390 protein-coding genes and 6 pseudogenes (1 of these 396 only partly in view) are annotated in these 452562 nt (G+C 67.9%); 205 read left to right on the plus strand and 191 right to left on the minus strand.

What is annotated here, in order from left to right:
- From acuI to HSX14_RS13745, 3 genes are all read right to left on the minus strand, one after another.
- Nucleotides 1–773: the 5' portion of an acrylyl-CoA reductase (NADPH) gene (acuI, locus tag HSX14_RS13735; protein WP_173174109.1), read on the minus strand. Its footprint begins 211 nt before the window's first position; only the first 773 of its 984 coding nucleotides appear in the window; it begins with the start codon at nucleotides 771–773; its stop codon lies beyond the left edge, outside the window.
- Between the two features lie 39 nt (nucleotides 774–812).
- Nucleotides 813–1445 (minus strand): acrylate utilization transcriptional regulator AcuR, encoded by a 633-nt coding sequence (gene acuR / locus HSX14_RS13740; protein WP_173174107.1) that lies wholly within the window; start codon nucleotides 1443–1445, stop codon nucleotides 813–815.
- 77 nt (nucleotides 1446–1522) lie between these two features.
- Nucleotides 1523–2170: a DsbA family oxidoreductase gene (locus HSX14_RS13745; protein WP_173174105.1), complete on the minus strand. Its 648-nt coding sequence runs from the start codon at nucleotides 2168–2170 to the stop codon at nucleotides 1523–1525.
- Between the two features lie 244 nt (nucleotides 2171–2414).
- Between HSX14_RS13745 and fusA the strand changes: the two genes are divergently transcribed.
- Both fusA and HSX14_RS13755 read left to right on the plus strand, forming a co-directional pair.
- Nucleotides 2415–4517, plus strand: a complete 2103-nt coding sequence (gene fusA, locus HSX14_RS13750; RefSeq protein WP_173174103.1) for an elongation factor G — start codon at nucleotides 2415–2417, stop codon at nucleotides 4515–4517.
- 139 nt (nucleotides 4518–4656) lie between these two features.
- Complete coding sequence (locus tag HSX14_RS13755) at nucleotides 4657–5655, plus strand: GNAT family N-acetyltransferase (RefSeq protein WP_173174101.1); 999 nt, start codon at nucleotides 4657–4659, stop codon at nucleotides 5653–5655.
- 154 nt (nucleotides 5656–5809) lie between these two features.
- Here the strand turns inward: HSX14_RS13755 and HSX14_RS13760 are convergent, their stop codons facing one another.
- The gene (locus HSX14_RS13760; protein WP_111259982.1) at nucleotides 5810–6388 is read right to left on the minus strand and encodes an RNA polymerase factor sigma-70; all 579 of its coding nucleotides are present in this window, start codon (nucleotides 6386–6388) and stop codon (nucleotides 5810–5812) included.
- A 312-nt stretch (nucleotides 6389–6700) separates the two neighbouring features.
- On the opposite strand from HSX14_RS13760, the gene HSX14_RS13765 reads away from it, so the two are divergent.
- The 5 genes and pseudogenes from HSX14_RS13765 (at nucleotide 6701) to HSX14_RS31620 (ending at nucleotide 22920) form a co-directional block, all read left to right on the plus strand.
- The gene (locus tag HSX14_RS13765; protein WP_044404743.1) at nucleotides 6701–6919 is read left to right on the plus strand and encodes an MbtH family protein; all 219 of its coding nucleotides are present in this window, start codon (nucleotides 6701–6703) and stop codon (nucleotides 6917–6919) included.
- Between the two features lies 1 nt (nucleotide 6920).
- Nucleotides 6921–7679, plus strand: a complete 759-nt coding sequence (locus HSX14_RS13770; RefSeq protein WP_173174099.1) for a thioesterase II family protein — start codon at nucleotides 6921–6923, stop codon at nucleotides 7677–7679.
- An 84-nt stretch (nucleotides 7680–7763) separates the two neighbouring features.
- Entirely contained in the window at nucleotides 7764–20786 is a 13023-nt protein-coding gene (locus HSX14_RS13775) for a non-ribosomal peptide synthase/polyketide synthase (RefSeq protein WP_173174097.1), read from the plus strand.
- Between the two features lie 271 nt (nucleotides 20787–21057).
- Nucleotides 21058–22062: pseudogene (locus tag HSX14_RS31615) on the plus strand (HAMP domain-containing protein); the annotation flags it as partial.
- A 93-nt stretch (nucleotides 22063–22155) separates the two neighbouring features.
- Nucleotides 22156–22920 (plus strand): methyl-accepting chemotaxis protein, encoded by a 765-nt coding sequence (locus HSX14_RS31620; RefSeq protein ID WP_371850563.1) that lies wholly within the window; start codon nucleotides 22156–22158, stop codon nucleotides 22918–22920.
- Nucleotides 22921–23170: 250 nt separating this feature from the next.
- Here HSX14_RS31620 and HSX14_RS13785 read toward each other — a convergent pair whose 3' ends face one another.
- Nucleotides 23171–23488: a DUF1484 family protein gene (locus tag HSX14_RS13785; protein ID WP_172433522.1), complete on the minus strand. Its 318-nt coding sequence runs from the start codon at nucleotides 23486–23488 to the stop codon at nucleotides 23171–23173.
- Nucleotides 23489–24240: 752 nt separating this feature from the next.
- Between HSX14_RS13785 and HSX14_RS13790 the strand changes: the two genes are divergently transcribed.
- From HSX14_RS13790 to HSX14_RS13800, 3 genes are all read left to right on the plus strand, one after another.
- On the plus strand, nucleotides 24241–25140 hold the full coding sequence (locus HSX14_RS13790; RefSeq protein WP_173174093.1) for a hypothetical protein: 900 nt from the start codon (nucleotides 24241–24243) through the stop codon (nucleotides 25138–25140).
- Nucleotides 25141–25219: 79 nt separating this feature from the next.
- Entirely contained in the window at nucleotides 25220–25612 is a 393-nt protein-coding gene (locus HSX14_RS13795; protein ID WP_173174091.1) for a lysozyme inhibitor LprI family protein, read from the plus strand.
- A 264-nt stretch (nucleotides 25613–25876) separates the two neighbouring features.
- Nucleotides 25877–28096, plus strand: a complete 2220-nt coding sequence (locus HSX14_RS13800) for an ankyrin repeat domain-containing protein (protein ID WP_173174089.1) — start codon at nucleotides 25877–25879, stop codon at nucleotides 28094–28096.
- A gap of 2 nt (nucleotides 28097–28098) precedes the next feature.
- Here HSX14_RS13800 and HSX14_RS13805 read toward each other — a convergent pair whose 3' ends face one another.
- The 3 genes from HSX14_RS13805 to HSX14_RS13815 all read right to left on the minus strand — a co-directional run bounded on the left by HSX14_RS13805 (nucleotide 28099) and on the right by HSX14_RS13815 (nucleotide 30377).
- Complete coding sequence (locus HSX14_RS13805) at nucleotides 28099–28836, minus strand: substrate-binding periplasmic protein (RefSeq protein WP_173174087.1); 738 nt, start codon at nucleotides 28834–28836, stop codon at nucleotides 28099–28101.
- Nucleotides 28837–28882: 46 nt separating this feature from the next.
- Nucleotides 28883–29452: a DUF4124 domain-containing protein gene (locus HSX14_RS13810; RefSeq protein ID WP_173174085.1), complete on the minus strand. Its 570-nt coding sequence runs from the start codon at nucleotides 29450–29452 to the stop codon at nucleotides 28883–28885.
- A gap of 145 nt (nucleotides 29453–29597) precedes the next feature.
- Nucleotides 29598–30377: an AraC family transcriptional regulator gene (locus tag HSX14_RS13815; protein WP_173174083.1), complete on the minus strand. Its 780-nt coding sequence runs from the start codon at nucleotides 30375–30377 to the stop codon at nucleotides 29598–29600.
- 276 nt (nucleotides 30378–30653) lie between these two features.
- On the opposite strand from HSX14_RS13815, the gene HSX14_RS13820 reads away from it, so the two are divergent.
- From HSX14_RS13820 to HSX14_RS13855, 8 genes and pseudogenes are all read left to right on the plus strand, one after another.
- On the plus strand, nucleotides 30654–32276 hold the full coding sequence (locus HSX14_RS13820; RefSeq protein ID WP_173174081.1) for an APC family permease: 1623 nt from the start codon (nucleotides 30654–30656) through the stop codon (nucleotides 32274–32276).
- Between the two features lie 39 nt (nucleotides 32277–32315).
- Nucleotides 32316–33352, plus strand: a pseudogene (locus tag HSX14_RS13825) (Ldh family oxidoreductase).
- Between the two features lie 12 nt (nucleotides 33353–33364).
- A complete protein-coding gene (locus HSX14_RS13830) occupies nucleotides 33365–34297 on the plus strand; it encodes a 4-hydroxyproline epimerase (RefSeq protein WP_173174079.1) in 933 nt (310 codons plus the stop codon).
- 45 nt (nucleotides 34298–34342) lie between these two features.
- Nucleotides 34343–35290: a dihydrodipicolinate synthase family protein gene (locus HSX14_RS13835; RefSeq protein WP_173174077.1), complete on the plus strand. Its 948-nt coding sequence runs from the start codon at nucleotides 34343–34345 to the stop codon at nucleotides 35288–35290.
- 57 nt (nucleotides 35291–35347) lie between these two features.
- Nucleotides 35348–36925, plus strand: a complete 1578-nt coding sequence (locus tag HSX14_RS13840) for an aldehyde dehydrogenase (NADP(+)) (RefSeq protein ID WP_173174075.1) — start codon at nucleotides 35348–35350, stop codon at nucleotides 36923–36925.
- 2 nt (nucleotides 36926–36927) lie between these two features.
- Entirely contained in the window at nucleotides 36928–38187 is a 1260-nt protein-coding gene (locus HSX14_RS13845) for an NAD(P)/FAD-dependent oxidoreductase (protein ID WP_173174073.1), read from the plus strand.
- Between the two features lie 69 nt (nucleotides 38188–38256).
- Complete coding sequence (locus HSX14_RS13850) at nucleotides 38257–38697, plus strand: hypothetical protein (protein ID WP_173174071.1); 441 nt, start codon at nucleotides 38257–38259, stop codon at nucleotides 38695–38697.
- 250 nt (nucleotides 38698–38947) lie between these two features.
- Nucleotides 38948–40627, plus strand: a complete 1680-nt coding sequence (locus HSX14_RS13855; RefSeq protein ID WP_173174069.1) for a methyl-accepting chemotaxis protein — start codon at nucleotides 38948–38950, stop codon at nucleotides 40625–40627.
- A 95-nt stretch (nucleotides 40628–40722) separates the two neighbouring features.
- Here HSX14_RS13855 and HSX14_RS13860 read toward each other — a convergent pair whose 3' ends face one another.
- The 3 genes from HSX14_RS13860 to HSX14_RS13870 all read right to left on the minus strand — a co-directional run bounded on the left by HSX14_RS13860 (nucleotide 40723) and on the right by HSX14_RS13870 (nucleotide 42457).
- Nucleotides 40723–41358 carry a hypothetical protein gene (locus tag HSX14_RS13860; protein ID WP_173174067.1) on the minus strand — a complete coding sequence of 212 codons (636 nt, stop codon included), beginning with the start codon at nucleotides 41356–41358 and terminating at the stop codon, nucleotides 40723–40725.
- A 279-nt stretch (nucleotides 41359–41637) separates the two neighbouring features.
- Complete coding sequence (locus HSX14_RS13865; RefSeq protein ID WP_173174065.1) at nucleotides 41638–41943, minus strand: cyclic-phosphate processing receiver domain-containing protein; 306 nt, start codon at nucleotides 41941–41943, stop codon at nucleotides 41638–41640.
- Nucleotides 41944–41947: 4 nt separating this feature from the next.
- Nucleotides 41948–42457 (minus strand): hypothetical protein, encoded by a 510-nt coding sequence (locus tag HSX14_RS13870; protein WP_173174063.1) that lies wholly within the window; start codon nucleotides 42455–42457, stop codon nucleotides 41948–41950.
- A gap of 175 nt (nucleotides 42458–42632) precedes the next feature.
- Here HSX14_RS13870 and HSX14_RS13875 point away from each other — a divergent pair, with 175 nt between their 5' ends.
- Together HSX14_RS13875 and HSX14_RS13880 are read left to right on the plus strand one after the other, a co-directional pair.
- The gene (locus tag HSX14_RS13875) at nucleotides 42633–44039 is read left to right on the plus strand and encodes an aspartate aminotransferase family protein (RefSeq protein ID WP_173174061.1); all 1407 of its coding nucleotides are present in this window, start codon (nucleotides 42633–42635) and stop codon (nucleotides 44037–44039) included.
- Between the two features lie 163 nt (nucleotides 44040–44202).
- The gene (locus HSX14_RS13880; protein WP_228723589.1) at nucleotides 44203–44820 is read left to right on the plus strand and encodes a thioesterase II family protein; all 618 of its coding nucleotides are present in this window, start codon (nucleotides 44203–44205) and stop codon (nucleotides 44818–44820) included.
- 9 nt (nucleotides 44821–44829) lie between these two features.
- Here HSX14_RS13880 and HSX14_RS13885 read toward each other — a convergent pair whose 3' ends face one another.
- Entirely contained in the window at nucleotides 44830–46020 is a 1191-nt protein-coding gene (locus HSX14_RS13885) for a PepSY-associated TM helix domain-containing protein (protein WP_173174059.1), read from the minus strand.
- A gap of 261 nt (nucleotides 46021–46281) precedes the next feature.
- Here HSX14_RS13885 and HSX14_RS13890 point away from each other — a divergent pair, with 261 nt between their 5' ends.
- From HSX14_RS13890 to HSX14_RS13905, 4 genes are all read left to right on the plus strand, one after another.
- Entirely contained in the window at nucleotides 46282–52767 is a 6486-nt protein-coding gene (locus tag HSX14_RS13890; protein ID WP_175384254.1) for a non-ribosomal peptide synthetase, read from the plus strand.
- Nucleotides 52760–63058, plus strand: a complete 10299-nt coding sequence (locus HSX14_RS13895) for a non-ribosomal peptide synthetase (protein WP_175384255.1) — start codon at nucleotides 52760–52762, stop codon at nucleotides 63056–63058. The genes HSX14_RS13890 and HSX14_RS13895 overlap by 8 nt, the downstream gene beginning before the upstream one ends.
- The gene (locus tag HSX14_RS13900) at nucleotides 63055–66252 is read left to right on the plus strand and encodes a non-ribosomal peptide synthetase (protein ID WP_173175600.1); all 3198 of its coding nucleotides are present in this window, start codon (nucleotides 63055–63057) and stop codon (nucleotides 66250–66252) included. The genes HSX14_RS13895 and HSX14_RS13900 overlap by 4 nt, the downstream gene beginning before the upstream one ends.
- A 345-nt stretch (nucleotides 66253–66597) precedes the next feature.
- Nucleotides 66598–69123 carry a TonB-dependent siderophore receptor gene (locus HSX14_RS13905; protein WP_228723590.1) on the plus strand — a complete coding sequence of 842 codons (2526 nt, stop codon included), beginning with the start codon at nucleotides 66598–66600 and terminating at the stop codon, nucleotides 69121–69123.
- 280 nt (nucleotides 69124–69403) lie between these two features.
- Here the strand turns inward: HSX14_RS13905 and HSX14_RS13910 are convergent, their stop codons facing one another.
- The 7 genes from HSX14_RS13910 to HSX14_RS31400 all read right to left on the minus strand — a co-directional run bounded on the left by HSX14_RS13910 (nucleotide 69404) and on the right by HSX14_RS31400 (nucleotide 75240).
- On the minus strand, nucleotides 69404–69766 hold the full coding sequence (locus tag HSX14_RS13910) for a DUF5064 family protein (protein WP_173175602.1): 363 nt from the start codon (nucleotides 69764–69766) through the stop codon (nucleotides 69404–69406).
- Between the two features lie 106 nt (nucleotides 69767–69872).
- Nucleotides 69873–70421: a PqiC family protein gene (locus HSX14_RS13915; protein ID WP_173175604.1), complete on the minus strand. Its 549-nt coding sequence runs from the start codon at nucleotides 70419–70421 to the stop codon at nucleotides 69873–69875.
- Between the two features lie 17 nt (nucleotides 70422–70438).
- Nucleotides 70439–72088: a PqiB family protein gene (locus HSX14_RS13920; RefSeq protein WP_173175606.1), complete on the minus strand. Its 1650-nt coding sequence runs from the start codon at nucleotides 72086–72088 to the stop codon at nucleotides 70439–70441.
- Nucleotides 72069–72713, minus strand: a complete 645-nt coding sequence (locus tag HSX14_RS13925; protein WP_173175608.1) for a paraquat-inducible protein A — start codon at nucleotides 72711–72713, stop codon at nucleotides 72069–72071. The genes HSX14_RS13920 and HSX14_RS13925 overlap by 20 nt, the downstream gene beginning before the upstream one ends.
- Nucleotides 72710–73306 carry a paraquat-inducible protein A gene (locus HSX14_RS13930; RefSeq protein WP_173175610.1) on the minus strand — a complete coding sequence of 199 codons (597 nt, stop codon included), beginning with the start codon at nucleotides 73304–73306 and terminating at the stop codon, nucleotides 72710–72712. The genes HSX14_RS13925 and HSX14_RS13930 overlap by 4 nt, the downstream gene beginning before the upstream one ends.
- Before the next feature lie 157 nt (nucleotides 73307–73463).
- Nucleotides 73464–74168, minus strand: coding sequence for an NAD(P)H-dependent oxidoreductase (locus HSX14_RS13935; RefSeq protein WP_173175612.1), 705 nt, complete (start codon nucleotides 74166–74168; stop codon nucleotides 73464–73466).
- 103 nt (nucleotides 74169–74271) lie between these two features.
- Nucleotides 74272–75240 (minus strand): GlxA family transcriptional regulator, encoded by a 969-nt coding sequence (locus tag HSX14_RS31400; RefSeq protein WP_173175615.1) that lies wholly within the window; start codon nucleotides 75238–75240, stop codon nucleotides 74272–74274.
- 415 nt (nucleotides 75241–75655) lie between these two features.
- On the opposite strand from HSX14_RS31400, the gene HSX14_RS13945 reads away from it, so the two are divergent.
- Nucleotides 75656–76081 (plus strand): GNAT family N-acetyltransferase, encoded by a 426-nt coding sequence (locus HSX14_RS13945; RefSeq protein ID WP_173175617.1) that lies wholly within the window; start codon nucleotides 75656–75658, stop codon nucleotides 76079–76081.
- Between the two features lie 176 nt (nucleotides 76082–76257).
- Here the strand turns inward: HSX14_RS13945 and HSX14_RS13950 are convergent, their stop codons facing one another.
- The 3 genes and pseudogenes from HSX14_RS13950 to HSX14_RS13960 all read right to left on the minus strand — a co-directional run bounded on the left by HSX14_RS13950 (nucleotide 76258) and on the right by HSX14_RS13960 (nucleotide 78312).
- Nucleotides 76258–77001, minus strand: coding sequence for a class I SAM-dependent DNA methyltransferase (locus HSX14_RS13950; RefSeq protein ID WP_173175910.1), 744 nt, complete (start codon nucleotides 76999–77001; stop codon nucleotides 76258–76260).
- A 45-nt stretch (nucleotides 77002–77046) separates the two neighbouring features.
- Nucleotides 77047–77525: pseudogene (locus HSX14_RS13955) on the minus strand (hypothetical protein).
- A gap of 97 nt (nucleotides 77526–77622) precedes the next feature.
- The gene (locus HSX14_RS13960) at nucleotides 77623–78312 is read right to left on the minus strand and encodes a GNAT family N-acetyltransferase (protein ID WP_173175619.1); all 690 of its coding nucleotides are present in this window, start codon (nucleotides 78310–78312) and stop codon (nucleotides 77623–77625) included.
- A 317-nt stretch (nucleotides 78313–78629) separates the two neighbouring features.
- Between HSX14_RS13960 and HSX14_RS13965 the strand changes: the two genes are divergently transcribed.
- Entirely contained in the window at nucleotides 78630–79070 is a 441-nt protein-coding gene (locus tag HSX14_RS13965) for an anti-virulence regulator CigR family protein (protein WP_173175621.1), read from the plus strand.
- A gap of 12 nt (nucleotides 79071–79082) precedes the next feature.
- Here the strand turns inward: HSX14_RS13965 and HSX14_RS13970 are convergent, their stop codons facing one another.
- Entirely contained in the window at nucleotides 79083–79829 is a 747-nt protein-coding gene (locus HSX14_RS13970; RefSeq protein WP_173175623.1) for a substrate-binding periplasmic protein, read from the minus strand.
- Between the two features lie 148 nt (nucleotides 79830–79977).
- A complete protein-coding gene (locus tag HSX14_RS13975) occupies nucleotides 79978–80340 on the minus strand; it encodes a DUF5064 family protein (protein WP_173175625.1) in 363 nt (120 codons plus the stop codon).
- 224 nt (nucleotides 80341–80564) lie between these two features.
- On the opposite strand from HSX14_RS13975, the gene arcD reads away from it, so the two are divergent.
- Nucleotides 80565–81992, plus strand: coding sequence for an arginine-ornithine antiporter (gene arcD / locus HSX14_RS13980; RefSeq protein ID WP_173175627.1), 1428 nt, complete (start codon nucleotides 80565–80567; stop codon nucleotides 81990–81992).
- Between the two features lie 156 nt (nucleotides 81993–82148).
- Nucleotides 82149–83480 carry a BRCT domain-containing protein gene (locus HSX14_RS13985; protein ID WP_173175629.1) on the plus strand — a complete coding sequence of 444 codons (1332 nt, stop codon included), beginning with the start codon at nucleotides 82149–82151 and terminating at the stop codon, nucleotides 83478–83480.
- 38 nt (nucleotides 83481–83518) lie between these two features.
- Here the strand turns inward: HSX14_RS13985 and HSX14_RS13990 are convergent, their stop codons facing one another.
- Nucleotides 83519–84283 (minus strand): hypothetical protein, encoded by a 765-nt coding sequence (locus HSX14_RS13990; protein WP_173175631.1) that lies wholly within the window; start codon nucleotides 84281–84283, stop codon nucleotides 83519–83521.
- 197 nt (nucleotides 84284–84480) lie between these two features.
- On the opposite strand from HSX14_RS13990, the gene HSX14_RS13995 reads away from it, so the two are divergent.
- A complete protein-coding gene (locus tag HSX14_RS13995) occupies nucleotides 84481–85020 on the plus strand; it encodes a GNAT family N-acetyltransferase (protein WP_173175633.1) in 540 nt (179 codons plus the stop codon).
- 32 nt (nucleotides 85021–85052) lie between these two features.
- Here the strand turns inward: HSX14_RS13995 and HSX14_RS14000 are convergent, their stop codons facing one another.
- On the minus strand, nucleotides 85053–86231 hold the full coding sequence (locus tag HSX14_RS14000; RefSeq protein ID WP_173175635.1) for an alkane 1-monooxygenase: 1179 nt from the start codon (nucleotides 86229–86231) through the stop codon (nucleotides 85053–85055).
- A gap of 22 nt (nucleotides 86232–86253) precedes the next feature.
- A complete protein-coding gene (locus HSX14_RS14005) occupies nucleotides 86254–87288 on the minus strand; it encodes a 2Fe-2S iron-sulfur cluster-binding protein (RefSeq protein ID WP_173175637.1) in 1035 nt (344 codons plus the stop codon).
- 144 nt (nucleotides 87289–87432) lie between these two features.
- Between HSX14_RS14005 and HSX14_RS14010 the strand changes: the two genes are divergently transcribed.
- Nucleotides 87433–88446, plus strand: a complete 1014-nt coding sequence (locus HSX14_RS14010; RefSeq protein ID WP_173175639.1) for an AraC family transcriptional regulator — start codon at nucleotides 87433–87435, stop codon at nucleotides 88444–88446.
- Nucleotides 88447–88567: 121 nt separating this feature from the next.
- On the opposite strand, the gene HSX14_RS14015 is transcribed toward HSX14_RS14010, so the two are convergent.
- Both HSX14_RS14015 and HSX14_RS14020 read right to left on the minus strand, forming a co-directional pair.
- Nucleotides 88568–89104: a hypothetical protein gene (locus tag HSX14_RS14015; RefSeq protein ID WP_173175641.1), complete on the minus strand. Its 537-nt coding sequence runs from the start codon at nucleotides 89102–89104 to the stop codon at nucleotides 88568–88570.
- A gap of 157 nt (nucleotides 89105–89261) precedes the next feature.
- On the minus strand, nucleotides 89262–89879 hold the full coding sequence (locus HSX14_RS14020) for a TetR/AcrR family transcriptional regulator (protein WP_111260318.1): 618 nt from the start codon (nucleotides 89877–89879) through the stop codon (nucleotides 89262–89264).
- Between the two features lie 121 nt (nucleotides 89880–90000).
- Between HSX14_RS14020 and HSX14_RS14025 the strand changes: the two genes are divergently transcribed.
- From HSX14_RS14025 to HSX14_RS14055, 7 genes are all read left to right on the plus strand, one after another.
- Nucleotides 90001–90837: an enoyl-CoA hydratase-related protein gene (locus HSX14_RS14025; RefSeq protein WP_173175643.1), complete on the plus strand. Its 837-nt coding sequence runs from the start codon at nucleotides 90001–90003 to the stop codon at nucleotides 90835–90837.
- Nucleotides 90838–90885: 48 nt separating this feature from the next.
- Entirely contained in the window at nucleotides 90886–92409 is a 1524-nt protein-coding gene (locus HSX14_RS14030) for a phytoene desaturase family protein (RefSeq protein ID WP_173175645.1), read from the plus strand.
- Complete coding sequence (locus HSX14_RS14035) at nucleotides 92402–93565, plus strand: FAD-binding oxidoreductase (protein WP_173175647.1); 1164 nt, start codon at nucleotides 92402–92404, stop codon at nucleotides 93563–93565. The genes HSX14_RS14030 and HSX14_RS14035 overlap by 8 nt, the downstream gene beginning before the upstream one ends.
- A gap of 77 nt (nucleotides 93566–93642) precedes the next feature.
- Nucleotides 93643–95307 (plus strand): AMP-binding protein, encoded by a 1665-nt coding sequence (locus HSX14_RS14040; RefSeq protein WP_228723591.1) that lies wholly within the window; start codon nucleotides 93643–93645, stop codon nucleotides 95305–95307.
- Nucleotides 95308–95358: 51 nt separating this feature from the next.
- Nucleotides 95359–96465: a YheT family hydrolase gene (locus HSX14_RS14045; RefSeq protein WP_173175651.1), complete on the plus strand. Its 1107-nt coding sequence runs from the start codon at nucleotides 95359–95361 to the stop codon at nucleotides 96463–96465.
- A gap of 143 nt (nucleotides 96466–96608) precedes the next feature.
- Nucleotides 96609–97058 (plus strand): GNAT family N-acetyltransferase, encoded by a 450-nt coding sequence (locus HSX14_RS14050; protein WP_173175653.1) that lies wholly within the window; start codon nucleotides 96609–96611, stop codon nucleotides 97056–97058.
- Between the two features lie 180 nt (nucleotides 97059–97238).
- Nucleotides 97239–97676 (plus strand): EF-hand domain-containing protein, encoded by a 438-nt coding sequence (locus HSX14_RS14055; RefSeq protein ID WP_173175655.1) that lies wholly within the window; start codon nucleotides 97239–97241, stop codon nucleotides 97674–97676.
- Between the two features lie 139 nt (nucleotides 97677–97815).
- On the opposite strand, the gene HSX14_RS14060 is transcribed toward HSX14_RS14055, so the two are convergent.
- Together HSX14_RS14060 and HSX14_RS14065 are read right to left on the minus strand one after the other, a co-directional pair.
- The gene (locus HSX14_RS14060) at nucleotides 97816–100014 is read right to left on the minus strand and encodes an OsmC domain/YcaO domain-containing protein (protein ID WP_173175657.1); all 2199 of its coding nucleotides are present in this window, start codon (nucleotides 100012–100014) and stop codon (nucleotides 97816–97818) included.
- Between the two features lie 154 nt (nucleotides 100015–100168).
- Entirely contained in the window at nucleotides 100169–101131 is a 963-nt protein-coding gene (locus tag HSX14_RS14065; protein WP_173175659.1) for a GlxA family transcriptional regulator, read from the minus strand.
- A gap of 108 nt (nucleotides 101132–101239) precedes the next feature.
- Between HSX14_RS14065 and HSX14_RS14070 the strand changes: the two genes are divergently transcribed.
- A complete protein-coding gene (locus tag HSX14_RS14070) occupies nucleotides 101240–101785 on the plus strand; it encodes a thioesterase family protein (protein ID WP_111263239.1) in 546 nt (181 codons plus the stop codon).
- Nucleotides 101786–101832: 47 nt separating this feature from the next.
- Here the strand turns inward: HSX14_RS14070 and HSX14_RS14075 are convergent, their stop codons facing one another.
- Nucleotides 101833–102384, minus strand: coding sequence for a GNAT family N-acetyltransferase (locus tag HSX14_RS14075; protein WP_173175661.1), 552 nt, complete (start codon nucleotides 102382–102384; stop codon nucleotides 101833–101835).
- A 166-nt stretch (nucleotides 102385–102550) separates the two neighbouring features.
- Between HSX14_RS14075 and HSX14_RS14080 the strand changes: the two genes are divergently transcribed.
- Nucleotides 102551–103072: a hypothetical protein gene (locus tag HSX14_RS14080; RefSeq protein ID WP_173175663.1), complete on the plus strand. Its 522-nt coding sequence runs from the start codon at nucleotides 102551–102553 to the stop codon at nucleotides 103070–103072.
- Between the two features lie 37 nt (nucleotides 103073–103109).
- Nucleotides 103110–103343, plus strand: a complete 234-nt coding sequence (locus tag HSX14_RS14085) for a hypothetical protein (protein WP_173175665.1) — start codon at nucleotides 103110–103112, stop codon at nucleotides 103341–103343.
- A 34-nt stretch (nucleotides 103344–103377) separates the two neighbouring features.
- Here HSX14_RS14085 and phnE read toward each other — a convergent pair whose 3' ends face one another.
- From phnE to HSX14_RS14105, 4 genes are read right to left on the minus strand one after another with little or no spacing between them, the layout of a single operon-like run.
- Nucleotides 103378–104145 carry a phosphonate ABC transporter, permease protein PhnE gene (phnE, locus tag HSX14_RS14090; RefSeq protein WP_173175667.1) on the minus strand — a complete coding sequence of 256 codons (768 nt, stop codon included), beginning with the start codon at nucleotides 104143–104145 and terminating at the stop codon, nucleotides 103378–103380.
- Nucleotides 104142–104969, minus strand: coding sequence for a PhnE/PtxC family ABC transporter permease (locus HSX14_RS14095; protein ID WP_173175669.1), 828 nt, complete (start codon nucleotides 104967–104969; stop codon nucleotides 104142–104144). The genes phnE and HSX14_RS14095 overlap by 4 nt, the downstream gene beginning before the upstream one ends.
- Nucleotides 104963–105760, minus strand: a complete 798-nt coding sequence (locus HSX14_RS14100; RefSeq protein WP_173175678.1) for a phosphonate ABC transporter ATP-binding protein — start codon at nucleotides 105758–105760, stop codon at nucleotides 104963–104965. The genes HSX14_RS14095 and HSX14_RS14100 overlap by 7 nt, the downstream gene beginning before the upstream one ends.
- On the minus strand, nucleotides 105757–106608 hold the full coding sequence (locus HSX14_RS14105) for a putative selenate ABC transporter substrate-binding protein (RefSeq protein ID WP_173175680.1): 852 nt from the start codon (nucleotides 106606–106608) through the stop codon (nucleotides 105757–105759). Before HSX14_RS14105 ends, HSX14_RS14100 begins: the two co-directional genes overlap by 4 nt.
- A 151-nt stretch (nucleotides 106609–106759) precedes the next feature.
- On the opposite strand from HSX14_RS14105, the gene selD reads away from it, so the two are divergent.
- Both selD and mnmH read left to right on the plus strand, forming a co-directional pair.
- Entirely contained in the window at nucleotides 106760–107794 is a 1035-nt protein-coding gene (gene selD, locus HSX14_RS14110) for a selenide, water dikinase SelD (RefSeq protein WP_173175682.1), read from the plus strand.
- Nucleotides 107794–108894: a tRNA 2-selenouridine(34) synthase MnmH gene (gene mnmH / locus HSX14_RS14115; RefSeq protein ID WP_173175684.1), complete on the plus strand. Its 1101-nt coding sequence runs from the start codon at nucleotides 107794–107796 to the stop codon at nucleotides 108892–108894. Before selD ends, mnmH begins: the two co-directional genes overlap by 1 nt.
- 46 nt (nucleotides 108895–108940) lie before the next feature.
- Here mnmH and HSX14_RS14120 read toward each other — a convergent pair whose 3' ends face one another.
- The 7 genes from HSX14_RS14120 to HSX14_RS14150 all read right to left on the minus strand — a co-directional run bounded on the left by HSX14_RS14120 (nucleotide 108941) and on the right by HSX14_RS14150 (nucleotide 116439).
- Nucleotides 108941–109666, minus strand: a complete 726-nt coding sequence (locus HSX14_RS14120; protein ID WP_173175912.1) for a UTRA domain-containing protein — start codon at nucleotides 109664–109666, stop codon at nucleotides 108941–108943.
- Between the two features lie 74 nt (nucleotides 109667–109740).
- Nucleotides 109741–110337 carry a nicotinamide riboside transporter PnuC gene (gene pnuC / locus HSX14_RS14125; protein WP_173175686.1) on the minus strand — a complete coding sequence of 199 codons (597 nt, stop codon included), beginning with the start codon at nucleotides 110335–110337 and terminating at the stop codon, nucleotides 109741–109743.
- An 11-nt stretch (nucleotides 110338–110348) separates the two neighbouring features.
- Entirely contained in the window at nucleotides 110349–111191 is an 843-nt protein-coding gene (locus HSX14_RS14130) for a 5'-nucleotidase, lipoprotein e(P4) family (protein WP_173175688.1), read from the minus strand.
- Nucleotides 111192–111201: 10 nt separating this feature from the next.
- Nucleotides 111202–113370 carry a TonB-dependent siderophore receptor gene (locus HSX14_RS14135; RefSeq protein ID WP_173175690.1) on the minus strand — a complete coding sequence of 723 codons (2169 nt, stop codon included), beginning with the start codon at nucleotides 113368–113370 and terminating at the stop codon, nucleotides 111202–111204.
- Nucleotides 113371–113479: 109 nt separating this feature from the next.
- Nucleotides 113480–114361 carry a sulfurtransferase gene (locus HSX14_RS14140; RefSeq protein ID WP_173175693.1) on the minus strand — a complete coding sequence of 294 codons (882 nt, stop codon included), beginning with the start codon at nucleotides 114359–114361 and terminating at the stop codon, nucleotides 113480–113482.
- A 9-nt stretch (nucleotides 114362–114370) separates the two neighbouring features.
- The gene (locus tag HSX14_RS14145) at nucleotides 114371–115522 is read right to left on the minus strand and encodes a phosphotransferase enzyme family protein (protein WP_173175695.1); all 1152 of its coding nucleotides are present in this window, start codon (nucleotides 115520–115522) and stop codon (nucleotides 114371–114373) included.
- The gene (locus HSX14_RS14150) at nucleotides 115519–116439 is read right to left on the minus strand and encodes an ABC transporter substrate-binding protein (RefSeq protein ID WP_173175697.1); all 921 of its coding nucleotides are present in this window, start codon (nucleotides 116437–116439) and stop codon (nucleotides 115519–115521) included. Before HSX14_RS14150 ends, HSX14_RS14145 begins: the two co-directional genes overlap by 4 nt.
- Nucleotides 116440–116710: 271 nt before the next feature.
- On the opposite strand from HSX14_RS14150, the gene HSX14_RS14155 reads away from it, so the two are divergent.
- Nucleotides 116711–118606, plus strand: coding sequence for a diguanylate cyclase (locus HSX14_RS14155; RefSeq protein WP_228723592.1), 1896 nt, complete (start codon nucleotides 116711–116713; stop codon nucleotides 118604–118606).
- Nucleotides 118607–118630: 24 nt separating this feature from the next.
- Here HSX14_RS14155 and HSX14_RS14160 read toward each other — a convergent pair whose 3' ends face one another.
- Nucleotides 118631–119515 (minus strand): LysR family transcriptional regulator, encoded by an 885-nt coding sequence (locus tag HSX14_RS14160; RefSeq protein WP_173175699.1) that lies wholly within the window; start codon nucleotides 119513–119515, stop codon nucleotides 118631–118633.
- Nucleotides 119516–119617: 102 nt separating this feature from the next.
- Between HSX14_RS14160 and HSX14_RS14165 the strand changes: the two genes are divergently transcribed.
- Entirely contained in the window at nucleotides 119618–120604 is a 987-nt protein-coding gene (locus tag HSX14_RS14165; RefSeq protein ID WP_173175701.1) for a DMT family transporter, read from the plus strand.
- Between the two features lie 12 nt (nucleotides 120605–120616).
- Here HSX14_RS14165 and HSX14_RS14170 read toward each other — a convergent pair whose 3' ends face one another.
- Nucleotides 120617–121009 carry a RidA family protein gene (locus HSX14_RS14170; protein ID WP_173175703.1) on the minus strand — a complete coding sequence of 131 codons (393 nt, stop codon included), beginning with the start codon at nucleotides 121007–121009 and terminating at the stop codon, nucleotides 120617–120619.
- Between the two features lie 143 nt (nucleotides 121010–121152).
- On the opposite strand from HSX14_RS14170, the gene HSX14_RS14175 reads away from it, so the two are divergent.
- On the plus strand, nucleotides 121153–122079 hold the full coding sequence (locus HSX14_RS14175; protein WP_173175705.1) for a LysR family transcriptional regulator: 927 nt from the start codon (nucleotides 121153–121155) through the stop codon (nucleotides 122077–122079).
- 46 nt (nucleotides 122080–122125) lie between these two features.
- Here HSX14_RS14175 and HSX14_RS14180 read toward each other — a convergent pair whose 3' ends face one another.
- On the minus strand, nucleotides 122126–124162 hold the full coding sequence (locus HSX14_RS14180) for a TonB-dependent receptor (RefSeq protein WP_173175707.1): 2037 nt from the start codon (nucleotides 124160–124162) through the stop codon (nucleotides 122126–122128).
- Between the two features lie 395 nt (nucleotides 124163–124557).
- Between HSX14_RS14180 and HSX14_RS14185 the strand changes: the two genes are divergently transcribed.
- The gene (locus tag HSX14_RS14185; RefSeq protein ID WP_173175709.1) at nucleotides 124558–124902 is read left to right on the plus strand and encodes a hypothetical protein; all 345 of its coding nucleotides are present in this window, start codon (nucleotides 124558–124560) and stop codon (nucleotides 124900–124902) included.
- Between the two features lie 10 nt (nucleotides 124903–124912).
- The gene (locus HSX14_RS14190; protein WP_173175711.1) at nucleotides 124913–125137 is read left to right on the plus strand and encodes a hypothetical protein; all 225 of its coding nucleotides are present in this window, start codon (nucleotides 124913–124915) and stop codon (nucleotides 125135–125137) included.
- Between the two features lie 59 nt (nucleotides 125138–125196).
- Here HSX14_RS14190 and HSX14_RS14195 read toward each other — a convergent pair whose 3' ends face one another.
- The 12 genes from HSX14_RS14195 to katB all read right to left on the minus strand — a co-directional run bounded on the left by HSX14_RS14195 (nucleotide 125197) and on the right by katB (nucleotide 141284).
- On the minus strand, nucleotides 125197–126111 hold the full coding sequence (locus HSX14_RS14195; RefSeq protein WP_173175713.1) for an alpha/beta hydrolase: 915 nt from the start codon (nucleotides 126109–126111) through the stop codon (nucleotides 125197–125199).
- 16 nt (nucleotides 126112–126127) lie between these two features.
- Nucleotides 126128–128380, minus strand: coding sequence for a TonB-dependent siderophore receptor (locus HSX14_RS14200; RefSeq protein ID WP_173175715.1), 2253 nt, complete (start codon nucleotides 128378–128380; stop codon nucleotides 126128–126130).
- Nucleotides 128381–128864: 484 nt separating this feature from the next.
- Nucleotides 128865–130202, minus strand: a complete 1338-nt coding sequence (locus HSX14_RS14205; protein ID WP_173175717.1) for a HAMP domain-containing sensor histidine kinase — start codon at nucleotides 130200–130202, stop codon at nucleotides 128865–128867.
- On the minus strand, nucleotides 130202–130924 hold the full coding sequence (locus HSX14_RS14210) for a response regulator transcription factor (RefSeq protein WP_173175719.1): 723 nt from the start codon (nucleotides 130922–130924) through the stop codon (nucleotides 130202–130204). Before HSX14_RS14210 ends, HSX14_RS14205 begins: the two co-directional genes overlap by 1 nt.
- Before the next feature lie 57 nt (nucleotides 130925–130981).
- Complete coding sequence (locus tag HSX14_RS14215; protein ID WP_173175727.1) at nucleotides 130982–132550, minus strand: sensor domain-containing diguanylate cyclase; 1569 nt, start codon at nucleotides 132548–132550, stop codon at nucleotides 130982–130984.
- Between the two features lie 117 nt (nucleotides 132551–132667).
- A complete protein-coding gene (locus HSX14_RS14220; protein WP_173175729.1) occupies nucleotides 132668–133342 on the minus strand; it encodes a nitroreductase in 675 nt (224 codons plus the stop codon).
- A 150-nt stretch (nucleotides 133343–133492) separates the two neighbouring features.
- On the minus strand, nucleotides 133493–134323 hold the full coding sequence (locus HSX14_RS14225; protein WP_173175731.1) for a PA3715 family protein: 831 nt from the start codon (nucleotides 134321–134323) through the stop codon (nucleotides 133493–133495).
- 94 nt (nucleotides 134324–134417) lie between these two features.
- The gene (locus HSX14_RS14230) at nucleotides 134418–135911 is read right to left on the minus strand and encodes a flavin-containing monooxygenase (protein ID WP_173175733.1); all 1494 of its coding nucleotides are present in this window, start codon (nucleotides 135909–135911) and stop codon (nucleotides 134418–134420) included.
- Nucleotides 135912–136118: 207 nt separating this feature from the next.
- Entirely contained in the window at nucleotides 136119–136418 is a 300-nt protein-coding gene (locus HSX14_RS14235; RefSeq protein WP_173175735.1) for a hypothetical protein, read from the minus strand.
- A gap of 67 nt (nucleotides 136419–136485) precedes the next feature.
- Nucleotides 136486–138552 carry a zinc metalloprotease gene (locus HSX14_RS14240; RefSeq protein WP_175384256.1) on the minus strand — a complete coding sequence of 689 codons (2067 nt, stop codon included), beginning with the start codon at nucleotides 138550–138552 and terminating at the stop codon, nucleotides 136486–136488.
- 674 nt (nucleotides 138553–139226) lie between these two features.
- Entirely contained in the window at nucleotides 139227–139757 is a 531-nt protein-coding gene (locus HSX14_RS14245) for an ankyrin repeat domain-containing protein (protein WP_173175737.1), read from the minus strand.
- 48 nt (nucleotides 139758–139805) lie between these two features.
- Complete coding sequence (katB, locus tag HSX14_RS14250) at nucleotides 139806–141284, minus strand: catalase KatB (protein ID WP_373874662.1); 1479 nt, start codon at nucleotides 141282–141284, stop codon at nucleotides 139806–139808.
- Between the two features lie 253 nt (nucleotides 141285–141537).
- Here katB and HSX14_RS14255 point away from each other — a divergent pair, with 253 nt between their 5' ends.
- Entirely contained in the window at nucleotides 141538–142440 is a 903-nt protein-coding gene (locus HSX14_RS14255; protein ID WP_173175741.1) for a hydrogen peroxide-inducible genes activator, read from the plus strand.
- Nucleotides 142441–142446: 6 nt separating this feature from the next.
- Here the strand turns inward: HSX14_RS14255 and HSX14_RS14260 are convergent, their stop codons facing one another.
- From HSX14_RS14260 to HSX14_RS14300, 9 genes are all read right to left on the minus strand, one after another.
- Nucleotides 142447–142911, minus strand: coding sequence for a hypothetical protein (locus HSX14_RS14260; RefSeq protein WP_228723593.1), 465 nt, complete (start codon nucleotides 142909–142911; stop codon nucleotides 142447–142449).
- Complete coding sequence (locus HSX14_RS14265; protein ID WP_173175745.1) at nucleotides 142904–143293, minus strand: GFA family protein; 390 nt, start codon at nucleotides 143291–143293, stop codon at nucleotides 142904–142906. The genes HSX14_RS14260 and HSX14_RS14265 overlap by 8 nt, the downstream gene beginning before the upstream one ends.
- 81 nt (nucleotides 143294–143374) lie before the next feature.
- Nucleotides 143375–143965: a YopT-type cysteine protease domain-containing protein gene (locus tag HSX14_RS14270; RefSeq protein ID WP_173175747.1), complete on the minus strand. Its 591-nt coding sequence runs from the start codon at nucleotides 143963–143965 to the stop codon at nucleotides 143375–143377.
- Between the two features lie 244 nt (nucleotides 143966–144209).
- The gene (locus HSX14_RS14275) at nucleotides 144210–145571 is read right to left on the minus strand and encodes a DUF1329 domain-containing protein (protein WP_173175749.1); all 1362 of its coding nucleotides are present in this window, start codon (nucleotides 145569–145571) and stop codon (nucleotides 144210–144212) included.
- 14 nt (nucleotides 145572–145585) lie between these two features.
- A complete protein-coding gene (locus HSX14_RS14280; RefSeq protein ID WP_173175751.1) occupies nucleotides 145586–147448 on the minus strand; it encodes a DUF1302 domain-containing protein in 1863 nt (620 codons plus the stop codon).
- A 151-nt stretch (nucleotides 147449–147599) separates the two neighbouring features.
- Nucleotides 147600–149501, minus strand: a complete 1902-nt coding sequence (locus HSX14_RS14285) for an acyl-CoA synthetase (protein WP_173175753.1) — start codon at nucleotides 149499–149501, stop codon at nucleotides 147600–147602.
- Nucleotides 149501–150454, minus strand: coding sequence for a fumarylacetoacetate hydrolase family protein (locus HSX14_RS14290; RefSeq protein WP_173175923.1), 954 nt, complete (start codon nucleotides 150452–150454; stop codon nucleotides 149501–149503). Before HSX14_RS14290 ends, HSX14_RS14285 begins: the two co-directional genes overlap by 1 nt.
- A 165-nt stretch (nucleotides 150455–150619) precedes the next feature.
- Nucleotides 150620–151711, minus strand: coding sequence for a VOC family protein (locus tag HSX14_RS14295; RefSeq protein WP_173175755.1), 1092 nt, complete (start codon nucleotides 151709–151711; stop codon nucleotides 150620–150622).
- A gap of 86 nt (nucleotides 151712–151797) precedes the next feature.
- Complete coding sequence (locus HSX14_RS14300; RefSeq protein ID WP_173175757.1) at nucleotides 151798–152412, minus strand: TetR/AcrR family transcriptional regulator; 615 nt, start codon at nucleotides 152410–152412, stop codon at nucleotides 151798–151800.
- 296 nt (nucleotides 152413–152708) lie between these two features.
- Between HSX14_RS14300 and HSX14_RS14305 the strand changes: the two genes are divergently transcribed.
- Genes HSX14_RS14305 through HSX14_RS14330 form a run of 6 tightly spaced genes read left to right on the plus strand, consistent with a single transcriptional unit; the run spans nucleotide 152709 to nucleotide 159891 of the window.
- Nucleotides 152709–154292: a bifunctional 3-(3-hydroxy-phenyl)propionate/3-hydroxycinnamic acid hydroxylase gene (locus HSX14_RS14305; protein ID WP_173175759.1), complete on the plus strand. Its 1584-nt coding sequence runs from the start codon at nucleotides 152709–152711 to the stop codon at nucleotides 154290–154292.
- Nucleotides 154289–155935, plus strand: a complete 1647-nt coding sequence (locus HSX14_RS14310) for an FAD-dependent monooxygenase (RefSeq protein WP_173175761.1) — start codon at nucleotides 154289–154291, stop codon at nucleotides 155933–155935. The genes HSX14_RS14305 and HSX14_RS14310 overlap by 4 nt, the downstream gene beginning before the upstream one ends.
- Before the next feature lies 1 nt (nucleotide 155936).
- Entirely contained in the window at nucleotides 155937–156317 is a 381-nt protein-coding gene (locus tag HSX14_RS14315; protein WP_173175763.1) for a hypothetical protein, read from the plus strand.
- Nucleotides 156318–156343: 26 nt separating this feature from the next.
- Complete coding sequence (locus tag HSX14_RS14320; RefSeq protein ID WP_173175765.1) at nucleotides 156344–157417, plus strand: amidohydrolase family protein; 1074 nt, start codon at nucleotides 156344–156346, stop codon at nucleotides 157415–157417.
- Nucleotides 157418–157449: 32 nt separating this feature from the next.
- On the plus strand, nucleotides 157450–158649 hold the full coding sequence (locus HSX14_RS14325) for an amidohydrolase family protein (RefSeq protein WP_228723595.1): 1200 nt from the start codon (nucleotides 157450–157452) through the stop codon (nucleotides 158647–158649).
- A 6-nt stretch (nucleotides 158650–158655) separates the two neighbouring features.
- Entirely contained in the window at nucleotides 158656–159891 is a 1236-nt protein-coding gene (locus HSX14_RS14330) for an NADH:flavin oxidoreductase/NADH oxidase family protein (protein WP_173175767.1), read from the plus strand.
- A gap of 4 nt (nucleotides 159892–159895) precedes the next feature.
- Here HSX14_RS14330 and HSX14_RS14335 read toward each other — a convergent pair whose 3' ends face one another.
- Nucleotides 159896–160546, minus strand: a complete 651-nt coding sequence (locus HSX14_RS14335; RefSeq protein WP_173175769.1) for a TetR/AcrR family transcriptional regulator — start codon at nucleotides 160544–160546, stop codon at nucleotides 159896–159898.
- A 63-nt stretch (nucleotides 160547–160609) separates the two neighbouring features.
- Nucleotides 160610–162199: a bifunctional 3-(3-hydroxy-phenyl)propionate/3-hydroxycinnamic acid hydroxylase MhpA gene (gene mhpA / locus HSX14_RS14340; protein WP_173175771.1), complete on the minus strand. Its 1590-nt coding sequence runs from the start codon at nucleotides 162197–162199 to the stop codon at nucleotides 160610–160612.
- A 156-nt stretch (nucleotides 162200–162355) separates the two neighbouring features.
- Between mhpA and HSX14_RS14345 the strand changes: the two genes are divergently transcribed.
- The 5 genes from HSX14_RS14345 to HSX14_RS14365 all read left to right on the plus strand — a co-directional run bounded on the left by HSX14_RS14345 (nucleotide 162356) and on the right by HSX14_RS14365 (nucleotide 168135).
- On the plus strand, nucleotides 162356–163321 hold the full coding sequence (locus HSX14_RS14345; RefSeq protein WP_173175773.1) for a phytanoyl-CoA dioxygenase family protein: 966 nt from the start codon (nucleotides 162356–162358) through the stop codon (nucleotides 163319–163321).
- Nucleotides 163322–163571: 250 nt separating this feature from the next.
- Entirely contained in the window at nucleotides 163572–164576 is a 1005-nt protein-coding gene (locus tag HSX14_RS14350) for a TerC family protein (RefSeq protein WP_173175775.1), read from the plus strand.
- A gap of 93 nt (nucleotides 164577–164669) precedes the next feature.
- Nucleotides 164670–165584, plus strand: coding sequence for a hypothetical protein (locus HSX14_RS14355; RefSeq protein WP_173175777.1), 915 nt, complete (start codon nucleotides 164670–164672; stop codon nucleotides 165582–165584).
- Nucleotides 165581–166273: a hypothetical protein gene (locus HSX14_RS14360; protein ID WP_173175779.1), complete on the plus strand. Its 693-nt coding sequence runs from the start codon at nucleotides 165581–165583 to the stop codon at nucleotides 166271–166273. Before HSX14_RS14355 ends, HSX14_RS14360 begins: the two co-directional genes overlap by 4 nt.
- Before the next feature lie 182 nt (nucleotides 166274–166455).
- Nucleotides 166456–168135, plus strand: coding sequence for an SEL1-like repeat protein (locus tag HSX14_RS14365; RefSeq protein ID WP_173175781.1), 1680 nt, complete (start codon nucleotides 166456–166458; stop codon nucleotides 168133–168135).
- Between the two features lie 49 nt (nucleotides 168136–168184).
- Here the strand turns inward: HSX14_RS14365 and HSX14_RS14370 are convergent, their stop codons facing one another.
- Nucleotides 168185–169681, minus strand: coding sequence for an aldehyde dehydrogenase family protein (locus HSX14_RS14370; protein ID WP_197970222.1), 1497 nt, complete (start codon nucleotides 169679–169681; stop codon nucleotides 168185–168187).
- Nucleotides 169682–170285: 604 nt separating this feature from the next.
- On the opposite strand from HSX14_RS14370, the gene HSX14_RS14375 reads away from it, so the two are divergent.
- Both HSX14_RS14375 and HSX14_RS14380 read left to right on the plus strand, forming a co-directional pair.
- Nucleotides 170286–171785, plus strand: a complete 1500-nt coding sequence (locus HSX14_RS14375; RefSeq protein ID WP_173175785.1) for an APC family permease — start codon at nucleotides 170286–170288, stop codon at nucleotides 171783–171785.
- Entirely contained in the window at nucleotides 171766–172347 is a 582-nt protein-coding gene (locus HSX14_RS14380; protein ID WP_173175787.1) for a DUF3156 family protein, read from the plus strand. The genes HSX14_RS14375 and HSX14_RS14380 overlap by 20 nt, the downstream gene beginning before the upstream one ends.
- A 6-nt stretch (nucleotides 172348–172353) precedes the next feature.
- Here HSX14_RS14380 and HSX14_RS14385 read toward each other — a convergent pair whose 3' ends face one another.
- Complete coding sequence (locus HSX14_RS14385; RefSeq protein ID WP_173175789.1) at nucleotides 172354–173319, minus strand: ATPase; 966 nt, start codon at nucleotides 173317–173319, stop codon at nucleotides 172354–172356.
- A gap of 137 nt (nucleotides 173320–173456) precedes the next feature.
- Here HSX14_RS14385 and HSX14_RS14390 point away from each other — a divergent pair, with 137 nt between their 5' ends.
- Nucleotides 173457–173630, plus strand: coding sequence for a hypothetical protein (locus tag HSX14_RS14390; RefSeq protein ID WP_173175791.1), 174 nt, complete (start codon nucleotides 173457–173459; stop codon nucleotides 173628–173630).
- Between the two features lie 51 nt (nucleotides 173631–173681).
- Here the strand turns inward: HSX14_RS14390 and HSX14_RS14395 are convergent, their stop codons facing one another.
- Together HSX14_RS14395 and HSX14_RS14400 are read right to left on the minus strand one after the other, a co-directional pair.
- The gene (locus HSX14_RS14395; protein WP_173175793.1) at nucleotides 173682–174011 is read right to left on the minus strand and encodes a helix-turn-helix domain-containing protein; all 330 of its coding nucleotides are present in this window, start codon (nucleotides 174009–174011) and stop codon (nucleotides 173682–173684) included.
- A complete protein-coding gene (locus HSX14_RS14400) occupies nucleotides 173992–174246 on the minus strand; it encodes a type II toxin-antitoxin system RelE family toxin (protein WP_173175795.1) in 255 nt (84 codons plus the stop codon). The genes HSX14_RS14395 and HSX14_RS14400 overlap by 20 nt, the downstream gene beginning before the upstream one ends.
- A 335-nt stretch (nucleotides 174247–174581) precedes the next feature.
- Here HSX14_RS14400 and feaR point away from each other — a divergent pair, with 335 nt between their 5' ends.
- Nucleotides 174582–175535 (plus strand): transcriptional regulator FeaR, encoded by a 954-nt coding sequence (feaR, locus tag HSX14_RS14405; RefSeq protein ID WP_173175797.1) that lies wholly within the window; start codon nucleotides 174582–174584, stop codon nucleotides 175533–175535.
- A 15-nt stretch (nucleotides 175536–175550) separates the two neighbouring features.
- On the opposite strand, the gene HSX14_RS14410 is transcribed toward feaR, so the two are convergent.
- The 7 genes from HSX14_RS14410 to HSX14_RS14440 all read right to left on the minus strand — a co-directional run bounded on the left by HSX14_RS14410 (nucleotide 175551) and on the right by HSX14_RS14440 (nucleotide 182373).
- Nucleotides 175551–176660, minus strand: coding sequence for a class II histone deacetylase (locus HSX14_RS14410; protein ID WP_173175799.1), 1110 nt, complete (start codon nucleotides 176658–176660; stop codon nucleotides 175551–175553).
- Nucleotides 176657–177856 (minus strand): MFS transporter, encoded by a 1200-nt coding sequence (locus tag HSX14_RS14415; protein WP_373874656.1) that lies wholly within the window; start codon nucleotides 177854–177856, stop codon nucleotides 176657–176659. The genes HSX14_RS14410 and HSX14_RS14415 overlap by 4 nt, the downstream gene beginning before the upstream one ends.
- Nucleotides 177846–178727 carry a transporter gene (locus HSX14_RS14420; protein ID WP_173175803.1) on the minus strand — a complete coding sequence of 294 codons (882 nt, stop codon included), beginning with the start codon at nucleotides 178725–178727 and terminating at the stop codon, nucleotides 177846–177848. The genes HSX14_RS14415 and HSX14_RS14420 overlap by 11 nt, the downstream gene beginning before the upstream one ends.
- 97 nt (nucleotides 178728–178824) lie before the next feature.
- Nucleotides 178825–179808 carry a response regulator transcription factor gene (locus HSX14_RS14425; RefSeq protein WP_173175805.1) on the minus strand — a complete coding sequence of 328 codons (984 nt, stop codon included), beginning with the start codon at nucleotides 179806–179808 and terminating at the stop codon, nucleotides 178825–178827.
- Between the two features lie 186 nt (nucleotides 179809–179994).
- On the minus strand, nucleotides 179995–180768 hold the full coding sequence (locus HSX14_RS14430) for an SDR family oxidoreductase (RefSeq protein WP_173175807.1): 774 nt from the start codon (nucleotides 180766–180768) through the stop codon (nucleotides 179995–179997).
- A complete protein-coding gene (locus HSX14_RS14435; protein ID WP_173175809.1) occupies nucleotides 180765–181559 on the minus strand; it encodes an SDR family NAD(P)-dependent oxidoreductase in 795 nt (264 codons plus the stop codon). Before HSX14_RS14435 ends, HSX14_RS14430 begins: the two co-directional genes overlap by 4 nt.
- Nucleotides 181552–182373: a molybdenum cofactor biosynthesis F family protein gene (locus HSX14_RS14440; RefSeq protein WP_173175811.1), complete on the minus strand. Its 822-nt coding sequence runs from the start codon at nucleotides 182371–182373 to the stop codon at nucleotides 181552–181554. The genes HSX14_RS14435 and HSX14_RS14440 overlap by 8 nt, the downstream gene beginning before the upstream one ends.
- Nucleotides 182374–182646: 273 nt before the next feature.
- On the opposite strand from HSX14_RS14440, the gene HSX14_RS14445 reads away from it, so the two are divergent.
- The 3 genes from HSX14_RS14445 (at nucleotide 182647) to HSX14_RS14455 (ending at nucleotide 186290) form a co-directional block, all read left to right on the plus strand.
- Complete coding sequence (locus HSX14_RS14445) at nucleotides 182647–184164, plus strand: amino acid permease (RefSeq protein ID WP_173175813.1); 1518 nt, start codon at nucleotides 182647–182649, stop codon at nucleotides 184162–184164.
- Nucleotides 184165–184259: 95 nt separating this feature from the next.
- Nucleotides 184260–185036, plus strand: a complete 777-nt coding sequence (locus HSX14_RS14450) for an SDR family NAD(P)-dependent oxidoreductase (protein WP_173175815.1) — start codon at nucleotides 184260–184262, stop codon at nucleotides 185034–185036.
- A gap of 345 nt (nucleotides 185037–185381) precedes the next feature.
- Nucleotides 185382–186290 (plus strand): response regulator transcription factor, encoded by a 909-nt coding sequence (locus tag HSX14_RS14455; protein ID WP_173175817.1) that lies wholly within the window; start codon nucleotides 185382–185384, stop codon nucleotides 186288–186290.
- Nucleotides 186291–186298: 8 nt separating this feature from the next.
- On the opposite strand, the gene HSX14_RS14460 is transcribed toward HSX14_RS14455, so the two are convergent.
- The 4 genes from HSX14_RS14460 to HSX14_RS14475 form a co-directional block, all read right to left on the minus strand.
- Nucleotides 186299–186964 (minus strand): helix-turn-helix transcriptional regulator, encoded by a 666-nt coding sequence (locus HSX14_RS14460; protein ID WP_173175819.1) that lies wholly within the window; start codon nucleotides 186962–186964, stop codon nucleotides 186299–186301.
- 97 nt (nucleotides 186965–187061) lie between these two features.
- Complete coding sequence (locus HSX14_RS14465; RefSeq protein WP_173175821.1) at nucleotides 187062–187427, minus strand: cupin domain-containing protein; 366 nt, start codon at nucleotides 187425–187427, stop codon at nucleotides 187062–187064.
- A gap of 211 nt (nucleotides 187428–187638) precedes the next feature.
- Complete coding sequence (locus HSX14_RS14470) at nucleotides 187639–188937, minus strand: NAD(P)/FAD-dependent oxidoreductase (RefSeq protein WP_173175823.1); 1299 nt, start codon at nucleotides 188935–188937, stop codon at nucleotides 187639–187641.
- A gap of 99 nt (nucleotides 188938–189036) precedes the next feature.
- Nucleotides 189037–189501: a GlcG/HbpS family heme-binding protein gene (locus tag HSX14_RS14475; RefSeq protein ID WP_173175825.1), complete on the minus strand. Its 465-nt coding sequence runs from the start codon at nucleotides 189499–189501 to the stop codon at nucleotides 189037–189039.
- 231 nt (nucleotides 189502–189732) lie between these two features.
- On the opposite strand from HSX14_RS14475, the gene HSX14_RS14480 reads away from it, so the two are divergent.
- Together HSX14_RS14480 and hpaR (HSX14_RS14485) are read left to right on the plus strand one after the other, a co-directional pair.
- The gene (locus tag HSX14_RS14480; protein WP_173175827.1) at nucleotides 189733–190794 is read left to right on the plus strand and encodes an extracellular solute-binding protein; all 1062 of its coding nucleotides are present in this window, start codon (nucleotides 189733–189735) and stop codon (nucleotides 190792–190794) included.
- 55 nt (nucleotides 190795–190849) lie between these two features.
- Nucleotides 190850–191272, plus strand: a complete 423-nt coding sequence (hpaR, locus tag HSX14_RS14485; protein WP_173175829.1) for a homoprotocatechuate degradation operon regulator HpaR — start codon at nucleotides 190850–190852, stop codon at nucleotides 191270–191272.
- A gap of 519 nt (nucleotides 191273–191791) precedes the next feature.
- Here hpaR (HSX14_RS14485) and HSX14_RS14490 read toward each other — a convergent pair.
- The 9 genes from HSX14_RS14490 to HSX14_RS14530 form a co-directional block, all read right to left on the minus strand.
- On the minus strand, nucleotides 191792–193246 hold the full coding sequence (locus HSX14_RS14490) for an NAD-dependent succinate-semialdehyde dehydrogenase (RefSeq protein WP_173175830.1): 1455 nt from the start codon (nucleotides 193244–193246) through the stop codon (nucleotides 191792–191794).
- Nucleotides 193247–193341: 95 nt separating this feature from the next.
- Nucleotides 193342–194142 carry a 4-hydroxy-2-oxoheptanedioate aldolase gene (gene hpaI, locus HSX14_RS14495; RefSeq protein WP_173175832.1) on the minus strand — a complete coding sequence of 267 codons (801 nt, stop codon included), beginning with the start codon at nucleotides 194140–194142 and terminating at the stop codon, nucleotides 193342–193344.
- 114 nt (nucleotides 194143–194256) lie between these two features.
- Nucleotides 194257–195060: a 2-oxo-hept-4-ene-1,7-dioate hydratase gene (gene hpaH / locus HSX14_RS14500; protein WP_107331040.1), complete on the minus strand. Its 804-nt coding sequence runs from the start codon at nucleotides 195058–195060 to the stop codon at nucleotides 194257–194259.
- A gap of 13 nt (nucleotides 195061–195073) precedes the next feature.
- Nucleotides 195074–196384 (minus strand): MFS transporter, encoded by a 1311-nt coding sequence (locus HSX14_RS14505; RefSeq protein WP_044405203.1) that lies wholly within the window; start codon nucleotides 196382–196384, stop codon nucleotides 195074–195076.
- Nucleotides 196385–196465: 81 nt separating this feature from the next.
- The gene (locus HSX14_RS14510) at nucleotides 196466–196858 is read right to left on the minus strand and encodes a 5-carboxymethyl-2-hydroxymuconate Delta-isomerase (protein WP_044405200.1); all 393 of its coding nucleotides are present in this window, start codon (nucleotides 196856–196858) and stop codon (nucleotides 196466–196468) included.
- 97 nt (nucleotides 196859–196955) lie between these two features.
- Entirely contained in the window at nucleotides 196956–197879 is a 924-nt protein-coding gene (gene hpaD / locus HSX14_RS14515) for a 3,4-dihydroxyphenylacetate 2,3-dioxygenase (protein ID WP_173175834.1), read from the minus strand.
- A gap of 121 nt (nucleotides 197880–198000) precedes the next feature.
- Complete coding sequence (gene hpaE / locus HSX14_RS14520) at nucleotides 198001–199461, minus strand: 5-carboxymethyl-2-hydroxymuconate semialdehyde dehydrogenase (RefSeq protein WP_173175927.1); 1461 nt, start codon at nucleotides 199459–199461, stop codon at nucleotides 198001–198003.
- A 5-nt stretch (nucleotides 199462–199466) separates the two neighbouring features.
- Nucleotides 199467–200237: a fumarylacetoacetate hydrolase family protein gene (locus HSX14_RS14525; RefSeq protein WP_173175844.1), complete on the minus strand. Its 771-nt coding sequence runs from the start codon at nucleotides 200235–200237 to the stop codon at nucleotides 199467–199469.
- Between the two features lie 10 nt (nucleotides 200238–200247).
- Complete coding sequence (locus HSX14_RS14530; protein WP_173175852.1) at nucleotides 200248–200904, minus strand: fumarylacetoacetate hydrolase family protein; 657 nt, start codon at nucleotides 200902–200904, stop codon at nucleotides 200248–200250.
- A 309-nt stretch (nucleotides 200905–201213) separates the two neighbouring features.
- Here HSX14_RS14530 and hpaR (HSX14_RS14535) point away from each other — a divergent pair, with 309 nt between their 5' ends.
- Together hpaR (HSX14_RS14535) and hpaA are read left to right on the plus strand one after the other, a co-directional pair.
- Nucleotides 201214–201636 (plus strand): homoprotocatechuate degradation operon regulator HpaR, encoded by a 423-nt coding sequence (hpaR, locus tag HSX14_RS14535; RefSeq protein ID WP_173175854.1) that lies wholly within the window; start codon nucleotides 201214–201216, stop codon nucleotides 201634–201636.
- 25 nt (nucleotides 201637–201661) lie between these two features.
- Nucleotides 201662–202555, plus strand: a complete 894-nt coding sequence (gene hpaA, locus HSX14_RS14540) for a 4-hydroxyphenylacetate catabolism regulatory protein HpaA (protein WP_173175856.1) — start codon at nucleotides 201662–201664, stop codon at nucleotides 202553–202555.
- 347 nt (nucleotides 202556–202902) lie between these two features.
- Here the strand turns inward: hpaA and HSX14_RS14545 are convergent, their stop codons facing one another.
- Nucleotides 202903–204159, minus strand: coding sequence for an OprD family porin (locus tag HSX14_RS14545; protein ID WP_173175858.1), 1257 nt, complete (start codon nucleotides 204157–204159; stop codon nucleotides 202903–202905).
- Nucleotides 204160–204495: 336 nt separating this feature from the next.
- On the opposite strand from HSX14_RS14545, the gene HSX14_RS14550 reads away from it, so the two are divergent.
- The 4 genes from HSX14_RS14550 (at nucleotide 204496) to HSX14_RS14565 (ending at nucleotide 208688) form a co-directional block, all read left to right on the plus strand.
- Nucleotides 204496–205515: a TRAP transporter substrate-binding protein gene (locus HSX14_RS14550; protein ID WP_173175860.1), complete on the plus strand. Its 1020-nt coding sequence runs from the start codon at nucleotides 204496–204498 to the stop codon at nucleotides 205513–205515.
- A gap of 4 nt (nucleotides 205516–205519) precedes the next feature.
- On the plus strand, nucleotides 205520–206053 hold the full coding sequence (locus tag HSX14_RS14555) for a TRAP transporter small permease (protein ID WP_173175862.1): 534 nt from the start codon (nucleotides 205520–205522) through the stop codon (nucleotides 206051–206053).
- Nucleotides 206050–207372: a TRAP transporter large permease gene (locus tag HSX14_RS14560; protein ID WP_173175864.1), complete on the plus strand. Its 1323-nt coding sequence runs from the start codon at nucleotides 206050–206052 to the stop codon at nucleotides 207370–207372. Before HSX14_RS14555 ends, HSX14_RS14560 begins: the two co-directional genes overlap by 4 nt.
- Nucleotides 207373–207518: 146 nt before the next feature.
- Nucleotides 207519–208688, plus strand: coding sequence for a Bcr/CflA family multidrug efflux MFS transporter (locus HSX14_RS14565; protein WP_173175866.1), 1170 nt, complete (start codon nucleotides 207519–207521; stop codon nucleotides 208686–208688).
- A 9-nt stretch (nucleotides 208689–208697) separates the two neighbouring features.
- Here HSX14_RS14565 and HSX14_RS14570 read toward each other — a convergent pair whose 3' ends face one another.
- Nucleotides 208698–209906 (minus strand): MFS transporter, encoded by a 1209-nt coding sequence (locus tag HSX14_RS14570; protein WP_173175868.1) that lies wholly within the window; start codon nucleotides 209904–209906, stop codon nucleotides 208698–208700.
- 278 nt (nucleotides 209907–210184) lie between these two features.
- Here HSX14_RS14570 and HSX14_RS14575 point away from each other — a divergent pair, with 278 nt between their 5' ends.
- Both HSX14_RS14575 and HSX14_RS14580 read left to right on the plus strand, forming a co-directional pair.
- A complete protein-coding gene (locus HSX14_RS14575; protein ID WP_173175870.1) occupies nucleotides 210185–211357 on the plus strand; it encodes a p-hydroxyphenylacetate 3-hydroxylase oxygenase component in 1173 nt (390 codons plus the stop codon).
- A 66-nt stretch (nucleotides 211358–211423) separates the two neighbouring features.
- Nucleotides 211424–212368, plus strand: coding sequence for a p-hydroxyphenylacetate 3-hydroxylase reductase component (locus HSX14_RS14580; protein ID WP_173175872.1), 945 nt, complete (start codon nucleotides 211424–211426; stop codon nucleotides 212366–212368).
- A 24-nt stretch (nucleotides 212369–212392) separates the two neighbouring features.
- Here the strand turns inward: HSX14_RS14580 and HSX14_RS14585 are convergent, their stop codons facing one another.
- Nucleotides 212393–212584 (minus strand): hypothetical protein, encoded by a 192-nt coding sequence (locus HSX14_RS14585; RefSeq protein WP_173175874.1) that lies wholly within the window; start codon nucleotides 212582–212584, stop codon nucleotides 212393–212395.
- Between the two features lie 555 nt (nucleotides 212585–213139).
- Between HSX14_RS14585 and metC the strand changes: the two genes are divergently transcribed.
- From metC to HSX14_RS31630, 3 genes and pseudogenes are all read left to right on the plus strand, one after another.
- Nucleotides 213140–214321, plus strand: a complete 1182-nt coding sequence (metC, locus tag HSX14_RS14590) for a cystathionine beta-lyase (protein WP_173175876.1) — start codon at nucleotides 213140–213142, stop codon at nucleotides 214319–214321.
- A gap of 334 nt (nucleotides 214322–214655) precedes the next feature.
- Nucleotides 214656–215216: pseudogene (locus tag HSX14_RS31625) on the plus strand (CHASE3 domain-containing protein); the annotation flags it as partial.
- Between the two features lie 315 nt (nucleotides 215217–215531).
- A pseudogene (locus HSX14_RS31630) lies at nucleotides 215532–216119 on the plus strand (methyl-accepting chemotaxis protein); the annotation flags it as partial.
- 5 nt (nucleotides 216120–216124) lie between these two features.
- On the opposite strand, the gene HSX14_RS14600 reads toward HSX14_RS31630, so the two are convergent.
- Entirely contained in the window at nucleotides 216125–216397 is a 273-nt protein-coding gene (locus tag HSX14_RS14600) for a hypothetical protein (protein ID WP_173175880.1), read from the minus strand.
- 321 nt (nucleotides 216398–216718) lie between these two features.
- Here HSX14_RS14600 and HSX14_RS14605 point away from each other — a divergent pair, with 321 nt between their 5' ends.
- Nucleotides 216719–217051, plus strand: a complete 333-nt coding sequence (locus HSX14_RS14605; protein ID WP_173175598.1) for a hypothetical protein — start codon at nucleotides 216719–216721, stop codon at nucleotides 217049–217051.
- A gap of 10 nt (nucleotides 217052–217061) precedes the next feature.
- Here HSX14_RS14605 and HSX14_RS14610 read toward each other — a convergent pair whose 3' ends face one another.
- On the minus strand, nucleotides 217062–217292 hold the full coding sequence (locus HSX14_RS14610) for a hypothetical protein (RefSeq protein WP_111262897.1): 231 nt from the start codon (nucleotides 217290–217292) through the stop codon (nucleotides 217062–217064).
- 247 nt (nucleotides 217293–217539) lie between these two features.
- Nucleotides 217540–217806: a hypothetical protein gene (locus tag HSX14_RS14615; protein ID WP_111262898.1), complete on the minus strand. Its 267-nt coding sequence runs from the start codon at nucleotides 217804–217806 to the stop codon at nucleotides 217540–217542.
- 299 nt (nucleotides 217807–218105) lie between these two features.
- Here HSX14_RS14615 and HSX14_RS14620 point away from each other — a divergent pair, with 299 nt between their 5' ends.
- From HSX14_RS14620 to HSX14_RS14635, 4 genes are all read left to right on the plus strand, one after another.
- Complete coding sequence (locus HSX14_RS14620) at nucleotides 218106–219638, plus strand: nucleobase:cation symporter-2 family protein (RefSeq protein WP_173175882.1); 1533 nt, start codon at nucleotides 218106–218108, stop codon at nucleotides 219636–219638.
- A 257-nt stretch (nucleotides 219639–219895) separates the two neighbouring features.
- On the plus strand, nucleotides 219896–221056 hold the full coding sequence (gene mltA / locus HSX14_RS14625; RefSeq protein ID WP_173175884.1) for a murein transglycosylase A: 1161 nt from the start codon (nucleotides 219896–219898) through the stop codon (nucleotides 221054–221056).
- Nucleotides 221057–221140: 84 nt separating this feature from the next.
- Nucleotides 221141–221452, plus strand: a complete 312-nt coding sequence (locus HSX14_RS14630) for a DUF2845 domain-containing protein (RefSeq protein ID WP_173175886.1) — start codon at nucleotides 221141–221143, stop codon at nucleotides 221450–221452.
- 71 nt (nucleotides 221453–221523) lie between these two features.
- Complete coding sequence (locus HSX14_RS14635) at nucleotides 221524–223887, plus strand: DNA polymerase II (protein WP_173175888.1); 2364 nt, start codon at nucleotides 221524–221526, stop codon at nucleotides 223885–223887.
- Nucleotides 223888–223898: 11 nt separating this feature from the next.
- On the opposite strand, the gene HSX14_RS14640 is transcribed toward HSX14_RS14635, so the two are convergent.
- Complete coding sequence (locus HSX14_RS14640; RefSeq protein ID WP_173175890.1) at nucleotides 223899–224447, minus strand: RrF2 family transcriptional regulator; 549 nt, start codon at nucleotides 224445–224447, stop codon at nucleotides 223899–223901.
- Between the two features lie 360 nt (nucleotides 224448–224807).
- On the opposite strand from HSX14_RS14640, the gene HSX14_RS14645 reads away from it, so the two are divergent.
- Nucleotides 224808–226007 (plus strand): NAD(P)/FAD-dependent oxidoreductase, encoded by a 1200-nt coding sequence (locus tag HSX14_RS14645; protein ID WP_173175892.1) that lies wholly within the window; start codon nucleotides 224808–224810, stop codon nucleotides 226005–226007.
- A 210-nt stretch (nucleotides 226008–226217) separates the two neighbouring features.
- On the opposite strand, the gene HSX14_RS14650 is transcribed toward HSX14_RS14645, so the two are convergent.
- Both HSX14_RS14650 and HSX14_RS14655 read right to left on the minus strand, forming a co-directional pair.
- Nucleotides 226218–226844, minus strand: a complete 627-nt coding sequence (locus tag HSX14_RS14650) for a LysE family translocator (protein ID WP_173175894.1) — start codon at nucleotides 226842–226844, stop codon at nucleotides 226218–226220.
- 110 nt (nucleotides 226845–226954) lie between these two features.
- Nucleotides 226955–227425, minus strand: a complete 471-nt coding sequence (locus HSX14_RS14655) for a hypothetical protein (RefSeq protein ID WP_173175896.1) — start codon at nucleotides 227423–227425, stop codon at nucleotides 226955–226957.
- A gap of 235 nt (nucleotides 227426–227660) precedes the next feature.
- On the opposite strand from HSX14_RS14655, the gene HSX14_RS14660 reads away from it, so the two are divergent.
- Complete coding sequence (locus tag HSX14_RS14660) at nucleotides 227661–228344, plus strand: helix-turn-helix transcriptional regulator (RefSeq protein ID WP_173175898.1); 684 nt, start codon at nucleotides 227661–227663, stop codon at nucleotides 228342–228344.
- Here the strand turns inward: HSX14_RS14660 and HSX14_RS14665 are convergent.
- Nucleotides 228329–228694, minus strand: a complete 366-nt coding sequence (locus HSX14_RS14665) for a hypothetical protein (RefSeq protein ID WP_173175900.1) — start codon at nucleotides 228692–228694, stop codon at nucleotides 228329–228331. The genes HSX14_RS14660 and HSX14_RS14665 overlap by 16 nt on opposite strands.
- Nucleotides 228695–228853: 159 nt before the next feature.
- Between HSX14_RS14665 and HSX14_RS14670 the strand changes: the two genes are divergently transcribed.
- From HSX14_RS14670 to HSX14_RS14680, 3 genes are all read left to right on the plus strand, one after another.
- On the plus strand, nucleotides 228854–229747 hold the full coding sequence (locus tag HSX14_RS14670) for a LysR family transcriptional regulator (RefSeq protein WP_173175902.1): 894 nt from the start codon (nucleotides 228854–228856) through the stop codon (nucleotides 229745–229747).
- 114 nt (nucleotides 229748–229861) lie between these two features.
- Nucleotides 229862–231070 carry an MFS transporter gene (locus HSX14_RS14675; protein ID WP_173175904.1) on the plus strand — a complete coding sequence of 403 codons (1209 nt, stop codon included), beginning with the start codon at nucleotides 229862–229864 and terminating at the stop codon, nucleotides 231068–231070.
- An 866-nt stretch (nucleotides 231071–231936) separates the two neighbouring features.
- The gene (locus HSX14_RS14680; protein WP_173178719.1) at nucleotides 231937–232140 is read left to right on the plus strand and encodes a hypothetical protein; all 204 of its coding nucleotides are present in this window, start codon (nucleotides 231937–231939) and stop codon (nucleotides 232138–232140) included.
- 73 nt (nucleotides 232141–232213) lie between these two features.
- Here HSX14_RS14680 and HSX14_RS14685 read toward each other — a convergent pair whose 3' ends face one another.
- Both HSX14_RS14685 and HSX14_RS14690 read right to left on the minus strand, forming a co-directional pair.
- Nucleotides 232214–234400, minus strand: a complete 2187-nt coding sequence (locus tag HSX14_RS14685) for a putative bifunctional diguanylate cyclase/phosphodiesterase (RefSeq protein ID WP_173178718.1) — start codon at nucleotides 234398–234400, stop codon at nucleotides 232214–232216.
- Between the two features lie 107 nt (nucleotides 234401–234507).
- Nucleotides 234508–234825: a hypothetical protein gene (locus tag HSX14_RS14690; RefSeq protein ID WP_173178717.1), complete on the minus strand. Its 318-nt coding sequence runs from the start codon at nucleotides 234823–234825 to the stop codon at nucleotides 234508–234510.
- A gap of 150 nt (nucleotides 234826–234975) precedes the next feature.
- Here HSX14_RS14690 and HSX14_RS14695 point away from each other — a divergent pair, with 150 nt between their 5' ends.
- Nucleotides 234976–235902, plus strand: coding sequence for a pyridoxal-phosphate dependent enzyme (locus HSX14_RS14695; protein WP_173178716.1), 927 nt, complete (start codon nucleotides 234976–234978; stop codon nucleotides 235900–235902).
- Between the two features lie 12 nt (nucleotides 235903–235914).
- Here HSX14_RS14695 and HSX14_RS14700 read toward each other — a convergent pair whose 3' ends face one another.
- Nucleotides 235915–237720: a monovalent cation:proton antiporter-2 (CPA2) family protein gene (locus HSX14_RS14700; protein ID WP_173178715.1), complete on the minus strand. Its 1806-nt coding sequence runs from the start codon at nucleotides 237718–237720 to the stop codon at nucleotides 235915–235917.
- A 194-nt stretch (nucleotides 237721–237914) separates the two neighbouring features.
- Here HSX14_RS14700 and HSX14_RS14705 point away from each other — a divergent pair, with 194 nt between their 5' ends.
- The 6 genes from HSX14_RS14705 to HSX14_RS14730 all read left to right on the plus strand — a co-directional run bounded on the left by HSX14_RS14705 (nucleotide 237915) and on the right by HSX14_RS14730 (nucleotide 244272).
- Complete coding sequence (locus HSX14_RS14705; RefSeq protein ID WP_173178714.1) at nucleotides 237915–238271, plus strand: VOC family protein; 357 nt, start codon at nucleotides 237915–237917, stop codon at nucleotides 238269–238271.
- An 80-nt stretch (nucleotides 238272–238351) separates the two neighbouring features.
- Complete coding sequence (locus tag HSX14_RS14710; RefSeq protein WP_173178713.1) at nucleotides 238352–239386, plus strand: AraC family transcriptional regulator; 1035 nt, start codon at nucleotides 238352–238354, stop codon at nucleotides 239384–239386.
- A gap of 118 nt (nucleotides 239387–239504) precedes the next feature.
- Nucleotides 239505–241145, plus strand: a complete 1641-nt coding sequence (locus HSX14_RS14715) for an AMP-binding protein (protein WP_173178712.1) — start codon at nucleotides 239505–239507, stop codon at nucleotides 241143–241145.
- Nucleotides 241146–241161: 16 nt separating this feature from the next.
- Nucleotides 241162–241929 (plus strand): 3-hydroxyacyl-CoA dehydrogenase, encoded by a 768-nt coding sequence (locus HSX14_RS14720; protein ID WP_173178711.1) that lies wholly within the window; start codon nucleotides 241162–241164, stop codon nucleotides 241927–241929.
- A gap of 10 nt (nucleotides 241930–241939) precedes the next feature.
- The gene (locus HSX14_RS14725; protein ID WP_173178710.1) at nucleotides 241940–243133 is read left to right on the plus strand and encodes an acetyl-CoA C-acyltransferase; all 1194 of its coding nucleotides are present in this window, start codon (nucleotides 241940–241942) and stop codon (nucleotides 243131–243133) included.
- An 11-nt stretch (nucleotides 243134–243144) separates the two neighbouring features.
- On the plus strand, nucleotides 243145–244272 hold the full coding sequence (locus HSX14_RS14730; RefSeq protein WP_173178709.1) for an acyl-CoA dehydrogenase family protein: 1128 nt from the start codon (nucleotides 243145–243147) through the stop codon (nucleotides 244270–244272).
- Between the two features lie 34 nt (nucleotides 244273–244306).
- Here the strand turns inward: HSX14_RS14730 and HSX14_RS14735 are convergent, their stop codons facing one another.
- From HSX14_RS14735 to HSX14_RS14765, 7 genes are all read right to left on the minus strand, one after another.
- Nucleotides 244307–244762, minus strand: coding sequence for a hypothetical protein (locus tag HSX14_RS14735; protein WP_173178708.1), 456 nt, complete (start codon nucleotides 244760–244762; stop codon nucleotides 244307–244309).
- Between the two features lie 155 nt (nucleotides 244763–244917).
- The gene (locus tag HSX14_RS14740; RefSeq protein ID WP_173178707.1) at nucleotides 244918–246033 is read right to left on the minus strand and encodes an ATP-binding response regulator; all 1116 of its coding nucleotides are present in this window, start codon (nucleotides 246031–246033) and stop codon (nucleotides 244918–244920) included.
- Nucleotides 246023–247777, minus strand: coding sequence for an ATP-binding protein (locus HSX14_RS14745; RefSeq protein WP_228723596.1), 1755 nt, complete (start codon nucleotides 247775–247777; stop codon nucleotides 246023–246025). The genes HSX14_RS14740 and HSX14_RS14745 overlap by 11 nt, the downstream gene beginning before the upstream one ends.
- On the minus strand, nucleotides 247767–248750 hold the full coding sequence (locus HSX14_RS14750) for a SpoIIE family protein phosphatase (RefSeq protein ID WP_173178705.1): 984 nt from the start codon (nucleotides 248748–248750) through the stop codon (nucleotides 247767–247769). The genes HSX14_RS14745 and HSX14_RS14750 overlap by 11 nt, the downstream gene beginning before the upstream one ends.
- A complete protein-coding gene (locus HSX14_RS14755; protein WP_111262925.1) occupies nucleotides 248747–249145 on the minus strand; it encodes an anti-sigma regulatory factor in 399 nt (132 codons plus the stop codon). Before HSX14_RS14755 ends, HSX14_RS14750 begins: the two co-directional genes overlap by 4 nt.
- The gene (locus HSX14_RS14760) at nucleotides 249105–249530 is read right to left on the minus strand and encodes an STAS domain-containing protein (RefSeq protein ID WP_111262926.1); all 426 of its coding nucleotides are present in this window, start codon (nucleotides 249528–249530) and stop codon (nucleotides 249105–249107) included. Before HSX14_RS14760 ends, HSX14_RS14755 begins: the two co-directional genes overlap by 41 nt.
- Nucleotides 249531–249543: 13 nt before the next feature.
- The gene (locus HSX14_RS14765) at nucleotides 249544–250380 is read right to left on the minus strand and encodes an STAS domain-containing protein (RefSeq protein WP_173178704.1); all 837 of its coding nucleotides are present in this window, start codon (nucleotides 250378–250380) and stop codon (nucleotides 249544–249546) included.
- A 381-nt stretch (nucleotides 250381–250761) separates the two neighbouring features.
- On the opposite strand from HSX14_RS14765, the gene HSX14_RS14770 reads away from it, so the two are divergent.
- The 3 genes from HSX14_RS14770 to HSX14_RS14780 all read left to right on the plus strand — a co-directional run bounded on the left by HSX14_RS14770 (nucleotide 250762) and on the right by HSX14_RS14780 (nucleotide 252223).
- A complete protein-coding gene (locus HSX14_RS14770; protein WP_173178703.1) occupies nucleotides 250762–251340 on the plus strand; it encodes a cupin domain-containing protein in 579 nt (192 codons plus the stop codon).
- An 83-nt stretch (nucleotides 251341–251423) separates the two neighbouring features.
- Nucleotides 251424–251753 carry a DUF2388 domain-containing protein gene (locus HSX14_RS14775; RefSeq protein WP_173178702.1) on the plus strand — a complete coding sequence of 110 codons (330 nt, stop codon included), beginning with the start codon at nucleotides 251424–251426 and terminating at the stop codon, nucleotides 251751–251753.
- Between the two features lie 113 nt (nucleotides 251754–251866).
- Nucleotides 251867–252223 (plus strand): hypothetical protein, encoded by a 357-nt coding sequence (locus tag HSX14_RS14780; protein WP_111262929.1) that lies wholly within the window; start codon nucleotides 251867–251869, stop codon nucleotides 252221–252223.
- 283 nt (nucleotides 252224–252506) lie between these two features.
- Here HSX14_RS14780 and antC read toward each other — a convergent pair whose 3' ends face one another.
- From antC to antA, 3 genes are read right to left on the minus strand one after another with little or no spacing between them, the layout of a single operon-like run.
- A complete protein-coding gene (gene antC / locus HSX14_RS14785) occupies nucleotides 252507–253526 on the minus strand; it encodes an anthranilate 1,2-dioxygenase electron transfer component AntC (protein ID WP_173178701.1) in 1020 nt (339 codons plus the stop codon).
- A gap of 18 nt (nucleotides 253527–253544) precedes the next feature.
- Nucleotides 253545–254036, minus strand: coding sequence for an anthranilate 1,2-dioxygenase small subunit (gene antB / locus HSX14_RS14790; RefSeq protein WP_173178700.1), 492 nt, complete (start codon nucleotides 254034–254036; stop codon nucleotides 253545–253547).
- The gene (gene antA, locus HSX14_RS14795; protein ID WP_173178699.1) at nucleotides 254033–255424 is read right to left on the minus strand and encodes an anthranilate 1,2-dioxygenase large subunit; all 1392 of its coding nucleotides are present in this window, start codon (nucleotides 255422–255424) and stop codon (nucleotides 254033–254035) included. Before antA ends, antB begins: the two co-directional genes overlap by 4 nt.
- Before the next feature lie 331 nt (nucleotides 255425–255755).
- On the opposite strand from antA, the gene HSX14_RS14800 reads away from it, so the two are divergent.
- The 5 genes from HSX14_RS14800 (at nucleotide 255756) to HSX14_RS14820 (ending at nucleotide 259815) form a co-directional block, all read left to right on the plus strand.
- Nucleotides 255756–256766 carry an AraC family transcriptional regulator gene (locus tag HSX14_RS14800; protein ID WP_173178698.1) on the plus strand — a complete coding sequence of 337 codons (1011 nt, stop codon included), beginning with the start codon at nucleotides 255756–255758 and terminating at the stop codon, nucleotides 256764–256766.
- A gap of 189 nt (nucleotides 256767–256955) precedes the next feature.
- The gene (locus HSX14_RS14805) at nucleotides 256956–257312 is read left to right on the plus strand and encodes a YciI family protein (RefSeq protein ID WP_173178697.1); all 357 of its coding nucleotides are present in this window, start codon (nucleotides 256956–256958) and stop codon (nucleotides 257310–257312) included.
- 16 nt (nucleotides 257313–257328) lie between these two features.
- Nucleotides 257329–258078, plus strand: coding sequence for a DUF899 domain-containing protein (locus HSX14_RS14810; protein ID WP_173178696.1), 750 nt, complete (start codon nucleotides 257329–257331; stop codon nucleotides 258076–258078).
- On the plus strand, nucleotides 258078–259310 hold the full coding sequence (locus tag HSX14_RS14815; RefSeq protein ID WP_173178695.1) for an RNA polymerase sigma factor: 1233 nt from the start codon (nucleotides 258078–258080) through the stop codon (nucleotides 259308–259310). Before HSX14_RS14810 ends, HSX14_RS14815 begins: the two co-directional genes overlap by 1 nt.
- A gap of 67 nt (nucleotides 259311–259377) precedes the next feature.
- Nucleotides 259378–259815 carry a YybH family protein gene (locus HSX14_RS14820; protein ID WP_173178694.1) on the plus strand — a complete coding sequence of 146 codons (438 nt, stop codon included), beginning with the start codon at nucleotides 259378–259380 and terminating at the stop codon, nucleotides 259813–259815.
- Here the strand turns inward: HSX14_RS14820 and HSX14_RS14825 are convergent, their stop codons facing one another.
- The 3 genes from HSX14_RS14825 to soxR all read right to left on the minus strand — a co-directional run bounded on the left by HSX14_RS14825 (nucleotide 259816) and on the right by soxR (nucleotide 261731).
- Nucleotides 259816–260670, minus strand: a complete 855-nt coding sequence (locus tag HSX14_RS14825; protein ID WP_173178693.1) for a shikimate dehydrogenase — start codon at nucleotides 260668–260670, stop codon at nucleotides 259816–259818.
- Nucleotides 260671–260674: 4 nt separating this feature from the next.
- Nucleotides 260675–261115 carry a type II 3-dehydroquinate dehydratase gene (gene aroQ, locus HSX14_RS14830; protein WP_173178692.1) on the minus strand — a complete coding sequence of 147 codons (441 nt, stop codon included), beginning with the start codon at nucleotides 261113–261115 and terminating at the stop codon, nucleotides 260675–260677.
- 142 nt (nucleotides 261116–261257) lie between these two features.
- Nucleotides 261258–261731, minus strand: coding sequence for a redox-sensitive transcriptional activator SoxR (gene soxR / locus HSX14_RS14835; protein ID WP_173178691.1), 474 nt, complete (start codon nucleotides 261729–261731; stop codon nucleotides 261258–261260).
- An 82-nt stretch (nucleotides 261732–261813) separates the two neighbouring features.
- On the opposite strand from soxR, the gene HSX14_RS14840 reads away from it, so the two are divergent.
- Nucleotides 261814–262125 carry a hypothetical protein gene (locus tag HSX14_RS14840; protein ID WP_173178690.1) on the plus strand — a complete coding sequence of 104 codons (312 nt, stop codon included), beginning with the start codon at nucleotides 261814–261816 and terminating at the stop codon, nucleotides 262123–262125.
- A 110-nt stretch (nucleotides 262126–262235) separates the two neighbouring features.
- Here the strand turns inward: HSX14_RS14840 and HSX14_RS14845 are convergent, their stop codons facing one another.
- The 3 genes from HSX14_RS14845 to HSX14_RS14855 form a co-directional block, all read right to left on the minus strand.
- Complete coding sequence (locus HSX14_RS14845) at nucleotides 262236–262763, minus strand: fimbrial protein (protein WP_173178689.1); 528 nt, start codon at nucleotides 262761–262763, stop codon at nucleotides 262236–262238.
- Nucleotides 262764–263137: 374 nt separating this feature from the next.
- The gene (locus HSX14_RS14850) at nucleotides 263138–263665 is read right to left on the minus strand and encodes a fimbrial protein (protein WP_173178688.1); all 528 of its coding nucleotides are present in this window, start codon (nucleotides 263663–263665) and stop codon (nucleotides 263138–263140) included.
- Nucleotides 263666–263982: 317 nt separating this feature from the next.
- Complete coding sequence (locus tag HSX14_RS14855) at nucleotides 263983–264510, minus strand: fimbrial protein (protein ID WP_173178687.1); 528 nt, start codon at nucleotides 264508–264510, stop codon at nucleotides 263983–263985.
- A 312-nt stretch (nucleotides 264511–264822) separates the two neighbouring features.
- Between HSX14_RS14855 and HSX14_RS14860 the strand changes: the two genes are divergently transcribed.
- On the plus strand, nucleotides 264823–265686 hold the full coding sequence (locus HSX14_RS14860) for a LysR family transcriptional regulator (RefSeq protein ID WP_173178686.1): 864 nt from the start codon (nucleotides 264823–264825) through the stop codon (nucleotides 265684–265686).
- 128 nt (nucleotides 265687–265814) lie between these two features.
- Here HSX14_RS14860 and HSX14_RS14865 read toward each other — a convergent pair whose 3' ends face one another.
- Complete coding sequence (locus tag HSX14_RS14865; RefSeq protein ID WP_173178685.1) at nucleotides 265815–266999, minus strand: HPP family protein; 1185 nt, start codon at nucleotides 266997–266999, stop codon at nucleotides 265815–265817.
- 312 nt (nucleotides 267000–267311) lie between these two features.
- Between HSX14_RS14865 and HSX14_RS14870 the strand changes: the two genes are divergently transcribed.
- On the plus strand, nucleotides 267312–268025 hold the full coding sequence (locus HSX14_RS14870; protein WP_173178684.1) for a lipoate--protein ligase family protein: 714 nt from the start codon (nucleotides 267312–267314) through the stop codon (nucleotides 268023–268025).
- Nucleotides 268026–268318: 293 nt separating this feature from the next.
- Here the strand turns inward: HSX14_RS14870 and HSX14_RS14875 are convergent, their stop codons facing one another.
- The 4 genes from HSX14_RS14875 to HSX14_RS14890 form a co-directional block, all read right to left on the minus strand.
- Nucleotides 268319–268552 carry a zinc ribbon domain-containing protein gene (locus tag HSX14_RS14875; RefSeq protein WP_173178683.1) on the minus strand — a complete coding sequence of 78 codons (234 nt, stop codon included), beginning with the start codon at nucleotides 268550–268552 and terminating at the stop codon, nucleotides 268319–268321.
- A gap of 80 nt (nucleotides 268553–268632) precedes the next feature.
- Nucleotides 268633–271098 (minus strand): TonB-dependent receptor, encoded by a 2466-nt coding sequence (locus HSX14_RS14880; protein ID WP_173178682.1) that lies wholly within the window; start codon nucleotides 271096–271098, stop codon nucleotides 268633–268635.
- Between the two features lie 176 nt (nucleotides 271099–271274).
- The gene (locus HSX14_RS14885) at nucleotides 271275–272240 is read right to left on the minus strand and encodes a FecR domain-containing protein (protein ID WP_173178681.1); all 966 of its coding nucleotides are present in this window, start codon (nucleotides 272238–272240) and stop codon (nucleotides 271275–271277) included.
- Nucleotides 272240–272746: a sigma-70 family RNA polymerase sigma factor gene (locus HSX14_RS14890; RefSeq protein WP_173178680.1), complete on the minus strand. Its 507-nt coding sequence runs from the start codon at nucleotides 272744–272746 to the stop codon at nucleotides 272240–272242. Before HSX14_RS14890 ends, HSX14_RS14885 begins: the two co-directional genes overlap by 1 nt.
- A gap of 235 nt (nucleotides 272747–272981) precedes the next feature.
- On the opposite strand from HSX14_RS14890, the gene HSX14_RS14895 reads away from it, so the two are divergent.
- The 25 genes from HSX14_RS14895 (at nucleotide 272982) to pcaC (ending at nucleotide 301321) form a co-directional block, all read left to right on the plus strand.
- Nucleotides 272982–274598, plus strand: a complete 1617-nt coding sequence (locus tag HSX14_RS14895) for a phosphoethanolamine transferase (RefSeq protein ID WP_173178679.1) — start codon at nucleotides 272982–272984, stop codon at nucleotides 274596–274598.
- The gene (locus HSX14_RS14900; RefSeq protein ID WP_173178678.1) at nucleotides 274598–275176 is read left to right on the plus strand and encodes a class I SAM-dependent methyltransferase; all 579 of its coding nucleotides are present in this window, start codon (nucleotides 274598–274600) and stop codon (nucleotides 275174–275176) included. The genes HSX14_RS14895 and HSX14_RS14900 overlap by 1 nt, the downstream gene beginning before the upstream one ends.
- Nucleotides 275177–275306: 130 nt before the next feature.
- Entirely contained in the window at nucleotides 275307–277373 is a 2067-nt protein-coding gene (locus tag HSX14_RS14905) for an LTA synthase family protein (protein ID WP_173178677.1), read from the plus strand.
- Between the two features lie 213 nt (nucleotides 277374–277586).
- The gene (locus tag HSX14_RS14910; RefSeq protein ID WP_173178676.1) at nucleotides 277587–277988 is read left to right on the plus strand and encodes a c-type cytochrome; all 402 of its coding nucleotides are present in this window, start codon (nucleotides 277587–277589) and stop codon (nucleotides 277986–277988) included.
- A 35-nt stretch (nucleotides 277989–278023) separates the two neighbouring features.
- Complete coding sequence (locus HSX14_RS14915) at nucleotides 278024–279514, plus strand: aldehyde dehydrogenase family protein (protein WP_173178675.1); 1491 nt, start codon at nucleotides 278024–278026, stop codon at nucleotides 279512–279514.
- 369 nt (nucleotides 279515–279883) lie between these two features.
- Complete coding sequence (gene pcaQ / locus HSX14_RS14920) at nucleotides 279884–280813, plus strand: pca operon transcription factor PcaQ (protein ID WP_173178674.1); 930 nt, start codon at nucleotides 279884–279886, stop codon at nucleotides 280811–280813.
- Nucleotides 280814–280930: 117 nt separating this feature from the next.
- The gene (pcaH, locus tag HSX14_RS14925) at nucleotides 280931–281650 is read left to right on the plus strand and encodes a protocatechuate 3,4-dioxygenase subunit beta (RefSeq protein ID WP_173178673.1); all 720 of its coding nucleotides are present in this window, start codon (nucleotides 280931–280933) and stop codon (nucleotides 281648–281650) included.
- 12 nt (nucleotides 281651–281662) lie between these two features.
- Nucleotides 281663–282268, plus strand: a complete 606-nt coding sequence (pcaG, locus tag HSX14_RS14930) for a protocatechuate 3,4-dioxygenase subunit alpha (RefSeq protein ID WP_173178672.1) — start codon at nucleotides 281663–281665, stop codon at nucleotides 282266–282268.
- Nucleotides 282258–283349, plus strand: a complete 1092-nt coding sequence (gene zapE / locus HSX14_RS14935; RefSeq protein WP_173178671.1) for a cell division protein ZapE — start codon at nucleotides 282258–282260, stop codon at nucleotides 283347–283349. The genes pcaG and zapE overlap by 11 nt, the downstream gene beginning before the upstream one ends.
- A gap of 127 nt (nucleotides 283350–283476) precedes the next feature.
- Complete coding sequence (locus HSX14_RS14940) at nucleotides 283477–284319, plus strand: IclR family transcriptional regulator domain-containing protein (RefSeq protein ID WP_111263928.1); 843 nt, start codon at nucleotides 283477–283479, stop codon at nucleotides 284317–284319.
- 321 nt (nucleotides 284320–284640) lie between these two features.
- Nucleotides 284641–285990, plus strand: coding sequence for a 4-hydroxybenzoate transporter PcaK (gene pcaK / locus HSX14_RS14945; protein WP_173178670.1), 1350 nt, complete (start codon nucleotides 284641–284643; stop codon nucleotides 285988–285990).
- 205 nt (nucleotides 285991–286195) lie between these two features.
- Nucleotides 286196–287155, plus strand: a complete 960-nt coding sequence (locus tag HSX14_RS14950; RefSeq protein WP_173178669.1) for an AraC family transcriptional regulator — start codon at nucleotides 286196–286198, stop codon at nucleotides 287153–287155.
- Between the two features lie 305 nt (nucleotides 287156–287460).
- Nucleotides 287461–288819: a benzoate 1,2-dioxygenase large subunit gene (benA, locus tag HSX14_RS14955; RefSeq protein WP_173178668.1), complete on the plus strand. Its 1359-nt coding sequence runs from the start codon at nucleotides 287461–287463 to the stop codon at nucleotides 288817–288819.
- Nucleotides 288816–289304, plus strand: coding sequence for a benzoate 1,2-dioxygenase small subunit (gene benB, locus HSX14_RS14960; protein WP_173178667.1), 489 nt, complete (start codon nucleotides 288816–288818; stop codon nucleotides 289302–289304). Before benA ends, benB begins: the two co-directional genes overlap by 4 nt.
- A 67-nt stretch (nucleotides 289305–289371) precedes the next feature.
- Nucleotides 289372–290385 (plus strand): benzoate 1,2-dioxygenase electron transfer component BenC, encoded by a 1014-nt coding sequence (gene benC, locus HSX14_RS14965; RefSeq protein ID WP_173178666.1) that lies wholly within the window; start codon nucleotides 289372–289374, stop codon nucleotides 290383–290385.
- A 118-nt stretch (nucleotides 290386–290503) separates the two neighbouring features.
- Nucleotides 290504–291277: a 1,6-dihydroxycyclohexa-2,4-diene-1-carboxylate dehydrogenase gene (locus HSX14_RS14970; RefSeq protein WP_173178665.1), complete on the plus strand. Its 774-nt coding sequence runs from the start codon at nucleotides 290504–290506 to the stop codon at nucleotides 291275–291277.
- Between the two features lie 106 nt (nucleotides 291278–291383).
- Complete coding sequence (locus tag HSX14_RS14975) at nucleotides 291384–292709, plus strand: MFS transporter (protein WP_173178664.1); 1326 nt, start codon at nucleotides 291384–291386, stop codon at nucleotides 292707–292709.
- Between the two features lie 37 nt (nucleotides 292710–292746).
- Nucleotides 292747–293961, plus strand: coding sequence for a benzoate/H(+) symporter BenE family transporter (locus HSX14_RS14980; protein WP_173178663.1), 1215 nt, complete (start codon nucleotides 292747–292749; stop codon nucleotides 293959–293961).
- A gap of 124 nt (nucleotides 293962–294085) precedes the next feature.
- A complete protein-coding gene (locus HSX14_RS14985; RefSeq protein ID WP_173178662.1) occupies nucleotides 294086–295342 on the plus strand; it encodes an OprD family porin in 1257 nt (418 codons plus the stop codon).
- Between the two features lie 199 nt (nucleotides 295343–295541).
- A complete protein-coding gene (locus HSX14_RS14990) occupies nucleotides 295542–296393 on the plus strand; it encodes a CoA transferase subunit A (RefSeq protein WP_173178661.1) in 852 nt (283 codons plus the stop codon).
- Nucleotides 296390–297187 (plus strand): CoA-transferase subunit beta, encoded by a 798-nt coding sequence (locus HSX14_RS14995; RefSeq protein ID WP_173178660.1) that lies wholly within the window; start codon nucleotides 296390–296392, stop codon nucleotides 297185–297187. Before HSX14_RS14990 ends, HSX14_RS14995 begins: the two co-directional genes overlap by 4 nt.
- Entirely contained in the window at nucleotides 297184–298389 is a 1206-nt protein-coding gene (gene pcaF / locus HSX14_RS15000) for a 3-oxoadipyl-CoA thiolase (protein WP_173178659.1), read from the plus strand. The genes HSX14_RS14995 and pcaF overlap by 4 nt, the downstream gene beginning before the upstream one ends.
- Before the next feature lie 407 nt (nucleotides 298390–298796).
- Entirely contained in the window at nucleotides 298797–300107 is a 1311-nt protein-coding gene (locus tag HSX14_RS15005) for a 3-carboxy-cis,cis-muconate cycloisomerase (protein WP_230428057.1), read from the plus strand.
- Nucleotides 300108–300117: 10 nt separating this feature from the next.
- Nucleotides 300118–300912, plus strand: a complete 795-nt coding sequence (pcaD, locus tag HSX14_RS15010; protein WP_173178657.1) for a 3-oxoadipate enol-lactonase — start codon at nucleotides 300118–300120, stop codon at nucleotides 300910–300912.
- Nucleotides 300913–300925: 13 nt separating this feature from the next.
- Nucleotides 300926–301321 (plus strand): 4-carboxymuconolactone decarboxylase, encoded by a 396-nt coding sequence (pcaC, locus tag HSX14_RS15015; RefSeq protein ID WP_043245095.1) that lies wholly within the window; start codon nucleotides 300926–300928, stop codon nucleotides 301319–301321.
- Nucleotides 301322–301740: 419 nt separating this feature from the next.
- Here the strand turns inward: pcaC and HSX14_RS15020 are convergent, their stop codons facing one another.
- Complete coding sequence (locus tag HSX14_RS15020; protein WP_173178656.1) at nucleotides 301741–303006, minus strand: OprD family porin; 1266 nt, start codon at nucleotides 303004–303006, stop codon at nucleotides 301741–301743.
- 117 nt (nucleotides 303007–303123) lie between these two features.
- Nucleotides 303124–304500 (minus strand): MFS transporter, encoded by a 1377-nt coding sequence (locus HSX14_RS15025; protein ID WP_173178655.1) that lies wholly within the window; start codon nucleotides 304498–304500, stop codon nucleotides 303124–303126.
- 577 nt (nucleotides 304501–305077) lie between these two features.
- Between HSX14_RS15025 and quiC the strand changes: the two genes are divergently transcribed.
- Nucleotides 305078–306988, plus strand: a complete 1911-nt coding sequence (gene quiC, locus HSX14_RS15030; RefSeq protein ID WP_173178654.1) for a 3-dehydroshikimate dehydratase QuiC — start codon at nucleotides 305078–305080, stop codon at nucleotides 306986–306988.
- Between the two features lie 152 nt (nucleotides 306989–307140).
- Complete coding sequence (locus HSX14_RS15035) at nucleotides 307141–307800, plus strand: TetR/AcrR family transcriptional regulator (protein ID WP_173178653.1); 660 nt, start codon at nucleotides 307141–307143, stop codon at nucleotides 307798–307800.
- 12 nt (nucleotides 307801–307812) lie between these two features.
- On the opposite strand, the gene HSX14_RS15040 is transcribed toward HSX14_RS15035, so the two are convergent.
- Genes HSX14_RS15040 through HSX14_RS15070 form a run of 7 tightly spaced genes read right to left on the minus strand, consistent with a single transcriptional unit; the run spans nucleotide 307813 to nucleotide 316015 of the window.
- Nucleotides 307813–309048 (minus strand): TIGR02270 family protein, encoded by a 1236-nt coding sequence (locus HSX14_RS15040; protein WP_173178652.1) that lies wholly within the window; start codon nucleotides 309046–309048, stop codon nucleotides 307813–307815.
- Nucleotides 309048–309947, minus strand: coding sequence for a beta propeller repeat protein (locus HSX14_RS31200; protein WP_173178651.1), 900 nt, complete (start codon nucleotides 309945–309947; stop codon nucleotides 309048–309050). The genes HSX14_RS15040 and HSX14_RS31200 overlap by 1 nt, the downstream gene beginning before the upstream one ends.
- Before the next feature lie 17 nt (nucleotides 309948–309964).
- The gene (locus tag HSX14_RS15050; RefSeq protein ID WP_173178650.1) at nucleotides 309965–311152 is read right to left on the minus strand and encodes a PAAR-like domain-containing protein; all 1188 of its coding nucleotides are present in this window, start codon (nucleotides 311150–311152) and stop codon (nucleotides 309965–309967) included.
- A complete protein-coding gene (locus tag HSX14_RS15055; protein ID WP_173178649.1) occupies nucleotides 311152–312186 on the minus strand; it encodes a beta-ketoacyl synthase N-terminal-like domain-containing protein in 1035 nt (344 codons plus the stop codon). Before HSX14_RS15055 ends, HSX14_RS15050 begins: the two co-directional genes overlap by 1 nt.
- Nucleotides 312183–313301: a DUF2169 family type VI secretion system accessory protein gene (locus HSX14_RS15060; RefSeq protein ID WP_173178648.1), complete on the minus strand. Its 1119-nt coding sequence runs from the start codon at nucleotides 313299–313301 to the stop codon at nucleotides 312183–312185. The genes HSX14_RS15055 and HSX14_RS15060 overlap by 4 nt, the downstream gene beginning before the upstream one ends.
- A 13-nt stretch (nucleotides 313302–313314) precedes the next feature.
- A complete protein-coding gene (locus HSX14_RS15065) occupies nucleotides 313315–313761 on the minus strand; it encodes a DUF6484 domain-containing protein (RefSeq protein ID WP_173178647.1) in 447 nt (148 codons plus the stop codon).
- Between the two features lie 28 nt (nucleotides 313762–313789).
- The gene (locus HSX14_RS15070; protein ID WP_175384257.1) at nucleotides 313790–316015 is read right to left on the minus strand and encodes a type VI secretion system Vgr family protein; all 2226 of its coding nucleotides are present in this window, start codon (nucleotides 316013–316015) and stop codon (nucleotides 313790–313792) included.
- Between the two features lie 370 nt (nucleotides 316016–316385).
- On the opposite strand from HSX14_RS15070, the gene HSX14_RS15075 reads away from it, so the two are divergent.
- The 4 genes from HSX14_RS15075 to HSX14_RS15090 all read left to right on the plus strand — a co-directional run bounded on the left by HSX14_RS15075 (nucleotide 316386) and on the right by HSX14_RS15090 (nucleotide 319701).
- Nucleotides 316386–316814, plus strand: a complete 429-nt coding sequence (locus HSX14_RS15075) for a GTP pyrophosphokinase (RefSeq protein WP_173180415.1) — start codon at nucleotides 316386–316388, stop codon at nucleotides 316812–316814.
- 577 nt (nucleotides 316815–317391) lie between these two features.
- Entirely contained in the window at nucleotides 317392–317826 is a 435-nt protein-coding gene (locus tag HSX14_RS15080; RefSeq protein WP_173180414.1) for a DcrB-related protein, read from the plus strand.
- Nucleotides 317827–317872: 46 nt separating this feature from the next.
- On the plus strand, nucleotides 317873–319171 hold the full coding sequence (locus HSX14_RS15085; RefSeq protein WP_173180413.1) for a PAAR domain-containing protein: 1299 nt from the start codon (nucleotides 317873–317875) through the stop codon (nucleotides 319169–319171).
- On the plus strand, nucleotides 319168–319701 hold the full coding sequence (locus HSX14_RS15090; RefSeq protein WP_173180412.1) for a hypothetical protein: 534 nt from the start codon (nucleotides 319168–319170) through the stop codon (nucleotides 319699–319701). Before HSX14_RS15085 ends, HSX14_RS15090 begins: the two co-directional genes overlap by 4 nt.
- A 428-nt stretch (nucleotides 319702–320129) precedes the next feature.
- On the opposite strand, the gene HSX14_RS15095 is transcribed toward HSX14_RS15090, so the two are convergent.
- From HSX14_RS15095 to tssA, 10 genes are all read right to left on the minus strand, one after another.
- The gene (locus tag HSX14_RS15095) at nucleotides 320130–322043 is read right to left on the minus strand and encodes a type VI secretion system Vgr family protein (protein WP_373874700.1); all 1914 of its coding nucleotides are present in this window, start codon (nucleotides 322041–322043) and stop codon (nucleotides 320130–320132) included.
- A 126-nt stretch (nucleotides 322044–322169) separates the two neighbouring features.
- Nucleotides 322170–324869, minus strand: coding sequence for a type VI secretion system ATPase TssH (gene tssH, locus HSX14_RS15100; protein ID WP_173175590.1), 2700 nt, complete (start codon nucleotides 324867–324869; stop codon nucleotides 322170–322172).
- 166 nt (nucleotides 324870–325035) lie between these two features.
- Nucleotides 325036–326052, minus strand: coding sequence for a type VI secretion system baseplate subunit TssG (tssG, locus tag HSX14_RS15105; protein WP_173175588.1), 1017 nt, complete (start codon nucleotides 326050–326052; stop codon nucleotides 325036–325038).
- Nucleotides 326016–327875, minus strand: coding sequence for a type VI secretion system baseplate subunit TssF (tssF, locus tag HSX14_RS15110; protein WP_173175586.1), 1860 nt, complete (start codon nucleotides 327873–327875; stop codon nucleotides 326016–326018). The genes tssG and tssF overlap by 37 nt, the downstream gene beginning before the upstream one ends.
- Complete coding sequence (tssE, locus tag HSX14_RS15115) at nucleotides 327872–328390, minus strand: type VI secretion system baseplate subunit TssE (protein ID WP_173175577.1); 519 nt, start codon at nucleotides 328388–328390, stop codon at nucleotides 327872–327874. The genes tssF and tssE overlap by 4 nt, the downstream gene beginning before the upstream one ends.
- Before the next feature lie 2 nt (nucleotides 328391–328392).
- Entirely contained in the window at nucleotides 328393–329178 is a 786-nt protein-coding gene (locus tag HSX14_RS15120) for a type VI secretion system accessory protein TagJ (protein WP_173175575.1), read from the minus strand.
- Between the two features lie 222 nt (nucleotides 329179–329400).
- A complete protein-coding gene (locus HSX14_RS15125) occupies nucleotides 329401–329889 on the minus strand; it encodes an Hcp family type VI secretion system effector (RefSeq protein ID WP_111264318.1) in 489 nt (162 codons plus the stop codon).
- Nucleotides 329890–329962: 73 nt separating this feature from the next.
- Nucleotides 329963–331459: a type VI secretion system contractile sheath large subunit gene (gene tssC / locus HSX14_RS15130; RefSeq protein ID WP_111264317.1), complete on the minus strand. Its 1497-nt coding sequence runs from the start codon at nucleotides 331457–331459 to the stop codon at nucleotides 329963–329965.
- Nucleotides 331460–331471: 12 nt separating this feature from the next.
- Nucleotides 331472–331987: a type VI secretion system contractile sheath small subunit gene (gene tssB / locus HSX14_RS15135; RefSeq protein WP_111264316.1), complete on the minus strand. Its 516-nt coding sequence runs from the start codon at nucleotides 331985–331987 to the stop codon at nucleotides 331472–331474.
- A gap of 94 nt (nucleotides 331988–332081) precedes the next feature.
- Nucleotides 332082–333116, minus strand: a complete 1035-nt coding sequence (tssA, locus tag HSX14_RS15140) for a type VI secretion system protein TssA (protein ID WP_173175573.1) — start codon at nucleotides 333114–333116, stop codon at nucleotides 332082–332084.
- 403 nt (nucleotides 333117–333519) lie between these two features.
- Between tssA and tagH the strand changes: the two genes are divergently transcribed.
- The 12 genes from tagH to tagQ all read left to right on the plus strand — a co-directional run bounded on the left by tagH (nucleotide 333520) and on the right by tagQ (nucleotide 351244).
- Complete coding sequence (tagH, locus tag HSX14_RS15145; RefSeq protein ID WP_173175564.1) at nucleotides 333520–335163, plus strand: type VI secretion system-associated FHA domain protein TagH; 1644 nt, start codon at nucleotides 333520–333522, stop codon at nucleotides 335161–335163.
- 69 nt (nucleotides 335164–335232) lie between these two features.
- Nucleotides 335233–335712 (plus strand): type VI secretion system lipoprotein TssJ, encoded by a 480-nt coding sequence (gene tssJ / locus HSX14_RS15150; RefSeq protein WP_173175562.1) that lies wholly within the window; start codon nucleotides 335233–335235, stop codon nucleotides 335710–335712.
- Between the two features lie 18 nt (nucleotides 335713–335730).
- The gene (tssK, locus tag HSX14_RS15155) at nucleotides 335731–337065 is read left to right on the plus strand and encodes a type VI secretion system baseplate subunit TssK (RefSeq protein ID WP_173175560.1); all 1335 of its coding nucleotides are present in this window, start codon (nucleotides 335731–335733) and stop codon (nucleotides 337063–337065) included.
- A 6-nt stretch (nucleotides 337066–337071) separates the two neighbouring features.
- Entirely contained in the window at nucleotides 337072–338430 is a 1359-nt protein-coding gene (locus HSX14_RS15160; protein WP_173175550.1) for a DotU family type VI secretion system protein, read from the plus strand.
- On the plus strand, nucleotides 338427–341942 hold the full coding sequence (gene tssM / locus HSX14_RS15165; RefSeq protein ID WP_173175548.1) for a type VI secretion system membrane subunit TssM: 3516 nt from the start codon (nucleotides 338427–338429) through the stop codon (nucleotides 341940–341942). Before HSX14_RS15160 ends, tssM begins: the two co-directional genes overlap by 4 nt.
- The gene (gene tagF / locus HSX14_RS15170) at nucleotides 341939–342634 is read left to right on the plus strand and encodes a type VI secretion system-associated protein TagF (RefSeq protein ID WP_111264723.1); all 696 of its coding nucleotides are present in this window, start codon (nucleotides 341939–341941) and stop codon (nucleotides 342632–342634) included. Before tssM ends, tagF begins: the two co-directional genes overlap by 4 nt.
- Nucleotides 342634–343362 (plus strand): PP2C family protein-serine/threonine phosphatase, encoded by a 729-nt coding sequence (locus HSX14_RS15175; protein WP_173175546.1) that lies wholly within the window; start codon nucleotides 342634–342636, stop codon nucleotides 343360–343362. The genes tagF and HSX14_RS15175 overlap by 1 nt, the downstream gene beginning before the upstream one ends.
- A gap of 19 nt (nucleotides 343363–343381) precedes the next feature.
- On the plus strand, nucleotides 343382–346525 hold the full coding sequence (locus tag HSX14_RS15180; RefSeq protein ID WP_173175544.1) for a serine/threonine-protein kinase: 3144 nt from the start codon (nucleotides 343382–343384) through the stop codon (nucleotides 346523–346525).
- Nucleotides 346525–347241: an ABC transporter ATP-binding protein gene (locus HSX14_RS15185; protein ID WP_173175542.1), complete on the plus strand. Its 717-nt coding sequence runs from the start codon at nucleotides 346525–346527 to the stop codon at nucleotides 347239–347241. The genes HSX14_RS15180 and HSX14_RS15185 overlap by 1 nt, the downstream gene beginning before the upstream one ends.
- A complete protein-coding gene (locus tag HSX14_RS15190) occupies nucleotides 347241–348446 on the plus strand; it encodes an FtsX-like permease family protein (protein WP_173175540.1) in 1206 nt (401 codons plus the stop codon). The genes HSX14_RS15185 and HSX14_RS15190 overlap by 1 nt, the downstream gene beginning before the upstream one ends.
- On the plus strand, nucleotides 348439–350136 hold the full coding sequence (locus HSX14_RS15195; protein WP_173175538.1) for a formylglycine-generating enzyme family protein: 1698 nt from the start codon (nucleotides 348439–348441) through the stop codon (nucleotides 350134–350136). Before HSX14_RS15190 ends, HSX14_RS15195 begins: the two co-directional genes overlap by 8 nt.
- A 148-nt stretch (nucleotides 350137–350284) precedes the next feature.
- Complete coding sequence (gene tagQ, locus HSX14_RS15200) at nucleotides 350285–351244, plus strand: type VI secretion system-associated lipoprotein TagQ (RefSeq protein WP_173175527.1); 960 nt, start codon at nucleotides 350285–350287, stop codon at nucleotides 351242–351244.
- Between the two features lie 192 nt (nucleotides 351245–351436).
- On the opposite strand, the gene HSX14_RS31635 is transcribed toward tagQ, so the two are convergent.
- From HSX14_RS31635 to HSX14_RS15270, 15 genes and pseudogenes are all read right to left on the minus strand, one after another.
- Entirely contained in the window at nucleotides 351437–351985 is a 549-nt protein-coding gene (locus tag HSX14_RS31635) for a methyl-accepting chemotaxis protein (protein WP_228723623.1), read from the minus strand.
- 45 nt (nucleotides 351986–352030) lie between these two features.
- Nucleotides 352031–352762 (minus strand): annotated as a pseudogene (locus tag HSX14_RS31640) (PAS domain-containing protein); the annotation flags it as partial.
- 120 nt (nucleotides 352763–352882) lie between these two features.
- Nucleotides 352883–353962, minus strand: a complete 1080-nt coding sequence (locus HSX14_RS15210) for a protein-glutamate methylesterase/protein-glutamine glutaminase (protein ID WP_173175523.1) — start codon at nucleotides 353960–353962, stop codon at nucleotides 352883–352885.
- Complete coding sequence (locus HSX14_RS15215) at nucleotides 353959–354468, minus strand: chemotaxis protein CheD (RefSeq protein ID WP_173175522.1); 510 nt, start codon at nucleotides 354466–354468, stop codon at nucleotides 353959–353961. The genes HSX14_RS15210 and HSX14_RS15215 overlap by 4 nt, the downstream gene beginning before the upstream one ends.
- Nucleotides 354461–355270: a CheR family methyltransferase gene (locus tag HSX14_RS15220; RefSeq protein ID WP_173175520.1), complete on the minus strand. Its 810-nt coding sequence runs from the start codon at nucleotides 355268–355270 to the stop codon at nucleotides 354461–354463. The genes HSX14_RS15215 and HSX14_RS15220 overlap by 8 nt, the downstream gene beginning before the upstream one ends.
- Nucleotides 355271–355283: 13 nt before the next feature.
- A complete protein-coding gene (locus tag HSX14_RS15225) occupies nucleotides 355284–355814 on the minus strand; it encodes a chemotaxis protein CheW (RefSeq protein WP_173175518.1) in 531 nt (176 codons plus the stop codon).
- A 54-nt stretch (nucleotides 355815–355868) separates the two neighbouring features.
- Nucleotides 355869–357503, minus strand: a complete 1635-nt coding sequence (locus HSX14_RS15230; RefSeq protein ID WP_173175516.1) for a methyl-accepting chemotaxis protein — start codon at nucleotides 357501–357503, stop codon at nucleotides 355869–355871.
- A 29-nt stretch (nucleotides 357504–357532) separates the two neighbouring features.
- Complete coding sequence (locus HSX14_RS15235; protein ID WP_173175514.1) at nucleotides 357533–358060, minus strand: chemotaxis protein CheW; 528 nt, start codon at nucleotides 358058–358060, stop codon at nucleotides 357533–357535.
- Nucleotides 358057–360219 (minus strand): chemotaxis protein CheA, encoded by a 2163-nt coding sequence (locus HSX14_RS15240; RefSeq protein WP_173175512.1) that lies wholly within the window; start codon nucleotides 360217–360219, stop codon nucleotides 358057–358059. Before HSX14_RS15240 ends, HSX14_RS15235 begins: the two co-directional genes overlap by 4 nt.
- Nucleotides 360219–360524: an STAS domain-containing protein gene (locus HSX14_RS15245; RefSeq protein WP_173175510.1), complete on the minus strand. Its 306-nt coding sequence runs from the start codon at nucleotides 360522–360524 to the stop codon at nucleotides 360219–360221. Before HSX14_RS15245 ends, HSX14_RS15240 begins: the two co-directional genes overlap by 1 nt.
- A gap of 13 nt (nucleotides 360525–360537) precedes the next feature.
- Nucleotides 360538–360906 carry a response regulator gene (locus tag HSX14_RS15250; protein ID WP_021217483.1) on the minus strand — a complete coding sequence of 123 codons (369 nt, stop codon included), beginning with the start codon at nucleotides 360904–360906 and terminating at the stop codon, nucleotides 360538–360540.
- Between the two features lie 9 nt (nucleotides 360907–360915).
- Nucleotides 360916–362151: a methyl-accepting chemotaxis protein gene (locus HSX14_RS15255; protein ID WP_173175508.1), complete on the minus strand. Its 1236-nt coding sequence runs from the start codon at nucleotides 362149–362151 to the stop codon at nucleotides 360916–360918.
- A 135-nt stretch (nucleotides 362152–362286) separates the two neighbouring features.
- Entirely contained in the window at nucleotides 362287–362916 is a 630-nt protein-coding gene (locus HSX14_RS15260) for a response regulator (protein WP_173175506.1), read from the minus strand.
- Nucleotides 362913–364736: a PAS domain-containing sensor histidine kinase gene (locus HSX14_RS15265; protein WP_173175504.1), complete on the minus strand. Its 1824-nt coding sequence runs from the start codon at nucleotides 364734–364736 to the stop codon at nucleotides 362913–362915. The genes HSX14_RS15260 and HSX14_RS15265 overlap by 4 nt, the downstream gene beginning before the upstream one ends.
- Before the next feature lie 122 nt (nucleotides 364737–364858).
- The gene (locus HSX14_RS15270) at nucleotides 364859–365749 is read right to left on the minus strand and encodes a formate/nitrite transporter family protein (protein WP_173175502.1); all 891 of its coding nucleotides are present in this window, start codon (nucleotides 365747–365749) and stop codon (nucleotides 364859–364861) included.
- 229 nt (nucleotides 365750–365978) lie between these two features.
- Here HSX14_RS15270 and HSX14_RS15275 point away from each other — a divergent pair, with 229 nt between their 5' ends.
- On the plus strand, nucleotides 365979–366305 hold the full coding sequence (locus HSX14_RS15275) for a hypothetical protein (protein ID WP_173175500.1): 327 nt from the start codon (nucleotides 365979–365981) through the stop codon (nucleotides 366303–366305).
- Between the two features lie 100 nt (nucleotides 366306–366405).
- Here the strand turns inward: HSX14_RS15275 and HSX14_RS15280 are convergent, their stop codons facing one another.
- Nucleotides 366406–366969, minus strand: coding sequence for a GNAT family N-acetyltransferase (locus HSX14_RS15280; protein WP_173175498.1), 564 nt, complete (start codon nucleotides 366967–366969; stop codon nucleotides 366406–366408).
- Nucleotides 366970–367185: 216 nt separating this feature from the next.
- Here HSX14_RS15280 and HSX14_RS15285 point away from each other — a divergent pair, with 216 nt between their 5' ends.
- Entirely contained in the window at nucleotides 367186–367389 is a 204-nt protein-coding gene (locus tag HSX14_RS15285; protein WP_173175496.1) for a hypothetical protein, read from the plus strand.
- 646 nt (nucleotides 367390–368035) lie between these two features.
- On the opposite strand, the gene trhA is transcribed toward HSX14_RS15285, so the two are convergent.
- The 3 genes from trhA to HSX14_RS15300 all read right to left on the minus strand — a co-directional run bounded on the left by trhA (nucleotide 368036) and on the right by HSX14_RS15300 (nucleotide 370241).
- Nucleotides 368036–368653 (minus strand): PAQR family membrane homeostasis protein TrhA, encoded by a 618-nt coding sequence (gene trhA / locus HSX14_RS15290; protein WP_173175494.1) that lies wholly within the window; start codon nucleotides 368651–368653, stop codon nucleotides 368036–368038.
- Nucleotides 368654–368780: 127 nt separating this feature from the next.
- Complete coding sequence (gene ppk2 / locus HSX14_RS15295; RefSeq protein ID WP_173175492.1) at nucleotides 368781–369698, minus strand: polyphosphate kinase 2; 918 nt, start codon at nucleotides 369696–369698, stop codon at nucleotides 368781–368783.
- A 168-nt stretch (nucleotides 369699–369866) separates the two neighbouring features.
- Nucleotides 369867–370241: a hypothetical protein gene (locus tag HSX14_RS15300; RefSeq protein ID WP_173175490.1), complete on the minus strand. Its 375-nt coding sequence runs from the start codon at nucleotides 370239–370241 to the stop codon at nucleotides 369867–369869.
- Between the two features lie 286 nt (nucleotides 370242–370527).
- Here HSX14_RS15300 and HSX14_RS15305 point away from each other — a divergent pair, with 286 nt between their 5' ends.
- A complete protein-coding gene (locus HSX14_RS15305) occupies nucleotides 370528–371397 on the plus strand; it encodes a LysR family transcriptional regulator (RefSeq protein ID WP_173175488.1) in 870 nt (289 codons plus the stop codon).
- Nucleotides 371398–371443: 46 nt separating this feature from the next.
- On the opposite strand, the gene mep72 (HSX14_RS15310) is transcribed toward HSX14_RS15305, so the two are convergent.
- Nucleotides 371444–373285, minus strand: coding sequence for a biofilm-associated metzincin protease Mep72 (gene mep72 / locus HSX14_RS15310; protein ID WP_173175486.1), 1842 nt, complete (start codon nucleotides 373283–373285; stop codon nucleotides 371444–371446).
- Between the two features lie 20 nt (nucleotides 373286–373305).
- On the minus strand, nucleotides 373306–373977 hold the full coding sequence (gene bamI, locus HSX14_RS15315) for a biofilm-associated metzincin protease inhibitor BamI (RefSeq protein ID WP_173175484.1): 672 nt from the start codon (nucleotides 373975–373977) through the stop codon (nucleotides 373306–373308).
- 807 nt (nucleotides 373978–374784) lie between these two features.
- Here bamI (HSX14_RS15315) and bamI (HSX14_RS15320) point away from each other — a divergent pair.
- Together bamI (HSX14_RS15320) and mep72 (HSX14_RS15325) are read left to right on the plus strand one after the other, a co-directional pair.
- Nucleotides 374785–375477 (plus strand): biofilm-associated metzincin protease inhibitor BamI, encoded by a 693-nt coding sequence (gene bamI / locus HSX14_RS15320; RefSeq protein WP_175384259.1) that lies wholly within the window; start codon nucleotides 374785–374787, stop codon nucleotides 375475–375477.
- Between the two features lie 20 nt (nucleotides 375478–375497).
- Nucleotides 375498–377357 (plus strand): biofilm-associated metzincin protease Mep72, encoded by a 1860-nt coding sequence (gene mep72, locus HSX14_RS15325; protein ID WP_173175482.1) that lies wholly within the window; start codon nucleotides 375498–375500, stop codon nucleotides 377355–377357.
- Between the two features lie 473 nt (nucleotides 377358–377830).
- Here the strand turns inward: mep72 (HSX14_RS15325) and HSX14_RS15330 are convergent, their stop codons facing one another.
- Nucleotides 377831–378301, minus strand: coding sequence for a hypothetical protein (locus HSX14_RS15330; RefSeq protein WP_173175480.1), 471 nt, complete (start codon nucleotides 378299–378301; stop codon nucleotides 377831–377833).
- Between the two features lie 227 nt (nucleotides 378302–378528).
- On the opposite strand from HSX14_RS15330, the gene HSX14_RS15335 reads away from it, so the two are divergent.
- The 7 genes from HSX14_RS15335 (at nucleotide 378529) to HSX14_RS15370 (ending at nucleotide 385550) form a co-directional block, all read left to right on the plus strand.
- Nucleotides 378529–379578 carry a putative 2-aminoethylphosphonate ABC transporter ATP-binding protein gene (locus HSX14_RS15335; RefSeq protein ID WP_173175478.1) on the plus strand — a complete coding sequence of 350 codons (1050 nt, stop codon included), beginning with the start codon at nucleotides 378529–378531 and terminating at the stop codon, nucleotides 379576–379578.
- Nucleotides 379578–381290 carry a putative 2-aminoethylphosphonate ABC transporter permease subunit gene (locus HSX14_RS15340; RefSeq protein ID WP_173175476.1) on the plus strand — a complete coding sequence of 571 codons (1713 nt, stop codon included), beginning with the start codon at nucleotides 379578–379580 and terminating at the stop codon, nucleotides 381288–381290. Before HSX14_RS15335 ends, HSX14_RS15340 begins: the two co-directional genes overlap by 1 nt.
- A 15-nt stretch (nucleotides 381291–381305) precedes the next feature.
- Nucleotides 381306–382133: a phosphonoacetaldehyde hydrolase gene (gene phnX, locus HSX14_RS15345; protein WP_173175474.1), complete on the plus strand. Its 828-nt coding sequence runs from the start codon at nucleotides 381306–381308 to the stop codon at nucleotides 382131–382133.
- A gap of 48 nt (nucleotides 382134–382181) precedes the next feature.
- Nucleotides 382182–383201, plus strand: a complete 1020-nt coding sequence (locus tag HSX14_RS15350; protein ID WP_173175472.1) for a putative 2-aminoethylphosphonate ABC transporter substrate-binding protein — start codon at nucleotides 382182–382184, stop codon at nucleotides 383199–383201.
- A gap of 88 nt (nucleotides 383202–383289) precedes the next feature.
- Nucleotides 383290–384420: a TIGR03364 family FAD-dependent oxidoreductase gene (locus tag HSX14_RS15355; RefSeq protein WP_173175470.1), complete on the plus strand. Its 1131-nt coding sequence runs from the start codon at nucleotides 383290–383292 to the stop codon at nucleotides 384418–384420.
- A 468-nt stretch (nucleotides 384421–384888) separates the two neighbouring features.
- Complete coding sequence (locus HSX14_RS15365) at nucleotides 384889–385140, plus strand: hypothetical protein (RefSeq protein WP_173175468.1); 252 nt, start codon at nucleotides 384889–384891, stop codon at nucleotides 385138–385140.
- A gap of 113 nt (nucleotides 385141–385253) precedes the next feature.
- Entirely contained in the window at nucleotides 385254–385550 is a 297-nt protein-coding gene (locus HSX14_RS15370) for a YgaP family membrane protein (protein WP_173175466.1), read from the plus strand.
- Nucleotides 385551–385836: 286 nt separating this feature from the next.
- Here the strand turns inward: HSX14_RS15370 and HSX14_RS15375 are convergent, their stop codons facing one another.
- From HSX14_RS15375 to HSX14_RS15385, 3 genes are read right to left on the minus strand one after another with little or no spacing between them, the layout of a single operon-like run.
- Nucleotides 385837–388923 (minus strand): efflux RND transporter permease subunit, encoded by a 3087-nt coding sequence (locus HSX14_RS15375; RefSeq protein WP_173175464.1) that lies wholly within the window; start codon nucleotides 388921–388923, stop codon nucleotides 385837–385839.
- Nucleotides 388920–390017 (minus strand): efflux RND transporter periplasmic adaptor subunit, encoded by a 1098-nt coding sequence (locus tag HSX14_RS15380; RefSeq protein WP_173175462.1) that lies wholly within the window; start codon nucleotides 390015–390017, stop codon nucleotides 388920–388922. The genes HSX14_RS15375 and HSX14_RS15380 overlap by 4 nt, the downstream gene beginning before the upstream one ends.
- Nucleotides 390010–391191 (minus strand): efflux RND transporter periplasmic adaptor subunit, encoded by a 1182-nt coding sequence (locus tag HSX14_RS15385; protein WP_173175460.1) that lies wholly within the window; start codon nucleotides 391189–391191, stop codon nucleotides 390010–390012. Before HSX14_RS15385 ends, HSX14_RS15380 begins: the two co-directional genes overlap by 8 nt.
- Before the next feature lie 189 nt (nucleotides 391192–391380).
- Between HSX14_RS15385 and HSX14_RS15390 the strand changes: the two genes are divergently transcribed.
- Entirely contained in the window at nucleotides 391381–391608 is a 228-nt protein-coding gene (locus HSX14_RS15390; RefSeq protein ID WP_173175458.1) for a hypothetical protein, read from the plus strand.
- 143 nt (nucleotides 391609–391751) lie between these two features.
- On the opposite strand, the gene HSX14_RS15395 is transcribed toward HSX14_RS15390, so the two are convergent.
- The 3 genes from HSX14_RS15395 to HSX14_RS15405 form a co-directional block, all read right to left on the minus strand.
- Complete coding sequence (locus tag HSX14_RS15395) at nucleotides 391752–391937, minus strand: DUF2188 domain-containing protein (RefSeq protein WP_230428046.1); 186 nt, start codon at nucleotides 391935–391937, stop codon at nucleotides 391752–391754.
- Between the two features lie 165 nt (nucleotides 391938–392102).
- Nucleotides 392103–392327, minus strand: a complete 225-nt coding sequence (locus HSX14_RS15400) for a hypothetical protein (protein WP_173175456.1) — start codon at nucleotides 392325–392327, stop codon at nucleotides 392103–392105.
- A gap of 2 nt (nucleotides 392328–392329) precedes the next feature.
- Entirely contained in the window at nucleotides 392330–392605 is a 276-nt protein-coding gene (locus HSX14_RS15405) for a hypothetical protein (protein WP_173175454.1), read from the minus strand.
- Nucleotides 392606–393161: 556 nt separating this feature from the next.
- On the opposite strand from HSX14_RS15405, the gene HSX14_RS15410 reads away from it, so the two are divergent.
- The 5 genes from HSX14_RS15410 (at nucleotide 393162) to HSX14_RS15430 (ending at nucleotide 396490) form a co-directional block, all read left to right on the plus strand.
- Nucleotides 393162–393470 carry a hypothetical protein gene (locus HSX14_RS15410; protein WP_173175452.1) on the plus strand — a complete coding sequence of 103 codons (309 nt, stop codon included), beginning with the start codon at nucleotides 393162–393164 and terminating at the stop codon, nucleotides 393468–393470.
- 60 nt (nucleotides 393471–393530) lie between these two features.
- Nucleotides 393531–393833 carry a hypothetical protein gene (locus tag HSX14_RS15415; RefSeq protein ID WP_173175450.1) on the plus strand — a complete coding sequence of 101 codons (303 nt, stop codon included), beginning with the start codon at nucleotides 393531–393533 and terminating at the stop codon, nucleotides 393831–393833.
- A gap of 178 nt (nucleotides 393834–394011) precedes the next feature.
- Complete coding sequence (locus HSX14_RS15420) at nucleotides 394012–394710, plus strand: hypothetical protein (protein WP_173175448.1); 699 nt, start codon at nucleotides 394012–394014, stop codon at nucleotides 394708–394710.
- 259 nt (nucleotides 394711–394969) lie between these two features.
- Nucleotides 394970–395668 (plus strand): hypothetical protein, encoded by a 699-nt coding sequence (locus HSX14_RS15425; RefSeq protein ID WP_173175446.1) that lies wholly within the window; start codon nucleotides 394970–394972, stop codon nucleotides 395666–395668.
- 129 nt (nucleotides 395669–395797) lie between these two features.
- On the plus strand, nucleotides 395798–396490 hold the full coding sequence (locus tag HSX14_RS15430; protein WP_173175444.1) for a hypothetical protein: 693 nt from the start codon (nucleotides 395798–395800) through the stop codon (nucleotides 396488–396490).
- 148 nt (nucleotides 396491–396638) lie between these two features.
- Here the strand turns inward: HSX14_RS15430 and HSX14_RS15435 are convergent, their stop codons facing one another.
- Both HSX14_RS15435 and egtB read right to left on the minus strand, forming a co-directional pair.
- Nucleotides 396639–397958: a hypothetical protein gene (locus HSX14_RS15435; protein ID WP_173175442.1), complete on the minus strand. Its 1320-nt coding sequence runs from the start codon at nucleotides 397956–397958 to the stop codon at nucleotides 396639–396641.
- Between the two features lie 372 nt (nucleotides 397959–398330).
- The gene (gene egtB, locus HSX14_RS15440; protein WP_173175440.1) at nucleotides 398331–400445 is read right to left on the minus strand and encodes an ergothioneine biosynthesis protein EgtB; all 2115 of its coding nucleotides are present in this window, start codon (nucleotides 400443–400445) and stop codon (nucleotides 398331–398333) included.
- Nucleotides 400446–401023: 578 nt separating this feature from the next.
- Here egtB and HSX14_RS15445 point away from each other — a divergent pair.
- Nucleotides 401024–401461 carry a phosphotransferase system, HPr-related protein gene (locus HSX14_RS15445; RefSeq protein ID WP_173175438.1) on the plus strand — a complete coding sequence of 146 codons (438 nt, stop codon included), beginning with the start codon at nucleotides 401024–401026 and terminating at the stop codon, nucleotides 401459–401461.
- A 71-nt stretch (nucleotides 401462–401532) separates the two neighbouring features.
- Here the strand turns inward: HSX14_RS15445 and HSX14_RS15450 are convergent, their stop codons facing one another.
- Nucleotides 401533–402207, minus strand: a complete 675-nt coding sequence (locus HSX14_RS15450) for a TetR/AcrR family transcriptional regulator (RefSeq protein WP_173175436.1) — start codon at nucleotides 402205–402207, stop codon at nucleotides 401533–401535.
- Between the two features lie 153 nt (nucleotides 402208–402360).
- Here HSX14_RS15450 and phlG point away from each other — a divergent pair, with 153 nt between their 5' ends.
- Nucleotides 402361–403245 (plus strand): 2,4-diacetylphloroglucinol hydrolase, encoded by an 885-nt coding sequence (gene phlG, locus HSX14_RS15455; RefSeq protein ID WP_173175434.1) that lies wholly within the window; start codon nucleotides 402361–402363, stop codon nucleotides 403243–403245.
- Between the two features lie 39 nt (nucleotides 403246–403284).
- On the opposite strand, the gene HSX14_RS15460 is transcribed toward phlG, so the two are convergent.
- Nucleotides 403285–403887: a TetR/AcrR family transcriptional regulator gene (locus tag HSX14_RS15460; RefSeq protein ID WP_173175432.1), complete on the minus strand. Its 603-nt coding sequence runs from the start codon at nucleotides 403885–403887 to the stop codon at nucleotides 403285–403287.
- Nucleotides 403888–404413: 526 nt separating this feature from the next.
- Here HSX14_RS15460 and HSX14_RS15465 point away from each other — a divergent pair.
- The 6 genes from HSX14_RS15465 (at nucleotide 404414) to HSX14_RS15490 (ending at nucleotide 410654) form a co-directional block, all read left to right on the plus strand.
- The gene (locus HSX14_RS15465) at nucleotides 404414–405496 is read left to right on the plus strand and encodes a hydroxymethylglutaryl-CoA synthase (protein WP_173175430.1); all 1083 of its coding nucleotides are present in this window, start codon (nucleotides 404414–404416) and stop codon (nucleotides 405494–405496) included.
- A gap of 26 nt (nucleotides 405497–405522) precedes the next feature.
- The gene (locus HSX14_RS15470) at nucleotides 405523–406719 is read left to right on the plus strand and encodes a thiolase family protein (RefSeq protein ID WP_044402899.1); all 1197 of its coding nucleotides are present in this window, start codon (nucleotides 405523–405525) and stop codon (nucleotides 406717–406719) included.
- A 12-nt stretch (nucleotides 406720–406731) separates the two neighbouring features.
- Nucleotides 406732–407172 (plus strand): Zn-ribbon domain-containing OB-fold protein, encoded by a 441-nt coding sequence (locus HSX14_RS15475; RefSeq protein WP_044402896.1) that lies wholly within the window; start codon nucleotides 406732–406734, stop codon nucleotides 407170–407172.
- Nucleotides 407173–407376: 204 nt separating this feature from the next.
- Nucleotides 407377–408426, plus strand: a complete 1050-nt coding sequence (locus tag HSX14_RS15480; protein WP_142009188.1) for a type III polyketide synthase — start codon at nucleotides 407377–407379, stop codon at nucleotides 408424–408426.
- Nucleotides 408427–408498: 72 nt separating this feature from the next.
- Complete coding sequence (locus HSX14_RS15485; protein ID WP_172433660.1) at nucleotides 408499–409761, plus strand: MFS transporter; 1263 nt, start codon at nucleotides 408499–408501, stop codon at nucleotides 409759–409761.
- Between the two features lie 5 nt (nucleotides 409762–409766).
- Entirely contained in the window at nucleotides 409767–410654 is an 888-nt protein-coding gene (locus tag HSX14_RS15490; RefSeq protein ID WP_173175428.1) for a fumarylacetoacetate hydrolase, read from the plus strand.
- Between the two features lie 275 nt (nucleotides 410655–410929).
- On the opposite strand, the gene HSX14_RS15495 is transcribed toward HSX14_RS15490, so the two are convergent.
- From HSX14_RS15495 to HSX14_RS15505, 3 genes are all read right to left on the minus strand, one after another.
- The gene (locus HSX14_RS15495) at nucleotides 410930–411427 is read right to left on the minus strand and encodes a BRO-N domain-containing protein (protein WP_173175426.1); all 498 of its coding nucleotides are present in this window, start codon (nucleotides 411425–411427) and stop codon (nucleotides 410930–410932) included.
- 523 nt (nucleotides 411428–411950) lie between these two features.
- Nucleotides 411951–412976, minus strand: a complete 1026-nt coding sequence (locus HSX14_RS15500) for a toxin-antitoxin system YwqK family antitoxin (RefSeq protein ID WP_173175424.1) — start codon at nucleotides 412974–412976, stop codon at nucleotides 411951–411953.
- Nucleotides 412977–413066: 90 nt separating this feature from the next.
- Nucleotides 413067–413450 (minus strand): hypothetical protein, encoded by a 384-nt coding sequence (locus HSX14_RS15505; RefSeq protein WP_173175422.1) that lies wholly within the window; start codon nucleotides 413448–413450, stop codon nucleotides 413067–413069.
- 251 nt (nucleotides 413451–413701) lie between these two features.
- Between HSX14_RS15505 and HSX14_RS15510 the strand changes: the two genes are divergently transcribed.
- Together HSX14_RS15510 and HSX14_RS31215 are read left to right on the plus strand one after the other, a co-directional pair.
- Nucleotides 413702–414463, plus strand: a complete 762-nt coding sequence (locus tag HSX14_RS15510; protein ID WP_173175421.1) for a hypothetical protein — start codon at nucleotides 413702–413704, stop codon at nucleotides 414461–414463.
- Between the two features lie 56 nt (nucleotides 414464–414519).
- On the plus strand, nucleotides 414520–414987 hold the full coding sequence (locus HSX14_RS31215) for a hypothetical protein (protein WP_228723598.1): 468 nt from the start codon (nucleotides 414520–414522) through the stop codon (nucleotides 414985–414987).
- A gap of 382 nt (nucleotides 414988–415369) precedes the next feature.
- On the opposite strand, the gene HSX14_RS15520 is transcribed toward HSX14_RS31215, so the two are convergent.
- Nucleotides 415370–415804 (minus strand): hypothetical protein, encoded by a 435-nt coding sequence (locus HSX14_RS15520; protein ID WP_173175420.1) that lies wholly within the window; start codon nucleotides 415802–415804, stop codon nucleotides 415370–415372.
- Between the two features lie 362 nt (nucleotides 415805–416166).
- On the opposite strand from HSX14_RS15520, the gene lepB reads away from it, so the two are divergent.
- From lepB to HSX14_RS15535, 3 genes are all read left to right on the plus strand, one after another.
- Nucleotides 416167–416943, plus strand: a complete 777-nt coding sequence (lepB, locus tag HSX14_RS15525; protein ID WP_228723599.1) for a signal peptidase I — start codon at nucleotides 416167–416169, stop codon at nucleotides 416941–416943.
- 89 nt (nucleotides 416944–417032) lie between these two features.
- Nucleotides 417033–417299 (plus strand): hypothetical protein, encoded by a 267-nt coding sequence (locus HSX14_RS15530; RefSeq protein ID WP_173175418.1) that lies wholly within the window; start codon nucleotides 417033–417035, stop codon nucleotides 417297–417299.
- Between the two features lie 107 nt (nucleotides 417300–417406).
- On the plus strand, nucleotides 417407–418666 hold the full coding sequence (locus HSX14_RS15535) for an ankyrin repeat domain-containing protein (RefSeq protein ID WP_173175417.1): 1260 nt from the start codon (nucleotides 417407–417409) through the stop codon (nucleotides 418664–418666).
- A gap of 93 nt (nucleotides 418667–418759) precedes the next feature.
- Here HSX14_RS15535 and HSX14_RS15540 read toward each other — a convergent pair whose 3' ends face one another.
- Both HSX14_RS15540 and HSX14_RS15545 read right to left on the minus strand, forming a co-directional pair.
- The gene (locus HSX14_RS15540; protein WP_173175416.1) at nucleotides 418760–420343 is read right to left on the minus strand and encodes a rhodanese-related sulfurtransferase; all 1584 of its coding nucleotides are present in this window, start codon (nucleotides 420341–420343) and stop codon (nucleotides 418760–418762) included.
- Entirely contained in the window at nucleotides 420340–420948 is a 609-nt protein-coding gene (locus HSX14_RS15545; protein ID WP_173175415.1) for a cysteine dioxygenase family protein, read from the minus strand. Before HSX14_RS15545 ends, HSX14_RS15540 begins: the two co-directional genes overlap by 4 nt.
- 107 nt (nucleotides 420949–421055) lie before the next feature.
- Between HSX14_RS15545 and HSX14_RS15550 the strand changes: the two genes are divergently transcribed.
- The 8 genes from HSX14_RS15550 to HSX14_RS15585 all read left to right on the plus strand — a co-directional run bounded on the left by HSX14_RS15550 (nucleotide 421056) and on the right by HSX14_RS15585 (nucleotide 428978).
- On the plus strand, nucleotides 421056–421976 hold the full coding sequence (locus HSX14_RS15550) for a LysR family transcriptional regulator (RefSeq protein WP_021221877.1): 921 nt from the start codon (nucleotides 421056–421058) through the stop codon (nucleotides 421974–421976).
- A 187-nt stretch (nucleotides 421977–422163) separates the two neighbouring features.
- Complete coding sequence (locus tag HSX14_RS15555) at nucleotides 422164–423000, plus strand: ABC transporter permease (RefSeq protein WP_083422403.1); 837 nt, start codon at nucleotides 422164–422166, stop codon at nucleotides 422998–423000.
- A 2-nt stretch (nucleotides 423001–423002) separates the two neighbouring features.
- Nucleotides 423003–423764, plus strand: a complete 762-nt coding sequence (locus HSX14_RS15560) for an ABC transporter ATP-binding protein (protein ID WP_044402864.1) — start codon at nucleotides 423003–423005, stop codon at nucleotides 423762–423764.
- Entirely contained in the window at nucleotides 423761–424960 is a 1200-nt protein-coding gene (locus tag HSX14_RS15565) for an acyl-CoA dehydrogenase family protein (protein ID WP_044402862.1), read from the plus strand. The genes HSX14_RS15560 and HSX14_RS15565 overlap by 4 nt, the downstream gene beginning before the upstream one ends.
- Nucleotides 424957–425901, plus strand: coding sequence for a D-isomer specific 2-hydroxyacid dehydrogenase family protein (locus HSX14_RS15570; protein WP_173175413.1), 945 nt, complete (start codon nucleotides 424957–424959; stop codon nucleotides 425899–425901). Before HSX14_RS15565 ends, HSX14_RS15570 begins: the two co-directional genes overlap by 4 nt.
- A 28-nt stretch (nucleotides 425902–425929) precedes the next feature.
- Entirely contained in the window at nucleotides 425930–426763 is an 834-nt protein-coding gene (locus HSX14_RS15575; protein WP_074971354.1) for a class II aldolase/adducin family protein, read from the plus strand.
- 15 nt (nucleotides 426764–426778) lie between these two features.
- A complete protein-coding gene (locus HSX14_RS15580; protein WP_044402856.1) occupies nucleotides 426779–427732 on the plus strand; it encodes an ABC transporter substrate-binding protein in 954 nt (317 codons plus the stop codon).
- Between the two features lie 37 nt (nucleotides 427733–427769).
- Nucleotides 427770–428978: a dipeptidase gene (locus tag HSX14_RS15585; protein WP_173175411.1), complete on the plus strand. Its 1209-nt coding sequence runs from the start codon at nucleotides 427770–427772 to the stop codon at nucleotides 428976–428978.
- 464 nt (nucleotides 428979–429442) lie between these two features.
- Here the strand turns inward: HSX14_RS15585 and HSX14_RS15590 are convergent, their stop codons facing one another.
- A complete protein-coding gene (locus HSX14_RS15590; RefSeq protein ID WP_175384260.1) occupies nucleotides 429443–429958 on the minus strand; it encodes a DUF7336 domain-containing protein in 516 nt (171 codons plus the stop codon).
- Nucleotides 429959–430529: 571 nt separating this feature from the next.
- Between HSX14_RS15590 and HSX14_RS15595 the strand changes: the two genes are divergently transcribed.
- From HSX14_RS15595 to HSX14_RS15640, 11 genes are all read left to right on the plus strand, one after another.
- Entirely contained in the window at nucleotides 430530–432116 is a 1587-nt protein-coding gene (locus HSX14_RS15595) for a flavin monoamine oxidase family protein (protein ID WP_173175409.1), read from the plus strand.
- Between the two features lie 89 nt (nucleotides 432117–432205).
- Complete coding sequence (locus HSX14_RS15600; protein WP_044402848.1) at nucleotides 432206–432700, plus strand: RidA family protein; 495 nt, start codon at nucleotides 432206–432208, stop codon at nucleotides 432698–432700.
- A gap of 63 nt (nucleotides 432701–432763) precedes the next feature.
- Nucleotides 432764–435226, plus strand: a complete 2463-nt coding sequence (locus HSX14_RS15605; protein WP_173175407.1) for a TonB-dependent receptor plug domain-containing protein — start codon at nucleotides 432764–432766, stop codon at nucleotides 435224–435226.
- 2 nt (nucleotides 435227–435228) lie between these two features.
- Nucleotides 435229–436173 carry an aliphatic sulfonate ABC transporter substrate-binding protein gene (locus tag HSX14_RS15610; RefSeq protein ID WP_228723600.1) on the plus strand — a complete coding sequence of 315 codons (945 nt, stop codon included), beginning with the start codon at nucleotides 435229–435231 and terminating at the stop codon, nucleotides 436171–436173.
- A 269-nt stretch (nucleotides 436174–436442) separates the two neighbouring features.
- Nucleotides 436443–437219 carry a 2OG-Fe(II) oxygenase gene (locus HSX14_RS15615; RefSeq protein ID WP_173175403.1) on the plus strand — a complete coding sequence of 259 codons (777 nt, stop codon included), beginning with the start codon at nucleotides 436443–436445 and terminating at the stop codon, nucleotides 437217–437219.
- Between the two features lie 4 nt (nucleotides 437220–437223).
- On the plus strand, nucleotides 437224–437973 hold the full coding sequence (locus HSX14_RS15620; protein WP_111261837.1) for a tRNA-dependent cyclodipeptide synthase: 750 nt from the start codon (nucleotides 437224–437226) through the stop codon (nucleotides 437971–437973).
- A 272-nt stretch (nucleotides 437974–438245) separates the two neighbouring features.
- The gene (locus HSX14_RS15625; RefSeq protein ID WP_228723445.1) at nucleotides 438246–439802 is read left to right on the plus strand and encodes a DHA2 family efflux MFS transporter permease subunit; all 1557 of its coding nucleotides are present in this window, start codon (nucleotides 438246–438248) and stop codon (nucleotides 439800–439802) included.
- Nucleotides 439789–441126, plus strand: a complete 1338-nt coding sequence (locus HSX14_RS15630) for an LLM class flavin-dependent oxidoreductase (RefSeq protein WP_173175401.1) — start codon at nucleotides 439789–439791, stop codon at nucleotides 441124–441126. The genes HSX14_RS15625 and HSX14_RS15630 overlap by 14 nt, the downstream gene beginning before the upstream one ends.
- A 111-nt stretch (nucleotides 441127–441237) precedes the next feature.
- Entirely contained in the window at nucleotides 441238–441360 is a 123-nt protein-coding gene (locus HSX14_RS31410) for a hypothetical protein (RefSeq protein WP_274384169.1), read from the plus strand.
- A gap of 6 nt (nucleotides 441361–441366) precedes the next feature.
- Nucleotides 441367–442137, plus strand: a complete 771-nt coding sequence (locus HSX14_RS15635; protein WP_173175399.1) for a hypothetical protein — start codon at nucleotides 441367–441369, stop codon at nucleotides 442135–442137.
- A gap of 98 nt (nucleotides 442138–442235) precedes the next feature.
- Nucleotides 442236–442964 carry a BPL-N domain-containing protein gene (locus HSX14_RS15640; RefSeq protein WP_173175397.1) on the plus strand — a complete coding sequence of 243 codons (729 nt, stop codon included), beginning with the start codon at nucleotides 442236–442238 and terminating at the stop codon, nucleotides 442962–442964.
- A gap of 92 nt (nucleotides 442965–443056) precedes the next feature.
- On the opposite strand, the gene HSX14_RS15645 is transcribed toward HSX14_RS15640, so the two are convergent.
- From HSX14_RS15645 to HSX14_RS15660, 4 genes are all read right to left on the minus strand, one after another.
- Entirely contained in the window at nucleotides 443057–443749 is a 693-nt protein-coding gene (locus tag HSX14_RS15645; RefSeq protein ID WP_173175395.1) for an amino acid ABC transporter permease, read from the minus strand.
- Nucleotide 443750: 1 nt separating this feature from the next.
- Nucleotides 443751–444476 (minus strand): amino acid ABC transporter permease, encoded by a 726-nt coding sequence (locus tag HSX14_RS15650; protein WP_173175393.1) that lies wholly within the window; start codon nucleotides 444474–444476, stop codon nucleotides 443751–443753.
- A gap of 123 nt (nucleotides 444477–444599) precedes the next feature.
- Entirely contained in the window at nucleotides 444600–445412 is an 813-nt protein-coding gene (locus HSX14_RS15655; protein ID WP_173175391.1) for an ABC transporter substrate-binding protein, read from the minus strand.
- A 250-nt stretch (nucleotides 445413–445662) separates the two neighbouring features.
- On the minus strand, nucleotides 445663–445980 hold the full coding sequence (locus HSX14_RS15660) for a hypothetical protein (RefSeq protein WP_173175390.1): 318 nt from the start codon (nucleotides 445978–445980) through the stop codon (nucleotides 445663–445665).
- Between the two features lie 305 nt (nucleotides 445981–446285).
- Between HSX14_RS15660 and HSX14_RS15665 the strand changes: the two genes are divergently transcribed.
- The 3 genes from HSX14_RS15665 to HSX14_RS15675 all read left to right on the plus strand — a co-directional run bounded on the left by HSX14_RS15665 (nucleotide 446286) and on the right by HSX14_RS15675 (nucleotide 448436).
- Nucleotides 446286–446873 carry an STN domain-containing protein gene (locus HSX14_RS15665; protein ID WP_173175388.1) on the plus strand — a complete coding sequence of 196 codons (588 nt, stop codon included), beginning with the start codon at nucleotides 446286–446288 and terminating at the stop codon, nucleotides 446871–446873.
- The gene (locus HSX14_RS15670) at nucleotides 446870–447415 is read left to right on the plus strand and encodes an RNA polymerase sigma factor (RefSeq protein ID WP_173175386.1); all 546 of its coding nucleotides are present in this window, start codon (nucleotides 446870–446872) and stop codon (nucleotides 447413–447415) included. Before HSX14_RS15665 ends, HSX14_RS15670 begins: the two co-directional genes overlap by 4 nt.
- Before the next feature lie 67 nt (nucleotides 447416–447482).
- Nucleotides 447483–448436, plus strand: a complete 954-nt coding sequence (locus tag HSX14_RS15675) for a FecR family protein (protein ID WP_173175384.1) — start codon at nucleotides 447483–447485, stop codon at nucleotides 448434–448436.
- 209 nt (nucleotides 448437–448645) lie between these two features.
- Here HSX14_RS15675 and HSX14_RS31415 read toward each other — a convergent pair whose 3' ends face one another.
- Nucleotides 448646–448771 carry a hypothetical protein gene (locus tag HSX14_RS31415; RefSeq protein ID WP_271106178.1) on the minus strand — a complete coding sequence of 42 codons (126 nt, stop codon included), beginning with the start codon at nucleotides 448769–448771 and terminating at the stop codon, nucleotides 448646–448648.
- A 261-nt stretch (nucleotides 448772–449032) separates the two neighbouring features.
- On the opposite strand from HSX14_RS31415, the gene HSX14_RS15680 reads away from it, so the two are divergent.
- The gene (locus HSX14_RS15680; protein ID WP_173175382.1) at nucleotides 449033–449443 is read left to right on the plus strand and encodes a hypothetical protein; all 411 of its coding nucleotides are present in this window, start codon (nucleotides 449033–449035) and stop codon (nucleotides 449441–449443) included.
- Nucleotides 449444–449618: 175 nt separating this feature from the next.
- Entirely contained in the window at nucleotides 449619–451946 is a 2328-nt protein-coding gene (locus HSX14_RS15685; protein WP_173175380.1) for a M48 family metallopeptidase, read from the plus strand.
- Nucleotides 451947–451995: 49 nt separating this feature from the next.
- Here the strand turns inward: HSX14_RS15685 and HSX14_RS15690 are convergent, their stop codons facing one another.
- Entirely contained in the window at nucleotides 451996–452499 is a 504-nt protein-coding gene (locus HSX14_RS15690) for a hypothetical protein (protein WP_173175370.1), read from the minus strand.
- Nucleotides 452500–452562: the final 63 nt, after the last annotated feature.

Below are 452562 nucleotides of genomic sequence, written 5' to 3' on the forward strand. Positions count from 1 at the left end.
ATGAAGGGCGCGACGCTGGCGGGAAAATCCATGCCCTGGGCCAGGCCGCAGGCCGCGACCGCGCCGCCGTAGCGGATGCCGGCGCAGACGTTGGCCAGGGTGTGGCTGCCGACCGAGTCGATGGCACCGGCCCAGCGCTCCTTGCCCAGCGGGCGGCCGGGTTCGGCGAGGCTGGCGCGGTCGATGATCTCGCTGGCGCCTAGGCGCTTGAGGTAGTCCGCTTCCTGCGGTCGGCCGGTGGAGGCCGCCACCTGGTAGCCGAGGCGGGCGAGCAGGGCGATGGCGAAGCTGCCGACGCCGCCGTTGGCGCCGGTCACCAGCACCTGGCCCTTGTCCGGGGTCACGCCGTTGCGCTCCAGGGCCAGCACCGAGAGCATCGCGGTGTAGCCGGCGGTGCCGATGGCCATCGCCTGGCGCGGGGTGAAGCCGGCCGGCAGCGGGATCAGCCAGTCGGCCTTGAGGCGCGCCTTCTGAGCCAGGCCGCCCCAGTGCGTCTCGCCCACGCCCCAGCCGTTGAGCAGCACCTTGTCACCGGCCTTGAAGGCGGGGCTGTCGCTGGCCTCCACCGTGCCGGCCAGGTCGATGCCGGCGACCATGGGGAAGCTGCGCACCACCGGGCCCTTGCCGGTGATGGCCAGGCCGTCCTTGTAGTTCAGGGTGCTGTAGTCGACCTTCACGGTGACCTCGCCCGCGGGCAGTTGCGCCTCGTCCAGCTCGGCCAGCGTGGCGCGGTAGTCGGTGTCGTCCTTGTCGATCAGGATGCCTTTGAACATCGGGTGTCTCCTCATGCGGAACCTAGGGAAAGGGACGGGCTAGCGCGGCAGCCCGGCGAGAAATCCTTGGATGAAGCAGTCCAGCGGTGCGTTGCCCTGCACCAGCCGGGCGCGCAGCACGGCGCCTTCCCAGCCGATCCAGAAGAACGCGGCCCAGCGCTCGCAATCCGTGTCCGGAGCCAGCTCGCCTTCGGCCTTGGCGGCCTCCAGGCACAGGGCCAGGCGCTGCTGCCAGCTGAGCAGGATGGCCTCCAGGGATTCGCGGAAGGCCTCCGGCAGCTGGGTCACCTCCTGGCCCAGGTTGCCCACCAGGCAGCCCCGGCGGTAATCGAAGCGCTGCATGCCGGCCTTGGCGTCCTCGACGAAGGCGGCGATGCGGGCCAGCGGCGGGCGCGACGCGTCCAGCAGGCAGCGGTCGAGCTTGCGCGCGAAGTAGCCGGCGTAGTTCTCCAGCACCGCGTGGCCGAAGTCTTCCTTGCTCTGGAAGTAGTGGTAGAACGAGCCCTTGGGCACGCCGACGCGGCTCAGCACCGTATCGATGCCGGTGCTGAGGAAACCCTGCTCGGTGAGGATCTCGGTGCCGCAACGCACCAGGGCGTCGCGGGTGTCGGGGTTGTCGCGGTTGACCTTGGGCGGTCGGCCGCGACGGGGCGGGGGTATGGAATCGGTCATGGCGGGGGATATTAGACCGAGTGTCTAGAAAATCAATGGCGGGTGCGCCGCATCGCTCGCACCCGCCTCGCGCGCCCTTATCCGGCAGCGACGAGCTGGCGGATCGCCTGCTCGAAATACTCCGCCGGCTGGCCACCGCTGATCAGGTGGCGGCCATTGAGGATCACCGACGGCACCGAGCGGATGCCGTGGCTCGTGTAGAAGTGTTCCTCCTCGCGCACCTCCTCGGCGAAGCGGCCGGACTCCAGCACCTCACGCGCCGCCTCGGCGTCCAGCCCGGCGGCTGCGGCCACCTCCACCAGCACTGCGCGGTCGCTGGGGTTGCGCCCCTCGCTGAAATAGGCGGCCAGCAGGCCCTGCTTGAGCGCCAGCTGGCGGCCCTCCAGCCTGGCCCAGTGCAGCAGGCGGTGGGCGTCGAAGGTGTTGTAGATGCGCCCGCGCGCCTGCATGTCGAAGCGGAAGCCCACCTCGGCGCCGCGCTGGCGGATGTGCTCGCGGTTGGCCGCCACCTGCTCCGGCGTGCTGCCGTACTTCTGCTGGATGTGCTCGACGATGTCCTGGCCTTCCGGCGGCATGTCCGGGTTCAGCTCGAAGGGCTTGAAGGCGAGCGTGACCTTCACCTCGTCGCCGAGGTTGGCGATGGCTTGCTGCAGCGCGCCCAGCCCGACCGCGCACCAGGGGCAGACCACGTCGGATACGAAGTCGATGCTGATGGCCTTGCTCATGGGAAATGCTCCGTGATGGGGGAAGGCGCCCAGTCTATGCCTCGAAAGCGTGCACCGCGACGTATCGCACGACTGTCATCGGCCGGCGGTAAAAAAACAGCGGCCTGACGACGCTTCCAGGCTTGCGTCGGCGGCATCTTCAACCATGCTTGGTAATCCGCCCCGGCTGCTTCGCCGCTCGCGTCCCCGAGCGGCCGTGCCGTTCCCGTTCCGAACCCATCCCGACCATTACGAGGTGTAGACAATGGCCCGCGCGACCCCCATCAACCGCTACCGCAACATCGGCATCGTGGCCCACGTGGATGCGGGCAAGACCACCACCACCGAGCGGATCCTGTTCTACACCGGGGTCAACCACAAGATGGGCGAAGTGCACGACGGCGCCGCCACCATGGACTGGATGGTGCAGGAGCAGGAGCGCGGCATCACCATCACCTCGGCCGCCACCACCGCCTTCTGGTCCGGTTCGGCCAAGCAGTTCGACAAGTACCGCTTCAACATCATCGACACCCCCGGGCACGTCGACTTCACCATCGAGGTGGAGCGCTCCCTGCGCGTACTCGACGGCGCGGTGGTGGTGTTCAGCGGCGCCGACGGCGTCGAGCCGCAGTCCGAGACCGTGTGGCGCCAGGCCAACAAGTACGGCGTGCCGCGCATCGCCTACGTCAACAAGATGGACCGCGCCGGCGCCAACTTCCTCTGGGTGGTCGGGCAGATCAAGCAGCGCCTCGGCCACACCCCGGTGCCCATCCAGCTGCCCATCGGCGCCGAGGAGAACTTCGAAGGCCAGATCGACCTGCTGAAGATGAAGGCCATCTACTGGAACGATGCCGACCAGGGCACCAGCTTCCGCGAGGAGGAGATCCCCGCCAACCTGCTCGCCGAAGCCCAGGAATGGCGCGAGAAGCTGGTGGAGGCCGCCGCCGAGTCCAGCGAAGAGCTGATGAACAAGTACCTCGAGGGCGAGGAACTCTCCATCGAGGAGATCAAGGCCGGCCTGCGCCAGCGCACCATCGCCTGCGAGATCGTGCCCGCCGTGCTCGGCTCCTCGTTCAAGAATAAGGGCGTGCCCCTGGTGCTCGACGCGGTGATCGAGCTGCTGCCGGCACCCATCGAGATCCCCGCGATCAAGGGCACCCACCCGGACGACGAAAACCGCCACGACGAGCGCCATGCCGACGACGACGAACCCTTCTCGGCGCTGGCCTTCAAGATCGCCACCGACCCCTTCGTCGGCACCCTGACCTTCACCCGCGTGTACTCCGGCGTGCTCAGCTCCGGCGACTCGGTGCTCAACTCGGTCAAGGGCAAGAAGGAGCGCGTCGGCCGCATGGTGCAGATGCACGCCAACACCCGCGAGGAGATCAAGGAAGTGCGCGCCGGCGACATCGCCGCGCTGATCGGCATGAAGGACGTCACCACCGGCGACACCCTGTGCGACCTCGACAAGCCGATCATCCTCGAACGCATGGACTTCCCCGAGCCGGTGATCTCGGTGGCGGTGGAGCCCAAGACCAAGGCCGACCAGGAGAAGATGGGCATCGCCCTCGGCAAGCTGGCCCAGGAAGACCCGTCCTTCCGCGTGCGCTCGGACGAGGAATCCGGCCAGACCATCATCTCCGGCATGGGCGAGCTGCACCTGGACATCCTCATCGACCGCATGAAGCGCGAGTTCAACGTCGAGGCCAACATCGGCAAGCCCCAGGTCGCCTACCGCGAGAAGATCCGCAACCGCTGCGAGATCGAAGGCAAGTTCGTCCGCCAGTCCGGCGGCCGCGGCCAGTTCGGCCACTGCTGGATCCGCTTCGAACCGGGCGAGGAGGGCAAGGACACCCTGGAGTTCGTCAACGAAGTGGTGGGCGGCGTCATCCCGCGCGAATACATCCCGGCGATCCAGAAGGGCATCGAGGAGCAGATGAAGAACGGCGTGCTCGCCGGCTACCCGCTGCTCGGCCTCAAGGCCACGGTGTTCGACGGCTCCTACCACGACGTCGACTCCAACGAGATGGCGTTCAAGATCGCCGCCTCCATGGCCACCAAGCAACTGGCGCAGAAGGGCGGCGCGGTGCTGCTGGAGCCGATCATGAAGGTCGAGGTGGTCACCCCCGAGGACTACATGGGCGACGTCATGGGCGACCTCAATCGCCGGCGCGGCCTGATCCAGGGCATGGACGAAGCGCCGGCCGGGCGCATCATCCGCGCCGAGGTGCCGCTGGGCGAGATGTTCGGCTACGCCACCGACGTGCGCTCCATGTCCCAGGGCCGCGCCAGCTACTCCATGGAGTTCTCCCGCTACGCCGAAGCCCCGGCCAACATCGCCGACGCCATCGTCAAGAAACAGGGCTAGCCCCGCGCAGAGCCCTCTCCCACGGAGAGGGCTCTGCGTAGCCCGGGTTCAGCCCGGGAATTCCCCGCGACAATCCCCTAATTTTCCCTCGCGCCCCGACGTCATCTGTTGCACAGACCTCCCATTTCGCGAGCCTCCCATGCCCCAGCAGACCCCCCTGTCGAACCTCCCGCTGCCCGGTGGGCAGAGCCTCGGCGCCGATGAAACCGACACCCGCCTGCACCTCACCCTCGACGGCCGGGCGCTGGTCGACCTGGTGCTGCAACGCGGTGCGGAGCCGCGCCTGCAGGGGCTCGGCACCCAGCCGGATGTGCACGCCCTGCACGCCGCCTGCTACTGGTTGCTGGCCCGCGACCCGGCCTGCCAGCGCCTGCACTGGCAACTGCCCCAGGTGCCCACCGAGGCCCTGGCCAGCGGCCTGCTGGTGGCCAGCGGGGCAGGGGAGTACCGCTGCGAGCGCGGCCAGTTCTGGCAGCTGCCGGCGCCCTGGATCGCCGCCGCCAGCCCCTACCCGGAGCGCATGGTCATCAGCGACGGCAAGCGCCACCCGCAGCGCCCGCCCAAGCCCAGCGGCGAGCTCTACCGCCGCTTCGATGCGCGCCTGGGCAGCTGGATCTCCCTGCGCGCGCTGGATATCGACAGCGACCTGGAGCGTTTCAACCGCTGGCAGAACTCGCCCCGCGTGCTGGCGTTCTGGCAGGAAGGCGGCAACCTCGACCAGCACCGCGCCTACCTGCAGAAGCTGCACGACGACCCCCACGCGCTGACCCTGATCGGCTGTTTCGACGACCAGCCCTTCGCCTACTTCGAAGCCTACTGGGCCAAGGAAGACCGCATCGCGCCGTTCTACGCGGTGGACGACTACGACCGCGGCATCCACATGCTGGTGGGCGAGGAGAGCCATCGTGGCCCGCACAAGGTGGCCAGCTGGCTGGCGGCGCTGACCCACTTCCTCTTCCTCGACGACCCGCGTACCCGCCGCGTGGTGGCCGAGCCCCGCGCCGACAACGCGCGGATGATCGGCCACATGCAGAACCTGGGTTACTACCGGGAGAAGGAGTTCGACTTCCCGCACAAGCGCGCCGCACTCATGGCCATCGGCCGCGAGCGCTTCTTCGACCATTGCGTGCTGGCCTGAGCAAGCCACGTTCTCGATAGGTAGCCCGGGCTTCAGCCCGGGACCGTGGTCGCAGCAATCCCCGGACTGAAGACCGGGCTACGGGGCTGCGGGGCTGGCCTGAGGCGGGGACTTTCCGGGGCCTTCGCCCCGGGATGACGATCCGGGGGAAGGATCAGGCGGATTTTTCGCGGCGCTCCCCGTCGTTGCCGGCGGCCTTCTCGGCTTCGGCGCGGGTCACCTTGCGGCAATGCACCAGGGCGTCGCGGATCATGAAGTTGACCAGGGTCGGGGAGACGCCCAGCTCCTTGGCGATGTCCTTCTGCGGCACGCCGTGCAGGCGGTACATCTCGAAGGCGTAGCGGGTGCGCGCCGGCAGTTCGGCCAGGGCATCGGCGATGTGTTCGAGGGTCGCGTAGTTGATGTGCGAAGCCTCGGGCGAAGCCCCCAGGGTCACCACCACGTTGAGGCCCTCCTCCTCGGTGCCGGAATATTTCTGCTCCAGGGCCTGCTTGCGGTAGTGGTCGATGGCCAGGTTGCGCACGATCTGGAACAGGTAGCTGAGCTGCGCCTTGAACGACGAGGTGATCTGCGGGGCCGAATGCAGCCTGAAGAACGCATCCTGCACCACATCCTCGGCGCGGGAACGGCATCCGGTGATACGCGCGGCGATCTTCACGAGGATCGAGCGGTTATCGATGAATGCCTGGAGTAAGGGTGAATCGCACCTGCTTGTGGACAGTTGATCCGTCATGGAAATCACCTTGCGCTTGGGGAGGCAGAGGGCGCCGGGAAGGGGGCGGCCTGTTCAGCGGGGTAACAAATTATGTCCAATGATAATCATTGTCAAATGCGATGAATAATTAATATTCGACTTTCTGCAGCAGAGCACGGGCAGGCTTCAGCTCTGTTGCAGCGCCGCTCTGCGTCGGCCCTTCCGATCAACGGCGCAGCGCGGCCTCGGGCGGGGACGATCCGCTAATTATTTTCGAGCTCCATCCGTTCTCCTCTGTGAAAGCGCGGGCAGGTGGCCCCGCTGCATGGGTTTCGCAGACAGGAGAACGACATGGTGTTCGATCGTGATGACGTGGTGTTCCAGGTGGTCATCAACCACGAGGAGCAGTACTCGATCTGGCCGGACTACAAGGCCATTCCCGCCGGCTGGCGCGCCGCCGGCAAGAGCGGGCTGAAGCAGGAGTGCCTGGCGTACATCGAGGAGCACTGGACCGACATGCGCCCCCTGAGCCTGCGCAAGCAGATGGAACAGGCCGAAGGGGTGGCCTGAGGTGAGCGCGCCGATCAGCCTGCGCCTGTTCTGCCTGCCGTATTCCGGCGCCAGCGCCATGGCCTACAACCGCTGGCGGCGCATCCTGCCCGCCTGGCTGGTGGTGCAGCCGCTGGAACTGCCGGGGCGCGGCATGCGCATGGACGAGCCGCTGCACACCCGCCTCGACACGCTGGTGGCGCAGCTCGCCCGCGAGGTCGCGCCCCAGGTGCAGCAGCCCTACGCGCTGTTCGGCCACAGCCTGGGCGGGCTGCTCGCCTTCGAGCTGGCCCACGCCCTGCGCGAGAAGGGGCTGCCCGAGCCCCTGGCGCTGTTCCCCTCGGCCACCGCCGGCCCGGCCCGGCGCAATGTCGATGACTACCGCGACGCCAAGAGCGACGCCGAGCTGATCGCCAGGCTGCGCAGCCTCCAGGGCACCCCCGAGGAGGCGCTGGCCAACGAGGAGCTGCTGCGCCTGACGCTGCCCATCCTGCGCGCCGACTTCCTCGTCGCCGGCAGCTACGCCTACCGCCGGCGCGAGCCGTTGCAGGCGCCCATCCACGTGCTCGGCGGCAAGGCCGACGAGCTGCGCGTGGACCAGCTGCTGGACTGGCAGGACGAGACCGCCACCGGCTTCTCCCTCGACCTGTTCGAGGGGCACCACTTCTTCCTCCAGCAACAGGAGGCCGCCGTGCTGCGCACCCTCAAGCGCTACGCCGAGCAGCACCTGCTGCGCCTGCGCGCCCGCACGTCGCGCCAGGTTCCGCTGGCGGCCGGCTGAGCCGCCCGGCGCGGCCGTCGTGCCGGGCGCGCCCCTTCGCTTCAACGAACCCCGAATTCAAGCCGCATCAGGCAGGACGACAACATGATGGACGCCTTCGAACTCCCCAGCACCCTGGTCCAGGCCCTGCAGCGCCGCGCTGCCGAACAGCCGGAGCGCCTCGCCCTGCGCTTTCTCGAAGGCGAGGGCGACGGCGTGGTCATCAGCTACCGGGAGCTGGACCGGCGCGCCCGGGTGATCGCCGCCGCCCTGCAGGCGGAAGCGGAGTTCGGTGACCGCGCGGTGCTGCTGTTCGACAGCGGCCCCGATTACGTCGCGGCGTTCTTCGGCTGCCTCTACGCCGGCGTCATCGCCGTGCCGGCCTACCCGCCGGAGTCCGCGCGCCGCCATCACCAGCTGCGCCTGCTGTCGATCATCGACGACGCCGAGCCGGCCCTGGTGCTCACCAGCGCCGCCCTGCGCGAACCCCTGCAGCAGCTGAGCACCGACCTGGGCGCCGCCGGCCCGGCGCTGCTCTGCGTCGAGGACCTGCAGGACGAGCTGGCCGACGCCTGGTGCGAGCCGGTGCTGGCCGCCGACGACATCGCCTTCCTGCAATACACCTCCGGCTCCACCTCGCTGCCCAAGGGCGTGCAGGTGAGCCACGGCAACCTGGTGGCCAACGAGCTGCTGATCCGCCGTGGCTTCGGCATCGGCGCGGACGATGTGATCGTCAGCTGGCTGCCGCTCTACCACGACATGGGCCTGATCGGCGGCCTGCTGCAACCCATCTTCAGCGGCGTGCCCTGCGTGCTCATGTCGCCGCGCTACTTCCTCGAACGCCCGGTGCGCTGGCTGGAGGCCATCGCCCAGTACGGCGGCACCGTCAGCGGCGGCCCCGACTTCGCCTACCGCCTGTGCTGCGAGCGGGTCAGCGCCGCGGCCCTGGCGCGCCTGGACCTCAGCGGCTGGCGCGTGGCCTTCTCCGGCTCCGAGCCGATCCGCCAGGACAGCCTCGAACGCTTCGCCGGCCAGTTCGCCGCCTGCGGCTTCGACGCCGCCAGCTTCCTCGCCTGCTACGGCCTGGCCGAGGCGACCCTGTTCGTCACCGGCGGCGTGCGCGGCCAGGGCATTCCCGCCCTCGGTGTGGACGGCGCCGCACTGGCTCGGAACCGTATCGAGCCGGGCGCCGACAGCCTGCTGATGAGCTGCGGCTTCGGCCAGCCGGGGCACGCGGTGATGATCGTCGAGCCGGCCACCGGCGCCGCGCTCGGCGAGAACCAGGTGGGCGAGATCTGGGCCAGCGGCCCGAGCATCGCCCACGGCTACTGGCGCAACCCGGAAGCCACCGCCAAGGCCTTCGTCGACCGTGACGGCGTGAGCTGGCTGCGCACCGGCGACCTGGGCTTTTTGCGCGACGGCGAGCTGTTCGTCAGCGGCCGCCTCAAGGACATGCTCATCGTCCGGGGCCACAACCTCTACCCGCAGGACATCGAGCGCACCGTCGAGACCGAGGTGGCGCAGGTGCGCAAGGGCCGCGTCGCCGCCTTCGCCATGGAGCAGGATGGCGAGGAGGGCATCGGCATCGCCGTGGAGATCGGCCGCAGCGTGCAGAAGGCCCACGCACCGGAAACCCTGATCCGCATGATCCGCCAGGCCGTCGCCGACGCCTGCCAGGAGGCGCCGCGCGTGGTGGTGCTGCTCAATCCCGGCGCGCTGCCCAAGACCTCCAGCGGCAAGCTGCAACGCTCCGCCTGCCGCAGCGGCCTGGAAGACGGCAGCCTCGACGCCTACGCCTGCTTCCCCGATGCCGCCGTCAGCGCCACGCCGGTTGCCAGCAGCGAGGCGGCCGGTGACCTGCAACAGCGCATCGCCGCCCTCTGGGCCGAACAGCTGCAGGTGCCGGCGGTGCACGCCGACGACAGCTTCTTCCTGCTTGGCGGCAACTCCATCGGCGCCGCCCAGGTGATGGCGCGCCTGCGCGACGAACTGGGCCTGGAACTGGAACTGCGCCAACTCTTCGAAGCCCGCTCCCTGGCCGAATTCACCGCTGCGGTCCAGGCCCAGCAGGCCAGCGGTGCGCCGCGCCAGGGCACCATCCCGCGCCTGCCGCGCAACCAGGACCTGCCGCAATCCCCGGCGCAGAACCGCCTCTGGTTCCTCTGGCAGCTGGACCCGCAAAGCGCCGCCTACAACATCCCCGGCGGCCTGCGCCTGCGCGGCGAGCTGGACGAAGGCGCCGTGCTGCGCAGCTTCCAGCAATTGGTGCAGCGCCATGAAGCGCTGCGCACGCGCTTCCTCGAACGGGACGGCGTCGCCCTGCAACGCATCCTGCCGTCCCAGGAACTGAGCCTCTCGCGCCTCGACCTCAGCCACCTCGACGGCGCCGAGCGCGATGCCCGCGCCGCCCAGCTGCGCGAGGAAGAAGCCCAGGCACCCTTCGACCTGGAGCAGGGGCCGCTGCTGCGCCTGACCCTGGTGCGCCTGGACGACGAACAACACCAGCTGTGGCTGACCCTGCACCACATCGTCGCTGACGGCTGGTCGCTGAACCTGCTGCTGGACGAGTTCTCCCGCCTCTACGGCGCCGCCTGCGGTGGCCCCGCAGCGGACCTCGCGCCCTTGCCCCTGGGCTACGCCGACTTCGCCGCCTGGGAGCGCCAATGGCTGGCCGAAGGCGAGGCCGAGCGCCAGCTGGCCTGGTGGCGCGAGCAACTGGGCGACGAGGCCCCGGCCCTGCAACTGCCCACCGACCGCCCGCGCACCGCCCAGCGCAGCCACGCCGCCGCGCGCCACAGCCTGCGCCTGGACGACGAGCTGGCCAAGGCCCTGCGCGCGCTGGCCCAGGCCGAGCATTCGACCCTGTTCATGGTCCTGCTGGCGGCCTTCCAGGGCCTGCTGTTCCGCCTCAGCGGGCAGGCGGACATCCGCGTCGGCGTGCCCGGCGCCAACCGCCAGCGCCTGGAAACCCAGGGCCTGGTCGGCTTCTTCATCAACACCCTGGTGCTGCGTGGCCAACTCGACGGCCGCCGCACCTTCAGCGCATTGCTGGCCCAGGCCCGCAAGGCCACCCTTGGCGCCCAGGCCAACCAGGACCTGCCCTTCGACCGCCTGGTGGACGCCCTAGGCGGCGAGCCGTTCCAGGTCATGTTCAACCACCAGCAGCGCGACCTCTCCGCGCTGCGCCGCCTGCCGGGCCTGCTCGCCGATGAGCTGCCCTGGCACAGCCGCGAGGCCAAGTTCGACCTGCAACTGCACAGCGAGGAAGACGCCCGTGGCCGCCTGACCCTGGCCTTCGACTACGCCACCGAACTGTTCGACGCCGGCAGCGTGCGCCGCCTGGCCGAGCGCTTCGTCAGCCTGCTGCGCCAGGTGGTCGAGCAACCTGAGCGGGCCCTGGGCGATATCCAGTTGCTGGACGAGGCCGAGCGCAGCCAGCTGGCCGGCTGGGCGCGTGCGCCGCAGCCCGCCGCCAGCCGCTGGCTGCCCGAGCTGCTGGAACGGCAGGCCGCCGCCGACCCGCAGCGCGTCGTCCTCAGATGGGCCGAGGGGCAATGGGACAGCGCCACGCTGCACCGCCGCGCCAACCGCCTGGCCCATCGCCTGCAGGCCCTGGGCGTCGGCCCGGACGTGCCGGTGGCCATCGCCGCCGAGCGCTCGCCCGAACTGCTGGTCGGCCTGCTGGCCATCATCAAGGCCGGCGGCGCCTATGTGCCGCTGGACGTGGACTACCCCCGCGAACGCCTCGCCTACATGCTGCAGGACTGCGGCGCGCGCCTGCTGCTGACCCAGTCGCACCAGATCGAGCGCCTGCCGATTCATGAGGGCGTCCGCGTCATCGAGCTGGACCGGGAGGAGGGCGACTGGCCCGACAGCCCGCCGACCGCCGCCGTGCACGGCGACAACCTCGCCTACGTCATCTACACCTCCGGCTCCACCGGCCAGCCCAAGGGCGTCGGCAACACCCACGCCGCCCTGGCCGAACGCCTGGCCTGGATGCAGGCGCAGTACCGACTGGATGCCAGCGACGTGCTGCTGCAAAAGGCACCGGTGAGCTTCGACGTCTCCGTCTGGGAATGCTTCTGGCCGCTGGTCACCGAGGCACGCCTGGTGCTGGCCGCCCCCGGCGAGCACCGCGACCCGCGCCGCCTGGTGCAGCTGGTGCGCGAATACGGCGTGACCACGCTGCACTTCGTGCCGCCGCTGCTGCAGCTGTTCATCGAGGAGGCGGGCGTCAGCGAATGCACCTCCCTGCGCCGCCTGTTCTCCGGCGGCGAGGCGCTGCCCGCCGCCCTGCGCGACCGGGTGTTGGAACGCCTGCCGGCGGTGCGCCTGGACAACCGCTACGGCCCCACCGAAACCGCCATCAACGTCACCCACTGGCAATGCCGTCGCGAGGACGGCGAGCGCTCGCCCATCGGCCAGCCCCTGGGCAACGTGCTCTGCCATGTGCTGGATGCCGAGCTCTCGGCCCTGCCGGTCGGCGTGCCCGGCGAGCTGTGCATCGGCGGCGCGGGCCTCGCCCGGGGCTACCTGGGCCGCGCGGCGCTGACCGCCGAACGCTTCGTGCCCGACCCCTTCGGCGAGCCGGGCGCACGCCTGTACCGCACCGGCGACCGCGCGCGCTGGGGCGCCGACGGTGCGCTGGACTACCTGGGCCGCCTCGACAGCCAGGTCAAGCTGCGCGGCTTCCGCATCGAGCCCGAGGAGATCCGTGCGCGCCTGCTGGCCCAGCCCGGCGTCGGCCAGGCGGTGGTGGTATTGCGCGACGGCCCCGGCGGCCCGCGCCTGGTGGGCTACTACTGCGCCAACGGCGCTGCCGAAGAGGAGGCCCGGCAGACCGAGCGCCTGCTGCAGGCCCTGCGTGACGAGCTGCCGGAGTACATGGTGCCGGCGCAACTGATGCGCCTGGAGGCACTGCCCGTCGGCCCCAGCGGCAAGCTGGACCGCCGCGCGCTGCCCGAACCCGCCTGGCAGCAAGCCGAGCACCGCGAGCCGGCCACTGAGCTGGAGCAACGGGTCGCCGCCATCTGGCGCGAGGTGCTGGGCATCCAGCGCCTGGGCCTGGACGACGACTTCTTCGCCCTGGGCGGCCACTCGCTGCTGGCCACCCAGATCGTCTCCCGCACCCGTCAGGCCTGCGATGTCGAACTGCCGCTGCGCGCGCTGTTCGAGGCCAGCACCCTGGACGGCTTCTGCGCCGAGGTGGCGCGCATCCAGGCCAGCGGCCAGGTGGACAGCCAGGGCGTGATCGCCCGCGTCGACCGCAGCCGCCCGGTGCCGCTGTCCTATTCCCAGCAGCGCATGTGGTTCCTCTGGCAGCTGGAGCCGGACAGCCCCGCCTACAACGTCGGCGGCCTGGCGCGCCTCAGCGGCCCGCTGGACGTGGCCCGCTTCGAGGCCGCCTTGCAGGCCCTGGTGCAGCGCCACGAGACCCTGCGCACCACCTTCCCCAGCGAGAACGGCGTGCCGCGCCAGCAGGTGGCCGAGCAATCGAACCTGGTCATGGGCTGGGAGGATTTCTCCGCCCTCGATGCCGCAACGCGCGAAGCCCGCCTGCAGGCCCTGGCCGATGACGAGGCCCACCGGCCCTTCGACCTGGAGACCGGCCCGCTGCTGCGGGTGGTGATGGTCAAGGGCGGCGAACGCGAGCATTTCCTCGTAGTGACCCTGCACCACATCGTCACCGAAGGCTGGGCGATGGATATCTTCGCCCGCGAGCTGGGCGCGCTCTACGAGGCCTTCCTCGACGACCGCGAATCGCCCCTGGCGCCCTTGCCGGTGCAGTACCTCGACTACAGCGCCTGGCAGCGCCAATGGCTGGAAGGCGGCGAGCGCCAGCGCCAGCTGGACTACTGGACGGCCCAGCTGGGCCACGAGCACCCGCTGCTGGAGCTGCCGACGGACCGCCCACGCCCGCCGGCCCAGAGCCACCGGGGCGAGCTGTACCGCTTCGACCTGCCGGCCGCACTGGCCGAGCGCGTGCGCGCCTTCAACGCGGCCAACGGCCTGACCCTGTTCATGACCATGACCGCCACCCTGGCCGTGCTGCTGCACCGCTACAGCGGCCAGCAGGACCTGCGCATCGGCGCGCCGGTGGCCAACCGCATCCGCCCGGAAAGCGAAGGGCTGATCGGCGCCTTCCTCAACACCCAGGTGCTGCGTTGCCAGCTCGACGGGCAGATGAGCGTCGCCGCGCTGCTGGAGCAGGTGCGCCTCACCGTGATCGAGGGCCAGTCGCACCAGGACCTGCCCTTCGACCAGCTCGTCGAGGCGCTGCAGCCGCCGCGCAGCAGTGCCTACAACCCGCTGTTCCAGGTGATGTGCAACGTGCAGCGCTGGGAGTTCCAGCAGACCCGCGAGCTGGCGGGGATGAAGGTCGAGTACATCGCCAACGACGCCCGCGCCACCAAGTTCGACCTCAACCTGGAGGTCACCGACCTCGACCATCGCCTCGGCTGCTGCTTCACCTACAGCTCCGACCTGTTCGACGAACCGCGCATCGCGCGCATGGCCACCCACCTGTGCAACCTGCTGGAAGCGCTGCTGGGTGACCCCGCGCAGCGCCTGGCCGAGCTGCCGCTGCTGAGTGACGATGAGCGCTTGGCGCAGCTCGCAAGCCTGGGCGAGGAACCCGGCGAGCACCGCCTCGACGGCTGCGTCCATCGGCTGTTCGCCGCGCAGGCCGAGCGCACGCCCACGGCGCCGGCCCTGACCTTCGCCGCGGAAACCCTCGACTACGCCACCCTGGACGCCCGCGCCAACCGCCTGGCCCACCTGCTGCGCGAGCGTGGCGTCGGCCCCGAGGTGCGCGTCGGCCTGGCCCTGGAGCGTTCGGTGGCCATGGTGGTCGGCCTGCTGGCCATCCTCAAGGCCGGCGGCGCCTACGTGCCGCTGGACCCGGAATACCCCACCGAACGCCTGCACTACATGATCGAGGACAGCGGCATCGTCCTGCTGCTGGGCCAGGCCGCGCTGTTCGACACCCTCGGCGAGCTGCCGGCCGGCGTCGGCCGCTGGTGCCTGGAAGAGGACGAGGCCGCGCTGGCCGCTTACCCCGCCAGCGCGCCGGTGGACCTCGCACGGCCGCAGCACCAGGCGTACCTGATCTACACCTCCGGCTCCACCGGCAAGCCCAAGGGCGTGGCGGTCAGCCACGGCGAGATCGCCATGCACTGCCAGGCGGTGATCCGCCGCTTCGGCATGCGCGCCGACGACTGCGAGCTGCACTTCTACTCCATCAACTTCGACGCCGCCAGCGAGCGCCTGCTGACGCCGCTGCTGTGCGGCGCGCGCCTGGTGCTGCGCGCCCAGGGCCAATGGGGCGCCGAGGACATCTGCCAGCTCATCCGCGAGCAGGGCGTCACCATCCTCGGCTTCACCCCCAGCTACGGCAGCCAGCTGGCGCAATGGCTCGGCGCGCGGGGCGAGACCCTGCCGGTGCGCCTGGTGATCACCGGGGGCGAGGCGCTCACCGCCGAGCACTTGCAACGCATCCGCGCGGGCTTCGCGCCCCAGGCCTTCTTCAACGCCTACGGCCCCACCGAAACGGTGGTGATGCCCCTGGCCGCCCTGGCCCCGGCGCAGCTGGAGGAGGGCGCCGCCAGCGTGCCCATAGGCCGCATGGTCGGTGCGCGGGTGGCCTGCATCCTCGACGCCGACCTGGCCCTGGTGCCGCCCGGCGCCATCGGCGAGCTCTATGTCGGCGGCGCCGGCCTCGCCCGTGGCTACCACCAGCGCCCGGGCCTCACCGCTGAGCGCTTCGTGCCCAACCCCTTCGCCACCGACGGCGGGCGCCTGTACCGCACGGGCGATCTGGTGCGCCAGCGTGACGACGGCCAGCTGGAATACCTCGGCCGCATCGACCAGCAGGTGAAGGTGCGCGGCTTCCGCATCGAGCTGGGCGAGATCGAAGCACGCCTGCTGGAACACCCGGCCGTGCGCGAAACCGTGGTCCTGGCCCTGGACAGCCCCAGCGGCAAGCAGCTGGCCGGCTACGTGGCCTGTGCCGCAGCGGAAGAGGGCGCCGATGCGCAACAGGCGCTGCGCGAAACCCTCAAGGCGCACCTGCGTGCCCAGCTGCCGGAACACATGGTGCCGGCGCACCTGGTGCTGCTCGCCAGCCTGCCGCTGACCCCCAACGGCAAGCTCGACCGCCGCGCCTTGCCGGCGCCGGACCCGGAGCACAACCGCCAGCAGTACCTGGCACCGACCAGCGAGCTGGAGCAGAGCCTGGCGGCCATCTGGCGCGAGGTGCTCAACGTCGAGCAGGTCGGGCTCACCGATAACTTCTTCGAGCTGGGCGGCGACTCCATCCTCTCCATCCAGGTGGTCAGCCGTGCTCGCCAGCAGGGCATCCACTTCAGCCCGCGCGACCTGTTCCAGCACCAGACGGTGCAGACCCTGGCCGCCGTCGCCCGCCGCGAGGCGCTGACCCAGGTGGACCAGGGCCCGGTGACCGGCGCTATGCCGCTGACGCCGATCCAGCACTGGTTCTTCCAGCAGGCACCGGAAAACGTCAGCCACTGGAACCAGTCGCTGCTGCTGGAAGCCGGCGAGCGCCTGGACGCCGCCTACCTGGAGCAGGCCCTGCAGAGCCTGGTGCAGCACCACGACGCCCTGCGCCTGTCCTTCACCCGTGACGGCGACACCTGGCACGCCGAGCACCGTGCACCCGCCAGCGAAGGCGATGGCCTGCTGTGGCAAGCGCAGGTGGGCGATTTCGCCGAGGCCGACACCCTGCTGGCCGATGCCCAGCGCAGCCTCGACCTGGCCCATGGCCCGCTGCTGCGCGCCTTGCTGCTGGAAGGCCCGGATGGCCGCCAGAAACTGCTGCTGGCCATTCACCACCTGGTGGTGGACGGCGTCTCCTGGCGCGTGCTGCTGGAAGACCTGCAAACCGCCTATCGCCACCTGCAGGCCGGGCAACCCCTGGCGCTGCCGGCGCGCACCAGTGCCTTCAAGGCCTGGGGCGAACGCCTGGCGGCCTACGCCGGCAGCGAGCCGCTGCGCGAAGAGCTGGGCTGGTGGCAGGCGCAGCTCGGCGGCGACGACGCGCCGCTGCCCTGCGACCGCGATGCCGAGCAGGACCTGGAGCGCGACGCCCAGCGCCTCACCCTGCGCCTGGACGCCGAGCGCACCCGCCAGCTGTTGCAGCAGGCGCCGGCCGCCTACCGCACCCGCGTCGACGACCTGCTGATCACCGCCCTGGCCCGCGTGCTGTGCCGCTGGGCCGCGCGTGACTCGGTACTCGTGCAACTGGAAGGCCACGGCCGCGAGCCGCTGTTCGACGACATCGACCTCAGCCGCACCGTCGGCTGGTTCACCAGCGCCTACGCGCTGCGCCTGGCCCCGGCCCAGGGGCTCGGCGCGGCCATCAAGGCGATCAAGGAACAGCTGCGCCAGGTGCCCCACAGGGGCCTCGGCTTCGGCGTGCTGCGTTACCTGGCCGACCCGGCCACCCGCGCCGCCATGGCGGCGCTGCCGCCGGCGCGCATCACCTTCAACTACCTGGGCCAGTTCGACGGCAGCTTCGCCGAGGGTGCGCTGCTGCGCCCGCTGGAGGAGAGCGCCGGCCCGGCCCACGACGCCGACGCCACGCTGCCCAACTGGCTGAGCGTGGACGGCCAGGTGTTCGGCGGCGAGCTGCTGCTCAACTGGACCTACAGCCAGGCGCGCTACGACCGTGCCACGGTGCAGGGCCTGGGCGAAGCCTTCATCGCCGAGCTGCAGGCGCTCATCGCCCATTGCCTGGAGGAGGGCGCCGGTGGCCCGACGCCGTCGGACTTCCCCCTGGCGCACCTGAGCCAGGAGCAGATCGACCAGCTGCCGGTGCCGGCTGCCATCATCGACGACATCTACCCGCTCACGCCCATGCAGGAAGGCCTGCTGCTGCACACCCTGCTGGAGCCGGGCACCGGCATCTACTACATGCAGGACCGCTACCGCATCAACAGCGCGCTGGACGTGGAGCGCTTCACCCGCGCCTGGCACGCCGTGGTGGCGCGGCACGAGGCGCTGCGCGCCTCCTTCGTGTGGAACGCCGGCGAAACCATGCTGCAGGTGATCCACAAGCCCGGCGCCACCGAGGTGGACGTGCTGGACTGGAGCGACCTGCCCGAGGAGGGCCACGAGGAGCGCCTGCAAGCGCTGCACCGCACCGAGCGCGAGGCCGGCTTCGACCTGCTGCACCAGCCGCCCTTCCACCTGCGCCTGATCCGCCTGGGCGAGGCGCGCTACTGGTTCATGATGAGCAACCACCACATCCTCATCGACGCCTGGTGCCGTGGCCTGCTGATGAGCGACTTCTTCGAGGTCTACGCCGCCCTGGGCGAGGGCCGCGAGCCGCAGCTGCCCCTGGCGCCGCGCTACCGCGACTACATCGGCTGGCTGCAACGCCAGGACCTGGGCCAGGCCCGTACCTGGTGGCAGGGCAACCTGGCGGGCTTCGAGCGCACCACCCACCTGCCCAGCGACCGGCCGATCCTCCGCGAGCACGCCAACGACAGCGGCGGCATGCAGGTGGGCGACCGCATCACCCGCCTGGAAGCCGCCGATGGCGCCCGCCTGCGGGAACTGGCGCAGCGTCACCAGCTCACCGTCAACACCCTGGCCCAGGCGGCCTGGGCCCTGGTGCTGGCGCGCTACAGCGGCGAGCGCGACCTGGTCTTCGGCGTCACCGTGGCCGGGCGCCCGGTGGGCCTGCCGGAGATGCAGCGCACCGTCGGCCTGTTCATCAACAGCATCGCCCTGCGGGTGAAGCTGCCCGCACCGGGCCAGCGCCTGGGCGTGCGTGACTGGTTGCAGGGGCTGCTGGCCAGCAACCTGGAGCTGCGCGAGCACGAGTACCTGCCGCTGGTGGCCATCCAGGAATGCAGCGAGCTGCCCAAGGGCCAGCCGCTGTTCGACAGCCTCTTCGTGTTCGAGAACGCGCCGGTGGAAATCGCGGTGCTGGACCGGGCGCAGAGCCTTTCGGCCAGCTCGGATTCCGGCCGCACCCACACCAACTTCCCGCTCACCGTGGTCTGCTACCCGGGCGACGACCTGGGCCTGCACCTGTCCTACGACCGGCGCTACTTCGAGGAGGCGACCATCGACCGCTTGCTGGGCGAGTTCAAGCGCCTGCTGCTGGCCCTGGGCGAGCACATCGAGGCCGACATGAGCGCGCTGCCGCTGCTGGGGGATGCCGAGCGTGAGCTGCTGCTTCACGGCGTCAACGACAGTGCCCGCGACTACCCGCTGGAGCAGGGCTACGTGCGCCTGTTCGAGGCCCGCGTCGCCGCGCACCCACAGCGCATCGCCGCCCGCTGCCTCGACCGCCAGTGGAGCTACGCCGAGCTGAACCGCCACGCCAACCGCCTGGGCCACGCCCTGGGCACCGCCGGCGTCGGCCTCGACCAGCCGGTGGCGCTGCTGGGCGAACGCGGGCTCGACCTGCTGGGCATGATGGTCGGCACCTTCAAGGCTGGCGCCGGCTACCTGCCGCTGGACCCGGCGCTGCCCACCCCGCGCCTGACGCGCATCCTCGAACTCAGCCGCGCCCCGGCGCTGGTGGCCACCCGTGCCTGCCGCGACCAGGCCATGCTGCTGCTGGAGGAGCTCGGCTGCGGCCAGCGTCCGCGCCTGCTGGTGTGGGAGGACGTGCTGCAAGGCGCCTGGCCGGAGCAGGACCCGGGCATCCACAGCGGCCCGGGCAATCTGGCCTACGTGATCTACACCTCCGGCTCCACCGGCCTGCCCAAGGGCGTGATGGTCGAGCAGGCCGGCATGCTCAACAACCAGCTGAGCAAGGCGCCGTACCTGGCGCTGACCGAGGCGGACGTGATCGCCCAGACGGCCTCGCAGAGCTTCGACATCTCGGTCTGGCAGTTCCTCGCCGCGCCGCTGTTCGGCGCCTGCACCGAGATCGTCCCCAACGCCATCGCCCACGACCCGCAGGCGCTACTGGCCCACGTGCGCGAGCGCGGCATCACCGTGCTGGAGAGCGTGCCGTCGCTGATCCAGGGCATGCTCGCCGAGGCCCTTGCCGTGCTCGGCGCCCTGCGCTGGATGCTGCCCACCGGGGAGGCCATGCCGCCGGAGCTGGCGCGCCAGTGGCTGGAGCGCTACCCGCAGGTGGGGTTGGTCAACGCCTACGGCCCGGCGGAATGCTCGGACGACGTGGCCTTCTTCCGCGTCGACGCCGCCTCCACCGAGGGCACCTACCTGCCCATCGGCAGCCCCACCGACAACAACCGCCTGTACCTGCTGGACGACGCCTTCGAGCTGGCGCCCCTGGGCGCCGTGGGCGAGCTCTGCGTCGCCGGCACCGGCGTCGGCCGTGGCTACGTCGGCGACCCGCTGCGCACCGCCCAGGCCTTCGTGCCCAACCCCTTCGGCGCGCCGGGCGAACGCCTGTACCGCACCGGCGACCTGGCCCGCCGCCGCGCCGACGGCGTGCTGGAGTACGTCAGCCGCGTCGACCACCAGGTGAAGATCCGTGGCTACCGCATCGAGCTGGGCGAGATCGAATCCCGCCTGTTCGAGCGGCAGGACGTGCGCGACGCCGCCGTCAGCGTGCAGGAAGGCCCCACCGGCAAATACCTGGTGGGCTACCTGGTGCCGCGCGAGGCCGAGCGCTTCGCCCGCGCCGCCTCGCCGGCCAGCCGCCTGGCGGAAGAGGGCGCCTGGTTCGAGGCCATCAAGCAGCAACTGCGCGGTGACCTGCCGGACTACATGGTGCCGCTGCACTGGCTGGTGCTCGAGCGCCTGCCGCTGAACGCCAATGGCAAGCTCGACCGCAAGGCCCTGCCGCCCCTGGAATTCGGCCCGCTGCAGGCCCAGGACTACCTGGCCCCGCGCAGCGAACTGGAAGCCACCCTGGCCGGCATCTGGGCCGAGGTGCTCAAGGTCGAACGGGTCGGCGTGCGCGACAACTTCTTCGAACTCGGCGGCCACTCCCTGCTCGCCACCCAGATCGCCTCCCGCGTGCAGAAGACCCTGCAACGCAACGTGCCCCTGCGGGCCATGTTCGAGTGCAGCACGGTGGAGGAGCTGGCGAGCTACATCGAGTCGCTGGAAGGCAGCGTCGTCACCGAGGAGAAGGCCGCACGGCTGGAGGACCTGATGGCCAGGCTGGAGATGCTGTAACGGCAGCAGGGCACGCGGAGCGGGGAGGGCTCCGCGTGCCCCGGCTGCATGGGGTGGCGCAGCGGCATTTCACCCAATCCCTGAACGCACGCACATAAAGGCCTGAAAAACCTACTTAAGTAGAACCCGCCGCCGCCGATACCAGAGGACGGCCCAGCGTTCGTGTCCGGTCCATTGCCGACCGGGCCGACAACGCCTGTGGCCACCTCATGTATCTGCACCTTTTTGAGCGAGTTCCTCCATGCGAACCCTGAAATTCAGCCACAAGATCATGGTGGCAGCCTCCCTGGTGGTGATCGCTGCCTTCGCGTCCTTCGCGCTGTACAACGACTACCTGCAGCGGAACGCCATCCGCCAGAACCTTGCCAACTACCTCAACGATGTGGGCCAGGTCTCCACGGGCAACATCCAGCACTGGCTGGTGGGCCGCATGCAATTGCTGGAGAACCTGGCCGAGTCCATCGAGGACGACGCCAGCGAGGCGGCGTTGGCCAAGAGCCTGCAGCACCGCAGCATCGCCGCCGCCTTCCTCTATGCGTACTACGGCCAGGCGAGCGGCACCTACACCCAGTTCCCGAGCAGCGAACTGCCCGCCGGCTACGACCCGCGCCAGCGGCCCTGGTACAAGCAGGCGGCGCAGACCAGCGGTCCCGGCCTGACCGAGCCCTACCTGGCCGCCGACCCGCGCGACGGCCTGCTGATCACCATCACCCGGCCGGTGAATGCCTCGGGCGCCCTGCAGGGCGTCGTCGGCGGTGACCTCAAGCTGAAGACGGTCGACGAGATCCTCAACTCCTTCGACCTCGGCGGCATGGGCTACGCCTTCCTGGTGGACGACAAGGGCACGGTGCTGGTCCACCCCGACCAGCAGCTGGTCCTGAAGAAGCTGCCGGACCTGTTCGCCGGCACTGCGCCGCGCCTGGAGTCCGCCCTGCAGAGCGTGAGCGACCGCAACGGCGAGGCGCGGATCGTGACCTTCCTGCCGGTGGAAGGGCTGACCGGGGTGCGCTGGTACGTGGGCCTGTCCGTCGACGAATCCAAGGCCTTCGCCGCCCTGCAGGAGTTCCGTGTATCCGCGCTGATGTCCACCATCATCGGCGTGGTCGCCATCCTCCTGCTGCTGGGCGGGCTGATCCGCATCCTGCTGCGCCCGCTGCACGTGATGAGCCACGCCATGAGCGGCATCGCTGAGGGCGAGGGCGACCTGACCCAGCGCCTGTCGATCGACTCCCGTGACGAGTTCGGCGAGCTGGCCGATGCCTTCAACCGCTTCGTCGAGCGCATCCACAAGTCGATCCGCGAAGTCGCCTCCGCCACGCGCGAAGTGCACGAGCGGGTGAGCACCGTGGTGCAGGCGTCGAACGCCTCCATGACCAACTCCAGCGAGCAGGCCGCCCGCACCGACAGCGTGGCCGCCGCCATCAACGAACTGGGCGCTGCTGCCCAGGAGATCGCCCGCAACGCCGCCGACGCCTCGGAGCAGGCCAGCGACGCCCGCCGCGACGCCGAGGAAGGGCAGGGCATGGTCGAGCGCACCCTGGTGGCGATGGGCGAGCTGTCGGAGAAGATCCAGGCGTCCAGCAACCACATCGAAGTGCTCAGCCAGAAGAGCAACGACATCGGCCAGATCCTCGACGTGATCAAGGGCATCTCCGAGCAGACCAACCTGCTGGCGCTCAACGCCGCCATCGAAGCGGCCCGCGCCGGCGAGGCGGGACGCGGCTTCGCCGTGGTGGCCGACGAAGTGCGCAACCTGGCCCAGCGCACCCAGAGCTCGGCGCTGGAGATCCAGCAGATGATCGAGCAGCTGCAGACCGGTGCCCGCGACGCCGTGGCGACCATGGGCGAAAGCCGCCACTTCAGCGACGACAGCGTGCGCATCGGCGGCCAGGCCGGCGAGAACCTGCGCGGCGTCACCCGCCGCATCGGCGAGATCGACGGCATGAACCAGTCCGTGGCCACCGCTACCGAGGAACAGACCTCGGTGATCGAAAGCCTGAACATGGACATCACCGAGATCAACGTCCTCAACCAGGACGGCGTGCACAACCTGCAGGCCAGCCTGAAAGCCTGTACCGAGCTGGACCAGCAGGTCAGCCGGCTGAAGCAGCTGGTGGATACGTTCAGGATTTGATGGAGCGGTACCGTTCTGCCCTGGGCTGAGTGGATGCCGACTCAACGCGGATAGACACCTGCCGCGATATGGCCATGGCCCAGGCCAGAGAACCTTCGCCTGAACCCGTAGGGCGTGACGCGACAGACCGGCTGGGTGCCGGTCTGTCGCTCCGCTGATCAAGACGTAACGCTCGGTGCCGCGCAGGCCCCGCAGCCCTCTGTAGCTACAAGCCCCTGCAACCGAAGAAAAGCCGCGTGCCCTGGCGACCCTAGATGACCTGTTCCAGCGTCTCTTCGGCCTGGGTCAGCCCCCGCGCCAGCAGTGACAGCAGGCAATGCAGGTTCGCGCAGTCCGGTTTGTGGGTATCGGCTACGAGCAGCAACCCCAGCAGCAACTCCAGGGCGCCACTCACCCGAGCCAGTTCGTGGCCGACACCGGGCAGGCGCGCCAGATCCGTGCGGATGGCATCCAGTTCATCGAGCCGTGTATCGAAATCATTGGATCGGAGCAGGGCGCTATCGGCACCGCGCAAGGGTTCGAGGTGGTCTTGCAGATCGTCCAGACGCCTAAGCGTGCAGCTGAGCATGGTGAGACTCCTGTGAAACGGTGCGTTCTCCGCTACCCAAACGCCAATTTGGGTGGGCGAAGCCGTGCGGGTTGGCGTACCGGTACACAGGAAACCGGCGTGCCCGAGGGCACCCACGCACGGCCCGCCCATTGAGAGCCAACCATGCCGGGGACACAAAAAACCGCCGAGTGGCGGTTTGAGTGTCCGCCTGTGTTCCGGGACGCCAATCCCAGGCCGCTGGCTAGCAGCGGCGGGCGAACGATAACGAGGGTGAGAAGAAGGGTCAACTACGCGGGGCCTGGGTGCATCTATTGTTGGCTCACTTGGCATGGTCAAGCGTGAAGCAGGCTTGGAAGGCTCTGGAATGGGGTTTTCAAGTAGAGTTTGTGGAATTTCAGGGTTCCCTGAACGGCTTCACAAAATCTTCACCGGCCCGATTGACGCTGATCTGCCAAAGGCGTTTTCTACGCCATCTCCCCGGAAGCCGACAGGATCGTCGACTATGGCCTCGCTCAAGGATGAACATGCCTATCTTGATGCTGATCGTTTTCACTCAGCGACCTTTTTCGCGTTCTCCAGGCATTCGCCCTGACTCTGGTATTCGACCAAGTACTTGTGTTGATGGCGTTTTTTAAAATTGCGCGACTTGGTGCAACCCGATTGGGTTTGCCGACGCCAGTGTGCCGTTTTGAGACCGAGCACGTAGGAGACGTATGTTTATTGGATTTGGACGATCCAGGCTTACCGCTCCTCCACGGTGCCTTCTTCCTTTGATGGGCCTGGTCTTTTTCTTGCCGTTTTCAGGCGCTCCGCTTGCAGCGGAGGCTGGCCTTGATAAGGCGTTGACCACTGAAGAAGTGCCCCACGGAAATGCCTTCTATTCGGACATCAGGAAAATGGTCCGGGTGAAGAACGGGGCGAAGACCAAGACCCTTTTGTCAACGAAGCGGCCAGCGGGTTTTTATCAACTGGCGGGTGTTCGGGACGAAGCGCTTTGTGCCGAGTTCCTGGAGGACATGAACAAAGAGGGTGGATCGGCGGGCAATCTCGTTGAGTGGCTCTCCAGCTCCAGTCGCAGGCTGGCTTTCCAGCCACTGGAAGAGTCCAGGGCGATGCCTGAATGGACGGGGGTGGAGCGCGCCTTGGAATTCGTGTCGATGGACGTGGATGGCGATGGATCGATTGAGCAGGTCTACAGGAGGACTGGAGTTATCCGGGAGCATGGAACTCAGCAGTTGATGATCACGGATGGGGCTCTTCATGAGAGGCCTGACAAGCTGCTCCCACATGGTCCTGATTGCTTGAAGTGGCAAGGCAAGAGAGGACGATGCGATACCGCAGCTGGGCTTATTCAGCATGTGATGAATCTACCGGCGAACAGCAGGCTGGCGGAGGAATGGGTTTCCACCAGGCAAGAGCCGATTTCACAGGTTACCGGCGATGCGAAGTCCGGGCAGTCGATATATGGGCGGCAGAGGAATCGCCCGGTTAGAAATGTCGGGCTGGGGTCCAGTGCCTATTGGGCGGTGTACCGGCTCCACAAGGGGCCGGTCTTTGTGTCTGTACCGACGCGTACCTTTGCTCCGCCCGAGCTTCTTGTATTTTCAATGCGCCGAAACGGCCCGTCCGAGTTGCAGTGCTTCGTCATGCCAGTTGCCTGGGAGAAGTGAAGTGGCCATGACGACAGCGTCGCGTGCCCGGAATGTCCGAAGTAGGTCCCTGCCTGGTCATGCTTTTTGTTTGCAACACATGGCTTTGCTCACCCTTGCATGGGCCCTTTGTGGAGCGAGTCAGGCCCGGGGCGCTGAAAGTGCTATCGAGGGCTGCTTCAACCTGAGCAATGATCAGGTCGTGGCGTGCATCGAGCCGCTTCATCAACGCTCGGAAGATGAACTCGATGCGACGGTGCAAGGTATTCGCGCGCGTTTGAAGGTGGACCTTCAACTCTTTGATGCGGCCCAACGTGCCTGGCTGGAGTTCCGTAGCCGCGAATGTGCCGTTCAGTCAGTTACGGCACGGGGTTATCGCGACCCGGAGAGGCAGAAGGCACTGTTCCTCGAGGCTTGCCAGGTTGAGTTGAATAATGCGCGTATCCAGGGGCTCGAGCGGCTCCAGTTGTACTGTGATAACTGCCTGCACTAGGTCGAGCCCAGTATTCACGCTCGGTTCTTCAGGAAGTGGAAAGCATGTTCTGCAAGGCCGGCTGTAGCCAGCGCTGTACCTGCAATCAGGATGGAGTGTCGCGGCCTCGAACTGCGGCGAGGTTACTGACCGAGGAGGATGAGACGGGAGTGGGTACGAGCGATGCTCGGCGGTTGTGCTGATTCATTGCCGGCTCGGGGTTGAAAACGCTATACAGCGGCCCTGATTTCCTTCTGCACTCGAACCCTCGAACAAGGATGTTCCATGCGTTTTACGCCGTTGCTTTGCCTTCCCCTGATGCTTTTGCTCGGCGCCGCACAGGCCGCCGAGGAGCCTGCAGGCCCCTCGCCCGTCAGGCCCTGGTTCACCCCGGTACTGGTCGAAGGCAAGGGTGCGCTCTGCGATGAGGCCATCAAGGCCGCCAAGGCTCATTTCCTGTCGCCGAAGCGCTGGGCGTCGTTCGAGCTGCCTGGGGCGGAGCAGGTGCAGCCTTGGGGCGATGATCTTGTCGACGCGAAGGGGCCGATCCACGTCCAGGTGTATACCCATGGCGGTTGTGGCAGTGCATGCGAACGCTATCAGTATGTGGCGAGCCGAGGGCCTGAGCCGAGCCGTGAGCATCTGGAGGTGATGGCGAAGGGCTCACCCGCACCGGCTGCCGACATCGCGCTGTTCAAGGGCGCGGATAAGCGACTCTTCAGCATTGCCAGCGGTATTGATGGAGAGCCCGACACGGTCGAGGTAAACCGGCTCAACGATGACCTGACCTGGACCGCTTGCCGGATCAGCACGGCTCCAGCGGCGGACAGGGTGATTGATATCGCTCCTGCCGAATTGCGTGCATCGGTCCGCGAACTGAGCGCCCGCACATCGAATATGAGGCAAGGGGCGGGAAACTGGTGCGGCAGCCTGCGGACCCACGAGCGCTGGAGCGAGCGTATCGGGGCCAGGCTGCAGGAGGTTTACTACCGGCCCTGGGCGGTGCGGGATGATGCAGGTGACAGTTATGGCTCCTATGAGCAGGACCTGAGCAACCTGCAGATTTGGGCGGCCACGGGTGTTGCCGAGCACAAGGCATACCGGGTCTTTCTACAGCAGATGACCAGCAGTCAGGCGGCGATGGCGGCATTCTACAAGCGGCGCTTCGGCTGGAGCGATGGGCAGGCCCGTACCGTGGCTCGCCAGGCACTGGAGGGAGCGATCAGCAGCGGCATCCGCTTCTACATGTACGAACCCTTTCCCAAGGACGAAACCGCCCTGCGCAACGCCATCCTCGCCCATCGCCCCATGGACGAGATCCGCGCCATCGAAGGCCAGGTCCGTGACCTGTCCATCGCCATCGAATACCCCGAGGCGCTGGCGTACCTGATCGAGAAGGGTGCCGACGTCAACCAGGCCAACGCCTTCGGCAAGACGGCGCTGATGTACGCCGCGCACTACGATCAGCCCGAGTCCGCGCGCATCCTGCTGGCGCGGGGTGCCAACCCCAATTCGGTGACCGTCATCCCCGAGGACGACTGCTACTACAGCATCACCACCCGCAATATGACCGCGCTGCACTACGCGGCGCGCTACGCCTCGCCGGCGCTGGTGCGGTTGCTGGTGGATAACGGGGCCGAGCCCTTCATCCAGGCCCATCGCGAGGGGGAGGAGGGGAGTACGCCGCTGGACTGGCTGCACCAATACACCGCGGCGAATGCCGAGGAGCCGAACCCGAACATCGACCCGGACCAGGTAGCGGAGGTCGAAGCATTGCTGCAGCCGCCTACGGACGAGGCCTTGCAGGCGCGTGCCAAGCGGCTGGTGCTGGAGGGCGAGAAGGCCTATGGCGCAGGCGATCTCAAGCAGGCGCTGCGCACGCTGAACCTGGCGATCAATATCCAGCCGCACAACGAGCGGGCCCTGAGCGACCTCTCCCTGGTGGCGCTGCGCGATGGCGATCTCGGCGTGTCGCTGCAGGCCGGGCAGGCGCTGATCGACAGCAGCCAGGACGCCAGGCTGCTGGCCAATGCCTGGTTCAACCAGGGGCTGGCCTGTGACGCCTCGGACAGTCCATGGCCCTTCTACAACGGCACGCGCTACTGCCGGGCGAGTGCGGTATACGCCTATTACCAGGCGCTGGCAGCCCACCGGACGGAAGCGCGCGCGGCCAAGCTGCTGCAGGTGCTGCAAGCAGTGCCGGACGCCGAGGTGCACAGGTTTCCGTTCGAGGGCAATGAAGTTCGCATGGTGCAGAGGTACGGGCCGGACCATTCGTCCCTTTACCTCTACCTGCTGCATCCCCGCGACCTGGTGATACCCGCCGAACGCATCGGCTGGAGGCTGTCGAGCGAGAGCAAGGGCATACGGGAGATCACGCCCTCGTCAGTGGGGCGCGAAGTACTGGACGATGATTGGGCTATGACCGTGCTGAGGCGCGACGAGCGCGTCGATGTCGGTTCCCTGCACATCCGCCCGACAGCGCCGGGTAATGGGGCCCTGTAACGCTACTTCGGCCCACCCAGCCACTTCCGCTCCAGCGCCACCAGCCGTCCATCCGCGCGCATCTTCTCCAGCGCTTGCTGCCAGCGGGCGACGATGCTTGCGTCGGTCTGCCGGGAGAAGGCGATGTAGTTGCCCTGGTGCATCACCGGCGCGGCGTAGCGCAGTTGCTCGGGGGCGAGGCCTTCCTCGCGGGCCATGGTTTCGACGCTGAGGGTATCGGCGGCCACCAGGTCGGTTCGGCCCAGGCGTAGCAGGCGCATCATCTGTTCGGGGGTGTCGACGCCGTAGAGGTTGGCGAAGCCCATCTCCTGCAGGCGGCGATAGACCAGCCATTTGCGCGGGGCGGCGATGCGCTGCACCTTGCGCGCCTCGTCCAGGCCGGTGATGGCGGGGGTGTGGTCGGCGCGGGCGTAGAGTGCGGTCTCGACCTCCAGCAGCGGGCCGACCAGTTGGTAGTCGGCCTCGCGCTCCGGGGTGCGCAGGATGGTGAAGACGGCCACGTCCGGGCTTTCGCGGGTGATCAGCAGGGCCCGCAGCAGCGGTACTCGCTCCAGCTGGAGCTTGTCGCCGGTCTCCTGGGCGATCTCGTGCAGCAGGTCGACGGCGAAGCCCACCAGCTCGCCATCGCGCTCGAAATGCAGGGGCGGGTGGTCGTCGGTGAGCAGGCGCAGTTCGGCGGCGCCTGCGGCCTGGATGGCGAGCGCGGCACCGAGCAGCAAGCGGGTGAAAAGCCCTTTCATGAGGCGGTCTCGAAAGTTCTCGGATTGAGCGTAGCCGGGCGACGCGTTATCGGACGCGATGGAGCACCAGGCTGCCGAGGTCGATCAGGCGGCCAGGCTCGTAGCGCTCGATCACCAGCTTCTCATCCCAGCGTTTTTTCCTGAACGCATCCGGCTCGTGGGTCACGGTCAGCAGGTTGCCCTTGAGGGTGAAGCGCAGGGTCGCCTGGACGCGGTTGCGCACCTCCATGCCCTTGCGGTCCATGCGCACGGTGCTGGAACCGAATACCCAGTAGCCACGCAGGGGCGAGGCGAAGTCCAGGTCCGACCAGGTGCCTTGCAGGTCGGCCAGGGTCATCAGCGGGGGATTGGCCTGCTCGGCCGCCGCGTAGCTCGCCTCGGTGTCGTCTTGCGGCGCGGCATTCGCGGCGGGGCGCTCGGCGCTGCCGGGAGCCGGTGCCGGGGCGGGGGTCTCGTGGGTGATCTCTTCCTGGTTTCCCGGGGTGCCGCAGGGGTGATCGGAAAACTGGGTGGCGCCGTTGGCGGCCTTGCATTTGAAGATGGCGGCGGATGCAGGTGCGGTGGGTGTGAAGAGCAGGGCGCAGGCGAGCAGGGCGGAAACGAGGGGCGGGCGCATCGAACATCCTTGTGACGGGGCCGGGATGGCGCTGGAGTCTATCCATTGTCCCAGGGCGACGACAGCCTCCTGTCCGCGGGCCGTACCGAGGCCGACCCGTACAGCGGGGGTTGGTTGGGGGCGCTCGTGTTCCCGGTACGCACGCTCATGAGCTTCCGCCCATCGCCTGCCGATACTGCCGCGGCGTGAAGCCGGTGAGCTGCTTGAACTGGCGGCTGAAGGCGCTGTGGTCGGTGTAGCCGCATTGCAGGGCGACGTCGGTGATGGGCAGGCCTGTCTGCAGCAGGCGGTGGGCGTGTTCCAGGCGCGCCTTGCTGATCATCTGCCGGGGCGTGAGGTGGAACACGCGCTTGCAGTGGCGCTCCAGCTGGGCGACGGAGAGGCGGGCGATGCGGGTGAGGGTCTCCAGGGTGATGGGCTCGTGGAAGTGCGTGCGGATGTGCTCGTCCACGGCGGCCAGGCGTTCGTAGGCGGGGTGGCTGGCGCTGGCCGATTGCAGGTCCACCGAGATGCCCACCAGGCCGATCACCTGTCCGGCGCGGTCGTGCAGGGGGCGCTTGTGGGTCAGGCACCAGCCGGGTTCGCGGCTGCCGTAGAGGTGCAGCTCCAGCTGGTCCTCCAGCACCTGGCCCTGTTCCAGCACGCGGCGGTCCTGCTCGGTGTAGCCGGGGCCGAGCTGGGCGGGGAAGACCTCGGCGCTGGTCTTGCCCAGCAGCGGTTGCAAGGCCTTCAGGCCGCAGCGCTGGACCAGGGTGCGGTTGGCCAGCAGGTAGCGCGCCTGGGTGTCCTTGATGAAGATCGCCGCATTGGGGATCGCATCCAGCATCGGCAACAGCAGCCGTGCGCTGGCCAGCAGCGCGTCCATGCTCTCGGGGCGTTCCAGCCCCTCGTCGGCGAACAGTCCTTCCAGCGGGTTCTGCGGCATCGTCCTGCCTCCCAGTGCGCGGCGAGCCGGCAGGTTGCCGCAGGCGGAGGAGGCCTGTCGAGCCTTGCTCGGTCATTCCGCCAACTGTGCCGATTTCGTCATGGGAACCGAGGAAATGCATCAAGCCCGCAGGCGCCCGGGCGGGCCAACCTATGGCCGTTGCAGACCTCGGGGCGCCGTCGCACCGGTTCGCCTCCGTGCCTGATTCGTCGCCAGGCCCCGGTGCTGCACAGGGATCTCTCCAGCCCATCCAATAACGCACAAGAAGGCTACGCCATGTCTGGAAAGTTCAAGAAACAGCTGTCCCTGACGGACCTCACTTTCATCGGCCTCGGGGCCATCTTCGGCTCCGGCTGGCTGTTCGCGGCCAGCCACGTCTCCGCCATCGCAGGCCCGGCGGGCATCTTCTCCTGGCTCCTCGGCGGCTTTGCGGTGCTGCTGCTGGGCATCATCTACTGCGAGCTGGGGGCGGCGCTGCCGCGTGCCGGCGGGGTGGTGCGCTACCCGGTGTTCTCCCACGGCCCGCTCCTGGGCTACCTGATGGGCTTCATCACGCTGATCGCCTTCTCCAGCCTGGTGGCCATCGAGGTGGTCGCCTCCCGGCAGTACGCGGCGGCCTGGTTCCCGGGCCTCACCGAGGCGGGCTCCAGCGACCCGACGCTGATCGGCTGGCTGGTGCAGTTCGGCCTGCTGTGCCTGTTCTTCTGGCTCAACTACCGCAGCGTGAAGACCTTCGCCCGCGCCAACAACCTGGTCAGCGTGTTCAAGTTCATCGTGCCGCTGCTGGTCATCGGCGTGCTCTTCACCTTCTTCAAGCCCGAGAACTTCCAGGTGCAGGGCTTCGCGCCGTTCGGCCTCTCGGGCATCGAGATGGCGGTGTCGGCGGGCGGCATCATCTTCGCGTACCTGGGGCTGACGCCGATCATCTCGGTGGCCAGCGAGGTGAAGAACCCGCAGCGCACCATCCCCATCGCGCTGATCCTCTCGGTGCTGCTCTCCACCGCCATCTACGTGCTGCTGCAGGTGGCCTTCCTCGGCGCGGTGCCGACCGAGCTGCTGGCCAACGGCTGGGCCGGGATGTCCAAGGAGTTCGCCCTGCCGTACCGCGACATCGCCCTGGTGCTCGGCGTGGGCTGGCTGGCCTACCTGGTGGTGGCCGACGCGGTGGTCTCGCCCAGCGGCTGCGGCAACATCTACATGAACGCCACCCCGCGGGTGATCTACGGCTGGGCGCAGACCGGCACCTTCTTCCGCATATTTACCCGCATCGATGAACAGTCCGGCATCCCGCGCCCGGCGCTGTGGCTGACGTTCGCCCTGTCGGTGTTCTGGACCCTGCCGTTCCCCTCCTGGGAGGCGCTGATCAACGTGGTTTCCGCCGCCCTGGTGCTGAGCTACGCAGTGGCGCCGGTGACGGTGGCGGCCCTGCGCCGCAACGCGCCGGACATGCCGCGCCCGTTCCGCGTGCGGGGCCTGGCGGTGATGGGGCCGCTGTCCTTCGTGATCGCCGCGCTGATCGTCTACTGGTCCGGCTGGGGCACCGTGTCCTGGCTGCTGAGCCTGCAGATCCTGATGTTCGTGATCTACCTGCTGTGCCGCCGCTTCGTGCCCACCGAGCACCTGGGCATCGCCCAGCAGGTGCGTTCGTCCGCCTGGCTGATCGGCTTCTACGCCGTGACCCTGCTGCTCTCCTGGCTGGGCAGCTTCGGCGGCCTGGGCGTGCTCGGCCACCCCTACGACACCCTCGCCGTGGCCGCCTGCGCCCTGGGCATCTACCACTGGGGCGCCACCACCGGCGTGCCGGCCGAGCTGATCCGCCTCAGCGGCGAGGACGAAAGCGAGGAGGGCACCGATGCGGATGTCGCGCCTTCCACCACGGCCTTTCCCAGCCGCGCCTAGCCCACTGTCTGCAACCCGATGACCGGAAGGAGTCTGGCCATGAACGACCTCATCAACCTCAGCCTCGACCAGGTACATGCCCTGGCACTGCGTGCGGCGACCGTCAACGGCATGGGCGAGGACCATGCCCGCGCCATCGCCGACACCATCACCCGGGGCCAGCGTGACGAATGCCATTCCCACGGCCTGTACCGGGTGCTGGTGTGCGTGCATTCGCTGCGCAGCGGCAAGGTGGACCCGCAGGCCCAACCAAGGGTGAGCCGCCTGGCGCCAGCCATCGTCCGCGTCGATGCGCAGCGGGGCTACTCGCTGCTGGCGCTGCAGACCGGCCTGCCGCTGCTGGTGGAGCAGGCCCGCGAGCTGGGCGTCGCCGCCCTGGTGATCCGCAACTGTTTCCACTTCTCCGCGCTGTGGCCGGAGGTGGAGGCCATCGCCGCCGAAGGGCTGGTTGGGCTGGCCATGACCCCCAGCCACGCCTGGGTGGCCCCGGAAGGCGGCCGCCAGGGGGTGTTCGGCACCAACCCGCTGGCCTTCGCCTGGCCCCGCGAGGGGCGCGAGCCCTTCGTCTTCGACTTCGCCACCAGCGCCATCGCCCGGGGCGACATCGAGTTGCACGCCCGCCAGGGCAAGCCGATTCCCCTGGGCTGGGGGCTGGATGCCGAAGGGCGGCCCAGCACCGATGCGCGGGCCGTGCTGGAGGGCGCCATGCAGACCTTCGGCGGGCACAAGGGCTCGGCCCTGGCGGCGATGATCGAGCTGATGGCCGGCGCGCTGATCGGCGACCTCACCAGCGCCGAATCCCTGGCCTTCGACGGCGGCGCCGGTGCCACGCCGCTCCGCTCCATGGCGAGCTGCTGCTGGCCTTCGACCCGGCGCGCTTTCTCGGCAGCGAGCTGGCGGCCGGCCGGCAGCGGGCCGAGGCGCTGTTCGCCGCCATCACCGACCAGGGCGCGCGGCTGCCGTCGCAGCGGCGTTTCGCCGCCCGCCAGCGCAGCGAACGCGAAGGCGTCTGGGTCGGCCGGGCGCTACTGGACGACATCCAGCGCCTGATCGACCACCCCCATTCCCCGACCTGACGGAGCCGCCCCATGAAGCGCATCCATGTCATCGATTCCCACACCGGCGGCGAACCCACGCGGCTGGTGATGGACGGCTTTCCCGAACCCGCCGGCCGCACCCTGGCCGAGCAGCGCGACAGCCTGCGCGAGCACCACGACCACTGGCGCCGCGCCTGCCTGCTGGAGCCGCGCGGCAACGACGTGCTGGTGGGCGCGCTTTACCGCCCGCCGGTGACGCCGGGCGCCACCTGCGGGGTGATCTTCTTCAACAACGCCGGCTACCTCGGCATGTGCGGCCACGGCACCCTCGGCCTGGTGGCGTCCCTCCGGCACCTGGGGCTGATGGCCCCCGGCGAGCACCGCATCGACACCCCGGTGGGCACCGTCAGCGCCACCCTCCACGAGGACGGCCGCGTCACCCTCGGCAACGTGCCGGCCTACCGCCATCGCCGGCAGGTGCCGGTGGAGGTGCCCGGCCATGGCGTGGTCCATGGCGACATCGCCTGGGGCGGCAACTGGTTCTACCTGGTCAACGACCACGGCCAGCGCCTGGAGCTGGACAACGTCGAGGCCCTGACCGCCTACACCTGGGCGATGCTGCGGGCCCTGGAGGCCCAGGGCATCCACGGCGAGGGCGGGGCGCTGATCGACCACGTCGAGCTGTTCGCCGCCGACGCCGAGGCCGAGGCCGACAGCCGCAACTTCGTCATGTGCCCCGGCAAGGCCTACGACCGCTCGCCCTGCGGCACCGGTACCAGCGCCAAGCTGGCCTGCCTGGCGGCGGACGGCAAGCTCGCCCCCGGCCAGCGCTGGGTGCAGGCCAGCATCACCGGCAGCCGCTTCGAGGGGCACTACGAGTGGGAGGGCGAGCGCATCCGTCCCTTCATCACCGGGCGTGCCCACCTCACCGCCGACTGCACCCTGCTCATCGACGAGCAGGACCCCTTCGCCTGGGGCATCTGAGCCCCGTTTTCCCGAACCCTGAATCCCTGCTCAAGGAGCGACAGCATGAACATCGACATCTTCCGTGGCTGCATCCCCGCCCTCATGACCCCCTGCACCGACGCGCGCCAGCCGGACTACGACGCCCTGGTGGCCAAGGGCCGCGAACTGGTCCAGGCCGGCATGAGCGGCGTGGTCTACTGCGGCTCCATGGGCGACTGGCCCCTGCTCAGCGAGGCCCAGCGCCAGGAAGGCGTGGCGCGCCTGGTGAAGGCCGGCGTGCCCACCATCGTCGGCACTGGCGCGGTGAGCACCCGCGAGGCAGTGGCCCACGCCGCCCATGCCGCCAGGGTCGGCGCCCAGGGGCTGATGGTGATCCCGCGGCTGCTGTCCCGTGCGGCCTCGCCGGCGGCGCAGAAGGCACATTTCACCGCCGTGCTGCAGGCCGCGCCGGAGCTGCCGTCGGTGATCTACAACAGCCCGCACTACAGCTTCTCCACCCGCGCCGACCTGTTCTTCGAGCTGCGCGGGCAGCACCGCAACCTGATCGGCTTCAAGGAGTTCGGCGGCGCCGACGCCATGCGCTACGCCGCCGAGCACATCACCTCGCGGGATGACGAGGTGATCCTCATGGCCGGCGTCGACACCCAGGTGTTCCACGGTTACGTCAACTGCAACGCCACCGGCACCATCACCGGCATCGGCAACGTGCTGCCCCGCGAGGTGCTGCAACTGGTCTCGCTGAGCCGCCAGGCCGCCCAGGGCGATGCCCGCGCACGCCGCCAGGCCCTGGAGCTGAGCGCCGCCCTGGACGTGCTCTCGTCCTTCGACGAGGGCTGCGACCTGGTGCTGTTCTACAAGTACCTGATGGTGCTCAACGGCGACCGCGAGTACCGCCTGCACTTCAACGAAAGCGACGCCCTCAGCGACTCCCAGCGCCGCTACGCCGAGCAGCAGTACGGCCTGTTCCGCCAGTGGTACGCCAACTGGACCGCCGAGCAGAACCTCGCCTGAACCCGACCGCCCCGCCGCCCATGGGCGGTGGGGCCCACCCGCCATCCAGGATGCCCCATGACCCTCACAGGCAAGATGCTGATCGGCGGCGCAGCGGTGCCCGGCACCCGCGACGCCCTCCACGCCATTGACCCGGCCACCGGCCAACCCCTGCAACCCGCCTACCCGGGCGCCAGCCGCCAGCAGGTGGAACAGGCCTGCGCCCTGGCCTGGGCCGCCTTCGACCCGTACCGGAACACCGCACCGGCCGCCCGTGCGGCCTTCCTCGACGCCATCGCCGATGCCATCGAAGCGCTGGGCGAGGCGCTGATCGAGCGCGCCATGGCCGAGACGGGCCTGCCCCAGGCACGCCTGCAGGGCGAGCGCGGCCGCACCTGCCAGCAACTGCGCACCTTCGCCCGCACCCTGCGCGCAGGTGAGTGGCTGGACGTACGCATCGACCGCGCGCAACCCCAGCGCCAACCCCTGCCCAGGCCCGACCTGCGCCAGCGCCAGGTGCCCCTGGGGCCGGTGGCGGTGTTCGGTGCCAGCAACTTCCCCCTGGCCTTCTCCGTGGCCGGTGGCGACACCGCCTCGGCCCTGGCCGCCGGCTGCCCGGTGGTGGTGAAGGCCCATGGCGCCCACCCCGGTACCAGCGAGCTGGTGGGGCAGGCGGTGGCCCGCGCGGTCGAGCGCTGCGGCATGCCCGAAGGCGTGTTCTCGCTGCTGTTCGGCGCCGGCCGCGAAGTGGGCCTTGGCCTGGTGACGGACCCGCGCATCAAGGCGGTCGGCTTCACCGGCTCGCGCAGCGGTGGCCTTGCCCTGTGCCAGGCGGCCCAGGTGCGGCCGGAGCCGATCCCGGTCTATGCGGAGATGAGTTCGATCAACCCGGTGCTGCTGTTTCCCGCTGCCTTGCAGGCCCGTGGCGCGGCCCTGGCGCAGGGTTTCATCGCCTCGCTGACCCTGGGCGCCGGGCAGTTCTGCACCAACCCGGGCCTGCTCATCGCCCCTCGCGGTGCGGCGCTGGATGCCTTCCTCGCCCACGCCGCCGAGCAGCTGCGCCCGTGCAAGGCCCAGGTGATGCTCACCCCCGGCATCCACCAGGCCTACGCGGCCGGGGTCGCGGCCCTGGCCCGCCACCCGCAGGTGCGCCAGATCGCCAGCGGCGAACCCGGGGAGGGGCCGAACCGCTGCCAGGCGCAGCTGTTCGTCACCGATGCCGAGGCCTTCCTCGCCGACCTGCAGTTGCACGGCGAGGTCTTCGGCGCGGCGGCGCTGGTGGTGCAGTGCGAGGGCGCAGAGCAGGTACCCCGCATCCTCGATGCCCTGGAGGGCCAGCTCACCGCCACCCTGCACCTGGACGACGCCGACCTCGATGCCGCCCACGCGCTGTTGCCGGCCCTGGAACGCAAGGCTGGCCGGGTGCTGGTCAACGGCTGGCCCACCGGGGTTGAGGTGTGCGACGCCATGGTCCACGGCGGGCCGTTCCCGGCCACCTCGGATGCCCGTTCCACCTCGGTGGGCACCGCCGCCATCCAGCGCTTCCTGCGCCCGGTGTGCTACCAGGGCTTCCCCGATGCCTTGCTGCCGGTGGCGCTGCGCGAGGCCAACCCCCTGGGCCTGCGGCGGCTGCTCGATGGCGAGCGGGAGGCCTGAACATGGGCGATCTCCAGCCAGCGGACGTGGATGTCGCGGTGGTCGGTGCCGGCGTCATCGGTGTCGCCTGCGCCTTGCAGCTCGCGCGCCAGGGGCTGCGGGTGCAGGTGTTCGACCCGGACGGCGTGGGGCAGGGCGCCTCCTTCGGCAATGCCGGGCACCTGGCCACCGAGCAGGTGTTCCCGATTGCCGACCTGTCGATCCTCAAGCGCCTGCCGGGCATGCTCCTCGACCCCATGGGCCCGCTGCGCCTGGACTGGACCTACCTGCCACGCGCCACCCCCTGGTTCCTGCGCCTGCTGCTCAACCTGCGGGCGGCGCCCTTCGCCCGCACCGTGGCTGGGCTGCGGGCCCTCAACGAAGCCAGCCTGGGCGCCTGGCGCCGCCTGCTCCAGGCCATCGAGCGGCCCGACCTGCTGCGCGAGGACGGTTCGCTGCTGGTGTACGAGCAGGACGCCTCCCGCGCGGCGCTGCAGGCCCTCCAGGCACGCATGGCCGGGCAGGGCGTGCCGGTGGCGTTCTGGGGGGCGGAGGCCGTTCACGCGGCGGCGCCCCAGCTCAGCGAGGGGATTCGCGGCGGGCTGTTCTTCCCGGCCACCGGGCACTTCATCGACCCGCACCGCGTGGTCGTCGAACTGGCGCGGGCGGCCGAGGCGCTGGGCGTCACCTTCCATCGCCAGCGCGTGCTCGACGGCCAGCGGCTGGCGGGGGGCGTCGCCCTGAGGCTGGACGACGGCAGCCTGCGCGCCCGCCAGGTGCTGCTGGCCTGCGGCGCCCACTCCGCGCCGCTCACCGAAGGTCTCACCGGCACGCGGGTGCCGCTGGACACCGAACGCGGCTACCACCTGATGCTGCCCCGGGAGCAGGGGCGGCTGCCGTTCGCCGTCACCTCCTTCGAGCGGCGCTTCATCATGACGCCCATGGCCGGCGGCCTGCGCCTGGCCGGCACCGTGGAGTTCGCCGGGCTGGAGAAGCCGGCGAACATGCCCCGCGCCTGGCAGCTGCACCGCCTCAGCCAGGGGCTGTTCCGCGACGAGCTGGACACCGAGGGCGCCAGCCCCTGGATGGGTTTCCGCCCCTCGCTGCCGGACTCGCTGCCGATCATCGACCGGGTGGGTGAGGGCCGCGTCCTGCTCGCCTTCGGCCACCAGCACCTCGGGCTGACCCAGGCCGCCGTCACCGCCGAGTACATCGGCCAACTGGCCCAAGGGCAGACCGTGGCGGGGCTGGAGGCGTATCGGCTGGGGCGCTTCGCGAGCTAGTGCACCCGGGTGCTGGCGCAGGCTGCCGAGGGCATCCAGAATGGCGGGCTTCTGCACAGGAGCTTCGCCATGGACGACCTTTTCCCCAACCCCTTCCTGCTGGCCGGTGGCGCCCTGAGCGCCATCGCCGCGCTGCTGCACCTGGGCTGCATCCGCTACGGCGCCCCCTGGTATCGCTTCTTCGGTGCCGGTGAACGCATGGCGCGCCTGGCCGAGGCTGGCAGCCCGGTGGCCACACTGGTCACCCTGGCCATCGCCACGGTGCTGGGGCTCTGGGCGCTCTACGCGCTGCTGGCCGGGCTCGGCCTGCCACTTCCCCTGACACGGCCGGTGCTGTGCCTGGTCACTGCGGTGTACCTGCTGCGGGGGCTGGGCGGGCTGTTGCTGGTCAAGCGCGGCCTGGGCCGCAGCGCCGCCTTCTGGCTGTGGAGCTCGGCCATCTGCCTGACGCTGGGCGGGCTGCACCTGGTGGGGCTGGCGCAGGTGTGGGGCGCGATCCAGGGGACCTGACCCGCGAGCCGGCTGCCCGCCGGTGATTGCGCCGTAGGGGCATGCCGGCGCCGGGGGCAGGACGGGTGCGAACCCGCCGTGCGCCTGTGCCCACGCCCTCCCGCCCGACCCCGCTCAGGCCCTGCGCCTGCTGCCTGCGCAAGCGCCTGCGTCGTTTCTGGGCGACGATGACGGGCTCGGGCAGCGCTCCGTCGTCCAGGCTTTCCCCGTGCTAGAAGGCCCCGTCGAAACTCACAGAGGGAATGACGGGATGAATCGCTTATCCATCAGGCAGAAGATCCTCCTCCTGGCGTTGCTGCCGGTCGTGGCGCTGGCCACGATCAGCGCCTGGCTGTTCGTATCCCAGGCCCGGGAACTGCGCGATCTCAGCCGCGACGACCTGCGCGAGTCGTTGCTGGCGGCCAAGCGCGAGCAATTGGCCAACTACATGGAGCTGGCACTGAGCGCCGTGGCGCCCCTGGCCAACGGCGGCTCGGCAGCGGGCCGCGAGCGCATCAAGGAGGCGCTGCGCAGCCTGCGCTTCGACGGCGGCAGCGGCTACTTCTTCGCCTACGACAGCCAGGGCGTGCAGGTGATGAGTGCCGACAACCCGGCCCGCGAAGGCACGATCTACTGGGACTCCACCAGCCCCGAGGGTCGCCATCTGGTGCGCGAATACGTGGAGGCCGGCGCCGCCGGGGGTGGCTACGTGGAATACGGCTGGGCGCGGCCCGGCGAGGAGGAGCCCTCGCCGAAGCTCGCCTACGTGGTGCCGATGCCCGACAGCGACTGGGTGCTGGGCACCGGCTTCTACATCGACGACCTGGAAACGCAGCTCGCCGGGCTGGAGCGGGAATTCGCCGCTGCCGTGCGCCTGAGCCTGATCCGCAGCGCCGCTTCCGCCGCCGTCCTGCTGGCGCTGATCGCCGCCCTGGCGACTCTGCTGGCGCGCAGCATCCATCAGCCCCTGGACCAGGCGGTGCGGACCATGGAGAACATCGCCCGGGGCGAAGGCGACCTGACCCGCCGCCTGGACCCTTCCGCCGGCCACGAGCTGGGCACCCTGGCGCGGGCCTTCAACCACTTCGCCGAGCAGGTCGGCCAGCTGGTGCGGCAGACGCGCTCGTCCGCCGCCACCCTGGGGGCCGCCAGCGAGGAGCTGGGTGCCTTCATGGAGCAGACCGGCCAGGGCATCGCCAGCCAGCACGTGGAGAGCGACCAGTTGGCCACCGCCATGGAGCAGATGTCGGCGGCGGCCCTGCAGGTCGCCAGCAGTGCGGCCGGCGCGGCGCAGGCGGCCCAGGCCGCCGAGGACCGGGTCCAGGGGGCGCAGGGCCTGGTGCGCAGCGCCGCCGAGGTGATCGACGGGCTGGAGGGGCAGGTGGAAAGCGGGGTCGAGATCATCCGCCGGCTGGGCAGCGAGTCCGAGGGCATCGGCGGCGTGCTGGATGTGATCCACGGCGTCGCCGAGCAGACCAACCTGCTGGCGCTCAACGCCGCCATCGAAGCCGCGCGTGCCGGTGACCAGGGGCGCGGCTTCGCGGTCGTCGCCGATGAGGTGCGCACGCTGGCGGGGCGCACCCAGAGCAGTACGGCGGAAATCCAGGAAATGATCGGCCGCCTGCAGGCCGGCGCTCGCGAGGCCATCGCCGCCATCGGCCAGATCCGCGGCGGCAGCGCCCGCGCCGTGGTGGAGGTGGGCCGGGTCGGCCAGGCCCTGGAGGCGGTCGTCGAGGCGACCACCACCATCAACGGCATGAACGCGCAGATCGCCGCTGCGGCGGAGGAGCAGACCCAGGTCTGCGAATCCATCAACGCCAACGTGCACCAGATCGCCGCCATCGCCGAACAGACCGCCGCCGGCTCGCGCACCGCCAGCGACATCACCCAGCGCCTGGGTGAGATGGCCGGTGGATTGCAGCAGCTGGTGGGGCGCTATCGGGCGGATTGAGGGAAGAGGGCGGGTGCGTTGCCGATCGTCTCGGCGACGCACCGGGTGGCCTGCATGGCGGTGCATGGGCTCCCGGGCTGAAACCCGGGCCAGGCCTAGATATCGGTCAGGGACACCAGCACTTCCAGGCGCGCCGCCGGGGCACTGTGAGCGGCTAGCTGCATCCGATTGAGCCAGTCGAGCGTGGCTTCCGTGCTGTCACGTACGGCCTTGGAAGAGAGGTCGAAGGTCACCGAGTGGCGCAGCGAGTGCAGCAGCTCCCAGAGTTGGCAGGGGGCCTGGCTCTCGTTGATGATCTTGAGTATCTCGCTATTGATCTCGCTGATGCGGCTATGGATCAGGCTGCTGGTATTGCCCGTGGGGAACAGCTCCTTGGCCTTGAGGCGGATGGCACTCATGCGCTTCACATGCAGGCTCGGATCGTCCTTGGTGTCCTCGTAGGTCGAGCTGTCTCGCAGGTAGGTCGCGAACTGGTCGATGCTCTTGCGGACGATCTCGATGGCCTTGTTGATGTCGGCCCTGTCCGGTACCAGGTTGGCCGGCGTGCTGTTCAGGCGTTTGGCAATCATCAGCATCACCCCATCCGGGGTACTGGGGATGCGCTTCCACTTCCTGGATATCAAGGGGGCCGTCAGGTTCCGGTAGAAGTCCTTTGTCGATACGGAGTCGCTCTTCAAGGCGTTGAAGGTGGCTTCGGCCAGCTTGCGGATGACCTGGCTCCAATGGAGCATGTGGCGCCTATCCTCCACATGGCCCTTCTTGGCGTTCTGGTTGACCTTCACCTTGGTCGCCTGGGAGGTCCAGGCTGGCCGGCCCTTGATCCTGATCTTCCGCGTGTTCGGGTCCGATTCGATCCGGAATCGGCTGGTCTTCCTGGGGCCCCGTGGCATTTGGCGTTCCTCCTTGGATTGGCTGCTGCGAAAGACTAGACCAGATCGCCTTCCGTGCACGCGCCTGATCCGGCAGGTGGGGCGTTGCGCTGTGCCCAGGCTCCCGGGCTGAAACCCGGGCTACGGATGGCGGTTGCGCCGGGCCAGGGCCTCGATGGAGAGCACGCCCGCCTGCATCTTCAGCACCGCCGAGGCGTTGGCCGAATGCACGCTGATGCGCGGCGGCACGAAACCGTGCAAGGCCACCGCTTCCTCGATCCACAGGATCACGTCGTAGCCGGTGCCGCGCTCGTCGTCGCCCAGGTCGTGGTCCAGGCTCAGTTCGCTGACCTGGCCCGTCTTCAACAGCTCGATCACCTCGACCGGCCACCAGGCGCGGACCCAGCCGTCGGGCGTGGCGCGTTCGTCGTCCAGATAGACCTTCATGGCTTCAGATTTCCTTAATCCAGCGTTCATCGACACCGCTCAGGGGCGGGGGAAGCTGATTGAGGCACACGGCTTCCTCGTCGCCGCAGTTGAAGAAAACCAGGTAGTCACCCTCTTCCAGGGTGACTCTGAAACCTGCGAGAAAGAGCGCGTCTTGGTTGGAGTAGGTGACCTGTAGCCCTTCGACCTCAACCACCTTCAGTCCGACGAGATGGCCGGCATCCAGGGTGACTAGCAGATCCTCGGCCCTCCAGTCACAACGGTCGTTATCACTGATCTCGAACCCCTCGATGACTTTAAGTGCCCGGGCTGTGGCCAGAACGCTTTCGCCGTCGGAGGCAAGGGAGAAGGTCACCCGAACTCCGTCTTCGCAGGCGAACTCGATCTCGCCAACGGCCTCTGCATTGGGGGTGCCGTTGAACAGGTAGCGGGCGTTGCGAACTCCTGCAAGGCTTCGACCCAGCAGGGCACGCGCCGTCTCGAGGTTGGCACGGGCCTGTTCCGTAGTCTGCATCGAGGCTTTGCTCCCGGGTTTCGAGGCGCGCAGTGTAACGGTTCTCTTCTCTGTGATGCCGCTGCCGGCAGGTGGCTAAATCGCCAACCCGCTCCATCGTCTCCTCTGCACAAGGCCGAGAAGCGCCACAAGCGCACGGCCCGGAGCTTGATGCCACTTTATCGAGGGTCGAAGGATGCAAGCCGCTACCAGCCTCAATGCCAGCCTGCCGCTGGCCGCTGAAGAAGAGACGCTCTACCAGTTCGAGGAGTCGCCGCTGCTGGCCCGCCAGAAGCAGCAGGAATCCAACGCCCGCAGCTACCCCCGGCGCATCCCCCTGGCGCTCAAGCGTGCGCGTGGGCTGTATGTCGAGGACGTCGAGGGCCGCACCTTCATCGATTGCCTCGCCGGTGCCGGCACCCTGGCCCTGGGTCACAACCACCCGGTGGTGATCGATGCGATCCGCCAGGTGCTCGCCGACGAGCTGCCGCTGCACACCCTGGACCTCACCACCCCGGTGAAGGACCAGTTCGTCCAGGACCTCTTCGGCCTGTTGCCCGAGGACCTGGCCCGTGAGGCGAAGATCCAGTTCTGCGGCCCCACCGGCACCGACGCGGTGGAGGCGGCACTCAAGCTGGTGCGCACCGCCACCGGGCGCAGCACCATCCTCTCGTTCCAGGGCGGCTACCACGGCATGAGCCAGGGCGCCCTGGGGCTGATGGGCAACCTGGGGCCGAAGAAGGCCCTGGGCGCGGTGCTCGGCAATGGCGTGCAGTTCGCCCCCTATCCCTACGCCTACCGCTGCCCCTTCGGCCTGGGTGGCGAGGCCGGCGTGCGCGCCAACCTGCATTACCTGGAGAACCTGCTCAGCGACCCCGAGGCCGGCGTGCTGCTGCCGGCGGCGGTGATCGTCGAAGCGGTGCAGGGGGAGGGTGGCGTGGTGCCGGCGGACATCGAGTGGCTGCGCGGCCTGCGCCGCATCACCGAGAAGGCCGGGGTGGCGCTGATCGTCGACGAGATCCAGAGCGGCTTCGGCCGCACCGGCAGGATGTTCGCCTTCGAGCACGCCGGCATCGTGCCCGACGTGGTGGTGCTGTCCAAGGCCATCGGCGGCAGCCTGCCGCTGGCGGTGATGGTCTACCGCGAGTGGCTCGACGTCTGGGCCCCGGGTGCCCACGCCGGCACCTTCCGTGGCAACCAGATGGCCATGGCCGCCGGCTCGGCGGTGCTGCGCTACCTCAAGGACCACGACATCCCCGCCCACGCCGCCGCCATGGGCGAGCGCCTGGCCGGCCACCTGCGCGAACTGCAGCGCGACTACCCGCAGCTGGGCGATATCCGTGGGCGCGGGCTGATGCTCGGCGTCGAGCTGGTTGACCCGTCCGGCCCCCGTGATGCGCTGGGTCACCCCCCGACCTTCAGCGCCCTGGCCTCGCGCCTGCAGGCCCAGTGCCTCAAGCGCGGGCTGATCCTCGAACTGGGCGGCCGCCACGGCAGCGTGGTGCGCTTCCTGCCGCCGCTGATCATCACCGCCGAACAGGTGGACGAAGTCGCCCGCCGCTTCGCCCGTGCCCTGGCCGCTGCCCTCGTCGAACCGGCCTGAGCCCGTTCCCGCCCGCAATGGGCCGCTTACACGCCTCACATGATGGGGGCGTGCGGCGGCCATGCCGTCCATCACGAGCCGAAGCAATGCGCGCCCTGTCCGATCGCCACGAGCTGCCGCCCCTTGCCCCGCGTGGGTGGTCGGCTGCCTGTCGGTGGGCTGAATGACGCCCGCTCTGCAACTGTTCTGCGTTGCCTGCCCCGGGGTCGGCGCGGTGGACTACCCGGCCTGGGGCGCGCTGTTGCCTGCCTGGGTGCAGGTCCGCCCCGTGCCGCTGGTGGAGGTGCCCGGGCTGTCCGCAGCCGTCGCCGGGCAGCTGGCGCGCAGGGTGGAGATGGACGTGCGACGCCTGCCCTATGCGGTCATCGGCCACGGCTTCGGCGCGCTGGCGGCCTGCGAGCTGCTCTATGCCCTGCGCGAGCGGGGCGCGCCAGGCTCGCTGGGCCTGTTCGCCTCGGGCTCGGTCGCGCCGTCACGCTGGGCCGAATACCAGCGCGGCATCGCCAGCTGGCGACCGGCCGCCTGCGTGTCCCAGGCCGCCTATCGGCACCGGCCGCGTACGCCGCTCGCTTGCCCTGTGCACGTCCTGGCCGGCGTCGACGACGGCCCCCGCAAGGCGCAGCTCAAGGCCTGGAGCGAGGAAACCACAGGCCGGCTGCAGCTCAGGCTCTTCGAAGGGGACCATCGCTTCATCCGCGACCGGCAGGCCGACGTGCTCGCCTACCTCGTCCGCCAGCTGGACGGGCTCGCCGGGCGCTGGCCGGGTGCCGAGGCCGTCTGACCCTCCGGCCTATTCCCGGCAGGCCACGGGCGGCTCGCCCAGGGGCCGGATGCCGGCCAGGCGCTGGTTGCGCTTCACCAGCGCCAGGGTCGCCTGGGCGGTGCGCTTGCTCCAGATCAGGAAGCCGCTGAGCACCATCAGGCTCAGCAGCAGGCCGAAGACGAACCAGATCGCCTTGCTCCAGAGGCCGCCGAAGTCGCCCGTGTGCAGCGGGTGCATCGACTCGGTGACGAACTCCAGCGGCGTGCGGTCGCCGAGCCTGCGCACGGCCTCGACATGGCCGTCGAAGGGGTTGAGCGCAACGGACTGGTACATCAGCGGGTAGCGGCTGTTGCCGTAGATGTACAGGGCGCTGTAGGCGTCCTCGGGGAAGTACAGGGCGTTGGCCTCCAGCGTCGGGATGGCCTGGCTGGCGATCTCGATGGCACGGTCCAGGCCGATCCGCTCCACGGGCTTGCCCGGCTGCGCCACGGGCACGGCGTCCCGCGCCAGCACCGGCGGGATGCCCTCGCTGGACAGGGTCACGTGGTTGTCGACGAGGATCGCCTGGACCAGGAACCACAGGCCGGTGATGGAGATGACCGCGATGAACCAGATCGACCAGATGCCCGACAGGCGATGGAAGTCGCCCCAGAAGATGCGGGCGCCCTGGTCGATGCGCAGGCGCGGGGTGAGAAAGCCCTTCCAGAAGCGCTTGTAGACCACCAGGCCGGTGACCAGCGAGGCGAGCATCGGCAGGCCGAGCAGCGACACCAGGTACCAGCCCCAGCTGTAGCCGTTGGTAAAGGGCACCAGCCACCAGCCGTGCAGGGCGCGGGTGAACTGGCGGAAGTCGAAGCTGGAGCTGTGCCCCTGGATCACCCCCGTGTAGGGGTTCACGTAGAGGCTGGCCTCGCGGGTGTCGGGGTAGCTGACGTCGACGACCAGCGCGAAATGGTCCTCGCCCGGCCGGCGGATGGCGCTGATCGAGGCCTCGGGCTGGGCGTCGCGGATGCCCGCGACGATCCGGTCGTAGCCCAGGCGGGGCATGTCGGCCTGGGGCCGGCTCGCGCGGACTTCCGGCTTGGCCAGCCAGACCAGTTCCTGGCTCACCACCGCCAGGGTGCCGGTCACGCAGACGATCAGCATGAAGCACCAGATCGGCAGGGCCAGCCAGCTGTGGACGAGGAACCAGAGGCGGGAGCGGGACTTCTTCGGCATGGGCGGGGCTGTTCCTGGGGAATGACGACGCTGCGCGCTTCGTTGCCCGAAAGCGGCGCTGCCTTATGGACGAACGAGGCCGCGAAAAATTTAGGACGCGCCCGCCGATGGCCCCTTGAGGGCCTTCCTGCCGTGGCACGGGTGCGGTCGTCGTGCTGTGTCCGTGGCATTGCCGCGCAGGTAATTTTCCGCACCTGCCGTCCGTTCTCCTTGAGCAATCGAGCACGCATTGCGTGCTGCCCACGAGTACGGAAACGACAGATGAACGCAGAAGACTCCCTGAAACTCGCCCGCCGCTTTATCGAGCTGCCCCTGGAAAAGCGCCGGATGTTCCTGGAGAGCCTGCGTGGCGAAGGGATCGACTTCTCGGTCTTCCCGATACCCGCCGGCGTCGAGCACGCCGACAGCCGGTGCCCGTCCCATGCGCAGCAGCGCATGTGGTTCCTCTGGCAACTGGACCCGCAGAGCGGTGCCTACAACCTGCCCAGCGCCGTGCGCCTCAGCGGCCCCCTGGACAGGAGCGCCCTGGAACGCGCCTTCGCCGGCCTGGTCGCGCGGCATGCCTCGCTGCGCACGGTGTTCGACGCCTCCGGCGAGCGCCTGCAGCTTTGCCCCTTGCAGCGGCCGCTGGGCGTGGCATTCGAAGACTGCAGCGCGTGGACGGAAGCGGCCCGCGAAGAGCACCTGCGCCAGGAAGCGCTGGCCGAATCGTTGCGCCCGTTCGACCTCGAACAGGGCCCGCTGCTGCGGGTCCGGCTGATCCGGCTGGGCGCGGAGCAGCACGTCCTGCTGCTCACCCTGCACCACATCGTCTCCGACGGCTGGTCGATGAACGTGCTGATCGACGAGCTGGGGCAGCTCTATGCCGCCGCCGTCGAGGGGAGGGCGGCGAACCTGCCGGACTTGCCGGTGCAGTACGCCGACTACGCCCTGTGGCAGCGCAGCTGGCTGGAGGCCGGTGAGCAGGAGCGCCAGCTGGCCTACTGGCGTGCGGCACTGGGCGACCGCCAGCCGGTGCTGGAGCTGCCCGTCGACCATGCCCGTCCGGCCCGGGCCAGCTACCGTGGCGAGCGCCACGAATTCACCCTCCCCATGCCCCTGGCCAGCGCCCTGCGCACGGCGGCACGGGAGCAGGGGCTGACGCTGTTCATGCTGCTGCTGGCGGGGTTCGAGGTGCTGTTGCAGCGCTACAGCGGGCAGGACGACCTGCGGATCGGCGTGCCTGTCGCCAACCGCAACCGCGCCGAGGTGGAAGGGCTGATCGGCCTCTTCGTCAACACCCAGGTGTTGCGCGCACGGTTCCAGCCGGAGCTGCGGATCCGTGCGCTCCTCGAACAGGTCCGCGAATGCGTGCTCGGCGCCCAGGCCCACCAGGACCTGCCCTTCGAGCGCCTGGTGGAAGCGCTGGCCGTGGATCGCACCCTCAGCCATGCGCCGCTGTTCCAGGTGATGTTCAACCACCAGCCGCACGTGGCGGACATCGAAGCGCTCGGCGCGCCGGGCGGGCTGCGCTTCGCACCGCTGGACTGGCGCAGCCGGACCACCCAGTTCGACCTCAGCCTGGATACCTATGAAAAGGGTGGCCAGCTCCATGCCGCCCTGACCTACGCCACCGACCTGTTCGAGGCGGCGACCATCGAGCGCATGGCCGGCCACTGGCTGGGCCTGTTGGAAGCCATCGTCGCTCAACCGGATACGCCCATCGCGGAGCTGCCGCTGCTCTCGCCCAGCGAGCGTGAAACCCAGCTGCACGGCTGGAACGCCACGGCCACCGCGTACCCGCTCGATACCCCGGTGCACCAGCTGATCGAAGCCCAGGTGCAACGCGCTCCCGATGCCCCGGCCCTGGCCTTCGGCACTGAAACGCTCAGCTATGCCGCACTCAACCAGCGCGCCAATCGCCTGGCCCACGCCCTGATCGCCCGTGGCGTCGGGCCGGACAGCCTGGTGGGCATCGCGGTTGAGCGTTCCATCGAAATGGTCGTGGGGCTGCTGGCAATTCTCAAAGCTGGCGGCGCCTATGTGCCGCTGGACCCGGAATACCCCGCCGAACGCCTGGCCTACATGCTCGATGACAGCAGCGTGAACTTGCTGCTGAGCCAGTCGCACCTGGAGCTGCCGCTGGCCGAAGGCGTGCAGCGCATCGATCTGGACGTGGAGTCGCTGGCTGATTTCCCGGAAACCAATCCGGGTGTCGCGCTCGATGCCGAAAACCTCGCCTATGTGATCTACACCTCCGGCTCCACCGGCAAGCCCAAGGGCGCCGGCAACCGCCATCTGGCGCTGACCAACCGCCTGTGCTGGATGCAACAGGCCTATGGCCTGGATGCCAGCGACAGCGTGCTGCAGAAGACCCCATTCAGCTTCGACGTGTCGGTGTGGGAATTCTTCTGGCCGCTGATGACCGGCGCTCGCCTGGTCGTTGCCGCCCCGGGCGATCACCGTGACCCGGCCAGGCTGGTGGCGCTGATCGAGCGCGAGAACATCACCACGCTGCACTTCGTGCCCTCGATGCTCCAGGCCTTCCTGCTGGACCCGCAGGTGGAGCGTTGCACCCGCCTCAAGCGCATCGTCTGCAGCGGTGAAGCACTGCCGGTGGATGCCCAGCAGCAGGTCTTTGCACGCTTGCCGCAAGCCGACCTTTACAACCTCTACGGCCCCACCGAAGCCGCCATCGACGTCACCCACTGGACCTGCGTCGACGAAGGCAAGGACGGCGTGCCCATTGGCCAGCCGATTGCCAACCTGGGCTGCTACATCCTCGATGCCAACCTCGAACCGGTGCCGGTGGGCGTCCTCGGCGAGCTGTATCTGACTGGTGTCGGCCTGGCCCGTGGTTATCACCGTCGCCCGGCGCTGACCGCCGAGCGCTTCGTCGCCAATCCCTTCGTGGCCGGCGAGCGCATGTACCGCACCGGTGACCTGGCGCGCTATCGCCAGGACGGCGTGATCGAATACGCCGGCCGCATCGACCACCAGGTGAAGATCCGTGGCCTGCGCATCGAGCTGGGCGAGATCGAGGCGCGGCTGATGGAACTGGACGAAGTCCGCGAAGCCGTGGTGCTGGCCGTCGACCAGCGACTGGTGGGCTATGTGGTGCCCGCTCAAAGCGATCTGGACACCGAGCAGCTGGCCAGCCAGTTGCGCAATGGGTTGCCGGACTACATGGTCCCGGCCCAATGGGTGCTGCTGGAGGCCATGCCCCTCAGCCCCAACGGCAAGCTGGAGCGCAAGGCGCTGCCGCAGCCGGATGCCGTGCAGTCGCGCAAGGAATACGTGGAGCCGCAAGCCGGCCTGGAACGCCAGCTGGCGGATATCTGGCAGGCCCTGCTCGGGGTCGAGCGGGTTGGCCGCCACGATGGCTTCTTCGAGTTGGGTGGGCACTCGCTGCTGGCCACCCAGGTGGTGTCGCGCGTACGCCAGCAGCTGCAACGGGACGTGTCTTTGCGCACCTTGTTCGAACACCCGCAGCTGAGCGATTTCGCCCGTGCCATCGAGCGACCGCTGGCCCAGGCCGAGCCGCCGCTGCTGCCGGTTTCCCGCGAGCAGCCGCTGCCGCTGTCCTACGCCCAGGAACGGCAGTGGTTCCTCTGGCAACTGGAGCCGGAAAGCGCCGCCTACCACATCCCTTCGGCGCTGCGCCTGAAGGGCGAACTGGATATCACCGCCCTGGAGCAGGCCTTCAGCGACCTGATCGCAAGGCATGAATCGCTGCGCACCCGCTTCATCCAGGACGGGGAGCAGCTCTGGCAGGTGGTGGATGCACCGCAGGCCGCGCGTATCCAGGCCGAGGCGCTGGCGCCGGAGGACCTGGAGAGCGCCATCGCCCAGGAGGCACGACGGACGTTCGACCTGCGCCAGGGGCCGTTGCTGCGGGTGCGCGTGTGGCGCCTGGCGGCGAATGAGCACGTGCTGCTGTTGACCCAGCACCACATCGTTTCCGATGCCTGGTCGATGCGGGTGATGGTGGACGAGCTGCTGGCGCTCTACGCCGCTCACCAGCGCGGCGAGGCCGCGTCACTGCCGGCCTTGCCGATCCAATACGTCGACTACGCGCAGTGGCAGCGCCAGTGGATGGGCTCCGACGCGCGCCGCCGGCAGCTGGACCACTGGGTGACGCAGCTCGGCCAGCCGACGCCGCCGCTGGAGCTGCCCACCGACCATGGGCGGCCCCTCGACCGGACGATGCGAGCGGCGCGTTTCGACCTGGCCGTCGAGGAGGCCCTGGCCGAGCAGGTCCGAGCCTGCGCCCGGGAGCAGGGCGCCACGACATTCATGGTCCTGCTGGCGGCCTTCCAGGTCTTGCTGGCGCGCTACAGCGGCCAGGCGGACATCCGCATCGGCGTGCCCATCGCCAACCGCAACCGCCTGGAAACCGAAGGCCTGGTCGGCTTCTTCGTCAACACCCTGGTGCTCAGGGGCGAGGTGGACGGGCAATCCTCGTTCACCCAGCTTCTGCAGCGCACCCGACAGACGACGCTGGAGGCGCAGGCCAACCAGGACCTGCCGTTCGAGCAACTGGTCGAGGCGCTGCAACCGGAACGCAGCCTGGGCCGCAGCCCACTCTTCGATGTGGCCTTCAACCACCAGCACGATGTCCAAGCGGAGCGTCCCGGGCTGCCGGGGCTGGCCTTCGAGCAGATCGCCGTGCATGGCCGCGATGCCCAGTTCGACCTGACCCTGGATATCGTCGAGGGAAGGGGGCTGCAGGCCATCTTCACCTACGCCAGCGACCTGTTCGAAGCGGCCACCGTTGAGCGCCTGGCCGATCACTGGCGCAACCTGCTCACGGCGATGGTTGCCCATCCCAACCAGCGCCTGGCCGAGCTGCCGATGCTCTCGCCAAGCGAACAGCAGGCCAACCTGCTGGCCTGGAACCCCGCGCCCACGCGCTTCCCGGTGGAGTCCTGCCTGCACTCGCTGTTCGAGCAGCGCGCTGCCGAAGCGCCGGACTCCATCGCCCTCAGCTTCGAAGGCCAGACCCTCGCCTATGGCGAACTCAACCGCCGCGCCAACCGAATAGCCCATCGCCTGATCGCCGAAGGCGTGCGACCGGATACCCTGGTCGGCCTGGCCGCCGGCCGTGGCCTGGAGGTGATCGTCGGCCTGCTGGCGATCCTCAAGGCGGGTGGCGTCTATGTGCCGCTGGACCCGGCCTACCCGGAAGACCGCCTCGCGTACCTGATAGAAGACAGTGGCTTGCAGTTATTGCTGGCTGAAGACAGCGCCCGCGAGCGCCTGGCCATTCCCGCTCAGGTCCGCGTCCTGGCGCTTGAGACCGACGACGGCCACGGCCGCGACGACAACCCCAACGTGGCCCTCAGCCCCGCCAACCTGGCCTATGTGATCTACACCTCCGGCTCCACCGGCCAGCCCAAGGGCGCGCTGCTCAGCCACGCCAACGCCACGCGTCTGTTCACCGCCACCGACGCCTGGTTCGGCTTTGGTCCGCAGGATGTGTGGAGCCTGTTCCACTCCTTCGCCTTCGACTTCTCGGTATGGGAAATCTTCGGTGCGCTGCTCTATGGCGGCCGCCTGGTGATCGTCCCGCAGTGGGTGACCCGCTCGCCCGATGAGTTCCATGCACTGCTCTGCCGCGAAGGCGTCACGGTGCTGAACCAGACACCCTCGGCCTTCAAGGCGCTGATGGGGGTGGCTTGCTCTGCCAGCAGCCAAGCCGACGCACTGCGCTATGTGGTGTTCGGTGGCGAGGCCCTGGAAGTGAAGGGCCTGGCGCCCTGGTTCGAACGCTTCGGCGATACCCAGCCGCGCCTGGTGAACATGTACGGCATCACTGAAACCACGGTGCACGTCACCTGGCGCCCGCTGTCGAAGGCCGATCTGCACCAGGCCGCCAGCAGCCCCATCGGCGAGGCCATCCCCGACCTGACCTGGTACCTGCTCGATGGCGCCCTCAACCCGGTCGCCCAAGGCTGCACCGGCGAGCTGTATGTCGGTGGGCCCGGCCTGGCGCGCGGTTACCTCAAGCGCCCGGCATTGAGCGCCACACGCTTCGTGCCCAACCCCTTCTCCCATGACGGCGAGCGGCTGTACCGCACCGGCGACCTGGCGCGCTACCGCAGTGATGGCGTGATCGAGTACATCGGCCGCCTGGACCAGCAGGTGAAGATCCGTGGCTTCCGCATCGAACTGGGCGAGATCGAAGCGCAGTTGCTGGCGTATCCCGCGATCCGCGAAGCCGCGGTGCTGGCCCAGGGCGGCAACGCTGGCCCGCAACTGGTGGCCTACCTGGTGCCTGGCGGCGACTGCGACGAAGCCAGCCTGCGCGAGGCGCTGAAGGCCCACCTGCGTGAGCACCTGCCGGACTACATGGTCCCGGCGCACCTGCTGTTCCTCGACCACCTGCCGCTGACCACCAACGGCAAGCTCGACCGCAAGGCACTGCCGGCGCTGGATGCCGCGTTGCAACGACGTGCCCATGAGGCGCCGGCCAGCGAGCTGGAAGAGCGCCTGGCCGACATCTGGCAGGGCCTGCTGGGGCTGGAGCGGGTGGGCCGCCACGACAACTTCTTCGAGCTGGGTGGGCACTCCCTGCAGCTGGTCATGCTGTCCTCGCGCCTGCGCGAGGAGCTGGGCATCGAGGTGCCCCTGCGTGATTTCTACCTGGCCCGGACCCTGGCCGAGCTGGCGGCCTACCTGGAGCCCAGGCTGGGCGCGGGCGGGCTGGAGGATGAGTACGACATGATTTTCGACGCGCTGGACGAACTGGAGAAAGATGATGCTTAAGCAAGGCGCCGCACGGGATATCCGCGCCGAGGAACTGGTCGAGCGCCTGCGTGGCCTGGACGCCGGCAAGCGTCGGCAATTCTTCGCCAAGCTCGGGCAGATGGGCATCGACGTGGCGCGCCTGCCCATCGTCCCGGCCTGCGAGCGCGGCCGCCATGCGCTGTCCTACGCGCAGCAGCGGCAATGGTTCCTCTGGAAGCTCGACCCGCACAGCGCCGCCTACCACATCCCCGTGGTGCTCCGGCTCGAGGGGGCGGTGGATGCCGGCGCGCTGGAGCAGGCCTTCCACGCCCTGATCGAGCGCCATGAAAGCCTGCGCACCCGCTTCGTCGAAGCGGACGGCGAGGTCTTCCAGCAGGTCGAGGCGACGCTCGACTTCAGCCTGGAGACGACCCGCCTGCCGGTCGCCGAAGGGAGCGGGGAAGGGCGGCCGGCGCTGCACGACTACCTGGAAGCACGCATCCTGCAACCCTTCGATCTCGAACGGGGCCCGCTGATCCGTGCGGCCTTGGCGCGTACGGGGGAGGCGGAGCAGGTGCTGGTGATCGTGCTCCATCACGGCATCACCGATGGCTGGTCCATGGGCGTGATGGTCGACGACCTGCTGGCGCTCTACAAAGCCGCCGTCGATGGCACCGCGGCGCAGTTGCCACCCTTGCCGATCCAGTTCCGCGACTACGCCGCCTGGCAGCGCCAATGGCTGGAAGCCGGTGAGCGCGAGCGCCAGCTGGACTGGTGGAAGGCGTGCCTGGGTGAAGGCCGGACGCTGCTCGAACTGCCGACCGACCATGCCCGCCCGCCGGTGCAGAGCCACCGTGGCGCCCGCTTCGCCATCCCGGTGGCTCCGCAGCTGGCCCGCGCGCTGAAAGGCCTCGCCCGCCAGCAGGACACCACGCTGTTCTCCCTGCTGCTGGCCTCTTTCCAGGTGCTGCTGCACCGCTACAGCGGCCAGGCCGAGGTGCGCGTCGGCGTGCCCATGGCCAACCGCAACCGCCGCGAGTGCGAGCGGCTGATCGGCCTGTTCATCAACACCCAGGTGTTCCAGGGCGTGATGGATGGCAACACGCGCTTCAGCGAGCTGCTGCAACAGCTGCAACGGATGGGGCTGGAAGCCCAGGCCTACCAGGACCTGCCCTTCGAGCAGCTGGTGGAAGCCCTGCAACCGGAGCGCAGCCTCAGCCACAACCCGCTGTTCCAGGTGATGTACAACCACCAGGCCAAGGCGGCGGGGCTCTCCGGGCTGCCCGGCCTCAAGGTCGAGGGCGTGACCTGGGACAGCGGCACCGCGCAGCTGGACCTGACCCTGGAAACCTGTGATGAGGGCGACGGCCTCGCCGCCGCCCTGGTGTACGCCACCGATCTGTTCGAGGCGGCGACCATCGAGCGCATGGCCGGCCACTGGCTGGGCCTGTTGGAAGCCATCGTCGCTCAACCGGATACGCCCATCGCGGAGCTGCCGCTGCTCTCGCCCAGCGAGCGTGAAACCCAGCTGCACGGCTGGAACGCCACGGCCACCGCGTACCCGCTCGATACCCCGGTGCACCAGCTGATCGAAGCCCAGGTGCAACGCGCTCCCGATGCCCCGGCCCTGGCCTTCGGCACTGAAACGCTCAGCTATGCCGCACTCAACCAGCGCGCCAATCGCCTGGCCCACGCCCTGATCGCCCGTGGCGTCGGGCCGGACAGCCTGGTGGGCATCGCGGTTGAGCGTTCCATCGAAATGGTCGTGGGGCTGCTGGCAATTCTCAAAGCTGGCGGCGCCTATGTGCCGCTGGACCCGGAATACCCCGCCGAACGCCTGGCCTACATGCTCGATGACAGCAGCGTGAACTTGCTGCTGAGCCAGTCGCACCTGGAGCTGCCGCTGGCCGAAGGCGTGCAGCGCATCGATCTGGACGTGGAGTCGCTGGCTGATTTCCCGGAAACCAATCCGGGTGTCGCGCTCGATGCCGAAAACCTCGCCTATGTGATCTACACCTCCGGCTCCACCGGCAAGCCCAAGGGCGCCGGCAACCGCCATCTGGCGCTGACCAACCGCCTGTGCTGGATGCAACAGGCCTATGGCCTGGATGCCAGCGACAGCGTGCTGCAGAAGACCCCATTCAGCTTCGACGTGTCGGTGTGGGAATTCTTCTGGCCGCTGATGACCGGCGCTCGCCTGGTCGTTGCCGCCCCGGGCGATCACCGTGACCCGGCCAGGCTGGTGGCGCTGATCGAGCGCGAGAACATCACCACGCTGCACTTCGTGCCCTCGATGCTCCAGGCCTTCCTGCTGGACCCGCAGGTGGAGCGTTGCACCCGCCTCAAGCGCATCGTCTGCAGCGGTGAAGCACTGCCGGTGGATGCCCAGCAGCAGGTCTTTGCACGCTTGCCGCAAGCCGACCTTTACAACCTCTACGGCCCCACCGAAGCCGCCATCGACGTCACCCACTGGACCTGCGTCGACGAAGGCAAGGACGGCGTGCCCATTGGCCAGCCGATTGCCAACCTGGGCTGCTACATCCTCGATGCCAACCTCGAACCGGTGCCGGTGGGCGTCCTCGGCGAGCTGTATCTGACTGGTGTCGGCCTGGCCCGTGGTTATCACCGTCGCCCGGCGCTGACCGCCGAGCGCTTCGTCGCCAATCCCTTCGTGGCCGGCGAGCGCATGTACCGCACCGGTGACCTGGCGCGCTATCGCCAGGACGGCGTGATCGAATACGCCGGCCGCATCGACCACCAGGTGAAGATCCGTGGCCTGCGCATCGAGCTGGGCGAGATCGAGGCGCGGCTGATGGAACTGGACGAAGTCCGCGAAGCCGTGGTGCTGGCCGTCGACCAGCGCCTGGTGGGCTATGTGGTGCCCGCGACTGCCGAGCTGGATACCGAACAGCTGGCCAGCCAGCTGCGCAATGGACTGCCCGACTACATGGTCCCGGCCCAGTGGGTGCTGCTGGAGGCCATGCCGCTGAGCCCCAACGGCAAGCTGGAGCGCAAGGCGCTGCCGCAGCCCGAGGTGGGGCAGTCGCGCAAGGCCTATGTGGCGCCGGCCACGCTCGTGCAGCAGCAACTGGCTGCGATCTGGCAAGCGGTGCTGGGCATCGAGCAGGTGGGCGCGCAGGACAACTTCTTCGAGCTGGGCGGCGATTCCATCGTCTCCATCCAGGTGGTGAGCCGTGCGCGCCAGCAGGGCCTCCTGATCACCCCCAGGGACCTGTTCCAGCACCAGAGCATCGAGGCCCTGGCCGCCGTCGCCCGCCGTGCCGAGGCGCAGGAACCCGCGGAGCAGGGCCCCCTCAGCGGTGCCACCGCCATGCTGCCGGCGCAGACGATGTTCTTCGCCGCCGATGTCCCCGACGCCCATCACTGGAACCAGTCGGTGCTCCTGCAACCGGCGCAGGCCCTGGATGCCGCTGCCCTGGAGCAGGCCCTGGCCGCCCTCGTGCAGCGCCACGACGCGCTGCGCCTGCGCTTCGCCAGGAGCGCCAATGGCTGGCAGGCCCGGTTCGCCGCGCCATCGAACGCGCCGCTCCTGGCGTACCGCCGCCTGAGCGACCTGGCGCAGCTGCCGGCGCTGTGCGACGAGGTGCAGGGCAGCCTGGACCTGGAACACGGCCCCTTGCTGCGCGTGGTGCTGGTCGACTTGCCCGATGCCAGCCAGCGGTTGCTGGTGGTCATCCACCACCTGGCCGTGGACGGCGTGTCGTGGCGGGTGCTGTTCGACGAGTTGCAGCAGGCCTATGGGCAGGCGGCTACGGGCGCCACCCCTGCCTTCGCGCCGAAGAGCGCGTCGGTCAAGGCCTGGGCCGAGCGGCTGCAGGCCCATGCCAAGCGCGCCGGAGCGGAAGAGGAACTGGGCTTCTGGCAGGCCTACCTGGGCGGCGCCGAAGTCGGCCTGCCGCAACGGCGCGAGGGCCGTGCCACCTACCGCCAGGCGGCGCACGCCAGCACGCGCCTGGACAAGGACCTGACCCGGCGCCTGCTGCAGGACGCGCCCGCGGCCTATCGCACGCGCATCAACGACCTGCTGCTGACCGCGCTGGCGCGGGTGCTGTGCCGCTGGACCGGCCACGCCTCGGCCCTGGTGCAGCTCGAAGGCCACGGGCGGGACGGCCTGCCCGACGGCCCGGACGTCAGCCAGACCCTGGGCTGGTTCACCAGTTTCTTCCCCGTGCACCTGCACCCGCAGGACGACCTGGCCGGGTCGATCAAGCGGATCAAGGAAGACCTGCGCCGCGTGCCGGACAACGGCATCGGCTTCACCGCCCTGCGCTATCTGGGGGACGAAGAGATGCAGGCGCGGATGGCGGCCCTGCCGCAGCCGGGCGTCACCTTCAACTACCTCGGGCAGCTCGATGGCAGCTTCGCCGGCGAGGGCGGCCTGTTCGTTCCGGCGCGGGAGCCGGCCGGGCGGGAGCAGAGCCTGGAGGCGCCGCTGCCCAATTGCCTGGTGCTGAACGGCCAGGTCTACGACGGGCAACTGGCCGTCGACTGGTGCTTCAGCCGCGAGTGCTTCGACGAGGCGACGCTGCAAGGCCTGGCCGATGCCTATGCGCAGGCGCTGCGCGAGCTGGTCGAGCACTGCTGTGCCAGCGACAACCGTGGCGTTACGCCGTCCGACTTCCCGCTGATGCCGCTCACCCAGGAGCAACTGGACGGCCTGCCGCTGGCGCCGGCGCAGCTGCAGGACATCTACCCGCTGTCGCCGATGCAGCAGGGCATGCTGTTCCACAGCCTCTACCAGGGCGCGCGCGCGGAGTACATCAACCAGCTGCGCGTCGATGCCGACGGCCTGCAGCCGCAACGCTTCAGGGCGGCCTGGCAGCAGGCGATGGACCGCCACGACGTGCTGCGCAGCGCCTTCCTCTGGCAGGCCGACATGGAGCGGCCGCTGCAGCTCGTCCAGCGCCAGGTGGAGGTGCCCTTCGAGGTGCTCGACTGGCGCGGGCGCGACGGTCTCGACCAGGCGCTGGACGACCTGGTGGCCGCCGAGCACGCGCGCGGCTTCGACCTGGGCGTCGCGCCGCTGCTGCGCATCAAGCTGGTGCTGCTGGCGGAGGGGCGCTGCCACCTGGTCCTGACCCACCACCACATCCTCGTCGATGGCTGGAGCCTGTCCCTGCTGCTGGGCGAGGTGCTGCAGCAGTACGCCGGGCAGCCGCTGCCCAGCCGTGCGGGGCGCTATGCCGACTACATCGCCTGGTTGCAGCAGCGCGACGCGCAGGCCGGCGAGCGCTTCTGGCGGCCGTTGCTGGCGAGCCTGGAAGAGCCGACCCGCCTGGCCAGGGCCAACCCCATGCCGCTGGCCGGCAGCGGCTTCGGGGACCACCGCGTGCAGTTCGACCGCGCAGCCAGCCAGCGCCTGCAGGACGCGGCCCGGCACGCCAAGGTGACCCTCAACACCCTGGTGCAGGCGGCCTGGCTGCTGCTGTTGCAGCGCTACACCGGGCAGGCGACGGTGGCCTTCGGCGCGACGGTGGCCGGGCGCCCGGCCGAACTGGAGGGCATCGAAGAGCAGGTCGGCCTGTTCATCAACACCCTGCCGGTGATCGCCGCCCCCGCGCCGCAGCAGCGCGTGGCGCAGTGGCTGGAGCAGGTGCAGTCGCTCAACCTGGCGCTGCGCGAACACGAGCACACGCCGCTCTACGACATCCAGCGCTGGGCCGGGCAGGGCGGTGAGAGCCTGTTCGACACCCTGGTGGTGTTCGAGAACTACCCCATGTCCGCCGCGCTGCAGCAGGGCGCCCCCCAGGGGCTGCGCTTCGGCGAGGTGGCCAATCACGAGCGGACCCATTACCCGCTGACCCTGAGCGTGAGCCTGGACGACGGCCTGGTGCTGGAGTTCAGCCATGACCGGGCGCACTTCACCGATGCGGTGGTGCAGCGCCTGGCGGGCCACCTGACCCGCCTGATCGGGCTGATGGCCGCGCAGCCCCACGCCGCCCTGGGCAGCCTGGACTACCTGGCGGCGGACGAGCGGCAGCAACTCGTGGAGGCCTGGAGCCGCGCGACGCTCGACTGCCCGAGCGAACGCTTCGTGCATGAGCTGTTCGCCACCCAGGCGGCCGTCACCCCGGACGCCGCGGCGCTGCTGTTCGAGGACCACGAGCTGTCCTATGCCGAGCTCAACCTGCGTGCCAACCGCCTGGCCCGGCACCTGATGGCGCTGGGCGTCGGGCCGGACGTGCGGGTCGGCCTGGCCGTGGAGCGCGGGCCTGAGCTCGTGATCGGCCTGCTGGCGGTGCTCAAGGCCGGCGGTGCCTATGTGCCGCTGGACCCGGGCTACCCGGCCGACCGCCTGCTGTGCATGATCGAGGACAGCGGCGCGGCACTGGTGCTGACCCAGCAGAGCGTGCTCGACAGCCTGCCGGTCCCCGCCGGCCTGCCACGCCTGTGCCTGGACCAGGGCGATGCCTGGCAAGGCCTCGAAGGCAGCGACCCGCAGGTGCGCCTGCACCCGCACAACCTGGCCTACGTCATGTTCACCTCGGGCTCGACGGGGCGCCCCAAGGGCGTAGGCATCAGCCACCAGGCGCTGGCCCGGCATGCCTGGGTGGCCCTGGACTTCTTCGACCTGCGGGCGCAGGACCGGGTGCTGCAGTTCTCCACCTTCAACTTCGACGGTTTCGTCGAGCAGCTCTACCCGGCACTGATCTGCGGCGCGGCGGTGGTGCTGCGCGGCAACGAGATCTGGGACAGCGAGACCTTCTACCGCGAGCTGATCGCCAAGCGCATCAGCGTCGTCGACCTCACCACCGCCTACTGGAGCATGATCGCCCGCGACTTCGCCGAGGTCGGCCCGCGCCCCTACGGCGCGCTGCGGCAGGTGCACAGCGGCGGCGAGGCGATGCCGCCGGAAGCGCTGTCGGCCTGGCGCCAGGCGGGGCTGGGCGGCATCCGCCTGCTCAACACCTACGGGCCCACCGAGGCCACCGTCACCGCCACCACCCTCGACTGCGCGCCCTATGTGAGCGAGGCGCGGCCCCTGCCGCTGACCCTGCCCATCGGCCGGGTACTGCCGGGGCGCAGCATCTACCTGCTGGACGAAGTGGGCCTGCCCGCGCCGGTGGGCATGATCGGCGAGCTGGTGATCGGCGGCGAGCTGCTGGCACGGGGTTATTTCAACCGCCCGGGCCTGACCGCCGAGCGCTTCATCCCCGACCCGTTCTCCGCCGAACCGGGCGCCCGCCTGTACCGCACCGGCGACCTGGCGCGCTACGGCGCCGAGGGCGAGATCGAGTACGTCGGCCGTGTCGACCACCAGGTGAAGATCCGGGGCTTCCGCATCGAGCTGGGCGAGATCGAGGCGCGCCTGCTGGAGCAGGACAGCGTGCGTGACGCCGTGGTCCTGGCCCTGCCGGGTGCCAGCGGCCTGCAGATCGTCGGCTATGTGGTGCCCCAGGAGCCGGCGCTGCTGGCTGCCGATGCCGAGCAGCAGGCGAGCTGGCGCTCAGCGGTGGGCGAGCGGCTCCAGGCGCAGTTGCCGGACTACATGGTGCCCGCGTGCCTGGTGCTGCTGGAGCGCTTCCCCCTCAGCCCCAACGGCAAGCTGGACCGCAAGGCCCTGCCGGCCCCTGATGCCGCCTCGCAACAGCAGCGCTTCGAGGCGCCGGCCGATGAGCTGGAATGCCGCCTGGCCGAGGTCTGGCAGGGCGTCCTCGGGCTGGAGCGGGTCGGCCGTGGCGACCACTTCTTCGAGCTGGGCGGGCATTCGCTGCTGGCCACCCAGGTGGTGGCGCGACTGCGCCGCTGCATCGAGCAACCGATCAGCCTGCGCGACCTCTTCGAGGCGCCGGTCCTCGGCGCGCTCGCCCAGCGCCTGCGCAGCCGTTCCTTGGCGCCTGTGCAGGTCGCCAGGCCGCCGGTGACACCGCGCCGCGGTGCGCCGACCTTGTCGCTGGCGCAGCGGCGGTTGTGGGTGATCGAGCAGTTCTCCGCCAGTGGCGCCTACGGCATGCCCATGGCCCTGCGCCTGACCGGCGAGTTGCAGGCCCCGTTGCTCGCCCGCGCGCTGAACGCGGTCATCCGCCGCCACGAAGTGCTGCGCACCGCCTATGTGGCCGATGACGAAGGCGACCCGCAGGCCGTCGTCACCGAGGACCTGGAGATCGAACTGCCGCTGCTCGACCTGTCCGCGCTGCCGCCCGATGCGCGCGACGCCTGCGTGGCCGATGCGGTGGAAGACAACGCGCGCAGCCCCATCAGCCTGCTGCAGGCGCCGCTGCTGCGGGCGCGTCTGCTGCGCCTGGGCGCCGAGGAGCATGTGCTGCTGTTCGCCATGCACCACATCGTCTCCGATGGCTGGTCCATGTCGGTCCTGGCCGGCGAGGTGATGGAAATCTACGGCCGCCTGCGCGACGGCGACGCCTCGCCATTGCCGCCACTGCCCCTGCAGTACGCCGACTTCGCCGAGTGGCAGCTGGGCCTGGAACGCACCGGCGTGCTGCAGGCACAGGCCGGGTTCTGGGCCGGGGCGCTGTCCGGCTACTCCGGGTTGCTCGCGCTGCCGACGGACCGCAGCCGCCCGGCCAACCCCACGCTGGCGGGCCGCGAACGCTCGTTCGTGATCGCGCCGGCACTGGGCCGCCGCCTGAACGCGCTGGCCCGCGCCCAGGGCACCACGCTGTACAACGTCCTGCTGGCGGCGTTCCAGCTGATGCTGCACCGCCTCGGCGGCAGTGACGACATCGTCGTCGGCGTGGACGTGGCCGGGCGCGAGCAACTCGAGCTGGAGGCGCTGATCGGCTTCTTCGTCAACGTGCTCCCGGTGCGCTCGCGGTACGAGCCCGGCAAGGCCTTCTCGGCCTTCCTCGACGAGACGCGGCAGGCCGCGCTGGACGCCTTCGAGCACCAGGACCTGCCCTTCGACATGATCGTCGAGGCCGCTGCCGCGCCGCGCCACAAGGGCGCCAACCCGCTGGTGCAGGTGCTCTTCGTGATGAGCAACCTGCCGCTGGCGAGCCGCTCCATCGCCGGGATGCGGATCGAGCCGATCGACTCGGCGACCGCCTATTCCAAGTTCGACATGGCGCTGTTCGTCGAGGCGGACGGCGATGCCCTGCAAGGCACCTGGCAGTTCGCCAGCGACCTGTTCGACGGCGAGCGCATCGGCGCGCTGCTGGAGGGCTGGATCGGAATTCTTGAACAGATCACAGGCGACCCGAATATCAGATCGGAGGATATCGACATGCCGACTCACACAGCGGCCAGCGCCGAGGCGCCGGTCCGCAACAAGGCGGACAAGCTGGGCAAGTTCCTCAAGAAGGCCCAGGGCGGGGCACCCGCGAAAGCCCAGGGACAGATCCGGGAGACCCTCGTGGTGCCCGGGCAGGACTTCCCGCTGATGATGGAGCCCAGCGATCCGGGGATCGACCTGGTGGGCTGGGCCAAGGCCAACCGGCCGCTGCTGGAGGAGAAGCTGGCCCGCCATGCCGCGATCCTCTTCCGTGGCTTCGCCCTGCGTGACATCCACGACTTCGAGGCCTTCGCCGAGGCGGTGCAGCCCGGGCTCTACGGCCAGTACGGCGACCTGCCGAAGAAGGAGGGCGGCAAGAACACCTACCGCTCCACGCCTTACCCCGAGCAGAAGATGATCCTGTTCCACAACGAGGGCTCGCACCAGGACCGCTGGCCGCGCAAGCAGCTGTTCTTCTGCGAGCTGCCATCGCCCATCGGCGGCGCCACGCCCATCGTCGACTGTCGGCAGATGTACCGGCGGATGCCCGAGGCCCTGCGCGACCTGTTCGAGAGCCGTGGGCTGCTCTACGTGCGCACCTTCAGCGGTGACCTGGACGTGCCCTGGCAGCACTTCTTCAAGACCGAGGTACGCGCCGAGGTGGAGGCGCGTTGCCAAGCCGCCGGCATCCAGTGGTCGTGGCTGGAGAACGACGGGCTGCAGATCCGCACGCCGTGCCCGGCGATCATCCGCCACCCGGTGACCTTTGAGAAAAGCTTCTTCAACCAGGTCCAGCTGCACCACATCCACTGCCTGGACGCCGACGTCCGCGACGACCTGCTGGCCCTCTATGGCCTGGAGCGCATGCCGCGGCACGTCTACTTCGGCGACGGCTCGCCGATCAGCGACGCGATCATGCAGCAGGTGGGCGAGCTCTACGAGGCCTGCGCCGTGCGCCCGGGCTGGCAGAAGGGCGATGTGCTGCTGCTCGACAACATGCTCGCGGCCCACGCCCGCGACCCCTTCGAGGGGCCCCGCAAGATCGTCGTCGCCATGAGCGAGATGTTCGATCGCCGCGAACTCGAACGCCCGTCCGCGGCGCAGGTGCAACAGCTGGATAACGAGGTGCAAGCATGAGCATGGACGCAGTGAACAGCGGGTTCCCCTTGCTGCCGGAGCAGCAGCGCCTGCTGGACAAGGCCGGGCCGCAAGGCACCTGGGCCGAGGTGGCGCACCTGGTGCAGGTCGAGATCGCGGGCGAGCTCGACCTGGCCCGCCTGCGGAGCGCGCTGGACGCTTTGGTGCAGCGTTTCCCGGTGCTGGCCACGCGCATCGGCCAGGTGCCGGGCTACAACGGCCTTCGGCAACTGGCGGGCGAGGGCGGCGGCTTTCCCTTGCAGGTGGTGGCCGAGCCCGGCCCGGCGGCATCGGTGGCGGCGCTCTTCGAGGCGTGGGCCGGTGCGCCCCACCCGATCCCCGGCGGGGTCCACCTGGGCGGCCTGCTGCAATGCCTGGAGTCGGGTCGCTGGCGCCTGAGCCTGGGCGTGGCGCGCTTCATCGTCGATGCCCGCAGCATGGGGCTGCTCTGCGAGGCGCTGTTCGATGCCTATGCGGGCCATGGACAGGGCGCAGGCGATGACGACGCGGCGGCCAGCTTCGAGCAGTACCTGGAATGGCACGCGGAGGTGGCGGTGGACGAAGACGCCGCCGAGGGCAAGCGCTACTGGGCGGAGCACCTGGGCGCGGGCGGTGCGTCCCCCGACCTGCCCTACCGCCGCAGCGGGCGCGTCGCGACCGGCCGTGGGGAGGTGCTTGAGCAGCGGCTGGACCCGGCGCTGGTGGCCGGCCTCGAACGTCTGGCGCGGGCCGATGGGCTGCCGCTCGAGCGGGCCCTGCAAGCCGGGTGGTGGGCACTGCTGGCCCGCATCAGTGGCCGCTCGACCCTGCTCGCGGCGTGGCGGCACGATGCCCGCAGCACCTATGAATTCTTCGCCGGGGCACCCGGCGTGCTGGAAAGGACCCTGCCGCTGTGCCAGGCGTTCGAGGGCGATGGGCGCCTGCGTGCGGCCTGCACCGCGCTGGCCTCGCGCCTGGAGCAACACGAAACCTGGCAGGAATACTGGATCGCCGGCAGCGGGCCTGCCGCCCCCACGCTGGCCTGCGGGTTCACCAGCCGACCGGCGCTGCCCGGGCGCGAGATCGCCGGCTGCACCTGGCAGGCGCGGGCGCTGCCCGAACAGGCGGGGGAGTTCGACCTGCTGCTGCAGGTGCTGAGCGAGGAGGGCGTGCCGGCGACGCTGGCGCTGGAGTACCGCGCGGACCTCTACGGCCAGGCCGCCATGCGGGGGTTGCTGGAGCAATACCTGGGCCTGCTGCAGGCGATGCTGGAGGGCGACCCCCAGCTGTGCGAACTGCCGCCGCCGGGTGAGTCGGAGCGCGCACGCCTGCTGGCGCTCAACCCGGCACCCCGCGATCTCGGGCAGGCCGAGGGGCTGCTGCCGCAACGCATCGCCCGCTGGGCCGAGCGGACGCCGGACGGCATCGCCATCGCCTGTGGCGAGGAGGCCCTGACCTGGCGCGAACTGGACGCCCAGGTGCGCCAGCTGAGCGCCAGGCTGCACCGCAGCGGTGTCGGCGCGGGCGATCTCGTCGGCCTGGCGCTGCCACGCTCGATCGCCTGGGTGGTCTCCCTGCTGGCCGCCTGGAGGCTCGGTGCCGCCTATGTGCCGCTGGACCCGCTGTGGCCCCCGGCGCGCCAGGCGCAGGTGCTGGAACAGGCCGGGGCGCGCCGTGTCCTGGTGGCGACCGAGGTGGCCGATGTCGCCGGCGTGAAGGCCTTGCAGGTCCCGGGCGGGCCCGACGAGGCCGCGGGGGATGCGCCCCCGGCGCATGCCACGACGGGGGCGGAGGTGGCCTATGTGCTCTTCACCTCCGGCAGCACCGGCCTGCCCAAGGGCGTGGTGATCGAGCACCGCCACCTCTTCAACTACACCGCCGCCGCCAGCGAGGCACTGGGGCTGGAAGACTGCCGCCAGGTGGCCTTTTCCTCCAGCGTCTCGGCCGACCTGGGCAATACCGCGCTGTTCGGGGCGCTTTACAACGGCGCGACCCTGCATGTGGCGGATGACCCGACCATGCAGAGCCCCGCGGCCTTCGCCCACTACCTGGAGGCGAACCGGATCGACTGCCTGAAGATGGTGCCCTCGCACCTGGCCGCCTTGCTGGAGGCCGAGCGGCCGACTCTCCCCCGCACCCTCGTCCTGGGCGGGGAAGCCTTGCCGCCTGCGCTGGCGGAGCGGGTGCTGCGCATCCGTCCCGACTGCCGGCTGTTCAACCACTACGGGCCGACCGAGACGACGGTGGGGGTGCTGGTCCATCCCGTGGTTGAGGCCGACCTGGGCGAGCTGGGCATCCCGCTGACCCGGGTGCTGGCGAACAACCGCGTGCATGTGCTGGACGAGCAGCGCCGGCCGGTGCCGGTGGGCGTGCTCGGCGAGCTGTACATCGGCGGGCAGCAGGTCAGCCGTGGCTACCTGGCTGCCAGCGCCGAGCAGCGCGAGGCCTTCGTCGCCGATCCCTTCGACCCGGGGCAGGTGCTCTACCGCAGCGGCGACCTGGCGCGCTACCGGCCCGAGGGCGGCATCCAGCTGTACGGGCGCAAGGACCAGCAGGTGAAGATCCGTGGCCATCGGGTGGAGCCGGCCGAGACCGAGCAGGCGTTGTTGCTGCTGCCCGCGGTCACCGAGGCGGCGGTGGTGGTCCGGCACCTGGGCGAGGGGGCTGAACTGGTGGCCTTCGTCGTCGTGCAGGGGACGTTGCCGGAGGACCCGGCCAGCGAGCTGCGTGGCGCCCTGCGCGCCTACCTGCCCGAATCGATGCTGCCGGCACAGGTGCAGGTACTGGCGGACATGCCGCGCCTGGCCAATGGCAAGATCGACCGCCAGGCCCTGCAGGGCCGCGAGCTGCAAGCGGTGCAGCGTGACTTCGTGGCCCCCCGGGACGCCCTGGAAGAACTGCTCTCCACGCGCATGGCGCAACTGCTCGGGCTGGAGCGCCTGAGCATGGACCAGGACTTCTTCGCCGCCGGCGGGCATTCCCTGCTGGTGATCAAGCTGGTGGCCGGCATCCGCAAGCTGCTGCAATGCGAGGCCAACCCGGGCATCGTCTTCGACCACCCGACGCCGGCTGCCCTGGCGCAGGCCCTGCGGGCACTGGAAACGGTGCCGGGGCAACTGCTCAAGCTGGCCCAGGCGCGCCTGCGGCTCGATGCCCTCAGCCCCGAGGAACGGGCGGTGCTGCTGGAAAAGGCGCGTCAGCTGCAAGCCACCTGAAGCGCCCACGACGACGCCCGGCCCCAGGGCCGGGCGTTGTGCATCCAGGCGCTTTCGCAGGATGTCGGGCGGCGTTGCGCGAGCGCAGCGAACCCCATCACGCGGCGCTGAGAGAAGGGCCTGGCCATCCAGGCATGGAACGCACTTCGGGCTGTCGAAAGGCGGCCTTTGACTGATTCGATGTACCCGGGTTCACCGTTCGATTAAATTTTTTTTATCGCTATCCGTCCTGTAAGTGCCCTCATCCATAACCGCATTCCCAAGGGCGCAGTCGGCAGGGCACATCCGAACATCGGCGCTTCACCCGCGAAGTGGCGCCGCACTCTCACGACAGGACGGTAAAGCATGCAGAAGTACGATGTTGAACGGCGTTCATGGAGATTGCCCTATGCCTCGCGGCGGCCATTGAGCGCGCTGTTCTCGGCGATGGTGCTGGGGGCGGTCCTGGGCGGGCCGGTGAGTGCAGCCCCGAAACAGCTGGATATCCCCGCGCAGGCCCTCGACCGGGCGCTGACCGCCCTGAGCGAGCAGACCGGCGTGCAGATCCTCTACAGCGCCGATCTGGTCAGGGGCAAGCTGTCGACCGCCGTGAGCGGCAACATGGAGGTGGAAGCCGCCCTGGAAACCCTGCTCAGGGGCGCCGGCGTCACCTACCGCATCGAGAACAACACGGTCCTCCTCACCGGCGGCGCGACGGAAAGCAGCGTCCTCGACCTGGGCACCACCTTCGTCTCCGGACAGGGCATGGGCGAGGCCACCGAGAATTCCGGCTCCTACACCACGGGGCTGACCAGCGTGGGCTCCAAGACGCCCACCAGCCTCAAGGAAACCCCGCAGTCGGTGTCGGTGATCAGCAGCCAGCTGATCGAGGACCGGCGCATGACCACGCTGTCCGACGCGATGAAGATGACGCCGGGCATCACCGTCAAGAACGGCACCTACCGCCTGCCCAAGCTGGCCTCCCGTGGCTTCGGCATCGACAACGTGCAGATCGATGGCGCGGCGCCGATGGACGTCGGCTCCGGCGTGGGCACCTTCTACGGCAACAAGCTGTACAACCTGGCCGAGTACGACCACATCGAGGTCCTGCGCGGCTCCTCCGGCCTGCTGGGCGGCACCGGTGACCCGGGCGGCATCATCAACCTGGTGCGCAAGCGCCCGCTGGACCAGTACCAGCTGAAGTTCAACGCCTCCGCCGGCAGCTGGGACAACTACCGCACCGAGGCCGACATCACCGGCCCGCTGGGCTTCGACGGCAAGCTGCGCGGCCGCGCCGTGGTGTCCTACGAGGACCGCCAGTACTTCATGGACAACCGCAGCACCGAAGAGCCCTTCTTTTACGGCGTGCTGGAGGCCGATCTCACCCCGGACACCATGGTGACCGTCGGCGCCAGCTACGCCCGCACCCACGAGAACGGCACCGGCGACGGCCTGCCGCGCTACTCCCGTGGCGGCGACCTGCACCTGCCGCGCCACACCTGGTACACCACCGGCCAGGCCTACATGGACGGCCACGACGAGGAAGTCTTCTTCAAGATCGACCACTACCTGTCGGAATTCTGGAAGCTCAACACCAGCTACACCTACACCTACAACAAGTCCGACACCGAAGGCATCATCCCCTACGGCTCGGTGGACGAGACCACCAATATCGGCCCCTACTGGTGGGGCAGCTACGTGTCGTCCTGGAGCAAGCAGTCGGTCTTCGACGTGAACCTCAGCGGCACGTTCGACGCCTTCGGTCGCCAGCACGAACTGCTGGTCGGTGCCGACTACCAGAAGGTCACCAGCCGCTGGCGCGCCGCCGACGGCATGCTCGGCAAGGGGGGCTACATCGACCTGTGGAACCCCGGCGCGTCGCCGCTGCCCACCAACGCCACCGACCACGACTACTGGCGCGACTACAGCCCCAACACCCGCGAGCAGTACGGCGTCTATTCGACCGTGCGCCTGCAGCTGACCGACCCGCTGAAGCTGGTGCTCGGTGCCCGCGCGCAGCGCTACAAGTACGAGCAGGACTACCGGATCAAGAGCGCTGGGGTCTGGGAGTACCAGCCTCCGACCCGCTACCGCGAGCCGACCAAGCTGGTGCCCTTCGGTGGCCTGATCTACGCGCTGGATGACGAGTGGTCCACCTACGTCAGCTATGCCGAGATCTTCAAGCCCCAGGCACAGAAGCGCATAGGACCGGTCGGCAATCCCGACGTCGTGGAGCCCATGACCGGCAAGACCTATGAAATGGGCCTGAAGGGCGAACTCTTCGACGGTCGCCTGAACCTCTCCGGCGCGCTGTTCTACACCAAGCGCCTGAACGAGGCGATGACCGACCCCGCCTATCGTCGTCCGCCGGACAGCTACAGCGGCAGCTGCTGCTTCATCGGCCAGGGCAAGATCATCAGCAAGGGCATCGACCTGGAAGCCGCCGGCGAGATCACCCCCGGCTGGGAAGTGATCGCGGGCTATACCCTCAACCTCACCGACAACCAGACCGAAAAAAGCGACTACACCAGCATCACCCCGCGCCACCTGGCCAAGCTCTGGACCGTCTACACCCTGCCGGGCCAGCTCGAGAAATGGCGCGTGGGCGGCGGCGTGGAAGTGCAGAGCGCCAACTACGTGTCCGGCATGGCCTATGACTTCGACTCCATCGGCAATCCAATCAACGAGACGCCCTACGACTTCACCCAGGGCGGCTACGCCGTGTACGGCGCGATGGTCGAGTACAAGGTGGACGACAACTGGACGGTGGCCGTCAACGGCAACAACCTGTTCGACCGTCGCTACTACGAGACCGTGGGAACCTCCGAATACGGCAACTACTACGGTGCTCCGCGCAACTTCATGCTGACCCTGCGCGGCGAGTTCTTCTGATCCAGGCCCCACAGGGCTACGCGACACCAGGCTCCAGCGATCCCGGACGATCATGAAACCAAGAGGCCCATGCACAAGCATGGGCCTTTTGCATTGCCGCGCCGTTTCAACGACGCGCGTGCTACGGACGTGCTTTCGTAGGATGGCGTAGAGCGAAGCGAAACCCATGCTGTGGACGTTCCAGGCGTCCACTGCCTTGCCTGAAGCACCGAGCGGCGGTGCGTGCGGCACACCCAGCAGGTGCCCAGCCTTCGGCACCGCAGCCCGGGCTACCGACGGGTCATTCCAGATGCTCGGGGTTCACCGGGTCGCCGGATTTCATGTTCAGTTGCGCGCGCACGTCCTCGAACATGGCGTCGTAGTGCTTGTGCATGGAGCCGATGCCGCTCAGGGCCTTGGGAATGCCGTACTTCTCGGCGATCTTGGTCACGTTGCTGGCGAAGTTGTAGGCCAGGTCCTTGGGCAGGAAGAAGGTCTCCTTCAGGTCCTTGCCCATGATGCTGCCGTGCAGGGTGAAGAGCATGCCCTTGCCTTCCTTCGGGTCCTGGGAGACTTCGTAGTCGATGCACAGGTTGTAGCTGACGTCGTGCTCGTTCAGCGCGTGACGCTCGATGTGCAGGTGGCCGGGTTCGAATGTCGCCATGACGTTTCTCCTTCCTCAATCGCATGGAATCGCTGAGCCAGCGCCAAGAATAGAACAGACTCGCCAGGGCCTGGAACCGGCTTCTGCCTGCCCTGGCCAGGGCCTTCTACGGGCACTGCCCCTGGTCGCTGCCGGCCGTCCGGACGATGGCCTCGGCCAGGCGCTCGATGTTCTTCTGGTGGGCCATGACGAGGGCGTCGATGCTGGGGCCGGCGGGTGTCTGCAGGGTGCTGCGGCAGCTCAACAGGGCCTTGTCGCCGGCGTCGGTGGGGCGTAGCCGCCAGCGCACGTCGAGCAGCGCGTAGCGGCCGGGCACGGAGTCGAAGCGCTGCACGTCCAGGCGCACCGAGGCCCGGCGCGGCAGGCTGCTTTTGGCGAGCTGGTTCTCCAGGGCGCTGCTCAGCTCGTCCACCAGGCTCGCCCCCCACCATTCGGTCTCCAGGATCACCAGGCCACTGTCGCCCTGGCGGATGACGATCTGCGGGCGGTCCACCTGCGGTGGCACGCTGATGCCTTCGATCTGGATGTCCGCCCCTGCCGGCCGGCCATCGCCGGCCTGGAGCGGTGTCAGGGTGTGGAAGTTGATCGGGTCGCTGCGGCAGGCGGCGAGCAGCAGCAGGGCGGCGCTGAGCACGAGCTTGATCGGGTCGGTCATGAAGGTCGCTCCTGTGTTCATTGGCCCGGCGGTGCCAACAGGCCACCGGGGGTGGCGTTCTCGGGCCGTCCGCGGATCAGCGATTCCGGGTGCCGTCCCAGGTAGTCGGAGAGTTCGCGCAGCGAGCGCGACATGCGCTCCAGCTCGTCGAGGGTCTGCGTCAGTTGCTCGCGCTGCGGCGAGTCCTCGGCGAGCGTGGAGCTGGCCGACTGCAGCGTCTTGCTGACGTCTTCGAGGGTGGTCTGCACGCCGGGCAGCGTCTTGCCGTTGAACTGCGAGAGCACCTTGCGCAGTTCCACCAGATTGTTGTCGAGGTTGTTGGCGATCCGGTCCACCGGCAGCTTGCTGAGTTTGTCGACCACGGCCTGCAACTGCTCCTGCACCTTCTCGAAGCTGCCGGGGATGGTGGGGATGCTCACGGGGCGGGCGCTGGGGTCGAAGGCCACCTTCGGGGCCTTGGGATAGAAGTCGAGGGAGATGTACAGCTGCCCGGTCAGCAGGTTGCCGGTGCGGGCCTGGGCGCGTAGCCCCTTGTCGATGAAGGTGCCCATGAGGCGGGCGCCGCCGGCCTCGTCGCTGGGGTCGTGCTGCATCGCCTGGAGCAGCTTGATGTGCGCCTGGCCGAGCAACTGCGGGTAGATGACGATGCCGACATCCACCGGGAAGCTGTGCTTCTGCGCGTCGTAGTCCAGGTTGACCGTGACCACCTTGCCGATCTCGACGCCGAGGAATTCCACCGGGGCGCCCACCTTCAGGCCACGCAGGGACTGGTCGAAGCGCAGGCGCAGGTACTGCGCCTTGCCGCTGGGCGGGGCGAGGGCGGTCTGCTGGTCGTCGAACAGTTCGTAGGCCCTGTTCTCGGCAGCGGGCTGGTCGTTGGGGCTGTATTCGGGGGCGCGGAAGGCGATGCCGCCGACCAGCAGCGACGACAGCGATTCGGTCTTCACCGCGACGCCGTTGGCGCCGAGGTTCACGTCGATGCCGCTGGCGTTCCAGAAGCGCGTGTTCTCGGTGACGAACCGGTCGTTGGGCGCATGCACGAACACTTCGATGCTCACTCCCTTGCCGTCTTCGTCGAGGTTGTACGCCACCACCTGGCCGACGGGGATCTTGCGGAAGTACAGGGGCGAGCCGATGTCCAGCGAGCCCAGGTCCGGGGCGTGCAGGGTGAAGCGCCGGCCGGGTTCGCCATAGGTGATCGGCGGCGGGTTCTCCAGGCCGATGAAGGATTTGGCGCGGCGGGTGGCCTGGCCGGTGTCGGCGCCGATGTAGTCGCCGGAGAGCAGGGTGTCGATGCCCGAAACGCCGCCCGCGCCGATGCGTGGCCGCACCACCCAGAACTGCGAGTCCTCGCGGGTGAAGCTTTCCGCTTCCTTGGCCAGTTCGAGGGTGGCGTCGACGCTTTTCTGGTCCTTGCTCAGTGCCACTTCGGAGACGTGGCCGATCACCACGTTGCGGTACTTGACCTCGGTCTTGTTGGCCGTGAGGCCGCTTCCGGTCTTGAAGGTGACGGTGATGGTCGGCCCGCGCTGCATCCAGCTGTGCACCACCAGCGACAGGCCCACCAGCACCGCGACCATGGGCACGATCCAGACCAGTGAAACACTGAAGCGGCGGGTCTTCACCAGGGGCCGGCCGGGGCCTGCATCACGGGTTTCCGCGCTCATCCCTGACCTCCTCGTCATCGGGCGTATCCCAGATCAGCCGGGGGTCGAAGCTCATCGCGGCGAGCATCGTGAACACCACCACCAGGCCGAAGAAAAGAATCCCCGCGCGCGGTTCGATCTCGCCCAGGGACTGGAACTTCACCAGCGCCGCCACCAGGGCGACCACGATCACGTCGAGCATCGACCAGTAGCCGATCAGCTCGACGAAGCGGTACAGGCCGGAGCGCTCGCGGCGCGCCCAGGTGGAGCGGCGCTGGACGGTGACCAGCAGCAGCGTGAGCACCACGAACTTGAGCCCCGGCACCGCGATGCTGGCGATGAAGATGATCAGGGCGATGTCCCAGGCGCCGTGCTGCCAGAACTCCAGCACCCCGCTCATGATGGTGCTGTCGGCGCCGTTGCCGAACAGGCTGGTGTTCATCACCGGCAGCAGGTTGGCGGGGACGTAGAACACCAGCGAGGCGAGCAGGAAGGCCCAGGTGCGGCTCAGGGAATGGGTCTTGCGCGCATGCAGTGGCGCACCGCAGCGCTCGCACCGGTGCGCGTGGTGGCTGATGTCGCAGGCCTTGCCGCAGCTGTGGCAGAGGCACAGGGCGAGCTCGCTGGCCAGCGGCGGCGTGCTCATGGCAGCACCCAGAGTTCGCGCACGTCGCGCCCGGCGATGCGGATCAGCAGCAGGGCGAGCACGGCCAGGGCGAACAGGCCGATGTGGGGGATGACCTCGAGCATGCCGGCCAGCTTGAACACCGCCACCAGCGCGCCCAGCAGGCAGACCTCGAGCATGCTCCAGGGGCGCAGGGACTCCAGCCAGCGCATGCACAGGCAAAAGCCCGGCGCGCGGCGCTGGCGCAGGCCGAAGGCGAGCACCCAGCACAGCAGCAGCAACTGGAAGAGCGGCGCGATGATGATGGAGATGGCCGCCACCAGGGCGATGAAGGTGATGGGCCCCAGGCTCAGTGCCAGCACCGAATCCCACAGCGTGGCGCTGCTCTTGAGGCCCTTCAGGCTGATGCTCATGACCGGGTAGAAGTTGGCGAATACCCAGAGCACCAGGGCGGTGAGGCTCAGCGCCAGGCGCTGCTCGATGCTCAAACCGTTGTAGCGCTGCAGCACGCCGCCGCACCGCGAGCAGTGCGCCGTCTGGTGCCGGGCCAGCGTGAGCTTCTCGAACACGCAGTCGCAGTGCTCGCAGATGACCAACTCGTCGCGATTCGCCATACGCCTCTCTATCGAGTACCGAAGCCTTGCCGCCTGCCTCCCCGGGGCGAAGGCGGGCGGCGTCAAAGCGGAACGACACCGACAGAAGTGTGGATCAAAGAATCCCGATTGCGAGTGCGAAGGTGCAGAAAACGCAGCGGGCCCGCGAGTCGGGGCCTCAGCGGATGCGCGCTTCGAAGTGGGCGTCGTAGTCGCCTGTGACGGGCATCTCCAGCGGCGCCTGCCCGTCGATGCCGGCCAGCCGTTGGCGCCAGTCGCCGAGGATGGCGCCACGCGCCGCATCGTCCAGGTAGGGCACGTGGTAGGCGAAGAAGGGCTCCAGCACATCGAAGCCGGTGTAGCCCAGGGTGCCCTTGAGCAGCGGGCGGAAAAGCTCGCGCAGATCGTCGTGGATGCCTTCGGCGGAGAACATCCGCTCGCGCCCGCCCAGGGTGGCGCAGACCAGCGCACGCTTGCCGCGCATGCCGCCCTGGTCGAAGATCCGCCGCCCGCCGTAGAACAGGCCGGAGACGAACACGCGGTCGATCCAGCCCTTGAGGAGCGCGGGCATGGAATACCAGTAGACCGGGAAGCTGAGGATCAGCAGGTCGCAGCGCCGGACCTTGTCGATCTCCGCCTGGATGTCCGGTTGCAGAAGGCCGTGCTTCACCGCGTTGCGCTGCTCCAGGGCGTAGACCAGGTAGTCGGCATCGGCCCGTTCGGTGAAGTCCCGCTCGCTCGCCACCGGGTCGAAGCCCATGGCGTGGAGGTCGGAGACTTCCACGCTGGCGCCGAGGCCACGGAAGTGCTCGGCCGCCGCCTGGCAGAGCGCCGAGCAGAAGGACGCGGGTTCGGGATGGGCGTGCACGATCAGGACGTTCATATAGGCACCTCGGTTGGACTGGGCGCCAGGGTAGGGGGCCGGGCGCCGCCGTCACAGAGGCAAAAATGACGCTGGATATGCGGATGCCGACAAGGGGTTCCGGTCAGTCGAAACGGAATTTGCGCCGATAGGCCGCCGGCGTCAGGCCGATGCGCTCGCGGAACAGGCGCACGAACGAGCTGCCGTCCTGGTAGCCCACGGCCTGGGCGATGTCCTCCACGCGCTGGTTGCCGGTTTCCAGCAGCGCCCTGGCGGCCTCGATGCGCAGGTTCTGCAGGTAGGCCAGGGGTGTCGTCTCCACGGCCTGCTGGAAGCGCCGAATCAACGTGCGCTCGCTCACCGCCAGGCGCCGCGCCAGGTCCGCCAGGCGGATGGGCTCGGCCAGGTGCCGCTCCAGGTGGTCCTGGGCCTGGCGCACCAGCGCGTCCTCGTGGGAGCGGTGCGCGAGAAGCGGCAGGAAGGGGGTCTGCAGCGTCTGGCTGACATCGATCAGCAGGCTCTTGGCGCAGCGCGCTGCCAGGGCCGCCCCGGAGTGGCGCTCGACGGTCTGGATCGATTGCAGGTGATAGGACGACAGCGCCCCGGCGCAGAACAGCCGGTCGGCCTGGGTGAGGATGGGCGCCATCTGCAGGTCCACCGCCGGGAACCAGGAGCGGAACTGCTCCTCCAGCCACCAGGTGGTGGTCGCGACCCGGCCGTCGAGCAAGCCCGTGTCGGCCAGCAGGAAGGTGCCGGTGCAGGTGGCGATCAGCTCGGCACCCATCTCCCACTGGCGCACCAGCCACTGCGGGCGTTGCCGGTCGAGGAGGGCGCGGAAGCCGTGGTAGCCCGGGTAGTGGCACGCGGGGATGTAGACGATGTCGAAACGCTCGTCCGCCTCGGCCCGGCGGGACTTCAGCGGCAACCCGTTGCTCGCCGTGACCTGCCGCGCAGCGGAGATGAACGACCAGCTGTACTGCTCCGCCGAGCCCTGTGCGGCGAGGTGCGCATTGGCCACCTGCATGACATCGGCGAAACCGCTGACGCTGGAGGCGTAGCACTGGTCGTAGAGGTAGATGGCCGCAACGGGCATGTTGGCGTTATCCGCATGGAAGGAGCGTCTTTTTACACCGATGCGCGTGGGCGTGGCCATGAGTCATCGGCCCTGCCTGTGACGATTTGAATGGAGAGTCCGGCAGGATGAACACCGTGCGCACCTCCGCGCGGTGCTTGCGGCGAATCCGAGGTGCGCGCAGCACACCCTACGTCCGGAGTGAGCGGCGGCTGCATGCTCCGAGGTCTGGTTATGCGCTCTTCCAGGTGGCCAGAAGCAAAGCCACGCCCTGGCTCAGCCTGTCCCACTGAACCCGCATCCGCAGCCGTACCGGGCAGCCAGGTTTCGCCCTCCCTGGAACGGGATATTTACTCGAGCGCCAGGCCCCGACATAGTTCGCCCTCGGTTCGAGGACGAACCGTCCTGCCCCCCCCGACGCCTGAAGGACTCGCGAATGAATACCCGTATCGACGTGACGGCGACCCCGAGCGAGGACGACCGCGCCGCCATCCTCAAGCCCTTGCGGGCGCACAACCGGGCCAAGGCCGGCGACCCGCAGCGCGAAACGCTGGCGCTGCTGGTGCGTGACGAGCGGACCGACGAGGTGATCGGCGGGCTCTACGGGGAAATCTTCTACCGCTGGCTGTACATCGAGCTGCTGGCCATCCCCGAGCAGGCGCGGGGGCAGGGCACGGGGTCGCAATTGATGGAAATGGCCGAACACGCGGCTCGCGAGAAGGGCTGCGTCGGTATCTGGCTGGACACCTTCGACTTCCAGGCGCCGGAGTTCTACAAGCGCCACGGCTATACCGCGTTCGGGCAGGTCGAGGACTTCCCGCCGGGGCACCGGCGTTTCTTTTTCCAGAAACGGCTGGACTGATGGGCAGGCGCCCTCGGTGTGATGACACGCAGCCACGGCGCCGTCCTGGCAGCCGCGAGTTCGTTACGCAGTATCGACAGTCGTGCATGGTGCAATCGCGGTAGCTTGCCGAACTGCCCCTCGCGCGATTTCGTGCTGGGCAACCGGTCGTCCGGCTGCCTGACGCGGCGGGCGGCTCAGCGCTTCACGCAGACGAACAGGGCGTTGCCGGAGGTGCCGTTCCAGGGGGTGATGCGTTCGTAGTCGTGCTCGAAGACGTGCACCTCGAACTGCGGCTGCAACAGCGCCTGCAACTCGGCGAAGGTCAGGGCGACCATGGGGTGTTCGTCCTGCCAGCTCTCGGTGACCCCCGCCGTTGTCTTCTCGATGCCGAGGCGCAGTGCCTGGCGGTCGCCTTCCCCCGGGTAATGCCAGCCGGAACCGAAGGTGAACAGGCTGCCCTCGTGCTCCACGGTGTGGCGCACGAAGGAGCGGTTGTCGATCTGCCCCTTGTCCACCGTGTTGAAGCAGAACACGCCGTCCTCCGCGAGCGCGTCATGGACGCTGGCCAGGCACGCGCGTAGCTGCTGCAGATCCGGGTTGTAGTGGATGGAGTAGAGGAAGCAGGTGATCAGGTCCTGGGGTTCGTCCACCCGGAAGCTGGCCATGTCCTGCCGGCTGAACGCGGCCTCGGGGCAGCGCGCCTGGGCGATATCCAGCATCGGCTGGTTGATGTCCAGGCCGGCGCTGCGGTAGCCGAAGTCGAGGAAGTGGCGCACATGCGGGCCGGTGCCGCAGGCGAGGTCCAGGTGCCTGCGACCCGGGTTGCCGAACAACTGCTGCAGCCGCCGCACGCTGTCGCTCTGTGCGCGGTAGTCGATGTCGGCGCACATCAGGTCGTAGTAGTGGGACAGGTCGGTGTACAGCGCGTTGGAGGACATAGGCGGCCAGAGGGGGTCGATGGAGTGTCGGCGCGGCATGGTACTTCAGCGGCGCGAATTCCTCTCCTGCAGGATGGCCGAGGCCTGGTTATAGGCGGTCTGGAAGGCGTCGCTGTCCATCCATTCCAGGGCCGTATCCGGGTCTTCACCGTGGAAGAGGTCCCGGTAGGTCGTCAGCAGCGCCATGAGGAAATTGATCGCCGAGTCCGGCGCCTGCTCCGCCAGCACCCGTTCCAGCACCGGGTACTGGAGGAATACCACGCACATCGCCAGCAGGCTGATGCGCTCGCCGTACCTCATCATCCGGAACAGGTCGTCGTAGTCCGCCGGGTTGAAACCATTCTCTTCGATGTCCTTGAAATCGAAGGTGTCCAGGTCGATCAGCACCCCGTGAACGGCTCGTTGATCAGCGGGTCGGCCAGCAGAGGATGCAGGGCGGTGGTCCTGGGTTTCCCCGAGCGGTTCTGTTTCGCCTTGGCTTTGGCTCGCTGGACCCGTTTTCACTGTTTGTCGGCGGATGCCATGAGTGGACTCCTCATTGGGTGTGACTGTGTTCGTTTGGCGCAATGCTCATCCGGCCCGGGTCGAGCGCCTGGGCTTCATGCCTGTTGGCTGGGGCCTTCAGTGAATCGTGGGGAAGCGCTCCTTCACCAGCATCTCGGCCTGGTAGGCCATCTGGTCGAGCAGGCGGTCGCGTTTGCTCTCGGCCTCGCTCAGGGCCTTCTTGCCGTGCTGCTGAACCAGGTAGGCGTGGATCTGCCGCACTTCTCTGGACTCGAATATCGGCGCGAGGTTCTGTACCGCCACCATGCCGTTGGAGCGATGGGCGCGTGTGTTCAGCAGGACATGCGGCCCCTGCGCGGCCAGCACGCGCAAGCCCATCGCCTCGAAGACCGGCGCCTTGCCGGCCGTGCAGGCCACCTCGACATGGGGGCGCTGCTCGATCACGCGCTGCAGCATGGCCCGGGCGATGCCGTTCCGACGGTGGCTGGCCTGGACGGCCAGATAGGCCAGCGTGGCGGCCTCGGCATCGTCCTGGCTCGGCAGGTACAAGGCGAAGCCGCGAACCTGGGACGGGTCTTCATCGTCCAGGGCCAGGACCAGGCGTGCGGTGCTGGCCAGGGTGGCGTCCATGGCCTGCAGGTACAGGTGCACCTCGTAGCCGATCACGTACTGGTACAGCTGATAGAGCGGGTTGCTGGGCGTCAGCGACACCGGGCTGATGTCGCTGAAGTAGTCCACCACCATCTGCAGCACCTGGTTCTTCAGGGATTCGGGCGGCGGTGTGTCCAGGTGTACGAGGGTGAACATGGTGAAGCGGGCTCCGGGCGTGCCCGATCCGGGGAATCGGCGCGGGCGACATTGTAGCGCCGGAGCGCGTGTTCGCCGCCCCTGCCCGAGCGTTTTTCAAGCACATGCATTCGAGCCGGGAGGGACGCAAATTGAAACGACGCCTTCTCATGCGTCGTCGAACTCACCCGCATCGGCCGCTACCTGATCTCGACGGACCGCAAGAATGTGGCAGCAGAACTGATAAGCCGACCGCGAACATCACTTCCGGCCGAGCGGAAATTGCAGCGCAACGACTAGACTCAGCACATCGTCATGACCCTACAGGAGGGGTTCGTATGTCCAGGCTCAATACATTGCTGTCGGCGCTTCTCGGAGGGGCCCTGATCATCGCGGCCCCCGCGATGGCCGACCCGGGAAACGGCAAGGGCAACAAGCACGACAAGGGCGGCCAGCATGGCAGCCAGGGGCACCAGGGACAGGGCGGGGGTAATGACTGGCAGGGTGGCCCGAGCGTCGATATCGGTGGCGTGAGGATCATCCTCGATGACAACCGTGGCTACTGGAGCCCCGGCCCCTCGCTGCCGCCGGGCATCCAGAAGAACCTGGCGCGCGGCAAGCCGCTTCCGCCCGGCATTGCCAAGAAGCTCGACAGCCGGCTGCTCGGCAGGCTTCCCCATTACGAGGGCTACGAGTGGCAGCAGGCCGGTACGGATCTGTTGCTGATCGCCATCGCCACGGGCGTGATCCAGGAAGTGCTGCACGGGGTACTGGACTGACCCCGCCCTCGCTCAACGCTCGGCAGGCGATTCGTAGCGGCGCCGGATGCGCCCCAGCTCGCCCGAGCGCCGCAGCTGCTCCAGCACGCGGGCCCAGGCGTCGATCAGCGCGTCGTCGCAATCGCGGCTGAAGGCGATGTACAGGGATGAGCGATAGACCTCGACGGGCACCCGGCGCAGGGTGCCCGGCGCGATGCCCAGCTGGCGGCTGTAGTAGCTAACGCCCGCGTCGGTGTCGCCGATGATCAACTCGGTTCGCCTGGCCAGCAGCATGCGGTAGAGCTGCTGGCTTTCGGCTGCGCTCTTGTCGAGGTTGGTGAAGCCGAGCGACTCCAGCACCCTCGGCACCAGGCCGTCGTGGCGGGTGGTGAGGCGCGGCGCATGCATCAGCTGCTCCAGGGAATTCACCGGGACGGGGGCATCGGCCAACTGGTAGGGATGGATGGACTCTTCGACGATAGGCCCGACCCACTTGTACAACGGCTCCCGGTCCGGCGTGCGGAACATCGAGTACATGATGGTCCCGGGGCGGGTCTGCAGCATGTGGGCGGCGCGCATGCTGGGCGCTACCGCGATCTCGAAGTCGTCCCCGGTGCGCGCCATGATGGCCCGCACGACCTCCGTGGCCATGCCGGTCAACTGGCCGTTTTCCAGGTAGTTGTAGGGCGCCCACTCTTCGGTGACGACCTGGTATCGCTCGGCCCTGGCCGTGGTGCCGAGCACGAGGCAGAGCAGCGCTGCAGTAAAGACCGACTTCACATGTTCTGCCTGGGGACTGGGGCTGTTCGGGGGTGGGAATCGGGGGCGAGCATAGCCGCAGTATCACGCCGGGTGCACCCGAAAAAACCGAACGCTGCACGAGCCGCCGGGGCGATACGGCGTTGCCTGGCTCGCAGCCGGCGGGTGGTTATTCCAGATGCTCCGGCTTCACCGGCTCGCCGTACTGGACGTTCAGTTGCTCCCGCACATCCGCGAACATCGCGTCGTAGTGCTTGTGCATCGAGCCGATGCTGCTCAGGGCCTTGGGAATGCCGTACTTCTCGGCGATCTTGGTCACGTTGCTGGCGAAGTTGTAGGCCAGGTCCTTGGGCAGGAAGAAGGTCTCCTTGAGGTCCTTGCCCATGATGCTGCCGTGCAGGGTGAAGAGCATGCCCTTGCCTTCCTTCGGGTCCTGGGAGACTTGGTATTCGATGCACAGGTCGTAGCTCACATCGTGCTCGTTCAGTGCATGGCGCTCGATGTGCAGGCGACCGGGTTCGAACGTGGCCATGGGGTTCTTCTCCTTAAGAGGCGGGTTGCCGGCTGCGGGCGGGGCGTCGGTCATTGAACGCTAGTTTGTCTTCGGGCTTTGTAAAGCGGGCTTCCCGGCGTGGCGCACGGGTGCGATTGCCGGCCCACTGGCATTCGTCGACAGGCGAAAACGGGCTTTTTGTGCTTGTTTGAATCACTGGGTGGCGGCCTCGTGGTGAGGCCCCTGGCAGGGGAGCCGAGGGAATGTCGCAACCGACGCAGAAGCTTCGCTTGAGTGCACTGATCGCCCTGGTGGTGGGTTCGATGATCGGCGGTGGGATATTTTCATTGCCGCAGAACATGGCCGAGCGGGCCGATGCCGGCGCGATACTGATCGGCTGGTCGATCACCGCGGTCGGCATGCTGATGCTGGCCTTCGTGTTCCAGACCCTGGCCAACCGCAAGCCGGAATTGAACTCCGGCGTCTACGCGTACGCCAAGGCCGGGTTCGGCGACTACATGGGGTTCTCCTCGGCCTGGGGCTACTGGATCAGCGCCTGGCTGGGCAACGTCGGCTACTTCGTCCTGCTGTTCAGCACGCTCGGCTATTTCTTCCCGGTGTTCGGCCAGGGCAACACGCCGATCGCCATCGGCTGCGCCTCGCTGCTGCTGTGGTCCGTGCACTTCCTGGTGATGCGCGGGATCAAGGAAGCGGCGTTCATCAACCAGCTGACCACCGTGGCCAAGGTGGTGCCGCTGGTGATGTTCATCGTCATCGCCGCCGTCGCCTTCAAGGCCGATGTCTTCACCCGCGACATCTGGGGCAGCAGCAACCCGAAGTTCGGCAGCGTGATGGAGCAGGTGCGCAACATGATGCTGGTGACGGTGTTCGTCTTCATCGGCATCGAGGGGGCCAGCGTGTATTCGGCGAGGGCGGAGAAGCGCGCCGACGTGGGGCGCGCCACCGTCATCGGTTTCCTCGGGGTGCTGGCGCTGCTGGTGCTGGTGAACCTGCTGTCGCTCGGCATCATGAGCCAGCCTGAACTCGCGCAGCTGCAGAACCCGTCGCTGGCGGCGGTGCTGGAGCACATAGTCGGCCCCTGGGGCGCGTTGCTGATCAGCGTCGGGCTGGCCATCTCCCTGCTCGGGGCCTTGCTGTCATGGGCGCTGCTCTGCGCGGAAATCCTCTACGCCACGGCCAGGGACCGGACCATGCCGGCATTCCTCAGCCGGGAGAACGCCCAGCACGTGCCGGTCAACGCCCTGTGGCTGACCAATGGGATGATCCAGCTGTTCCTGCTGATCACGCTGTTCTCCGCCGGGACCTACACCAGCCTGATCTACCTCGCGTCATCGATGATCCTGGTGCCGTACCTGTGGTCCGCCGCCTATGCGCTGCTGCTGAGCCAGCGCGGCGAGACCTACGAGGAGGCCGCCGGGGAGCGCACGCGCGACATGTTCGTCAGCGGCATCGCGCTGAGCTACGCGGTGTGGCTGCTGTACGCCGGCGGGGTGAAGTACCTGCTGCTTTCGGCCCTGCTCTACGCGCCCGGGGTGCTGCTGTTCGCCAAGGCCAAGCACGAGCAGGGCGAACCGCTGTTCACGGCGATCGAGAGGGGCATCTTCGCCTGCGTGATCCTGGGCGCCGGGGTGGCGGCCTATGGCCTGTACAGCGGGTTGCTGACGTTGTGAGGCGAGCGAAGAGAGCCGGGACAGGGTGGCGATGAGCGCCAGCCGCGAAAGCACGCGGAGTTCGGTGTGATTTGCGCGGCTGCCTCACGGAATTTTCCCGCGCTTTGCCGCACGCTCGCCGTCCAGCACCAGGCCGACACTTCACGGAAGAACCCCATGTCATCGCTCTCTCTGAACCTGTACATGAAAGCGGACGGCGCCGCCGCGCAGGAAGCCATCCGCACCTTCGTGCGCCACGTGAACGCGCAGGACTACGCGGCGGTGGAGGCGATGGACGTCGAGGAGACGCTCTACGACGTCGACGACATCTTCGCGGCGGCCATCACCCTGCGCGAGAGGGAGGGGCTCTTCCACCTGGAATTCGAGTCGGCCAGCTCCCTGGAGGTCGAGCTGCTGGTGGCGTTCTTCCATTTCCTGGGGGCGACCGAGATCGAGATCAGCGCCTTCGACTCAAGCACCGCGGAAACCTTCTACATGGATGATGCGTGCGAGTACTTCGACGACCATGCCGCGCGGCCCTGGCGCTGGCTGCCTTCGCCGGCCTCCGGCTTCGTCGGCCGGCACGTGGTGGTCACCGGTGCCTTCAGGGACTACACCCGGCCGCAACTGGAGGCGCTGATCGCCCAGAAGGGCGGCATCATCCAGAAGTCCGTCAACGGCAAGACCACGCTGCTGGTGATGGGCAGCAAGCCGGGTGCCGACAAGACCGGCAAGGCCGAAGCCCTTGGCGTCAGGACCATGGACGAGGACGAGCTGCTGGATGTGCTGGCAGGTGGCGAGACGCTTTCGGTCGATCCCGAGGCGCTTTCGCCGGAGCAGCAAGACGGCCCCGTCATCGCCTACCAGTACTGCTTCCCGGACAAGGACGCCCCGGTCGTCTCGCTGCCCGGCGAGGTACTCGAAGACCTGCTCGCCGTGCTGCGTGGGTGCGGCTACCTCAACGAGCACTACTATCAGGCGCAGCTCGAAAGCGCGCGGGAGTGGCACCCGGGTTTGGCTGCGAAGTTCAAGGCGTATCGGCATGCGCGGGACATCCCGGCCGAACTGCGTGGCCCGCTGGACCCGCAGACGGCATGGGACATCTCCCATCTCTTCCGCGAACACAACACCAAGATCACCAGCTACGCGCCCCACATCTACGGCGCCGACGAGAAGGGGGACGGCCATGCGCTGGCGCAGATCGCCGCCTACTCGGGGCTGCCGCTGGAGGACATCCAGTACCAGAGCAAGCCGGGCACCCAGGGCAGCTTCACGCTGAGCTGCCGGTTCGAAGGCAGGCCCTACAGCGTGTCGTTCAAGTTCTCCGAGAACACCTTTCCCAAGCCGTTCCTGCGGCTGCTGCACGACATGGCCTCGGAGAGCGAGGCGTGGGACTTCATCTTCCACACGCGCCCTGGCGAGCCCTCGTACGCGGTGATACCCCGTGCGCTGGCGCAAGGGATGGCGCGGCACGGTTTTCTCAAGCCCCTGCATACGCGGGCTATTTGAGCGCGGGTGGGCGAGTAGCTGGGTGAGGAAGTTGCACCTCACTTTACCTCTGCGGTTGCGGTGCTTGGTGATTGCAATTCGGGTATCAGTTTCTTCTCTGCCACCAGCGCTTTCAGCGTGGCTGTGCCAGTGGCGTTTGGTGGTGGAAAGAACGGCATGATCTTGCCGACGTCAGCGTTGATCATGGTGGCGATGATCACGCCACCGATAAGGCCTCCTGCCGCTCCTGCACCCGCTGCCTGTCCATAACTCACGGAGTTGGAATTAGCGATGCTTCTGCTCACTGAGGCCACAGCCGCACCACTGATAGCACCGCCTACGGCTAGCGCGACGACACTGATCTTCTCGCTATGGGGTTCCCTGATGGCAGCGACTTTAGTGCAGTCGGTATCGAGCCACTCCGGCACGCTTGGCGCATCACTGGTGGAGAAGTAGTAGTAGAGAGTTATCGGGGCCGTAGGGTCGTTGGGCACATAGAAGCCGCCGTCTCTTGTCCGCGGCGCATTGAGCATCGGCCGCCCCTCATCGTCCTGAAGGGAAAGGGCGCCTGGTGGTGCCCGGTAGTAAGTCCCTTTAGCGTCGACCTTCTCCGACCAGTACGGGCCTTTTTCCAGGCGGGTGGTCCAGGGTATGTCGAACATGCCGAGGGTCTCTGTATATGAGAGGGGTTTGTCCAGGTACACACAGGAAATTTGCGTGGGGGCCGCCAGGTCGTCGGGTTTGATAGCCGTGGCGCAGCCCTGCAGAAAAACGGCTACGAGCAGAGTCAGATAGGCAAAGCAGTCAGTCAGATTCTTTTGCATCACCCTTCCTTGTGAGCGGTTGCTTCTCATGTTCCCTCGTTGCGAGAGAGGGGCAAAATTACTAGGCCGATATCGGCTCTGTCTACCTAAGCGATGATCTGTGACTATTCGTGGAATCCCATCAAAAAGGCGCTCTGGCAGGTCGTTAAGATCGGCCACCCGTTGCATCTCCACGCCGCTCCAGCGGACCCTTGCCCATGGCTCGAATACTCTTCAGAACTCCGCGTCTCCACTGCCGTCATTGGCGCATCGAGGACCTCGATGCGCTCCACACCGTCTACTCCGACCCTGAGGCCATGCGTTGGGTCGGCGATGGGCAGCCAATTGATCGAGCCGCGTGCGAGGCGTGGTTCGACATGACCCAGGCGAACTACCGCACCCGGGGTTACGGGATGTTTGCCCTTGAGAGCCTTGACTCAGGGGCGCTCGTCGGCTTCTGTGGCCTGGTCCACCCTGGTGGGCAGGCCGAGCCGGAGGTGAAATACGCCTTCCTGCGTTCGAGCTGGGGGCTAGGCCTGGCGAGTGAAGCGGTCCCGGCGTTGCTGGCCTACGGTCACGAGAAACATGGGCTTGCGAGAATCATCGCCACGGTCGCACCGGAGAACCTGGCCTCCCAGCGTGTCCTCATCAAGGCCGGCATGTGGCTGGTCGGGCAGCGCCAAGGTGAAGACGGCTCGCTGGACACTCTCTACGAGTGGCGTGCGCCGGACAGCGCTTCGCCCCGGCATTACGGCTGAGCGCGTGTGGTCCTGCTCGCGCTCGCACCCACCTATCTCTCGATCGTAGTCGCCATCGCCACCATCGCGGGAATCCTGCTGCGCCGGTTCGCCTCGTTCGCCAGCTGGCGTTCTTCCTCGCTGGCGAAGTCACGGTCCCAGGCCAGCACCTTGGGCGTCATCAGGTGGTGCCACAGCGGCGGGATCATCGCCACCAGGATGGTGGTCAGGTAGCCGCCGATCATCATCGGTGCGTCCGGGAAGGGGCGTAGGTCCTGGTAGGGCACTTCGCCCTGGGCATGGTGATGGGAGTGGCGGGTCAGGTTGAACATGGCCCAGGAGCTGATGCGCCGGTTGGTGTTCCAGGAGTGGCGAGGCTGCACCGGGGTGGCCGGGTTGCGGACCATGCCGTAGTGCTCCATGTAGTTGACGATCTCCAGCAATGCCTTCCCCCACAGCGCGCAGGCCACGAAGAACAGCGCCGCCGGCCAGCCGCCGATGCCGAAGGCGACCGCCACCAGCAGCAGGCTCATGCCATGGCCGCGCAGCACGGCGTTGTGCCAGCCGAACAGGCTCTGCCCCTTGCGGGCGAGCCGGCGCCTTTCGATGCGCCAGGCGCTCAGGTTGCCCTTGAGCGTCGAGGCGAGCACATGGACATAGACGTTGCGCCCACGGGGTGCCGTGGCCGGGTCTTCGGTGGTGGAGACGTAGCGGTGGTGGCCATAGACGTGCTCGATGGAGAACACCGTGTCGAAGCTGAAGGCCAGCAGCCAGCGCCCGATCAGCAGGGAGACCCGGTCCCAGGTGCGATGGGTGAGTTCGTGGGCGGTGATGGTGCCGATCATGCCGATCATCAGCCCGGTGAGCAGCCAGGCGGAGAGGTGGTGGCCGAAGGTGGTGGCGTCGCGGGCGGCGAGCAGGTCATGACCGCTCAGGCGGCCCAGGGCGGCGCCGAAGCCCAGCGGGTCGCCCTCGCTGGCGCTCCAGAGCGCCGTGAAGACGATCAGGCCCAGCAGTGGCAGGGCCAGCCAGAGCTGGGCGGTGAGGATGGCCGGGTACTTGAAGCGTGGGGTGCTGGTGTCGTCCCCCGCGAACGCATCGCCGATCAGGTAGAAGGCCAGGACGGCCAGCAGCCCACCGGTCGTCCAGGGGCCGCCGGCGAGCAGCGACAGCACGGCGAGCAGCCCGACGAAGTGGAACAGGAAGAATTTGAGGTAGTGCAACGGATTCATGGCGGTTTCTCTTGTTGTAGGTTCAGGCGCCAACGGTCGCCGGGTGCGGGGCCGTGGTGAAGCGGTCGGCGTGGAGGGCGCCGGGTGGCAGCCCCAGCTCGCGGAGCAGGGCGGTGGCGCTGTCGATCATCCCGGGCGGGCCGCACAGGTAGGCGTGCGCACCCGTCTCCAGCAGCGCCGGGATGTGCTCGGTGACCAGGCCGCGTGCGCCGCTCCAGCGCGTATCCGGTGTGCTCTCCGACAGCACCGGGACGAAGCGGAAGGGGGCGGGCCACTGCGCGGCGAGGCTGGCGATTTCCTCCAGGGCGTAGAGGTCGTGCTCCTGGCGCGCGCCGAACAGCAGCGTGGCGGGGCGCCCGGGGTTGCCGGCCAGGGCGCCCTGCAGGATCGCCAGCAAGGGGGCGAGGCCGCTGCCACCGCCCACCATCAGCAGCGGTGCTGCCGAAGGACGCAGGTGGAACTCGCCCTGCGGCCCCTCCAGGCTCAGGCCCTGGCCGAGCAGCGAGCGCTCGTCGACCAGGCCGGTGAACGATCCGCCGGGCACCTTGCGGATGAAGAAGGCCACCTGGCCATCCGGGCGCGGGGGCGTGGCGAAGGAGAACAGCCGTGGCTGGCCGGGCAAGGCATCGAGCGTCAGCGCCGCGTACTGGCCCGCCTTGTAGGGCAACGCTTCCTGCAACTGCACGACCAGCCTGGTGATGTCGTGGGTGAGTCTCGCCTGGCCGATGACCTTGCCACGCACCCGGCGCATGGCCGTGTGGCGTGTGAGGTCGACCTCGATGCGCAGGTCCCCCAGCGGCACGCTCTGGCAGGCGAGGATGTAGCCCTGGTCGAGCGCCTCGTCGTCGAGGATGTAGCTGGCCTCGGTCAGCTCGCGCACGCGGCCCGCTACCAGCCGGCACTTGCAGGTGGCGCAACCGCCGACACGGCAGCTGTGGGGGAAGTCGATACCGTGGCGCAATGCGGCGTGCAGCAGGGTCTCCCTGGGGTTCGCCCTGATCTCGACATCGTTGACCCGCACGGTGCTCGGGCGACGCCTGGAAAGGAATGCAAACATGCGTCCTCCTGTTGTGATTGTTAGGTCGGGACGGCTGAATCCTAGGGGCGTTGCGTGCTACCCGGAGAGGGCCTCAATTGACATTGTGGGGGTCATTAATTGACACTTTTTTCCCTGCCCAACCCCCGCGAAATACAGACGCCGATGCCTGACTTCCTGCTCCCCGTGCAGTACCTGCGACAGATCGCCGAGCAACTGCGGGTGATGGGCGTGGCGCCCGCCGAGTGGCTCGGCCATTGCGGCGTTGGGCTCGAACAGCTGGATGACCCGCACTACCAGCCCCGGGTCGAGCTGTTCGGCGAACTCATCCAGCAGGCGTTGCGCTTGAGCGAGCAGCCGGCGCTGGGGCTGCTGATCGGCGAGCGGCTGGGTGTCGGCACCCATGGCGCACTCGGTTTCGCCGCGCTTCAGGGCGGCTCGCTGCGCCAGGTCGTCGAGCTGCTGGAGCGCTACCTCGCCGTGCGCATCACCCTGGTGCGGGTGCAGCTCGAACAGGATGAGGCGACGCAGCAGGAGCACCTGCGCTTCGTGGCCACCCATCCGCTCGGGGCGATCGAGCAGACGGTGATCGAGGCGGTGATGCTGGCGGTGAAGAACATCTTCGACGCCATCACCCCGGGCGGCGGGGCGATCAGTCGGATCAGCCTCCCGTTCCCCGAGCCGGCCTACGCCGAGCTGGCCAGCCAGATGTACGGCTGTACCGTGTGCTACGCGCAACCCCGGGCCGCCTTCACCCTCACCACGGCGCTGCTGGATACGCCGCTGCGCATGGCCGACCCGGCCGCCTTCCGGGAGGCGGAGCTGATCTGCCAGCGCGAGCTGAGGAAACTGGGGGAAACGAGCTCCCTGGGGGCCCGGGTCCGCCGGCTCATCCTGGAGCGGCAGAACGCCTTCCCGAGCCTGGTCGTCACTGCGCGTCTTCTGTGCATGACATCGCGCACGCTGCACCGCCGCCTGCTGGCCGAGGGCACCAGCTTCAAGCAGGTGCTCAAGGAAGTCCGCCATGCGCTCGCCCTGGAGCACATCAGGGCCGGGCGGCTCTCGGTGGAGGAAATCGCCCAGGTGCTCGGCTATAGCGACGTGGCCAACTTCCGGCGGGCGTTCAGGCAATGGGAAGGCGTGGCACCCTCGGAGTACCTGCGGGTGAAGGCGACGTAGCCGCTGCGTAGGGGGCGCTCCGAGAGCGCGAGGATGGCCTCTGTCCAGCGAGGCCGGCGCGCCCGCCCTGTGCAAAGACAGTGGGGCGTGCAGGGGCGGGCGGGGTGTTTTCGGCGGCGGCCTATTTAGTGGTGTGGTCGCGGCCCCACAGGCGCACCGACTTCGGCCCTTCCACCGGGCCCTGGAACAGGAACTTCTGGCGTACGCCGGTCTTCGGCGGCACGGTGACTTCATCGACGTTTTCCATCGGCACCAGGTTGGTGGAGTAGTCGTCCTGGTCAATGGCCAGCAGGGCGCCGTTCTGGGTGAGGTTGATCAGGCGCACCGGCTTGTCGGTGAGGTTCTTGAAGCCGAACAGGACGCTGAGATTGTCGTCGACGGCTTCGACCTTCAGCAGCTTGACCTCGACCTTGCCCTCCAGCTGGTCGAGCTGGGAGATGACGAGGGCGCCGTCCGCGCCCTGGGCGGACTCACGGCCTTCCGTGACGCCTTCCGAAGCGCCGCCCAGCAGGTTCTTGCCGGCGGAGATAGCGGTCGAGACCGCGGCCTTGGCCGACTCCTTGAGGGTGCTGGTGCTCTCTGCCGGCTCTTCGGCGAATGCGGTGCCCGCAGCCAGCAGCAGCGCCAACGCGATTCCGCTCCGTGAGTAGTTGCCCATGCTTGTCGCTCCTTTGTCAGCGTTGATCGGCCAGATGGTCCGGGCGGCTTTTTTAGCACAGGCACGGCCGGAAAACAGCCGAGCGCATCCAACTCGGCGGCTTTGTTTTCGTGCAGTGGTGTTCCGTTCGTTGCGTGCCACTTGACTCCGCAGCGACCTATCCCCCGATCTGGAACAGGTGCTCGAAACCCTTGAGAGTGCTGTCGACGAAGCGGGCGTCGCTGGTGGAGTCGGGCAGTTGCAGCACGCCGTGGATGACCAGCGAGGCCAGGCCGTGGGTATAGGACCAGCCGGCCAGGGCGGCGCGGCGGACTTCGGCGCTGTCGATGGCCTGCCCGAGGATCTCGGCAATGATGCGCTTGAGTTCGCCGAAGGCGTCGTCGCGGGCTTCGCGGTAGTCCACGGACAGGTCGTCACCGCCCAGCTCCGGGCCGAACATCAGCTGGTACAGCGCGGGGTTGGCGCGGGCGAAGCTGAAGTAGGCCAGGCTGGCGTCGCGCAGCTTCTGCAGGCCGGCATTGCCCTTGTCTTCCCGGCGCAGCGCGATGCCCAGCTCGCGAAAGCCCTGGGCGGCCAGCTGGCCCACCAGTTCGGCGCGATTGGCGTAGTGGTGGTAGGCGGCCGTGGAGCTGACGCCGACCCGCTCCGAGACTGCGCGCAGCGACAGCTTGGTCGGCCCCACTTCCTCGAGCATCTCCCGCGCGGCCTGCAGCAGCTGCGGGGCGAGGTTGCCGACGTGGTAGGTGTCGCGGGCGCGCTGGGGTGTCTTGCTCATGCGGGGCGGGGCCTTTGTTCCGGGGGCTTCGGGGCGGGGCGATCTTAGCATCGGGAAATATCTTGACGGTGCTAAGATTTAAATCTTAGCATCGCTAACATTCAGCCCAGAGGTGCAATCCATGGATTCAAGCTACGAGTGTTTCGCGCTCAGCGTCGACAGCGGCGTCGCCCACCTGCAACTCAACCGCCCCGACAAGGCCAACAGCCTGACGCGGGCCTTCTGGAGCGAGCTGCCGGAAGCGGTAGGGCGCCTGAGCCGTTCCGGCCAGGTGCGGGCGCTGGTCATTTCGGCGCAGGGCAAGACGTTCTGCGGCGGCCTGGATATGCAGATGTTTTCCACGGCCAAGGAATTCCATGCCAGCAGCCCGCAGGAGCGGGAGCTGCTGCAGGTCAACCTGGAGCGCATGCAGGGGGCGCTGAATGCCCTGGAGCAGGCGCGCTTCCCGGTGATCGCGGCGGTGCAGGGCGCCTGCATCGGCGGTGGCTTCGACCTGATCGCCGCCTGTGACCTGTGCTTCGCCAGCGAGGCGGCCACCTTCCGCATCGAGGAAACCAACGTCGGCATGATGGCCGACCTGGGCGTGCTGCAGCGCCTGCCACGGCTGATCCCGGCCGGCGTGGCGCGCTACCTGGCGTTGACCGGGGACACCCTGGGCGCCGCCGAAGCCTACCGCCTGGGCCTGCTGGCCAAGCTCTTCGCCACGCCCGAGGCGCTGCTGGAGGGGGCCTTCGCCGCCGCCCGCAGGATCGCCGAGCGCCCGCCGGTGGCGATCAACGGGATCAAGCGCGCGATGCTCTACAGCCGTGACCACGGCGTCTACGAATCCCTGCAGCACACCGTCCTGCTGCAGAGCGCCATCCTCAGCGGGCAGGACATCCTGCGCTCGGTGGGGGCGCGGGCGACGGGTACGCCGGCGCAGTTCCCCGACCTGCTCGAATTGCAGGAAACCTTCTGAGGCCTTTTTTCCAACCCAATCTTATCGTTGATAAGTTCGAGGTGATCGATGACGCATTACGACGCCGTGGTGATCGGCGCCGGCAACGCCGGGCTGACCGCCGCCACTGCGCTGCAGCGGGGCGGCAGCCGCACCCTGCTGGTGGAGCGCCACAACATTCCCGGGGGCTGCGCGACCTCCTTCGTGCGCGGCAACTTCGAGTTCGAGGTGGCGCTGCACCAGCTCAGCGGCCTGGGCACCGAGGACAAGCCGTTCGTGATGCGGAAATTCTTCGACAAGCTCGGGGTGCTGGACAAGGTCGAGTTCATCCAGGAGCACGCGCTGTACCGCCTGGTGGTGCCCGGTGAGCTGGACGTCACCCTGCCGGCCAGCTGGTCGGGCATCCGCCGCCTGCTGCAGGGCATGTACCCCGCCGAAAGCGAGGCCATCGAGCGCTTCATGCTGGTGTGCGAGAAGGTCACCCTGGAAAGCTTCATGACCCTGCCGCAGGCCAGCCGCGGCAACAGCGAGGCGATGCTCAGGTCGCTGTGCCCGTACTACGTGCAGTACGGCTTCCGCCCGGCGCGGGAGGTGCTGGACGAGTTCTTCGCAGACCCCAAGCTGAAGAACATCCTCGCCACCTACTGGCTCTACCTCGGCGTGCCGCCGAGCATGCTGCCCTTCGCCGATCTGGCGACCATGCTCTACGCCTATGCGGTGTTCAAACCCTGGCACATCAAGGGCGGCTCCCAGGCCATGTCCAACGCGCTGGTGGGGTCTTTCCTCGAAGCGGGCGGCGAGGTGCGCTTCAACTGCGCCGTGGAGAAGATCCACACCGAGGACGGGCGCATCTGCGGCGTCACCCTGGAAGGCGGCGAGCGGGTCGGTTGCGACGCGGTGGTGTCCAACGCCAGCCCGCTGATCACCTTCAACGAGCTGCTCGACCTGCCGCAACCGCCGTCGAAGGTCCGGCAGGACTTCAAGTCGCGGCGCATGGGCACCTCGGCCTTCGTGATCTACCTCGGCCTGGACTGCACGCCGCAGGAGCTGGGGGTGACCACCGCCTCCAGCTTCATCTACGAGACCCTCGACGAGGAGCAGATCCACGCGCGCATGGGCAGCCTGGAGCCGCCGCTGGGCGGCATGCTCACCTGCTACAACCTGGAGGACCCGAGCGCCGCCCCCGAGGGCAAGAGCCAGGTGGTGCTGGTCTGCCTGCAATACGGCGATGTGTGGAAGTCGGTGAAGCCGGAAGACTACGCGCAGACCAAGTACGCCTTCGCCGAGAAGCTCATCGCGGTGATCGAGAAGGTCTACCCGAAGGTGCGCCAGTACATCGAAGAGGTCGAAGTGGCCACGCCGCTGACCATGATGCGCTACCTCAACACGCCCGGCGGCGCCATCTATGGCTTCCAGCAGAGCGCGCAGGACTCGGCGCTGCTGCGCGAGCGCCTGGACGCGGTGCCGGGCCTGTACATGGCCGGCGCCTGGACCTCCATGGGCGGTTTCCAGCCCACCTACATGGCCGGCGAATCCACCGCCCGCGCCGTACTCAAGCACCTGAAGGCGAAGAAAGAGGTGGCCCATGCCTGAGCACAACCCGTTGAACGCGATCGCCGGCTACGCCGAGGCCTTCGCCGCCAAGCTGGCGCTGGAGGAGGGTGGCAGCGACTTCCAGGAAGTGCGCGGCGAGGTGGGCAGTACCGTGGTGCAGCTGCACCCCAAGCGCCTGGCGCTGGAGGTGGCCGAGATCATCGACGAGACCCCGAGCACCCGCACCCTGCGCCTGGTGGCGGCCGACGGCCAGCCGCTGCCGCCGTTCCAGGCGGGGCAGTACGTCAACCTGTTCGTCGAGATCGACGGCGTGCACACGGCCCGGCCCTACGCCATGTCCTCCTCGCCGCTGCAGCGCATGCACTACGACCTGACGGTGAAGCGGGCCCAGGGCGGCTTCGTCTCCCACTACCTGCTCGATGGCGTGAGCGTGGGGCAGCGCCTGACCAGCTCCGGGCCGATGGGCACCTTCCACCACAACCCGCTGTTCCATGGCGACGACCTAGTGTTCCTCGCCGGCGGTTCGGGCGCGGCGCCGGCCCGCAGCATCCTGCTGAACATCCTCGACCGCCAGCTGCCGCAGCGCCTGCACATGGTCTACGTGAACAGCCATGTGGACGACGTGATCTTCGCCGAGGAGCTGCGTGAACTGGCCGCGCGCCATGCCAACTTCACCCTCAGCGAAGTCATCTCGCGCCCGCCGGCAGGCTATGCCGGGCACAGCGGCCGCCTGACCCTGGAGACGCTCCGGGCGCTGTTGGGCGAGGTCGGCGAGCGGATGTTCTACATCTGCGGGCCGACGCCGTTCAACGACAGCTGCGTGGCACTGCTCGGCGAGCTGGGCGTGGCCCGGCGGCGCATCCGTGTCGAGGCCAACGGCGCGCCGAAGACGCCCCACGAGCAGGCCGGCTGGCCGGCGGGCGTGGCGCTGGAGGATGAGGTGCAGGTCACCGTGCGCGGCCGTGGCAGCTTCCGCAGCCAGGTCGGCGAGCCCCTGCTCAATGCCCTGGAGCGCAACGGCTACTTCGTGGAGAACGCCTGCCGCTCGGGCGAGTGCAGCCTGTGCCGGGTCAAGCTGGTGGCAGGCAACGTGTTCAACCCGCAGGAGGCGCACCTGCGCCAGTCCGACCGTGACTTCGGCTGGATCTATGCCTGCGTGGCGTTCCCCACCGGGGACATCGAGATCCTGCTGTAACGCGGCGCGGGCGGCTCGTCATCGCGGGCCGCTCGCCGGCAACCCACCCCGACAAGAACAACAAAAGGAGCATGAGGATGACCACCCGCCGTTGGGAAAAACACTATCCACCGCAGCTGCAGGGCTACCGGATCGACGCCGAGTCGCTGGCAGGCAATCTCGCGGATTGCGCCCGTGACGCCGCGCAGCGCTTCGCCGATGCACCGGCATTCACCCAGGTGCTGCCCAACGGGTTGCACGCCGATCTCTCCTTCAGCGAGATCGAGCGGCTGTCCAGCGTCTTCGCTGCCTACCTGGTGCGCGAGCAAGGCCTGCAGGTTGGCGATGTGGTAGCGCTGCAGCTGCCCAACAGCCTGCACTATCCCATCGCGGTGCTGGGCGCCTGGAAGGCCGGGCTGATCGTCACCAACGTCAACCCGCTGTACACCGAGCGCGAGCTGGACGCGCAACTGGCCGACAGCGGCGCCAAGCTGCTGGTGGCCTGCGACCTGTTCGCCCAGCGCGCGCAGCCGGTACTCGAGCAACGCGGCATCGCCCTGGTGCTGACCCGCCTCAGCGACTTCTTCCCCGAGCCCCAGGCCCGGGCCATCCAGCACGCGCTCGAAGCGCAGGCCGGCGGCGACCTGACGCCAAAGGTGGCGTTCCAGTATTTCAGCCAGGCGCTGGAGCTCGGGCAATCCGCGGACGTGGCGCCGCGGCAGCACCCCGTCGCCCTGTACCAGTACACCGGCGGCACCACGGGCAGGAGCAAGGGCGCGGTGCTGACCCACGCCAACCTGCAGGCGGTACTGCGCATGGCCGAGGACTATCTCGCCGGCTTCGGCGCGCGGGTCGAGCCGGGCGAGGCCATCGTCACGCTGCCGCCGCTCTACCACATCTTCGCCTTCAACTTTAATTTCCTGCTGTTCTTCCGCCGTGGCGCGCGCAACCTGCTGGTGCCCAACCCGCGCCCGCTGGCCAATGCGCAGCCGGCCTTCGAACGCTTCCCGGTGCGCTGGATGACCGGGGTGGACACCCTCTACGCCGGGTTGCTGGCCGAGCCCTGGTTCCAGGCCAACCCGCCGGATCTGAAGCTCGCGGTCTCCGGCGGCACCTCGCTGCGCCCGGTCACCGGCGAGCGCTGGCGGGCGACGGTGGGGCAGATCCTCGAAGGCTACGGCCTGACCGAAAGCTGCTGCTTCGTCGCCTTCAACCCGCCGGGGCCCAAGGAGCGCCCGGGCACCGTCGGCCTGCCGCTGCCCGGCTGCGACGTGCGCATCGCCGATGCCGAAGGGGGCGAACTGGCGCCCGGCACGCCCGGCGAGCTGCTGGTGCGCGGCCCGCACATCATCGAACGCTACCTCGACCGCCCGGAGGAAACCCGCGAGGCCTTCGTCGACGGCTGGTTCCGCACCGGCGACATCGCGGTGATGGACGAGGACGGCTACATCCGCATCGTCGACCGCAAGAAGGACATGGTCCTGGTCTCCGGCTTCAACGTGTACCCCAACGAGGTGGAGGCGGTGATCGCCGAGCACCCGGACGTCAGCGAGGTGGCGGTGATCGGCGTGCCGGACGAGGCCACGGGGGAGGCGCTCTGTGCCTTCGTCGCGCTGCACCGGCCGGGGCTGGACGCGGGCGCCGTGATCAGCCATTGCCGCGAGCGGCTGACCGCCTACAAGGTGCCCAAGCGCATCGAGTTCCGCGCGCAATTGCCCAAGTCGCCCATCGGCAAGATACTCCGGGCCCAGCTGCGCGCCTGAGCGGGCATGGGCCCCTGCCGGGGCAGGTTTCTGTCTGATTGAGGAGTTCCGATGTCGATCTGGATCACCGCCTTGCCCGTGCTGGCGGTCGGGCTCGGCGCCCACTACCTGCGCACGGCGGCGCGCAAGCCGGAGCTGGTCTACCAGGCCAACCCGGAGAACCAGGCGCTGATCGCCCAGGTGCCGCGCCTCACCCGGCGCTTCTGGGCGACGCCCTGGCTGTTCAACGGCCACCTGCAACTGCTCGGCCTGGGCCTGAAGAAGGCCTTCGCCCCGCGCCTGGCCTACGACCGGGTCGACACCCTGCGCATGGCCGATGGCGGCACCACGGCGCTGCACTGGCTCGGCGCCGAGCTGCCGGCGGAGGTGCCGACCCTGGTGGTGCTGCACACCATCACCGGCTCGCCCCACAGCATGCGCGGCTTCGTGCGGGACCTGCAGCGGCTCACCGGCTGGCGCGTGGTGTTCTGCGAGCGCCGTGGCCACGGCCGGCTGCCGCTGACCAGCCCGCGCTTCAACACCATGGGTGACACGGCGGACCTGCGCGAGCAGCTGCGCGTGATCGGCGAGCGCTACCCCCGCTCGCCGCTCTACGCCGCGGGCATTTCCGCCGGCACGGGGCTGCTGATCCGCTACCTGGGCGAGGAGGGCGAGGCGACGCCGTTGCGCGGCGCCTTCGCCTACTGCCCGGGCTACGACATCCGCGTGGCCTTCGCCCGTTCGCGCGCGCCCTACACCCGCCTGATGGCGCGCAAGCTGGTGCGCCAGTTCGTCACCCCCAACCGCGAGGCGCTGGCGCACCTGCCCAGCCTGGCCGCCCTCGAAGGCGCGCAGAGCCTGGATGAATTCCACCGCCACCTGTACGAGTGCGCGGGCTACCCCAGCCAGCAGGCCTACCTGGAGAGCTGCAACCCGATCACCGTGATGGAGACGGTGAGCATCCCGCTGCTGGTGCTCAACGCCGAGGATGATCCGGTGTGCGTGGTGGGCAACGTGCGCGACCACCAGCACGCCATGGCACGCATGCCCAGGACCGTGCTGGCGGTCACCCGGCGCGGCAGCCACTGCGCCTACCTCGCCGGGTTCACCGCGCGCTCATGGGCGCATCACCTGGCGGCCGAGTTTCTCCGGGCGGTGGACAGGCAGGCCCGGCGCTAGTCACCGCGCGGACGCCTGAAGGCATGTTCAGACAGCCAGCGGTTACGTAATCTCGGCGTTGGCTCAGGGCGATATCCAAGGACCTGAGCCGCATCTGGCCGGCGCCGGGACCGGCCCTATCAAACTCGAATACGGTGACTCGATTGACTGACTATGCCTGCCTGCTGAAAACCCCATCGGTCCAGGTCTACCAGGCCCTGCGCCTGGGCGCCGGCCTTAGCGGCAAGACCGATGAGGCCGCGGCTCGAGGGCTGCCCAATACGCTCTTCGCCGTCCAGGTCCTGCAGGGGGAACAGCCCGTGGGGATGGGGCGGGTCATCGGTGATGGCGGCTGTTTCTTCCAGGTCGTGGACATCGCCGTCCTCAGGGAGCACCAGGGCAAGGGCCTGGGGAAGCGGATCATGGGCGAGATCCTCAAGTACATCCAAGCCCATGTTCCGGCGAGCGGTTATGTCAGCCTCATTGCAGACGGCCAGGCGCAGGACCTGTATGCGCAGTTCGGGTTCGTCCATACCGCGCCGCGTTCGGTGGGCATGGCGTACAGGCCGTCAGAGGCGATGGGCAAGAGCCGGTTGACCGATAACGGCTCCTGACCCGAACGGCCCCCTTGGAGGTCATGGGGCAGGGCCCTCCACCCGGGGACGGCTCCGCACGGCCCAGGGCTAGTGCGAGTGTGCTAATTGACCCCCGCCCATGGCGCCTCTAGATTCCAGCGCTCACCAGCGGGGTGCCTGTGGCGCCCGGCTGCCACCTCGGCAAAGGATGGGCCCGCCATGCGTTCTTCCCTCGTGCATCCGTTGTTCGCCCTGCTGCTGGTCACCACCCAGGGGATGGCGGCCGACGTCGAGGCGATCTTCCGCTCGCAGGACACCGACGGTGATGGCGCGATCTCCGTGGCGGAGGCGCGGGCCTCGGCGCCAGAGGCCTTCGCGGCCATCGATCGCAACGGCGACGGGGTGGTGGGCGTGGACGAAATCGCCGCGCACATGGTCGCCGAGAGCGGCCCGGACATGGCCTGGCCGGCACCGGTGCTGAATTCGGTGGCGCAGAAGACGCTGGAGTACTGGGATGCCGACCACGACGGCAAGGTGACCGGGCCGGAGTACGAGGACGCCTCGGTTGCCCTGATGCTGCTGGCGGACTCGGACGGTGACCGCAAGGTGACCCGCGAGGAGCTGCGGCGCTTCCGGGGCGAGGCACCCGCGCCCTGAATGAGCGGCGCCGGGATCCGAGGCGACCCGCTTCGAGCGCCTCGGCCATTGCCGGCTCCTGGCGCCTCACCCCCGCGAACGCGGGGGGCCACTGAACCCACCTCTCGCAAGTCGAGGCTCGCGGATGGCGGCCGCCCGGTCAGTTGGCAGCCGCTGCCCTGGCCCGCGCCGCATGCAGCTTCTTGTAGCTGTCGACCAGGCGCTGGTGGCGGTCCAGCCCTTCCAGCTTCAGGCTGGTGGGCGTCAGGCCGTGGAAGCGCACGCTGCCCTCCAGCGAGCCCAGCACCGCGTCCATGCGCTCGTTGCCGAACATGCGGCGGAAGTTGGCCTCGTAGTCGGCCATGTCCAGGTCGCCGTCCAGGGTCACTTCCAGCGCCGCGTTCAGGGCCTGGTAGAAGAGGCCGCGCTCGACGGTGTTGTCGTTGTACTGGAGGAAGGCTTCCACCAGTTCCTTGGCGTCTTCGAATTTCTTCAGCGCCAGGTGGATCAGCAGCTTCAGCTCCAGGATGGTCAGCTGGCCCCAGACGGTGTTGTCGTCGAACTCGATGCCGATCAGCGTGGTGATGTCGGTGTAGTCGTCGACCTCGGTGTTGTTCAGGTTGCGCAGCAGCGATTTCAGCTCGCGGTCGCTCAGGCGGTGCAGGTTGAGGATGTCGGCGCGGAACAGCAGGGCCTTGTTGGTGTTGTCCCAGATCAGGTCCTCCACCGGGTAGATCTCCGAGTAGCCGGGCACGAGGATGCGGCAGGCGTTGGCGCCGAGGTCGTCGTAGACCGCCATGTAGACCTCCTTGCCCATGTCTTCGAGGATGCCGAACAGGGTGGCGGCCTCCTCGGCGTTGCCGTCCTCGCCCTGGCTGGAGAAGTCCCACTCGACGAATTCGAAGTCGGCCCTGGCGCTGAAGAAGCGCCAGGACACCACGCCGCTGGAGTCGATGAAGTGCTCGACGAAGTTGTTCGGCTCGGTCAGCGCGTGGCTTTCGAAGGTCGGCTGCGGCAGGTCGTTGAGGCCCTCGAAGCTGCGCCCCTGGAGCAGCTCGGTGAGGCTGCGCTCCAGCGCCACTTCGAAGCTCGGGTGGGCGCCGAAGGAGGCGAACACGCCGCCGGTGCGCGGGTTCATCAGGGTCACGCACATCACCGGGAATTCACCGCCCAGGGAGGCGTCCTTCACCAGCACGGGGAAGCCCTGCTCCTCCAGGCCCTGGATGCCGGCGAGGATGCCGGGGTACTTGGCCAGCACGGCCTGGGGCACGTCCGGCAGGGCCAGCTCGCCTTCGAGGATCTCGCGCTTGACCGCCCGCTCGAAGATCTCCGACAGGCACTGCACCTGGGCTTCGGCCAGGGTGTTGCCGGCGCTCATGCCGTTGCTGAGGTAGAGGTTCTCGATCAGGTTGGACGGGAAGTACACCGTCTCGCCGTCGGACTGGCGCACGAAGGGCAGGGAGCAGATGCCGCGCGCGGTGTTGCCGGAGTTGGTGTCGTACAGGTGCGAGCCGCGCAGCTCGCCGTCCGGGTTGTAGATCGCCAGGCAGTGCTCGTCGAGGATCTCGGCCGGCAGGGCGTCCTTCGGGCCGGGCTTGAACCAGCGCTCGTTCGGGTAGTGGACGAAGTCGGCGTTGGCGATGTCCTCGCCCCAGAACTGGTCGTTGTAGAAGAAGTTGCAGTTCAGCCGCTCGATGAACTCGCCCAGGGCCGAGGCCAGGGCGCTTTCCTTGGTCGAGCCCTTGCCGTTGGTGAAGCACATCGGCGAGCTGGCGTCGCGTATGTGCAGCGACCAGACGTTGGGCACGATGTTGCGCCAGGAGGCGATCTCGATCTTCATGCCCAGCCCGGCGAGCAGGCCGGAGAGGTTGGCGATGGTCTCTTCCAGCGGCAGGTCCTTGCCGTGGATGCAGGTGCGCTGGCCGCTACTGGTGGGGATCAGCAGCGCCTGGGCGTCGGCGTCGAGGTTCTCCACCTCTTCGATGATGAACTCGGGGCCCTGCTGCACCACCTTCTTCACCGTGCAGCGGTCGATGGAGCGGAGGATGCCCAGGCGGTCCTTCTCGGAAATGTCGGCCGGCAGTTCCACCTGGATCTTGAAGATCTGCGCGTAGCGGTTCTCCGGGTCGACGATGTTGTTCTGCGACAGGCGGATGTTGTCGGTGGGGATGTCGCGGGTCTGGCAGTACAGCTTGACGAAGTACGCCGCGCACAGGGCCGAGGAGGCCAGGAAGTAGTCGAACGGCCCCGGCGCCGAGCCGTCGCCCTTGTAGCGGATCGGCTGGTCGGCGATCACCGTGAAGTCGTCGAACTTGGCTTCGAGGCGGAGGTTGTCGAGAAAATTGACCTTGATTTCCATGCGGGATACCGGCGTAAGGAGTCGAGCGGTGAAGGAGGGCGGTGTGGCCAGGCGGGCAGTTTACGCCGGGCGGCGCGTGATGCCTTCCTTTCAGGGGGACGGCATGGAAGCCGTCCGCCCGACGGAAGTCAACCCCCGGAACGCCGGGGCGCGGTCATGAGGCCCGCGAAAAGCGCTTGCGGAAGGCTGCCGGGGAAATGCCGACACGCTGGCCGAACAGGCGACGGAAGGAGTTGCTGTCCTCGTAGCCCACACGGCTGGTGATCTCGTCGAAGCCCAGGCGCGTGGTCTCCAGCAACTGCTTGGCCTTCTCCAGGCGCAAGGCCTGGAGGTAGGCCAGCGGCGTGGAGCCGGTGGCGTCCTTGAAGCGCCGCTTGAAGTTGCGCACGCCGAAACCGAAGCGCGCGGCGAGTTCGTCGATGCCCAGCGGGGCGGTGAAGTGGGCCTCCATCCAGTCCTGTACGCGCAGCACCGCCTCGTCGCCATGGCCACGCGGCATCGACCAGCTGACATAGACGGATTGCTCGCTGCGCGTGCCGTCGATCAGCAGGTAGCGGCTGCACTGCTGGGCCAGCTCGCGCGAGGCGAAGCGGCGGATCAGGTGCAGCAGCAGGTCCATGGCCGCGCTCGCGCCGGCGCTGCTGATGAGGCGGCCGTCCTCGCAGATGATGCGCCGCTCGTCCAGCCGGACCTCCGGGTAGCGACGGCGCAACAGGCCGGCGAAGGCCCAGTGGGTGGTGGCCTCGATGCCGTCGAGCAGCCCGGTGTCGGCGAGCATGAAGCTTGCCGTGCACATCGATGCGATGACCGCCCCCTGTCCGTGCTGGCGGCGCAGCCAGGCGCGATACCGTTCGAAAGCCGGCAGGGCCTCGCGCAGGCTGAAGAGGAAGCCGGGAATCAGCACCAGGTCGGTTCGCGCCACGTCATCGAGTGCGGCGTCCACCGCCATGGTCCGTCCCGAGGCGTTGGCCACCGGCTGCCCGTCCAGCGAAGCCACGCTCAGGGTGAATGGCGCGGGGGCGGGGGCGGCGAAGCGATTGGCCGCATCCAGTATCTCCAGCGCCAGGGCGGCGCTGGCGTGCGAGCTGTACTGGGCGAGCAGGAGCGTGACGTGCATGGGGATTCTCTTGCGCAAGTCGCATGGTATTAGTCATTTGTGCACCTACCTTATCGCAACCGCGCGCTCTAGAGTGCGGCACTCGTCGTTCAAACAGGTGTTCGCTAGATGAACCTATGGTTTCGCCTTCTGTTGATGCTGCTGCGCCGCCCCTGGCGCAAACCCGTACACGGGCTCGCCACCACCGTGGTGCGGCTGCGCGTATGGCCGCTGGACCTGGACCTCAACCGGCATGTCACCAATGGCCGCTATTTCACCCTGGCCGACATCGGGCGGATGGATTACGTACTGCGCAGCGGCGCCTATCGCGTGGCGTTGCGGCATCGCGCGCTGCCCATCGTGGGGGATGTGTGGGGCAAGTTCCGCCGCGAGCTGAAGCTGTTCGAGCGCTTCGAGGTCCACTCGCGGATGCTGGGCTGGGACGAGAAGTGGAGCTTCATGGAGCACCGCTTCGTCAAGGACCAGCGGGTGATTGCGGTGGTGGTGATGCGGGGGCTGTTCCGCGGCCCCAAGGGCACCGTGGCGCCCGCTGAGTTCGCGCGTGAACTGGGTGTGGACGAATCGCCGGCGTTGCCAGGGTGGCTGCAGGACTGGTCGGCCAGTTGCGACGGCCTGAGCGAGCACCTGCGCGAGGCGGAGGCGCCGCTGCGATAGCGGCGGCATGGGGTCACCGGATTCTGGCCGCAGCCCCCAAGGCTGCGTCAGCGGCCCGTACAGGGCAGGCTCATGGTCACGTAAGAGAAGTCGCGCCCATCGATCCTGAACATGTGCGGGATTTCCCCCACCTGGACGAACCCCGCCCGTCGATACAGGGCGATGGCTGCCTGATTGGTACCGAGCACCTGCAGATCGATCCATTCCAGGAGGTCCGTGCTGGCGGCCCAGTGTCTGGCGTGATGGATCAGCGCCGCCCCCAGCCCTTGTCGCCTCCAGGTTCGATGGACCCCCATGCCCAGCAGGCAGCGGTGTGCCGTATAGCGCTCGCTATGCCCTCGCAGATCGATATGCCCGAGAATCTCGCCGGCGGGGCCGCGCGCGACCCACGCACGGCGCCAGCCTGGCGTACCGACGGGCATCTCCAGGCCGGCGCGGAACGCCTGCTCCCGCTCCTGCGGATAAGACGAATGGCTGCGTGAGAGCGGTTGAAAGTAACCCACCTCTGGCGTTCCGTTCTCTTGCAGATGCTCGTTCAGGTAGTCGATGAATGCCCCGAAGTCCGAGGGGGGAAGGGCTTCTATGGGAGGTGTCTGCATGGCATCCGCTGCTCGTTGTGCTGATCGCCTCAAGATTCACCCAGCCGGCTGTCAGGATCAATGCCTCGGCAGCGCGCGAGGGCGAGCACTGGTCGGCGGTAATTTCCTCGCCGGACGCTAACATCCGCGCCAGAACGCCCCCTCCAGCCATTGCGGACTTCACCTGATGAAATTGCGCCTGCTGCCCCTCAGCCTGCTTCTCGCCTCTTCCCTGACCCTCGCCGCCGACCCGGAACCGGTGCCCAAGGCGCTGGAGGAGCAGGTCGGGCGCCTGGTGGAGCTGCTCAGGGACAGCTACGCCACCGGCTACCCGGAGGCGACCATGACCCAGACCCTGGATACCGGCGAGGAAAGCCAGGTCACCCTGGCGGTGTTCACCGTCGAAGGCTTCGGCATGGGCAACAACTACGCCCAGTTCCTGGCGGCCTTCACCCCGGAGGCGAACGAAGAGGGCGTGCCGCACTACAGCCTGATCGACGTGGTGCGCATCGGTGGCGACAGCTGGCGCTCGATCGAGAAGCTCAACGCCCGGCTGGTCAGTGACCCCGCAGGCGACAAGACCCTGATCGACATCCCGGTGATGGAGAACACCGATGACGATTCGCCGAACTTCCCGACCCGTGCCGGCGTGATCCACCTGTCCCTGGACGACTCCTCCCAGGCCACCCGCCTGCTGGAACTGAAGTGACCCCGGCCGTGTGCATCCCCGGCCGCGGTGGCCGGCCATGAAGGTCTGTGACCACTGCGGGTTCCTCGTCTTCGAGGTGCACCGCCCGTGCGTGCGATGCGCCGAGGACGCGCGGCTGGCGCTGGAGGCCCAGGTGCAGAGGCCCAGGCCGTCCGTGCTGACGAAGGTCCTGAAATGGCTGTTCATCGGCATCGCGGTGCTGGGCCTCGCCGCTGCGGGCGGGATCGCCTGGATCCTGCATTCGCTCGGACCGATGCCCTCGTTCGGTTGATGGCGGCCAGCGGGCACCGCCGACACGGCAGGCGCTAGGCCCGCACCCAGCGCTGGCGGGTCCAGCCACTCAGGGCGTCGACCGCGAGCACCAGCACCAGCATGGCCAGGATCACGGTGCTGGCGCGGGCTTCCTGGAACAGGCTGAGGCTGACATAGAGCATCTGCCCCAGGCCGCCGGCGCCGACGAAGCCAAGCACGCTGGCCATGCGGATGTTGTTTTCCCAGCGGTACAGCGAGTAGGCCAGCAACTGCGGCCACAGATTGGGCAGGGTGCCGTAGCAGAACGCCGCGACCTGGCCGCCGCCTTGCAGGCGAATGGCTTCGGCCGGGGCGCTCGGCGTGTTCTCCAGCGCCTCGGCGAACAGGCGGCCGAGCACGCCCGCCGTGTGCAGGGCCAGGGCCAGAGTGCCGGCGTTGGGCCCGAGGCCGGCGGCGAGCACCATCAGCGCCGCCCATACCAGCTCGGGTATCGCCCTCAGGCCATTGAGCAGCAGGCGGGTCAGGCCCTGCGCCAGCGTGCCGAAGCGCCCGGCGGCGGGCAGCGCCAGCAGCAGGCCCAGCAGTGCGGCGAGCAGCGTGCCCAGGGCCGACATGGCCAGGGTCTCCAGCGCGCCCCGGGCGATGGCCAGCAGGTGGGAGTCGCTGAGGTCGGGCTGCAGGAAGCGCATCACGTACGCCCCCATCTGCTTGAGGTTCCCCGCCTCACCCAGGGCCGGCAGGTCCAGGCCCAGGTAGAGGAAGGAGGCGATGACGGCGGCGAGGATCGCCAGCAGCAGGGTGGTGTCGACCAGGCGCTTCATGCCAGCCTCCCACGCAGCACGCGGCTGAGCAGGTCCGCCAGCAGCACCAGCAGGAGGAAGGTCAGCAGCATGCTCGCCACCTCGCCGCCAGCGAACATGCGCAGCGACAGGTCGATCTGCTGACCCAGCCCGCCCGCGCCGACGAACCCCATCACCACCGAGGCGCGGATGGCGCACTCCCAGCGGTACACGGTGTAGGAGGTCAGCTCGGCAGCGGCGTTCGGCAGCAGCCCGTAGAGGAAGGCGCCCAGGCGCCCGGCGCCGCCCTGCAGCAGGGCGTGCATGGGGCGCTGGTCGACCGATTCGAGGATTTCCGCATAGACCTTGCCGAGCATGCCGGCATAGGTGATGGCGATGGCCAGCACGCCTGCGGTCGGGCCGAGGCCCACGGCCCGCACGAACAGCAGTGCCCAGACGATTTCCGGCACGCTGCGCAGGACGATGAGCAGCCCCCGGACCGGCCAGCGCAACGCCCGGCCGAGCACGCCGGGATGGCCGCCCCGGGAGGCCGCCGACAGCGACAGGGCACGGCTGGCGAGCAGCCCGGCGGGCACCGCGACCAGCAGCGCCAGGACCATGCCGGCGGTGGCGATGGCCAGGGTCTGCAGGGTGGCGTCCAGCAGCAGCTTCAGGAAGGCCGGGTCGTGTGCAGGTGGCCAGAAGCCGGCGAGAAAGCGGCCCATCTCGCTCTGGCTGTCCGCGGCCAGGAGCACGCCGGGGTCCAGTTCGGCCAGGCGGATGCCGGGCCACAGCAGGGCCACCGCCAGCAGCGCCAGCAGCAGGCGGGGCAGGGTGGCGGGGTCGCGGTGATCGGCTCTCAGCATCGGGGAATCTGCAACTGCAGGGTCACGGCCTGGGGCTGCGGAGACTGCAACTGCTCATTGGCGTAGAGGGCGTCGAGCAGCGCCTGGTCGACCTCGCCGGCCGGCCGATCGAAGGCGATGCGCCCCTCGCGCACGCCGACGATGCGCGGGAAGTGCGACAGGGCGAGTTCGACGGCATGCAGGCTGGCCACCAGCGTCATGCCATGGGCCTCGGCGTGCTGGCAGAGCACGCGCATCGTGTGGTCCGCGAGCACCGGGTCCATCGCGGAAACCGGCTCGTCCGCGAGCAGGAGCTCCGGCGCCTGGTACAGCGCCCGGGCGATGCCGACGCGTTGCAGCTGCCCACCCGACAACTGCTGGCACTGGGCGAACAGCTTGTCGGCCAGGTCCAGGCGCGCCAGCGCGGCGCGCGCACCGGGGATGTCCAGCGGATGCAGCAGGTTGAGCAGGCTGCGGCCCAGCCCCCATTGGCCGAGCTTGCCGGCGAGCACGGCGGTGACCACCCGCTGCCGGGGCGGCAGCGGTGGCGACTGGTGGATCAGGGCGATGCGTGAGCGCAGATGCTGCCGGGCACGGGAGGACAGCTGCCAGGGGTTCTGCCCGAGCGCCTCCACCTGGCCCGCGCTCGGCTGCAGGGCGCTGGCGAGCAGGTTCAGCAGGCTGGATTTGCCTGCGCCGGAGGGGCCGATGATGGCGACCCGTTCTCCGCTGGCGATGCGCAGGTCGATGCCGCGCAGGGCGTGGACCCCATTGCCGTGCTGCAGGCAGGCGCCTTCCAGGCGCAGGCTCATTTCAGCAGGTCGGCGGCGCGGGCGGCTTCCTCGATGCCCTTGTAGTTGTCCGGGGTGGTCTCGATGAAGCGGCTGGCGGCCTGCAGGTCGAGGATCGCCTTGTGCTCGGGGTTGGCCGGGTCGAGGGCGAGGAAGGCCTTCCTGATCTTCTCGGCGAGGGCCGGGTCGAGGGTGCCGCGCACGGTCCAGTTGTAGTCGTAGTAGGCCGGTGTGGTGGCGAACACCCTGACCTTGGCGGTGTCGACCTTGCCGGCGGCGACCAGCTTGTCCCACACGCTGGCGTTCAGCACGCCGCCGTCCACCTTGCCGGCCTGGACCCAGGCGGCGGTGGCGTCATGGGCGCCGGAATAGCCGATGCGGCTGAAGTACTGCTCGGGCTTGATGCCGTCCTTGAGCATGAAGTAGCGCGGCATCAGGCTGCCCGAGGTCGAGGAGATGGAGCCGAAGGCGAAGGTCTTGCCCTTGAGGTCGGCCAGCGACTTCACCTCCGGGTTGGCGGTGATGAACTTGCTGGTGAACTGCGCATCCTGCTCGCGCTGCACCAGCGGGATGGCGTTGCCGGTCTTCAGGCGCACCTGGACGAACGTGAAGCCGCCCAGCCAGGCCAGGTCCAGGCGGTCGGTGGCCAGGGCCTCGACCACCGCCGGGTAGTCGGCGACCGGGACGAACTGGACCTTCATGCCCAGCGTCTTCTCCAGGTAGGCGCCCAGCGGCTCGAACTTGCGCAGCAGCTCGGTGGGGGCTTCGTCGGGGATGGCGCTGACGCGCAGCACGTCGGCGGCCTGGGTGGCCAGCGTGGACAGGGACAGGGCGAGGCCGGCAGTGGCGGCCAGGATGCGCTTGAGCATGAAGATTCTCCGGTTCAATGGCGGAAAAGGTTCGCAGTCACGCGCCGTGCGCGCTTGCAGAGGGTAGACGAATCGGCGGCGATTATAGGGATGGAGGTGTGAAAGGCCAGCTTTGCTAAAATCCGCCGCCATCAGAATCAAGAGGTGTGCAATGAGCGAGCCGATCCGTTTGACCCAGTACAGCCATGGCGCCGGTTGCGGCTGCAAGATCTCCCCCAAGGTGCTGGACGTGATCCTGGCCGGCAGCGGCGCACAGAACCTCGACCCGCGCCTGTGGGTCGGCAACGCCTCGCGTGACGACGCCGCGGTGTACGCCCTGGACGAGGAGCGCGGGGTGGTCTCCACCACCGACTTCTTCATGCCCATCGTCGACGACCCCTTCGACTTCGGCCGCATCGCCGCGACCAACGCGATCAGCGACATCTACGCCATGGGCGGCGACCCGCTGATGGCCATCGCCATCCTCGGCTGGCCGGTGAACCTGCTGCCGCCGGAGTTGGCCCGCGAGGTGATCCGGGGAGGCCGCGCGGTGTGCGATGCGGCGGGCATCCCGCTGGCCGGCGGCCACTCGATCGACGCGCCGGAGCCGATCTTCGGCCTGGCCGTGACCGGCGTGGTGAACAAGGCGCACATGAAGCGCAACGACACCGCAACCGTCGGTTGCCGGCTCTACCTGACCAAGCCGCTGGGCATCGGCATCCTCACCACCGCCGAGAAGAAGGCCAGGCTGCGCGAGCAGGACGTCGGCCTGGCGCGGGACTGGATGTGCACCCTGAACACCCCCGGCTCGCGCTTCGGCCGCCTGGCAGGCGTCCGCGCCATGACCGACGTCACCGGCTTCGGCCTGCTCGGCCACCTGGTGGAGATGGCCGACGGCGCCGGGCTCACGGCTCGGCTGGATTACGCCAGCGTGCCGCGCCTGCCGGGCGTCGAGCATTACCTGGCGGAGGGTTGCGTGCCCGGCGGGACGCTGCGCAACTTCGACAGCTATGGCGACCGGATCGCGCCGATCTCCGAGGCGCAGCGGGACCTGCTGTGCGACCCGCAGACCAGCGGTGGCCTGCTGGTGGGGGTGGCGCCCGAAGGCGAGACCGAGTTCCTCGCCGTGGCCGCCGAGCTGCGGCTGGACCTCTCGCCGATCGGCCAGCTGGTCGAGCGACAGAGACACGCGGTCGAGGTGCTCTGATGCGCGACAACACCACCGACTACCGCGAGCTGTTCCTCAACGATGTCCCGATGATGGACATGCGTGCCCCGGTGGAATACTCCAAGGGCGCGTTCCCCGGCACCGTGAGCCTGCCGCTGATGACCGACCTGGAGCGGCAGAAGGTCGGCACCTGCTACAAGCAGAAGGGCCAGCAGGCCGCCATCGAGCTCGGGCACCAGCTGGTGTCCGGCAAGGTCAAGGCGCAACGGGTGGAGGCCTGGGCGGCCTTCGCCAAGGCCCACCCCGAGGGCTACCTGTACTGCTTCCGGGGCGGCTTGCGTTCGCAGATCGTGCAGCAGTGGCTGAAGGAAGCCGGCATCGAGTACCCCCGCGTGATCGGCGGCTACAAGGCGATGCGGACCTTCCTGATCGAAACCCTGGACCGGGCCGTGGCCGAGTGCGAGTTCGTCGTGGTGGGCGGCATGACCGGCACCGGCAAGACCGAGGTGGTCAAGGCCCTGGCCGACAGCGTCGACCTGGAGGGCCACGCCAACCACCGTGGCTCCAGCTTCGGCAAGCGTGCGACCGGGCAACCCTCGCAGATCGACTTCGAGAACCGCCTGGCCATCGACCTGCTCAAGCGCCGGGCCCGTGGCCAGCAGCTGTTCGTGCTGGAGGACGAAAGCCGCATGATCGGCATGTGCTCGCTGCCGCTGTCGTTGCACCAGGGCATGCAGCATTTCCCGCTGGTATGGCTGGAGGACAGCCTCGAAGGGCGCATCGAGCGCATTCTCAAGGACTACGTGATCGACCTGGCCGCCGAGTTCCGCGCCGTGCACGGCGATGAGCCGGGCTTCGAGCGCTTCGCCGAGCGCCTGTTGCAGAGCCTGGACAACATCCAGAAGCGCCTCGGCGGCGAACGTTACCAGCGCCTGCGGCTGATCATGCAGGCGGCCCTGGACGAGCAGCGCCGCAGGGGTGCGGTGGAACTCCACCGTGGCTGGATCGAGGGGCTGCTGCGCGAGTACTACGACCCGATGTACGCCTACCAGCGCGAGAACAAGGGCACGCGCATCGAGTTCGCCGGTGACGCACCGGCCATCCTCGACTACCTGGCGCAGCGCCGGGCGCGGCGCTAGGGGCTGTCGACCAGGGGGCGGGCTCGCGGTCGTACGTCGCGCTGACTCATGGGCGCCGGACCGCTTCCGGGTGCTGGGTGCCGAGGACCACGGCGAGGGAGTCCGGGCGCCAGAACTCCTGGTCGAACTCCACGCTCTGGCCGTGCTCGCCGTAGCTCAGGCGCTCCAGGTAGAAGCTGCCGGACCCCGGCGAGACCTGCAGCAGCTCGGCCTGGACGTCGTTCATCGTTTCCGGATGCATGAGCAGTTCGCTACGTGACTGCACGCGGCCGAAGCGCTCGCGCAGCAGGCGGGTGAGCGAGGTGTTGAGGTCGGTGGTGAGCAGCTCCGGGCACCAGTCCACCAGCAGCACGTTGCATTCCAGCAGCACCGGGCGCTGGTCGACCCAGCGGCGCCGTTGCAGGTAGAACACCGGCTCCTCGGGGTGCTCCAGGCCCATGCGCTTGGCCAGCCAGGCGCCGGCGGGGCGGCGTTCGGCGTGCAGGCATTCGGTGCGCGGCACGCGTCCCTGGGCCGCCACGTATTCCATGAAGCCGATGATGCCGGTGGGGTCGTAGCGGATGCGTGGCGGGCTGACGTACCAGCCCCGGCGGTTCTGGCGGTAGATCAGGCCGTCGGTTTCCAGCAGCTGCAAGGCCTGGCGCAGGGTCACCCGGGTGCAGCCGAAGCGCTCGGCCAGCTCACGCTCCGCCGGCAGCTTGCTGTCACTGGGGAGGACGCCTTCGGCCAGGTCCGTCACCAACTGGTCGCGGATGCGCAGGTAGTGGGGCACGGAGGCTCGCCAACCGCCCTGGGGCAGGGACTCGGCCACGAACGAGGGGCGCGACGGGTTGAGCAGCGCGCCGTTCACGCCGTTGCCTCGGCTGCCGCTGCCAGGGGCCGCTCCTGGTGCCGCAGGTCCTTGCGCCAGGCGTGCAGGCCATAGCCGGCGAGCACCACGAAGCCGGCGTAGAGCGCGGCGGTGAGCTGCAGGTCCTTGTAGAGGAAGAGGCCGACGTAGGCGACGTCGAGGATGATCCACAGCCCCCAACTGGCCAGGTACTTGCGCGCCGCCCAGAAGCTGGCCACCAGGCTGAAGGCGGTGAGCAGGGCGTCGACCCAGGGCACGGCGGCATCGGTGAAAAGGTGCATCAGGCTGCCCAGCAGCACGGCTCCGAGCAGGCCGGCGAGGAGGCTGAGGACGGCTTCGCGCAGGGGCAGGCGCTCGACGCGGACCTTGCCGCCGACGCTCTGGCCGCTGCTCCAGCGCCACCAGCCGTAGCCTTGCAGCACGGCGAAGACCAGTTGCAGGAGCATGTCGGAGTAGAGCTTCACGCCGAAGAAGATCCAGGCGTAGAGCAGCACCGCGACCACGCTGACCGGCCAGCACCAGCGGATGCGCTGGGCGGTGAGCCAGACGCCGAGGATGTTGACGATGACGGCGACGATTTCCAGTGATGACATCGATGAGGCCCTCAGTAGGTGGGGTACTGCGGTTGCAGCGCCCGCTGCTTGAGCGCGCGCTTCTCGCTGGCCGGCAGGTCCTCGCGGCCCTGGTAGGGGGCGCTGTACCAGTGGCCGTAGGTGGGGTTGGGCAACAGGAACAAGCGCTCGCCCAGCCAGCCGAGGTAGGGCGCGGCCACCCGTTGCTGATCGGCCAGGCTGCCCTTGCCGGCGATGAAGTCGCCGAAGCTGTCGCCCACCAGCATCAGCACGCGGGCACGGCTGCCGACCCAGTGGCGTCGGCAGGTCTTGTCCGAGCCCGCGTCCGCACAGCCGCCGATGGCCGTGCCCGCCGTGAGGATCTGCGCGGTGTCGTCGATGGGGAAGCCGGCGCGGCGCAGGTTGACCAGGGTCGCCTGCTCCTGGCCGGGCTCGCGGTTGGTCAGGTAGTAGGGGGTGATGCCGCGCTGCGCCGCCGCCTGCAGGAAGGCCACCGAGCCCGGTAGCGCCCTGGCCTCGGCGCGCTCCACCCATTGGTTCCACTCCTGATAGTCGTAGGGGCGGTCTTCGAGGATGGTGCGGGCGTTCAGCGGCACGTTGTCGAGCAGGGTCTCGTCGATGTCGACGATCACCGCCGGCGGCAGCCCGGCCAGCTCGCGAGGCGCTTCGGCCAGGGCGTCCCAGCCGGGGTCGGCCAGGGCCTTGTCCAGCTGGCGGGTGGCGTTGGCGTAGACCTGGCGGAACAGCAGGTCGTGCTCGATGGAGGTCTGGGTCCAGAGCACCGCGTCCAGCTGGTCGTTGGCGGGTGGGTGCTGCTGGCAGCCGGCCAGGAGTGCGACGAGCAGGGCGGTGGCGAGCGGGGTGGCGATGCGCACGGCAGGTTCCTCAGAAGTTCACGGTGGCGGAGAGGCGCGCGGTACGCGGGGCGCCCTGGAACAGGTAGCCGTCGCCCATGTACTCGCCGGCGTCGCGCCAGTAGCGGGCGTCGAAGAGGTTGTCGACGGTCAGGCGCAGCACCGTCTCGTAGCCGTCGATATCCAGGCTGTAGCGGCCGCCGAGGTCGAATACCGCGTAGTCGTCCACCTTCACGTTGCCGGCCTGGCTGGCGTACTTGCTGCCGCTGTACTGCACGCCGCCGAGCAGGGCCAGGCCCTGGATGCCGGGGATGGCGTAGTCGGCATGCAGGCTGGCGCGCAGCTCGGGCACGTTGATCGCCTGGTGGCCTTCGTAGGCGGCGGTGCCGCTGCCGGTGACCCGCGCGCGGATGGCTGCGGCGCTGGCCGAAACCTGCAGGCGGTCGGTGACCCGGCCGGTGGCGGAAAGCTCCAGGCCGATGTTCTTCTGCTCGCCCTGCTGCACATAGGTGAAGGTGGTGTCGCCGTTGGGCCGCGCGTACTGGTAGGCCTTGGTGATCTGGAACAGCGCGGCGCTCAGGCTCAGGCGCTGCCAGTCACGCTTGATGCCCAGCTCCAGCTGGCGCGAGACCGTCGGCGCCAGGATCTCGTCGGCGTTGGTGGTGAACCAGGCCGCTTCGCCGCCCAGGGACAGGCCCTTGCTGTAGCTGCCATAGAGGGAGATGTCCGCGCGCGGCTTGTAGATCAGCGCGACGCTGGGCAGGAACTCCGAGCGCCGGGTGTGGCGGGTGGTGTTGCCGTCCTTGTCGAAGGCCTCTTCGTCCAGGCGCACCTGGCGCCCGCCGATCACCGCCTGCCAGTGTTCGCCGTAGCTCACGCGGTCGCTGGCGAACAGGCCGTACTGGCGGCTGTCCAGGCGGCGATAGGTGTGGCCGAGGGGCACGTCGGTGGGCGGGAAGTCGGGCGTGGGCTGGTGGATGTTGGCGGTGCCCACCCATTCGTTGGTGGATTTGCGCCGGTCCAGCAGGCGACGGAAGGCGCTGCTGCCGATGGTCAGCTCGTGGCTGAGCGGGCCGCTGTCGAAGCGGCCGGCGAGGGCGGCTTGCAGCTCGTCGTTGCGGCGCGTGTCGCCCGGGTTGCGGAAGTCGTAGATGTCGTAGTCGCCTTCCGGGCTGAAGAAGTTCGGCACGGCGGAGCCGGCGCAGCTGGCCGAGCCGTAGCAGCCCCAGGCGAAGGCGCTGTAGTCGTCGATCACCACGCGGCTGCGGGCGGCGCTGAGGCTGCCGGTCCAGTCGTCGTCGAAGCGGTATTCGAAGCGGCCGTTGAGGTTGAGCGAGTCGATCTTCACGGGCTTGGACCAGCTCTGGTCGCCGAGACGGTCGCTCGGGTCGATGCCGCTGGGCACCACGCTGCCGCCCAGCAGCTGGTAGCCGGGCACCGAGCGCTGCTCGCGGGTCTGGTACTCGGCGTCCAGCTGCAGCAGCGCGGCGTCGCTGATGTTCCAGTCGCTGGCCAGGGAGAGGAAGTCGCGCGTGCCGTCGGAGTTGTCGACGTAGGAGCGGATGTCCTCGTGGGCGACGTTGGCGCGCAGGCCGAAGCGCTGCTCGTCGTCGAGCCAGGCGCCGATGTCGGTGGCAATGTAGCGCTCGCCTTCCTCGTTGGTGGCCAGGGTCACCGAACGCACGGCCTCCGGGCGCTTGGTGACGTAATTGACCAGCCCGCCGGGTTCGGAGACGCCGCTCTGCAGGCCGGAGAGGCCCTTGAGCACTTCGACCCGCTGCTTGTTCTCCAGGGCGACGTTCTGCTCGCCGGTGATGGTGCGGCCGTTGATCTTGTAGCTGCTGGCGGCGTTGAGGGAGAAGCCGCGGATCACGAAGTTCTCGTAGTAGCCGATGGGCGCGTAGCTGTCGCCGACCGAGGCGTCGTTGCGCAGCACCTCGCTGAGCAGCTTGGCCTGGCGATCCTTGATCAGCTCCTCGGTGAACACCGAAACGGAGGCGGGGGTATCCAGCAGCGGGGCCTCGTCGAAGCCGCCCACCGAGGCGCTTCGGGCCTGGTAGCCGTCGTCCTCGTCGCCGTGCACGGTGACGGTGTCCAGGGTGACGGCGCCTTGCGCCCAGGCCAGTGACGGGCTCAGTGACAGGGCCAGGAGCGCCAGCGCGAAACCGTGGCGGTGCTGCAGGAACAGGGATGGGACCATGGACGAACTCCTCGATGGACGCCGGCAGGCAGCGGGGGCGGGCAAGGTGTCGCCCGGCTCGCGGCGCTGGCGTGCCTACTGCTGAAAGACGGAAGAAGGGGTAAGGACCTCAGGCCGGAGCTGCTCCGGTGGACATTGGCAAGGCTGGATCGGCCGCCCATTCCTGCAGCGAGCCGTCGTAGATCGAGACCCGCCGCCGGCCCAGGAGGGTCAGGGCGAGGGCCGTGGCGGCGGCGGATATGCCGCCCCCGCAATAGAGGATCAGGGGCTGCTCACCCTCCAGCAGCGCGCCCAGGGCCCGGGCCAGCTGCGGGGCGGGGAGGTAGCGGCCGCCTTCGTCGAACAGGCCGCGGGCCGGGTGGCTGAGGCTGCCGGGGATATGGCCGCGCCGGGCGTAGCGGGTCACGGCGCTGCCGTCGAAGAGCGCGGCGGACAGCGCGCAGACCAGCGTGCCGGGCGCATTGCCCTCGACCACGGCGAGCACGTCCTGGCGATCGGCCCAGAAACCCGCCTGGGGGGCCAGTTGCGGCAACGGCCCGCCGCCACCGGGCTCCTCGCCCTGTGCCAGGGGCAGGCCGGCCTGGCGCCAGGCCTTGAGGCCGCCATCGAGCACGGCAGCGGCGATGCCGAGGCTGCGCAGCATCCACCACAGGCGCGCGGCCCAGAAACCGTCGTGGCGGTCGTAGATGACGATGCGCCGTGCGCCGCCGACGCCCAGGCGCGCCAGGGGTTGTTGCAGCGCGGCCGGGCTCGGCAGGGCGAAGCTGAAGCCCGCAGCACCATCGGCCAGCGCGTGCAGCAGGTCCGCGTGGCGGGCACCGGGGATGTGCTCCTGGCGCCAGGCCGCCTCGCCGCTGGCCACCCGGTAGTCGCCGTCGAATGCGGCGGCGGCCAGTTCGACGCTGGCATCGAGCAGCAGCAGGCCGGGTTCGGCCAGGGCCTGGTGCAGGGCCTGCGGGGCGATGAGGATGGCGGCGTGGTGCGTGGGCATGGCGGTTTCCTAGTTGCGTGTGCGGGCGAGCCGGTCGAGGTGGGCGAGCAGGCGGGCGCCCTCGTTGTCGCCGAACCAGCGGGCATGGCCGACCAGGAAGGCGTGGTAGGCGATATCCGCGCTGGCCCGGGAGCCGACGATGCCTTCGAAGTAATCCACCTCGGCGAGGGCGAAGTCGGCGTGCACCAGCGGCAGCAGTGCCTTGAGGGTGAACAGGTCGTTGCGGTCGAGCGGCCGCTGGCTCGTATAGCCGGCCAGCAGCGCATCGACGGCGTCGAGGTCGGCCGGGGCGCGGCCGCCATCATCCAGTTCCAGCCAGGGAACGCAATTGCGTTCCAGCGCGGTGGCGAGGTCGAACAGGGCGAAGGTGAGGTCGCTGAGGCCGAAGTCGAGGACGCTCTCGACCTCGGCCGAGCCACCTTCCGCGCGCCACAGCAGGTTGGAGGCATGCCAGTCGTTGTGGGTCCAGAGCGCTGGTTGGCCGGCAAGCAGCGGCAGCAGCTCGCGGTGCCACGGCAGGTGCAGTTCCGCCAGGGTCCGGCGCCAGTCCTGCCCGGCCAGGTAGCGGGCCAGGGCGGGCTGCCGGGGCAGGGCCCGCTCGATGGCCTGCAGCGGGTCGTGCTGTCTGAAGATGCGCAGGTTGGACACCAGCACCGGAGCCTGGCGGGCGCTCGCGGTGAAGCCTTCGGCGGCGCGGTGCAGGCGGGCGAGGGTGGCGCCGGCCGAGTAGGCGTGGTGCAGGTCGAGGAAGGGCGTCCAGGACAGCGCGTCGCGGTAGAGATCGTCCCCGGCGGCGCGGGGCAGTACCTCGTAGGTCCAGTCGCCGAGGGCCAGCGCGCTGTTGCCGTGCGCGTCGGTCAGCGGGTTGACAACCGGGGCGCCCCGGCTCGCCAGGTGGCGGATGAAGCGGTGTTCCTCTTCCAGCCAGGCCGGCTGGCGCACGCTGTGGTGATGACGCTTGACGAACAGCTCGCCCCGCTCCGTCTGCACCTGGGCGGCGGCGGAGAAGGGGCGCGGGCTGTGCCAGCCGAGCTGCACCAAGGCGCCCAGCTGCGGGAAGCGCTGCAGCACCTGCTCGACGTCCCCTTGTCGCAGGGCGGGCCAGTCGGCTTCCACCGGCTGCGAGCCCATGCCGTGGGCGATGCGTGCGGGCTCGCTCATGGCTGCGGCTCCGCCAGGTAGTGGTTGCAGGTGGCGTGGCGCCAGGCGTCCGCGTCGGCGAGCACGCCGTGCGCGTGCAGCCAGTGCGCATAGGGTGCGAGCAGTTCTTCACGCTGCTGGCCCCAGCGCTGCTCGTGCAACCAGGTGGTGGCGATGCGCTGCAGCGACTGGCTGAGCAGCTCGGTGGGGAAGTAGGGGATGGCCGCCTCGTAGGCGGGCAGGGCGCTTTGCGGGTCGGCCGCCACGGCGCGGAAGCCGCGCTCGGTGGCGGCGAGGAAGGCGCGTGCGGCTTCGGCGTGGTTGTCGAGCCAGTCCTCGCGACCGCCCAGCAGGTAGCTGTGGTAGCGCGGCGCGCCGATCTCGTCCACCGGCCAGACCACGCGGCGTTCGGCCGGGATGGGGCTGTCCATCAGCGCTTCCCAGGCCCAGTAGCCACCGAAGCTGGCGTCGGCGACACCGGCGGCCAGTTGTTCCGGGCGCAGCTCGCGCACCTTGCTGTCGACGATGATCACGGCATCCGGATCGCCACCGTCGGCGGCCACCAGGTGGCGCACCATGGCCAGGCCGCGCGGGGTGGGGTTGAGCGCCAGGCGCTTGCCGGCCAGGTCGCGGGGCCGCTGGATGCCGAGGCCGGTCAGGGTCTGGATGGACTCCAGCCCGCAATGGTTGATGGCGGCCACGCCCAACAGGGGCTGGCCGAGGCTGCGCCGGACCAGCAGGCGGTTGCTGGGGAATACGCCAAGGTCGGCCGCACCCTGCAGCACGTGTTCGAGCGTGTCGCCCCGGAAGGGGTCCGGCACCTGCAGCTGCACATCCAGCCCGGCGTCGCGGTACCAGCCGCGTTCCCGCGCCACGTAGAAGCCGGCCGAATTCGGCCAGGGATGAAAATATTCCAGCATTACCCGTACAGCGATCATCCATCTTGCTCCGCATTGCCCAGTGGGCTCATGGGGGCGGATTTAAAGGGAGGGGCTCTGGTATATACCAATATCGTTCAGCGCTATTGATATCCCCTGATGGAATAAATGCCGTTCTGCTAATTCGATTGAGGATTAAGTGGCGCCATGCCGGCGCAACTGCCGATGGTGTGGGCGGCTCAGGCTCCACACCCTTGCGTATCTGTCGGCGCCAGGGGGATGTCTTGTAGACTTCGGCACCGTCAGGGCGCGTCGGTCGGGTTCGATCCGGATGCCTCCCTGGCTCCCCTGGGCCCTGCTGGTACCCCGCCGCATGCACGCCACCCATCGACGTCGACAGCCGTTTTTCGCGCTCCTGCTGGCCCTGCTCCTGTTGTCGTTCCCGGCCGGGGCGGCCGGGCGGGTGGTCGATGCCGCCGCCGTGGACCAGGCGGCCCTGTCGCTGACGCCCTTCGTCTCGCTGCTGGAGGACCCGGACCGTTCCCTGACCCTGGCGGACGTGCAGGCGCCCGAACGGGCGGCGCGCTTCCAGGGCGACCTGCCGCCCGGCAACGCCCTGGCGCTGGGTTTCACCCGCTCCGCCTACTGGCTGCGCCTGGTGTTGCGCAACCCGGGCGACACCCCGCTGCGGCGCATGCTGGTGGTGGAGAACCCGCGCATCTCCCATGTCGAGGCGCATATCCCGGATGCGCAGGGCATCTACCAGGTGACCGCCACCGGCTGCGACGTCGCGCCCTCGAGCAAGGCCTACCCCAACCGCAATTTCGTCTTCCCCCTGCACCTGGGCGCGCATTCGGAGCAGGTGCTGTACCTGCGCGTGGAGTCGAGCGTGGGGCTGCTGGTGCCGCTGCAGCTGTGGCCGGTGGAGGCGTTCCACGCCTACGAGCGCGACGACTATGTGAGCAAGGTCTGGTACTTCGGCATCGCCACCGCGATGGTGCTGTTCAACCTGATGTTGTTCGTCGCCCTGCGTGATCGTGTCTACCTGCTGTACGTGGCCTTCGTGGCCTCCACCGCCTTCACCCTGGCGATCAAGAACGGCCTGGCGCCGGATTGGTCCATCGCCGGCCTGCCGCTGAATTCCAACGTCGCCTATTACTCCGGCGTCTCCCTGGCCCTCGGCGCGATGCTGCTGTTCACCCGGCGCATGCTGCGCACCGACCAGGTGATGCCGAGGGTCGACCGCCTGCTGCTGGCGATGGTTGCCCTGTACCTGGTCACGCCGCTGTTCTATGCCTTCGCGCTGCCGCTGTTCTCGCGCCTGGCGGTCTACTTCAACCTGACCACCGCGGTGGTGGTGCTGGGCGTGGCGCTGGCGGGGGCGGTCAGGCGTCAGCGCAGCGCCTGGTTCTTCCTCGCGGCCTTCGCATTGCTGATGCTCGGTGGCGCCATGACCACGCTGCGCGCCATGGGCGTGGTGCCCACCACGATGTTCACGGTGGATGGCATCCAGCTGGGCTCGGCGATGGAGATGATCGTGCTGGCCTTCGCCCTGGCCGACCGCTTCGCCGTCATGCGTCGCGAGAAGGTGCGGGCGCAGGAAGCGCTGTTGCAGGCCCAGCGCAAGCTGGTGGAGACGCTGCAGGCCTCCGAGCACGAGCTGGAGCTGCGCGTTGCCCAGCGCACCGACGAGTTGCAGGAGCTCAACAGCCGGCTGGAAACCCTGAGCCTGACCGACGCGCTGACCGGCATCGCCAACCGCCGCCACTTCGACGAGGTGCTGCAGCAGGAATGGCAGCGAGCCCGGCGCACGGGCGAGCCGCTGGCGCTGGCGATCCTCGATGTCGACTGGTTCAAGCGCTACAACGACCACTACGGCCACCCGGCCGGTGACGCCTGCCTGCAGCGCATCGCCCAGGTGCTGGCGAGCACCGTCGGCCGCTCCAGCGACCTGGTGGCCCGCTACGGCGGCGAGGAGTTCGTCTTCCTGGTGCCGCTGACCGATGCGAGCGGAGCCCAGGGCATCGCCCAGCGGCTGGTGCAGGCCATCGAGACGCTGGACCTGCCGCACGAGCTCTCGACCTTCGGCCGCGTCACCGTGAGCATCGGCGTCGCCGCCATGACTCCCGGGCAGGACGATGCGCCGGAGACCCTGCTGCAGCGTGCCGACGAGGCGCTGTACGAGGCGAAGAAAGCCGGGCGCAACCGCGTCGGGCGCTTCCTGTAGGTCGCCTGCTGCGCGAGCCCGCTGTCAGGGGGCGGACAGGTGGGTCAGCAACTGCCGCGCATGGGAGGACAGCGCATCCCACCCCTTGATGCACAGCCGCAGTTCCCGCGTCGCCCAGGTGTTCTCCAGGCCGACGATGGCCACCGGCATCTCCTGCGCCAGGCGCGTGGCCGCCGCTTCCGGAAGCATGGCGATGCCGGCGTGCTGGGCCACCAGCTGGGCGATGGCGTCGAAGCTCGGCGCGCGCACCCGTACCTTCAGCGGCAAGGCGTAGTTCACCGCCATCTCCTCGATGAAGCGCTGCATGGCGCGCTCCGGCGGCAGGCAGACGAAGGGAAAGCCCAGTGCCTCGCGCATGTGCGCCTGGCGGCGCTCGGCCAGGGGGTGGTCCCGGGGCACCAGCAGCACCAGCCGGTCATCGCGAAAGGGCATCGAGACCAGCCCGCCGGTGGGCAGGTTGCCGTCGTAGACGCCGAGATCGAACTCGCCCGCCTGCACACCGCGCAGCACGTCGCGGCTGTTCAGCTCGGTGAGCTGCAGGTCCACTTCCGGGTAGTCGGCGAGGAAGGGCCCGAGCGTGGCGGGGAGGAAGGTGCTGTTGGCCACGGTGCTCGCCGCCAGGCGCAGGGTGATGCGGCGCTGCCCGGCCAGCTCCTGCAGGGTGTCCCTGAGTTTCTGCGCCTCGTGCAGCACCCCGTGGCAGGACTCCAGTACCAGGCGTCCCGCCGGTGTCGGCACCATGCCGTCGGCCTTGCGCACGAACAGGGCCAGAGCGCAGCGCTCCTCGAACTGGCGCAGCCGCGTGCTCGCCGCCGAGACCGCGACCGGGAAGGTGGCGGCGGCCTTGCTCAGGCTGCCGGTGGCGGCGATGGCGGTGAGCAGGCGCAGGTCGGTGAGGTCGAAGTGCAAGGGTGTTCTCCTTTGGAGAAGGGTCTGTTCAGGAAAAAGCGATTCTAGCGCTGCTGCCTTCGCTTCAGAATAAGGATCGCCAACCCCTGGACCGGATGCCTGATGAACGCCTTGCTCTCCCTCTACCAACGTGGCGCCCGCAACGGCAGCCTGTTCGCGGTGCTTTCGGCCGCCGGTTTCAGCCTCAAGGCGATCTTCGTCAAGCTCGCCTATGCAGCCGCTCCGGTCGACGCGCTCACCGTCCTGGCGATGCGCATGGGGCTGGCGCTGCCGCTGTTCGCCTGGTTGCTGTGGCTGAGCCGCAGCCCGGGGAGCGTGGCGCTGTCGATGCAGGACTGGGCGCGCGTGGTGCTGCTGGGGATGTTCGGCTACTACCTCTCCAGCCTCTTCGACTTCTATGGGCTGGAGTCCATCAGCGCCGGGCTGGAGCGGCTGATCCTGTTCACCTACCCGACCCTGGTGCTGGTCTTCCAGGCGCTGGCCTTCCGCGAGCGGCCGAGCCGCCGCACCCTGCTGGCCATGGGGCTGTGCTACCTGGGGCTGGGGGTGGCGCTGATGCACGACATCGGCAGCACCGACATGGGCGCGCAGGTGATGGTCGGCGCGGCCTGGGTCTTCGCCAGCGCCGTGACCTACGCGCTCTACTACCTGGGCACCGGGGTGATGGTGAAGCGCCTGGGCTCCATGCGCCTGGCCGGGCTCGCCGGCAGCGCGTCGGCGCTGATGGTGCTGGCGCACTACGGCGCCACGGCCGATATCGGCCAACTGGGCATGCTGCCGGTCGCGGTGTGGGGGTATGCGGCGCTGATGGCGCTGCTCTCCACCGTGCTGCCGGTCTACTGGATGGCGCTGGCGATCCAGCGCATGGGCACGACGAACACCGCAGCCGTCGGCAACCTGGGCCCGGTACTGACCATCCTGGCGTCCTGGGTGCTGCTGGACGAGGCCATCTCGGCCTACCAGCTGGCCGGGCTGGCCCTGGTGCTGTTCGGGGTGTCGCGGCTCAAGCCGGCGGCGCCCAAGGCCGTCGCGACCGAGGACGCGGCGCCGTCGGCCGCCCACAGCCCCAGGGGTTCCGGGCAGGCCTGAGGCCGCTTCCGATCAGCTCGGCAACCGGGCGATCACCTTGATCTCGAAGTCGAAGCCGTAGAGCCAGGTGACGCCGACGGCGGTCAGCGTCGGGTGGGGCGCCGCGCCCCAGAACTCCGGCACCACCTGCCAGATGGCTTCGAATTTCGCCTGCGGGTCGACCATGAACACGGTGACGTCGACCACGTCGTCGAAGCTGCAGCCGGCCTCGCCGAGAATCGCATTGAGGTTGGTGAAGGCCTGGCGCACCTGGGCCTTGAGGTCCGGCTCCGGCGAGCCGTCGGGGTGGCTGCCCACTTGCCCTGAGACGAACAGGAAGCCATTGGAGCGGATCGCCGGCGAGTAGCGGTTGCGCTCGTAGAGCGCCTGGCGGCCGGGCGGGAAAACGACGTCGCGTTGGGTCATGGGGGTACTCCGGTGGTGGGTCGATGCGACCCGGGATCAACGATGGAGGCGACTCTAGGCCCTTGCGCAGGGGCGATAAACGCGCAAGCTTGTCCATCACTGTTTGCAGATCCCAAACAATCCGCCGGAAATCTGGAGCGTCCATGGACCGTTTCGATGCGATGCAGGCCTTCGCCCGGGTGGTGGAGGCGGGCAGCTTCACCCGTGCCGCCGACACCCTGCACATGAGCAAGACCAGCGTCACCCAGCTGGTGCAGCAGCTGGAAGCGCGCCTGCGCGTGAAGCTGCTCAACCGCACCACGCGACGCGTCGCCCTCACCGCCGACGGCGCCGCCTACTACGAGCGGGTGGTGCGCCTGCTGGCCGACCTGGACGACGCCGAGACCAGCCTCTCCAGCGCCTCCGCCTCGCCCCGTGGTCGCCTGCGGGTGGATGTGCCGAGCCCGCTGGCGAGCATGATCCTGGTGCCGGCGCTGCCCGAGTTCCATGCACGCCACCCGGACATCCAGATCGACATGGGCGTCAGCGACCGCATCGTCGATGTGATCGGCGAGAACGTCGATTGTGTGGTGCGCGGCGGCGAGCTGAGCGACCAGTCGCTGGTGGCGCGGCGGGTCGGTGACCTGCGCCTGGGCGTCTACGCGGCGCCGGAGTACCTGCAGCGCCTGGGTACGCCGACCCACCCGCGCGAGCTGGAGGATTCGCCCCACCGCATCGTCGGCTTCCTCTGGGCACGCACAGGCAAGCCGGTGCCCTACGCCATGCGCAAGGGGGACGAGGAGATCCGCGTGAACGGGCGCTACGTGCTGGCGGTGGACGACGGCAATGCCTACCTCGCCGCCGGCCTGGCCGGGCTGGGCGTGCTCTGGCTGCCGGAGTACATGGCCCGGCCCAGTCGGGCGAGTGGTGCGCTGGTGCCGCTGATGGAGGACTGGACGCTGGACCCGATGCCGATCTACCTGGCGTTCCCGCCGAACCGGCACATCAGCGCCAAGCTGCGGGTGTTCATCGACTGGGTCGCCGAGCTGATGGCGCGCCACGCGCCGGTGATGACCCACCCGGGCGCGTGACGCAGTGAAGGGATGACGGAGCCGCAACAGCCCCGTCGCCCTCGGGTCAGAACGCGACCCGGACCCCGGCCTCGACGCTGCGGCCGGCCGCCGGCACCTGGTCCCGCAGGATCGAGCTGGCGTAGCGCACGGTCTGGTCGTTGAGGTTGTCGCCCTTGAGGAACACCAGCCACTCGCTTTGCGCTAGGTCGAAGCGGTAGCCGAGGCTGGCATTGAGGGTGGTGTAGCCGTCGGTGCCGCGCTCCTCGGCGGGGACCCGGCGCTGGGCGCTGGCGTGCTCGACGCCGACGCTGGCCTGCCAGCTCTGGTAGTTCCACAGCAGGGCGCTGTTCAGGCGCAGGGGCGAGATGCGCGGCAGCGGCTCGCCGGTCTCCTTGTTCTTCGCCCGGGTGTAGTCGGCGGAGCTCTGCAGGGCGAAGTCGCCGTAGGCGGTCTGCGCCAGGCGCCAGTGGTCCTGCGCCTCGACGCCCCAGAAGTCGGCCTTCACGCCGCTGTAGAGGTACTCCGGCAGCGCATCGGGATCGCTCGGGGCGACTTCCTGGCCGTCTTCGTCCAGGTAGCGGCCGCTGCCCAGCAGGCCGATGTAGTTGGAGAAGCGGCTGTAGAACACGCCGACGCTGCCCTTGTGGGTGCCGTCGTCGAAGCGCAGGGCCAGGTCGGTGGACCAGGACTTCTCCTTCTCGGCATCCGCGTCACCCACCTCATAGGTGCCGGTGGCGGCGTGGGGGCCGTTGGCGTAGAGCTCGTAGAAGGTCGGCGCGCGCTCGGTGTAGCCCAGGGTGCCGGCCAGGGACCAGATGTCGGTGAGGCGGTAGATGGAGCCGAGCGACAGGCTGCCGGCGGTGAAACTGTGGCTGTCGTCGGCGCCTTCGAAGCGCTCGTTGCCGCCGGCGTCCGGGCGCAGGCGGGTGTGTTCGAGGCGGCCGCCGAGGCTGAGTTCGAGGCGCTCGGTGGCCTGCCAGCTTTCCAGGGCGAAGAGGGCGCCGCTGTCGGTGTCGGTCTGCGGCACGAAGGCTTCCTCGCCCAGGGCCTGGAAGCGGCTCTTGGCCACCTGCACGCCGACCACGCCCTGCAGCGGGCCGATTGGGGCGTGGCGGGCTTCGAGGCGGGCTTCGTAGCCTTCGTTCTTGAAGGTGGTGCCGACCTCGCCGTCCTCGATCTCGCGGTGCTCGTAGGTGGTATGGCCGACGTCCAGCTTCAGCGAGCTGAAGGGGCCTTCCAGGTCGCGGATTTCCGAGGCCAGGGCGGAATGGCGCTGTTCCATGTCGATGCGCACGTCGTCTTCGGCGGGCGAGCCGTAGTTGCTGTCGTACTCGCCGTAGGAGAGGCCGACGTAGCCATGGTCCCAGTGGTAGGCACCCCCCACGGCGCCGCCGTCCTGGCGGCCGTCGCTGTTGTTGACCCGGTGCCTGGCGTCGCCGCCGTCCACGGCGCGCTGGTCGCGGGAGCGGGCATGGCCGGGGATGCGCGTGTCGTTGAACTGCCGCGAGCTGGCGTCCAGGTGCAGGGCGAAGTTGCCGTCGCCGGCCTCCAGCTTGCCGGCGGCGCTGCGAGTGGTGTCGGCGCCGCCGTAGCGCAGCTCGCCACCGCCGTGCAGGCCGTCCACCGGCTCGGTGGGGATGCGGTTGTCGAAGGTGTTGACCACGCCGCCCACCGCGCTGCCGCCATACAGCAGCGCCGCCGGGCCGCGCACCACCTCGATGCGCTCGGCGTTGGCCGCGTCATAGGGCACGGCGTGGTCGTAGGAGAGCGAGGACGCATCCAGCGCGCCGACGCCATTGCGCAGGATGCGGATGCGGTCGCCATCGAAGCCACGGATCACCGGGCGGCTGGCGGCCGGGCCGAAGTAGGTGGAGGAGACGCCGGGCAGGCCGTTGAGGGTTTCCCCCAGCTGCGCCGCGCTGCGCAGGCTCAGCTCGTCGCCTTCCACCACGCTGGTGGGCGAGGCGAGGGTTTCGCTTTTCAGCGGATTGGCGGTGATCACCTGCTGGTCGAGGACGATGGGCTGCGCGGCGAAGGCGTGCTGCGCCATCAGCAATGCGGTGGCGATGGGCGTGTGGAGGCGGAGGAATCGAGCGGACATCGGAGCCTTTCCTGTGGATTGGAATTGCAATGTTACAACATAACAATTTCAGCGCCAGCAGTTTGCGTGCCCGTCGTAGAGCGCTCCCCAGCGGCTGGGGGGGGTAATCAGCCGGTGCGCTTGCGCGTGATGCGCTCTCGCGCAAGCCAGCTGCACGACCTGGTCTCTGCGCCGCCCGGGCTGGATGCCCGCGCTGCGCCGGCGGATCTTCATCGGCGGCTGGCTGGCCAGTGCAAAATGCCGCGTGGCGCGTGGGCGATCTTGCAGTTTGCAATTCGCCCTGCCTCCGCGATGGGGTTCAACCCCTTGTTCTACAAGGACTTATCCGGTTGTGCGGAGCTGGCATGTTGCGTGCTCCTCCCTCCACCACAAGACCTACGAGCAGGAGGATGCCCATGAATGTCTGTGTTAGAGAGATCATCGAAGCCTTTCCCGACCGGGAAGTGACCCTCACCACCCGCCCGGACGGTCGCCTGTCGCTGACCATCGTCGGCGCGGCCCAGCCTGACTTTCACCGGGTCATCGATTGCGATGCCGTGTTGTCGCGGGCCCAGGTCGGCAGCCTGATCGACCAGCTGGTGCAGGACGTGCGTGCCGGTGCCGACAGCCGCCAGCCGGGGCAGGGCGCCCGCTGGTTAGCCCGGGGGCTGCCGACCACCGCTGTCGTTCCTCCCTTCATCGCTGCCCGGGCGTCCAGTGCCCCGGCAGGCGAACCGCGCCTTGGGCGCGCGACCTGCTGAGGGCATCGCCATGGAGCACTTTCTCATCGTCAAGGACCACCAGGAGTGGGCGTGCCGCCGGTTCGGCAGCCTGGAGAACCTGTTCAGCTCGGCCAGCAAGGCGGACGTCATCTGCATGGCCGCCGCCCAGGTCGGGCACCTGCAATCGTCGGTGAAGATCCACGGCGAGGATGGCGCGCTGGAAGAAGAGCGGATCTACCCGCTGCTCAGCGGCGACCCGCTCCGGTATCTCTGAGTCAGCTGGCCGCGAGGCCCACACCGGGCATCGTTGGGCTTCGCAGGCTCAGCGCCAACCTACGGTGCGGTTTGGGTGAGCCGCTCGCGCAGCAGGTAGCGCAGGGATGCGCCCAGCGCCTCGCCGTGGCCCAGGCCTGCGAAGGACTGGAAGCGGGCGTCGAGGCCGGGGACCTGGGCGAGGTCCTCGACCAGCTTCGTGGCGGCACGTTCCGGGTAGGGCTCGGCGGTGCCGCGCGGGTTGGCCGGCTCCTCGCTGCCGCGCATCAGCAGCAGGCGCGTGGGGTGGCCGGCGATGCGCTGCTCCAGCCCCGGGCGTTCGGTGAGGATGACGCCATCGCCCCACCAGAGCGACGGGCTGGCGGCGGCGAACTGGCTGAACTGCTGCGGCCGGGTGAACAGCGCATGGAGCACCAGCAGGCCGCCGTAGGAATGGCCCCACAGCGTCTGCCGGCTGGCGTCGAAGGGCGCTTGCGCCGCCACGGCCGGGCGCATCTTCTGCTGCAGCAGGTCGAGGAAGGCGTCGGCACCGCCGCTGGGCTGGCCGGTGAGCGGGTCGCGCTGGCCGGGCTTGCCGGGCTGTCGGGGCGTGTAGTCCAGGGTGCGGGCGTTGCGCTCGATGCGTTGCGGGGTCTGGTAGCCGATGGCGACCAGTAGCGGTGCGTCGCCCTTGGCGAGGTCGTTCAGCAGGGATTCGTCGAGCACGCCGAGGGCGGCGTTGCCGTCGAGCATCCACACCACCGGGTAGCCGCCGGCCGGGGCCGGGCTCCTGGGCCTGGCGATCCACAGCTGGTAGTGGCGCTGGCCGTCGGCGGAATCGAGCTTCAGGCTGCTGAAGGCGTAGGGCAGGTCCTGGCGCTGCAGCAGGCGCGTGTCCATCAGGGCGTTGGGGTCGGGTCGCGCCTGGGGCGCGACGCCGGGGAGTGCCGCAGCCAGGGCGAGGGCCAGGGCGGCGGTGAAGCGGGGCAGTCTCATCAGGTGGTCTCGACGGTCAGAACGAGGCGGTCATGCTGGTGTAGAGGGTGCGGCCGGGCTCGTTGTAGGTCGCCGCGCCGGCACCATCGATGTTGTTCACGCCCTGGGCGTTGCCCTCGCGGTACAGGCGCTTGTCCAGCAGGTTGTCGACGCCGACGGTGAAGCTGAGGTTTTCGCTCAGGTCATAGGTGCCGCTCAAACCCAGCAACGCGTAGGGCGAGAGCTGGTTGTTGGCGTTGCCGGTGACGCGGTTGCCCTGGTAGCCGTATTTCTTCGGCTTCTGCTTGCCGTACCAGGCGACGCTGGCCTGGAAGGACAGGTCGTCGCGGGCCTGCCAGTCGAGCATGGAGTTGAGGGTGTAGGCCGGGGTCACCGAGAGGACGTCGCCGGTTTCCTTGTTCTTCGATCGCAGCATCCAGGTCAGGTTGTTGGTCCAGGTCAGCTGCTCGGTGAGCGGCAGGGTGAGGTTGCCCTCGAGGCCTTCCACCAGGGCCTTGGGCACGTTCTCCCACTGGAAGATGCGGGCGTTGGCGTAGTTCACGCCGCCGACCACCTGGCCGCCGGTGGCGTTGCCGATGGCGGCCATGCCGGACTCGATCTTGTTCCGGTAGTCGTTGCGGAACCAGGTCAGGCCGGCGACCAGGCCGTCTTTCTTGTACTCGATGCCCAGTTCCTTGTTGACGCTGGTCTCGGCGTCGAGGTTCTCGTTGCCGCGCAGGTAGCAGCTGGTGCTCTGCCCGGAGCAGCCCTGGCCACGGCTGTAGAGCAGGTAGTCGGGGTTGAGCTGGTACAGGTTCGGTGCCTTGTAGGCGCGGGCGATGCCGGCCTTCAGGGTCAGGGTGTCGGTCAGCGCGTGGGACAGGTTGAGCGACGGGCTCCAGTTGTTGCCGACGATGTCGTGGTGGTCGAAGCGCAGGCCCGGGGTGAGCATGGTGCCGGGCGCCAGCTCGATGTTGTCTTCGGCGAACAGCGAGAAGATCCGTGCCTCGGAGGTGGTGTCGCGGCCGCTGCTGGTGAGGCCGCCGATGGCGCCGCCTTCGGTGGTGGTCTGGGTGTTGGAGCTCGGGTCGTCCAGCTGCTGGCGGGTCCATTCGCTGCCCAGGGTGAGGGTTTGCGGCAGGCCGGCATCCAGCGGCAGGTTGAGCTCGCCGTGGGCGGTGAGGTCGCGCAGTACGGCGGTGTAGTAGCCGCTGTTGGCGAAGATGCCTTCGGTGCCGCCGGCCAGGCCTTCGTTGATGCGGTTGTTGCGGGTCTTCTCGTACTGCAGGTAGGCGAGCGAACTGCCGAAGTCCCAGTCGCCACGGTGGGTCAGGGCGTAGGTCTCGCGGAAGGTGCGGTTGGTCTCGTGGCCGAGCATCTTCTTCACGGTGGCGTTGCTGTTGGTGTTCTGGGTGTCGCCGGTGTAGAGGTTGCCCTGGCGGCTGAAGCCGGTTTCCAGTTCCAGGGTCTGCTCCGGGGTGAAGCGCCAGCTGAGCAGGCCGTTGACGTCCTTGTTGCGCACGCCTTCGCGGCCGGCGGGCAGGGTGCCGGCCTGGTTGCCGGTGCGGGTGGATTCGTGGCCGGCGTTGATGTCCCAGTCGTCCGACTCGGTCTTGGCGACGTTGCCGTAGACGCGGTAGCTGAGGCTGTCGGTCAGCGGGCCGTTGAGGCCGAAGCTCAGGCGCTGGCTGGCGCCTTCGTCCTTGTGGGTGGGGAAGGAGGTGTAGACGGTGGCGTTGCCGTGGGTCGTGGCGCCGGCCTGGCGGGTGATGATGTTGACCACGCCACCCGCCGCGCCATTGCCGTAGCGCGCGGCCGCCGGGCCACGGATGACCTCGATGCGCTCGACCTGGTCGGCCGGCACCCAGTTGGTGTCGCCCCGGCTGTCACGCTCGCCGCGCCAGCCGTAGCGCACGGCGTTGCGGCTGCTCACCGGCCGCCCATCCACCAGGATCAGGGTGTTCTCCGGGCCCATGCCGCGGATGTCGATCTGGCGGTTGTTGCCGCGCTGGCCGCTGGTGGAGTTACCGGTGAGGTTCACGCCTGGCATGGTGCGGATGATCTGCGACAGGTCGTTGGCCGGCGGGCGCTTCCTGATGTCCTCGGCGGTGATCACCGACACGCCCGGTGCCTGCTTGGTCTCTTCCTCGGCGGTGGCGATGACGTTCTGGGCGTCCAGCACGAGGCCGGAGCTTCCGGTTTCGGCGCTGGCCGCGTGCACGGCGAACGACAGCAGGCAGCTGGACAACAGCAGGAAGGGGATGGCGGTGGAAGACGGGCGAGGCGACATGGACGATCTCCGGTAATGCCGAGTGAGCGCGAAGATCACGAATGATATTAATTGTTATTTGAGAGTAAAGCGCATTAACTTTCTAAACACTTCGTGATGGCCTTTGCGGGCCCTTTCGCGAGCAGAGCTCGCTCCTACGGTGCGTTGTTGGGCGGAAGAAACTGGCCGGCTGGGAGCTGCTTGTGGGAGCGGTTTCAACCGCGAAACGGCATCGCAAATGAATTCGCTCCCACAGGTGGGGCGCGGTGTGGGGCGCGGGGTTTGTCGGGTTTCACCCGACCTACAGCGGGCTGCATGTGCGGGCTGCGGAAGTAGGGCGGGTGAAACCCGCGAGTGGGGCCGTGCCGGGGTGCCGGATGTGGGAGCGGTTTCAACCGCGAAAGAGAATCGCGAATGAATTCGCTCCCACAAATGGGGCTCGGTGTTGGGTGCGGGGGGGGGTGTCGGGTTTCACCCGACCTACAGTTGGTTGCATGAGGGGACATCAGGCCGCCGGCAGGCGCAGGTGCAGGCACAGGCCCGGGTGGGCGTTGCTGGCCCAGAGCCGGCCGCCTTGCAGTTCGATGGCGCGGCGGGCGATGGCCAGGCCCAGGCCGAAGCCCTCGCCGGTGCCGCCGTCCAGGCGCTGGTAGGGCAGGAAGATGCGTTCCAGGTCCGCCTCGGCGACGCCTGGGCCCTGGTCGCGCAGGCGCAGGTGCCAGGCCTCGCCGTCGCGCTCGCCGTCGAGGCGCACCGTGCCCCCTTCCTGGGAGTGGCGGATGGCGTTGCGCAGGAGGTTTTCCAGGGCCTGGGCCAGGCTGTCGAGGTGGACCTGCACGCGGCAGTCGGCGTCCAGGCTGCAGGGCAGCCGCGCGGCGTCCCAGCCGCTTTCGAAGCAGGCGTCCTCGCGCAGGGCTTCCCATACCGACAGCACCTGCACCGGCTCGGTGGGCAATTGCGGGCGTTCGGTGTCCATCCAGGCGAGGTCGAGGGTGTCTTCCAGCAGGCGCTGCATGTCGGTGATCTCGCGATCCAGCCGCTGGCGCAGTTGCTCCGGCGGCAGCTCGCTGTCGTGGGCGATACGCAGCCGGGCCAGCGGGGTACGCATCTCGTGGGACAGGGTGCGCAGCAGCAGGCGCTGCTGGCCCAGGCTCAGGCGCAGGCGGTCGGCCATGTGCTCCAGGGCTTCGGCCAGCTCGCCCAGTTCGTCGCGGCGGTCGGCCAGCGGCGTGCCCAGGGGCGCGCTGTCGAGTTCGTCGGCGCGCAGGGCATCGGCACGGGCACGCAGGCGGTTCAGCGGCACGACGAGATGGCGGTAGATCAGCAGGCCGAGCAGGGCCGCCAGCAGCGTCGGCACCACGCCGTGGGTGACGAGGTGGGTCCAGGGCGTGAGGCCGCCGGGCAGCAGGCGTTCGGGCAGTTGCAGCACCAGGCGGCCGTTCTCCGGGTGCTTGGGGAACTCGATGCTGACGAAGGGCAGCTCGGCCTGCAGGCGCCGGCTCATGGGCCAGTCGAGCTTGCGCATGAAGGTCAGGTGGGCGGATTCCTCTGCGCTCAGCGGCGTGCCATCGAGGCTTTCCAGGCGCGGGCCGAGCACGGCCACCCAGGTGTCTTCGCGGCGGCTCAGTGCCTGGCGCAAGCGTGCCACGCCCGCGGCGCCTCCGCTCTCCCAGGCCTGTTCGGCCTGTTGCGCGTATTGCGCCAGGTAGTCGCGGTCGGCCGGGGCGAGGAAGTAGGTGCTGCGCTCCACCGACAGGCCCCAGGTGTAGATGAGCCAGGTGAGCAGCAGGCAGAAGCCGACCTGCAGAAGCGCCAGCTTCCACAGCAGGGGATGGCGGCGCATCAGGCGCGTTCCGTTTCGACCAGCAGGTAGCCCTGGCCGCGCACGGCCTGGATCTGCAGATGGTGGATGCCGATGTCGGCCAGTTTGCGGCGCAGGTTGCAGACGTGCACGTCGAGCCCGCGGTCCAGCCGCGTGTAGGCGCGGTGCAGCACGCATCGGTAGAGGAAGGGCTTGCTCAGCGCCTCGCCGGGGTGCGCCTGCAGGGTGGCCAGCAGGCGGTATTCCGACGGCGTGAGCCCGGCCGAGCGGCCTGAGTGGGTCACGTCCTGGGCCTGCTCGTCGAGGTACAGCGATGGACCGGGGTGTTGCGCCGCCTGGCGTCGATCGAGGCGCACGCGGCGCAGCAGGGCATCGGTCCGGGCGTCCAGCTCGGCGAGGCTGAAGGGCTTGGGCAGGTAGTCGTCGGCTCCCCGGGTAAACCCGGTGATGCGGTCCTGCTCGGCCCCCAGCGCGGACATCAGCATCACCGGGGTGTCCTGCCGCTGGCGCAGGGCCTCGAGCAGCTGCAGGCCGTCGAGGCCGGGCAGCATGATGTCCAGCAGCACCAGGTCGAAGGGCGCGCGTTCGGCAGCGGCCAGGCCCAGGGTGCCGGTGGCGCAGGCGGTGACGGCGAAGCCGCGCTGGCGGAAGTGCAGGTCCAGGTCTTCGCGCAGCCGGGGATCGTCTTCGACCAGCAGCAGGCGCGGGGAGGGGGCGGGGTGTTCGATATGAGAATGTTTCACATTTGAAAATATCTCATTGCCAGGGGGTTCCTGGCAATCGCGCGATGGTCGCAGGGGTCAGTGCGTGGCGGGCTCCACCACCACCTGGTTGCGGCCCTGGCGCTTGGCCCGGTACATCATTTCGTCGGCCTGCTTGAAGGTGGCTTCCAGGCTCCGCCCGCCGGGCGTCCACTCGGCTACGCCGAGGGAAATGGTCACCTGGCCGACGCCTTCGGTACGCGCCTCCTCCACCGAGTGGCGCAGGCGTTCGGCGACCTCCGAGGCTTCCGCCAGCGTGGTGCCGGGCAGCAACAGGAGGAACTCCTCGCCGCCCACGCGGCAGGCCAGGTCGCGGTCCCGCGAGCAGGCCTGCATCACCGTGGCGACCACCTTGAGCGTGCGGTCGCCGGCATCGTGGCCGAAGCGGTCGTTGACCTTCTTGAAGTGATCGATGTCCAGCGCCACCACCGCGAGGTCGCGCTCGCCGCCCCGGATGGCCACCAGGGCTTCGTCCATCGCGCGGCGGTTCAAAAGGCCCGTCAGCGGGTCGGTCTGCGCCTCGTGGTTGAGGCGGCCGAGCTTCTCCTGCATCAGGGCGATGCCGGTGATCAGTGCCTGCTTGATGTGCGCGGCCTCGAAGTACCAGGCGCGCACCGTGGCCAGGCGTTCCGAGCTGCCCGGCTCGCCCATCTGACGGGCGCCGGCGGCCAGCTGGCGCAGCGGGTCGGCGATCAGCCGTGTCGTCCACCAGAGCACCGCGAAGCCCAATAGCGCCAGGGGCATTGCGGCGACCAGCACGTGATGCACCAACCCCTCCAGCGCCACCAGGGTGGCCTCGCGCGGCTGCTGCGAAACCACGCCCCAGCCGGTTCCCGGGATGCCGGCATAGCCGGCGAGCATCTCCACGCCCTTGGAATTCACATAGGCCAGGGCGCCGCTGCGCCCGGCCAGCACGGCGTCGTCGACGGCGCTGGCACCGACCTGCTGGCCGATGCGCGCGGGGTCCGGGTGATAGAGCAGCCGGCGGTTGGCGTCGATCAGGTAGACGTAGGCGTCCTGGTGGAAGTGCAGGCCGATCAGGCCGTGCAGCAGGTTGTCCTTGCGCATGTAGATCGAGCCGCCGACCAGGCCCAGGTACTGGCCGTCGGCATCGCGCACCGGCTGCGAGACGAATACCACCAGCCGCCCGCTGGCGGCGTTGAAGGGGGCGCTGATCAGCGCGCGGCGTGCGCTCAGCGCCTCCTCGAGGCCGGGGGAACGGCCGCTTCCATCGGGCTGCGGCGCCTCGGGCACGGCGGCCAGCACGCGGCCATCGGCGGCGACCACGGCGATGGCGTTGAAGCCGGCATCCTGCAGGTCGAGCCGGCGCGCTTCCTCGGCGAGCAGCTGCGGGTCATCGAAGTGCTTGCCCAGCAGTGCCGCGCTGTACGCCAGCTGTTGCTGGGCCGCCTGCAACTGGGCGCCGATGCTGCTGGCCAGCTTCTGGGCGTAGGCGTGGTTGTTCTTCAGCGCGCCGTCCAACAGCGAGGTCTTCTGCACCCGGTAGGCCGCGTACAGGCCGTTGGCCAGCGTGGCGATGCAGGCCAGCAGGACCAGCAGCAGGATCAGGTGGCGGAGCCGCGTCGCGGGGAAGGGGGTGGGGTTCATCGACGACGACTCTCCTGCGACGCTTGGGGGGCCCGGCCGCGCCCAACGGCGGCATGCAGCTGGGGCGGCGTCAGCAGTGTAGCCAAGGCGCGGCGGCTCGCCCCGGGGCGCTGGCCCTCAGTCGAAACCCTTGAACACGGCGAATTCCTCCACCGGGGCGCGTTCGGAGCGCAACTGGTTGATCGGTGCGGTGCGGTCGGCGTGGCCGAGCGCCATGGCGCAGTAGAGCAGCTCGTGCCCGGGCAGCCCGAAGTGGGCGTGCAGGCTCTGGCGCACCATGCCCCAGGCTTCCTGCATGCAGGTGGCCAGGCCGCGCTCCTCGGCCACCAGCGCCAACGACTGCATGAACATGCCCAGGTGCGCCCATTGGCCATGGCCCATGGAACGGTCGATGACGAAGAACAGCCCGACCGGCGCACCGAAGAACTGGAAGTTGCGCGACATGGCGCGCAGGCGGGCGGCCTTGTCCTCACGGGGGATGCCGAGCCTGGCATAGAGCGCTTCGCCGATGGCATGGCGGCGGGTGCGGTAGGGCTCGGCCAGCCCCTCGGGGTAGATGGGATGGTCGCCGGCCTCGCCGGCGGGGTTCTTCATCAGGGTTTCCAGGGCGATGCGCTCGACCTCGGCCTTGGCGGCGCCACTCACGGCGATCACCTTCCAGGGTTGCAGGTTGCCCCCCGAGGGTGACCAGCGCGCGGTGTCGAGCAGTGCGCGCACGGTGGCGGCGTCGACGGGCTCATCGGTGTAGGCGCGGACGGAGATGCGTTGCTGCAGCATTTCGGCTACGGACATGGCGACGTTCCTCGGCAGGTGATGGCGCGGCCTGGGCCGCGCGCGGGCCCGGCCGAACTTAGCGAAAAGCCCGTGCTTGACGCCACAGGCAGAACTGCCAAGAACCATCACCCGCGTGCTCCTCGCCGGTCGCGCGGGCGATGGGCGGGTTCATTGCGCGGGGGTGCCGGGCTGTTCCCAGAAACGCGGGAAGGTTTCGTGCGGGTACTGCTTGCCGTCGTACTTGAGGGTCTTGCGCACGGTGCGCAGGTATTTCTCCCCGGCGGCCGAGTCGCCGGTCACCTTGGCGGCCAGGACCAGGTCGGCGAAGCCGTTGCTGCTCGTCCTGGCGAGGTCGAGGGTGACCTTGGCGCTCTCGGTCATGAAGTCCGGGTCGTTGACGCAGAGGGTGCCCTTGATCGTGGTCCATTCGCTGAGGTAGGCCTTGAGCACCGGCCGCAGGGCCTTGCCATCCGGGGCGAACAGGGTCAGCTCCTCGTCCGAGCCGCCATCCGGGCAACTGGCGCCGCGGGCGGTGCTGTCGAACACCAGGCCGAAGGCGCGCACGCCCGGCGCCAGGTGGTAGCGGGCGGTGTCCAGCCACAGGCTGCCGCCGCTCACTTCGGTGGCCGCGTCCTCGTCCAGGGTCGAGTCGTAGCGCTCCAGCAGCGCGCCGCTCCTGCCGTCCACCTTGGCCACCAGCAGGGCCAGGCTGCGTTCACCCTGGGCGACGCCTTCATCGCCCGGCCGCACATAGGCGAGGGCGACCACCGACTGGGCCTTGTCGTCCGGCCAGGGCTTGCAGGCGGCGGCCACCAGCGGGCCTTCGCCGTCGCTGTCGGGCGTCGTCCAGCCGCTTTGCCCCAGTTGCTTGGCCAGGGCCTTGACCAAGGGGGCGGAGCAGGGTTGCGGGTCACGGGCCTGGGCCGGGTTGGCGAGGCCGGCACAGGCGAGCAGCACGAGGTGGGGTGCGAAGGAGGCGAGGCGGCGGTAACGCTCCATGTCGACGGTTCCTTGAGGGGGAGAGGGCGACATTCTAGCGGCCGCCGCCGGGGTCGGTGCGGCTGACCGGTTCGCATTTCCGCCGATTGGTCGGCTAGCCGGCGCTGGTGGCCAGTGGCGCCCCGACCTGCCCGCGGGCGGGCTCGAACTCCAGCGCAGGGTCGGCGATGGGCTGGCGCAGGAGCATCTCGCGGTCGCGCTCGTAGTGGTTGAGCACGCGCCAGGGCAGGTGGCGGCCCTGGCGCGGCAGCAGGTCGGAACCGCGCTGCACGTAGCCCGACTGCAGGGCGCCCATGACGCTGCCTTCCTCCATCTCGCCCTCCGGTGCGCGCGGCGTGCACACCTCCAGGTCGTGCTTGCGCATGTGGTTGAACAGCCGGCACAGGTAGCTGGAGGCGATATCGGCCTTCAGCGTCCAGGGCGCGTTGGTGTACCCGAACACCGAGCCCATGTTGGGGATGCCCTGGGCCAGCACGCCCTTGTAGGTGAGGCGGTCGGCCAGGCTTCGGCGCTGGCCGTCCACCAGCAGGTCGATGCCGCCGAGCGCGCGCAGCTGCAGGCCGGTGGCGCTGACGATGATGTCCGCCGGCAGCTCGGCGCCGGATTCGAGGGCGATGCCCCGTTCGGTGAAGGTGGCGATGCGGTCGGTGACCACCGAGGCGCGGCCCTCGCGCAGGGCGGCGAACAGATCGCCGTCGGGCACCGCGCAGAGGCGTTCGTCCCAGGGCATGTAGCTGGGCGTGAAGTGGCGCATGTCGACCTTGCCGCCGAGCTGCTTCCTGACGCTGCCCAGCAACCAGGCGCGGACCTTCTCCGGCCAGCGCCGCGCGGCCTTGTAGATGACCCGCTGCAACCAGATGTTGCGCTTGCGGGCCATGGCGTAGACCCAGCGCTCGGGCAGCACGCGGCGCAACGCGGCCGAGACCATGTCCTTGCCGGGCACGCTGATGATGTAGCTGGGCGAGCGCTGCAGCATGGTGACGTGCCCGGCGCGCCCGGCCATGGCCGGCACCAGGGTCACGGCGGTGGCGCCGCTGCCGATGACCACCACGCGCTTGCCGTCGTAGTCGAGGTCTTCGGGCCAGTGCTGCGGGTGGATCAGGCGGCCCTGGAAGCGCTGCATGCCGGGGAAGTCCGGCTGGTAGCCGCGGTCATAGTCGTAGTAGCCGACGCAGGAGACCAGGAAACGACCGGTGAACACCCGCTGCACGCCGCTGGCCTCGTCACGGGCCTTCACGGTCCACACCCTCTCGTGGCTGGACCAGGAGGCCTCGGTGCAGGCCAGGCCGAAACGGATCTTGCGGTCGACGCCATGCTCGCGGGCGGTGTCTTCGATGTACTGGCGGATGGTGTCGCCGTCGGCCAGGGTCTTGAGTCGGTCCCAGGGGCGGAAGGCGAAGCCGAAGCTGAACATGTCGGCATCCGAGCGGATGCCGGGGTAGCGGAACAGGTCCCAGGTACCGCCCACGGCCTGGCGCCGCTCGATGATGGCGAAGTCCATCTGCGGCGCTTCGCGCACCAGGTGGCAGCCCATGCCGATGCCCGAGAGTCCGGCGCCGATGATCAGCACGTCGTGATGGTCGTTCAAGGTCTGCCTTCCTTTTGTTGTTCTTGTGTGGAACCAGTCATAGCAGGCTTTCTCCAGCCTGCCCGCCGGCCCTTTGGCGGGTTTTCCGCGAGCCCGTCCCGGCTCGGCGTGTCGTGGGGAATGTGGGAGCGGTCTCAACCGTGAAGAGCATCGCGAATGAATTCGCTCCCACGGGTTCGTAGCCCGGGGGGCAGGACGCGCACGCGGTCAGTGCTCGCGTCGGTAGCTGAAGCGGCACCCGCTGGGGTCGGTGAAGGTGAGACCGTCGGCGTCCAGGCTGTAGCCATAGCTCACCAGTGCGTCGTTGGCGGTGGAGAGGGTGACGCGGCCCGGCCCTTCGATGTGCCAGGTGCCGCTGTCCCACCAGGTGAAGCCGCCGGGCACCTCGGGGGTGCCGCTGTACAGGCCGTTGGCGTCGAAGCGCAGGCTGCTGGCGTACTTCGCCGCGCAGGCCGGGGACGAGCTCTTGTGCCACTGTCCCAGCAGTTGGTTCGCCAGGTCGGTCATCTCGGGCTCCGGTCATCACCAGCAGCGGGGCGCCGCATGACGGCGCCCCGTGCCAGCCGTTTCCGTCCTACTTGGCACCGGCCGCCAGTCCCGTGGTCCTGGCCCGTGTCTTCGGCGCCTTGCCAAGCTCCTTGAGCACGCCACCGGCATCGCCGAGCAGCGTCGCCAGCTTGCTGCGCTCGGTGTTGCTCATCACCGTATCGTAGTCGAGCAGCGCGCTCGCGCCCTTCGGATCGGCCTTGCGTTTATGGAAGCGCTTGGCCAGCCGCTTGGCTGCGATGGCGGCGAAGTGCGGTTTGAGCACCGCCGAGTCCAACGCCGCCTGGATAGCGTCCAGGCCCTCGGTGAGGTGGTCGCCGCCGATGGCCAGCACCAGGTGCGCGTCGGGGGTGGAGAGCACGCGGTGCGCGGCCTCGGCATGCCGCGCCTCGACCGCTGCGGTGACCATCACCGTGGCACTGCCGGCTGCATGGGCGAGCAGGCCATCGATTTCCCAGTGCACCTCCACCTTCACCTCGTGCACGCCGGGTACGCCGAACAGCGCCCCTTCGGCACCGCGCATCAGGGTCATGGATTCGCTGATCCGCTCGCCCGGTTGCAGCAGCTTGAAGGGCTGGTCCTCGACGCAATGCACCAGGGTGCGGAAGCTGCGCACCGTGCCGGATGGATCACCGACGCTGCCGCTGACGAAGTCGCTCTTCAGGCTGAGGTTGGCCGGCACCTGCACCGGCTGGTCGCCACGGTTGACCAGGGCGATATCGACCCGCACCGGTGCGCCCAGGGGCACCTCGCCGAGCAGCGGGGTGACGTCCACGTCGAGCCCCAGGACTTCGGCCTCCAGGTCCGTCGGGGTGATGTTCGGGGCAGCCGTTGAGGCACCGCCGAATGCCACCGAGCCGGGCCTTACGAAGGGGTCGGGGTAGTGGCGAAGCTGCTTGAGGTTGTCCGGGTGGAAGGACCACTGGATGTTGCTGGGGAAGGGCGTGGCCGGGGTGCCGGCGGCGGCGATCACGTCGCTGGTGCACATGAAGCCGAAGTCCGCCGAGTTGTGATAGAGCCCCATGGCGTGGCCGATCTCGTGCACGGCGGTGCGGAAGTAGGGCGCCGCCGCGGTGCCGAAGCGCTGGCCGCTGACCGTCCCCCAGCCGGCCGCGATGGTCCAGTGCGAGGCGATGCCGATGCCCTCGCGGGGCACGTTGTTGGAGTCGGTACCGCCGTTGTCGTACATGATCCCGCGCGGTGTGGAGTCGATGTTCTTCACCGCCAGCACGTGGTAGCGCCACTCGGTATCCAGGTTGACCACCGCGCGCCGGGCCAGCATCGCCGCGTGCATCTCGGCATCGGACCAGGACGCGCCGCTGGCCTCGGCGACATTGGTGTCGCTGAGGTGCACGGCGACCTGCCAGCCCACCGCATCCATCACCGTCTGCCAGGTATGGCCGAGGCCGCTGTTGGTCGGTTGCTCCGAGCCGGAGACGGTGTCGATCTCCACGGTGCAGCGGCGGTAGTAGCTCGACAGCCAGCCCATGGTCAGGCGCCCGATCACGGCGTTGGCCGCGTTCTTCACATCGCCCTCGGCATAGTCGCCGGAGGAGGGATAGCCCGCCGGCGCGGCCATGCGCACCATCTGGGTGGTGAGGGTGGAGTCCAGCGCCCAGCTGTTGGGCGCGGTGAAGCGCCACAGCTCGAAGCCGAGGTTGAAGCTGTTGCCCAGGTAGAAGTGCTCCGGCAGCGCGGTGACGCGGATGTAGTAGCGATAGCGTGAGCGCGAGAGGATCGGGATGCCCGACGCCGGGTTGGGCCCGGCCAGGAGGATCGGCTTCAGGCTGGTTTCCGGGCGCCCGCCCAGCAGGGGGATCGGCGAGGCGATGGGCAGCGGCAGGAAAATGGTCGGGCGCTGGTAGAGGTCGCCGCTGGCGGTTCGCCCGGCAGCGTGGGATTCCACGCGCAGGGTGCCGTCGTAGGACACCAGCGGCGCCCCGGTGGGCTTGTAGTTGAGCAGCCAGCAACCGGGGCGGATGCTGCGCAGTGGCGGCACGATGATCGGGCCGGGGATGGGCTTGGGCAGTTCGGTTATGGGAAGGGCGGCGGCCGCTTGGGCGTCTTCCTGCTCGGGCGGCAGTACATCGGGCATGGGGGGGATTCTGTCGAGGCTGGACATCGTTGAACACTCCTATTCAACAAGGGGCGCACCCTGCCCGTACTCCCAACCACGCGAGCCATTGCATGACGCCGGTACGACACCCCTGGAAGGTTCCTTTTTTAGGGTCGTGTCATGCGTACCGCGTGCGCATGGCCCAGTGAGTATGCGACTGCCCGGGGCCCTGCATAGCGCCGCCCATCGCCCGCAGGACGGGCGGCGTGACCGATTGTCGGAGCGCCCGCAAGCCCTGTAAGGGCGCCGCTACACAGCCCCGTGCAACCGAACTTTTCGTGCTTGTCGATATGCCGTAAAGGCGTTTGCGTGGGGAGGGGGCGAGGGGGGCGGCCGTGGGAATCGGTGGGCTGAAGCCCACCCTACGCCCACCCAAGCCCACCCGCCCGCGCCGAGCCCACCTTTGCAGGCGAATTCATTGGAGCGTGGTCATGAGTCATCGGCTCTGCCTGTGACGATTTGAATGGAGAGCCCTGCAGGATGAACGCGTGCCGTAGGGTGTGCCGTGCGCACCGCCGCTCGGTGCTGCCGGCGAGCTCCAGGTGCGCGCAGCACACCTACGTCTTGAGTGAGCGGTTGCTGCATGTCTCGAGGTCTGGTTGCACCAGGGCGTGGATGTTTACCCGCTTAACGGCGCGCGCTCCGGACCGCTGTCAACGGGTACGGATCTCCCCCCGCGCCAGGCTTTCGGCATCGTTGCCCAGCGCGTCCTTCAACGCCATGTCGGCGCCTTTTTCGCGCAGCTGGTCCAGCAACCGGGTGCGCTGGAACAGCGCGGCGTACATGGCGGCGGTCTGCCCGGCGGCGTTGCGCTGGTCGGTGGGGCAGGGGGTGTTCATCAGGCGGTGGGCGATGCCCAGCTCCGCCTTGAAGATGGCCCCCATCAGGGCGGTGTTGCCGCGGCCGTCCTGCAGGCAGGGATCGGCGCCGGCGGCGAGCAGTGCGTCGACCGCTTCGGCGTGGCCGTGGTAGGCGGCGAGGATCAGCGCGCTGTAGCCCCTGGCATCCTGGGTGTCGAGGTCGTAGCCGGCCTCGATGAAGGCCTGGAGCACCTCCAGCCGGCCTTCGCGGGCGGCGTCGAGATAGCGCTGGGCCAGCTCGGCCCTGATGGCGGCCGGGTCGGGCGCCGGTTCGGCCTGGGCCAGGCCGGCGCAGAGCAGCAGGGCGAGGAGTGCATGTTTCATCTCGGGCTCCTGGGGCCGGCCCGCGCGTGCGGGCCGGCGCTTGGCGGGTCAGTCGGCGAGCGTGGCGGCCAGGGCCTTCACCCGGGCCAGGTCGCCCCCGGCCATCTTGGCGACGCGGGTGCCGTAGTCGCTGTCGGCCTTGTACAGGTAGGCGAGCATCAGGTGCTTGCTCTCGCTGTCGGTGCCGGCGAGGGATTGGCCGAAGCTGTCGACCAGGTCCTGCTGGTCCTTCTTGCCGTAGGAGCGGTACAGGTCACCGGCCTGCTTGAAGTTCTGCTCGCGCTGGATGCGGCGCTGCTGGGTGGTGCCTTGCAGTGGGGTTTCCACGTAGCGGGCGGCGGTCGTCTCTTCACGCGGCTCCAGGCGGCTCGGCTGGTAGTTCACGCCGCTCAGGCTGTGGCCGGCGTTCATCGCGCCGTCCTGGTTGCCGTTGTTGACCGGGACCTTCGGGCGGTTGACCGGCAGCGACAGGCCGTTGGTGCCGACGCGGTAGAGCTGGGTGTCGGCGTAGGCGAACACGCGGCCCTGCAGCAGGCGGTCTTCGGAGGGCTCGATGCCGGGCACCAGGTTGGACGGCGCCATGGCCACCTGCTCGGTCTCCTGGAAGAAGTTGTCGACGTTACGGTTCAGCACCATCTGGCCGATCTTGCGCTCGGGCACGTCAGGCCAGACCTTGGTGGCGTCCAGCGGGTCGAACTCGAAGCGCGCCAGGTCCTCGGGCTTGAGCACCTGGATGTACAGGTCCCATTTCGGGAAGTCGCCCTTGGCGATGGCGTTCACCAGGTCATGGGTCATGTGGCTGTAGTCCTTGCCCTGGACCGCTTCCACCTGCTTCGGGTCGAGGTTGCGGATGCCCTGCAGGCTCTTCCAGTGGAACTTCACGTAGTGCGTCTCGCCCTTGGCGTTGACCAGCTTGTAGGCGTGCACGCCGTTGCCGTCCATGAAGCGGTAGCCGGCCGGGGTGCCCTCGTTGGAGTAGAGCAGGGTCAGGGTGCGGATGGCCTCGGGGTGGTGGGAGAAGAAGTCGAAGCGGCGCGAGTCATCGTCCAGGTTGGTGCGCGGGTCCGGCTTGAAGGCGTGGACCATGTCCGGGAACTTGATGGCGTCACGGATGAAGAAGGTGGGGAAGTTGTTGCCCACCAGGTCCCAGTTGCCGTCGGCGGTGTAGAACTTGGTGGCGAAGCCGCGCGGGTCACGCAGGGTTTCCGGCGAGTGGTTGCCGTGGACCACCGAGGAGAAGCGCACGAAGACCGGCGTGCGTTCGCCGTTGCGGAACACCTTGGCGATGGTCAGGTCGGCGATGTCCGCCGAGGCGGTGAACTCGCCGTGGGCCCCGGTGCCACGGGCGTGCACCACGCGCTCGGGGATGCGCTCGCGGTCGAAGCGCTGCAGCTTCTGGATCAGTTGCACGTCCTGCAGCAGGACGGAGCCGTTGGGGCCGGCCGTCTGCGAGTTCTGGTTGTCACCCACGGGGGCGCCGTTGTCGCGGGTCAGCGGGGCGGCCATCGCGGTCGAGAGGTTGAGCATGAAGGCCGATGCCAGGCCGAGGGCCAGGCCGTTGCGGCTTTGAATGGACATTTTCGTCTCCTGATGTCTCTGGTTCGGGGTACTGCGGGGCAGACCTTAGGAACATCAGGGCGCTGTTAATAATGAATTTTGGGCAGTCGCCCGATTAAGAAATATGAACGGGGAAGCCCGCGCGCGCTCGCTAGAGTACCCCGGCCTTCACTGACTGGAGCCATACCGCGATGCCCTGGGGCATCGTCGAGCCGGGAAGCCTATGACCTTGACCGAACTGCGTTACGCCGTGGCCTTGGCCGATACGCAACACTTCGGCCGCGCCGCCGAGCGCTGCCACGTCAGCCAGTCCACCCTCTCGGTGGGCATCAAGCGGCTGGAGGACGACCTGGGGGTCGCCCTGTTCGAACGCGCCCGGGGCGCGGTGCAGCTCACCCCCATCGGCCACAGCGTCGTCGAGCGCGCCCAGCGCGTGCTGGTGGAAGCCAACGGAGTGCTGGAACTGGCCCACGTCGGCCGCAACCAGCTGGGTTCGTCGCTGCGCATCGGCGCCATCTACACCATCGGCCCGTACCTGTTCCCGCACCTGATCCCCCAACTGCACACCGTGGCGCCGCAGATGCCGCTGTACATCGAGGAGAACTTCACCCACGTGCTGCGCGAGCGGCTGCGGGAGGGCGAGCTGGACGCCATCATCGTCGCCTTGCCGTTCACCGAGCCCGACGTGCTGACCAAGGTGCTCTATGACGAAGCCCTGTGCGTGCTGTTGCCCGCCGAGCACCCCCTGGCGGCGGAGCAGCGTCTGTCGGCGGATGCGCTGGAGGATGCCGGGCTGCTGATCCTCGGCGAGGGGCACTGCTTCCGCGAGCGCGTGCTGGAGGTGTGCCCGGCCACCCAGCGCGCCAGCGTGGAATCCAGCTCCCTGGAGACCATCCGCCACATGGTCGCCTCCGGCCTCGGCGTCTCCGTGCTGCCGCACTCGGCGGTCTCCGGCCATCACTATTCGCCGGGCAGCGTGGCCATCCGTCATTTCAGCGCGCCAGTGCCGTTCCGCCAGGTGGCCATCGCCTGGCGCGCCAGCTTCCCGCGTCCCCGCGCGATCGACGTGCTGGCCGACTCGGTCAGGCTCTGCTCGGTTTCCCGTGGGCCGAACGTGGAGGTTTGAGAGACGCTAGGGCTGCCACTTCTCCAGGGCCGCCTGGCAATCCTCCACCAGCGCCGGCATGTGCGCCTCGAATTCCTGCCAGAGCAGCAGTGCCAGGGCCTCCTGCGCCGCCGTGCGCAGCGGCGCCCATTGCGGGTGGTCGAAGTTGTTGCCGTCCAGGTCGACGTAGGCGTCCTGGCTCAGGGCCTCGCAGGCGCCCAGGAGCGCCTGCAGGTGCGCATGCACCCGGGGCAGAAGGCGCGGCGGGAAGCCGTGGACGAAGGCGTGGAGGTATCGGAGGTGATCGGACCAGAGGTTGCAGTCGGCGCAGCAGCCGATGTTCGCCCCTTGCCATTCGGCGTCCCGGGCGAGGAACTGCAGCGCCGGGCCCAGTTCGCCCAGCAGGATGAGCCGGCGGTATTGCTCCTCGCCGTACCAGCGCCAGATCAGTAGCGCGAGGCTTTCCGGGGGCGCGTCATGGCTGTCAGTCACGGGCTGCTCCGGCATGCCACCAGGCGGGGCGCCCATCCTCGAAGGCGTCATGGGTCGGCATCAGCGCCGGGGAGTCCTTGTGGTCGAAACAGCCCACCAGCAGGGCGATGGTCGGCGCATCGTCGATGGCGCCGATGGAGCTGCCGCACTGGGGGCAGAAGGCCCGGCTGGAATAGTCGGAGGAGCGGTAGGTCGCCGGTGCGCCGGCGGGGCCGGTCCAGTTCAGGCGTTCGCGCGGGACCTCAACCCAGGCGAGGGTCAGTGCGCCGCTGTGCCGCTGGCAGAGCTCGCACGAGCAGGTGTGGGGGTTCTTCAGTGGGCCCTGCACCTCGAAGCGCACCCCGCCGCACAGGCAACCGCCCTGATGGATATCCGTGGTCATCGCCGCCTCCCTGGGCCTCGCTGGAATGGTCGCGAAATCTAGCACGGGGAGGGCGGCCGGTGGTGCGGCGGCTTCAACGGTTCAAAGCGTCACGACCTTGTACTGCCAGAGCTCGCGGCCGCCCTTGTGGTACTCCTTCTTGTAGCTGACCAGGCCTTTGAATTCGGACGCCTTGCCTGCCCAGAAGTCCTTCCACCAGCTGCGGATCGACGCCTGGTCTTCATTGATGAGTTCCCACTCGCCCAGATTGGGATCGAGGAACAGCACGTGGCCCCTGTCGAGGCTGCTGAATGCCAGGGCATGCCCGCCATCGGAGCCATCCACCACGTAGATGTAGGCGCCCGGGACCGCCAGCACATGGTCGATCACATCCTGGCGCGTGCGCAGCCCGGTGAATTTCTTGAAGGGGCCGCCGCCTTCCCGCCTGGTCACCGTCAGGCCGAACCCCTCCATGCTGTTGTCGCTTTTCTTGTTGCGTTGCCTGTGGCTCTCCAGCAGTTCCTGGATGGTCTCCGGGCCGATGATGTCGTAGATGGTTTCACCGGGCGTCAGATGACCCGCCAGAACGGCCCTGACCCAGCGGCGGCAGGCTTCGAGGCAAACGCCACGGGCATTGTTCCCGGTGCAGGCGAGGGCGCTGGACTGGTTGACCTTGTGGCGTGCGATGCTCATGACACTTCCTTGTTCATGGGGACGTTGACGGCGCTTCATTGCGCCCATGCAGTACGCGACGGGTGCCCCGCTGGCTGAAAGGGGCGATGGCTGAGGGAAATGAGGTTAGCCAGCGTCCGCAGGCTGTCAAACGAGGGGGTGGCGCCTTCCCGGGCTGAAGCCCGGGGTGACCGGTGCATAAAAAAGCCGCCCCTGAGGGCGGCGAGGGTGTCCGGCTCGGGGCCGGAGACGGCACGGCGCGCCTTCAGCGCACGCCGGCGTTGCGCAGGGCCGTCGGGGTGTATTCGGCGGCCAGGGCCTTGAAGCCGATCTCCAGGGCGTCCTTCTCCTGGTTGCGCATGCCCGAGACGATGTAGCGGCCGTTGATCAGGTCGTACAGCGTCTCCACGCCGAGCCAGGGGATGCGCTTGTCGTAGAGCGGGGTCATGAAACCCTCGGCCACGCGCCACAGGGTGTTGCGCGCGTCGAAGTGGTCGGCCAGGACGATCTGCCAGCTGTCCTCGTCCAGGTACATCACGCGCTTGGCGTAGACATGGCGCTCGCCGGGCTTGAGCGTCGCCTCCACCACCCAGACGCGGTGCAGTTCGTAGCGGGTGATGTCGGCGTTGATGTGCCCCGGCTTGACCACATCGGCGTACTGCAGCTGCGGCGATTCCAGGCGGAAGGCGTTGTAGGGGATGTACAGCTCGCGCTTGCCCACCAGCTTCCAGTCGTAGCGGTCCGGCGCGCCGTTGAACATGTCGAGGTTGTCCGCTACGCGCTGGCCTTCGGAGGCCGGGTAGGGGCCGTCGTAGGCGATCTGCGGGGCGCGACGCACGCGACGCTGGCCGGCGTTGTAGATCCATGCCATGCGCGGCTCCTTCACCTGGTCCAGGGTCTCGTGGACCAGCACCACGTCACCGGCCAGGCGCGCGGGGGCGGTCACCAGCTGCTTGTAGTAGAAGAGCACGTTGCCCGGGTCCTGCGGGTCGAAGTCCTTGAGCTGGTCGCGGTAGGTGAACTGCTGCTTGAAGTACACCGGCGAGAAGGTGCCGTTGGCCAGCGGCGTGGCTTGCACGTGGGTGCGTCGGGCGCTGCCGCCGCGGTAGCGGGTGATGTGGTTCCACACCACCTCCAGGCCGTTCTGCGGGATGGGGAAGGGCGTCGCGGTCTCGAAGTCCTGCAGGCCGTTGCCGCCGGCCACCAGCTGCGCCTTCACCGCGTTGCGGGCGATGGCCTGGTACACCGGCTCCGGCAGGCTGGCGCTGCGGTGGCTGGGGTAGACCGGCATGCGATAGCTGGCCGGGTAGCGCTTGAAGAGCGCCTGCTGGCCGGTGCTGAGGCGCTCGCGGTACTGCTCCAGGTTCTGCGCGGTGATGGTGAACAGTGGCTTCTCTGCCGCGAAGGGGTCGCTGAGCGAGCCGCCCGGCTGCGTGGCGCCGGCGTCGGTGGGCAGGCCGCCGTCCCAGGCCGGTATGCTGCCGTCGGCGTTGCCGGCGCGCTCCGCGCCCACCGGGGTCAGGCGCTGGCCGAGTTCCGCGGCCTGCTCGGGGGTGACGGCGGCCTGGGCGGCCTGCAGGGTGATGCACAGGGCGAGGGGTGCGAGCAGCAGTGTTGTCGTTTTCATCGTCTTGCCTCCACTCAGAACGCAACGCCGAAGCTCAGGGCCACGAAGTCGCGGTCGACGTTGACGTTGTAATCGCCGCCGAAATAGTCGGTGTACGCCAGGCTGGCGCTGTAGGTGTTGAGGTAGCTGGCGTCCAGGCCGAGGCTGATGGCCTTCGAGCCCTCGTTGAAGCCGGGCTCCGGGCCGTAGCCGCTGACGTCATGGGACCAGGCCAGGTTGGGCCGCAGCTGCACGCCGGGGATCAGGTCGCTGTATTCCCAGATCGCCCTGACGCGGTAGCCCCAGGAGTCGCTCGTGGCGAAGCCGTCGTCGTTGCAGTTGGACGGGCTCTGCGCGTTGGTGCCGGCCGTGCACAGGCCGTTGTCCGGGTACAGCGCGCCCTGGCCGTAGGCGGTGCTGCGGCCGTAGCGCAGGCCGGCCTTGCCTTCGAGAGCGCCGATATGGGTGAGGCCCACCTCGCCGATCAGGGTCAGGCGCTCGGCGCCCATCACCTGGTCGAAGAAGTGCGTGGCGGTGACCTGCGCCTGGGTCACTTCCTTGCGCCGGTAGCCGCTGACGTCGACGCCGTTGGCCAGCGTCTCGGCGCCGGAGGAGAGCACCGGGGTGAGGGCCGGCACGCCGATGCCGGCGGTGATCAGGTCCACGGGGTTGATCTGCACCGGCAGGTTGGGCCGGTAGCTGATCTCGCCCGCCAGGGTGGTGCCGGTGGGCAGGCTGGTGCTGAAGCTCAGGCCGTAGAGGCGGATGTCTTCCGGGTAGTCGACGTGGTAGCGCGAGGTGCCCAGGCGGTAGCCCTGGACCAGGGTCTGGCCGGTGGCGCTGCCGAGGAAGGCATTGCAGCCGACCAGGGGGATGCCGAGGTTGCCGCACAGCGCCGGGGCGAAGCCGAAGTCGGCGATGTGGGGGCTGGCGGTGGCGGCGATGTAGGGCTGGCGGCTGTGGTAGTTGATGAAGTAGGCGGCGAATTCGCTGTCCAGCTGCGGTGCGAACCAGCGCAGTGCCAGGCCGAACTGGCCGCTGTCCCGGGCATCGCGGTCGCCGGCGCGGGGGATCTCGATGCCTTCGTTGGTGAGGTTGATGCCGAAGGGCGCCAGGGCCGCCTGGGCGGCGGCGTTCTGGTCGAGCACCGGGCCCACCGGCAGGCCGCTGCAGCCGTCGGCGATGACGTCGGTCTGGGAGAAGAAGGTGCCGCAGTTGTCGATGACGGTCTGGTCCCATTCCAGCTGGTAGAAGCCCTCGGCGGAAAGGTTCTCGGTGAGGTTCTGCGACAGGAAGAACATGTTCACCGGGATCAGGCCTTCCTTGATCTCCGAGCCCGGGCGGCGGAAGGCGGCGACGTCCACGGGGTTGATGGCGTTGATGCCGCCGGCGATGAAGGTGCTCTCGCCCCAGCTCACCACCTGCTTGCCGAGGCGCACGGTGCCGGGCAGGTCGCCGATCAGGTAGTTGTGGTAGAGGAAGGCGTCCAGCAGCTCGGCGCCGGAGGATTGCGCGCCCTCCTTGCGGTTGTGGTCGTCGATGGCCTTGAACGGGCGGCCCTCGTCCTTCAGCTCGACGTCGTACCAGTACTTGCCGCGCACGAAGAGGCCGCTGTCGCCGTACTTGAGTTCGAGGTCATGGATGCCTTTGAACACCTTGGAGAAGGTCTTGCCCTTCTCGAAGTTGCGGCGCCCGTCGTCTGCGCTGCGACTGCCGAGCAGCTCGTTGTCGGGGTTGCGCAGCGCCCAGCTGGCACCCACCGAGAGGGAGGAATCGAACTGCCCCTCGATGTCGCCGAGGGCGAAGGTGACGGCCGAGGCCGGTTGGCTGGCGAGGGTGGCGAGACCGACGGCGAGGGCAAGGCGTGCCTGCCGCCAGGGGGGTTGTCTACGGGTCATTGCGTTACTACCTCTTGTTGTTGTGGTGTGGTGCGTTACGCGAATGCGGTTTTCCGGGCGCGACCGGGCCCGTGGCCGGCGCCGGGGCGGCGGCCAGGTGGGACGGGTGGCGCGTGGGTTGGTCCCCTGTCGTTGTTGTGGGGCCTGTGGATCAGTCCAGCCAGTCGACCTGGAAGCTGTAGCGGCCGAGCACCGGGGCCAGGGTTTCACGCTGCAGGCCGGCGGCGATGCGCGCCACCAGCCCACGGCGGGCGTCCTGCACCACCTCGACGGAGAGCTCGGCGAGCCCCAGTCCCTTGGCCTCCTGGCGCACCACGCGGGCGATCTCGCGTTGCTGCAGGGCGGGCTTGAAGATCTTGCCCACGGGCGTCACCGGCAGGGCGTCGAGCACCTCGATGCGCTTGGGCACGGCGGCGCGCTCGGCGATGGCGTCTGCGGCGAAGGCCAGCAGCTGCGCGGCATCGGCCTGGCTGCCGGGCAGCAGCTGCACGTAGGCCACCGGCACCTCGCCGGCATGGGCGTCGGGGCAGCCGACGGCGGCCACCAGGGCCACGGCCGGGTGCGCCTGCAGGGCTTCCTCGATCTGCTTCGGGTCGATGTTGTGGCCGCCCCGGATGATCAGTTCCTTCTTGCGCCCGGTGAGCCAGAAGTAGCCTTCGGCGTCCTGCCGGCCGAGGTCGCCGGTGTTGAGCCAGCGCTGGCCGTCGATGTCGATCCACAGGCCCTTGTCGTGGGCGGCGTCGAGGTAGCCGGCGAAGACGTTGGGGCCTCGGATGGCGATGGCGCCCACCTCGTCCGTGCCGGCGTCGCGCTGGTAGAGGCCGGCCTCGTCGAGGATCACCGCCCGCATGTCCTGGTAGGCCAGGCGCAGGCCGATGGAGCCGACCCGGCGCTCGCCCTCGGGCGGGTTGGAGGAGGACACGCAGGCGCCTTCGGTGAGGCCGTAGCCTTCGAGGATGCGCACGCCGATGCGTTGTTCGAAGTCGCGGAACAGCTCCACCGGCATGGGCGCCGCACCGCACAGGGCGTAGTCGAGGCTGGAGATGTCGCGGCCGTCCACCGGTTGCTGCAGCAGGGCGGAATAGACCGTGGGCACGCCGGAGAAGAAGTTGATGCCGAAGTGCTCGACCATCGCCCAGAAACCGGCGATCACGCCGTTGCCGCGATAGCCCTGGGGCGTGCCGAGGATCACGTGGTCGCCGTGGGTCCAGGGCATCAGCCCGGTCACCAGCTGGCCGTTCACATGGAACAGCGGCAGGCCGCAGAAGATCACCTGGCCGCGCAGGCGGGGCTGCATGTTGCTGGCCATGGCCCAGGCGTTGAACACCTCGGAGCCGTGGGTGCGCGCGGCGATCTTCGGCAGGCCGGTGGTGCCGCCGGTGCAGAAGTAGGAGGAGCGCTGCTCGGCATGGATCTGCCGGCCGCTCTTGAGGTGGGTGTGGGGCTGGCGGCGCATCAGGGCGCGCAGGTCGGCGATGGGCACGCGCCGCTGGGCGGACTTCGCCCGCCGTGCCATCCAGCGCAGGGCCAGGCCCTTCAGGCCGCCGACGTAGGGCGCCATGCTCACCCAGAGCACCTGGCGCACGCCGGGCAGGGCATCCAGCTGGCTGGCCAGCTTGGGCCACAGGTCGGTGCCGGGCGTGGGCGCCAGGGTCACCACCAGGCGGGCGTTGGCCGCCCGCAGCAGCTCGCCCATCTGCGCCGCTTCCAGCAAGGGATTGACGGCCATGACGATGCCCGCCGCCTCGCCACCCCAGATGGTGAAGTGGGTTTCCGGCAGGTTGGGCAGGATGAAGGCGACCACATCGTCCGGGCCGATGCCCAGGTCGTGGAAGACGTTGGCCGCGCGGGTGATGTCGGCGAACAGCTCGGCGTAGTTCCAGTCGTGGGTGCGGCGGAAGTCCGCGGCGTCGAGGAAGAAGCTCAGCGCCGGGTCGTCGGGAAACTCCCGCGAGCAGCGCCCCAGGGCTTCATAGGTGCTGGCGGCCAGCCCCTGCTGGGCCAGCGGCGTGCGTTCGATGGCCTGGATGTCGGCCAGGTTCTTCACGGCCATCAGGCTTGCTCCACCACGAGGTTGCGCTGGGTGCCGAGGTCGATCATGCCGTCGCTGCTGCGGATGCTGGCTTCCACCACGTCACCGGCCTTGAGGTACTGGCTGCGGCCTTCCTGGGCCTTCATGAAGGCCTTCCACTTCAGCGCCTCGGGCAGCAGGGCGCCGATGCGCTGCTTGGCGGGCGAGGGGATGGACAGGGCGCAGCCCGCCGGGGTGCCGGTGGCGATCAGGTCGCCGGCGGCGAAGTCCTGCACGCCGGATAGCTCGCTGAGGGTCTCGGCCGGGCCGTACACCAGGTTGGCGGTGCTGTCGTCCTGGCGCACCTGGCCGTTCACCGTCAGGCGCAGCCTGAGGTCCTTGAGGTACTTCATGTCCGCCGCTTCCAGCAGGCAGAGGTAGGGGCCGACCGGGCCGAAGGTGCGGTAGCTCTTGCCCTTGTAGAACTGCATCTGCGGGATCTGGATGTCCCGCGCCGAGTAGTCGTTGACGATGACCACCCCGGCGACGAACTCGTGCAGGTTGGCGTCGGTGACCTGGGTGCGCGCGCTGATGTCGCGGCGCAGCACCAGGCCCAGCTCGATCTCGTAGTCGAGGAAGCGCACGTTGCGCGGTTTGATCAGCTCGCTGTCGGCGGCGACGATGCAGCTCGTGGCCTTGGTGAAGATCATGTTGTAGTGCTTGGCGTCCGGGTCCATCCCCGACTCGATCATGTGCTGCCGGTAGTTGGCGCCCTGGCAGACGAACTGCTGGTCGCGGGTCACCGGCGAGAGCAGCTTCACCTCGTCGAGGCGCAGCTCGCCGTCCTGCAGGCGGGCGAGCTCGTCGAGGCGGGTTTGGCGGATCAGCTCGCCGGTGCTGGCGTAGTGGCCCGGGATGAGGGAGATGCGGCCCTTGCGGATCACACCCCACTGGATGCTGTTCTGGTGTTCGAAGCGGACTACGTGCACGGCCATGGCAAGGGCTCCTGGGGCGTGGATCGACTGATGCTCGCGGGCATCAGGTGGTTGTTGTCTGGTGGTGGGCGTGGCCTGGGCCTGCAGCCAGGGGCTGCAGAGGGCCAGGCCGCCGGCCTTGATCAGGGTGCGGCGGCTGAGCCGCGCCGGTTGGCGTTCCATGGCTCAGGCGAACAGGCGCGCCAGGGTGATCAGCTTGCGCAAGGTCAGGTCCGGGCTGTGCCTGAGGTTGTGCAGCAGGGCGCGGATGGCGGCCAGGTTCATCTTCGGCTTGGTGAAGCTCCTGGGCATGCGCTGGCCCCATTGCGCCATGGCTTCGGGGCTCACCGCGTGCAGCCCGGTGGGGTGCTCGGCGGTGAACAGGTCGCCGTCGCAGTAGTGCTCGTGCTTGTCGCCCCAGGGGTCCTGCCAGTAATCGAAGATCTGGCTGCCGAGGATGTGCCGGCCGATGCCCCAGGCATGCTTCCAGCCGCGTTCGCGCAGCACCCGCTGGCCCATGCCGACGGCGTCGGCGTCCACCACTTCATAGGCGCTGTGGCTGTAGGCGGGCATGAACCCCTGGGCCAGCGCCAGGGTGTGGTGGTCGGCCGGGGTGTCGCCCAGGTCCAGGCGCATGAAGGCCACGGCGGGCGAGCCGTCGGGGAGCACCTGCACGTCGCTGGGGATCATCCCCAGGTGCTGGGTGTACCAGGCGCAGGTGGCCTGGTAGTCGGCCACCTCCAGCACCACGTGGCCGAGCTTGAGAACCTCCGGCGGCGCGGCCGGCGGGCGCTGGGTGGCGTTGATGCGCAGGCTGTCGTCGGCCAGGTTGAGCGGCAACGGCGCACGGTGCTGCAGGGGTGTGCTCGGGGCCTGGCCGAACACGGCCTCGACGGTGAAGCCGGAGGGGTCGCTCAGGCGCACCCGCTCGCCGCCGCCGGGCATGCCGGTGGGCTCGATGGCGGAGGCACCGGGCAGGCGGGCGAGCTTCTGCAGGTCGGCGCGGGAGGCCAGGGTCAGGCCGAAGCCGACGAAGCGCGCGCGCTCGGCGCGGTGGATGCGGTAGCAGTAGGGCGCCGGGCCGGTGCCGCGCAGGTAGAGGACGTCCTCGCCGCGCTGGCACACCACCAGCCCGAAGTCGGTGAGGAAGCGTTCGGCCTGTTCCAGGTCCGGGCGCTCGAAGATCAGGTGGGCGAGGCTGCGCGCCTTCACCGTCGGCGCCGGATGCCGCGCCGGCTGAGGCGTGGCGAGGAGGGGCAGGGTGGTCGGACGGGTCATCGTGTCGTTCTCCGGGGCTTTCTGCGGGCAAAGCCTGCCCATCGACCCCGGTTCACGGGGTCGTTGCTGTACGGGGTCGCGTTAGGTCAGTCCAGTATCGCCAGGGCGGGTAGCTCGGCGGTGGCCAGGGTGCGGGCCTCCTCCGCGTCTATGCCCAGGGCGCGCAGCACCAGTTCGGCGGTGTCCGAGCCCGCGTCGCGCCAGGTCTTGTGGCCTTCGAGCACCAGGAACATGGAGCCGAGCACGCTGCCGGCGATCATCGAGATCACGGTAGCCAGTTGCTCCTGGCGGAAGCTGTAGCGGCCGACGGACAGGCCGTTCAGCACATCCATGGTCGGCGGGCCGTACCACATCTCGCGCAGCGACGAATTGTTCAGCGCGAAGCGGTTGATGAAGGCGCCCCAGTGCGGCTCCTCGTGGGTGCGGCGGATGAAGAAGCGGATGCCGTGGGCCAGGCGCTGCGCCGGGTCGGTGATGTCGCCGAAGCTGCGGGTCACGCGCTGGTGCATTTCCCCGCTGAGGTGGCTGGAAACCTTCTCGAACAGGCTCTCCACCGACTCCATGTTGTTGTAGATGGTGCCGCGCGCCACGCCGGCCTCCTGGGCCAGGTCGCTGACGTTCACCTGGCTGACGCCCTTCTCGGCGAAGAGGCGCAGGGCCGCCTGGTGGATGCGGCGTTGCACCGGATTGAGAGCTTCCACGAATACCTCCGACAATCGAATCTGGGGCGATTGAACACGTGCGTTCAAATTAAGTCAACAGGGTGCATTCATCTCGTGATCACGCTCCTCCGTGCCGTAGCCCGCGCCATTCGCGGGGTCCGACAGGCGAAGCCGCGCCCGCTGGAAGGCTCTGGCCCGCGCCTTCAGGCTGAATCACGGCGTTCAGGAGAGATATTTTATTGACGCAATTGAACACAAGTGTTCAATATGAATTGTCATTGTCTACTCCTGCGGAGGGAGTGATGGAGCCGTTACCTACAACAAGAAACTGCGATGTGATCATCGTCGGCCTCGGCCCCACCGGGGCCGTTCTCGCCAATCTGCTGGGCCAGCAGGGCTGGTCCGTGGTTGGCGTCGAGCGGGACGAGGACCTGTACTACGCGCCCCGCGCCGTGCACTTCGACGACGAGATCATGCGGGTCTTCCAGTACGCCGGCCTGGCCACCGATATCGGTCGCACCAGCGAGGCCTTCACCGACATGGAGATCCATCTCAAGCCCCGGGGTACGCCGGTGAGCCGCTCGAAGATCGGCTCCCAGGACCGCCGCTACGGCCACCCCGGTGCCTGGTGGTTCCACCAGCCGACCCTGGAGAAGCATTTCCATGACGGCCTCAAGCGCTACGCCAGCGTCACCGCGCTCTACGGCCACAACGTCACCGCCATCAGCCAGGACGCCGACTCGGTGGTGGCGACGACGCAGGGGCGCGATGGGCGCACCGAGCGCATCCGTGGCCGCTACCTGATCGGTTGCGATGGCGGCCGCAGCTTCGTGCGCAAGGAGGCGAAGATCACCCTGGAGTCGGCCGACTTCGACGAGGCCTGGGTGGTGGTGGATACCAAGACCCGCTCCGGGGAGAAGGACGCCAGCCTGCCGGCCAACCATTCGCAGACCTGCAACCCGCGCCAGCCGGTGACCTACGTGCCGATGGCCGGGCCCTACTACGAGTGGCAGTTCATGGTGATGGGCGGGCGCAGCGAGCGCGAAGCCACCGACCCGATGTACGTGCGCCAGCAGCTGCGCGACTTCGTCGACCTCGACCGCATCGAGATCACCCGCATCGCCTACTACAAGTTCCATGGCCTGTGGGCGAAGCAGTGGCGCAACGGGCGGATCATCCTGGCCGGCGACTCCGCCCACCAGATGCCGCCCTTCCTCGGCCAGGGCATGTGCTCCGGCGTGCGCGACGCCCACAGCCTGTGCTGGCGCCTGGACCTGGTGCTGGGCGGCAAGGCCGATGCGCGGCTGTTCGACGACTACGTCAGTGAGCGCAGCGCCCATGTGCAGGAAATCATCAATGGCGCGATGCTCCTGGGCAACGTGATCCAGACCCGCAGCCGCCTGGTGGCCTTCCTGCGCGACAACCTGCTGTTCCGCCTCGCGGGGCGCATCCCGGCGGCCAATCGCGCGCTGAACGAGTTGGCCAACCGCAAGAAACCGCTGGCGGGTGGCTTCATCGGCTGCAACCACCGCCTGGCCGGGCACCTGGCGATCCAGCCACGGATCACGCTCGCCAATGGCCGCGAGGCGCTGCTCGACGACGCCCTCGGCCTGGGCTTCGCGGTGCTCGCCCGGCAGGGCGCGCTGTCGGCCAGCTCCGAGGCCCTGCAGCACCTGGCCGGCCTGGTGCCGCTGCGCGTCCTGGAGTTTTCGGCAGAAGGCGGCGATGGCCTGGGTGACCACACCGGTGCCTTGCAGCGCTGGTTCGACCAGCAGCGCCTGGACTTCGTGCTGATCCGCCCGGACCGCTACGTCTTCGACGGCGGCAGGAGCGGCGACCTGGACCGGGTTGCTCGCCACTTCGGCACCCTGTTCCCCACCGTCAAACCCCAGCAGGCCCGCCTCGGAGTCGCAGCATGATCGACGTACCCGTTCTGATTTCCGGCGGCGGCCCGGTGGGCCTGACCCTGGCCCTCGCCCTCAGCCGCCTGGGCATCCGCTCGCTGCTGATCAACGACCGCCAGGAAACCACCCGCCATCCCAAGCTCGACGTGGTGAACTGCCGCTCGATGGAGATCTTCCGCCAGCTCGGCCTGGCGCAGAAGATCCGCGCGGCCGGCAACCCGACCCACGCCAACCAGTACTCGGCCATGGCGGCCTCGGCCAGCGGGCCCTTCTACACGGTGATGCGCGACCGCCACCTGATCTACCAGCCGGTGGACCGCGCCGAGGCGGTGATCCGCGCGTGCGACGACGGCAGCCTGCCGCTGGAATCGATGCAGCGCATCGCGCAGATGAACCTGGAGCCGGTGCTGCTGGCCGAAGCCCAGGCCGACCCGAACATCGAGGTGCGCTTCGGCTGGCGCCTCTACGGCTTCGAGCAGGGCAGCACCGGCGTCATCGCCATGGCCCAGCAGGTGGACAGCGGCGAGACGCTGCAGGTGTTCGCCCAGTACCTGATCGGTTGCGACGGGCCCAACAGCCGCGTGCGCAACTTCCTCAACATCGACTACGACGGCACGCGCGACCTGGTGGGCGAGCTGTTCATCATCCACCTGCGTTCCGACGAGATCGCCGCGCTCTACCCCGACAACCAGCCTTACTGGCACACCTGGCTGACCCGCCCGGGCTATGGCGGCCTGCTGGTCTCGCCGGATGCGGGGCGCAACGACTACGTGCTGCACCGGCCCTTCGCGCCGAGGCCGGGGGAGACGCTGGAGAGCGTGATCGACGCCGCGCTGGGGCAGAAGCTCAAGTACCAGATCGTCCAGTCCGGCCCCTGGCGCCCGCAGTTTCTGGTGGCCCGTTCCTTCGGCCGGCAGCGGGTGTTCATCGCCGGCGACGCCACCCACCAGTTCATGCCCACCGGCGGCCTGGGCATGAACACCGGGGTGACCGAGGCGCACAACCTGGCCTGGAAGCTCGCCGCCTGCCTGCAGGGTTGGGGCGGCGCCAAGCTGCTGGAGAGCTACGAGGCGGAGCGCCTGCCGGTGGCCCGGCGCAACCGCGACCACGTGAAGAAGTGTGCGGCCGGTGCCTTCGAGGCGCAGTTCGAGGTCAGCGAGGCGCTGCTCGATGAGGGCCCGGCGGGCGAGCAGGCGCGGGCCTCCATCGCCCGGGCCTTCGAAGCCAAGGTGTCGCGCATGTACGAATCCCTCGGCGTGGAGATCGGCTACCGCTACCACGGCTCGCCGGTGATGGCCGTCGATACCGAGGCGGAGCCCGAGTACGACGAGCTGCACTACCGGCCGACCACCTGGACCGGCTCGCGCCTGCCCAGTGCCTTCCGCGCCGACGGCACGGCGGTGTTCGACCAGCTCGGCTACGACCGCTTCACCCTGCTGGCGCTGGGTGCCGATGAGGGCGAGATCGCCGCCCTGTGCGAGGCCGCCGCCGAGTGCCGCGTGCCGCTGGCCGTGCTGAGGCTCGACGAGCCGCACCTGGCCAGGCTCTACCCGCGTCGGCTGCTGCTGGTGCGCCCGGACCAGCATGTGTGCTGGCGCGGCGACAGCCTGCCGGACGATTGCCACCGCCTGTTCAACCTGATCCGTGGAGCGCGCTGAGATGCCGACCTTTATCGACACGCTGAAGCTGCGCCTGCTGCTGGCGGCGTCCATGCCCCTGATGCGCCGTGCCGAGGCGCGCTCGGAACGCTTCAGGGCGATGCTCCACGAGGAGTCCTTCGTGCTGCAGATCCGCACCCGCGACGGTGCCGGTGGCTACTACGAGCTGCGCGACGGCACCCTGCGCCTGCGCGGCGGCATCCACGCGCGCCCCGACCTGACCCAGCACTGGGAGCGCAGCCGCGACGCCGTGAAGGTGATGCTGAGCCGCGACGAGACCGACATGCTGCGCGCCGTCGAGGCGGGGCAGTGCCGCATGCAGGGGCGCTTCGCCGTAGCCCTGTGGTTCAACGAGGCGATGAAGATCGCCCGTCCGCACTGACCGGCCAACCGACAAGGACAATAACGATGAGCATCAAGCAAGGCCGCCTCGACGTGCACCACCACATCATCCCGCCGGCGTTCGTCGAGACCATGCAGCGCAAGGGCCTGGACAAGGTCGCCGGCGCGCCGCTGCCGCACTGGAGCCCGGAGAAGTCCATCGAGGTGATGGACATGAACGGCATCCAGCGGGCGATCACCTCGCTGTCGGCGCCGGGCGTGCACTTCGGCGACGGCGTCGCCCAGGCCAGCGACCTGGCGCGGCGCTGCAACGAGTTCGCCGCGCGCATGCGTGACGACTTCCCCGGGCGCTTCGGCAACTTCGCCGTGCTGCCCACGCCCTTCACCGAGGCCGCGTGTGCCGAGGCGATCCATGCCCTCGATGTACTCGGCGCCGAAGGGATCGTGCTGCTGGGCAGCACCGATGGGGTGTTCCTCGGCGACCCGCGCTTCGACGAGCTGATGGCCGAGCTGGACCGGCGCCAGGCGGTGGTCTTCGTGCACCCGAACATGCACGCCACCAGCGAACAGATCGGCTTTCAGGCGCCGGGGTTCCTCATCGAATTCCTCTGCGACACCACCCGCGCGGCGGTGAACCTGATCCTCACCGGCACCCTGGAGAAGTACCCGCACATCCGCTGGATACTGGCCCACGCCGGCGGCTTCCTGCCCTATGTCGCCTGGCGCGTGTCCCTGGCCAACGCGCTGCCGGAGTACCGCGAGAAGGCGCCGCAGGGCGTGCTCACCTATGTGCGCCGCTTCTACTTCGACACCGCGCTGTCGCCCTCGCGCTTCAGCATGGCGGCGCTGAAGGAGCTGGTGGAGCCCTCGCACATCCTCTTCGGCAGCGATTTCCCCTTCGCCCCGGCGCCGGCCACCGCACTGCAATGCCAGACCCTGGAAGAATCCGCCTTCTGGCCGGACGAGGTGCTCTACGGCATCAACCGGGGCCATGCCCTGAGCCTGTTCCCGCAGTTCCGCCAGGGCGACGAGGCGGTGGTGCCGGCGCCCATCTACGAGGGCGAGTCCTTCTCCAGCCGGATGAAGCGCAGCCTCACCCGGCCGGTGGGGGCGCTCGCCGAACGCATCCGCAACCGCTGAGCCCCGCCCGCCCATCACGACAAGAGACCGCTATGAACCGCCGAACTTTCGTCGCCGGTGCCGGCATGCTGGCCGGCGCCTCGCTGCTCGCAACGGGCGCGCCGCCCCTGTCGCCGCCCGCCCTGGCCGCCGATGCCCGGGTCGATGTCGACTCGCCGCTGCCCGCACGGGCCGCGACCGGGCGCATCGATGTGCACCATCACTTCCTGCCACCGGCTCACGCCGAGGCGTTGCAGCGCCGGGGCCTGGCGCGCTTCGCCGGGCAGGCCATCGCCCCCTGGACGGCCGAGGGCGCCCTGGCGCTGATGGACGCCCAGGGCATTCAGGCGGCGATCCTGTCGCTGAGCGCCCCCGGCGTGCACTTCGGTGATGACACGGCCGCCGCGACCCTGGCGCGCCGCTGCAACGAACAGGCGGCCGAGCTGGCCGTCCGCCATCCCGGGCGTTTCGGCAGCTTCGCCGTGCTGCCATTGCCGGCCACCGAGCTCGCCTGCAAGGAGGCCGTGCATGCCCTGGACACCCTGGCCGCCGATGGCGTGATGCTGCTGGCCAGCGTCGACGGGCAGTTCCTCGGCGACCCGCGCTTCGACGAGCTGATGGCGGAGCTGGACCGGCGCCACGCGCGGGTCTTCGTCCATCCCAACCAGCACATCAGCAGCACCACCCTGGGCCTCGGCACACCCGGCCACCTGCTGGAGTTCGCCTGCGACACCTCGCGGGCGGCGGTGAACCTGATTCTCGGCGGCACCCTGGAGCGCTACCCGCGCATCGACTGGATTCTCGCCAATGGCGGCGGCTTCCTGCCCTATGTCGCCTGGCGCGTGTCCCTGGCCAATGCCCTGCCGGAGTTCGCCGACAGCGCGCCCCAGGGCGTGCTGAGCTACCTGCGGCGCTTCTATTTCGACACCGCGCTGGCGGCCGCGAGCCCGTCCATGGCGGTGCTGCGCGAGCTGGTGGAGCCTACGCACATCCTCTTCGGCAGCGATTACCCGCAGGCGCCGGCCGAGCTGGTGGCCACCCAGGTGCAGCTACTGGCCGGCTCCGGACTCTGGTCCCCCACACTGAAATCCGGTATCGGCCGAGGCCATGCCTTGAGCCTGTTCCCACGCTTCGCGGCAGCCGGCGAGGGCGTGGTCGCGGCGCCGGTCAACCAATCCGAATCCTCCCTGCAGTGGCTGGGGCGGAACCTGAAGAAACCCATCGGCGCCCTGGCGCAGCACCTCAAGGACTGACCGACCATGAGCACTTCGCGACTGTTCCAACCCCTGCGCCTGCCCAACGGCGCGGTGATCCCCAACCGCATCGCCAAGGCGGCGATGGAGGAGAACCTGGCCGATGCCGACCATGCGCCCGGCGAGGCGCTGCTGCGCCTGTACGGCGCCTGGGCCGATGGCGGTGCGGGTCTGATCATCACCGGCAACGTGATGGTCGACCGCCATGCGCTGACCGGCCCCGCCGGGGTGGTGCTGGAGGACGACCGCCACCTGGCGCGCTTCCGTGCCTGGGCCCAGGCCTGCCGGCGCAACGGCGCCCAGGCCTGGATGCAGATCAACCACCCGGGCCGCCAGTTGATGGCCGCCATGGGCCAGCAGGCCCTGGCGCCGTCGGCCATCGCGGTGGACATCCCCGGGCTGGCCAAGGTGTTCGCCCAGCCACGCGCCTTGAGCGAGCCGGAGATCGAAGGCCTGATCGCACGCTACGCGCGCACCGCCGAGCTGGCCGAGCGCGCGGGCTTCACCGGGGTGCAGGTGCATGCCGCCCACGGCTACCTGTTCAGCCAGTTCCTCTCGCCGCTGAGCAACCGGCGCGAGGATGCGTGGGGCGGCAGCCTGGAGAATCGCGCGCGCATCCTGCTGCGCACCGTGGATGCGGTGCGGGCACGGGTAGCCCCCGAGTTCTGCGTGGCGGTGAAGCTGAATTCGGCGGACTTCCAGCGCGGCGGCTTCGAGGCCGAGGACGCCATGCGGGTGGTGGCCATGCTCGGAGGCCGTGGCGTCGACCTGATCGAGCTTTCGGGCGGCAGCTACGAGAGCCCGGCGATGCAGGGGCAGACGCGCGACGGTCGCACCCTGGCGAGGGAGGCCTACTTCCTCGAGTTCGCCGAACGCATCGGCCGGGTCGCGTCGATGCCGGTGATGGTCACCGGTGGCGTGCGTCGCAAGGCCGTGGCGGAGCGGGTGGTGGAGGGGCAGGTGGCGATGGTGGGCATGGCCACGGCGATGGCCATCGACCCGGCGCTGCCCCGGCACTGGCGCGGTGGCGGCGAGCGGGCGGTGGAGCCGATCCAGGTGCCCTGGAAGAACAAGGCCTTCGCCTCGGTGGCGAGCATGTCGGTGGTCAAGCGCCAGTTGCGCCTGCTGAGCCAGGGACGGGCGACCCGGCCTGGCGTGTCGCCGCTGCTGGCACTGATCGCCAACCAGGTGAAGACGCACCTGCAGACGGGGCGCTACCGCAAGTGGGTGGCGCGGGGCTGAGGGTTCAGGCCGGCTCGGGCAGCGGCTTCTGCGCGAGCTTGCGGGCCCGAGCGGGCGTGGCGCCGAGGGCCTTGAGAATCATCTCGGCGACGACCTGGTCCTGGCCGTCGAGGGCGCGACCTTCCACTGCCGCGCGCATGGCGCCCAGGGTGCAGGAGACCACCAGGTCCAGGGCGATGGATTCCTCCGCGTAGGCCAGGGCACCTTCCTCCAGGCCACCGCGCAGGTCGGCGAGCACATAGAGGGCCAGCTTGGAGCGGATGGCCTGGTCGAAATGCACCACGCGGATCACTGCGCTGGCCCATTGCGGCTCCTCGCTGGCGCGCCGGACGAACATGCGCACACCGATGGCCAGGCGCTGGGCGCCGCTGGCGATACCGGCGCTGCGGGCGGAGATGGTCTCGGAGAACTCCGCGGCCAGCTCCATGCCCACCGCTTCGACCACCTCGTCACGCGTGCGGAAGTAGTTGTAGATGGTGCCGCTGGAGACTTCCGCCTCTTCCGCCAGCTCCAGCAGCGCCACCTCGCCGATCTCCTTGCGGGCATAGAGGCGCAGGGCTGCATCGAGCAGGCCCTGGCGGGTGCGTTCGCGTTTCTTGTGGCCGCGGGTCAGGGGGAGGGCGGTGGGGGTCTGCGCTGAATCGGCCTTGCTCATGGGGGACCTCGGGGTGGAGAGGTCCCGATCATAGTTAAAGCCCTCTCAATATTGAAGGTTGGTTCAGTTGCCCAGCAGCGCCAGGCATTCGTTCACCAGCTGTGGCGCGCGCTCCGCAGGGCCCTGGTGCATGAGGATGCGGTCGGGGCGTACAACCGCCACCGAGCGCCGGGGCATGGTCGGCAGGAAGCGGTCGCAGATGTCCTCGGCGAACGGCGTGTCCGGCCCTTGCTGGCCGCGCAGCCCCAGGTGCAGGAAGGTGCCGCCGCTGGCTTCCCAGCGCCGTTGCGCCGCGGCGTCCAGGGTCGAGCGTGGATCGACACCGAGCCCCACCAGGGCAAGGCCGTCCCCCAGCAGGTCGTCGCTGAGGCGGATGCGGTTCTGGGCGTCGCGCACCAGGGCCTGGGGGAACAGCCCGCCGCTGGCGCCGCGACGGATCCGCGGGCGCTTGAACAGGCCGTGTCGGAAGCGGTTCTTCGGCTTGATCTCCAGCTCCTCCAGGTGCCGGCGGGCGGGAGGGATGAAGCGCATCAGGCGCATCGAACCGTGCACCATGAGGGCGAGCAGGGCATTGCTCGGCATCACCAGGCTGCCCATCAGCTTGGCCAGGGCGATCATCTCCCGCGCATGGGGGCGCCGCTCCTGGTCGTAGCTGTCGAGCACCTCGGGCGTGGCGCGGCCCTGCAGCACCCAGGCGAGCTTCCAGGCCAGGTTGGCCGCGTCACGCAGGCCGGCCACCAGGCCCTGGCCGACGAAGGGCGGGGTGATGTGGGCGGCGTCGCCGACGAGGAACACCCGGCCTTCCTGGAAGCGCTGGCAGCAGCGCGCGTGGAAGCGGTACACGGCCTTGCGCTCGATGCTGAGGGACTCCGGGGCGATCCAGGGCGACAGCAGCTGGGCGATGCGCGCGGGGTCTTCCATCTGCGCGCGGGTCTCGCCCTTGCGCATCATGAACTCCCAGCGTTCACGGCCGCCGGGGGCGGGCATGTGGGGAGTGGGGCGGCGGTGGTCGCAGATGAACTCGACATGGTCGATGGCGCTGCGCTGGCGGCCGTTGGCGTCGACGATGAGCCAGTCCTCGGCGTAGCTGCGGCCCTGGAAGTCCTGGCCGATCAGGCTGCGCACCTTCGAGCTGGCGCCGTCCGCGCCCACCAGGTAGCGGGCGCGCAGCGTCAACTCGCGGCCTTCGCCATCGCGCAGGGTCGCCACTACGCCGTCGTCGTCCTGGGCCAGCCCGGTGAGCTCGAGGCCGCTGCGGGTCTCGATGCAGGGGAAGCACCGCGCCTGGGCGCGCATCGCACGCTCCAGGTCCGGCTGGTAGAAGGTCACCAGCTTGGGATGGCCGTCCAGGTTGCCGCTGGTGTTGGCGCGGCCGAACTCGCCCACCAGCGGGCAGTGCATCTTCACCTCGGGGATGACCACCTTGTCGAAGGCGTCCTCGTCCAGCCCGGCCTGCTGGAGGATGCGCAGCGCCTCGTTGTCCAGGGCGATGGCGCGCGGCATCAGCAGGATGTCGCGGCTCTTGTCCACCACCAGGGTGCGCACGCCGCTGCGCCCCAGCAGCGCCGCCATGGTCGCGCCCACGGGGCCGTTGCCCACCACCAGCACATCCACCTGCTCGGGCAGGGATCGGGTTTCGTTCTTGTTGTTCATGTCAGCCCTTCGCGTGATGAGCCACCCCTGTGGCGGGGTGACGGACGCTCAGGCTAATTAAAATTGGCGATATTCTCAATATTGGGATTATGATCATTTTCGGTGACACCCATCCCCTACAACAACAATCCGGGCGCCTGCGCCCAGGGAGCCGAGATGACCTTTGCCGCCTACCCCCGACGTACCCTGACCGACGACGAAATCCGCCGCTATCGCGAAGATGGCGTGGTGATGATCCGCGGTGCCATCGAGCCGAACTGGATGGCCCTGATCGAAAGCGGAATCGAACAGGCGCGCACCAATACCTCGCTGGTGGGGCGTTTCATGTCGCGCAAGGTCGAGGGCTACCAGATGGATATCTTTCTCTGGAAACGCATCGACGCCCTGCGCGACCTGATCTACTACGGCCCCTTCGCCCGCTGGGCGCAGCAGTTGATGCGCTCCAGCGAGGTGCGCTTCTTCTACGACCAGATGTTCATCAAGGAGCCCGGCACCGATGCGCCGACGCCCTGGCACCAGGACCTCAGTTTCTGGCCGATCCGTGGTGAGCAGATCTGCTCTTTCTGGATTCCGTGCGACCCGGTCACCCGCGCCAACAGCGGGTTGCTCTACGTGAAGGGTTCGCACCTGTGGCCGCAGCGCTTCAAGGCCATCTCGCCGGACTATGTGGCGGCGATCATCGATGAGGCGATGGACGACATTCCCGACATCAACGCCGACCCCGGGCGCTACGAGTTGCTGGACTGGGAGATGGAGCCGGGGGACATCCTGATGTTCCACCCGCTGACGCTGCACGGCTCCTACGGCAATGCGTCGCGTACCCAGCGCCGCCGCGCCCTGGCGCTGCGCTGGACCGGTGACGACGTGGTGTACGCGCCATCGGCCAAGCGCATGCCGATTCATTTCGAGCACGATTCGACGGCAGGCGGGCCGCTGCGGGGGGCTGCCTTTCCGCGCATCCTGCCCACCATCGAACCCGCCGAACGTGCTGCCCGCTTGCGGCCCGAACGCCAGGCGCTGCTGCGCCTGCTCGGCTCGTCCGCCTACAACGCCTGGGCCGCGGCACGCCTGGGCCTGAAGCGCGACGCCACGCGCGCGCTGCGGCAGACCTGGAAGCCCTGAGCCGGCCGCTCGGGGAACTCTCCGCTGCCGGGTTGATCACGCCCGGTCGCTGGTCATGGACGAGGAGAGCGGGCTGCAGGGGGGATCGTCGAACTGCGCCCGCCAGGAAACACTTTGCAAAAGCCCGCTCGTTGAGCGCGTCCCCCGGGATTCTGTAATTTAGCCGTCGTGAAGCCGGGCCCCTCTGGCGGTTAATACCGCGATGTCGGAATCACAGTCTGTACAACTTCGACTGCAAGGAGGGGCTCCAATGACCGCCCTAGATACGTTCCTGTTTTCCGACTTCCTCGGCACCGCCACCTGGCTGTGGCTGGTCTTCCTCGCCGTGGTGTTCTCCCTGCTGGCCTTCGACCTGGGCGTGCTGCATCGCGATAACCGCGAGATCGGCGTCAAGGAAAGCCTGCTGCTCTCCGCCGGCTACATCACCGCCGGCCTGCTGTTCGGGCTCTGGGTGTTCTTCCAGAAGGGCGGCGACGCCAGCATGGATTACCTCACGGGCTTCCTCATCGAAAAATCGCTGTCGATGGACAACGTGTTCCTCATGGCGATGATCTTCAGCTTCCTGGCCATCCCGCGCGAGTACCAGCACAAGGTGCTGTTCTGGGGAATCATGGGGGTGATCGTCCTGCGTGCGGTGATGATCGGTCTGGGCGCGGCGCTGATCCACGAGTTCAGCTGGATCCTCTACGTGTTCGGCGTGTTCCTGGCCATCACCGGCGTGAAGATGCTGTTCTCCAGGGTGGATGAGCACCCGGACCTGGAGAACAACGCACTGGTGAAGTTCCTGCGCCGGCACATGCGCGTCACCGACAGCCTGCACGGGCAGCGCTTCTTCGTGCGCCAAGCGGATGCCACCGGCAAGACCGTGCTCTGGGCGACGCCGCTGTTCTTGGCCCTGGTGATGATCGAGTGCGCCGACCTGGTGTTCGCCATCGACAGTGTGCCGGCGATCTTCGCCATCACCCAGGACCCGTTCATCGTCTACACCTCGAACATCTTCGCCATCCTCGGCCTGCGTGCCCTGTACTTCGCCCTGGCGGCGCTGATCCACCGCTTCGCCTACCTGAAGTACGCCCTCGCCCTGGTGCTGGTGTTCATCGGCGCGAAGATCTTCCTGGTCGGCATCATCGGCAAGATCCCGGCGGTGATCTCCCTCAGCGTGACCCTGGGCCTGCTGGTCGGCGGCGTGCTGCTGTCGCTGTACAAGACCCGTGGCCAGGCGGCGCAGCCCATCGAGGAGAACGACGCCCGCTGACGCGCCTGCGGCGTCACCCCGGCCCCCTCGCGCACTGACGTGCCGAGGGGGCTTTTTGTTAGGCTGCGCTCCTTTTTTCGCAAGGAGCACCGCGTGGCCTTCTCAGCATGGAAGCACCTGCCCGCCTGGGCGACCCTGTGCATCGCCGGCACGGCGAGCGCCCACACCCTGCCCAGCACGGTCTACCGGGGCACGGCGGGGGATATGCAGCTGGAAGTCATCCTCCAGTTCGACAGCGCCTGGGATGGCATGGCCGGGTTCGTCGAGACCTCGGCCGCCGCCGATCACCTGACCCTGGAAAAGACCCCCTACGAGGCCGGCGAACCGCTGCTGATCAACCTGCGTGACAACACGCCGATGCCACCGGCGGCGATCGAGTTCCAGAGCTTCGTCATCGACCAGAAGGTGCTGCAGGGGCGCTGGATCGACCTGCGTACCCGTGAGGAGCGCCCTGTGCAGCTGCAACGCGAGCAGGTGTTCAGCGAGGACTCCCGGGTGGCCTACGAGGCCGACCTGCTGCAGAAGGGCACCAGCCAGGGCATGAGTTTCCGTGTGCATGCACGCAAGGCGGCCAACGAAGCGGTGCCGGTCTTCGACCGCATCACCGTCATCGACAAGGCGAGTGGCGCGACGCGGCAGGTGATCGAGGGCCTGGATGCCTACTTCTTCGGCACCGACACCCTGCGGCTGGCCTACCTGGACGATGACGACGTCGTCGACTTCTCCTTCGTGCCCAAGCGCATCCGCGAGAGCGACAAGGCCCTGGCCAGCGGCACGGTGCAGTACTACCTGTACGATCCGGCGTCCGGCCGCTACGCACTGCACGCGGGCCTGACCGAGATGGCCGGCAGCGGTTCGCTGTACTTCGACACCTACCAGCGCGGGCGCTTCGAGTACCGCCTTGAGGGGGGCGATGGCTACCGGCCCGGCGACTTCAAGGGTGGCTTCTACCGCCTGGTCGAAGGGCAGCGCGTGGTGATGCAGCCGGCCGGGGAGGGTGCGCAATGAGTCGCTTCCTTCGCCTTGTCCTGCGCCTGGCCTTGTTCGCGGCCCTCTGCGGCCCGGGCGTGGCCTCCGCCCTGGACATCTACCGGGGCACCCTCGGCAAGCAGTCGATCACCCTGGTGACGGACTACCAGAACCGCATCATCCGTGGCCTGTATTTCTACGACCGCTACCGCACGCCGATCCGCCTGAAACCGGTGTTCAGCAGCAACGAGCCCCATGGCACCGCCATGGACGAACTGGACACCGCTGGCCTGCCGGCGGCACGCATCCGTTTCACCACCTCGGGCTACTTCAAGCAGGACGCCACCCTCAACGGCACCTGGACCGACTACCGCACCGGCAAGAGCCTGCCGATCCAGATGAAGCACGTCGCCCGGTTGAGTTCCGACGAAGCCTGGCCCGGCGCGACCGTGGAGGTGCCGCAGGCGGCGTCCACCGAGCGCTTCTACTTCCAAGTGCCGCTGGCCCGGGACGGTGCGCCGGCCACGGCCATCGAGGTGTACGCGAAGAAGACCGGCAAGCGCGTGCAGAGCCTGAGCCTGCCCGGGTGCCGCAACGAAGGGCTGGAAACCGTGCAGCTGGCACTCGAGCAGGGCATCACCCAGCTGCGGGTGGGCAAGCGCCAGCGCTGCGCGGGCGTGGCCTTCGCCTGGGACGAGCGCACGGGGCAGTTCGAACCCTTGCGCTGAACCGGGCTCGCGCCGGGCTCAGGGGAACCCGGCGCGGATGCGGCCGGTGGCGAACGCGGCGCTGCTTCACAACCTGGGAATCCCCCGTGGCCCGCGGCTGGTGGGCGCCCTCGCTTCACGCCATGATTGGCGCTTTTGCGCGGGCCCTGGATCGGCCGGGCCCGCTGTGCAGGGAAACCGCGATGCCCATGGAATCGGAACTGGCTTCGGCCGCCTGGCTCTACCTCGGTGGCGAGGGGGTCGAACCCTGCTGCCTGGCCTGGGACCAGGATGTGACACCGCTCTGGTGCCTGCTGCTGGCGGGCGCACAGGTGGTGCCGGCGATCACACCGGCGCAGGTGGACGTGCAGACGCCCAGGCAGGGCCTGCGTTTGCCGTTGGCCGAGGCGCAGGATCACTGGGCGCAGTTCGAGGCCTATGTCCGCCGGCACCCCCAGCACCATCGCGTGCCCACCCTCGGGCTGTGCCTGGATGCGGTGGCCGCGTTCCTCGACCGCGCCGCGGCGCGCACCGGGGTGCCGGTCGAGTCGTTGTGGCTGCAGGGCGACCTGGATGCGGTTTCCGGGCCCTTCGATGCCAACACCGATTCGCGTATCGGCTTCTGGAAATGGAATGCGGACACCCGCCTGCAAGCGTTGCAGGACGGCACCGTCGATTTGCACGACGTCACCCTGGTGCTGGATTACGAGGACCTCGACGAGTGGGTGCGGGCGTTCGGCCTGGAGACGCTGGACCACCCCTGGTTCCGGGCCCTGGGCTCTATCGAGGATTTCAGCGGGCTGCGCGTGCCTTTCGATGGGTGGGAGGAGTCGGTCGATGCCAGGCTGCCGGCGGATGAGCCCGATGGCAGCGATATCGAACCCGAGACCGGCGAGGGCCCTGAGCCGGAGCTTGAACCGGAGCTGGAGGCGCCCGTTCTACAGCCCGTTTCCCCTGATGAGTGGGAGCGCCGCCATCGGGCGGGCGACCCGGCTGCGGCGCTGGCCTTGTCCCGTCTTGCCCATGAACCGGCCCAGGCCATGCGCTGGGCGCGACGTGCCTGCGGCCTGGAGGGCGAGGCCGCGCCCACGGCGGCAGCCTGGTTGCGGTTGGCGCAGCTGGCGTTCGAACGCTCTGGCAGCCCGGATGATTTGCAGCAGGCGCGCGGCTGGGTGGAGCGGGCGCGGGCGCTGGATCATGAGCTGGACGAGGTCCATGCGCTGCTGTTGCTGCAGGCGCGCCTCTGGCTGGATGCCGAGGCCGGGCCGGTGGACGGTGCCCGGGCCTTCGCCGCGCTGGAGCGCCTGTTGCTGCTGAGTGTGCGTAACCAGGCCGAGCACACCGAGGGGCTGCACCTGCTTGGCATCTGCCGTCGTGATGGGCTGGGCTGCCCGGCGGACGCCGAGGCGGCGCGGGTGCTGTGGCGCTCGGCGGCGGCCGATGGGCATGGCCCGGCGACCCGGGCGCTGGTGGAGCTGCTGGCGGCCCAGGCCGAAGCCGAGGAAGACGCCGAAGCGGCCGAGCGGCTGTGGCTGGAGGCGCTCAACCACGCCGAGGTCTACCTGGAGTGTTTCGCCGATCGTGGCGATCTCCTGGTGATCGCCTTCATGCACGCCTTCTGCGGTGAGCTGGCGTTGCGCACCGATCCCGTCGACTGGGAGGAGGCCGAGGCGCACCTGCTGCGTGCGGCCGAGGCGGGGCATGCCGAGGCCATGGGCCTGTTGGCGGTGGAGGTTTACCGCAATCGCCACAGCCCGCTGCGCGACCTGCGCCGGGCGTTGCACTGGGCCTGGCGCTATGGCGTGGCGAGCGGCGTGCTGAAGTCGGCCGACGCCGGCTGGCAGCGCTGGGTGTTCGCGCTGTTCTGGCTGCTGCGGGGGTAGGGCAGGCGCATCGCCCGGGCCATGGCGGGTCGGGCGATGGCGCGTTGCATCAGTAGGTGATGCACACCGACTTCACCTCGGTGAAGCCTTCGATGGCGGCCTTGCCGAACTCGCGGCCCATGCCCGACTGCTTGTAGCCGCCGAAGGGCAGGTTGGGGTCCACCGGGACGTGGTTGTTGACCCAGACGGTGCCGGCCTCGATGCGCGGGATGAGGTCCATCACCCGGCCCAGGTCGTTGCTCCAGATGCTCGCGGTCAGCCCGTAGCGGCTGTCGTTGAGCATGTCCACGGCCTGGTCGAGGTCATCGAAGGGCAGCACCGAGAGCACCGGGCCGAAGATTTCCTCGCGCACCGAGGTCATCCCCTGGGTGACCTTGCCCAGCACCGTGGGCTGCACGAAGTAGCCGGGCAGGTCGGGCTGGCCGCCGCCGGTGCAGAATTGCGCGCCTTCCTCGCGGGCGATGGCCAGGTAGCGCAGCACGCTGGCCTGCTGGCGGCGGGAGACCAGGGCGTTGACCTGGGCTTCCGGGTCCATGCCCGCGCCGACCTTCAGTTGCGCCACCTGGGCGCTCAGCGCCTCGACGAAGTCCTGGTAGCGGCTGGCGTGCACGTAGAGGCGCGAGGCAGCGGCGCAGACCTGGCCCTGGTTGAGCAGGCCGCCCCCGATGGCGCCGGCCACGGCCTGCTCGATATCGGCGTCGGCCAGCACCAGCATGGGGTTCTTGCCGCCCAGCTCCAGGGTGAAGCGGGTCATGTTGTCCAGCGCCGCACGGCCGACCTGCTTGCCCACGGCGGTGGAGCCGGTGAAGGACACCTTGTTCACCAGCGGGTGGGCCACCAGCGCCGCACCGGCATCGGCACCGCCCACCAGCACGTTGAAGGCGCCCGCCGGGATGCCGGCCTGGATCGCCAGCTCGGCCAGGCGCAGGGCCGTGAGCGGGGTCTCGTCCGCAGGCTTGATGATGATGGTGCAGCCGCAGGCCAGGGCCGGCATCACCTTCCACAGGGCGATCATCATCGGGAAGTTCCACGGCACGATGCCGGCGACCACGCCGGCCGGCTCGCGGCGGGTGTAGGCGTTGAAGCGCGCCTGGGCCGGCACGGGGATGGACACGTCCAGTGTCTGGCCTTCGATCTTGGTGGCCCAGCCGGCCATGTAGCGTATGTAGTTGACCGAGGCGCCGACCTCCACTGCGCGGGCGAGGTGGATGGACTTGCCCTGGTTGAGGGTTTCCAGTTGCGCCAGCTCCTCGCCATGGGCCTCCACCAGGTCGGCGAAGCGCAGCAGCACCCGCTCGCGCTCGGCGGGGGCCAGTCGGCTCCAGACGCCGGAGCGGAAGGTGCGATGGGCCGAGGCGACCACGGCGTCCACCTGCGGGGCGTCGGCCTGCAGGGTGCGCGAGAGCACCGCGCCGGTGGCGGGGTTGTGCACCTCGCGCGGGGTGCCTTGTGCGCCCTGGTGCTGTTGGCCGTCGATGAACGAGGCGTGGGTTCGGTCGACGAAGGCGTCGACGCTGGGAAGGGTGTTGATCAGGGCATTGGACACGATCGGCTCCTGGTTCGGGCAGCGGGATGGGGCGCCCGCATGGGGCGTGCCCCAGCTTAGGGAGGGAGCCGGTGCCGGGCTTGACTCTGCCTGCCATGCCGACATGACCCAGCGTGCAGCGGGCGCAGCGTGTCAGGCAGGCGCAACGACCTGGCAGCGGTGAGCAAGCGGCGCCGAGGTGCACGTGGGATAGTCGGGGCGTCGTCTGCGAGGGCGACACCATTGTTGCTTGCTCCGTGTCACCATGCTTCGCCGCCGCCCTGGTCATCGGCGGCATTTTTTTTGCCCGCATTTTGGCGGGAAGGCGGACGAGGTCGGAGCACAGGGCGTAGTTCGTCGCACGGGTAGAGGTACGCAACCCATGCTGCCGGAGCGGCCGATGATCACGGTGTGGGGCGGGGCTCGGATCGATGGGTTTCGCTGCGCTCTACGCCACCCTGCGGGGCGTCTGGGCATGTCAGGCTGCTACAAGAGCAGCGGCAGGCAGGGGCAAGACGCCCGGGGAGGGCAGGCGCAGAGTGTTCTGGAACCTGCGGCTTCGACCGCACCGGCCGTGATGGCCGGATAACGATAAACAAGAACAATGCATTCGAGGGCCCTGACGATGTCGATCGACGCCAAGCTCACCGCACATTTGAATCGAGGTACGGTCGGTTTCCCCACCGCGCTGGCCAGCACCATCGGGCTGATCATGGCCAGCCCGGTGATCCTCACCGCCACCATGGGCTTCGGCATTGGCGGCAGCGCCTTCGCCGTTGCCATGCTGATCGCCATGGTGATGATGCTCGCGCAATCGACCACCTTCGCCGAGGCGGCCTCGATCCTCCCGACCACCGGCTCGGTCTACGACTACATCGCCTGCGGCATGGGGCGCTTCTTCGCCATCACCGGGACCATCGCGGCGTACCTGATCGTCCACGTGTTCGCCGGCACGGCGGAAACCATCCTCGCCGGGGTCATGGCGCTGGTGAACTTCGAGCACCTCAACACCCTGGCCGAATCGGCCGGCGGCTCCTGGCTGCTGGGCGTGGGCTTCGTCATCGTCTTCGGTATCCTCAACGGCTTCGGCGTCAGCGTGTTCGGCAAGGCCGAGGTGATCCTCACCTTCGGCATGTGGACGACGCTGATGGTGTTCGGCATCGCCGGCCTGATCGCCGCGCCCGCCGTGCAGCTGGACGGCTGGTTCGGCACCTCGCTGATCGGCACGGACCTGGTGACCATCCTCTCCCTGGTGGGCATGGCGATGTTCATGTTCGTCGGCTGCGAGTTCGTCACCCCGTTGGCGCCGGACCTGCGCAACTCCGCCCGTACCATGCCCCGCGCCATGGCCCTGGGCCTGTTCGGCGTGGCCTCCTGCATGTTCATCTACGGCGCGGCGATGAAGCGCCAGGTGGAGAACGTCGTGCTCGACGAAGCCACCGGCCTGCACCTGCTGGACACGCCCATGGCGATTCCGCAGTTCGCCCAGCAGGTGATGGGCGACATCGGCCCGATCTGGCTGGGTATCGGCTTCCTCTTCGCCGGTGCCGCCACCATCAACACCCTGATGGCCGGCGTGCCGCGCATCATGTACGGCATGGCGGTCGATGGCGCGCTGCCGAAGGTCTTCGCCTACCTGCACCCGCGCTACAAGACGCCGCTGCTGTGCATCGCCGTAGCGGTGCTGATCCCCTGCCTGCATGCTGCCTGGCTGGGCGGCAACACCGACAACATCTTCAACCTGGTGCTGGCAGCCGTCTGCGCCTGGAGCACCGCCTACCTGCTGGTGACGATCTCGGTGGTGATCCTGCGCATCCGTCGCCCGGACCTGCCGCGCGCCTACAAGTCGCCGTTCTTCCCGCTGCCGCAGATCGTCTCCAGCGCCGGCATCCTGCTGGGCATGTGGTTCATCACCCCGCCGGGCATGAACCCCAGGGACATCTACGGCCCCTTCGCCGTGATGCTCGGCCTGACCGCCGCCTACGCGCTGTTCTGGACCGTGGTGGTGCAGAAGGTCAATCCGTTCCGCCCGGTGCCGGTGGAGGAGGTGCTGGAGAAGGAATTCGCCGCCGAGCCGGGCATCCACGCCAGCGAGAGCTACGGCCATGCTTCTCGCGCTGCGTGAGTTCTTCGGCAACGGCCGCGCGCCCTCCGGCTATCGGCCGGGGGCGACCCTGGCCCTGGTACGGCGCAACCTGGGCGGCCTCGCTTTCGAGGCGCTGGAGCCGGGCAGGGGGCGCTTCACCCTGGAGGGCGGGCTGAGCTTCGAGGCCCGCGAGCGCACCCAGTCGGAGCTGCTGATGCACCTGGTGCTCACCGAATTCGAACTGCGGGTGCCGACTCGTTCCGAGGGCGTGGCGGTGATCGACCTGCGTCACACAGGCGCCATCCGCCGCCAGGGGCTGGCCTGCGTCCGCCGCCATGGCAATGCGCCCGGACTGGCGGGGGTGATCGCCGCGCTGGAAGGCGACGAGGCGTTGAGGGCGGCGCTGATGCCGCTGGATTTCAAACGCCTGCGCATCGAGCGCGATGGCGATCACTGGCAGGTACGGCTGGAGCACATGGGCGCCAGCGAGGTGGTCAACCGCATGCCGGCGTTCCGTCGCTACATTCGCCTGGACGACGCGCAGCAGGCCCATCTGCTGAATGCGCTGCCTGCACTGGCCCGGGTGCTGGCAGGATTCTGAGTGGCTTCAGGCCCCCGTCGCGGGGGCCTTCTTCATACCCGGGATCAGCACCAGCTGGCGCAGGTCGCCGACCTTGAGGTCAACGCTCTTGCCGCTGGGGGAGAGCGCCAGTTCGCCGATGGCGTAGACGCGGAAGTAGTCGACTTCCTCTCGCAACAGGCCGTCCAGGTAGCCCCGGAAGCGGTAGGCGTCCATCTGTTCCTTGGCGATGTAGAGAAACACCGGCTTGTTGTCGATGCGGTCGTAGAACTTCAGCTTGAAGCCGCTGCCGTAGCGGTCCACCAGCAGCGCGCCGCCCTGCAGCACCCGGTTGGCACTGCCCAGCCTGGCGTACCTGATCGCCTTGAAGTACGCGCCCAGGGCCATCTCGCCTTCGCCCACCACGCGCAGGCGCATGGCCTTGAACTCCTCGTCGCTAAGCTCCAGCCGTGCCTGCCGGTAGCACTCCACCAGGCGCTCCAGGCTGTTGGTGCGCTGGTTGATCGCCTTCTTCTCGGTGCGCTGGGACGGGGCTTTCTCTGGGGTGCCGGCGGGTTTGCGCGCGGGGGCGGTCGGCGTGTCGGACTTGTCGGTGCTGGGCCTGGCCTGTTCGACCGGGGGCTCGAACACATCGATGTAGTCATGCAGCTTGCGCCGGGCGTGGCGCTGCCGGGCCTCGGCCTCGCTCTCGCCGGGCAGCCTGCCTTCGGCGTCCTCGTCCTCCTCGTCGGCCATCCATTGGCAATCGGGCGCATGGGCCGAGTGCGGGTTCTCACGAAAGTGCGCGGCCTTGTAGGTCTCGTTCGGCTGCTTGTCGTAGTTGGCGGCGGTGACCTTGGTGCCCAGCGCGCGGCAGGCCTCGCTGGAGCACAGGAAGTCGAAGCGGCTGCGCGGCTCGGGCAGGGAGAAGAACGCCCGCCGGGCTTCGGCAATGGACAGCACCTCGTCCAGCTGGACGCAGTAGGCACGGGTGATCGGGGCTTTGGTGGGCATCCGGGAGCGCTTCCCTGGCTGGGGCATGAGGCGGGATTATGCAGGCTGGCGCGATGGCGGCAAACGCTGCGGGGCTGGAGTGGGTGACGGGTGGGTGTTAGGTTCTTGGCGTGTCGTTATTCAACAAGGAGTGATTCATGGCATCGCACAAGATGAAGGGCCCCAGGACCGCCGGCTTCAAGCAGGGCATGGGCACCGCCCACCCGAAGAAGGGCCGGGGCACCCGCAAGGAGCGCTCGGGCACCCAGGCCCTGGTGATCGCCGGCGGCATCGTCCTGCTGGTCATCGTGCTGGCGGTGCTGGCCCGCTGAGGCGCAGCGAGACCATCGAGAAAGCCCCGGCCAGTGCCGGGGCTTTTCGTTTCAGAGGTCAAGCAGCTGCGGGGCGATGCCGAGGGCGCTGGCGATCTTCTCCCGGGTCGCCTTGCGCGGCCTGGCGGCCTGCTCCTGCTGGGCATAGGCCGGCTGGCTGATGCCGATGCGCGCGGCCACCTGCTCCTGGGAGAGTCCCAGGTGTCTGCGCCACGCGGCGATGGCGGTGAGGCCATCCTTGACCATATGGCCGACGACTTCGTTGGGGACCAGACCGTCCTGGCCTTGCGTGGCGATGTAGTCCGCATAGGGGATGACGACGAAGGCGGGGTTGCCGTTCGCGTCATTGATGATCTGCACGTTAGTAGGTGTGCTCGTCACGTTTCTTTACCTCTTCGATACTCACGATCTGGATGGAACCGTCCCAATCGAAAATCACCCGGTACAGGCCGACTCGAAGCCGATAGCCGAATTGGTGGTGGACGAGGGCTTTGACGTTGCGTACATCCGGCATGGCGGCCAGCGCCTGGACGGCGTCGTAGATTCTTTTCTGATCGATGCTGGCGGTTCGTCTGAGCTGCTTGATGGCCTTCCTGGTCCAGCGGATCTCATTCATGCCCGTATCACTCGGCTATAAGTAATATAAGTATTCTAATGAGGTCCGTAAATTGGTGGGCCGAGTTTTGTGTCAGGTGGTTCCGACAGGCAGGATTGCCGTGTTTCCGAGCCGTGCGAAGTCGACGGTAGCGATGTGAAGGCTCTCCGAGCACCGGGGTCCATTGCTTGCCGGGCAGAAGACCGGCCTAGGTTGGCATTTCCGAAGAACGGGTGGCGTCGCGTTCCGCTGGCACCAAATCTGCATTCGCAGAAGCCGTGTGGGTCCTTGTTGCGCTCGCATAGATAACATGTTAACAATCTCGCAACAAAAACAAGACAACTCCGGAGGTTCGTATGCGTGCTCAAGAAGCTCGTGGCGGTCTGGAAGACTGGCAGGCGGCGCTGCAGTCCATCTGCGGCAGGTTCGAGACCCGGCTGGCGACCAGCCGTTCGCTGTTCATCGGCGAGATCTCCTCGCAGTGTCATTCCGGCCTCACCATGGCGCACTTGCGCACCAATGCCGGGCTCATTTCACGCGCTTCCCTCAAGGCCGACCGCGATGACGATCGCCACTGCTTCCTGATCAGCCAGCGCAGCGGTTTCTCCCGCGTGATGCAGGGTGGCGTCAGCATCGACCTGGCGCCTGGCGAACTGCTGCTGATGGATTCGGTGGGCGCCTGCGAGATCACCCCCTTCGGCCTCATCGACCACGCGTCCCTGCACCTGCCCCGGGTAGCGGTGGAGCGGGCGTTCAAGTCCAAGCAGGCCAAGTTCGGCAAGATTTCCTCCAGCCGCGCCAGCGGCAAGATGCTCCACTTGCTGATGGACCAGCTGTGCCGCGAGCAGGCCGCCTCGGATGACGCCGAAAGCGAGGCCCTGGAGAATGCCTTCATCTCCCTGCTGGAGCCGGCGCTGGGCCAGGACCGCGCGCAAGCCGCAGCGAGCGAATCCTTGCAGGGCGCCAACCTGCGCAGCTACGTGCAGAAGATCATCGACGAGTCGCTGTCCCAGCCCAACCTCACGCCCCTGGCCCTGGCCAATCGCCTGGACATCTCGGTGCGCCACCTGTACCGGCTGTTCGAGGAGGAGGGGGACAGCGTCTGCCGCTACATCCAGCGCTCACGCCTGAAACGCAGCGCCGACGACCTGGCCAACCCCATCCTCAAGGGTGAGTCCATCACCTCGATCGCCTACAAGTGGGGCTTCACCGACTCGGCGCACTTCAGCCGCTCGTTCAAGAAGCACTTCGACCGCTCGCCCAAGGATTACCGCGCCGGTGCATTGATGCAGGCGGCCGCCGGGTTCTGACGGCCGCCCCATCGGCTAGCCCAGCCGCGTGGCCAGGTTCTCCACCTGGTCACGCAGGAAGCCGGCGAAGGCCTCGCCCGGTTGCTGCAGCTGGATGAAGGCCAGCATCGGGTCCTCCACCGCAGTGCGCACCCCCGCCAGTTCCTCCATCACCGCCAGGCCACAGAAGGGCACGTAGGCTTCCGCGTAGCCGCCCTCGTGCACCAGCACCAGGCGCCCACCACAGAGCGCATCCGCTGCCTCGTGCAGCAGCGCCGTCATCCCCCGGAACGAGTCGCTGTGCAGCAGCATGCGCGCCAGCGGGTCCACGGCATTGGCGTCGTAGCCGCAGGCGACCACGATCAGCTCCGGGCGGAAGCGCTGCAGCGCCGGCTGCACGATGCGACGCATGGCCTGCAGGTAGGCGTCATGCCCGCTGCCGGCCGGCAGGGGGATGTTGATGTTGCTGCCCAGGCCCTCGCCGCGCCCGCGATCCTCCGCGCCGCTGTAGCCCGGCGGGTAGCAGTTCTCCTGGTGCAGGGAAATGGTCAGCACCTCGCCGTCCTCCTCGTAAATCGATTGGGTGCCGTTGCCGTGGTGCACGTCCCAGTCGATCACCGCGACCCGGCGCAGGCCGTGCTTCACCCGCGCGGCCTCGATGGCGATGGGGATATTGGCGAGGAAACAGAACCCCATGGCCTGGTCGGCGAGGCAGTGGTGGCCCGGCGGGCGCGACAGCGAGTAGGCGTTGTCCGCTTCGCCACGCAGCACGCAGTCGACGGCGGCGATGGCCAGGCCGGCGGAGAGCCTGGCGATCTCGTAGCTGCCCGGGCCGATGGGCGCCTCGCTGCCCAGCTCGCCGCCGCCGGCATCGCTCAGGGCCTTGAAGCGCTCCAGGTAATGCGCCGGGTGGACGCGCAGCAGGTCCTCGTGCGTGGCCGGCTCCGCGCCGCGCTGCAGCAACTGGCGGGAGAGGCCGGAAACATCCAGCAGGCTCTTCAGCCGGCGCTTGGTCTCGGGGGATTCGGCGAAGCCCGTGGCGGCCGGCGGCTGCACCCAACCGCCCACGGGCAGGGTCAGGGCGTGCATGCCGGCGCTGTGCCAGAAGCAGAGTTCATCGGAAAAGAAGGCGGTACGGCGGCTCATGGTTGGACTCCGTTGTCGTCGAGGGAAGGGGTTGGCGCGGTGCCGCGCAGGCGGCTGACGCTGAGGGCGGCGAAGGACAGCAGCAGGCAGGTGGCGCTGAGAAGCAGGACGCCGCGCATGCCGACGCTGCTCTCCAGCAGCGGGCCGGCGATGGCCGGGCCCAGGGCGAGGCCGCCGCCGATCAGCAGGTTGGTGGTGTTCATCAGGCGGCCGTCGCGGTCCAGGTCGGCCAGGCAGGCGAGGATGAAGGGCAGGGCGAAGGTCCAGGTGTACTTGAACACCAGGGCCGCGGTGGCGAAGCGCGCGAGGCCGGGCTCATCGAGCAGGAGCAGCACGGCGCCGGTCATCAGGGCGTAGCCGAGCAGCAGCATCGTCCCGCGCGGCCAGCGCTGGCCGATCAGCGCGGCACAGGCGGAGCCGGCGATGCCCAGCAGGGTGGCGATGGCGAGGATGCGCCCGCTGCTGGCCGGGTCGATGGCCGCGGCGCTGGCGATGCTGCCGATGAAGGTCCATACGCCGCTGAGCCCGACGTAGAACACCAGCACCGCGAACAGCGCCAGCAGCGCGCGCCAGCCCAGGCCGCAGCGCTCCCTCACCTGCGCCCGGGTGCTCGGGGCCATGCCCTGGAAACTGCCGGCTAGCGGCAGGCACAGCAGCATCAGCAGGGCCAGGCCCAGGTACAGCGCCTGCAGGCCGAAACGCGCGAACAGCGGTGGCAGCAGCCACAGGCCGGCGGCGCCGAGCACCAGCTGGCCCATGACCCAGAGGCCATAGACGCGGTCACGGTCCCGGCTCTGCGCGGCACTGGCGATGCACAGCACCATCAGCGTGCCGCCGGCCAGCGCGCTGGCCACGCGCAGCGCCATCAGCGGATGGAAGGCGCTCGCCCAGGCCGAGGCCAGGTTGGCGACGATGAACAGGAGCGCCGCAGCGCGCGCCACCCGTCGCCAGTCCAGGCGTGGCTGCCAGAGGTAGGCGGGCAGGGTGGCCAGGCTCATGGCGGCCAGTTCGGCGGAGAACAGCTGGCCGATCTGCGCCGGGCCGAGGCCGAGCTGGAGGGCGTACTGGGTGGCGATGGCCGGTGCCGCCATCAGCACGCAGGGGACGATGGCGGCGAACAGCACGATGGCCAGGAGGCGGGTGCGGGGCAGCCCCGCTGAAGTGGCGGTGATCATGGCAGGGCCCTCAGAAGACATGGACGAAGCGCAGCAGCAGGTTGTTCTGCTCGAAGGCGTTCTTGGTGGCGACGTTGCGCGTCAGGCCCAGCAGCACCTGGTTGCGCGGGTCCAGCCAGTGGCCCACTTCGAAGCCGAGCTGGGTGTAGCGCTGGTGGGTGTCGTCGAGGGTGCGGCCATTGAACTCCAGCTCGCCGCCGTCGGCGTGGATCAGGCGCAGGGCGCCGTAGGTGCCGGGGGTGAAGTCGTAGGAGGCGAAGGCTTGCAGGCGGTAGAGCGGCTTCTGCTCCAGGTCCTGGCCGAAGTAGTCGTCGTTCTTGCCGTAGAGCTGGGCTTCGAGGTTGGCTTCCAGCATCCACTTCTCGCCCACGCCCTGGGTGTAGTTGTAGTTGAGGTGCAGGGCCCAGCGGTTGGCCCCCGGGGAGGCGTCCGGGTTGCGCCCGTGGTACTCGCCCACCGGCACCGTGAGCATGGTCAGCAGGCCGCTGTAGGTGCGCGATTGCGGGTCGTTGATGAAGAACAGCGTGCCACCCACCTGCGGGTCGCCCAGGCCGCGTTCGCTGCTGCGGCTGGCGGCGCCCGGCGCGCGGATGTCGACGTCCACGTAGGGCACGATGAACTGCGGGGTGCACAGGGTGCCGCAGATGTCGGTGAAGATCAGCTGGCGCCAGGCGAAGGCGTTGACCGCGAGGTCGGCCTTGCCGGTGCTGTCGCCCGCGCCGTGGTAGTCGTTGGCGCGGGTCAGCGGCAGGTAGCCGACGCCGAGCACCGTGCCCACCGGTGCGGAGACGAAGTCGCGGGCGTTGAGGTCGGCGGCCCGGGCACCGGTTGCGGCGAGCGCGACGGCGAGGGCGACGACCTGAGGGAGCAGGGGCGAATGGCGGCTGTGCATGTGCAGGGTTCCTCTGGCGGATGGTAAGTGCAGGCAAAAGGCTCCCCGTCCCGCCTTCTTCAGGGCGGATGGAGGTGGAGCCGGGGAGCGTTCGGGATTAGCCGGGGGTGTGGTGCAGCAGGTGGGCGATGCCCGCCTTGCCGTTGACGCCGAGCTTGTCGTAGATGCTGCGGATGTGATGGCGCACGGTGTTCGGCGCCAGGCCCAGGTCGCGGGCGATCTCCTTGTAGGTGCTGCCGCCGCCGAAGCGCTCGGCGACGTCTGCCTCGCGGGCGCTGAGCTGCGCCAGGGCGGTGCGCGGGCGGGCGCTGAGCAGGAGCAGGTGGCCCACCTCGGTGGCGTCCAGCTGCAGGTGCTGGCCGCGGTAGCCGGCGGCGCCGACCGCCTCGGGCAGGTGCGGGCCGTTCCAGCGCGGCCATTCCAGCAGCAGGCGCTCGACGAAACCGTGCTCGGCATAGTGCAGCGTGCCCTGGCGGTCGCACACCGCGAGCGCCAGGGTGTTCGGCCCGTCGAGGGTCTCGCGCAGGGCCACCAGGGCGCGGATCTGGTTGGCGCCCTCGGCGGCCAGCAGGTGCGGCATCACCTGGTCGAGCAGGAAGCGTTCCTCTTCCCCGAAGCGCGGCGCGTCAGGGCGGCGGTAGAGCGTCAGGTGCACGCTGAGCTGGGTCTGCGGGTCGATGTGGATCACACAGAGGAATTCGCCGAAGCCGTGCTTGCGGCCCAGCCAGCGCAGCCCGGCGGGGGTGTCCGTGGCCTGGCTGTCGACGATCACCGCGCGGCCCGGCCGGGACTGCACCAGGCCGATGGTTATGTCCTGCTCGCGGATCGATTGCCAGTCCTCGACATAGCTCGTGGGCAGGCCGAACACCTGGGAGCTGCGCTCCTCGGGCAGGTCGGCGACCATCGCCGCGTGTCCCCACCAGGCCTTGTCGAAAGCCAGCAACGCCTGCAGGCGCTGCAGGGCATGACGATGGAAGCGGGCGAGAGGCTGTTCCTGGGCCAGGCGTTGCAGGTCCAGCACGCAGCCGTTGAAGGCGGCGAAACGACAGGCGGGGATGAGGTGTTCGTCGATCTGGCTCATGGGGGTACCTCTCTGCGACTTTGTTGTTCTTGTCGGAGCCGGTGAACGGCTCTCAGTCATCAGTGGGTGGCCGGTGTCGGGGTGACGGGGCAGGGCCTGGAGCGAGTATCGCCAAGGCTTGCGGGGGTCACCATCCTACAGATGCAGGATAGGCCGGCGACCCCCGCCGGCCCTGGCCTTGGGCGTTCAGCCGGCGGTGGCCGCGAGGGTTTCCGGGAGCGTCGCGCCGCCGTCCACCACCAGCGTCTGGCCGGTGATGTAGGACGCCTGGTCCGAGGCGAGGAACAGCATGGCGGCGGCGATGTCGCCGGGCTCACCGAGGCGCCCCAGGGGCACGCCCCGGGCGATGGCGGCGGCGTGGCCGGCATCGCCGAGGTTGCCCATGGCCGGGGTGCGGATCATCCCCGGTTCCACGCCGTTGACCCGGACGCCCTCGGGGGCCAGCTCCAGCGCCGCATTGCGGATGAAGCCATTGACCCCGGCCTTGGACGCCGCGTAGTGGGTCAGCCCCGGGTAGGCCACCCGGGGCCCGGTCACCGAGGAGGTGACCAGCACGCAGCCCCCGCCCTGGCGCCGGAACAAGGGCAGGGCGCCCTGGGTGAGCCAGAACAGCGCGCCGAGGTTCACCGCCAGGGTGCGCTCCAGCAATGTCGGGCCGATCTCCAGCAGCGGCGTCAGCGGGAAGTAGCCGGCGTTATGCACCAGCACATCGAGCCGAGGCAGGCCGGCGAGCAACTGCAGGGTGGCGTCGCGGTCGGCGAGGTCGAGGGTGACGGCGCTCACGTCGCAGCCGCCATCGCGCAGCGATCGCGCCAGGGCTTCGGCCGGCACCTGCTGCAGGTCGGCGATCAGCACGTGCGCCCCGCAGGCGGCGAAGCCTTCGACGATGGCGCGGCCGATGCCCTGGGCGCCGCCGGTGACCAGCACGCGGCGCCCGGTGAAATCGAAGGCGTTCTTCATGGCGCGTCCCCCATGCGTTCGTAGGCGAGGGTGGGCAGGTCGACGATGCTGGAACCGCCGTCGGCCACCAGGGTGGCGCCGGTGAGGATGGCGGCCTCGTCGCTGATCAGGAAGCGACACAGCGCGGCGATTTCCTCCGCCTGCGCCGGGCGGCGCAGCGGTACCTCGGCCGTGACCCGTGCATAGGCGGCGTCGAGGCTCTCGCCGTAGTGCCGCATCAGCGGCTGCATCTCCTCGTCGGCCATGGGCGTGCGCACCCAGCCGGGGCACACGCAGTTGACCCGCACGCCTTGCGGCCCGTAGTCCCGCGCGAGCGAACGGGTGAGACCGAGCAGCGCATGCTTGGCGGTGGTGTAGCCGCACACCTGCGGCCCCGCCGCCAGGGAGGCGATGGAGCCGAGCAGGACGATGCTGCCGCGCCGGTCCAGCAGCGACGGCAGGCAGGCGCGGGCGCTGTGGAAAGCGGTGTCGAGATTGCCGCGCATGGCGGCCTGCCAGGCGTCGTCGCTGGTGTCGGTGGCGCTGCCCAGGCCGTGGCCGCCGGCGCAGGCGAGCAGCGCGTCGATGCCGCCGAAGCGCTCGCGGGTGGCGGCGACGAAGCCGGCCCAGTCGGCGCTGCTGGCGGCGTCCCCCACCAGCACCAGGCCGCCCGTCTCGGCGGCTACCCTCTCCAATGGCTCGCGTCGGCGGCCGATCAGCACCAGGTTGGCGCCTTCCGCCCCGAGGCGCCGGGCGCAGGCTTCACCGATGCCGGTGCCGGCGCCGGTGATCACCACCGTGCGCTCACGCATCGCCATGCACCGTGCGGTTGAGCACGTCGCAGTGGGAGGCGACGGGGAAGTTGGAGAGGGCGCCGAACTCGCCATCGGCGTAGCCGAAGATCTTGCCGTCGCTGCGGTGGGCCTGGAGGTCGATCATCACCACGCCCAGGGTGGGCACGATCTTCTCGCGCCAGACGAACAGGTAGAGCTCATCGGCGATCTTGAAGTAGTGGCAGCGGTCGGTGTCGCACAGGCCCTTCTCGACGCCCGCCAGGCACTGCCAGCTGTAGTAGTTCTCGTTGAGGTAGATGTGCTCGTAGACCTCGGTGGGGCTGTAGCGGTAGCGGTTGCGCAGCCCCACCAGCTCGGCGCTCGGCGCGTGGGGGCAGGCGCCCGGCTGGAAGGGGCGGTCGAGGGTGCCGTGGAAGAACTGCACCTCGACGCCGGTCAGGCTCTTGCCGGCCAGCGCCCGGCCATACAGGCCCTCGCGGGTGGCGGCGGCATCGGGCAGGCGGCCGAGCACGGCGGTGAAGGCGGCGGCGCCGGTATCGAGCACCAGGCTCACCGACCACTGCTGGCCGAACTCCTCCTTGATGAAATCCACCAGGTAGATGCCCGGGCGAACCGACGTGGCGCGATAGGGCGAACGACCCCGGGAAGACCCGTCGGCCAGCGCCCAGTCCAGGTGCCCGTCGGCGAACCGGTGCTCGATGCTCCAGCCGTTGTCGAACCGCAGGTCGAAGCGCCTGCCGTCGAGATCGGCCAGGTTGGGCAGGATGAACGCCTCGGGCGCAAAGCCTTCGGCCAGCGCGCCTACGGTGATCCAGTCGGATTGGGTGGTCATGGAACGGTCCTCGTTGTGTTGATGAGGACTCAATGGTCGCCAGTTGGGGCGGGTGGGGGTATCAACCGGAGGGATGAGGCGCAGCGGCAAGCTTCAAGCTGCAAGCCGCAAGAGGCCGGGGCTGGAAGCTTGCGCTCGTCGCTCTTACTTGAAGCTTGCCGCTTGAAGCTTGCCGCTGCTCCCCTATCCCTTTAGGGACATACCCATCCCCGGCATTTGCCCCGACCATCGCCCCATACCCATCACAAGAAACCGAACGAGGGGAGGGGCGCGATGAACGAGAGCACCACACTGGAGCGGTCCGGCGCGGGCAATGGGGGCGTCAGCTACCAGGCCGTGTCCGCCGGCTATTTCGAGCAGCGCACGCTGCAGCGCCATGCGGGGTTCTTCACCCTGCTGGTGCTGGGCGTGGGCGCGGTGATCGCCGGGCAGTACTCGGGCTGGAACCTGGGCCTGGCGCAGGGCTTCGGCAGCATGCTGGCGGCGACCGTGATCATCGCGGTGATGTACCTGCTGCTGTGCTCGTCCATCGGCGAGATGTCCGCCGCGCTGCCGCACACCGGGGGCGCCTATTCCTTCGCCCGCACCACGCTCGGGCCCTGGGGCGGCTTCAGCACCGGCTTGGCGGAGAACATCGAGTTCATCCTGGCGCCGGCCGGCAACATGTTCTTCATGGGCACCTACCTCTCGGCCATCTTCGGCACCGCGCCGGAGTGGCAGCCCCTGTGGTGGCTGGTGGGCTATGCCTGCATGCTGCTGCTCTCGGTGCGCGGGCTGGGCGTGTCGATGCGCGTGGTGGTGCTGATCACCCTCGCGGCCATCGGCGTGCTGGTGTTCTTCTTCGCCACGGCGATTCCCCATGTCGACTTCGCCGCCAAGGCGCTGAACCTCGCAGCGGGTGCGGACGGTACGCCAGTGGAAGTCGCCGGCGGCAACGGACCCTGGCTGCCCTTCGGCCTGACCGGGGTGATGCTGGCGCTGCCCTTCGGCGTGTACATGTTCCTGGCCATCGAGCAGTTGCCGTTGACGGCCGAGGAGTCCCACGACCCCAGTCGCCACGTTCCGCGTGCGCTGGTGTTCGGCATCCTCATCCTCGCGGCGCTGGCCATCGGCGTGCTGTTCTTCAGCGCGTCCATCGGGGGTGGCGCCTTCGCCATGAGCCGTTCGGGCGAGCCGCTGCTGGATGGCTTCCGCGAGATCTTCGGGCACACCGCCAGCAAGGTCCTCTCGGCCGTGGCGGTGCTGGGGCTGGCGGCGTCCTTCCTGGCCGGCAGCTTCGCCGCCGGGCGCAACATCTATTCGCTGTCCCGCGCCGGGTACCTGCCCACCGCGCTGTCGGTCACCCACCCCGTGCACAAGACGCCCAACCTCGCCCTGCTGGCCGGCTCCCTGCTGGCGCTGACGATCCTGCTGGTGTTCTGGTTCGGCTTCGGCCGCGAGAACAACGCGCTGATGGGCGGGATCATGGTCAGCATGATCGTGTTCGCCGGGATGATCTCCTACATCCTGCAGAGCGTCGCCTTCATCCGCCTGCGCCGCCTGCATCCGGACCTGCCGCGCCCCTACCGCAGCCCCTACGGCGTGCTCGGCGCGCTGGTGGTGATCGGGGTTTCCGCGATCACGCTGATCTACCAGTTCCTCGACCCGCTCTACAAATGGGCGGCCCTGGGCGCCGCCGCCTGGTACCTGGTCGGCATGGCCTACTTCGCCTTCTACCGCCGCCATCGCCTGGTGCTGTCGCCGGAGGAGGCCTTCGCCGTCAGCGGCGGGCGCGACGGGCACCCGCGCTGAAGGCCGCCCACGGGTAAACCCCATGCACGTTGCGTGGCGGGGAGCGGTTCGCGCCCTCGTCACGCCCCTACGAAGCCCTTGAAACAGGAGTTGCCATGCTTTCCAACCAACCACGCCTGCACGGCAAGGTCGCGATCATCAGCGGGGGCGCCGGTGGCTGCGGCGAGGCGGCCAGCCGGCTGTTCGCCCGCGAGGGCGCGGCGGTCGCCATCATCGACCGCAACGCCGAGGCGGCACGCGCCCTGGCGGCGCAGATCGAGGCCGAGGGCGGGCGCGCCATCGGCCTGGGCGCCGACGTGTCCCGCGCCGACCAGGTGGCCGCGGCGGTGGCCGCCAGCCTTGCCGCGCTGGGCCCGGCGGACGTGCTGTTCAACCACGCCGGCACGCTGATCGTGAAGCCCTTCCTGGAGGTGCAGGAAGAGGAGTGGGACTGGCTGATGGCGGTCAACGTCAAGAGCATGTTCCTGATGACCCGCGCGGTGCTGCCGCAGATGCTGGCCAGGGGCAAGGGCAGCATCGTCTGCACCTCCTCCATCTCCGCCCAGTACGCGACGCCGGGGGAGGTGGTCTACAACGCCACCAAGGGCGCCTGCCAGATGTTCGCCCGGGCCATAGCCGTGGAGTTCCGCGACCGTGGCATCCGTTGCAACGCCGTGGCGCCGGGCTTCATCCGCACCGCCCACGGCATGCGCGAACTGCATGAGCTGCAGGCCATGGGCGTCAACGCCAGCGAGGCCGACATCGCCGCCCAGCAGGGCCGCCTGTGCGAGCCGGAGGAAGTGGCGCGGGCCGCGCTGTTCCTTGCCTCCGACGAGGCCTCCTTCGTCAGCGGCGCGCACCTGTTCGTCGACAACGGGTTTTCGTCCGTGTAGCAGGGAACGCAGCCGGACGAGCCCGATGCAGGTGACTGTGTCGGGCTTTTTCATGGGTGCATGCAAGCGACGGGTGGTCCCGCTGGGCGTAAGGGTGGAGGTCGCTGTTTACCTCCACCGAGCAGGGCCGCATGGGGCACCGAGTTGGACAGCATTGCGCGCCGCTTGGCGAATGAATTCGCCCCTACAGCCGCCCCGGCCAGGGTTTTGCCGGGGCGCTTAAAAGCGCTGGCGCGATGGGCGTTGTGGCAAGCAAAATGCTTCTTCGAAAACACCCCTGAAACGCAGGCCCCGCAAGCATTCCGTGCACCCGGGCGGGGCGGCCGACGACAAGAAGGTGAAGGCATGGCGCACCCCGCAGGACTTTCCCATTCCCAGGGCTGGCAGGCCCTGGAAACCTGGCACGCGCACATCCCCGCGCTGGTCGCCGACCTCGAGACTGCGGCCTTCCCACCCCGCGTCGATGCGGCGTTGCAGGCCCTGGCACCCTTCGACCAGAGCTGCATCTTCCTCTACCCGGCGGGCGGCAGCCCCGCGCTGCTGCACGACAACCTGCATGGCATCCCCGAGCCTGGCGCGATGCAGCGCTACGTCAACGGCACCTACCTGCTGGACCCGGTCTACACCGCCTGCGCCCATGGCCGGCCCGCCGGGCTCTACCGCATGGGGGAGCTGGCGCCGGACGCCTTCTTCGAAGGGGAATACTTCAACTCGCCGGACGTGCACCCGTGCATCTCGCTGGCCTCGGGCAGCCTGGCCGAGGAGATCGTCTTCCTCTCGCCCCTGCCGGGAGGCACCTATGCCGCCTACTCGCTGATGCGCTGCAACGGCTCGCCGGTGTTCGCGGAGGAGGAGATCGCCGCCCTGCGCCTGTGCCAGCCGGCGCTGGAGGCCTTCCTGCAGCGCCATTACGCCAGGGTGGCGGAGGCATCGATGGGCGCGCGGGCGGCGCGCAGCATCGCCGAGCACCTGGCCGCGGCCTTCTCCGGCTTCGCCACCGACCGTCTCACCGCACGCGAGCAGGCGATAGTCGGGCTGATCCTGCGGGGGCATTCGAGCCTGTCCATCTCGCTGCACCTGGAGATCGCCGAGGGCACGGTGAAGAACCACCGCAAGCACCTCTACAGCAAGCTCGGCATCTCCAGCCAGTCGGAGCTGTTCCACCTCTTCGTCAACCACCTGCTGGGCACCGAGCTGGGTGAGCTGCCGGCGGGCGTCGCGCCCGCTGCGCAGGCACAGCACCCGGCGCGCTGAGTCACGCTTCAGAGGAACAGCATCGCCACCAGTTCGGTGCGGCTGCTGGCGCCGACCTTGCGGAACAGGTTGAGCAGGTGGGTCTTCACCGTCGGCAGGCCGACGCCCAGGTGGCGGGCGAGCTGCTTGTTGCTGATGCCTTCGCGCAGCAGCAGGGCGATCTCCCGTTCGCGCGGGGTCAGGCCGTCCAGGCGCACCGATGCGGCCGGTGCCAGGTGACGGGCACCGGCCTGCATCAGTGCCTGGAGGGCGTCCAGGCTGGCGAGCTCGCCGTCGCTGAACGCCTGCATGCCGCTGCAGCGCAGCAGGGAGAGCCCGGCCACGGGGCGCTCGTCGACCTGGGCGATCACTTCCACCACATCGATGACCTGGTGATCACGCAGGAAGCCCTGGTATTCGCGGTTGCCGGCCTCGTCCTGGCGCGCCTGGCCCGCGCTCAGCGGGATCACCGGCAGGCCGGTGGCCAGGCAGCGTTGCGGTTGCAGCGGATCGACATGGCGGTAGTGGCCGAGGTAGGCATCGTGCATGTGCGGGTGCATGCCCAGCAGCTGGAAATCGCGGGCCTGCAACTGGTCGTCGATCAGGTAGAAGGCGCCGAGGGAGGCGGGCACGAAGTGGGTGAAGGTGTGCAGGCAGTGCCGGGCGAATTCGGCGGGGGCGGATGTGGGCGTCATGGGGATTCCCTCGCATGGGCGGTGAGGGTATTGCAGCCCATCGCCGCCGGGGGTGCCAGTGCCGGATGCCTGCCCCGCAGGGCAGGCGCCTGGAAGGTCAGGCCACGGCGTAGTAGTGCTTGACGAAGCTCTCGCCGGGCACTTCCCAGAGCACCGGGGTGCCCTTGGCGACATACCAGCTGTCACCGGCCTTGAAGCGGGTGGTCTGGCCGGTGGATTCGTCGGTGAGGATCACCTCGCCGCTGAGCACGGTGGCCTGCTCGTTGAAGGGATAGACCATGCGGAACTTGCCGCCGGTGGTGCCGAAGTAGGCGGCGCTGACCGGATCGGTGGGGGCGCCGGCGGTCATCTTGCCGAAGGCCTTGACCTCGCCTTCGAGGATTTCCGAGCCCAGGTCGGCGACGGTGCCCCAGGCATCCAGTTCCGCGAGGGTGATACCGGTCTTGATGGGGGTGAGGGACATGGCAGTTCTCCTGCGAGTGATGGTCGTTCAGTGGGTTCCCGCGTTCGCGGGAATGACGGTATGTGCTTTTCCGCTGCACCGCTTCCGGCGCGAGCGAGTTAGAGCGGTACAAGGCGGGAGCGGCTGCGGAAGCGGAGTTCACATCTGTGAATGAGCATTCCAAGGCCGATCCCAACGCCGTACCGCCGACGCGCAGCCGCGTCGATCACTGTCAGCGGCGGCCGTTCCAGTAGCCGGACACCTGGTGCCAGGTCTTGCCGGCGGTCAGCAGCAGCGGGCGGATATGGTCCTTGCCGACCACCTCGATGCGCCGCACCGAGCTGATCAGGTCGTAGCGCGCCGAGCCTTCGCTCATGCCCTCGGCCAGCACCTTGCAGATGATGTGGCTGGGGGTGACGCCGAAGCCGGAGTAGCCCTGCACGAAGAAGGCGTTGGGGCGGCCGGGCAGGGTGCCGATCTGCGGGAACAGGTTGGCGCTGCAGGCCATGGGGCCGCCCCAGGCGAGGTCGATCTTCACGTCCTTGAGGTAGGGGAAGATCTTCAGCATCAGGTTGCGGTTCCAGGCCTTCAGGTCGCCCGGTATGTGCTCGACGAACGGGGTGGCCGCGCCGAACAGCAGGCGGTTCTCGTTGGTCACGCGGTAGTAGTCGATGACCGGGCGGATGTCGCTGTAGGCCCCGCGGATCGGGCTGATGCGCTGGATCAACTCGTCGGACAGCGGCTCGGTCATCAGCTGGAAGGCGTAGGTGTTGATGGTGGTCTTGTGCAGCTCGGGCTCCAGCTTGTTGAGGAAGCTGTCGCAGGCCCAGAGCAGCTTGCTGGCCTTCACCGAGCCCTTGCCGGTGCGCACGGTGATGCGCTCGCCGTAGCTCACCTCCAGCGCCGGGCTGTATTCGAAGATCTTCACGCCATGGCTGGCCAGGGCCTTGGCCTCGCCCAGCAGCAGGTTGAGCGAGTGCACGTGGCCGCCGCCCATGTGCAGCAGGGCGCTACTGTAGGCGTCGGAGCCGATGATCTGCTTGACCTCGGAGCCGCCGAGGAAGCGGATCTCGTGGGGCGAGCCGAGGGATTTGAATTCCTTCTCCCAGGCACGCAGGGTCTTTTCCTGGCGGGCGTTGAACCCCATGTAGCCGTAGCCGTGGCAGAAGTCGGCGTCGATGCCGTACTTGGCGATGCGGCCCTTGATGATGTCGGCGCCCATGTCGCTGATCTCGAAGATCTGCCGCAGGCCGTCCTCGCCCACGTCGTTGCGGATCTTCTCCAGGTCGTGGCCGATGCCGGCCATGATCTGCCCGCCGTTGCGCCCGGTGCCGCCGAAGCCCAGGTAGCGCGCCTCCAGCACCACGATGTTGGTGATGCCTTTCTCCGCCAGCTCCAGCGCGGTGTTGATCCCGGAGAACCCTCCGCCGATCACGACGACATCCGCTTCCAGGTCCGCTTCCAGGGAGGGGAAGGAGAGGTCGTACTTCTTGGTGGCCGTGTAGTAGGTGGGTGTCTCGATATTGATCATGACTGCAGCCTGAAACGGTGAGTGGAATGCGTTCTGCTGGACGCTATTAGGGGGCGTGAGGTGCCTGTGCGTCTTGTCCCTGACTGCCCGCGACCTTGATCACGGCTGACAGGCGCCGCCGCCATCGGGCTCCAGCAGCTCTGCGACGTGCTCCACGGCGGCACGGGCGCAGAGGCTGTCGAGCTGCTCGGAAGCGCCGGAGATGCCGATGGCGCCGATCACCAGGCCCTGGTGGCGGAAGGGTTCGCCGCCGCCGAACAGGGCCAGCCCCGGTTGCAGCGGCAGGCCCTGGCGTACGGCGGCGGAGCAGTGTTCGAGGCGCTCCTGCCAGGCGCTGGTGGCGATCCCGAAGCCTGCTGCGGTGACGGCCTTGTTCAGGGCGATCGCGCGGCTGGGGCCGGGTGCGCCGTCCATGTGCGCGCTGTGGATCGACAGGCCGGCGGCGTCGACCACCGCGATGCTGACCCGGGCACCGTGGCGCTCGGCCTCGGCCAGGGCGACCGAAAGCGCCTGCATGGCGAGGTGGAGGCCGAGGTGGGGCTGCTGGCGTAGCAGGGCATTCATGGGGGCACCTTGCGGGAGGAATTTCCGCTCGATCATGAACAGGTTAATGAATGCCCGCAATGGCCTGCACGGCGATATTTCCGCCGCCATTGCGTGGCCTCCGTCACGCGCTGGCCAATCCGGCACGGGCAAGCAAGAAGCTGGCAGGCTCGAACATGACGCGGGCTTCTCACCTCGCTCCTAATGGGCGATCCGGCGCTGCCGGCCCCCTTACCTGCAAGGAGTTGCGCGATGAGACTGCTGGCCTGTCTGGTGATGCTGTTGCTGGCCCTGGAAGCCCGGGCCGAGGACGTGTTGCGGGTCCTCAACTGGAAGAACTACATCGAGCCCCAGGTGCTGGCCGACTTCCAGAAGCAGACGGGCATCCGTGTCGAGTACCAGACCATGACCGCGGCCGAGGAACTGGACGCCGCCCTGGGGCGCGGGCAGCCCCTGGATATCGTCGTGCCTTCGCATTTCCAGCTGTCGCGGCTGATCCGCGGAGGCCAGCTGGCAGCGCTGGATACGGGGCGGTTGAGCCACTACCGCAGCGTCGACAGCGGCCTGCTGGCGATGCTTGCCGGCATCGATTCGGCCAACCGCTATGCGGTGCCCTATCTCTGGGGCTCGGTGGGGCTGGTGGTCAACCCGGGCCTCGCCGAGGCCGCCTATGGCGGGCCCTTGCCCAACAGCTGGAGCCTGCTGTTCGACGAGCGCCAGGCCTCGCGCCTGGCCGCTTGCGGCGTGGGCCTGCTGGATGCCCCGGAGGAAACCGCCTCGCTGTGGTTCAACTACCGGGGCCGCAGCCTGTCGCTGTACGGTGCGCGGCAGATCGAGCGCAACCTGCAGCCGCTGCTGGGCATCGCCCGCACCGTGCGCCACCTGGACAACGACGCCTATATCGACGCCCTCGCCGACGGCCGCCTGTGCGTGGCCATGGCCTGGATCGGCCACGCGCTGACCGCCTCCGCGCGCAACCCGGCGCTCAGCTACCGCATTCCCGACGAGGGCGCGATGGTCTTCATCGACAGCCTGGCGATCCCGTCCAACGCCGAGCGGCCGGACCTCGCCTACCGCTTCATCGACTACCTGCTGGAGCCGCGCAACGCCCTGGCCGATGCCCGCGCCAGCCAGTTCTACTCGCCCCTGGCGGCCGACAGCCCGGAGTTGGCGGAACTGGCCAGGGAGCGGCCGATGCAGGTGCTCAAGAGCGACGAGCGCCGGCGCCTCTATGTACTGGAACGGCTGTCCGTGGAGCAGAAGGCGGCGCTGGATGCCTTCTGGGCGAAGGTCAAGGCGAGCCGCGCGCCATGACGCGTAGCGCTCGATTCGTTAAACTGTGAACTAATTTTCAAGCGTTGCCCGACCCATGCCCGATACCCGCGCCTCCCTGACCCTCACCCTGTTGCAGGCCCGCGAAGCGGCCATGCGCTTCTTCCGCCCCCAGCTCAACCGCCACGACCTCACCGAGCAGCAGTGGCGGGTGATCCGCATCCTCCGCCAGCAGGGCGAGATGGAAAGCCACAAGCTGGCGCGCCTAGCCTGCATCCTCAAGCCCAGCATGAGCGGCGTGCTCGCCCGCCTGGAGCGCGACGGCATGGTCCGCCGACGCAAGGTCGCCGAGGACCAGCGCCGCATCCTCCTCGCCCTCACCGAGCAGGGCGAGGCCTGCTTCCAGTCCATGAGCCAGGAGATGGAGCGCGGCTACCAGTCCATCCAGCAGCAGCTGGGTGAAGAGAAGCTGCACGAGCTGCTGGACCTGCTGCAGGAGTTGAAGGGCATCAGGCCCTGAGGCTCCTCGCATCTCTTTCTCCATGGCAGCGTTGCGCACCGCTTGGCGACTGAAGTCGCCCCTACACGACTCGTTGCCCGCTGGGACTGATCTGTGGGAGCGGTTTCAACCGCGAAGAGCATCGCGAATGAATTCGCTCCCACAGGGTGGTGCAGCGTGGCCCGGCCTTGCTCGTTGGGCCTCGCTGCGCGCCGCTGGGCGAATGAATTCGCCCCTACAGCCAGGCCGGAGGGTGAGTGAGGTGTGGGAGCGGTTTCAACCGTGAAGAGCATCGCGAATGAATTCGCTCCCACGGGGTGGTGCAGCGGGGCTTGGCCTTGCATCGTTGGGCCGTGCTGCGCTTGGCGCCGCTGGGCGAATGAATTCGCCCCTACAGCCAGGCCGGAGGGTGGGTGAGGGGTGGGAGCGGTTTCGACCGCGAAAAGCTTCGCGAATGAATTCGCTCCCACGGGGTGGTGCAGCGGGGCTTGGCCTTGCATCGTTGGGCCTCGCTGCGCTTGGCGCCAACCTACGGCGGCATCAGCCGATGCCCAGGCACATGTACTTCTGCTCGATGTAGTCGTCGATGCCGTATTTGGAGCCTTCGCGGCCGAGGCCGGATTGCTTGATGCCGCCGAAGGGGGCGACTTCGGTGGAGATGAGGCCTTCGTTGACGCCGACCATGCCGTATTCCAGGGCTTCGCTGACCCGCCAGGCGCGGCCGAGGTCGCGGGTGTAGAGGTAGGAGGCGAGGCCGAATTCGGTGTCGTTGGCCATGGCGATGGCCTGCTCCTCGGTGTCGAAGCGGAAGATCGGCGCCAGCGGGCCGAAGGTTTCGTCGCGGGCCACCCGCATCTCCGGGGTCACCTCGCCGAGCACGGTGGGCTCGAAGAAGTTGCCGCCCAGGGCATGGGGCTTGCCGCCGGCCAGGACGCGGGCGCCCTTGGCGACGGCGTCGGCGATGTGTTCCTCCACCTTGGCCACGGCCTTGGCGTTGATCAGCGGGCCCTGCTGGGCGCCGTCGTCGTCGGCCGGGGCCACCTTGAGGGCGTTGACCGCCGCCACCAGGCGCCGGGCGAATTCGTCGTAGACGCCGTTCTGCACCAGCAGGCGGTTGGTGCACACGCAGGTCTGCCCGGTGTTGCGGAACTTGGAGCCGAGGGCGCCCTGCACGGCAGCGTCGAGGTCGGCGTCGTCGAAGACGATGAAGGGCGCGTTGCCGCCCAGTTCCAGGCTGACCTTCTTGATGGTCTCGGCGCACTGGGCCATCAGCAGCTTGCCGATGCCGGTGGAACCGGTGAAGGAGAGTTTCTGCACCAGTGGGTTGCCGGTCAGTTCGGCACCGATCTCCCGCGAGCGGGTGCCGGGGACGATGTTCAGCACCCCGGCGGGAATCCCGGCGCGCTCGCCGAGGGCGGCCAGGGCGAGGGCGGACAGCGGCGTCTCCGAGGCGGGCTTGAGCACCACGGTGCAGCCGGCGGCCAGGGCCGGGCCGACCTTGCGGGTGATCATGGCGTTGGGGAAGTTCCACGGGGTGATGGCGGCGACGACGCCGATGGCCTGCTTGATCACCACCAGGCGGCGGCCGGGCTTGTCGTGGGGGATGACGTCGCCGTAGACGCGCTTGGCCTCTTCGGCGAACCACTCGATGAAGCTGGCGCCGTAGGCGATCTCGCCCCGGCTTTCTGCCAGCGGCTTGCCCTGTTCCCAGCTGAGCAGGCGGGCCAGGTCCTCCTGGTTGGCCATGATCAGCTCGTACCAGCGACGCAGGATGGTGCTGCGCTCCTTGGCGGTGCGGGCGCGCCAGGCGGGCAGGGCGGCCTGGGCGGCGTCGATGGCGCGGGCGGTTTCCACCCGGCCGAGGGAGGCGACTTCGGCGATCAGCTCGCCGTTAGCGGGGTTGGTCACGGCGAAGCGCGCATCGTCGTCGGCTTCGATCCACTGGCCGTTCACGTAGGCCTGTTCGCGCAGCAGGTTGAGGTCATCGAGGGTCATCGGTCTGCCTTCTTTCGGACGGTCGTCGCCCGTTCCCGGTGCTGCGTGCAGCACCGGGGCGGACGTTGATGGGGGGAGCGGGTCGGGAGTGCGGGTCAGTAGACGCTGCCGGTGCTGGACGGCGGCGCGGGCGTGCCCTTGAAGCGGCCGGCGAGGCCTTGCAGGGCCTTCATCAGCAGGCTGGTGTCGACGCCGACGGCGACGAAGCTGCAGCCCAGCTCCAGGTAGCGGCGGGCCAGGGCCTCGTCGGCGCTGAGGATGCCGACGGCCTTGCCGGCGCGGCGGATGCGGGCGATGGCGTCTTCGATGGCGGCCTGCACCTCGGGGTGGCCGGGGTTGCCGCGATGGCCCATGGCGGCGGAGAGGTCGGCCGGGCCGATGAACACGCCGTCCACGCCCTCCACGGCGGCGATGGCATCGAGGTTGGCCAGGCCGTCGAGGTTCTCGATCTGCACCAGCAGGCACATCTGTTCGTCGGCCTTGTCCAGGTAGCGGGGGATGCTGTTCCAGCGCGAGGCACGGGCCAGGGCGCTGCCGACGCCCCGGATGCCGAACGGCGGGTAGCGCATGGCACGCACCAGCTCGGCGGCCTGGGCGGCGGAGTCCACCATGGGCACCAGCAGAGTCTGCACGCCGATGTCCAGCAACTGCTTGATCAGCACCGGGTCGCCGATGGGCGGGCGGATGATCGGCTTGGCAGGGTAGGGCGCCACGGCCTGCAACTGGCCGAGCAGGCTGCGCAGGTCGTTGGGGGCGTGCTCGCCGTCGATCAGCAGCCAGTCGAAGCCGGCGTTGGCGGCCAGCTCCGCGCAGTACGGGTCGGCCAGGCCGAGCCACAGGCCGACCTGGGCGTCACCGGACTGGAGGCGGTGTTTGAAGGTGTTGATGAGGGGCATGGGAGGCTCCTTGGGAAGCTGGAAGCTGGAAGCTGGAAGCTGGAAGCTGGAAGCTGGAAGCGCGCACGGACCGCCTTTTCTTCCAGCTTCAAGCTCCAGGCTTCCAGCTCAAGTTCAGACAAACCGACAGGCAATCGAGCCCAGCTGGTCATAGTCGACATGGAAGGTGTCGCCGGGGCGGGCGGCCACCGGGCGGGTGAAGGAGCCGCCGAGGATGATCTGCCCGGCTTCCAGGGTGACGTCGTAGGGCGCTAGCTTGTTGGCCAGCCAGGCCACGCCCTTGGCCGGGTGGTTGAGCACGGCGGCGGAGACGCCGGATTCCTCGATCACGCCGTTGCGGTAGAGCACGGCGGGCACGCGGCGCAGGTCGATCTCGGTGGGGCGCACGGCGCGTCCGCCCATCACCACGCCGGCGTTGGCGGCGTTGTCGGAGATGGTGTCGAAGACCTTGCGGGTGGCCTGGGTCTCCGGGTCCACCTGCTGGATGCGGGCGTCGATGATCTCCAGGGCGGGGATGACCCACTCGGTGGCGTCGAGCACGTCGAACAGGGTGACGTTCGGCCCGCGCAGCGGCTTGCCGAGGACGAAGGCCAGCTCCACTTCCACGCGGGGGACGATGAAGCGCTCGAAGGGGATGTCGGTGCCTTCGTCGAAGAACATGTCATCCAGCAGCGCGCCGTAGTCCGGCTCGGTGATGTTGGAGGACACCTGCATGGCGCGGGAGGTGAGGCCGATCTTGTGGCCCACCAGCTTGCGCCCGTCGCTGATCTTCTGCGCCACCCAGGCGCGCTGGATGGCGTAGGCGTCTTCGATGGTGATGCCGGGGTGGTCCAGGGAGAACTGGCGGATCTGCTGCCGCGAGCGTTCGGCGGCGTCGAGTCGGGCGGCGGCCTGCTGGATCAGGGTGGCGTCGAGCATGGTGGGGTCTCTCTTAGCGTGGGTTGACCAGGGCGGCGGGGGTGCGCAGCACCAGTCCGGCGCCGAGGGCGATGAAGAAGGCCAGGACGAACAGCGCGAGGCTGGCGCTCTGGGTGGTGTCGCGCATCCAGCCGATGAGGTAGGGCGCGAGGAACGAGGCGATGCTGCCGAAGGAGCTGATCAGGCCGATGCCGGCGGCCTGGGCCTTGTCGGAGAGGAAGGCCGGCGGCAGCTGCCAGAACATCGGCAGGGCGGCGCTGGCGCCCATGCCGGCGATGATCAGGCCGGCCAGCACGGGGATCGCACTGGTGGGCGCGAGGCCGCTGCTGGCGATGCCCACGGCGCACATCAGCAGCGGCACGCTGAGGTGCCAGCGGCGTTCGCGGTGGCGGTCCGAGGAGCGGCCGCAGGCGAGCATGAAGAACACCCCGGCGAGGTAGGGCACGGCGCTGAGCAGGCCGACCTGGCTGTCGCGGGCGACGCCGGCGCCGTGGATCAGGGTGGGCATCCAGAAGGCCAGGGTGTTCACCGCGAGCATCACGGCGAAGTAGATGGCCACCAGCAGCCAGACGTGGCGGTCGCGCAGGATGCCGGCGAAGGAGGTGATCGGCTTGCGCTGTTCCTCCTGGGCCATGTCCTCGCGCAGCTGGCGCTTCTGGGCGTCGTCGAGCCAGGCGACGTCATCGAAGCGCTCCGGCAGGCGCGCCCAGACCAGCAGGCCGAGCAGCACCACGGGGGCGCCTTCGAGGAGGAACATCCACTGCCAGCCGCGCAGGCCGAGGGCATCGTGGAAGCCTTCGAGGATGGCGCCGGACAGCGGCCCGCCGATGACCCCGGCCATGGGCACGGCGATGGCGAACAGGGCGGTGATCTGCGCGCGGCGGCGGGCCGGGTACCAGCGGTTGAGGTAGACGAGGATGCCGGGGAAGAAGCCGGCCTCGGCGACCCCCAGCAAAAAGCGCAGGACGTAGAAGCCGGTGGCGCCCTGCACCAGGAACATGCTGGTGGAGAGCACGCCCCAGACCACCATCAGGGTGGCGATCCAGCGGCGCGGGCCGACGCGGTCAAGGGCGAGGTTGCTGGGCACGCCGAACAGGGCGTAGGCGATGAAGAACAGGCCGGCGCCGAAGCCGTAGACGGTGTCGCTGAACTGCAGGTCGGCGCTCATCTGCATCTTGGCGAAGCCGATGTTGATGCGGTCCAGGTGGGCGAACAGGTAGCACACCAGCAGCAGCGGCATGAGCCGCCAGGTGACGGTGCGGTGGGTGGTGTCGCGGGTGGCGTGGTCAGCGCCGGTGGGGCAGGCGGTGTGGGCGGTGCTCATGGTCTTGTACTTCTTGTTGGGAGTCGCGTCGGGGTGCGCGGCGCGGGGCGTTGCCACCCCGCGCCGGCGGTGGGCCGGGGGTCAGCCGGCCTGGCCCTTGAGGAAGGCGTGCACGTTGTTGAGCTTGTAGTTGAGCTCGGCGTCCAGCTCGGTCATCTCGAAGGAGAGGGCCAGCAGGCGCCGGGCCTGGAGCGCGGCGAAGTGGCCGCTGATCACTTCGAACAGCGCATCGGCCACCTGGCGGCGGGTGGCCAGGTCGCGGCCGGCGCCCACCTTCAGGGTCATGTGGACGAAGGCGTAGTCGTGCTGGCCGTCGGCCATGCGCCAGGTGTCCAGGCGCACGGCACGGCTGCGGATGCCGCCGAGGGGGAAGACCCCGGAGGCGCCCAGGCAGGCGTGGACCTTCTCGAACAGGCCGGGCAGGTCGGCCTCGGCTTCGATGTTGTGGGTGTATTCGGCGATGAAGTGCGGCATGCGGACCTCCTCTGGTGCGGATGGCGGCTGCGTATCCGCCACCGGCTGGCGTGGCGTTCAGGTACGTGGCGGCGGGCCGGGGCCGGCCGCCAAAGGGCTACAGGCGGCTGGCGGAGGCGACGCCGGCCGGGTTGGAGGCTTGCGCTGGCGGGATGGTCGAGCCGTCCTGCGGCGTGACCGGGAACACGGCGTTGAGCTGGCCGGTGCCGGAGGCGGCGAAGTAGGGGGTGATGACTTCGGCATGGCCGTCGTACTTCGACCAGCCCAGGGCGCCGAGCAGCATGGCGGTGTCGTGCATGAAGCCTTCGCCGTGGCCCTTGGCCGCGTACTCGGGGAGCATGCCGCAGAACTCCTCCCACTCGCCGGCTTCCCACATCTGGATCACGCGCTGGTCGAGGGTCTCGAGGAAGGGGCTCCAGATTTTCGTGGCGAACTCCGGGGCCTTGCCGTTCTGGGCGAAACGGTGGGAGAGCGAGCCGCTGGCGAGGAAGGCCACGGTGCCGTCGTAGTGCTCTTCCACGGCCTTGCGCATGGCCCAGCCGAGGCGGGCGCTGTCGTTGAGGTAGTGGGAGGTGCACAGGGCGGAGACCGAGATCACCTTGAAGTGCTGGTCGGTGTTCATGTAGCGCATGGGCACCAGGGTGCCGTACTCGGGCGCCAGGGTGGTGGCGTCGTGGGCCATGGTCTCCACGCCGAGGCGGTTGCATTCCGCCGCCAGCAGGTGGCCCAGCTCGGGGTTGCCGGGGAAGGCGTATTCCATGTTGGCGATGAAGTGCGGCAGCTCGTTGCTGGTGTACAGCCCCTGGAACTGCTTGCCGCAGTTGATGTGGTAGTTGGCGTTGACCAGCCAGTGGGTGTCGAACACCACCAGGGTGTCCACGCCCAGCTCGCGGCAGCGCCGGCCGATCTCGATATGGCCGTCGATGGCCGCCTTGCGGAAGCCCTTGCGCGGGCCTTCGAGCTCGCTGATGTACATGGAGGGTACGTGGGTGATCTTGGCAGCCAGAGCGAGTTTGCCCATGGTCGTTACTCCGAGTGGAAGGCCCGCCGCCGGGCCTTCAGGGTTCATTGTGATTGTTGGTGCACGCTCGGTAATCGTTATCCTGCGCCCCTTCCTCGAAGGCGAGAAGGGGCGCGGCGCCTCACAGCCCCCAGCGCGGGATGTGGTGGCTGCCCATGGAAATGCATACGTTCTTGATCTCGGCGAACACTTCGAAGCTGTACTGGCCGCCTTCGCGGCCGGTGCCGGAGCCCTTCACACCGCCGAACGGCTGGCGCAGGTCGCGCACGTTCTGGCTGTTGATGAACACCATGCCGGCCTCGATGCCACGGGCCAGGCGGTGGGCCTTGCCGATGTCCTGGGTCCAGATGTAGGAGGCCAGGCCGTATTCGGTGTCGTTGGCCAGGCGTAGGGCCTCGGCCTCGTCCTTGAATTTCATCAGGCACACCACCGGGCCGAAGATCTCTTCCTGGGCGATGCGCATGCGGTTGTCCACGTCGGCGAAGACGGTGGGCTGGATGAACTGGCCCCTGGACAGGTGCGCGGGCAGGCCCGCCGGGCGCTCCAGGCCGCCGGCCAGCAGGGTGGCGCCTTCCTCGATGCCGATGCGGATGTAGCCGGTGACCTTGTCGTAGTGGGCCTGGGTGATCATCGAGCCGACCTGGGTCTTCGGGTCCTGCGGGTCGCCGACGATCAGGCGCTTGGCGCGGGCAGCGAACTCGGCGACGAAGCGGTCGTAGACGGTTTCCTGGATGAAGATGCGGCTGCCGGCGGTGCAGCGCTCGCCGTTGAGGGAGAAGATGGTGAACAGCGCGGCGTCGAGGGCGCGGTCGAGGTCGGCGTCATCGAAGATCAGCACCGGGGACTTGCCGCCCAGCTCCATGGAGTACTTCTTCAGGCCGGCGGTCTGCATGATCTTGCGGCCGGTGGCGGTGCCGCCGGTGAAGGAGATGGCGCGCACGTCCGGGTGGCGGACCAGGGCGTCGCCGGCGGTGGCGCCGTAACCCTGCACCACGTTGAGCACGCCCTTGGGGATGCCGGCTTCCAGCGCCAGGCGACCCAGTTCGTTGGCGGTCAGCGGCGACAGCTCGCTCATCTTCAGCACGGCGGTGTTGCCCAGGGCCAGGCAGGGTGCGGTCTTCCAGGTGGCGGTCATGAACGGCACGTTCCACGGGGAGACCAGGCCACACACGCCCACCGGCTGGTAGAGGGTGTAGTTGAGCATCTGGTCGTCCACCGGGTAGCTGTGGCCGTCCATGCGGGTGCAGACCTCGGCGAAGAATTCGAAGTTGTGCGAGGCGCGGGGGATCAGCACGTTCTTGGTCTGGTGGATCGGCAGGCCGGTGTCCAGGGTCTCCAGCTCGGCCAGCTTGGGCACGTTCGCGTCGATCAGCTCACCCAGCTTGCGCATCAGCCTGGCGCGCTCCTTGGCTGGGGTGTTGGCCCACTTGGGGAAGGCGTCCTTGGCGGCGGCCACGGCCGCGGCGATCTCCTCGGCGCCGCCACTGGCGACTTCGCCGATGGCGTCCATGGTGGCCGGGTTGTAGTTGACGAAGGTCTCTTTACTTTCGACTTCCTGGCCGTTGATCCAGTGCTTGATCATGCTGCTCATGCCTCTTGTTTGCGGGCGAAGAACTGGGCTTCGCTGACGATTCGGTTGACCAGGCGGCCGACGCCTTCCACTTCCACCACCACTTCATCGCCCGGCACCACGTCGGCCAGGCCCTCCGGCGTGCCGGTGGCGATCATGTCGCCCGGCTGCAGGGTCATGAAGCTGGAGAAGTATTCGATCAGGTAGGGGATGTCGAAAATCATGTCGGCGGTGGTGCCTTCCTGCTTCAGCTCGCCGTTGATCCAGGTGCGCAGCCTGAGCTTCGACGGGTCCGGCACGTCGGCGGCGTCGACGATCCAGGGGCCGACCGGGGTGGTGCAGTCGCGGTTCTTCACCCGCAGGTTGGGGCGGTAGTAGTTCTCTAGGAAGTCGCGGATGGCGTAGTCGTTGCAGACGGTGTAGCCGGCCAGGTACTGCAGGGCGTCCTCGCGCTTGACGTTGCGCGCGGGCTTGCCGATCACCGCCACCAGCTCGCACTCGTAGTGCATGTAGGCGACGTTGTCCGGGCGCCAGGTGACCTGGTTGTGGCCGGTGTAGGTGCCGGGGGACTTGATGAAGGCCAGCGGCTCGGTGGGCGCCTTGAAGGCCAGTTCGGCGGCGTGGTCGGCGTAGTTCAGGCCGAGGGCGAACATGCTGCCGGTGGCCGGGGGCAGCCACTCGACCTGGTCTTCGGCCAGCAGGCGGCCATCGGCGAGGCGGACGGCGTTGCCGTCTTCGACGGTCACGGCGTGGATGTCGCCCTGGTAACGGATACGTGCGTGTTTCATCAGGGACTCCTTATTCCGCAACCACGGTGTTGGCGAGGCGGCCGAGGCCGTCGATCTCCACCACCACCTCGTCGCCGGGCTGTACGTCGACGCGGCCTTCCGGGGTGCCGGTGATCAGCACGTCGCCTTCGTGCAGGGTCATGAACTCGCTGATCTCGGCGATCAGCTGGGGAATGCTGCGCACCAGGTTGGCGGTGCTGTTCTCCTGGCGCAGCTCGCCGTTCACCCGCAGGCGGATGCCCAGGGCGTGCGGGTTGCCGATGCTCTCGGCCGGCACCAGCTCGTCGGAGAGGGCGCAGAAGCCGTCGCGGCACTTGGCTTTCACCGCTGGGCGGTAGTAGCTCGTTTCCGGCAGGCTGAACTCGTTGACGATGACGTAGCCGGCCACGTGGGCCAGGGCGTCCTCGGCGCTGACGCGGCTGGCGTCGCGGCCGATCACCACGCCCAGGGCCGGGCCCGGCTGCAGGCGCTCGCCGGTCGGGAAGGGTACGGCGCCGCCGTCGTGGTTGCGGGTGTTCGGGGTCTTGATGAAGAGCACCGGCTTGACCGGCGGCTTCTGGTAAGGCGGTTGGTCGAACTCGGCCAGGCGGCTTTCGAGCAGGCCCCTGTAGTTCAGCGCGACGCCGAACAGGGTACCGGTAGCGGCTTCGCTGGTTGCGCGACGCATGGGTTCACTCCTGAAGCTACGGGGTCATCCCCGGAAGAAAAGAGGGCGCGCTCATGACGGTGTAGGAGCAGCGCCCGAAGTCATTTCGTTAACATGCTAACTTTATAATTAATATATTAACGATGATCAAGCCCTACCAAAGGACGATGCGATCGACGAGCCCATTAGAAACCCCGCCGCAGCCCGCGGATTGTCCATTCCTGCCAAGGCCTTGACCGGGCGTGACAAGGCGCGCGGGAAGGCGCTCGGGGTTTGCTTCGTGGCGCCGGTTGTTGCTTAAATCCGCCATCGCGTTCATCCGGAGCACACATGGCAACGCCCAGACCTTCCCTGACCCTGACCCTCCTGCAGGCACGCGAGGCGGCGATGGGGTTCTTCCGCCCGCTGCTCAACCAGCACGGGCTGACCGAGCAGCAATGGCGGGTGATCCGCATCCTGCGGCAGAACGGCGAGATGGAGAGCCACCAGCTGGCGCACCAGGCCTGCATCCTCAAGCCGAGCATGACCGGCGTGCTGGTGCGCATGGAGCGCGACGGCATCGTCCGGCGCTGGAAATCCCCCCAGGACCAGCGCCGCGTCTACGTGGGCCTGACCGAGCAGGGGCAGCAGTGCTTCGTGTCCATGAGCGACGGCATGGAGAGCAACTACCAGAAGATCCAGGAGCAGTTCGGCGAAGAGAAGCTGCAGCAACTGCTGGGGCTGCTGAACGAGCTCAAGCAGATAAAACCTTGATGGCGATCGGGTGAGGCTGCGGACCATGGCGTCTTCCCCGATCCCCAACATCGACATCGGCCAGGTCTACGACCAGCGCTACGCCGATGCCGACGTGCACTACGAGCAACTGGGCCGGCTGGCCGACTTCTTCGGCCGCAACATGCCGGTGCACCGTCACGACCGCTTCTTCCAGGTGCACTACGTCAAGAGCGGCTCGGTGCGCGTCTACCTCGACGAGCAGCAGTACCACCGCCAGGGGCCGCTGTTCTTCCTCACCCCGCCGACCATCCCCCATTCCTTCGTTACCGAGGCGGACGCCGACGGCCATGTGCTGACGGTACGCCAGCAACTGGTGTGGCCGCTGCTGGATGCCGGACGCGGGCTGGCCGCCGGGCCGCAGATCGGTGCCGTCTGCGTGGCCTTCGACGAGCTGGACGAGAGCTTTGCCGCCGAAGTGCGGCGCCTCGACCAGCTGTTCGACTACCTTGGCGATGAGTTCCGCAGCCAGCACTCCGGCCGCGCGGAAAGCCTGGAGGCGCTGACGCGGCTGATCTTCATCAGCCTGCTGCGCCTCTCCACCCGTTCGCTCAAGGCTCAGCCGGCACGGCGTGACGACCTGCAGTTCTTCCACCGCTTCAACGCGTTGATCGAGGAGCACTACCCGCAGCATTGGTCGCTGGCCGACTATGCGCGGCAGATCGGCGTCACCGAGGCGCGCCTCAACGACATCTGCCGCCGGGTCGCGGGCCTGCCCTCCAAGCGCCTGGTGCATGAGCGCCTGATGCAGGAGGCGCGCCGTTTGCTGCTGTTCACCGGCGGCTCGGTGAACGAGATCTGCTACCAGCTGGGCTTCAAGGACCCGGCCTACTTCAGCCGCTTCTTCTCCCGCCATGCCGGCATCACGCCCGGCGAGTACCGGGCGCGTAACGGGGGGTAGGGGTTCTCCGTGGGAGCGGCTTCAGCCGCGAAAGAACTGCCGCCGGCACAAGGCTTCGCGCGGCCGGGCATCCCATCGCGAATGAATTCGCTCCCACAAGGGGCGGCGCCGGCGTGGATTCAGTAAAGGCCGTGTAGGGTGGAGGTCGCTTTTTACCTCCACCGGCGGTGTTGCCCCGGGCCGCCATGGTGGAAGGGTGAAGCGTCATCCACCTGCGCACTGCAATGCCCGGCTTCGCTGCGGGCTTTCCTTGTGGGAGCGGCTTCAGCCGCGAAAGACCCGCCGCCAGCACAAGGCTTCGCGCGGCCGGGCATCCCATCGCGGACGAATCCGCTCCCACGGGGCGATCAGAACAGCGGCAGGGTGTAGCCGATGATCAGGCGGTTCTCGTCGACATCGGTGCGCAGGCCATCGCCGGAGCGGAAGGTGGCGTTGCGCAGGCGGATGTTGAGGCCCTTCAGCGATCCGTCCTGGAAGGTGTAGACGAGGTCGGTGTCACGCTCCCATTCGCGGCCGTCCTGCACCGTGGCGGTCTGCACGTTCCTGCCGCTGACGTAGCGGGTCATGAAGCTCAGGCCGGGCACGCCGAGGGCGACGAAGTCGAAGTCGTAGCGCGCCTGCCAGGCATCGGTCTCGGCTTTGGTGAAGACGTTGAAGGTCACCAGGTTCACCGAGTAGGGGTCCAGCCCCGGGTAGGCGAAATCACCGTCGCCGGAGAGGTTCTGGTAGCCGAGGCCGAACTTGTGGGCGCCCATGCCGAGGGTGACCATGCCGTTGAAGAAGCGGTTGTCGATCCGCCCGCCGTCCACCCGCGCGGCGCTGCGATAGCGGTGCTCGCCGTCCTCGCCCGTGTCGAAGTAGCGCAGGTCGGTCTTCAGGGTGATGCCCTCGCCGAGGGTGGCGTTGTGCACCAGGCCGAGGTAGTGCTGGCGATAGATGTCCTGCATCTGTGCGTGGTAGTAGCTCAGCGTCAGTGCCGGGCTGAGCGCGTAGCTGCCGCCGAGCAGGTCCAGGTGCGCACTTTCCACGCCGCCGTAGTTCATCTCGTCGTTGCTCGACGAATCCCGCAGGTTGATCTTCTCCAGCCGCCCCAGGTTGAGCGTCAGGCCGTCGAATTCCTGGGAAGTGAGCAGGCCGCCGGCGTAGGTGGAGGAGAGCAGGCGCACGTCGTTGTAGGCCGCCACCGGCAACTGCGGCTGCAGGGTGCCGATGCGCAGCACGCTCCTGGAGGCGCGCAGCTTGGCGGTCAGGCCCAGCTCGCTGTAGTTGTCCTCGGGCTCCAGGCTCTGGGCGCCGTAGGCCAGCAGGCCGGTGCCGCGACGGTCGCGGCTGGAGTCGAGCTTGATCGCCACCTGGCCGATGGCGTCGAGGCCGACGCCGATGGTGCCTTCGGTGAAGCCGGACTCGAAGCGCGCGGTGAAGCCCTGGGCCCATTCCTCGGCCTTGGCCTGGGGCGCGCCGCCCTGGCGGAAGTCGCGGTTCATGTACATGTTGCGAGCCTCGATGCTGGCCTTGCTGTCCTTGACGAGGTCTGCGTGGGCGCTGCCGGCAAGGGTCGCCAGCAGGCAGGTGAGGGCGTGGGTCGTGCGTATTTTCCTGGTCATTGTTCTTGTCTCTAGGAAAGGTCTGTCGGGGCCGAACGCCTCGCTTTGGCCGTGGCGTCGGCCCGCGCAATCTAGTCATTAATTAAAATATTAACAATATGCCTTGAAAGGGGTTTCGAGAGCGACACTTGATGATCTACATATAAAATATTCGTTAAATAGCTGAAAAATATGAATTAAATATTCCTGATAAATCACGTTAGCCTTTCGTATACCCGCCAGGCTCGCTTCTTTCTGTTGACAGGCAAGTGATAAAAATTAATGTATTAACGGTATTCGCTTCCCAGCCGCCAGCACCGATGTGACTGGCTACAACAACAAGACGGAGCTATCGCCATGAAATCCCTCGCAATTCCCGCGCTGTGCGCGGCGCTGCTCGGCGCCGGTTCGGCCCAGGCCGAGACCATCACCCTCAAGGTCGCCCACTTCCTGCCATCCACCTCCAACGCCCAGCTCAACATCATCGAGCCCTGGTGCGAGCAGCTGCGCCAGGAGTCGGCCGACCGCCTGAAGTGCCAGCTCTACCCCTCGATGCAGCTGGGCGGCACGCCGGCGAAGCTCGCGGACATGGCGCGCAACGGCGTGGCGGACATCGTCTGGACCGCGCCGGCCTATTCGGCCGGCAAGTTCCCCCGGGTCGAGGCGCTGGAGCTGCCCTTCGTCCTGCCCATGGGCGGCAAGGCCGGCAACGCGATCATCTGGGACTTCTACGAGCGCTACGCCCGGGACGACTTCAAGGGCTACAAGGTGCTGGTGGTGCACGGTGACGGCGGCATGAGCCTGCACGCCCGGGGCAAGCCGGTGCGCACCCTGGCCGACCTGGCCGGGCTCAAGCTGCGCGCCTCCAGCCGTACGGCGGCGAAGACCGTGGAAAGCCTGGGCGCGACCCCGGTCAGCATGCCGCCGGCACAGATGACCGAGGCCATCTCCAAGGGCGTGGTGGATGGCGCGCTCGCCGCCTGGGAAGTGGTGCCGGCGACCAAGCTCGACGAGGTGACCCGCTACCACAGCGACGTGCCCGCCGGGCAACCGGCCTTCGGCTACACGGTGCTGACCATGCTGATGAACCAGCGCCGCTTCGACAGCCTGCCGGCGGACCTGCAGGCGATCATCGAGCGCAATAGCGGCAAGGCGCTGTCCGAGCGTTTCGCCACCGCCTGGGATGCGGCCACCGCCAAGGCCCACGACGCGACGCCGGCCGACGGCCTGGTGGTGCTGGACGACGCCGCCTACGGCGAGATGCGCAAGGCATCCGATGGCGCGGTGCAGGGCTGGATCGACGAGGCGGATGCCAAGGGGCTGGACGGCAAGGCGCTGGTGGAGGCCGTGCGCACCCTGGCCGGCTCGGGGCACTGAGGCCATGAAGGAATCGCTGCATTTCGATCTCGACGCGCGCGATCAGGAGGGCCTGGTACGCCGGGTCCTGCTGCGCGTCACCCACGGTTTCGCCCTGGCGGGCGGCGGCATCATCCTGGCCCTGGTCGGCATGTCGGTGGTCTCCATCGTCGGTCGCAAGCTGTTCTCCACGCCCATCCGTGGCGACATGGAACTGGTGGAGGTGGGGGCCGCGGTGGCCATCGCCGCCTTCCTGCCGCTGTGCGAACTGCGCGGCACGCACATCCGCGTGGACGCGCTGACCAACTGGCTGCCCGCCGTAGTACGCCGGGTGCTGGACGCCTTCGCCCACCTGCTGTGCTGTGCAGTGGCCTGGCTGCTGGCCTGGCGCACCAGCCTGCAGATGCTCGACAACCGTGAGTTCGGCGACGTCACCACGCTGCTGTCGATCCCGTTGTGGATTCCGCTGGCGCTGATCGTGCCGAGCCTGGTGCTCCTGGGGCTCTGTGCCCTGGCCCGGGTGGTGCGGGTGCTGGGCGGTGCGGGAGGTGAGGCATGAGCGGCCTGGCGCTGGGGCTGATCGCGCTGGCGATCACCATGACCCTGTTGCTGCTGCGGGTGCACATCGGCCTGACCATGCTGGTCGGCGGCGCGGCGTGCTTCTGGGCGGTCAACGACGGCGACCTGTCGAGCCTGCTGTTCACCCTCAACGACCTGGCCTATTCGCGCCTGTCCAACTACGACCTGGCGGTGATCCCGCTGTTCGTGATGATGGGCCAGTTCGCCACCCACGGCGGCCTGTCGCGCTCGATCTTCCGCTGCGCCTCGGCCTTCATCGGCCACTGGAAGGGCGGCATGGGCATGTCCGCCATCGGCGCCTGTGCGGGCTTCGGCGCCATCTGCGGCTCCTCCCTGGCCACCGCGGCGACCATGAGCCACGTGGCGCTGCCCGAGCTGCGCCGGCACAACTATTCCGGGCGCCTGGCCACCGCGACCGTGGCGGCCGGCGGCACCCTGGGCATCCTCATCCCGCCGTCGGTGCCGCTGATCATCTATGCGGTGCTGACCCAGGAATCCATCGCCAAGCTCTTCGTCGCCGCCGTGGTGCCGGGGGTGATCGCCATCATCGGCTACGTGCTGGTGCTGCGGATCATGGTGGCGCGGGACGAGTCCCAGGCCACCGTCTCGCCCAGGGCGTCGCTGGCCGAGCGCGGCCGCGCGCTGGTCAACGTGCTGCCGGTGATCGGCGTGTTCCTGGTGGTGATCGTCGGCATCTACGGCGGCTGGGCCAACCCCACCGAGGCGGCCTCCATCGGCGCGGCGGCCTGCGGCGTCCTCGCCGTCACCCAGGGCGGCATGCGCTGGAAGGGCATGCGCGCCAGCCTGCTGGGCACGGCGGAAACCTCGGCGATGATCTTCCTCGTGCTGCTGGGCGCAGACCTGCTCAACTCTGGCCTCGCGCTGACCCAGATGCCGGGCGAGCTGGCGGCCTGGGTGATCGGCAGCGGCCTGGCACCGATGCTGGTGCTGGTGATCATCCTCGGCCTGTACCTGGCGCTGGGCTGCGTGATGGATTCGCTGGCGATGATCCTGCTGACCATCCCGATCTTCTACCCGATGATCATGGGCCTGGATTTCTTCGGCCTGAGCGAGTCCGACAAGTCCATCTGGTTCGGCATCCTCGCGCTGATGGTGGTGGAGATCGGCCTGATCCATCCGCCCCTGGGCATGAACCTGTTCATCGTCCAGCGCGCCGCCGGCGACGTGCCCTACGGCGAGACCGCCAGGGGCATCGTGCCGTTCCTCTGCTCGGACCTGGCGCGCATCGTCCTGCTGGTGGCCTTCCCGGGCCTGAGCCTGTGGCTGCTGAGCCTCTGATCGACCTGGCGTCCTGAGTGGGCCCTCGCGTTCGCGAGGGTGACGGTCATGCAAAGCGTCCGTACCCGACCCTGTCATCCCCGCGAACGCGGGGACCCACTGCACAGCCCGGCGCCTCACCCATCCGAACGACACCCAGGAACCCCATGACCGCCAACCCCAAGCGCCTGATCCTGCTGCTCGCCGCCCTGGTGGCCTTCGGGCCGCTGTCCATCGACATGTACCTGCCCAGCCTGCCGCTGATCGCCGATGACCTGGGGGCGCCGGAGGCGCGGGTGCAGTTGACCATCGGCGTGTTCCTCGCCGGGCTGTGCCTCGGGATGCTGGCCTACGGGCCGCTGTCGGACCGCTTCGGCCGGCGGCGCCTGCTGCTGGGCGGCATCGCTCTCTACCTGGCGGCCAGCCTGGGGTGCGCGCTTGCGGGCGAGGTCGAGCACCTGCTGGCCTGGCGCCTGCTGCAGGCCCTGGGCGGTGCGGCGGCATCGGTGCTGACGCGGGCCATCGTGCGTGACCTGTTCCCGCTGGGCGATGCGGCGCGGGTGCTGTCGCTGATGCACCTGGTGACCATGTTCGCCACCCTGGTGGCGCCGCTGCTGGGCGGCTACCTGATGCTGCTCGCCGGCTGGCGCTCGCTGTTCCTGCTGCTGATGGCCTTCGCCGGGCTGTGCCTGGCGGCGGTGGCGCTGAAGATTCCCGAGACCCACCCGCCCCAGGCGCGCAGCCATTCCCTGGCGGCGGCCTTCATCGCCTATGGGCACCTGGCGCTGCGGCCACGGGCGCTGGGCTACATCCTCTGCATGGGGTCGTGCTTCGCCGGGATGTTCGCCTTCATCACGGCCTCGCCCTTCGTCTACATCGGCCACTTCGGCGTCTCGCCCCAGGGGTATGGCTGGCTGTTCGGCCTGAACATCGCCGGCATCATCGTCGCCACCGCCGCCAATGCGCGACTGGTGGGGCGGCTGGGGCCGCGCCGGTTGCTGTTCCTCGGCGCGCTGGTGGCGGCGACGGCGGGGGCCGCGCTGGCACTGCTGGTCACGCTCGGCCTGGGCGGGCTGCCGGCGATCGTCGTTTGCGTGGTGCTCTACGTCAGCGTCACCGGGATGCTCGGCGCCAACTGCCTGGCCTCGCTGCTCGCCGAGTTCCCCCAGCGGGCCGGCGCGGCGGCGGGACTGGCGGTGGCGACCCAGTTCGGCCTGGGCACGGCGGCCAGCGCGCTGGTGGGCAGCTTCTACGACGGTACGCCGCTGCCGATGGCGCTGGTGATGGGCGGCTGCGGAGCCGGTTGCCTGCTGGCGGCGCTGTTCGCCCGGCGCTGAGCGGGACGGTTACGCCGTGTTCCTGCGTTGATAGCGGGCCAGCCACAGGCAGTAGCCGAGCAGCAGCGTGCCCCCCAGGGCCAGTACCGGCGGCGCGCCGAGGTGCGAGGCGAGCAGGCCGGCAGCGAGGCCGCCCAGGGCGTCGAAGCCGAAGCGGGTGGAGGTGTAGAGCGCCACGACACGGCCGCGCAAGGCCTCCGGGGCGCTGCTCTGCAGGATGATGTTGGTGCCGACGTTGCTGCAGGAGATGCCGAAGCCGAGCACCGCCATGGCCGCCAGCGACAGCGGCAGGTGGCTGCTCCAGGCGAAGACCAGCATGGCCAGGCTGCAGGCGGCGGAGGAGAGCAGGATCAGCCGCGACAGGGCGCTGCCGCCGGAGTGACTGGCGAGCACGATGCTCGACAGCAGCGAGCCGGCACCGGCCGCGCCCCAGAGCCAGCCGAGGGTGGTGGCGTCGCCGCCGAAGATGTCCTTGGCGAACACCGGCAGCAGCACCACGTAGCTCGACGCGGTGAGGTTCAGGGCCAATACGCTGAGGATCATCAGGCGGATCTTCGGGTCGCGTCGCGCGTATTCCAGCCCCTCGCCGAAGACGTTGCGGAACGAGCCCGCCGCCCTTGGCGTCGGCGCCATGCGCACCCACAGCAGCCCGGTCATCAACGCCAGGTAAGACACGGCGTTGAGGGCGAAGCACACCGCCTCGCTGACGAAGCCGAGCAGCAGCCCGGCCAGCGGCGGGCCGATGAAGCGCGAGAGGGTGAAGAGCATGGCGTTCAGGGCCAGGGCGTTGGGCAGGTCCGCACGGTCGTCGACGAACTGGCTGAGCAGCGACTGGCGCAGCGGCGTGTCCACCGCGTTGAGCACGCCGAGCAGGGCGGCCATGGCCACCAGCAGGGTCGGGCCGATCATCCCGCTCGCGGTGAGCGCCGCCAGGCTCAGGGCCTGCAGGCCGAGCAGTCCTTCGACGACGATCAGCAGGCGGCGCTTGTCGTGGCGGTCGATCCAGGCACCGGCGAAGGGGCCGACCAGCAACTGCGGCAGCAGGGCGGCGCAGGTGGTGACGCCGAGCAGCGCGGCGGAGCCGGTGAGGCGATAGACCAGCCAGGCCAGCGCCACCTGCTGGATCCAGGTGCCGAGGGTGGAAATGCAATGACCGGTGAAATAGAGGCGGAAGTTGCGATGGCGCAGGGCACGCAGGGCGTTGGGCAGCTGGATCATCGAGGGCGTTCGGGCTGGGCTTGGGGGCTGGGTTCTCGGCGGTGAATGCTAAAGCAAAAGATGGATCGTTAATACATTAATTGTTCGTGGGCGGCGGTGTTGCCGGAAATCGGCGATTCGCCATGGAAAGTGCAATCGAGTATCCGGAACGTGCATTTTTAGCCCGGCACCACCTCTTCATAATGACCCCAGGCCACCGCCATGGGCCCTTTCACCAAAGGGCGCCAGGGCTTCTCCCGAACGGTGGCGACTAACAATAAATAGACTGGGTATCCCGCATGAAAAAGCCAAATCCTCTGCTCGCCGACCTCCGTGCCATCCTGCCCGCCATCGCTGCCAACGCCGCCCGCGCGGAGCAGGAGCGCATGGTGCCGGCCGAGAACATCGCCCTGCTCAAGGGCATCGGCATGCACCGTGCCCTCCAGCCCAAGGCCTATGGCGGCCTGGAGGTCTCCCTGCCGGAATTCGCCGACTGCGTGGTCGCCCTGGCCGGCGCCTGCGGGGGCACTGCCTGGGCCTTCAGCCTGCTGTGCACCCACAGCCACCAGCTGGCGATGTTCTCCAAGCGCCTGCAGGACGAGATCTGGGGCGAGAACCCGGACGCCACCGCGAGCAGCAGCATCGCGCCGTTCGGCAAGGCGCAGAACGTCGAGGGCGGCATCATCCTCAACGGCGAGCTGGGCTGGAGCAGCGGTTGCGACCATGCCGAATGGGCCATCGTCGGCTTCCGCCGCCCGGCGGGCGAGGGCGAGCCGCCGGTCTACTGCTTCGGCGTGGTGCCCCGCGCCGACTACGAGATCCGTGACGACTGGTTCGTCGCCGGCATGCGCAGCAGTGGCACCAAGACCCTGATCCTCAAGGACGTGTTCATCCCCGACCACCGTATCGAGGCGGCCAAGGACATGATGGAAGGCCGCTCCGCCGGCTTCGACCTGTACCCGGACAGCAAGATCTTCTACGCCCCCTATCGCCCGTACTTCGCCAGCGGCTTCGCGGCCATCAGCCTGGGCGTCGCCGAGCGCATGCTGGTGGCGTTCGCCGAGAAGACGAAGAACCGCGTGCGCGCCTACACCGGCGTCAGCGTCGGCACCGCCACCCCGGCGCTGATGCGCCTGGCCGAGTCCACCCACCAGGTCGCCGCTGCCCGTGCCTTCCTGGAGAAGACCTGGCAGGAGCACGCCGAGCACGGTGAGCGCCATCAGTACCCGGATCGCCAGACCCTGGCCTTCTGGCGCACCAACCAGGCCTATGCGGTGAAGATGTGCATCCAGGCGGTGGATCGCCTGTTCGAGGCCGCCGGCGGCACCGCCTGGTTCGAGTCCAACGAGATGCAGCGCCTGTTCCGCGACGCCCACATGACCGGCGCCCACGCCTACACCGACTACGACGTGTGCGCGCAGATCCTCGGTCGCGAACTGATGGGCCTCGAACCCGACCCGAGCATGGTCTGACCGGCTCCGCCTCCACCCCGATCGTCCACCTGCCAGCCGGGCGTTGCCCGGCTGCGAGGATTCGCCATGACCCAACAGAACAATGAAGCGGGCTTCGACCCGCGTGCCTTCCGCCGTGCCCTGGGCAATTTCGCCACCGGAGTGACCGTCATGACCGCCGCCGCCGACGGGCGCCGCGTGGGTATGACCGCCAACAGCTTCAACTCGGTGTCGCTGGACCCGCCGCTGGTGCTCTGGAGCATCGACAAGCGCGCCACCAGCCACGAGGTGTTTTCCCGTGCCGGGCACTTCGCGGTGAACGTGCTGGCCGCCGACCAGATCGACATTTCCAACCAGTTCGCCCGCCCCAGCGAGGACCGTTTCGCCGGGCTGCGCGTGGAGGAGGGCGCCGGTGGTGCGCCGCTGCTGGAGGAGTGTGCCGCGCGCTTCGAGTGCGAGAAGTACCAGGAGCTGGACGGCGGTGATCACTGGATCCTGATCGGCAAGGTCGTCGCCTTCGACGATTTCGGTCGCGCGCCGCTGCTCTATCATCAGGGTGCCTATTCGGCGGTGCTGCCCCATCCGCGGCTGCTGAAGAAGAACGAGGCGGCCACCCGTACCGCCTTCCAGGGGCGCCTCAGCCACAACCTCTACTACCTGATGACCCAGGCGGTGCGCAGCTACCAGGAGGACTACCAGCCGCGGCAGCTCGCCACCGGCCTGCGCACCAGCGAGGCGCGCATGCTGATGGTGCTGGAGAAGGACGCCAGCCTGGACATGGCCGCGCTGCAGCAACTGGTGGCGATGCCGACGCGGGAGATCGAGGCGGCGGTGGATACGCTGACCCGCAAGGGCATGCTCTGCGGCGATGCCAGCGGTTGCAGCCTGACCCCGGTGGGCATGGACCAGGCGGAAACCCTCTGGGAGATCGCCGAGCAGCAGCAGGAACGGGTGTTCTCGCGCTTCAGCGAACAGCAGATCGAGGCGTTCAGGGACGTGCTGCGGGCCATCGCCTGCCTCGGCGAGGCCTGAGCCGTCGGGGCGGCCAGGCGCGCGTCAGACGGCGTCGCGCATGGCGCGCAGGTCCAGGGCGTCCTGGTTCATGCGCTGGATGACGATGAACAGTTGCTGGCGCAGGGACTCGTCGCCGATTCGGTCGGCGGCGCGCATCACGGCGATGGCGGCGTCCTCGTTGTGGATGGCGACTCTTTCCAGGTTCTTGCGCAGATCTCTTGCAACGCGTGTCACGGGTTCGGCCTCGGGGAAAACTGTGCGCAGCCTAGGGGAGGAATGTTGCGCTGTGGTTGCAGCGCTCCTGGCTGGCGGTGAAGGATGTTCCAGGCAAAAAAAAACCGACCTGCAAGAGGTCGGTCCATGCCCAGGCGGGCCTGCCAATCAGAAGCATTCTGCATGCATCCATCTGCCGTTGGATGCAGGGCCATCATCGTGGGGCTGGATGACGGTTTCATGTCGTACCTGTGACGTTTTCGTTGGCTCTGTCTGCGTCAGCTGTCTTGACCTGAGGCGAAGCCTCATGCGCGGTGTTTTCCGGGCATTCATGACGCCCTGTAACGCCCCGCCCCGTGGGTTTCGCTTCGCTCTACGCCACCCTACGGGAGCCGTTGCGCGCCGGGCCTGATGCGCACGGCGATGAAGAGGCAGGCGAGGAGGTTGGAGCAGCGGCCAGACGCCCCTTTCGGGAGGCCGGGCGCTGCCGGGCCGGTCGGTATTGGGGCGCCTTCGTGAACCACGGGCAGGCTTCAGGTAGCATCGGCTGCTTCGACGATCCTGGCCCGCCTCGCAATGAACAAAGACGATATTTCGAAATTCGACATCAGCACCCAGCTGACCATGCTCGGCCGCGACCCGGCGGAGCAGTTCGGCTTCGTCAACGCGCCGCTCTACAAGGGCTCGACCATCATCTACAAGACGCTGGACGACATCGAGGCCCGGCGCAGCCGCTTCTCCTACGGCACGGCGGGGTCGCCGACCATCGCCCACCTGGAGGACGCCTGGACCCAGCTGACCGGCGCCGAGGGCACCGTGCTGTCGTCCTCGGGCCTGGGCGCCGTGGCCCTGGCGCTGTTCAGCACCACCAAGGCGGGCGACCACATCCTGGTGCCCGACAGCGTCTACCGGCCGACGCGCAACTTCTGCAACCAGATGCTGGCCCGCTACGGTGTGACCACCACCTACTACGACCCGATGATCGGCGCCGACATCGAGCGCCTGATCGGGCCGAACACCAGCACCCTGTTCCTCGAGGCGCCGGGCTCCCAGACCTTCGAGGTGCAGGACGTCCCGGCGATGGTCGCGATCGCCCGCCGTCACGGCGTGAAGACCATCCTCGACAACACCTGGGCCACGCCGATCTTCTTCCGTGGCCACGACCACGGCATCGACCTGACCGTGGAGGCCGGCACCAAGTACCTGGGCGGCCACTCCGACATCCTGCTCGGCCTGGTGACGGCCAACCAGGCCTGCTGGCCGGCGTTGCGCGCCACCTACGACGCCATGTCGATGCTGCCCGGTGCGGAGGATTGCATGCAGGCGCTGCGTGGCATGCGCACGCTGTTCCTGCGGCTCAAGGAGGCGGAGCGGCGGGGCCTGGAGCTGGCCCGCTGGCTGAGCGAGCGCCCCGAGGTCTCCCGCGTGCTGCACCCGGCCTTCGAGAGCTGCCCGGGGCACGCCCACTGGAAGCGTGATTTCAAGGGGTCGTCCGGGCTGTTCTCCATCGTGCTGGCCCCCGGCTACAGCCGCGACGGCCTGGCGGCGATGCTCGACAACCTGTCGATCTTCAGCATGGGCTTCTCCTGGGGCGGCTACGAGAGCCTGGTGATCCCCTTCGATTGCCGCACCTACCGCACCGCGACGCACTGGCAGGCGGAAGGTTTCGCCCTGAGGCTGCAGGTCGGCCTGGAGGACATGGACGACCTGAAGAACGACCTGGCGCGCGGCTTCGAGCGCCTCGCCGCCGCCAGCTGATCCGCTTCATCGGGTGGGCGCGGGGGCAGGCTCGTGCGTTGCGCCACCTGCCAGAAGCCATCCGACGCATGGCGGGAAATCAACCCGGCGATGGGCGGTCGGAGCTTTGGAGGGGGCCCGGCGGCCGGGCCCGCAAACCGGGGCGGAGCCCCGCGGAGCGACCACCATGTTTGCCAACCTGACCATTGCCAAGAAGCTCGGCGGCGGTTTCGCCCTCGTGGTGCTGATCATCCTCGTGCTGGTGCTGACCACGCGAAGCAGCTTCGTACGCATGGATGAGTCGGTGCAGTGGAACATCCACACCTACCGCGTCATCGACCGTGCGGGCAGCCTGATGCAGGCGCTGACCGATATCGAGACCGGCATGCGCGGCTTTGCCCTGGCCGGGCAGGACGAGTTCCTCGAACCGCTGAACGCCGGGCGCGCCGCCTTCGACAGGGACCTGGCCGAGCTGCGCCAGCTCACCGCCGATAACCCGGTGCAGCAAAAGCGCCTGGCCGATATCGAAGAGCTACATCGCCAATGGCTGCAGGAAGACGTCGAGGGCATCCTGGCGCTGCGCCGCCAAGTCACCGCCGGCAGCGCGACGCCGGCCGACCTGGAGCGGCGCATCGTCGCCCGCGCCGACAAGGTGCGGATGGATGGCATGCGCAAGCGGGTGGCCGAGTTGCGCAGCGAGGAAGAGCGCCTGCTTGGTCAGCGCAACGAGAACCTGGCCGGCGCCGAACACTTCGCCCTGACCAGCCTGGTACTGGGTGGGCTGATCGCCATCGCCGCCTCGGTGGTCATCGCCTGGACCCTGTCCGCCTCCATCCGCCAGCGCCTGGCCGGGGCGGTGCAGGCGGCCAGGGGTATTGCCGAGGGGCGGCTGAGCTCGCAAATCAACACCAGCGGCGGCGATGAGGTGGGCGAGTTGCTGGGCGCCTTCCGCGACATGCAGGCGCGCCTGCGCGAGATGATCACCGGCATCCGCGAAGGCTCCGAGCGCCTGCTGGTTGCTGCGCGGCATATCTCCAGCACCTCCGGGCAACTGTCCCGCGCGGCGCTGGAGCAGTCGCAGGCCGCCTCCAGCATGGCGGCGACCGTGGAGCAACTGACCGTGAGCATCAGTCACGTGGCCTCCAACGCGTCGGAGGCCCATGGCATCTCCAGTGACTCCGGCAGGCAGTCCCAGGAGGGTGGTGCGGTGATCCAGCAGACGCTCGAGAGCATGGGGTGGATCGCCGAGACGGTGCGCAACTCGGCGCGGCAGATCGACGACCTGGGGGCCAGCGTCGAGCAGATCAGCTCCATCGTGAATGTCATCAGCGCCATCGCCGAGCAGACCAACCTGCTGGCGCTGAACGCAGCCATCGAGGCGGCGCGCGCCGGTGACCAGGGCCGCGGTTTCGCCGTGGTGGCCGACGAGGTACGCCTGCTGGCCCAGCGCACGGGGCAGTCGACCCAGGAGGTCGGCGGCATGATCCAGAAGATCCAGCAAAGCGCGCGGGACGCGGTGGCGAAGATGGAGACCGGGGTGGAGCAGGTGGGTAAGGGGCTGGAACTTGCCGGGGCAGCCAACCAGGCCATCGCCGAGATACGCAGTGGAGCATCGCGCATCGTCTCGGTGGTGGACCAGATCTCCCTGGCCCTGCAGGAACAATCCGCCGCCAGCCAGGATGTGGCCCGCAGCGTCGAGCGCATCGCGCAGATGGCCGAGAGTAGCAACCAGGAGATTTCCGGCGCCTCGCGCGCAGCCGCCAGCATCGAGGAGCTGGCGCTGTCGCTGGAGAGGCAGGTGGCGCGCTTCAGCCTCTGAAGGGCTCAGGTGACGTCGCGCCCCGGCAGCAGCTGGCTGTAGGGCGCTTCCGGGCCGGGGCCTGCGGAGCGGCGTAGCAGGCGCACGTCGGTGACCTCGATGCCGCAGTCGGTCAGCCAGTCCTGGATGGCCTCGCTGGAGCGCGAGGGGCGGGCCTTGCCGGGGAATTCGAGCGTGTAGATGGAAAAGCCGATGGCCTTGATATTGGGTATGTCCCGCGTGTTCATCTTCATGTGGCGGGCTTCACCCTTGAAGCTGTAGCTGATCAACCATTCCATAAGCGCCTGCGGCCCCGCCCCATTCCGTCCTGCACCGGCACGCCGATGACCCCTTGATATCAAGAGCGCAAAACTAGCAGAACCAGCGGGTCAGGCAATGCTAGCCATCTGCTGCAACCCCCGGGCTTGAGCGTTCTCGCAGCACGGCGACGAAGGGTGTGTGGCGGCATGCAGCGGATGGGCCTTTTTCGCGGTCAATCTCCTGTCGGTATCCACCTTCAGGGGGTTGTCATGTGCGGAGGCGTCGAAGTGGCGGGTCGCATCACCGGGAACGGCAGGGCCAGGCGGATTTATTTCCAGAGCCCCAGGGCGGAGCTGCCCGTGGTGCAGCCCGACGGTTCCATCGAATGGATTGCCTGGGGGCGCCGGCCACGGCAGCCCGGAGCCTTGCCCGCCAGCGGCTGGGCGCGGGAGAACTGCATGACGCTGGAGGCCTGGGAGCGCTATCGGCCCCAGGCGGTGAAGATCGCCGTGCAGCGCTACATGGAAAGGGACAGGGCCCAGCAGCCGCACTGGTTCGACCTCGTGGCCAGCCAGTGCCTGCAGGGGGTGTTGCTGGAAGCGGAGCGGGAGCGCCGTGTCTATGTGGTGATCGGGCAGCCGCCGCAGGGCTGCGAGTTCATCCAGGATCGCTGGCCGCTGATCGCGGCCTGAGGGCCTCGGGTCAGTTCTCGACCAGGTGCGTGGTGACCCCTGATACGCCGATTTCCTGGGAGGCGAGCACCTTGTTCTCGAAGGACGAGCCGCCCAGGTTGCGGTCCACCTCGAGCTGCCCGCGGTGCTCGGCGATGATGTGCGCCAGGGCCAGCTCCAGCCCCATTTCCTTCTCGGTATGACGGACGCGCAGACTTCTCGGCACGCCCCTGAGCTTGTACTGGATGTCGAAGTAATGCATTGCAGCCTTCCTTGTTGGCGAACCCGGCTCTCACTCCCGCAGCGATAGTGCCGCGAGAACCGGGGCCTGCGCCAGTCCGAACCGGAATTTTTCGTCGCCTCGGGTCGTGCCCGCACGCGGGTATGCAGGCAGGCTCGCCTGCGACCAAGGGGTTGGAGCGGCGAGGGGCCCTTCAGGTTCCGGCTCCGTGCAATGCGCCACGCATGAGCGCTGCCGAGGGTGGTCGTCGGTCCCGTCCTGCCGCGGTTCAGGCACCGCAGGTGCGGGGGCGGAAGCTGCGCCGGTTGGCGATGGCGATGGCGAACTCCTCGTTGAGCACCTTGCTCAGTTGCCTGATGGCCAGCGGGGAGGAGAGTTCGGCCAGGGTCATGCCGTGGAGGGTGATCACGTCCAGGTCGGCGCGGCCGGTGAACTGCAGGGAGAGGGTGCCGCTGTCGAGGCGGGTCGCCTCGCACATGTAGGCGGGCATGTAGAGGGTGAAGAGCTTGCCGATATCGGCCATACCCAGCGTCATATCCGTTCCTCCTTGAAGTGGATGCAAGCTGACCATCGGGTCACGGCTCAGCGTAGGCCAAATCCCGCAGCTGTAAATGCCGTCAGCGTGAGCCGGGTCACGTCGTTGAAAAGGGTATTCGCCCGTTCGGCCAATTTCCCCGTGCAGGCCGCAGCCCGCGTGGTTACGGGGTTATGACCAATCGGTCAGGAATCGTCTTTTTCATATGCGCATTTTTTGTATACAACGCGCTAGCCATATGGGGACACTTTTGTTTACATTGCGCCCACAACAACGACAAGAAGTGAGTGCACCTCCCCATGAACAAGCTCTCCCAAGCTACGTCCGTCGCACCACGTCCGGAAGACGAGAACCTTGGCATCGGCGCCAACCTCGCTTACGGATTGCAGCACGTTCTCACCATGTACGGCGGTATCGTTGCCGTTCCCCTGATCCTCGGCCAGGCGGCAGGGCTCAGCCCCTCCGAAATCGGCCTGCTGATCGCCGCCTCGTTGTTCGCCGGCGGCCTCGCGACCTTGCTCCAGACCCTCGGCCTGCCGTTCTTCGGCTGCCAGCTGCCCCTCGTCCAGGGCGTTTCCTTCGCCGGCGTCGCCACCATGATCGCCATCCTCGGCAGCAACAACGGCGAGGGCGGCATCCAGTCCGTCCTCGGGGCGGTGATGGCCGCGTCGCTGATCGGCCTGCTGATCACACCCATCTTCTCCCGCGTCACCAAGTTCTTCCCGCCACTGGTCACGGGGGTGGTGATCACCACCATCGGCCTGACGCTGATGCCCGTCGCCGCGCGCTGGGCCATGGGCGGCAACAGCCAGTCGCCCGAGTTCGGCAGCATGACCAACATCGGCCTGGCCGGCATGACCCTGGCGATCGTGCTGCTGCTGAGCAAGATCGGCAGCTCCACCATCTCGCGCCTGTCGATCCTGCTGGCGATGGTGATCGGCACGCTGATCGCCATGGCACTGGGCCTGACCGATTTCTCCAAGGTCGCTGAAGGCCCGATCGTGGCGATGCCCTCGCTGCTGCACTTCGGCATGCCGACCTTCCATTTCGCCGCGATCCTCTCGATGTGCATCGTGATCCTGGTGACCCTGGTGGAAACCTCGGCCGACATCCTCGCCGTCGGCGAGATCATCGGCACCAAGGTGGACTCCAAGCGCCTTGGCAATGGCCTGCGTGCCGACATGCTGTCCAGCGTCCTGGCGCCCCTGTTCGGCTCCTTCACCCAGAGCGCCTTCGCCCAGAACGTCGGCCTGGTCGCCGTCACCGGCGTGAAGAGCCGCTACGTGGTCGCCACCGGCGGCCTGATCCTGGTCACCCTGGGCCTGCTGCCGGTCATGGGGCGGGTGATCGCCGCCGTGCCGACCTCCGTGCTCGGTGGTGCCGGCATCGTGCTCTTCGGCACCGTCGCCGCCAGTGGCATCCGCACCCTGGCCAAGGTCGACTACCGCAACAACATGAACCTGATCATCGTCTCCACCGCTCTCGGCTTCGGCATGATCCCGATCGCTGCGCCGAGCTTCTACGAGCACTTCCCGGCCTGGTTCGAGACCATCTTCCACTCCGGCATCAGCTCGGCGGCGATCATGGCCATCCTGCTGAACCTGGTGTTCAACCAGTTCACCGCCGGCAACCCCGACCAGCCTTCGGTGATCTCCGCCGGCCACGAGCGCAGCCTGCGCTACACCGACGTCGCCGCGCTGAACGACGGTGACTACTTCCAGAACGGCAAGCTGTACGACGCCGCCGGCAACGAGGTCCCGCTGGCCGATGACGACGATCATGGAAGCCACGCGCCCAGACCGACGCGCAGCCAGGCCGACGCGGTGCACTGACGCGCATCCTGGATGAACCGGACCCGGCCCCAGTGGCCGGGTTCTTCGTTTGGGGCATCGCGAGGCTCTTGTTCATGTGGCAGCGCCCCTGCGTCCCGCCTCACAAATCGGCGTCGAAAGGAGGGCGCAGGGAACCCCGGGGCCTTCCTGCAATCTCTGATAACGCTTTGTAACCGCTGCCCGGGCCATTGCGTTTGACCTGGGCTGGCACCTTCACCAAGCTACGCGCTTCGTCCCAACCGCCCAGGATTCCCCGCGTGACCCAAGCTTTGCGCCACTGGCGCCGAACCCTCTGCTGCCTCCTTCCCCTCGCTGCGCTGCTGGCCGGCTGTGACCAGGGCGAACCCGAGAAGCCGACGCCGCCGGCCAAGGCCACCACCTACCTCGCCGTCGACTGGAGCCAGGTGCCCGCCACGGCCGACGAGGAACTGCTCAATGGCTTCGCCGCCTGGCGTTCGGCCTGCACGCGCCTGGCCAAGGACCCGGTCTGGTCCGCCACCTGTGCCGCCGCCGCGCCGGTGCCGATGGAGGCCGGCGCCGTCCGCGCCTTCATCGGTGCCAACCTCCAGCCCTACAGCCTGCGCTCGGCAGGGAAGGGCGAGCACGGCCTGATCACCGGCTACTACGAACCCGTCTACCCCGGCCACCTGCAGCGCACCGAGCAGGGGCAGGTGCCGGTCTACGGCGTGCCGGACGACCTCATCGTCGTCGCCCTGGACGAGATCTACCCCGAACTCAAGGGCAAGCGCCTGCGAGGCCGCCTCGAAGGCCGCGTGCTCAAGCCTTACGACGATGCCGCCACCATCCGTGGCCAGGGCGTGAACGCGCCGGTGCTGGCCTGGCTCAATGACCCGATGGACCTGCAGTTCCTGCAGATCCAGGGTTCCGGGCGCATCCAGCTCGACGACGGCCGCCAGTTGCGCATCGGCTACGCCGACCAGAACGGCTACCCCTATCGCCCCGTCGGCCGCTGGCTGGTGGAGCAGGGGCTGCTGCAGATGGAGGAGGTGAGCATGGGCCGCATCCGCGAATGGGCCGTCGCCAATCCCGGGCGGGTCGACGAGCTGCTGGCCAGCAACCCCAGCTACGTGTTCTTCAGCACCCGCCCGGACAGCAACGAAGGCCCGCGCGGCTCACTCAACGTGCCGCTCACCGCCGGCTACAGCGTGGCCATCGACCGCAAGGTGATCCCGCTGGGCAGCCTGCTCTGGCTTTCCACCACACGCCCCGACGACGGCTCGCCGGTGGTGCGCCCGGTCGCCGCCCAGGACACCGGTGGCGCCATCGTCGGCGAAGTGCGCGCGGACCTGTTCTGGGGCACCGGCCAGGAGGCGGGCGAACTGGCCGGCAACATGAAGCAGGAGGGGCGCATCTGGATGCTCTGGCCCAAGGGCATGCCGCTGCCGGAGACACCCTGAGCCGGTGCGTACGAAGCACCCTGGCGCCTCCCTTTGGTCTATAGGTAGCAGGCGGTCAAGCGCTGACCGCGAAGGAGGAACTCCATGAACCGCATCCTTCCCCATGCGCTGCTGACCCTCGTGCTCGCAGCCGCCTGGGTCGCCCCGGCCCAGGCCCTGACCCTGCGTTGCAGCGGGGGCCTGGTGCAGCAGGACGACAGCCTGGAGGACGTGCTGCGCAAGTGCGGCGAGCCTGACAGCCGCGTGCGCACGCTGCCGGCCCTGCGCAACAACGGGGTGCCCAAGCTCAATGCGGTGACCGTGGACATCTGGACCTACGGCCCGCGCAACGGCATGACCCGCGAGCTGCGCTTCATCGAAGGCAAGCTGAAGGAAGTCAGGAGTTCGCGCGACTAGCCGATGGGGCAGGCGCGAGCCGGCCGGGCCACGTAGAATCGCGCCCCTGAATCTTTCTCCGAGGTCGCAAGGTGGAACTACAGCAGGGCTTCGTCCTGACCCGGCACTGGCGCGATACGCCCGCGGGCACGGAAGTGGCGTTCTGGCTGGCCACCGACGATGGCCCCCGCTACCTGCGCCTGGCGCCGCAGACGTCCGTCGCCTTCATCCCCGCCCAGCAGCGCGAGCGCGCCGAAGCGCTGCTGCGTAACGAGCGCGGCGTCGAGCTGCGGCCGCTGGGGCTCTGCGACTTCCGCCATCGTCCGGTGCTCGGCCTGTACTGCCAGCAACACCGCCAGCTGATCGGCCTGGACAAGGCCCTGCGCCAGGCCGGCGTCGACGTATTCGAAGCCGATATCCGCCCGCCGGAGCGCTACCTGATGGAGCGCTTCATCACCGCGCCGGTGCTGTTCGGCGGCACGCCCGATGCCGAGGGCGCGCTGGTGGACGGGCAGATGAAGCCCGCGCCCGACTACCGCCCGCGCCTGCGCCTGGTGTCCCTGGACATCGAGACCACCCTGCACGGCGAGCTCTATTCCATCGCCCTGGAAGGCTGCGGCCAGCGCCAGGTCTACATGCTCGGCCCGGCCAACGGCGACGCCAGCGAGGTGGATTTCGCCCTGGAGTACTGCGACGACCGCGCGCAACTGCTCGAACGCCTCAACCAGTGGCTGGTCGAGCACGACCCGGACGCGATCATCGGCTGGAACCTGGTGCAGTTCGACCTGCGCGTGCTCAACGAGCACGCCAAGCGCCTCAAGGTGCCGCTGCGCCTGGGCCGTGGCGGCGAGGCCATGGGCTGGCGCGAGCATGGCAGCCGCAACAACCATTACTTCGCCGAGGCGCCGGGCCGGTTGATCATCGATGGCATCGAGGCGCTGCGTTCGGCCACCTGGAGCTTCCCGTCCTTCAGCCTGGAGAACGTCGCCCAGACCCTGCTTGGCGAAGGCAAGGCCATCGACACCCCCTACCAGCGCATGGACGAGATCAACCGCATGTTCGCCGAGGACAAGCCCGCCCTGGCACGCTACAACCTCAAGGACTGCGAGCTGGTGACGCGCATCTTCGCCAAGACCGAGCTGCTCACCTTCCTCCTCGAACGCGCCACGGTCACCGGCCTGCCCGCCGACCGCAGCGGTGGTTCGGTCGCCGCCTTCTGCCACCTGTACATGCCGCTGATGCACCGCCAGGGCTTCGTCGCGCCCAACCAGGGCGAACGCATGCCCGAGGCCAGCCCGGGCGGTTTCGTCATGGATTCGCGTCCCGGGCTGTACGAGTCGGTGCTGGTCCTGGACTACAAGAGCCTGTACCCCTCGATCATCCGCACCTTCCTCATCGATCCGGTGGGGTTGGTGGAGGGCCTGCGCCAGCCTGACGACGAGCACTCGGTGCCGGGGTTCCGCGAAGCACGCTTCTCGCGCACGCGGCATTGCCTGCCGTCGATCGTCGAGCGGGTCTGGCAGGGGCGGGAGACGGCCAAGCGCGAGCGCAACCAGCCGCTGTCGCAGGCCCTGAAGATCATCATGAACGCCTTCTACGGGGTGCTCGGCTCCAGCGGCTGCCGCTTCTTCGATCCGCGCCTGGCCTCGTCCATCACCCTGCGCGGCCACGAGATCATGCGCCGCACCCGTGCGCTGATCGAGGCGCAGGGGCACCAGGTGATCTATGGCGATACCGACTCCACCTTCGTCTGGCTGGGCGCTGCCCATGGCGAAGAGGAGGCCGCGGCCATCGGGCGCGCGCTGGTGCAGCGGGTCAACCTGTGGTGGCGCGAGCACCTCCTGGCCGAGTACGGCCTGGAGAGCGCGCTGGAGCTGCAATACGAGACCCACTACAGGCGATTCTTGATGCCCACGGTGAGGGGCGCGGAGGAGGGCAGCAAGAAGCGCTACGCCGGGTTGGTGGTGCGTGCCGATGGCAGCGAGGAGATGGTCTTCAAGGGCCTGGAGACGGTGCGCACGGACTGGTCGCCCCTGGCCCAGCGTTTCCAGCAGGAGCTGTACCTGCGCATCTTCAACCGCGAGCCCTACCAGGACTACGTGCGCGACTACGTGCGCAGCACCCTGGCCGGCGAGCTGGACGACCTGCTGGTCTACCGCAAGCGCCTGCGCCGTCGCCTGGACGACTACGAGCGCAACGTCCCGCCCCATGTGCGCGCGGCGCGCCTGGCCGATGAGTACAACGACAGCCAGGGTCGACCCCGGCAGTACCAGAACGGTGGCTGGATCAGCTACCTGATCACCGTGGCCGGGCCCGAGCCGCTGGAGAACCGCCGCGCCGCCATCGACTACGACCATTACGTCACGCGCCAGCTGCAGCCGGTGGCGGACGCCATCCTGCCCTTCGTCCAGGGCGATTTCAGCCGCCTGGTCGACGGCCAGCTCGATCTCTTCTGAGCCTCGCCCGGTCAGTCGGGGAGATTGACCAGGGGGATCGAATCACCGCCCGTGCGGTTCTGCTGGCGTTCCTCCATCCACTCGGCAACCTGTGCGCCGAAATCGGCGGGCACCTTGCGGCCGACGCGGCGGGCGATGTCGAGGATGGTCTGCTGTGCCAGCGCTTCTTCCATGCGCTTCTGCGCCGTCAGCATCACCGCGTGGACCGAGCAGGTGCCTTCCAGCGCCCAGTCCGGCGGCGACCCTTCGAACAGCGCGCAACGCCCACGGATGTCGCGGCATTCGAAGATCGACTTGTTGCCATCGATGGCGCGGACGATGTCCAGCACCGTGATCTCGTCCGAAGGACGGGCCAGGCGGAACCCGCCGCGCACGCCTTCGGTGGCCGCCACCAGCCCGGCCTTGGCCAGCTTGGTGAAGACCTTCGCCAGGTACTCCTGGGGCACGCCCTGGAGCTCGGCCATGTCACGCACGCTGGCTTCACGGCTGTCGCCACGCTCGTCCACGAGAAAGAGCAGGCAGTGGATGCCGTACTCGACCCCTGCGCTGTAGAGAGACATTCATAACTCCGACTTATCGGGTCGCATATATAGTGCGAGCTGCATTCATTTGCCTCAAGGGAGGCGCCCTGGTCGGCGATGGATGGGAATGCCGTCCGTCGCCACCGATGCCCGTGGCACAAGGTTGCGAGAGCGTGATCGGGGCGCATCCCTGAGCGGTGCAGACAGCAGCATGGCGAGCGCGGGCGGGTGAGGGCAAAGAAAAAATGCTTGCCGGCATAAACTGCGATCAATATAGTCGTAGATATCGGCGATCGATGTCGCCACGCGGTGCAACTGAACCCGGGCATGCCATTGGCGCCGTCGAGAGCCCGACCCCATTCGAACCGAACACGACTCTTACCCGTTGGAGAAACGAGCATGAAACAGCGCATCCTGATCGTCGGTGCAGGCTTCGGTGGCCTGTGGAGCGCACTCAGCGCCACCCGCTTGCTGGACATCCATAGCCGCACCGATGTCGAGGTCACCGTCCTAGCGCCCCAGGCCGAGCTGCGCGTCCGCCCGCGCTTCTACGAAGCCGGCGTGCACCGCATGAAGGCGCCTTTGGGCGAGCTGTTCGCGGCCGTCGGCGTGCGCTTCGTCAAGGGGCTGGTGGATCGCATTGATGTGCAGGGCCAGCGCGTGGCCTACCGTGACGAGCGGGGCGCGGGCGCCGAACTGGCCTACGACCGCCTGGTCCTGGCCACCGGCAGCAGCGTGGTCCGGCCTAAGATGGCCGGTGTCGAGCATGCCTTCGACGTCGACCAGATCGAAGAAGCCATGCGCCTGGAAGAGCACATCCGCGCGCTCGGCTCGCGTCCGGCCACCCGGGCCCGCAATACGGTAGTGGTCGCCGGTGGCGGCTTCACCGGCATCGAGACCGCCACCGAAATGCCGGCCCGCCTGCGCGAGGCCCTGGGCGCCGACGCCGAGGTGCAGGTCATCGTGGTCGACCGTGGCAGCCGCATCGGCGCTGCCCTGGGCGACGGGCCACGCGCGCAGATCATCGAGGCCTCGCAAGCGCTGGGTATCCAATGGTGCCTGGATGCCAGCGTCGCCTCGGTGGATGCCGGCGGCGTGACCCTCGCCGATGGCCGCCGCATCGACGCCGACACCGTGGTCTGGACCGTGGGCGTGCGCGCCAGCGCGCTGACCGAGCAGATCCCCGCCGAGCGCGATGCGCAGGGGCGCCTGCACGTGGACCGCAGCCTCAAGGTGATCGGCCAGGACGCGGTCTACGCCACGGGCGACGTCGCCTACGCCGCCTGCGACGACCTGGGCCACTTCGCCCTGATGTCCTGCCAGCACGCCATCGCCCTGGGGCGCTCGGCCGGCAACAACGTCGCTGCCGACCTGCTCGGCGTCGAGCCCATCCCCTACAGCCAGCCCAAGTACGTCACCTGCCTGGACCTCGGTGCCTGGGGCGCCGTGTACACCGAAGGCTGGGATCGCCAGGTCAAGCTCGAGCGCGAGGAAGGCAAGCGACTGAAGACCCAGATCAACAGCGTGTGGATCTACCCGCCGGAGGCCAACCGTGCCGAAGCGCTGGCCGCTGCGGATCCGCTGATCCCGGTCGCCTGAGCCACGGCGTTACCAAGCCCCGCCGCTCACCGGGTCGGCGGGGCTTTTTCGTATTGATGGGGTGCGCGAGGCTCACGAAACGCCACCCGAACCACCGTATGCACACCCATGGGGCTACATGCCCGCACCGTGCAAACAGGCGACGATTCGCGGATGAATCCGCTCCCACGGAAGAGCCATCCCCAGGCACTGCTCGCGAAGCGCCCCGCATCAAGCCGGGCGCTGCATCACCACCAGGCGCAGGGCGAGTGCGCCGAACAGGCTGGCCAACCCCCATTTCTGCAGGTTGGCGAAGCGCCCGCGCCCGCCGAGGCGGCGGCTCATGGCGCCGCCGAACAGCCCGAGACCCACGTGGAAGATGAAGGCCAGCAGGGTGAGCAGGGCGCCCAGCAGCAGGAGCTGGGCGCTGATCGCGCCATGCCCCGGCACCACGAACTGCGGCAGGAAGACGATGAAGAACAGCAACGCCTTGGGGTTGAGCAGGCTGTTGAGGGTGGCGCGGACCAGCACCGTCTTCAACGGCACGCACTCCACGCGGGAACCGCCGGCGGCGTCGCTGCGCAGGGTCTTCCAGGCCATCCAGGCGAGGTAGAACGCGCCGGCGAAGCGGATGATGTCGAAGGAGGGCGGCCAGGCCGCCACCAGGCCGGTGATGCCGGCGGCGGTGAGCAGGGTCAGGATCGCGTCCGCCACGCTGATGCCCAGCGCGGCCGCGACACCGCCACGCCAGCCATGTGAAACCCCGTGGCCGATGACGAACGCCATGTTCGGCCCTGGCGAAACCAGCAGCAGCGCGACGGCGCAGGTGAAGATCACGAAGGTGTCGAGGTCGGGCATGACAGCGGTCCAGGGCGATGCCGCAGGGCGCGGCCGGTAGCGGAACACTAACCGGCCGTCGCCCTCGTCACCCGCTACAGCTGCGCTGTTTTTTCGTGGAACACCCGGCCTCAGGGGAGGGTGAGCGCTGGCGAGGTCGTCAGCGTCAGGCTCTGCAGCGTACAGCCGCCCAGGGGCTGGCTGGATGCCGAGAGGCTGTTGCCGGCGTTGCTCCAGCTCGTGGCCAGCACCGTGGCACCGGTGCCGCAGGTGACGGTGCCGATCCTGATGCTCATGCCGGAGAAGTTCACGGCCGTTGCGCTGGTCGGCTGCCAGCCCCAGGGCAGGCCCTGCGCGGCGACGGTCGAGCAGATCGGGTTGGCGCCGCCGATGGTGGCGGCATGCAGTTGCGCCACTCCGCCGTTGGCCAGGCCATGGACCGTGAGGGTGCAGGTCGCGGCGGGCAGCGCCGGGTTGTACTTGACGGTAAGCGGCCCGGTGGCGGTGAAGGGCCCCCAGGGGGTGAAGGCGGAGGAGGCCAGGGACCAGATGCCCAGGCCGAGCAGGGCCAGTATCTTCAGGGCGGTTCCGTAGGGATTCATCGTGTCGTTCCTTGTTTTCGGAGTGCGGTCGCCCGGTGGCTGTCCTTGGCGCGGGGCGGTAGGGGCAGGCTAGACGCCATCGCGCGCCCGCCCCAGCCAGCCAAAGGATGGCGTGGGAAGGGCAGGCGCGGCGCCGTGGGAAGATGCTACCCAGCGCGCGCCCTGCGTGGCCGCTCGACGCGCTCCGGTCACCTCTCTAATATGCAACCATTCGCTTGGATATCCGGACCTCGCCTTGACCCCCGCCCACGACCCTGCCACCGCTTCCACCGCCTCGACGGCCGACCGCATCCTGCTGCTGGTGAAGACCCGTGGCCCGCTGTCCACCGCCACCCTGGCCCAGGTGCTGGAGATGACGCCCGAGGCGGCGCGCCAGCAGGTGCAGAAGCTGGTGGCGGCCGGGCTGCTGGCCGGGCGCCAGGAGCCGGTTTCCGGTGCGGGGCGGCCACGCCAGGCCTGGGTGCTCACCGATGCCGGCTACGCCCGTTTCCCCGATACCCATGCGCAGCTCACGGTGCAGCTGATCGCTTCGGTGCGCCAGCTGTTCGGCGAGGAGGGGCTGGACCGGCTGATCTGCCAGCGCGAGGCCGAGTCGCGTGCGGTCTATCGCCAGGCCTGTGGCGGCCGCGACCTGGCGCAGCGCCTGGAGCGACTGGCCGAGGTGCGCTCGGCCGAGGGCTACATGGCGCGGGTCGAGCGCGATGGCGACGACTGGCTGCTGATCGAGGACCACTGCCCGATCTGCGTGGCGGCGCAGGCCTGCCAGGGCTTCTGCCGCTCCGAGCTGCAGCTGTTCCAGGAAATCATCGGCGACGAGGCCCGGGTGGTCCGCGAACAGCACCTGCTGGCCAATGCCTCCCGCTGCGTGTATCGCGTCAGTCCGCGTCGAGTCGCGGCCAGCGCTCAACTCACCAGGTAGATGTCCTGGGTCGCCAGGGAATTCTCGAAGGCCTGTACCAGGTCAGCGGTGGCGGCCTTGGTGGCGGCCGAGGACAGGTAGGCGATGGCCACCGTCCTGCTGTTGGCCTTCTGCTGGGTCACGGTCTGGATGTCCAGCTTGTAGTCGCCGGCCTTGAAGCCGTTGCCCGCCGCTGCCATGGACTTGGCATCGAGGCGGTAGCCGCTGCCGATGATGATGTTGTTCTTGTTGCGCATCAGGTCGGTGGCGTCGTCGATGTGATCGAGCACATCGCTGCGGACCTTCTTGATGGCTCCCGAGGACAGTTTTTCCAGGTTGGGGTTGGCTTGCTGGATGCGGGCGAGGGCCATGGTTCTCTCCTTGGAATGACAGGGCGGGAGTAGCAGTCTAGAAGCGCAGCGGCGGGGTGCCAGCCGCATGCGACCGGATGCTTCGCGGGCCTGCCCCGCGTATCATCCGCCGATCCCGAGCCCGGCCCCCGCCGGTTCTGCCAATGCCCCGGAGCCCACATGGACAAGCTGCTGGCCCTGAAGATGTTCGTCGCCGCCGTGGACGCCAAGGGCTTCTCGGCGGCCGCGCGGGGCCTCGGGCTGGCCACCTCCTCGGTGACACGCATGGTCGATGCCCTGGAGCAGGAGCTGGGCACGGTGCTGCTGAACCGCTCGACGCGCCAGGTGACGTTCACCGAGGCCGGCGCCGCCTACTACCAGAGCGCGCGCCAGGTGCTGGAATACCTGGCCGAGGCCGACGCCTCGGTGATGGACGGCGGCGACGAGCCCAGCGGGCCGTTGCGGGTCTCGGTGCCCACCGCCTTCGGCCGGCGCATGATCTCGCCGCACATCGGTACGCTCCTGGCGCGTCACCCCCGCCTGGAGCTGGACATCACCCTCACCGACGAAATCGTCGACCTGCTCGGCGAGCGGGTCGACCTGTCGATCCGCCTCGGGGCGGCTGCGCCCATGGACGGCGTGGTGGCCAGGACCCTCGGCGAATTCCGTCGCCATGTAGTGGCAAGCCCGGCCTACCTCGCAGAGCGGGGCACCCCGGCGCAGCCGCTGGAGCTGGCCGAGCACGACTGCCTGCGCTTCAACTATGGCGCCGCGCGCCAGGTCTGGACCTTCCAGGGGCCCGAGGGCGAGGTCCGCGTGCCGGTGCGTGGGCGGATGCGCAGCAACAACATCGAGGTGCTGCGCGAGGTGGCGCTGGCCGGCTCGGCCGTGGCCCTGCTGCCGGACTGGCTGGTGGACGACGACATCGCCGCGGGTCGCCTGCTGTCGCTGTTCCCGGGGCAGCGGATCAACGCGGACGACACCCGCTCGCTCATCACCGCGCTCTACCTGCCGAGCCACCGTGCCTCGCGGCGGGTCGCGGCCTTCATCGCGTTCGTCGGCGGCCTGCTCTGAAGCGCCTGGCATTGCGCAAAAGGCAAAGCCGCTTTGCGCAGCGAGCGGATTCCCCCGGGCGGCGCTCTTGCCCAGGATAGGCGCCACGAACCGTTCCACCCCGAGGACCCTCCGATGACCCCTTCCAGCCATTCCACGCCCCAGGCGATCAGCCGTGGCCTGGTGCTGCTCTTCGCCATCTGCTGCGGCGCCATCGTCGCGAACATCTACTACGCCCAGCCGATCATCGAGCTGATCGCGCCCGACGTCGGCATCTCCACCCACGGCGCCAGCCTGATCGTGTCCCTGACCCAGGTCGGCTACGCCCTCGGCCTGTTCTTCCTGGTGCCCCTGGCGGACCTGCTGGAGAACCGCCGGCTGATGATCGCCACCATCGGCGTCACCTTCGCCAGCCTCGTGGGCATGGCGCTGACCCAGGCACCCGGCCCGCTGCTGCTGGTGTCGGCGCTGATCGGCTTCAGCTCGGTCTCGGTGCAGATGCTCATCCCCCTGGCCGCGCACCTGGCACCGGAGGAGTCGCGGGGCCGGGTGGTGGGCGGGATCATGGGCGGGCTGCTGCTGGGCATCCTCCTGGCGCGGCCGCTGTCGAGCGTCGTGGCCGACCATTTCGGCTGGCGTGCGGTGTTCTTCGGCGCCGCCGGGCTGATGCTGGTGATCGCCGTGGTCGTGGCCGTGGCGCTGCCCAGCCGGCGGCCCGATCACCGCGCCAGCTACGGGCAACTGCTGGCCTCGCTCTGGCACCTGTTCCGTCGCGAGCCGGTGCTGCGCCAGCGTTCGCTGTACCAGGCGCTGATGTTCGGCACCTTCAGCCTGTTCTGGACCGCGGTGCCGCTGGAGCTGGCGCGCAACCACGGCTTGTCCCAGTCGCAGATCGCGCTGTTCGCCCTGGTCGGCGCCATCGGTGCCATCGCCGCGCCCATCGCCGGGCGCCTGGCGGATGCGGGCCATACCCGCAGCATGTCGCGTCTCGCCATGCTGCTGGCCATCCTCAGCTTCCTGCCCGCGCTGTTCGGCCTGCCCTGGGGCGTGGTGGGGCTGGCGCTGACCGGCGTGCTGCTGGATTTCGCGGTGCAGATGAACATGGTCCTCGGCCAGCGCGAGGTCTACGCACTCGATGCCGCCAGCCGTGGCCGCCTGAACGCGCTGTACATGACCAGCATCTTCATCGGCGGCGCCATCGGCTCCTCCATCGCCAGCCTGCTGTTCGAGCAGGGAGGCTGGCAGGCCATCGCCCTGGTCGGCGCCGCGCTGCCCCTGCTGGCACTGGTCGCCTTCGGCCTGCATGCCCGCCAGGGCGCACGGGGCGAAGCCCAGGTGGGGTAACGGGGTGTAGGGGCGAATTCTCTTGGCTCTGTCTGCGTTAGCTGTTGTGGATTCAACGAAAGGCTCAAGAACGGCGCTTTCAGGACGATTCTGGATTCCTGACACGCCCACCGCATGGGTTTCGCTTCGCTCTACACCATCCTACGAAAGCCGCCAGCCACGGCATCCACCCGGTGGTGATGCGCACATCAATGTGTATTGAGCGAAGGCGTTGAAGCAGCGGCCAAACGCCCCTTTCAGGAGGCCGAGCGCAATCGTCGTTTCAGGGGTTGAGCGACATGGATGTCGCGAGAGCCGCGATGGGCCAGGGATGGCCCTTCGCGGCGTGCCCCTGAAACGATGATGGAGCGAGGGAAGTCTGGCTTTAGCCAGACCCGTATGCAGGGGCAAGCCTCTTTGGTTTCTTTCTTGGCGACTGAAGAAAGAAACTCGCTCGGCAAGGCGAAACAGAAGCCATCAGCAAGACTCGGCAATCAACTGGGCTCCAAATCCTCTAGCAACACTTAGCGCCGACAGAGCCAATTCATTCGCCAGGCAGGCCGCAGGGCTGCCATGGCGTGGTGCTGCCCGGTGGCACCGCCTGGTGGATGAAAAGAGCGCCATCCATCCTGCACCCGAGTTGGCCCCATGCTGGTGGGCACGCCTTGTGGGAGCGGCTTCAGCCGCGAAGAGGCCGCAGCCGGCACCTGGTTGCGCATAGCCGGATGCTCCATCGCGAATGAATTCGCTCCCACAGGGGGGCGGTGCTCCGGGGAATCGATTTCGCTGATATCCACTAGTGACCGATTGCGTTTCCCAGGGCGCAGCGGCGACGCGAAACTGGCCCCGTCGAATCACTCACCCCATCCCCTTAAGGAGAACCCATCATGAGCCGCTACTTCACCGCCACCCTGCTTGCCGCCGTCGTTGCCGGCAGCGCTTTCAACGTCAGCGCCGCCGACCATCACGGCTCGATCGAGCGCGCCTTCAAGGATGCCGCGAGCGACCGTGCCTCCGCCGCCGAAACCCAGGTCGACCGTGGCAACAGCAGCGAAGAGCAACGCAAGGGCCTGCCGCGCTGGTGGCATTGATCCCGGCCGGTTCGTACCGATGTGAAAGGGCGCCCTGAGGCGCCCTTTGTCGTTTCTGCGGTTCGCTGCCGGCTCAGCTGGCGGTGCGCACCGCCGGGCGGATGTGGTACGCCTCGGTGAAGGCCTGGGCGGACATCGGGCGGGAGAACAGGTAGCCCTGACCTTCGCCGCAGCGCTCCAGCTTGAGCCGGGCCCGCTGGGCATCGGTTTCGATGCCCTCGGCGATGGTTTCGAGGTCGAAGCTGCGGGCCATGTCGAGGATGGCGCGGACCACCGAGGCGTCGCGGCGGGACTCCAGCATGCCCTGGACGAAGGAGCGATCGATCTTGATCCGGCTCAGCGGGTAGGTCTTGAGCAGGATCAGCGAGGCGTAGCCCGTGCCGAAGTCGTCGAAGGCGATGCCCACGCCATAGGCGCGCAGGCGCTGCAGGGTTTCCAGCACGATGTCGTCGTTGTCCAGCACGATGTTCTCGGTGACTTCCAGTTCCAGCGCCTCGGGCGGCAGGCCGTAGCGGGCCAGGGCCTCCAGCACCTCGGTCACCAGGTCGCCGACGCGGAACTGGGCGCCGAACAGGTTCACGCCCATGCGCATGTCCTCGGCGCCGTTGTTGCGCCAGAAGGCCAGTTGCGCGCAGGCCTCGTCCAGGACCCAGTTGCCGACCCTCGCGGCCAGGGTGCCGCGCTCCAGGGCCGGGAGGAAGTCCTCGGGCGCCAGCAGCCCGCGCTCGGGGTGCTGCCAGCGGATCAGCGCCTCGGCACCCCGCAGGGAGCCATCGCCGAGACGCACCTGGGGCTGGTAGAAGAGCACGAACTCGCCGTTCTCCACCGCCCTGTGCAGCTCCATGGCGTGCAGGTGGCGGCTCACCGCTTCCATGCGCAACTCGGGGGTGAAGGCGGCGACCTGGCTGCGGCCGTTGCCCTTGGCCTTGAACAGCGCGAGGTCGGCGTCGCCCACCAGCTCCAGGGCCTCCAGCGCGTGCAGGGGTGCCAGGGCCACGCCGCAGCTGGCGGCCACCCGCACGTCGTGGCCGTCCACCTGGATCGGGCGGGCGATGCTGCCGATGGCCTCCCGGGCCACTCGCAGCGCCGAGTCGGGCTCGGTGATGCCGGTGAGCAGCAGGGCGAACTCGTCGCCACCGATGCGCGCCACCAGGTCGTCCGGGCCCGCCAGGGCGGCCAGGCGGACCGCGACCTCCCGCAGGATGCCATCGCCGATCAGGTGGCCCAGGGTGTCGTTGACGTCCTTGAAGCCGTCCAGGTCGATCATCAGCACCGTCACCGGCCGGGCCGCCAGCAGGGCCTGTTCCGCGCAGCGGTAGAAGCAGCCGCGATTGGCCAGCCCGGTGAGGGCGTCGAAGGTGGCCAGGCGCCGCAGCTCGGCTTCTTCCTGCAGGCGCCGGCTGTCGTCGGTGAGCACCGCCTCGAAGCGCGGATAGCCTTTCTCGCTCCAGGAGGACAGCGACATGCCCAGGTCGAATTCGCTGCCGTCCTTGTGCAGGCCCTTGAGGGTGGCCGGCGTGGTCGGGTCGGCGAGGTAGCCGGCGGTCACGGCGCGGCGGATCAGCGCCAGGAAGGACGGGCGTTCGGCCACCGCCAGCAGGGCTTCCACCGGCAGCCCGACGCCTTCCTCCGCGGCGTAGCCCAGCAGGCTGGCGGCGGCGGGGTTCCAGGCGAGGATGTGGCCCCGGTGGTCGAACCAGAGCACCGGGGTGTCCGACTGCCCCGCGTAGGTTTCGAAGGTTGGGCGCTTGCGTCCGGCGCTCACCGCGATGCGGTGCAGTTCCAGGCGGTCGGTGGCCATGCGCGCGAGCTCCCGCAGGCGCTCGCGGTCGTCGTCAGAGAAGTCCAGGTGGGGCTGGTCGTCGATGACGCACAGCGCCCCCAGCGGCAGGCCCCCGGCGGAGAGCAGCGGCACCCCGGCGTAGAAGCGCAGGTGGGTGGGGCCCACCACCAGCGGATTGTCATGGAAACGCTCGTCGCGGCTGGCGTCCGGTACCACCATCACCTGGTCCTGGGTGATGGCGTGGGCGCAGAAGGACACGTCGCGGCGCATGTCGACCTTGCCGACACCAGTGCTGGCGGCGAAGAACACATGGTCGCTGCCGATCATGTTCACCGCGGCCAGCGGCATGTCGAACATCCGTGCGGCGATTCGCACCACCGGGTCGAGGCTGGAGACCACGCGTTCGTCGTCGAGGCCGTAGTCGGCGAGGGCACGCAGGCGTTCGGCTTCGTTCGGCAACTGCGAGGGACAGCGCATGGCAACCTCCTGTCGTTGATCGCTCCCTGTAGCAACGCCCTAAGGATAGATGGGCGGTGCGGTGCGCCAGCCCCGGGTGGCCGCGAGCGGACGGACGGCTGCGGTCGTCAGCCGCCGGACGTGGGTTCGCGCAGCTTGGCCAGGCGCCGGTGGATCAGCATCAGTGCGATGGAGGTGCCCTGGCGCAGTGGTGCGTCCAGGCGGCCGGAGAACATCGGCGGCGGGTCGATGGCGCCGCCGGCCTCCAGCTGCCGTGCAATGCGCTCCAGCTCGAAGATGCCATCGCCTTCGCCCGGGCCGGCCTCGCGGGCCCGGGCTATGGCCTCGTCGAGCCGCTGGGCCAGGTCCTCCGGGGCGCTGGTGGCGATCAGGACTCTGGCCATTTCCAGGCCGGCGAGGTGGGTGCGGTCGGGCGTCTTCTGCATGGCGCTTCCTTAAGAGGTCAAGGAGGTAGACCGCCGCACGGGTAGGTTGCTCAAGGAATTTGACGCAACGGCGCGCTGCAAGAACGTACAAGACGCCCCAGCCGCCGGCGGGCGAGACTGTCGCCCCCACACACGCCGCGCGAGCCCCCCATGCCCCTGCATATCCAGACCCCGCTGATCCATTCCCGCCCCCTGAGCCTGGCCGCCGGCACCGAGGTGTGGCTGAAGCTGGAGGCCCTGCAGCCGGCGGGCTCGTTCAAGCTGCGCGGCATCGGCGCCGCCTGCGAGTTCCATGCACGCCGGGGCACGCGGCGCTTCATCTCGTCCTCCGGCGGCAACGCGGGCATCGCCGTGGCCTTCGCCGGCCGCTGCCTGTCGATCCCGGTGACGGTGGTGGTGCCGGAAACCACCACCGAGCGGGCCAGGGCGCTGATCCGCCAGGAAGGCGCCGAGGTGATCGTCCACGGCAAGGCCTGGCACGAGGCCAATGCCCTGGCGCAATCGATGCTGGGCGAGGCGGATGCCTTCATCCACCCCTTCGATGACGCGCTTCTGTGGCAGGGCCACGCGACCCTGGTGGACGAGGTCGCCGCCAGCGGCTGGCGCCCCGACGTCGTGCTGCTCTCGGTGGGTGGCGGCGGGCTGTTCAGCGGCGTGGTGGAAGGCTTGCAGCGCAACGGCTGGGGCGCGGTGCCGGTGATCACTGCCGAAACCGCCGGTGCGGCGTCGTTCGCCGGTTCACTGCAGGCCGGCCGGCGTATCGAGCTGGAGCGCATCGACAGCGTGGCCACCTCCCTGGGGGCGAAGCAGGTGTGCGAGCGGGCCTTCGAACTGGGGCGCAGCCACCCGGTGCGGGCGCGGGTGGTCAGCGACCGCGCGGCGCTGCAGGCCTGCGAGCGCTTCCTCGATGAGCAGCGCCTTCTCGTCGAGCCGGCCTGTGGCGCGGCGCTGGCCCTGGCCTATGCCGGGGACGAGGCGCTGCGGGACTTCGAACGGGTGATGGTGGTGGTGTGCGGCGGGGTGACCGCCAGCCTGGAGCAGATCAGCGCCTGGAAGGCCGCCCAGCCGGAAGACTGAGCGGCCGGGCGGTCACTTGACGCCCTGTTCCTCGATGCGGTCGGTGTCGAACAGGGTCTCCAGTTCGGCGCGCGCCTCGCGGGCGGTCTGCATCATCGCGGCGGCATCGCCATGCACCTTGTGCTGGGCGGCCAGCACCTCCTCGTCGTGGCGCTGGAAGCGGCGGATGCGCGCGTTGGCCTGTTCCTCGTCCAGGCCCATGCCGAGCAGCACCTGGCGGCTCATCTCCAGGCTGGAGTGGAAGGTCTCGCGCACCGGCTGTGCGCCGAGGTCGAGCAACTGGTGCACGTGCTGGCGGTCACGGGCGCGGGAGATGATCTTCAGGTGCGGGTAGAGGCGGCGCACCAGCTCGGTGGTCTTCAGGTTGGTCACCGGGTCGTCGGTGGCGACGATGAAGAACTCGGCCTTGTCGACCTTGGCCGCGCGGAGGATCTCCGGGCGCAGCGGGTCGCCATAGAAGATCGGCATGCGGCCCAGGCTGCGGGACAGCTCGATGGTCTCCACCGAGGTGTCCAGGGCCAGGAACGGCACGCGCTGGGCGCGCAGCACACGGGCGACGATCTGGCCCATGCGGCCGGTGCCGGCGATCACCACCCGGGGCGAGTCGCTGTCGATCTGCTCGTACTCCGGCGGTACGTTCACCGGCGCTGGCCTGGCCTTGACCAAGCGGTTGATGGCCAGGATCAGCAGCGGCGTCAGCGCCATGGACAGGGTGATGGCCAGCACCAGGAAGCCGTGCAGGCGGGCCTCGAACAGGCCCTGGTCGCGGGCCATCTTGAACACCACGAAGGCGAACTCGCCCCCGGCGGCCAGGACCACGCCCAGGCGCAGCGCGCTCTGCCGGGTGAGCCCGCCGGCGCTGCGGCCGAGCAGGTAGAGCACCGGGAACTTGACGGCGATCAGCAGCGCCGTGAGGCCCAGCACCAGCAGCGGCTGGCCCAGCAGCAGGCTGAGGTCGGCACTCATGCCCACGCTGATGAAGAACAGCCCCAGCAGCAGGCCCTTGAACGGTTCGATCTGGGCTTCCAGTTCGTGGCGGTATTCCGAGTCCGCCAGCAGCAGGCCGGCGAGAAAGGCACCGAGGGCCATGGACACGCCGGCCAGCTCCATCAGCCAGGCGGTGCCGATCACCACCAGCAGCGCAGTGGCGGTGGACACCTCCTGCAGGCCGGTGCGAGCCACCACGCGGAACACCGGGCGCAGCAGGTAGCGCCCGCCGATGACCACCAGGCCGATGCTGCCGACCACCTCGGCGAGGTGGGCCAGCTGGCCGCCGTCCTCGCGGGCGGCGGTGGCACCGCTGAGCAGCGGGATCAGGGCGATCAGCGGGATGGCCGCGATGTCCTGGAACAGCAGGATGGCGAAGGCCAGGCGGCCATGGGGGCTGGTCAGCTCCTTGCGCTCGGCGAGGATCTGCAGGCCGAAGGCGGTGGAGGACAGCGCCAGGCCCAGGCCGAGCACCACGGCGCTCTGCCAGGTGCGGGCGAAGGCCAGGTAAGCGATGCCGGCGATCAGCGCGCCGGTGAGCAGCACCTGGGCCAGGCCGACGCCGAACACCGAGCGGCGCATGACCCAGAGGCGACGGGGCGAGAGCTCCAGGCCGATGATGAACAGCAGCAGCACCACGCCCAGTTCGGACAGGTGGCTGACGCTCTGCGGGTCGCTGACCAGGCGCAACACGGAGGGGCCGATCAGCACGCCGGCCAGCAGGTAGCCGAGCACGGCCCCCAGTTGCAGGCGCTTGGCGAGAGGCACGGCAAGGACGGCGGCGAGCAGGAAGACCACGGCGACCTGCAACGAGCTGCCTTCATGGGGCATGGGAGTTTCCTTGGGCTGACTTACGAAAGATCCGACGGAGCGGCAGAGGGCGCAAGGATAGGGGGTGGGGGCCGCCGCTGTCACGGCGCGGCCCTGTGTCCGGTTGGCGCGGTGCCGGCGCGGGGCGCGAAAATCCTGGCTGCCGCGCGACGGGCGGCTATCCTGCTGCGGTCCCGGACAAGGAGCCCACTGCCATGAACGTGCTACGCCTGGTGGCCAACTTCGCCACCCCCGATCCCGCCGCACTGGCGGACTTCTATCGCCGCCTGTTGGGCCTCGACCTGGTGATGGACCATGGCTGGATCCTCACCCTGGCGTCCCCGGAGGCGGTGCGCATGCGCCCGCAATTGAGCCTGGCCAGCGAAGGCGGCTCGGGTACGCCGGTGCCGGACCTGTCCGTCGAGGTGGACGACGTGGGCGAGGCCCACCGGCGCGCCCTGGCGTTGGCGGCGGAGATCGTCCACCCGCTGACCGACGAGCCCTGGGGCGTGCGGCGCTTCTTCGTGCGCGACCCGGCGGGGCGGGTGCTGAATGTGCTGGAGCATCTTTAGCGGGCCCTGTGAAAGGGGCGGTCGTGCCCACTTCGCCATTCCCCTACAATCGGCCTCCCCATCGCACGCACCCGGGAACCATGACAGGCACCGTCGTCGAGAAAGGCACCATTTCCGTCCAGCTGGTCCGCGAGGCCCTGCTGGAGCTGCGTGCCCGCGGGCTCGACCCGGCGCCCTTGCTGGGGCATGCCGGGATCGCCGCCGAGGCGCTGGAGCGACCTTATGGACGGGTCTCCTCGCAGCAGTACGCGCGCCTCTGGCTGCGCCTGGCCGAATGCATGGACGATGAATTCTTCGGCATGAACCCCAGGCGCATGAAGTCCGGCAGCTTCGCCTTCATGGCCCGCGCGGCGTTGAAGGAGCCCAGCCTGGGGGCGGCGCTGGAGGGCGTGCTCGGCTTCCTCGACCTGGTGTTCGACGGCCTCTCGCCGCGCCTGGTGCGCCAGGGCGGGATGGCGGAGATCGTGCTGGAGGAGGAGCCGGGCGAGGCCCAGCGCGCCTTCGCCTACTTCACCCTGTGGATGATCGTCCACGGCCTGGCCTGCTGGCTGGCCGGGCGGCGCATCCCCATCCTCGCCATCGACCTGCGTTGCCCGGCGCCCGAGTACATCGAGGACTACCGGGTGATGTTCAGCGACAACCTGCGCTTCGCCCGGCCGCGCACGCGCCTGCTGTTCAACGCCGATTGCCTGGAGTTGCCGGTGCGCCGCAGCGAGCGCGAGCTCAAGCGCTTCCTCGGTGGCGCACCGGCCAACATCCTGGTGCGCTACCGCGACCCGCAGAGCCTGGCGGCCCGCATCCGCGCCTACCTGCGCAGCCTGCGCCCCGAGCGCTGGCCGGACCTGGAGGCGCTGTCCAGCCACTTCTTCATGGCGCCCTCGACCCTGCGCCGCAAGCTGGCGCTGGAGGACCAGTCCTACCAGGCGCTCAAGGACCAGGTGCGCCGCGACCTGGCCCTCGCCAGGCTGCACAGCGGCGAGGGCAACTTCGCCGAACTGGCCTTCGAGCTGGGCTTCGCCGATGCCAGCGCCTTCTACAAGGCGTTCCGCAAATGGACCGGCACCACGCCGGGGCAATACCGCGAGCTGATGCACCCGGGCCCGCCGCCGACCTGAGCTGGCCAGTGGCCGTTGTCAAAAATGCTCGCCGAGGTTGGCGCCATTCGACATTGCCGGCGAGCCAGGCCGGTCCGAAGATTCCGCCCACTACAAGAACAATGCGGAGTCACCGTCCATGCGCGACTACCACGAGGCTGCACGCCGGTTCGACCTGGCCGAGGCGTTCGCCACCACCCTGGCGGGCACGCCGGAGGCCCTCAACGCCTGTATCGAATGCTGTGACCGCCACGCCGACGCGGAGCGCGTCGCGCTGGTCTGGGAAGGCCGCGACGGCCGCCGCGAGGACTGGACCTTCGCCCGCCTGAAGGAAGCCAGCGCCCGGTTCGCCCACCATCTGCGCGAACTGGGCATCGGCCCGGGGGATTGCGTTTCCGGCCTGCTGCCGCGCACTCCGGAGCTGCTGGTCACCATCCTCGGCACTTGGCGCGCCGGGGCCGTCTACCAGCCGCTGTTCACCGCCTTCGGGCCCAAGGCCATCGAGCACCGCCTGCAGTGCGGCCAGTCGCGCCTGGTGGTGGTGGACACCGCCAACCGCGCCAAGCTGGACGAGGTGGCGCAGGTGCCGGCGATCCTCACCGTCGGTGCCACGGGCGCCGCCGGCTGCGCCTTCTGGAGGGCGCTCGAACGCCAGGACCGTGACTTCGAACCGGTCATGCGGCGTGCCGACGACCCCTTCCTGCTGATGTGCACCTCCGGTACCACCGGGCTGCCCAAGGCCCTGCAGGTGCCGCTGCGGGCCATCCTCGCCTTCGTCGGCTACATGCGCGACGCGGTGGGCCTGCGCGAGGACGACCGCTTCTGGAACCTGGCCGACCCGGGCTGGGCCTATGGCCTCTACTACGCCGTGACCGGGCCGCTGGCCATGGGCCACGCCACCACCTTCTTCGAGGGTGGCTTCAGCGTCGAGAGCACCTGCCGGATCATCCGCGAGCTGGGCATCACCAACCTGGCCGGCTCGCCCACCGCCTTCCGCCTGCTGCTGGCGGCGAAGGAGCAGGTGGAGCCGCAACTCAAGGGCCGGCTGCGCGCGGTGAGCAGTGCCGGCGAGCCGTTGACGCCCGAGGTGATCCGCTGGTTCGCCGACGGCCTGGGCGCCACCATCCACGACCATTACGGCCAGACCGAAATGGGCATGGTGCTGTGCAATCACCACGAGCTGGCGCACCCGGTGCGCATCGGCGCCGCCGGTTTCGCCGTGCCCGGGCATCGCGTGGTGGTGCTCGACGAGGCCCAGCGCGAACTGCCGGCGGGGCAGCCGGGCATCCTCGCCATTGACCGCGCCCGCTCGCCGCTGTTCTGGTTCCCCGGCTACCTGGGCACCGCCACCCGGGCCTTCGTCGGCGACTATTACCTGAGCGGCGACACCGTGGAACTGAATGCCGACGGCAGCATCGCCTTCGTCGGCCGCTCGGATGACGTGATCACCACCTCCGGCTACCGGGTCGGCCCCTTTGACGTGGAAAGCGCGCTGATCGAGCACCCCGCGGTGGTCGAGGCGGCGGTGATCGGCAAGCCGTGCCCGGAGCGCACCGAGCTGGTCAAGGCCTTCGTGGTGCTCAAGCCCGGCCACGCCGGGGACGCCTCCCTGGCCGAGGCGCTGCAACAACACGTGCGCAAGCGGCTGTCCGCCCATGCCTACCCGCGCGAGATCGAGTTCGTCGCGGAACTGCCCAAGACACCCAGCGGCAAGATCCAGCGCTTCCTCCTGCGCAACCAGGAAGTCGCCAGCGCCCAGGCGCGTGCCGCCCACCCATGACCCAGGAGCCACCGACGTGCGTATAGAGAACAAGACCTTCCTGATCACCGGCGGCGGCTCCGGCCTCGGCCTGGCCACCGCCCGCGCTTTGCTGGCACAGGGCGCCCGGGCGCTGCTGGTGGACATCAATGCCGAGGCCGGCGCCGCCCGCGCGGCCGAGCTGGGTGACAACGCCCGCTTCCAGCGTGCCGACATCACGCGCGAAGACGAGGCCCAGGCCGCCGTCGAGGCCGCCGTCGAGGCCTTCGGCGCGGTGCACGGGCTCATCAACTGCGCCGGCATCGCCCCCGCCGAGAAGGTGCTGGGGCGCAAGGGCGTGCACGGCCTGGACAGCTTCCGCCGGGTGGTGGAGGTCAACCTGATCGGCAGCTTCAACATGCTGCGCCTGGTGGCCGAGGCCATGGCCGGCAACGAGCCGGGCGAGGAGGGCGAGCGGGGTGTGCTGATCAACACCGCCTCGGTGGCGGCCTTCGACGGGCAGATGGGCCAGGCCGCCTATTCCGCGTCCAAGGGCGGCGTCGCCGCCATGACCCTGCCGCTGGCGCGGGACCTGGCGCGCTCGGGCATCCGCGTGATGTGCATCGCCCCCGGCATCTTCGAGACGCCGATGATGGCCGGCATGCCCCAGGAGGTGCGCGATTCCCTGGCCGCCGACGTGCCGTTCCCGCCGCGCCTCGGGCGCCCGGACGAATACGCCGCGCTGGTGGCGCACATCATCGGCAACACCATGCTCAACGGCGAGGTCATCCGCCTGGATGGCGCGCTGCGCATGGCCGCGAAATAAGGAGAACCGCATGAACGCGAAGATCGACCCCATCGTCATCGTCGGTGCCGCACGCACGCCCATGGGCGGCTTCCTGGGTGACCTGCGCGAGATGAGCGCCGCCGAGCTGGGCGCCGCTGCCATCGCCGCCACCCTGGCGCGTGCCGGCGTGGCCGCCGACGCGGTGGACGAGGTGCTGATGGGCTGCGTGCTGCAGGCCGGCCAGGGCCAGGCGCCGGCGCGCCAGGCGGCGCTCGGCGCCGGGCTGCCCCAGGGCGTGGTGTGCTCGACGGTGAACAAGATGTGCGGCTCGGGCATGAAGGCGGCGATGCTCGGCCACGACCTGCTGGCCGCCGGCAGTGCCGACGTGGTGGTCGCGGGCGGCATGGAGAGCATGTCCAACGCGCCCTACCTGCTGGAGCGCGCGCGCTCCGGCTACCGCATGGGCCACGGCAAGGTGCTCGACCACATGTTCCTCGACGGCCTGGAGGATGCCTACGACAAAGGCCGCCTGATGGGCACCTTCGCCGAGGACTGCGCCCAGGCCTACGGCTTCACCCGCGAGCAGCAGGACGCCTTCGCCATCGCGTCCCTGACCCGTGCGCAGAAGGCCCTGGCCGAAGGCCGCTTCGCCGCCGAGACGGTGGCGGTGCAGGCCCGGTCGGGCCGCGAGGTGCGCGAGGTCGCGGGCGACGAGCAGCCGCCGAAGGCGCGCCTGGACAAGATCCCCACCCTGAAGCCGGCGTTCCGCGAGGGGGGCAGCGTCACCGCCGCCAATTCCAGCTCCATTTCCGATGGCGCCGCGGCCCTGCTGCTGATGCGCCTGTCCGAGGCCCAGAAGCGCGGTCTCACGCCCCTGGCGCGCATCGTCGGGCACGCGTCCTTCGCCCAGGCCCCCGGGCTGTTCACCACCGCGCCGGTGGGCTCCATCCAGCGCCTCCTGGCACGCACCGGCTGGAGCCTGGAGCAGGTGGACCTGTTCGAGATCAACGAGGCCTTCGCCGTGGTGCCGATGGTGGCCATGCGCGACCTGGGCATCCCCCACGAGCGGCTCAACGTGCACGGCGGCGCCTGCGCCCTCGGCCACCCCATCGGTGCGTCCGGTGCGCGGGTGCTGGTGACCCTGCTCGGCGCCCTCGGCCAGTACGGCTACAAGCGCGGCATCGCGTCGGTGTGCATCGGCGGCGGCGAAGCCACGGCCGTGGCCATCGAGCGCATGGACTGAAGGAGAGAACGATGATCCCGTCCGAACAAGACCTGCAGATACGCGACGTCGCCCGCCAGTTCGCCCAGGAGCGGCTGAAGCCCTTCGCCGCCGACTGGGACCGTGAGCACCGCTTCCCCGTCGAAGCCCTGCGCGAAATGGCCCAGCTGGGCTTCCTCGGCATGCTGGTGCCGGAGGAGTGGGGCGGCGCGGCCACCGGGCACCTGGCCTACGCCATGGCCCTGGAGGAGATCGCCGCCGGCGATGGCGCCTGCTCTACCATCATGAGCGTGCACAACTCGGTGGGCTGCATGCCGATCCTCAAGTTCGGCGACGAGGAGCAGAAGCGCCGCTTCCTGCGCCCGCTGGCGGAAGGCTCGATGATCGGCGCCTTCGCCCTCACCGAGCCCCAGGCCGGCTCGGATGCCAGCGACCTGCGCACCCGCGCGCGCCGCGACGGCGACCACTACGTGCTGGACGGCGCCAAGCAGTTCATCACCTCGGGCAGCCATGCGGGGATGGTGATCGTCTTCGCGGTGACCGACCCGGCCGCCGGCAAGAAGGGCATCAGCGCGTTCATCGTCCCCACCGACACCCCGGGCTACCAGGTGCTGCGGGTGGAGGAGAAGCTCGGCCAGCATGCGTCCGACACCTGCCAGATCCAGCTCGACGGGGTGCGCATCCCCGCCTCGCTGCGCCTGGGCGCGGAGGGCGAGGGCTATCGCATCGCCCTGTCCAACCTGGAGGGCGGGCGCATCGGCATCGCCGCGCAGTCGGTGGGCATGGCCCGCGCGGCCTTCGAGGCGGCGCGGGACTACAGCCATGAGCGCCGCACCTTCGGCAAGCCGATCATCGAGCACCAGGCGGTGGCCTTCCGCCTGGCGGACATGGCGACGCAGACCGCCGTGGCGCGGCAGATGGTGCATCACGCCGCCGCCCTTCGGGAGGCGGGGCTGCCCTGCCTGACCGAGGCCTCCATGGCCAAGCTGTTCGCCTCGGAAATGGCGGAGAAGGTCTGCTCTGCCGCGATCCAGACGCTGGGCGGCTACGGCTACCTGAAGGACTTCCCGGTGGAGCGCATCTACCGCGACGTGCGCGTGTGCCAGATCTACGAAGGCACCAGCGACGTGCAGCGCGTGGTCATCGCGCGGAGCCTGTAGGGGAGGGTGGGAGGCCGTCGCGGCCTCCCGGAGGTCAGCGGTAGGTGGCGCGGGTCTCGGCGCTGCCGAGCGGCGCCTTGCGCGGCGGCTCGTCGCCCTCCCGGGCGCGGCCGAACATCAGGTAGGCATCCAGCAGCAGCGCTTCGAGGCCGGACAGCAGTTGCTCCTGGTACTGCGCGCGTTCGCCGGCGGTGTCGGGGTCATGCTCGTCGAGCGTTTCGCGAATGCGCTGGACCAGGTGGGTGGCCTGCACCAGGCGGTAGTCGCCCAGGGCCTGGCAGGCCTGCGCCGGGGAGTCGGGGCGGATGTCGAGGATCTCCTCGGGAAAATGCTCGAGCGTGGGGAACTTCAACGAATCTTCCATGGGTGGGGTCTCCTGGCTGCGCGCCTGGTCCAGGCGCCGAAGGGGGCTGTCGGGCAGCTCTGGCGCGCGGGAATCGCGCATGAGCACGTCGAAGTGCGGTCGGGGGAAATGGCGGGCATCAGGCATGGCAAGGTCCTCGCGGCGGTTGTGCTGCCCCGGCGGGGCATGCCGTCTGGACTCTAGCGAGCGGTTTTGTAAGGGCTCAAGAATGATGGGAAGTAGGAGCGGTCCCCATCACCTGTGTGAAAGCTGGCAGGCCCGCCTTGCGCGGGCCGTGCCCGTCAGGGCGTGGCCACCAGGGCGGCCGGCAGGCTCAGGTGGACTTCGGCGCGCCCCTCTTGGTTGGCGAACGCCACGCTGCCGCCGTAGCTCTCGCAGAGCGCCTTGACGATGGGCAGGCCCAGGTCCCAGCTCTTGGTGTCGCTCCGGGTGGAGATGAAGTAGGGCGTGGCGAGGTTGGCCAGCACCTCTTCGGGGAAGGCGCCACGGTTGCTGACGCAGAGCAGCACCCTGTCGTTCTCCACGCGCTGCGACACCTCGATGGTGGTGCCCGCCTCGCCGTGCTTGGCGGCATTGAGCACCAGGTTGTCGAAGATGCGCAGGAAGGCCAGCTTGTCCCAGAACACCAGCTGGCCCGCGCCCTCGGCGTCGAGGGTGAGCGGGTTCTCCACCTGCAGGCGCAGGTTGGCCACGGCTTCCTCCAGCAGGGGGGCCAGGGGCATCTGCTCGCCGATCAGGCGAATGCCGCCGCCCATGCTGACGTGGGAGATGTCGAGGATGTTGGCGACCATCTTGTCGATGCGGCGCAGGTTCTCCTCCAGCAGGGTGATCATCTCCTCGGTGCGTCGTGCCGGGTTCTTCTGCATAAGCCCGGCGACCATGACGGCGGCGGCCAGGGGCGAGCGCAGGTCATGGCTGAAGGAGCGCATGAAGCGTTCGAGCATGATCTTCTCGGCGCGCAGGTTCTCACTTTGCGCCTCGGCCACCTCGCGCTGCTTCTCGACGTCTTCGAGCTTGCTGTCCGATCTCATCAGGCTGGAGATGGTCGCCAGCATCTCGTCGGGGTTGATCGGGTGGGTGAGGTAGGCGCGGGCACCGGTGTTCAGCCCCATCGCCTTGTCCTTGCCGCTCATGAAGGTGGCGGAGATGTTGATGATCGCCGGCAGCTTGTCGTGGCCAAGGCGCTGCTCGGCCTTCTGGATCAGTTCGAAGCCGCTCATGTCCGGCAGGTTGATGTCGAGGATCACCAGGTCCACGCCGCTTTCCAGACGCGCCAGGCCGTCGCCGCCATTGGCGGCCTCCAGCACCTCGTAGCCGGGTTCGCTGGCGAGGATCTTGCGCAGGACGTAGCGGTTGGCATCCATGTCGTCGATGATCAGGATCCGTCTATTTCGCATCGTGGTATCTCCCCGCCAGGCGCTGCACCTGGTGCAGCAGGGTTTCGGCATGGTTGGGTTGGGACTTGTCGAGGATCGCCTGGCACCGGCTGCCGAGGCGCGCGCGTTCGCCGTCGTCCATCTGCTTGGCGGTGTTGACCAGCACCCGGGCGTGCATGCTCCAGTCCATGCTTTCCAGCAGGTCCTCGCCGGAGATGTCGGGCAGGTCGAGGTCGAGGATGATGATGTCCGGGCGCACCGCGTGCAGCTTGTCGATGCTGGCGCTGGCGCAGTCCGCCTCGATGATCACCGGCTCGAAGGGTTGCAGCAGGTGGTTGATCAGGTAGCGGTCCGCCGCGCTGTCGTCGATCACCAGGATGGTGGTGCCGGCGAGGCTGACCAGCGCCGGTTGCCGCTGGTTGTACTCGCGCGCCACCTGGACGTGGAAGCGGCTGCCACGCCCGGGTTCGCTGTTGAGGCTGATATCGCCCTTGAGCAGGTTGGCCAGGCGCAAGGCCAGCGGCAGGCCCAGGCCGTTGCCGTGGACCTGCACCCCAGGCGCGCGGATGCGGGCGAACTCCTCGAAGATGCGCGCCTGGTTCTCCACGGAGATGCCGACGCCGGTGTCCTCCACGACGAACTCCAGGTTGTGCTCGTCCGGCTGGAAGCAGCGCACGCTGACGCTGCCTTCGCGGGTGTACTTGAAGGCGTTGGTGATCAGGTTGCGCAGTATCTGGAACAGGCGGTTTCGGTCCGTCTCCAGGGGCAGGTCGAAGGCCGGTTCGTGAATCGTCCAGCCCAGGTGCGGGTAGCGCATGGCCAGGGCCCCGGTGAACTGGCGCAGCTGTTCGAGGAACTCGCTGAGCTCGAAGCGTTCGGGAAGCACTTCCATGCGCCCGGACTCGGCTTCCGCGAGGTCCAGCAGTTCGTTGACCAGCCCGGAGAGATCGGCCGCCGCATCGGCGATGAAGCGCACCTGCTTGTTCTGCTCGGCGTTGAGCACCCCGTCGACACCGCTGAGCAGCAGCTTGGAGATGTTCTCGATGATGTTGATCGGGGTGCGGAACTCGTGGGTCATGTTGGAGAAGAAGCGGCTGCGCGCCTCGCTGGCGTCCTTGAGCTCCGAGGACGCCTTCTCCAGCTCCGAGTAGAGCGCCACCACGCCCTTGTTGGTGTTCTCCAGTTCCTGGTTGGTGGCTTCGAGTTCCTGCTGCTTGCTCTGCAGCTCGGCGCTGGTGAGCAGCAGTTCGGAGCCTCGTACCTGCAGTTCCACGTAAGGGTCGGCGGCCCCTTCGCTCTGCAGCTGGCGGCGGATCTGCTGGATCGACTGCTCGCTGGGCAGCGGGCGCGGCGGATAGACCGCCTTGCAGGCGCTGATGCGGGTGCCCCGGGAGCCGGTGTCGATCTCGAACTCGTCCATCAGCCGCTGTGCGCCACGCAGGCCGACGCCCATGCCGGTGGGCGAGACGTAGCTGCCATCGAGGATCTGCGCGATCTCGGCGATGCCGCTGCCCTGGTCCACGGCATCGAAGCAGATGCCGGTGACCAGGCCGCGTGCGTCGCAGCGCAGGTCGAAGTGGAAGACGCCGCTGCCGGCGTACTGGTAGACGTTGCGGGCGAGCTCCGAGACCGAGGTGGCCAGGCGGATCTGTTCCAGGGGCGAGAGGCCGAGCCAGGCGGCGATCTGCTTGGCGCCCTGGCGGCAGCTGACCACGTCGATTTCCTCGAGGATGCTGATGCTGGTGATGCGGCGCTTAGTGCTCACGCTTGACCACCACCACGGTTGCATCGTCGTTGAGCCGCCGGTGGTCGCGGTGGATGAGCGCGGCGATCACGCCAGGGTGGCGTGCGCGCAGGCCTGGATAGGCGTTGTAGTCGATCTTCGTGCTGATGCCGTCCGAGGCCAGGATCATGATTGAACTGTCGTCCCAGGGATAACTGAATGTATGGATACGACCGATGCGGTATCCGACCGTTCCATTGCTCGACACCATGCTGCGGCCCTTGTCGGTCAGCAGGGTGCCGGCGATGTTGCCGATGCCGCAGAACTGCACCTGGCGCTGCTCCGGCTGCACCTCGGCGATGGCCGCCGCGCCGCCGCGGGTCGACATCAGGGCGCGGTGCAACTGCTCCATCAGCGCCTGCAGGGGCAGTTGCGGGTTGTGTTCGAGGAAGACCTGGCGGGCCTTCTGGCTGGCCACGTTCGCGGCGTGGCCATGGCCGAGGCCGTCGCACACCAGCACGCGGTTGCCGCGGATCGCCCAGGCGTCCCCGCCGATGTGCTCGCCGGGGTAGGGCGTGCACACGGCGCCCGCCACCAGGCCGTTGCCGGGCGGGGGCGGGGCGAGGTGGAAGCGCGCCTGTACCACGCTGCCCATCCCGGGCTGGGAGAACAGGTCGAAGCCGTCGGACATGCGCTGGATGGCGCCGAGCCCGGCGCCCATGGTGCCGGTGGTGGAGTAGTTGTCGCTCAGGCACTGGGCGACGTTGCCCATGCCCGGCCCACGGTCCACCGCGATGACGTCCAGGCGCTGGTCGCCGCAACTGAGCAGCAGCTCGCCGCCCCCGGCATGGATCACCAGGTTGCGGCCCATCTCCTGCACCACCACCGTGAGGCGGCCGAGCAGGTTCTCGTCCGCGCTGCGCTGGCTGGCATGGCGGATGATGCTGCGCCTGGCCGCGTCCACATGGGCCAGGTCGGTGACGGTCAGCACCAGGTGGCAGCGTTCGACGTTCACTTCCACTTCCACAGCTCCACCCGGGTGCCCTGGCCTGGCTGGCTATCGATGGCGAACTGGTCCACCAGGCGGCGTGCGCCGCTGAGGCCCAGCCCGAGGCCGCCGCCCGAGGTGTAGCCGTCCACCATGGCGCGCTCAAGGTCGGCGATGCCGGGCCCCTGGTCGCTGATGCACAGGCGTACCGCCGCGCGGCCGTCGCGCAGGCAGCTCTCGATGACGCATTCACCGCCGCCGCCGTAGATCAGGGCGTTACGGGCGATCTCGCTGGCCGCCGTCACCACCTTGGTCTGCGAGACCAGGCCGAGCCTGGCTTCCTCGGCCGCTTTGCGCACGCGCTGGCGAATGACGACGATGTCAGTCTCCTGCTTCAGCGGAAGCGTCTCTGTCTTCGTCACGCTCGTGCTCCAGGGTCAGGTCATCGTCGGCGACTGTGCTTTCCAGCCAGCGCATGCCTTTCTCGACGTTGAGGGCGGTCGCGATGCCCTCCAGCGAGAGCCCCAGCTCCACCAGGGTAATGGCCACGGCAGGCTGCATGCCGACGACTATGACCTTGGCGTCGAGGATGCGGGAGACGTTGGCGATGTGGGAGAGCATGCGGCCGATGAAGGAGTCGACGATCTCCAGGGAGGAGATGTCGATCAGCACGCCCTTGGCCTTGTGCCGCACGATCTGCTCGGTGAGGTCTTCCTGAAGGTCCAGGGCGAGCTGGTCGTGCATGTCCACCTGGATGGTCAGCAGCAGGTACTTGCCCATCTTCAGGATCGGGATTCTGTCCACCATCTGTGCGATCTCCTCAGCGTGCGCTGCTGACCAGGCGGACGTTCAGTTCCTTGAGCGCGAGCTGGAAGGCGTCGGCCAGGGATGCCTTGGTCAGCACGTCGCCCAGCTCCACGCCCAGGTGGACGATGGTGGCGGCGATCTGCGGGCGGATGCCGCTGATGATGCACTTGGCGCCCATCAGCTTGGCGGCGGTGATGGTCTTGAGCAGGTGCTGGGCGACCATGGTGTCCACGGTCGGGACGCCGGTGATGTCGATGATGGCGATGTCGGATTCGGTCTCGACGATCTTCTGCAGCAGCGCCTCCATCACGATCTGGGTGCGGTTGCTGTCCAGCGAGCCGATCAGCGGAATGGCCAGCACGCCCTTCCACAGTTGCACCACCGGGGTGGACAGTTCCAGCATGCTTTCCTGCTGCTCGCGGATCACCGTCTCGCGGCCGGCCACATAGGCCTGCATGCTGTAGAGGCCGAGCTTGTCGATCAGGCGGCTGGCCGACCAGACCAGCTCGACGACGTTGTCGTTGCCGCCCTGGATCAGCTGGAACAGCGGCTCCTTGAGGGACAGCACGAAGGTGGCCGTCTCGATCGGGGTGAAGCCCTGGCGGCTCTGGGCCACGGACAGGCGTTCGAGCAGGGTGCGGGCGTTCTTCCAGGCCGGCGCGTTGAAGTCCTCGCCACCTTCGGTGATGCCCGCCACCAGGGCGCGGAGCAGCTCGCGGGAGTTCTCCTGCACGGTGCGGTCGTCGATCAGGTCGCTACGGATACCGGCGCCGCGTTGGGCGGCCATCCAGTCTTCGAGGATGGTCTTTTCGTTTTGCTTGAGCAGATCGGCTAGAACGGCGGTGGACATTGTTATCTCCCTGTCGGATGGCTCGTTGAAGAGCGGTTTGGTTTTCGACCACGAAAAAGTGCCCAACACTAGCGAGGCGCACGGGTAAACGGAGCACGAAGCGGCGGAGTCTACTGGCGTTTCGTGCCTCCGTCGCGCACAGCCGCAACGGGCTTCGGCAATAGGAACGCAGCGGCACCATTTGGTGCGACAAGAAGTTGGATGAAGCGTGCTGCAGCCCACGATTCCGGGCGCTTCATCAAGGCGATTCGCAGGGCTGCCCCGCTCGTGCGCGACCGGCGGGACGCCCCGTTGAACGTGACCGCCCGGTCGTTTCGGGGGAACCACCGGCGTCGACGGTGTTTCCAACGTTCGGATAGCACCGAGTCGGAGGACCGAGAGATGCCAGCCAGCCTGACCCGCTTCGCCACCGAGCCTGCACGCCGCGCCTACGTTGCCGCCCGGGTGGGACACGCCGAGCCCGAGCTGCTGTTCTTCGAGGGCGATGGACGCACGCCCAACAGCCGCTTTCCCGTACTGCTCTATCGCGCCGCGCTGCCGGGGCAGGTGGACCGTGCCGAAGCCTTCGAGAAACGCTTCGCCGCCCATCGCTGGGTACCTCTGTGGCGCGACGGGGTGTTCGACTACCACCACTATCACGCCAGTGCCCACGAGGCCCTGGGTGTCGCCGCCGGCAGCGCCCGGCTGATGCTCGGTGGCGAGAACGGACGGGAAATCACCGTGCGCGCCGGGGACGTGCTGGTGTTGCCGGCAGGCACCGGGCACTGCTGCCTGGAGGCCAGCGAGGACTTCCTGGTGGTGGGGGCCTATCCGCGCGGGCAGGAGGCCTATGACATCCAGCGCGCGGGCACCGATCGCTATCTGGCCTCGGTGCGCCGCATCGCCCAGGTGCCGACGCCGGTGGCCGACCCGCTGAGCGGACGCGACGGCGCGCTGTCCCGGGCCTGGCGCGCCGCCTGAGCACGCGCGGGCTCTTTACTCGGCAGGTACCGCCGGTGCAGGCTCGACCATCGCCCCGATGGAGGGGCCGAGGAGGGAAGCCCATGTCGCCCAGGACGCTGCTGCCGGTACTGCTGGTCTCGACCGTCTGCGCGGCCGAGCCGCCGTCCACCGGCAAGGAGCCGCCGAATGCCTTCGAGGCCGCGTTCTCCATGACGATGGTCTCGCCGATGATCAGCGTCATCGCCACCACCGATCTCAGCAGCGACGAGAAGCAGTTGAAGCTGGGGCGTGCCCGCGAGGACGCCCTGGCCTTCGTCGCCTCCGCCGGGGCCATCCGTGGGGCGCACCTGGAGCAGGCGCTCGGGCTGCTGCGCGACGGCTCGGCCACGGGCGACATGGCGTGGGCGCAGGCCCTCGCAGCGGGCCGTTGACCTGCCGTCCGTCGTCCTTACACAACCTTTACCCAACGGCGGTGATCCGTGATTTCGCGCCGTTGTCTGATCTTGCGTCCCGGTCCATTCCCTAGCCGGGCGCAGGAGGAGTCATGTTTCGTCGTTTGCCCCAGGTTGCCCTGCTGCTGGGAGCCGCCGCCCTGGCCGGCCAGGCTTCGGCCCACGGGCATGATGCCGGCCCCGCCGTGATCGGGGCGGTGGTCGGGGCCGTCGTCGGCGGTGCCATCGTCGCGTCCCGCCCGGCCCCGGTGTATGTCCAGCCCGCGCCCGTGTACGTGGCGCCACCACCGGTGGTCTACGCGCCGCCACCTCCGCCGCCGCCGGTGTACTACTACCCGGCGCAGCCCGTGTACTACCCGCCGGTGGTCGCCCAGCCCGTCTACTATGGTCCCGGCCCCTATTACGGCCCGCCGCGCCACTGGCACGGCGGTGGTCCGCGCCGCTGGTAGAGTAGGGATGCCCCGCTGATGCGGGGCTTCTTTTTAGTGGGTCCCCGCGTGCGCGGGGATGACGAGGGGGCGGGGAGGTTTCTGCCAGCACCGTCACCCCCGCGAAAGCGGGGGCCACTCGACGGTGCTGCTGGTGGGTGCGGTGCGGCGCTTGGGGGGATGCTGTTTAGTGGGTCCCTGCGTGCGCGGGGATGACGGGGTTGGGTGGATGTCCGCGTTTGCACCGTCACCCCTACGAAAGCGGGGGGCCACTCGACGGCTCTGCCGCCGATAGGGGGATCAATCAGGTGCCGCTTTCGGTGAATTTCTCCAGGTACAGCGGGTTGCCATCGAGGGCGTTTTCCTGGAGCCAGGTCTTCATCGACTCGATCATGGGCGGCGGGCCGCACAAGTACATGTCGAAGGGGGCTGCGCGCAGCTGTGCAGGGTCCAGGTGCTCGCTGACGTAGCCGCGCCTGCCGTCCCAGCCCGGCGCGGCGTCGCTGACCACCGGGATGAAGGTGAAGCCCGGGATACGTTCGGCGTAGCCCCTGAGGCGTTCCAGTTCGCAGAGGTCGGCCGGCTGGCGCACGCCGTGATAGAGCTGCACCGGCTGGTCGCAGCCGCGTTCGGCGAGTTCGTCGAGCATGCCGAGGAAGGCGGAGAGCCCGGTGCCGCCGGCCACCATCACCAGGGGCCGTTCGACCTGGCGCAGGTAGAAGGCGCCCAGCGGTGCCTCGAGGCGGATTTCATCGCCGGCCTTGCAGCGCTCCCTCAGGTAGTCGCTCATCACCCCGCCGGGCAGCAGGCGGATGAGGAACAGCAGGCGGTTCTGCACATTCGGCCGGTTGGCGAACGAATAGGCGCGATGCGCCTCGGTGCCCGGCACCTGCAGCCGGGCGTACTGGCCGGGAAGGAAATCCAGCGGGCTGTCGCCGCCCGCCTCCAGGTGGAGCAGGGCGGTGCTGGCGGAGAGCAGCTCCACCTCGCTGACCCTGGCCTGTACCGCGCGGGTGCCGCTGGCGCTGCACAGCGTGGAGTCGACATCGAAGTAGAAGGCGGCATCGGAACGCACGCGGGTCTGGCAGGCGAGCACCTTGCGCTGCTGCAGGTCGCTGGGCGAGAGCGCTTCCTCGTCGACGTAGTCGAGGCTGTATTGGCCGGATTCGCAGCGGCCCATGCAGGTGCCGCAAACACCTTCGCGGCAGTCCAGCGGGATGTTGATGCCGTTGCGCAGGGCGGCGTCGAGGAGCAGTTCGCCGGCCTTGATGGGGAAGAAATGGGTTTTGCCGTCGGCGAAGCTGATGGCGACCTTGTGGTTCATGCTGCGGTTTCCGTTGGCTCAGAGGTGATAGAAATCCAGCACCGAGTTGATGGTGTCGTTGAGCAGCACCACGTGCTTGCGGGTGATCTTCCAGCTGTCGCCCTCGGCCCGCAGGTGGTAGGTGGCGTGGCCGAAGAACTGCTCGCTCTGGCCCAGGCGGTGGAACAGCGTGTGCCAGTTGGCCCTGACCTCCAGTTGCCCGTCCGCGCGCTCGGCGATGCGCAGGTTGCCGATGCCGTGCAGGGTGCGAGGCATGGGGATGGTGGAGGCCGCCTTGCCGGTGCGGATGCGGAACACCCGGTCTTCCAGCCCCGCGCGGCTGGCGTAGTAGATCAGCGACATGCCCCGGCGGGGATCGGTGGTGTAGCTGTGCTCGCTGTCCCATTGCGGCAGGTGGAATTCGCTGTCCTCGCTGAACAGGTCGAGGTAGGCGTCCCAGTCCTGGGCGTCGCACAGCTCGCACTTGCGATAGAGGAACTGCTCGATGCGGTACTGCAGCTGCGGGCTCATGCGTGCACCTCCTTGAGTGCCAGGGCCTTGCGTTCCAGCCCCTGGAGCAGGAAGCGCTGCCAGTTGCCGTGCTGGTTGACGTAGAGGCCTTCATGGGTGAATTCGGTGCCGGTGAGCACGGGGGCGATGCCGAGGGTCTCGCTGTGCGGCGTGGCACCGCTGACCCAGCGGTCATGGCCGCGGGAGATGTCGCTCCAGCGTTCCAGGCGAGCCTCGAAGCCGCGCTGGGCCTCGCGGAATTCCACCAGGTCGTCCGGCGTGCCCATGCCCGAGACGTTGAAGAAGTCCTCGAACTGGCGGATGCGGCTTTCGCGGTCGGCGTCGGACTCGCCCTTCACGCCGATGCACTGGCTGATGACCTCGGTGCGGTTCCAGGCCACCGGGCGCACGATGCGCAGCTGAGAGCTGATCTGGTCCATGAAGAACAGGCTGGGGTAGAGGTTGAGGTTGCGCAGGCGGTGCATCATCCACTCCGCGCGGGCCTGGCCGTACTCCGCCACCAGGCGCGGCATCACCGTGGCGTAGCCGGGGCGCACCGTGGGGTTGGGCATGTCGCTGAACAGCACGCTGTGGCCGTTCTCGAAGGAGAACCAGCCGTCGTCGGTGGCGGCGTCGCCCGCGCCCAGCTTGCTGTAGTCGAGGGTGCCGCCCACCTCGCCGCGGCCGGCGTTGACCTGCTGGCGGTGCTGCACCGTGGCCACGTAGTTGTAGTGCACGGTGCTGACGTGATAACCGTCCAGGCCGTTCTCGTTCTGCAGCTTCCAGTTGCCGTCGTAGCTGTAGGTGGAGCGGCCCGGCAGCACCTCCAGCTCCCCGGTGGGGGACTGCGCGACCATCATGTCGAGGAACACCCGGGCGTCGCCGAGGAAGTCCTCCAGCGAATCGCTGGCCCCGACATCCAGGCTGATGAAGACGAAACCCTTGTAGCTGGCGATGCGCGCCTTCTTCAGGCCGCGCGTGGCCTTGTCGAAGCCCTCGGGGTACTCGCCCGGCGCCTTCACCTTCACCAGGCGGCCGTCGTTCTTGTAGCACCAGGCATGGAAGGGGCAGGTGAAGGTGGACTGGTTGCCCCGGCCGACGCGGGTGAGGGTGGCGCCCCGGTGCTGGCAGGCGTTGATCAGCGCATGCAACTGGCCGCTGGCGTCACGGGTGACGATCATCGGCTGGCGGCCGGCGCGCAGGGTGATGAAGTCGTTGGGGTTGGCGATCTCGCTCTCGTGGCAGGCGTAGATCCAGTTCTTCTCGAAGATGAGTTCCATCTCCAGGTCGAACAGCTGCGGCTCGGTGAACATTTCCCGGGCGATGCGGAACACGCCCTCGGCCGGACGGAAGTCCAGGCAGCCGCTGATGAAGTCTTTCCACTGCGTGATGCTCTTGTCGTTGTTCATGCACCTGTACCTGTCACATCGGGCGAATCGGTCGGCACATTTAACGGAGCGCCGCGTCGGCCGGTCTATCCGCTTTGTCGAGGAAGGCGATCCGTTAATTCCGGGTGGCGTAACACCGCTTGGGTAGCTACTACCCAGCGTGAGGCGGCCGCGGGGGCGCATGGGGCGTGGCGGGCAGCCGCGCGTGCCGGTGGTTGTCCGCAAAGTTGGCGAATGCTGTCCGGATAGTGGGCGGGTGGGCTTTGCCGAGCATGCGTGGCATGGTGCTTGCGTCCTCGGACGACGACGCGCCGTCAGAGCGCGCGGAACAACAGCCTTGAGAGTGCCCGTGATGAACCCGCCCGAATCGCATTTCCGTGATATCCGTGCCGATCGTTTCGACCTGGCGGGTGCCCGCTCCTGGATGGCGGGCATCTGCGGACCGCACCAGCTCGATGCCAGCCGCCCCAACCGGATCCGCTTCCACCACAGCGGCAACGTGCTGCGGTCGATGTCCACCACCCTCGGCATCATCGAATACGGCACCGACGTGACGGTGGCCGTGGCCGATATCGAGGGTTTCAACAGCTACAGCCTGAGCCTGCCCCTGTGCGGTGAGCAGGAGTTGCGCTGCGACGGGGCGGCGTTGCGCTCGGACCGCGACCAGGCGGTGATCGTCGCGCCCAACCGCAGCCAGGAGCTGAGCATCACCGGCGACTGCCGCAAGCTGCAGGTGGTGATCACCCGCGCCGCGATGCGCGAGGTGCTGGAGGGCATGTTGCAGCGGCCGGTGGAGGAACCGTTGCGTTTCGAGCCGCTGATGGATGCGGTGGAGGGTGCCGCCGCCTCGTGGTGGCGCATGGCTCGGCACATCCTCGATGAGATGGAGCACGGCGGGCTCTACGGCCAGCCGCTGTTCAGCCGTGACCTGGAGAGCGCGTTGCTCAAGGGGCTGATCCTGGCCCAGCCGAGCAACTACTCCGAGGAGCTGCGCCAGGTGCTGGGGCTCAAGGTGCCGCACTACCTGGTGCGGGCGCGCGACTACATCCACAGCCACGCCCGCGAGGCGCTGCGCCTGGAGGATGTGGAGAGCGCCGCCGGGGTGTCGCGGTTCAAGCTGTTCGAGGCCTTCCGCAAGTACTACGGCGTCTCGCCCATGGCCTACCTGAAGAAGCACCGTCTCGGTGCGGTGCGCCAGGAGATCCTGGAGGACCGCTCCGCCCGCAACATCTCGGTGATCGCCATGGGCTGGGGGTTCGGCCACCTCGGGCGGTTCTCGGTGGAGTACCGCAAGCTCTTCGGTGAGACGCCGAGCGCCACGCTGCAGCGGGCCGAGTCGCGTCGTCGCGAACCCTTCGCATAGCCTGCCCCGGAGGCCCGCGCAGGCGGACGTTATAGGGCGAGCGCGGCTTAGCACCAATCGGTCGAAGGCGCGGGCGAGGGTGGGTGGACTATCCCTGTCTATGCTTGGACGACTTTTTTTCTTCCGGCCTGTCGATCCGGCCGTCCCCCGTTCGACCAGGGATGCAAGCCCATCAACAAGGAGCGAACGATGAAGTACCTGTGCCTGATCTATTTCGACGAGACCGTGCTCGATTCCATGCCCGCCGAGCAGTACGAATCCATCGTCGGCCACTGCATGGACTACGAGCAGCGCCTGCAACGCAGCGGCCAGTACATCGCCGCCGAGGCGCTGCAATCCACCCAGACCGCCACCACGTTGCGCCTGCAGGGCGACAAGCTGTCGATCACCGACGGCCCCTTCGCCGAGACCCGCGAGCAACTGGGCGGCTTCTACCTGATCGATGCCAAGGACCTCAACGAGGCCATCCAGATCGCCGCGAAGATCCCCCCGGCCCGCCTGGGCTGCATCGAGATCCGCCCGATCAAGGAACTGCCCCGGCTCTGAAAACGGAGGAACCCCCATGAAGATCGAATCGCACCCCGTCGTCAGCCATGAACAGTGGCTGGAGGCCCGCAAGCAATTGCTGCGCAAGGAGAAGGCCTTCACCCGCCTGCGTGACGAGCTCAGCGCCGCGCGCCGCGAGCTGCCCTGGGAGCGGGTGAGCGACGCCTACCGCTTCGAAGGCCCCACGGGGACGGAGACGCTCGACCAGTTGTTCGCCGGTCGCAGCACCCTGGTGGTCTATCACTTCATGTTCGGGCCGGGGTGGGAGGAGGGATGCGATGGCTGCTCCTTCCTCGCCGACCATTTCGACGGTGCCAACCTGCACCTGGCCCATCACGACGTCAGCCTGGTGGCGGTCTCGCGCGCGCCCTGGCAGGCGTTCCAGGACTTCAAGCGGCGCATGGGCTGGCAGTTCAAGTGGGTGTCTTCCCACGGCTGCGATTTCAACGCCGACTTCGGCGTCAGCGCCACGCCCGAGGCGATCGCCGCCGGCACCGCCCGCTACAACTACGACACCAGCCGCGACCCGGGGGAGGAGATGCCCGGCCTCAGCGTGTTCTTCCGCCTGCCGTCGGGCGAGGTGTTCCACACCTATTCCACCTACGCGCGCGGGTTGGACATGCTGGTGGGCACCTACAACTTCCTCGACCTGCTGCCCAAGGGCCGTGACGAGGACGAAATCATGGATTGGGTGCGCCACCACGACCGCTACGAAGGTGCGGGGCCGCGCCATGACTGCTGCTCGGCCCGGGCCGGGGGCGACTGATGGCGCTGACGCAGGCCCGCCAGCGGGTGGAGGCGGTCTACCGCGAGGAGTCGCGCCGGGTGCTGGCGACGCTGATCCGCCTGCTGGGTGATTTCGAGCTGGCCGAGGAGGCGTTGCACGACGCCTTCATCGCCGCCGTTGAGCAGTGGCCCGTCGACGGCGTGCCGGCCAACCCGCGCGCCTGGCTGGTGTCGGCGGGGCGTTTCAAGGCCATCGACGCGCTGCGCCGACGTGCCCGTTTCGATGCGCGCCAGGCGCAGTTGATCATCGAACTGGAGCGCGACGAGCCCGAGGAGATCGAGGATGTGGAAGACGACCGCCTGCGCCTGATCTTCACCTGCTGCCACCCGGCGCTGCCGGCGGACGCGCAGGTGCCGCTGACCCTGCGCGAGGTCTGCGACCTGAAGACCGAGGAGATCGCCCGGGCCTTTCTCGCCACGCCCTCGACCATCGCCCAGCGCATCGTCCGCGCCAAGGCGAAGATCCGCGATGCACGCATTCCCTACCAGGTGCCGTCCATGGGCGAGTTGCCGGAGCGGCTGGATAACGTGCTGCGGGTCATCTACCTGGTGTTCAACGAAGGTTATTCGGCCACCTCCGGCGACTCCCTGACCCGCGCCGACCTGTCGGCCGAAGCCATCCGCCTGGGCCGCCTGTTGCTGGAGCTGCTGCCGGATTCAGAAGTCATGGGCCTGCTGGCGCTGATGCTGCTGCACGACTCGCGACGCCAGGCACGCACCGGCGCCGAGGGCGAGCTGGTGCTGCTGGAGGACCAGGACCGTGCGCTGTGGAGTCGCGAGCAGATCCTCGAGGGCTGCGCCCTGGTGGAGCGCGCCCTGGCCTCGCGACGCATCGGCATGTACACGCTGCAGGCGGCCATTTCCGCCGTGCACGCCAGCGCCACCACGGCCGAGGCGACCGACTGGGCGCAGATCGTCGCGCTCTATGGCGTGCTGCAACGGGGGATCGGCTCGCCCGTCATCGAACTCAACCGCGCGGTGGCGGTGGCCATGCTCCAGGGGCCGGAAGCCGGATTGGCGTTGATCGAGGCCATTCTCGAACGCGGCGAGCTGCGTGATTACCAGCTGGCGCACTCGGCCCGCGCCGATCTCTACCGGCGGCTGGGGCGCCGCACCGAGGCACGGGCCGCCTACCAGGTGGCGCTGGGGTTGACCCGCCAGGACACCGAGCGGCGTTTCATCGAACGGCGCCTGGCGGAGTTGGCGTCGTGACGGATTCACCCGTGGCAGGCACGGGAACCGGGGCTGAGGCCCGGGCTACGAACCGAGGAGAAGCACCATGAGCAGCAACGAACAGGCCGTCGAGCAACTGCATGCCCTGCTGGCCGACTGGGCCGAGGCGGTACGCAGCAAGGACGTCGCGCGCATCGTAGGCTTCTACGCCCAGGAGGTGGTGGCCTACGACGCCATCCTGCGGTTGCAGTTCGTCGGCCGTGAGGCCTATGGCGCGCATTGGGCCTACTGCATGGAGGTGTGCCAGGGCTCGTCGATCTTCGACCCGCAGCACGTGACGATCCGCGCCAGCGGTGATGTCGGCTTCGCCCACTTTCTCTGCCTGTGTGGCGGCACCAACGCCGAAGGGGTCGAACAGCGCAGCTGGATGCGCGTCACCTGCGGCTACCAGCGCATCGGCGGGCAGTGGCGCATCGTCCATGACCACTTTTCCGCGCCATTCGACATGGAAAGCGGCCAGGCGCTGTTCGACCTCGAGCCCTGATCAGGCGTCGAGACTGCGGAAGTGCTCGAGCATGCGCTGGGCATCGGCCTTGGCGCCACTGAACAGTTCGAAGGCCTTTACCGCCTGGAACACCGCCATGGTGCCGCCATCCAGCGTGCGGCAGCCGAGGGCGCGGGCGTCCTTGAGCAATTGGGTCTCCAGCGGGAAGTAGACGATTTCGGCGACCCATAGCGCGGGGCGCAGCAGTGCGGCGGGCACCGGCGTGCCGGGCAGCTTGGCCATGCCCATGGGCGTGGTGTTGACCAGGCCGTCGGCATTCGCGAGTGCGTCGGGCAGGTCGTCACCGGCGCGGGCACGGCCGGTGCCGAAGCGTCGCTCCAGGCTGCTCGCCAGGGCGTGGGCGCGCTCGGCGTCGACGTCGAAGACCAGCAGTTGGCCGACGCCCTCGGCGAGCAGGGCATGGGCCACCGCAGCCCCGGCACCCCCGGCACCCATCTGCACCACCCGGCGGCGTTCGACATCGCCCAGCCCACGGCGGAAGCCTTCGGCGAAGCCCAGGCAGTCGGTGTTGTGGCCGACACGACGGCCGTCGCGCAGCACCACGGTGTTCACCGCCCCGATGCCCTCGGCCTCGGGGGACAGTTCGTCGAGCAGCGGGATGACCGCCTGCTTGCAGGGAAAGGTGATGTTGAGCCCGGTGAAGCCGGTGCGCTCGGCGGCTTCCAGCAACTGGGGCAGGGCGCTGACGTCGAGCTGGAGCGGGTCGAGGTCGATCAGCCGGTAGAGGTAGCGCAGGCTCTGGGCGTCACCTTCGCGCTCGTGCAGGGCGGGGGTGCGCGAGGCCTGGATGCCGGAGCCGATCAGGCCGGCGAGTACGCTTGCGTGTGCGGTCATGGCGTCACCCCTTCAACAGCTTGCCGAAATGCTGCACGCCGGCCCGGTAGCCGTCGCTGCCCAGGCCGCAGATCACCCCGACGGCGATGCCGGAGACGAAGGAGTGCTGGCGGAATGCTTCGCGCTTGTGGACGTTGGAGAGGTGCACCTCGATCACCGGCAACTCGCTGGCCACCAGGGCGTCGCGGATGGCCACGGAGGTGTGGGTCCAGGCGCCGGGGTTGATCAGGATGCCGGCGCAACGGCCACGTGCCTGGTGGATCCAGTCGATCAGCTGGCCTTCGTGGTTGGTCTGGCGGCACTCGGCTTCCAGGCCCAGCGCGGCAGCGGTTTCCTGGCACAGCCGATCGATATCGGCGAGGGTTTCGTGGCCATAGGTCGCCGGCTCGCGGGTGCCGAGCAGGTTCAGGTTGGGGCCGTTGAGGACCAGCAGGGTGGGGGACATCAGGGGCATTTCTCCATTGTCATGAGCCCCTGCCGGGAACGCGGGCGGGGCTGGAATGGGAAAATGTACTAACTGGTTACTTTAATCAATCGAAGGCTGTGGGGCGGGCAATCGGGCATCGGTTATTCCGTTCGATAATCGGTCACTCGGATGCGTCATCGGTCTCCAGCAGCAGCGGGCCGCTGCCGAGATCCGAGAGCTCGTCACCCGGGTTGCGCAGGGGGCAGACCTCCATGGTCAGGCAGCCGCAACCGATGCAGCCGTCGAGCTGGTCGCGCAGTTGGGTGAGGCGGCGGATGCGTTCGTCCAGCTCGGCCTGCCAGCGTGCCGAAAGCGCATGCCAGTCGGCGGCGGTGGGCGTGCGGCCTTCCGGCAGCGTCATCAACGCGGCGCGGATGGACGCCAGCGGGATGCCCAGGCGCTGGGCCACCTTGATCACCGCCACCCGGCGCAGCACCTCGCGCGGATAGCGGCGCTGGTTGCCGGCGTTGCGGGTGCTGCTGATCAGCCCCTTGGTTTCGTAGAAGTGCAGGGTGGACACGGCCACCCCGCTGCGCTCGGCCACCTGGCCCACCGTCAGCGCCTTGCCGATGTTGCTCGCCGTCACCTTTGGCATTGCTTGCGTCCTCTTGACCTAAAGTTAAGTTTAGGTTTTACCCTCGCCGCCAGCATTGCACAACGGTAGAAGGAGTCTCGGCATGACCAACGAGCAGTTGCAGGGCGTCGTTTCATCCATTCATTTCTCGGCCGATCCGGCCTGCCTGCCAGCACTGGTGGAGGACCTGGGCGTGCGTTTGGCGGCCTGCCTCAAGTCCCAGGTGGGGCTGCTTTCCACCAGCCTGGAAACCAGCGCCGATGGCCGCTGGTTGATCCAGCGCAGCCGCTGGGTATCAGCCGATGCGGCACAGGCCGCGCTGGAGGGCGACTCCTGCAGCGCGCGTCTGCTGGGCGAGGCGATCTGGCGCTACGGCGCCAAGGCGGTGCGCTTCGACGTGCCCGAGGAGGCATGACGGCTCGTCCGGCAGCTCGATGAAGGTGGGGGAAGTTGGAACGGCGGGGGAGGTTGGGGCGGGGTGTCGCGTGATTGACTCGCCCGGGCGTCCCGGGCGAGTCGGGGGTGTTACTCGTAGCTCATGGTGTAGGTGACGCTGGTGCTGACCTGGCCCGGCTTGACCTGTTCACTGGCCGGAGCCAGGTAGGCCGCGAAGAAGGCCAGGGTGGTATTGCCGCCGCCTGTGACGACCACCTCTTTGCTGTTGTCGTTGTTGCCCAGGTTGATAGGCTGCTGGTCAGCGTTGAACAGCTGGACTGCCACGTTGGAGGCATCCGCACCTGTGAGCTCGTTCTTCAGGGTGCCGTTGGCGGCGTCCACGTTCGGCCCGATCTCGAAGTTGGCCTTGACCTTGGTGCCCACGCTGCAGCCTGAGAGCTCGATCATGAAGGGCTTGAAGCTGGCGTTCTGGCCCGCAGCCAGCGAGCTCTGCGATACCGGTGCCAGTTGCACGCTCTGGTTGAGGGACGGGCTTGCGATGGTGCAGCTCTTGCTGGAGACCTCGCCCTTGATGGTGATGGTGCCGTCGACTGCAAGCGCCAGGCTGCTCAGGCCGAAGCCAATCAGTGCCGTGCTGGCGGTGAGAAACTTCTTCATGTAGCTCTCCTTGATGGCGCCTGGCTCCACGCGCCGGATTAAAGGTTGACCTCAAGAGTCGGAACCAGAGCTGAGTGACGGCGCAGCCTCGAAAATGAGAGCTGGATCGCACTTCAGCGGAGCGAGCGCAATGATAACGAGGGCCATCTAGGCCGAATGGAGTCCCGGAGCTACGAGGGGTGTAGGAAAGGTCGCTCAGGCTGCAAGTTTATTCCGTGGAGCTGATCTGAGCGGCAGGGAAGGCCCAGGGCGAGGGTTGGCCTGACTTAAAGCCCATTGGCAGCTCGGCCGCAAAGGGGGAAGTGGAATAACGCGGAGGCGAGGCGGGGTGTCGCAGGAATGACTCGCCCGGAGTCCCGGGCGAGTCGAAGGCGTTACTCGTAGCTCATGGTGTAGGTGACGCTGGTGCTGACCTGGCCTGGTTTGATTGTTTCACCGGCCGGAGCCAGGTAGGCCGCGAAGAAGCCCATGAAGGTTTTGCCGTTGCTGTCGGCGATCCCTTCCTTGAGGTTGGTATCGCTACCCACGCGGATGGGCTGTTGGTCGCTGTTGAACAACTGGACCACTACGTTGGAGGCATCCGCGCCTGTGAGTTGGTTCTTCAGGGTGCCAGTGGTGGGATCTACGTTGGGCCCGAACTCGAAGTGGGTCTTGATCTTGGTGCCCGCGGCGCAGTTGGTAAGCGCGATCAAAAAGGGCTTGAGGCCAGCGTTCTGGCCCGGAGCGAGGGAGCTCTGGGACACCGGCTCCAGTTGTACGGCCTGGTTTATGAAGTTGCTTTCAATGCCACAGGTGCTGCTGGAGACCTCACCCTTGATGGCGATGGTGCCGTCGACTGCGAGCGCCAGGCTGCTCAGGCCGACGCCGATCAGTACTGCGCTGGCGGTGAGAAATTTCTTCATGTAGCTCTCCTTGTTGGCGCCTGGCTCCACGCGCCTGTTTAAAGGGGGACTCAAAAGTCGGAACCAGAGCTGGGTGACGGTACAGCCTCGAAAACAGCAGGCTTGATCCCAATACAGCGGAGCGAAGGCGATAATAGCGAGGGCTTTTTAGGTCGAATGGAGTCCCGCATCTTCGAGGGGTGTAGGAAAGGTCGTTCAGACCGCGCGATTATTCCGTGGAGCTGGCCCGTTTTGCACGGGGGCCTGGAAGGTGGTCGTGCAACAGCGCCATGGGTTGGGAAAGTGTGCGCCCGGGAGGCCCGGGCGGGTCGACGGCGTTACTCGTAGCTCATGGTGTAGGTGACGCTGGTGCTGACCTGGCCGGGTTTGATTGTTTCACCGGCCGGAGCCAGGTAGGCCGCGAAGAAGCTCATGACGGCTTCGCCGTTGCTATCGGCGGTCCCTTCCTTGAGGTTGGTGTCGTTACCCACGCGGATGGGCTGTTGGTCGCTGTTGAACAACTGGACCACCACGTTGGAGGCATCCGCGCCTGTGAGTTGGTTCTTCAGGGTGCCAGTGGTGGGATCTACGTTGGGCCCGAACTCGAAGTGGGTCTTGACCTTGGTGCCCGCGGCGCAGTTGGCAAGCGCGATCGCGAAGGGCTTGAGGCCGGCGTTCTGGCCCGGAGCGAGGGAGCTCTGGGATACCGGCGCCAGTTGTACGGCCTGGTTGATGAAGTCGCTTTGGATACCGCAGGTGCTGCTGGAGACCTCACCCTTGATGGCGATGGTGCCGTCGACTGCGAATGCCAGGCTGCTCAGGCCGAAGCCGATCAGTGCCGCGCTGGCGGTGAGAAATTTCTTCATGTAGCTCTCCTAGTTGGCGCGGCTCCACGCGCCTGTTTGAAGGTTGACCTCAAAGAGTCGAAGCCAGAGCTGAGTGACGTTTGGCAGCCCGACAATGAAAGCTGCATCCCACCTCAGCGGAGCGGGCGCGATGATAGCGAGGGCGCTCTAAGCGGAATGGGAGCCCGGAATCACGCGAAGCGTAGGGAAAGTCGTTTGGGGGGTAGGTTTGTTCCGAGGAATTTGCTTGCGCTATATCGGGGAATGTTTCCGGTACGCGCATCGATAATGGGCCCTTGTTAACATGCCGGCTTTCTCGAACGAGTCGGCACCGTGGACATCGACCTGGCGCGCACCTTCCTCGAAATCGTCCGCAGCGGCAGCTTCGTCGCCGCTGCCGAGCGCCTGCACGTGACCCAGACGGCGATCACCGCGCGGGTGCAGAACCTGGAGAACCAGCTGGGCTGCAAGCTCTTCGTGCGCAACCGTGCCGGCGCACGGCTGACGGCCGAAGGCGAGGTGTTCATCGGCCATGCCACGCAACTGGTGCAGACCTGGGAGGCCGCAAGGCGCGACCTGCCGCTGCCCAAGGGCTACCGCGACCTGCTCGCCATCGGCGGCGAACAGAGCCTGAGTAACCCGCTGCTGCTGGGCTGGATGAGCCGCTTGCGCGAGCGCATTCCTTCCCACGCGGTACGCGTCGAGGTCGCACCCGGCCAGCAGTTGCAGAAGCAGCTGGAGCTGGGCCTGCTGGATGCGGCGCTGGTCTACCAGCCCGAATACTGGCCGGGCATGCAGGTGGAGCAATTGCTGGAGGAGAAGTTGATCCTGATCCGTTCCACCACCCACCCCGAGCCCTACGTGCAGGTGGACTGGGGCCCGACCTTCCGCCAGCAGCACGACGCCGCGCTGCCGGACAAGGCCCGCGCCGCAGTGACGGTGAACCTGGGGCCGCTGGCGCTGCAGTTCATCCTCCAGCACGGCGGTTCGGGGTATTTCCGTACCCGCGTGGTGCAGAGCTACCTGGACGGCGGCCAGCTCGAACGCGTGGAACGCGCCCCCGAATTCACCTACCCGACCTACCTGGTCTATTCCCGCGACAAGGATTCACCGTTGCTGCAGCAGGCCATCGCCGTGCTGCGCGAGGTGGTGAGCGAGGACATCGACTGGTCGCAGCGCTGGGAAGCGACGCTCTGAGGGCCAGCCTGCGCAGGGCTGGTCCGGTGGATCACCGCGTTCGCGAGGATGACGAGGTGGCGGGGAGCGTCCCTGTTTGCACCGTCACCCCCGCAAGGGGGAGGCGTCCCTACGGGGCCGCGTGAGCCTCAGCTCGCTACCTTCAGCGCGGGTGCCGGAGCCTGGGCGGTGAGGTCCTTGAGCCAATGGCGGTAGAGGCCGCCGATCAGATCGCTCTGAGTCACCAGACCCACCAGCTTCTCGTCGTCACCCAGCACCGGCAGGCAGTGCAGGCCCTGGTCGGAGAGCATCGACACCAGCACGCCGATATCGGTATCGCGCTTCACGCAGCGCACCGAGCGGGTCATGAGTTCACCCAGGCGTGGGGCGGGGCGGTGGCGCAGGCGGCCGAACAGCGAGCCGGGCGTCTCGTCCCGGGCGTGGCGGAACAGGTCGCCGGGGGTGACGATGCCCACCAGCTGCTTCTGCTCGTCGAGCACCGGCAGCGCCTTGATGTGGTGCTTCTCGAACAGTTTCCAGGCCTGCTCGCGGGTGGTTTGCGCGGTGGCGGTGAGCAGGTCGCGGGACATGATCTGCCCGGCCGTGACCTGGCCCACGCTGCGGCGCAGGGCGTTGCGTTCGGTCTGGCGCAGCAGGCGCTCCAGGTCGTCGCGGGTGATGTCGACGAACTCGCCGAACTCCTCGAGCGCCTGGTCCAGGTCTTCATCAGAAAACACGCCACGCTCGCTGGGCAGTGGGTCGGCGGTCAGGTGCTGGCCGACGCGGGCCTGGCTCGTCGCGGTGCTCAGGGCGCTGCGGGTGAGGCGGTTATAGGCCAGGGCGACCGCCACCAGCAGGGCGGAACCGAGCAGCACCGGCCAGGCGACGGCGAAGCCCTGGGCTTCGAACGCGGGGCCGCCCAGGGCCACCGACACGGCCAGCGCCGTACCCGGTGGGTGGAGGCAGCGCAGGCCGTACATGGCCAGCACGGTCACGGCCAGGCCCAGGGTCGCGGCCAGCACGGAGTGGTCGATCCAGAGCCCGGCGGCCGTGCCCACCAGGGCCGCCACCAGGTTGCCCATCACCACCGACCAGGGTTGCGCCAGCGGGCTGGAGGCGACGGCGAACACCAGCAGCGAGCTGGCGCCGAGCGGGCCGGCCAGGCGCAGGGTGATCTCGCTGCCGAACACATGGCTACAGGCGATGCAGCACAGCGCCAGCCCCATACAGGCACCCAATGCGGCACGCAGCCATTCCCCGGGGTGCGCGGTACGTGGGGCGGGGGCCAGGCGCTTGCGCCAGCGCTGCCAGAGGGCGTCCGGGTTCTCGTGCATCGGGGTTCGTTCGCTTTTCAGTCGTTCGGGGCGATAAAAAAAGGCCCATAAAGGGCCCTGCAGGAGTCCCACTGCGTGCGCGGGAGGGGTGCCATCCCTGACATGGAACAGGGCTAAGGGTGGTGCAAGCGTTGCCGCAGCCGGCGTGGCCGGGCGGCGAGATGGTGCGCATGCTACGGGCGGCATCAGCCATGCCGCCAATGAATAATATTGCTCGTTCGGTGCAATTTATTTGAATCAAAGGCGCCTCCCTTCGCCTGGGCAAGGGCCCGGTGCCGGCGTAGCATCGGCTCCCTCCAGGCATTCGAGGCGATGGCGATTATGCAGCGGCATACGGTGGGCGCAGGGCTGGACGCGGAGCGGCAACTGCTGGACAGGATCTACGACGGGCAGCACGACAGCGGCCTGCTGCTGTGGCGACCGCTGCACGCGGCGCTGGTCATGCCCCGGCGCATGAGCCGCCTGCCGGCCTTCGAGGTGGCCCAGCGCGCCTGCCTCGAACAGGGGTGGCCCATCGCCCTGCGTGACACCGGGGGCGAGCCGGTGCCGCAATCATCGGCGGTGCTCAATGTCGCCCTGGCCTATGCGGTGCCGCGTGAGGAGAACGAGCTGACGCGCATCGAGACCGCCTACCTGCGGCTGTGCCAGCCCCTGTGCGACTGGCTGGCCGACCTGGGCCTGGAGCCGGGGCTGGGCGAGGTGGAGGGTGCCTTCTGCGATGGCCGCTTCAACGTCAACCTGGAGGGCCGCAAGCTGGTGGGCACCGCCCAGCGCTGGCGTCGGCGGCAAAGCGATGGTCGCCACGTGGTGCTGGCCCACGGCGCCATCCTCATGGGCAACCAGCGTGAAGCCATGGTGGAGGTGGTCAACACCTTCTATCGCGTGTGCGGCCTGGGCACCCGCTGCCGTGCCGGCAGCCACATCGCCCTGGAGGAGTGCCGCGCGGATGCCTGGGATGCCAGCGGGCAGCTTGCCGGGTATTACCGGCGGATGCTGGGCGCCGCCGGAATCGATACCGACCTGTAGCCCGGGCTTCAGCCTGGAGAAGGACCCCACCTGCATGGTGCGGAAGTCTCGGTTCGTAGGATGGGTAGAGCGAAGCGAAACCCATGCGGCGGAAGGCCACGCGCATCCAGAACCGAGCGAAGAAATGTGGAGCGGCGATCCCAGGCAAGAACGGTGGGCTGAAGCGGAGCGCCGCCCGGCCCACCCTACGGAGCTGGCCTCTGAAGCCGCACAAGTGGCTCAGGTTGGCCGTTGGGTACGCATCACCTTCTCGGTGCGCGCGGCACACCCTGCAAGGTGCCGCCGCTTTCCGGTCAGCGGTAGATGAAGGCGAGGGTGCCGGCGATGACCAGCACCACGGCGACCAGGGTACGGGCCACCCAGGGGGCGGCGAGCCAGACACCCGCCACGCCGGCCACCTGGCCGATGTTCTTCTCCGAGAGCAGGCGCGGGTTGGCGCCGCCCTTGATCGGATAGCCGCATTGCGGGCAGCTCGGGGCCTGGTCGGAGATGGAACGCTTGCATTCGGGGCAGTCGATGAGGGCCACGTCGGGAACTCCTTGTCAGTGATCGTGCAGACCTTCTGACAAGGCGCGGGTGGCCCGGTTCAGCCGCCTGTCGCCTCCACCTAGAAGTCGAGGGTCGCCGAGACCTTGAGGGTGCGCGGTGCGCCCTGGGTCAGGTAGCCGCCGTAGGCGGATTCCCAGTAGTCCTCGTTGGCCAGGTTCTCCAGCCCGGCGCGCAGGGTGATGTCGTGCTCATCCAGCGTGAAGGCGTAGCGCGCGCCCAGGTCGATGCGGGTCCAGGCGGGGATGCTCAGGGTGTTGCCCGAGTCGTAGTACTGGCCGCCGGTGCGTTGCAGCAGGGCATTGACCGCCAGCCCGTCCACCCCGGGCACATCCCAGTCGGCGCTGAGGTTGTACTGGAATTCCGGCACGCCGACGGCGCGGTTGCCGTCGTTGGCGCCGTTGGCCGTCCCCGTGAGCTCGGTGTCCATCAGGGTGCCGCCGGCCAGCAGCCGCAGGCCCTGGGTCGGCTCGCCGAACACGCTGAACTCGATGCCCTTGTTGCGCTGCTCGGCATCCACGCTGTAGACGCCACCACTGGTCATGCCCTGGGGCTGTTCGATGCGGTACACGCCGAGCTGGGCGCCGAAGGTGCCCTGGTCGAACTTGATGCCGGCCTCGATCTGGCGGGTGCGGTAGGGCGCGAACATCTGCCCCGAGTTGCTCGCGGTGCTGGGGGCGATCGGGCCGGGGGCCAGGCCTTCGATGCGGTTGGCATAGAGGGAGATCGAGTCGGTGGCCTTGAGCACCAGGCCGTACACGGGCGTGGTGATCGAGGCGTCGTAGTCGGACGTGCGAACGCCCGCGGTGGACCAGCCATCGGTGGCGATGGACTGGCGGCGAACGCCCAGGGTCAGCAGCGCGCGCTCGTCGAAGAAGCCGAGGGTGTCCGACACCGCCACGCTGCGTGCCTTGCTGGAGCCGGTCTTGCCGGGGTGGTGAAGGTCGCCGTTGCGAGTCGGCGTCGGTTCGGGGCTGGGGAAGGGGTCGTAGAGGTTCCCCGGCAGGCGATTGCCGGCGCTGGTGGACTGGTTGGCGCTGCGGTATTCCCGCCAGTTCCCCGTCAGCCCGGCGTTGAATTGATGTGTCACCGCGCCGGTCTCGAAGTGGCCCCGCAGCCCACTGCTCAGGCTGTCGCTTTCCTCGTCACGCGGGGCATAGAGCCGGCCGACGCGCCCGGTGCCGTCCGCCGCGCTGACATAGAGGGAGGAATACACGCCATTCTCCCGGGTGTACTTGCTGCCGACGGAGAGGTAGCCGCTCCAGCTGTCGTCGAAGTCGTACTCGGCGTTGAGCATGCCGTAGGTGTCTTCCAGCTGCGACCAGGCCCAGGGCTGCGAGTAGCTGTGGTCGGCATCCGGCACCTTGGGCACCTTCGTCAGGGTCGGGGGCGGTGGCGTGACCAGGTAGACGACCGAGCGGCCGTCGTTGATGCGCTGCTTCTGGTAGCCGAAATCGCCGGACAGGCGCAGGCGGTCGCCCCGGTAGTCGAGGCCGACGCTGAACAGGCTGAAGTGCTGGTGCTCGTCGTCCACCGCCGTCTCGCCGTCGCGCTTGGCCATGTTGACCCGCACGCCGAAGCGGTCGTCCTCGCCGAACCGCTGGCCGAGGTCGACGTGGCCGCCGACGCGGTCGTCGCTGGCGTAATCCAGGGTCAGGCTGCGGGTCGGCTCGTCCTCGGCGCGCTTGGGCACGACGTTGATGTTGCCGCCGATGCCGCTGCCGCCGGGCGATACGCCATTGAGGAAGGCGCTGGAGCCCTTGAACACCTCCACGCGCTCCACCGCCTCGGTGGCGATGATCTGCCGGGGCAGTACGCCATAGAGGCCGTTGAAGGCGATGTCGTCGCTGAACAGGGCGAAGCCGCGGATCACGAACACCTGGGAGAAGTTGCCGAAGCCGTAGGACTGGCGCACCGCCGGGTCGCTGCGCAGCACGTCGCCGATGTTCTGCGACTGGCGGTTCTCGATCAGTTCGCGGGTGTAGCTGGAAAAGCTGAAGGGCACGTCCTGCATGTCCTGGTTGCCCAGCATGCCGATGCGCGCGCCGCGTGCCACCTGGCCGCCGGCGTAGCTTTCCGGCAGGCCGTCGCCGCGCAGCGCGCTGTCGCTGATGGTGGTCGCGCCCAGCTCCAGGCTTCCATCATTGGCCACGGGTACCAGGGTGTAACCGCTACCGCTGCTGGCGAGCTGGTAGCCGCTGCCGGCGAGCAGCGCCGCGAAGCCGTCCTGCACGCCGTAGCTGCCCTGCAGGCCGGGGCTTGTCCGGCCATCCAGCAGGCCCTGCTGGAAGGACAGCGGCACGCCGGCCTGGGCGGCGAACTGGGCGAGCACATGGCCCAGCGGCCCGGGGCCGATGGCGTACTGGCGCGTGGCGGCCTGCTGCGCGAGCGCCTCGGCCTGGGCCGGCTGGGCGAACGGTGCGGCGCAAAAAGCGAGGCCCATGGCCAGGCCCAGCGCGTGCAACGGAAGACGGGCCGGAGCCGGTGGGGTGGCGGGGCGACGCTGCTGGGGCGACCACGAAGTCATGCTGCTTTCCTGTCGACGCTTGGATGAAAGGGGTTCATCCAGCACACCGGACGAGATCGAAAAAGGTGTCAGGGGAGCGCGAAAATACGGTCCCGGGGGCGTGCGGCCCTGTTTCCAGGGGGGCGATCCGTGAAGCTGCGGCCCCGCAGCGGGGCACTGCGTGGGGCGCCTTTGGGTCAGGCGCTGGCTGCCGGCTCCAGGGTCACCCAGTAGCGGGTCAGGCGGGTGAGGGTGATGGGCAGGGTGTCCTGCAGCAGGCGCAGGCTGGCGTCGGTGTCGCGCAGCGGGAAGGCGCCGGAGACCCGCAGGTCGGCGATACCCGGGTGGCAGCGCAGCACGCCGGGGCGGTAGCGCCCCAGTTCACCCACCAGCTCGGCCAGGCGCATGTCCTGGGCCAGCAGCATGCCGGTTTCCCAAGCGCTGGCCGCCGGGTCGAGGGGCGCGCTGGGCAGCAGGCGGTCGCGCTCGAAGGCGGATTGCCGGCCGGCCTCGATCACCTGCGAGTCGCCGCGCCCGGCGTTGCTGACCCGCACCGCGCCTTCCATCACCGCCACGCGGCAGCGCGCGCCGTCCAGGCGCAGGGCGAAGCGGGTGCCCAGTGCCTGGGCGACGCCCTGTGGCGTTTCCACCAGGAAGGGGCGGGGGCTGGGCGAGGGGTCCCTGGCGGTGGTGATCAGCACTTCGCCGCTGAACAGGCGCAGGCGGCGGCTGGTCATGTCGAAGGCCACATCGATGGCGCTGGCGGTGTTGAGCAGCAGGCGGCTGCCATCGGGCAGGTGCAGGTCCTTCTGTTCGCCGGTGGCGGTGCGCAGGTCGGCGCTCCAGTCCTGCCAGGGCAGCTGGCGCCAGGCGGTCCAGGCGACGGGGGCGGCGAGCAGCAGCATGCCCAGACGGGCGATGGCCTGGCGGCGGCCGAGCCCCTTGCGCGCGGCGCGGTCCAGGGTCTGCAGCGCCAGGTTGCCGGGCAGGTTGCGGAAGTCGCCGAGGATGCTCTCGGCACGGGCCCAGGCCAGCGCGTGCTGGGGGCTGCGGTTGCGCCATTGCTGGATGGCGCGGTGGTCGTCTTCGGTGGCGCTGCCGGAATGCAGCTGCACCAGCCAGTCGGCGGCCTCGCCGAGGATCTGCGGGTCGATGCGGTTCATCAGGCCACGCTCAGGCAGGCGAGGAAGGCATCGCGCATGTAGCGCTTGACGCTGGCCAGCGACACGCCCAGGCGCGTGGCGATCTCGGCATAGCCCAGGCCTTCGAGCTGTGACAGCAGGAAGGCCTGGCGGGTCTTCGCGGGCATACCGGCCAGCAGCGCCTCGATGCGGCACAGGCTTTCCAGGATCAGCAACCGGGTCTCCGGCGAGGGCACCTCGGGCTCGGGCAGGTGGGCGATGCTTTCCAGGTAGGCCTGCTCGATGTCCTGGCGGCGCCAGCGGTCGATCACCAGGCCCTTGGCGATGTGGGTGAGCAGGGCGCGTGGTTCGCTGCCGAAGTCCCGGCCCGCCTGGCGGCCGAGCAGGCGCAGGAAGGTGTCATGGGCCAGGTCGGCGGCATCCCAGGCGTTGCCCAGGCGCCGGCTGAGCCAGGCGTGGAGCCAGCCGTGATGGTCGCTGTAGAGGGTGTGGATCTGGCGGTGGAGGGTCTGTTCGGCTGCCGGCATGGGCTACTGCGTCCGTCCGGGCGGCCCGCGCCTGGATGTAGATAAGAATTGATCTCATTCTATATTCGCGCCCGGAAAGCTGGCAATCACCGTGGCGGGCCGGCCGTCACCCCTGGGGGAGCGATGCGCCTGGCGTCGACGTTTCCAAGAGGTTTTTTTCACGAATTCTTGACCGACCGCTACCTAGGCTGCGAGCCGTCTCCTGCAACTCCTGCAGGGCCGTCGAGCGTCGTCCATGCTGAAAAACCTCCGGTTGCGTCCCGAAGCCCTGACCCTGCTGGTCAGCGTCGCGCTGCTGCTGTTCTACAACCTGCCGCTGTGGCGGCACGTCGCGGAGATCGTTCCGGACCCCTGGCTGCGCGTGGTCTTCGGCCTGCTGGTGGTGCTGATCTTCAACCTGGTGTTGACGCTGTTCTCCTTCCGCTGGGTGTTCAAGCCATTGCTGACGCTGGTGCTGCTGGGCAGTGCCGGGGTGCTGTATTTCATGACCCAGTACGGCGTGGTGGTGGACATCGAGATGCTGCGCAACGTCGCCGAGACCAACGTCAGCGAGGTGGGCGACCTGCTGACCCCGAGGTTCGCCGGCTTCCTGCTGGCATTCGGCGTGTTGCCGGCCTGGCTGCTGTGGCGCCTGCAGATCGGCCATCGCCCGCTGCTGCGCGAGCTGTTGAGCAAGCTGCTGGTAATGGCGGCGTGCCTGGTCGCGCTCGGCGCGATCGCGCTGAGCAACTACCAGGCCCTGGCGTCGCTGTTTCGCAACCATCACGAGTTGCGCCTGATGGTGGTGCCGAGCAACTACCTGGGTGCCTCGTTCAGCTACCTGCGGGGCCAGTTCGCCCAGCCGGCCGAACCGATCCGCGCCATCGGCACCGACGCCCATCGCGCCGCGGCGTGGCAAGGCCATGCACGCAGGTCGCTGACGGTGCTGGTGGTGGGGGAGAGCGCCCGTGCCGCCAACCTCGGCTTGCTCGGCTACGGCCGCGACACCACCCCGCTGCTGGCCCGGCAGGCGGGCCTGACCGCCTTCACCCAGATGCGCTCCTGCGGCACCGAGACCGCCGTGTCGGTGCCCTGCATGTTCTCCAACCTCACCCGGGGCGGTTACAGCCATGACCGCGCCGCATCCCAGGAAGGCCTGCTGGATGTGCTCAAGCACGCCGGCCTCGCCGTGCGCTGGCGCGACAACCAGTCCGGCTGCAAGGGCACCTGTGACCGCGTGGCCTTCGAAGACGTTGGCAACGCCAGGGACCCGGTCCTCTGCGCCGGCGGCGAATGCCAGGACGCCATCCTCCTGCAGGGCCTGCAGGGCTACATCGACAACCTCAAGGACGACAGCGTGCTGGTGCTGCACCAGATGGGCAGCCATGGCCCGGCCTACTACAAGCGCTACCCCGCGGCCTTCGAGCGCTTCACCCCGGTGTGCCGCAGCGCCACCCTGAGCGATTGCTCGCGGGAGAGCATCGTCAACGCCTACGACAACACCCTGGTCTACACCGACTACGTGCTGTCCAGCCTGATCGACCTGCTGCGCAAGAATCAGGACCGCGTCGACACGGCGATGATCTACCTCTCCGACCACGGCGAATCGCTTGGCGAGTACAACCTCTACCTGCACGGCACGCCCTACGCGATGGCGCCGGACGAGCAGAAGCACGTCGGCCTGCTGACCTGGTTCTCCGAGGGCTACCAGAAGGATTTCGGCCTGGACAACGCCTGCCTCGCGACCCGCCGCGACGAGCCGGTGAGCCAGGACAACCTGTTCCACTCCCTGCTCGGGCTGTTGCAGATCGAGACCGGCGAGTACCAGCGTGACCTGGACCTCTTCGCACCGTGCCGGAGGTCGGCGTCCTGATGCCTCTATCCCCCTGGTTCGGGCGCTGGCGCCAGCGGCAGATTGCCCGACGCGCCCTCAAGGCCGCCGGTGAGCCCAACCTGGTGCTCGACCTGCCGTGCGGCCTGGGGCGGTCCTGGGCGCTGCTGGCCGAGCACCCGAACCGCTTCATCCTGGCGGCCGACCCCTCGCGGGAAGTGCTCGACCGCGCGCTCGCCACCCGCAGCGGTCCGCTGGTGGAGAGGGTGCGTGGCTTCCAGACCTCGGTGCTGGCCATCCAGCTGCCGGAAAACGCGGTGGACAGCATCCTCTGCCTGCAATCGCTGAGTCGCCTGAGCCCCGAGCAGCGGCTGATGGCCCTGCGCGAGCTGCGCCGGGTGACCCGCGACACGCTGATCCTCTCGCTGCCGGTGGACGGCAACCTGGAGGCCTGGCACTGGCGGCGGCATCGGGGGGAGGAAGGCGACGCCGTGCCGCCCCTGCGCCGCGACGTGCTGGAGGACGAATTCCGCCAACTCGGCCTGCAGGTGCTCTCGCATCAGGACTTCCTGCCCGGCTGGGCGATGGTCCGCACCTACGTCCTGCGCAAGGACGGCTGATGGAAAAGCCGGTTACCGCTGAACCTTTCCCATTTGGCTTACCTAAGCACTATCATCGCGGCTCCCCGGCATCCCGCTTCGGACGCCCGGCAGTTCGCATTTCCTCTTCCCATTGGATGGACTCCGAGACATGAGCAGAACCCGCAGCCCGTCAGGTGCCTACCGCCCGACCCTGGGCAGCCACCTGGCCTTCACCCTGTCCTGCGGCCTGGTTTTCCTGGCGATGTACACCCTGTTGCGCGGCGCGCTGCTGGTCTACAACCGTGAACTGATCGGCGCCACGCCCGCCGCCACCTTCGTCGAGGCGTTCTTCAATGGCTTGCGCTTCGACCTGCGCCTGACCATCTACGCGCTGGCGCCGCTGCTGCTGTCGATCCCCTTCGCCACGGCCATGGCCGCGCGGCGCCTGCACCGCGTGTGGCTCACCGGTTTCGCCAGCATCACCCTGTTCTTCGGCCTGCTGGAGCTGGACTTCTACCGCGAGTTCCACCAACGCCTGAACAGCCTGGTGTTCCAGTACATGAGCCAGGACCCGAAGACCGTGCTGAGCATGCTCTGGTACGGCTTCCCGGTGGTGCGCTACCTGCTGGCCTGGGCCGTCGCCACCTGGCTGCTGTTCAAGCTGTTCCAGTGGCTCGACCGGCGCAGCCGCCCTCGCAGCGAGCCCGCTGCGGGCGGAAGCGGCCGCGCGGCCATCGCCCCCTGGTACCTGCGCGCCGGGGTCTTCGCCCTGGTCCTGGTCCTCGCCGTGGTCGCCGCCCGGGGCACCCTGCGCCAGGGGCCGCCGCTGCGCTGGGGGGATGCCAATACCACCGACTCCGCCTTCGCCAACCAACTCGGCCTCAACGGCACGCTGATGTTGATGAACGCCGCCCAGGCGCGCTTCTCCGAGACCCGTGACAACCAGTGGAAGGCCAGCCTGCCCGAAGGCGAGGCCCAGGACGTGGTCCGCCAGATGCTGCTGACCCCGCAGGACCAGCTGGTGGACGAAGGCAGCGCCGCCGTGCGTCGCCTGCTGACCCCCAATGCCGACGGCAGCCTGCCGGTGCGCAATGTGGTGGTGATCCTCATGGAGAGCCTGGCCGGGCACTACGTCGGCGCGCTCGGCGGCAAGGGCGACATCACCCCCAACTTCGATCGGCTGAGCAAGGAGGGGCTGCTGTTCACCCGCTTCTTCTCCAATGGCACCCACACCCACCAGGGCATGTTCGCCACCATGGCGTGCTTCCCCAACCTGCCGGGCTTCGAGTACCTGATGGAGCAGCAGGAGGGCACCCACAAGTTCTCCGGCCTGCCGCAACTGCTCAGCGCCCGCCAGTACGACGACCTGTACGTCTACAACGGCGATTTCGGCTGGGACAACCAGCTGGGCTTCTTCGGCAACCAGGGCATGCGCAACTTCGTGGGGCGCAATGACTTCGTCAACCCGGTGGTCTCCGACCCGACCTGGGGCGTCTCCGACCAGGATATGTTCGACCGCGCCGCCCAGGAGCTGAAGGACAACTACGGCAGCAAGCCTTTCTATGCGCTGCTGCAGACCCTCTCCAACCACACGCCCTACGCCTTGCCGGCGCAGCTGCCGGTGGAACCGGTCACGGGCTTCGGCTCGCTGGACCAGCACCTCACCGCCATGCGCTATTCCGACTGGGCCCTGGGGCAGTTCTTCGAGAAGGCCAAGCAGTCGCCGTACTACAAGGACACGCTGTTCGTGATCGTCGGCGACCACGGTTTCGGCACGCCCGAGCAGCTCACCGATATCGACCTGTACCGCTTCAACGTGCCGTTGCTGCTGATCGCCCCCGGCATTCAGGAGAAGTTCGGTGCGCGCACCGACGTCGTCGGCACCCAGGTCGACGTGGTGCCCACCATCATGGGCCGCCTCGGCGGCGAGACCCGCCACCAGTGCTGGGGCCGCGACCTGCTGAGCCTGGCGCCGGAAGACAAGGGCTTCGGCGTGATCAAGCCCTCCGGCAGCGACCAGACGGTGGCCATGGTGGCCGACGGGCGCATCCTGGTGCAGCCGCGCGGCGCCGATCCGCTGCTCTACGAGTACCGCCTCAACAGCGGCCAGGGCGCGACCCGCGTCGAGGACCCGCAAGCGGTGCAGGCCATGAGCCGTCGCCTCGAAGCCTTCATCCAGGTGGCCACCAAGAGCCTGCTGGGCAACACCACCGGCGTCGTCGACGCCAAGCCCTGACCCCCGCCGCCCCGGAGCCATTCCGGGGCGCGTTCCTTCCTGCCACGGCGTCGCGCTCCCGGGGACGCGGCCCTGGCAGAGTCGCCAACACATCTGGCATGCAGGGAAAAACCTGCGGTGCTCCGAGCGGTAAGAATCGGCTGACCGTCGCCCAGCAGGCTGCGCCCCTCACGGGCGAGCCCCGGGGCGGCATTCGCCATCAAGGTCCGCTGCATGCCGCACAACAACAAGAAACCTTCGTTCCTCGCCGTACTCCCGCTGCTGTTCCTGCTGCCGGTCCTGCCGGCCCGCGCCGATTGCGGCCAGGCCAAGGTGGAGCGGGGCGCCAGTGCCTTCGCCGCCGAGTGCTCGGTGTGCCATGCCGCGCGCCAGGACGCGGCCCCGGGCATGGGCCCGAACCTGGCCGGGGTGATCGGCCGCAACGCCGGCAGCCAGCCCGGCTTCGCCTACTCGCAAGCGATGAAGGCCCGCGCCCGGGCCTGGGAACAGGACGGCCTGCAGGCCTTCATCGCCCAGCCCCAGGCCGAGGTGCCCGGCACCTACATGCCCTACGCGGGCATGGCCGACGCCGACCAGCGGCAGGCCATCGCCTGCTTCCTCGCGCAGCAGCGCTGAGCCGCCCGAACCCTTCCACGAACGAGGACAAGCACATGAACAAGGTCGAAGTACTGCCGCAGGTCGCGGCCTTCCTGAAACGCCGCCACGGCTGCTTCATCGATGGCCGTTGGGTGGTGCCCGAAGGCGCATCCACCCCCGTACTGAACCCGGCCACGGGCGAGGCCATCGCCGAGGTGGCGGAAGCCGATGACGCGCTGCTGGACCGCGCCGTGCAATCGGCCCACCGCGCCTTCAAGGCCGGTGCCTGGTCGGGCCTGCGCCCGGCCGATCGCGAACGCATCCTGCTGCGCTTCACCGCGCTGGTCGAGGAGCACGGCGAGGAGCTGGCGCAGCTGGAGACCCTGAGCCAGGGCAAGTCCATCAACATGGCGCGGATGCTCGACGTCGGCGCCACGGTGGAGTTCATGCGCTACATGGCCGGCTGGGCGACCAAGATCGAGGGCCAGACCCTGGACGTTTCCATCCCGCTGCCCGAAGGCGCGCGCTTCACCGCCTTCGCCCGCCGCGAGCCGGTGGGCGTGGTGGCCGGCATCGTGCCCTGGAACTTCCCGCTGATGATCACCACCTGGAAGCTGATGCCGGCGCTGGCCTGCGGCTGCACGGTGGTGATCAAGCCGGCCACCGAGACGCCGCTGACCGCGCTGCGCCTGGCCGAGCTGGCGCTGGAGGCGGGCATCCCGCCGGGGGTGTTCAACCTGGTCACCGGCGGTGGTGCCACCGTGGGCAACGCCCTGGCCTCGCACCCGCTGATCAACAAGGTGTCCTTCACCGGCTCCACCGCCGTGGGCAAGAGCGTCGGCGCGGTGGCGGTGCGCAACATGACCCGCTTCGCCCTGGAGCTGGGCGGCAAGAACCCGATGATCATCCTCGCCGACGCGGACATCGACAAAGCCATCGGTGGCGCGCTGCTCGGCGGCCTGCTCAACCAGGGCCAGGTCTGCGCCGCGGCCTCGCGCTTCTACGTGCAGCGTTCGCGCTACGACGAGTTCGTCGAGAAGCTGGCCGGCGCCGTTTCCGGCCTGAGCATCGGTGCGGGCATGGACTGCGATGCGGCGATCAACCCGCTGGTCTCGCGCAAGCAGCAGCAGGGCGTGCTGCGCCACATCGAACTGGCCCGCAGCGAGGGCGCCCGCGTCGTCACCGGAGGCACGCCGGTCGAGGGCGAGGGCTTCTACGTGCGCCCCACGGTGCTGGCGGACGTCGAGCACGGCATGACCGTGGCCCGCGAGGAAGTGTTCGGCCCGGTGTTGTCGGTGATCCCCTTCGACGACGAGGACAGCGCCATCGCGATGGCCAACGACAGCGAGTACGGCCTGGCCGCCAGCCTCTGGACCAACGACCTGACCAAGGCGATGAACCTGGTCCCGCGTATCGAAGCCGGCACCGTGTGGGTCAACGCCCATGTGCTGCTGGACCCCAACATGCCGTTCGGCGGCGTCAAGCAATCGGGCATGGGCCGCGAGTTCGGCCGCACCGTCATCGAGGCCTACACCGAGCTGAAATCGGTGTGCATCGCCCACTGAGCAAGTGCGACACCCTCCTAATTCACAGGCCTTCGGGCCTGTTTTTTTATGGGTGTCTTTCAGTGGGCCCCCGTGTGCGCGGGGGTGACGGTGTAGAGGGGTAATTTGTCGCCCCGTCATCCTCGCGAACGCGGGGATCCACTCAACCCAGCGGGCGCGGCGTTGCCTGGGGCTGCGCATCGCGAATGAATTCGCTCCCACGGGGGGACGGGCAGCGCGAACCCTTCAGCCACCTCGTCATCCCCGCGAACGCGGGGATCCACTCGACGGCCATGCGCCGGGCCTCCCATCGCGGGTCATAACCAAACCTGTTGGCCTGAGCGGCATTCGAGGCTAGGCTTCGGCCATTTCCCTCATCGGGCAGCTGCCGTGAATATCGATACCCGCATCAAGTTCCGCCACCTGGTGTGCTTCCTCGAAGTGGCGCGCCAGGGCACCCTGGCGCGGGCGGCGGACAGGCTGGCGGTGAGCCAGCCGGCCATCTCCAAGACCCTCAAGGAGCTGGAGGAGCTGCTCGGCACCAGCCTCTTCGCGCGCAGCAAGAGTGGCGTCACCCTCAGCGAGGCGGGCGTGGCCTTCATGCGCTACGCGGGCCCCTGCGTGCAGGCGCTGCGCGATGGCGTGGACAGCCTGCGCAGCGGCGAGCACGAGTCCGCCAGCCTGCGCCTGGGCGTGCTGTCCACGGTGGAGAGCCTGCTGGTGCCCGAGGTGGTGCGCCGCCTGCACGCGCGCCACCCGACCCTGGTGGCCAGCGTGGTGACCGGCCCCAGCGCCTTCCTGCTGTCGCAACTGCACCTGGGCGAGCTGGACCTGGTGGTGGGGCGCATGACCGACAGCCCGCAGATCCAGGGCCTGCTGTTCGAGCACCTGTACAGCGAGTCGATGACCCTGGTGGTACGCCCCGGCCACCCGCTGCTGGAGGGACCTCTGCAACGCGAGCGGTTGCAGGACCACCCCCTGGTGCTGCCGCTGGCCGGCACCACCATCCGCAAATACGCCGACGCCTTCTTCGTGCAATGCGGCATCAGCCAGCCGCGCCAGCGCCTGGAAACCCTCTCCGTGGCCCTGAGCCGTCGCTACGTGCAGACCAGCGAGGCCATCTGGATCGCGCCCACCGACGCCGTGCGACTGGACCTGCAGCGGGGCGAGCTGGTGGAGCTGCAGCTGGGCATCCGCGAGCCGGGCGGCTCGGTGGGCATCTGCAGCAATGCGGCGCTGCCGCTGCCTTTGGCGGCGCACTGGTGCGTCGAGGTGCTGCGCGAGCTGGGCCAGGCCTATCGGGAAGGGCAGTACCCTTAACCCATTGGTTATGGATGGGGCGCGTTATTTCAGTTTTCCAGGCTCCCGCGAGGCGTGACACTTCGCCACAGCCTGCTGCCCCGCAGCCTCCACAAATCCAATAACGAGGAGATCGACATGCCCGATGCGCAACAGAGCCGCTTCGTCATTCGTGATCGCAACTGGCACCCCAAAGCCCTGACGCCCGACTACAAGACCTCCGTCCCGCGTTCCCCGCGCCAGGCGCTGGTGAGCATCCCGCAATCGGTTTCCGAGACCAGCGGCCCGGACTTCTCGCACCTGAAGCTGGGGCGCTTCGACAACGACCTCCTGCTCAACTTCGACCACGGCGGCCTGCCCATCGGCGAGCGCATCATCGTGGCCGGGCGCGTCTGCGACCAATACGGCAAGCCGATCCCGCACACCCTGGTGGAAATGTGGCAGGCCAACGCCGGCGGCCGCTATCGCCACAAGAACGACCGCTACCTGGCGCCGCTGGACCCGAACTTCGGCGGCGTCGGCCGTGCGCTGACCGACAGCGAGGGCTACTACAGCTTCCGCACCATCAAGCCCGGCCCCTATCCCTGGCGCAACGGCCCCAACGACTGGCGTCCGGCGCACATCCATTTCTCCATCAGCGGGCCGTCGATCGCCACGCGGCTCATCACCCAGCTGTACTTCGAAGGCGATCCGCTGATCCCGATGTGCCCCATCGTCAAATCCATCGCCAACCCCGAGGCGGTGCAGAGCCTGATCGCCAGGCTCGACATGAGCGCGGCCAATCCCATGGATTGCCTGGCCTACCGCTTTGACATCGTCCTGCGCGGCCAGCGCCGCACCCACTTCGAGAACCGCTGAGGAGCTGCGCGCATGCCCATTCAATTGCTGCCGGAAACCCCGTCGCAAACCGCCGGCCCCTATGTGCACATCGGCCTGGCGCTCGCCGCTGCCGGCAACCCGGCCCGCGACCTGGAAATCTGGAACGAGATGGCCAGGCCCGGGGCGCCCGGCGAGCACATCCTGCTCATCGGCCATGTCTACGACGGCAACGGCCACCTGGTGCGCGATTCCTTCCTGGAGTTCTGGCAGGCCGACCACGAGGGGCGCTATGACTGCGCCTTCGACCCGGAGAAGCCGTTCAACGGCTTCGGCCGTACCGCCACCACCTTCGACGCTGGCGAGTGGACGCTGAAGACCATCAAGCCCGGCGTGGTGCACAACGCCGCCGGGGTGCCCATGGCGCCGCACATCAACGTCTCGCTGTTCGCCCGGGGCATCAACATCCACCTGCAGACGCGCCTGTACTTCGACGACGAGGCCGAGGCCAACGCCCGCTGCCCGGTGCTCGCCCTGATCGAGCAGCCGCAGCGCCGGGAAACCCTCGTCGCCCAGCGCTGCGAGGTGGACGGCACGCTCGCTTACCGCTTTGATATCCGCATCCAGGGGGAAGGGGAAACGGTCTTCTTTGACTTCTAGAACGCTGCACTCCGATCAGCCCGCCGAAACGGTCCTCGACCGTATCCGGCGGCACTTCAACGCCGTGCTGGAGGCGCGGGGCTACCGCGCCGACAGCGCACAGCAGGCGGCCATCGAGCACCTCGGCGACTGGCTGGGCAAGCACCTGGCCGCGCGCCGGGGCTGGTTCCGCCGGCCGGTGGCGGGTGTCTACCTGTGGGGCGGCGTCGGCCGGGGCAAGAGCTTCGTGATGGACGCCTTCTTCGCCGCCGCGCCGGTGCAGGCCAAGCGCCGCGTGCACTTCCACGCCTTCCTGCAGGAGTTGCAGGTGCGCATGCTCGCCTTCAGCGGCCAGTCCGATCCCCTGGCCCGTGTCGCCCGGGAGATCGCCCAGCAGACGCGCTTGCTGTGCTTCGACGAATTCCACGTGCACGACATCGGCGACGCCATGCTGCTCGGGCGCCTGCTCAAGGTGCTGGTGGAGGAGGGCGTGGGGCTGGTCTGCACCTCCAACTACAGCCCCGACAGGCTGTGCCCGAACCCGCTGTACCGTGAGCGCTTCCGCCCGGCCATCCAGCTGATCGAGAAGCGCTTCGACGTGTTCTCCCTCGACGCCGGCCAGGACTACCGCCAGCACAGCACCGAGCTGGAGGCCTGGGGCGACTACTGCTGGCCCGAACCGGACGATGGCGGCGCGCTGATCCGCCGCACGCTGGGGCTGGGGGAGGGCGCGGCGCTGCACCAGTTGCTGGAGGTGAACCACCACCCGCTGCGGGTGCATGCACTGGAAGGCGACCGGGCCTGGCTGGACTTCCACGAGCTGTTCGCCACGCCGCGCTCGGCCAGTGACTACCTGTGGCTGATCGAGCACTTCCCGCACATGGCGGTCAGTGGCCTGGACCGCCTGGGCGATCACCCGCAGGACGTCAGCCAGCGCTTCCTGAATTTCATCGACATCGCCTACGACCGGGGGCTACACCTGCGGCTGTTCTCCGCCGTGGCGCTGGAGCAACTGGCCGAGGGCGGCAATGCCGTGGATTTCGCCCGCACCCTGAGCCGCATGAAGCAACTGCGCAGCGTGAAGCTCGATACCGCCCACTAGAGAATCCGCCGGGACCACCGTCATCCCCGCAAATGCGGGGACCCACTGGACGGCCGCCAATTGCGATAACCGCCCACCGCTTCGATAATCGCCCATCAGCCCGGTGCGATAGCCAAGGACAACAACAATGAGCGACGAACAACGAGTCCCCCTGCCGCCCCTGGCGCCGCCCATCATCGCCTCGCCGGCCAAGCGCATCGAAGCCTTCACCGGCGACCCCAACTTCATGACTTCCCTGGCCCGTGGCCTGGCGGTGATCCACGCCTTCCAGGAGCGCAAGCGCCACCTGACCATCGCCCAGATCAGCCACCGCACCGAGATCCCCCGCGCCGCCGTGCGCCGCTGCCTGCACACGCTGATGAGCCTCGGCTACGTGACCACCGACGGGCGCACCTATTCGCTGCTGCCCAAGGTGCTCACCCTCGGCCACGCCTACCTGTCCTCGACGCCACTGGCGGTCACCGCGCAACCGATCCTCGACCGCCTCAGCGAGCAGCTGCACGAGGCCTGTTCCATGGCCACCCTGGAGGGCGACGAGATCCTCTACATCGCGCGCTCGGCCACGCCGCAGCGGCTGATCTCGGTGGACCTCAGCGTCGGCAGCCGGCTGCCGGCCTACTGCACGTCGATGGGGCGCATCCTCCTCGCCGCGCTGGATGACGCGGCGCTGGAGGAGTACATCGAGCACGCCGACCTGCAGATCAAGACCAGCCGCACCGTGCACACGGCGCAAGGGCTGCGCGCGAGCATCGCGCAGATCCGCACCCAGGGCTGGGTGATCATCGATCAGGAGCTGGAGGTCGGCCTGCGTTCGGTGGCGGTGCCGCTGAAGGATTCCGCTGGCCAGGTGCTCGCCGCCCTCAACGTCGGCACCCATGCCGGGCGCGTCACCCGCCAGGAGCTGGAGACGCGCTTCCTGCCGGTGCTGCTGGAAGCGAGCAAGGAGCTCAGCGCACGGCTGTTCCAGTAGGCGCCGGCCCCCCGTGGGGCCGGCATCCGCCTACCGCTTGCAAAGCGTTCGATAAGCGCACGCAGAGTCGATTATCGAATTGAACTGCCCCAGGCCTCTCCGTAGTGTTTGCCGGGCCGCACGAGACGCTGCGGTCCCATAAAAACAATGAGAGTCAGCCATGGCCAGCAGCCACCCGCGGTGCTCCCGCGCGCAGCCGTTGCACGCCGCAGGGTTCCGCTTGCCGGGCACGCTCATTCCTGTCTCATTCGTGCGATACCCCACGGAGGCCGAGATCATCGGCCCGTGCCGCGCGAAGAGGCCTTCACAGGAACTTCCGACATGACCCGCCCTGCATCGCTACCGGTCGCCGGTACCCTCGACGTCCAATCCTTCATCAACGCCCAGCCGCTTTCCCGCTACCAATGGCGGATCGTGCTGCTGTGCTTCCTCATCGTCTTCCTCGACGGCCTCGACACCGCCGCCATGGGCTTCATCGCCCCGGCACTGACCCAGGACTGGGGCATCGACCGCGCCAGCCTCGGCCCGGTGATGAGCGCCGCACTGATCGGCATGGTCTTCGGTGCCCTCGGTTCCGGCCCGCTGGCCGACCGCTTCGGCCGCAAGATCGTGCTGGTGGTGGCGGTGTTCCTCTTCGGCCTGTTCAGCCTTCTGTCGGCCTTCAGCAGCGACATCGACCAGTTGCTGGTGCTGCGCCTGCTCACCGGCCTCGGCCTGGGCGCGGCGATGCCCAACGCCACCACGCTGCTGTCCGAGTACACCCCGGAGCGCCTCAAGTCGCTGCTGGTGACCAGCATGTTCTGCGGCTTCAACCTGGGCATGGCCTCCGGTGGCTTCGTCTCCGCGAAGATGATCCCGGCCTTCGGCTGGCACAGCCTGCTGCTGCTCGGCGGCGTGCTGCCGCTGCTGCTGGCGGTGGTGTTGCTGCTCTGGCTGCCGGAATCCGCCCGCTACCTGGTGGTGCGCAACCGCGGAGCCGACAGGGTGCGCCAGGTGCTGGCGCCCATCGCCCCGGCTGAAGTCGCCGTGGCCACCGACTTCAGCGTGCCGGAGCAGAAGACGGTGCAGAGCCGCAACGTGCTCAAGGTGGTCTTCGCCGGCACCTACAGCGCCGGCACCCTGCTGCTGTGGCTGACCTATTTCATGGGCCTGGTGATCGTCTACCTGCTCACCAGCTGGCTGCCGACCCTGATGCGCGACAGCGGCGCGAGCATGGAGCAGGCCGCCTTCATCGGCGCGCTGTTCCAGTTCGGCGGCGTGCTCAGCGCCGTCGGCGTGGGCTGGGCGATGGACAAGTTCAACCCGCACAAGGTCATTGGCGTCTTCTACCTGCTGGCGGGCGTCTTCGCCTATTTCGTCGGCCAGAGCCTGGGGCAGGTCACCCTGCTGGCGACCCTGGTGCTGCTCGCCGGCATGTGCATCAACGGCGCGCAATCGGCGATGCCGTCCCTGGCCGCACGCTTCTACCCCACCCAGGGCCGCGCCACGGGTGTGTCCTGGATGCTCGGCATCGGCCGCTTCGGCGCCATCCTCGGTGCCTGGATCGGCGCCACGCTGCTGGGCCTGGGCTGGAACTTCGAACAGGTGCTGACCGCGCTCGTGGTCCCCGCCGCCATCGCCACCGCGGCGGTGGTGATCAAGGGGCTGGTGAGCCATGCGGATGCGACCTGAACCTGCGTGACGAGGAGGCGGGTCGTTGCGCTCCGCCTCCGGTTGTCCAGCCGCCCTGGAGCTCTGCAGCCCGGGCACCCCGTGACTCAGCGCGGGTGTCCGATAATCGAACAGATATTCCGCCGACGAATTGCTTGGTTCGCGAGCCCGGGGATACCGTGCCGGTCACTGTGGCTCCGTAAATAACAACAAGAGTGCGTTGGACATGGAAAATTGCCTGCTGAGCGAGCGCAGCATGGTGTTTGAGCGTGCCGACCCTTATGCGGTGTCGGGTTACGTCAACCAGCATGTCGGCTCCCACGATATCCGCCTGCCCACCCTGGGGCGGCCCGAGGCCAGCCTCAATCACCGCAAGTTCGCCAGCCTGGACCTGTGCCGCATCAGCTATGGCGGCAGCGTGCGGGTCACCTCGCCGGCCCTGGAAACCATCTACCACCTGCAGGTGCTGCTGCGCGGCAACTGCCTGTGGCGGGGGCGTCGCCAGGAGCATTATCTCGCGCCGGGCGATCTGCTGCTGATCAACCCGGACGATCCGGTCGATCTGACCTATTCCGACGACTGCGAGAAATTCATCCTCAAGATGCCGGTCGCGCTCATCGACGCCGTATGCGACGAGCAGCGCTGGCTGCATCCTGGCGACGGCGTGCGGTTCCTGCAGAACCGCTACCGGCTGCTGGAGCTGGATGGCTTCATCAACCTGCTGGCCATGGTCTGCCGGGAGGCGGAAAGCAGCGACCCCTTGCAGCGGGTGCAGGAGCACTACACGCAGATAGTCGCCAGCAAGATGCTCACGCTGATGCGCACCAATGTCAGCCGCGAGCAGCTCGGCACCCAGGCCGCGTCCTTCGAACGCATCGCCGAGCACATCGAGCGCAACCTCAAGCAGGACATCTCCAGCGAGGAACTGGCCGCCCAGGCGCAGATGAGCCTGCGTTCGCTCTACGCGCTGTTCGAGCGCCACGCCGGTACCACGCCCAGGAACTACATCCGCCTGAAGAAGCTCGAGCGCATCCATGCCTGCCTCGGCGATCCGGACTGCTGCGTGCGCAGCATCACCGAGCTGGCGCTGGACTATGGCTTCTTGCACCTGGGGCGCTTTTCCGAGAACTACAAGGCGCAGTTCGGCGAATTGCCGTCGGACACCTTGAGGCGGCGCGGCTTGTAGCCCGAGCCCCCGACTCGGGGGCACCCCTCCATCCGCGAGTGTAGGGTGGAGGTCGCTTTTTACCTCCACCCTGACGGTGTCTCATGTGGCTCCGGGGTGGGGCAGTCCTGCCGCTTGCCTGGCGAATGAATCCGCCCCTGCAAGAAGCGCGTCCGTGCCCTGGAGCGGGCGTCGCGCGCGGTATGTGCAACACCCCGTAACCCCTCTGCACAAAACGGATAGCGATCTGCACACAGCGGATATTGCCCTCGCTCCCGCATCCCTAACCTGAGCCTGCCTGAACAATAACAATGGAGGCCCTGGCCATGTCCCTGGGATTCGATTACCTGCACTCGCTGCTCGAGGAAGACAAGGAGAAGGGCATCTACCGCTGCAAGCGCGAGATGTTCACCGACCCCCGCCTGTTCGAACTGGAGATGAAACACATCTTCGAGGGCAACTGGATCTACCTGGCCCATGAGAGCCAGCTCCCCAACGTCCACGACTACCTGACCCTGACCATGGGGCGCCAGCCGGTCTTCATCGCGCGCAACAAGGAGGGTCGGCTCAACGCATTCCTCAACGCCTGCAGCCATCGCGGTGCCCAGCTCTGCCGGCACAAGCGCGGCAACCGTTCCAGCTACACCTGCCCCTTCCACGGCTGGACCTTCAACAACAGCGGCAAGCTGCTCAAGGTCAAGGACCCCGCCGAGGCAGGCTACCCGGCGAGCTTCAACTGCGAAGGCTCCCATGACCTGACCCCTGTCGCCCGCTTCGAGTCCTACCGCGGCTTCCTCTTCGGCAGCCTCAACCCGGATGTGGTGCCGCTGGCCGAGCACCTGGGCGAGTCGGCGAAGATCATCGACATGATCGTCGACCAGTCCCCCGGGGGCCTGGAGGTGCTGCGCGGCTCCAGCAGCTACCTCTACGAAGGCAACTGGAAGCTGACCGCCGAGAACGGTGCCGATGGCTACCACGTGAGCTCCGTGCACTGGAACTACGCCGCCACCCAGAACCAGCGCAAGCAGCGCGAGGCCGGCGAGGAGATCAGGACCATGAGCGCCGGCAGCTGGGCGAAGAACGGCGGCGGCTTCTACTCCTTCGAGAATGGCCACCTGCTGCTCTGGACCCGCTGGGCCAACCCCGAGGACCGCCCGCTCTACGAGCGCCGCGACGAGCTGGCCCGGGACTTCGGCCAGGCCCGCGCCGACTGGATGATCCACAACTCGCGCAACCTCTGCCTGTACCCCAACGTCTACCTGATGGACCAGTTCAGCTCGCAGATCCGCATCGCCCGGCCGATCTCCGTCGACCAGACCGAAATCACCATCTACTGCATCGCCCCCAGGGGGGAGAGCGCCGAGGCCCGCGCCAGGCGCATCCGCCAGTACGAGGACTTCTTCAACGTCAGCGGCATGGCCACGCCCGACGACCTCGAGGAGTTCCGCTCCTGCCAGCTGGGCTACGGCGGCGGCCGTGGCTGGAACGACATGTCCCGGGGCGCCGCCCATTGGGTGGAAGGTGCCGACGAAGCCGCCCGCGAGATCGGCCTGCACCCGCGGCTCTCCGGTGTGCGGACCGAAGACGAAGGCCTGTTCGTCCTGCAGCACCTGTACTGGCAGCAGGCCCTGCGCCAGGCCGTCGAGGCCGAGCAGCGGCTGATCCCCGTGGAGGCCGTGCAATGAACGCTTCCTACGAAACCGTGCGCGACTTCCTCTACCGCGAGGCCCGCTACCTCGACGACAAGGACTGGGACAACTGGCTGGAACTCTATGCCGCCGATGCCAGTTTCTGGATGCCGTCTTGGGACGATGACGACGAGCTGACCACGGACCCGCAAAGCGAGATCTCGCTGATCTGGTATGGCAACCGTGGCGGCCTGGAGGACCGTGTGTTCCGCATCAAGACCGAGCGTTCCAGCGCGACCATGCCGGACACCCGCACCTCCCACAACATCAGCAACGTCGAGATCCTCGAGGTCGCCGATGGCCTCTGCCAGGTGCGCTTCAACTGGCACACCCTGAGCTTCCGCTACAAGACCGTGGACAGCTATTTCGGCACCAGTTTCTACACGTTGGACGTGCGCGCCGAGCAGCCGGTGATCAAGGCGAAGAAAGTCGTTCTGAAGAACGACTACGTCCGCCAGCTCATCGACATCTACCACATTTGATGGCGCGCTCCGGGGTGGTCGTGCCTGTGCCGGACGGCCACCGGAGCCGTGCTTCGCGGAGACAGACATGACTCACCAGATCGCGCTTACCTTCGAAGACGGCGTAACCCGCTTCATCGACGCCAGCCCCGGCGAAACCGTGGCCGATGCGGCCTATCGCCAGGGCATCAACATCCCACTGGACTGCCGTGACGGCGCCTGCGGCACCTGCAAGTGCCTTGCCGAGGCCGGCCGCTACGACCTGGGCCAGGACTACATCGAGGACGCCCTCAGCGAGGAGGAAGCCGCCCAGGGGTACGTGCTCACCTGCCAGATGCGCGCGGCAAGCGATTGCGTCGTGCGGGTGCCGGCGTCCTCCGACCTCTGCAAGACCCAGCAGGCCCGCTTCGAGGCGGCCATCAGCGAGGTGCGCCAGCTCTCCGACAGCACCATCGCCCTGTCCATCAAGGGCGAGTCACTGGCCAGGCTGGCCTTCCTGCCGGGGCAGTACGTCAACCTCAAGGTGCCGGGCAGCGAGCAGTCCCGCGCCTATTCCTTCAGCTCGCTGCAGAAGGGCGGCGAGGTCAGCTTCCTGATCCGCAACGTGCCGGGCGGCCTGATGAGCAGCTTCCTCACGGGCCTGGCCAAGGCCGGCGACCAGCTGACCCTGGCCGGCCCCCTGGGCAGCTTCTACCTGCGCGACATCCGCCGGCCCTTGCTGCTGCTGGCCGGTGGCACCGGGCTCGCCCCCTTCACCGCGATGCTGGAGAAGATCGCCGAGCAGGGCAGCGAGCATCCCCTGCACCTGATCTACGGCGTGACCCACGACTTCGACCTGGTGGAACTGGACAAGCTGGAAGCCTTCGCCGCGCGCATCCCCAACTTCACCTTCAGCGCCTGCGTGGCCAGCCCCGACAGCAGCTACCCGCAGAAGGGCTACGTCACCGAGCACATCGCACCCGGGCACCTCAACGAGGGCGACGTGGACATCTACCTCTGCGGCCCGCCGCCGATGGTGGAGGCGGTGAGCCGGTTCATTCGCGAGCAGGGCGTGCAGCCGGCGAACTTCTACTACGAGAAGTTCGCCGCCAGCGCGGCCTGACGGTACTGCGGACGCAGCTTGGCGCAGAGCGCAGCGAAGCCCGACGCCTGGATCGACGGGCCTCGCGCAGCTCGGCCCAACCTACGAATCGCCATTGCCCACTTTGAGGTGTATTGCCATGAACAAGAGATTCCAGGACAAGGTCGCGCTGGTCACCGGCGCGGCGCAGGGCATCGGCCGCCGCGTCGCCGAGCGCCTGGTTGAGGAGGGCGCGAGCCTGGTGGCGGTGGACCGCTCCGAGCTGGTCCTCGAACTGCGCGAGCAGCTGGGGGAGGGCCGGGTCCTGACGCTGACCGCCGACCTCGAGCGCTACACCGAATGCAGCCGGGTGATGGAGGCGGCGGTGGCACGCTTCGGCCGCCTCGACGTGCTGGTCAACAACGTCGGGGGCACCATCTGGGCCAAGCCCTACGAGCACTACCAGGCGCACGAGATCGAGGCGGAAGTGCGCCGCTCGCTGTTCCCCACCCTGTGGTGCTGCCACGCCGCGCTGCCCTACATGCTGGAGCGGGGCGCGGGGGCCATCGTCAATGTTTCCTCCATCGCCACCCGCAGCCTCAACCGCGTGCCCTACGGCGCGGCGAAGGGCGGCGTCAACGCACTGACCGCCTGCCTCGCGTTCGAGAACGCCGAGCGCGGTATCCGCGTCAACGCCACCGCCCCGGGCGGCACCGAGGCCCCACCCCGGCGCATCCCGCGCAACACGTCGGAGCAGAGCGCCCAGGAGAAGGTCTGGTACCAGCAGATCGTCGACCAGACCCTCGACAGCACCCTGATGAAACGCTACGGGACCCTCGACGAGCAGGTGGGCGCGATCCTCTTCCTGGCCTCCGACGAGGCCTCCTACATCACCGGCGTGACCCTGCCGGTGGGCGGGGGTGACCAGGGCTGAAGGAGAGCGCCCCACATCCCGAAGTTCCAGGGCAATGATGGGCCGGGCACCGCCAGGCGCCCGGCCACGCAGCACCTCAACAACAAAAACAAAAGAGACCCATGCCATGCGAAAAATCGACGTTCACAGCGTTATCGACAACGCGCGCTTCTCCGGCTTTCACTGGATGGTGATGTGCTGGTGCGCGCTCCTGCTCATCTTCGACGGCTACGACCTGTTCATCTACGGCGTCGTCCTGCCCGTGCTCATGAAGGAGTGGGGCCTCACCCCACTGGAAGCCGGCGCCCTGGGCAGCTACGCGCTGTTCGGCATGATGTTCGGCGCCCTGGTCTTCGGTTCCCTGGCCGACAGGATCGGCCGCAAGAAGGGCATCGCCGTCTGCTTCGTGCTCTTCTCCGGCTTCACCGTGCTCAACGGTTTCGCCACCACCCCCACCGAGTTCGGCATCTGTCGCTTCGTCGCCGGCCTCGGCATCGGCGGGCTGATGCCCAACGTCGTCGCGCTGATGAACGAATACGCGCCGAAACGGCTGCGCAGCACCCTGGTCGCCGTGATGTTCAGCGGCTACTCCCTGGGTGGCATGCTCTCGGCCGGTGTCGGCATCTACATGCTGCCGCGCTTCGGCTGGGAGGCGATGTTCTTCGCCGCGCTGCTGCCGCTGTTGCTGCTACCGCTGATCCTCTGGTACTTGCCGGAGTCCGTCGGCTTCCTGCTGCGCCAGGGCCGGGTGGACAAGGCCCGCGCCATTCTCCAGCGCATCGACCCCGAAGCACGCATCGGTGATCAGGACGAGCTGCTGCTCAACGAGGTGAAAGCCCAGGGCACGCCGGTGCTGGAACTGTTCCGTGAGGGCCGTGGCCTGCGCACCCTGATGCTCTGGGTGGCCTTCTTCTGCTGCCTGCTGATGGTCTATGCACTGAGTTCCTGGCTGCCGAAGCTGATGGCCAACGCCGGCTACAGCCTGGGTTCCAGCCTGTCCTTCCTGCTCGCCCTGAACTTCGGCGGCATGTTCGGTGCCATCGCGGGTGGCTGGCTGGGGGATCGCTACAACCTGCCCAAGGTGGTGGTGGCCTTCTTCCTGGTGGCGGCCGTCTCCATCAGCCTGCTCGGCTTCAAGAGCCCGACCCCGGTGCTCTACCTCCTGATCGGCATCGCCGGGGCCACCACCATCGGCACGCAGATCCTGCTCTACGCCACCGCCGCGCAGTTCTACGGCCTGGCCTTCCGCTCCACGGGCCTGGGCTGGGCGTCCGGCATCGGCCGCAACGGCGCCATCGTCGGCCCGCTGCTGGGGGGCGCGCTGCTGGGCATCAACCTGCCGCTGCAACTGAACTTCATGGCCTTCGCCATTCCGGGCGCCATCGCCGCCCTGGCCATGTGCTTCGTGCATCAGCGCGAGCCTGGTGTCGCGCCCCTGGCACCGGCCGCCTGAGCCTGACAGGTCGCCCCGCAACCGGCCCGGAGGATGTATGCCCAGCCTGTTCAAGGATTGTTCGTTGTCCGCCGTGGTGGCGGGCTTCATCGCCACCCTGATTTCCTACGCAGGTCCCCTGGTGATCGTGTTCCAGGCAGCGGAGAGCGCGGCCATGCCGGCCGAGCTGCTGTCCTCCTGGGTCTGGGCGATCTCCATTGGCAGCGGCCTGCTGGGGATCGTCCTCAGCCTGCGCTACAGGGTGCCGGTGATCATCGCCTGGTCGGCACCAGGTTCCGCGCTGCTGGTGTCCATGTTGCCGGGGATCAGCCCCGGGGAGGCGGTGGGGGCCTATGTCATGGCCAACGCCATCATCCTCGCGGTGGGGCTGTCGGGGGCCTTCGACCGCATCGTCGGCAAGCTCCCGGCGGCCATCTCGGCGGCCATGCTGGCGGGCATCCTGTTCAGCTTCGGCACCCGGCTGTTCACCTCCCTCGACGATGAGCCGGCGCTGGTCATGGCCATGTTCATCACCTACCTGCTGGTGCGGCGACTGTCGCCACGCTATGCGGTCATGGCGGTGCTGCTGGTGGGCTGCGCCATCGCCGCCGGCAAGGGCCGGCTCGACACCTCGGCCCTGGTGATCGGCCTCGCCACGCCGGAGTGGGTCACCCCGAGCTTTTCCTGGCACGGCCTGTTCAACATCGCCCTGCCGCTGGTGATGGTGGCCCTGACCGGGCAGTTCGTCCCCGGTGTCGCGGTGCTGCGCAACGCCGGCTACCCGACCCCGGCCAGCCCGATCATCTCCGCCAGTGGCCTGGGCAGCCTGTTGCTGGCGCCCTTCGGTTGCCATGGCCTGACCCTCGCGGCCATCACCGCGGCCATCTGCACCGGCCGCGAGGCCCATGAGGACCCGGCCCGGCGCTACGTCTCCGGCGTGGCGGGCGGGGTGTTCTACCTGCTGCTGGGCCTCTTCGGCGCCACCCTGGTGTCGATCTTCAGCGCCTTGCCCGGGGAGCTGATCGCGGCCTTGGCCGGCCTGGCGCTGTTCGGCGCCATCGCCGGGGCCCTGGCCGGGTCCATGGCGGTGCCGGAGGACCGCGAGGCGGCCCTGATCACCTTCCTGGTCACCGCCTCGGGGATGTCCTTCCTCGGCCTCTCGGCGGCGTTCTGGGGGCTGATCTTCGGCATCGTCGCCCACCTGCTGCTGACGGCGCGCCGCGCGCCCAAGGCGGTGCCGCAAGGGGAGGAGGTTCTCGAACCCCATCCCTGATCCATCCGGCGCCGGAGTTCTCGCGGCAGCTGTCCGCGACCGGCGCACCACCTCCCCACGCCTGTGTGAGGCTCCCTGGCGGGGCCTGGGGGAGTTCCGTCCCAATAAAAACAAGAGTGACGACATGACCAAGCATTCGAGCAAACTGTGCGTTCTGCTGTCCGCCGGTGTCGGCGCGAGCCTGGCCCAGGCCGCCGAGTCGGGTTTCCTCGCGGGCTTCAGCGCGACCCTGCAGGCCCGCAACTACTACTTCAGCCGCGACTTCTCCGATATCCGCGGGCCGGAGCAATCCAGGGCGGAGGAGTGGGCCCAGGGATTCATCCTCAACGTCAGGTCCGGGTATACCGCGGGCCCCGTGGGCTTCGGCCTGGACGCCATCGGCACCCTCGGGATCAAGCTGGACAGCAGCCCGGACCGGGTCAACACCGGCCTGTTGCCGGTGCAGGAAGACGGCCGTGCCGCCGACGACTACAGCCGCCTGGGCGTGGCGGTGAAAATGCGCCTGTCGAAAACCGAGCTGAAGGTGGGCGAGCTGCAGCCCAACCTGCCGGTGCTGGCGTTCAGCGATATCCGCCTGCTGCCGCCGAGCTACCAGGGGGCGAGCATCACCTCCAGCGAAATCGCCGGGCTGACCCTGCAGGGTGGCCATCTCGCCTCCACCAGCCTGCGCAACGAAGCCGGGGACGACAAGCTGCAGGCCATGCTCGGCCACAAGCCCCAGCGCCAGGCCAGCAGCGACGCCTTCAACTACGCCGGGGCGGACTACGCCTTCAACGGCAACCGCACCATCCTGAGCGCCTGGTACGCGCAGCTGGAAGACATCTACGCGCAGCGTTTCCTCGGCCTCAAGCACAGCGAGCCGCTGGGCAACTGGGTGCTGGGAGCCAACATCGGCTATTACGTCTCGGCCGAAGACGGCAAGAAGCTCATCGGCGCCATCGACAACCAGGCCTTCTTCTCCCTGCTTTCGGCCAGGCGCGGCGGCCACACCTTCTACATCGGCTACCAGGCCATGTACGGCGACAGCGCCTTCCCCCGGGTATTCGCCAACGTCACCCCCCTGGGCAACGAGGTGCCCACCTTCGAGTTCGCCTATGCCGACGAGCGCTCGTGGCAGGTGCGCTACGACTACGACTTCGCCGCCCTCGGCGTGCCCGGCCTGGTGGCCAGTGCGCGCTACATCACCGGCGATAACGTCGACACCGGGCTCGGCTACGAAGGCAAGGACCGGGAGCGCGACCTGGACCTCGGCTACGTGATCCAGGGCGGCGCCCTCAAGGGCTTGGGCGTGCGGGTGCGCAACGTCACCGCACGCTCCAACTACCGCACCGACATCGACGAGAACCGCTTGATCCTCAGCTACACCTGGACGCTGTTCTAGATCGCGGCAAGCCCCGTGGCGCCAGGGACGGCGCGGCGGTTCCGACGGCAGGCGGCACTCGGGATAAATGCTTAGCAAGGTACATAGTTGTTCGATTATCGAACGAATAGTCGATTATCGGATTGTTCGCCGGTCGGGCCAGCGGTAGCTTTCCATCACCCGGCGAACCTTCCGCCCTGGATAACAGAACGAGATCGACATGGCTGAAATCATCTCCCTGCGCGAAGCGGTCGAGCGCTTCGTCAACGACGGCGACACCGTCGCCCTCGAAGGCTTCACCCACCTGATTCCCACCGCCGCTTCCCACGAGCTGATCCGCCAGAACAAGCGCGACCTGACCCTGGTGCGCATGACGCCCGACCTGGTCTACGACCTGCTGATCGGCGCCGGCTGCGCGAAGAAGCTGGTGTTCTCCTGGGGCGGCAACCCGGGTGTCGGTTCCCTGCACCGCCTGCGTGACGCGGTGGAGAAGGGCTGGCCCCATGCGCTGGAAATCGAGGAACACAGCCACGCCGACCTGGCCAACTCCTATGTGGCCGGTGCTTCGGGCCTGCCGTTCGCGGTGCTGCGCGCCTATGCCGGCTCCGACCTGCCCAAGGTCAACCCGCTGATCAGGAGCGTGACCTGCCCCTTCACCGGTGAAGTGCTGGCCGCCGTGCCTTCGGTGCGCCCGGACGTGACCGTGATCCACGCACAGAAGGCCGACCGCAAGGGCAACGTGCTGCTCTGGGGCATCCTCGGCGTGCAGAAGGAAGCCGCCCTGGCCGCCAAGCGCTGCATCGTCACGGTGGAAGAGATCGTCGACGACCTGAATGCGCCGATGAACGCCTGCGTGCTGCCCACCTGGGCGCTGACCGCCGTCTGCCACGTGCCCGGCGGCGCGCACCCGTCCTATGCCCACGGCTACTACGAGCGCGACAACCGCTTCTATCAGGCCTGGGACCCGATCGCCCGCGACCGCGAGACCTTCAGCGCCTGGATCGACGACTACATCCGTGGCACCGAGGACTTCGCCCAGTTCCAGCAGAAAATTGCGGAGGCCAAGCAATGAGCGCCCATTCCACCCCCGGCTACAGCACCAATGAAATGATGACCGTCGCCGCCGCCCGCCGCCTGAAGAACGGCGCGGTGTGCTTCGTCGGCATCGGCCTGCCGTCCAAGGCCGCCAACCTGGCGCGCCTGACCTCGTCCCCGGACGTGGTGCTGATCTACGAATCCGGCCCCATCGGTGCCAAGCCCACGGTGCTGCCGCTGTCCATCGGCGACGGCGAGCTGGCCGAGACCGCCGACACCGTGGTGCCCACCGGCGAGATCTTCCGCTACTGGCTGCAGGGCGGGCGCATCGACGTCGGTTTCCTCGGCGCCGCCCAGGTCGACCGCTTCGGCAACATCAACACCACGGTGATCGGTGACTACCACAACCCGAAGGTGCGCCTGCCGGGTGCCGGCGGCGCGCCGGAGATCGCCGGTTCCGCCAAGGAAGTGCTGATCATCCTCAAGCAGTCCCATCGCACCTTCGTCGACAAGCTGGCCTTCGTCACCTCGGTCGGCCATGGCGAAGGCGGCGACTCGCGCCAGCGCCTCGGCCTGCCCGGCAAGGGCCCGGTGGGCATCATCACCGACCTGTGCATCATGGAGCCGGAAGCCGGCACCCACGAATTCATCGTCACCTCGCTGCACCCGGGGGTGACCCGCGAGCAGGTGGTCGAGGCCACCGGCTGGCCGATCCGCTTCGCCGACAGCGTCAGCGAGACCCTCGCCCCGAACGACGAGGAACTGGCCGCGCTGCGCGCCCTGGAAGCCCGCACCGCCGCCGCCCACGGCCAGCAGGGAGGTGAGGAATGAGCCGCGACGTATTCATCTGCGATGCCGTGCGCACGCCCATCGGTCGCTTCGGCGGTGGGCTGGCGCCGGTACGTGCCGACGACCTGGCGGCCATCCCGCTCAAGGCCCTGATCGAGCGCAACCCACAGGTGCGCTGGAGCGAAGTCGACGAAGTGTTCCTCGGCTGCGCCAACCAGGCCGGCGAGGACAACCGCAACGTCGCGCGCATGGCGCTGCTGCTGGCCGGGCTGCCGGAAAGCGTTCCCGGCGTCACCCTCAACCGCCTCTGCGCCTCGGGCATGGATGCGGTGGGCACCGCCTTCCGCGCCATCGCCGCCGGTGAGATGGAGCTGGCCCTGGCCGGCGGCGTCGAGTCCATGTCCCGCGCGCCCTATGTGATGGGCAAGGCCGACAGCGCCTTTGGCCGCACCCAGAAGATCGAGGACACCACCATCGGCTGGCGCTTCATCAACCCCCTGATGAAGGCCCAGTACGGCGTCGATGCCATGCCGCAGACCGCCGACAACGTCGCCGACGACTACCGGGTGAGCCGTGAGGACCAGGACGCCTTCGCCCTGCGCAGCCAGCAGCGTGCCGGTCGTGCCCAGGCCGAGGGCTTCTTCGCCGAGGAGATCGTCCCGGTGGTGATCAAGGGCAAGAAGGGCGACACCGTGGTCGATGCCGACGAGCACCTGCGCCCGGATACCACCCTCGAGGCCCTCGCCAGGCTGAAACCGGTCAACGGTGAAGGCAAGACCGTCACCGCCGGCAATGCCTCGGGCGTCAACGACGGCGCCGTGGCGCTGATCCTCGCCAGCGCCGAGGCTGTGAAGAAACACGGCCTGACCCCGCGCGCGAAAGTGCTGGGCATGGCCAGCGCCGGCGTGGCGCCACGGGTCATGGGCATCGGTCCGGTGCCGGCGGTGCGCAAGCTGCTGGAGCGCCTGAACCTGGGCATCGACCAGTTCGACGTGATCGAACTCAACGAAGCCTTCGCCGCCCAAGGGCTGGCTGTGACCCGTGACCTTGGCCTCGCCGACGATGACGCCCGGGTCAACCCCAACGGCGGCGCCATCGCCCTCGGCCACCCCCTGGGCGCCAGCGGCGCGCGCCTGGTGCAGACCGCGTTGCACCAGCTGGAGAAGTCCGGCGGCAAGCTCGGTCTGGCCACCATGTGCGTGGGGGTGGGGCAAGGGCTCGCCCTGGCCATAGAACGGGTGTGACAGGCTACTGCGCTTGGCATCTCGGGGTTGGGCAGTGCTCGCAATCCTCATGTACAGCCGTACATTCCGGTTGCTGCACGCTGGCCGCCCCCGACCTGCCTGCGCTCGCTACGCCTGCTGTGCGCGGCGCAGCCGTAGGGACGTTCCGTGGTGCTGCGAGGCACGTGATGGGTTTCGCTCCGCTCTACCCATCCTACGGCTGGTTGGGGGATGCAGTCGTAGGGTGGGCTTCAGCCCACCATGACTCATCCGACGAAGCGGTCTGTGCTCGCTATGCCTGTTGAGTGCGCAAAGGCTGGTCGTGACCGGCCGGCTGCTATAAAACGATTCACCTTCCTGATTTCCGGAGCACTGGCTTGAACAGCCCGAGCAACCAACTCTTCGATGCCTACTTCACCGCGCCGGCCATGCGCGCGATCTTCTGCGACCGGGGCCGGGTGCAGGGCATGCTGGATTTCGAGGCCGCCCTGGCCCGCGCCGAGGCCCGTGTCGGGGTGATCCCTGCCGAGACGGTGGCGGTCATCGAGGCGGCCTGCAAGGCCGAGCTCTACGATTTCCCCACCCTGGCCGTGGCCATCGGCAGCGCCGGCAATTCGGCGATCCCGCTGGTCAAGGCGCTGGGCAAGCGCATCGCGGCGAGCAGCCCCGAGGCCGAGCGCCATGTGCACCTGGGCGCCACCAGCCAGGACGTGATGGACAGCGGCCTGGTGCTGCAACTGCGTGCCGCCGTCGGCCTGATCGAGGCGGACCTCAAAGCCCTGGGCGACGCCCTCGCACAGCAGGCCGAACGCCACGCCGACACCCCGCTGGCCGGGCGTACCTGGCTGCAGCAGGCCACCCCGGTGACCCTCGGCATGAAGCTCGCCGGCCTGCTGGGCGCGATCAACCGCCATCGCCAGCGCCTGGCCGAGCTCAAGCCGCGCCTGCTGTGCCTGCAGTTCGGTGGTGCCTCCGGCAGCCTCGCCGCCCTTGGCGAATACGCCTGGCCAGTGGCCGAAGCGCTGGCCGCCGAGCTGTCGCTGAACCTGCCCGACCAGCCCTGGCACACCCAGCGTGACCGCCTGGTGGAGTTCGCCGGGCTGCTGGGGCTGATCGCCGGCAGCCTGGGCAAGCTGGGGCGCGACCTCAGCCTGCTGATGCAGACCGAAGCCGGCGAAGTCTTCGAGCCCGCCGCGCCGGGCAAGGGCGGCTCCTCGACCATGCCGCACAAGCGCAACCCGGTGAGCGCCGCCGTGCTGATCGGCGCCGCCACCCGGGCCCCGGGGCTGGTGGCGACCCTGCTGGCCGCCATGCCCCAGGAGCACGAGCGCAGCCTCGGCCTGTGGCACGCCGAATGGGAAACCCTGCCGGAGCTCTGCTGCCTGGTATCCGGTGCCCTGCGGCAGGCGCTGCTGGTGGTGCCGGGCCTGGAAGTGGATGCCGCGCGCATGCGCCACAACCTCGACCTGACCCATGGGCTGGTGCTGGCCGAAGCGGTGAGCATCGCCCTGGCCCAGCGCATCGGCCGTGACGCCGCCCACCACCGGGTGGAGCAGTGCTGCCGCCAGGCGGTGAAGGAGGGCGCGCACCTGCGGGCCACGCTCGGCGCCGATCCCGAGGTCGCCGCGCACCTTTCCGCCGACGAGCTGGACCGCCTGCTCGACCCGGCCCATTACCTCGGGCAGGCGCGTCGCTGGGTCGATCGCGCCGTGGCCGAGCATCAGAACCTTTTGTGCTAGGAGCCTTTGCATGCCTGCCGTACGACTCGCCGATGGCGACCTGAACTACCTGCTCGAAGGCCCGGCCGACGCGCCGGTGCTGGTCCTCAGCAACTCGCTGGGCACCGACCTGCACATGTGGGACGCACAGGTCCCGGCCTTCAGCCGGCACTTCCGCGTGCTGCGCTACGACACCCGTGGCCATGGCGCGTCCCTGGTCACCGAAGGCCCCTACAGCATCGAGCAGAACGGCCGCGACGTGCTGGCCCTGCTGGATGCGCTGGATATCGCCCAGGCTTCGTTCTGCGGCCTGTCCATGGGCGGGCTGATCGGCCAGTGGCTGGCGATCGAGGCGCCGCAGCGCATCCAGCGCCTGGTGCTGTGCAACACCGCCGCCAAGATCGGCACCCCGGATGTGTGGAACCCGCGTATCGAGACGGTGCTGCGCGACGGCCCGGCGGCCATGGCGGCCCTGCGTGACGCTTCCATCGCCCGCTGGTTCACCGCGGACTTCGCCGAGGCGCAACCGGGCAAGGTCGAGCCCATCGTCGCCATGCTGGCGCAGACCTCGCCCCAGGGTTACGCCGCCAACTGCGCGGCGGTGCGCGACGCCGACTTCCGCGAGCGACTCGGCGCCATCCGCGCGCCGACCCTGATCGTCTGCGGCAGCGGCGATGCGGTGACCACGCCCGAGCATGGCCGATTCCTGCAGGCGCATGTCGCCGGTGCGGAACTGGTCGAGTTCCAGGCTGCGCACCTGTCCAACGTCCAGGCCGGCGAAGCCTTCACCCGCCGGGTGCTGGATTTCCTGAACGCCAAGGGCTAGCGAGGAACCACCGATGGACGAGAAAGAGCGCTACGAAGCCGGCATGCAGGTGCGCCGCGCGGTGCTGGGCGATGCCCATGTCGACCGCAGCCTGCAGAACCTGACGCCCTTCAACGAAGAGTTCCAGGAGATGATCACCCGCCACGCCTGGGGCGATATCTGGACGCGCCCGGGCCTGCCGCGCCACACCCGCAGCCTGGTGACCATCGCCATGCTCATCGGCATGAACCGCGAGGGCGAGCTGCGCCTGCACCTGCGCGCCGCGAAGAACAACGGCGTGACTCGCGACGAGATCAAGGAAGTGATCATGCAGAGCGCCATCTACTGCGGCATCCCCGCCGCCAACGCCACCTTCCACCTGGCCGAATCGGTGTGGGATGAGCTGGGCGTGGAGTCGTTGCAGGACTGACCCGCAAGCCATGCAAACGCCGCCCGGGCCACGCACCCGGGCGGCGTTTTTGTATGTGCGGCCTATCCTGCCCCGTGGCACCTGTAGGGGCGAATTCATTCGCCAGGCAGGCCGCAGGGCTGCCCTCGCACCGAGTTCGCCGGCGGCACCGCCCGGTGGATGAAAAAGCGCCATCCACCCTACGCACCGGTGGTGTTTTTGATCGGGCACGGTGGCGCAGCCCCCTGTGGGAGCGGCTTCAGCCGCGAAAGACCCGCCGCAGGTACCTGGAAGTGGAGGCCTGGCATTCCATCGCGAATGAATTCGCTCCCACGGGGTGGGCGCCCCCTGCGCCGGGTTTCGCGGGTCTATCCACCCCATAAAAAAGCCCGTCACGAGGACGGGCGAGGGACTTGCAGCAACGAGGATGAAGGTGGGCTTCAGAGCAGCGAGAAGGGGTAGCTGACGATCAGCCGGTTCTCGTCGAAGCTGTTGGTGTTGCCCCAGTCGCGGCGCTGGCTGGAGTTGCGCCACTTCACCGCCAGGCTCTTGAAGGTGCCGGACTGCACCACGTAGGCGAGTTCGCTTTCGCGGCCCCATTCCTTGCCGTCGGTGACGCTGCCGGTGTGCACGTTGGAGCCGTGGATGTAGCGGTTCATCAGGGTCAGGCCGGGGATGCCGAGCGCGACGAAGTTGTAGTCGTGGCGCAACTGCCAGGATTTCTCCCTGGCGTTCTCGTAGCTGGAGTTGTAGCTGTCGTTGGCCAGGGTGCCGCCGCTGGTGCCGTTGACGCGCATCCAGGCATCGTCGCCGCTGACCTTCTGCAGGCCCAGGTAGAAGGTGTTGCCGCCGATCTTCGCCGAGAACAGGCCCGACCAGGTGCGGTTGTCCAGGTCGCCGGCCAGGGCGCTGCCGTCTTCCTTGCCGTTGAACCAGCCGATATTGGCGCCCAGGGTCCAGTCGCCGATGGGCTGGCTGTGGGTCAGTTGCAGGTAGTTCTGCCGGTAGATGTCTTCCAGTTGCGCATGCCAGGCGCCGACCAGGGTGCGGCCTTCGTTGAAGGTGTATTCGCCGCCGGCGAAATCGAAGCGGTCCGAGGTGAAGGCCGCGCGACCGTTGAGCGACATGTCTTCCATGCTGGCGTCGTTGCGCGGGCTGTTGCCATGGAAGCGGCCGGCGTAGAGGGTCAGGCCGTCGAGTTCCCTGGAGGTCAGTAGGGCGCCCTCGAAGGTCTGCGGCAGGGAGCGGCCGTCGTCGGAGCGCAGGATCGGCAGCACCGGCATCCATTCGCCGACCTTCAGTTCGGTCTTCGACAGGCGCATCTTGCCGGCCACGCCGAGGCGGCCGAAGTCGTCGGCGGGGCGCCCGTCGTCATGCACCGGCAGCAGCTGGGTGCCACGGGTGCCCTTGCCGCCGTCGAGCTTGAGGGCATACAGGCCGAGTACGTCGACGCCCAGGCCCACCGTGCCCTGGGTGAAGCCGGAGCGGGCGTCGAGGATGAAGCTCTGGGTCCATTCCTCCGCCTGGTCCTGGGTGCTGGAGCCGACGAAGTTGCGATTCATGTAGAAGTTGCGCGCCGTCAGGGTGGCGGTGGTGTCCTCGACCAAGCCGGCTTCGGCGGCGGATACGGCGCCGGCTGCGATCGCCAGGGCGACGGCGAGTGGCAGGCGGGCGCGGGAAAGGCGGTCGGTGTGAAGCTGTTGCATGGCGGGCGTGCCTCTTTGCTTGTTGTTGTCAGGCATGGGGTGCCCGTTCCGCGCCGAGGGGCGCGAAAGGGCGGGTGCGGTCCGGGGGTGGGTGGGGCTCGCGAGAGCCCCGGCGGATCAGTGGCTGGCGACGCGCAGGCTGTCCTGGCGGCTGCTGTCGTACTGGGTCTTGTCCATCGGCTTGGCGTTCGGCTTGCCGAGGTCCTCCATCTGCAGGCGGTAGGTCTCGGGCGCCAGGTAGGCGGCGAGGGCGCAGAGGCAGGTGATGGCGAAGGCGAGGCTGCCGACGATCACCGGCACGTTGTCCGAGCCGGGCGGGGCGACGGCGGCGAACAGCGCCGGCAGCATGGCGGTGAGCATGGTGCCGATGTTCTGCGAGATGGCCATGGCGGACACGCGGTAGCGGGTCTGGAACAGCTCCGGGTAGAAGCTCGGGAACACCGCGTTGTAGCCCTGGTAGACCATGCCCCACATGAGGATCGACATGCCGAAGGCCAGCGGCACGTTCTGGATGCTGATGGCGTAGAGGTAGGCGAAGGCCAGCAGGCCGGAGCCCAGCGCACCGGCGATCATGGTCGGGCGACGGCCGATGCGGTCGGAGAGGTTGCCGACGAAGGGGATGACCAGCACGGCGACGATGTTGCCCACCACCGGTATCCACAGGTAGACGCTCTTGTCGAAGCCGATGCCATAGGCGGGCTGCACCGCGTAGGCCGCGCCGAAGATGGTGGCGACCACCGGGACCACGTTCATCAGCGCCATGAAGGTGACCAGGATCATGTTCTTCCAGCTGTGGCGGAAGGCTTCGGCGACCGGCGACCTGGCGACCTTCTGCTGCGACTCCTCGTTGACGAAGGCGGGGGTCTCGTGGACTTCACGGCGGATGATGTAGCCGGCCACCAGCACCAGGGCGCTGAGCAGGAAGGGAATCCGCCAGCCCCATTCGTTGAAGGCGTCGCTGGGCATGAAGTAGGCCAGCGGCAGGAACACCGCGGCGGCCATGACCTGACCCGCCTGCACGCCCTGCAGGGTGAAGCTGGCGTAGTAGCCGCGCCGGCCGAAGGGGGCGTGTTCCATGATCATCGAGCTGGCCCCGGAGATCTCCCCGGCCACGGCGAAGCCCTGGACCAGGCGCAGGATCACCAGCAGCACCGGCGCGAGAATGCCGATGTCGTGGTAGGTCGGCAGCAGGCCCACGGCCATGGTCGAGATGCCCATGAGGAACATGCACAGCAGCAGCACGTTCTTGCGGCCCCGGGTATCGCCCCAGTGGCCGAGGACGAAGGCGCCGACCGGGCGCGCCAGGTAGCCGACGCCGTAGGTGGCCAGCGAGGCGACGATGGCGATCTTCGGGTCGGTGGAGGGGAAGAAGATCTGCGGGAAGATCAGCGCCGCCGCCTGGGCGTAGATGAAGAAGTCGTAGTACTCGAGGGCGGAGCCTATCCACCCGCTGGCAGTTGCTTTCTTGGCTTGGGAGCTTGAGGGAGTAGCCATCGTTGTCTCCGTTGTTCTTGTCTGTACGTCGGGCAAGCGGGCTCGACCGGTATTGTGCCGGGTCGACTGACGTGCACGCAGGCTTGGCCGGACTGGCGGTGCCCTCGGGGGCACGTGCCGGGTTGACCGGTCTGGTTCGGGGAGTGCTGCCGGGGATGGCTAGGCTGTTCGCGCCCGGGGTTCGAGTCGCGCCGGGGCTGGCGGGGGGAGGAGTGCGGTGAGGCGGCTTGGAGTGAGCATGAGGATTTACCCGATTCTTGAAATTGTTATGTGGTGACGCTGGGTTTCGATTGCGTTTTGCCGTGGTGTTTTCAGCAGGCTGCACCGGCGGCGGGTTGCAATGTGGTGAAGATGGTTGCGCAGCGAGCGAAATACCGTCAATTCGATAACCGGCCTTCTGTTCGGTAATCGAACACAAAACTAACCAGTTCGTACATTTCAATTGCTGGGCGGACTTTAGCTACGAATAATCGATTGCGCTACGGCCTCCACGCAAAATCCCGGCCTCGCATCGGGAGGCGTGTCGGCCATCCATGCCGCCGGTCGCAGAACCGGCGCCCTTGCCAGGAGCTCAAGCATGCAGCGTTCGATTGCCACCGTCTCGTTGAGCGGAACCCTGCCGGAAAAGCTCGAAGCCATCGCCGCCGCCGGTTTCGACGGCGTGGAGATCTTCGAGAACGATCTTCTCTACTACGCCGGCAGCCCCCGTGAGGTGCGCCAGCTGTGCGCCGACCTGGGGCTGGCCATCACCCTGTTCCAGCCGTTCCGCGACTTCGAGGGCTGCCGCCGCGACCGGCTGCAGAGGAACCTCGACCGCGCCCAGCGCAAGTTCGACCTGATGCAGGAACTGGGCACCGACCTGGTGCTGGTGTGCAGCAACGTCGCCGCCGATTCCCTGGGCGATGAGCGCATCCTGGTGGACGACCTGCGCCTGCTCGGCGAGCACGCCGGCGCACGTGGCCTGCGCATCGGCTACGAGGCCCTGGCCTGGGGCCGCCACGTCAACACCTTGCAGCAGGTCTGGAACCTGGTGCGCCAGGCCGACCACCCGGCCGTGGGCGTGATCCTCGACAGCTTCCATACCCTGTCGCTCAAGGGCGATCCCCGCGCCATCGCCGAGATTCCCGGCGAGAAGATCTTCTTCGTGCAGATGGCCGACGCGCCGATCCTGGCCATGGACGTGCTGGAGTGGAGCCGCCACTTCCGCTGCTTCCCGGGGCAGGGCGAGTTCGACCTGCCGGGCTTCCTCGCGCCCATCCTGCGCAGCGGCTATCGCGGTCCGCTGTCCCTGGAGATCTTCAACGACGGCTTCCGCGCCGCGCCGCCCCGGGCCAACGCCGCCGACGGCCTGCGCTCGCTGCTGTACCTGGAGGAGAAGACCCGCGACCTGCTGCGCCAGGACCCGACGCCGCCGGCCGACCTCGACCTGCTGTTCGCCCCGCCGCCGGCCGGCCGCTACGACGGCGTGGAGTTCCTCGAGTTCGCCGTCGACGGCGAGCAGGGCGCGCGGCTGGCCAACTGGCTGGAGCGCCTGGGCTTCGCCCGCGCCGGCCAGCACCGGTCCAAGGACGTCAGCCTGCTGCGCCAGGGCGATATCAACATCGTGCTCAATGCCGAACCCTATTCCTTCGCCCACGGCTTCTTCGAGGCGCACGGCCCGTCGCTCTGCGCCACGGCCCTGCGCGTGGCGGACAGCGCCTCGGCCCTAGAGCGGGCGCGGGCCTACCGTGGCCAGCCCTATCGCGGCCTGGTCGGCCCCAACGAGCGGGAGATCCCCGCCGTGCGCGCCCCCGACGGCAGCCTGATCTACCTGGTGGAGCCCTCCGTCCCGGGCCAGACCATCTACGACAGCGATTTCCGCCTGGACGCCACCGCACGGCCCGGCGGCAGCCTCACCCGCATCGACCACATGGCCATGGCGCTGCCGGCCGACGGGCTCGACAGCTGGGTGCTGTTCTACAAGGGCCTGCTGGATTTCGAGGCCGACGACGAGGTGGTGCTGCCCGACCCCTACGGCCTGGTGAAGAGCCGTGCGCTGCGCAGCCGCTGCGGCACCGTGCGCCTGCCCTTGAACATCTCGGAGAACCGCAACACCGCCATCTCCCACGCGCTATCCAGCTACCGGGGTTCGGGCGTGCACCACATCGCCTTCGCCTGCGACGACCTGTTCGCCGAGATCGCCCGGGCCAAGGACGCCGGCGTGCCGCTGCTGGACATCCCCCTGAACTACTACGACGACCTGGCCGCGCGCTTCGACTTCGACGACGAGTTCCTCAGCGAGCTGGCCTATTACAACGTGCTCTACGACCGCGATGCGCAGGGGGGCGAGCTGTTCCACGTCTACACCGAGCCCTTCGAGGGGCGCTTCTTCTTCGAGTTGCTGCAGCGCAAGGGCGGCTATGTCGGCTACGGTGCGGCCAACGTCGCGGTGCGCCTGGCGGCCATGGCCAAGGCGCGCAGCGGTGCTGTGCGCCAGGCGAAGCTCTGAGCCGGTGATGGGGCGTTGAGATCGGCCTGATAGCCCGGCCATGACGTTCCGGCCAGGGCCCGTAGGCGGCTCCTGCCGATGGGCCGGCCGCGCTTCCTTCGGGAAGGCGACCGGCCCATAATCCGGCCGGTATGCATTGGCCTGAGTCCCGTATGACCATCACCGCTGATCTGCCCGTCGAGACACCCCGCAAGAGCCGCAAGAACAACCCGGAGAAGACCCGCGAGAACATCCTCCAGGCGGCCGTCGTCGAATTCGTCCAGCAGGGCCTCTCCGGTGCCCGCGTCGATGCCATCGCCGAGCGCACCCAGACGTCCAAGCGGATGATCTACTACTACTTCGAGAGCAAGGAGCAGCTCTACCTGCGGGTGCTGGAGAAGCTCTACGGCGACATCCGCCACACCGAGGCGCAGTTGCACCTGGCGGAGCTGGAACCGCGCGAGGCGATCCGCCGCCTGGTCGAGTTCACCTTCGACCACCACGACCGCAACGTCGACTTCGTGCGCATCGTCAGCATCGAGAACATTCAGCACGGGCAGTACATCCGCGAGTCCGATGCCATCGGTTCGCTGAACGTCACCATCCTCACCAGCCTCGACGACATCCTCCGGCGTGGCGTCGAGGCGGGTGCCTTCCGGGCCGGTGTGCAGGCCATGGACGTGCACCTGCTGATGTCGTCGTTCTGCTTCTACCGCGTTTCCAACCGCCACACCCTGGGCGCGATCTTCGCCATCGACCTCAACGAGGCCGATGTGAAGGCGCGTCACAAGGAAATGATCGTCGAATCGATCCTGCGCTTCCTGAAGGCCTGACCCCGTGCCGGGTCAGGCGCCCAGCAGCTGGCGCTGGCGCAAGGCCGGGGCGCTGGTGGGGAACAGCGGTCGGGTCGGGATGTAGCGGGCCAGGGCGCAGGCGGCGGCGATGCGCTGGCGCTGGTAGCCGGTGCGCAGCACCTCGAGGCAGCGTGCTTCGCTCAGGGGCTGGCCCAGCAGGTAGCCGCTGCCCCTGGTGAAGCGCTCCTGGTTGGCTTGCCACCAGCCTTCCACCCGCGCCGGGTCCGGCCAGGCGAGGTCGGTGTCCGGGTCCATCTCCACGTTCGGGTCCTCGGGGTCGTCCGTGGGCCCGGCGTCGTAGTCGGGGTGCACCTTCAGCTCCAGGTCCAGCTCGGCCAGGTCCGCCCCGGTGATCAGGGTGAAGGCTTCGCCGGCCACGCGGGCATAGGGCAGCTCGCGCATCTGCTGGATCAGCCAGGGCACCGTCACCGGGTCGCCGAACAGGCCGGTGGCCTGGATCACCAGGCGCCGGTGCTCGGGGCTCTGCATCAGCCCCCGCAGCCAGGCGATGCTGGCTTCGCGAGGTTGCCAGCAGAGCAGGGTATCGAGTGCCCGCAGGCGGAACACGCCCTGCTGTTCGGCCAGCAGGCGCAACGGGCCCAGGGCCTCTTCGTCACCCATCTGCACCGTCGCCCAGTTGGCCCAGAAGCGCACCGCCTCGTCGGCATGCAGGCGGTGGGCGCGGATGGTCTGCATCAGGTCGCGCCGGCGCAGCTCGCCGGCCGTGCGCGCGGCACGGGCCAGCACGCCCGGGTCGGCATGGGAGAGCCCGGCGATCAGCGCGGGGCCCGGGTCGCGGCGGTGCATGCCGCAGGCGGCCAGGCCCAGGCGGCGGAACAGCGGTTCCTGGGATGAGAGCAGGCGTTCGATCCAGGGCTCGACCTTTTCCCACTCCAGCCAGCCGAGGGCGGCGGTGAAGGCCCGCTCGCCGTCGGGCGCCTTGCGCAGGTGCTCGGCGAGTGTGGACAGCGCCGGGCCGTTGCCGGCCAGGAAGGCCAGCGCGGTGGCGGCGAAGACCTCGCCGGTGGCCAGCGGATGCAGCTCCTTGAGCAACAGGTCCAGGCCCTGGAGCCCGGCGATCAGCAGCCCGTCCAGGTGCGCCTCGATGCGGCCATCCAGGGTCTGCAGGTGCTTGAGGTCGTAGTGCGGTGCGCGCACGGCGTAGTCGCGCAGGCCGGCGAGGAAGCCGGCCTCTTCGGCGTGCTGCTCGAGGACGATGGGGATCATCAGTCGATCCGGGTCCACGTCTGGCCGTCGAAGGCCATTACGTCTTTCTTGCCGAAAGACCAGAGCACGCCATCGGCGGCGCTCAGGTGATAGGTGGTCCAGGCCTTGTCAGCACCGAAGTCGACGGGTACCAGTTTGTCGCCTGCCAGTTTGAACAAGCCTCTGTACGTCGACAGATAAAGGGACTCGCCATACCAGGCGAGGTCCCAGATATCCTCGTCCATGCTTTCGTGCTCGATGCTCTCCCAGCTGTCACCACGGCCGCGGATCAGCAGTCCCTGACGAGCCGCGATGTAGACATTGCCGTCTCCGGCACAGAGGACATTGGTCAGCACGACGTTGGTCGGACTGCTTTTCTGATCCCAATCCTGTCCGTCGAAATGCCAGATCTCGCCATCCCAACCCACCGCGTAGATGTCCGAAGCCGAGAAGCCGTCGATGGACTCGAAGCCCTTGACCTCTCCGATGGCAGGGCGAATGTTCCGGTCGAGGCAACGCCAGTCGTTTTCGTTCTCGCGGCGATATACCTGGCGCCCCATGCCGACGGCGTACGTGCGGTTCTCGATGGTGCGCAGCTTTCTGAGCAGCCCTCGCGTTTCCGGAGAACCATCGGGAGTGGTGATCTGCTCGTCGCTCTGCTTCCCACTGCCGAACAGCTTCACCTCACCGTGGGCCGACATGGCGATCATTTGCTCATGGGGGAATTTGCTCACCGCCATGCTGGCCGTGGCCCAGGTCACTGCACCGATGTAACCAAGCTTGCTGCCATCGATCTCATGGAAGTGACTGTGTTCCACATCCGCCGGTACGGCGTCGTCCTGCGAAGCGGTGTAGGCCAGGTCGTGATAGCGCACGCAGCCGGATACGTAGGTGTGTCTGGTGTTGAGTCCTAGAGTCATCAATTTCTCCCAAGAAATTATCGGCCGCTCGGTGCGGATGCGGATGCGGCAGCGAGGCGGGACGAGCGAGCTACGACGGCGGCATTGGCTGCCTTCTCTGCTTCGTCTCCCTTGTAACCGGTGGCAATGGAGCGACACTGCGTCGAGTCGTCGATGCCCTGTTTGTTGTGGTAAGCGTCCAGCTGCGCCTCAAGGCAGGCGGGATCGCACTTGGACTCCGGGAAGCTCTTGCCTACTGCATCGACACCGAATGTCTTTGCCTGCTTGTAGGTGAGGCTGACGACGGAAGTCTGCTTCCCGCCTTCAAGTGGCAGGGCCTGGGTGGTGGCTCCGCTGTTGAGCGCGGCGGTGCTCTGGTAGGTGTGCATCAGCCCGTGAGTGCCGTGGTACTGGTTGCAGCCTTCCACGCAGATGCAAGGTGCCTTGTCGGCGTTGTAGTTCGCGGTCCCCTCGATAGCCGTCGAGTTCGAGCCGCCTCGCCCCACGTTGTAGAACGAGCCGGCCTCCACCACGTGGTGCCCGGTCTGACCCGGGCAGCAACCGGGCTGTTTCCCAGTAGGTGCATAAGGGCTCAACTGGCAGCGGCGGGCCCGAAGGCACTCCTTGGCGGCAGTCTTGTCCGCATAGGCGTCGGCTTCATCCTTGGTCGAGGGCTTGCCATCGGGAGGGCAGGGGCTCGGCCCGTCCGCCTTGTGCGGGGTGAATTCCTTGCACGCCTCCTTTTCCTTCTTGATGTCGTCCTTGCAGGGGCCTTCTTCCTTGGACACGGCCATCTCGTCGAGGTAGGGCCAGGTCGGTGTGTTGCCGGGCATCGATGCATGGTTGTGTGTCATCAGGTCCATGTGGCGGACTACGTTCTCACCCTCGAACTTCACATCCATCGACCAGGCTGTGTAGTAGACCTTTCCCTTTATCTTGCTGGTGACGACTCCTTTCTTCGGTGCGCAGCCCGCTTCGTCACCGGTACTGGTCTTGAAGTAGCTCTTGTTCTTGAGCATCGCTTCCTTGCCGGTGATCTTGATCGTGCGAGTGCCATTGGTCGTGTCGCTGGCCATCCCGGTGTTGGGGTAGGGGATGGGCACGCCGGTGGGTGTGGGCGGCGCCTGCGGAGGCGTGAAGCAGACGTCGGGGAAGCAGGCGATGGACTTGCCGCTTGCCGACTTGCAGGACACTTCCATGTTGTTGGCGAAAACCTGGTTGGCCATCAGGCAGCCCTCACATGTTGGTAGCTCAAGAGGACGACGGCACGTTGTCCCGCATCGTTGCCCAGGTGGCAGAAGATATTGGGGCCTTCGCCATAGCCTTTGCGCGAGGCGGCCAGTGCAACTGAAAGCATTGCAGGGCCGATGGCCGCGCCGCACTCTCCGATGCAGTCCGCCGGATGCCAGATATCGAAGAACTCCTTGCGCACCCGCAGGTTCCGGCTCATCGCCAGGGACGCTTCCTTGAAGTAGTACTGCTCCCCGGATAGATCCGTCAGCCGGTAGTCCATGCTTTCGAGGCCGCAGCCCGCTTCGGCGAGAGCGGCCCGGATGGCCTGTGTAAGGCCTTCGGCTCGCAACGGCGTGTCTTGCGCTTCGATGTGGGCCTGCTCGATGCCAAAACCCAGGCCGATGCAGGCCAGCTGTGGCTTGTCATCGAGGCGTGGTAGGCCAAGTACGACAGCGGCAGCTCCTTCACCGGGTATGAAACCGTTGGAGTTGCGGCTGGTCAGCAAGCGTTCCCGTTTGTCATAGGACGACAGTGTCGATGCATCGAGAAAGGAGTCGACACCGGCAACCAGTACGTAGCGATGCCCCGTTGCGAGGAGCTTGCGGGCGTTGAGCAGCGCCACGGCGCCGCTGACCCTGCCCCGTGCGATAACACTGGATGCTTCATGAAACTCGATGCCGAGCTCTCGCTGGATGTCTTGCAGCAGACTGATATCGAGGTTCGCCAACCGGCCGGGACGCTCGGCCTCGGCCAGACCCAGCAGCAGCGGCGTTTGCTCGGGTTGGCAGCCTGGCACGCTGCGTACCGCCTCGGCTATCGCCCTGGCGGCCATCTTGACCAGCTTGACCCGGCCTCGCCAGGGCTGTTCCAGAGGGACTGTCGAGCCGATCTGCCATTCGCCCCCGCTGTCCATGAAGCGGGTCTCCTGAAAGTTGTCGATGGCACAGCGAATGGCCGCACAGCTGGAGGGCGAGTCCTGGCCGACAGCCGTCACCATGCCGGAGCCGAGTACGCAGAAGCTGGTCATTGAGATTGCTCCTGCGCATCGAAGTCCCGGGCAGCGGCCAGCGACGCAAGTGACGGGTAGTAGTCCTTGCCAAGGGCCTTGGCGCGCCACCAGGCTCGTGATTTCTCGCCTACCAGCACCTGCGTCATCTCGAACATGTTCCGCCTCAACGCCCGGCTCGCGCGCCAGGTGATCTCGACCTTGCCGGCGTCGGTGTCCACCACCAGCGTGTCGATCACCGCCTGCACCGTCTCGTGGCCACCCTTCTTCAGGAAGAAGGTCACCGGCACCTGCATCCTCGGCACCTTGAAGCCGGCGCGTTCCTGCCGGGTCAGGTTGAGCAGCAGCACGTCCTCGCCGCCCTGCAGGTACTCGGTCTGCTGGTCCGGCGGGGCGGCCTGGTAGTAGCGGGTGTCGAAGTCCGGCGGCAGGAAGGGGAAGTGGTCGGCCAGCCAGGCCTCGTCATAGGTGCCGGCGTAGCCGATGCGCGGTGGCCAGTGGCGGCCGATGGGGCCGAGGGCCATGGGGGTGAAGTCGCCGTGCGGGCTGTCGATGGGCTGGCCCAGGGCTTCGGTGCTGGGCATGGGCATGCCGACGATCCCGGCGGTGCCGGCGCTCCTGGGGTACCAGCCGATGCCGGCCGGGTTGGGCAGGTAGGTCTCGGCGAAGTCCGGGCGGTCGGCCATGGCGTGGCGGCCACCGAAGGCGTGGGCGTAGCCGATGTCCTGCTCGAGGAAGGGCTGCGGGACGCCGGGGCTGGCGCCGAGCATGCCCGGCTGCCACTGGCGCGGGCCGAGCACGCTGAAGGCCTTGCTGACCCGGCCGACGCGGATGCCGGCGGTGATCTGGGTGGCGGGGCGGCCGTTGGGGGCGTGGGCCTTGCCCATCACCAGCACGTCGCAGAAGGGCTTGACCGGGGCGAAGTCCATTTCCTGGCGCGGTGCCGAGAGGCCGGGCTCGCCGACGTATTCGTCGGCCATCAGCAGCGGGCGCTGGACTTCGGCCAGGCGCGCCTCGCTGCCATCGAGCGGCAGGTCGAAGGTGCCCTTGGCGACCACCACCAGGGACTCGCGCCCGTCGGGGGCCAGGCCCTGGGTGTAGGCGGCCGTCAGGCGGGTGGCGTTGAGCAATTCCATGTATGCGGCTCTGTCAGTTGATCTGCACCGAACCGCCCTTGATGCGGTGGACCCCGGAGGAGCGGCTGGACAGGTACGCGCCCTTGATCAGCACCTTGCCTTCGCGGGTCAGGGTGATGCTGGCCTTGCCGCAGCGCAGGACGATCTCGCGCTCGGCCGAGAACTCCAGGCGCTCGCCGTCGATGTGCGCCACCGCCGGCTCCCTGCGGGTCTCCGGCAGGCGCTGGATGCGGCCGATCACCAGGGGCAGGGCGGGGTCGCCGCCGACGAACATCAGCGCCACCTGGGTGCCGATGTCCTCGCGGGCGAGCACCGTGGTGGTGGTCGCGGCGATGCCGGTCTCCGACGGGCAGCCGGGGAAGGCCACCACCGGGCTGGAGGCCTCGGGCACGTCGAGGAGGATGCCGATCACCACGCCATCGAGGCGGGTGGCGGCGGGGGTGTGGATCTGGACTGTCATGCTCTGTACTCCCTGACCGAGCGCGGGCTCAGTTCTGCAGGATCTTCTGACCCTTGACCACGACGTTGCTGCTGGCCTTGATGTTGATCGCGCCGGAGCCGTCGATGGTGATGTTCTTGCCACGGATGACGATGGTGCCGTCCTTCTTCATGGTGATGCTGGCGGAGCCGGTGACCAGGCTGATGGAGTCGCCGGCGTTGAGCGAGAAGCTCTTGCCGATGTCGACGCTGTCGTTCTGGCCGACGTCGGTGCTGCGGTTCTGGCCGATGCTGCGCGACTCGTTCTTGCCGATGCTGGTGGTCTGGTTGCTGCCGATGTCCACCTGCTCGTTGGCCCCCACGCTCTCGGTGCGGTCGGCGCCGATGGTGATGTTCTCGTTGCTGCCCACGCTTTCGGTGCGGTTGCTGCCGATGGTGATGTTCTCGTTGCTGCCCACGCTCTCGGTGCGGTTGCTGCCGATGGTGATGTTCTCGTTGCTGCCGACCTTCTCGGTGCGGTTGGCGCCGATGGTGATGGTCTCGTTGCTGCCGACGTCCTCGGTGCGGTTGACGCCGATGGTGATCTTCTCGTTGTTGCCGACCTTCTCGGTGCGGTCGACGCCGATGGTGATGGTCTCGTTGTTGTCCACGGTCTCGGTGCGGTCGTGCTTCACGTGCACCGTCTCGTCGTGGTCGATGGTCTTGGTGCGGTCGTGGCCGACCCAGTGGGTCTCGTCGTTCTCGACCTCGATGTCCTGGTTCTTCTCCGCGTGGATGAAGAGCTGTTCCTCGCCCTTCTTGTCCTCCATGCGGATCTCGTTGAAGTTCGCCGGCGTGCCGCCCTTGCTGGAGCGGCTCTTGGTGCCGCTCTGGGTGGCGTTGGCGGGCAGTTCGTAGGGCACGGTCTGCTCGGCGTTGTACACGCGGCCGGTGATGATCGGGCGGTCGGGGTCGCCTTCGAGGAAGCTGACGATGACTTCCTGGCCGATGCGCGGGATCTGGATATGGCCCCAGTTCTTGCCGGCCCAGGCCTGGGACACGCGCATCCAGCACGAGCTGTTCTCGTTGGACTGGTCGTGGCGGTCCCAATAGAAGTGCACCTTCACCCGGCCGTACTGGTCGGTCCAGATCTCCTCGCCCTTGGGGCCGACGACCATGGCGGTCTGCGGGCCCTGGACGATGGGCTTGATGGTGGTGGGCATCGGGCGGAAGGCCTGGGAGGCCTCGATGCAGTCCAGGGCGCTTTCGTACTGCAGCACGCCGCCGGTGGCGCCGCTCTCGTAGCTTTCCTGGCTGATGGAATAGCGGGCGCCGACGATCAGGTATTCGCGGTTCTGGTCGTCGCGCGGGTAGCCGGTCATCTTGAACAGGTGCCCCGATCCCAGGCCGCGCGCGTTGGTGCGCAGGTGCACGCGCTCGTACTGGGTCTGGATCGCCTCGATGCGGTTGCGTGCGTACTGCTCGCCGTCCTTGCTCTGCACGTACTCGCCCGGGTAGTCGTACAGCGGGTGCTCGGCGTTGCTGTGGGGGCGGGAGACGGTGGAGCGCACCTCCAGGCGCGCGCTGGGGCGCTGGAAGTCGTAGTCGTTGAGCGCCAGGGAGCCCGGCTGCACCTCGCGGGCCAGGTGCCAGTCATAGATGTGGTCGCGCTCGCGCATCTGGTCTTCGAGCGGGTAGTAGGGCACGGAGGCGTAGTCGGCCACCGACTTGTGCGCGCCATACGCATCGGAGAGCACCAGCACGTGGCGCTCCTTTTCGTGGCGGAAGTAGTAGTAGATGCCTTCCTGTTCCATCAGGCGGCTGACGAACTCGAAGCTCGTCTCGCGGTACTGCACGCAGTACTCCCACTCGCGGTAGGAGCGTGACAGCGAATCCTCGAAGTCGGAGAAGCCGAGGTCGCGGAACACCTGCTTGATGATGTCCGGCACCGTCTTGTTCTGGAAGATGCGGCAGTCGGAGGTGCGTGACAGCAGCCAGAACCAGGGGCGCAGGCTGATCTGGTAGCCGGCGAACTGGCCGGTGCCGGCGGTCTGGCTGCAGCGGCAGGCGATGCCGTGGAAGTAGCGCTGGCTGCCGTCGGGCAGCTCCAGGGACACGCCCATGGGCTTGCCCAGCAGGGCGTCGAGCTTGATGGCGTAGTTTTCCGAAACCAGGCTCAGCTCGTAGTCGAAGAGCCGCCCCAGTTCCTCATGGCCATCGAGCCGGTCAAGGACCAGGACGTTGGGCCCGAGCGGGCTGCTGACCTTGGCCATGCGGGCCTGTTGTGTGATTGCCATGCTGTCCTTGCCTCGTGTACCACTGGGATCGGAGCGAACCGCCAACGAGCCGGCGCCAGGGGATCGACGCGGGGCGGGCAGGCCGGGATTTCCGGGGAAACCTGGGTCGAAGTATTAGCAGACGACGCTCGTCCCGGGCGCTTTTTCCGATATCCGCGAATCCATTCGGGGTGACGGGAAACAACCTTGCCGATCGGGCGGCAGGATTCTCGCCGGCGATTGTTGTAGTGCAGAGCGGCTCCGCTGTCCAGAGAGCGGATGAGCGAGCGCCCGCCGGCGTCCCCACTTCTGGACGGGGTTCACATTCGCAACGGCCGGGTGGATGAGGGCCGGTGCTATGCTCGCCGCCTGCCCGAGCCCTGGAGCCCCCATGAACGACACCCTCGAACGTGCCATCGCGCTGGCCTGCCGTGTGCACGCCGGCCAGCGGGACAAGGCCGGCAAGGCCTATATCCTCCATCCCCTGCGCCTGATGCTGCGCTTCGACGATGCCGAGTCGCAGATGGTCGCGGTGCTCCACGACGTGGTGGAAGACGCAGGCGTAACCCTCGATGACCTGCGCGCCCTCGGCATCCCCGAGCCGGTGCTGGCCGCCATCGACTGCCTGAGCAAGCGCGAGGGCGAAGGCTACGAGGCCTTCATCGAGCGCATCTGCCCCAACCCGCTGGCCCGCCGGGTCAAGCTGGCCGACATCCGCGACAACCTCGACGTCTCGCGCCTGCCGCACCTGGACGACAAGGACCTGGCGCGGGTGGCCAAGTACCACCGGGCGTTGCAGGTGCTGGAAGCCCAGGGCTGACCTCGCGATTCCGGCCGGCCCGTAGGGGCGAATTCATTTGAACTTGGGAAACCACGTCCTTAGGTCGCGGTCATGAGTCATCGGCTCTGCCTGTGACGATGTGAATTGAGAGCCCTGCAGGATGAACGCGTGTCGTAGGGTGTGCCGTGCGCACCTCCGCGCGGTGCTTCCGGCGAGTCCGAGGTGCGCGCAGCACACCCTACGTCCGGAGTAAGCGGCGGCTGCATGTTTCGAGGTCTGATTGCACCCTCTTCATAGGGGACCAAAAGCAAAGCCACGCTCTAAAAACGTGGATTTTTACTCGCGAAAAGACCTCCAGCGCCTATCGCGCCCCATCGCGGATGAATCCGCTCCCACCCGACCTGCTCCCTGGTCGGTCGTGGGAAACCCGACAGGCCGCTTCCCACACAGATAAATCGAGACCTGAGGCATATCCAGCGGCCTTGCTCCTTGATGTTTGTTTCGCGTTCCCCGAAAATTTTTCGCCTCACCAGTTGTCGAACACGCACCCCCGGGTCGCGGCGAGGTATTCGACGACCCGCTAATGCGCGATACAGACTAGGGAAGGCCTTCAGCAGTGACTCTCTACCGACTCCACGAGGCGGATCTGGATATTCCGGACTCCTGGCAGGACCAGAGCATCAACATCTTCAAGCTGCCCGCGACCGGGCCCGCCAAGGAAGCCAGCTTCGTCATCAGCCGCGACCCCAGCAAGGGCGATGCGCCCTTCGCCGACTACATCGCCCAGCAGCTGTCCAACGCCCGCCAGCAGTTGCCGGGCTTCGCCCTGATCAAGCAGTGGGACATCAACATCCAGGGCTCGCCCGCGGTGCTGCTGGACTACACCTGGCAGCGCGAAGGGCGCCAGCTGATGCTGCGCCAGGTGTTCATCGAACACCGTGCCCTGGTGCTGATCGCCACCCTGACCACCACGCCCCAGGACCTGCCGTACCACGAGCCGGCCTGGAAACAGGCGATGCAGACCTTCAAACCGCTGCCCCCGGCAGCCTGATCCGAGCGCCGCGAGGCGCCCCGCAGCAAGGACGTAGACGTACCTCATGGATGCACAGGCAGCGGCACGCCTAGGCGACGAGATAGCCCACGGATTCGGCGTGGCGGCCATGGTGGCCGGCGCGGTGGCGGGGGCGCTGATCGGTGCGGCGGTGATCGCCGCCACGGCGGCCACCGGCGGCGTGGCCCTGGCGGTGATGGCCGGTTCCATCGCCGGCGGCGGCCTCTCGATGTTCCAGATCCTCAAGGGCCTGAACACCATTTTCAACCTGCCGGAGCCGACGACGGGGGCGTTGATACGGGGCAGCCCGAACGTCTTCATCAACCTCCGCGCCTCCATGCGTGCGGGGGAGGATGCCTCGTCCTCCTGCAGCGGGCTGCCGTGCAACCACCCCATCTGGCCGTTCGAGGTGACCATCGCCGAGGGCAGCGCCACCGTCTACATCAACGGCAAGCCGGCGGCGCGCATCACCAGCAAGATGGTCTGTGGCGCGCACATCAAGAGCGGCAGCGAGAACACCTTCATCGGCGGCCCCACCGAGCGGGTCGCCTTCGTGCTGGACATCGAGGGCTGGATGCACACGGGGCTGGAGGCCCTGGGCCTGGCTGCCCTGGGCGTCGGCCTGGTGGTCGCGGCCATGGCCGGCCTGGCCGCGCTGGCCACTACCGTGCTGATCGGTGGTGCCATCTTCGGCGGCATGGAGCTGCTGGGTGACCTGGGCGACCGCCTCGGCCCCGGCTACCGCGACCTGCTGCAGGGCGTGGCCGGCATGGCGATGCTCGGCCTGGGGCCGAAGATGGCGCGCCTGGGCAAGCCGACGCCGGCCACGCGTACGCCTGCCTACAAGGCCGGCGTCACCGAGGCGGACATCATGGGCATCCCCAAGGGATCGCGGCCGCCACCGAGCGACTACCTGGAGCAGCCCTATATCGACAAGCACCTGAAGACCTTCAAGGACGAAGGTGGCGCCTTCCTGTTCACGGCGGACGACATCGCCAACCCGAAATACGCTGCCTTCAACCCGAACAAGTTCGTCATGGCCGACTCCGACCTGTCCTCGGTGGTGGCCCAGTACAAGAAAACCGGCGACGTCTCCGTGCTGGAGTCGGCGCTGGGGTACGATCCCGGCTCCCTGGCGGGCAAGGAGATCTACATGCTCAAGGTGGAAAACCCCAAGGTGCTCATGCCCACCGGCAACGAGGGCGGGGTGAACTCGCTCTGGCGCCCCGGCGGCCTGACCCACCCGGGTGGCATGCGCGAAGCGGTGCTGGATAATGTCGCCATCAACCACGGAAACGACATCAACGTACTGAAGTCGGCCCATGACGTCGTGAGAATCCAATGAATCAGAAACTGGACAACGTCCTGCTCCTCGCCCTGGCCAACGACGAACTGGACCGCTTCCTGGTGGGCGAGCCGTTCTATTTCCTCGAAGCGCGCAGCGACAACGACGAGCCGCAGAACGTGGTCGCCGCCTTCGACCAACTGGTGGTGCCCTATTGGCGCGAGACCCGCGACCCGGCCTTCCCCCAGCGCTTCGTCGCGGCGTTGCTCAAGATCCTCGCCACCTACCCGGACCGCAACCGCGCCATCTACCTGGCCCATGACTGGGTCTGGTACTACCGCTTCTGCCTGGCGAAGAAACGCGCCCAGCCGGAAGGGCCCTATGGCGATCTGTTCGAGGTGGACATGGGCGGGGTGGCGGTCGCCCTGCGACGCCAGCTGGAAGCCAACAAGGCCGCCCTGCAAGCCGATACCCGCTGGGCCGGCGCCGCCTGGAACAGCCCCGACGGCATGTGGACCCCGCTGCTGCGCACCGCCGTCACCGTGCGCGACAAGCTCGGTGGCCCGGACTTCGTGCCGGCCACCGCCTGACGAGCGCCCGCATCGACACGTTCGTGGGGTGCGGGGCGTAGGGTGGATGGCGCTTTTTTCATCCACCAACGGAGTAGCCAGGGGCACCGCATCGCGAATGAATTCGCTCCTACGGATGGTGCGTGCGTTGGATGCGGGGCATAGGGTGGATGGCGCTTTTTTCATCCACCAACGGAGTGGCCAGGGGCACCGCATCGCGAATGAATTCGCTCCCACAAAGGCACACCGTTTTTCCCTTGTGGCCAGGGGCGGGCTGGGCTCCCTCGGGGCAACTCCGTTGCCCTTGGGCGAATGAATTCGCCCCTACGGATGGTGCGTGCGTTGGATGCGGGGCGTAGGGTGGATGGCGCTTTTCCCATCCACCAACGGAGTGGCCAGGGGCATCGCATCGCGAATGAATTCGCTCCCACAAAGGCACACCGTTTTCCTCAGGCCTTGGGCGGCGGGAACAGTGCCTTGACCATGGCGTCGATGGTGCCCTTGATGCCCTTGCCCTTGCTCGGAACCTCGCTGGCGACGCCGGAGTTGAGGTCGAGGCGACCGCCGGTGTCGATGGCGCCGTTGCCGCTGGCGTAGAGGTTGAACGCGGTGCCGGAGATGTTGATCTCGCCGCTGGCGTTGAACTCCAGCACGCTCTTGCCGCACACCAGGCGGATCTGCGCGCCGGCCTCGATCAGGTACTGGGTGCTCACGCTGTCGGCCTTGGCGCCGCCCACCATCAGGGTGTCGTTGCGCTTCACCGCGCGGGTGCGGTCCTGGCCGATGCGTGCCAGTTCGTCGTTGTCCACGCTCTTGGTGCGGTTGTGGCCGACCCAGTGGGATTCGTCGTGCTCGACGGCGATGTCCTGGTTGCGTTCGGCATGGATGTACAGCTGTTCGGCGCCCTTCTTGTCCTCCATGCGGATCTCGTTGAAGTTCGCCGGCGTGCCGCCCTTGCTGGAACGGCTCTTGGTGCCGCTCTGGGTGGCGTTGGCGGGCAGTTCGTAGGGCACGGTCTGCTCGGCGTTGTACACGCGGCCGGTGATGATCGGGCGGTCGGGGTCGCCTTCGAGGAAGCTGACGATGACTTCCTGGCCGATGCGCGGGATCTGCACCGAGCCCCAGTTCTTGCCGGCCCAGGCCTGGGATACGCGGATCCAGCAGGAGCTGTTCTCGTTGGACTGGTCATGCCGGTCCCAATAGAAGTGCACCTTCACCCGGCCGTACTGGTCGGTCCAGATCTCCTCGCCCTTGGGGCCGACGACCATGGCGGTCTGCGGTCCCTGGACGATGGGCTTGATGGTGGTGGGCATCGGGCGGAAGGGCTGGCGCGCCTCGATGCAGTCCAGGGCGCTTTCGAACTGCAGCGGGCCGCCGGCGGAGCCGCTCTCGTAGCTCTCCTGGCTGACCTGGTAGCGGGCGCCGACGATCAGGTACTCGCGGTTCTGGTCGGCGCGCGGGTAGCCGGTCATCTTGAACAGGTGCCCCGAGCCCAGGCCGCGCGCGTTGGTGCGCAGGTGCACGCGCTCGTACTGGGTCTGGATCGCCTCGATGCGGTTGCGCGCGTACTGCTCGCCATCCTGGCTCTGGGTGTATTCGCCGGGGTAGTCGTACAGCGGAAGCTCGGCGTTGCTGTGGGCACGGCTGACGGCGGAGCGCACCTGCAGGTGGGCGCTGGGACGCTGGAAGTCGTAGTCGTTGAGCGACAGCGAGCCCGGCTGCACCTCGCGGGCCAGGTACCAGTCGTAGATGTGGTCACGCTCGCGCATCTGGTCCGAGAGCGGGTAGAAGGGCACCGTGCCATAGCCCGCCACCGGCGCGTGGGCGCCATAGGCATCGGAGAGCACCAGCACGTGGCGCGATTGCTCGTGGCGGAAGTAGTAGTAGATGCCTTCCTGTTCCATCAGGCGGCTGACGAACTCGAAGCTGGTCTCGCGGTACTGGACGCAGTATTCCCACTCGGTGTACGTGCGGGTGAGGGCGTCCTCGAAGTCGGAGAAGCCCAGGTCGCGGAACACCTGCTTGATGATGTCCGGCACCGTCTTGTTCTGGAAGATGCGGCAGTCGGAGGTGCGCGACAGCAACCAGAGCCAGGGCTTGAGGCTCACGTGGTAGCCGGCGAACTGGCCGCTGCCGGCGGTCTGGCTGCAGCGGCTGGCGATGCCATGGAAGTAGCGCTGGCTGCCGTCGGACAGCTCCAGGGAAACGCCCATGGGCTTGCCCAGCAGGGCATCGAGCTGGATCGAGTGATCTTCCGAGATCAGGTTCAGCTCGTAGTCGAAGAGCCGTCCCAGCTCCTCATGGCCATCCAGCCTGTCCAGCAGCAATGCATCGCCGCCCAGCGGGCTGCTGACCTTGGCCATGCGTGCCCGTTGCGAAATCGCCATCCCACACGTCCTTAGCGCTGTACGCGTCACTACCGGGTTCCGACGCGCCGGAACCTTCCACATTCAGGCGGCGCACCCCGTCGTGGGGCGCGCCGCATCGCTTCAATCGAAGCTGTAGGTGAACTCGCCGTTCTCGGCGCCCACCGTCACCTTCTCGACCTTGCGGCCTTCCAGCATGCGGCCGAGGAACTCGCGGGAGAGGTCCGGCAGCATGCTGTTGGTGAGGATGGCGTCGATCTGGCGGCCACCGCTCTCGGTCTCGGTGCAGCGCGAGACCACCAGGTCCACCACCTTGTCGTCGAAGTCGAAGGGCACCTTGTGCGAGCCCTCCACGCGCTTCTTGATACGGCCCAGCTGCAGGCGGGTGATGCTTTTCAGCATCTCGTCGGTCAGCGGGTAGTAGGGGATGGTCACCAGGCGGCCCAGCAGCGCCGGCGGGAAGATCTTCAGCAGCGGCTCGCGCAGCGACTTGGCGATGCCCTCGGGTTCGGGCATCAGCTCGGGGTCGTTGCACAGGCTGGCGATCAGGTCGGTGCCGGCGTTGGTGGTGAGCAGGATCAGGGTGTTCTTGAAGTCGATCACCCGGCCTTCGCCGTCTTCCATCACGCCCTTGTCGAACACCTGGAAGAAGATCTCGTGCACGTCCGGGTGGGCCTTCTCCACCTCGTCCAGCAGCACCACGCTGTAGGGCTTGCGCCGTACCGCCTCGGTCAGCACGCCGCCCTCGCCGTAGCCGATGTAGCCGGGCGGGGCACCCTTGAGGGTGGAGACGGTGTGTGCTTCCTGGAACTCGCTCATGTTGATGGTGATGACGTTCTGCTCACCGCCGTACATGGCTTCGGCCAGGGCCAGCGCGGTCTCGGTCTTGCCGACGCCCGAGGTGCCCGCGAGCATGAACACGCCGATCGGCTTGCTCGGGTTGTCGAGCCCCGCGCGGGAGGTCTGGATGCGCTTGGCGATCATTTCCAGGGCATGGTCCTGGCCGATGATGCGCTTCTTCAGGTGGGTGCCCAGGTTGAGCACGGTCTCGATCTCGTTGCGCGCCATGCGGCCCACGGGGATGCCGGTCCAGTCGGCGACCACAGAGGCCACGGCCTGGTAGTCCACGGTCGGCAGGATCAGCGGCGTCTCGCCCTGCAGCGCGGTGAGGCGCTGCTGCAGGTCGGCCAGCTTGGTGCGCAGGCCGTTCAGTTCGTCCTCGCTCAGGCTCGGGGCGTCGGCGCCGGCCTCGCGGCTGGTGCCGTCCACCGGCTCGGCGGCGGCACGCAGGCTGGCGCGGGTGGCCAGCAGCTCGTCGACCAGGGCCTTCTCTTCGTTCCAGCGCTCTTCCAGTCCGGCCAGGCGGGCGCGTTCCTCGACCAGCGCGTTCTCCACGTCGGTGCGGCGGCTGCCGATGGCGACGCCGATGGCGTGCTCGCGGCCGATGATGGCCAGCTCGGTCTCCAGCGCCTCGATGCGGCGGCGGCTGTCGTCCACCTCGGCCGGCACGGCGTGCAGGCTGATGGCGACGCGGGCGCAGGCGGTGTCCAGCAGGCTCACGGACTTGTCCGGCAGCTGGCGTGCGGGAATGTAGCGATGGGACAGCTTGACCGCCGCCTCCAGCGCCTCGTCGAGGATCTGCACCTGGTGGTGCTTCTCCATGGTCGAGGCGACGCCGCGCATCATCAGGATGGCGCGGTGCTCGGAGGGCTCGTCCACCTGCACCACCTGGAAGCGGCGGGTGAGGGCGGGGTCCTTCTCGATGTGTTTCTTGTACTCGGCCCAGGTGGTGGCCGCGACGGTGCGCAGTGTGCCGCGCGCCAGGGCCGGCTTGAGCAGGTTGGCGGCATCGCCCGTACCGGCGGCGCCACCGGCACCGACCAGGGTGTGGGCTTCGTCGATGAACAGGATGATCGGCTTGGGCGAGCTCTGTACGTCCTCGATCACCTGGCGCAGGCGCTGCTCGAACTCGCCCTTCATGCTGGCGCCGGCCTGCAGCAGGCCCACGTCCAGGGCGCGCAGCTCGACGTCTTTCAGCGAGGGCGGCACGTCGCCGGCGACGATGCGCAGGGCGAAGCCTTCCACCACCGCGGTCTTGCCCACGCCGGCCTCGCCGGTGAGGATCGGGTTGTTCTGGCGGCGACGCATGAGGATGTCCACCAGTTGGCGGATCTCGTCGTCACGGCCGACGATCGGGTCCAGCTTGCCGCTGCGGGCCTGCTCGGTGAGGTCGACGGTGAAGCGCTTGAGGGCTTCCTGCTTGCCCATGGCCGCTGGGGCCATGGCGCCGCTGGCATCGCCCGGGGCGGCACCGGCGTTGAAGCCGTCGGTGGCGGTCAGGGCGTTCTCCGGGGAGTTGCCGACGATCTCGTCGAAGCGCTCGATCAGGGTTTCCACCTTGATCTTGTCGAACTCGCGGGAGATGGCGCTCAGCGCGTGGCGCAGGCTCGGGGTCTTGAGGATGCCGACCACCAGGTAGGCGGTGCGCACCTGGCTTTCGCCGAACATCAGGCTGCCGTAGACCCAGCCGCGCTCCACCGATTCCTCGACATGGGAAGACAGGTCGGTGATCGAGGTCGAGCCACGGGGCAGGCGATCCAGGGCCTCGGTGATGTCCTTGGCCAGGCGAGCCGGCTCGATGTTGAACTGGCGGATGATCTGGTGCAGGTCGGAGTCCTGCAGTTGCAAGATCTGGTGGAACCAGTGCACCAGCTCGACGTAGGGGTTGCCACGCAGCTTGCAGAACACCGTGGCCGCTTCGATCGCCTTGTAGGCGAGGCTGTTCAGCTTCCCGAACAGCTTGGCACGACTGATTTCGCTCATCTTGCTCTCCTTTTCCTGACGGCACGCTTGCAGTGATGGCCGTGTGGTTGGTCCTGTCTGGAGCGCTCCATGCGCTCCGGTTGTTGTCTGTTCAGTGGTTCGCTAGTTCAGTGGGCCCCCGCGCACGCGGGGACCCACTAAAGAGCGAGGCATGGCCTCATCAACATTACTCACCATGGCTCAAATGACTCACCGCCAGCAGCAGGTCGTCGGCGTCCTCGGCGGGCTTGCCCAGCCAGGTGTTGAGGCCCAGGCGGTCGTTGCCGCCCAGGGTCATGGGGGGGACTTCCTCACGCTTGAGCACCAGGTTGCTGTCCCAGTCCAGCTCCTCGCCCAGGTACTCGGCGACCCAGGCGGCCAGTTCGTGGAACAGCTCGCCGCCGGGCAGGAAGCGCTGGTACTGCGACAGGTCCAGCGGGCCGATGCGGATGCGGAACTTGTGCTGGCGATCCCACACGTGGGTGCCCAGGCACAGGTCCGTGCCCAGGGTGCTGGCCTGGGCGCCGAGGCGGCTGAACTCGGGCAGCTCCAGCCATTGGCCGACGTATTCCTCGATGGCCACGGGGACGCCGAAGAACTCCGCGAGGATGCTGCGCAGGCCATCGGGGTAGCGGGTCTGCGCGGCCAGGTGGCCGGTGAAGTAGTAGCGCGCGGCGTCGTCGATCGGCCCCTGGCCCATCAGGCTTTGCATGCCACGGCCGGAGAGGGCGCCCAGGCGCGGCGACCAGTAGTCGTCGGCGGGGCGGTCCTGGCTCACGGTCGGGCGCGCTTCGGCCCAGGCGCGATAGAACAGGGTCAGCAGGCGATGGTTGAAGACGTCGAGGAAGCGCTTGAAGGTGGCGTCGGCGTTGTTGCGCTGGCGCTCGCGGGCGTATTCGGTCAGGTGCAGCGGCAGCGGGCCGTTGGGGCCGGTGAGGCCGAAGAAGTACTGCTCGATGCGCGGCGTGCCGTCGGGGTTGTGCTCGACGCTGGCGAGGGTCGAGGGGGCGAAACCGCAGTCGGGCTTCTGCCCCAGGCGCAGCGGGTCATCGGCCAGGCGCACGGAATGGCCGAGGCGCGGGCGCTCGGGGAATTCGCACTCGATACGGCGCAGCGCCTGGAAGAAGTCGTAGTTCCAGGGCGCGGTCTCCATGGCCGCGAGGGTGTTCACAGATTCGGACGACGTCCGGGCTTCGCCCGCCATCGCATCACCTCGCCCCGTTCAGTGGTCCGCATCACCGTCTCGGTGAAGCTGTTGATCGACACGTAGCGTGTCAGGAAGCGCTCCAGCACCGCGCCCAGGAGGAACACGCCGGTGCCGCGGAAGGCGTTCTCGTCGAACTCCAGGCCGATCTCCAGGCCACGGCCGAAGACGATGGGACCGGGCATCGGCAGGCGCCGCGTGCAGGGCTTGCTGGTGACCTGGCGCAGGCCTTCGATCTGCATCTGCAGCGCCGGGTCGGTGGGGTCGCCGTACAGGCGCAGCAGTTCGCGCAGCGCGGCGGCGCCCTGGCCTTCCTGGCTCAGCGACAGGTAGTTGAGCGACAGCTGGCTGATCAGGCGCCAGGCGCTGGCGTCGTGGGCGCGGCTGGCACGTGGGCGGCTCGGGCCGGCCAGGCAGCGCACGGACAGCACCGGGGCACTGTCTTCGAGCGTGAAGTCGCTGCGGCCGTTGCCCACCGGCATGAACAGCGGCAGGTCGCGGTTGGTGCACAGCGCGCCGATGCCCAGCTGGCGAAGGTCATGGCGGTAGGGCGCCTGGTTGGCGTCCACCAGGGACACGAAGGTCTCGCTGCCGATGTAGGTGGAACGCGGGCCCTTGCGACGCTGCTTGCTGGAGAGCACGCGGGGCTCGCGGCGTACCGTGTACCAGGCCTGCTCGCGGCCGTAGCGCGAGGGGTCGCGCACGGCATAGAAGGGCTGGAACGGCTGCTCGGGGCCGGCGCCGTGGCCGCTGACCTCGGTCAGCGAATGCACCTCGAAGTCCAGCGGGCGGGTGCGGTCGACGATCACCTGGTGCTCGTGCACGCGGTCGCTCAGGTGGATGCGGTCGGCGCGGCGCGGGAAGAGGTTCACCGCCGGGGTGCAGAACAGCTTGAACTGCTCGGTGCCGATGCTGCCCTCCAGGCTCTGGTCGAGGCGGTTGAACAGCACGATGACGTCGAGCTCCTGGCCGGCGCAGCGCTGCACCGGGCGGCGCAGGTTGGCCACGTCGACGAACAGGAAGCGGTTGGGCAGGGCGAAGTATTCCTGCAGCAGGCGGTAGCCCTGGAACGCGCGCGGAACCACCGGCAGCACCGCGTCTTCGTCATCGAAGCCGCGTGGGCGCAGGCTCTCCGGCGGCAGGCGCTCGACCCAGTCGCCGCCAGGGGCCTGGACGAACACGGCGCAGGCGTTGCCCAGCAGTTGCTCGTAGAGGCGGAAGGGCTGCTCGTCGGCGCCGTGCAGGTAGAACGACAGGCTGTCCAGGGGCAGGGCGCTGAAGGGCAGCCCGGCGCCGGTGCGCAGGCGCAGGCGCAGCGCCGCCTTGGCCGTGGGCTCGGAGGCGGCGAGGCGGCCGAGCACCGAGGCGGGGTTGCCGAAGTATTCGACCTTGGTCACTTCCAGCGGCCACAGGGTCACCGGCTGAGAGGTGCGGTACTCGCAGGCGGTCTGCTCGTCGGTGCCCAGCAGGCCGCGCAGCGAGGCGTTGCGCTCCACGGTGAAGCCGCTGGCCAGCGAGCCCTCGTTGGGATCGGACTGCAGCTGCACCACGGTCATCGACGGGGTCGGCGCCAGGTACTGCGGGTAGGCGATCTCCAGCAGGTTGTGGGTGAATGTGGGGTACTCGGCGTCGAGTTTCAGCTGCACCCGCGCGGTGAGGTAGGCGAAACCCTCCAGCAGGCGCTCGACGTAGGGGTCGGCGCAGTCGATGCCGGAAAGCGTCAGGCGGCTGGCGATCTTCGGGTATTCACCGGCGAACTCCGCAGCGCTCTCGCGGATGTGCTGCAGCTCCTGGTTGTAGTACTCGAGCATCCGCGGGTTCATTTGCTGCGCCTCCGCAGGAGGTCGGCGGGGACGATCTGCACGTGTCCGGTTTCCAGGTCCAGGTCGGTGGTGAGCAACATGCGCAGGGGCACGGGTTCGGCCCAGAGGTCGCCTTCGATCTCGAAGGACAGGGCGTTGTGGTTCATCTGGTCGGCTGCCAGCTGGGCGCGGACGCGCAAGGTGGATCGGATGATGCGCGGCTCGTAGTCGGCGATGGTCTCGGTGAGCAGGGCCTCGATGGCCTGCACGTCGACGCTGGAGGCGGTGTGCCCGGCCAGCGGCGGCAGGCCGTAGTTGACCACCGAGTTGCCGGCCTGGATCTCGCCGGAGGTCTCGCTGTCGAGCGGCGCGATGGTGTTGAACAGCCAGGCCAGGTCGCGCAGGACGGACGCCTTGAGCTGGGACAGGGAGAGCACGCGCTTGTCGACGCTCTCCTTGGCGTTGCTCGGGTCCTCGTCGGTCAACCGGTCCAGGAGGGAGGGTTGCAGACGTTCCTGCAGCGTCAGCTCGGCCATGCTCAGGCCTCCGGATGCCCGAAGGCGAGGCTGCGCAGTTCGAACAGCGCGGTGTCGCCCTGGTCGGTGACGAACAGGCGCTGGCCGAGGGGGCGGCCGTCTTCCAGGAAATCGGTCTTGCGGCCCAGGCGGATGGCGCCGTCGGCGTCGTCCTGGCTGCCCGGGTAGCGGCTGGGGATCAGGCCCACGGTGGCGCCGCCGTTGACCAGGGTGACTTCCACCGGCAGCCAGACCAGGTCGCGCAGGTCGGTGGGTGCCTCGGTGACCAGGCTCTGGATGTTGTGCATCGGCAGCCACACGTAGCGGCCGTTGACGATGAGTTCGAGCACCGGGCCCAGGCGCGGGTCGGCGTCGGCGAACCATTCGAAGGGCTGCTCGTTGAGGGTGCCGGCCACGGCGGGTGCGGCTTCGAAGGCAGCGTCGCGCAGGGCCTGGGCGGCTTCGTGCTGGCCGTCGGCGTCATGCTTGAGCGCCTGGATCAGCGGCGCCACCCACTCGGCGGGCTCGCCCAGCACCACGGGGGTCAGGCGGCCGGCGAAGACCTCGGCGCGCAGGGCTTCGCATTCCAGTGCGGTGCGGTAGGTCTGCACCATGGCCAGGGTGCTGGCATCCAGCTCGCCGGCGACCTTCAGCTGGTTCTGCGCGCGGCTCCACTGGCCGAGCACCGCCAGCAGCTGGAACAGGAAGACCCGCAGCTCGGCGTTGGAGGGCTGGGCACGTACCTGGTCCTGCAAGGATTTCAGGGCTTCGTTGGCGCGTCCTGCGCGCAGTAGTTCTTCGGCGGTCATGGTCGTCCTGCCTGCAGCCGGGCTGCGCGAAGGGAGGGGAGGGAGGGGCTCGATGTGGCGCTCTCCGCTGGGGCCCGCTCGGGGCTCCACCGGGCAGCGTCACGGGCATCGACCGACGGGATGAGGGTCGCGGCGTGCGTATCGGGGGTGGCTCTGGCCATGGTCGGTCCGGTGGCGTGGAACGCACCCGGGCCCGCTCGCGCAGGCCCGGATGGGAGAGCATCAGATCTTGACGTTCTCGCGGATGTTCCAGCCGTACTTGACCGGGCCGCCGTCTTTGGCGCCGTCGGCTTTCTGCGGCTGGTAGTCGACCTGTACCTGGGCGAAGTTCAGGCTGACGTTCTCGGTCAGGCGATCTTCGCCACCGCTGCCGCCGGTGCTGACGGAGGAGATCAGCACTTCTTTCATGGTGATGATCAGGTACTCGACCGGCGACTCGCCGCCAGCCTTGCGGATGGTCAGCTTGGCTTCCGGGTAGTGCTTGCCGCTGGAGCAGGCCATCATCAGGTTCGGGGACGACTTGTCGATGTACTTGGTCAGCGACAGGTCCTGCACGCTCACCTTGCCGGCGCCGCCGCCACCGCCCTGGTGCATGTTGCCGGACTGGGACATGCCCCAGCTCCAGGCCAGCACGTCGATTTCCTTGCCGTGGGTCTTGTCGGCGGACTCACCTTCGACGTCGCCGATCTTGATGAACATATCTACAGCCATGTTTCCTCCTTCGTGGCTTTCGCCACCTTGTCAGACGCGCCCGCCACCTGGCAGGCGCTTAAAGTGACGCGCCTCAGGCCCCCTTGGCCGAAGGCAGCTTGGATACCAGGCGCAGCGACACGGTCAGCCCTTCGAGCTGGTAGTGCGGGCGCAGGTAGAACTTCGAGCTGTAATAGCCCGGGTTGCCCTCGATCTCCTCGACCACCACTTCGGCGGCTGCCAGCGGGTGCTGCGCCTTGGTGGTCTCGGTGGAGTGAGCGGGGTCGCCATCGACGTAGTTGAGGATCCAGTCCTGCAACCAGCGCTGCATGTCGTCCTTCTCCTTGAACGAGCCGATCTTGTCGCGAACGATGCACTTGAGGTAATGCGCGAAGCGGCAGGTGGCGAACAGGTACGGCAGGCGCGCGGCCAGGTTGGCGTTGGCAGTGGCGTCCGGGTCGTCGTACTCGGCCGGCTTCTGCAGCGACTGGGCGCCGATGAAGGCTGCCAGGTCGGTGTTCTTCTTGTGCAGCAGCGGCATGAAGCCGTTCTTCGCAAGCTCGGCCTCGCGGCGGTCGGAGATGGCGATCTCGGTCGGGCACTTCATGTCCACGCCACCGTCGTCGGTGGGGAAGGTGTGCGCCGGCAGGTTCGGCACTTCGCCGCCGGACTCCACGCCGCGGATGCGCGAGCACCAGCCGTAGAGCTTGAACGAGCGGTTGATGTTGACCGCCATGGCGTAGGCGGAGTTCGCCCAGGTGTACTTGCTGCTGTCGGCGCCGGCGGTGTCTTCCTCGAAGGCGAACTCTTCCACCGGGTCGGTCTTGGCGCCATAGGGCTGGCGGGCCAGGAAGCGCGGCATGGTCAGGCCGATGTAGCGCGCGTCGTCGGACTCGCGCAGCGAACGCCAGCCGGCGTATTCCGGGGTGGTGAAGATCTTGGTCAGGTCACGCGGGTTGGACAGCTCCTGCCAGGAACCCATGCCCATCACGGTGGGGGAGGCGGCGGAGATGAACGGCGCGTGCATGGCGGCGGAGACCTTGGCGATCTCGCCCAGGAGCTCAACGTCCGGCGGCGACTGGTCGAAGTAGTAGTCGCCCACCAGGCAGCCGTAGGGCTCGCCACCGAACTGGCCGTATTCCTCTTCGTAGAGCTTCTTGAAGATCGGGCTCTGGTCCCAGGCGGTGCCCTTGAACTTCTTCAGGGTCTTGTGCAGCTCGCCCTTGGAGATGTTCAGCACGCGGATCTTCAGCTGCTCGTCGGTCTCGGTGTTGTTGACGAGGTAGTGCAGGCCACGCCAGGCGCTTTCCAGTTGCTGGAAGTCCGGGTGGTGCATGATCAGGTTGACCTGCTCGGTGAGCTTGGCGTCGATCGCAGCGATGATCGATTCGATCGACTTGATCGCATCGTTGGAGATCAGGCTGGTCTGCTGCAGCGCATGCTCGGCGAGGGTGCGCACGGCGGTTTCCACCGCTTCACGGGCGCGATCGGTCTTGGGTTTGAACTCCTGCAGCAGCAGGGAGGCGAACTCGCTGGTCTGCTCGGTCGCTTCGCCGGCCTGGGGCGCGGCGTCGGTCATCAACTCGGCCATCTGGGTTTCCTCTTAAGCTTGCGGCTCGTTGTCTTGCGGCTTCGGCGCGCTGGCCAGCGCCTGCAGCAGGGCCGGGTCCTTGATCGCTTTCATGATCAGCTCTTCGGCGCCGGTCTTGCCGTCCATGTAGGTCAGCAGGTTGGCGAGCTGGGTGCGGGCTTCGAGCAGCTGGTTCAGCGAGTCGACCTTGCGCGCCACGGCGGCGGGGCTGAAGTCGTCCATGCTCTCGAAGGTGATGTCCAGGGACAGGTTGCCGTCGCCGGTCAGGGCGTTGGGCACGTTGAACGCGACGCGCGGCTTCATGGCCTTGAGGCGCGAGTCGAAGTTGTCGACGTCGATCTCCAGGAACTTGCGGTCGGCAACGGCGGCCTGGGGCTCGGCCGGCTTGCCGGCGAGGTCGGCCATCACGCCCATGACGAAGGGCAACTGCACCTTCTTCTCGGCGCCGTAGAGTTCCACGTCGTACTCGATCTGGACGCGGGGCGCGCGGTTGCGTGCGATGAATTTCTGACTGCTGGTGCTACCCATGGTGCTCCTCCTTCGCTGCCTGTGCGGCTGTGTTGGCGTCATCGGCCGCTAGCCGGTAACGGATGCGTGAACCCGCTTCGAATGTGCCGTGCACTTATTCGGACTCGGGGCCCCGCAAATTCTCGAACTGGGACATCCCATCCGGGATCAGGTTGCGCACGATCGCTGCGAAATCCGCCGTCACCAGGGTCTTGGCACGCTTGAGCAGGATCGGCACCGGGCTCGATGGCTCCTGGCGCGCGTAGTACTCGAGGATGCGATCCAGGGTCTTGAGCACGTCGTCGCGGTTGGTCACCTCGCCGGAGATGCGCGGCGTGGCGCGAGCGGCCGGCGCGGAGTCCGGGGCGTCGGCGTCCGTGGCGGTGTCGTCACCTGCCGCGGCCTCGTCGGCGCCGGCGTCGTCACCGGGGGCCTGGTCCTTGTGGATCTGCAGGGCGTGGCGCAGCAACTGCTTGAGGGCTCCGAGGTCGGCGCTCTGGGCCGAGCCCACGCGATCGGAAAGGGTCGACTCGATGGTGGCCAGGGCGGCCTGGGCATCGGTCAGGGCGTTGCGGGTACTTGCGAGGAGCGCATCGTCGCTGTCGCGGAAGGCACCCTGCAGCTGCTCGGCCGTCAGCGTCTCACTGGGGAAGCGCTGCAGGTCGAGGGCGTTGAGGGCGGCACGCACGCTCACCGAGCCGAAGGCCCGCGAGCTGGTCAGGCTGCTTTCGCGCAGCAGTTGTATCACCGGTTCCGCCGCCAGCCCGGTGAGGGCGTTGATGCGGAAGGTGGGGTCGTTGTCATCGTCGGCATCGAGCTGCGGGTAGAGGCCGTCCCAGAACTGGGTCAGCAGCTCGCGCACCAGGATCAGGCCCTGGGCGAGTCCCGGAATCCCTTCGAGAGCCAGGTTGCTCTGCAGGAAGTAGTTGGCGATGCGCAGGTCCTTGCTGCGCTGCAGCAGTTCGCTGGAGAGCTCGCGGACATCGCGCCACACAGGGGGTTCGGCAGGGAGTACGGAGTCGCCCATCTGGCGCTCGGGCTGGCCTTGGGCAATACGTTCCAGTTCGAGATACGCAGCGTCGTATTCGAGGTCATCACCACAGGGCGATTCAGCGGAAACAGGGGATAGCAAACGCGACACATCCACCACGGTGGGTGTTCTCCTTGTCAGGCCTCAGAGGGAGGGCAAGCTGTATTCAGAGTGAACGCACGGCCTGATCACAGTCCTTTGGATCAACGTTCCGATGACGCCAATTTCATGGCTTCACCCGCTGCAACTCTTTTCCATTCTTGGGGTCGTATTTCGCCCTTGTCAAGACAATCCCAGAGCACAAACGACAGATGTGCACCAGTCCACGCTAGCCTCTTTCGGCTGTCATTTTTGTCTTTTTTCGATCTAAGATATTTCGGCTAAAGCCACGCAAATTTTCCGTTCGCCTGTAGGAACATATGTATGGCAAAGGGCCACGTGCAGAACAGGGATCGGATCGAAGTTGCACGGCATCGAAGGGACTCGGTGCTCGCGTCCACAGTGAGAAGTGCAAGGAGTCGCAATGCCACTGCGTTTGACCATCACCAGTTATCACAAGCTGACCCCCGGCCAACGTCCCGAGGTGGAGCTTGATCGTGGTGAGTTGAGGATTGGCCGCAGTGCCGAAAACGATTGGGTCCTTCCCGATCCCGAGCGCCTCGTCTCCAGCCAGCACTGCACCATCCAGTTCCGTGACGGCACCTACTACCTGACCGACACCAGCACCAACGGCGTGATGCTCGCGCAGTCGGGCGTGCGCCTGCGTCGCGGCAACAGCGAACCGTTGATCGATGGCGAGATCCTCAAGCTCGGCGAGTACGAGATCCTCGTCCAGGTGCAGGGCATGAGCATGCAGCCGGTGAGCGCCGCGCCGATCGGCACCGGCGGCGACCCGTTCAGCAGCTTCGACGCGCTGATGAGCCGCCAGTCGGGTGCCGCGTCCATTCCCGAGCCGCTGGCGCCACCGCCGGCCTCCATGGCCCACATCCAGGGCGGCGGCTCGCCGCTGGACACCAAGCCCGACCTGTTCGACTTCCTCAATCCGCCGCCGGCCGCCGCGCCGTCCATCCCGGATCACGTGCCCGCCGAGCGCCATGACTTCCGTCCGCCGACGCCGATCCCCAGCTTCGAGCCGACGCCGCCGCCCGCTGCCATTCCGTCGGTTGCGCCGGCCGCATTCGCCGAACCCGCCGGGGCCGCACCGGCCATTCCCGCCGACTGGGACCCCTTCGCCGACCTCGGCCTGACCAGCCCCGCGCCACAGCATGCGCCGGCCGTTCCTGTGCCGATGCCCACTGCCGCCGCGCCGCTGGAGCCCGCGCCGGTGGCGGTCGAATTGCCGGCGGATTTCTTCAGCAATCCGCCCATCGGCCATGACGCCGCGGCGACCTCCATCCCGGCGCCCGTCGCCAGTCCCCAACCGCTCGCCCAGCCGGCCGTCGCGCCGACCCCGCCCCCTGTGGCCGCGGTCGCGCCGAATCCGATTCCCGCGCCGCCAGCGCTGACGCCCACCGCGCAGGCCACCCATGCCGCCGCGGTCTCGACGCCGGCTGCCGCGCCGGCCCCGGCCGATGAAGACGGTGCGCTGCTCGACGCCTTCCTGCGGGGCGCAGGCCTGAGCCAGCTGCGCATCGACCGTGCCGAGGCGGTGGCGCAGATGGAGTCCATCGGTCGCAGCTACCGCCTGATGGTGGAGGGGCTGGTGGATGTGTTGCGCGCCCGCTCCAGCCTCAAGGGCGAGTTCCGCATGGCGCAGACCATGATCCGCCCGGTGGAGAACAACCCGCTGAAGTTCGCCCCCAACGTCGACGAGGCGCTGCTGCTTCTATTGCGCCATGGCAACGCCGCCTTCATGCCGCCGGACCAGGCCGTGGGCGAAAGCTTCGACGACCTCAAGGCCCACCAGCTGGCGGTGATGGCCGGCGTGCAGGCGGCCATCAAGCACATTCTCAAGCGCTTCGAGCCGTCGGTGCTGGAAGCGCGGCTGAGCAAGCCCTCGGGGCTCTCGGCCTTGCTGCCGGGCTCCCGGCAGTCGCAGTACTGGGAGCTGTTCACCGACCTCTACGCGAGCATCTCGCGGGAGGCCGAAGACGACTTCCAGGATCTTTTCGGGCGCGAGTTCAGCCGCGCCTACGAGGAGCACAGCGCCAGACTTCGCGGGCACTGACCCGGCAACCCACTGGGTGCCCGGCAGCCGGCCCCACGGAACAACAGCAGTCATTGAGGACGAATCGAAATGCCAAGGATTCTACTGGTAGCCGTAGTAGCGCTTCTGGGCGCATGTGCTTCCGAGCCACCGCCGCCACCGCCGCCCACCGTGGTGCAGCTGCACATCGAGGCCTCCAGCGACGTCAACCCGGGCCCGGGCGGGCAGGGTGCGCCGGTGCGCGTGCGGGTCTTCGAGCTCAAGAGCGCCACCGCCTTCAACCGGGCCGACTACTTCTCCCTGGTCGAACAGACCCAGGCCACCCTGTCCACCGACCTGGTGGCCCAGGACGAGCTGCTGGTCAAGCCCGGCGACAAGCAGATGCAGGAGCGCAAGCTCGATGACGCCACCCGCCAGTTCGGCATCGTCGTCGGCTACCGCGAGCTCGACAGCGCGGTCTGGCGGGACGTGATCACCGTGCCCCTGAACCAGACCAGCGCCTACAGCGTGAAATTCGGCGCCCATGCCATCAGCGTCTCGCCGGCTCCCATCGCCGAGCCGGCCAAATAGATAACGGAGAGTTCGTCCATGTCCTGGAACAACCGAGTGGTCTGGTCTGAGGGGATGTTCCTGCGTCCGCAGCACTTCCAGCAGCACGACCGCTACCTGGAGTCCCTGGTGGAAGGCCGCTGCCGCTCGCTGCAGGCCGGCGGCTGGGGTTTCTCCGAGCTGAAGATCGACGAGGCCCTGCTCACCCAGGGCAAGGTGGCCATCGTCTCGGCCCGTGGCGTGCTGCCCGACGGCACCCCGTTCGACATCCCCGGCGACGACGTGGCCCCGGTGCCGCTGGACGTCGAGGACGGCCTGCGCGACGGCATCATCTACCTGGCCCTGCCGCTCAAGCGCGCCGGTGCCCGCGACACGGTGGAGGAGGGCGAGGCCCTCGGCGGCGCGCGCTACCAGAGCAGCGTGCGCGAAGTGCGCGACGACAACGCCCCCTTCGAGAGCCGCGCCCCCGTCTCCATCGGCGGGCGCGCCCTGCGCCTGCTCACCGCCCGTGACGGCCTCGGCGAGTACGCCGCCGTCGGCGTGGTGCGGGTCGTGGAAAAGCGTGCCGACCGCTCCCTGGCCCTGGACGAGAGCTACATCCCGCCACTGCTGGACGTCGCCGCCTCGCAACCCCTGGCGGCCTTCCGCAGCGAGCTGCTGGGCCTGCTCCACCAGCGCGGCGAGGCCCTGGCCGGCCGCGTGGTCGCCTCCGGCGCCGGTGGCGCCTCGGAAATCGCCGACTTCCTCCTGCTGCAACTGGTCAACCGCGCCGAGCCCCTGGTCTCGCACCTGGCCAGCATCACCCCGCTGCACCCGGAATGGTTCTACCGCGAGGCGGTGAGCCTGGCCGGGGAGTTCTCCACCTTCTCCGCCAGTGGCCGTCGCCCGGCACAGTTCCCTGCCTACGAGCACGACGACCTGGCCACCACCTTCGCCCCGGTCATGCTCGCCCTGCGCCAGGCCCTGTCGATGGTCATCGACAGCCGCGCCGTGCCCATCCCCATCGTCGAGAAGGCCTACGGCGTGCACGTAGCGATGCTGGCGGACAAGAGCCTGCTGGACAACTCGGCGTTCATCCTCGTGGTGCGCGCCGACGTGCCCGGCGAAGCCCTGCGCTCGCGCTTCCCGCAGCAGGCCAAGATCGGCTCCGTGGAGCACATCCGCGACCTGGTCAACCTGCAGCTGCCGGGCATCGCGCTGCTGCCGATGCCGGTGGCGCCGCGGCAGATCCCCTACCACGCGGGCAGCACCTACTTCGAACTCGACCGTGGCAGCGACCACTGGAAGCAGCTGGTGCATTCCGGCGGTTTCGCCTTCCACATCGCTGGCCAGTTCCCTGGCCTGAACCTGGCCTTCTGGGCCATCCGGAGTTAATTCGCGATGCATCCAATCGACGATCCCTTCGGCGGCCCGCCCGCCGGTGGTGGCAGCGGCGGCAACGGCAACAACGACCGCACCATGATCATGCCGCGCCCCGGTGGCCGCGCCCCGGACCCGGCCGCGCCGCGCTACGACGCGCCCACGCCGCCGCCCGCCGGCCCCGCGCCCACGGGCCCGATGCTCACCGCGCGCGGCCAGGGCCTCAACCCCCTGGAAGCCGCCGCCGGCCCGATGCTGGCGTTGCTCACCCGCCTGCGCAACACCATCGCCCACCCGATGCCCGCCAGCCTGCGCGCGCAACTGCTGGGCTACCTGCGCCAGTTCGAGGAGAAGGCCCGCGCCGCCGGCATCGCCCAGGACGAGGTGATGCTCAGCCGCTACGTGCTCTGCACCGCGCTGGACGAAGCCGTGCTCAGCACCCCCTGGGGCAGCGGCAGCGACTGGAGCAAGCAGAGCCTGCTGATCACCCTGCACAACGAGGCCTGGGGGGGCGAGAAGGTTTTCCAGCTGCTCGACCACTGCCTGCAGAACCCGCGCCAGCGCCTCAACCTGCTGGAGCTCCTGTACCTGTGCATCAGCCTCGGGTTCGAAGGCCGCTACCGGGTCATGAACGACGGCCGCAGCCAGCTCGAAGCGCTGCGTGAACGCGTCGCCGCGACCATCCGCAGCACCCACGGCGAGATCGAGCGCGAGCTGTCGCCGCACTGGCGCGGCCTGGTGGTGGCGCGTGATCGCCTGCGCCAGTTCCTGCCGCCCTGGGTGGCCGTGGCCATCGGTGCCGCGCTGCTCCTGGCGCTGCTGTTCGGCATGCGCCTGAAGCTGGCCGCCGAGGCCGAGCCGGTGTTCAAGAACCTGCATGCCCTGGGCGACGTCCCGGTGCAGACCATCGACCGTCCGCCGCAGCAGCCGAAGATCGTCGAGCGCCCGCGCCTGGCCGGCTTCCTCGCCGATGAGATCCGCCAGCAGAAGGTGGCGGTGGAAGACGCCGTCGACCGCTCCGTGGTGACCATCCGCGGCGACCAGCTGTTCGCCTCCGGCAGCGCCACCATCGCCGACGATTTCCAGCCGCTGCTGCTGCGCATCGCCGAAGCCATCCGCAAGGTGAAAGGCAATGTGCTGGTCACCGGCCACAGCGACAACCGGCCCATCGCCACGCTGCGCTACCCGTCCAACTGGAAGCTGTCCCAGGACCGCGCCCAGCAGGTGATGGACGTGCTCGCGGCCAAGAGCGGCCAGCCCGAGCGCTTCCGCGCCGAGGGCCGCAGCGACACCGAGCCGGTCGCATCCAATGACACCGCCGACGGCCGTTCGCGCAACCGTCGGGTGGAGATCACAGTCTTTGCGGAGGGCGTCGAGTGAAGGCGTTTTTCAGTTTCCTCGCCCGCTGGGTGATACCGGTGCTGGGCCTGATCGCCCTCAGCCTGGTGATCTGGTTCGTCGGCCCGCTGATCGCCATCGGCGACGTCGAGCCCCTGGCTTCGGCCACCGTGCGCTGGGTGCTCATCATCCTGCTGTTCGCCGTGTGGATCGGCTGGCGCGTGCTGCGCATCATCCAGGCCCGGCGCAACGCCGCCAAGGTGATGCAGGGCCTGGTCGCCGTGGCCCCGGATGCCGCCAGCGTGGCCACCAGCGAAGAGCTGGCCACCCTCAAGCAGCGCATGGACGAGGCCCTGGTCCTGCTCAAGCGCGCCAAGCTCGGCGGCAACGAGCGACGCAACCTCTATGAGCTGCCCTGGTACGTGATCATCGGTCCGCCGGGCTCCGGCAAGACCACCGCGCTGGTCAACTCCGGCCTCAACTTCCCGCTGGCCGAGCAAATGGGCAGCGGCGCCATCCGTGGCGTCGGCGGCACCCGCAACTGCGACTGGTGGTTCACCGACGAGGCCGTGCTGCTCGACACCGCCGGCCGCTACACCACCCAGGACAGCCACGCCCAGGTGGACAAGGCCGCCTGGCTGGGCTTCCTCGACCTTTTGAAGAACCAGCGCAAGCGCCGCCCCATCGACGGTGCCTTCGTGGCCATCAGCCTGTCCGACCTGCTGCTGGGCAGCGAGACCGAGCGCGCCGCCCACGCCCGTGCCATCCGCGCCCGGGTGCAGGAGCTCTACGCCCAGCTCGGCGTGCGCTTCCCCATCTACGTGATGCTCACCAAGCTCGACCTGGTGCCGGGCTTCATGGAGTTCTTCGACTCGCTGAGCAAGGAAGACCGCGCCCAGGTCTGGGGCATGACCTTCGCCCTCGACGACGGCAAGAGCGCCGAGGGCCCGCTGTCGGTGTTCGGCAACGAGTTCGCCCTGCTCGAGCAGCGCCTCAACGAGCGCCTGGTGGAACGCCTGCAGCAGGAACGCGACCCCGCGCGGCGCGACCTGATCTACGGCTTCCCGCAGCAGTTCGCGGCCCTGCGCGATGCGCTGTCGAGCTTCCTCGACGGCGTGTTCAAGCCCAACCCCTATGAAGAGCGCGCGCTGCTGCGTGGCGTCTACTTCACCAGCGGCACCCAGGAAGGCAGCCCCATCGACCGCCTGATCGGCGCCATGGCGCAGAGCATGAACCTCGACCGCCAGCACCTGGCCCGCCAGACCGGCACCGGGCGCAGCTACTTCATCGAGCGGCTGTTCCGCGAAGTGGCCTTCGGCGAGCGCGGCCTGGTCGGCGCCAACCCCAAGGTCGAGCGCCAGCGCAAATGGATGGCCCGCGGCGTGCTCGCCGCCACCGCGATCCTGGTCCTGGGCATCGCCGCCCTCTGGTTCGCCAGCTTCAGCGCCAACCGCACCTACATCGCCGCCGTCGACGGTCGGGTCAAGCCGCTGCACGGCGAGCTGCAGGGCCTGAGCCCGGCACAGCGCGACGTGCTCGCGGTGCTGCCGCTGCTCAACGCCATCCGCAACGTGTCCGGCGATGCGCCGAGCTGGGCGGAAGGCTACGGCCTCTACCAGGGCGACATGCTCGGGGCCGAAGGCGCCAGCGTGTACCGCAAGCTCCTGATCGCGGTGATGGCCCCCCGGGTCATGGCCCGTATCGAGGAACAGCTGCGCAGCGGCGGCTCCTCGGACTTCCTCTACGAGGGCCTTAAGGCCTACCTGATGCTCGCCGACCCGGAACACTACGACGGCGACTTCATCAAGGCCTGGGTCGCCCTGGACTGGGACCGCAGCCTGCCGCGCGACCTGGTGCCCGAGCAGCGCCAGGCGCTCAACGAGCACCTGGCCGCGCTCTACGACCGGGAACCGCCGGCCGTGCGCCTGGACGACAACCTGGTGCAGGACACCCGTCGCCAGCTGCAGCAGCTGTCCATCGCCCAGCGCGTCTACGACCGCGTCAAGCGCCAGAAGCTGCCTCAGGGCCTGCCGGACTTCCGCATCAGCGAAGCCGCCGGCCGCGACGCCGCCCTGGTGTTCTCGCGCAAGAGCGGCAAGGCGCTGAACGACCCGCTGTCGGGCTTCTTCACCCAGCGCGGCTACCGCGAAGTGTTCATGGTCTCCAGCCTGAGCCAGTCGGGCACCCTGGCCGAGGAGCAATGGGTGCTCGGCCGCACCATGGACGACACCCAGGACGCCGCCAGCCTGGCCCTGGAAGTGCGCCAGCTGTACTTCCAGGACTACCTGCGCCAATGGGACGCGCTGCTGGCCGACATCGACTTCGTCGCCATCACCAGCACCGCCCAGGCCGCCGACGTGCTGCGCGTGCTGTCCGGCCCGCAGTCGCCGCTGAAGAAGCTGCTCGAAGCCGTGGCCAAGGAGACCGACCTGCAGAAGGAAGAGCGCCTGGCCGCCGAGAAACTCAAGGGCACCAGCGACACCGTCGGCAAGCTCAAGGATCGCCTCGGCTCCCTGGTGGGGCAGGGCGACGACGCCCCGCAACAGCCGCAGGCGCCGAGCGAGGACCCGATCACCGCGCACTTCGCTGAGCTCAACAGCCTGGTGGCCAGGAACGACAACGAGCCGGCGGCCATCGACGGCCTGCTGGCGGACATGAACGCCCTCTACGTGCAGATCAGCGCCATGAGCGGTGCCAGCGGCGACGCCCTGCTGGGCGAGGCGAAGAACCAGGCCCAGGCCGCCGCCCAGCGCGTCAGCCTCGGTGCCGAGCGCCAGCCGCCGCTGGTCCAGGGGCTGGTCAAGTCCGTGGTCAGCGCCACCACCAGCACCATGATGGGCGGCATCCGCAACCAGCTGAACGCCGCCTGGACGGCCGAAGTGGTCAACGTCTACCGCCAGTCCCTGGCCGGGCGCTACCCGCTGGACCGCAACAGCACGCGCGATGCCACCCTGGACGACTTCGGCGCCTTCTTCGGCGTCGGCGGGGTGATGGACAGCTACTTCCGCAAGTACCTGCAGCCCTACGTCGACACCTCCGCCACCACCTGGCGCTGGCAGCCGGGGGCGGCGGAGAAGCTCGGCATCGGCTCCGGCGTGCTGGGCACCTTCCAGCGTGCCGCGCAGATCCGCGACGCCTTCTTCCGCTCCGGCAACACCACGCCCATGGTGCGCTTCGAGCTGAAGGCGGTGGCCATGGACGCCGCCATCGACCAGTTCCAGCTCGACCTGGACGGCCAGCAGTTCAGCTACGACCACGGCCCCAGCCGGCCGGTGGCCATGCAGTGGCCGAGCCCCAACAGCCTGGGTGTGGTGCGCCTGACCATCTCGCCGCCGTCGTCCAGTGGCCGTTCGGGCATCACCATGGAAGGCCCCTGGGCCTGGTTCCGCCTGCTCGACCAGTCGGACCTCACCCAGGGCAACGCGCCGGACCGCTTCACCCTGCGCATGCGCGTGGACAACGCCAGCATCTCCAGCGAGCTGCGCGCCAGCAGTGCCTTCAACCCGTTCCGCAGCCGCGTGGTCACAGGCTTCGGCCTGCCGGAGCGCCTATGACGACGGCGGGCTTCTACGGCAAGCTCGCCAGCCGTGGCGACTTCATCCATCGCGGCCTGCCCCCGGCCTTCATCGAGGCCTGGGACCAGTGGCTGGCCGCCGGCATGGCGCAGAGCCAGGCCGAGCTGGGCGGCGCCTGGCTGGACGCCTACCTGGTGAGCCCGCTGTGGCGCTTCGCGATCGCCCCGAACCTCTTGGGGAGCGAAGCCGTGGCGGGCGTGGTGATGCCCAGCATCGACCGCGTCGGCCGTTATTTCCCGCTGACCATCGCGGTGCTGCTGGATGAGCGCAGCAACCTCGGCGCCGTGGTCGGTGGCGCCGATGACTGGTTCGATCGCGCCGAGGCGCTGTTGCTCTCCACCCTGGAGCCGGAGGCCGATTTCGACGCCTTCGAGGCCGGGGTGCAGGGACTGGGCTCGCCGCTGGTGAGCCCGCGCCACGACGCGCGTCTCAGCGAGGTCGGTGCATTGCGTTACGCGGTGCAGGGCAGCGAGTCGCGACAGGCGGTACTGGCGCAGATCGCCAGCGACGGCTGCAGTTTCTGGTGGGGGCGTGGTTCAGAGCGTGTCGCGGCCGAGCTGGTGAGATTCCAGGGCTTGCCGCCGACGCGGTTTTTCAGCCGCTTCCTGGTGGGCGAGGGCGCCGTCGAGCAGCCCGCCGGCATCGGGCAGATCGATTTCGGGAGCCTGTGATGCCACTGCCTCCGGTTGCGCAATACCGATCAGCCAGCCACAGCCACGTCGGCATGGTCCGCCAGGTCAACGAAGACGCCTGCCTCGACGCCGGCGACTACGGCCTCTGGGTGGTCGCCGACGGCATGGGCGGCCATGCCGCCGGTGACTACGTCAGCAACCTGATCGTCGATACCCTTCGCGGCGTGCAGTACGGCGACGGGCTCGATGCCTATGTCGACGCCCTGCGCGCGGCGCTGATACACGTCAACACCCTGGTGCGCGCGGAAACCCGCCAGCGCGGGGTGAGCACCATGGGCAGCACGGTCGTCGCGCTGGCGGCGCGGGGCAGCGAGGGGACCTGCCTGTGGGCCGGCGACAGCCGCCTGTACCGCCTGCGCGAGGGCAAGCTGGAACCCATCAGCCGCGACCACAGCTACGTGCAGGAACTGGTGGACAGCCACCTGCTCAACGAGGCCGAGGCCAAGGTGCACCCGATGGCCAACATCGTCACCCGCGCGGTGGGGGTGCAGGACGATCTGGAACTGGAAGAAACGAGGTTCGTGGTGCTGCCCGGCGACAGCTTCCTGCTGTGCAGCGACGGTCTGAACAAGACCGCGGAGGACCACGAGCTGTGTGAAGTGCTGGGCCACGAGGACCCCTATCAGGTGGTTCGCAGCCTGGTGCATCTGGGCTTGACCCGGGGCGCGCCGGACAACATCACGGCGGTAGTCGTCAAAGCATCCTGAAAAAGAAAAAAAGACCAGCATGGACATAGAAATTCCGGGGTATGAAATCGAACGCGAGCTGGGCGACGGCGCGATGGCCGTGGTCTACCTGGCCACCCAGCGTTCGCTGGAGCGCAAGGTCGCGCTGAAGGTGATGGCCGCGGCGCTCGCCGCCGACGCCAGCTTCTGCGAACGCTTCCTGCGCGAGGGCAAGACCCTGGCGCGGCTGTCGCATCCGCACACCGTCACCATCCACGACATCGGCAACGTCGGCAGCCTGTACTACATGGCCATGGAGTACCTGCCCAACGGCACGCTGAAGGAGCGCATCAGCGCCGGCCTCAGCCCCGAGCAGGGCCTGGTGTGGCTGCGCCAGATCGCCTCGGCACTGGGCTACGCCCACGCCCAGGGCCTGGTGCACCGCGACGTCAAGCCGGCCAACATCCTGTTCCGCGCCGACGGGGGCGCGGTGCTCTCGGACTTCGGCATCGCCAAGGCGCTGGACGATCGCACCCAGTTCACCCAGGCCGGCTTCGCCGTCGGCACCCCCAGCTACATGAGCCCCGAGCAGGCGCGCGGCCTGGAGATCGACGGCCGCGCCGACCTCTACGCCCTGGGCGTGGTGCTCTACGAAATCCTCACCGGCAAGCTGCCCTACGTCGGCTCGGACTCGCTGTCCACCGCCCTGGCGCACCTCACCGAACCGCTGCCGGAGCTGCCCATCGCCCAGGGACGCTACCAGGAGATCCTCACCCGCCTGCTGGCCAAGGACCCCAAGGATCGCTACCCGGACGCCGCCGCGCTGATCGCGGCCCTCGACCGCCTGCCGAGCCAGCCCGCGGCGGCCCCGGCCGACGACGATGGCGCCACCCAGTTCCGCCCCCTCGGCCTGCCGCCGACCCCGCCCGCCGCGCAGGCCGGCAGCGGCATGACCGGGCTGACCCCGGTCTCGGTGACCATGCCGCCGCTGGACGCCCCCGCGCCGCCGACCCAGGTCACGCAGCCGGCGACCCCGCCGGCCACGCCGCCCAAGGCCGGCAAGGCCAAGCGCGCCTCGGTGCTCGACACCGAGCTCAGCGCCGCCGCCGGCCAGCCCACCAGCGGCCCCAACCGCGCGCCGCTGATTGCCGCCGCCGGCCTGGCCGTGCTCGGCCTCGCCGGCCTCGGGGGTGGCGCCTACTGGTGGCTCAACCAGTCGCCGGCCAAACCCGACACCGCCCAGGTCGACGGTGGCCAGGTGCAAGGCGGTGCCGGCGGCACCACGCCGGACGAAGGCGGCAAGAGCGCCGACACCGGCGGCCAGGTGGCCACGCCCGTGGGCAACCAGGACGGTGGCAGCCGCCCGCTGATCATGGCCGGCAAGAAGACCCTGTTCGAGCGCGTGCTGAGCAAGCCCGGCGCACGCTTCGCCAGCGCCCCCGGCGCCCAGGCCGACGGTGCGCCGGTGCCGGCCTTCTCGGTGTTCTACGTGTACGCGCGCAAGGTCGTGGGCGGCACGCCCTGGGTCGAAGTCGGCGCCTCCAGCGACGGCCACCGCGATGGCTGGCTGCCCCTGGACAAGCTCAGCGACTGGAAGCAGAGCCTGGTGCTGAAGTTCACCGAACGCTCCGGCCGCTCGCCGGTGATGTTCCTGCGTGACCCGGAGCAGGTGGAGCTCTACCTGGCCGATTCCAACAAGGCGCGCAACGCCGTGCACCAGGCCCAGTTCGGCGACAGCACCGACCCGGAGATCGTCGCCATCGAGCCCGCCGCCAGCGCCATCCCCCAGGACCAGTTCTACCTGCTGCCGATCTTCGATTCGCGCGAGAGCTTCGACGCCAGCGGCCAGCCGGTGCAGCTGCTCAACGTCGCCTCCATCGACCCGGGCGACACGCCCCAGGTGAAGGGCGAGGGCAGCGCGCCGGCGGCGAAGACCGATGCCTTCCGCACCGCCATCGTGCTGGTGGTGGACACCTCGGTGTCCATGCAGCCCTACATCGACCGCGTGCGCGATGTGGTGCACGAACTGCACAACCAGATCGCCGCCCGGGGCGAGCTGGACAGCGTCAGCTTCGGCATGGTCGGTTTCCGCAGCAACACCGACAAGACGCCGGGCCTGGAATACACCGCCAAGACCCTGGTGAGCCTGGACGAGGGGCGCGACCCGGACCAGTTCCTGCAACTGGCGCAGCAGGTCAAGGCCACCAACGTGTCCAGCCACGACTTCAACGAGGACGCCTTCGCCGGCGTCATGGAAGCGGTCGACGGCATGGACTGGAGCGGCTACGGCGGGCGCCTGATCCTGCTGGTCAGCGATGCCGGCGCGATCCGCAAGAACGACCCCCTGGGCCGTACCCAGATGAACGAGGCCGAGGTGCGCGAGGCAGCGCTGCGCAAGCAGATCAAGATCTACGCCCTGCACCTGAAGACCGACGCCGGGAAGAAGAACCACGGCTTCGCCGAGCAGCAGTACCGCAGCCTCACCGCCGACGCCAACCCGCAGATCGGCGACCTGTACATCCCGGTCGCCGGTGGCGACGTGAAGAAGTTCGGCGACAGCATCGGCGAGATCGGCAGCGTCTTCGCCGACCTGGTGCACAAGGTGCGCAGCGATGCGCCGCTGGAGGCACCGGTGGCGGGCAACAGCATCGCCGCCAAGACCGCCGCCATCGGCTACGCCATGCACATGGACTTCCTCGGCCACAAGTCCCAGGCCCGCGCGCCGCAGCTGGTCACCGCCTGGACCTCCGACCGCGACCTGACCAACCCGCAGCTGCCGGCCTTCCAGGTCTGCGTGCTGCTGACCAAGCTGCAGCTCAACGACCTGCAGCAGTCGCTGAAGGTGATAGTCGACGCCGCGCGCCGCACCCAGAGCTCGCCCAAGGACTTCTTCCAGGAGATCGCCAGCGCCAGCGCGCACATGGCCCGCGACCCCTCGAAACTGGCCCGTGGCAGCAACCTGGCCGAGAGCGGCATCCTCGGCGAATACCTGGAAGGGCTGCCGTACCGCAGCAAGTCGCTGAACATGAACCAGGACCTGTGGCTGTCGCTGTCGGTGGCCGAGCAGGAGGACTTCATCGACGAGCTGGATTCGAAGATCCGCCTCTACGAGACCTTCCACAACGACACCGCCAACTGGGTGCGCTTCGGCGACGCGGCGCCCGGCGACGCCCTCTACCGCGTGCCGCTGTCGACGCTGCCCTGATGCTCAGGCTTCGTGACCTGCGCAAGACGCGGGGGCAGGGCGCCCAGCGCTACAGCCTGGAAATACCCAGGCTGGACCTGCGCGCCGGGCAACGCCTGGCCCTGGTCGGCCCCAGCGGCAGCGGCAAGAGCACGGTGCTCGACCTGCTGGCGCTGATCCTCTCGCCGGACGCCGGCGGGGTGATGGAGTGCGAGCTGGACGGGCGCGTGCGCGACGTCGCCGCGCTGTGGAAGCAGGGGCGCAACGACGAGCTGGCGGCCCTGCGGGGGCGCGGCATCGGCTACGTGCTGCAGACCGGCGGCCTCTTGGGCTACCTCGACGTGGCCGGCAACATCGGCCTGTCCCGCGCGCTGCTGGGCATGCCGGACGACGACACGGTGCGCCACCTGGCCAGCCACCTGGAAATCGCCGATCAACTGGGCAAGCGCCCGTCAGCGCTCTCGGTGGGGCAGCGCCAGCGCGTCGGCATCGCCCGCGCCCTGGCCCACCGGCCGCGCCTGCTGCTGGCCGACGAACCCACGGCGTCCCTCGACCCGATCAACGCCGAGCGGGTGATGCAGCTGCTGGTCGAGCAGGCCCGGTTGCATGACCTGTGCCTGGTGGTGGCGACCCACGACCAGGCCCTGGCCGCCCGCGCCGGGCTGGCTCCCTTGCCCCTGGCGCTGCAGCGTGGCGTCGATGGCGGCGTCACCGCCACCCTCGCGGAGGCCGGCTGATGCGCAAGGGCCTGCTGGCCGCACTGGCCTGGCACGACTACCGCAACGAGGCGCGGCTCTCGGCCTGCGCGGTGCTCGCGCTGGTCGCCGTGGTCGCACCGCTGCTGGTGCTCTTCGGCCTCAAGCACGGCCTGGTCAGCACCCTCACCGAACGCCTGGAACGCGACCCCGCCGTGCGCGAGGTGATCCCCCTGGGCGGCGCACGCTACACCCTGGACAGCATCGCCGAACTCGCCGCGCGCCCCGAGGTGGCCTTCGTGGTACCGCGTACCCGGCAGATCGCCGCCACCGTCGACCTGCACGCCGATGGCGGCAGCCAGCCGCTGACCGTGGAGATGGTTCCCACCGCCGAGGGCGACCCGCTGGTGCCACCCGCACAACTGCCCCAGGGCAGCGGCGAGGTGGTGCTCAGCCAGCGCGCCGCCGAGCGCCTGGGTGTGAAGGCGGGCGACGAACTCACCGCGGCCTTCGGTCGCTCCGTATCCGGCATTCCCGAGTACCAGCGCACCCGCGTGAAGGTGAAGGCCGTGCTGCCCCTGGAGGTCTTCCAGCGCCAGGCCCTGTTCGCCCGCCTGGACCTGCTCGAGGCGGTGGAGGACTACCGCGACGGCCTGGCCGTGGAGCGCTTCGGCTGGCCGGGCCGCGAAGCCGCCAGCGCTGCGCGGTCACGGGTCTACCCCGGCTTCCGCCTCTATGCGCGCGACCTGGACGCGGTGGAGGCGCTGCGCCTGCATTTCGCCGGCCGCGACCAGGAGGTCGCCACCCAGGCCGAGGCCATCGCCCAGGTGCGCTCGCTCAGCCGCAACCTGACCCTGGTGTTCTGGATCATCGCCGGGCTGGCCCTGGCCGGCGCCTTCGCCGCGATGGCCGCCAGCACCCTGGCGGCGGTGGAGCGCAAGCGCCGCGAACTCTCGGTGCTGCGCCTGCTGGGCTTCTCCACCGCCGCGCTGGTCTTCTTCGTGGTGCTGCAGGCGCTCTACACCGGCACCTTCAGCCTGGCCCTGGCGGGAGTGCTGTACCTCGTCGCCGAGGCCGGGCTCAACCAGTTGTTCCAGTCGGCGGCGGGCGAATATGCCTGCCGGCTGCTGTTCTCCCATTACCTGCTGGCGTTGCTGGCGACCCTGGCCTGCAGTGCGCTGGCCGCGGCGACCGGTGGCTGGCGCGCGGCCCGAATCGAAGCTTCGGAAGGACTACGTGATGTTTAAGTTGCTGACAGTCGCATTCTCACTGTCCCTGGCGGTGGCCACGGCGCACGCCGAGCCGAACCCGCTGTACAACCCCAAGCCGCTGCCGGACGACGTCAGCCTGCCGCTGCCCTGCGAGGGCGAGATGGTGTTCCGCTACGTCTACGTGCTGGCCAAGGGCACCCTGGACGATCGCGAAGTGAGCCTCGGCTACCCCTTCAGCGAGGGCGAGACCGGCTACCAGCAGTCGTTCATCTCCGGCTACCGCCGCGATTTCATCAACGGCCAGTTCACCCTCTCGGACCTGTCCAAGGACTGGCAGTCCAAGCTTTCCGGCAGCCTGCCGAAGCCGGAGAAGGGCACGCCGCTCAAGCCGATGCTGTACTTCGTCGGCAAGTACGAAGTGACCCAGCGCCAGTACGACCTGGTGATGGCCCAGGCGGCGTCCCTGGCCGGCCAGGGCGAGCCGCCGGCCTGCGAACCGGCGCCGGCCGGCATGGCCTCGCGCCTGCCCAAGGTCAAGCTGTCGCGCTTCGAGGCCGAGCGCTTCGGCGCCGTGTACAGCGCCTGGCTGCTGAAGAACCACCGCGACCTGCTGCCCATCAGCGGCCGGGGCGGCAAGGCCGAGGACGGCGGCATCGGCTTCGTGCGCCTGCCCACCGAGGTGGAATGGGAATTCGCCGCGCGCGGCGCCCACGCGGTGAGCCGCCAGGAGCTGGAGGCGCGGCTGTTCCCGCGCAAGCAGGAAGGCGTCGAGGGCGACGGCCCGCTGGGTGACTGGGCGGTGTACAACCAGGTCGCCGGCGGCACCGGCCAGGCGGCGCGCCTGCTGCCCATCGGCCTGAAGAAGCCCAACCCCATCGGCCTGTTCGATGTCATCGGCAACGCCGCCGAGATGGTCCAGGAGTCCTTCCAGCTGGTGCACGCCGGGCGTCGCCAGGGCACCTACGGCGGCTTCGTGGTCAAGGGCGGCAACTACCTGGAAGGGGAGATGACCCTGTTCACCGGCATGCGCCGCGAGTACCCGCTGTTCGCCGCCGACGGCACCGAGCAGCAGAACGAGACCACGGGCTTCCGTGTCGCCCTCGGCGCGCTGTCGGCCCCGCGCTCGCGCTACAAGGACCTGTTCGAGCAATGGAAGGCCGAGGGGCGTGCCTCCTCGCTCACCGACGAGATCGCCGACGACCAGGACCCGACCCAGCTGCTCGACAGCATCATCGCCAGCAGCGCCGACCCCGAGCTGCAGGGGCGCCTGGCGCTGGTCAACGAGGAGCTCAAGCGCAACATCTCGCTGATTGCCAAGCAGCGCGAGGAGGCGGCCGGCAACCTGATCCAGTCCGCCGCGCTGGTGGCCGAGACGATCAACAACTACAACATCCGCCTGACCAACCTGAAGAAGAGCCGCGACCAGGCCAAGGCGGCCAAGGACGATGCCTCGGCCAAGCTCTACGAGAGCGCGATGGCCAACGGCAAGACGGCACTCGACGGCGCCGTGGCGATCTATATTGACAACCTGGCGACCGGGACCCGCTACACCGACGCGGTGATCCAGGCGCAGTTCCAGCGGACCAAGGAAGAACTCAACCGCAACCCGGTGCTGGGCAAGAGTCTCGTGACGCGCGCCACGCTTTTCGTCAAGCATGTGGGCGAGTATCGTCAGCAGCGCAGGGCGGATCCGGAGGTGATTCTGAAAGAACTGCTCGGCCCCTGAGGCCGGGCGACAAGGACGGCGCTTCGGTGGCTTCCGTGAAGCCCTAATGGATTTGCAGACCGTTGAGAAACACGGGCGAGGCCGCGATGGCAACGCAGGTGATCTCCCAACGGCCTGTTAGACAACCTCAAGAACGAGAGCAATGACCATGGCAACCCCACGCAACATTCCCGCATTTTCCGCAGTACGCACCGCACTGTTCACCGCCGTCACCTGCACCAGCGTGCTGCTCACCGGCTGCGCCGGCATGGGCTCCCCCAGCTCCAAGGTCGCGGCCAGCACCAAGGCCGAGTACTACCCGCAGTGCTACCAGCCGGTCAGCCAGCTGCGCGCCTCCGACCAGGCGATGACCCAGTCGGTCGCCACCGGTGCCATCGCCGGTGGCGTGCTCGGCGCCATCGCCGGCGGCCTGTCCAGTGACGACCACGCCGGCCGCAACGCCCTGATCGGTGCCGCCGGTGGCGCACTGGTGGGTGGCGCAGCCGGTTACTACACCGCCCGCCAGAAGCAGATCGCCGACGACAACGCGCGCATCGCCTCCTACGCCAGCGACATCGATCGCAGCAGCGGCGAGATCGACCGCAGCATCAAGTACGCCAGCGCCGCGCAGAACTGCTACCAGCGCGAATTCGCCAGCCTGCAGGCCTCGCGCAAGGCCAAGACCGTCAGCGAGACCGAAGGCCGCCTGCGCCTGGCCGAGATCGTCAGCGGCCTGAACGAGACCAATGCACTGATGGCCGCCGTCGACGGCCGTGCCGGCGAGAACATCAACACCTACACCCAGGCCTATGAAAAAGACCTGCAGACCGTCGGTGTCGAGCGCAAGGACGTGAGCCAGGTCGTCGCCGCCGAGACTCCGGTCACCCCGGCCACCACCAAGACGTCGACCAAGACCACCACCAAGACCACCACCCCGCCGAAGAAGACCACCACTGCCAAGGCAGTGCCGAAAGAGGCGGTGAGTACCGAGCGCACCCTGCAACAGGCCGAGGCCAAGCGCGCCGAAAGCCAGAAGGTCGCCAGCCGCGGCCAGACCATGGTCAGCGACGTGTGCAACAGCCCCGACATGGGTGACTGGGCCCCGGCCAGCTGCGCCTCCAAGGCCTGACCCCTCGGCGGGCCCCACCGGGCCCGCCGCCTGCATCACCCGCCCGCCCGGGCGGGTGATTGCCTTTCAGCGATACCCCTTCCCGCCGTTTCCTCGTACCCGCTGTGGGTACTGCGCGCCGTACCTGCGACAGCGTCGAGTGGACCCCCGCGTGGGCGTGGGTGACCGTCCCGGCAGGGTGTCCGGGCCGGCTCAGTTGCCCTGAAGCGCGCGGGTGAAGCGCTGGATGGTATCGACCACCCGCTGGGCACCGTCCTGGATGTTCTGGATGGCCCGGCCCGCCTCGTGGGCCAGCTGTACGCCCTGGTCTACCTTCTCGCAGCTTTCGCGCATGCTGCTGACGGCTTCCTGGGCCAGTTCATGGTTGCGCTTGACCACCTCGACGATCTCCTCGGTGGCCCGTGCGGTACGGGCGGCGAGGTTGCGAACCTCGTCCGCCACCACGGCAAAACCCCGGCCCTGCTCGCCGGCGCGCGCCGCTTCGATGGCCGCGTTGAGGGCCAGCAGGTTGGTCTGGTCGGCGATGCCGCGGATGGACTGGACGATGCTGTTGATCAGGTCGGACTGCTGGCTCACCGCGCCGATGCGCTCGGCCGCGTGGTTCAGCTCGCCGGCGATGCCCTGGACCAGCGCCACGGTACGGTTGACCACCTCCGCACCGCCCTGTGCCTCGGCGTCGGTCTGTCGCGCGGTCTGGTACGCCACCTGGGCGGCTTCCGACTCGGCCTGCTGCTCCAGCACTTCGGCGGTGATATCGGAGGCGAACTTGACGATCTTGTACAGCTTGCCGCGGGTGTCGAAGACCGGGTTGTAGCTGGCTTCCAGCCAGATCACGCCGCCGTGGCGATTGCGCCGCTCGAAGCGACCGCTGACGTACTCGCCCCGGTTCAGGCGCTGCCAGAACTGCTGGTAGCCGGGGCTGCTGGTCTCCTCCCGTGAACAGAAGATCCGGTGGTGCTGGCCGATGACGTCCTGCTCGCGGTAGCCCATCACCGAGAGGAAGTTCTCGTTGGTGGCTGCGACCTCGCCGGCAGGGGTGAACTCGATGACCGCCATGGAGCGTTTGATGGCATTGATGACGGCGTCTTCCTCCTGTTCATGCAGGAGGTTGGCGCTGATGTCGGTGGCCAGCTTGATCACCTTGGTGACCCGCCCGGAAGCGTCGCGCACCGGGTTGTAGGTGGCCTCCAGCCACACGTCGCGTCCTTGCTTGTCCAGCCGCAGGAAGCGTTCGCGGATGAATTCGCCCTGGGCCAGCCGCTCCCAGAAGCGCCGGTATTCGGCGCTGGTAGCCAGTTCCGGCTCGCAGAACAGGCGGTGGTGCCGGCCGACGATCTCGTCCAGGCGGTAGCCCATGGTGCGCAGGAAGTTGTCGTTGGCCTTGACGATGGTGCCGTCGGGCAGGAACTCGATGATGGCCTGCGATCGCTCCAGTGCTTCGCGAAGGGCCTGGGCTTCTGCCAGCTCCTCCTGGCATCGGGCCAGTTCTTGCTTGATGGCTGCACTGAACAGAATCATCTTGCTTTGCTCCAGACGGGACGCCGGGTATGCGGGGGCACACCGATCGATTCAAAAGGGCCCACCGGCACCGGCGACGGAGTGGGGAAGTCGCCGACGACGTGTCGATGGGCCGCGAACTCAGGGGCGGTCGCCCCTCAGGATGTAGGCCGGGATCTGCTCCAGGGGGATTTCCCGGTGCACCGCATCCAGCTTGCGCGCCTCCCTGGGCATGCCGTAGACGACGCAGGTGGCTTCGTCCTGCCCGAGGGTGTAGGCCCCGGCCTCGTACATTTCCCGCAGCCCGCGTGCACCGTCGTCGCCCATGCCGGTCATGATGATGCCGGTGGCATTGGCCCCTGCGGCGCGCGCCGTGGAGCGGAACAGGACGTCCACCGAGGGCTTGTGCCGGGACACCGGCGGGCCATCCACGATGTCCACCATGTATTGGGCGCCGTTGCGCTTGAGCAGCATGTGGCGACCGCCGGGCGCGATCAGTGCACGGCCGGGTATCACGCGGTCGCCGTGTCGGGCTTCGCGCACCTCGATCTGGCACAAACCATTGAGTCGTGCGGCGAAGGCCGCGGTGAACTTCTCCGGCATGTGCTGGACGATGACGATGCCCGGGCAGACCCGGGGCAGGGTGGTGAGCACCTGCTCCAGGGCCTGGGTGCCGCCGGTGGAGGTGCCCAGGGCGACGATGCGTTCGGTGGTGCGGGTCATGGCGGCCGGGCCGCCAGCCGGCAGGATGGCGTCGGCGGTGAGCTTGGGCGCCAGGGCGGGCGCAGGGGCCGAAGCGTTGCCTGGCATGCGCTTGAGGCGGGCCTGCGATGCGGCCTTGATGGCGCTCACCAGCTCTTCGGTGGCTTCGACGAGGAACTGGCGCAGGTTGCCCTGGGGCTTGGTGACGATGGCCACGGCCCCTGCAGCCAGGGCCTCCATGGTGGTGGCGGCGCCTTTCTCGGTCAGGGTCGAGCAGATCACCACCGGTGTGGGTCGCTCGACCATCAGTTTTTTGAGGAAGGAAATGCCGTCCATGCGCGGCATCTCGACGTCCAGCACGATCACGTCCGGCCAGCTGCGGTTCATTCGCTCCAGGGCGAACAGGGGGTCGGCGGCTGTGCCGATCACCTCGATGCCACTGTGGCCGGACAGGCTGCCGGTCAGCACCTGCCGCACGACGGCGGAGTCGTCGACGATCATCACCTTGATCTTGTTCATGGCGAGCAGGCCTCGTAGCGCCGACTGGCAAGTTGTTGCGGGTTGGGGTGGCGGAGCGCGACGTTGCCGCTCCACACGTCGAAGACCAGGTTGCGGTAGCCCTCGCCGCCGACGTGGCGGGCGTGGCAGGTGAGCCGATGGGCGGCCAGCAGGGCCAGGCCGGCTTCGATGTTCTTCTGGCCGATATGCCGACGCTCGCGGCTGCCCAGCATGTTGCCGCCGCCGAACAGGCTGATACGGTAGTCCGCGGCACGGGTGCCGCTGTCGCGGATCTCCTGCAGCAGCTGATGCAGGGCCGAATCGGCGTAGCGCCCGTCCGGTGCGCGCCCCGGGTGGCAGCAGCTGGGCAGCAGGTAGTGGCACATGCCCCCCAGCAGCGCCTCGCGGTGCCAGAGCACGATGGAGACGCAGGAGCCCAGCAATGTGCGCAGGCGGGTGTAGCGGTCGCCGAAATACAACTCGCCCGGCTGCAGGAACACCTCGACGACGCCCAGGGGCTTACGCATGGGGCCTCCGGTAGATCGACGGGCGCACCGATTGCAGCTCGTCACTGATGCCGTTGAGGCTCTCCGAATGGCTGACCAGGAAGTAGCCACCCGGGCGCAGGTGCGCGCAGAGGCGCTGCACCACCTGGCGCTTGGTGTCGGCGTCGAAGTAGATCATCACGTTGCGCAGGAAGATCACATCGAACACGCCCACGTCCGGCAGCGTGTTGTTGAGGTTGATCTGGCGGAACTGCACACGGTGCTTGAGGGCCGGGTCCAGCGTGAACAGCCCCTCGTTGCGCCCGGTGCCCCTGAGGCAGAAGCGCTGGCGCAGGTTACCCGGGATGCCTTCGGCGTCTTCCAGCGGGTAAAGCCCGGCGCGGGCCTTGTCGAGGATGCGCGTGCTGATGTCCGAGGCGAGGATTTCCCAGGGGCGGGCGGCGACCGCGTCGGCCAGCAGCAGGGCCAGGGTGTAGGGCTCCTCGCCGCTGGAGCAGGCGGCACTCCAGATGCGCAGCGGGCCGCTGCCGCTGCGCAGTTCGGTGCCGAGCTTCTCGCGCAGGAATTCGAAGTGCTTGGGCTCGCGGAAGAAGTAGGTCTCGTTGGTGGTGAGCAGGTCGACGGCGATCTGCAGCTCGCTCTTGTCCTTCATCAGCAACTGGTAGTAGTCGCCGTAGCTGCCCAGGCCGAAATGGCGCAGGCGCTTGCCGAGCCGTCCGGCGATGAGCTGGCGCTTGGCGTCCGACATGGCGATGCCGGCGATCTCGTGGATCATCCCGCGGAACTGCTGGAGCTCGCGGTTGGAGAGGCTCAGATCGGTCATGGCGGGCTCCTGTTCAGGCCGACTGTTGCAGGTCGGCTGCGCCGACCTCGGCCAGGCGCTGCAGATCGTCCAGGGACAGCACCTGGCCGATGTCCAGCAGCACCACCAAGCGGTCGTCGAGCTTGGCCATGCCGTGGATGAAGTCGGTGCGGATGCGGGCGCCGAAGCGGGGGGGCGGCTCGATGTCCTGGGCGGCGATCTCGATCACGGCGTTGACGGCCTCCACCAGGACGCCCATCACCTGGCGCAGGTCGTCGCGCTCCACCTCCAGGATGACGACGCAACTACGCCGGCTGATGGCGGTGTGCCCGGCGCCGAGGCGCTGGCGCAGGTCCATGATCGGCACCACGCCACCGCGCAGGTTGATCACCCCGAGCACGCAGGGCGGCATCATCGGCACCGGGGTCAGGCGGGCGTACTCGATGATCTCGCGCACGCTGCGGGTGCCGACGGCGAACACTTCGTCGGCCAGGGTGAAGGTCAGGTACTGCTGGGGCGCATCCGGCTGGGTGGCGTCGCCGGGGCGGCTGAAGACGCTGGACATGCTTCGCTCCTGGGGGCACCGGCGGTGCCCCGGTCACGGTATCTGAAGGTCGGCTCAGTGCTGGAAGCGGACGAAGCCGGCGGGTACCGCATCGTCGAAGACGTCGTCACGGTCCTCCACCACCCTGAGGGAGGGCTTGCGGACCGCACCGACCTTGCTTTTGGCACTGGCATCACGGCCGGCCTTGCCGGCGCTGGCGACCTTGAAGAAGTCCATCAGCTGCTGCAGTTGCTCGGCCTGGCCGCTCATCTCCTCGGCGGTGGCGGCCAGCTCCTCGGCGGAGGAGGCGGACTGCTGGGTGATCTCGCTGAGCTGGCTCATCGCGGTGTTGATCTGGCTGACGCCGGTGGTCTGCTCTTCCGAGGCGGCGGCGATCTCCTGCACCAGGTCGGAGGTCTTGGCGATGGAGGGCACCATCTGGTCCAGCAGGGTGCCGGCGCGCTCGGCCAGGGAGACGCTGCTCCTGGCCACTTCGCTGATCTCCTGGGCGGCCACCTGGCTGCGTTCGGCCAGCTTGCGCACCTCGGCGGCCACCACCGCGAAGCCCTTGCCGTGTTCGCCGGCCCGGGCAGCTTCGATGGCGGCGTTGAGGGCCAGCAGGTTGGTCTGGTAGGCGATGTCGTCGACGATGCTGATCTTCTCGGCGATGGTCTTCATGGCCGACACGGTGTCGCGCACGGCCTGGCCGCCTTCGTCGGCCTCACGTGAGGCCTTGCCGGCCATGCCGTCGGTGACCTTGGCGTTCTCGGTGTTCTGGGCGATGGAGGCGGACATCTGTTCCATCGAGGCGCTGGTTTCTTCCACCGAAGCCGCTTGTTCCGAGGCACCCTGGCTCATGCTCTGGGCGGTGGCGGAGATCTGCTCCGAGGCGCTGGTCAGCGCGTCGGCATTGCTGCGCACCTCGCCGATGATCTGGCCGAGTTTCTCGGCCATACCCTTGATGGCGGCGAGCATGCTGCTGGTATCACCGCCCTTGGTCTCGACGTTGACGGTCAGGTCGCCGGCGGCGATGCGGCTGACCACATCGGCTGCGTAGGCCGGCTCGCCACCCAGTTGGCGGAGCAGGTTGCGGGTGATCAGACCGCCGAGCAGGCCGACTACCACCAGGGTGATGGTCGAGAGCACGATGGAAATCAGGGTGGCCTGCTGGCGTGTCGCCTCGGCACGCTGGCCGGCTTCGCTGGCCATGCGAATGTTGTAGTCACGGTGTTTGTTGAGCACATTACGCAAGGGTTCGATGACGCTGCCTTGAAGCTGGATCATGGCGTCCCGTGCTTGTTCGTTCTGGTTGGAGCGGGACAGCACCAGCACCGCGTCCGCTTTCAGCAGGAGCTCCGAGATGATCTTGCGATCTGCGTCGAAGAGCTGTTGGTCCTCGGAGTCGACGATGGTTTTTTCGTACTCGTCGATGGCTGCCATCACATCCTGCTGGTTGGTCTTTATGGTGGCGTCGATCTCGGCCATGGTCTTGTCGTCAGTCGTCAGGATGTGGGCATAGACGTGCTGGATCTGGATATTCAGAGCATTTCGCAGCTTGTTCAGGGCAACAATGGCCGGCACCGAGTTGACGTTGGCGAAGTTGGCAACGTTGTAGACCTGGTTCATCTGCTGGTAGGCGACCCCCGAGAGCAGGAGGATGCCGAGCAGGGCGGACATCACCAGGAGGATCATTTTCTTGCTGATGGTCATTTTCAGGACTCCTGTGCGCGTCTGCGCAATCAGACGAGGGACAGTCGGGGGGTGTTGCGCTGGCCGGCCAGCGCGGCGATCTGGTCGACGTTCAGCACCTGCTCCATGCGCAGCAGGGTGAGGAAGCGTTCGTCCACACGGGCGAGGTCTTCTATGTATTCCGGGGGTACGCGGCTGCCGAAAGCAGGGGCCTGGCGCAGGGCGCGCGGCTCGATCTCGGCGACGGCGGTGACGGCGTCCACCAGGGCGCCCATCAACTGGGCCTCGTCAGCGTCCTGCAGCTCGACGATGACGATGCAGGTGCGCGGGCCCAGTTCGGTGCTGCCGAGGCCGAAGCGCTCGGCGAGGTCGATGATCGGTACCACGGCACCGCGCAGGTTGATCACCCCGCGCACCAGCGGCGGCATCATCGGCACCTGGGTGATGGCGTGGAATTCGAGGATCTCCCGCACGTAGCGGGTGGCGACGCCGAACAGGTCACGGCCGACCCGGAAGGTCAGGTACTGGCGTTGTTCGTCGTCGACGAACTCCGGCAGGGGCAGGCTGGCGGTACTCATTGCAGGCTACTCCGTTGGCTGAGGGCGGCGCCGCTGGCGCCGGGGCGGCCAGGCTGCGCGAACTGGGCGAGCAGGCCGGGGATGTCGAGGATCAGCGCCACCGCGCCGCTGCCGAGGATGGTGAAGCCGGAGAGCGACGGAACCTGGCCGAATACCTTGCCGAGCGGCTTGATGACGGTCTGGAACTCGCCGTGGAGCTGGTCCACCACCAGGCCGGCGCGGACCCCGGCGTAGCTGACCACCACCACGTTCTCCCGGCGGGGCCGCAGGCTGGCTTCCTCGAAGAGGTTGCGCAGGCGGATGAAGGGCAGCACGTCGCCGCGCAGGTCCAGCTGGTCGAGGTCGTCCAGGTCGCTGCTGGGCAGCTCGATGCATTCCTCCACCATGTCCAGTGGCACCACGTAGCTGGAGCTGCCGACGCCGATGAGGAAGCCCTCGATGATGGCCAGGGTCAGCGGCAGGCGGATGCGTACGCAGGTGCCGGCGCCCAGCTGGCTGTCCAGCTCCACCGTGCCGCGCAGGGCGGTGATGTTGCGCTTGACCACGTCCATGCCGACGCCGCGGCCGGAGAGGTTGCTGATCTGGTCGGCGGTGGAGAAGCCGGGCTCGAAGATCAGGTTGAAGGTCTCCTTGTCCGAGAGCTGCTGGCCTTCGGTGATCAGGCCGCGCTGCACGGCCTTGGCGAGGATCTTCTGGGGGTTGAGGCCGCCGCCGTCGTCGCTCACTTCGATGACGATGCCGCCGGCTTCGTGGTAGGCGTTCAGGCGCACCACGCCCTGCAGGGGCTTGCCGCTGGCGCGGCGCTGCTCGGCCGGCTCGATGCCGTGGTCCATGGCGTTGCGCACCAGGTGGGTGAGGGGATCGCCGATCTTCTCCACCACCGTCTTGTCCAGCTCGGTGTCGCCACCGCTGATGTGCAGGACGATGTCCTTGCCCAGCTCCCTGGACACGTCGCGCACCACCCGCTGGAAGCGGTTGAAGGTGGCGCCGATCTGCACCATGCGCAGGGTCAGGGCGGAGTCGCGGACTTCCTCCACCAGGCGCGAGAGGGTTTCGGCGGACTCGTTCATGTTCACCAGGCCGCAGCCCTGGGCGAGCATGCGGGTGTTGGCGCCGGCGATGATCAGCTCGCCCACCAGGTTGATCAGCTGGTCCAGCTTGCCGGCGTCGACGCGGATCAGGTTGGCGTCGCCGCTGGCGCGGGCGGTTTCCTTGAGTGCCTTGCCGATGGCGGCGGTCTCGCCCGGTTCGGTGGCGGCCGGTGCCTCGGGGCTGGAACCAGCCTGGGCGTCGTTGGCCTGCGGGGCATCGAGGCTGGCCAGTTCGGCTTCGCTCAGGGTGCCGCAACGCAGCAGGCGCTGGCGTTGGGCGTCGCCTTCATCGGTCTGCTCGGCCAGCAGCTCGGCGTAGCGGGCGAGGGGCGCGCCGGGCGGCAGGATGCGGATGCGGCCCTCTTCACGGACGAAGTCGAAGGCGCCTTCGATCACCGCCTGGTCGGCTTCGGTGGTGAAGGCCACTTCCAGGCCCAGGTAGCAGGCTTCGGGATCGAGGGCCTCGAAGTTGGGCAGGTGGTCGAGCACCGGTTCGATGTGCAGCAGGTCGCCGAAGGTGACGAGGTAGCGCAGGAAGGACACCGGGTCCATGCCATCGCGCAGGCTGTCGGCACCGAAGCGCAGGGACAGGTGCCAGTGCTGGCTGGCAACGCCATCGCGGGGGGCGGTTGCGCACTCGGAGGGCGTTTCGGCGGTGGCGGCCGGGGTGCTGTTCAGGTACTGGCTGAGGCGTTGCACCAGTTCGGCTTCGTGGATGCCCATGGCCTCCGGCAACTCGGCCAGGTCGCGGCCCTCGGCGAGGTGGTTGACCAGGCCGGCCAGGTGGTCGCCCACCAGCAGCATCAGGGCGCTGAGGTCGGCGCTGAACGGCAGTTCGCCGGCGCGGACGCGGTCCAGCACGCTCTCGGCCACGTGGGTGAAGGCGACGATGGAGTCGAAGCCGAACAGCCCGGAGGAGCCCTTGATGGTGTGGGCGGCGCGGAAGATGGCGTTGATCAGTTCGGGGTCTTCCGGGGATTGCTCGATCTGCAGCAGGGCGTCTTCCATCTGCTGCAGCAGTTCCCGGCTTTCGGCGATGAAGGTGCCGATCACGCTGTCGAGGTTCATCAGTGCAGCCCTCCGATGGGGAGCAGGTCGCGCAGGCCACTCAGTTGCAGGATCTCGGTCATGGCCAGGCTGGCCCCTTCGAGGCTGAGGTGGACGTGTTGGCGCCGGGCTTCCTGGCAGGCCGCCAGCAGCAGCTGCAGGCCGGCGCAATCCACTTCCTCGATGGCGCTGAGGTCCAGGTGCAGGGCCACCGCGCCTTGCAGGGCGTTGGCCAGCAGCAGCTTGGTGTCGGCGGCGGTGTAGATGGTCAGCGCGCTGTCCAGGGCCAGGAGGCGGCTGCCATCGAGGGACTCAAGGGTGCTCATGGCAGTCTCCCGATCAGGGCAGGATCAGCTTGGAAACGGCCGTCAGCATCTGGGCCGGCTGGAAGGGCTTGACCACCCAGGCCTTGGCCCCGGCGGCCTGGCCTTCGGCTTTCTTGGCGTCGCCGGCCTCGGTGGTGAGCATGATCACGGGGGTGAACTTGTAGGCCGCCAGCTGCTTGACGTTCTTCAGGAAGGTGATGCCGTCCATGTTCGGCATGTTCACGTCGCTGATGATCAGGTGGACCTTGCGGCCGTCGAGCTGGGTCAGCGCGTCCTTGCCGTCGACGCCTTCGAGCACGTCGTAGCCGGCGGTTTTCAAGGTCATGCCCACCACCTGGCGGATGGAGGCGGAGTCGTCGACGATGAGAATGGTCTTGGCCATGATCTGTCCTCAGAAGAAGGTGATGTCGGAAGCGGAATGGCTGGCACCCGCGCTGCCCGAGCCGCCCTTGCGGCCGTGGTGGATGGCGTGCTGTTCGGGGGTGGTGTAGGTGCTGGAGAGTTCGTCGAGCCAGGAGCGGGCGTCCACGTGGCGGGCATCGTCCTCCACCAGGTGCTGGGCCAGGCGGCCGATGTCGTCGCGCATGTGGCCGAGCATCTGGCTGACCCTGTCCTGGAACTGCAGGGCCACCAGCACCTCGGAGATTTCCTCGCCGACCACGGCGTTGTCGTTGCGCAGGGCGTTGCCGTGCTCCACCAGGCGAGTGGCGCCGGAGCGGAACTGGGCGATCACCTGGCGGATCACCTGGCTGGCGTTCTCCAGGGTCCCGGCGTCGCGGGTGGCGTGTTCGTTGGAGACCTGGAGGGTGCGCTCGATGGCGCCGCTGACGGTCTCGATGGTGTCGCCGATGCGCTTGCCGGTTTCCTCGGAGAGGGTGGAGAGCTTGCGCACTTCGTCGGCGACCACGGCGAAGCCGCGGCCGGCCTCACCGGCGCGGGCGGCTTCGATGGCAGCGTTCAGGGCCAGCAGGTTGGTCTGCTTGGCCACATCGCCCACTTCCTTGGCCATGGTGCGCAGCTGGGCGGTGTAGCTGTTCAGCCGCTCCACCTCCTGCAGCAGGCTCTCCTTGCTGGAGAGCGCCAGGCGCAGCTGGCTGACGATGTCCTCCAGCTCCACCTCGCTCTGGGCCAGCAGGGTGACCAGGGCATCGCTGTCGGCCTGCATGCCGCTGGAGACGGCGTCGCTGATGCGGCCGGCGAGGCGGGCGAAGCGCTCGGACAAGGCTTCGATGGCGGTCTGGGTCTGGTGGCGGGCGGATTCGATCTGCGCCGACCAGATCGGCGCGATGCTGACGCACAGCTCCGGCAGGCCCTGCACATGGCGCTCGGCTTCGAGTCGGGCACCTTCGGCCAGGGCTTCGTCGCGGGCCCGGTTGAGTGCCTGTTCATGAACGGCGCCGTGCTGGGCGAGGACGACCCACAGCAGCAGCGTGGGCGCCACGGCCGCCAGGGCCCAGGCCGGGGAGGGGAACTGGCTGGCCGTCCAGAACAGCAGCGCGCAACCGGCACCGCAGAGGGCGATGGGCAGCCAGGGGACGCTGGAAGTGGGGGTCGGGCTCGTCACGGTCGCGCTCCTTGAGGACACGGGGCCCGCAGCGGCGATGCGTTGCGGGGGTGTGTCCAGCATGAGCGCGAGGGGTGTCCGGCCCTATCGTCCTATCCCGGTGATGGCATAGGGACATCCTGTTTTTATGTAGGGATTTCCCGAGGGGCTTGCTCAGCTTCGCATCACAGCGGAGTGGCGCCATGCGGCGCCGGCCGCTCAGGCCGTCAGGCCGTGGGTCATGGCGTACTTGATGATGTCGGCGTTGCAGGTGAAGCCCATTTTCTCCATCAGCCGGGTCTTGTGGGTGCTGACGGTCTTGTTGCTGATCACCAGCTGGTCGGCGATCTGGTTGACGCTGAGGCCCTGGGCCAGCAGGCGGAGGATCTGGAACTCGCGGTCGGAGAGCTGAGCGGCCGCGTCGTCCGTGGGGCTGCTGCTGGCGAAGGCGAGCTGCTCGGCGATACGCGGGTCGAGGTAGCGGCCGCCGTCGGCCACCCGGTGGATGGCGGCGAGCAGGGTTTCCGGGTTGTGGTCCTTGGTCAGGTAGCCGCTGGCGCCGGCGCGCAGGGCGCGTTGGGCGATCTGCGCCTCGTTGTGCATGCTCAGCACCAGGATCGGCAGGCGTGGATAGCGGCCGTGCACGCGGCTGATCAGGTCCTCGCCACTGAGCCCGGGCATGCTCATGTCCAGCAGCAGCAGGTCGAATTCGCCCAGCCGCAGCTGCTCCAGCACCTGGGCACCGTTCTCCGCCTCGGCCGCCACCTGCAGGCGGGCGTCGAACTCGATGAGTTGCTTGAGGCCGCCGCGCATGATGGCGTGGTCGTCGGCGATGAGGATGCGGGTCATGCAGTCTCCGTAGGCTCGTTGACGGGAAAGGTGGCTTGCACCGTCGTGCCCTGGCCCGGGTGGCTGAAGATCACCACCTCGCCGCCCAGGCTGGTGCCGCGCTCGCGCATGCCGGCCAGGCCCAGGGAGCGCCTGCCGACCTTGGCCGGGTCGAAGCCGTGGCCGTTGTCGGTGATGTCCAGCACGTAGCGGTCATCGACCTGCTCCAGGCTGACCACCGCGCGGCTGGCACCTGAATGACGAGCGATGTTGGTGAGTGCTTCCTGGACGATGCGGAAGGCGGTGGTCGCCTGGCTGTCGTCCAGTGCCGGTGCTCCGCTATGGGCCACGAGCTCGAAGGTGATGTGCGCATGGTGGCTGCGGAACTCGTCGATCAGCCACTCCAGGGCCGGGTAGAGCCCCATGTTCAATGCTGCTGGACGCAAGCTGGTGGCGATGAAGCGCACCACGCCGATGGTGCGATCGCACAGGGCCATGAGCCGTTCCACGTCCTCACCCAGCCCCGGGGCCTGCTCGCCGTACTTCAGGCGCAGCAGGGAAATGCCCATGCGCAGGGCGGTGAGGTGCTGGCCCAGTTCGTCGTGGATCTCCCGGGCGATCAGCTTGCGCTCCTCCTCGCGGGCGCTTTCCCGGCGACTGGACAACTCGCGCAGCTGGCGGTTGCTGGCCGCCAGGCGCCGTTCGGCCTTGCGGATGCCGCTGATGTCGCGGGCCACCGAGATGACGCTGGTCACCTCGCCCTCGGCGTTGCGCTCCGGCACCAGTTGCATGAGGTAGTGGATCTGCTGGTCGCTGGGGCCGTCGATGCCGTGGATCAGTTCCTCCTCCATGGACTCGCCGGTGGCGGCGACCTCGCGCACCAGGTCGCCCATGATGTCGACCTGGGAGTTGTCGCCGAAGACTTCCCGTGCCGGCCGGCCACGAGCCTCCACCAGAGGCAGGCGGCATAGGGCTTCGAGGGCCGGGTTGGCGTAGAGCAGGCGGAAGTCGGGGCTCAGCCGGCCGATGGCGTCGTGGGTGTTCTCGATCAGCGCACGGAATTGCCGCTCGTTACGCAACAAGGCGTTGGCAATGCGCCGCCGTTCGGTGAAGTCGTGCATCAGTACGAGGCTGTAGGGGCGCTGGTCGTAACGGAATCTATTGAACTGCAACGTCACATAGCGTGGAGACTCCTCTCCCGGGGCGTGCAGCTCGCAACTGAGGACGCGCTGGGTGTCCAGCGCTTCCTGCAGGCCATCCTCGCGGGCGAACAGTTCTGCGAACTGCTCCGTCAACAGGGAAAGCACCGGTGCCAGCGGCTGACCGACGAGGTGCTGGCGCGGCTGGCCGATCAGTTGGCAGGCGGCTTCGTTGAGATAGCGGATGTTCTGCTCGCCATCGAGCAGCAGGGCGCCATCGGCGGTGTAGTCCAGGGCGAAGCTCAGCAGGTGCATCTGCTCGGCCCGCTCCCGGTGCCCGGCAAGGGGTTGCAGGCGCACCAGGTAGTGGGTGGGCTGGCTGCGACCGTCCTCCACCATGCTCAAGCCCAGGTGCAGCCAGCGGTGCTCGCCGGACGAGGTGGTGAAACGCATCTCGCCGCAGGACAGGTCGTCGTGCTGGCGACGTGCACGGTCAAGGGCCTCGCCCATTGCCTGGCGATCCCCGGGGTGCAGCAGGCTGTCCAGTCGTATGCCGAGCAGGGTCTGTCGGGAGCGCCCGAGCAGCTCCTCCGAGGCTCGGTTGACGTGGCGTACGGTGCCGTCCAGTTCGAGCAATGCCAGCCCCACCGACGACGACTCGAATGCCCGACGAAAGATATCTCCCCCGGCGCTGTGGCCCATGACTCCCCTGCTCACATGCGGTGCGACTGACGGAGTATGGATCAGTGGCGAAATGCTGGCAGGATTTTGCTCAGGCCAGGCATGGGTGCGGCAGATCCGGGCAGACGGCCGCCTCCTCCCGCTCAGCGCTTTCGGGGTCTTTGCGGCGGCGCGTCTGAGCGGGCCTCGTGCGGCGGCCTGGGGCTGTCGCCGTCGCTGCGCACCTGGGCATGGCTGATCAGGGCGAAGATCAGGCTGCCGCCGACGATATTGCCGGCCAGGGTGGGGCCGGCGAAGGTCAGCCAGAATTCGCGCCAGTCGAGATGCCCGGCGAACACGAGGTAGGAGACCTCGGCCGAGCCGACCACTATGTGGGTGAAGTCGCCGAGCGCCATCAGGTAGGTGATGAGGATGATGATCCACAGCTTGGCGCTTTCCTGGGAGGGGATCATCCAGACCATGGTGGCGATCATCCAGCCGGAGACGATGCCCTTGGCGAACATCTGCCCGATGTCGTTCTCCATCACCTTGCGGCCGATGTCGAGGAAGGCGGCGTCGGTGGCGGCATCGAAGATCGGCAGGCGCAGCATCACCCAGGCCACCAGCAGGGTGCCGGCCAGGTTGCCCGCCAGCACCACGCTCCACAGGCGCAGCAGGCGCCCGACGTTGTTCAGGGTGGGTTTGCTCATCACCGGCAGCACGGCGGTGAGGGTGTTCTCGGTGAACAGTTGCTGGCGCGCGAGGATCACCGCGAGGAAGCCGGCGCAATAGCCGAGGCTGGCGATCACCTTGCTCGCCTCGCCGTCGGGCAGGCGCGAGTTGAACAGCCCCATGGCCATCAGCGACAGGCCCATGGTCAGCCCGGCGGCCAGCGCCGACCACCAGAGCGCGGCGACGTTGCGCTCCAGTTCCTGGTCGCCCTGGGTGCGGATGATCTCGTGCAGCACCGCCGCGCGGGGCGGCTGGTTTTCGTTGACGTCCTGCTTCTCGCGGGCGGATAGCCCCGGCGTCTTGCCGTCGTTGGCCTGGCTCATGCGGGTTACCGTTGTGGTTGGGCGTATCGGTTGATCGTCGGAAGGCCCGGGAAGTTCGCCGGCTCGTGCTTGTCAGTGGCGGGTGGCTGGCTACGCTTTCATCACCCCATCGACGATACGCCGCGAGCGGCGCCGTCGATCACAGCGAGGCGGGGCCGCTCTGGGCGAAGGTGGCGGCCGTGCCGGTGGTTCGCTACACGGCCTTCGGCTTCCAGGGCAACGAAAGAAGATGGGATGGGACCTGAGCAAGCGCAACGGCGCCGGGCACAAGGGATTCGTCACCGACCTGGCATTCCATGCGGCGGAGCAGGGCGAGCCCGCCTACCAGGACAGATCGGCCGGCTGTGGAGACACCCAGCAGGGCTGCACTTATTTCAATATCGATGGCTTGAGCGTCTGCATGGTGGGGCATATCCACGTGCAGTTGCAGGTGGCGCGTAGCGGCGCCGGTTCGTCGGCGGGCTGGCTGGGCTGGTCGGCACGGCTGGCCGAGCCCCGTTTCGCCGCGCTGGCGGGGGCCGGTCACTTGCCGATGGGAGGAAGGCAGGCCCGTTGAGGGGCCTGCGCGGAAGGAGCCTCGGGCAACGCCGTGCCCGCTGGCGTGAAGTGGACCCCCGCGTTCGCGGGGATGACGGGGTAGCGGAAGGCGGCGGGGGCTACAGGTCCAGGCGGTGGATGACCTGGGTCGGGTCTTCCTCGTCGCGACGGCGCTGCAGGCCGAACTTGCGGGCCAGGCCACGCATGCCGGCGTTGCTCGCCGAATCGATGGAGTACAGCTGGCGGAAGCCGTTGCGACGGGCGCAGTCCGCCAGGTGCTGGAAGAGGATGCCGCCCAGGCCGCGACGCAGCCACTGGTCGGCCACCGTGACCGCGAACTCGCATTGGCCGAGCTCGCCGACCCGGGCGTAGCGGCTGATGCCGACTTCCAGCAGCTCGCCGTCCACGTGCGCCAGGGCGACGAGGGCGACGCGATCCTTGTCATCGACGTCCATCAACTGGTCGAGCAGGGGCGGGGCCACCTCGCGGAATTCGCCCAGGAAGCGGTTGTGGCGGGCTTCCGGGGACAGGCGGTTGATGAAGGCGCGTTCGCGCTCGCGGTCTTCCGCACGTAGCGGGCGGATCAGCACGTGGGTGCCGTCTTCCAGGGGCTCGATCCAGTACTCGCCCCGGGGCGATGCATGCAGTGGCTTGGCTGCGAGGGCGGCGTTGAGAGCGGACATGGCTGTCTCCAGGTAGGGGGAAAAGGGGCGGCGCGTTGCGCCTGTGCCTCCTGTTTACCCTCATGGCGGGACGCCTGATTGATCGAAGTCAAAATGCACGGGTCGGTGCCCTGCGCCGGGTTGTCGCAGGGGCCGCGCGGAGGGGACTGACCCAGGTCAATCCGTCCCCCGTGGCGGGCAGTAGCGTAAGGATGAAACCACTGCCGGAGAACACCCATGGACACTCGTGACTGTGCATCCGCACACGCGCTGATCGAATTGCTGCTGATGGGCTGCGACGGCCAGGAGCGGCCTTCCTCGCCACTGCTGGCCGGGCTGCTGTCGGCCCGGACGCCGGGCGCACGCCCCGCATCCCCGCATATGGGCAACGCGCTGATGTCCGGCGGCCTGATGCCCCGGGCCTATTCGCGCAGGGATTGACTAGCCCCTTTCCAGCCAGACGACCGCAGGAGCGAATTCATTCGCGATGGGGTGCGCGGGTGTTCGCAGTGCTGTGCTGGCTGCAGGTCTTTCGCGAATGAATGGGCTCCGTCTGCGTTAGCTGTCGTGAGCTTGATTCGAAGCCTCAAGCACAGTGTTTTTCCGGGTATTCATGGCTCCCTGTCACGCCCGCCGCGTGGGTTTCGCTTCGCTCTACGCCACCCTACGGAAGCCATCGCGCCCCGAACGTGATGCGCACACCGATGAGGATGCTGGCGAAGACGTTGGAGCAGCGGAAACGCCCCTCCAGGAGGCCGAACGCAGTCGTTGCGCCGGGGGACGAGCGGCATGGATGCCGCGAGAGGCGCGCCAGGCCATGGATGGCCCATCGCGCCGGCCCCCAGAGCGACAACGGAGTGAGGGCACCCGACGCAGTCGGGCCGGATGATGGGGCAAGCTCTTTTGGTTTCTTTTGGGTGGTTCGGCACCCCGACGACTGCGAAAAGTGACTCGCCCGGGGGGGCGAAACCAGAAGCATCAGCAAAGCTCGGCAATCAGCTGGGCTCGAAACCTTCTAGCAACAATTAACGCACACAGATCCTATGACTTCGTTCCCACAGGGTGGCAGAGGGATGATTACCGGCCGTTATATTACGAATCGTACTATCGCCACGAAGTGCAGCAGGCTCCCGGCGATGACGAACAGGTGCCAGATGCCGTGCCAGTGGCGGAAGCGGCTGTCGAAGGCGAAGAAGATGATGCCAACGGTGTAGAACACCCCGCCGGCGGCCAGCCAGGTGAAGCCGGTGGTGCCCAGGGCGGCGATCAGGGGCTTGAGGGCGATGAGGACGATCCAGCCCATCACCGCGTAGATGATGATCGACAGGACCCGCGCCTCGGAGCGGGGCTTGATCTCCTGCAGCATGCCGATGATGCCGAGCGTCCAGACGATGCCGAACAGCGTCCAGCCCCAGGCGCCCTCGAGGGTGACCAGGCAGAAGGGCGTGTAGCTGCCGGCGATCAGCAGGTAGATCGACAGGTGATCGAGCTTGCGCATGATCACCTTCGCCCGCCCGCGCACGCTGTGGTAGACGGTGGAGATGCTGTAGAGCATCACCAGGGTCACGCCGTAGATGGCGACGCTGACGATCTTCGTCGTGCTGCCATCCAGCGCCGCCAGCACCAGCAGCCAGACGGCGCCGATGCCTGCCAGCAGCGCGCCGACCAGGTGGGTCCAGGCGTTGAAACGTTCTCCGTGATACATGCACCGCTTCCTCGAATCGCCGCGACGTTGCAGCGCGCCGGTCTTGATAGCTGAAAATGCCGGGCGCCGCGATAGTTCTGTGTCTGCGATGCCTTCTCACGCGGGTGAGTCACGCCGGAGATGATGCTCAGTAGACCTCGGGCACGAGGATCTCGCGGGGCGTCGGGTTGCGCACGTAGTCGGCGTGGCGCAGGCGCTGCGGCAACTGGACGCTGGGCTGTTCGACTTCCTCGTAGGGCATCTGGCCGAGCAGGTGGTGGATGCAGTTGAGCCGCGCCTTCTTCTTGTCGTCGGCCTGTACCACCCACCAGGGCGCCTCCTCGATGTGGGTGCGTTCGAGCATGATTTCCTTGGCCTTGGTATAGGCCTCCCAGCGCCGGCGGGACTCCAGGTCCATGGGGCTGAGCTTCCACTGCTTGAGCGGATCGTGGATGCGCGCCAGGAAGCGCAGGTGCTGTTCCCTGTCGGAGATGGAGAACCAGTACTTGATCAGCTGGATGCCCGAGCGCACCAGCATCCGCTCGAACTCGGGCACGGTGCGGAAGAACTCCTCGTACTGTTCGTCGTTGCAGAACCCCATCACCCGCTCGACGCCGGCGCGGTTGTACCAGCTGCGGTCGAAGAGGACGATCTCGCCGGCGGCCGGCAGGTGCGAGACGTAACGCTGGAAATACCACTGGGTCCGTTCGCGGTCGTTGGGGGCGGGCAGTGCGGCGACGCGGCATACCCGGGGATTGAGGCGCTGGGTGATGCGCTTGATCACGCCACCCTTGCCGGCGGCGTCGCGGCCCTCGAAGAGGATCACCACCTTGTGCCCGGTCTTGACCACCCAGCTCTGCAGCTTCACCAGCTCGCCCTGCAGGCGGAACAGCTCCTGGAAATAGTTGCGCCGGGCCTGGCGTTCGGGACTCTCCTCGAGATGGTCGTCGAAGTAGGCGTCCAGGTCGTGGCCGTCCTCCAGCAGCTCCAGTTCGAGCTCTTCGTCGCTGTGATCCAGCAGTTCACGATGGATGCGCTGTGCCAGCAGGTCGTTGCCAATGCTCATCCGCCACCTCCTTGGTTGATCGATCCGGCGGAGGTTATGACTCTTTTGTGACGCGCAGGTGACAGGGGCCGGAAACGAGCGAGCCCGCAGGGGCGCGGGCTCGTTGCTCGGGGCGTTAAAACCCGGCGCCCCGCACATCCCTGTGCTCAAGGCGACGGGGGGAAAGCGTCAGCTGCAGGGGGCCTGGGGGCCGCCGGTCATGGTTTCGACGTTGTTGAGGATCTGGTTGCCCTTGTTGATCTTCTGGGCGTTCTCGACGTCCTGCATGGTGTAGCTGTTGTAGCCGTTGTTGGCGTTATTCATGTTGGCCTTGGTCTGCATGATGCTGGTGCCGATTTCCAGCAGGCTGCGACCGGTGGAGATCAGGTCCGCGGTGGCGTTGGGCGTGCAGGGGGCATTGGCCGATGCGACCTGGGTGCCGGCGGCGGCGTTGGCGGGCGGCGGGGTGAACAGGCCTTGGGTCTGGCCGTTCTGCGGGATGCAGCCGGTGGTGAGCAGGGTGGAGGCGAGGGCGAAACCGGCGGCGATTCCTTGGAGTTTCATCGGGGCATTCCTTTGGTGCGTGATCCGGGCCTGCTGGGCGGCAGGTGTCGTTATCGGCGGGCGGCAGGGTGTGCCGCGTGGACCCGGAGCTGGCGGCGGGCCGTGGCGCCTGGAAGCAGTCTAGGGAGGGGGACCAGGCTCTTGAATAGTACGGGTGTGCTAGTGCCTGTGAACCATTCGCCACTTCGCGTGTCCCGGCCCGTGTCCGAGGCGCCGCGCCATGCATGAAGTCGGCTCGCCGCCGCGCTTATAATCGCCGCGTCCCCCCATTCGGAAACCAGCCCTCATGCTCAGTGCCGAGCTCAAGGCGTTCTACATGGTCGCGCGCCTGGGCAGCATCACCCAGGCCGCCAAGAAGCTGGGCCTGAGCCAGCCGACCGTCACCACCCAGATCCGCAACCTCGAAGCCCAGTACAGCGTCGAACTCTTCCACCGTGGCGGCCGCCGGCTGACGGTGAGCGAGGAGGGCGCGCGCCTGCTGCCCATGGTCAAGGCGTTGCTGCAGCAGGAGGCCGACATCGAGTTCTTCCTGCGCAACAGCGGGCAGATGCAGGGCAGCCTGCGCATCGGTGCCACCTCTCCCTATTACATCCTCGCCCTGGTGCGGGACTTCCGCGAGCGCTACCCGCAGATCGACGTGTCGGTGGAGATCGGCAACTCCCAGCAGGTGCTGGAAGCGCTGGAGGAATACCGCGTGGACCTCGCCGCCTCGTCGCAGAAGCTCGACGACCAGCGCCTGGTGCGCCTGGTGCTGGGCAGCGACCCGCTGGTGCTGGCGGTGCACCGCAGCCACCCGCTGGCCGGACGCCGGGCGGTGGCCATCGCCGCCCTGAAAGGCCACAACCTGCTGATGCGCGAGCGCGGCTCCATCACCCGCCAGCTCACCGAGGCGCTGCTGGACAAGGCCGGGCTGGACATCGGCCCGCTGCTGGAGATCGGCAGCCGTGAAGCCATCCGCGAGGCGGTGATCCGCAATATCGGCATCAGCATCATCGCGCGGCATGAAGTGCCGGATAACCCCGAGCTCTGCGTCATCGAGCTGGAGCAGGCACCGCAGATCGACGAATACCTCTATTGCCTGAAGGACCGCCGCCAAGCGCGTCTGCCGGCCGCGTTCATGGCCGTGGCGCACGAGGCCTGCGAAGAGGGCCGCTGACGGGCCCGCAGAAGGGAAAGCCCCCGGCAGTGCCGGGGGCCGTGGCTCAGAGCCGGTTGAAGCTGACGTTGTCCAGGTACAGGGACTGGTCCTTGCGGGTGCCCAGTACCAGCAGCTCCACGCGGCGGTAGGTGCCGGCGGGGATCTGCACGTCCTGTTGCAGGCGGCTCCAGGCGCCGCCCACGGTGCCGCTCATGCCCAGGGGCAGGTAGCGGCCCTGGCCGCTGGTGTCCTCCAGGTACAGGTAGCCGTAGGTGAGGCCCTTGATGGCGGCGTTGCGGCCGATCATCACGTCGGCGGCCAGGCGGTAGCCGAAGCCTCCCTGCACCTTGCCCTGCAGCGGGATGCTGGCACCGCTGCCTTCGTACAGGCGGGCGTAGCTTTCCAGCGAGGTGCCGGTGTTGCCACCCAGGGTCACCAGGCGGGTGGTGCCGTGGAAACCGGCCCAGCCGGCCGCGCCGTTCTCGAAGTTCCACGCCAGCGTCGAGGGGACGGTGGGGGTGGTCGGGGTGGTGGGCTTCGGCTCGGTCACCTCGGTCAGCTCCACCTCATCCACCAGCACGCTCAGGCCGTCGCGGCTGATCAGGCCGACGTAGGTGGTGCGCGGCGGGGTCTGGGCGCGGGTGTAGGTGAAGGTGCGCTCCAGGGTGGTGAACTCGCTGCTGGTCACCGACTGGGTCACGCCCGAGGCGCCGCTGTAGCTGATGCGGTCGTTGGCCTCGTGGAGGATGCCCAGGTACAGGTTGCCGCGGGCGTTGGCGCCCTTGAGCATGACCTTGGCGCGCAGGCGGTAGCGGACGCCTTCGCGCAGGGCGGCGACCGGGGTGGCGAGGATGTCGCTGCCGCCGTTGGGCAGTTCCAGCAGCAGGGCGTTGTCGCGGCAGGTCTTGCCGACGTTCACCAGGCTCGTCGTGGCATAGCCCAGCAGGGCCTGCCAGCCCTCATCGGTACGGAACTCACCGTTGGCCACCAGGCCCTTGAGCGCCGGCTTGTTGCACCAGGCCGGGGTCGGCGTGGTGGGCGGCGTCGTCGGGGGCGTCGTCGGCGGAGTGGTCGGGGTGCCCGGGTTGGTGGGGTTCTGCGTCTCCGGCACCTTGGTGGCGCGCAGGGCAGCGATCTGCGCGGCCATGGCGTTCAACGCGCGAGCGGCGTCGGCCTGGTTCTCCTGGCCGCAGGCCTGGTTGGCGCAGGTGCTGTCCACCACGCGCGGCGAGGAGAACAGCGGGGCCTGGACGCGGGCGTTGAACACATGGGGGTAGCCCATGATGGTGGAGAACTGGCCCTGCACGCCGTAGCCACGGCTCCATTCGAAGGTGCCCTGGTGCCAGCTGGACTGGTAGTAGCCCTCGGTCTGGTCCTGCTCGTAGGAGTGGCGCAGGCCCATGTTGTGGCCGATCTCGTGGGCCATGGTGCTCAGGCTGCAGTCGACGCCGGTGATGGCGTAGGCGCTGTTGGCGGAGCCGGAATTGAAGGTGCCGCTGTTCTTCGGCCCGGAGAGCACGTAGCCGATGCCGCACACGCCGTAGCCCTGGCCGTCCTGGGTGCGGCCGATCAGGTGGACCATGTCGGCGCCGTAGGTCTCGCGCAGCTGCTGCACGCGGCTGTCGGCGGCGAAGGCGGCCAGGTCACGGCTGGAGACGGTGGGGTAGCTGGCCCAGTCCAGCAGCTGGCGATGCACCAGGCGCAGGCGCAGGTCGACGTTGCTTTTCTTGTAGGCGTTGTTGGCGTACTCGATGTAGCTGGCGATGCGCGCGTCCATGTCGCGGCCGTTGGGCAGCGCCTGGGCGTCCTTGGTGTAGAGCACCAGGATGTCGACGGTGCGCGGCTCGGCCGCCTGGGCGGTCTGGACGGCGACGGCCAGCAGGGCACCGATGAAGAGTCTGTTCATGGGGGACGTTCCTTGTTGGATCAGCCCTGGGCGGGCGGCGGCAGGGGGGGCAGTTGCTTGGCGTCGGGGGTGACGATCGGGTCCGGCGTGGCGCGCATCAGCAGCGCGTTCTGGTCGGTCACCTGGGTGGCGCCGGTGGCGTTGTCCACCACGAAGGACAGGGTCTGGTCGGGGGTGGCGAGGGTGATGTGGGTTTCCAGCTGGCCCTTCACCACGGTCAGGGTGTCGGCGTCGCTGCCGCCCTCCACCGGGCCGCTCCACACGGCGGTGCTGCCGGTGTTGTGGGTCTCGTCCAGCTTGGCTCGCAGGGGCTCCTGGCGGCCGGGTACGCCCAGTTGCAGGGTGCGGCCCACGGCGAGCGCGCCCAGCAGGTCGGGGGAGGTCCGGGTGTGGTAGACGGTCATGCCGTCCTGCTCCTCGGCCTGCAGGGTGTCAGGCGCCCACAGGGCCAGGGTGGTGGCCGGGGGTACATCCTGCGGAGCGGCTGGTGAGGCTTTCGCGGCGACCGGGGCAGCGGCCTGCGGCAGGCTGCCGGCGTCTGCCAGGGACGGCGACGGGGTCGGGCGGGTGTCGGACGGTGCCGAGGCCACCGGGGCCTGATCGCCTTGTGCTGGCGCGTCCTTGAGCAGGACGGCGAGGGTCGTGCCGGCCGTCACCAGGGCGACGGCCGAGTAGAGCCAGGTTTTCCGCATGGGGGGTTCTCCTTCTTCTTCACCCGGTCCGGGCCGGGTATTTCGTGATCCGCCGCTGCACGTCCGTGATGCGCAGGCGGGGTCAGTCAACGGGCAGGCAAAGGCCGGCCATTGAATTCAATGACGACGCAAGGGGCTGTTCGGTTGAGCCGGTGAAGTAATTCAAAAATGAAGTGGGTGCTACTTATTCAAACGTGCGGTGTCGGTTTGAATTGAAAAGTTCGTTTTTACTATCAGATTGCCAGCGTCTTAAGTTGCATGAAGCCAACTAAGGGAATAGCGAGGAAGTTAAGCGGTACGCACTGGGATGCTTCACAAACTGTTGTAATCAAAGGGTTTTGTCTGACAATTCCGTCGATGATGGCGACGTGTTATCAGCTGTTTGCTGTTGGATGCCGCCGGATTTCGCAATTACCCACGATTGGCGGCGAGGCTGTCAAACCAGCAATGTGCGAGAAATCCCAATTATCCCGATGACCATCGAGGAACTGTTTAAGGTGGTGGTTGGTTCACTTGCGGAAGTTGAACGCGTTCAACTTTCTTCACGTCGTACAACGTCCTTCAGGAGGCGAGAAATCGGCAGCAGACGGGGCAGCAGCGCAATGGTGTGATCCAGCGCTTTGCTAATAGCGAAAGCGTATTTATGCCGCGTGCAGGCACTGTGATATCAATTTTCTGGCGTCAATAAATCGAACAACTGGCCGTTACCCCTCGCAACGGTCGAACCTGTTCCACGGTTCGTCAGGGATGCTCTTCCGTGGTTTCGCTGCCACCCGGCTGTGCTGGGTGAAACATGGGAAGGTGGTCATGCCCCGTACGCTCCTCTACCTGGCGGTTGCCCTGGTCACATCAGGTGTCACCCTTGCCGTCCTCCTGCGCGATACCCCAGCGGCTCCGGCCGTTACCCAGCACACCCCATTGCCAGCAGCCCCGGCGGCTCCGTTGCCCGTCGCCCCGGTCATGGCGGGCGCCCCCGTGGCGGCCAGCCCGATGCCGGTTGCGGTGAACGTGGTGCCGGCACCCCACGTCGCCACGCTGCCCGTGGCGGACGCCGCCGCCGACACCCTGGTCGAACTCTGGGACAGCCACTCCCTGGTCCCCGAGCAACAGCAGGAAATGACCCTTTACCGCACCCAGGTGGCGACCACCTCCCTGGGCGAGCTGGCCGTCGGCAAGACCCTGCAGCTGGGCGTGCCCGGCCGCCAGGCACCGCTGCGCGCCACGCTGGACGAAACCCACAACACCGGTGGCGCTGCCGTCTGGAGCGGTCCGGTGGAGGGCGGCCAGCCGGAAGACACCCTCACCGTGGTGAAGGGCCAGCTGGAGACCCACATCACCCTCGCCACCCGCGAGCAGACCCTGTCCATGGTGGTGGACAACGCCACCGGCAGCACCCTGGTGACCGACCAGAACCAGTTGCTGATGCGTGCCACCCCGGACGCCCTCGTGACCCCCGATTCCACGCCGTTGCAGCCCCTCCCGCCGCCGACCCGCGGCTGAGCGCTACAGGAACGATCACCATGAAGAAATTGCTCGCCTGCCTGGCCCTGCTCCTGCTGGCCCCCTTCACCCACGCCGCCACCACCGAACCGCGCACCGTCGACATCCTGGTGCTCTACACCAAGGACGCCCAGGCCCTGCCCAACGGGCGGGACATGAACGCCCGCATCGCCAGCTACATCGAATTCGCCAACAACGCCTACAAGAAAAGCAACGTCAACCTGCGCCTGCGCCTGGTCAACGCCCAGCCGCTCACCTGGGCCAGCTACCCGACCATCTCCGACAAGGACCTTTCCGCCTTCGCCGCCGACAGCCGCGTGCAGCAACTGCGCGAGACCTACGGCGCCGACGTGGTGCAGCTGATCAGCCGCACCCAGGTGGGGCAGGGCTATGGCGTGTGCGGCATCGGCTACGTGCTCTCCGGGCCGAAGAACAGCGGCACCTTCCAGAACGGTGCCTGGGCCAGTGCCTATGGCATCACCGGGGTGGACTGCAGCCTGAGCACCATGGCCCACGAGATCGGCCACAACATGGGCCTGCGCCATTCCTACGAGCAGGACCAGACCGAGGGCTACTACACCTACCTGGCCCGTGGCATTCACCAGGGCACCTACGAATGGGGCCGTGGCTACGGCGTGCAGGGGCGCTTCTCCACCATCATGGCCTACCCCCAGGTGTTCAACGCGTCCGTGCAGGCACCGCTGTTCTCCACGCCTAACGTGGTCGATACCACCTGCGCCAACCAGGCCTGCGGCCGTGCCAGCTTCGCCGACGCCGCCCGCGCGCTGAACGACATGGCCGCGCAGATCGCCGCGCTGCGTCCGACCAAGGTGCCCGAGACGGTCAACCCGACCTCGACGCCCACTACGCCCACGACCCCCACCACGCCGACCACGCCCACCACCCCGGCGACGCCCACTCCGCCGGTCACCACGGCCTGGTGCGACAAGCCGGCGCTCAAGGGCCTGGTGGCCAACGGCGAATTCCGCACCCTGGATGGCTGGAAGGCCCTGCTCAACCTGGCCAAGCTCAGCACCCTCAACGTCGGCAAGACCTGCCGCGACGACGCCCTGCAGTTCGAGCTGCCGGCCGGCCGCGACGACGTGCTGGCCACCTCGGTGGGCGCACTGAAGGTCGGCGCCACCTACCGGCTCAAGGCCAAGGTGATGCTCAAGGGCACCAACGTGCGCGGCAACGTCTACCTGGGCATGCTTCACGAGGAGAGCGCCGGCATCAGCTACAGCACGGCCAACGGCGTGATCAAGTCGGTGACCAGCACCGAGTTCACCCCCATCGACGTCACCTTCGTCTACCAGCCGCCGGCCAGCGTCATCCGCAACACCTACCTGGGCCTGGTCAGCGTCAACCGCCTGGCCGTGTTGCTGGATGAGGTGGAACTCAGCGAAGTGACCCCCACCAATCCCGTCACCCCGGCGACCCCGGCCGCCTTCAGCTGGAACTTCGACAGCGCCATCGGCGACTGGGCGGGCTTCTACGGCAGCACCCGGCTGACCGCCCTGGCAACCACCGGCAAGTCCCTGGAGGTCTACGCCCGCAAGGCCGACGGCACCGGCGCCAGCCTGCTCCTGGCCGGCAAGGTGCAGCCGGGGCTGTCCTACCGCTTCGCCGCCGACGTGATGGTGAGCCGCACCACCAGCATCGCCGCGCTGGCCTATGCCTACCTCTACCTGGAAGACACCGCCGGCAACGGCCGGCTGCTGTCCCTGGGCGTGGTGAACACCCAGGGCGGCGCCTGGGGCAAGCTGCAGCAGAGCTTCCAGGTGCCGGCCGGAACCTACCGGCGCATGGAGCTGATGGTGCTCAGCACCCGTGCCGACCAGTCGCTGTACCTGGACAACGTCACCCTCAACCGGCTTTAAGCCCGCACGCCCGGTCCCTGTTGTAGGGGCCGGGCTTTTCATTGGCTACGTCCTAATCGCTTATCGCGACTCTTCACCCCTCTAGAGCAGCCTTCCCGGCTCACCTCCTCGCATGGCAAGCGCGCACGCTGCGCTGTTGCCAGGCAAGGAATGGTCGGGCGGGGGCAGTGCCCCTTCAGGAGGCCGAGCGGAATCGTCGTGGAAGGGGTTGAGCGACATGGATGTCGCGAGAGCGCTGTCAGGCCATGGATGGCCTGTCAGCGCGTGCCCCTGGAGCGACGATGGAGGGAGGGAACCCGGCGCAGCCGGGCCGGATGCAGGGGCGAGCCTTTTTGGTTTCTTTTTTGGCGACTGAAAAAAGAGACTCGCCAGGCAAGGCGAAACAGGTGATATCCGCAAACTCGATAACCAGCTTGGCACCGCAATTCGGTGCTTCGACATCAGCCTTTTCCGTACCAGCCCCGTCTTGCCTCTTACTGCCTCGAAAAGAAATCAAAACGCGCGCCGGCAGCGCGGACGAGCGTGGCGATGTCCGCCTCCTGTTCCGGCAGCCCCGCGAAGATCACCTGCAGGCCTTCGAGTCGCTGGCCCTTCAGCGCACCTTGCATGACCGCGGCGTCCAGCGCCGGCGCACCCCCGATGACCAGAACGCGCGGGGTGGACGAGCGCGCCACCTGGCTCAGCAGTGCTGCCAGCTGAGTGGCGTTGGCACCGCCGCCGGAGGCGATCGCCAACTGGTCTGCCAGGGCCCCGTGGCTGGGGATGGTGACGGTGACCAGCTCGCGTGCCTGCGTGGGGTTCGGTGTTTTCGCCAGGGCCTCGGCCAGGATCTGGCCCTGCTTCTTCTCCGGCGGGTGGGTGCTGCAGCCACCCAGTCCGAGCACCATGACGGCCAGTGCCAGGGCAACGGCGCGATGGGTGCGGGGGCGGTGTTCGTTCGGCATGCTGAGTCTCCTTCTCCATGAGTCGATGGGCCCTGAAGCCCGTCCGGCGCGGCTGCGCCGGACGCTGCGCACACTACCAGAGCGCTGGCCTATACCAAATCCGCCAATGCCACTATCGGTGGGCTTGGGGTTATCGCCACATGGATTTCGCATTTGCTCCCTAGCATCAGCCTCGTCGAGCCGTACCGCGCTTCCTGCGGTGCGCCAGTGTTCTGCGAGGTCCTGTCATGTCCGCCACCCCCTATCTGCAGGCTTGCGAAATGCGCAAGCGCTTCGGCAGCTTCACCGCCCTGGACGGGGTGTCCCTGGACATCGCCGAAGGCGAGCTGGTGTGCCTGCTGGGCCCCTCCGGCTGTGGCAAGACCACGCTGCTGCGCTGCATCGCCGGGCTGGAGCGGCAGGATGCCGGCGTGCTGCGCATGGGCGGGCGGGACATCTCCCACCTGCCGCCCCAGGCCCGTGACTACGGCATCCTGTTCCAGTCCTATGCGCTGTTCCCCAACCTCAGCGTCGAGCAGAACATCGCCTACGGCCTCACCGGTGCCAGCCGCGAAGAAGCCCGCCAGCGCGTGGCGCAGATGCTCGAACTGGTGGGCCTGACCGGCAGCGAGAAGAAGTATCCCGGCCAGCTGTCCGGCGGCCAGCAGCAGCGCGTGGCACTGGCCCGTGCCCTGGCGCCGTCGCCCTCGCTGCTGTTGCTGGACGAGCCCATGTCGGCGCTGGACGCCCGCGTCCGCGAGCACCTGTGCACCGAACTGCGCCAGCTGCAGAAGCGCCTGGGCATCACCACCCTGATGGTCACCCACAACCAGGACGAGGCCATGCTCATGGCCGACCGCATCGCGGTGATGAACCACGGCCGGGTCGAGCAGTACGACACCCCCGAAGCCATCTACCGGCGTCCGGCCACGCCTTTCGTGGCCAGCTTCGTCGGGCAGGGCAACTGGCTGCCGTTCGAGGGCCGCGACGGTCGCCACGCCCGGGTCGGTGACCTGCGCCTGTGCCTGCCCGAGCAGGCGGGCGAGGGCGCCAGTGGCCAGCTGTTCTGCCGCCCCGAGGCCATTGCCGTGGAGCCCGGCCAGGACGACGACAACCGCTTCCGCGCCCAGGTGCGCGAGATCACCTTCCTCGGCAACCGCTGCCGGGTCAGCTTCGAGCTGGACGCCTTGCCCGGCCACCCGCTGCTGGCCGAGCTGGACCCGGCGCAGATGCCGCGCCTCGGTGGGCCGGACATCTGGGTGGCGCTGCCGTCCCGCAGCCTGCAGGTGTTCGCCTGATGGAGCGCACCCTGGCCCTGCCGCAGAGTGCCCGCCGTCGCCCGGGCGACCTGGGGGACCGCCTGTTCATCCAGGGCGGCAAGTGCCTGTTCCTGGCCTTCCTCGCCGTCGCCGTGGTGCTGCCCCTGGCAGCCATCTTCTGGCGCGGCTTCAGCGGTGAAGCCGGGCAGGGCGGTGGCCTGGTGGCCGCTCGCGAGCTGCTGGCCAGCGCCAACTTCCACTGGCTGCTGGGCAACAGCCTCAAGGTCTCCCTCAGCGTCGCCGCCCTGGTGGTGCCGGTGGCCTACCTGTTCGCCTACGCCCTGACCCGCACGCTGATCCCGGCCAAGGGGCTGTGGCGCGGCATCTCCCTGTTGCCGCTGCTGGCGCCCTCGATGCTGCCGGGGATCGCGCTGATCTACCTGTTCGGCAACCAGGGCCTGCTGCGTGGCTGGCTGCCGGACAACATCTACGGCTTCTGGGGCATCGTCCTGGGCGAGGCCATCTACACCTTCCCCCATGCGCTGATGATCCTCATCTCGGCGCTGTCCCTGGCCGACGGCCGCCTGTTCGACGCCGCCTCGAGCATGGGCGCAGGACCCTGGAAGGCCTTTTGCAGCATCACCTGGCCGGCCACGCGCCAGGCCGTGTTCGCCGCCTTCTGCCTGGTGTTCACCCTGACCATCACCGACTTCGGCGTGCCGGTGGTGGTGGGCGGCGACTACCAGGTACTGGCCCTGGAGGCCTACAAGGCGGTGGTGGGGCAGCAGCAGTTCGGTCGCGGTGCGCTGATCGGCATGGTGCTGCTGCTGCCGGCGCTGCTCAGCTTCGGCGTCGATGCCTGGCTGCGCCGGCGCCAGGGCGATGCCATGAGCGGCCGCGCCCAGGTCCACCAGCCCAAGCCCTCGCGCCTGCGGGATGCCGGCTTCCTCGCCCTGGTGCTGCTGGTCTGCGCCGTGCTGCTGGGGGTGCTGGGCATGGCGGTGTACTCCTCGCTGGTGAAGTTCTGGCCCTACAACCTGTCGCTGTCCCTGCGTCACTACGCCTTCGAGGAAACCGCCGGCGGCGGCTGGCTGGCGTACCGCAACAGCCTGACCCTGGCGACCTGCACCGCGCTGTTCGGCGGCGCGCTGATCTTCACCGGCGCCTGGCTGATGGAGAAGACCCACGGCCAGCGCGCTCTGAACCAGGTGCTGCGCCTGCTCAGCTTCGTGCCCATGGCGGTACCCGGCCTGGTGCTGGGCCTGGGCTACGTCTTCTTCTTCAACCTGCCGGCCAACCCGCTGCACGGCCTCTACGGCAGCATGACGCTGCTGGTGGTGTGCTCCATCGCGCACTTCCTCACCACCGCGCAGATGACCGCCAGCACCGCGCTGCGCCAGCTCGACGGCGAGTTCGAGGCCGCCGCGCTGTCGCTGAAGATGCCGCTGTACCGCCACTACCTGAAGGTGACGGTGCCCATCTGCCTGCCGGCGCTGCTGGACATCGTCCGCTACCTGTTCGTCTCGGCCATGACCACCGTGTCCGCCGCGATCTTCCTCTACAGCCCGGACAGCGTGCTCGCCGCCGTCGCCGTGCTGAACATGGACGACGCCGGCAACGTCGGCGGCGCGGCCGCCATGTCCACCCTCATCCTGCTCACCTCGGCCGCCGTCTCGCTGCTGCTGGCCGGGGCCTCGCGCGGCCTGCTGCGCCGCTCCCAGGCCTGGCGCCAGACCGCGCCCGGCCACTGATCCACGGAGATCCCCATGCATTACCAGACCCCCACGCACCTGCAGGCCGCCATCCTCGACTGGGCCGGCACCGTGGTCGACTTCGGCTCCTTCGCCCCCACGCGGATCTTCGTCGAGGCCTTCGCCAGCTTCGACGTCGAGATCAGCCTGGAGGAGGCGCGCGGCCCCATGGGCATGGGCAAGTGGGACCACATCCGCACCCTGTGCGACGTGCCGGCCATCGCCGCGCGCTTCGAGCGCCGCTTCGGCCGGCTGCCCACGGACGCGGACGTCACCGCGCTCTACGAGCGCTTCATGCCGCTGCAGATCGCCAAGGTCGGCGAATACTCGGCGCTGATCCCCGGCGCCCTGGAGGCCATTGCCGCCCTGCGCGCCAGGGGGATGAAGATCGGCACCTGCTCCGGCTACCCCAGGGTGGTGATGGACAAGGTGGTGGAACTGGCCGCCGAGGCCGGCTACCGCCCGGACCACGTGGTCGCCACCGACGAGGTGCCCAAGGGCCGCCCGAGCCCGGCCCAGGCGCTGGCCAACGTCATCGCCCTCGGCCTCGACGACGTCGCCGCCTGCGTCAAGGTGGACGACACCGAGCCCGGCATCCTCGAAGGCCGCAGCGCCGGCATGTGGACCGTGGCGCTGCGCTTCTCCGGCAACTTCCTCGGCCTCGACTTCGCCGCCTACCAGGCCCTGCCGGCCGAGCACCTGGCCGAGGAGCGCACCCGTATCGACGCGCTGTTCGCGCCGAGCCGCCCGCATTACCTGATCGACACCCTCGCCGACCTGCCGGAGGTGATCGACCAGATCAACGCCCGCCTGGCGCGCGGCGAAACCCCTGCCAACGCATAACCACAGCAAGCCAAACCTGACCCCAGCACACCAACCAAGGAGCTTCACATGTTCAAGCGTCTCGCCTTCGCTGCCGCCGTTGTCGCAGGCTTCGCCCTGCAGGCCCAGGCCGCCACCGAGCTGACCGTCTACACCGCCCTGGAGGCCGAGCAGCTGGCGGCCTACAAGAAGGCCTTCGAGAAGGAAAACCCGGACATCGAGATCAAGTGGGTGCGCGACTCCACCGGCATCATCACCGCCAAGCTGCTGGCCGAGAAGGAACGCCCCCAGGCTGACGCCGTGTGGGGCCTGGCGGCCTCCAGCCTGGCCATCCTCGACCAGCAGGGCCTGCTCGAGCACTACGCGCCCAAGCACCTGGACGCCATCGGCGCCAACTACCGCGACGCCGCCAACCCGCCGGCCTGGGTGGGCATGGACGTGTGGGCCGCCACCATCTGCTTCAACACCGTCGAAGCCGAGAAGCAGGGCCTGACCAAGCCCGGCAGCTGGGAAGACCTGACCAAGCCCGAGTACAAGGGCAAGATCGTCATGCCCAACCCGGCGTCCTCCGGCACCGGCTTCCTCGACGTCAGCGCCTGGCTGCAGACCTTCGGCGAGAAGCAGGGCTGGGCCTACATGGATGCGCTGCACCAGAACATCGGCCAGTACGTCCATTCCGGCTCCAAGCCGTGCAAGCTGGCCGCCGCCGGCGAATTCCCCATCGGCATCTCCTTCGAATACCCGGCGGTGCAGCTGAAGCGCCAGGGCGCGCCGCTGGACATCGTCCTGCCGAAGGAAGGCCTGGGCTGGGAAATCGAAGCCACCGGCGTGATCAAGGGCACCCAGCACGCTGACGCCGCCAGGAAGCTCGCCGACTTCTCCGCCAGCCCCGCCGCCATGGAGCTGTACAAGGAGAACTTCGCCGTCCTCGCCCAGCCCGGCATCGCCAAGCCGCAGACCGAACTGCCCGCCGACTACGAGCAGCGCCTGATCAAGAACGACTTCGCGTGGGCCTCGAAGAACCGCGACTCGATCCTCGCCGAGTGGCGCAAGCGCTACGACGGGAAGTCCGAGAAGCTGCCCCAGTAAGCCCCAGTAAGCCCCAGCCCGCCCGCTTCGCCCTCTCTCTGCTGGGAGAGGGTCGGGGAGGGCGGGCATCGAACTCCAGGAGACACCCATGCCCATCCACGACACCGATATCGCCATCGTCGGCGCCGGCATCCTCGGCCTGTCCCACGCCTATGCCGCCGCCCGGCGAGGCCTCAAGGTCAGCGTGTTCGAGCGCAGCGACCGGCCCCTGGGCGCCTCGGTGCGCAACTTCGGCCAGGCGCTGATCACCGGCCAGGCGCCGGGCCCGATGTTCGCCCTGGCCCGTGAGGCGCGGACGATCTGGGCCCAGCTCGCCGAGGCCGCCGGCTTCCATATCCGCCGCAACGGCTCCTTGCTGTTCGCCCGCACCGAAGCGGAAGAGGCGCTGCTGGAAGCCTTCTGTGCCACCCGCGCCGTCGAGCACGGCTACCGCGTCGAACTGCTGCGCGGCGAGCGCCTGCACGATCTCTACCAGGGCCAGTTCAGCCACCACCGCGTGGCCCTGCATGGCCTGGACGACCAGCAGCTGTACTCCCGCGAAGCCATCCCGGCGCTGGTGAACTACCTGCGTGACGAGCTGGGCGTGACCTTCCATTTCTCCACCCTGGTGCGGGACGTCGAACAGAACCGCGTGCACACCAGCGCCGGCAGTTGCCGCGCGGAGCAGATCATCGTCTGCTCCGGCCACGACTACCTGACCCTGCTGGCCGGGCAGATCGCCCCGCTGCAGCCCAGCGTCTGTCGCCTGCAGATGCTGCGTGCTCGCCCAGCGGTGGACATCGGCCTGCAGCACGCCGTGCTCACCGGCCTCAGTTGCGTGCACTACGGCGCCTTCTCCGACTTGCCGGAAGCCGAAGCCATCCGGGGCCAGATCGAGCAGCACACCCCCGAACTGGAACAGCACGGCATCCACCTGCTGGTCAGCCCCACGCCCCATGGCGAGCTGATCATCGGCGACTCCCATGACTACGGTCGCGACGCTTCACCCTTCAACGCCGAGGCCGTGGACAACCTGATGCTCGACCTCGCCGAACACACCCTCGGCACCCGCCTGCAGGTGCTGGAACGCTGGCAGGGCGTCTACGGCGCTCGCGGTCCCGGCCCGTTCTCGGTGCTCAAGGCCATCCCCGGCGTCACCGCCGTGCTGATGCACACAGGCCTGGGCATGAGCATCGGCCCGGCGCTGGGCGAACGCACGGTGGCGTCGTTGTTGGGGTGAAGTGGGGGGCGGGACATTCCCGTAGGAGCGAGCTCTGCTCGCGAAGCCTTATCGGTGGGCTGAAGCCCACCCTACGCCCACCCCACGCCCGCCCGGGCTGGCAGTAGGGCGGCGCTGCGCACCGCTTGGCGACTGAAGTCGCCCCTACAGTCGCCGCGGCTTGCCTCAGAAGCTCACCTGGGCGGTCTTCGCCAGCGTGGCGAACGGTCCCGACAGCGTCAGGTTGTGATGGCGGATGATCGCCGGGGCATCCAGCGCCGGGGTATCCATGCAGCTGCTGGGGGCGGCGGCGGGCTGTCAATCGCAGCGAGTGGGTGCGGGCAACCGGCATCTGGAGGGCGACGCTCGTCGGCTCGGGCGGTCGGGGCGTGGGGCTGCGCTATGGTGAAGGTCCATGCCCGCTGGGCATCCACTCGAAGGGAGGGCCGTCGCCGTATCCCGCTCCTCCCGCCTAATGGAGGCAGAGCCATGAACAGCAGCAACCAGTGCACCCACCGTGACCACATCATCACCGCGCACCTGATCGAGCACCCGGGCATCCCCACACCCTGGGCCGGTGGCGTGCACATCACCGCCCCCGATGGCAGTCGTACCCGGCGCATCCCGTTGCCGGCCCGTTCGGCCTTCCTCGCCGAGGAGGACAGCGCCCGCCGGGCCTCCCTGGCCCATGGCCGCTGGCTGGTGGACCAGAGCCTCGACCAGGGCCACAAGCCTGCATGAACTGATAGCGGGGCCGCCTTCGCGGTGGTCCCGCGTTCCGCTCGTCCAGCACACTGAACCCCCAAGGCGCCTGGCCAGTCGTTACTACACACCCATAGCGCCAGGAGAACACCATGGTCGCCTTCGAGCCCCAGTCCCGTGAAAACGCTGCCCGCCCTCACAACGTCGAGGGGTGGGAACGCTTCCTGTGCATCGCAGGTGGCCTGGTGATGGTCGGTACCGGTCTGCGCCAGGGCGGCCTGGTCGGGTGGCTGCGTGCCGGCGGGGGTGGCGTGGTGCTTGCCCGTGGGCTCACCGGGCAGTGCCCGGCCAAGCGGGTGATCGCCGAGCGTCGCGAGGAAATCGAAGCGCTCAAGGCGCGCATCGAAGAGGCCGCAGCGAAGTTGGCCGAATTGCATCGCAACGCGTGAATGGCACATCGAGAATGAGTTGGCTCCCACGGGGGTGTGCCCAGGCACGGTCTCGTAGGAGCGAGCTCTGCTCGCGAAGCTTTTGTGTTGTGGCGGTGGGCTGAAACGGAGCGCCGCCTGGTCCTCACTACGGCGGTGCTGCGCGCCGCGCCCCTACAAACTTGCTCATTTCGGACCTTTGCGGGTGCACGCCTGTAGGGTGGATGGCGCTTTTTTCATCCACCGGCGGTGCTCGGCATGGCTCCGATTGGTGGACCGGTAAAGCGTGGTCCACCCTACGGCGCCGTTACGCCTCCTGCGCATGTCGTGCCGGCGGCGTGTCGTCGTCCGGTTCGTGGATGCGGTACCAGGCGACATAGAGGGCCGGCAGGAAGAACAGGGTGAGCAGGGTGGCGATGATGATGCCGCCGATCATGGCGAAGGCCATGGGGCCCCAGAACACCTCGCGGGCGATGGGCAGCATGCCCAGGCTGGCCGCTGCGGCGGTGAGGAGGATGGGCCGGGTGCGGTGGTGGGTGGCTTCGATCACCGCGTCCCAGGGATGGGCGCCTTCGCGATGGAACTCGTCGATCTGGGTCACCAGGATCACCGAGTTGCGGATGATGATGCCGATCAGCGCCAACACCCCGAGTATCGCCACGAAGCCCAGGGGCGTACCCGTGGGCAGCAGGGCGAGCACCACGCCGATCAGCCCCAGGGGGGCCACGCTGGCCACCAGGAACATCTTCTGCACGCTCTGCAGCTGGATCATCAGGAAGGTCGCCATGAGGAACAGCATCAGCGGCACCACCTGGCCGATGGGCCCCTGGGCCTTGCCGCTTTCCTCGACCGTGCCGCCGGGGGTGATGCGGTAGGAGGCGGGCAGCCCGGCGGCGAAGTCGTCCACCTCGGGCTTGAGCCTGGCCATCAGGTCGGTGGGTTGCATGTCGCCGTGGACGCTGGCCTTGAGGGTGATGGTGGGTTTGCGATCGCGGCGCCAGACCAGTGGCTGCTCCAGCTCGTAGCCCACGGTGGCGAAGGCCTTGAGCGGGATGGAGGTGCCGTTGGGGGTGACGATCTGCAGGTTCTCCAGGGTTTCCGGCGAGTTGCGTTCGCCTTCCTCGGAGCGGCCCACCAGGTTGACCAGGTAGATGCTGTCGCGCACCTGGGTGATGGTGGCGCCGGTGACCACGCCGTTCATCATCTGCGCCACGTCCTCGGAGGAGAGGCCCAGCTGGCGCGCCTTGTCCTGGGCGATGTCGATCTTCAGCACGCGGCCGGGTTCGTTCCAGTCGTAGATCATCTCGCCGACGTTGGGGTTGGCATCCAGCCGCGCCGCCAGTGCCATGGCGTACTCGCGCACCTTGTCGATGTCCGGACCGCTGATGCGGTACTGGATCGGCCGCCCCACCGGTGGGCCCATCTCCAGGGGCTGCACGTAGCCGCTGATGCCGACGAACTCGTCGCGCAGGCGCTGCTTGAGGCGGGCGGAGAGGCGCTGTCGCGCCTCCATGTCCTTGGCGACTATCACCAGCTGGCCGTAGTAGGGGTTCTGCAACTGCTGGTCGAGCGGCAGGTAGAAGCGCACCGCGCCCTCGCCGATGTAGGAGCTCCAGCGCTGGATGTCATCGTCGTCCTTGAGCTTGGCCTCGAAGCGATCCATCACCGCGCGGGTCTCGGCGATGCTGCTGTTCTGCGGCAGGTTCAGGTCCACCAGCAGCTCGGGGCGGTCGGAGGAGGGGAAGAACTGCTGCTGGACGAACTGCATGAGGAACAGCGAGCCGCCGAACAGCGCCACGGTCAGGACGATGGTCGCCCAGCGGTGCCCCATGGCCAGGCGCAGGCCGCGGTCCATGAAGCGGGTCATGCGGCCCTTCTTTTCTTCCTTGTGCCTGAGCGTGGCGGGCAGCACGTGCACGGCGATGACCGGGGCGAAGAGCACCGCGACCACCCACGACAGCAGCAGGGCGACGGCGATCACCGCGAACAGGGTGAAGGTGTATTCGCCCGCCGAGCTGGCGTTGAGGCCGATGGGTACGAAGCCGGCCACCGTGACCAGGGTGCCGGTGAGCATGGGGAAGGCGGTGGAGGTGTAGGCGTAGGTGGCGGCGTCGTGCCGCGAGTCGCCCAGTTCCAGGCGGGTGACCATCATTTCCACCGTGATCATGGCGTCGTCCACCAGCAGGCCGAGGGCGATGATCAGGGCGCCGAGGGAGATGCGCTGCATGGTGATGCCGCTGTATTCCATGAACACGAAGACCAGGGCCAGCACCAGCGGGATCGAACAGGCGACCACCAGGCCGGCGCGCACGCCGAGGCTGATGAAGCTCACCACCAGGACGATGATCACCGCCTCGAACAGCGCGCTGGTGAAGCCGCCGATGGCCTTTTCCACCACTTCGGCCTGGTTCGACACCTGGTGCACGCCGACGCCGATCGGCAGTTCGTTGGTGACCTCCTGCATGCGTGCATGCAGCGCCGCGCCGAAGGTCTGGATGTTGCCGCCGTCACGCATGGCCACCGCCAGGCCGATGGCGGGCTCGCCGTTGAAGCGGAACAGCGAGGTGGGCGGGTCCTGGTAGCTGCGCTGGATGCTGGCGAGGTCGGCGAGGCGGTAGAAGCGGTCGTTGATGCGCAGGTTGACCGCCTCCAGGTCCGCCTGGGAGCGGAACTCGCCCGAGGTGCGCACCGAGATGCGCTCGGCGCCGGCTTCGATCACCCCCGAGGGCGTCACGCTGTTCTGCGCCTGCAGGCTCTGCATCACCTGGCGCTGGTCGAGGCCCAGGGCGGCCAGCTTGCGGGTGGAGAAATTGAGGTAGAACACCTCGTCCTGTTCGCCGATCAGCTGCACCTTGCCCAGGTCCTTGACGCTGCGGATGTCCAGGCGTACGCGCTCGACGTAGTCGCGCAGCTGGCGGTAGCTGAGGCCGTCGCCGGTGAAGGCGTAGAGGCTGCCGTAGACGTCGCCGAACTCGTCGTTGAATGCCGGGCCCTGCAGGCCCTGGGGGAATTCGCCGCGGATGTCGTCGATCTTCTTGCGCACCTGGTACCAGATGTCGGGTATCCGGGTGCCGTCGGTGGTGTCCTTGAGGTAGACGAAGACGGTGGACTCGCCCGGCCGCGTGTAGCTCTTCACGTAGTCGAGGCTGTCCAGTTCCTCGAGCTTCTTCTCGATACGGTCGGTGACCTGCTCCAGGGTGTCGTTCACCGTGGCGCCGGGCCAGCGGGTCTGGATGACCATGGTCTTGATGGTGAAGGCCGGGTCTTCCTCGCGGCCCAGTTCGAAATAGGAGAAAACCCCCATCACCAGTGCCACCGCCATCAGGTACCAGGCGAACGACTGGTGGCGCAGCGCCCATTCCGAGAGGTTGAAGCCGCCCTTGGCATCACTCATGGCCGATCCCCTTCATCCAGTTTCACTGCCTGGCCTTCCTTGAGGCTGTTGACCCCGGCACTGACCACCCGCTCGCCATCGGCGAGCCCCTTGCCGACCAGCACGCGCTCGCCTTCGCGGCTGAGCACCTGCACTTCGCGGCGGTGCACGACGGCGGCCTGTTCGTCCACCACCCAGACCTGGCCACGGTCCTCCTGCGCACCGGGTTCCGCACGCACCAGCACGCTGGCCGGCAGGCTGGCGCGCGGGGTCACCGGGCTGCTCAGTTCCACCCGTACCGTGGTGCCGAGGCGGAAGCTGTCCGGGGTCTGTTCCAGGCTCAGGCGCACGCGGCGGGTGCGCGTGGCGGCGTCGGCCTGGGGTGCCATCTCGCGGATGCGCCCGGTGGTGGAGGCGTTCTCCTGCAGCTGGGCGCTGACGAGGAAGGTGGCGTCCTCGGGCAGGGCGGCGACGAGGTCGTCGGGCAGGTCGAACACCGCCTCGCGCACTTCCGGGCGTGCCAGGGTCACCACGTCCTGGCCGGCGGCGACCACCTGGCCGGCCTCGGCGCGCCAGGCGGTGACGACGCCGTCGAAGTCGGTAGTGAGGCGGGTGTAGTCGAGCTGGTCGCTGGCCTGCTGCACCGCCGCGCGGGCCTGGTCGAGGCTGGCGCGGCTGGTCTGCAGGCGGGTACGGGCGGCGTCGAGGTTGGCCTTGGCGCCAACGCCCCGGGCGAACAGCTCCTCCTGGCGGCGGGCATCGGCCTGGGCGTCTATCCATTGCGCTTCGGCGCTGGCGCGGTCGCCCTCGCTGGCACGCAGGCGGTTCTGCTGGTCGGTGGGGTCGAGGGTGGCGAGGAGGGCGCCCTTGGCCACCTTGTCGCCGACATCCACCGCACGCGAGGCGATGCGGCCGTTGGTGCGGAAGCCCAGGGTGGTTTCGTAGCGCGCCTGGATGGTGCCGGCGAAGCGGCCGACGCTCTCCTGGCGCTGGCTCTCCACCACCACGCTGAGCACCGGGCGCGGTGGGGGCGGCGTCTGTTCCTGCTCGCCGCAGCCGGCCAGCAGCAAGGCGCCGAGGGGCAGGAGGCAGGCGATGCGGGTGGCGTCATTCATGGGGCACGCTCCCTTCGACCTGGGGCTGTGGCGCCGGCTCGCCGCGATCCTCTCGCACCGCTGCGGCCTTGTCCGGCTCGGCGGCCTGTTCGGCGCGGGCGATCTCCACCTGCTGGCCGGGGTGCAGCAACTGGCCGCCGGCGATCACCACCCGCTGGCCCGCTTGCAGGCCCTGGCCCACCAGCACCTTGCCGCTGGCGTAGCGAACCGCGCCGACCTTCTGCAGCGCCACCCGCTGGTCATCACCGACCAGCCACACCGCCGGCTCGCGCCCGGCCTTGGTCAGCGCCGACCAGGGCAGCACGACGCCATCGCCGCTGCGCGGCCGCAGGCGGGTGGTGACCACGGCGCCCAGGTTCATCTGTGGCGGCACGTCCTGCAGCGCCACCTTGACCTTGAGGGTGCCGCTCTGCGGGTCGATGGTCGGGGTGATCTCGCGCACCTCGCCCTTGGCGGTCACCTGCGGCTGGCCGAGGAGGGCGACGGTCACGTCCTGGCTCTCCAGCTGCTGGTCGAACAGCGATTCGTAGACGTTGAACACGGCGTCACGCTCGCCCTCGCGGGCGAGGGTGAAGATCGGCACCGTGGCCTGCACCACCTGGCCGACTTCGGCGTGGCGGCTGGTGATCACGCCGTCGGTCGAGGCCTTCAGCTCGGTATAGGCGAGCATGTCGCGGGCGTTTGCGGCCTGGGCCTCGGCGGCGTCCAGGGAGCTGCGGGTGGCACGCAGCTGGGCTTGTGCCTGGTCGAACTCGCTCCGGCTGGTGTAGCCCTTGGGCAGCAGCTTGCGCTGGCGCTCGAAGGCCAGCTCGGCCTCCTTGAGCTGCGCGCGCTGGGCGGTGACGGCCGCATTGGCGGTGTCGAGGTTGCTGCGCTGCTCCTGCGGGTCGAGGCGCGCCAGTACCTGCTGCGCCTGGACCTGGTCACCCACGTCCACCAGGCGTTCGATGATCTTGCCGCCCACGCGGAAGGCCTGCTGGGCCTCGACGCGGGCCTGGATGTCGCCGGTGAGGCGCACTTCGGCGCTGAAATCGGCTTCCTCGATGTTCTGCACCAGGACCCGCTGCACGGGCTTGGGCGTCTCCTGCTCCTGGCAGGCGGCCAACAGCAGTGCGGCCAGGAGGCCGGTTGCGATGCGAACGTTCCTCGATGAGGGGGTATGCAGCGGGTTCATCCCTGGACCAGGCCTCCGGTGGCGAATGCGACGTGAATGGCGCCGAGCGTGCAGCGAAGCGGTGGCGCCAATGGCAATTCGAGGGAAGCGGCAGGAGGAAAGTTCAAGTCGGCAAGGCGCTTGGCAGTGAACTCATCGTCGCTGGCGCCAGTCAGCAGAGAGACACCCGCCAACGCCGAGGTAACCGACATGGCGCACTGGATCATCACCTACCACAAGGACAACAACACCTCGACGCTGGACATCGAGGCGGCGAGCAAACCGGATACGGAGGAGGCCAACCGCCAGTTGCTGGCGTGGGCCGAGGACAACCTGCCTGCCGGGGAGTATGCCGAGAGCGAGGACCACAGCCGCGAGCCGGCGATCCAGTTGCTCAAGCGCTACGGCATCACCATCACCGGCATCTCGCGTGCCTGAGCGTCGAATGCGACAACGCGACCGATCCGGGACGCTCACCTGCAAGGCGTGAGGCGGACGTCCCGGGTCGATCGCGTTTTTCAGTGCCGGCAGGGATCAGTGGCCAGGAGGCCGCTGAAACCCGGGCGAGGCGGTGACGCGCGCTAGTCGCCCGACGAGTCGTAGTAACGCCGGGCGGGCGGATAGCGCAGTTCCTGCTCGACGCTGCCGTCCTCCCCGTGCACCTTCACCGTGCCTGCGCGGTTCTGCATGAAGCTCTCGATGCTCTCGAGCAGTACGGCTTTCTCGCTGGCGGTCTTGGACGGGCGCGTCGCACCTTCCTTGCGCAACTCCCACCCCTTTTCCGTGGGGGAAATGTGATAACAACCCATGTGGATCTCCAGTTCATTCAACGTCGACGGTCTTGATGCCGTTTGCGCCCCCAGGCGCCTCTCAGGGACTTATAGAGCCGGTGCTGCCGGACAGGTTCCGCCTTTGTGCCGAGGCGCGCCCTTTCAGGGCTTGCGGCGGATGCGCCCGCGTGAAGCCTCCCTGGCGAGCGCTGCCAGGCGCTCGGCGTCGCTGCGCAGGATCGCCACCGTGCGGAACAGGGCTTCGCAGAGCTCCTCGTCGTCGATCTTCTGCGCGGCGCTGACCAGCGTGATGCAGGCCACCTGGTTGTTCAGCGAGGCGTCGTGCAGGGTGGTGCGCAATTGCTCGTCGAGCGGGGCGAGGGGCATGGTCAGTCGCCCTCCGGCAGGGCGGCGTCGCCTCCACCCGGGTCCTGCTCGAGCATGCGCTCCAGTTCATCGATCAACTGGCCATTGAGGGCCTCGAACTGTTCGTGGCTGGCCCAGTGGCGGGGGAAGAGGCCGGAGACGATGGTCAGGCGGCCGGTGCGCAGGTCGCGCAGGGACAGCACCACTTCGTCGTCGCGGAACTTGACCACGCACAGGTGGTTGTCCAGCCGGGCATCCAGCCTTTGCTGCAATTCTTCGGCTGAGGGTTGAAAAGCCATGGCTACGTCCAGGTACGGGTGGGTCCATCCAAAAAAGAAGCCCGACGCATGCCGCAGCGACCGGGCCTCAAGTTGGGATACGCGTGAGTTGTTATTGAGAAGTCCGGGAGCGCGTGTGAGTTCAGCCTTATTACGCTGCTGGAAGAGGCCGTTCGTCCGCTGCAATGGTTTCAATATCATCGAGATGACGCGCTGATATCAGGTGATTTCCCGGTCGCCTTCCCGTGCGGAATCGACGAGCACCATGGGTGTGCAGCCCGCCCCTTATCATCGCATCGCGCCTGTTCGCGATCTTGCAAATCGCCCGAATCGTGCAGATCGCCCGTGCAGAATGCATGGGCGCGTCCCCGCTCAAGGATGCGGGTTCCCCGGCTTTTTGGGTGGTTTGCCATCGTGCCGATATCAGGTTGTCGAGGTTTTCCTGTGCAGGGCGGCGAGAGGGTTCAGTGAAACCGCAGAAAACCTGTATTGGCATGTTTATCGCTAGCTGCCTGTGCTCCCCTGGGGGTTGAAGACCTTTTCCGAGCCTGTCTCACCGGCTTCCGGAGGTATCAGGATGATCACGTCCCTCGCTCATCTGACCCTGTACTCGCCCGCACTGGCCGAAGGCGTCGTGCGGCTCGAGCCGCGCGCGGTGACGCTCGACTTCGGCCTGGCGCAGTTCGAGGACTGGGCGGCGCTGGATGGGCTCGCCGGGCACATCAGCTTCGCGGGGGCGGCGCCGGAGAACTGGAACCGTACGCGGCTGATCGAACTGGAGCCGCTGGACCCCGGGCAGGACAAGGCGATTTTCGAGGTGATGGCCGAGCGGCCATCCATCAGGGGCGTGGACGGCGCATCGGTGTTCCCGGTACGCATGCTCTGACCCCCATTGCGCGCGGCCCGAATTCACGCGGCCGGCATGACCGTAACAAGGAGGCTGTTGATGAAAACTGCACTGTCTGGCAAGGAACTGGACCTGATGCTCGCGCGCGCCATCCCCAGTTGCAGGGTGGAAAGCCGGACGCTTACGGACGGCACCTTCAGCCTCTTCGTGCATAACCCGGCGACCCATGAACACTTCACCGTGGCCGGGCTCAACCATGTCGATTACCAGGACCCCAGCGCCGTGTTGCGCCTGGGCAAGCAGGTGTTCGAGGACATGGTGCTGCTCCAGGCCGGCTGCGGCAGCCGGCGCATCGTCAAGCTCGCCAGTGCCCAGGAGCAGGGGATCCGCCAGGCGGGCTGATGCTGTTTCCGCCGGGGCCGATCGTGCCCCGGTGAGCTGCATCACCCACACCCCCGGGCTGCTCCGACTGGAGCGTCTTGTTCCTACATGGGAATAGGACGTTCCAGTCGCTCGTCGCACTCAGCTTAAAAACACACCGGCCGACCTTGAGGGAACACCCCAGAAAGGAGAGGTCGTCATGGAAATCACGAGCAACCTGCCGTTATGGCTCATGCGCTCGGATACCCGGGTCGCCGAAGTGGCCAAGGCGGGCGAGTCAGCCCGAGCACTGGCTCTGCCAGAGGCACTGCCGCAGGAAGATCTGGATCGAGTCATCGAAAGTCATACCTACAACCGGTTGGCGCAATTGCCAACGAAGCCGCAGGTGAGTTTCGATCTTGAGATATGGGCCATCGAACAGGTGACGCGCCCGCCCAAGGACAATGCGCGTCCGCTGGAAATCATCGATGCGGAGCTGAACATGGCGCATGCGGGGTTTCAGGCGATCTACGGCAGCATATTGAGAGAGTTGTCGGGGCGGGAGCCGGTTATGCGTGACGGATTGGTTGGTATATCGGTCGATAGCGCAGGCAACATCATCGTCAGTAATCACAATGGCTTACTCAGGGATGATGTGGCGAAACGGCTGTCTGCACGAATGAACGCTTCCACCGAATTGCTGCAGTACGCCAATCGTTATGTGGAGTTGGCCATCGAGCGTATCGAGTCGGATATGAACGTGGACTTCGATGGGTTCGGCCGTTATCACTTGGACAAAAGCAATTTCTCGAGCGTTGTCAGAGCCCTTGAGTACAACAGCCTTCAGGCCCATCTGATCTCATGGGGTGTCGTACGTTATGGACACTGGACCGAGCGACGGATTCATCCGCCAGCCTAGTTGGAATGTGCGGGCTTATTAGCCCGCACAAAGCTCAAGCATCAACGCTCGCTCTTAAGAAGTGTCTGTTGACATAGATGCCCTAAAACTACGGAATTCTCTGGGCTGCCGACTCCTACACTCGGTTCTTCGTTAAGCCTTAGGTACCATGAGCCGTTCTGTTCCTACAGCGGTATAGGACGCTCTGCAGGCTCTCCCCGCTCAGTTTCAACTCACCCCGGCCGACCTTGAAGGGAATACCCAAAAAGGAGAGGTCGCCATGGAAATCAACAGCAGCCTGCCGCTCTGGACCACCCGCTCGGACACCCGCCTCGCTGAAGTCGCCAAGGCGGCAGAGTCGACGCGCACGGTGGTCACACCCCAGGAACGGTCGCAGGAGGATCTGGACAGCTTTATCGAGGCGCGGACCTATGACCGATTGGGCCAACTGCCGTCAGGTCCGAACGTGGCCAGTGATTTCGAGATATGGATAACCGAGCAAGTAAAGTGCCCACCCAAGGAGAATGCCCGCCCGCTGGAGCAGATCAATGCAGAACTCAACATGGTTCATGCGGGTTTTCAGGAACTCTACGGCAGGATGCTGCGGGAGCTGTCGGGGCGGGAGCCAGTCATGCCTGACGGCATGGTTGGGATATCGGTAGGAGGTGATGGAAAGTTCATCGTGCGTAACCACAACGGGCTACTACGGGATGACGTGGCTCAACGTCTGTCTGCTCGCATGAATGCTTCGCCCGAGCTACTGCAGTACGCCAATCGATATGTGGAGCTGGCCATTGAGCGCATTGAGTCAGACATGAACGTGAATTTCGATGGCTTGGGTCGTTACCACTTGGACAAGGAAAATTTCTCGAGTGTCGTAACGGCCATGGAGTTCAATAGCCTTCAAGGTCATTTGCTTTCATGGGGCGTCATACGTTACGGGTATTGGACGGAACCAAAGCTCTATAGGCCGGAGTGAGAGGCTTCCGGAAACCCAGCCTTGTAGGCTGGGTCCTACTTATAAATGGGCGATCAAGTGGCGATGTACTCTCTCAGTTTTAGCCTGCTCTGGCCGACCTCCTTGTAATACTTGAAAGGAGAGAACGCCATGGAAATCAACAGCAGCCTGCCACTCTGGACCACCCGCTCGGACACCCGCCTCGCTGAAGTCGCCAAGGCGGCAGAGTCGACGCGCACAGTGGCCACACCCCAGGAACGGCCGCAGGAGGATCTGGACAGCTTTATCGAGGCGCGGACATATGACCGGCTGGGGCAATTGTCGTCGGGTCAGAGCGGGGGCGGCGACTACGAGGTCTGGGCCTTGGAGCAGGCGAAGCGTCCATCCAAGGAGAATGCCCGTCCGCTGGAGCAGATCGACGCAGAACTCAATATGGCCCATGCAGGGTTTCAGGAACTCTACGGCAAGATGCTGCGGGAGCTGTCAGGGCGGGAGCCGGTCATGCCAGACGGCATGGTGGGGATATCGGTCGATGGCGACGGGAAGATCATTGTGCGTAACCACAACGGCCTGCTTAGAGATGATGTGGCGCAACGCCTGTCGGCACGGATGAATGCTTCTGAGGAGTTGCTGCGGTACGCCAATCGCTATGTAGAACTGGCAATTGAGCGAGTTGAATCAGATATGAATGTCGATCTGGAGGGGCTTGGTCGCTATCACTTGGACAAAAGTAATTTCGCGGATGCATTCGTGGCGATGGAATTCAATAGCCTCCTCCTTCATCTGTCTCAGTTTGGTGTTGTCCGATATGGGCATTGGAGTGAGCGCAAAATTTATCCGTAGTATAAAATAAGTTCGTGCGGGCTGCTCGCCCGCACGAATCAATTTAGCGTCCGCTACTTATTAGTGATTGCTGGCAAATATGCCCTAGAGTAATGTAGCTCTCAAGGCTGCCAACTCCTATATTTGAATCTTCATGTAGCCTTATAAATCATTGTCCGTAGTTATAATCTGTGCGCCAGGTGTTTTTGTATATTCCAGCGTAATCGATAAAGGTTGTATTCCAGTCGCCATAACAAGACCCTAGGTCTACAGTCCCGTGGGCCCAGCCATTGGCTTCGGTTTTAATTGGATGGGGAATATAGTTTGCTTGGCCGGATCGCAGATGCTTTATCAAGTAGAGTACGGGGGTAATTCCTTTTAATGGGCTTCCGGTGCTATCTGTTAAATACATGGACCATGTCAGTTGGCGATAAGCTTGTGTCGTTAGGTATTTGTACGGACTCGTTGACTGAGCTGAAGCCGGAATCCGCAGGACGTTTGACTCTCCCTCCAAATAATGTTTGCGCATAAATGGCGTTGAGCCAATTGTGAGTCGATAGCGAGGATAGGGGCTCCATGCCACGGCCGGGTTTGGACGGACCCTGACTTGCAAGCGATAGTTGGCTGCGCGTCCTTTGATATTCAATGGCGTGTCTTTTTTCTCCGCCTTCCACGTGCCTTCGTCATAAGTCTCCAACAACCAGCGATTACTCGTCCCAGCTTCCGCTCCCGTCAACATGAGCCGCAGCGTCTGCCCGCGAACACTGGTGAACGCGTAATAGTCGTAGTCCCAGGCACTGTCCGAGTTACCCGTGATGACGTTCAGGGTGTCGGGCAGGACGGTGGCCGACTCGAGGCTGTCGTTGGGTTCATGGGCATCGATCGGGGCGGCGACCAGTGCGCCGAAGCCGACGGGCGAGCCGTCGGAGGCGTGGGCGTTCATCAGCCAGTAGTAATGACCGGGTGGCGTGACGGCGAGGATCGATTCGTCCGCATTGCCGGGTTGGTTGGAATGCCCGACCAACTGGAGGTTGCCGTTGCCGATGTCTCTCAACAGGAAGAGTTCGAAGTCAGTGCCTGGGCTCTGCTCGGTGACGACGGCTTCGGTCTTGGAATGCTGGCCGATTTCGAAGTGGTAGCAGTAGCTGCCGCCTTGTTGCACACCGGAAAGGGTGTACAGCTGGTTGATCGAAAGCGAGGTACACAGCGGGGTGTAAGCATTGCTGCGTGCTTGCAGGCCGTTGCTTCTGCTGATGGGAGGTTTGGGCGCATCCGCTTTCGGTACTGATGAGACCGGGGGAGTAGCGGGGAGGTTGCCGGGTAATGGCACCTGCCGCAGGACGGCAGGTGGCGCGAAATGGGACTCGGCGGTAAGGGTGCTACCCGGCGGAAGCCTGGGGGTGTCGGCCAGTGCATTGGAAGCCTGGGCGCCAAGCATGGCCAGCAGCAATAGCTGGGGCGCGTGGAGCGTGGTTTTGAGGGCTGGCATCGGCTTCATCCTTGTGTCTGTGAAAGGGCGAGCGCAGATGCTAGGGCGACCCCGTCGATCACCTTCCGGTGGGGGCGTCAGTGGTTTTTTCCGCTGTTGTGGAGCAGGTGTTTGTATTGCAAGGGGTTGCGGGAGATGAGTAAGGAAATCTGACCGGCAGATTGCCCGCAGGCACATCAGGCTCAGGCCTGTTCCTTCACGGTGATAGGCGCAATGACGGGGTGGCCATGCCGCTGTCGGTAGGCACGGCCTGGGTCGCAATGGCATGCATCGTAGCGATGAGATCGCCCAGGCAGATGCTCATGTGCGAAGACGGCGTTGGTGTATGAGGCTGAGCCGGGCGCCTGCCAGCTTCAGGTGCCCTCAGCAGCCTCAACCACTCTCCAACACGAATATCCCCACCTGCGGTTCCGGGCTCAGCCAGTGGCGGGCGAGGCGCCAGCCGGATTCGGCGGCCATCTCGGCGATGCCTTCCAGGCTGTACTTGTGCGAGCACTCGGTGTGCAGGCGCTCCCCGGCGGTGAAGTGGAAGCGCCGGCCGGCGGCGCGGACTTCCTGCTCGTGAAGGCTGACCAGGAACATCTCCATGCAGCGGTCCTGCGCGTTCCAGCGCGCCAGGTGGGCGAAGGCGTCGAGGTCGAAGTCGCCATCCAGTTCGCGGTTGATGCGAGCGAGCAGGTTCTTGTTGAACTGTGCGGTGATGCCGTCGGCGTCGTCGTAGGCGGCCTCCAGCGTGGCGACATCCTTCTGCATGTCCAGGCCCAGGATCAGGCGTGAGTCGCGACCGAGGAAGCGGCGCACCGAGCGCAGGAAGCGCAGCGCCTCCGCCGGGCTGAAGTTGCCCAGGGTCGAGCCGGGGAAGAAGGCCACCCGTGCCCGGGAGGCGGCCGCTTGCGGCAGGTGCGGCAGGTGGGTGAAGTCACCCACCTGGGGCAGTACGCAGAGATCCGGATAGGCGCCCAGCAACATGGCGGTGGCCTTGCGCAGGGCCGACTCGCTGATGTCGATGGGCAGGTAGAGGCCGATCTGCGGTGCCGCGTCCAGCAGCAGTCGGGTCTTCAGGCTGGCACCGCTGCCGAACTCCACCAGCGCCGCGCCAGGTGGGATGACCGCTGAAAGCTCCCTGGCGATATCGCCCAGCAGTGCCGTTTCCATGCGCGTGGGGTAGTACTCGCGGGTGCGGCAGATGGCTTCGAACAGCTCGGAACCGGCGGCGTCGTAGAAGTACTTCGGCGGCAGGCTCTTGTTCGGCGCCCCGAGCCCGCTGCGCACGTCCTCGGCGAAGCCTTCGTGCTCGCTGGCCTGCTCGTCGGCGCGGGCGTCGCGGGCCAGTCGCAGGCCGGAGAACATCCAGCGCTGGGCCGGGTAGAAGAAATTGCGGTAGCTGGGCCGTGCGTGGCCGGCCGGGGTGATGCTGGCGCCGCCGCGCAGGACCATCTGGCTGACCATGAACTTGCCGTTGTACTCGCCCACCGCGCCGGCGGAGGGATGGAAGCCGGGGTAGGGCAGGTAGGCGCTGCCGGTCCACTGCCAGGCGCAATCCTCCACCTGGCCAAGCAGCCCCGCGCGCGCCGCGACTTCCCATTCCGCTTCGCTGGGCAGGCGGGCGTCCGCCCAGGTCGCGTAGGCGCAGGCTTCGTAGTAGCTGATGTGGGTCACCGGTGATGTCGGCTGCAGCGGGCGCAGGCCACCGAGGCCCATCTCCATCCAGCCCGTTCCATCCTGCCGCCAGTACAGGGGGGCTTCCCAGCCTTCTTCCTGAACTTTTGCCCAGCCTTCGGAGAGCCAGAGGTCGGCGCGGGAGTAGCCGCCTGCCTCGATGAACGCCAGCCATTGGCCGTTGCTCACCAGGCGGTCGGCGATCTGGAACGGGGGCAGGAATACCTGATGGCGCGGCCCCTCGTTGTCGAACGCGAAGCCCTGGCCGTCGTGGCCGATCTCCACCAGGCCGCCGGCGAGGGCGACGAAGCGCGCCGGCCGGTCGCCACCCGGCTCGCGCCAGCGGGTGTCGTAGGCCGGGTGCAGGGGCGAGCGGCTGAACAGGTGCAGCAGGTCCATGAGCAGCAGTTCCTGATGCTGCTGCTCATGGGCCAGGCCGAGCTCCACGAGGGCGCCCAACTCGTCCGTGATGCCGTCCTGCAGCAGTGCATGCATGTGTTCGTCGATGTAGCGGCGGTAGGCCATGACCTGCGACACCGGTGGTCGGGTCAGCAGCCCGCGCTGGGGGCGCGGCTGGCGTGGGCCGAGGGCCTCGTAGTAGGAGTTGAAGAGGTAGGCGAAGCCCAGGTCGAAAACCTTGTAGTCCGCGATGTTCGGCGCCAGCAGGAAGGTTTCGAAGAACCAGGTGGTGTGCGCGAGGTGCCATTTGGCCGGGCTGGTATCGGGCATGGACTGCACGACCATGTCCTCTTCGCTCAGGGGCGCCACCAGGGATTCGCTGTGGCCACGGACTTGCAGGTAGCGGTCGAGCAGTGCGGTGCGGTTCATCGGGCTCTCTCAGTGCTGATGGCAGGACTGTTGGATGCACGTGATGGCATGCCCGAACGGCAGGCAGGGCAGCAGGCCCCGAAGAGCGGGGTCATAGGGTCTGATGCCTTGGGGGCGAGGAAAGTTCGTGTGGTTTCGCCATCCGGAGCGAGCGGCGGCGGCATGCTCCGAGGTCAGGTTGCGCCCCGTTCCAGAGGGCCAGGCAAGGCCATGCTCCAAGAGCTTAAGGTTGATTTTATTTTTAGATATCTTTCATAAATCATTGATAAATAAGAATTAAAAATCGAAAGCCTGGTGCTTTTCAGGCTGGCCATGAGCGCTCGGTGCGCCATGTGCGTCGCACCGTGATCATTTGGCTCGTCGCCACAGGGCTGAGGGGTATCTGGCGACAAATCTCCTATCTCATGACTTTATGTATATCTCTTAACTCATTGATATACATGAATTTACATAACTTAAAGTGAATTCTAGATTTTGCCTGGGCGTTGGCTTGTGGCGGGCATGCAGGCCATCGATAAGCCTGAATCTTTGCGGGTGTTGGCCGGTCCACCTTGAACACGCCAAGCAGGAGAGCCGCCATGAGCAGCAGTGAACGCAAGCCCTATACCCCTCGGGAGATCGACGACATCGAGGACCGCATGGGGTCCATGGAGCAGCTGGATTTCAGTGACCGCAAGGACGAGCGCCAGGGGCGCGTGGGCGACCTGCGCCCGGAGGAAGAGGTGGAGCGTGAGTTCCCTGACCGTCGCGTGCGTGAGGCCGGCATGTCGGGCGGCGAGACGCTGGGGCGCAGCCTGCACGAGGACGGCGTCTCCGCCGATGACCTCAGCCCCGAGACCCTGATCGACGAGAACGAGACCCGTGTCGGCCGTGACCCGGGTGGTGTAGTGCCGGCGGACAAGGATCTGTCCGTGGTGAGGGGCGGCGAGATCGGCGCGGGCGATGGGCTGGATGAGGCCGAGGAAGCGCGGGCCCGACCGCTGGACGGCAAGCCCTGGGATGGCGAAGCGCAATAGCCGGGCCGCCAGGCGTAGCCCGGGCTTCAGCCCAGGAAGGCGCTTGACCTAGCCCCGGGCTACGGCGTTCGTTAAGCGCCGCCGTTGCGGCGGTGTTCGCCAATCGCTGCAAGCCCGCCCAGGGCGTACGTCAGCATGTGCTCCAGCAGCGGTTGAGGTTCAGTATCCAGGCCCGGGAGCACGGTCGTGCTGAGGGTGTCGTGGGCGATCAGCAGGAACAGGCAGGGCGAAAAGATATTCAGGGCGCTGCGCAGCACGGCCGGGTCATCCTCCGGCAGGCCTAGCAGCTCGCCGATGATGCGCCGGGTGGCGAGGGCCTTGGGAAAGGATTCTTTCTTCAATACGGCCGGCAGCAGCGGGGAGGGTGACAGCAGCTCCCGCGCCAGTACCTTGGCGGGCCAGGCCAGGCGAGGACTGCCGAGACTCGCCAGCAGCTCCGTGATCAGCCGGCGCAGTTTTTCCTCGCCGGTAAGCTCGCTGGCCGTCAGCGCTTCCAGCGTCTCCAGGGTCATGATGCGCTGGTGGGCTTCCAGCAGGACGGCGGTGTAGAGCCCGTCCTTGCCCTCGAAGTGGTAATTCACGGCGGCGACGTTGGCTTGCGAGCGCGCACAGATCTCCTTGCTGGTGGCATTGGCGAAGCCGCGTTCGGCGAAAACCTGCCCGGCGATCTCGAGAATCTGCTGGCGTGTGGCCTGGCCGTCCTGGCGAGGCGCCCGGCTGGGGGCCTGCTGCTCGGTAGTTGTCATGGAACCGACTCTTTTCGTCTTAGTTTAAATTCAAATTTGACTTTGCTTTTAGCCTGTCCTAGCGTCTCAGGGGCCGACACCTTCCCGCAGGAAGGTGAGATATGTGATCCGTCCGCACCTGATCCCATCGAGCCAACGATGCAGGTTACTTCAATGCAAACACGCGTGATGGTGCCATTCAGTTATTTTTCCCTGCCCATGCAGAAGCAGTTCCTGCGCAACCGCGAAGCGATTCGCGGCAAGCCTTATGCGCGCTTTTTCAGCGGCGATATGCGGGTGCCGCTATCGGCCATGCGCCTACTGCAACAAGGGCCTTTGCCGCGGGAGCAGACGCTGAGCCCCTCGGTCGAGGACATCAATCGGCTGCTCGATCCGGACTACGCCAGCGCGGAGGCCGGGTACGCACTGTTGAGCGGGCCGATGGCCTATGTCCAGAGCCGCAAGTTCTTTCCGGGCTGCAGCGCACGGATGTTCGAGTGGTGGTTCCTCTGGCACCCGCTCGAGGCCGAGCGCTACATGCTCTGGTTCCCCTATGCCCATGTGAAGAACCCTTGCCTCGATGCCCACAAGCTCTGCGACACCGACCGCTGCTTCCGGCACCGGCTGTACGGCAACAGCTTCTGCGCCACGGAATACGTCGGCTCCCGGCTGATGGACCTGAAGATCGACTTCCACGAGCCGGCGCAGCTGGGGCTGGACCCGGCGCTCTACCGCGAGGCGAAGATCGACGGCAGCGTCAGTGCGCTGATGAGCCTGGCCCAGGAGCCGGACGTGCCGGTGTCGCTGATGATCCACCTGTTCAAGGAAATGGAAGAGGGGATGTGGCTGACCAGCCGTTACTGGGTCGGTGCGCATCCCTCGATGGCGCGGTTCCCCGGCGCCGAACGCGCGGAGGCCCTGCTCGCCGGCTTGGGCCTGGACGCTGCCGGGCTGGAAGAGCTGGCGTTCGAGTTCGCGGTGCACGACCTGTGCGAGTTCAATCACCTGGCGAGTTTCCTGCCGGAACTCTACCGCGAGTTCTCCGGCGATCCGGCCTGACCTGGACGACCCGCGCTCCCTGCGGGTCCTGTTCCTGCTTCAGGTGGCGGGGGATGAGCAGACACCGTTGATCAGCAAGTTGATGAAGTCGTCGATGTCCTCTTCGGCGCGCAACTGATCGGTGAGCAGCCGGTACCAGCAGAACCCGAAGATCATGTCGAGCAGCAGGTCCTGGTTGATGTCCTTCGGCAGCTCACCGCGATTCACCGCATTTTCCACCAGGCGCTTGGGTACTTCCCGGCGCCGTTCCATGAACTGGTCCTTGAGCTCCTCGAGCGTTTCCGGGTCCAGCTGGGCTTCCGCGATGACGCTGCGGAAGGCCAGGCCGCAAATGGTTTCCCTCCAGATATTCCACAGATTGTGCAGCAGGAAGGATAGATCTTCGCGGAACGAGCCCAATTCCGGAAAAACCCTGACCTGCTCGCTTTCCTTCTCGTAGACCTCCGCTATGAGGGCTGCCTTGTTCCGCCACCAGCGATAGATCGTCGGTTTGCTGGCACTGGCCCGTCGCGCGACGGATTCGATGCTCAACCCCGCATAGCCACTTTCCGTCAGAATTTCTGTCGTCGATTTGAGGATGGCTTTGTGCGCATGCGGGCTACGTAGCGAGCCGATGGAGCTCCTGGAGCGGGTTCGATTCAAGGCAAAGTCCCCATAGAAAATGTATTGACAAACGAATTCTAAGGTATAGGCTCGTTTTTACGAAACGATACGGACCGTTTCGGTTAGTTGTACTGTAACAAAATCCCTCTTGAGATGAGGGGATCGGGTCGGCGGTCACATATCACAGGCAGATAGAACCAAGGCTACCGGTTTCCTTTTCTCTTTAGGTGACGGCTGTTGAATTGTTTCCTAAATACGATACGGCACGTTTCGTATCTCTGATGAGAGGCAACGAAGACAAAGAGATTTTCACGCAGTGGCACTTTGCAGCGTCAATGCTGAGAGATACAGCACGCTCAAGCGTAAGCGCTGCGTGGCGGTGGTCGGTGCCCGTGACAACCTGCGGACGTCGCGGATACCTGTGGCGAGCGAACATCGCGTCGTTCCCACCTATCAGAACAACAACAAGCAGGTACTCCTTTTTCGATGTGATTTGCGTGCTGCCCATTCCGGACGGCAAGGGATGGCTTGTCTCAATGAAAATGTGCTCAAGAGGAATACGACCGTGCATAAGACAGGAATTGTCAGTTACGGCTACGGGCTGCCCGTGTGCCGCCTGAAAGTCGAAGACGTGCTCAGCGTCTGGCGTAACGCCGACCTGAGACTGGTCAGGGATCAGTTAGGGATAACCGAACGTGCCGTGCTCCAGCCGGACGAAGATGTCATCACCCTGGGTGCCCTCGCGGCCCAGCAGGCGGTGGAGCAGGGCGGTATCGCCGAGCTCGACGCCCTGTACCTGGGAACCTGCACCAACCCCTATGAATCCCGCGCCTCGGCGGCGGTGATCCTGGAGATGCTCGGCAGCGGCTACGACGCCTTCTGCGCCGACGTGCAGTTCGCCGGCAAGTCCGGCACCTCGGCCCTGCAGATCGGCCACGCCCTGGTCGCCTCCGGCATGGCCCGCAACGCCCTGGCCATCGGCGCCGACACCATCAACCGCAACACCGCCCCGGGCGACCTCACCGAAGCCTACGCCGGCGCCGGTGCCGCCGCGCTGCTGCTGGGCCGCGACAACCTGATCGCCGAGTTCGACGGCAGCTTCTCCTGCGCCGCCGACGTCGCCGACAACATCCGCCCGCAAGGCGAGCGCTACATCCGCTCCGGCATGGGCCTGGGCTCCGACAAGAACAGCATCGGCCTGGAAGAGCAGACCGCTCGCGCCGTGCACGGCCTGTTCAAGAAGCTCGGCACCTCCAGCCATGACTACGACTATGCGGTGTTCCAGCAGAACCTCGTCTCCACCCCCCGCTCGCTGGGTCGCCACCTGGGCTTCGAGGCGCGCCAGATCGAGCCCGGCATCTACGCCGGCAGCGTCGGCGACACCGGCTCGGCCAGCCCGCTGCTGGGGTTGATCAACGTGCTCGACCAGGCACGCCCGGGGCAGAAGATCCTCCTCTCGTCGTACGGGTTCGGCGCCGGCAGCGATGCCATCGCGCTGACGGTCACCGACGCCATCCTCGCCTACCAGCAGCGCACCAAGCCGCTGCGCAAGGTGTTGGAGAACAAGGTGTACGTGGATTACGGCACGTCGATCAAATACGAATTCAAGTATTTGCGCGCCGACTACGCCCTGACCGCCTACCTCTGACCGCCCGTACTGCAAGGAGCACAACCATGACTGCACGTCGCGTTGCAATCGTGTCGGCCGCCCATACGCCGAAACCCGGCAACTCCCGCGTCCGGCAGACCTTCAAGGAAATGATCGTCGAGTCCGCCTACGAGGCCATCCACGCCGCCAAGATGCACCCGCGTGAAATCCAGGGCGTCGCCTATGGCTACCACGGCGAGGGCATTTCCGAATACGGCGGCCTCGGCCCGACCCTGTCCGACGCCCTCGGCATCAGCCCCGCGCCCACCTTCATGAGCACCGCCAACTGCACCAGCAGCTCGGTGTCGTTCCAGATGGCCCACCAGATGGTGGCCTCCGGCGAATACGACATCGTCCTGTGCGGCGGCTTCGAGAAGATGACCGACCACTTCAACTACGCCGAGTACATCGGCTCCAGCACCGAGTGCGAGTACGACTACTTCCTCGGCATCTCCCACACCGACGCCTTCGCCCTGGCCACCGCCGAGTACTTCCACAAGTACGGCTACGCCGGTCGCGAGGCCGACGTGCTCGCCAGCTTCGGCCGGCAGATGCGCATCTACGCCCACAACACCCCCGGCTCCACCCGCTATGGCCACCCCATCCCCAGCCTCGAAGAGCTCAAGCGCACCGAAGCCTGCGGCTCCATGCTCGCCTGGGGCGAGGCCAGCGGCTGCGCCATCCTCGTGGCCGAGCACCTGGCCCACAAGTACACCGACAAACCGGTGTTCGTGCGGGGCTGCGCCTACACCGGCGTGTCGCACTACTACGGCACCCGCTACCACAACCCGACGCTGAAGTACCCGGGCCTGCCCCAGGACGTCGGCATGGCCGTCTCGGCCAACTCCATCGCCTGCGCCGAGATCGCCTACAAGAAGGCCGGCATCACCGCGAAGGACATCGACGTCGCCCAGGTCTACGACCTGCTCGGCGCCGGGCTCATCCAGATGGAATCCATGGGCGTGTGCAAACCCGGCCAGGCCGGCGACTTCGTCCGCGAGGGCGGCATCGCCCTGGACGGCCAACTGCCGTTGAACACCGACGGCGGCAACATCGGACGCGGCCACGCCTCCGGCGCCGACGGCATCCTGCACATCACCGAACTGTTCCGCCAGTTGCGCGGCGAGTCCACCAACCAGGTTCCCGGCGCCCGTATCGCCGTCTCGCAGAACCTGGGGGGTTACGCCGCCCATAACTCGGTGATCGTCCTGGCCAACGACTGAGGAGTGTCGACCATGTCTCTCTACCCCGAACAGATCCATCGGATGACCACCGCCAGCATGCTCCGCGAATGGCGCGAGCACGGCGGCAAGTACCGGCTCGAAGGCAGCCGTTGCGACGAATGCCACGAGATCTTCTTCCCCCGGCGCACCGTCTGCGGCGCCTGCAACTCGCTGAAGGTCAGCGCCTACCGCTGCGAGCGCACCGGCCATATCGAAGTCATGGCCAATGCCGAGAACCCGATCCTCGCGGCCATGGGCTACGGCGAAGTGGTGCCCCGGCACATCGCCATGGTGCGGCTGGACGACGGCCTGGTGATCGCCTCCGAGATCGTCGACGTCGTCGACCCGGCCCAGCTCAAGGTCGGCGCCCGCGTGAGGATGGTGGTGCGCAAGCAGGTGCGTGAAAGCAACCTGGCCTGGCAGTACGCCTACAAGTTCGTACTCGACCACTGAGGCTCTTGCCGCGGGGCCCGGAAGGGCTCCGTGGCAGCTAAAACAAGAACGTCATTTTCCGGCGTGCGGTTTACGCCCTTTTCTCCTGCCGCTGCCCCCCGGGAAGTGCTGGCCCATGCCAGCGCTGACGGGCTTGGCTGTGCCTGAAGAACGGGTTCCTACCCACTGAATGAACAAATTTTGAACGATCAACGAGGATTCAACATGTCGACTCTTTGCCAACCCCACGTACTGTTCCCGCAACACAAGATCACCCAGCAGCAGATGATCGAGCATCTGGAAAGCCTGCACAGCGACCACCCGCGCATGGCCCTGGCCAAGCGCATGATCCTCAACACCGAGGTCAACGAGCGCCACCTCGTGCTGCCCATCGACGAGCTGGCCATCCACACCGGCTTCACCCACCGCAGCATCGTCTACGAGCGTGCCGCCCGCGAGATGTCATCCGCCGCCGCCCGCCAGGCGCTGGACAACGCCGGCCTCAAGCCCGAGGACGTGCGCATGGTCATCGTCACCTCCTGCACCGGCTTCATGATGCCGTCGCTCACCGCCCACCTGATCAACGACCTCGGCCTGCCGAACTCCACCATCCAGTTGCCCATCGCACAGCTCGGCTGCGTGGCCGGCGCCGCCGCCATCAACCGCGCCCACGACTTCGCCACCCTGAAGGCCGACAACCACGTGCTGATCGTCTCCCTGGAGTTCTCCTCGCTGTGCTACCAGCCGGACGACACCAAGCTGCACTCCTTCATCTCGGCGGCGCTGTTCGGTGATGCCGTGTCCGCCTGCGTGCTGCGTGCGGACGACGAGGCCAAGGGCTTCCGCATCAAGGCCACCGACTCGTTCTTCCTGCCCAAGAGCGAGCACTTCATCAAGTACGACGTGAAGGACACCGGCTTCCACTTCACCCTCGACAAGGCCGTGATGAACTCCATCAAGGACGTCGCGCCGGTGATCGAGCGCCTCAACCAGGCCGGCTACCAGCAGAACTGCGCGCAGAACGACTTCTTCATCTTCCACACCGGCGGCCGCAAGATCCTCGACGAACTGGTCCGCCACCTGGACCTGCCGTCCGAGCGCGTCTCGCTCTCGCGCACCAGCCTGTCGGAGGCCGGCAACATCGCCAGCGTGGTGGTCTTCGACGTCCTGCGCCGGCAGTTCGACAGCTCCCCCAAACCCGGCAGCAAAGGCCTGCTCGCCGCGTTCGGGCCGGGCTTCACCGCCGAAATGGCACTCGGTGAATGGGCAGCCTGAGCACGCTCGGGCACGGTGGCGCGGGGTAACCCGCGCCACCCTTTTCGGCTCCTTAGAAGAGGAGGGCTGGCCATGCGCGAGCAGGCAAGCGACACGGGCTGGGATGCCCGCTACGAAACACGCATGGTGATCCTGCTGTCGCTGAGCTTCGGCCTGGTGGGGCTGGATCGCTTCATCATCCTGCCGCTGTTCCCGCTGATCATGCGCGACCTGCAGCTGGACTATCAGGACCTCGGCAACATCTCCGCGGCCCTGGCCCTCACCTGGGGCGTCTCCGCCCTGGGCATGGGTTGCCTGGTGGAACGGCTCGGCGCCAAGCGCGTGCTGGTCGTCTCCGTGCTCGCCTTCTCGCTGCTCTCGGGGCTCTCCGCCCTGGCCGGCGGGGTGCTCGGGCTCATCCTCCTGCGCGGCCTCATGGGCTTCTCCGAAGGCGCCTTCACCCCCACCAGCATCAGCGTCACCACCCAGGTCTCGCACCCCCGGCGCACCGGCTTCAACATCGGCGTGCAACAGGCGGTGTTCCCCATCCTCGGGCTCGGCCTCGGGCCGCTGATCGCCGCCGGCCTGCTGGCCTGGCTCGGCTCCTGGCGCTGGGTGTTCATCAGCGTGTCCATCCCCGGGTTCATCCTCGCCTGGTGGCTGCAGCGCACCTACCGCCCCGTCCCCGCACCCCTCCAGGCCGGGCAGGAGCGGCCCTGGCGACTGTGGCTCGCGGCCCTCGGCAGCGGCAACGTGCGGCGCAACATCGGCATCATGTTCTGCATCCTCACCTGCCAGTTCGTGCTCTGTGCGCTGCTGCCCAGCTACCTCACCGACCACCTCGGGCTGTCGCTGGAGGCGATGGCGCTGGTGATCTCGGCGATCGGCTTCGGCGGCTTCGTCGGGCAACTGATCATCCCCGGCCTGTCCGACCGCTTCGGGCGCAAGCCGGTGGTGCTGCTCTCGTTCTGCGCCAGCGCCGCGCTGGTCGCCACGCTGATCGTCACCCCTGCCGAGCCCTGGTTGCTGTTTTTGGTGCTGTTCTTCATCACCTTCTTCAACTTCAGCCTCATCTGCCTAACCGTCGGCCCGCTCACGGGCGAGTCGGTGGCGCCGCACCTGCTCACGGCGGCCACCGGCATCGTCATCGGCTTCGGCGAAATCCTCGGCGGCGGCCTCGCGCCGATCCTCGCCGGCTACCTCGCCACCCACCACGGGCTGCCATCGATCCTCTACCTGGCCCTGGCCGGCAGCCTCGCCGGCCTGTGCCTGGCGCTCGGGCTCAAGGAAGGCCGCGCGCAGGCACCCCGCGAAGCCACACCGCCGGCCAACGCCGCACTGCTTATTAGGGAGTAATTGAAATGGGCGACTACCTGAAAGTCCTCGACATCGAACACAGCGGCGGGCCGCGCATCGGCCTGCTGGGCGACGACCCCGCGCACACGGTGCGGGTGCACGGCGAAAGCAGCGGCCTCTACCAGACCCTGCAGGACTGCGCGCGCCGCCACCAGGACCACCTGGCGCACCTGCGCCACCTGCCGGGCCCGACGCACACGCTGCCGGCCCTGCGCCAGGAAACCCGCCTGCGCCCGCCCGCCATGCCCGACAACCCGCTGCTCACCCACGTCAGCGGCCTGCCGCTGGGCGCGCGGGACGACGCCGGCTGGTTCTACAAGGGCAACGGCCGCGTCCTGCGCATCGACCGCGACGACCTGGAAGTGCCGTACCACGTCCAGGCCATCGCGGCGGACGCCTGCCTGGTCTCCATCTACCTGGTGGGCTCGCGGGGCCAGTTGCTCCACGTCGGCGTCACCCTCGGCCACGACCTGCACGACCCGCTGCAGGGCCAATCCGCCCGCGCCCACCTGCTCGAATGCGCCGTGGCCTCGGAACTGCTGCTGGGCGAACTGGACGAACCGCTGCACCTGCGCCAACGCATCGAACGCAATGGCGCCTGCTTCAGCGAAACCCACCTGCGCCTCGACCCACAGGCCTGGCGCGCCTCGCGGGAAGCCGGCGAAGCCCTGCTGGAACAACACCCGCAGTTCCTCCAGCCGGGCATGGTGCATTATCTGTTCAGCCGCCTCGACAGCGAAATCGTCGCCACCCACCTGCAGCACGGCGACTGCCTGGAACTGAGCTGCCCCATGCTCGACATGCGCCTCGAAAACCGCATCGTCGAAGAAGAACTGCGCCACCTGCTGCCGCTCTCATCACGCCGCCGCGCGGGGCAGGGCAGAGCGGCCTGAGCGCCCCGCCTTTACCTGGGGTGCATGCAATAAGAAACGCCGCATTCCCATGCGGCGTTTCTCATTCGAGCTCAAGTGGAAGAACCGGCAGGATGAACGCGTGCCGTAGGGTGTGCCGTGCGCACCGCCGCTCGGTGCTGCCGGCGAGCTCCAGGTGCGCGCAGCACACCCTACGTCCAAGGTGAATCACGACAGTTCTGTTCAGCCCACCGTCCCTGCCCGGTACACACAGCAAAGAAAACGCCGCACCTTCATGCGGCGCTCCCGGCCGAGCCCTAGAAGAACCGCTTCCAACTCGGCCCATCACTCAATGCAGGGTCATCGTGCGCCGCCATGAAATGCGGCAGGTCCCGCCGCGCAATCCACAGCTCCCCCTGCCAACGCAGAGCGCCGACACGCTGGTTCGCCCAGGTCATCAGGATGCGTCGCGGGCTGGCATCGACCTCGCGGTGATAGTCGTACAACGCCGGGATCACCTCATCGCTGAGCCACTGGCTCAACGCGCAATGCTCCGGGTGCCCGAAGCGGTACAACGCCCGGTAAAGCCCGGCCTCGCTGATCAACTCCAGCTCCTCGCAACGGCCAGTGGCAAAGCGCAGCGTCGCGAAACGGTGCTGGTGGGGATACAGGCGCTTGGTCAACCGATAGGGGCGGGCAGCGGCGATCATCAGCGCGAAATCGAGGGCGACGAACCAGGGGCGGTTGTCGATCATCACGGCGCGCAATTGGTGGCAGTGGCGTTGAAAGGTGATGGGGGTGGATGCGTCATGCATGGGTGTAGCTCCAATGTCGGTTAAGGAGCTGCCACCTACGTCGCTAAACGAAAGGGTGGCAGACCGCGCGGGGTTAGCGAACCGGAGACATTGGAATCCGGCAGACCCGAGGGTCTCCCCACGCGGTCCGCCATAGAGCGGTGCAGAAAAACTGCATGCGTGCCAATGCCTGCAAGAAACATCCGCCGTTTCTCGCATGCACCAGCTGGCGCAATCGCGCCAATGTCTTTCGGGTCGCTAAACCCGGCCACGGGATTGACCGTGGCGGGGGGAGGATAGGGAGAGGAGGGAGCTAGGGCAAGGGGCGGGGTGGTTACTGTTCTTTAAGCCTTAGAATGATGCGCTATAGATGGAGGCTTGTATGGGGCTTGCCAGGCGGCTGAGCCCCATAATGCCACTTGTAAACGACGGCTATCGGCCAGAAGCGGTCATGCGATGCTGCCTACAACATTAATTCGCTCGACGACTGTACGGAATCAAGTATCTGGGGCTGATACGATCAGCGCTTCTACATGGGCCGGCGTCAGGGCGAGGATGGCTCGAGAGTGTGCTTTGAGATCAACTCGTAGAATTGCTGGGGGACAATAAACATCATGATGCTTTCATGAGGAGCCAGCTTGTCTTCAAGTGTTTCCAGGCAAGCCATATCGATCTCGCCGATGCGTTCGGTGGGTTTGCCAGATTTGAATTCCGCATGACGGGATCTATCGGTTATAGCGCCAGTCCTCCACATCGCCGGTCCATCCGGTAGACCGTTTTTATAATTTGCTTGAAGGTGGGGATTTTCCTCTGTACTCATGTGAATGCACTGGGCTCCGTGCAGTAAACCACTTTTGTAGTTCGACTTTATTTTTATGTGTCCATTGTTTTCCCAGCCGAAGAATGCACCGTCCAGCACGCCTTCATTAAAAGTTCCTTCCAACATGCTGGCGCCATCTGGGTAGTGCGCTTTGAGTTTTCCGTGGGGGATGCCGGACTTGAAGCTAATGATGCACAACACATTGCCATATTTGTTGAATATGGTCTGTTCCCCTTCCAAGTGGCCAAGCTCGATGTTTAGCTTACCGAGCAAAACACCGGTTTTCGACACTAGATTGTAGTAACCGCTAGCGCCGTTAATCAGCAGGGTTTCAGATTTCCTCAGAAATGGTGCGGATACCTTTTGTGAGCTGCCCAGTGCTTTCCAGTCAATTTTTTCCTGATCCCCGTCATAGATGAGTTCTATTTTTATTCGCTTGGCTTTGATTTTCTTTAGAAGCAGATTTAGCTCGTTGCAGAAATCAATTGCACCATCGCCAAGGACGAATAGAGCTTTGAAGGTTTTTTCTTCTTCTTTTATTGACAGGTCTTCTATGGCGGAAAGGTATTCGTGCCATGTGAATTCGCGCGGTCTGTACTCGAATTTTTGTGATGCTAGAAATATCTCAAGTTCTTTTTCGGTGTCACAGTCTTCGCTTGCTGAGTACAGTGTTTCTAAAAAGCTCCTGCTGCCTTCATAGCTTTCGGTTTTTGATAGATCCGCTGTAACTGTTGCCCTGTATTCGGCCATCCCTGTAAACCTTCTTTTTGCGTGGAAGAGTGCTTGGTATTTCGTGTTTTTATATTGGTAGCGCTTGACTACGTAGGCTCAATAATCCTTCTAGTAGCGCTGCCCCTTGGCAGGCTTAGCGATGATCTGCCACTCATCTTCGTAGACAACTGAACCGGGCACAGAGGTTCGAAGCACGTCAACGTGGAGGCCATGAAGTTCCAAGAGGGTCTTCAGGTGCCACATGCGTTGGATGGCTTCGGTGGCCGCAGGCTTGAACCAGGAGATGGCACGGCGATGTTCTATGGACTTGAGCACACCTGGGACAGTCAGATTCTCGTTGAACCAGACCAGTGAACTCCGCAGCTCCGAGTGTTCGCTGACGGTGAGATCCCCGATGTCTCTAAGGTCATGTGCGGCCACTAGAATTCCGGTTGTATGACCTGAGTCGCGGTCGAGAGCGAGCGTTGTAAAGCGGATCAATCCTTGGTGCATGACCTTCCTTGTCTTTTGAGTCGGTTGCTTGGAGCGCTAACAGTCCGAGCCATCCAAGGCGGCGGAAATGTTTTTGGAGATTAAGAAGCTGTCGGCTGTGTGTCTACGTTTGGCAGGCAAACGAGAGCGTATTGGGGGAGGGAGTGGGCCATCCTGCTAGCCAGTACTCGATTCGATAACTACGCCAAGGTGCGTAGAGTCCTTTTCATCTAATGTCCTCGCATCCTCCAGACCCTCATCAGGCCCCCATCGTGTTCAAGAAAATCAAAGGCATCCTCGGCATCCAGCCCAAACCCGCTGGTGAAAACAGCTACGGCGAGCATCTCCGTGGCGGGGCGGACGAGACCTGGCCTGAGGCACTGAGCCGTTTCGAGTCGTTCTGCCTGAGCCTGCATGCGTTCTACGACGAGGAAGGGGAAACCTATGAGCTGTACTTCGACGAGTACTTCCAGGACGGCACGCTGTTCGAGTGGTCGGGCGCTGTATCCGACGAGGACCTGCTGAGCGCCGAGACGCAGCATGCGTTCGCGATGCCGGAGGAGCTGAAGGCACTGTTCAGGAAGCGCTTCGCCATCTACGACGTCATTGCGGATCGCGGCCGCTGGGGCGACCGTCGCATCCTCGAGATCTACGGGCGTTCGACCTCGACCTCCTACCCGTGCCTGCACGCGTTCTGCCCGGCGATCGCCTGGAACTTCGGCGAGTACTTCGCCAGGGAAGAGTTGACGGAAGAACAGATCGCGCACCTGAGCGCCAACTACTTCTGCTTCGGGCGCTGGTCGGACGATGACCACTACTGCACCTACCTCCTGGTGGACCGCCACGGCAACTACGGGCGGTTCCGCTTCCACACCGAAGACTACCCCGGCACCGTGCAGCGGCTTGAACCGCTGTTGAGCGGCAAACCCCTCGACATGACGCTGGATGCGCTTCTGGTGTGGGCGATCAACAACTCGATGGAATACCTGCTCGAACGCAACGATCTGCCCAGCCCGCATGGGAAAGAGGCTTGAGGCGTCCAGCTGCTGAGAGTTGACCCAGTCGGTTCGCTTGAGGAGCAGGGAGTGAAATGATCAACGTTTTATCAATCATCAAACATACGTCCCGATATAGCAGTGCCCCCTACACGACTTTCGCTATAGATGGTGTGCCATTGGAGGTCTGGCTTCCGAGCCAGAATCCCGCTGCTGAACTTGACCTCGTAGCCGCCCATGCCGGGCTGGATAACTATGAAGAGACCCTGATGGTGTGGGATCGGATTTACTCCATTGCACCTGAGTGGAAGACTCTGGTTCCCTTGCTCGTTTGCCCCGATGATCTAGACCTGTGCTGCAGCGTTATCGTCGTTGAACAGCTCTCGAATGAGCGACACATCCAGTGGTGCCGATTCGGCCTGTTGAACGGATCGATCAAAGAGGAGAGTCCCGCGGTTGACTGGCTCGACGCTATACCCAAGCTGATATTCAAGCGGTCGAATTTCCAGGCAACACTGGATGAGTTTCGGGAAACTGAAAGCATCAAAATAGGACAAGATTAGCTCTCTTCGGGCGGTGAGCATGCAGTTCGCTTTGCCGAGAAATTTTCACATCGCCTCCTCCCTGAGTTCAGAAAATAAGCCTCTCCGCAACCAGCCGAGCATACAGCGACCTGCCTGGCTCAAGGCATGCCTCAGGTGAAAACTGCGGGCAGGCCTGAAATGACGAAGTAAATACACGGCTAAGGCAGAGCGCGGCATCTCTTTCCGAGTGAATACGTCCAAGCTGCTTTGCAATGCTCTTGGCTTCCCTATCAAATTCGGGATCCATTGGGTCAGTAGGCCACCAAGGAAATGCATGCCACTTTGCTATTTCCTCCTTGATTGTTCTTGTAAGTAAATTTTCCATTAGGCAGTCAACACGGATTCTCAATGTGTAGTTGATTCAAAGGCCACATCCCGGCTCGTTTCCCTCAGCGCTTTCCTTCAGCCTTCCAAAATGTCTTTCCCACGCAAAGTTGTAAGCGGTAATGGACATTCTTGTCTTGCAAATGGCGTCGCCTTTTGAAATCAGGGCATGCAAGAAATAGCCGGCGTCCGCGCCTGATGGCGAGTAAACAGAAAGCCCAGTGGCTCCATTGCTTACTTCTTTCTTCACCTGCTGGTTATTTGCGAAGCCGGTGACGTACCCAGTGCGAACGTAGCTTGGCCTAAAGCACTTCGACAGGTAGGTCTCGACGCGTCTGGCAACCAGTTCGCTCTCGTCGTTGAAGCAGTATTCCGGGCTTTTGGTGCCAGTTTGCAGCAGCTCCTCCTTGGTTTCAGGAAAGATTGAACAGCCGCTTAGAAGGATGACGGAGATCGCTATGAGTTTCTTCATGGAACTGTGCAGTACCAAATTGTGGGTGAGCGACATAGCCAGCGTTGTGACGGAAAAGGCTCACAGCCGCTGCGTATACCGGGGGGCAGGAATTGCCAGGAGGGCGGAAGGATATCTGATTTGAAGTTACGAACCCGCAGTAAATCTGCCTGAGGCCGGTTTGCTGGGGAGGGCGACGACATGACTCCAGCGGTATGCGCCAGCAGCGTGTCTGCGCAGGCAAGTCAGTGGGGACGAGAGTGACGGCGCCTCAGAACACCAACTGCCAGTAGCGTCCAGATCGTTCGCCGGGCATCATCCAGCGCCCGCCAGAATCAGTGCTCAAGGGAGTGGCACCGCTTATGAACGCTCAAAGAAATCCAATGCTCGCATTCCTCATGTCGTTCCTGGTGGCCGGCTGGGGGTTGATGTATGTGGGCAGGCTCAAGTGGGCATTGGTCGTCGTCGGCCTGTTGTACGGAGGTATCACGCTTGCGGGCCTTCTGGGCTTGATTGCGAGCCCAGAAGGCCTCTATGTAGCCGGCGCATTCATCGTGCTGGTGAAGCTCACTTCAGCCTGGATGGCTGGGGCGCTTGCCGAAAAGGTGAGCGAATCGGAGCCGCGTCCGAGTGCCGTCACCCACTTTTTATATGCATTGCCCATCGTGGCGCTCACCTATGTATTGATCTTCACGCTGCGCTCCAGCGTGCTCGGATATGCCCTCTACTACATTCCTTCCGGCTCGATGGTCCCGACGCTGTCGATTGGCGATTACATCGTCGCCGACACGCACTACGACACGCCGAAGGTGGGTGACATCGTGGTGTATCGCTACAAAGGCATCGAGGCCACCAAACGCGTGGCGGCTGTGGCCGGGGATACGTTGGCCATCGTCAACGGTGAGGTGATCAACAACGGTCGTAACCTCGGCCTTCTCGGCGCTCCGGCCGAGCGGGTGAAGCGGGACTACTCGCTGACGCTCGCGCCTCTGAAGGTCGAGGAGGGGCATGTCTACCTGCTGGGCGACAACCGCGACGGCAGCAATGACAGCCGCTTCATCGGGCAGGTCGCTGTTTCGGAACTGACCGGCAAGGTCACTGGCATCTGGTATTCGGCCGATCAGGAAAGGATGGGTACGACCTTCTCAACAGTGCAGTGATCGGAGCCCGGCTAATTGCTGGCGCGGACGCGTTTCGTTTGCGGCGGGAACACAAGCCCGCTGCAGCCTTTCATTTATAGGAAGAAGCCATGAAAGAAGAACCCAAAAGCGCTGGGGCAGAGACCCCATGGCACAAATCATCTTTTCTTTTCATTATCATTTTCTTCATTTCAATCAATGGGTACGGGCTCATTGCTCTAATCGCGCTGGTCATGGCTCTGTTGAATCTGAAGCATGACAACTGGTACAGATTCCTATGGCCCTGGATTTTCGTCCTGATGTTCAGTGCTGCGGGTCTTGTAGGTTTTGCAACCCGAATCATTGCCGAGAACTACACATACGAGGCGTCAGAGTGACTGATGGCCATGGCCCGAATATCGGTTCTCAAGTGGTTTGACGGTAAGCTTCTTAATTCCTTTCCGTCAATAATTTCTTGACGTTCTTAATTTGCGGAGCACCCGCTATGTCGGTTAGCTATTCAAAGCCCCCTAAAGTCTCCCAAGAGATGGAGCAGTTATTGTTCCAGGCCATTGCACAAGATGACGCAGTACGGATTGGTGCTTTTCTTGAGCAAGGAATTTCCATGTCTCATTATTTCGAGGATGACTGGGATGGGGTTTGCGATGATCAAGGCCGTAGAACTTTCCACAGATCAATATCAGAGGTTGTTGTAAGAAGAAACGCATTGCGCATAGCAGGGGAGTTTTTTAAGCAAGGCTGCAGCGAGGCACATTTCGAACACGAGGCGCCAGTCGCTTACGCCGCTTTATTTGGCTCGGCGGAAATGATCCGTCTCATGATCGACAAGGGCTTTGATCCCAACAAGAAGCGACATAGTGAGCCCCCTCTTTTGATTGCGGTGATAAGAGGAAGCTATGAATGCTGCGCTGCGCTTATCGAGTCCGGCAAATGCAACCCTTATGTCAAGGACCAATATGGTAGGTCGTATATAAGCGATGAGACTGACGAGCAGGGGCAGCCAATTGTAATTTCAAGGGATAATCGCCCTCTTGGCGAGGCGGCAAGGCTAGGTCGCCTGGATATAGTTCAGCTCATCGTGGAGTTCAAGGCCGATAAAAAGACCATGGCACGCGCCGCTGTCCTGGCGGCGGAAAACGGCCATGAAGACGTATCACTGTATTTGCTGGACAAACTGGACGCCCTCAGAAAAAAAGGTACAACGCACGATTATCCGTATCACATTGCAATTGCCGCTGTTCAACATCGATTGACGAGTGTTATTGATCGAATCATTGCGCAAGAGCCTCGAGCCTTACATCTGGTCAACGACAACAGCACTTTGCTGTCTGCGGCTTGCAAGCACAATGATGTTGAGCTGGTGAGGCGATTACTAGCTGCGGGTGTCGATGCTCACGCGCAAGATGATTCGATTTACTACGTTTACACCGGCAAGGAGTTCTTAACCTGCCAATCTGACGAGCTTTGGGAGCGTCGCTACGATCCGGCTCCAGGAATGGGCGACATGAAGATTGCAGGACCGTTACGTAGTCAGGCCCCAAGTAGCCCGCTAGCAGAGGCGGCAGCAAGCGGGAATCTTGAAATTGTCAGGCTGCTAGTAGAGCAAGGCGTCGATCACAATACGGCCTATGTCAAAACTTCAAGGCCGAACCTGAAAATGAGCTTGATGTTCAACGTCGCAGCGATCGAGCTTGCCAAACACTTCGGTCATAACGCTGTCGTTGCTTACCTTTCGAGCATTTGATCGAAAGAGAGTTTTTGTCTTCACTAAGCGGCCGCTCCTGCCTAAAAGCGGCCACTCTCTACTCTGATCCGACACTGCACATGCAGTTTCCGCTCAAACCACAAAGAACCCGTGCGTCCCATCCCGCCCCAGTTGCTCCACCAACCCGAACTCCCAATCCAGATACGCCTGCATGGCCTCGCGCGGGTTGTCGGTGCCCTCGTACGGGCGGCGGTAGCGGTCAATGCGCTGTGACAGCAGGCCGCTTTCGCCGGCTTCCACCGGCAGGCCGGCGTCGACCCAGGCGGTGTTGCCGCCGTCGAGAAGGAAGGCGGGTTTGCCGGTGAGGGCCGCCACTTCGTCCACGGCGAAGCGGGCCAGCAGGCCGCTGCCGCAGGTGAGCACATAGCGTTCGGCCTTCGGAGCCGTGGCGAGGGCTTCGCGCAGTTGGGCACGCAGCACCCAGCGGGCGCCGGGGATGTGGCGTTTGACGTGGTTGGCGCTGGCGGTGAAGTCCAGCACCACCGTGTCGCCATGCTCCAGCCAGGTAGCCAGGGTCTGCGGGGCGATGGCTTCGACCTGGGGCAGGGCGGGCAGGGCGGGGCGCCAGGCGCCGCTCTCGCTGAAGTCCGCTGCCGTGAGCCCATCGAGCACATGCACCTCCCAACCCAGTTGCGCCAGCCAGGAGCCGGTCATGTTGGCGCGGGTGCCGTCGTCGTCGGCGAGGACGATGCGGGCGCCGCGCACGCTGGCGTAGTGGTCGGTTTCCTGCACCAGTTGGCCGCCGGCGACCCAGCGCGCGTCGGGCAGGTGGCCGGTGCGGTATTCCTCTTCGGTGCGCACGTCGAACAGGTAGGTGGTGCGGCCGGCCTCGGTGCGCCAGTCGCTCAGCTGCGCGAGGCTGGCGCGGTGTACGCCGGCCTTGTCGGCCACGGCGCGGGCTGCCTGCCCGGCCTGTTCGCGGGTTTCAATGCTGACGTCGGTGAAGCGCCGTTGCTGGCCGTGCTCCAGTGTCTGCCCGGCCAGGGTCCAGCCGATGGTGCCGTTGCGCAGGGCGGCCACCGGGTTGGGGATGCCGGCGTTCACCAGGGATTGGGTGCCGATGATGCTGCGGGTGCGCCCGGCGCAGTTGACGATCACCCGGGTGCTCGGGTCCGGCGCCAGTTCACGCACACGCAGCACCAGTTCGGCGCCGGGCACGCTGATGGAGCCGGGGATGTTCATGGTCTGGTACTCGTCGAAGCGGCGGGCGTCGAGCACCACCACGTCGGCCTTGGCGTCCAGCAGCGCCTTCACCTCTTCAGCGGCGAGGGAGGGGGTGTGGCGCTGGCTTTCCACCAGTTCGCCAAAGGCCTTGCTGGGTACGTTGACGTCGCGGAACAGCTCGCCGCCGGCCTCGCGCCAGCCGGCCAGGCCGCCCTCCAGCAGGGCCACGTCGTTGTAGCCGAGTTGCAGCAGGCGCTCGGCGGCGCGCTCGGCCAGGCCTTCGCCATCGTCGTAGAGGGTCACGGCGGTGTCGCGGCGGGGCACGCGGTCGAGCACTTCCAGTTCGAGCTTGGACAGCGGGATGTTGGCGGCGAACAGGGGGTGCGCCTCGGCGAAGGGCGCCTCCTCGCGCAGGTCGATGAGGGCGACTTCCTTGTGGGCGAGGAGGGCGGAGCGGATGTCGGCAAAACGGCGAAGGGGGATGCGGCTCATGGCGCCAGGCTCTCTTTCGACAGGTCCCAGATATTGGGCAGGTGGAGGTTGGAATAACCGGAGATGAAGGGCTTCTCGACGCCGCCCTCGGCATAGACGGCGCGGCGCACCGCGCCGATGTTGGCGCCGTACACGTGGATGCTGATGGAGGTGCGGTTCTCGAAGGCGTTGCGCACCTGGTGGATGTCGCCCACCCGGGGCGACACGGCGACCACATCGCCCGGCTGCAGGGATTCGGCCGCGCCCTGGGGCCGCAGGCTGCCGTCGGCGTTGCGGGCGAAGCCCTGGCTGAGTTCGGCGCCACGCAGCATGCCGATCAGCCCCCAGGTGCGGTGGTCGTGCACCGGGGTGGACTGGCCGGGGCCCCAGACGAAGCTGACGATGGAGAAGGCCTGGCGCGAGTCCGCGTGCAGCAGGTACTGCTGGTAGCGCTCCGGGCTGGGCTGGGCGTAGGCGTCCGGCAGCCAGTCGTCGGTGCTCACCAGGTCGCGCAGCAGCGCGGCGCCCTGGTCGAGTATCCGTGGCTCGTCCGGTGCCTGGGCGAGGAGGTCGGCGAGGTCGACGATGAAGCCGCGTAGCCGTCCGAGGTTGGGCGTTTGAGACATGGTTCCCTCGATGTCCGTGAGTGCGCAGCGGTAACCGCTACCGTGCCGGGGCAAAAGATATTATTCTTCTTGCGTATTCTTCCAGCCATTTATTATGCGAATAAAGAATGAAGATAGATGATATCGATGCATTCGTGGCCGTCATCCGCAGCCAGTCGATCAGCCAGGCGGCGGAGTCCCTGCAGCTCACCCAGCCGGCCATCACCCGGCGCGTGCAGAACTTCGAGGAGGCCCTCGGCGTCAGCCTGCTGGACCGCAACACCAAGCCGCTGAAGCCCACGCCCATGGGCATGCGCGTGTACGAGCAGTGCCGCTCGGTGCTGCGCGAGATGGACGCCCTGCGCGAACTGGTGCTGAGCGATTCCTCCCCCAGCGGCGTGCTGCGCCTGGGCGTGCCGCAGACGGTGGGCGACGTGGTGCTGCTGGACGCCCTCAGTCAGCTCAAGACCCTCTACCCGGACCTGCAGACCCAGGTCTCCACCGGCTGGGGCAGCCACCTGCTGGGCAAGATGGAGAACGGCGAGCTGGACGCCGTGGCGGCACTGTTCCCGGCGGGCAAGGTGTTCCCCGAAGGCATCGTCGGGCGCTCCCTGGCGCGCATGGACCTGGTGGTGGTCGCGGCCAAGGGCGAGGTGCGCAAGCGCTCCTGCAAGCTCGCCGACTGCTACCAGCGCGGCTGGGTGCTGAACCCCGATGGCTGCGGCTTCCGCGCCGGCCTGCAACGCGCCCTGAGCGACGAGGGGCTGTCGCTGCGCATCAACCTGGAGACCTTCGGCACCGAGCTGCAGCTGGGGCTGATCGCCAATGGCCTGGGTTTCGGCCTGGTGCCGCGCCCGCTGCTGGAGAACAGCCGCCACCGCGAGCGCCTGGAGGTGGTGCCGGTGAGCGACTTCAAGCCGGTGATCGACCTGTGGCTGATCCACCCGCGCTTCCTCGGCAACCTGCAGGCGCCGGTGGCGCTGTTCGGTGAAACCGTGGCCCAGCGCGTGGCGCACCAGGCGGAGGAAGGGGCTGCGGCAGGCTCATAACCAAAGCATCTTGCATGTAACCGCATCGGTTAGATGCGCGATTTGTATATTAGATTAGAACCAGATCGAATTTCACTGCGGTTTTTTAGATGGATAGCATGTGGGTCAAGCCAGGCTGCAGCGGGCTCGATCCAACCTCCCGCCTGCGGCCCCCGACCATTGGAAAGGCCCCGAGCGAGGAGAAGGAATGTCCCGGCGAAGCAACGCCCTGGTGCCCCCGGGCACCGCACTGACGGCCCTGCTGGCGCCCCTGCGCTGGAAGGGCTGGAGCAACCTCGGCCTGCGCCTGGTCAGCCCGCTGGTGCTGCTCCTGCTCTGGGAGCTGGCCTCCCGCACGGGCCTGCTGCCGGCGCGCATCATCGCCGCGCCCAGCGCCATCGGCGACACCCTCTGGCAGATGATCGCCAGTGGCGAGCTGGCCGGGCACCTCTGGGTGTCCCTCAAGCGCGCCCTCAGCGGGCTGGCCATAGGCGTGTCCCTCGGCACGGTGCTGGCCCTGCTGGCCGGCCTGTCGCGCCGGGGCGAGCTGATCATCGACTCCCCCGTGCAGATGCTGCGCACGCTGCCGTTCCTGGCCATCGTGCCGCTGTTCATCCTCTGGTTCGGCGTGGGTGAGACGCCGAAGATCGCCCTGATCGCCCTCGGCACCACCTTCCCGGTCTACCTCACGCTGTTCTCCGGCATTCGTGGCGTCGATCCCAAGCTGGTGGAAGCCGGGCGCCTGTTCGGCCTCAGCCGCCTGGAACTGGTGGTCCACGTCATCCTGCCAGGCGCCTTGCCGTCCTTCTTCGTCGGCCTGCGCTACGCCTTCGGCATCAGCTGGCTCGGCCTGGTGGTGGTGGAGCAGATCAACGCCAGCGCCGGCCTCGGCTACCTGGTCAACGACGCCCGCGATTTCATGCGCACCGACGTGATCGTCATCTGCCTCATCGTCTACAGCGTGCTGGGCCTGTCCATCGACGCCCTGGTGCGCCTGCTCGAACGCCTGGCCCTGGCCTGGCGCCCCACCTTCATAAGGAACTGACCATGGATGTTGCGCTGCAACGCCTGCGCCCGCCGGTGCGCGTGCGCGGGCTGACCCGTCGCTTCGCCGGCCAGGCCGTGCTCGACGGCCTCGACCTGGAGCTGGGTGCCGGCGAATTCGTCGCCCTGCTGGGGCGCAGCGGCTCGGGCAAGACCACCCTGCTGCGCGCCCTGGCCGGGCTGGATGCGGTGGACGGCGGCACGCTGGAGGTGCCCGAAGCCCACGCGGCGGTGTTCCAGGAGCCCCGACTGATGCCCTGGAAGCGCGCCTGGCGCAACGTCGCCCTCGGCCTGCGCGGCGCCAACCCGCAGACCCGCGCCCTGGCCGCCTTGCAGGAAGTCGGGCTGGGCCACCGCCTCGACGCCTGGCCCGGCACCCTGTCCGGCGGCGAGGCGCAGCGCGTGGCACTGGCCCGCGCCCTGGTGCGCGAGCCGGAGTTGCTGCTGCTGGACGAGCCCTTCGCCGCGCTGGACGCCCTGACCCGCATCCGCATGCACCAGCTGATCATCGAGCTGTGGCGCACCCACCAGCCCTCGGTGCTGCTGGTCACCCACGACGTCGACGAGGCGGTGCTGCTGGCCGATCGCGTCGTCGTGCTGGAGGCCGGGCGCATCGCCGAGCAGATCCCCGTGCGCCTGCCGCGTCCAAGGGAGGTGGCCAGCCGCGGCTTCCAGGAGCTGCGCCAGCACCTGCTCACCCTGCTCGGCGTCGAAGCGCCGGCCAGCCCCTTCGTCCACACCCTCGCACGGACCGCCCAACGATGAGCCTCGACCTGAAAACCGCCAAGGAGACGGCCCGCGTGCCCGACCTCGACTCCCCGGCCTTCGCCGACCTGCTGGCCCAGCTCAGCGACGAGTTCGCCGCCAGCGCCGCCCATTACGACCGCCACGGCGAATTCCCCCATGCCAACCTGCGCCGCCTGCACGAACACGGCCTCATCGCCCTCACCGTGCCGCGTCGCCTCGGCGGCAGCGAGGCCAGCCTGGCCCAGGCGCGCCGGGTGATCGCCGCCGTGGCGCGGGGCGAGCCGTCCACCGCCCTGGTGCTGGTGATGCAGTACCTGCAACACGCGCGCCTGCAGGCCAACCAGGCCTGGCCCGAGCACCTGCGCCTGCGCCTGGCCCGCGAGGCGGTGGAAGAGGGGGCGCTGATCAACGCCCTGCGCGTGGAGCCGGACCTGGGCACCCCCGCCCGTGGCGGCCTGCCGGGCACCATCGCCCGGCGCGTGCCCGAGGGCTGGCGCATCAGCGGGCGCAAGATCTACTCCACCGGCATTCCCGGGCTCACCTGGCTTTCTGTGTGGGCGCGCAGCGACGAAGCCGAGCCCCGCGTCGGTACCTGGCTGGTGCACCGCGACACGCCGGGCATCCGCATCGAGGAAACCTGGGACCACCTGGGCATGCGCGCCACCTGCAGCCACGACGTGGTCTTCGACGACGTCCTGGTGCCCGACGAATACGCCGTGGACATCCTCCCCGCCAGCCAGCCGCGCCCCTCGGAGCTGGACTCCAGCGGCGTGCTCTGGCTCGCCGTGCTGCTCTCCAGCATCTACGACGGCGTCGCCCGCGCTGCCCGGGACTGGCTGGTGGGCTGGCTGGCCGAGCGCACGCCGGCCAACCTTGGCGCGCCGCTCTCCAGCCTGCCGCGCTTCCAGGAGCTGGTGGGGCGCATCGACGCGCTGCTGCTGTCCAACCGCGTGCTGCTCGACGCCGCCGCCGAAGGCCGCATCCCCGCCAGCGAGGCGACCCAGGTCAAGTACCTGGTCACCACCCAGGCCATCACCGCCGTGGAGCTGGGCGTGGAAGCCATCGGCAACCCGGCCCTGGCCCGGGGCAACCCGCTGGAACGGCACTACCGCGACGTGCTCTGCAGCCGCATCCACACCCCGCAGAACGACGCCGTGCTCGGCGCCGCCGGCCGCGCCGCGTTCGCCTTGCCCAGCCGGGGCGGGCAGGCATGAGCCGGGCGCGCATCGCCAGCCAGCTGGACGGCACCTTCAACGACCTGCTGCGCGCGCGCCTGCCGGGCGTGGAGGTGCTGGACCTGCCTCGTGGGGTGCCCAGCACGCTGCCGGGGGACGTACAGGTGCTGCTCGCCGCGCCCCACGCCGATTGGCGCAACGCCGCCGAGCCGCCGTCCGGCTGGCCCTTCGGCCTGGGCTTCGTGCAGCTGGTGAGCTCGGGGCTGGATTTCTTCCCGCCCTGGCTGTTCGACGGCCCGCCGGTGGCCAGCGCCCGGGGTGCCACCGCCAGCAGCATCGCCGAGTTCACCCTGGCGGCCATCTTCGCCGCCGCCAAGCAACTGTCCGAGCTGTGGATCGACAGCGCCGACGCCTGGCGGCAACGCCCACTGGCGTCCTTGGCCGGCAGCACCCTCGGCCTCTACGGCTTCGGCAGCATCGCCCGGGACCTGGCGCGCAAGGCCCTGGCGCTGGACATGCAGGTGCTCGCCCTGCGCCGTTCACCCCAACCCTTCGGCCTGGACGGCGTGCAGCGTGCCGCCGACATCCATGAACTCTTCGCTCGCGCCGACCACCTGGTGCTGGCCGCGCCCGCCACCGCCGAGACGCACCACGTGGTCAACCGCCAGACCCTGGCTTCGGCGCGCCCCGGCCTGCACCTGATCAACGTCGCGCGCGGCGCCCTGGTGGACCAGGCCGCACTGCTGCAGGCCCTGGACGACGGGCGCCTGGCGCTCGCCAGCCTCGATGTCACCGAGCCCGAGCCGCTGCCGGCCGGGCACCCGTTCTACCGCCATCCCCGTGTACGGCTGAGCCCCCACACCTCGGCCAACACGCCGCAGGTGTACCGCAACCTCGCCGCGCTGCTGGCGCGCAACCTCGAACGTTTCCACAGCGGGCAACCGCTGGAGAACCTGGTGCAGGCCCCGCGTGGCTACTGAGCCCGCCGGCCCTTCAAGGAGAAACCGCATGACCGCCAGGCTGACCGGCCTCACCGGCACCCCGCAACCCACCGCCTACTCGCTGCCCCGCGACGGCCACACCGTATTCCGCTGGCAGGAGCCGCCGCAGCAGCCCACGGTCGAGGCTGAGCGCCTGCTGCGCAAGCAGCGCCTGGCCGGCTCCTTCCGCCTGTTCGCCCGCCACGGCTTCGACATGGGCGGCGCCGGGCACATCACCGTGCGCGACCCGGAGTTCCCCGATCATTTCTGGGTCAACCCGGTGGGCGTGTACTTCGGCCACATCCGCGTGTCCGACCTGCTGCTGGTCAACCCCCACGGCGAGATCGTCGAAGGGCAGGGCGCACTCAACCTCGCCGCCTTCGCCATCCACGCCGCATTGCATGAGGCGCGCCCGGACGTGGTCGCCGCCGCCCACGCCCATTCGCTCTATGGCAAGGCCTGGTCCAGCCTCGGGCGCCTGCTCGACCCGCTGACCCAGGACGCCTGCGCCTTCCACGGCAAGCACGCGCTGTTCGACAACTTCACCGGCGTGGTGCTGGAAGCCAGCGAGGGCGCGCGCATCGCCGCCACCCTGGGGCCGAGCAACGTCGCGCTGATCCTGCAGAACCACGGCTTGCTCACGGTGGGCCGCACCGTGGAGGCAGCCGTCTGGCGCTTCATCGCCCTGGACAACGCCGCCCACGCCCAGCTGCTGGCCGAGGCCGCCGGCACGCCCCGGCCCATTCCCCCGGCCGTAGCCGAACACACCGCACGCCAGGTGGGCACCGAATTCGGCGGCTGGTTCAGCTTCCAGCCCTACTGGGACCGCCTGTTGCGCGACGAGCCCGACTTCCTCGACTGATTGCAAGGAGCACCCATGAACCGCCGTCACTTCCTCCAGTATTCCGCCCTGGCCGGGCTCGCCTGCGCGCTGCCCACGGCCTTCGCCCGGGACTGGAACGGCATCGGCCTCAACGTGGCCACCTACAAGGGCGCGGCGCCCACCTTCTTCGACGAGGCAGGCATCGAGCGCCCGCCCTATGCGGTGAAGTACGCCGAATTCAACGGCGGCAACCTCGGTTTCGAGGCACTGATCAGCGGCACCCTGGACCTGGCGCCCATGAGCGAGATCCCGCCGATCTTCGGCATCCGCAACCAGGCGCCGGTGAAGCTCATCGCCGTGCTTACCGGCGACGTCAACAACCAGGCCTTCGTGGTGCCCAAGGGCTCGGCCATGCAGTCCCTGGCGGAGCTACCGGGCAAGCGCGTGGGCTACATCCGCTCCACCTCCTCGCACTACATGCTGCTGCGCGCATTGAAGGAGCAGGGCCTGACCCTGGCCGACATCCAGCCCTTCGCGCTGACGCCCCAGGATGGTTTCGCCGCCTTCCAGAACGGCAACCTGGATGTCTGGGTGACCTTCGGCTACTTCATCCAGCTGGCCGAGCTGCGCAGTGGGGCGCGGGTGCTGCGCACGGGGCAGGGCTACCTCTCCGGCAACTACGTGATCGCTGCCAACCAGCGCGCCATCGACGACCCGGGCAAGCGCGCGGCCATCGAGGACTACGTCCAGCGCGAGTACCGCAGCTGGCAATGGGTGCAGCACAATCCGGAGGCCTGGGCGGCCAAGAGCGAGAAGATCCTCGGCATCCCCCGCGAGGTGTTCCTCGCCCAGTACAAGGCCCAGAGCGGGCCCCGCGTGCTGCAGGCGGTGGACGACGCCGCCGTGCGCTCCCAGCAGGCCGTTGCCGACACCTTCTTCGAGGCCGGTGTGCTGCCGCAGCGGCTGGACGTGGCGCCGCTTTGGGATCGGAGCTTCCGCTGGGGCTGAGCCCGTCACGTACCCCAGGCATCCAAGGATCGGTTCCATGCACCTCAAGCCAACCCTGATCGCCCTGGCACTGCTCACCGGCAGCGCCCAGGCCGCCGACGTCCCGCCCGCTATCCGCGCCCTCCACGAGCGGCTGCTGGTACTCGACAGCCACCTCGACACCCCCATGCAACTGGCGCGGCCCGGCTGGGACATCAGCCAGCGTCATCGCTACGCCGACGACCTGTCCCAGGTCGACCTGCCGCGCATGCGCGAGGGCGGGCTGGATGGCGGCTTCTTCGCCGTGTTCACGCCCCAGGGCCCGCGCACGCCGGAGGGGCGCACCCTGGCCAGCGAGCACGGCCTGGCGGTGATCACGCGCATCCGCGACATGGTCGCCGCGCGGCCCGATGAACTCGCCCTGGCCACGCGGGCGGATGAGGTGCCCGGCATCGTCGCCTCGGGGCGCCGCGTGGTGCTGATCAGCATGGAGAACGCCGAGCCCCTGGCCGCCGACCCGGGCCGCCTGGCCACCTACCAGCGCCTGGGGCTGCGCATGCTCGGCCTGGTGCACGCGCAGAACAATTCATTCGCCGACTCGGCCACCGCGCTGCCGGAATGGCACGGCCTCAGCCCGGCCGGGCGCGAACTGGTGGGTGAGGCCAACCGGCTGGGCATTCTCATCGATGTGTCCCATGCCTCCGACGCGGTGTTCGACCAGGTGCTGGCGCTGTCCCGCGCGCCGGTGATCGCCTCGCACTCCGGCGCCCGCGCCATCGGCCCGCACCCGCGCAACCTCGACGACGCGCGCCTGCGCAGGCTCGCGGAGAAGGGCGGGGTGGTGCAGGTCAACAGCTTCCCCAGCGATCTCGTGCCGCGTGCGCCCAACCCGGAGCGGGACAAGGTCCTGGCGCCGCTGTACCGCGAGTTCCGCCTGGCCGCCAGCCTCTCCCCGGAACAGGTGGCCGACCTCGCTCGGCGTATTCGCGAGGCCGATGCACGCTACCCGTTGCCACCCACACGCCTGGACGACTTCATGGCGCACCTGCTGCACATCCTCGATGTGGTCGGCCCGCAACACGTCGGCATCGGCGCCGACTGGGACGGTGGCGGCGGCGTGGAAGGCCTGCGCGACGTCAGCGACCTGCCACGCATCAGCCAACGCCTGCTCGCCGCCGGCTACAGCGAGCAGGACCTCGCCGCGATCTGGGGCGGCAACCTGCTGCGGGTGCTGGCGGTAGCGGAAGCAAACGCCACCTCGAAGTAGCCCGGGCTTCAGCCCGGGAGCGGGGTTTCCGCTGCCCCCGGACTGAAGTCCGGGCTACGGACCGTAGGTTGGCGCCGAGCGTAGCGAGGCCCAACGCAGTGATCGCCGACACCGCTATTCGTCAGGGCGGTCCGTCTTGGGTGCTGCAGCGATCGCCATGTTGATCGCATACCCAGGTGATGTATTGCGCCCAGAGCCGCCTGTATGGATTCTCTGGACTCATGCTGCCCATTGCCGGAAGAACATGGTTGTGCAGAGCACCGACCCAGAAAGATGGGGTCTTGTAATCAAGAAGGGCCATTGGGAAGACTGCGAAAGGTATTGCGGGTAGCAGCACTGCGGCCGCAGTAGTCAAATAGGCTGCTATGCGCAGCGAGGCTTTCCTTTTCATCTGTTCTCCATGTCCCCGATATCCTCCGGCTACAAACGATGGGTGCTCGTCGGAAGACTGGTGAGGCGCAGGGTCAATGAACCTCGTACCTTGGCAGCACGTTCATGTTGTAGGTCGCGGTAAAACTATGCCCCGTGTCATTCCTGCGGATCAGAACCAGGGCGTAGCCCGAATCACCCTCGGGCGCCGGCAGCCAAATTATCGAAGCCTCCCGGTAGCCATCGTCCGTACCTCTCCAGTCGTCCTTGGCAATCAGTTCACTTAGCCGGAACCATCTACCGCTTTCCCTGGCAAACAGATAGGACAGGGTGTTCATGTGCGCGGTATGCGTAACCAACTCGGAGCAGGCCATCTCGAATTCGAGAGCTTCCTCCGAACTCCAGCTGACTATGCCCTCTGCCCAGTGATCCTTTCCCAGTTCATAGCTGAGGGTGGTGAAACCATCGGGATGCTCCACGAATCCGGGTTGTTTCTTGAGCTTTTTTGCCGAGCGCTCTGCGTCCTCTCGAGAGGCATACGCGCCAATGATTCGATGGTCTCGAATCCCGTCTGATGATTCACAGATGTGCATGAGCAGATAGATATGCATGGTCCTGGTCATAAGCTGTGGTGATTGGCTGAAACGGTGATCGTAACCACTGCGGTTGGAGTGTGCCCAGTGCGTCCGCAAGGTTGGAGTGGGCGGTAGCCCGGACTGAAGTCCGGGCTACGGACCGTAGGTTGGCGCCGAGCGCAGCGAGGCCCAACGCAGTGATCTCCAACCCCGCAACGTTGGGCTTCGTACCTCAGCCCAACCTGCGGTGGTGCCACGCCCTTCGCGAGCAGAGCTCGCTCCTACGATCGCCATCCCGTCTCGTCAGCTCCGCGCTCCCGCCAACACCGCGCCGCCCGTGCCTTGGGTCGAGCGGGCATGATGTTTCAAGATGATTATGCGTTTCGCGCAATATGCGGATTGGTAAAAATGAAACATTTTAATATTTGCATATGCTCAAAATGTATTTCTCTTATCAAATTCCGCCCCATAGGATGGCTCCACATAGAGCGATTTCGAAGCTCTCGTATGTAAATCTATAACCGGATGCGATATCCGGATGCAGCCAGGGAAGGGCGCCATCGGGCGAGCCGTGCCTGGTGGAAGGGAATCAAGGAGAGTGCCTGCAATGCCTTTGACCAGACGACAGCTCATCGCCCGTATCGGTGCCGTTGGGGGCTACCGCGCCGCCATGGCGGCCATGGGTGTGCTCGGGGTGATGAGCCCGGCCACGGGTGCCAGCCAGGAGAACTACGCGGCGCTGCAACCGGCCAGCGGGCTGGGGCAGGGCGCCAGCGTAACCGTGGTCGGTGCCGGCATCGGCGGGCTGGTGGCGGCCTACGAGCTGCGCAAGGCCGGTTTCGCCGTGACCCTGCTGGAGGCCCGCGAGCGGGTCGGCGGGCGCAACTGGACGCTGCGCCGTGGCGATCGCGTCGAGTACACCGACGGCACCACCCAGGTCGCCGACTTCGACGAAGGCTTCTACTTCAACGCCGGCCCCGCGCGCCTGCCCAGCCACCACCAGCTGATGCTCGGCTACTGCCGCGAGCTGGGCGTGGAGCTGGAGGTGCTGGTCAACACCAGCCGCAACGCCCTGGTGCGCCCGGACCTGTCCGCGCCGCCGATGCAGATCCGCCAGGCGGTGAACGACAGCCGTGGCCACATCGCCGAGCTGCTAGCCAAGGCGGTCAACCGCCAGGCCCTGGACCAGGAGCTGAACGCGGCCGACCGGCAGAACCTGCTGGGCTTCCTCAAGACCTGGGGTGACCTGTCGGAGAAGCTCGACTACCTCGGCTCGGCGCGCTCCGGCTACAAGGTCTGGCCCGGTGCCGGCGACCAGCTGGCGCAGAAGAACGAGCCGCTGCCGCTGCGCACGCTGCTCAACCCGGCCCTGGGCACCGCGCTGATGATCGACGAATACCCGGAGTTCTCGCCCACCATGTTCCAGCCGGTGGGCGGCATGGACCGCATCCCGGCGGCCTTCCAGCGCCACCTGCAGTCGTCCCTGCGTCTGGGGGCGGAGGTGCGCTCCATCCGCAACCACGAGGACCGCGTGGAGATCGGCTACCGCGACCGCCGCAGCGGCCGCGAGCAGCAGGTGACCAGCGACTACGCGGTGATCGCGCTGCCGCTGCCGCTGCTGGCCAGGATCGACAGCAACTTCACCGCCCCGGTGCGCCAGGCGATCTCGGCGGTGCAGTTCGGCTACGCCAACAAGGTGGCCTGGCAGTCGCGGCGCTTCTGGGAGACCGACTACCAGATCTACGGCGGGCTTTCCTTCATCAACCAGGAGGCCTCCGGGCTCTGGTACCCCAGCGGCGGCTTCAACCAGGCCGAGGGCATCCTCATCGCCGCGTACAACAACGGCGAGGTGGCGCGCAAATTCGGCGACAAGGGCATCGACGAGCAGATCGCCCTGTCGCGCCAGGCCGTGGAGCTGCTGCACCCCGGCCACGGGCAGGACCTGCGCAAGCCGCTGGCCATCGCCTGGAACCGCATTCCCCACAGCCTCGGCCCCTGGATCAGCCACGAGGTGGCGGAGCCGGACTACGGCCTGCTCAACCAGGCCCAGGGCCGCGTGCACCTGACCAGCGACGGCCTCGCCCACAGCGGCGTGGGCATCTGGCAGGAAGCCGCCGCCGGCGCTGCCCGGCGCGTGGTGCGGAACATCTTCGAGCGTGCGCAAGGCACGTCGCAACACCGGCAAACGGCCTGAACCACGCCGCGCCGCATCCATAACCAGATCCACCTGCCAGGTAGCGGACCTCCGAGGCTGGCGCCAACACAGACCTTGGAGCTTTCGCGATGCCTTTCAAACATGCCCTTCTGGGGTTGGGGGTCCTTTTCGCCACCGTCGGCCAGGCCGCGGAGATCGAGCGGGTGCCCTCGACCTATCCCAACTCGCCGATCCTGCAGTCGGCGACCCTGCCGCCGGGCACGGCGCTGACCTTCGTCTCCGGCATCCTCCCGGACCCTGCCGACCCCAAGGCCGCCAAGGACGACCTGCGCGCCGCCGGCGACACCGAGGCGCAGACCGTCGCCGTGCTTCGCAAGGTGGAGGCAGCCCTGGCCCCGCGCGGCCTCGGCCTGGGCGATGTGGTGCAACTGCGGGTGTACCTGGTGGGCGACCCGAAACTGGACGGGCGCATGGACTTCGAGGGCCTGCAGCGCGGCTTCCGGCAGTTCTTCGGCAGCGAGAAGCAGCCGCTGAAGCCGACCCGCACCACGGTGCAGGTGGCCGGGCTGGTGTTGCCCGGCGCGCTGATCGAAGTCGAGGCGGTGGCCGCCAAGGCCCGCTGACCCAATCCCCCACAGATCGAGCCAGATGCGGCCGGGTTGCGGTCGCCTACAGGAAGTCCCGTGATGCGTAACGCCTTCAGCAAGACCTTTTCGCTTTCCCCCCTCAGCGCCGCGCTGCTCCTCGCCCTGGGCGGCGAGGCGCTGGCCGCCAGCGACCCGACCCTGTCCACCGTGGTGGTGACCGGCGTGCGCGGCAGCCAGCAGCGCACCGTGACCGACAGCCCCGCGCCGGTGGATGTGATCTCCGGCGAGCAGCTGAAAACCAGTGGCCAGAACGGCCTCAAGGACATGCTCACGCGCCTGCTGCCGTCCTTCAACGCACCGACCATCAACGGCGGCGGCACCGCCTTCCTGGTGCGTGGCATCAGCATGCGCGGCCTGGGCGGTGATCAGGTGCTGATCCTGGTGAACGGCAAGCGCCGCCACAACACCGCGATGATCAACAACAACGCCCGGGTCGGCACCGCCGCCGTGCCGGTGGACCTGGACCTGATCCCCACCGCCGCCATCGAACGCATCGAGGTGCTGCGCGACGGCGCCGCCGCCCAGTACGGCTCCGACGCCATCGCCGGGGTGATCAACATCATCCTCAAGAAGGACGCCGAGGGGATCACCTCGGACAGCTCCCTCGGCCAGTACTACAGCGGCGACGGCACCACCGGCCACGAGGCCGCCAACTTCGGCTTCGGCCTGGGGGAGGGCGGCTTCTTCAACCTTTCCTTCGACGCCAAGGTGCAGGAGCCCTACGACCGTGCCGGCGCGGTGCGTGGCAACTTCGGCACCCTCGCCAACGGCCAGCCCGACCCGCGCATCACCCAGCGCCACGGCTGGGGCGAGGAGTACGGCCTGGGCCGCGACCGCACCTACAGCAGCGCCTACAACCTGGAGCTGCCGCTGGGCGATGACCTCAAGTTCTACTCCTTCTCCACCCTCAGCTACCGCGACGGCAAGAAGGTGCTGGGCCACCGCGCGCCCAGCGACATCACCGCCACCACCTGGCTGCCCAATGCGCCGTACCCCAAGGGCGGCCAGGCCACCCGTGAGGTGGAGGAGACCGACTACCAGTTCCTCGGCGGGCTCAAGGGCCTGGCCGCCGACTGGGACTGGGACCTGTCCACCACCTACGGCCGCGACAAGGCCGAGCTCTACACCGATAACAACCTCAACCTTTCCAACAACCCGCTGTTGAGCCAGCGGCGCTTCCACCTGACCGACGAGATCTTCGACCAGTGGACCACCAACCTGGACTTCAGCCGCGCGCTGGACATCGGCTGGAGCAGCCCGCTGGAAACCTCCTTCGGCATCGAGTACCGCTGGGAGAAATACGAGCTCGCCGAGGGCGAACCCAACTCCTACAACTACGGCAGCTACGTGATCCCCAGCGGTCCCAGCGCCGGCACGCGCCCGGACCCGGGCCTGTTCTCGGTCAACGGCACCACCCCCGAGGACGCCGGCGACATGATCCGCCACAGCGGCGCCGCCTATGTGGACTTCGGCCTCAACATCACGCCCGAGTGGTACACCGCCTTCGCCCTGCGCCACGAGAAGTACAACCAGGACATCGGCGAAACCACCAGCGGCAAGTTCACCACCCGCTACGAGTTCGCCCCGGGCTATGCGGTGCGGGCGGCGGTGAGCAACGGCTTCCGCGCACCGTCCCTGGCGCAGAACGTGTTCTCCTCCACCAGCTCGGTGACCATCTTCGGTAGCGGTGGCTCCACCACCACCGCGCGCACCAAGCAGATGCGCCCCGGCTCGCCGGAAGCCATCGCCCTCGGTGCCGAGACCCTGGAACCGGAAACCTCGCGCAACTACAGCCTGGGCTTCACCGCCGAGCCCACCGACCGCCTGCGCCTGACCGCCGACTTCTACCTGATCGACATCGACGACCGCATCCTGCAGACCGGCGTGCTCACCGGCCCGGCGGTGTCGGCGATCCTGGTGGCCAACGGCCTGTCGCCGAACCTCTCCGGCCAGTACTTCGCCAACGCCGCCGACACCCGCACCAAGGGCGTCGACCTGGTGGCCGAGTACCGCCAGCCGCTGGACGAGTACGGCACGGTGCGCTGGAGCCTGGCCTACAACCGCAACAAGACCACCATCCGCGACCTCGCCGAGACGCCGTCCGAGCTCTCCAGCCTGGGTTCCGGCTACGTGCTGTTCGACCGCCAGCAGCAGACCGACCTGACCAAGGCCACGCCCAAGGACAAGTGGATCATCAACACCAACTACAAGGTGGACGACTGGACCCTGAACCTGACGCTGACCCGCTACGGCGAGTACACCGAGGGCTCGAACATCCCGGCCAACGACCGCACCTACAGCGCCAAGTGGATCACCGACATCGACGTCGCCTACGACGTCACCCAGAACCTCACCGTGGCCCTGGGCGCCAACAACCTGTTCGACGAATACCCGGACAGCATCGGCATCGTGCCCTGGGCCGGCACCTACGAGTACGGCATGTTCTCGCCCTACGGCCTGGGTGGCGGCTACTACTACGGCCGCGTGAGCCTGGCGTTCTGATGATGGGCAAGGGCCGTTTGCTGGCGGGCCTGCTGTGCCTGGCGCTGGGGTCTGCCCCCGGGCTGGGCGCCGAGGCGCTGCGTGTGTCGAGCCAGAAGAACTCGTTGCAGGTGCTGCTGCAGGCCGCCGGCGAGCTGGAGTCGGTGCCGTACCCCATCGAGTTCGCCGCCTTCGGTGCGGCAGCGCCCACGGCCGAGGCCCTGAGCGCCGGCGCGGTGGATGTCGGCACCCTGGGCGTCGCGCCCTTCGTCTTCGCCGCCTCGGCCGGTGCCGGGTTGAAGACGGTGGGCGTGGTGCGCCTGAAGGTCACGCCCACGGCGGTGGCCATCGTCGTGCCCGAGGGCTCGCCGCTCACCGATGCCGCGTCCCTGGTGGGCAAGCGCATCACCACCACGCGCGGGTCCATCGGCCATTACCTGGCGCTGGCGGCGCTGCGCTCGGTGGGCCGCAGCGGGCGCGATGCGACGTTCGTGTTCCTGCAGCCGGGGGAGTCCCGCGGCCTGCTGGCCAACGGCGGGGCGGATGCCTGGGCCACCTGGGACCCGTACACCAGCATGGTGCAGCTGGAAGGCGGCACGCGGGTGCTGGTCAGCGGGGAAGGGCTGTTCGCCGGCAACATGCTGCTGGTGGCCAACCCGGCGGCGATCCGCGACAAGCCGGAGCAGCTGCGGGACTTCCTCCAGCGCGTCGGCCGCGCCTGGGACTGGGCCAACGCCCATGTCGAGGCCTTCTCGGCGATCCAGGCGCGCCAGAGCGGCCTGCCGCTGGAGGTGCACCTGCGCTCCAACCGCTACTCGCAACCCAGGCGGGTGGACGTGGACGAGGCCCTGGTGCAGGACCTCGCCGACACCGCCCGGCTGTACCGGGACGAGGGCGTGATCGGGCCGGGATTCGAGGCTGAAAACCAGGTGGATCGGCAATTCAATTCGACTCGACAAGTTCAATGAATGACGGTTGTAAGTTGCACGCCAGTTCAACTTTAAACTGTAACTTTCATAATCTTCATGCGTGGCGTTAATAGTGATCCTGATTGAATTGAAATAAACCCGAATTAATTGGAAACAAAGTTTGGAGGCTAGAGAAAATCGATATTTCACAAGTGGTTGCGGCTTGTTGAATATGCAGTTCAGGTGATCTCGGATCACGCATACATACCAGGCAGGGACGCCTGCCGTTAATACGAACGACAACTTCCAGGGATACGCGAGGAGTCTTCATGCTGACCACTACCACGGTCGAGGAATTGACCGCAGCGCATATACACGATGTTATCCACGCCCGCACTTACGGGATTCTCATAAAGGGCTTCGCTTCGGCCGATACCGTGGCCCTGGCACTCGACCGCCTGAGCCGCCACGAACTGCGCGGTGCCTTCAGCGAACAGACCGAGTTCGTGCGCCTGGGCAAGGCCTATATCGAAATTGGCGACGAGGCCAGCCGGGTCGACTACCACGCCCAGGCCGTCACCAATATCCGCAAGATTCGCAGCGTGTTCAGCCCGTTGGCATCGCCCATCGACGAGCTGCGCCTGCTGCTCGACGAGGTCTGGCCCAAGGGCGCGCGGCTGCTGGATGTGAACGGCGAGAAGTGCTTCGTCGGCATCGCCCGCTTCCAGGGCAACGGCGTCGACCTCACCCCGCACACCGACAACCTGGAACGCAATGCGCCCCAAGACCACGAGCCGAAGCTGCTGACCCAGCTCTCCACCAACATCTACCTGCAGATACCCGAGGACGGCGGCGAACTGGAGATCTGGGGCATCCACCCCGACGAGATCGAGTACGACCGCCTGCGCGGCGAGCGCGCCTACGGCATCGAGCGGCACCTGCTGCCGCCGCCGGACCTGGTGATCAAGCCCGAGCCCGGCGACCTGATCTTCCTCAACCCCCGGCTGATCCACGCGGTGCGCCCCTCGGCCACCGCCACCCGGGTCACCCTCGGCGTATTCATCGGCTATTTCGGCGACGACCAGCCCCTTGCCTACTGGAGCTAAAGACATGAGCGATGTGGAAGCGATCAACCTCAAGGCCTATTTCAACAAGGGTGGCGAAGAACTGGACTTCACCGGCAAGCGCTGCGTGCTGGCCGTGAGCGTGGGCCAGGAGTACCACGAGGAGCAGAAGCTCAGCTCCACCGTGCACCTGATCAACAAGTCCGGCTTCAGCCGGGTGAAAGTGGTGGTGGCCGACACCCTGCAGCGCCACAACAAGCACGGCAAATCCCCGGGCGAGGCGCTCTCCGCCTCGATCCGCGACGGCGACGCCTGGCTGGCGCGCAACCGCAAGTACCTGGCCGGCCTGGAAGCGCCGGTGACCATCAGCCGCTGGAACCAGGAACTGGCTTCCGACCGCTACGCGGAGTTGCGCCAGCAGGTGGACCAGCTCTACCGCGAGAGCGAGGACCTGCGCGGCGCCATCGAAGCCACCATCGGTGTGTTCATCGAGCGCCTCCGACTTCGCGACCCGGACGCCGACGTCGAGCGCGCGGCCGCCCAGTGCCGCGAGTACATCCTGGAAGAGGTGCCGATCATCCTCCCGCTGTGGGCGGAGGAGGGCTACGACTACGTGATCTACCCGCAGCAGATGACCAACGCCATGGCCACCGCCCGGCGCCTGCTGATCGAGCCCCACGCGCCGGACCGGGTGCACTGGCTGCCGCTGAAGTTCAAGAAGCGCGGCATCCCGATCCCCTTCACCCTCCCGGGCGCCGTGCACCCGGCCTGGGCGGGGAGTGCGATTGCGATCTGACTGTTCCATGAAGGGCGGCTTGCGCCGCCATCGCGAATGAATTCGCTCCCACAAAAACCTGTAGGGGCGAATTCATTCGCCCAGCGATGCACCGCATCGCCAACCGATCCCGGCACACAGCCTGAAGGTTGATGAACCACCTGTGGGAGCGGATTCATCCGCGAAAAATGCGCAGCCCTTCGGGCTGCCTGGGCGAATGAATTCGCCCCAACCAGGGCCCCACGCCACACGGACGACGGCCTCCACCCCCTGTCATGACGGAAGGAGTTCCCATGAGCGTTTTTGCGCAACAGCAACGCAAATGGTGGGCCTTGCTCGGTGTGAGCATCGCCAGTTTTCTCGGCTGCGTGGATTTCACCATCGTCAACACCGCGCTGCCGGCCCTGCAGGCCGACCTCGGTGCTTCGGTGGAAAGCCTGCAATGGGTGATCAACGGCTTCATCCTCGCGCTCTCCAGCGCCATGGTGCTGGTGGGCCGGCTGGCCGACCTGCATGGCCGCCGGCGGGTGCTGAACATTGGCCTCGCCGTATTCGGCCTGGCCTCCCTCGGTGCCGGGCTGGCCACCAGCATCGATGCCCTGGTGGCCGCGCGGGTGGCCCAGGGGCTGGCCTGTGCGGTGCTGTACACGGCCTCCGGCGCCATCGTCTCGGCCACCTTCGCCGCCGAGGAGCAGGGCAAGGCCTTCGGCGTGCTGTTCGGCGTCAACGGCGTCGGCCTCGCCGTGGGACCGGTGCTTGGCGGGGTGATCACCAGCGCCTTCGGCTGGCAGTGGATCTTCCTGGTCAACGTGCCCTTCGTGCTGCTCAGCCTGGCGATCATCGCCCTGGCGGCGGACGAATCCCGTGCCGAGCAGGACGGCTCGCGGCTCGACTGGGCCGGTGCAGCGCTGCTGCTGGTGGGCCTGCCGAGCCTGGTGCTGGTGATCGTCCAGGGCGGTGCCTGGGGCTGGGCCTCGGCCACCACCCTGGGCCTGATCGGCCTGGCCGCGCTGGCCTTCGTCGCCTTCGTCGCGGTGGAGCTGCGGGTGCGCGCGCCCATCGTCGACCTGCGCCTGTTCGCCAACCGCCGCTTCGTCGCCGCGGTGACCGCCAGCTTCGGCCTGGCGCTGTTCTACTGCGTGGCCTTCTTCGTGATGCCGCTGTACCTGTCGCTGATCCGTGGCGAGAGCGTGCAGGCCAGCGGCCTGCTGTTGCTGCCCACCACCCTGGGCGTGGCGCTGCTGTCGCCGGTGGTGGGGCGGTTGGTGGATCGCAAGGGCCCGGCGCTGCTGATCCAGGCCGGGCTGCTGTTCTTCGCCCTGTCGGCCTTGCTGCAGGCCGGCTTCGCCGAGGGCACCTCGCTGCCCTACCTGCTGGGCGCCTTCGCGGTGATGGGGCTGGGTTGGGCCTGCATCCTCGGGCCGTCCACGGTGCTGGGCATCTCCTCGGTGCCGCAGCAGGTGGGCTCGGTGGCCATGGGCTCCCTGATGACCCTGCACAACGTCGGCGGCGGCCTCGGCCTGGCGGTCGGCGTGGGCCTCTACCGCGCATTCGCCGCCCACGCGCTGGCCGGCTCCACGGGCGTGGCGGCCGATACCGACTGGCTGGCCCGTGCGGCGGCCGCGCCGGAGCAGGGCGTGGCACTGCTGGGCGCGCACCTCGCACAGGCCCCGGAGGTGCTGCAGGGCTGGGTGCATGGCGCCTTCCTCCAGGGCTACCAGGCAGTGATGCTGTTCCTCGCCGCCAGCGTGCTGCTGGTCTGGGCCAGCGTCGCCCTGCTGCTGCGCGCCCAGGTGGCCGCGCCCGCCGAGGCGGCTGCCGAGCAGGAGCCCAGCCATGGCAAGGCGTGACGGTCGCCTGCGCCTGGGGGCCTTCCTCTCCGGCTCCGGCGCCCATGCCGGCAGCTGGCGCCACCCCCGGGCGGACGCCGACGCCTCGATCAACTTCGAGCGCTACCGGCACTACGCCCAGACCCTGGAGCGCGGGCGCTTCGATGCGCTGTTCCTCAACGACAACGTGGCAGTGGGCGAGCTGGACCCGCGTGTGCTGCGCAGCAGCGCCTACAGCCTGCGCTGGGACCCCCTGACCCTGCTGCCGGCGCTGGCGGTGACGACCCGGCACATCGGCCTGATCGCCACCGCCAACACCAGCTACAACGAGCCCTACACCATCGCCCGCAAGTTCGCCTCGTTGGATCACCTGTCCGGCGGGCGTGCCGGCTGGAACCTGGTGACGGCGCTGATCGGCGGGGAGAACTTCAACCGCGCCGAGCACCTGCAGCATGCCGACCGCTACGCGCGCGCCGGGGAGTTCTTCGAGGTGGTCACCGGGCTCTGGGACAGCTGGGCGGACGACGCCTTCCCCCTGGACAAGGCCTCCGGCACCTGGCTGGAACCGGCGCGCATGCGCGTGCTGGACCACGAAGGCGAGCACTTCCGCGTGCGTGGCCCGTTGAATGCACCCCGGCCGCTGCAAGGCTGGCCGGTGATCGCCCAGGCAGGCTCCTCCGAAGCCGGCCGCGCCCTGGCGGCGCGCACCGCCGAGCTGGTGTTCACCGCCCAGCAGACCCTGGAGGAGGGCAAGGCCTTCCATGCCGATATCCACCAGCGCCTGGCGTTGGCCGGGCGCGAGGAGGGTGAACTCAAGGTGTTCCCCGGCCTGGCCCCGGTGGTGGGGCGCACCGCCAGCGAGGCGCAGGAGAAGCACGAGGAATTGCAGGCGCTGGTGGACCCGGAGGCGGCGCTCAAGGCGCTGTCCTTCCTGCTGGACATCGGCATCGACCTGGAACGCCTGCCGCCGGACGCGCCCGTGGTATTGCCCGATCCCTTGCCAGTCACCGAACGCCACAAGAGCCGCCAGCAACTGGTGATCGACCTGATCCGCCGCGAGAAACCCACCGCCGCACAGCTGCTGCGCACGCTCGGTGCCGGCGGCCATCGCCTGCTGGTGGGCACGCCGAGCCAGATAGTCGAGGAGATGGCCTGCTGGTACGAAGAGCGCGCGGCGGATGGCTTCAACCTGCTGTTCACCCACCTGCCGGGCGGGCTGGAGGACTTCGTCGACCTGGTGATCCCCGAGCTGCAGCGTGTGGGGCTGTTCCGCCGCGAGTACGAAGGCCGCACCCTGCGCGAAAACCTCGGCCTGGAACGCATCGCCAACCGGCATTTCGCCTAGCGCGGCCAGGCTGTCGGAATGCCCGGACTGCTATCCGGGCGTTCCGCTCCGACGTGGTGATCGCGGCCGAAGAGCGGTAGATTTCCCGCTTTCATCACGGAGCGGCAGCACATGGACAACCCTTTCCAATCCCCGACCACCGATGTCCCCACGGAGAAGGGCGGTAGCACGTCGAGCCCGGCATCCCTCGCGCTGCGCCTGGCGATCCTGGCGTTCCCCATCGAGCAGGCGTGACCGAACATGGGCGCCTGGGGCACGGGGCTGTATTCCGATGACACGACCTGTGATGTACGGGATGACTACATCCAGCACCTGAAGCACGGGCTTTCCCACGGCGAAGCCTGCCAGAAGGTCCTGGGCCGCCATGCCGCACGGCTGGGCGAGCCTGAGGTGGCCTGCCTGGTGTACGTCGCCCTGGCCGACACGGCCTGGAAGTACGGCCGGCTGGACGAGACGCTCAAGGACAAGGCGCTGTCGCTGCTGCGCGCGGGCGGGGACCTGGCCGTGTGGGAGCGCGATGCGCCCCGGGATGTGCCGGCCCGTCGCAAGACCCTCAAAGCGCTCGAAGCCAGGCTGGCTACCCCTCAGCCGGCGGAAAAGCCTGTGAAGGTGTCGCCGTCCAAGCCCAGGAAGGCCCGTACCACGGCGCCTGTGGGCTCGGTCTTCTCGCTGACGTTGCCCAGCCAACGCCAGGTGCTGCTGGTCCTGGTGGGCTTCGTCGAGCTGGAGAAGAGCATCGACCCGGTGTTCTCGGTCCTGGCGCAGCCCATCGCCTCAGCTGAATCACTGCCCATTCGAATCACTGGCGATGCCCCGACACTGGTGCTCTCGAAAGGCTTTCGGCAGCCATTCCGGCACGTGGCCATCCTGCCCCGGGATGAACGAAAGGACATCCTCACCGGGCTGACGCCCCTGGACATCACCGTCGAGCCCGCGCTGCCGTTCCAGCGGGAGCACACGGTGTGGCTGGCATTGGGGCGCATTGCCAGTGAGGTCGACGCGCACCTGTGAAACCGGCGATGAGGGCGAACCTTTTCCACGATCAACGGATTGCCATGCAGGCCTGCTAGAAGGGCCTGACCGACCTCTGACACAAAGGAACTGTGCTGATGAACAAGACTGTACTGGCCGCCCTGGCCCTGGTATTTCCGCTGCTGGCCAAGGCCGAACTGGCGGTGATCTTCGACGGTGCCGGCACCTGCGACGGCTGCGCGAAGACCGTCGCCGAGCTGTTGCAGAAACATCGCTACGACGTCCGCCTGGTGGATGAAGACCAACTCGGCGCCGAGGTGCTCGAGGACGCCGATCTCTACGTACAGCCGGGCGGCTCGGACGACATCATGGACACCCTGTCGGAGCTGTCCGCCGGCCAGGTCCAGGCCATCCGCGACTTCGTCGCCCAGGGTGGCCAGTACCTGGGCATCTGTGCCGGCGGTTACCTGGCCGGGCGCTATGCCGACGAGAACGAAGGCGTCCCGGCCTTTGGCCTGATCGAGCTGGCCGAGGTCGACCAGGAAATCCCGAAGGACAACGCGGCGCAGTTCATCTCCATCCAGCTGCCCGCAGGCCGCGAGCAACGCGACGTCTACTACCAGGCCGGCCCGCATTTCGGCAGCCGGCTCCCGGCTGGCGCCGAGGCGACGGCGTACTACACGAAATCCCGACGCATCGCCGCGCGAATCTCGTCCTACGGCAAAGGCACGGTCGGTCTCATCGGCCCGCATTACGAAGCGGACAGCGCCTGGTACGCCGCCGACGGATTACCGCCCGATGCGAAGCAGCACCAGGACCTCCTGATGGCGATGCTGGCGCAGATGAACGCGCGGCATGAGCCGTGATCCGGCCCTCCGCCGCCGAGGTTGCCGGCTCGGCTTCGCAGGATGGGTATAGCTACGCGAACCCCATCAATCGTCGTCTCCGATATGCCCCATCACCCTCGCGGGCGCGAAGCACCGGTGAACCGCGTCACCCAGCGCGCAAGCAGGTCGAGCCCTGCGCACAGCACGAAATACACCAGCGCCACGAAGAGGAAGACCTCCGTCGGGTGCACCATCACCCGGTTGCTCACCTGGGTGGCGACGAAGGACAGCTCGCCGACGCCGATCACGTAGCCCAGGGAGCTGTCCTTGATCAGCGACACCCACTGGTTGAGGAAGGACGGCAGCATGATCGGCAGCGCCTGGGGCAGGATGATCAGCCGCAGCACCTGCCAGGGCCGCAGGCCCAGGGCGCGGCCGGCGTCCCATTGGCCCGGCGGCAGGCTCTGGATGCCGGCGCACACCGAGTGGGCGAGGTAGGCGCCGCCGATCAGCGACAGCGCGCAGACCACCGTGTCCAGCGCCGGCACGTCGATGCGCAGCAGCACCGGCAGCAGGAAGTAGCTCCAGAAGATCAGCATCAGCACCGGGATGGCGCGGAAGAACCCCAGCACCGCCAGCAGCACCAGGCGCGGCCGGCCTCCGAGCACGGCCAGGGCGGTGCCCAGGACCAGCCCCAGCACCGCCGAGGCGATGCCCGAGAGCAGCGACAGCAACAGGGTCAGCGCCGCGCCGCCCAGGGGGCCGTCGGGCCAGGCGCCGAGCAGGAAGTAATCGAGGTTGTCGAGGATCACCGAGAAATCCATCTCAGGCCTCCCCGCGCACGTGGCGGCGGTGCTGGTGGATCAGCGTGCCGGCCACTTCGATGGCGATCGCGGCGCCGAGGTAGAGCAGGGTGGCGATGCCGAAGGCCTGGAAGGTCTTGAAGGTTTCCGTCTCCACCTGGCGCGAGGCGTAGGACAGCTCGGCGAGGCCGATGGCCATGGCCAGCGAGCTGTTCTTCAGGGCGTTCATGTACTGCCCGAACAGCGGTGGAAGGGCCGTGTGCAGCGCCTGCGGCAGGATGATGCAGCGCCACACCTGGGCGGGTCGCAGGCCTAGCGCCAGGCCCGCTTCGGCCTGTTGCGGGCGCACCGAGGCGATGCCGGCGCGCAGCTCCTCGGCGATGAAGGCGCTGGTGTAGAGCGAGAGGCCCAGCGCGGCGGCGAGGAATTCGAAGGACGGCCAGGCCAGCACGAGCGGGCCCAGCGCCCGTTCATGGGGCAGGTTGAGCCAGAACACCAGGTCCTCGGGCAGCAGCGCGGGCACGCCGAAGTACCAGAAGAACAGCTGCACCAGCAGCGGCGTGTTGCGCAGCACCGAAAGGTAGGCGCGTGCCGGCCAGGACAGGCGGCCGGGCAACTGGCGGCCGACGGCGACCAGGGCGCCGAGCAGGGTGCCGATGACGCAGACCAGCAGCGAGGTGCCGAGGGTCAGCAGGAAGCCGTCCAGCAGCCAGTGCAGGTAACGGGGAGCGAGGAGGTCGCCGAACATTGTCGAGGTCTTTCAATGGGTGATCCCCGCAGGGGCGGGGATCGGGGAGGGAAGGCGTGCGGTGTGGTCGGTGAGCCCCAGGCCAGCGCTTGGCGCTGGCGGGCCCACCGGTTCATGGCGCGGTCAGTGCACCGTGCCGATCTTGTACAGGCGCGCCAGCCGGGTCTTGGTGTCCGGGCCGAACCAGGTGTCGTAGATGGCCTGGGCGCGGCCCTGGTCTTCCAGTTCCTGCAGGGTCTGGTTGACGTACTCGGTCAGCGCGGTTTCACCCTTGGGGATGCCGACGCCGATCAGGTCGCTGGAGATGGTGAAGGGCGGCACTTCGTACTTGTCCTTGTCCGGCACGTTGGCCAGCAGGCCGATCAGCTTGGGGCCGTCCTGGGTGATGGCCTGGACCTGGCCATTGCGCAGGGCGGTGAAGGCGAAGGGCGTGTCGTCGTAGGCGACCACCTTGGCACCGGGGAATTTCTCCCGCAGCACGCCCTCGTTGACCGTGCCCTTGTCGACGCCGACGCGCCATGTGTTCAGGTCGTCGGCATTCTTCAGCGTGCCCTTGCGCACGATGAACTGCTGGCCGGAGGAGAAGTACGGGATGCTGAAGTTGACCTGTTCGGCCCGCTCCGGGGTGATGGTGAAGTTGGCCAGTACCAGGTCGACCTTGTTGGCCACCAGCAGCGGCACGCGGTTGGCCGGGTTGGTGGGCTGCAGCTGCAGCTTGACCCCGAGCTTGTCGGCGATGGCGCGGGCATAGTCCACGTCCAGGCCGGCGAGCTGCTGGGTCTTGCCATCGACGAAGCCGAACGGCGGGTTGCTGTCGAAGGCCGCGACACGCAGGACGCCGGCCTTGCGGATATCGTCGAGGCGGTCTGCCTGGGCGAGGCCGGAGAGGGTGGAAAGGGCGAGTGCGAGGGCGGTGAGGGCAGTCAGCTTCTTCATGAATATCCAGCTCCTTCGGCGGGCCCTGGCGCGCATGGCCGGGCTCCGCTCATCTGTCGGGGGCGATCGCTTCCGGGTGGGAAGCGTCGCCGTTCGCCGGTGGGGGTTGCCCGCTGGCGAGGCGATTCTGGCAGGGGGCTGAAGCAGACAAAAAAGAATTAATTTGTCTTTTTAAATTCGATTAATGAATAAGCAGGCGGGGCGCGGGTTGCGCTGAAAGCAGCGGGCTAGAGCGGTTACAGCCCCCAACTCAGGGAGCCGGGCGTTGCGGTAGCACCGATTGGCCGAAGTTGGACCCCATGCGCACGTGGGTCGCGGCGGGCGTGGCGAGGCCCAACCGGCTGGCCGGGCGGCGCTCGATCGGCACCTGCATCGCGGCCTGGTTGCGCTGGGCAGCCTCGGCGCCTTGCGGGTTGCCCAGGCGTTGGGTGAGGCAGTCATAGGACAGGGCCTTGTAACCGTTCACCTCGGCGCTGATGCAACTGTTTTGCGCGGTGCCCTCTTCGGCGACGGCCAGCAGGGGCGCGAGGGCGAGTGCGAGGCCGGCGAGGGCGATGCGAGCGGACATGATTGCCTCCATGTGCTGGATCATTGCCGGGAAATCTACGGTAAAAGCGCCGTCATCGCTGCGAAGTCTTTTTTGCAACGCCCGTCACACAATCGACATGAACAGCCATCAGGATGGCTTTCCTGAGTCAAGCCAGCGATGCATCGACACGCAGTACGGGTCGGAATCCGCCTATGTCAATGGAAGCCGTGGCGAGGGGCTGCCTCGCGCCAGCGGTGCTGATCGTTCTCCTCGTCGCAGCCTGCTGCCTGGCGGCCTTGCCGTGCCAGGCGGGGGCGGGCGAGGGCCGGGCCGGAAACGGCCCGATGGACTTCGACCTGCCGGCGCAGGACCTGCCCAAGGCACTGGAGCGCTTCAGCGAAACCAGCGGCATGGCCATCCTGGTGGACCGCGAACTCACTCGCGGGCGGCGCTCGGCTTCGGTCACCGGCCGGCTGGCCCCGCGCGAGGCGTTGGCGAGGCTGCTGGCCGGCACCGGGCTCATGGCCCAGCACAGCGAGGGCCGTGCCTTCACCGTGCTGCCGGCAAGGGTTTCGAGCGCGCCTGCGGGGCGCAACCACGGCGCCACGACGCGCTGGGAACAGGGCAGCTTCGCGGCGGCCCTGCAAGGTGCATTGGGGAAGGCCTTGTGCGGTTCCCCACTGACCCGGCCAGGGGCCTATCGCGCGGCGTTGCAGCTGTGGATCGGCCCGGTGGGCGTGGTGGAACACAGCCGCCTGCTGGGGCCGACCGGTGATTTGCAGCGCGATGCGGCGCTGGTGGAAAGCCTGCGGGGCCTGACGATCGACAGGGCGCCACCGTCCTCCCTGCCCCAGCCGGTCACCGTGCTGGTGGTGCCGGAGGCGGCCGCCAGCATGGAATGCAACAAGTGGGAAGGAGCTGCGGGGGCATGAATGACAAGGAGCGTGGCACCATGCTCAGGCTGTTTCTGGCCTCCTACGAGGAGTTCCGGACACGCCTGAGGCGGCGCCTGGGGTCGGATGACCTGGCCAACGATGTGCTCCACGAAACCTACCTGCGCCTGGACCGCATGGACGAGCCGGAGGATGTGCACAAGCCCGGCGCCTACCTCTATCGCATGGCCCTCAACGTCGCCGCCGACCGCCGCGCCCAGGACGCGCGCCTGCTCACCGGCGAGGAAGTCGAGGAGCTCCTGCACCTGGGCGAAGAACACCTCGACCCGGCGGTGATCGTCGGCGGGCAGATCGAGATCCGCGCGCTGGTCACCGCGCTGGCGGAGCTGACGCCCCGGCGCCGGCAGATCCTCATCGCCGCTCGCATGGAGGAGGTGCCGCACCTGGAGATTTCCCGGCGCTTCGGCATCTCCACGCGCATGGTGGAGAAGGAGCTGAAGGCCGCGCTGGGCCATTGCGCCGCCCGCCTGGAAAGAAAAGTGGTGCAACGGTTCGGTCCCGGCGCCGGAAAACAGTCATAGGGTCGAGGGGCGGCACGAGCGCCCCGCCGATCACTCCCGAGAACAGCTGCGCTTGAACGACGACGCCATGACAGGACCCGATTCCGGCACCGCCGGGCAGACCCGGCTGGAGGACGAAGCCCGGGCCTGGTTGCTCCGCCTCACCTCCGGCCATGCCACCACCCGTGACGCCGAAGCCTTCCGCCTGTGGTGCGCGCAAAGCGAGCAGCACTGCGCGGCCTTCACCCGCGCCCGGCAACTGTGGCAGGCCCTGGCGCCCGCTGCCGTGGCGCTGCAGCAACCTGCTGTCCCGGCGTCCAGGCTGCCGTCCCGGCGCTTCGGCCGGCGCGCGTTTCTCGGCGGCGCCATCGCGGCTTCCCTTGCCGTGGTGCTGGTACGGCCCTCGTTGCCCGGGGCGCTGTCCGGCCTGGGCGCCGACTACAGCACCGAGGTGGGCGAGCAGCGCCGCGTGGATTTCGCGGAGGGGCTGACCCTGGAGCTCAACACCCGTACCCGCATCAACCGGCGCCCGCTGGGCGGCGGCGTGGCGGGCATCGAACTGCTCGAAGGCGAGGTGGAGGTGCTGGCCAGGGCGCCGATCCGCGTGGTGGCCGGAGCCGGCACCCTGGATGCGGCCGGCGCGCGTTTCAACGTGCGCGCGGTGGGCGATGCCATCTGCGTCACCTGCCTGGAAGGCAGCCTGGCCGTGGAGGTGCGCGGACGCAGCCTGCTGCTGCCGCCTGGCCGACAGCTGAGCTATGACCCGCATGGGCGCAGCGAGCCCATGGCCTTCGACCCGGCGGTGGTCATGGCCTGGCGCGAGCAACTGCTGGTGTTCGATGACGCCCCGCTGGCGGCGGTGATCGATGAGATCAACCGCTACCGCCCGGGGATGATCCTGCTGGTCAACGGCGAGCTCGGCCGGCGCAAGGTGCAGGCCCGCTTCCGCCTCGACCAGCTGGCCGAGGTCGCTTCCCTGATCCGCGAGGCCTACGGCGCGACCGTGACCGAATTGCCGGGCGGGGTGGTGCTGGTCAGTTGATCGGTGCCACGCGTATGCAGCTTTCGTATTTCGTAGGATGGCGTAGAGCGAAGCGAAACCCATGCGGTGGATCCGTCAACAGCTCCAGGCGTGCGGGTAGAGTGGCGATGCTGCGCATCGCTGGGCGACTGAAGTCGCCCCTACAGTCGTTCACACATTGCCTACATCCCGATAACGCAACGGCCCGGATGATCCGGGCCGTTGGCGTTTCAGGTGGCTTCATCCTCCGCGGGTGGCGGCTTGCGGGGCTCGCGCAGGTGGTCGAAATAGAACAGAACCAGGCCGAAGACGACGATGAGGCCGACGATGGCCAGGCCGATATGAGCGTTCTGCATCGAAGATTCCGTTTCCAGGAAAGCATGGGCTCAGGGCTGGCGGGGATTGTCGGCCAGGGGGCGGGGGGAGGCCATCGGCGTTGCGGCAAAAGGCTGTAGGGAAGGGCGGAGCCAGGGCGGGAAGCCGCAACGACGCCCCTGCTGCTGAGAAACAGGTGACGGCCCATCGCCAAACCGAACGGTGATCTGGACACGCACGCCGGGAGTGGTGGCCGTTGCGGAAAAACGCTAGGTTTGCCGCTTTCACAATGGAGCAATGACATGGATAACCCGTTCCAGCCCCCGGCAGCCGATGCCGTGACAGACAGGACAGACGATAAACCGGGCGTTACCTCCATCGCGCTGCGCCTGGCTATCCTGGCGTTCTGCTCGGCCCAGTTCCTCGCGCTGCTGTGGAACCGCGGGGTGGTCTGGGAGGCCATGAGAACCGGGGAGATTTCCATACTCGCCGGCGCGGCGAGTGTCCTCTTCGCGCTGCTGCTGATGCTTGCCGGGGTGTTGCTGTTCTTCTCCCGCAAATCGGCGTTGTGGCTGCTGCTGGCCTACCTGCCGTACCAGCTGTACTGGCTGGTGAGCGCACAGGAGCGCGGCATGCTGCTGCTTTGCCTCCTTTCGCTCGGCTGCCTCACCGGCTGCCTGGTCTATTGCTGGCGGCTCAGGCGGGCGGCGTGATGATCCGGGCCCGCATGGCGGGCCTCGCGGGCGGATGTCGCGCACAGTCCGCACATTTTTCACGCCGCTTGGTGCCCCGGACCTTGGCGCGATAGTGGCCTTTGGCTAGAGTCGCCCGACGCCGACAGCACCCCGCGACGGCCACACCCTTCATGGACAGAAACAGGGACCTGAAATGGACTCCATCTACCCGCCCGGGCCCGCCAGCGTGCCGGCCAACCTCAGCCAACCGAGCGCGTCCTACCGCCGCCAGGCGATGCTCGCGATGGCCGGCCTCGGCGCCTTCATCCTGCTGTACTTCTCCATCGCCGCCTGTTTCGCCTGGAGCAGCTACCGCCTCATCAACCTGGCGCTGGTGGATGCCAAGCACGCCTGGATCTGCTGGCTGGTCGGCCTCTGCGCCGGCTTCCTGGCGCTGTTCATGATCAAGGCGCTGTTCTTCTTCAAGAAGGGCAGCGATGTCCCTGGACTTGAGATCGACGCCCAGCAGGAGCCCCGTCTCTTCGAGTTCCTGCACAGGCTGGCCGACCAGGCCGGCGCGCCGAGGCCGCACCGGGTGTTCCTCGCCGATAACGTCAACGCGGCGGTGTTCTATGACCTGTCGCTGCTGAACCTGCTGTTCCCCTCGAAGAAGAACCTGATCATCGGCCTGGGGCTGGTGAACGTCCTCACCCTGAGCGAGTTCAAGGCGGTGCTGGCCCACGAGTTCGGCCACTTCGGCCAGAAGAGCATGGCGGTCGGGCGCTGGGTCTACGTGGCCCAGCAGATCGCCGCGCACATCGTTGCCAAGCGCGATGCCCTGGACAAGTTCCTGCGCATGCTGTCGCGCACCGACATCCGCGTGGCCTGGATCGGCATGGCGCTGACGCTGGTGGTCTGGTCCATCCGTTCGCTGCTGGAAACCGCCTTCAACCTGGTGCTGATGGCCCAGCGCGCCCTGTCGCGCGAGATGGAATTCCAGGCGGACCTGGTGGCCGTATCGCTGACCGGCAGCGACGCCCTGGTGCATGCGCTGCAGAAGCTGCAGGCCGCCGACGACGCCTGGGACCGGGCTTTGGGCTTTGGCTATGGCGAGCTGCACGAAGGGCGCCGGGTGAGAGACCTGTTCGCCGTGCAGAGCCGCGTGCTGGAGCACATGCGCCAGGTGCTCAATGACCCGGGCTACGGTGATGTGCCGCAGCTGCCGGAGCAGGCCCGCGAGGCCCATCGCGTGTTCCAGAGCGAGTTCGCCCAGCCGCCGAAGATGTGGGCGACCCACCCGCAGAACCACGAGCGCGAGGACAACGCCAAGCGCCTCTACGTACCGGCCGAGCTGGATCCGCGCAGCGCCTGGTGCGTGTTCGCCGATGCGCAGGTGGTGCGTGAGGCCATGACCCGGCGCCTGCTGCAACAGGAAGAAGACAAGGAGCCGGTCGCGCAGGAAGAGGCCCTGCAGGCCCTGGACCGCCAGTTCGCCCTGGAGACCCTCAACAGCCGCTATCGCGGTGCCTACCTCGGCCGTTCGGTGGTGCGCCACGCGGCCAATGTCGAAGCGCTCTACGCGCTCGACCTGGACGATGCACTGGGCCAGCTGGAACAGCTCTACCCGGAAAGCCTGCACGGCCAGCTCGAGCAGCTGCGCGCCCTGGAACGTGAGAAGGCCCTGCTCGAAGCCCTGCGGGCCGGTATCTACAAGGCGCCCGGTGGCGTTATCCGCCACCGCGACCGCACCCTGCAACCGCGCGAACTGCCGGCGGCCATCGAAGCCATGCGCCAGGAGTGCGAGGCGGCGCAGCGCGAGATCATCGACCACGACCGCCGTTGCCGCAGCGCCCACCGCGCGGCGGCCTCCCAGCTGCAGGCCGGCTGGGACGCCTACCTGGAGTCCACCCTGGCGGTGCTGCACTACGCCGACCACTGTGGCGCGAGCGTGCGCGACGCCCAGGGCCTGCTGGCCAACGTGGTGGCGGTGGTCACCGCCGACGGCAAGGTGAGCAACCGTGAACTCAAGCGTGTGATCAAGGCGGGGGCCGAGCTGCACCGGGTGCTGGGCGGCGTCTACCGGCAGGCCGGGGATGTCGCGCTGAACCCCGAGCTGCTCGGCGACCTGGGCATCCAGAGCTGGGCGGAGGCACTCGGGCACTTCCAGTTGCCGGCCCCGGACAAGCAGAACATCGGCGAGTGGATGAACGTCATCGACGGCTGGACCAACGCCCTGGCCAATGCGCTGGGCCAACTGCGCCAGGCCGTACTGATCCGCCTGCTGCAAGGCGAGGCACGGGTGGCGGAGATGCTGCGCAGTGGCGAGCCGGCGGAAGCGGCACCCGAGGCATCGCGGGTTCCGCCGCCCTTCGAGACCCTGCTGCCGGGCAGCGAGCGCCAGCTGCAGACGCGCCTGGGCCTTTGGGATCGTTTCCAGACGGCCGACGGCTTCTTCCCGGCGCTGGTGCGGTTGGTCGTGGCGGTGAGCATCGTCGGCGTGGCCCTGATGCTCGGCGCGACCCTGGAGCTGTTCTTCTTCTGATCCACCGCCCTCGCTCCACTCGAACCGGGTGGAGCAAGGGCCACGCTGGCTACTCGGTCTTGAACCTGATCCGGTTCACCCGGTACTCGATCATGCTGCTGTGGGCCAGCATGGAGTTGAGCCATTCATCCGCCACCTCCTTGCGGGTGAATGCCCCCATCGAGGCGACCCGCTTCCAGTGCTTCTCCTCGCGCAGGCGCGACTCCAGCACGTAGACGGATTCGATGCCCGGGTCCTGGTACCAGGCGGGCTGGGCGTCCCTGCGCTGCTCCAGTTCACGCAACTGCTTGAGCAACGACTTGGCCTTGCCCTCCCATTCCCGCGCCTTGTGCTCGGCCCGGGCCTGCGCCTCGAGGGCCTGGTCGCGCTGCGATCGCAACTCGACGGTGCTTTCGAGGGCCTGCTGGGCACGCTCATTTATCGTTACGGAATCGGCGTTACGTTTTTGCGCCTGACGCTCGCGGTAGGCGCGCTGGCGCTCCGCATTGCTCATGGCGTTGCCGGTGGCGGGGCGGCCGCGCTTGCGGGCGCCGGGGGAGTCGGGGGTATCCATGGGGCCGTTCCTGGGAAGACGGCGCAATTCTAGTTACGTAACGGAAAAAAGAAAGCGTTACAT

The organism is Pseudomonas tohonis (assembly GCF_012767755.2).
Lineage (GTDB): Bacteria > Pseudomonadota > Gammaproteobacteria > Pseudomonadales > Pseudomonadaceae > Metapseudomonas > Metapseudomonas tohonis.

What these genes read in the sequence shown, in the direction of transcription:
- acuR (WP_173174107.1), bottom strand. Translation starts at nt 1,445, where the DNA reads ATGACCGATTCCATACCCCCGCCCCGTCGCGGCCGACCGCCCAAGGTC.
- HSX14_RS13745 (WP_173174105.1), bottom strand. Translation starts at nt 2,170, where the DNA reads ATGAGCAAGGCCATCAGCATCGACTTCGTATCCGACGTGGTCTGCCCC.
- fusA (WP_173174103.1), top strand. Translation starts at nt 2,415, where the DNA reads ATGGCCCGCGCGACCCCCATCAACCGCTACCGCAACATCGGCATCGTG.
- HSX14_RS13755 (WP_173174101.1), top strand. Translation starts at nt 4,657, where the DNA reads ATGCCCCAGCAGACCCCCCTGTCGAACCTCCCGCTGCCCGGTGGGCAG.
- HSX14_RS13760 (WP_111259982.1), bottom strand. Translation starts at nt 6,388, where the DNA reads ATGACGGATCAACTGTCCACAAGCAGGTGCGATTCACCCTTACTCCAG.
- HSX14_RS13765 (WP_044404743.1), top strand. Translation starts at nt 6,701, where the DNA reads ATGGTGTTCGATCGTGATGACGTGGTGTTCCAGGTGGTCATCAACCAC.
- HSX14_RS13775 (WP_173174097.1), top strand. Translation starts at nt 7,764, where the DNA reads ATGATGGACGCCTTCGAACTCCCCAGCACCCTGGTCCAGGCCCTGCAG.
- HSX14_RS31620 (WP_371850563.1), top strand. Translation starts at nt 22,156, where the DNA reads ATGACCAACTCCAGCGAGCAGGCCGCCCGCACCGACAGCGTGGCCGCC.
- HSX14_RS13785 (WP_172433522.1), bottom strand. Translation starts at nt 23,488, where the DNA reads ATGCTCAGCTGCACGCTTAGGCGTCTGGACGATCTGCAAGACCACCTC.
- HSX14_RS13795 (WP_173174091.1), top strand. Translation starts at nt 25,220, where the DNA reads ATGGCTTTGCTCACCCTTGCATGGGCCCTTTGTGGAGCGAGTCAGGCC.
- HSX14_RS13800 (WP_173174089.1), top strand. Translation starts at nt 25,877, where the DNA reads ATGCGTTTTACGCCGTTGCTTTGCCTTCCCCTGATGCTTTTGCTCGGC.
- HSX14_RS13805 (WP_173174087.1), bottom strand. Translation starts at nt 28,836, where the DNA reads ATGAAAGGGCTTTTCACCCGCTTGCTGCTCGGTGCCGCGCTCGCCATC.
- HSX14_RS13810 (WP_173174085.1), bottom strand. Translation starts at nt 29,452, where the DNA reads ATGCGCCCGCCCCTCGTTTCCGCCCTGCTCGCCTGCGCCCTGCTCTTC.
- HSX14_RS13815 (WP_173174083.1), bottom strand. Translation starts at nt 30,377, where the DNA reads ATGCCGCAGAACCCGCTGGAAGGACTGTTCGCCGACGAGGGGCTGGAA.
- HSX14_RS13820 (WP_173174081.1), top strand. Translation starts at nt 30,654, where the DNA reads ATGTCTGGAAAGTTCAAGAAACAGCTGTCCCTGACGGACCTCACTTTC.
- HSX14_RS13830 (WP_173174079.1), top strand. Translation starts at nt 33,365, where the DNA reads ATGAAGCGCATCCATGTCATCGATTCCCACACCGGCGGCGAACCCACG.
- HSX14_RS13835 (WP_173174077.1), top strand. Translation starts at nt 34,343, where the DNA reads ATGAACATCGACATCTTCCGTGGCTGCATCCCCGCCCTCATGACCCCC.
- HSX14_RS13840 (WP_173174075.1), top strand. Translation starts at nt 35,348, where the DNA reads ATGACCCTCACAGGCAAGATGCTGATCGGCGGCGCAGCGGTGCCCGGC.
- HSX14_RS13845 (WP_173174073.1), top strand. Translation starts at nt 36,928, where the DNA reads ATGGGCGATCTCCAGCCAGCGGACGTGGATGTCGCGGTGGTCGGTGCC.
- HSX14_RS13850 (WP_173174071.1), top strand. Translation starts at nt 38,257, where the DNA reads ATGGACGACCTTTTCCCCAACCCCTTCCTGCTGGCCGGTGGCGCCCTG.
- HSX14_RS13855 (WP_173174069.1), top strand. Translation starts at nt 38,948, where the DNA reads ATGAATCGCTTATCCATCAGGCAGAAGATCCTCCTCCTGGCGTTGCTG.
- HSX14_RS13860 (WP_173174067.1), bottom strand. Translation starts at nt 41,358, where the DNA reads ATGCTCCATTGGAGCCAGGTCATCCGCAAGCTGGCCGAAGCCACCTTC.
- HSX14_RS13865 (WP_173174065.1), bottom strand. Translation starts at nt 41,943, where the DNA reads ATGAAGGTCTATCTGGACGACGAACGCGCCACGCCCGACGGCTGGGTC.
- HSX14_RS13870 (WP_173174063.1), bottom strand. Translation starts at nt 42,457, where the DNA reads ATGCAGACTACGGAACAGGCCCGTGCCAACCTCGAGACGGCGCGTGCC.
- HSX14_RS13875 (WP_173174061.1), top strand. Translation starts at nt 42,633, where the DNA reads ATGCAAGCCGCTACCAGCCTCAATGCCAGCCTGCCGCTGGCCGCTGAA.
- HSX14_RS13880 (WP_228723589.1), top strand. Translation starts at nt 44,203, where the DNA reads ATGACGCCCGCTCTGCAACTGTTCTGCGTTGCCTGCCCCGGGGTCGGC.
- HSX14_RS13885 (WP_173174059.1), bottom strand. Translation starts at nt 46,020, where the DNA reads ATGCCGAAGAAGTCCCGCTCCCGCCTCTGGTTCCTCGTCCACAGCTGG.
- HSX14_RS13890 (WP_175384254.1), top strand. Translation starts at nt 46,282, where the DNA reads ATGAACGCAGAAGACTCCCTGAAACTCGCCCGCCGCTTTATCGAGCTG.
- HSX14_RS13895 (WP_175384255.1), top strand. Translation starts at nt 52,760, where the DNA reads ATGCTTAAGCAAGGCGCCGCACGGGATATCCGCGCCGAGGAACTGGTC.
- HSX14_RS13900 (WP_173175600.1), top strand. Translation starts at nt 63,055, where the DNA reads ATGAGCATGGACGCAGTGAACAGCGGGTTCCCCTTGCTGCCGGAGCAG.
- HSX14_RS13905 (WP_228723590.1), top strand. Translation starts at nt 66,598, where the DNA reads ATGCAGAAGTACGATGTTGAACGGCGTTCATGGAGATTGCCCTATGCC.
- HSX14_RS13910 (WP_173175602.1), bottom strand. Translation starts at nt 69,766, where the DNA reads ATGGCGACATTCGAACCCGGCCACCTGCACATCGAGCGTCACGCGCTG.
- HSX14_RS13915 (WP_173175604.1), bottom strand. Translation starts at nt 70,421, where the DNA reads ATGACCGACCCGATCAAGCTCGTGCTCAGCGCCGCCCTGCTGCTGCTC.
- HSX14_RS13920 (WP_173175606.1), bottom strand. Translation starts at nt 72,088, where the DNA reads ATGAGCGCGGAAACCCGTGATGCAGGCCCCGGCCGGCCCCTGGTGAAG.
- HSX14_RS13925 (WP_173175608.1), bottom strand. Translation starts at nt 72,713, where the DNA reads ATGAGCACGCCGCCGCTGGCCAGCGAGCTCGCCCTGTGCCTCTGCCAC.
- HSX14_RS13930 (WP_173175610.1), bottom strand. Translation starts at nt 73,306, where the DNA reads ATGGCGAATCGCGACGAGTTGGTCATCTGCGAGCACTGCGACTGCGTG.
- HSX14_RS13935 (WP_173175612.1), bottom strand. Translation starts at nt 74,168, where the DNA reads ATGAACGTCCTGATCGTGCACGCCCATCCCGAACCCGCGTCCTTCTGC.
- HSX14_RS31400 (WP_173175615.1), bottom strand. Translation starts at nt 75,240, where the DNA reads ATGCCCGTTGCGGCCATCTACCTCTACGACCAGTGCTACGCCTCCAGC.
- HSX14_RS13945 (WP_173175617.1), top strand. Translation starts at nt 75,656, where the DNA reads ATGAATACCCGTATCGACGTGACGGCGACCCCGAGCGAGGACGACCGC.
- HSX14_RS13950 (WP_173175910.1), bottom strand. Translation starts at nt 77,001, where the DNA reads ATGTCCTCCAACGCGCTGTACACCGACCTGTCCCACTACTACGACCTG.
- HSX14_RS13960 (WP_173175619.1), bottom strand. Translation starts at nt 78,312, where the DNA reads ATGTTCACCCTCGTACACCTGGACACACCGCCGCCCGAATCCCTGAAG.
- HSX14_RS13965 (WP_173175621.1), top strand. Translation starts at nt 78,630, where the DNA reads ATGTCCAGGCTCAATACATTGCTGTCGGCGCTTCTCGGAGGGGCCCTG.
- HSX14_RS13975 (WP_173175625.1), bottom strand. Translation starts at nt 80,340, where the DNA reads ATGGCCACGTTCGAACCCGGTCGCCTGCACATCGAGCGCCATGCACTG.
- arcD (WP_173175627.1), top strand. Translation starts at nt 80,565, where the DNA reads ATGTCGCAACCGACGCAGAAGCTTCGCTTGAGTGCACTGATCGCCCTG.
- HSX14_RS13985 (WP_173175629.1), top strand. Translation starts at nt 82,149, where the DNA reads ATGTCATCGCTCTCTCTGAACCTGTACATGAAAGCGGACGGCGCCGCC.
- HSX14_RS13990 (WP_173175631.1), bottom strand. Translation starts at nt 84,283, where the DNA reads ATGCAAAAGAATCTGACTGACTGCTTTGCCTATCTGACTCTGCTCGTA.
- HSX14_RS13995 (WP_173175633.1), top strand. Translation starts at nt 84,481, where the DNA reads ATGGCTCGAATACTCTTCAGAACTCCGCGTCTCCACTGCCGTCATTGG.
- HSX14_RS14000 (WP_173175635.1), bottom strand. Translation starts at nt 86,231, where the DNA reads ATGAATCCGTTGCACTACCTCAAATTCTTCCTGTTCCACTTCGTCGGG.
- HSX14_RS14005 (WP_173175637.1), bottom strand. Translation starts at nt 87,288, where the DNA reads ATGTTTGCATTCCTTTCCAGGCGTCGCCCGAGCACCGTGCGGGTCAAC.
- HSX14_RS14010 (WP_173175639.1), top strand. Translation starts at nt 87,433, where the DNA reads ATGCCTGACTTCCTGCTCCCCGTGCAGTACCTGCGACAGATCGCCGAG.
- HSX14_RS14015 (WP_173175641.1), bottom strand. Translation starts at nt 89,104, where the DNA reads ATGGGCAACTACTCACGGAGCGGAATCGCGTTGGCGCTGCTGCTGGCT.
- HSX14_RS14020 (WP_111260318.1), bottom strand. Translation starts at nt 89,879, where the DNA reads ATGAGCAAGACACCCCAGCGCGCCCGCGACACCTACCACGTCGGCAAC.
- HSX14_RS14025 (WP_173175643.1), top strand. Translation starts at nt 90,001, where the DNA reads ATGGATTCAAGCTACGAGTGTTTCGCGCTCAGCGTCGACAGCGGCGTC.
- HSX14_RS14030 (WP_173175645.1), top strand. Translation starts at nt 90,886, where the DNA reads ATGACGCATTACGACGCCGTGGTGATCGGCGCCGGCAACGCCGGGCTG.
- HSX14_RS14035 (WP_173175647.1), top strand. Translation starts at nt 92,402, where the DNA reads ATGCCTGAGCACAACCCGTTGAACGCGATCGCCGGCTACGCCGAGGCC.
- HSX14_RS14040 (WP_228723591.1), top strand. Translation starts at nt 93,643, where the DNA reads ATGACCACCCGCCGTTGGGAAAAACACTATCCACCGCAGCTGCAGGGC.
- HSX14_RS14045 (WP_173175651.1), top strand. Translation starts at nt 95,359, where the DNA reads ATGTCGATCTGGATCACCGCCTTGCCCGTGCTGGCGGTCGGGCTCGGC.
- HSX14_RS14055 (WP_173175655.1), top strand. Translation starts at nt 97,239, where the DNA reads ATGCGTTCTTCCCTCGTGCATCCGTTGTTCGCCCTGCTGCTGGTCACC.
- HSX14_RS14060 (WP_173175657.1), bottom strand. Translation starts at nt 100,014, where the DNA reads ATGGAAATCAAGGTCAATTTTCTCGACAACCTCCGCCTCGAAGCCAAG.
- HSX14_RS14065 (WP_173175659.1), bottom strand. Translation starts at nt 101,131, where the DNA reads ATGCACGTCACGCTCCTGCTCGCCCAGTACAGCTCGCACGCCAGCGCC.
- HSX14_RS14070 (WP_111263239.1), top strand. Translation starts at nt 101,240, where the DNA reads ATGAACCTATGGTTTCGCCTTCTGTTGATGCTGCTGCGCCGCCCCTGG.
- HSX14_RS14075 (WP_173175661.1), bottom strand. Translation starts at nt 102,384, where the DNA reads ATGCAGACACCTCCCATAGAAGCCCTTCCCCCCTCGGACTTCGGGGCA.
- HSX14_RS14080 (WP_173175663.1), top strand. Translation starts at nt 102,551, where the DNA reads ATGAAATTGCGCCTGCTGCCCCTCAGCCTGCTTCTCGCCTCTTCCCTG.
- HSX14_RS14085 (WP_173175665.1), top strand. Translation starts at nt 103,110, where the DNA reads ATGAAGGTCTGTGACCACTGCGGGTTCCTCGTCTTCGAGGTGCACCGC.
- phnE (WP_173175667.1), bottom strand. Translation starts at nt 104,145, where the DNA reads ATGAAGCGCCTGGTCGACACCACCCTGCTGCTGGCGATCCTCGCCGCC.
- HSX14_RS14095 (WP_173175669.1), bottom strand. Translation starts at nt 104,969, where the DNA reads ATGCTGAGAGCCGATCACCGCGACCCCGCCACCCTGCCCCGCCTGCTG.
- HSX14_RS14100 (WP_173175678.1), bottom strand. Translation starts at nt 105,760, where the DNA reads ATGAGCCTGCGCCTGGAAGGCGCCTGCCTGCAGCACGGCAATGGGGTC.
- HSX14_RS14105 (WP_173175680.1), bottom strand. Translation starts at nt 106,608, where the DNA reads ATGCTCAAGCGCATCCTGGCCGCCACTGCCGGCCTCGCCCTGTCCCTG.
- selD (WP_173175682.1), top strand. Translation starts at nt 106,760, where the DNA reads ATGAGCGAGCCGATCCGTTTGACCCAGTACAGCCATGGCGCCGGTTGC.
- mnmH (WP_173175684.1), top strand. Translation starts at nt 107,794, where the DNA reads ATGCGCGACAACACCACCGACTACCGCGAGCTGTTCCTCAACGATGTC.
- pnuC (WP_173175686.1), bottom strand. Translation starts at nt 110,337, where the DNA reads ATGTCATCACTGGAAATCGTCGCCGTCATCGTCAACATCCTCGGCGTC.
- HSX14_RS14135 (WP_173175690.1), bottom strand. Translation starts at nt 113,370, where the DNA reads ATGGTCCCATCCCTGTTCCTGCAGCACCGCCACGGTTTCGCGCTGGCG.
- HSX14_RS14140 (WP_173175693.1), bottom strand. Translation starts at nt 114,361, where the DNA reads ATGCCCACGCACCACGCCGCCATCCTCATCGCCCCGCAGGCCCTGCAC.
- HSX14_RS14145 (WP_173175695.1), bottom strand. Translation starts at nt 115,522, where the DNA reads ATGAGCGAGCCCGCACGCATCGCCCACGGCATGGGCTCGCAGCCGGTG.
- HSX14_RS14150 (WP_173175697.1), bottom strand. Translation starts at nt 116,439, where the DNA reads ATGATCGCTGTACGGGTAATGCTGGAATATTTTCATCCCTGGCCGAAT.
- HSX14_RS14155 (WP_228723592.1), top strand. Translation starts at nt 116,711, where the DNA reads ATGCCTCCCTGGCTCCCCTGGGCCCTGCTGGTACCCCGCCGCATGCAC.
- HSX14_RS14165 (WP_173175701.1), top strand. Translation starts at nt 119,618, where the DNA reads ATGAACGCCTTGCTCTCCCTCTACCAACGTGGCGCCCGCAACGGCAGC.
- HSX14_RS14170 (WP_173175703.1), bottom strand. Translation starts at nt 121,009, where the DNA reads ATGACCCAACGCGACGTCGTTTTCCCGCCCGGCCGCCAGGCGCTCTAC.
- HSX14_RS14175 (WP_173175705.1), top strand. Translation starts at nt 121,153, where the DNA reads ATGGACCGTTTCGATGCGATGCAGGCCTTCGCCCGGGTGGTGGAGGCG.
- HSX14_RS14180 (WP_173175707.1), bottom strand. Translation starts at nt 124,162, where the DNA reads ATGTCCGCTCGATTCCTCCGCCTCCACACGCCCATCGCCACCGCATTG.
- HSX14_RS14185 (WP_173175709.1), top strand. Translation starts at nt 124,558, where the DNA reads ATGAATGTCTGTGTTAGAGAGATCATCGAAGCCTTTCCCGACCGGGAA.
- HSX14_RS14190 (WP_173175711.1), top strand. Translation starts at nt 124,913, where the DNA reads ATGGAGCACTTTCTCATCGTCAAGGACCACCAGGAGTGGGCGTGCCGC.
- HSX14_RS14195 (WP_173175713.1), bottom strand. Translation starts at nt 126,111, where the DNA reads ATGAGACTGCCCCGCTTCACCGCCGCCCTGGCCCTCGCCCTGGCTGCG.
- HSX14_RS14200 (WP_173175715.1), bottom strand. Translation starts at nt 128,380, where the DNA reads ATGTCGCCTCGCCCGTCTTCCACCGCCATCCCCTTCCTGCTGTTGTCC.
- HSX14_RS14205 (WP_173175717.1), bottom strand. Translation starts at nt 130,202, where the DNA reads ATGCGCCGCCATCCCCTGCTGTGGAAGCTGGCGCTTCTGCAGGTCGGC.
- HSX14_RS14215 (WP_173175727.1), bottom strand. Translation starts at nt 132,550, where the DNA reads ATGAACCCCACCCCCTTCCCCGCGACGCGGCTCCGCCACCTGATCCTG.
- HSX14_RS14220 (WP_173175729.1), bottom strand. Translation starts at nt 133,342, where the DNA reads ATGTCCGTAGCCGAAATGCTGCAGCAACGCATCTCCGTCCGCGCCTAC.
- HSX14_RS14225 (WP_173175731.1), bottom strand. Translation starts at nt 134,323, where the DNA reads ATGGAGCGTTACCGCCGCCTCGCCTCCTTCGCACCCCACCTCGTGCTG.
- HSX14_RS14235 (WP_173175735.1), bottom strand. Translation starts at nt 136,418, where the DNA reads ATGACCGACCTGGCGAACCAACTGCTGGGACAGTGGCACAAGAGCTCG.
- HSX14_RS14240 (WP_175384256.1), bottom strand. Translation starts at nt 138,552, where the DNA reads ATGCCCGATGTACTGCCGCCCGAGCAGGAAGACGCCCAAGCGGCCGCC.
- HSX14_RS14245 (WP_173175737.1), bottom strand. Translation starts at nt 139,757, where the DNA reads ATGAAACATGCACTCCTCGCCCTGCTGCTCTGCGCCGGCCTGGCCCAG.
- katB (WP_373874662.1), bottom strand. Translation starts at nt 141,284, where the DNA reads ATGCTCAACCTCTCGACCGCGATGGCCGCCCCGCTGACCCGCGACAAC.
- HSX14_RS14255 (WP_173175741.1), top strand. Translation starts at nt 141,538, where the DNA reads ATGACCTTGACCGAACTGCGTTACGCCGTGGCCTTGGCCGATACGCAA.
- HSX14_RS14265 (WP_173175745.1), bottom strand. Translation starts at nt 143,293, where the DNA reads ATGACCACGGATATCCATCAGGGCGGTTGCCTGTGCGGCGGGGTGCGC.
- HSX14_RS14270 (WP_173175747.1), bottom strand. Translation starts at nt 143,965, where the DNA reads ATGAGCATCGCACGCCACAAGGTCAACCAGTCCAGCGCCCTCGCCTGC.
- HSX14_RS14275 (WP_173175749.1), bottom strand. Translation starts at nt 145,571, where the DNA reads ATGAAAACGACAACACTGCTGCTCGCACCCCTCGCCCTGTGCATCACC.
- HSX14_RS14280 (WP_173175751.1), bottom strand. Translation starts at nt 147,448, where the DNA reads ATGACCCGTAGACAACCCCCCTGGCGGCAGGCACGCCTTGCCCTCGCC.
- HSX14_RS14285 (WP_173175753.1), bottom strand. Translation starts at nt 149,501, where the DNA reads ATGGCCGTGAAGAACCTGGCCGACATCCAGGCCATCGAACGCACGCCG.
- HSX14_RS14290 (WP_173175923.1), bottom strand. Translation starts at nt 150,454, where the DNA reads ATGGCCGTGCACGTAGTCCGCTTCGAACACCAGAACAGCATCCAGTGG.
- HSX14_RS14295 (WP_173175755.1), bottom strand. Translation starts at nt 151,711, where the DNA reads ATGACCCGTCCGACCACCCTGCCCCTCCTCGCCACGCCTCAGCCGGCG.
- HSX14_RS14310 (WP_173175761.1), top strand. Translation starts at nt 154,289, where the DNA reads ATGATCGACGTACCCGTTCTGATTTCCGGCGGCGGCCCGGTGGGCCTG.
- HSX14_RS14315 (WP_173175763.1), top strand. Translation starts at nt 155,937, where the DNA reads ATGCCGACCTTTATCGACACGCTGAAGCTGCGCCTGCTGCTGGCGGCG.
- HSX14_RS14320 (WP_173175765.1), top strand. Translation starts at nt 156,344, where the DNA reads ATGAGCATCAAGCAAGGCCGCCTCGACGTGCACCACCACATCATCCCG.
- HSX14_RS14325 (WP_228723595.1), top strand. Translation starts at nt 157,450, where the DNA reads ATGAACCGCCGAACTTTCGTCGCCGGTGCCGGCATGCTGGCCGGCGCC.
- HSX14_RS14330 (WP_173175767.1), top strand. Translation starts at nt 158,656, where the DNA reads ATGAGCACTTCGCGACTGTTCCAACCCCTGCGCCTGCCCAACGGCGCG.
- HSX14_RS14335 (WP_173175769.1), bottom strand. Translation starts at nt 160,546, where the DNA reads ATGAGCAAGGCCGATTCAGCGCAGACCCCCACCGCCCTCCCCCTGACC.
- mhpA (WP_173175771.1), bottom strand. Translation starts at nt 162,199, where the DNA reads ATGAACAACAAGAACGAAACCCGATCCCTGCCCGAGCAGGTGGATGTG.
- HSX14_RS14345 (WP_173175773.1), top strand. Translation starts at nt 162,356, where the DNA reads ATGACCTTTGCCGCCTACCCCCGACGTACCCTGACCGACGACGAAATC.
- HSX14_RS14350 (WP_173175775.1), top strand. Translation starts at nt 163,572, where the DNA reads ATGACCGCCCTAGATACGTTCCTGTTTTCCGACTTCCTCGGCACCGCC.
- HSX14_RS14360 (WP_173175779.1), top strand. Translation starts at nt 165,581, where the DNA reads ATGAGTCGCTTCCTTCGCCTTGTCCTGCGCCTGGCCTTGTTCGCGGCC.
- HSX14_RS14365 (WP_173175781.1), top strand. Translation starts at nt 166,456, where the DNA reads ATGCCCATGGAATCGGAACTGGCTTCGGCCGCCTGGCTCTACCTCGGT.
- HSX14_RS14375 (WP_173175785.1), top strand. Translation starts at nt 170,286, where the DNA reads ATGTCGATCGACGCCAAGCTCACCGCACATTTGAATCGAGGTACGGTC.
- HSX14_RS14380 (WP_173175787.1), top strand. Translation starts at nt 171,766, where the DNA reads ATGCTTCTCGCGCTGCGTGAGTTCTTCGGCAACGGCCGCGCGCCCTCC.
- HSX14_RS14385 (WP_173175789.1), bottom strand. Translation starts at nt 173,319, where the DNA reads ATGCCCACCAAAGCCCCGATCACCCGTGCCTACTGCGTCCAGCTGGAC.
- HSX14_RS14390 (WP_173175791.1), top strand. Translation starts at nt 173,457, where the DNA reads ATGGCATCGCACAAGATGAAGGGCCCCAGGACCGCCGGCTTCAAGCAG.
- HSX14_RS14400 (WP_173175795.1), bottom strand. Translation starts at nt 174,246, where the DNA reads ATGAATGAGATCCGCTGGACCAGGAAGGCCATCAAGCAGCTCAGACGA.
- feaR (WP_173175797.1), top strand. Translation starts at nt 174,582, where the DNA reads ATGCGTGCTCAAGAAGCTCGTGGCGGTCTGGAAGACTGGCAGGCGGCG.
- HSX14_RS14410 (WP_173175799.1), bottom strand. Translation starts at nt 176,660, where the DNA reads ATGAGCCGCCGTACCGCCTTCTTTTCCGATGAACTCTGCTTCTGGCAC.
- HSX14_RS14415 (WP_373874656.1), bottom strand. Translation starts at nt 177,856, where the DNA reads ATGTCTTCTGAGGGCCCTGCCATGATCACCGCCACTTCAGCGGGGCTG.
- HSX14_RS14420 (WP_173175803.1), bottom strand. Translation starts at nt 178,727, where the DNA reads ATGCACAGCCGCCATTCGCCCCTGCTCCCTCAGGTCGTCGCCCTCGCC.
- HSX14_RS14425 (WP_173175805.1), bottom strand. Translation starts at nt 179,808, where the DNA reads ATGAGCCAGATCGACGAACACCTCATCCCCGCCTGTCGTTTCGCCGCC.
- HSX14_RS14430 (WP_173175807.1), bottom strand. Translation starts at nt 180,768, where the DNA reads ATGAAGAACGCCTTCGATTTCACCGGGCGCCGCGTGCTGGTCACCGGC.
- HSX14_RS14435 (WP_173175809.1), bottom strand. Translation starts at nt 181,559, where the DNA reads ATGCGTGAGCGCACGGTGGTGATCACCGGCGCCGGCACCGGCATCGGT.
- HSX14_RS14440 (WP_173175811.1), bottom strand. Translation starts at nt 182,373, where the DNA reads ATGACCACCCAATCCGACTGGATCACCGTAGGCGCGCTGGCCGAAGGC.
- HSX14_RS14445 (WP_173175813.1), top strand. Translation starts at nt 182,647, where the DNA reads ATGAACGAGAGCACCACACTGGAGCGGTCCGGCGCGGGCAATGGGGGC.
- HSX14_RS14450 (WP_173175815.1), top strand. Translation starts at nt 184,260, where the DNA reads ATGCTTTCCAACCAACCACGCCTGCACGGCAAGGTCGCGATCATCAGC.
- HSX14_RS14455 (WP_173175817.1), top strand. Translation starts at nt 185,382, where the DNA reads ATGGCGCACCCCGCAGGACTTTCCCATTCCCAGGGCTGGCAGGCCCTG.
- HSX14_RS14460 (WP_173175819.1), bottom strand. Translation starts at nt 186,964, where the DNA reads ATGACGCCCACATCCGCCCCCGCCGAATTCGCCCGGCACTGCCTGCAC.
- HSX14_RS14465 (WP_173175821.1), bottom strand. Translation starts at nt 187,427, where the DNA reads ATGTCCCTCACCCCCATCAAGACCGGTATCACCCTCGCGGAACTGGAT.
- HSX14_RS14470 (WP_173175823.1), bottom strand. Translation starts at nt 188,937, where the DNA reads ATGATCAATATCGAGACACCCACCTACTACACGGCCACCAAGAAGTAC.
- HSX14_RS14475 (WP_173175825.1), bottom strand. Translation starts at nt 189,501, where the DNA reads ATGAATGCCCTGCTACGCCAGCAGCCCCACCTCGGCCTCCACCTCGCC.
- HSX14_RS14480 (WP_173175827.1), top strand. Translation starts at nt 189,733, where the DNA reads ATGAGACTGCTGGCCTGTCTGGTGATGCTGTTGCTGGCCCTGGAAGCC.
- hpaR (WP_173175829.1), top strand. Translation starts at nt 190,850, where the DNA reads ATGCCCGATACCCGCGCCTCCCTGACCCTCACCCTGTTGCAGGCCCGC.
- HSX14_RS14490 (WP_173175830.1), bottom strand. Translation starts at nt 193,246, where the DNA reads ATGACCCTCGATGACCTCAACCTGCTGCGCGAACAGGCCTACGTGAAC.
- hpaI (WP_173175832.1), bottom strand. Translation starts at nt 194,142, where the DNA reads ATGCCCCTCATCAACACCTTCAAACACCGCCTCCAGTCCGGTGACGCC.
- hpaH (WP_107331040.1), bottom strand. Translation starts at nt 195,060, where the DNA reads ATGCTCGACGCCACCCTGATCCAGCAGGCCGCCGCCCGACTCGACGCC.
- HSX14_RS14505 (WP_044405203.1), bottom strand. Translation starts at nt 196,384, where the DNA reads ATGAGCACCGCCCACACCGCCTGCCCCACCGGCGCTGACCACGCCACC.
- HSX14_RS14510 (WP_044405200.1), bottom strand. Translation starts at nt 196,858, where the DNA reads ATGCCGCACTTCATCGCCGAATACACCCACAACATCGAAGCCGAGGCC.
- hpaD (WP_173175834.1), bottom strand. Translation starts at nt 197,879, where the DNA reads ATGGGCAAACTCGCTCTGGCTGCCAAGATCACCCACGTACCCTCCATG.
- hpaE (WP_173175927.1), bottom strand. Translation starts at nt 199,461, where the DNA reads ATGATCAAGCACTGGATCAACGGCCAGGAAGTCGAAAGTAAAGAGACC.
- HSX14_RS14525 (WP_173175844.1), bottom strand. Translation starts at nt 200,237, where the DNA reads ATGAAACACGCACGTATCCGTTACCAGGGCGACATCCACGCCGTGACC.
- HSX14_RS14530 (WP_173175852.1), bottom strand. Translation starts at nt 200,904, where the DNA reads ATGCGTCGCGCAACCAGCGAAGCCGCTACCGGTACCCTGTTCGGCGTC.
- hpaR (WP_173175854.1), top strand. Translation starts at nt 201,214, where the DNA reads ATGGCAACGCCCAGACCTTCCCTGACCCTGACCCTCCTGCAGGCACGC.
- hpaA (WP_173175856.1), top strand. Translation starts at nt 201,662, where the DNA reads ATGGCGTCTTCCCCGATCCCCAACATCGACATCGGCCAGGTCTACGAC.
- HSX14_RS14545 (WP_173175858.1), bottom strand. Translation starts at nt 204,159, where the DNA reads ATGACCAGGAAAATACGCACGACCCACGCCCTCACCTGCCTGCTGGCG.
- HSX14_RS14550 (WP_173175860.1), top strand. Translation starts at nt 204,496, where the DNA reads ATGAAATCCCTCGCAATTCCCGCGCTGTGCGCGGCGCTGCTCGGCGCC.
- HSX14_RS14555 (WP_173175862.1), top strand. Translation starts at nt 205,520, where the DNA reads ATGAAGGAATCGCTGCATTTCGATCTCGACGCGCGCGATCAGGAGGGC.
- HSX14_RS14560 (WP_173175864.1), top strand. Translation starts at nt 206,050, where the DNA reads ATGAGCGGCCTGGCGCTGGGGCTGATCGCGCTGGCGATCACCATGACC.
- HSX14_RS14565 (WP_173175866.1), top strand. Translation starts at nt 207,519, where the DNA reads ATGACCGCCAACCCCAAGCGCCTGATCCTGCTGCTCGCCGCCCTGGTG.
- HSX14_RS14570 (WP_173175868.1), bottom strand. Translation starts at nt 209,906, where the DNA reads ATGATCCAGCTGCCCAACGCCCTGCGTGCCCTGCGCCATCGCAACTTC.
- HSX14_RS14575 (WP_173175870.1), top strand. Translation starts at nt 210,185, where the DNA reads ATGAAAAAGCCAAATCCTCTGCTCGCCGACCTCCGTGCCATCCTGCCC.
- HSX14_RS14580 (WP_173175872.1), top strand. Translation starts at nt 211,424, where the DNA reads ATGACCCAACAGAACAATGAAGCGGGCTTCGACCCGCGTGCCTTCCGC.
- metC (WP_173175876.1), top strand. Translation starts at nt 213,140, where the DNA reads ATGAACAAAGACGATATTTCGAAATTCGACATCAGCACCCAGCTGACC.
- HSX14_RS14600 (WP_173175880.1), bottom strand. Translation starts at nt 216,397, where the DNA reads ATGGAATGGTTGATCAGCTACAGCTTCAAGGGTGAAGCCCGCCACATG.
- HSX14_RS14610 (WP_111262897.1), bottom strand. Translation starts at nt 217,292, where the DNA reads ATGCATTACTTCGACATCCAGTACAAGCTCAGGGGCGTGCCGAGAAGT.
- HSX14_RS14615 (WP_111262898.1), bottom strand. Translation starts at nt 217,806, where the DNA reads ATGACGCTGGGTATGGCCGATATCGGCAAGCTCTTCACCCTCTACATG.
- HSX14_RS14620 (WP_173175882.1), top strand. Translation starts at nt 218,106, where the DNA reads ATGAACAAGCTCTCCCAAGCTACGTCCGTCGCACCACGTCCGGAAGAC.
- HSX14_RS14630 (WP_173175886.1), top strand. Translation starts at nt 221,141, where the DNA reads ATGAACCGCATCCTTCCCCATGCGCTGCTGACCCTCGTGCTCGCAGCC.
- HSX14_RS14640 (WP_173175890.1), bottom strand. Translation starts at nt 224,447, where the DNA reads ATGTCTCTCTACAGCGCAGGGGTCGAGTACGGCATCCACTGCCTGCTC.
- HSX14_RS14645 (WP_173175892.1), top strand. Translation starts at nt 224,808, where the DNA reads ATGAAACAGCGCATCCTGATCGTCGGTGCAGGCTTCGGTGGCCTGTGG.
- HSX14_RS14650 (WP_173175894.1), bottom strand. Translation starts at nt 226,844, where the DNA reads ATGCCCGACCTCGACACCTTCGTGATCTTCACCTGCGCCGTCGCGCTG.
- HSX14_RS14655 (WP_173175896.1), bottom strand. Translation starts at nt 227,425, where the DNA reads ATGAATCCCTACGGAACCGCCCTGAAGATACTGGCCCTGCTCGGCCTG.
- HSX14_RS14665 (WP_173175900.1), bottom strand. Translation starts at nt 228,694, where the DNA reads ATGGCCCTCGCCCGCATCCAGCAAGCCAACCCCAACCTGGAAAAACTG.
- HSX14_RS14670 (WP_173175902.1), top strand. Translation starts at nt 228,854, where the DNA reads ATGGACAAGCTGCTGGCCCTGAAGATGTTCGTCGCCGCCGTGGACGCC.
- HSX14_RS14675 (WP_173175904.1), top strand. Translation starts at nt 229,862, where the DNA reads ATGACCCCTTCCAGCCATTCCACGCCCCAGGCGATCAGCCGTGGCCTG.
- HSX14_RS14680 (WP_173178719.1), top strand. Translation starts at nt 231,937, where the DNA reads ATGAGCCGCTACTTCACCGCCACCCTGCTTGCCGCCGTCGTTGCCGGC.
- HSX14_RS14685 (WP_173178718.1), bottom strand. Translation starts at nt 234,400, where the DNA reads ATGCGCTGTCCCTCGCAGTTGCCGAACGAAGCCGAACGCCTGCGTGCC.
- HSX14_RS14690 (WP_173178717.1), bottom strand. Translation starts at nt 234,825, where the DNA reads ATGCAGAAGACGCCCGACCGCACCCACCTCGCCGGCCTGGAAATGGCC.
- HSX14_RS14695 (WP_173178716.1), top strand. Translation starts at nt 234,976, where the DNA reads ATGCCCCTGCATATCCAGACCCCGCTGATCCATTCCCGCCCCCTGAGC.
- HSX14_RS14700 (WP_173178715.1), bottom strand. Translation starts at nt 237,720, where the DNA reads ATGCCCCATGAAGGCAGCTCGTTGCAGGTCGCCGTGGTCTTCCTGCTC.
- HSX14_RS14705 (WP_173178714.1), top strand. Translation starts at nt 237,915, where the DNA reads ATGAACGTGCTACGCCTGGTGGCCAACTTCGCCACCCCCGATCCCGCC.
- HSX14_RS14710 (WP_173178713.1), top strand. Translation starts at nt 238,352, where the DNA reads ATGACAGGCACCGTCGTCGAGAAAGGCACCATTTCCGTCCAGCTGGTC.
- HSX14_RS14715 (WP_173178712.1), top strand. Translation starts at nt 239,505, where the DNA reads ATGCGCGACTACCACGAGGCTGCACGCCGGTTCGACCTGGCCGAGGCG.
- HSX14_RS14725 (WP_173178710.1), top strand. Translation starts at nt 241,940, where the DNA reads ATGAACGCGAAGATCGACCCCATCGTCATCGTCGGTGCCGCACGCACG.
- HSX14_RS14730 (WP_173178709.1), top strand. Translation starts at nt 243,145, where the DNA reads ATGATCCCGTCCGAACAAGACCTGCAGATACGCGACGTCGCCCGCCAG.
- HSX14_RS14735 (WP_173178708.1), bottom strand. Translation starts at nt 244,762, where the DNA reads ATGCCTGATGCCCGCCATTTCCCCCGACCGCACTTCGACGTGCTCATG.
- HSX14_RS14740 (WP_173178707.1), bottom strand. Translation starts at nt 246,033, where the DNA reads ATGCGAAATAGACGGATCCTGATCATCGACGACATGGATGCCAACCGC.
- HSX14_RS14760 (WP_111262926.1), bottom strand. Translation starts at nt 249,530, where the DNA reads ATGGTGGACAGAATCCCGATCCTGAAGATGGGCAAGTACCTGCTGCTG.
- HSX14_RS14765 (WP_173178704.1), bottom strand. Translation starts at nt 250,380, where the DNA reads ATGTCCACCGCCGTTCTAGCCGATCTGCTCAAGCAAAACGAAAAGACC.
- HSX14_RS14770 (WP_173178703.1), top strand. Translation starts at nt 250,762, where the DNA reads ATGCCAGCCAGCCTGACCCGCTTCGCCACCGAGCCTGCACGCCGCGCC.
- HSX14_RS14775 (WP_173178702.1), top strand. Translation starts at nt 251,424, where the DNA reads ATGTCGCCCAGGACGCTGCTGCCGGTACTGCTGGTCTCGACCGTCTGC.
- HSX14_RS14780 (WP_111262929.1), top strand. Translation starts at nt 251,867, where the DNA reads ATGTTTCGTCGTTTGCCCCAGGTTGCCCTGCTGCTGGGAGCCGCCGCC.
- antC (WP_173178701.1), bottom strand. Translation starts at nt 253,526, where the DNA reads ATGAACCACAAGGTCGCCATCAGCTTCGCCGACGGCAAAACCCATTTC.
- antB (WP_173178700.1), bottom strand. Translation starts at nt 254,036, where the DNA reads ATGAGCCCGCAGCTGCAGTACCGCATCGAGCAGTTCCTCTATCGCAAG.
- antA (WP_173178699.1), bottom strand. Translation starts at nt 255,424, where the DNA reads ATGAACAACGACAAGAGCATCACGCAGTGGAAAGACTTCATCAGCGGC.
- HSX14_RS14800 (WP_173178698.1), top strand. Translation starts at nt 255,756, where the DNA reads ATGAACCCGCCCGAATCGCATTTCCGTGATATCCGTGCCGATCGTTTC.
- HSX14_RS14805 (WP_173178697.1), top strand. Translation starts at nt 256,956, where the DNA reads ATGAAGTACCTGTGCCTGATCTATTTCGACGAGACCGTGCTCGATTCC.
- HSX14_RS14810 (WP_173178696.1), top strand. Translation starts at nt 257,329, where the DNA reads ATGAAGATCGAATCGCACCCCGTCGTCAGCCATGAACAGTGGCTGGAG.
- HSX14_RS14815 (WP_173178695.1), top strand. Translation starts at nt 258,078, where the DNA reads ATGGCGCTGACGCAGGCCCGCCAGCGGGTGGAGGCGGTCTACCGCGAG.
- HSX14_RS14820 (WP_173178694.1), top strand. Translation starts at nt 259,378, where the DNA reads ATGAGCAGCAACGAACAGGCCGTCGAGCAACTGCATGCCCTGCTGGCC.
- HSX14_RS14825 (WP_173178693.1), bottom strand. Translation starts at nt 260,670, where the DNA reads ATGACCGCACACGCAAGCGTACTCGCCGGCCTGATCGGCTCCGGCATC.
- aroQ (WP_173178692.1), bottom strand. Translation starts at nt 261,115, where the DNA reads ATGTCCCCCACCCTGCTGGTCCTCAACGGCCCCAACCTGAACCTGCTC.
- soxR (WP_173178691.1), bottom strand. Translation starts at nt 261,731, where the DNA reads ATGCCAAAGGTGACGGCGAGCAACATCGGCAAGGCGCTGACGGTGGGC.
- HSX14_RS14840 (WP_173178690.1), top strand. Translation starts at nt 261,814, where the DNA reads ATGACCAACGAGCAGTTGCAGGGCGTCGTTTCATCCATTCATTTCTCG.
- HSX14_RS14845 (WP_173178689.1), bottom strand. Translation starts at nt 262,763, where the DNA reads ATGAAGAAGTTTCTCACCGCCAGCACGGCACTGATTGGCTTCGGCCTG.
- HSX14_RS14850 (WP_173178688.1), bottom strand. Translation starts at nt 263,665, where the DNA reads ATGAAGAAATTTCTCACCGCCAGCGCAGTACTGATCGGCGTCGGCCTG.
- HSX14_RS14855 (WP_173178687.1), bottom strand. Translation starts at nt 264,510, where the DNA reads ATGAAGAAATTTCTCACCGCCAGCGCGGCACTGATCGGCTTCGGCCTG.
- HSX14_RS14865 (WP_173178685.1), bottom strand. Translation starts at nt 266,999, where the DNA reads ATGCACGAGAACCCGGACGCCCTCTGGCAGCGCTGGCGCAAGCGCCTG.
- HSX14_RS14870 (WP_173178684.1), top strand. Translation starts at nt 267,312, where the DNA reads ATGGCGATTATGCAGCGGCATACGGTGGGCGCAGGGCTGGACGCGGAG.
- HSX14_RS14880 (WP_173178682.1), bottom strand. Translation starts at nt 271,098, where the DNA reads ATGACTTCGTGGTCGCCCCAGCAGCGTCGCCCCGCCACCCCACCGGCT.
- HSX14_RS14885 (WP_173178681.1), bottom strand. Translation starts at nt 272,240, where the DNA reads ATGAACCGCATCGACCCGCAGATCCTCGGCGAGGCCGCCGACTGGCTG.
- HSX14_RS14890 (WP_173178680.1), bottom strand. Translation starts at nt 272,746, where the DNA reads ATGCCGGCAGCCGAACAGACCCTCCACCGCCAGATCCACACCCTCTAC.
- HSX14_RS14895 (WP_173178679.1), top strand. Translation starts at nt 272,982, where the DNA reads ATGCTGAAAAACCTCCGGTTGCGTCCCGAAGCCCTGACCCTGCTGGTC.
- HSX14_RS14900 (WP_173178678.1), top strand. Translation starts at nt 274,598, where the DNA reads ATGCCTCTATCCCCCTGGTTCGGGCGCTGGCGCCAGCGGCAGATTGCC.
- HSX14_RS14905 (WP_173178677.1), top strand. Translation starts at nt 275,307, where the DNA reads ATGAGCAGAACCCGCAGCCCGTCAGGTGCCTACCGCCCGACCCTGGGC.
- HSX14_RS14910 (WP_173178676.1), top strand. Translation starts at nt 277,587, where the DNA reads ATGCCGCACAACAACAAGAAACCTTCGTTCCTCGCCGTACTCCCGCTG.
- HSX14_RS14915 (WP_173178675.1), top strand. Translation starts at nt 278,024, where the DNA reads ATGAACAAGGTCGAAGTACTGCCGCAGGTCGCGGCCTTCCTGAAACGC.
- pcaH (WP_173178673.1), top strand. Translation starts at nt 280,931, where the DNA reads ATGCCCGATGCGCAACAGAGCCGCTTCGTCATTCGTGATCGCAACTGG.
- pcaG (WP_173178672.1), top strand. Translation starts at nt 281,663, where the DNA reads ATGCCCATTCAATTGCTGCCGGAAACCCCGTCGCAAACCGCCGGCCCC.
- HSX14_RS14940 (WP_111263928.1), top strand. Translation starts at nt 283,477, where the DNA reads ATGAGCGACGAACAACGAGTCCCCCTGCCGCCCCTGGCGCCGCCCATC.
- pcaK (WP_173178670.1), top strand. Translation starts at nt 284,641, where the DNA reads ATGACCCGCCCTGCATCGCTACCGGTCGCCGGTACCCTCGACGTCCAA.
- HSX14_RS14950 (WP_173178669.1), top strand. Translation starts at nt 286,196, where the DNA reads ATGGAAAATTGCCTGCTGAGCGAGCGCAGCATGGTGTTTGAGCGTGCC.
- benA (WP_173178668.1), top strand. Translation starts at nt 287,461, where the DNA reads ATGTCCCTGGGATTCGATTACCTGCACTCGCTGCTCGAGGAAGACAAG.
- benB (WP_173178667.1), top strand. Translation starts at nt 288,816, where the DNA reads ATGAACGCTTCCTACGAAACCGTGCGCGACTTCCTCTACCGCGAGGCC.
- benC (WP_173178666.1), top strand. Translation starts at nt 289,372, where the DNA reads ATGACTCACCAGATCGCGCTTACCTTCGAAGACGGCGTAACCCGCTTC.
- HSX14_RS14970 (WP_173178665.1), top strand. Translation starts at nt 290,504, where the DNA reads ATGAACAAGAGATTCCAGGACAAGGTCGCGCTGGTCACCGGCGCGGCG.
- HSX14_RS14975 (WP_173178664.1), top strand. Translation starts at nt 291,384, where the DNA reads ATGCGAAAAATCGACGTTCACAGCGTTATCGACAACGCGCGCTTCTCC.
- HSX14_RS14980 (WP_173178663.1), top strand. Translation starts at nt 292,747, where the DNA reads ATGCCCAGCCTGTTCAAGGATTGTTCGTTGTCCGCCGTGGTGGCGGGC.
- HSX14_RS14985 (WP_173178662.1), top strand. Translation starts at nt 294,086, where the DNA reads ATGACCAAGCATTCGAGCAAACTGTGCGTTCTGCTGTCCGCCGGTGTC.
- HSX14_RS14990 (WP_173178661.1), top strand. Translation starts at nt 295,542, where the DNA reads ATGGCTGAAATCATCTCCCTGCGCGAAGCGGTCGAGCGCTTCGTCAAC.
- HSX14_RS14995 (WP_173178660.1), top strand. Translation starts at nt 296,390, where the DNA reads ATGAGCGCCCATTCCACCCCCGGCTACAGCACCAATGAAATGATGACC.
- pcaF (WP_173178659.1), top strand. Translation starts at nt 297,184, where the DNA reads ATGAGCCGCGACGTATTCATCTGCGATGCCGTGCGCACGCCCATCGGT.
- HSX14_RS15005 (WP_230428057.1), top strand. Translation starts at nt 298,797, where the DNA reads ATGCGCGCGATCTTCTGCGACCGGGGCCGGGTGCAGGGCATGCTGGAT.
- pcaD (WP_173178657.1), top strand. Translation starts at nt 300,118, where the DNA reads ATGCCTGCCGTACGACTCGCCGATGGCGACCTGAACTACCTGCTCGAA.
- pcaC (WP_043245095.1), top strand. Translation starts at nt 300,926, where the DNA reads ATGGACGAGAAAGAGCGCTACGAAGCCGGCATGCAGGTGCGCCGCGCG.
- HSX14_RS15020 (WP_173178656.1), bottom strand. Translation starts at nt 303,006, where the DNA reads ATGCAACAGCTTCACACCGACCGCCTTTCCCGCGCCCGCCTGCCACTC.
- HSX14_RS15025 (WP_173178655.1), bottom strand. Translation starts at nt 304,500, where the DNA reads ATGGCTACTCCCTCAAGCTCCCAAGCCAAGAAAGCAACTGCCAGCGGG.
- quiC (WP_173178654.1), top strand. Translation starts at nt 305,078, where the DNA reads ATGCAGCGTTCGATTGCCACCGTCTCGTTGAGCGGAACCCTGCCGGAA.
- HSX14_RS15035 (WP_173178653.1), top strand. Translation starts at nt 307,141, where the DNA reads ATGACCATCACCGCTGATCTGCCCGTCGAGACACCCCGCAAGAGCCGC.
- HSX14_RS15040 (WP_173178652.1), bottom strand. Translation starts at nt 309,048, where the DNA reads ATGATCCCCATCGTCCTCGAGCAGCACGCCGAAGAGGCCGGCTTCCTC.
- HSX14_RS31200 (WP_173178651.1), bottom strand. Translation starts at nt 309,947, where the DNA reads ATGACTCTAGGACTCAACACCAGACACACCTACGTATCCGGCTGCGTG.
- HSX14_RS15050 (WP_173178650.1), bottom strand. Translation starts at nt 311,152, where the DNA reads ATGGCCAACCAGGTTTTCGCCAACAACATGGAAGTGTCCTGCAAGTCG.
- HSX14_RS15055 (WP_173178649.1), bottom strand. Translation starts at nt 312,186, where the DNA reads ATGACCAGCTTCTGCGTACTCGGCTCCGGCATGGTGACGGCTGTCGGC.
- HSX14_RS15060 (WP_173178648.1), bottom strand. Translation starts at nt 313,301, where the DNA reads ATGGAATTGCTCAACGCCACCCGCCTGACGGCCGCCTACACCCAGGGC.
- HSX14_RS15065 (WP_173178647.1), bottom strand. Translation starts at nt 313,761, where the DNA reads ATGACAGTCCAGATCCACACCCCCGCCGCCACCCGCCTCGATGGCGTG.
- HSX14_RS15070 (WP_175384257.1), bottom strand. Translation starts at nt 316,015, where the DNA reads ATGGCAATCACACAACAGGCCCGCATGGCCAAGGTCAGCAGCCCGCTC.
- HSX14_RS15075 (WP_173180415.1), top strand. Translation starts at nt 316,386, where the DNA reads ATGAACGACACCCTCGAACGTGCCATCGCGCTGGCCTGCCGTGTGCAC.
- HSX14_RS15085 (WP_173180413.1), top strand. Translation starts at nt 317,873, where the DNA reads ATGGATGCACAGGCAGCGGCACGCCTAGGCGACGAGATAGCCCACGGA.
- HSX14_RS15090 (WP_173180412.1), top strand. Translation starts at nt 319,168, where the DNA reads ATGAATCAGAAACTGGACAACGTCCTGCTCCTCGCCCTGGCCAACGAC.
- HSX14_RS15095 (WP_373874700.1), bottom strand. Translation starts at nt 322,043, where the DNA reads ATGGCCAAGGTCAGCAGCCCGCTGGGCGGCGATGCATTGCTGCTGGAC.
- tssH (WP_173175590.1), bottom strand. Translation starts at nt 324,869, where the DNA reads ATGAGCGAAATCAGTCGTGCCAAGCTGTTCGGGAAGCTGAACAGCCTC.
- tssG (WP_173175588.1), bottom strand. Translation starts at nt 326,052, where the DNA reads ATGGCGGGCGAAGCCCGGACGTCGTCCGAATCTGTGAACACCCTCGCG.
- tssF (WP_173175586.1), bottom strand. Translation starts at nt 327,875, where the DNA reads ATGAACCCGCGGATGCTCGAGTACTACAACCAGGAGCTGCAGCACATC.
- tssE (WP_173175577.1), bottom strand. Translation starts at nt 328,390, where the DNA reads ATGGCCGAGCTGACGCTGCAGGAACGTCTGCAACCCTCCCTCCTGGAC.
- HSX14_RS15120 (WP_173175575.1), bottom strand. Translation starts at nt 329,178, where the DNA reads ATGACCGCCGAAGAACTACTGCGCGCAGGACGCGCCAACGAAGCCCTG.
- HSX14_RS15125 (WP_111264318.1), bottom strand. Translation starts at nt 329,889, where the DNA reads ATGGCTGTAGATATGTTCATCAAGATCGGCGACGTCGAAGGTGAGTCC.
- tssC (WP_111264317.1), bottom strand. Translation starts at nt 331,459, where the DNA reads ATGGCCGAGTTGATGACCGACGCCGCGCCCCAGGCCGGCGAAGCGACC.
- tssB (WP_111264316.1), bottom strand. Translation starts at nt 331,987, where the DNA reads ATGGGTAGCACCAGCAGTCAGAAATTCATCGCACGCAACCGCGCGCCC.
- tagH (WP_173175564.1), top strand. Translation starts at nt 333,520, where the DNA reads ATGCCACTGCGTTTGACCATCACCAGTTATCACAAGCTGACCCCCGGC.
- tssJ (WP_173175562.1), top strand. Translation starts at nt 335,233, where the DNA reads ATGCCAAGGATTCTACTGGTAGCCGTAGTAGCGCTTCTGGGCGCATGT.
- tssK (WP_173175560.1), top strand. Translation starts at nt 335,731, where the DNA reads ATGTCCTGGAACAACCGAGTGGTCTGGTCTGAGGGGATGTTCCTGCGT.
- HSX14_RS15160 (WP_173175550.1), top strand. Translation starts at nt 337,072, where the DNA reads ATGCATCCAATCGACGATCCCTTCGGCGGCCCGCCCGCCGGTGGTGGC.
- tagF (WP_111264723.1), top strand. Translation starts at nt 341,939, where the DNA reads ATGACGACGGCGGGCTTCTACGGCAAGCTCGCCAGCCGTGGCGACTTC.
- HSX14_RS15175 (WP_173175546.1), top strand. Translation starts at nt 342,634, where the DNA reads ATGCCACTGCCTCCGGTTGCGCAATACCGATCAGCCAGCCACAGCCAC.
- HSX14_RS15180 (WP_173175544.1), top strand. Translation starts at nt 343,382, where the DNA reads ATGGACATAGAAATTCCGGGGTATGAAATCGAACGCGAGCTGGGCGAC.
- HSX14_RS15185 (WP_173175542.1), top strand. Translation starts at nt 346,525, where the DNA reads ATGCTCAGGCTTCGTGACCTGCGCAAGACGCGGGGGCAGGGCGCCCAG.
- HSX14_RS15190 (WP_173175540.1), top strand. Translation starts at nt 347,241, where the DNA reads ATGCGCAAGGGCCTGCTGGCCGCACTGGCCTGGCACGACTACCGCAAC.
- HSX14_RS15195 (WP_173175538.1), top strand. Translation starts at nt 348,439, where the DNA reads ATGTTTAAGTTGCTGACAGTCGCATTCTCACTGTCCCTGGCGGTGGCC.
- tagQ (WP_173175527.1), top strand. Translation starts at nt 350,285, where the DNA reads ATGGCAACCCCACGCAACATTCCCGCATTTTCCGCAGTACGCACCGCA.
- HSX14_RS15210 (WP_173175523.1), bottom strand. Translation starts at nt 353,962, where the DNA reads ATGAACAAGATCAAGGTGATGATCGTCGACGACTCCGCCGTCGTGCGG.
- HSX14_RS15215 (WP_173175522.1), bottom strand. Translation starts at nt 354,468, where the DNA reads ATGCGTAAGCCCCTGGGCGTCGTCGAGGTGTTCCTGCAGCCGGGCGAG.
- HSX14_RS15220 (WP_173175520.1), bottom strand. Translation starts at nt 355,270, where the DNA reads ATGACCGATCTGAGCCTCTCCAACCGCGAGCTCCAGCAGTTCCGCGGG.
- HSX14_RS15225 (WP_173175518.1), bottom strand. Translation starts at nt 355,814, where the DNA reads ATGTCCAGCGTCTTCAGCCGCCCCGGCGACGCCACCCAGCCGGATGCG.
- HSX14_RS15230 (WP_173175516.1), bottom strand. Translation starts at nt 357,503, where the DNA reads ATGACCATCAGCAAGAAAATGATCCTCCTGGTGATGTCCGCCCTGCTC.
- HSX14_RS15235 (WP_173175514.1), bottom strand. Translation starts at nt 358,060, where the DNA reads ATGAGTACCGCCAGCCTGCCCCTGCCGGAGTTCGTCGACGACGAACAA.
- HSX14_RS15240 (WP_173175512.1), bottom strand. Translation starts at nt 360,219, where the DNA reads ATGAACCTCGACAGCGTGATCGGCACCTTCATCGCCGAAAGCCGGGAA.
- HSX14_RS15245 (WP_173175510.1), bottom strand. Translation starts at nt 360,524, where the DNA reads ATGAGCACCCTTGAGTCCCTCGATGGCAGCCGCCTCCTGGCCCTGGAC.
- HSX14_RS15250 (WP_021217483.1), bottom strand. Translation starts at nt 360,906, where the DNA reads ATGGCCAAGACCATTCTCATCGTCGACGACTCCGCCTCCATCCGCCAG.
- HSX14_RS15255 (WP_173175508.1), bottom strand. Translation starts at nt 362,151, where the DNA reads ATGCTGGACACACCCCCGCAACGCATCGCCGCTGCGGGCCCCGTGTCC.
- HSX14_RS15260 (WP_173175506.1), bottom strand. Translation starts at nt 362,916, where the DNA reads ATGACCCGCATCCTCATCGCCGACGACCACGCCATCATGCGCGGCGGC.
- HSX14_RS15265 (WP_173175504.1), bottom strand. Translation starts at nt 364,736, where the DNA reads ATGGGCCACAGCGCCGGGGGAGATATCTTTCGTCGGGCATTCGAGTCG.
- HSX14_RS15270 (WP_173175502.1), bottom strand. Translation starts at nt 365,749, where the DNA reads ATGAGCCAGGCCAACGACGGCAAGACGCCGGGGCTATCCGCCCGCGAG.
- HSX14_RS15275 (WP_173175500.1), top strand. Translation starts at nt 365,979, where the DNA reads ATGGGATGGGACCTGAGCAAGCGCAACGGCGCCGGGCACAAGGGATTC.
- HSX14_RS15280 (WP_173175498.1), bottom strand. Translation starts at nt 366,969, where the DNA reads ATGTCCGCTCTCAACGCCGCCCTCGCAGCCAAGCCACTGCATGCATCG.
- HSX14_RS15285 (WP_173175496.1), top strand. Translation starts at nt 367,186, where the DNA reads ATGGACACTCGTGACTGTGCATCCGCACACGCGCTGATCGAATTGCTG.
- trhA (WP_173175494.1), bottom strand. Translation starts at nt 368,653, where the DNA reads ATGTATCACGGAGAACGTTTCAACGCCTGGACCCACCTGGTCGGCGCG.
- ppk2 (WP_173175492.1), bottom strand. Translation starts at nt 369,698, where the DNA reads ATGAGCATTGGCAACGACCTGCTGGCACAGCGCATCCATCGTGAACTG.
- HSX14_RS15300 (WP_173175490.1), bottom strand. Translation starts at nt 370,241, where the DNA reads ATGAAACTCCAAGGAATCGCCGCCGGTTTCGCCCTCGCCTCCACCCTG.
- HSX14_RS15305 (WP_173175488.1), top strand. Translation starts at nt 370,528, where the DNA reads ATGCTCAGTGCCGAGCTCAAGGCGTTCTACATGGTCGCGCGCCTGGGC.
- mep72 (WP_173175486.1), bottom strand. Translation starts at nt 373,285, where the DNA reads ATGAACAGACTCTTCATCGGTGCCCTGCTGGCCGTCGCCGTCCAGACC.
- bamI (WP_173175484.1), bottom strand. Translation starts at nt 373,977, where the DNA reads ATGCGGAAAACCTGGCTCTACTCGGCCGTCGCCCTGGTGACGGCCGGC.
- bamI (WP_175384259.1), top strand. Translation starts at nt 374,785, where the DNA reads ATGCCCCGTACGCTCCTCTACCTGGCGGTTGCCCTGGTCACATCAGGT.
- mep72 (WP_173175482.1), top strand. Translation starts at nt 375,498, where the DNA reads ATGAAGAAATTGCTCGCCTGCCTGGCCCTGCTCCTGCTGGCCCCCTTC.
- HSX14_RS15330 (WP_173175480.1), bottom strand. Translation starts at nt 378,301, where the DNA reads ATGCCGAACGAACACCGCCCCCGCACCCATCGCGCCGTTGCCCTGGCA.
- HSX14_RS15335 (WP_173175478.1), top strand. Translation starts at nt 378,529, where the DNA reads ATGTCCGCCACCCCCTATCTGCAGGCTTGCGAAATGCGCAAGCGCTTC.
- HSX14_RS15340 (WP_173175476.1), top strand. Translation starts at nt 379,578, where the DNA reads ATGGAGCGCACCCTGGCCCTGCCGCAGAGTGCCCGCCGTCGCCCGGGC.
- phnX (WP_173175474.1), top strand. Translation starts at nt 381,306, where the DNA reads ATGCATTACCAGACCCCCACGCACCTGCAGGCCGCCATCCTCGACTGG.
- HSX14_RS15350 (WP_173175472.1), top strand. Translation starts at nt 382,182, where the DNA reads ATGTTCAAGCGTCTCGCCTTCGCTGCCGCCGTTGTCGCAGGCTTCGCC.
- HSX14_RS15355 (WP_173175470.1), top strand. Translation starts at nt 383,290, where the DNA reads ATGCCCATCCACGACACCGATATCGCCATCGTCGGCGCCGGCATCCTC.
- HSX14_RS15365 (WP_173175468.1), top strand. Translation starts at nt 384,889, where the DNA reads ATGAACAGCAGCAACCAGTGCACCCACCGTGACCACATCATCACCGCG.
- HSX14_RS15370 (WP_173175466.1), top strand. Translation starts at nt 385,254, where the DNA reads ATGGTCGCCTTCGAGCCCCAGTCCCGTGAAAACGCTGCCCGCCCTCAC.
- HSX14_RS15375 (WP_173175464.1), bottom strand. Translation starts at nt 388,923, where the DNA reads ATGAGTGATGCCAAGGGCGGCTTCAACCTCTCGGAATGGGCGCTGCGC.
- HSX14_RS15380 (WP_173175462.1), bottom strand. Translation starts at nt 390,017, where the DNA reads ATGAATGACGCCACCCGCATCGCCTGCCTCCTGCCCCTCGGCGCCTTG.
- HSX14_RS15385 (WP_173175460.1), bottom strand. Translation starts at nt 391,191, where the DNA reads ATGAACCCGCTGCATACCCCCTCATCGAGGAACGTTCGCATCGCAACC.
- HSX14_RS15390 (WP_173175458.1), top strand. Translation starts at nt 391,381, where the DNA reads ATGGCGCACTGGATCATCACCTACCACAAGGACAACAACACCTCGACG.
- HSX14_RS15400 (WP_173175456.1), bottom strand. Translation starts at nt 392,327, where the DNA reads ATGCCCCTCGCCCCGCTCGACGAGCAATTGCGCACCACCCTGCACGAC.
- HSX14_RS15405 (WP_173175454.1), bottom strand. Translation starts at nt 392,605, where the DNA reads ATGGCTTTTCAACCCTCAGCCGAAGAATTGCAGCAAAGGCTGGATGCC.
- HSX14_RS15410 (WP_173175452.1), top strand. Translation starts at nt 393,162, where the DNA reads ATGATCACGTCCCTCGCTCATCTGACCCTGTACTCGCCCGCACTGGCC.
- HSX14_RS15415 (WP_173175450.1), top strand. Translation starts at nt 393,531, where the DNA reads ATGAAAACTGCACTGTCTGGCAAGGAACTGGACCTGATGCTCGCGCGC.
- HSX14_RS15420 (WP_173175448.1), top strand. Translation starts at nt 394,012, where the DNA reads ATGGAAATCACGAGCAACCTGCCGTTATGGCTCATGCGCTCGGATACC.
- HSX14_RS15425 (WP_173175446.1), top strand. Translation starts at nt 394,970, where the DNA reads ATGGAAATCAACAGCAGCCTGCCGCTCTGGACCACCCGCTCGGACACC.
- HSX14_RS15430 (WP_173175444.1), top strand. Translation starts at nt 395,798, where the DNA reads ATGGAAATCAACAGCAGCCTGCCACTCTGGACCACCCGCTCGGACACC.
- HSX14_RS15435 (WP_173175442.1), bottom strand. Translation starts at nt 397,958, where the DNA reads ATGCCAGCCCTCAAAACCACGCTCCACGCGCCCCAGCTATTGCTGCTG.
- egtB (WP_173175440.1), bottom strand. Translation starts at nt 400,445, where the DNA reads ATGAACCGCACCGCACTGCTCGACCGCTACCTGCAAGTCCGTGGCCAC.
- HSX14_RS15445 (WP_173175438.1), top strand. Translation starts at nt 401,024, where the DNA reads ATGAGCAGCAGTGAACGCAAGCCCTATACCCCTCGGGAGATCGACGAC.
- HSX14_RS15450 (WP_173175436.1), bottom strand. Translation starts at nt 402,207, where the DNA reads ATGACAACTACCGAGCAGCAGGCCCCCAGCCGGGCGCCTCGCCAGGAC.
- phlG (WP_173175434.1), top strand. Translation starts at nt 402,361, where the DNA reads ATGCAAACACGCGTGATGGTGCCATTCAGTTATTTTTCCCTGCCCATG.
- HSX14_RS15470 (WP_044402899.1), top strand. Translation starts at nt 405,523, where the DNA reads ATGACTGCACGTCGCGTTGCAATCGTGTCGGCCGCCCATACGCCGAAA.
- HSX14_RS15475 (WP_044402896.1), top strand. Translation starts at nt 406,732, where the DNA reads ATGTCTCTCTACCCCGAACAGATCCATCGGATGACCACCGCCAGCATG.
- HSX14_RS15480 (WP_142009188.1), top strand. Translation starts at nt 407,377, where the DNA reads ATGTCGACTCTTTGCCAACCCCACGTACTGTTCCCGCAACACAAGATC.
- HSX14_RS15485 (WP_172433660.1), top strand. Translation starts at nt 408,499, where the DNA reads ATGCGCGAGCAGGCAAGCGACACGGGCTGGGATGCCCGCTACGAAACA.
- HSX14_RS15490 (WP_173175428.1), top strand. Translation starts at nt 409,767, where the DNA reads ATGGGCGACTACCTGAAAGTCCTCGACATCGAACACAGCGGCGGGCCG.
- HSX14_RS15495 (WP_173175426.1), bottom strand. Translation starts at nt 411,427, where the DNA reads ATGCATGACGCATCCACCCCCATCACCTTTCAACGCCACTGCCACCAA.
- HSX14_RS15500 (WP_173175424.1), bottom strand. Translation starts at nt 412,976, where the DNA reads ATGGCCGAATACAGGGCAACAGTTACAGCGGATCTATCAAAAACCGAA.
- HSX14_RS15505 (WP_173175422.1), bottom strand. Translation starts at nt 413,450, where the DNA reads ATGCACCAAGGATTGATCCGCTTTACAACGCTCGCTCTCGACCGCGAC.
- HSX14_RS31215 (WP_228723598.1), top strand. Translation starts at nt 414,520, where the DNA reads ATGATCAACGTTTTATCAATCATCAAACATACGTCCCGATATAGCAGT.
- HSX14_RS15520 (WP_173175420.1), bottom strand. Translation starts at nt 415,804, where the DNA reads ATGAAGAAACTCATAGCGATCTCCGTCATCCTTCTAAGCGGCTGTTCA.
- lepB (WP_228723599.1), top strand. Translation starts at nt 416,167, where the DNA reads ATGCTCGCATTCCTCATGTCGTTCCTGGTGGCCGGCTGGGGGTTGATG.
- HSX14_RS15530 (WP_173175418.1), top strand. Translation starts at nt 417,033, where the DNA reads ATGAAAGAAGAACCCAAAAGCGCTGGGGCAGAGACCCCATGGCACAAA.
- HSX14_RS15535 (WP_173175417.1), top strand. Translation starts at nt 417,407, where the DNA reads ATGTCGGTTAGCTATTCAAAGCCCCCTAAAGTCTCCCAAGAGATGGAG.
- HSX14_RS15540 (WP_173175416.1), bottom strand. Translation starts at nt 420,343, where the DNA reads ATGAGCCGCATCCCCCTTCGCCGTTTTGCCGACATCCGCTCCGCCCTC.
- HSX14_RS15545 (WP_173175415.1), bottom strand. Translation starts at nt 420,948, where the DNA reads ATGTCTCAAACGCCCAACCTCGGACGGCTACGCGGCTTCATCGTCGAC.
- HSX14_RS15550 (WP_021221877.1), top strand. Translation starts at nt 421,056, where the DNA reads ATGAAGATAGATGATATCGATGCATTCGTGGCCGTCATCCGCAGCCAG.
- HSX14_RS15555 (WP_083422403.1), top strand. Translation starts at nt 422,164, where the DNA reads ATGTCCCGGCGAAGCAACGCCCTGGTGCCCCCGGGCACCGCACTGACG.
- HSX14_RS15560 (WP_044402864.1), top strand. Translation starts at nt 423,003, where the DNA reads ATGGATGTTGCGCTGCAACGCCTGCGCCCGCCGGTGCGCGTGCGCGGG.
- HSX14_RS15565 (WP_044402862.1), top strand. Translation starts at nt 423,761, where the DNA reads ATGAGCCTCGACCTGAAAACCGCCAAGGAGACGGCCCGCGTGCCCGAC.
- HSX14_RS15570 (WP_173175413.1), top strand. Translation starts at nt 424,957, where the DNA reads ATGAGCCGGGCGCGCATCGCCAGCCAGCTGGACGGCACCTTCAACGAC.
- HSX14_RS15575 (WP_074971354.1), top strand. Translation starts at nt 425,930, where the DNA reads ATGACCGCCAGGCTGACCGGCCTCACCGGCACCCCGCAACCCACCGCC.
- HSX14_RS15580 (WP_044402856.1), top strand. Translation starts at nt 426,779, where the DNA reads ATGAACCGCCGTCACTTCCTCCAGTATTCCGCCCTGGCCGGGCTCGCC.
- HSX14_RS15585 (WP_173175411.1), top strand. Translation starts at nt 427,770, where the DNA reads ATGCACCTCAAGCCAACCCTGATCGCCCTGGCACTGCTCACCGGCAGC.
- HSX14_RS15590 (WP_175384260.1), bottom strand. Translation starts at nt 429,958, where the DNA reads ATGCATATCTATCTGCTCATGCACATCTGTGAATCATCAGACGGGATT.
- HSX14_RS15595 (WP_173175409.1), top strand. Translation starts at nt 430,530, where the DNA reads ATGCCTTTGACCAGACGACAGCTCATCGCCCGTATCGGTGCCGTTGGG.
- HSX14_RS15600 (WP_044402848.1), top strand. Translation starts at nt 432,206, where the DNA reads ATGCCTTTCAAACATGCCCTTCTGGGGTTGGGGGTCCTTTTCGCCACC.
- HSX14_RS15605 (WP_173175407.1), top strand. Translation starts at nt 432,764, where the DNA reads ATGCGTAACGCCTTCAGCAAGACCTTTTCGCTTTCCCCCCTCAGCGCC.
- HSX14_RS15610 (WP_228723600.1), top strand. Translation starts at nt 435,229, where the DNA reads ATGGGCAAGGGCCGTTTGCTGGCGGGCCTGCTGTGCCTGGCGCTGGGG.
- HSX14_RS15615 (WP_173175403.1), top strand. Translation starts at nt 436,443, where the DNA reads ATGCTGACCACTACCACGGTCGAGGAATTGACCGCAGCGCATATACAC.
- HSX14_RS15620 (WP_111261837.1), top strand. Translation starts at nt 437,224, where the DNA reads ATGAGCGATGTGGAAGCGATCAACCTCAAGGCCTATTTCAACAAGGGT.
- HSX14_RS15625 (WP_228723445.1), top strand. Translation starts at nt 438,246, where the DNA reads ATGAGCGTTTTTGCGCAACAGCAACGCAAATGGTGGGCCTTGCTCGGT.
- HSX14_RS15630 (WP_173175401.1), top strand. Translation starts at nt 439,789, where the DNA reads ATGGCAAGGCGTGACGGTCGCCTGCGCCTGGGGGCCTTCCTCTCCGGC.
- HSX14_RS31410 (WP_274384169.1), top strand. Translation starts at nt 441,238, where the DNA reads ATGGACAACCCTTTCCAATCCCCGACCACCGATGTCCCCACGGAGAAG.
- HSX14_RS15635 (WP_173175399.1), top strand. Translation starts at nt 441,367, where the DNA reads ATGGGCGCCTGGGGCACGGGGCTGTATTCCGATGACACGACCTGTGAT.
- HSX14_RS15640 (WP_173175397.1), top strand. Translation starts at nt 442,236, where the DNA reads ATGAACAAGACTGTACTGGCCGCCCTGGCCCTGGTATTTCCGCTGCTG.
- HSX14_RS15645 (WP_173175395.1), bottom strand. Translation starts at nt 443,749, where the DNA reads ATGGATTTCTCGGTGATCCTCGACAACCTCGATTACTTCCTGCTCGGC.
- HSX14_RS15650 (WP_173175393.1), bottom strand. Translation starts at nt 444,476, where the DNA reads ATGTTCGGCGACCTCCTCGCTCCCCGTTACCTGCACTGGCTGCTGGAC.
- HSX14_RS15655 (WP_173175391.1), bottom strand. Translation starts at nt 445,412, where the DNA reads ATGAAGAAGCTGACTGCCCTCACCGCCCTCGCACTCGCCCTTTCCACC.
- HSX14_RS15660 (WP_173175390.1), bottom strand. Translation starts at nt 445,980, where the DNA reads ATGTCCGCTCGCATCGCCCTCGCCGGCCTCGCACTCGCCCTCGCGCCC.
- HSX14_RS15665 (WP_173175388.1), top strand. Translation starts at nt 446,286, where the DNA reads ATGGACTTCGACCTGCCGGCGCAGGACCTGCCCAAGGCACTGGAGCGC.
- HSX14_RS15670 (WP_173175386.1), top strand. Translation starts at nt 446,870, where the DNA reads ATGAATGACAAGGAGCGTGGCACCATGCTCAGGCTGTTTCTGGCCTCC.
- HSX14_RS15675 (WP_173175384.1), top strand. Translation starts at nt 447,483, where the DNA reads ATGACAGGACCCGATTCCGGCACCGCCGGGCAGACCCGGCTGGAGGAC.
- HSX14_RS31415 (WP_271106178.1), bottom strand. Translation starts at nt 448,771, where the DNA reads ATGCAGAACGCTCATATCGGCCTGGCCATCGTCGGCCTCATCGTCGTC.
- HSX14_RS15680 (WP_173175382.1), top strand. Translation starts at nt 449,033, where the DNA reads ATGGATAACCCGTTCCAGCCCCCGGCAGCCGATGCCGTGACAGACAGG.
- HSX14_RS15685 (WP_173175380.1), top strand. Translation starts at nt 449,619, where the DNA reads ATGGACTCCATCTACCCGCCCGGGCCCGCCAGCGTGCCGGCCAACCTC.
- HSX14_RS15690 (WP_173175370.1), bottom strand. Translation starts at nt 452,499, where the DNA reads ATGGATACCCCCGACTCCCCCGGCGCCCGCAAGCGCGGCCGCCCCGCC.